Source organism: Nocardia bovistercoris, assembly GCF_015674855.1.
Classification (GTDB): domain Bacteria; phylum Actinomycetota; class Actinomycetes; order Mycobacteriales; family Mycobacteriaceae; genus Nocardia; species Nocardia bovistercoris.
Genome location: NZ_JADMLG010000005.1, coordinates 1 through 461,373, shown reverse-complemented (window position 1 = coordinate 461,373; position 461,373 = coordinate 1). Strand labels below are relative to the sequence as shown.

Sequence of the window (461,373 nt, the reverse complement as noted above, 5' to 3'; positions counted from 1 at the left end):
TGGCCTTCCGCAAGATCGCGACCGCGACCGACGAGCGCACCGCCGCCGCGAACCTGATCGGCTGCGCGCCCGAAGAGGACCGCGCGGTGGTGGCGAAGGTCGTGCGAACGGAGTTCGGGACCGGCCTGTCGCCCTTGTCGCTGGGCAACCGCCTGCGACCCTGACCGGCCCCCGACATTCCCGGGCAAGCGGGGGCCGGACCGCCGGTGCGGCCCCCCTTGCCCACCATCCCCCGAAAGGACCACTGCGCCATGACCGTTCACGTGGGCACCGCCCCCACCACCCCGACCACGGCCCCCGCACCGGCCCCCACCTTGTCACCCGCCGATCACACGTGGCGTGCTTTGTCGGCCGTGCTGACCGAACACACACCGCCCATCGCCGGTCGCGACGACCTCACGGTCACGATCGCCCCCGGTGCCGGCCACGGCACACCGGCGGTGTTCTTCCCGCACCGCGCGGCGATCGAACTCGACGGCGCGCGCCTGCCGGTCGATCCGGCTACGGTGCGCCCGGAGCACGACAGCGACCGCGCCCGTTACGCGGGGGTGTGGGGTGCGTTGGTGCACGAATGCGCCCACGCCGCGCACACCCGATGGCAAGCGCCGCTCGTGGCGGACCCGGCCGTGGTCGATGCCGCCGAGTTGTTGGACGAGTCCCGGATCGAGGCCGCTCAGATCCGCCGCCGTCCCACCGACCGGCACTGGTTGCGCGCGGCGAGCCTCGAGTTCGTCACCGGTGACCTCGGCGGTGCCGAGGCCCTGGAAACCCTGCCGGCCACCCCGTACGCCGCTGGGCAGGTAGCGGCGTTGATCCTGGCCCGTGTGGACGCCGGGATCCTCACCCCCACCGAGACGGTGCCGGCGCTCGCGGCGGTCGAGGCGGTGGTGGGGGCCGTGAAACTCGAGGCGCTGCGCGCGATCTGGCGACAGGCCCACACCCTGGCCGATACCGACACCGTCGGGATGCTCGAGCTCGGACGGGCCTGGGTCGACCTCGTCGGACCGCCGTCGCGTCATTACCCCGACCCGGACTCGATGCTGGCCGAGGCGTTGTGTGAGGCCATCGCGAGCGTGATGATCGCGGTGGCTGTCGAATCGGCGCGCCTGCGCACCCACCGCCCGCCATGGCCCGAGGAACGCACCGCCGCACGGGTTTTGGCGCGCGCGTTGGACACCGCGAGCCGCCGTGAACGCGCGGTCGTCAAGTCCGGGTCGGTGCTGCCGCCGGGGCGGGTGCGCATGCGCGGCGCGGTAGCACGTGAAGCGCAACGCGCCGCCGGCGCGATCCCTACCGCCGAGATGTTCACCCGCACCACCCGCAAGGTCACACCGACACCGCCGCTGCGGATCGGTATCGCGTGTGATGTGTCCCTATCGATGCAGGACTACGTCGAATCGGTGGCCTCGGCCGCGTGGATCATGGCCCGCGCCGCGCACCTGGCGACTCTTCCCGCCGACACCGCCACGATCACCTTCGGCCGCGAGGTCCGGACCATCGTGGAACCGGGCACCGCACCCGCCGAGGTCACCGAATTCAGGGCCGACGACTATTTCGAGGTCGCCGACGAGGCCATCGACGTCCTCGACGGACACCTCGGACTCGCGCGAGGGGAGAACACCCGCCTGCTGGTGATGATCTCCGACGGCTACTTCCGCCCGCATGTCCGCGCCCGCGCCCAACAACGCCTCGACCGACTGCGCGCCGCCGGCTGCGCGGTGCTGTGGCTGACCCCCGACGACCCCGACGCCACACCGCTGCGCGGTGCCACCGTACACACCCTGACCGACCCCGCCGCCACCATCCAAGCCATCGCACGCGCGGCCACCACCGCCGTACGCGACGCGTAACCCACCACCGGGGGCGGGCGTGGCCCGTCCGCTCCCGGTACCGGTGTAACCGCCTCGCCCGTGTCCCGCCGCCACCGCGCCTCGCGGTGGCGGCGCTCTCGCGTCCGGGCCGCTGCCCCTCGCGCCCGGTGTCGGGCTCGCTCGAGCCACACGAGATGGCCAATCCCTCTCGTGCGGTTCGTGTTTCGGCGTGACGAGAGGAATCGGGGTGCCGGAAATTTTTTCGGTGACCGGCTTGACAGCGGCACGGGTATCGAGCGTCCATGGGGACGGAAGCGATGCCGAACCCGCCCGGGGCGTTCCCCGGGTGCCGGTGTTGTTTCCGTCCCGGCCGGGACATGACCGAACACCCATCCGATATCCCGAATTCCGGGGAAGGAACCCGTCATGTCCGCACGTAAGAACAGCACGACCACCACCCGCGCCCAACGCACGAAACCCCGCACCACCGAACCGAACCCCACCGCCCCCACCACACCCGCCGCCACGGCCCCCGTCGCTACGGCCCCCGCCGCCACGGTCGGCGGCGGCGGGCAGGACGGGCTGGCCGGTGCGGGCGCGTCCGTCGCGCCGCGTACCGACACCGAGAAGGCGTTGTGGGCCGCGTTGGACACCCATCCCGCGACCAGCGCCGATCACTTGGCCGGTGCGGCAGGGCTTTCCGGGTCCACCGTCCGCCGCATCCTCACCGCATGGGAGACCGGCGGGATCGTCCGCTCCGACCGCGACCCCGAATCGCCCCGCGCGGCCAAAACCTGGACCACCACCGGACCGACCACCGAGACCGCCGACCGACCGACCGCCGACCACGCACCCGAACCGATCGCCGATGACACGCCCGAACCGGTGGCCGGTGAGCCGACCGAACCCGAACCCGACTCCGCGCCTACCGAACCCGCGCCGTCACCGGAACCCGACACCGACACCGACACCGCAGCCGCTACCGTGCCGCCGGAATCGGCCCCTGTCGCGCCCACGAGCGGTGACACCACCCCACCGGCCCCCGATACCGCCCCGGCGGGTCCGGACCCGGCAGCGGGCGGGGACGAGACGACGGCGGCGGTGGTGGTGGTGGAGAAGTTGGCTTCGGGGGCGTTGCGGGGACAGGTCGAGGACTACCTGCGCGATCACCCCGACCAGGAACACACCCCGCACCAGATCGGCAAGGCCCTGAACCGGTCCAGTGGCGCGGTCCACAACGCCCTGGCCAAACTCACCGCCGACGGCACCGCCCGCCGAACGTGCGAGGCCCCCAAACGATTCACCCTCGCCACCGCCTGACCACCGGCACCCGCCCCACGAAGGACCCGAGGGCGCCTCGCGCCCCGGGTCCCCCGAGGCAGGCCCGTCTCATCTCGTTCGACTTTCTCGAAAGGTTCCACCCGTGTTCGATCTCAACGCCTCGGCCACCATCGCGGCGGCCCTGCACACCGTGTTCGCCACCTCCCCCCACGCCCCCGACAGCCTCGAGATGTGGCTCGATGTCACCGCCGAAGCCACCCGCCGGCTCTCGAGCTTCCCGGCCCCGACCGGGGTGTCGTGGCTGCCGGTGTTCACCTCCTACCGCTGGCAGCGCACCGACGCCGAATACCATCTGCCCACCACCGCCGTGCGCATCACCAGCGGCCGGCTGGCGGGGTTGACCTACACCGACCCTGACACCGCCGCCCGCGCGGTCGTCACCGCCTACCCGACACCGGCCCCCGACACCGACCCCGACGACGACGGTGGGGTGGTCGAGTTGTCGGCGCTGGTGCCGACGTGGCGGCTGCCCGCCGTCGCGGTCCCGGCCCCGCTGACCGAACCCGCCACCGTGCCGGCGGCGACCCGATGAACCGCTGACCCACACACGAAAGACGGCTGGTGCGATCGAGGTTCGACACTCGATCTCACCGGCTGTTCGAATCGAGCGCCGTGCGGGTCCGGGCCGACTCGCACGGCGACGCGGAGATTGGTTTCCCATGAGCGGACTCGAGTACGGCACTCGCCGTCGAGGGGTTCGCGCACCGATATCGGGTACGTCTTCAAGGAGCCGAGAACAGATGCGCGTGATGAAACGGACGAAAACTCACGACGAGTACGGCGCGGTCGCCGAGGGGGCGACGCTGTCGGGAAACACGTACGTGTCGTTGCGGTCGCGCGAGGGCACCGCGTGCGGGCGCGTGCTGCTGATGACACCGCAGAAATGCAACCACGGCATCACCATTTGTGAGCGGTGCGCGGACTCGTGGGAGATCGACCACGTGGTGCACTACGCGCGCACCGCCGCCGGTCGCGCGCTGCGCGAGCGCCTCGACCACAACGGGCGCGACACCGCGCCCGCCGCACCGCCGGCACCCGACGTGACACCGCCACCCGGGTAGACCTTCGGCCACGACGGCGCGATGCCCGCACCCCGGAACAGGGTGCGGGCATCGCGGCGTCATGGCGTGCGGGATGAATCCGGTGGCGGGTTCGGCTGTTTCGGGCTGCCGGGCGAATGTGCCCGGGTTCACCGTGTGTGGTCGATGGCGTGGTCGAACCAGTCCGCCAGCACGGCCGTGGCGCTCGTGTGGTCCCCGGCGGGGGTGTTGGGGGTCGTGTCGCCGCCGTAGCGGGCCGGATCACCGGCCGCCGAGCCGGCGGTGGTCGGGGTGATGGGTGCGGTGTAGGAGTCGGCCAGTGAGAGCAGCCGGCCGCCGGTGAACGCCGAGGCGGTGCCCGCGAGCAGGTCGGTGGCGACCGGAGCGAGGTCGGTCACCGCGAGCAGGGCGGTCAGTGGGTCACCGGCGGCCAGCGCCGCGAGGGCGGTCCAGGCCACCTCCTGAGCCCGCCCGAGGGCGGCGGCGATGCGGGTGATGTCCAGGCCCGCGAGCAGCCCGACGACCTCGGCCGCGACCGCGAGACCACCGGTGGTGTCCAGCGGCGCGGCCATGGTCAGGGCGCGGGCCACCAGGCGCAGGTCTATACCGGCCGCCATGGCGACCAGGGGGTGGAAGCGGTTGTTGAGGTCCCCGGCCACCTGGTGCAGGCCGGGGATGTCGCCCGAGCCCAGGAGTGCGGGGAGCCGGGCGAGGTCATCGACGATCGCGGGCACGTTCGCGGTGAATCCCGACAACCCGTCGAGCACGGTGACCACCTGTGCGAGTACCCGCGACGGGTCGAGCCCGGTGATCGGGGCCGCGCTCGTCGCCGATGTCGGCGTGGGTGTCGGTGTCGAGGCGGGGCTCGCGGTGGTGGTCGGTGTGGTGGGGGCTGGATTCGGGTCGGGGTCGGTGGGGCGGGGCTCGACGGGGATCGAGGTCGCGACGCGGGCCACCGCGGCGAGGGCGGGCGACTTCTGGGGCGAGGTCGCGCAGTACGGGTCGTCCTCGACGCAGAGGGTACGGACCCGGTCGGCGAGTTCACCGAAGTCCCGTGGACGCGGGCCGGCCAGACCCTGCCCGGATGCGGGGGTGCCGAGTTGGGGTGTGGCGGGATCGCGGTGGGGATCGGAGACGAGTCCGACCGCCACGACCCGGTCCGCTGGTATCGGTCCTTGGTGGTGGCCGATCGTGGTGGCGAGGTCAGCGACGGCGTCGGCGCCGCGAGCCTGGCCCGCCGCCACCACCCGTGTGCCCGAGCACAATCCGGCCACGGTCGCGGTCAGAGTCGCGGCGATGCCGGTGGTGTCGGGGCCGGTCGTGAGCGTACGCACGTCGATGTCGCCGCCGTAGCGGGCGGTGAGGCCGGTGGCGATAGGATCGAGTGTTGCCGCCGACGAGGCCATGGCGGTCGGGCTGGTCTCCCACGTACCCGGGACCAGGACCGCCGTCCAGCGCGGGCAGGACCCGGGGGCCGGTGTGGTCGGTGGCGCGGCGGTAGCGGTACCGGCCGCCGTGGCGGTGGCGAGGGCGGCGCACAGCAGCACGCGAAGGAATCGACGGCGGATATGGGCGGGGAGAGGGGTGTCGTGGGTGCTCATGTGTTCTCCTGTCGGGTGTGAGTCGTTGTCCCGGTGTCGGATTCGTGACCGTGAACCAGTTCCGAGGGGAGTGTCGTGTTGGTCGTGGCCGGGTAGCTGCCCTCTCGGGTCATGGTCGGTTTCCTGAATCCTGTTGTGCTGGTGCGGGAATAGCGGCGGGTCTGGTGGCGTCGTAGTAGTCGTCTCCAGGCCAGCGGTAACCACTCACCTGGACTTCCTGCCCGAAATCCGGTGCGTGCACCATGCGCCCGCCGCCGAGGTAGATCCCGACGTGATGCACGTCGACGGCGGTCCCGTAGAACACGAGATCACCAGGGGCGAGCTGGGTTTCAGGGACACGAGGGCCGATGTGGATCTGGTCGTAGGTGGTGCGCGGCAGCGGGATTCCGGCGGCGGCGTAGGCGGCTTTGGTGAGCCCGGAGCAGTCCCAGCCGCCGTCGCTCTCGGGGCCGTTGCCGCCCCACACGTACGGGAGCCCGAGCTGCGCGCACGCGAACGAGATCACCTGAGCGGCGGTCGGGTTCGGGGCGATGATGGTGTGGCAGTCCCCGCCGCCGGTCGAGGTGGGGGCGCGGTAGGCGGCGGCTTGGTCGAGGACCTGGTCGACGTACCAGTCGGCGTGGTTGTAGGCGAAGATCGCCGCCCGCATATCGGCGGGTGCCCCCGAGTCGCACAGGTAGTGGGCGGCGGCGTGCACGGCGTCGTGAGGGTTGTAGCGCGAGGGCGGGTTCGCCCCGCCCGCCGGCAGCGGATGCCGGGCGATCACGGCGTCGAAGGTGGGTGCCAGGAACTGCATCGGCCCGCCTGCTCCCGACGAGTTCTCGCCCGAGGTCACGCCAGGTAGTGGGGAGCGTCCGTGGTCGGTCTCGATCTTGCCGATCGCGGCGAGCACCGACCAGTCCAGGCCGGGACACACCCCGGCCGCCTGTTGGTAGAGCACCAGCAGTTCCGGTGGGATGTCCTCGCGCGCCGCCGGGCTCGGGGTGCTGCCCGCCCCCGGCGCGATACCGGGGGCGGGGGTGAGTGGAGGTCGGTCGTAGACGAGGGCGGTGGTGACCACGGTGGCGATCACCACGACGCAGAACACGACGGCGGCGTATCCGGCGGCGAGGGTTTTGACCAGCATGAGCGGGTCACCAGTAGTGCGGGGTCGGTGGTCGCGGGGGCGGTGCGGTGAGCATGATCCGTCCGGCGAGGGTGCTCGGGGTCTGTGTGGTGTCGAGGTCGGTGTCGGGCGGGGTGCGGTGCGGCCAGGTGGTGGCGAGTTCGTGCAGGTGTGCTCGTCTGGTTGTGGTGGTGTCGAGGGGGAGCCAGATCTGGTCGGCGGGGCTGAGGTGCGGGAGGGGTGTGAGGAGTTCGGCGGCGGCGGTGGCGACCGGGACCGCGTTCGGGTCGGGGAGTCGTTGCCAGGTGCGGGCCACGGCTTGGCGGGTGTTGGTCTCGCGGGTGGTGGTGGGCAGCCAGAACAGGACGGGGGTGATGAGGCCGGTGGTGCGGGCGAGTTCGCTGTAGCCGTGTAGCTTGGCCGCGACGCGGGGTAGGGCGGTGGTGGCGAGGTCGTATTCGAGGAAGAAATCGAGGACCGCGCCGGTGTGGGTGTGGGTGTAGCGGCCGAAGGCGTCGGGGCGGGTGAGGTCGCCCCACAGGCGTTGGCAGCGGGTTTGTGACCACCACGCCTCGACCCGCCCACCACCGCCACCATCGTCGTGGTGGCGGTGGGCGCTGGTGAGGGTGCTGAACCAGGTGTTGACCCCGATGGTGTGGGTCAGGTGCAGGCTGTGGGCCACGGCGAGGGTGTGTTGGTGGTTGTAGCCCAGCTCGCGCACGCCGATCCCGGCTTCCGCGGCGAGCACGGCGGCCCCGGTGGGGGCGAGGATCCAGTGCGAGGGCGCGGTGCCCCGCGTGCGTAGGGGCCGGAATCGGTCCAGGACGCCGTGGTCCTGGAGCAGGGTGAGTCGGCGTAGGGCGATCTTGCGGGTCGGGAAGGCGAGGTCGTAGAGCTGGTTGGTGGTCAGGACGCGGTGCTCGTGCAGCATCCGCAGGACCCACCGGTCGCGGTCGGTCAACCGCGCCACCAAGGCGACGGTATCGGCCACCGATACCCGCGGCCGAGCCGGACGCGGAGCGCGCGAATCCTTCTGCCGGGCAGGACGATCGATCATCAACGCGGAAGAGCCTTTCTCGAGGACTTCGACACCGGCGGGGGCTGGACCCGGCGTGGGTCGCGTCGGGTAGCGGTCCCGCCGTCGCTCTCGACGGCCACAGCACCGGAGGCTTGGACGTCGCTGGTGGTGAGGCGGGTGCGGGCGGCGGCGGCGATCTCACGGGCACGCCCCGGTGTCGGTGGGGGTAGGGGGCGGGTGGTGAGGGTGAACGGGCGTGCGTTCTGCCCGTCCACGAGTAGGCGGGCGGCGGCGTGGTAGGCGTCGAGGTGGGACAGGTCGTGTTCGGACAGCCACGGGTCGGTGTGGCGGGCGAGATCGCGTGCGTCGTCGGGTGATACGGCGAAGATGACCTTGTTGCGGGCATTCGCCGAGATCCCGTCCCGCAGCTCGCGGGAGAGTTGCCCGAGGTTCTGGTGCGCGAGCAGCAGGGAGAGTCGGAGTCCGCGGGCTTCGGCGAGCATGTCCTCGACCGGGGTGGACAGGTTCAAGAAGTTCTGTGCCTCGTCCAGGACGAGGGCGGCGTCGGGCCGCTCGGCGGCGGGGATGCGGGCGCGCGCGGTCACCGCCTGCCAGGTCCGGGCCACCAGCAGTGACCCGACGAGGCGGCTGGTCTCTTCTCCGAGTGAGCCTTTCGGGAGGCGTGCGAGGCAGATGCCGCCGTTGTCGAGGACGTCGGCGAACTCGACGGTGGAGGGGCCGCCAGCGATGGCGGCCTTGACGAACGGCCGGAGCAGGAACGCCCGGAGTTTGTTGAGCAGGGGGCCGGTGAGTTGGGCGCGGCCGGTGTCGCTCAATGTCTCGTAGGAGTCCCAGAATTGGCGCAGCAGCGGGTCGGGTGTTGTGCGGGTGACGCGGTGGCGGTAGGCGGGTTCGGTGAGCAGGCGGGGTAGGTCGGCCAGGGTGGGGGTGCCGGGTTGAGCGCAGAGGGTGAGCAGGCTCGCGCGCATGATGTCGTCGGTACGCGGCCCCCACCATTGGGAGTAGATGCGATGGAACACGGTCACGAGGTTGTCCACCGCGAGGTCCGAGCCCGCCTTGCCGGTGCGGGCGATGTCGAGAGGGTTCACGCACGGGGGCGGGTTCCCGGAGTCGGCGTCGAAGAGCACGACCCGGTCCCCGAACCGGCGCGGTAGGCGCGAGAGGACGTCGGTGACGAGGTCGCCCTTGGGGTCGATCACGATCACCCCGCGTCCGGCCTCGGCGTCATCGAGGATGACCCGCGCCAACAGCGTCGACTTCCCGACGCCGGTGGGGCCGAGGATGTGCAGGTGGTGTCGGGCGTCGGAGACCTTCACCGCCACGGGCCGTCGACTCGCGGTATCGGCCACCCCGAGCGGCTTGGTATGCGGTCCGCCGGTGGGGATCTGGGGTGCCGGGGACAGCGCCCGTGCTCCCGCCCGGTGCAGTCCGGGCAAGCCGTCATCGGTGGGCAGGTGGGCGATGGCGGCGAGTTCGGGGACCGAGAGCACGTCCCCGCGCCCGAGGTAGCGCTTTTCCAACAATCGGCCCAATCGGATTCGGTGGACTCGGCGGTAGTAGTTGTGGTCGGTGCAGGCCCCGAACACCGTCGCGAGGGCATCCGCGCGGCCTCGCGCCACCGCCCGCGCCGCACCAGAAGTCGGGAGGGTGTCGGAGATCGGGACGGTGACCGCGTAGCGCACGACGGTCTCCCAGTGCGGGCCACGCGCTTTCACCGCCGCGCCCCGCGCGGCGGCGGTGACCTCCATGACGGCTTGCCGGTCACCGCCCCGCACCCCCGTCGCGGCGGGGGTGCGCGCGGAGGTGCGGTGGAGCGGGCCGGGGGCGAGCAGGTCCAGCAGATCACGCAACACCCCGACCACGAACCCGGTTCCCGTGCCGGTGGTCGCGGCGCGGCGGGTGGCGCGAGCGACGCGGCGACCGGTGACTGGGCGGGCCAGGATCTGCACGCAGGCGGCCTGGCCCGGGGCGAGGTCGTCGGCGGCGGTGATCAGGTCCCGCACCAACTCGCCGCTGTAGTCGGTGCGCAACGGGAGGCCCTCGCGGCGCCCCAACCTCAACTCACCCCCGACCACCACCCGACGCACACCCTCCCCAGCGGCGGGCAGCGGTGGCCGTGCGGTGCCGGTCGTGTCGGTGTGCGCGCCGCGCCACGCCGAGGCGACCGCGCGTTCGACCAACCCGGTCGGCACGGAGCCGGGGACCCAGAGTCGGATCGCGGCTCCCGCCTCGGGGGTGACCGTGTATTCGAATCCGAGGTGTGGTTGTCCGAGCAGGGCGCGTTTCCAGGCGGGGCGGAGTTGGCCGATCAGGTGTGCCCAGAACGCGAGCGCGCCCTTGGGGTCGACCTCGGGCGGAGTCAACACCGTGACCTGCCTGGCGTCGGCACGCAGCCGGGCTCGCCGCAGGCGCCCGAGGGCGTAGGCCGCGGCGAGTACCCCGGCCACACCGACCAGCACCAGCACCGCCGCCGGGGACAGCGCGGCGTGCTCGATCGTGGTGACCACTTCGCGCAACGTCGTGCCGGGGTCGAGCAGGAACCGACCCAACCAACCGGATTCGGGACTCGCGAGAACGATGGGGGTGTTCACGCGGCGACCTCCCCGGCAGCCGTGGTGCTGGTGCCCCAGAACGGGGCCGCCCCGTACTGGAGCGCCGTGCGTGCGGCGGGAGGCTCGCTCGAGGCGGAACTTTCGGGTTTTCTGAGGACGATCACGTCCTCGTGCGCGATCAGATGCATCGGCAACCCGGCCGCGCGTTGTTTGGTGATGAAGTCGCGTTGGAAGAAACTGCTGCGCGCCACCAGGTCGCCGTCGCCGAGGCGACCGATCAGCGCGACGCACCGCTCGACCGGCACGAGCCCGGCCAGGGTGGCGCAGGTGATCAAATGCGCGGGCAGGTTCACCAACTCGGCGTGTTGTCGCCACGGGCGCGCGGTGATCACCACATACCCGCCGGGAGCGAGGTAGTCGGCGGCACCGGTCAGCACGCGCGTGAAACCCGACAGGAGTCGGCCGAGGCCGACGTTGGCGAGGTTCCCCCGATCCAGACTCGCGCCGTAGCGGTGATCGAACTTCTCGACCGGCCGCCCGCCACCGACCCGGACCCGGCCGTGGACCGAATCGCCGTAGGGCGGGGAGGTGACCACCAGATCCACCTGCCCCCGCAACTCGGGCGGGACCAAGGCGGGCAGTTTGCGGGCATCGCCGCAGTACACGGCGGCCTCGAGATCGATACCCGCCTCACGGGCCACGCCGATGTTGGCGCGCGCGATCTCGGCCCACCGGGTCTCGTATTCGACACCGACCGCACGCCGCCCCAGATGGAGGGCTTCCACGAGGGTGGTGCCGATCCCGCACATCGGGTCTAACACGAGATCACCGGGTCGGGTGTAGACGTCGATGGCGTGTGCCACGATCGCGGGCAGCATCTTGGCCGGATGCGCGGCGCTGTCGGGGTGATAGCGGCCCTTACGCTGCGTCGCGGGGGTGGCTTGGGCTGTCGCCCACACCGACACCGGTATCGGCGGCGACACGGGCGCTGTCGCGGTGTCGGAGTCGACGGTGCTGGTGTCGGGGGTTGTGGTGGCGGGTTCGAGAGCCAAAGAAGGTCCTTCGTCGGTGGGAACGGACGGGAATGGGCCAGCGGTCACGGGTCAGTCCTGGGTGGTGTGTGGAAGCAAGAACGCGAACACGTCGATGTGGGCCACGACGTGGCGAGCCGGGCCGTCGGGTGGGTCGGCCGACGCGGTGCGGGTGATCGTGTCCTCGGTGACGGGCGCGGCGATCACGTGTTGGAGGTAGAGCAGATCGGCGGCCTGGGCGGCGGCCACGACGGGACCGGCCGGGTCGAGTAGCACCCCGGTCCGGCTGTGTCGGCAGCGCCCGAGCACCACCAACACCCCACCGACCGCCAACCGCGACACCGCCTGCGAGACGGTGTGTTCGGCGGTGGTGACCGGGTCGAGGTGATCGGCCAGCAAACTCACCACGACGAGATCGACCGACCCCGCCCCCACGGGACCGGCACCAGGGGCGGTGCCGGTGTGGGGGGCGGGGTCGGTCGGGTGGCCGAGGGACTCGATGAGGGTGTAGGCGGCGGTGGTGTCGGCGTGGACCGCGCGCAGCTCCCCGCGCGTGGCCGGTGCGTGCCGGTTAAGCAGCGACACTCGTCCGCCGGGTGGGCAGAACTCTTCCACGGCGCGGGTCAGGATCGGTGCCGGCCAGCGGTGGCCGGGGTCGAGGGGATCGGGTCCGGTGGGCCACAGAGTCGAGGGAATCGCCACCACCTCGCCCGTGGGCCGGGCGGCGGTGTTGCGGGTAGGACGTGTGCGGGGTTTCGCGGTCATAAGCGCGGTGTGCTCCAAACGGGTGGGAGGAAAAGTCCTTCTACTTATCTACAACCGGTCGAAACGCGTTTTCGGGACACCGCTAACCGAAATTTTTTCCAGAAATCTTTTCGAGCGGGAATCGGTCATGTGGCGACCGTCCCTTGTGGTGAGGAGGGTGTCGGCCGAAGAAATTGATTTTCGAGAATTTTCGAGGGATCGCGAATTATTCGCCGTCGGCGCTTCGGCGAATATCTGAAACATATCCACTTCATATCTTGGTCGGTGTGCGGCGTGATCAGTGCTGATAGGAGCGAGTCCGTCCGGTGCGCCTCGATTATTGCCGAGTGATTGCCGCCAGTGTAATTATATGAAATAGATATGCTTTAGATGTCGTTTGGATGTGTTTCGGGTGTGATGTGGATGTGTTTCGGATATCGGTGTTCGGTCTCCTTGCCGCGTAGGAATGTTTCGTGTTTCCACCGAACAGGAGCTGATGGTGACGAATTCGGAGTTCGTGAATTCTGTGGGGGCGATCGGTAGAAGGCACTCGCCGTTGCGGGTGGTGTCGGCCGAGTTCGAGCGGATCGCCGCGCGGCGGTTGCCCGCCGATTCGCCCCCGGTGCCGGGGCCGTGGGGGATGCGGGTCGAATCGTGGGAGGCGGTGCGCGGCTTGTTGCGGGATCCGTGTCTGTCGTTCGAGGTGGTCGACGCGATCTGGGTGTGGCTGATCGAACGCTCGCGGGCCGTGGGTGGGGACGCGACGGTGGTGTGCGCGAGTCTGGCCGAGCCGATGCTCGCGCGGGTGGTCGGGTTCTTCGCCCCACCGGGCAGTCGTCATCGCGAGGACTTCGAGTCCGAGGTGCTGACCGGCTTCCTCACCCATCTCGCCTCGGTCGAGCTGGATCGCCCGGCGGTGTGGCTACGACTACGGTGGGCGGCCTACCGCGCCGGACTCCAGACGGCGAAGGAGCAGCAAACGCACCCGGTACCGGCCGGCGACCTCGGTGCCGATCTCGACCCGGCCACCGAGGATCGACTCCTGGTATCCCGGTCGGGCCACCCGGAATCGGTGTTGGCCGAGGCGGTCGCCGACGGGGTGATCAGTGCCGAGGCCGCGGAGTTGATCACGGTCTCGCGGTGGGAACACCGCACGCTGACCTCGCTGGCCGCCGAGCACGGGCAGTCGGTGTACAAGCTGCGCAAACAACGCCGACGCGCCGAATCCCGACTCCTGACCTGGCTGACCGACCCGCCACCGGATCGCACGCATCGGCGAAGGACACCACCGGTCGCACCCCGCCGCCAAGCCACCACTCACACGGAGGTGACTGCGGCATGAACCGACTCCTCGCACCCTCACCGGCACACACACCCGCACTCCGCCCCGGTCACCGCCACCCGCACCGACGGTGGGCGAGACTGTTCGCGACCGCTTGGGTCCTGCTCGCCGTCCTGGCGCTGACCGCTGGTTCCGCCTCGGCCGCGCCACCACCCGGCCCGTCGGTGTTGGCGCTGGCGTCGTCGCTGGAGCAGGTGCTCGACAACCTGCGCAACTGGTTGATCGGGATCCTGGCCGGGTTGGCGACGGTCTGTTTGACCGTGGCCGGTGCCCGCTACCTCATCGGTGGCGGTGATCCGGCCGAGATGGAGAAGGCCAAGACCGCGCTGCGCGCGGCCTGCGTCGGCTACGCCCTGGCGATGCTGGCCCCGGTCGTGGTCGCCGTGCTCAAGTCGATCGTCGGAGCGTAGAAGGTGAGCGCCCCGAAAACGGCCCGCATGTCCCGCGCGGTGCTCGTGGCGCTGGCGGTGGCGTTGATCGTGGTCACCGGCACGGTCAGCGCGACCGCGCAACCAGCCACCCCACCCGCGCCGGTGCCCCCGACCGCGACGACCCCCGCACCCACCACTCCCACACCGGCACCGTCCTCGACGGTGCCGCCGTCGCGGTGGGTCACACCACCATCCACGACCCCGCCCGCACCGACGCCCGGTGGCAGTGGTCCAGGCTCGACCGTCCCGGCCCCGGCGGACTCGTCGGGGCCGGGGGCGCCCGAGTGCGGGGTGAGCGACATCTCCGGGTGCGTGGCGAAGGCGATCGACGGGTTCTTCCAACGCCTGGTCGAAACCTCGCTGAACCCGCTGCTGGACCTACTCGGCCACACCCTGCTCACCACCCCCGAGCCCGGCGAGCTGCCCCACGTCGGGGCGTTGTGGAGCCAGTCGTGGCAGATCGTGGTCGCGCTCTATGGGCTGTTGGTCATGGCGGCCGGGGTGTTGTTGATGGTGCGCGAGGCCCTGCAAACCCGGTGGAGTCTGCGTGAGTTGGGTCCTCGGTTGGTGGTCGGGTTCCTGGCGGGCGCGATGAGCATGGTGATCGCGACCACCGCGATCGGCTTCGCCAACGCCCTCGCTCGCGCGTTGGCCGGTGAGGGGGTCGATGCCGGCACCGCCGCCGAGGCGTTGAACGCGTTGCCCGGTGCCGGGGGCCAGACGGGGATCTTCGCCTTGTTGTTGATGGTGGCGTTGGTGGTGATGCTGGTTGTGCTGCTGGTCTCGTATGTGGTGCGGGTCGCGGTCACCGTCATCCTGATCGTCGCCGCCCCCCTGGCGTTGATGTGCCACGCCCTGCCGGGGTTGGACGGGATCGCGCGGTGGTGGTGGCGCTCGTTCACCGCCTGCCTGGCGATCCAGGTCGCGCAATCGCTGATCCTGGTCACCGTCCTGCGGGTGTTCCTGACCCCGGGTGGGTGGGAGTTCTTCGGCCCCAACGCCGGCGGACTCGTGGATCTGATCGTCGCCCTCGCCCTGATGGGGGTGTTGATCAAGACCCCGTTCTGGCTGCTGTCGGTCCTGCGCATCGGCCAAGGCCGCAGCTTCGTCGGCTCTCTCGCGCGCGGTTACGCCACCTACCGAATCTTCGGGCTCCTCAAAGGCGGCAACGGTGGGGTGGCACCAGCGGCACGTCGGCCACGCGGACCACGCGCCCCCACAGCCGCCTCCGGGTCGGTGGACCCGTACGCGCGGGTCCGGGCGACCCGAGACGGGCAACTCATGCTGCCCCTGCAAGGAGTCCGCCGGGTCCGGCGCACCCCGAACCTGACCCCGCCCATACAACCGGGCACCCGCGATGGTGCCCCGAATCGCCCGAGGCGCGCACCGCGCGGCAGGCAGCTCGCGTTCGACTTCACCCCACCCGACCCCTACCGAGGCGTACGCGCCGGACGCGACGGCCAATACCCACTCCCGATCCCGGTACGCCGGGTTCGGCCCACACCCGCGCCGCCGCCCGAATCGCCCCGCCCATCGACAGGGACGCCGCCGGGCTCGCGGCGCCGTCGCCCCGAGCAACTCGCCCTCGATTTCACGCCCCCGACACCGGTCGACCCGTACGCGCGTGTGCGCCAAAACCGGACCGGGCAGTACCCGCTGCCGTTCCCGGTCACCCGGGTCACACCCACCCCGCCACCGCCCACGCCACCCCAACCACCCGCGCCCGTGCGCCCGACCGGGCGGCAGCTGCATCTACCGCTGCCGGATCTGCCGGTGCGTCGCCGTGCGCCCCGTAAGCCTCGAGGAGGACACCTGCGATGACCACCACCACAAGGTCGGTGCGGATTCCCGCCGACATCGAACGCGGCGACCGCCTCCTCGGACCGTTCACCGCCCGCCAACTCGCCGTCCTCGCCGTCACAGCACTCGCCCTGTACACGCTCTGGGGCGCGACCAGAACGGTGCTCGCGCCCGTGGTGTTCCTGGCCGCCGCCATCCCGATCGCGGTCGTGGTCACCGTGGCGGTCCTCACCCGCCGCGACGGCCTGCCCGCCGACCTGCTGCTGGTCGCCGCGATCCGGCACCGGCTGCGCGCCCGACACCTCGTGCGCGCCCGCGGCGAGGGCGTGCTCGCGGCGCCGCCGTGGATCACCGACCGCGCCACCCGAACCCGGCCGCGCCCACCGAACTCGACCCGGCTGTCGGCGCGGGAGTTGCGGCTCCCGGGGGCGGTGACCGAGGGCGCGGGCGGGGTCGGGGTGATCGACCTCGGCGGCGACGGATTGGCGGTGGTCGCGGTCGCGGGCACCCTCAACCTCGCCCTACGCACCCCCACCGAGCAGGACGGGCTCGTCGCCCAACTCGCCGGCTGGCTACACACCCTGCGCCAACCCGTGCAGATCCTCATCCGCTCGGCCCGCCTCGACCTCACCACCCACATATCGGGCCTGCGTTCGACCGCCGGGCGGATGCTCCCCGAACTAGCCGCCGCCGCCCACGATCACGCCACCCACCTCGCCCAGTTGGCGGCCGACGAGTACCTGACCCGCCGTCAGGTACTGCTGATCTGGCGAGAACCCCTCGACCAACCCGCCACAACCACGCGCGGGGTGCGATCGCCCAGGCGCGCCCGGGCGCGACGCGAACTCTCGGCTGCCGCCCGGCGCGCCGCCGAGGCCCGGTTGCTGCGGCGGATGCACGAGGCCGCCGACGTCCTCGCGCCACTCGGGATTACCGTCACCGCCCTCGACGACCTCGAGGCCACCACCGTCCTCGCTGGGTGCGCCAACCCCGACACCCTCGTCTCGCCCGCCGCCGACACCACCGCACCGGACGCGGTCGTCACCACGGGGACCGCCCCGGGCGTCGATGTCGCGGACCCGTTCGCCCCCGAGAACGGGTTCGCTCCGGACTCGGTCACCATCGGCACTCGCCACCTCGAGATCGGCTCCGACCACGTGGCGACGCTGGCGGTCACCGGCTACCCCCGGGAAGTCACCGCCGGATGGCTCGCACCCCTGCTCTCACACCCCGGCCGAGTGGAGGTCGCGGTACACATCGACCCCGTCGACCCCGCCACCGCCGCCACCCGACTACGCAACCAACTCGCCCGCTTGGAGTCCTCGCGGATGCACGACGCCCACCGAGGACGCTTGGCCGACCCGCAGGTCGAGGTCGCCGCCGAAGACGCCGCCGACCTCTCCGCGCGCCTCGCCCGCGCCGAGGCCCGCCTGTTCCGCGTCGGGATCTACCTCACCGTCCACGCCGACACCGAGCCCGACCTCGCCGACGAACTCGCCGCGGTCCGCGCGCTGGCCGCGAGCCTGCTCATCGACACCTGCACCCTGGCCTACCGCGCCGCCCACGCCTGGGCCACCACCCTGCCCCTCGGCCTCGACCTCATCCGGGTGCGGCGGACTTTCGACACCGCCGCCCTCGCCGCGGCGTTCCCCTTCGACTCACCCCAACTACCCGCCGTCGACCCCGTCCGCGCGACCAGCCCCGAAGGGGTGCTCTACGGCCGCGACGCCGGCGGCGGACTGTTGTTCGTGGATCGCTTCGCTCCCGAGGCCCACAACCACAACATGGTCGTCCTCGGCCGCAGCGGGGCGGGCAAGTCGTATCTGGTCAAGACCGAGATCCTGCGCTCGCTCTACCGAGGTATCGAGCAGGTGATCATCGACCCCGAAGACGAATACCGACGCCTCGCCGAAACCGTCGGCGGCACCCACCTACGCCTCGGCGCACCCGGCGTGCGCCTCAACCCCTTCGATCTGGAAATCCACGTCCACCCCGACGGGCACCGCAGCGCCCCCGCCGACGCCCTCACACGCCGGAAACTGTTCCTGCACACCCTCGTCCACGTGTTGCTCGGTGACCTGAACTCGGCGCAACGCGCCGCCCTCGACACCGCCCTCACCGCCACCTACGCGACTGTGGGGATCACCGACGACCCCGCCACCTGGACCCGCCCCGCACCGACACTGACCGCACTTCGCGAGCACCTCGAACGCCTGGATACGGTCTCCGCCGCCGAGCTGGCTGCCGCGCTGCACCCCTACGTCGGTGGCGGGGCCTACGCCGGCCTGCTCGACGGGCCGACCACCACCGACCCCCACGGCGCGCTCGTCGTGTACTCACTACGCGAAATGCCCGAAGAGTTGAAAACGATCGGGACTCTGCTGGTCCTCGACGCGACCGGGCGGCGAGTGTCCAACCCGAGCGATCGGCGGGCTCGGATGGTCACCGTGGACGAGGCGTGGCTGCTCATGCGCCAACCCGCCGGGGCCGGGTTCCTGTTCCGCGCGGCGAAGAGCTTCCGCAAACACTGGGCCGGGTTGACGATCGCGACCCAGGACGCCGCCGACGTGCTGTCCACCGAGTTGGGGCGCGCGATCGTGTCCAACGCCGCGACCCAGATCCTCTTACGCCAAGCCCCGCAAGCCATCGACGAAGTCGCGAGCGCGTTCCGGCTCTCCGCGGGCGAACAACAATTCCTCCTCGCCGCCCCACGCGGCAGCGGCCTGCTCGCGATCGGCGGCACCGACCGGGCGGTGTTCGGGTCACTGGCCTCACCGGCCGAGGACGCGGTGATCACGAGCAACCCCCACGAACTCGCGGGCTTCGGTGATCACGGCGGCAGCGACATCGACCTGGACCGGGTGCGCCCGCCGGCACCACTCACCGAACCCGATCCCGCAGGCATGGTCCCGGCGACCACGGATCTCGGCGGCGACGGCATCCACGCCGACACCGACGCCGAGGTGTTTCTCGACGGGCGAGCGGCATGACCCGGATCGATCGCGACCGGGCATGTGGCCGTTGTCCGGTCGTGTCGCGGCCCGCCCCTGTCGGCCCGTCGCGCGGGATCGGGGACCGGTGACGTGGCGGGGGTGATGTGGCCCCCCGGATCGCCCGCTGCGCGCGACCGGGGCACGGCGGGGGGTGTGGGGTCCGTTACCGGGTCGTCGGCGGCAGAAACGATGCGCGAGAAGACAGTTGACGATTCGGCGGGTGTGGAGCGTTGATAGACCCCCGGTGCCCACCGAATCCGGGCACCGGAACACGAAGGCACAGAAGAAAACCGGCGACTCGTGCCACCCGCGACACCGGGTGGCGCGGCGTAGGCCGGAAGGCAACGAGGAAGGGTGTTCATGAACGAGAAATCCCCAGCGCGGCAGGCGGTCACACCGCTACACCGCCCCGCCCGATCACAGCCGGCGAGCGCGCCGGAACCCGGTCCGGTCGCCGCGCGAGCGGGCAAGCTGACCGCCACACACCACATCCGCTACGTGAGCGGCCCCGAGGCGGACCGGATCGCCGCCCGGCAGGCGAAAGCGATAGCCGCGCTGCTGCGCTGGATGGCTACCCGCGACCGCGTACAGGCCAGCCTCGGCGTCGCGGCGGTCATCGACCTCGACGTTCCCGACAGCGACGACAGCACCGATAAGGCGGCGTGAGGATGCCCGAATACGTAGGCCCCGGCGAGGTGAGCGTGGTGCGTGCGCCGTTGCCCGGATATCTCGATTCCCCCGCCCCGGACCTGCTCGGGATCGGTGGGTCCGCGCCGGTGCCGGTCGCGGTGTTCCTGCGGACCTCGACGCGTGACTTGCAGGACCCCACGCTGTCGCTGCCGCGCCAGTTGGACAACTGCCGCAAGGTGCTGCCGGCCGGGTTCGTGATCGTGGCGTTCTTCTACGACGTCGAATCCTCGCGCAAGGACCTGGATCTGCGCGGTTTGGGCACCGCGCACGAGGCGTTCGACATCCCGATCCCCCGCGACGGTGGCCTGGCCGATCTGCTGGCCGAGGCCCGTCACCCCAACCGCCGGTTCGAGGCAGTGGTGGTGGAGGAGATCGAACGCGCCGCGCGCTGGACACACCAGTCCACCCAGCTCGAACACGAGCTGGAAACCCTGGGGGTGCCGCTGTTCGCCGCCGACGAGGGACCGATCTCGTTGTCGGAGAAACGCGCCACTCAGGTCCTGGTGCGGCGTGTGAAACAGGGTGTGGCCGAATGGTTCCTGCGTCACACCCTCGAACAGTCCTGGGACGGCTACCAGCAGCACACCAAACAGGGCTGGAACATCGGCAAACCCCTCTACGGCTACCTCAGCGAGAAGGTTCCGCACCCGGTCGCGGCCAAACGCGAAGAGGGCCGCACCAAATCCCGACTCGTCATCGACCCCGCACGCGGACCGGCGGTGGAGCGGATCTTCCAACTACGCCACGACGAACGCCTCGCCTACAAAGTGATCGCCGACCGCCTCAATCTCGACCTCGACCGCTACCCGCCCCCACAGCCCAACCGGGCCGAGCGGGCGCGGGGATGCTGGACCCGCTCATCGGTGCGCGAGATCCTGATCAACCCCAAATACACCGGCTACATGGTGTGGAACCGGCGCGCCACCAAGAAAGGCGGCAAACTCAACCCGCCCGAGAAATGGGTCTGGTCACCCCAACCCACCCACGAACCCCTCGTCTCGCGAGAGATCTTCGACGCCGTGCAAGCCAACCGCACCGAACGCCAAGGATCGCGGATGAGCGGCAAGAACCCTCATGCTCACACGATCCGTACCTACGTGCTGCGCTACCACGTCCACCACCAGCAATGCCGCAAACGGATGTTCGGCAAAACCCGCCAACAGTACGCCTACTACAGCTGCCAACCCCAACTCGACCGCGTCGGCGACCCGAAGTCCTACGCCGACCACCCCCGTACCGTCTACGTCCGCGAAGACAAGCTGCTCGACCTCGTACAGGACTTCTTCAACCAGCGGGTATTCGGTCGCGACCGCACCGTGCTGCTCCGCCACCAACTACGCGGCCAGGACTCCAGCGACCGCGACGACACCCACGCCCGGATCGCCGCCGTCGAGAAGACGATCAGCGAGATCACCCGCCGCCAGAACAACCTCCTCGATGAACGCGAATCCCGCAGCTCCACCGACGGAGACGAGATCGCGCAAGCGTGGGCCGAACGGCTGCGTCACCGCTACACCGAACTCGAACAAGACCGCCGTGCCAAGAACACCGAACTCGAGACACTGCGCGACCAAGCCGCCCGACAACAACCCGACGAACCCGACCTGATCGAAGACCTACCCCGACTCGCGCTACAACTCACCGACGCCCCCGACGCCCTACAACGAGATCTCTACGCCGCGTTCGGACTCAAAATCGTCTACGACCACAACACCAAACAAGCCGCGATCTACGCCACATTGACCACCGAAACACTCCCCGCCGCCGCACAAGCCGCCACCGCCCTGGCCCCTGCCACACCCCCCGAACCCGCCGCCGAACCACCACCAGCGACACCACGGCCCAATACACGGAACAGTGCGACAAATGGGGCAACCACCGAAAAAGTTGCCCTTGTTGTTGGTGCCCTCGGCAGGATTCGAACCTGCGACACCCGCTTTAGGAGAGCGGTGCTCTATCCCCTGAGCTACGAAGGCTGGTCTTGTGGGACGTTGGCAGTCTACCGGGTGGGGGTGGTTGGGGAGGAATCGTGGGGGCGAGGTGGGGATGGGTGCGGAGGGGAGGGAGTCGAGGAGGAGGTCAGGGGGTTGGGAGGGGTGGGGTGGGTTCGTAGTCGGTGGGGGTGAAGGTTCGGGTTTTCCAGCGGTAGAGGGCTGTGGCGCCTGGCCAGTTGTTGGTGATTCGGCCGGAGGCGTTGCGGTACCAGCTGGAGCAGAAGTTCCATGGGGTGGTTTCGAGGCGGCGTTGTAGCCAGGTGTCCCAGGATTGTTCGGTGGTGGGGTGGGGGGTCAGTGGGTGGGGGTGGGTGGATAGGTGTTGGGCGGCTTGGCGGATGTAGCGGGCTTGGGATTCGAGCATGTAGATGATGGAGCCGGAGCCTACGTTGGTGTTGGGGCCGTACATCATGAACATGTTGGGGAAGTCGGGGACTGTTATGCCCAGGTAGGCTCGGGCGCCTTCGGGGGACCAGGTGTCGGCCAGTTTGCGGGCGCCGCGGCCGTAGATGTTCATGGGGGCCAGGAATTCGGTGCCTTTGAAGCCGGTGCCGTAGATGATGACGTCGACTTCGTGGGTTACGCCGTCGGTGGTGCGGATGCCGGTGGGGGTGATGGCTTCGATGGTGGTGGTTTCGACGGTGACGTTCGGTTGGGCCAGGGCGGGGAAGTAGTCGTTGGAGAACAGGCCGCGTTTGCAGCCCGCGGCGTAGTCGGGGGTGAGTTTGGCGCGCAGGATCGGGTCGGGGACTTGCTTTTCGCGGTGGCGGTCGGCGATGGCGATGATGGGGGTTTTGATGGCGGGGATGTCGGTGAGGGCCAGGGCGAGGAATTCGAAGAGTGACCAGATGGCGAAGCGTTCGGCCAGGCGGGTGGGGGGGAGGTATTTGAACAGGGCTTTGTGGGTGGCGCTGTATTCGGTGTCGAATTTCGGGAGGACCCAGGCGGCGGAGCGTTGGAACAGGGTCAGATGGGCGACTTCGGGTTGGATGCGGGGGATGTATTGGATGGCGCTGGCGCCGGTGCCGATGCAGGCGACGCGTTTACCGGTGAGGTCGATGTCGTGGTTCCATTCGGCGGAATGGAACGCGGGGCCTTCGAAGGTGTCGATGCCGGGGAGGTTCGGCAGGGCGGGGCGGGAGAGTTGGCCTACGGCGGGGACGAGGATGTCGGCGGTGTGGGTCGCGCCGTCGGCGGTGGTGACGTGCCATTGGCCGGTTGACTCGTCGAATTCGGCGTCGGTGACTTCGACGCCGAAGCGGATGTAGCGGGTGAGGTCGTGTTTGCGGGCGACTTCGCGCATGTAGGCGTGGATGTCGGCCTGTTCCGAGAAGCGGCGTGGCCAATCGGATTTCGGTTCGTAGGACCACGAGTACAGGGGGGACGGCACGTCGCAGGCGGCGCCGGGGTAGGTGTTCTCTCGCCAGACGCCGCCGAGGTCGGTGGCCTTCTCCAGGATGGTGAAGTTGTGCAGGCCTGCTCGGGTGAGTTCGAGTGCCATGCCGAGTCCGGCGAATCCGGCGCCGATGATGAGGATGGACGGCTCTGTCATACTTCGAGCCTAAAACCTCCGACCTGCGGAATCGAGAGATCGGCGGACATCGAATCCGTATTTTCGGCCATATTGGTTGTCGGCCCCTGGCACTTTTGTCCGCCTGCCGATGGACCGCTGATCCGCGGGCCGCGCGGAAATGGGCATACGTGCGGTCCGCGCGGGGATTTGTGCAGGCCGATCAGCTCGCCGCCAACCCCCTCGCGATGACGAGGCGCTGGATCTGGTTGGTGCCTTCGAAGATCTGCATGACCTTGGCCTCGCGCATATAGCGCTCGACCGGGAAGTCCTGGGTGTAGCCGTAGCCGCCGAAGACCTGCACGGCGTCGGTGGTGACCTTCATGGCAGCGTCGGTGGCCAGCAGTTTGGCGACGCTGGCCTGGCGCGAATACGGCAGGCCCGCGTCGCGGCGGCGGGCGGCGTCGAGGTAGGTGGCGCGGGCGGAGTCCACGGCGGCGGCCATGTCGGCCAGGAAGAAGCCGAGGCCCTGGTGGTCGATGATGTGGCGGCCGAAAGCCTCGCGTTCCTTGGCGTAGGCGACGGCGTCGTCGAGGGCGCGTTGGGCCAGTCCGGTGGCGATGGCGGCGATTCCGAGGCGGCCGGAGTCCAGGGCGCTGAATGCGATGGACAGACCTTGGCCTTCGGCGCCGATGCGGCGTTCGGAGGGGACGAAGGCGCCGTCGTAGGCGGCGGTTGTGGTGGGGATGGCGCGTAGGCCCATCTTCTCTTCGGGTTTGCCGAAGCTCAGGCCTTCGGTGTCGTTGGGGACGAGGAAGCAGGAGATGCCGCGTGAACCTTCGCCGGTGCGGGCGAACAGGGTGTAGAAGTCGGCGCGGCCGCCGTTGGTGATCCATGCTTTCGAGCCGGTGACGCGGTATCCGCCGTCGACTGCTGTGGCTCGGCAGCGCAGTGCGGCGGCGTCGGAACCGGCGTGTGGTTCGGACAGGCTGTAGGCGCCGACGGTGTCGCCGGAGAGCATGTCGCCGAGCCAGCGGTCGCGCTGGGCGTCGGTGCCGTAGGCGAACAGCGGATGGCAGGACAGGCTGTGCACGCTCACCGCGACGGCGACCGCAGCCCACCGGCTCGCCAGCTCCTCGAGCACCTGGAGGTAGACCTCGTAAGGCTGTCCGCCGCCGCCGAATTCCTCGGGGTACGGCAGGCTCAGCAGTCCGGCTGCGCCGAGTGCGGGCAGGACGCCGTCGGGGTAGATCCCGGTCTTCTCGCAGTCGACGACTCGCGGTTCGAGGACCTTGTCGGCGATATCGCGAGTCAGCTCGATGAGGTCGCGTGACTCCTGTGTCGGGAGCATCCGGTCAACTGGCATACCCCTGTTGTACAGCGCTGATTCGGCTTGCGGAAGGGCGCGGGCGAGTTAATCGCCATTAACCAAGTGATTGCGATGGGGTGGTGTGATCTTCGTCGGAAAGGGTTGATCGCGGTGCGGTAGCGGGAGGGTTCGCTCGTCGGGCGCGGGTTCCGTGCGGTGGTCGGTTTCACAGCGCGGAGGTCGGAGCGCAGGTGGGACGTTCGGTTTCGCGTCGCTTTGAATGTCGGGTTCGTCCGGATGCGGTCGGGGCGTGAATGGGTCGATCGGCTGTGGGCGGGAACCGGCGGAGCATTGGCTACCGTTGGGTAGCATCCCCGATGTGACGTGGCTCATGTCGGCCACAGCGGATGAAGGAGTTCCCATGTTGAGCACCATGCAGGACGAGCCGTTGTCGCTGGCCACCCTGTTGCGTTACGCGTCCACCTTCCGCGGCGACAGCGTCGTCTCCACGTGGACCGGGACCGGCGTGCGCACGATGACCTTCCGTGAACTCGGCACGGAATCGGCTCGGCTGGCCAACGCGCTGCGCGGGCTCGGCATCGGCGTCGGCGACCGGGTCGCCACCTTCATGTGGAACAACAACGAGCACATGGTCGCCTACATCGCCGTGCCCGCCATGGGGGCGGTGCTGCACGCGCTCAATATCAGGCTCTTTCCCGAGCAACTGGTGTACGTGGCCAATCACGCCGAGGACCAGGTTGTCATCGTGGACGGCACGCTGCTGCCGATGTTCGCGCAGTACCTGCCGAATCTGAAGACGGTGCGGCACGTGATCGTCGCCAACGGGGACGCGGCGGCGCTCGAGGCGCCCGAAGGCGTTCAGGTGCACTCCTACACCGAACTGCTCGCCGCGCAGCCGGATACCTACGACTTCCCGGTGATCGACGAACGCAGCGCCGCGGCGATGTGTTACACCTCGGGCACCACCGGCGACCCGAAGGGCGTGGTGTATTCGCACCGGTCCAACTGGCTGCACGCCATGCAGGTGATCTCCCCGAACAGCATGGGGTTCACCGACTTCGACAAGGTGCTCGCCATCGTGCCGCTGTTCCACGCGAACGCCTGGGGACTGCCGTACGCGGCGCTGATGTCGGGTGCGAATGTGCTGATGCCGGACCGTTTTCTGCAGCCGGGACCGCTGCTGGAGATGATGGCCGTCGAAAAGCCGACCTTCGCGGCCGCGGTGCCGACCATCTGGGGCGGTGTGCTGGCCGGACTCGCCGCGCAGCCGCAGGACATCTCGCATCTGCGCACGGTGGTGGTCGGCGGTTCGGCGGTGCCGCCCGCGATGATGCACGCCTTCCAGGAGAAGTACGGCGTGCGCATCCTGCACGCCTGGGGCATGACCGAGACCTCGCCGCTCGGCAGCGTCTCCCATCCGCCGGTCGACGTGTCGGGTGACGAGGAATGGGCCTACCGCTACACGCAGGGGCGGTTCCCGGCGACGGTGCAGGCGCGGCTGGTGGCCGACGACGGCACGGTGGTGCCCAACGACGGGGAGTCGCTGGGGGAGTTGCAGGTTCGCGGTCCGTGGATCACCGGCTCGTACTACGCGCCGGACGGCGGCTCGGTGGATCCGGAGAAGTTCGACGACGGCTGGCTGCGCACCGGTGACGTGGGCAAGATCACCCCGAACGGGTATCTGACCCTGGTCGACCGGTCGAAGGACGTGATCAAGTCCGGCGGCGAGTGGATCTCCTCGGTCGATCTGGAGAACGCGGTGATGGGGCATCCCGCGGTGGCCGAGGCCGCGGTGATCGGCGTGCCCGACGAGAAGTGGGACGAACGGCCGCTGGTGGCCATCGTGCTGAAGGAAGGGGCCGAGCCGGGCGCGGATCAGGCGGGCGAGTTGCGCGAGTTCCTCGCCGACAAGTTCGCGAAATGGCAGCTGCCGGAACGGTGGACCTTCATCGCGGAGGTGCCGAAGACCAGCGTCGGGAAGTTCGACAAGAAGCGGTTGCGGGCCCAGTTCGCGGACGGCGACCTGGAGGTCACCACGCTGGGCTGACCGCCGGGGTGCGTGGAATCCCCTGATGCGTTACGGATTCCACGCACCGGACGGTCGACGACCGTCCTCCCGCGCGGCTAGCAGTTGCGCAGTTCCGGGTTCTGGTTGAGCAGCTGCGCCCTGGTGCCGATGAAGCGGGTGTAGGTGTCGCCGCCGACCGAGGACAGCGGGAAGGCCGCGACCCGGTGGCAGTTCTGGAAGGCGAGTTTGACGCCGAAATGCCGTTCCAGGCCGCCGCGGATGGCGTCGGACGCCATGGCGCGCAGCAGCTGGCCTCGGGCCGTCTCGTCGGGCGGGGCTACCAGGTTGTCGGCGTATTCATCGGCGCCCGAACGCAATTCGCCCGCCACTCGACTGACCACCTCCCACGCGTACGGCAGCGAGACGCGGACACATTCGACGAAGTCGGCGTCGTCGACTTCGCCTGCTTCGGCACGTTCGAGTAGTGCGGCGGGAACATCGAGGGACATGGCGCTCTCCTCCATGGGTTGGGGGTTGATGGCGATGCGATGTCATTCGATTCTAAACGAAAGTCGTTGTCAACAATCCTGGATTCGCCGCGAAAAGTGCCGCGTTCAGTGCGGTTTTCGTCTCACCGGTGAGCTTCGCCACCAGTTCGCCTGCCGGTAGCTCCGGGGCTAGCGATTGAGTCTGACCAGCCCAGAGGTTCACTTCTTCGGGATTGCCCGCGTTCCGGGCCGCAGCCCGCAGCGGTGCGGTGGCGTAGTGGATTTCCGGGTAGGCGACCGGTGCGGACGCGCTGTGGTCCACCAGGAAGCGGTTGCGCACGCCGCGTGCCCTGCGGCCGGTGAAGGCGCGGGTCAGCATGGTCGGGGTCGCGGTGCCGACGGCGGCGCGGTGCACCGGATTCGTGCCCGCCTCCCGGCAGCGCAGGAACGCGGTGCCGAGTTGGGCCGCGCTCGCGCCCGCGGCCAGCACGGCCGCGATGCCCGCGCCGGTGGTGATGCCGCCCGTCGCGACGACAGGGAGGGCGCAGGAGGACGTGAGTAATTGGAGTAGGGCGAGCAGGCCGATCGGGTCGACCTGGTCGTCGGCGACCCGATCGGTGAAGACGGCGCGGTGGCCGCCCGCCTCGGCGCCCTGCGCGACGAGTACGTCGGCGCCCGCTGCCGCCGCGATCTCGGCCTCGGCTACGCAGGTCACGGTGACCCAGACCTCGGAACCGGCCGCGTGCAGTCGCTCGGTCTCCGCCGCGGTGGGGCAGCCGAAGGTGAAGGTCGCCACGGGGACCGGGGCGGCGACGAGCAGGTCGAGTTTGGCCTGCCAGTCGTCGGTGTCGTATCTCGGGGCGCCGAGGTCGTGGGTGGCGCGGAGTTCGGTCAGGTAGTCGGAGAAGCGTTCCGGCGGGGTCGCGGGGCCGGGGACGAAGAGGTTGACGCCGAAGGCCGCGGGTGCGGCGGCCGCGTCGATGCCCGTGCGGGTGGCCTCGATCCGGGCGGCCAGGTCGGCGGCGGTGAGATAGCCCGCGGCGAGCAGGCCGAGGCCGCCCGCTTCGGCGACGGCGACGGTCAGTTCCGGGGTCGATGGGCCGCCCGCCATGGGGGCAAGGACGATCGGGACGCGCAGTTCGTCGATGATCATCAGACGAGTCTGGTCGCTCGGCCGCATCGCGCGGTCGTGACGCGTTTGCGCCGATGTCTGTCGGTGGCAGGCGCGGGGGCGTTCGGTAACGCCCGCGAACACTGATCGTTACGCGTAAAAATGCCCGCTCAGCTGCGTATTTCCAAAAAGATGGGCAACGAAGGTTGCGAAATGGTCACGACAGGGTAGAGTTCCCGTCACAGCGGATGCCGAAACGTTACAAAGTTTCGGGTTTACCGAGCGAGGTAACTGTAGCGGCTCCGTTGAGCACTGTAGGTCGGAGACCAATGTAGGTCGGACGCTAGGACGAAACATTGTCGCACCACCGGGTAGGCCCCACTTCCATCACCGTCATGGATCTCATCGGCGATCTCCATGGCGAAGGTGTCACCGTGCGGCCTACGCGGCATCGCGCGGAGTCGTCCTCAGGTGAGCGCATCAGGATGGCGGCGGGCGCCGCGGTCGCGATGGGCGCGCTGGTCGGCACCGTCTCTCAGGTCGCCCCGGCGATCGCGGCCCCGCTCACGGGTCACGACGCCGAGGATGCCGCCACGGCCGCCGAGCCGATCACCTTCCACGGCACCAACGAAGTAGCCACCCAGGCGAAGTTCGCTTCCCCTGCCGTTCAGGAAGTGTCCGCGCCCGCTCCGGTCGCCGAGGCCGCTCCGGTCGCCGCCGCTCCGGTGGCGGCGCCGTTCGGCATCAACAACCTGACGCCCGAGATCGCGGGCCCGCTGGCCCAGGTCGAAGACATTCTCAAGGGCGTGCAGCAGCAGGTCGCACCCGCGCCCGCTGCGGTCCGTCCGGTCGCGGGCGCCATCAGCTCCGGATTCGGAAGTCGTTGGGGCGAGTTCCATTACGGCCTCGACTTCGCCGACTACCTCGGCGCGCCGATCCACTCGGTCAGCAACGGCACGGTCATCGAGGCCGGGCCCGCGTCGGGATTCGGCCTGTGGGTGCGGGTATTACAGGAAGACGGCACCACCGCTGTCTACGGTCACGTCAACGACATGCTCGTCAATGTGGGCCAGAAGGTCCGCGCGGGCGATGTCATCGCCACCGTCGGCAATCGTGGGCAGTCCACCGGTCCGCATCTGCACCTGGAGATCTGGGATCAGGGCGGCAGCAAGATCGATCCGATGCCCTACCTGGCCGCCAAGGGCGTGCCGATGCACTGGGGTCCCTCCGAGCACTGAGAGTCATTGTCCGGTTTGAGCTTTCACATCTCGTACCCGGGAATATCACATGAGGGTCGCGGCACACCGGCGGTCGGATGAGTACCGCGCGGCCGAGCCCGACCACCGCAAACCGCCACGGGCGGGCGATCGTCAGGCGCGTGTCGTGACAGAACTCGGCGACATCTTCGAACCCGGAACCGCCCACGGCCGCACCTACGCCGCACTCGTCCACCATCCGCGCTCCGCACTCGCCGATATCGCGGGTTACTTGAGTATTTCAACGGAAGCGGCCGCCGAATCGCTGGAAGTACTCTGCGATCTGCAGGCCGTGATCAAACTCGAAGGTGCGGGCGGTGAACCCGTATGGGACGCCCACGCACCAGAATCGCTGTCCGAATCCGAAGCCAAGCGCAGACAGCAGGCCATCAACCAAATGCATGCCACAGCCGCGCGACTCAGTGAGACCTTCCGCTCGGTCCGGCGTTCACCCCGCTCACAGGGCGCGGTGGTCCCGGTCTTCGAGCGGCTCGAGATGCTGGCCGATTTCGAAGAGATGCAGACCGCGGCGCACGGCTGCGTGAAACTCATCGAACGCGGCCCGTTCCTCAGCGATACCGAGCGCGAACAGCGTCTTTTCCTGCTCAAACGCGCTCGTCTCGGTGACGGGATCCGATATCAGACCCTGTATCAGGACACCATCTACCAGGACGCCGAACGGCTGCGGCACGCGCTTGCCACCAATGCCAGTGGCGCACAGGCACGTACGCTGCCCGAGCCGCCGTTCAAACTCATCATCAGCGACGACGATCGCGCGAGTCTGGTGCTGCACACCGACGAACGCCGCCCCGACCCGATGGGGCTGCGGATCACCGGGTCGCCCGCGCTGCGGCTGCTCGTCAAGACCTTCGACGTGCTGTGGGCGCTGGCCGCACCCATCTCGGTGAATCCGAGCGCGGAGGAACTCGACGAACGCGACAAGGCCATCCTGACGCTGATGGGCCTCGGCGCCACCGACGACACCATCGCCCGCCGACTCGGGATGTCGCGTCGCACGGTGGTGCGCCGCACGGCCAGGCTGCTGGAGCGGCTCGGCGCGAGCACCCGTTTCCAGGCCGGTGTTCAGGCGACTCGGCGCGGCTGGCTATAACTCGGCTAACGCACTCCATACACCGTTCGGGCGGATTTCGCTCACCCGTCGCGATCGCGTTACCTGTGGTCTGATTGGGGCGCAAGCCCCGAAAATCGATACCTCTTGCTTCGTTCGACATCCCTCCGCCGTCGGGTGGTCCGGGATCCAGCCGGGTTGGTGGGTTTCGGCGCTATCGGCAGGCTCGACGCGAGAGGAATGATGGACGCTGATGGATGGGGCACGCCGGGCTCCGCGCGGTCGGAGCAGGCGCCGGTCGACGGGACCGCTGTTCGTTCAGCTGCTGAGCGCGGCCGTGGAATCCGCCGCCGACGCCATCGCGGTGCGGGCAGGGTCCGACGGTGACGACGCCGGCGGCCGGGAACTCAGCTATTCCCGGGTGGACGCATTCTCGTCCCGGCTCGCGCGCGAACTGATCGCGCGCGGTGTCGGTCCGGGCGACGTGGTCGCCGTCGGCGTGCCGCGTTCGATCGAATCCGTGCTCGCCGTGTGGGCGATCGCCAAGACCGGCGCGGCCTACGTGCCGGTCGACCCCGCACTGCCGCGTGAGCGCGCCGCATTCATCCTCATCGATTCCGGCGCGGTGCTCGGGCTCACCGATACCGCGCATCGCGAGATGTTCGGCGCCGAGATCGAATGGCTCGAACTCGACGATCCGCGGCAGCGGGACCTGATCGCCGCGCGGGCCGCACATCCCGTCTCGTATGTGGACCGGGTGCGCGCGATCACCGAACAGCATGCGGCCTATGTGATCTACACGTCCGGGTCGACGGGCAGGCCCAAAGGCGTCGTGGTGACCCACACCGGACTGGCCGCGCTGGTCGGAGCCCTGCGCGAGCGGTACGCGGTGGATTCGACCGCGCGGGTACTGCACGTGTGCTCGCCGAATTTCGATGTGTCGGTGCTGGAATTCCTGCTCGCCTTCGGAGCGGGCGCGACCCTCGTGGTCGCGCCGCCGACCGTGTTCGGCGGGCCCGAACTCGCCGAACTGCTATGGCGGGAACGGGTTACGCACCTGGTGATCACTCCGGCGGCATTGGAGTCGGTCGAGCCGGGGCGCTTCGAGGACCTGCGGGTCGTCGTGGTCGCCGGTGACGCGTTCGGGCCGGGACTGGTCCAACGGTGGGCGACGCGCGGCCGGGCCTTCTACAACGGGTACGGGCCGACCGAGGCCACGATTCTGGCCACCGGGACCGGCGCCATGTGTCCCGACGCGCCGGTCACCATCGGGTCCGCGCTGCCCGGCGTCGGCGTGGTGGTGCTCGACGCGCGTCTGCGTCCGGTGCCGGTCGGGGTGAGCGGTGAACTGTATCTGTCGGGTCACGCGCTGGCTCGCGGCTACCTCGGGCGCGCCGCTCTGACCTCGGAACGGTTCGTGGCCAACCCTTTCGGGGCGTGCGCTGGCGCGCGGATGTATCGCACCGGTGATCTCGTGCGGCGTCGCGCCGACGGTGAACTGGATTACCTGGGGCGTACCGACTTCCAGGTGAAGATCCGCGGATTCCGCATCGAACTCGGTGAGATCGACGCGGAGCTGTGCGCCCACCCCGATGTCGACTACGCGGTGACCATGGGCAGGACCGCGCCATCGGGTGCGACCGTGCTCGTATCCTACGTGCTCGGGCGCAGAGGGATTCGCGTGGATGCGACGGAGCTGACGGGTTTCGTCGAGGCCACGCTGCCCGGCCACATGGTGCCGTCGGTGATCGTGGGTTTGGACGCGGTTCCGTTGACCGTCAACGGGAAATTGGATCGCGCGCGACTGCCGGAACCGGAGTTCGGCGCGGCCGTCTCGCGGGCTCCGATCGGCCCGGTCGAAATCCTGCTCGCCGAACTGTTCGCCGAGATCCTCGGCGTGCCGAGGGTCGGCGCGGATGACTCGTTCTTCGCCGCGGGCGGGGACAGCATCCTGTCGATCCGTCTCGTGTCACAGGCGCGGGCGGCGGGGCTGATCTTCACGACGCAGGACGTGTTCCGGCAGCGCACGGTCGCGGCGCTCGCGCGGGTGGTCGCGGTCGTCGACGGGGGATCCGCGACGGTCGAAGCGGCGGGCGGCGGGATCGGCGCGATCGTTTCGACGCCGGGCGTCGCCGAGTATCTGGTGCGCGGGCCGATGTTCGGGCAGTACACGCGGCGGGTGCTGCGGCTGCCCGCACAGGTCGATCGGGCGGCATTGGTCGCGCTGCTCGGCGCCGTCGTCGACCATCACGACATGCTGCGTGCGCAGCGGTATTCGAGGGCGGACGGGCCGGGAACGCGGGTGCTGCCCGGCGGGTCGGTCGACGTGAACGCGCTGCTCACCCGCGTGCACGTGCCCGGCGGACTCTCGGCCGCCGAGCGGGCCGTCTTCGCCGAGACGGCAACGGGTTTCGCGACCAGTCGGATCGATGTCGATGCGGGGCATGTGATCGCCTTCACGTGGTTGTCGCGGCCGGACGGGCCCGGTGCCCTGATCGTCGTCGCGCACGGGTCGGTGATGGATGACAGGTCCTGGGAGATCCTGGCCGAAGATCTGGCGACCGGCTGGGCGCGACACCGGGCAGGCGTCGCGATCACGTTGCTGCCGGTGACGAAGTCTTTCCGGCGTTGGGCGCGGGAATTGGCGGACAGTGTCGCCGTGCATGCTGACGAACTGCCGTATTGGCGCAGGTTGGTCGGGGTGCGCGAAGCGGTGACGGGTCCGCATGGCGGTGAGGTTGAGGTGCGGTACGGCGCCGAGTCCGTGGTGGTCGGTGAGCCGGCGGCGGGTGGGTTCGCTGCGAGGTCTGCGGCGGTGAGGTCCGGCGTGGATCGTCGCGTGGTGGATGGATTCGTGGGGGACGGGTCTGTGGCTGCGGGGGACGGGTTCGGATCGAGCGAGTCCGTGGTGGATATACCTGCGGTGGGTGGGGGTGGGCCTGTGGCGAGCGACTCTGCGGGACACGGTGTTGTCGCGGATGGGTTTGCGTCGGACGGGTCCGTGGTGGGTGGGTCTGCGGCGGGTGGAGGTGTGCCTGCGGCGAGTGGCTTCGCGGGCCATTGCGATGTCGCGGATGGGTTTGCGTCGAACGGGTCCGTGGTGGGTGGGGGTGGGCCTGTGGTGAGTGGCTTCGCGGGCCGTGGCGTTGTTGCGGATGGGTTTGCGTCGGACGGGTTTGTGGTGGGTGGGTCTGCGGTGGGTGGGGGTGGGCCTGTGGTGAGTGGCTTCGCGGGCCATGGCGTTGTCGCGGACGGGTTTGCGTCGAACAGGTCCGCGGTGGGTCGGCATGTGGCCGGTAGGGGTGTGTTTGCGGCCCACGGTTCCGTGGTGCACGAAGCGGTTTCGACGCGAGCGCGGGACTCGCCGGGGGGCTTGCAGGTGGATGTGCAGGCGGAGGCTCGGGGAGATGGGGGCGCGGCGTCTCTGCGGGTGGGTGATTCGGAGCGTTTCGGTGGTGCGGCCGCGGTTCGGGATTCGCGGATGGGTGGGGTGCTCGATCGGGACGGTGGGGTGCGGTGGGTCGATGTCGCGGTGTCGGGGGATGTGGCCGTCGCGGTGGGGAGTACGTTGCCCGCGTTGTATCGGGCGGGGGTCGAGGACGTGTTGGTGGCGGCGTTGGCTTTCGCGGTGCGGCGGTGGTGGGCGGTGCGGGGAGTGGACGCGCCCGTGACGCTGATCACGGTGGCGAAACAGCGGCGGGCCGACGCTGGGCGGACGGTCGGGTGGTTCGGGCACAGCTATCCGGTGGCGATCGATTTGTCCGGGTTCGCGACGGATTCGGTGCGTGGTTCGAGTGGCGGGGTGCTCAAGGCGGTCAAGGAGCAGTTGGCGGCGGTGCCCGGCGACGGCGTGGGATTCGGGGTGCTTCGGGAGTTCCATCCCGAGGGCGCTGCGCTCGCCGGTGCGGTGGGGTGGGTTCGGTTCGAGTATTCCGAGTCGGTGGCCCTATCGCGGGGTCGCGAGTGGCTGCCGACCGACGAACCGGGGCACGGCGGAGGTCCGGATGCCGCTGTGTCGCCACTGGTTCGAGAGCGTGTCCCGACCGACGAGCGGGGACAGGGCGCAGGGGCGTTCGGGAGTCCCGGAACCAGGGTTTCAGCGCCGGTTCGAGAGTGGGGGTCGACCGATGAACCGGGGCGGGGTGAGGGTGGTTTCGGCGGCTCGGAAGCTGCCGTCTCGGTGCGGGGTCGGGAGTGGCTGCCGACCGACGAATGGGGGCACGGCGGAGGGGCGGTCGGCGGTCTGGATGCTGTTGCGTCGCCGCCGGTTCGGGAGCGGATTCCGATCTGTGAATGCGGGCGGGACACGGGTGGTTTCGGTGGTTCGGGAGCCGCGGTCTCGGTGCGGGGTCGGGAGTGGCTGCCGACCGACGAACGGGGGCGCGTCGCAGATGCGTTCGTGGACTCGGATGCTGCTGTGTCGTACCAGGTTCGAGAGGTGGCGCCGATCGATGGCTGCGTGCAGGGCGGGGACGGTGGCCTCGGTGGTTCGGAAGCTGCTGTCTCGGTGCGGGATCGGGAACCGGGGCACGGTGGGGGTGCGTTCGGGGGGTTGGACGCTGCTGTTTCGGTGCGGGTGCGGGGTGGCGAGGGGGTGGTGTCGGGTGTGTCCTTCGGGGATCGCGGTGTGCTCGGGGCGGCCGGGACCATCGAGTTGGCGGGGTACTGGGTGGAGGTGCTCGAGGAGTTCGCCGTGCATGCGGGGGAGGTCGGGGCGGGTGGGTTGACGCCGTCGGATGTCGGGCTGGTTCGGGTCACGCAAGGGGAAATCGAGCGTTGGGAGCGGCTGCGGGGCGGGCTGGTCGATGTGTTGCCGTTGTCGCCGTTGCAGCGCGGGTTGCTTTCTCTCGCTCGGATTTCGGCGGGGGACGATCCCTATCTGTTGCAGATGGGTGTGGCGCTGTCGGGGATCATCGATGGTGAACGGTTGCGGCGGGCCGCGCAGATCGTGTTCGACCGACATGCGATGTTGCGCGTCGACTTCGGGGCGGACAGCGACGGTGAGCCGGTGCAGTTCGTGCGCGAGAGCGCGGCGGTGCCGTGGCGGGTTCGGCAGGCGCGGGCGGGCGCCGACGCGGAGGCGTTGCTCGCGGAGGAACGGCGCGGCGGGTTCGACCCCGAAGTCGGTCCGCTGCTGCGGTTCACGCTGTTCCACGCGGGCGACCTGCACGCCCACCTCGTGTTGACCGCGCACCATCTGCTGCTCGACGGCTGGTCGATGCCGCTGCTGATGAAGGATCTGCTGACCGCCTACGCCGGGGCGGCGCTACCGCCGGCGCCCGCTTATCGCGACTATCTGCGCTGGCTGGCCGGATACGATCGCGCGCGAGCCCTCGCCGCGTGGCGTGCCGCGCTGGCCGGAATCGCGCCGACCCGCGTCGCCGAGGTGCTGGCGTCGCCCGCCGTGACCGCCGAAGGCCACGGTGTTCACCTCGCCGACCTGTCTACCGAACAGACGGCCGCACTGACGGCATTCGCCGCCGCGCGGGAGATCACGGTGAACACCGTGGTGCAGGCGGCGTGGGCGCTCACGCTGGCATCATGCACGGGACGCTCCGACATCGTGTTCGGCGCCGTGGTTTCGGGGCGCCCGCCGCAGGTCGACGGGGTGGACGAGATGGTGGGGCTGTTCGTGGACACCGTGCCGGTTCGGGTCCGTTTCGAGCCGGGCCGCACGGTGGGTGAGGTACTGAGAGAGCTTCAGGCCGAACAGGTTTCGCTGTTGGACTGCCACCATGTCGGACTCGCCGATATCCAGCGGGCGGTCGGTGCGGGCGCGCTGTTCGACACCCTCGTCGCGTATCAGAGCTTTCCCGTCGATGTCGACGGGTTGCGCGCGGCCTACGGTGCGATCGACGGTCCGGAGATCGTGGATCTGTACGGCGCCAATGTCACGCACTATCCGCTGGCCGTGCAAGCGGAACTGCGCGCGAATCTCGCACTGCGGGTGCAGTATCGGCGGGATCTCGTCGACGCTGCCGTGGCGCGGGCCGTGGCCGATCGCCTGCACGCGTTCCTGCTGGAATTCAGCGCGGCGCCCGACGCGCTGCCGGTCGGTATCGAGGCGGGGTTCGACGCGCGCCGCGATGTGATCGGTCGTGCGCGGTACTGGCGGGAAGCGCTCGCCGAGCTTCCCGAGCGGGTGCGTATTCCCGCCGATCGTGTCAGGCCCGCGGTGGCGAGCGGGGAGATCGGGCGCGTGCGGGTCGAAGGCGAATGTCGGGGTCTGCGTGACCTCGCCGATTCGGTGGGCGCAACCGTGTTCGATATCGGCCACGCGGTGTTCGCGGTGCTGCTGGGCCGATTGTCCGGCATCGGAGATATCGCGATCGTATCCGAATACCCTGCGCCGCTTGCCGAATCTCACCGGAGTACGCCGGCGTCCCTCGGTGCGGGTGCGGGTGCGGGTGCGGGTGCGGGTGCGGGTGCGGGTGCGGGTGCGGGTGCGGGTGCGGGTGACGGCGTTGCCTTCGGCGATGGTCTCGTGGTGCTGCGGACCGATGTCGCTGCCTTCCAGAGCTTTCGCGCGTTGGTATCCCGGTCGAAGGACACTGCGCTGCGGGCTGTTGCAGCGGGTCCCGTGCCGGACGAGATGCTGTGCGGGCCTGCGGGTCCGCCGACTCGGTTCCTGTTCCGCGCAGGCATACCCTCCGAGAAGGACCGCCGCGGTCTCGCCGAAGAGCGGGGAAGGTTCAAGGATTCGGCCCCGCGCCACGATCTCGCGCTGCGCCTCGACGAGCTGGGCGACGTCGTCACGGTCGATTTCGCTTTCGACGCCGACCTTTTCGACAACGCGACCGTCCGAAGTTTCGCGGAGCGCTATCTGCGAATGCTGATCGCGGGCGTACGCGCACCGGACACGCCGGTGGACACCTTGCCACTGTCGAGTGCCGACGAACTGACCGCGCACACCACCCGGCGCCCCGTTCCGCTCGTCGCCGAAACCCTGACCGACCTGTTCGGCCGCGGTGCGGCGCTTGGCGAGGACCGTGTCGCGGTGCGGTACCGGCGTCGATCCATCGGCTACGGCGAATTGTCCGCGCACACCGCACGCCTGGCGCGGGTGCTGATCGGGCGCGGCGTCGGCCCGGAGGAGGTGGTCGCCATCGCCCTTCCGCGCTCCTACGACATGGTCGCGGCGGCGGTGGCCGTGGCAGGTTCCGGTGGCGCGCATCTCCCGGTCGACCCGGCCCATCCGCCCGGTCGGATTCGGTATCTGCTCACCGATTCGGGTGCGGCGCTGGGTATCACGCGCGCGAAATACCTGAACGGACTGCCCGCCGATATCGAATGGCTCGTCCTCGATGACCCGGCCACGGCGGATCTGATCGAGCGGCAGTCGTGCGAACCGGTGACGGACGAGGATCGCGTGCGTCCGGTCGATATCGCTAACCCCGCCTACATCATTTACACCTCCGGTTCGACCGGCACGCCCAAAGGCGTCACCGTCACGCACGCGGGACTCGGCGGTCTGCTCGCCGAGGCGGTGCGCCGCTACGGACTCGGACCGCACCATCGGATGCTGCACATCTGCGCGCCGAGTTTCGATCCGTCGGTACTGGAATGGCTGTGCGCGTTCGCGACCGGCGCGACCCTGGTGATCGCCGACGCGGCGGTGGCGGGCGGCGGCGACCTGTGGGAACTGCTGCGGTCCGAGGGGGTGACGCACGCGATCATCACGCCCGCCGTCCTCGGCACCGTCGATCCGGCGGGGTTGGACGCGCTGGAGGTGGTGTCGGTCGGCGGTGATGTGACCACGCCCGATCTGCTCGCGGCGTGGCGGCCGGGGCGTCGCTACTTCAACGCGTACGGTCCGACCGAGACCACCATCATCTCCACCTACGCGGAACTGTCGGCGGGACAGCGTATTACGATCGGCACTCCGGTCGCCGGGAGTTTCGCGCTGGTGCTGGACGCGCGACTGCGGCCGGTGCCGCCGGGTGTCGCGGGCGAACTATATTTGGCCGGTGCGGGTCTCGCGCGCGGGTATCACCGGAGGCCGTCGTCGACCGCCGCGCGATTCGTACCCGATCCTTGGGGTTCGCCGGGGGCGCGGATGTACCGCACGGGCGATGTGGTGCGGTGGCGGGTCCGCGAAGCCGCGGGGGAGTCGCGCTGGGAGCTGGAATTCTTCGGCCGCGACGACGCGCAGGTCAAGGTGCGCGGGTTCCGGATCGAGCCGGGGGAGATCGATGCGGCGTTGACCGGGCACGAGACGGTCGGATTCGCGGTCACGGTGGGGCGCGCGCTGCCGTCGGGGGCGACGGGACTTGTGTCGTATGTGCGCGCTTCGCCGGGGTGCGTCCCCGATCCGGCGCGGCTCACCGCTCACCTGTCGGATCTGCTGCCCGCCCATATGGTGCCGTTCGCGATCGTCGTCATCGATGCTCTGCCGCTCACCGTGAACGGCAAACTCGACCGGAAAGCGCTGCCGGAGCCGGTCTTCGCGGCGGCGCCGACTCGTGCGCCGCACGGCCCGGTGGAGTCGCGTCTGGCCGAACTCTTCGCGCGCGTACTCGGAGCGGGGTCGGTCGGCGCGCAAGACTCCTTCTTCACCCTCGGCGGCGACTCCATCATGTCGATTCAGCTGGTGTCCCTGGCGAAAGCGGCGGGCATCACCTTCACCCCGCGCGATGTCTTCGAACAGCGCACGGTCGCCGCGCTGGCCCGCATCGCCGCCACGGTATGGGACCGGGCCGACGACGGCATCGGTGAAATCCCCGCCACCCCTGCCATGCTCGAGTTCCTCGACGCAAGACCCGCCGAGACGAGAGTCGTGCCGATTCCCGCAGGCATCGACAGCGCGGGCCTCGTGGTCACCCTCGCCGCGGTCCTGCACCGCCACGACATGCTGCGCGCCCGACTCGATCGCGACGGCCCGCGACTCGTGGTCCCGCGCGAGGCCGCGATGGATGTCGACGCCCTGATCTCCGAGGTGCACGCGGATATCGACGACAGCGGCGCGAAGCTGCGCGAAAGCATCCGTGCCGCCGAACTGTCCGCGCCTGCCGCGTTGACTCCGGAGTCGGGCGGAATGATCGCGTGCGTGCGCGTCCGATGCGGCGGCGGCGATCTCCTCGTGGTCGCCGCGCACCCGATGGTCGTGGATCGGGCGTCATGGCGGATCCTCCTCGCGGATCTGACCTCGGCTTTCGAGCAGTATTCGGCTGGTCGACGCATAGAGTTGCCTTCGGTCGGCGTGTCGTTCCGGCGGTACGCGAACGCGTTGCTCGAAGCCGACCGGGACTGCGAGATGGCGTACTGGGCGCGTGCGCTGTCCGTGCCCGATCCGCCGATCGGTACGGGCGCGGTGGATTCCACCCTCGACATCGAGGCGACCGATGCCATCACGGTGCGGATTCCGGCCGAGGTCACGGGCGCGCTGCGCACAGCCGTTCCCGAGAGCTACCGGACCGATATCGAAACCGTGTTGCTGGCCGCGTTGGCATCCGCGGTGCGGGCCTGGCGGGCGCGGCACGGAATCGGCTTGTCCACCATGCGTATTCGGTCGACCGGCGATGATCGAGGGGAGAGTCGAACGATCGGGCGCTTCGCCTGCGGGTATCCGCTCGCGCTCGACCTGTCCGGCGTCGGCGCCGATCCGGCGGCGGTATTGCGTGCGGTCAAGGAACAGGTGCGCGCGGTGCCCGACCGGGGTGTCGGATTCGGTGTGCTGCGCCGAAGCCATCCTGACACGCTGCGCGGTGACCTCGGCCGGATCGGGTTCACCTACCTCGGATCCGTCGACGAGTCGGAAGTCGAGCGGGAAGGCGCGGCCGGTGCTCGGGCGGCGGTCGAAATCACCGCCGGGATCGTGCGGATGAGCTCCGGTGACTGCCTCGAGGCGGAATTCCGTTACGCGGGTGCGCTGTTGGAGGCTCGCGAGGTCGAAGACTTCGCCGCGGACTGGGTGCGCGCGTTGCGCGAATACGCCGCGCGAGTGGATGATCCGGCGTCGGGCGGTTTGACGCCTTCGGATGTTCCGCTGGTCGCCGTCACCCAGGCGCAACTGGACCGGTGGCGCGCGGAGCGGCCGGGACTGTCGGATGTGCTTCCGCTGCCGCCGCTGCAGGAAGCGTTGCTCGTGCTGTCCGACATTCTCGACCGGGACGCGGAGTACTACATCATCCAATTGTGCGCGGAATTGTCGGGCGCACCGGATGTCGTTCGCCTGCGGCGGGCCGCGCAGACCATCCTGGATCGGCACGCCAATCTGCGCGCGGCCTTCCTCACCCTGCCCGATGGCGCCTCGGTGCAGCTGATCGCGGACGGTGTCGAGGTGGGTTGGCAGGTGGTCGACGGGGTGCGGGAGAGCCGGTTGCCCGAGCTGCTGCGCGCGGACCGGCGGCGCGGATTCGATCCTGCGGTGGCGCCGTTGCTGCGGTTCACGGCGTATGTCACCGGTTCCGGGCGCGTGCACCTCGTATTGACCGGGCATCACATGCTTGTCGACGGCTGGTCGATGCCGCTGCTCATGCGGGAGATGCTCGTCCTGTACGCGAACGGCGGGGACGCGACCGCGCTCGATCCGGTGCGACCGTATCGGGATTATCTGAGTTGGCTCGTGGCGCAGGATCGCGACCGCGCGCGGCAGGTCTGGTCCGACACCATGCGCGGAGTCACCCCGACACTGCTGGCTCCCGAGCTGACCTGGCCGCCTGCTGCCGACAGCGGTTTCGGCCACCTCGAGTTCGAGCTCTCGGAAACGTCGACCGCGACTTTGACCGCAGGCGCGTGCGCCGCCGAGGTGACCCCGAATACGGTCCTCCAAACCGCTTGGGCACTGGTGCTTTCCGCGAGTACGGGCAGCGACGACGTGGTCTTCGGCGCGACGGTGTCGGGGCGGCCCGCGCAGCTCGAGGGGGTCGGCGACATGATCGGCCTCTTCATCGACGCCGTCCCGGTCCGCGCGCGGGTGGACGGCGGGTCGGGGCGCGCGCTCATGCGGCGAGTGCAGGCCGAACAGGTATCCGTTCTCGACCACCACCATCTCGGTCTCGGCGAGATCCAACGCGTCGCCGGGTGCGGCGACCTGTTCGACACCATGGTGGTCTTCGAGTCGTTCCCGGTGGACGCGGACGGTCTGCGCGCCGCGAGCGACGCGCTCGGCGGTCTGCGGGTCGAGGCGGTGACCGGCACCGACGCCACCCACTACCCGATCACGGTCTTGGCCTTCCTCGAGACCCGTCTGCGGGTTCGCCTGGAGTTCCGGCGTGATCAGGTGTCGGAGACCGCGGCCGGTGCGCTTGCCGATCGCTTGCGTCGCGCCGTGACCGCGCTGGTGGCCACGCCGGATCTGGCCGCTGCCGAAATCGCGCGCACGATAGCCGAATCCGACGACGCGATGCGACAATCCCGGTATTGGCGCACCACTTTGGCCGATCTGCCCGACCGGCTCACGCTGCCCGCGCCGACCGTGGTGTCGGAAGGGACAGGGCGCGTGCGGTTCTCGGTGCCCGCCGAACTGTGGGACGGTGCACGTTCGATGGGTGTGCTTCCGTCGACGGCGCTACGCGCGGCGTCGGCGGTGCTGCTGGCGCGATTGTCGGGAACCGAGGACATAGTGATCGCGACCGAGCTGGTGCATCGTATCCGGGTCGACCGCGCCGCTCGGATCAGCGATCTGCTGGCCGAGACACAGCGGGTACACGCCCGCGCGGCCGAGCACGCGGGCATCCCCTTCGAAGAGTTGGCGGGGTTGCTCGGCGTGCGGCAGCCGTTGTTCCACTTGGCTCTGCGCACGCACGGACCGGGATCGTCGGGTGATCTCACGGTGGTGGCGGATGTCGATTCCGGTGCCACTGACGGTGAATTGTTCTTCCCGAGAGAGTATTTCGACGATCTCTCCGCGCGCGTATTCGCCGACCGCCTCGTGCGAATCCTGGGTGGAATCGTGCGAGATCCGGAAGCGACAGTGTCCGAACTGCCATTGCTCGACGCCGAAGAAGCGCGACGGCTGACCGAAATGAGCGGCGCGGCGCCGCCGCTGCCCGTCACGTTGGCGGACCTGCTGACCCGAGGCGTCGCATACGGACCCGACCGCGCCGCCGTCCGCGACGGCGGTCGGACCTACACCTACGGCGAATTGGACGCCGCCTCCTCGCGATTGGCCCGCGTGCTGATCGAACGCGGCATCGGACCGGAATCGGTGGTGGCGCTGCTGATCCGGCGCTCCTACGCGATGGTCGTCGCCGTATGGGCGGTGGCGAAGGCGGGTGCCGCGTATCTCCCGATCGACCCCGCCCTGCCGGTGGATCGAATCCGCTACATGCTCGCGGATTCCGCTGCGACATCTGGGATGACCTGTGCGGGGTCGCCTCCGCCGAAAGGGGTGGACTGGCTTGTGGTCGATGACCCTGCGGTCGTCGCCGACTGCGCCACGCGTTCGCCCTCGCCCATCGGCGCGGCTGATCGCAATGCCCCGCAGCGACTTTCGAATGCCGCTTACGTCATCTACACCTCCGGCTCCACCGGCAGGCCCAAGGGTGTCGTGGTGACCAACACCGGACTCGCCGCCCTCGCCGCCCGCGTGCTCGAAGTGCTGGATGTGGGCCCGGAGCACCGGGTGTTGCACGTATGCTCGCCGAGTTTCGACCAGTCGCTCGAAGAACTGGTGAGCGCCGCGGTCTCCGGCGCGACCACGGTGATCGCGCCGCCGGACACCGTCGGCGGCGCGGAACTGCACGCGCTGTTGCGCGCGGAGCGGATCACCCACATGATCGTCACCCCCTCCGTGCTCGCCACCGTCGACCCGTCCGGGCTGCCGGACCTGGCGGTCGTCTCGTTCGGCGGCGAAGCCCTGACCGCCGACCTGCTCGCGGTCTGGCAGCCCGGCCGCCGCGTAGTGAACGGCTACGGACCGACCGAGGCCACGATCGCCTCCACCTATGCCACCCTGCGCGCGGGCGACCCGGTGACCATCGGCGCACCGGTGCCCGGCCTCACCGCGGTGGTGCTCGACGAGCGGCTGCGCCCGGCGCCGATGGGTGTGGTCGGTGAGCTGTACGTGTCGGGCCCGGCGCTGGCGCGCGGATACCACCGGCGGCCCGACGTGACCGCGCAGCGGTTCGTCGCCCATCCGTGGGGTGCGCCTGGCGCGCGCATGTACCGGACCGGTGACTTGGTGCGTTGGGTTCCGGTGCGCGACGGCGGTTGGGAGCTGGAATACCTCGGCCGCACCGATTTCCAGGTGAAGATCCGCGGCTTCCGGGTGGAACTCGGCGAGATCGACGCGGTGTTGGCCGCGCATCCCGCGATCACGTCCGCGGTGACGGTCGGGCGGGAGAACGCGGCGGGCGCGCCGATACTGGTGTCCTATGTGACGGGGCGAACACCCGACCCGAGGGCATTGATCGGATGGGCGGCGGCGCGACTGCCCGCGCACATGGTCCCCACGGCCGTCGTCGTGTTGGACGCGCTGCCGTTGACGCCGGTCGGCAAACTCGACCGGGCCGCGCTGCCCGCCCCGGATCTGCGCGGCGCCGCCTACCGCGAACCCGAGGCGGGCGCGCAGCGGTTGGTGGCCGAGGTGTTCGCCGAGGTCCTCGGCGTGGATCGGGTCGGCGCGGACGACAACTTCTTCGAACGCGGCGGCAATTCCCTGCTGGCGACCCGGGTGAGCGCGCGGCTGTCCGCCGAAATGGACCTCAGGGTGCCGGTGCGCAGCGTGGTGACCGCGCCGACGCCCGCGCTGCTGGTCGCCGACCTGCGAGCGCGCGGCGCGGGCGGATCGGAGGCGGCCTACGAGGTGCTGCTGCCGCTGCGGACCTCGGGACGCGCCGAACCGCTGTTCTGTGTCCACCCGCTCGGCGGCATCGCCTGGTCGTTCGCGGGCCTGGCCGCTCATCTCGACCCGGATCGCCCGATCTACGGACTCCAGTCGCCCGCGCTCGGCTCGGCGGGGCCGCTGCCGGATTCCATCGAGGACTGGGCCGAGCGCTACGTCGAACGCATCCGTTCCGTCCAGCCGCACGGGCCGTATCACCTGCTCGGCTGGTCGCTGGGCGGTGTGCTCGCGCACGCCATGGCCGTGCGGTTGCAGGACGAGGGCGAGCGGGTCGGACTGCTCGGGATGCTCGACAGTCGCCTGCCGAACCCACCCGGCACAGCCGAGGCGGAGCCGGATACGCGGGCCGTGAGCGTGGCGGACCTGCTCGACAGTCGCTTGCCGAACTCACCCGGCACAGCGGAGGCGGAGCCGGATACGCGGGCTGTGAGCGTGGCCGACCTGCTCGGCGGGTTGCTCGGCGACCGGCTCACCGAATTCGATCTCAGCGGATTCGATCCGAGCGAACTGGCCGAGCGTCTGGCCGGGTTGCCCGAGCCGTTCGCCTCGTTCGGGGTGCGGCGGATCGAGCGGGTCGTCGCGGCCGCGCTCGAATCGATCGATCTGGATGCCGCCTACCGCGCCCGCCCTTTCGACGGGGACATCCTGTTCTTCACCGCCGCCGAGGACGGCGCCGCGGGCGCGGCGAACGCGCGGACCTGGACGGGTGCGGTCACCGGCGCGGTGCGCGATCATCCGGTGCCCGCCACGCACTGGCGAATGACCGGCGACGCCGCCCTGCGTCGTATCGCCGAAGTCCTGTGCCATTGGCTGTGATGCTGATCACCCCTGCTTGCCGTGCCGACCTCGCGCCCACCGACCTGTGCGCGCCGGTGTGCGACCGCGCGCCGCCGAGTACCGATGCATCGCAGGGGTTGCCGATGTCCACGGGGTTTGCGTGCCGAGGCTGACGGATATGATGGCTCGGACCGCGCTGGCCCTGGATCGATATCCCACGGGGGTGGGGCCGAGAACAGGACGGCCGTGCGGCCGAGTTAGACGCGAGAGGTGATCACACCCGAATGGAAACTGCACGTCGTTCTGGCCGTTCTAGTCGTCGTCGCAGGTCGGGCAGCCCCACCTTCGGCCAACTGCTGACCGCCGCCGTCGAGTCGGCCGCCGATTCGATCGCGGTGCTCGGCGTCGACGCCGCCCTCACCTACCGTCAGCTCGACGCGGATTCCTCCCGGCTGGCCCGCGAACTCATCGAACGCGGCATCGGTCCCGGTGACGTGGTCGCCGTCGGCATCGCGCGCAGCGTCGAGTCGGTGCTCGCGATCTGGGGCATCGCCAAGACCGGCGCGGCCTACGTCCCGGTCGATCCGGCCTATCCGGCCGACCGCATCGCCCACATCCTCACCGACTCCGGCGCGACCATCGGACTCACCACCCACGGGAACCGGGCGGTGCTCGGGACGGCCGTGTACTGGATCGAGTTGAGCGATCCCGTGGTCGCCAATCGGATCGCGGAGCGGCCCGAACACCCGATCTCCTATACCGACCGGGTCCGCCCGCTCGACGAGCGCCACCCCGCTTACGTGATCTACACCTCGGGGTCCACCGGCAGGCCGAAGGGCGTGGTCGTCAGTCACACCGGTCTGGCCGGGTTGGTCGCGGCCGAGCGCGAGCACTACGGGGTCACCGAGCGGTCGAGGGTGCTGCACGTCTGTTCCCCGAACTTCGACGTCTCGGTACTGGAACTGCTGCTCGCCTTCACCGCGGGTGCGACGCTCGTCGTGGCGCCGCCGCGGGTGTTCGGCGGTGTCGAGTTGGCCGAGTTGCTGCGCCGCGAGCGGGTCACGCACATGCTGATCACGCCGGGCGCGCTGGAATCGGTGGATTCGGCCGATCTGCCCGACCTCGAGGTCGTCGTGGTCGCGGGCGACAAGTTCGGTCCGGAACTGGTCGGACGCTGGGCCGACGGGACCCGCTCGTTCTACAACGGCTACGGGCCGACCGAGGCCACCATCCTTGCGACCAGTTCCGTGCCGCTGCGCGCGGACGAGCCGGTGACCATCGGCAGTGCGATTCCCGGCGTCGGCGCGTTCGTGCTCGACCCGAGGCTGCGTCCGGTGCCCTCGGGTGTCATCGGTGAGCTGTATCTGTCGGGTCCGGCGCTCGCGCAGGGCTATCTGGGGCGTCCCGGGCTGAGCGCCGAGCGGTTCGTCGCGAGTCCGTTCGGCGCGGACACCGGCAATCCAGGCGCCAGGCTCTACCGGACCGGTGACCTGGTGCGCCGCGCCGAAGAGGGCGGTGCGATCGAATACCTCGGCCGGGTCGACTTCCAGGTCAAGGTGCGCGGATTCCGCATCGAACTCGGCGAGATCGACAACGCGCTGACCTCGCATCCGAGCATCGATTACGCCGCGACGCTCGGCAAGACGCTGCCGTCGGGGCAGACGGCGCTGGTGTCGTATGTGCTGCCGCACGAGCGCGCCGAGGTCGACACCGCCGAACTGATCGCCTACATCGGTGAATCCCTGCCCGCGTACATGATTCCGGCCGCGATCGTCGTGCTCGACGAGATCCCGCTGAACGCGGTGGGCAAACTCGATCGCGCCGCGCTGCCGGAACCGGTGTTCGCCGCGCGGGAATTCCGGGCGCCGACCACCGCGACCGAGGAGCGCATCGCCGAGGTCTTCGGCGCGCTGCTGCTCGGCGCCGACACCCGGGTCGGCGCCGACGACGACTTCTTCGAACTCGGCGGCAACTCGTTGCTCGCCGCGCAGGCCGCCGCGCGCATCGGCTCGGCGCTCGACGTGCGGGTTCCGGTGCAGTTGCTGTTCGAGGCTTCGACGGTGTCGGCGCTGGCCGAGCGGGTCGAACAGCAGGCGGCCACCCCCGCCGGGCGCGCGTTGCACGCGGTGGAGCGGCCCGCGCGGATTCCGCTGTCCTACGCGCAGCAACGCATGTGGTTCCTGAACCGCTTCGATTCCGACAGCGCCGTCAACAACATCCCGGTCGCGGTGCGGCTGTCCGGCAGGCTCGACGTGGCCGCGCTGCGCGCCGCGGTCGCGGATCTGGTCGAGCGGCACGAGGTGTTGCGCACGGTGTATCCCGAGATCGACGGGCTCGGTGTGCAGCGGGTGCTGCCGCCGGGCGATCCGCTGGCGATCCCGGAGTTCACGGTGCTCGACGCCACCGAGGACAGCGTGCCGGAGCTGGTCGCCGAGACCGTGCTCACCGGCTTCGACGTGACCATCGCGCCGCCGATCCGGCTTCGGGCGCTTCGCCTGTCCGACAGTGCGCACGTGCTGGTCTGCGTGGTGCATCACATCGCGGGCGACGGCTTCTCCATGGGGCCGCTGACTCGCGACCTGGTGACCGCGTATGCCCGGCGCGGCGCCGGTCTCGAACCGGGGTGGCCCGCGCTCGAGGTGCAGTACGCCGACTACGCGATCTGGCAGCGCGAAACCCTCGGAGCCGAGGACGATCCGGAATCGCTGCTGAGTCAGCAGATCTCGTACTGGCGCACCGAATTGGCCGGTCTGCCAGAACAATTGAATCTGCCCGCCGACCGCACCCGGCCCGCCGTCGCGACCAATCGCGGCGCGACCTTGCGTGCGAACGTATCGCCAGAACTGCACGAAGCATTGCGTTCCGTTGCGGCGCAACATAATTCGACACTGTTCATGGTGGTGCACGCGGCGCTCGCAGTGCTGCTCTCGCGGCTGTCGGGCACGAGGGACATCGCCATCGGCACACCGGTCGCCGGACGCGGCGAGGCCGCGCTCGACGATCTGATCGGCATGTTCGTCAACACCCTCGTGCTGCGCACCGAGGTCGATCCCGGCGCCACCTTCGACCAACTGCTCGGCCAGGTCAGGGCGCGCGATATCGACGCCTTCGGGCACGCCGACGTGCCGTTCGAACGGCTCGTCGAACTGCTCGACCCGGCGCGCTCCACCGCGCGCCACCCGCTGTTCCAGGTCCTGCTCGTACTCCAGAACCTCGCGCCGACCGCGCTGGAACTGCCCGAACTCACCGTCGCGGGCGTCGAGCTCGCGGTGCCGCTGGCCAAATTCGACCTGCAGCTCGAGGTGGTCGAGGACATCGACCCCGACGGCGCGGCGCGCGGGCTCTCCCTGGCCTACACCTACGCGACCGACCTGTTCGACGAACCGACCGTGCGCGATCTCGCCGACCGGTTCGAATCGGTGCTCATCGCGCTCGCCACCGAATCCGGCGCGGTGGTCGGCGATATCGACCTGCTCGCCGACGGTGAGCGGGAACTCGTACTGCGCGCGTGGAATACGCCGGGCGCGGCGGTTCCGGAGGTGACGCTGGTCGACCTCGTCGCGGTGCAGGCGCGGCGGCGTCCCGACGCGGTGGCGATCCGATTCGGCGAAATCACGGTGACCTTCGCCGAATTGCAGCGCAAGGCCAACAGTGTCGCGCGGGCGCTCATCGCGGCGGGCGCGGGTCCGGAGCGGCTGGTCGCGGTCGCGGTGGCGCGCACCGAGGAACTGCCGGTCGCGTTGCTCGGTGTGCTGCTCAGCGGTGCGGGCTATCTGCCGATCGACACCGCCTACCCGGCGCAGCGGTTGGAATTCATGCTGGCCGACGCGAAGCCCGCCTGCGTGCTCACCACCGAAAGCGAGTACGAATCGGTGCCGTCCGGTGGCGCGCCGGTGGTCCTGCTCGAACACACCTCGGCCTACGCTTCCGCGCCGATCACCGACGCCGAGCGGATCGCGCCGTTGCGGTCCGACAACCTGGCCTACGTGATCTACACCTCCGGATCCACCGGCGTGCCGAAGGGCGTCGGGGTCGCGCACCGCAATGTGGTGGAACTGTTCGCGAACACGCAGTCGCTGTTCGAATTCGACGAGACCGACGTGTGGACGCTGTTCCACTCCTTCGCCTTCGACTTCTCGGTGTGGGAACTGTGGTGCGCGCTGGCCAACGGCGGCACCGTGGTCGTGGTCGACTACCTGACTTCGCGGTCGCCGGAGTTGTTCCGCGAGTTGCTGATTCGTGAACAGGTGACGGTGCTGAACCAGACGCCGTCGGCGTTCTACCAACTCGCGGAGGCGGATCGGGCCGCGCACGGGGGCGGTGCGGGCAAATTCGCGTTGCGCTACATCGTGTTCGGCGGTGAGGCGCTGGATCCGCGCAGATTGCGGCGCTGGTACGAGCGGCATCCGGTGGACACGCCGTGGCTGGTCAATATGTACGGCATCACCGAAACCACCGTGCACGTGTCGTTCCTGGCGCTGGACGGGCAGATGGTTGACAACCCGGCCAGCGTCATCGGGCGCGCGCTGCCCGGTCTCGACGCCTACGTGGTCGAGGAGCGTTTGCATCCCGCGCCGGTCGGGGTCGCGGGGGAGATCACCGTCGCGGGCAAGCAGTTGTCGCGCGGCTATCTCGGCAGGCCGGGGCTCACCGCCACCCGATTCGTCGCGAACCCCTTCGGCGTTCCCGGGTCGCGGATGTATCGCACCGGCGATGTCGGCCGGTGGGTCGGGCTCGGCGGCAAAGCGAACCTCGAATACGCGGGCCGCAGTGATCAGCAGGTCCAATTGCGTGGTTTCCGAATCGAACTCGGTGAGATCGAGGCCGCACTGCTGAATTGCGCGGGTGTGGGTCAGGCCGTGGTCGTGGTCGACACCGACGAGCACGCGGGCGACCGGCTCATCGGTTACGTGGTACCCGCAGCCGGGGCGCTCGACTCGGCTGTCGCGGCAGGCGGATCGGACACGGTGGAAACCGATTCGGCCGTCACGGCGAGTGGTGCGACCGCTGCGGCGCGGGGTTCGGCTACCGGATCGCACGCCGCGGCCGCGACTTCGTTCGGGTCCGCGGGCGGCGCTGTACGTGATTCGGTCGCCGCATCAGCGACCGCCGCCGCGCGTGAAACCGCTTCCGCGAGAATGGATCCGGTCGCCTTGCGCGCCGAGGTCGCGCGGTTCCTGACCGGATACATGGTGCCCGACGCGATCGTGGTCCTGGACGAACTGCCGTTGACCCCCAACGGCAAACTGGATCGCAAAGCGTTGCCCGCGGCCGAATTCGTCAGTGGCGCGGCCTATCGCGCGCCGTCCTCGCCGATCGAGCAGGCCGTCGCCGAGGTGTTCGCCGAACTGCTCGGCGGCGTCGAGATCGGTCTGGACGACGATTTCTTCGCTCTCGGCGGCAATTCACTGCTCGCCACGCGTGCGGTCGCGCGGGTGAACGCGGCGCTGGACGCGAATGTCGCGGTGCGCGAGTTGTTCGAGGCTTCGACGGTGGCCGCACTGGCCGGGCGCGTGCAGGCGGGCGCCGGACGCGAGCGTGCTCCGCTGGCCAGAGGGCTTCGCCCGGAACGGATTCCGCTGTCGCTGGTGCAGCAGCGGATGTGGGTGCTGAACCGGCTCGATCCCGGCTCGCCCGCCTACAACATCCCGCTCGCCATCCGGCTCACCGGCGCGCTGGACGTGTCCGCGCTGCGCTATGCCGTCGCCGACGTGTTGGAACGGCACGAGGCGCTGCGCACCCGCTACCCGGAAGCGGGTGCGGGCGGAGTGCCGTATCAGGAGATCCTGTCGGTTGCCGAGGCATTGCCGGGCGGACTAACGGTCGAGGCGACGGATGATCCGCTCGCCCGCATCGGCGCGCTCATGTCGACCGGTTTCGACGTCACCGCCGAGGTGCCGTTGCGTGCGGCGCTGCTCGCGGTCGGGTCCGACGCGCACGCCGAGGAACACCTGCTCGCGGTCGTCGTGCATCACGTCGCGGCCGACGGCGTGTCCATGACACCGCTGGCGCGCGATCTGGCGACCGCCTACGTCGCGCGGATCGAGGGCCGCTCGCCCGCGTGGGCGCCGCTCGAGGTGCAGTACGCCGATTTCGCGCTGTGGCAGCGCGCGGAGATCGGCGAGGACACCGACGCGGACTCGGTGGCGGCGCGGCAACTCGCGTACTGGCGCGAACAGCTCGCCGGGTTGCCGGGGCAGCAGGCGCTGCCGCAGGACCGGCCGCGTCCCGCGGTGCCGTCGCTGCGGGCGGGCACCGTATCCACCACATTGCCCGTCGAGACCCACGACGCGCTCGCCGCCCTCGCGCGCGCCCGCAATTCGACCCTGTTCATGGTTGTGCACGCCGCGCTCGCGGTGCTGCTCGCGCGCATGTCGGGCGGGTCCGATATCGCCATCGGCACCGCGGTCGCCGGTCGCGGTGAACGGGCGCTCGACGATCTGGTCGGCATGTTCGTGAACACCATCGCCCTGCGGACCCGCGTCGATTCCGGTGCGCGTTTCGCCGAACTCGTCGAGGTGGCGCGCGAGACCGACCTGTCCGCCTTCGGCAATGCCGACGTGCCGTTCGAGCGGGTGGTCGAGGAGGTCGCGGCCAGTCGCGGCGGCGGACGCGATTCCCTCTTCCAGGTGGTCCTGTCTTTCGAGAACACCGAGGCGCAGACCCTGGAGTTGCCCGGTCTCACCATCGCCGGACTCGACGCGGGCGCGGTCGCCGCGAAATTCGATATGCAGGTGGTCGTCGACGCCCGCCGCGGCGCGGACGGCTCGACCGGCCCGCTGCACGTCGTCCTCAACTACGCCGCCGACCTGTTCGACGAGTCCACCGCGCAGGCCTTCGCGCGCCGGTTCGAGCGCATCGTGGCGGCCGTCGCGGCCGATCCCGATGTGGTCGTCGGCGATATCGACATCCTCGACGCCGAGGAGCGCGACCGAGCACTGGTCGGCACGGGCGGTACGGAAGCGGTCGAGTCGGGTGGCGCGGGCGCTGCGCTCGGTCAGTCGCTGACCGCCGCCGTCGAGGACGATCCGGAAGGCCCGGCGATCGTGTGGGGCGAGCGGGTCGTGACCTACGCCGAACTCGACGCGGGATCCTCGCGTCTGGCGCGGGTGCTGATCGAGCTGGGCTGCGGTCCAGGCGACGGTGTGGCGGTGCGGCTGGATCGCGGCGTCGACCGGGTGATCGCGCACTGGGCCGTACTCAAGGCAGGCGCCGCGGTGGCGCGCGCTTCGGCCGCCGCGGTGACGATCGGCACCGGCGCGGCGGCCTCGGGAGCGAATGCGCTCGCGCTGGACGATCCCGCCGTGCGCGTCCGCATCGATGAGCAGTCTCCGCGCCCGGTGACGTACGCGAACCGGGTGCGCACGCTGCGCGGCGGTGATCCGGTGTGGATCGCCGCGGGCGGCGCGCCGGTGACCTACGACGAACTGGCCGCCGCCGCCGACCGCTTGGCCCGCGCCGAGCTGACCTTCGAATCCCGCACCTACGGTTTCGCACCCGACTCCGTGGCGACTCTGCTGGAGACGGTGACAGCAGGCGCGAACGGCGCCTCCGTCGTGGTGAGTCCGGACGGCGGCGACCCGACTTGGCTGCTCGCCGAGGAATGGATCACCCATGTGTTCGTGGACGGTCGCACCGCGGGAGGGCTGGAAACGGCGGAACTGGAGGATCTACGGACGGTGGTGTTCGACGGTGACCGGTCGACCGCCCCGGCGTTCGGCGAGGCGGTCGACGTCGTGACGCTGCCGGAGCTGTTCGGTCGGTGACATGGATGGTGGCGGCGGACGGTGTGCTCGGGGGTGAACCGGTGCCCGCCCTCGCGACCGCGGCCGATCTCGTGATCTTGTCGGAGTCGTGCGGTCGGTGACAATCGCGGGGCCTACCGAGCCATCGGCGGATCGGCACGACGCCATCGCTGTCGAGCGGAGCTGACGGTGACCGTGCGCGAGCTGAGGAACCGGTGATGTCGGCCGGGTTCATGACTTCGCTCACGGACCCTGGGGTATGCGAAGGCGGGGTGTTCGTGGTCGTATCGATGCCGTGTCGTGTCGAATATGTGCTTCCCGCGGTAGCCGGGTGCTGAACTGCGCGTCTGGTAACGAGGGGTGCTTGTCTCTACGATGCACACGAGGTGGGCGTGCGAGGGGAGCACACGATCGAACTGCGGAGATGGATAGGGTGAGCTGCTGCATGAACCGGGTGGACTTGGGTCGCCGATACGCGACACAGGGGCAGGTGCGAGCATGACGCGCCCCACCCGGACGCGGCCGACCCGTGCCTCTCGGTCGCGGGTCAAGACGTTGCCGCAACTGCTGCTCGGCGCGGTCGAGGCGAATCCTTCCGGTGTCGCCGTTCGCTTCGCCGACGCCGAGGCGACGCTCGGCGAGCTGACCTACGCCGAACTCGACGAACACTCCACCCGCCTGGCCCGGCTGCTCATCGAGCGCGGGGTCGGGCCGGAGGATCTGATTGCCGTCGGTGTGCCCCGGTCGCTGGATTCGGTGGTGGCGGTGTGGGCGGTCGCCAAGACGGGCGCGGGCTTCGTGCCGGTCGACCCCAACTATCCGGCCGATCGCGTCGAGCACATGGTCACCGACTCGGGTGCGCGTTTCGGTCTCACCGTCGCCGCCGTCGCGGACACCCTGCCGGACGCGGTGGGCTGGCTCGTCATCGATGCGCCCGATCTGGCCGCCGAACTCGCGGCCAAATCCGCCGAACCGGTCACCTACGCCGACCGGGTGCGTCCGCTGCGCGCCGAACATCCCGCCTATGTGATCTACACCTCGGGTTCCACCGGCCTGCCGAAGGGCGTGGTGGTCACGCAGGCGGGGCTGTCGAGCTTCTGTGACGAACAGCGTGATCGCTACCGGGTAACCGGGGAGTCGCGCACCCTGCACTTCGCGTCGCCGTCCTTCGACGCCTCGGTGCTGGAACTGCTGCTCGCGCTCGGCGGCGCGGCGACCATGGTCGTGGTCGCGCCCACCGTCTACGGCGGCGCCGAACTCGCCGCACTGCTGCGGCGCGAACGGGTGACCCACGCCTTCATCACGCCCGCCGCCCTCGCCTCCGTCGATCCGACCGGACTCGACGAGCTGCGCGTGGTGGTCGCGGGCGGCGAGGCGTGTCCGCCGGAGCTGGTGCGCCGCTGGGTGCTGCCGCTCGGCGACGGTGCGAAGTCGTCGCTCGGCGACGGTACGAAGTCGTCGCTCGGCGACGGTACGAGCCGCGAGTTCTACAACGGCTACGGCCCCACCGAGACCACGATCATGACCAATATCAGCGCGCCGCTGGTGCCGGGGGAGATCGTCACCATCGGCGGCCCGATCCGCGCCATCACCGAATACGTGCTGGACGACCGACTGGCTCGGGTGCCGACGGGCGTGGTCGGCGAGCTCTACATCACCGGCGCGCAGTTGGCGCGCGGCTATCACCGGCGGCCCTCGCTCACCGCCGCCCGTTTCGTCCCGAATCCCTTCGATCCGAGCGGCGCCAGGCTCTACCGCACCGGCGACCTCGTTCGCTTCACGCCCGCCGGTGATGTGGAGTACCTGGGACGCAACGATTTCCAGGTCAAGATCCGCGGTTTCCGCATCGAACTCGGCGAGATCGACGCGGTATTGGCCGGACACGACACGGTCGACTTCGCGGTCACCGTCGGCCACGACCTCGACACGGGCGCCACCATCCTGGTCGCCTACGTGCACGCCGCGCCGGGTGAGAGCGTGGACGAGGACGAACTTCTCGAATACGCCGCGCGCAGCCTGCCCGCGCACATGGTGCCGACCACCGTGATGGCGCTCGACGCGATCCCGCTGACCCCGGTCGGCAAGCTCGACCGCGCCGCGCTGCCCGAACCGCGCTTGCGCACCAAGGAATTCCGCGCGCCGCAGGGTCGGGTGGAGATCATGGTCGCCGCGGTCTTCGCCGAACTGCTCGACACCGACGCCGAGATCGGCGCCGACGACGACTTCTTCGCCCTCGGCGGCAATTCGCTCATCGCGACCAGGGCCATCGCCCGCCTCGGCGCGGCGCTGGACACGCAGGTGCCCGCGCGCTCGATCTTCGAGGCGCCGACGGTGGCCGCGCTGGCCCGGCTGCTTTCGGACTCCGCGGGCTCGGGTCGCCGTCCCGCGCTGGAACGTCTGGCGCGCCGCCCCGACCCGATCCCGCTCTCGCCCGCGCAGCAGCGCATGTGGTTCCTGAGCCGGTTCGATCCGGAGTCGGCGGCCAACAACATCCCGTTCGCGGTGCGGCTTTCCGGCAGGCTCGACGTGGGTGCGCTGCAAGCCGCGGTCACGGATCTGCTCGAACGGCACGAGACGCTGCGCACGGTGTACCCGGCCGTCGACGGCGTCGGCCATCAGCAGGTGCTGCCGACCCAGCGCGCGCTGCCGGATCTGAGTCCGCAGGCGCTGTCGGAATCCGAATTGCGCGACTGGCTGCTCGGTTCGGTGCTCGCGGGCTTCGACGTGACCGCCGACGTGCCGCTGCGCATGGGCCTGGCGTGGCTTGGCGCGCAGGACTACGTGCTGTCGGTGGTCGTGCATCACATCGCCGCCGACGGCGCCTCGGTCGCGCCGATGGTGCGCGACCTGATGTTCGCCTACACCGCGCGCGTCGCGGGCGCGCCGCCGCGCTGGTCGCCGCTGCCAGTGCAGTACGCCGATTACACGCTGTGGCAGCGCACGGTCCTCGGTGACGAGAGCGATCCCGCCTCGGTCGCCGCCGACCAGCTCGCGTACTGGCGCGACGCGCTCGCGGGCATCCCGGACCGCATCGACCTGCCCGCCGACCGGCCGCGTCCCGCGGTGGCCTCGGGCCGCGGCGCCGCCTACCCGTTCGAGGTACCGGCCGCGCTCAACGCCGCCATGAACGAACTCGCCCGCGACCACGGCGTCTCGCTGTTCATGGTCGTGCACGCCGCGCTCGCGGTGCTATTGGCGCGCTTGTCGGCCACCGAGGACGTGACCATCGGCACGCCGGTGGCGGGCCGAGGCGAACGCGAACTCGATGACCTGATCGGCATGTTCGTCAACACGCTGGTCCTTCGCACCGGCGTGCGCGGCGACGCCTCGTTCCTCGACCTGCTCGACGCGGTCAAGGAGACCGACCTCGGCGCGTTCTCGCACGCCGAACTGCCCTTCGAGCGGCTGGTCGAGGTGCTCGACCCGGTGCGCTCGCAGTCGCATCACCCGCTGTTCCAGGTGGCGCTGTTCTTCCAGAACATGGACAGCGCGACCCTGGAACTGCCGGGGCTTTCGGTCGAGGTCGTCGAATTCGATGGCGCGGTGGCGAAATTCGATCTCCAGCTCACCGTCGAGCCACACGCCGACGACGACGCGGCGATGCCTGCGCTGTTCACCTACGCCGCCGACCTGTTCGACGAGGCGACGGTCGCGGGCTTCGCCGAGCGTCTGATCCGCGTGCTGGCCGCGGTGACCGCCGACCCGGACTCCGCGGTGGGCGGCATCGAACTGCTCGCTCCCGTGGAGCGCGATCGAATCCTGTTGGACTGGAACGACACCCGCTATCCGGTCGCGGGGGAGCTGCTGCTCGACGCGTACCGGCGCGCGGTCTCCGCGCATCCGGATTCGGTGGCCGTCGTGTACGAGGGCGCCGAGCTGACCTACCGCGAGTTCGACGCGCGGGTCAATCGCCTTGCGCGCCTGCTCATTTCACGTGGGGTCGGCTCGGAGTCGCTGGTCGGGCTCGCCATGCGCCGGTCCATGGACCTGGTCGTCGGCATGTACGCGATCGTCGCCGCGGGCGGCGCCTACGTGCCGCTCGACCCGGATCACCCGGCCGAGCGAATCGGTCACATCCTCGACACCGCGCGTCCGGTCTGCGTGCTGAGCACCACCGCCGACGCCGCCGCCATCCCGGACGGGTCCGACCTCGTCCTGCTCGACCGCGTCGACCTGAGCGAATTCGACGCCGCGCCCGCGCGTCCCAGCGAACCCGCGCGGCCGATGTCGCCGCAGAACCCGGCCTACGTGATCTTCACCTCCGGTTCGACCGGCAGGCCGAAGGGCGTCGCGGTCACGCACGCGGCCATCAACAACCAGATCGCCTGGATGCTGGCGGAATATCCGCTCGGCCCCGACGACGTGTACCTGCAGAAGACCGCGACCACCTTCGACGTGTCGCTGTGGGGCTATTTCATGCCGCTGCGGGTCGGCGCGACCCTGGTGGTCGCCACCCCGGACGGGCACCGCGATCCCGAGTACGTGGCCGAGACCATCGCCGCGCGCCGGGTGACCGTCACCGATTTCGTGCCGTCCATGCTCACGGTGTTCGCCGCGCACGCCCGCGCCCGATCGCTGCGCACGCTGCGGCACGTGTTCGCGATCGGCGAGGCGCTGCCGCCGGAGACGGTCACCGCCTTCGCCGCGGTCTCCGACGCCGCGCTGCACAACCTGTACGGCCCAACCGAGGCGGCCGTCTCGGTGACCTACTGGCAGGCGACCCCCGAGGCGAGCACATCGGTGCCGATCGGTCTGCCGCAGTGGAATACCCGTGTGTACGTGCTGGATTCGCGCCTGCGCCCGGTGCCCGCGGGTGTGGTCGGCGAACTGTACCTCTCCGGCGACCAGCTCGCGCGCGGCTACGTGCGCCGCCCGGATCTGACCTCGGACCGGTTCGTCGCCGATCCGTTCGGCTTCGGCGAACGCATGTACCGCACCGGCGACCTGGTGGTCTGGCGCGGCGTCGGCGATCAACCGGTACTGGATTACCTGGGCCGCACCGACTTCCAGGTGAAGTTCCGCGGCCAGCGCATCGAACTCGGCGAGATCGAGACCGCGCTGCTGGCCCGGCCGAACGTGAGTCAGGCGGTCGTCGTGGTGGCCGCGGGCCCGACCGGTGATCAGCTGGTCGGCTACGCGGTCCCCGCGCCCGGCCGCACGCTCGACCCGGTCGCGCTGCGCGACGAGGTCGCCGAGGTGCTGCCCGCCTACATGGTGCCCGCCACCGTGTTGGTTCTGGACGCGTTGCCGCTCAACACTTCCGGCAAACTCGACCGCAAGGCGCTGCCCGCCCCGGTGTTCGAGGCGCGCGCGTTCGCTGCGCCCGCCACCGCGCTCGAGGAAGCCGTGGCGCAGGTCTTCGCCGAGGTGCTCGGCGTCGAACGCATCGGCCGCGACGACGACTTCTTCGAACTCGGCGGCAACTCGCTCAGCGCGACCCGTGTCGCGGCCCGCCTCGGCGACGCGCTGGACACGCGCGTCCCGGTGCGGCTGATCTTCGAGGTGTCAACGGTCGCCGGATTGGCGGCCAGGGTCGAACTGTCCGAGGGCGGCCGACCGGCGCTGGAGGCAGGGCCGCGACCGGAACGGATTCCGTTGTCGCTGGCCCAGCAGCGCATGTGGTTCCTCAACCAGTTCGACACGTCGTCGGCGGCCTACAACCTGCCGGTGGCCGTGCAACTGTCCGGCGCGCTCGACATCGCCGCGCTGCGTGCCGCCGCCACCGACATCGTCGCCAGGCACGAAACCCTGCGCACCCTGTACCCGCAGTCCGAAGACGGCCCCGAACAGGTCGTTCTCGGCACCGCGCAGGCCGCGCCGACGGTGGAGCCGATCACCGTCGGCGAGGACGAACTGTTCGAGCGGATCGCCGAGATCGCGGGCGCGGGCTTCGACGTGTCGGTCGAGGTGCCGCTGCGGATCGCGCTGTTCCGGGTCGGCGGCCGGTCCGACGAGTACGTCCTGCTGCTCGTCGTGCACCACATCGCCGCCGACGGCTGGTCCCTCGGCGCGCTCACTCGCGACGTGATGGCCGCCTACGCCGCGCGTTCGCAGGGCACGCGACCGGACTGGTCGCCGCTGCCGGTGCAGTACGCGGACTTCGCGCTGTGGCAGCGCGCTCTGCTCGGCGACAGCGCCGACCCGGAGTCGTTGGCGGCCAAGCAGATCGACTACTGGACCGGCACGCTGGCCGGATTGCCCGAGGAGTCGACGCTCCCGCTGGATCGCCCGCGCCCGGCCACCCAGTCCTATCAGGGCGGCGCGGTGAGTTTCCGCGTCGACGCCGAAACCCATCGCGGACTGCGGGAGATGGCGCGCGCGGCGAATGCCACGGTGTTCATGGTCGTGCATTCGGCGCTCGCGGTGCTGCTCGCGCGGATGGCGGGCACCAACGACGTGGCCATCGGCACCCCGATCGCCGGACGCGGCGCGGCCGAACTCGACGATGTCATCGGCATGTTCGTGAACACGGTGGTGTTGCGCACCGTGCTCGAGCCCGGTGAGTCCTTCGCCGAACTGCTCGCCAGGCAGCGCGAGGCCGATCTCGCCGCCTTCGCCAACGCCGACGTCCCGTTCGAGCAACTGGTCGAGGTGCTCTCGCCGGTGCGTTCCACCGGGCGCACCCCGCTGTTCCAGGTCGCGCTGTCGTTCGTGAACCTGCCGTCGGGCGATTTCGAACTGCCCGGCCTGAGCATCCGCGGCCTCGACACGCCCGTCGACATCGAGCGTTTCGACATGCAGCTGACCGTCGTCGAGGGCGCCGCGGGCGGCCAGGACGGCATGGCGGGCGAATTGACCTACGCCAGGGACATTTTCGACACCGCGACGGTGCGCGCCTTCGCCGAGCGGTTCGTGCGCGTGCTGCACCAGATCGTGCGCGCGCCCCGCACCGCCGTCGGCGACCTGCGTTTGCTCTCCGACAGCGAGGTCGATCGCCTGACCGGGATGCGCGGTCGAGTGGTCACCGAGAGCGGCGCACTGCCCGACATCCTCGCGGCCGCGGTCACCCGCAACCCGCGCGGCGTCGCGCTCGAGGACGGGGACCGCAGCCTCGACTACCTCGAACTCGACGCACGCTCGTCCCGTCTGGCGCGTGAACTCATCGGCCGCGGCGTCGGGCCCGGCGACCTGGTCGCCATCGGCATTCCGCGTTCGCTGGAATCGGTGCTCGCGTTCTGGGCGGTCGCCAAGACCGGCGCCGGATTCGTCCCGGTCGACCCGAACTACCCGCCGGAACGGGTCGCGCACATGCTCGCCGACTCCGGCGCGGTGCTCGGCCTCACCGTCCGCCGGGCCCGCGCCGACCTCGGCGACGGCCTCGACTGGCTGTCGCTGGACGATTCGGCCTTCGCCGCCGCGCTGGCCGAGCACTCCGTCGCCCCGATCACCGACGCCGACCGGATCCGTCCGGTGCGCGCGGCGAATGTGGCGTACATGGTCTACACCTCAGGGTCGACCGGCGTGCCGAAGGGCGTCGCGGTGACGCACGCCGGACTCGCGGGCTACTCCGCCGAACAGCGCGAGCGGTTCGGCGTCGACCCCGATTCGCGCACACTGCATTTCGCGACGCCGAGCTTCGACGGCGCGGTGCTGGAACTGCTGCTCGCCACCGGCGCGGGCGCGACCATGGTCGTGGTGCCCACCGACGTCTACGGCGGCGCCGACCTGAGCGAACTGCTGCGTGTGCGGCGGGTCACCCACATGTTCCTCACCGCGGCGGCGCTGGCCTCCCTCGACCCGGCCGGGCTCACCGACCTGCGCGCGGTCTTCATCGGCGGCGAAACGTGGTCCCCGGATCTGGTGCGCCGCTGGGCGATCGACGGCAGGCAGTTCCACAACGCCTACGGCCCGACCGAGACCACCATCATCGTCAACTTCAGCGAACCGCTCGCGGTCGGCGACCAGATCACCATCGGCGCGCCGATCCGCGGCATCACCGAATGGGTGCTCGACGACCGCCTGAACCCGGTGCCGGTCGGCGTCTCCGGCGAGCTGTACATCGCGGGCGAGCAGCTCGCGGCGGGCTACCACCGCAGGCCGAGCCTGAGCGCGGCGCGTTTCGTGGCCTGCCCGTGGCAGCCGGGCAAGCGCATGTACCGCACCGGCGACGTGGTGCGCTGGACCTCGCGCGGCGAGGTGGAATTCATCGGCCGCAACGACTTCCAGGTGAAGGTGCGCGGCTTCCGCATCGAACTCGGCGAGATCGACGCGGTGCTCGCCGATCACGCGAGCGTCGACTTCGCGGTGACCGTCGGCCGCAAGACGCCGACCGGCGCGACCGTGCTTGTGTCCTACGTGCACGCGGCGGCGGGGGAGCGCATCGATATCGGCGCGCTCACCGCCTACGCGCAGCAGCGGATGCCCGCGCACATGGTGCCGACCTCGATCATGGTGCTCGACGCGATCCCGCTGAACCAGGTCGGCAAACTGGACCGCAAGGCGCTGCCGGAGCCGGTCTTCGAATCCGCCATGTTCCGTGCGCCCGCGACGGCGCTGGAACAGGCCGTCGCCGAGGTGTACGCCGAGGTGCTCGGGGTGGAGCGGGTCGGCGTCGACGACGATTTCTTCGCACTCGGCGGCAACTCGCTGAGCGCTACCAGGGTCAGCGCCCGCCTCGGCGCGGCGCTGAACGTGCGGGTCCCGGTGCGGTTGCTGTTCGAGGCGCCGACCGTGGAGGCGCTCGCGGCACGGGTCGAGATCCCGGTGGGCAAGGCGCGGCCCGCGCTGGTCGCGCAGTCGCGGCCCGAGGCGGTGCCGCTCTCGCTCGCCCAGCAGCGCATGTGGTTCCTCAACCAGTTCGACACCGCGTCGCCGACCTACAACATCCCCGTCGCGGTGCGCCTGACCGGCTTACTCGACGTGGAGGCGTTGCAGCAGGCGGTGGCCGATGTGGTCGAGCGGCACGAGATCCTGCGCACCACCTACCCGCAGACCGACGACGGCCCGGTACAGGTGGTCGTGCCGATCACGCAGGCGGTGCCGCGCGTGCATCCGGTGGTGGTGTACGACGACGAACTGCCCGCCAAGGTCGCCGAGATCATCGGCGCGGGTTTCGATGTCGCGGCGGATATTCCGCTGCGTGTGGCCCTGCTGCGGGTGAACGCGGCGCTCGATGATCACGTGGTGGTCTTCGTCGTCCATCACATCGCCGGTGACGGCTGGTCGATGGGTCCGCTGACCCGCGACGTGATGTCCGCCTACGCGGCGCGCGCGGCCGGTGTTGAACCGGGCTGGGCGCCGCTTCCGGTGCAGTACGCCGATTTCAGCATCTGGCAGCGCGCTGTGCTCGGCGACGAGGACGACGCGGAATCGATCGCCGCCGAGCAGATCGCCTTCTGGCGACGCGAATTGTCCGGCCTGCCGGAGGAATCCACGCTCGCCGGTGACCGTGCGCGTCCCGAGGCGCCGAGTCAGCGCGGCGCCGCGGTGGAGTTCGTGGTCGGCGCTGCGGTGCGTGAAGGTCTGGCCGATCTCGCGCGGGCGAAGAACGCGACCCTGTTCATGGTGGTGCACTCGGCGCTCGCGGTGCTGCTCGGACGGCTGTCCGGCGCATCCGATCTCGCGATCGGCACTCCGGTCGCGGGCCGCGGCGACGCCGCTATCGACGATCTGATCGGCATGTTCGTCAACACGGTCGTGCTGCGCAGCGAGATCAGGGGCGGCGAGGCGTTCGCCGACCTGCTGACTCGTCAACGCGAAACGGACCTGGCCGCGCTCGCGCACGCCGACATCCCGTTCGAGCGACTGGTCGACGTGCTCGAACCCGAGCGTTCCACCACCCGTTCCCCGCTGTTCCAGGTGATCCTGGCCTTCCAGAATCTGCCAGGCGGCAGTTTCGAACTGCCGGGATTGCGCGCGGGCACGGTCGAATTCGACGCGGCGGTCGAGAAGTTCGACCTGTCGCTCACCGTCTTCGAGACCGAGGACGCCACCGGCGCGCAGACCCTGTCGTGCCATCTGTCCTACGCCACCGACCTGTACGACCGCGCCACCGCGGTTGGCTTCGCCGACCGGTTCCAGCGCCTGCTGGCCGCCGTCGCCGTCGACCCGCGCACCCCGGTGGGCGATATCGAACTGCTCACGGCCGCCGAACGCGAGACCGCGCTGCGGACCTGGAGCGGTTCGGGACTCGACGTCGGACCCGAGGCCACCCTCGTCGAACTGTTCGAGTCGGCCGCGCGCGCCAACGCCGAGCGCACCGCGGTGGTCTTCGACGACACCAGGATCGACTACGCCGAACTCGACCGGCGCGCGAACCGCTTGGCGCGCAAGCTGATCGAGGCGGGCGCCGGACCCGAGACGCTGGTCGCGGTCGCGCTGCCGCGCTCGACAGACCTGGTGGTCGCGCTGCTGGCCACGGTCAAATCCGGTGCGGGCTACCTGCCCGTCGACCCGACCTACCCGGCCGACCGCATCGCCTACATGCTCGACGACGCGCGCCCGGTCTGCGTGCTCACCCACACCGAGCGCGATATCGAACTGCCCGCCACCCTGCCGGTGCTCGACCTCGACGCGCTCGACCTGTCGCCCTTCGCGGACACCCCGGTCACCGACGCCGAACGCGCGCATACGCTCACACCCGACACCATCGCCTACGTCATCTACACCTCCGGTTCCACCGGCCGCCCCAAGGGCGTGCGGGTGCCGCACCGCACGGTGGTGAAGCTGTTCGCGAACACGCAGGCGGACTTCGGATTCGGCGCCGACGACGTGTGGACGATGTTCCACTCCTACGCCTTCGACTTCTCGGTGTGGGAACTGTGGGGTCCGCTGCTGCACGGCGGCACCCTGGTCGTGGTCGACTACTACGTGTCCCGCTCGCCCGAGCAGTTCCTGCAACTGCTGCGCCGCGAACGGGTCACGGTGCTGAACCAGACGCCGTCGGCGTTCTACCAACTGGCCGAGGCGGATCGGGGCGCCGAACCGGGCGCGGGCCCGCTGTCGTTGCGCTACATCGTCTTCGGCGGTGAGGCGCTCGAATTGCGCAGGCTCACCGACTGGTACGCAAGGCACGGCGACACCGCGCCGCGCCTGGTCAACATGTACGGCATCACCGAGACGACGGTGCACGTCACCTACCGCGCGCTCGACGCCGCCGCCGTTGCCGCCGCCAACGGCAGCGTGATCGGCCGCGCCATCGCGGGCCTGCGCACCTACCTGCTCGACACCAGGTTGCGGCCGGTGCCCGCGGGCTCGCCCGGCGAGATCTATGTCGCGGGAACCCAACTCGCGCGCGGCTACCTCGGCAGGCCCGCGCTCACGGCGGGCCGTTTCGTCGCCAACCCGTTCGACGGTCCGGGCGAACTGCTGTACCGCTCCGGCGATCTGGCGCGCTGGAACACCGAAGGCGACCTGGAATACCTCGGCCGCGCCGACGACCAGGTCAAGGTGCGCGGCTTCCGCATCGAACTCGGCGAGATCGAGGCGGCGGTGCTCGCCCAGGACCGGGTCGGCCAGACCGCGGTGGTGGTGCGCGAGGACAAGCCGGGCGATCAGCGCATCGTCGCCTACCTGGTCGCCGCCTCGGGCGCGGCCATCGATATCGACGCCGTGCGGGTCGGCGCGGGTGAACTGCTGCCCGCCTACATGGTGCCGTCGGCCTTCGTCGTACTCGATTCGATTCCGTTGACCGCCAACGGAAAACTGGACCGTCGCGCGCTGCCTGCGCCGACCTTCACCACCACCGAGACGCGCGAGCCCATCGGTGCCGTGGAAGCTCGGATCTCCGAACTGTTCGCGCAGGTCCTCGGCCTGGAATCGGTCGGCGTCGACGACTCGTTCTTCTCCGTCGGCGGCGACAGCATCCTGTCGATCCAGTTGGTGTCGCGCGCCAAGGCCGCGGGCATCGTGTTCAGCCCGCGCGATGTGTTCGAACAGCGCACCGTCGCCGGACTCGCCAAGGTCGCGGTGAGCGCCGCCGACCACGCGCCGATCGTGCTCGAGGAATTGCGCGGCGGCGGCGTCGGCGATGTCCCGCTGACCCCGGTGCTCGCCGCCTACCTGGCCAACGGCGCGTTCGGCCGGTTCTTCCAGAGCATGATGCTCGGATTGCCCGAGGAGATCGACGCCGCCGGACTCGTGGAGACCATCGGCGCGGTCCTCGACCACCACGACGTGCTGCGTTCGCGGGTGTACCAGGTCGACGGCCGTTGGCATTTCGAGACGCTGCCGCCCGGCGCGGTGGAACCGGCGGAGCTGGTCGGCCGCATCGATATCCCGGAGGGGACGAGCGAATCCGAACTCCAGCGCATCGCCGAATCGGCCATGCAGGAGACGGTGGACGCCCTGGATCCCGGTGACGCCAAGATGTTGGCCTTCACCTGGCTCTCGCGTCCAGACGGGCGCGACGTGCTCGCCGTCGCCGCGCACCACTACGCCATCGACGGCGTCTCGTGGCGCATTCTCATCCCGGACCTGGCGATGGCATGGGCGCAGCGACTGGCCGGTCAGCCGATCGCGCTGCCCGCGACCGGCACCTCCTTCCGACGCTGGTCGCACGGACTGGTCGAGATCGCCGCCTCCGCGCAGCGCCGCGCCGAAATCGATTTCTGGAAATCGGTGGTCGCCACCCCGGACCCGCTGCTCGGCAACCGCGTGCTCGACCCGACCTTCGACACCCAGGCCACCGTGCGCCGCGTCGAGGTCACCATTCCGGTCGAGGTCGCCGAGGCCGTCCTCAACAAGGTGCCCGCGCTGTATCGCGGCGGCGTGAACGACGGTCTGCTCGCCGCGCTCGCCATGGCGGTGCGGCACTGGCGCGGACGGCGCGGCGTCGACGCACCGCGCACGCTGGTCAAACTCGAGGGCCACGGCCGCGAGGAAGAGGTCGTGCCCGGCGCCGACCTGACCAGGACGGTCGGCTGGTTCACCAGCATCTACCCGGTCGCGCTCGATCTGCGCACGGTGGATCCGGTGACCGTGTTCGACGGCGGCGAGGCCACCGGCGACGCGATCAAGGCCATCAAGGAACAACTGCTCGCGGTACCCGACAAGGGCATCGGCTTCGGGCTGCTGCGTTATCTGAACGAGGACACCGCGGCCGAGGTCGCCGGGTCGCTCGGTCAGATCAGCTTCAACTACCTCGGCCGGGTGTCGGCGGGCGGTGTCCCGGAAGGGCTCACCGCGCTCGGCTGGATGCCGACCGGTGAAGTGGGGCAACACAATCCGGACCAGGACCACGGCATGCCCGCCGCGGCCGTCATCGACATCAACGCGATCGTCAACGACGGCGAAGCCGGTCCGCGCATGGACGTCACCTTCCTCTACGCCGCCGAGATCATCGGCGAGGAGGAAGTGCGCGAGCTGGCCGAACTGTGGGTGGCTGGGCTCACCGCGCTCGCGCGGCACACCGCCGAACCGGGCGCGGGCGGACTGACGCCATCGGATGTGCCGCTGGTCCGGGTCACCCAGCCCGAGATCGACCGCTGGCGTCGGGAGCGACCCGGCCTCACCGACATCCTGCCGCTCTCGCCGCTGCAATCGGGTCTGCTGTTCCTGAGCGAGCTGAGCGCGGCCACGGTGGACGACTACGTCATGCAGTTCACGCTGGAACTGACCGGGCGCATCTACATCGACCGGATGCAGCGCGCCGCGCAGGCCGTGCTCGACCGGCACGCCAACCTGCGCAGCGCCTTCGTCACCACCGAGGACGGCACGCCGGTCGCGTTGGTGGTCGATTCGGTGAAGGTGCCGTGGCAGGCCGTCGACGGCGTCCCCGACGAGGAACTCGACGGCGTGCTCGCCGCCGATCAGCGGCGCCGATTCGATCCGGCGACGGCGCCGCTGGTGCGTTTCGCCATGCACCGCACCCTGTCCGGGCGCAGCTTCCTCACCCTGACCACCCACCACATCCTGCTCGACGGCTGGTCGATGCCGCTGCTCATGAAGGATTTGCTCGCGCTGTACGCGCTGCGCGGCGATCCGTCCATGCTGCCGAGGGTGCGGCCCTACCGGGAATACCTCGCCTGGCTCGGCGGCCAGGATCAAGAGGCCGCGCTGCGCGCCTGGTCCGAGGCCCTGCGCGGAGCCGAGCCGACGCCGCTGGTGCCCGCGCTCGCGCCGCCGGTCCTGCCCGAGGTCGGGGTCGGGACCACCGGGTTCACCCTGCCGCCCGAGGAGACCGAGGCGCTGACCGCGCTCGCCACCGACACCGGCGTCACCATCAACACGGTGGTGCAGGCCGCGTGGGCGATGGTGATCGCGGGCAGCACCGACCGCGACGAGGCGATATTCGGCGCGGCGGTGTCGGGTCGCCCGCCGCAACTGGACGGCATCGACTCGATGATCGGCCTGTTCGTCAACACCATTCCGGTGCGGGTCCGCTTCCACCCGACCTGGACCGTGCGCGACCTGCTGAGCCGGTTGCAGTCCGAGCAGGCCGCCTTGCTCGACCACCACTACCTCGGACTCGCCGACATCCAGCGCGCGGTCGGGGTGGACGGCCTGTTCGACACCATGATCGCGTTCGAGTCCTACCCGGTCGACACCGAAGGGCTCGAGCAGGCCAGTTCCATCGACGGCATGTCGGTGGCCGATCTGCAGGCCGTGAACTTCACGCACTATCCGGTGACGCTGTTGGTGAACCTGGATTCCCAGCTCTGGGTGAAGGTGCTCTACCAGCGCGAGACGGTGGACAGCGCGGTCGCGCAGTCGCTCACCGACCGGATGCGGCTGCTCGTCACCGAATTCGTGACCGCGCCGCAGCGCACGCTGGCAGGCACCAACCTGCTGTTGAGCACCGAGCGTTTCGTGCTCGACTCGCTCAACCGCACCGACGTGGCGTGGCCGTCCGATGAGGCGACGCTGGTTTCGCTGTTCCACGCGCAGTGCGAACGCACCCCCGACGCGCCCGCGGTGACCTTCGGCAGGCAGACCATCACCTACGCCGAACTCCGTGAACGCGTCGACGCACTGGCCGATGCGCTGGCCAGGCGCGGCGCGGGGCCGGAAACCCTTGTAGCCGTGGCGATGCGGCGTTCCATCGAGCTGGTCGTCGCGATCTACGCGGTGCTGCGGACCGGCGCGGGTTACGTACCCGTCGACCCGGATCATCCTGTGGAGCGCAACAGTCACGTACTCACAAGCGCCGCACCGCTTTTCGTGCTCACCACGGCCGCCGACGCCTTCGACACCGATACGGAAACCCCGGTGCTCGACCTCGCGACTCTCGGCGCGGGCGCGGGTTCCGGCGTGTTGCGCGCGGTGCGTCCGGACAACCTGGCCTATGTGATCTACACCTCCGGTTCCACCGGCCGCCCCAAGGGCGTGATGATCACGCACCGCCAGATGGTGAACCAATTCCGTTGGGCGCAATCGGCGTATCCGCACAACCGCGCCGACGCGGTCCTGCACAAGACGCCGATCACTTTCGACATCTCCACCTGGGAGTTGTTCTGGCCCTTGCAGACCGGCGCGCGACTTGTCATCGCCGAACCCGACGGCCACCGCGACCCGCGTTACCTCGCCGACCTGATCGACCGCGAAGCGGTGAGCACCGTGCACTTCGTGCCGTCGATGCTCGACGCCTTCCTCGAACTGGCCCCCGAACTGCCCACTTCGGTGCCGCGCCGGGTGTTCGCGGCCGGTGAGGCGCTCACCGGCGCTACCGTCGCGCGTTTCGACGCGGCACTGCCCGGCGCGCTGCACAACTGGTACGGCCCGGCCGAGGCCACCGTGGTCACCGCGGGCCGGGTCAACGGCGTCGATCCGAAGGCCGCGGTGTCCATCGGGTCGCCGGTCGCCAACACCAGGGTCTACGTGCTCGACCGGCAACTGCGTCCGGCTCCGCTGGGCGCGCCGGGCGAGTTGTACATCGCGGGTGTGCAGTTGGCGCGCGGTTACCTCGGCGCGCCGGGGCTGACGGCGGAACGGTTCGTCGCCAACCCGTACCAGCGCGGCACCAGGCTCTACCGCACCGGCGACATCGTGCGGCTCTCGCGCGGCGGTCTGGAATATCTCGGCCGCGCCGACTTCCAGGTCAAGATCCGCGGCCAGCGCATCGAACTCGGTGAGATCGAGGCGGTGCTGTCGCGCCACGACGCGGTCGCGCACGCCGCGGTCGCGGTGGTGCCCGATCCCGACCGGCTGGCCGCCTACGTGGTGGCCGCCCCCGATCGGGAGATTTCCGAGAAGGCGCTGCTCGACCACGCCCGCGCGGGCCTGCCCTCGTACATGGTGCCCGCGGTGGTGGTCGTGCTGCCCGCGCTGCCGCTCAACGCGAGCGGCAAACTCGACCGCAAGGCGCTGCCCGCGCCCGAGTTCACCGCGCGCGCCTTCCGCGCGCCGGTCACGCCGATGCAGAAGACGGTCGCCGCGGTCTTCGAGGAGGTGCTCGGCCTCGACCGGGTCGGCCTCGACGACGACTTCTTCGCACTCGGCGGCACCAGCCTGGTCGCGAGCAAGGTGGTGGCCCAGCTGCGCAGGCTCACCGACATCGAAGTGCGGGTGCAGTGGTTCTTCCTCGCGCCGACCGTGCAGGCGCTCGGCGACCGGCTCGCCGCCGCCGACGCGGGCACCCTCGACTACGACGCCGAATCCGACGCCGCCATGGGCCTTGTCCTGCCGATCCGCACCAGCGGCGCCGAGCAGCCGCTGTTCTGCGTGCACCCGATGTACGGGCTCGCCTGGTGCTACACCGGTCTCGTCCAGTACGTGGACGAGCAGCGGCCGGTGTACGGCATCCAGTCCGCGGCGCTGTCGGAGGACGGCCCGCCGCCCGCCTCGCTGCGCGCGATGGCCGAGCGGTACGCGGCCGAGATCGTGGCCGTGCAGCCGCGTGGCTCCTACCGGCTGCTCGGCTGGTCGCTCGGCGGTGTGCTCGCCCACGAGGTCGCGGTGCTGCTGCGGCAGTCAGGGCGTGAGGTGTCGCTGCTCGCCATGCTCGACAGCGCCCACACCTGGGATCTCGGCGACTGGCGCGCCACCATGGTCGAGCTGCTCTCCGAACTCGGCCTCACCGGACTCGACGTGGACGGACTCGAGGTGCTCTCGGACGCGGACTTCGACAAGCTCTACGCGCTGATCCCGGCGGAGATGGTCGGCATGAGCCCGCAGCGGTTGCGCCGCATCTACACCAGCGCCATGCGCTCGGTGGATCTGACCCGCGACTACCAGCCGGGATACTTCGACGGCACGATCGAGTACTTCCGCGCCGCCGACGACCGGCGCCGCACCGGCGACGTGATCGCGGAGTGGCGGCCGTACGCGGGGGCGGTGGTCGATCACCCGGTGCCGACGGTGCACGAGCTGATGACCCAGCCCGACGCGCTCGTCGAGATCGGGCCGGTGCTCGACAAGCTGCTGCGCGAGAGCGACGGCGGGCCGAGGTGAGCGGGTAGTGAGCGGACCAGAAGATGTCACGAATCGGCGGTGTCTTGTCGCAAATCCGGCAGGCCGGGCGGTGGCGCGTGGCGCCTGTCGGGCAGGATGAGGAAACGCTACGGTAACGATGCCCTCTGTTGTGACGACTACATAGGCCGTATGGTCGGGTGCTGTCCGCCCCCCGGGTTGTCTCGGCCGACCGCCGTGACATAGCGGCTGAACGCCGTGAAATACGGCTGAACGCCGCGGCACAGGGATTGCCCATCCGTCTCGATACGAAGTGAAGGTGCGAAATTGATACGTCGACTGACCCGGCGCAGCGGTACGCGTGCCGCGGTGATGATCGCGGCGACGGCGGTGTTCGCGGGCGTCATGTCCGGCCTCGGCGCATCACCGGCGACAGCCGCTGACCCGATCATCGACTCGAAGGCGCTGCTGGCCAATCCGGTCGCCCCCGACGGCTCCAAGATCACCAAGGCCGAGATCAAGGACTCCCGCAACATCCGGCTCTACGTGTACTCGTCCGCGATGGACGAGACCTTCCCGGTCGACGTGCAGCGCCCCGCCGACGCCTCGGTGCCGCGCCCCGCGCTGTACCTGCTCAACGGCGCGGGCGGCGGCGAGGACACCGCGTCCTGGGTCGCCAAGACCGACGCGCTGGAGTTCCTGAAGGACAAGAACGTCAACGTCGTGCAGCCCATCGGCGGCAAGTGGAGCTACTACACCGACTGGATCAAGGACGATCCGACCCTTGGCCGCAACAAGTGGAAGACCTTCTTCACCGACGAACTGCCCCCGCTGATCGACGGCGCCCTCGGCACCAACGGGGTCAACGGCATCGCGGGCCTCTCCACCTCCGGCACCACCGTGCTCGCCCTGCCGATCGCCAAGCCCGGCCTGTACAAGGCCGCGGCCGCCTACAGCGGGTGCGCGCAGACCAGTGACCCGGTCGGGTCGGAATTCGTGAAGCTGACCGTCGAGACCTGGGGCGGCGGCGACACCCTGAACATGTGGGGCCCGCAGGGCTCGCAGGAGTGGATCGACAACGATCCCTACGTGCACGCCGACAAGCTGCGCGGCATGGACCTCTACCTGTCCACCGGCAACGGCCTGCCCGGCCCGTACGACACCCTGGACGGCAAGTACGCGCTGCCCGGCGCCTACGGCCTGGCCAACCAGCTGCTCATCGGTGGCGTGATCGAGGCGGGCACCAACTTCTGCACCCACAACCTGCAGAACAAGCTGAACGACCTCGGCATCCCCGCCACCTTCAACTTCCGTCCGAGCGGCACCCATTCGTGGGGCTACTGGCAGGACGACCTGCACCAGTCCTGGCCGGTGCTGGCGCGCGGGCGGGGCCTCTCCCGCGTGCCCCCGATCCCGGCGGCCTGGGCCGCCCCCCGCGCGCGGCGCGGCCCTTCCGCCGTCCTAGACCCAGTTCTCCGCCCAGTACTTCCAGATCAGCGGGGCGTACCCGGCCAGCGGCGGCACCTCGAGATCGGTGTCGGCGAGCGCGGCGGTGGTGCGGCGGCAGTCGAACCAGCAGGTGAACTCGCTGTGCGCCAGCACGTCGCGCGGCACGCCGACGCGGGGGAGCAGCCATTTGGCGCCGGGCACGCGCAACAGCACGTCCAGGCTGCGTTTGGGCATGACCTCGACCAGATGCGGTGCGCCCGCCTCGTCGGCGAACAGGTTCAGCGCTTCGGCGGCGCTGTGTCTGCGCGGGTCGACGAGATGGTATGTGGTGGCGGGCGGCAGGTCGCGGTGCGCGAGATGGTCGAGGGCGCGCGCCACGAAATCTACCGGAACCATATTGGTCTCACCGAGTTTCGGCACGAGCACCGGAAGCAGACGCGGCAGCTGCGCGGCCATGCGCAGCAGTCGGAAGAAGTAGTAGGGGCCGTCGATCCGGTCGATCTCACCGGTCCTGGAATGGCCGATCACGATGGAAGGCCGGTAGATCCGCCACGGGACATTCGATTCGCGCACGACGCGCTCGGCTTCGAACTTGCCGCGCTGCGCGGGCGTTTCCAGCGTCTGCCCGAGGTCGAACATGTCCTCGGTGAACAGCCCCGCGTAGGCGCCCGCCACCTCGACCGTCGAGACATGGTGCAGCAGCCCGGCATCGAGGGCGCGCGCCACGTCGACCACATGCCTGGTGCCGCCCCCACGCGCAACGACGTCGTAATTCGCCGCCAGGTGGACGATGTGGTCTATCCGGCCGCGATGTTCGGCCGTCCACGCCGGATCGATGCCGAGGCCGGGCGCGCCGAGGTCGCCGCGCACCGGCCGGATCCGATCACCGCCGTCCCACTCCCTGGCGCAACAGGTGAACCGGTCCGCCGAGTCGATGCCGGGACGGACCAGGACGTGGATGTCGCCCTCGCGCCGCAACAGTTGCGGGACGAGAAAACGACCGATGAACCCAGTTGCTCCGGTAACCAGGTATGTCATAGCAGATGAACATAGTCGCAGGAAATCTGCGGGTTGTGGTGGGGACCGCGAACCGGGTCCGCGGTCGCTCGCGCGCTGTTCCGCGAGTACGTCGCCGGACGAGAGTGTTCGCTTCGGCGCGGTCGGCGGCGAGCCGCGTTCTGTCGTGTGTGCGGCGCGACGGCCGCTCGCGGTGCCGAGGCCACGGTCCGGTCTCAGCGCGGGGGTCTCGTCGGGGGCTCAGTCCGCGAAGACCGCCTTGCGCTTGGTGAGCATCGCGGTGGCGCCTTCGAAGAAGTCGGGGGAGCTCAGCAACTCGGTCTGACCGGCCTTCTCGGCGGCGAGGGCGGTGTCGAGTCCGGGGAGGGTCGCGGCGTTCAGTGCGCGTTTGGTGAGTTCGAGTGCGCGGCGCGGTCCGGCGGCCAGCTTCGCGGCGGCCGCCTCGACCCTGGCATCGAGTTCCTCGCCTGCGAGTACGGCGGTGAACAGCCCGTAGCGCTTGGCCTCCTCGGCGGGCAGTCGCTCGCCGAGCAGCGCCATTTCCGCGGCCAGGGGGCGTCCGGCAGCCGCGGCGACCATGGCGGCGGCGCCGCCGTCGGGCATCAGGCCGATATTGATGAAGGCGAGCAGCAGGTAGGAGTCGGTGTCGGCGTAGACGAGGTCGGCGGCGAGTGCGACGCCGACGCCGACGCCCGCGGCGGCGCCCTTGATTCGTGCGACAACCGGAACCGGGCAGTCCACAATGGATTTCACCAAACGGTTGGCGACGTCCATGACCATTTCGGAGGTGATGCCGCGCTCGGCTTCGGCGGCCGAGGATGACAGGTCGGCGCCGGTGCAGAAGTCGCCGCCTTCGCCGGTGAGCACGACGACGCGGACCGAGCGGTCCTGCGCGGCGGCGAGGAAGGTGTCGCCGAGCGCGGCCATGGTGTCGTAGTCGATGGCGTTCTTGCGCTTCGGGTTGGTGATGGTGACGCGCAGGATCTTGCCGTCGCGCACGGCGGAGAAGCGGCCCGCGGTGGCGGAATCGGTGGTACTCATCTTCTGCTCCTGGTCTGCCGTTGGACCGGCATCGCAATACGAATGATGGTTGACATTGCGAATTGTGGTTAACTTAGGTTGACTTGTCGGGCGCTGTCAACAACGAGGAACAGGCGCCCATACCGACCCGAGGGGTCCCGGAACGGAGTGATGGATGGTCGCGGATCGCAGCGAGGTCGAACTCGCGCCCGCGCGCCCCGATCCGGCGGCGGACGCCAGCAAGGCGGTGCGTCGGCGCCCCAAGGACCGCAAGGTGCAGATCGTGCGTGCGGCCGCGCGCGCGTTCAGCGAACGCGGCTACTACCCGGTCGGCGTCGACGAGATCGCCGCCGAGGTCGGCATCTCGGGACCGGCGCTGTACCGGCACTTCGCCAACAAATACGCCCTGCTGGTGGCCGCCGCCGAAGAAGGCGCGCGGCACCTGCTCGACGTCGCGCGCGCCGCCGACGACAGCACCCTCGACCCCGAACCGCGACTCGACGCGCTGATCAAGTCGCTGTGCGAACACACCATCGAGATCCGCCGCGAAGCGGGCCTCTACCGCTGGGAGCGGCGCTACCTCGAGCGCGAGGACCGCGTGCGCATCCGCAAGATCTACGACGACCTCAACGCCACCGTGGCCGCGCCCATCGCGCGACTGCGCCCGGACACCCCGCCCGAGGACATCGCCATGCTCGCCGCCTCGGTGCTCAGCGCCGTCGCCAGCATCTCCGCGCACCGCACCGCGCTCTCCGGCGCCAAGCTGCTGCCGCTGATGCGGCGGATGTGCGGCGCGCTGGTCCGCCTCGAACTGCCGCCCGCCCCGCCGCCGCCCGAACCCGGCCCGGTCGTCAAGGGCCTGCCCGTCACCTCGAAACGCGAACAGCTGCTCACCGAGGCCATCAAGATCTTCGGCAGGCAGGGCTACCACGAGGCAAGCATCGAGGAGATCGGCGCGGCCGTCGGCATCAACGCCTCCAGCGTCTACCGATACTTCACCAGCAAATCCGACCTGCTCGCCGCGGCCTTCTACCGCACCGGCGACCGCGTCGCGATGGCCATCACCGAAGCGCTCGCCGAGGCGACCAACCGCCCCGACGCGGTGCGCGGCATCGCGCAGCGCCAAGCCAGGCTGACCTTCGCGATGCCGGAGATCATGCCCGTCTACTACGCCGAGTTCAGCAATCTGCCACCGGCCGAACAGCACAAACTCCGCGCCATCCAACGCCAGAACGTGCAGGAGTGGGCCAACCTCCTCGACGGCGACCCGACCGAAGCGCGTTTCCGGGTGCACGCCGCCATCGGGCAGATCATCGATGTCGGCCGACTGGTCCGATTCGACGCCCGCCCGGCGCAACTGGCCCGCGTCACCGCGCTGATGGAAGCCGTTCTACTCGGCTGAGTTCACAGCCGTTCTACTCGGCTGAATTCACGCGCGGTGGGCGTGGCGTAGTCGGAACATGCTCTTGGCGAAGCGCAGGTGCCTGGGATGGCGGTCGAATGTGGACAGGTTCACCGGGGCCCGGTATTGCTTGCGCGCCACCGCGAGCGTGCGGGAGAACTCGCGGAGTCCGAGTTCGCCGTGACTGTGCCCCTGCCCGTATTCGCCGACGCCGCCGAACGGCAGCGCGGGGATGCTGGTGTAAGCGGTCGAGGAGTTGATCGTCACCACGCCGACGCGCAGCCGTTCGGCGAAGGTGTCGACGCTGTGCACGTCGCGGGTGAACACCGAGACCGCGATCCCGTTGCCGGTGGCGTTGATTCGTTCCGCGGCCTCCTCCATGGTCGCCACCCGGTTCACGATCAGCACGGGGCCGATGGCCTCGCCGGTGACGGCGGTGCTCTCCTCGGGGACCTCGACGAGCACGATCGGCTCGATATACGGTTCGCGGATCGAATCCATGCCTCCGACAACGGCTCTGCCGCCGTGCGCGAGGGCATCGCGCACCTGTTTGCGCACCACGTCGACCTGTGATTCCAGCACCATCGGGCCGTAGGAAGCGCGCTTGTCCGCGCCGGGGCGCAGCCGCTTCGTCTGATCGACCACGAGTTCGAGGAAGTTGTCGTACACCGAGTCCGCGACGTAGACGCGCTGGATTCCGGTGGGGTTCTGGCCCGCATTGGCCATGGCGCCGAAAACCGCTGCCTCGGCGGCATCGTCGAGCACCGCGTCCACGTGCACGACCATCGCTCCCTTGCCGCCGTGTTCGACGACGACCGGTGTCATGGTCTGCGCGCACAGGGAGATCACCTCGTGCGCACCTGTTTCCGAGCCGGAGTAGGCGATCTTGTCGACCTTGGCGCGGCACAGTGCGGAACCGGTAACCTTGTCCCCGGTGACCACCTGGAGCACGGGCTGTTCGGGCGCGACCCGACTCCAGCTCTCCGCCAACCACACTCCGACGCCGGTGGTGAGTTCGTGCGGCTTGAACACCACCGCGTTACCCGCTGCCATCGCGTAGGCGATCGACCCCATCGGCGTGAAAACCGGGTTGTTCCAAGGGCCGAGTACGCCGATGACGCCGAGCGGCAGGTACCCGACCGAAGCCTTCTGGTTGCGGGTGAGCCAGCTCGACCCGAGGCCGCGGCGGCGCAGGGAACGCGCGGCGTTGCGCGCGGCCCAGTCGAGGTTCTCGACGGCGAGCATCACCTCGATCACCGCGTCCGCCTCCGGTTTTCCGGTTTCCTCGCAGATGAGGTCGACCAATTCGCTTGCCCGCCTTGCGATGCCACGCTTCCATTCCAGCAGCAGGCGCTTGCGGGCGCTGAAACCTAGTTCGCTCCACCATTTTTCGGCCGATCGAGCGGCGCGAACCGTGCGATTGATCTCGTTCGCGCCCATCACGGCGTAGCTTCCCACGACTTCCCCGGTGCGAGGATCGTAGGAAGTAAGGACTTCGGATCTGGCCGCCCCGCCCGGAAACAGCGCCACTCGTGGCTGCGTTGACTCGGTCATGATCACCTCTTCGCAGTCTCCCCGCCCTGGCACTCACCCGCTGTGCGGCGACCCCGCCGACGAGTGAGTACATCAATTCCCCTCCTTGCAGATTATGGGCGGCGAGCCGGACCCGACAAGACATCATCGCCGCCCTTGCGCTGCCCCTGTGACGGCCGGACCAGCGATGATTCACAGGCACTACCGACGGCCTGGAAAAATGTGATCAATACCACAGTTGATCGGCGTTCCAGTGGGATCGGAACGGTCTCCCCGATCCATCGCGACGGTCTGCCCGTTCCCCGTCGGCGGGCCGGTAACATCACGCCGAGCGGTCCGATCTCCACCGGAGGGCGCGCACACTGCGGTGCGGCCCGGCGAGATCGCCGTACCCGGCCGATAGTGGAGAGTTGATGCCGAGCCAGAACCAAGCAGAGTCGCCCGCGGTGACCGTGACCGACGTCCGTAAATCCTTCGGCGAGGTCCACGCGTTGCGCGGCATCAGTTTCACCGCGGCCAAGGCCACCGTGCTCGGCATCCTCGGCCCCAACGGCGCGGGCAAGACCACCACGGTGAAGATCCTGTCGACCCTGCTGCGTCCCGACTCGGGAACCGCCACCGTCGCCGGACACGACGTGCGCACCGACCCGGCGGGCGTGCGCCGCTCGATCATGATGACCGGACAGTACGCCGCGCTGGACGAGAACCTGTCCGGCCGCGAGAACCTGGAACTGTTCGGCCGCCTCATGGGCCTGCGCAAACCCGTCGCCCGCCGCCGCGCTGACGACCTGCTCGAGCAATTCGACCTGGTGAGCGCGGGCCGCCGCGCGGTGCGCAACTACTCCGGCGGCATGCGCAGACGCGTCGACATCGCCTGCGGACTCGTGGTGCGCCCCGAGGTGGTCTTCCTCGACGAGCCGACCACCGGACTCGATCCGCGCAGCCGCCAGGGCGTCTGGGATCTCGTGCAGATCCTCAAGGCGCAGGGCATCACCGTGCTGCTGACCACCCAGTACCTCGAGGAAGCCGACATCCTCAGCGACCGCATCATCGTCATCGACAAGGGCACGGTCATCGCCGAAGGCACCGCCGACGAACTCAAGGAGAAGACCGGCGGCAGCTACTGCGAGATCGTCCCGCTCGACCCGACCCACCTGCAGCGCGCCGCCGACGCGCTCGGCGACCTGGTCCCGGCCGCGGTGCTCGCCGACCTCGACGGCGCCGACCGGCTGTCCATCCCGGCCCCCGACGGCGCGGCCACCCTCGCCGAAGCGCTGCGCCGACTCGACTACGTCGGCGTCGACCTAGCCGACATCGGATTGCGCAGACCCTCCCTCGACGACGTGTTCCTGTCCATCACCGGCCATTCGGGCGGCCACGCATGACCGCCGCGACCAGCGAGCGCCCCGACTCCGAGACCGCCACCCTGTTCGCCGACCTTCCGGTGGCGCACCCGTCCTCCTTCGCGCAGTGGCGGGCGCTCACCGGGCGCGTCGTGTGGACCATGGCCACCAAGGGCGAACTGATCGTCGCGTTCGTCACCCCGCTGGTCTTCACCCTCGGCTTCTACCTGCCGCTGCGGTTCGTGATGAAGTTCCAGGGCATCGACTACGCACAGTTCGTCATGCCGGTCATCGTGTTGCAGACCATGGCGTTCACCATGATGTCGAACGCCCAGCTTTCGGCCTTCGAAGCGCTCACCGGACTCAGCACCCGGTTGCAGACCATGCCCATCGGCGCGCTGGTCCCGCTCTCGGCGCGCATCAGCGCCGGACTGGTCAGGTCGTGCACCTCGCTCACCGGCGCGCTGCTGTTCGGGCACATGATCGGCTTCCGGTTCCACGCGGGCTGGGGGCAGGCCGCGCTGTTCTGCGCGTTCTCCCTCGCGGTCGGCACCGTGCTCGCGATCGGCGCCGACGGACTCGGCAGCCTGACCAAGAGCCCGGAATCGCTGAGTCAGGCGTTGACGCTGCCGACCATCATCTTCGGCATGCTGTCCTGCGGGTTCGTGCCCGAAGCGAATTTCCCCGAATGGATAAGGCCGTTCGTGCGGAACCAGCCCATCTCCCAGTTCTCCTTCGCCATGCGTGACATGGCCGCCGACGGAGTGAGTTGGCAGGTGCTGTGGGTTCCGTTGCTGTGGCTCGGCGGGTTGACGATCGTGTTCATCCCGTTCGCGGTGTGGGCGAGTGTGAGGCGGTCATGAACAAAGCGGCGGTCATGAACGAGAGTACGGAGGACACCGTGACGTCCGACGCCGCGACGGTGCATCGGGAACCGCTGCCCGTGGTCACCGATCCGCGAGGGGAGGGCGCGTTCGGCACCTGGGTCTCGCACAGTCTCGTGCAGTGCAAGCGGCTGCTCTACGGGTGGGCGCGCGATCCGGCGACCACCATCCAGACCATCCTGTACCCGGCCGTCACCCTGCTGATGTTCCACGTCGTGCTCGGCGACGCGATCGGCGACGCCACCGGCAAACCCGCCGTCTACGGCCAGGTGCCGATGATCACCCTGGTCGCGGCGATGGCGGGCGCGGTGGTGAGCGCGCTCGGCTTCAAGGTCGAGAAGGCCACCGGACTGCTCGGCCGCTTCTGGACCATGCCCGTGCACCGCGCCGCGGGCCTCACCGGCCGCCTCCTTGCCGAGGCGGTCCGCGTCCTGATCACCACCCTGTTCGTGATCGCGGTCGGTTTCGTCATCGGCTTCCGCTTCGACCAGGGCGTCCTTGCCGCACTGGCCATGATCGGCATCCCCGTACTCTTCGGCGTCGGCTTCGCGGTCCTGGTCACCGCATTGGCAACCATCACCGAGGGCGTGATGCTGGTCAGCCTCGTCAGCATCTTCAACACCCTGCTGATGTTCTTCAACACCGGCTTCGTCCCCGTCACGGCCTACCCCACCTGGCTTCAGGACGTAGTCGAGAACCAACCCATGAGCTGCGCCATCGACGCCATGCGCGGCCTGTCCTACGGCGGCCCCGTAGCCGAACCCCTCTGGAAAACCGTCGCCTGGACCGTCGGCCTCGTAGCCGCCTTCGCCTACCCCGCCATCCGCGGCTACCGCCGCGCCGCCGAAACCGGCGCCTGAGCCTGTTACCTCGGCAAACCGATCAATTGGAGATATCGCGATTGCCTGTCGCGTCCGTATGCTGAGTGCACGAGCAGAGGGAGGTGTGAGCAGTGACCGCAGCTACCGCGCATGAACCGGAGAGGGATCCGGCGGACGTACTACTGGAGGGCTTCTATGCGCTGGAGCCTCCGGAGGGATTTCGGGCCGAGCTGATCGAGGGGGAGATAATCGTGACACCGCCGCCGAGAGGCGACCACGAAAGCATCATCGCGTCAATCAACAGGCAGGTCATCAAAGGTTCGGCTGTTGATGTGGATTTCTCCGGGAACAAGGGGCTCTTGCTCGACAAGGGTGGGTTGTGCGTCAAGAACCACCTCATTCCGGATGGTGTCTTCGTGCCGGTGCGAGCGTATCGGGGCGAGGGCTCATGGATGCCGGTCGACAAGGTGTTGATGGTGGTTGAGGTGACCAGCACCAAACCTGAGCGTGATCGGAAGAGTAAAAGGTACTGCTACGCACGCGGCGGCGTGCCTCTGTACCTGCTCGTTGATCGGGAGATCCACTCGGTTACGTTGTTCGGGGAACCCGGTGGCGCAGGCGACCTGATCGACTATCGACAAGAGGTTCGTGTCCCCTTCGGCAAGCCACTCGATCTACCTTCGCCGTTCGCCCTGACTCTGGATACCGCCGAGTTCGAATAGATTTCGGTTGTTCCGAAACGGCGTTCGAGCCGAAGCGATGTCTTTGCTCGATGTGTCAGATGCCGCGTGAGGCTTCGTCCGACTCGGGAGCTGGGCTGAAGGGGTGGTCGCGCCAGCGGTTGCGGTTGGTCCAGCCGACCAGGTCGTAGCGCCAGTGGAATGGCCAGGTGTGGGCGACGGTGTTGACGAGGACGGCGGCCAGGGCGGTGTGGTCGGCGTGGGCGGAGAGCAGGGCGCGTTGGCCTCGGTCGGATTCGGTGAAGAACGCCTCGAACATGGCGATGGATTGGGCGGTGGTGAGGCGGCCGAGGCCGTAGAGGCCGCGCATGCGCATCCAGTAGACGAGGCGGGCCTGCCACGGCCACAGTGCGCGGACGGGGTCGCGGCCGTCGCGGACGGCTTGTACGGCGGTGTCTACCAGCGACAGTGCGTCGGCGACGCTGTAGCCGGTGCAGGGGTGCATCATGCCGCCGCGGGAACCGAAGGTGATCGCGCCCGCGGAGTTCTTCGGCGGAGGCTGGTCGAGCGGGTAGTGCGCGGCTTCGCTCGGCTCGTCGCCAGTGAGGCGAATCCCGTGTGCGGCAAGGCGATTGAGGGTGCGTTCGCGCAGGACTCGTTGCGGCATGCCGCCGCGCAGACCGAGGCTGGTCTCCTCGAAGATCACCCGGCCGTCGCCGAGCGGCACCGCGTACAGGAACGACGGCGGCTCGTCGGGGCCTGCGCCGTTCTCCGGTCGCCAGTCGAGCAGCAGTCCTTGGTCCGCGCCGACCATGGGTGCGGCGACCTCGGCGTCGACGAAGATGCCGTGGGCGCTCGCGGCGCGGCGGCGTCCGAGCGGCGGTAGGCCGCGGGTGTCGAAGACCACCGCGGCGCGCAGGGCCGTGCCGTCGTGCAGCGTGACGCGGTTCGCCTCGACCTCCGTGGCGCGGCCCGCGAACACGGCGGCCTCGTCCAACGACAACGCTTCGCGCAGACCGGGTTTGGACAGCACGCAGTACGGCCGCTCGATCCGGTGCTCGGCGCTGGTCCACACCGTCGGCACGGGTATGCGCAGCGCGATCGCGCTCTCCGGCAGCCACTGCGGCAATTCGTCAACCCAGCACGAGTAGGTGGGCGGCCACAGCCGGTCGGGGCGCGGATCGACGGCGGCGACCGCGAGTCCGGCGCGCATCGCCCGGTGGGCGAGCGCGCGACCGGTGGGGCCGAGCCCGACCACGGCGACGTCGAACTCGCGGACAGCGCTGTCACTCATAGGAGGAATTCAATCGACGGCCCCGCGCCGGTGCAACAACCCGTGGCGAATCGCACGCGCCCTACTTCGGGGTGACCCAGGTGGTGATGTCGGCGTGCACCACCTCGACGCCGCGCTTGTCGTGGACGGCCACCGGCACGATCAGCTCGACACCCTCGGTGACCTGGGCGAAATCCGGAATTTCGGCGAGTGCGGCGACCGCACGCAGCCCCGTCTCGGCCTTGGACAGATACCGCACGTTCATCGCCTTGGGGATCCATCGGTGTGTCGCGGGCACCGTCGCCTCGCTGAGCATCCCCATCGCGACCTCGGCCAGGTTGCACGCCGCGATCGCGTGGTAGGTCCCAAGATGGTTGTGGATGCCGAACCATTTGGGCGCCGTCACCTCGCAGAGTCCGGGTTCGAGCCGCGTCACGGTCGGCAGCACCGTCCCGAAGTACGGCACCTTGGCCACCATGCCCAGCGAGAACAGCGCGTGCCCCAGCCGGTTGTCGGGCAGTTTCTTCCAGCTGCGGTAGGTCGCGGTCTCTTTCGCCATGCGCGTATCTTACTCAAAAGTAAGTTAACCGGCGCGCGGCGCGCGCATATCCGAGAAAGTGGTCCCTGACCGGCCGTGATGCGGCGGGAACCGGATAAGTGGGGGTGGATTTGAAGTGTCCGGTGGCCATCGGGCATACTGTTCGGGTTGCCTTGCACCGGCTCATGTCATTTCGGTATGGACTTCGCGGCCGTACGGACTCGACATCGGACGGGCAGGGCGTGCAGTACCCCATCGAGTATCCGGCCGTCCGACGGCGCGGATACGTCCGGGACAGACGTTCCAGGCCTGAGATGAAGTTTTCGATCCGGGCACAGGAATGAGCGGCCGAGCGACACGCCCGACCGCGTGGACCGGAGAACCATGACAGATGAACAGCGGCGAGGATCGGGCGTGTCCCGGTGCGAGGTCTCTCTGAGGCGTCTTCGTGTGTTCGGGCTGTGCAAATAGGGGTGCGGGAGCCACGGCGACCGGACCACAACGTAAGCGGAGAAAAGGACACTTAGCGTGGCGGGACAAAAGATCCGCATCAGGCTGAAGGCCTACGACCACGAGGCGATCGACGCGTCCGCGCGCAAGATCGTCGAGACGGTGACCCGTACCGGGGCCCGTGTCGTCGGCCCGGTGCCGTTGCCCACCGAGAAGAACGTGTACTGCGTCATCCGTTCGCCGCACAAGTACAAGGACTCGCGCGAACACTTCGAGATGCGCACGCACAAGCGGCTGATCGACATTCTCGACCCGACGCCGAAGACGGTCGACGCGCTGATGCGCATCGACCTGCCGGCCAGCGTCGACGTCAACATTCAGTGACGGCGGTAGGAATTCGAATGACTGACAGCATCGACCGAAAGAACCGGCCCGCGGCCGGCATCCTGGGCACCAAACTCGGTATGACCCAGGTCTTCGACGAGAAGAACCGCGTCGTCCCGGTCACCGTCATCAAGGCGGGTCCGAACGTCGTCACCCAGATCCGCACCGTGGAGACCGACGGTTACAGCGCCGTGCAGGTCGCCTTCGGCGCCATCGACCCCCGCAAGGTGAACAAGCCGGTCTCCGGCCAGTTCGCCAAGGCCGGTGTCACCCCGCGCCGCCACATCGCCGAGATCCGCGTCGCCGACGCCTCCACCTTCGAGGTCGGCCAGGAGATCTCCGCCGACGTGTTCGAAGAGGGCTCCTACGTCGACGTCACCGGCACCAGCAAGGGCAAGGGCTTCGCGGGCACCATGAAGCGTCACGGCTTCCGCGGCCAGGGCGCCTCGCACGGTGCGCAGGCCGTGCACCGTCGGCCCGGTTCCATCGGCGGTTGCGCCACCCCCGGTCGCGTGTTCAAGGGCATGCGCATGTCGGGTCGGATGGGTCGCGACCGCGTCACCACCCAGAACCTGTCGGTTCACAAGGTGGACACCGAGAACGGCCTGCTGCTGATCAAGGGAGCGATCCCCGGTCGCACCGGCGGCGTCGTGATCGTGAAGAGCGCCGTGAAGGGTGGTGCGCACGCATGAGCGTCAATACCGAGAAAAAAGCCGCCAACCTCACCCTCCCGGTGAAGGAGATCGGTGGCAAGTCCAATGGCACGGTCGAGCTCCCCGCGGAGATCTTCGACGTCGAGGCCAATATCGCGCTGATGCACCAGGTCGTCGTCGCCCAGCTGGCCGCGGCTCGCCAGGGCACCCACGCGACCAAGACGCGCGGCCAGGTTCGCGGCGGCGGCAAGAAGCCGTACCGGCAGAAGGGCACCGGCCGCGCCCGTCAGGGCTCGACCCGCGCGCCGCAGTTCACCGGCGGTGGCACCGTGCACGGCCCGCAGCCGCGCGACTACAGCCAGCGCACCCCGAAGAAGATGAAGGCCGCCGCACTGCGCAGCGCCCTGTCGGACCGGGCGCGCAACGAACGCATCCACGTCGTCACCGAACTGGTGGCCGGGCAGTCCCCGTCGACCAAGACCGCCAAGTCCTTCCTGTCCGAGCTCTCGGATCGCAAGAAGTTCCTGGTCGTCGTCGGTCGTGAGGATGTCGCCGCCTGGAAGAGCGTGGCGAACCTGCAAAACGTGCTGCCGATCGCTCCGGACCAGCTCAACACCTACGACGTGCTCTACAGCGACGAAGTGGTGTTCAGCGTGGAGGCTCTGAATGCCTTCGTCCATGGTCCGACTGAGTCGGCTCAGGAGGAGAGCAAGTGACCACCATCGCCGACCCCCGCGACATCCTGCTGGCGCCGGTCATCTCGGAGAAGTCCTACGGACTCATCGAAGAAGGCACCTACACCTTCATCGTGCACCCGGACTCCAACAAGACGCAGATCAAGATCGCCGTCGAGAAGGTTTTCGGTGTGAAGGTGACCAGCGTCAACACCGCCAACCGTCAGGGCAAGCGCAAGCGGACCCGCTTCGGTTACGGCAAGCGCAAGAACACCAAGCGCGCGCTCGTGACCATCTCGGCCGACAGCAAGCCCATCGAGATCTTCGGAGGCCCGGTCGCGTAAGCGAGCGGGAATCCAGAAAGCAGAGAAGAACTCATGGCAATTCGTAAATACAAGCCGACAACGCCGGGTAGGCGCGGATCGTCGGTCTCGGACTTCGCCGAGATCACCCGCTCCACCCCGGAGAAGTCGCTGCTGCGTCCGCTGACCAAGTCCGGTGGCCGTAATGCCCACGGCCGCATCACCACCCGTCACCGCGGTGGCGGCCACAAGCGCGCCTACCGTCTGATCGACTTCCGTCGGCTCGACAAGGACGGCATCCCGGCCAAGGTCGCGCACATCGAGTACGACCCCAACCGCACCGCCAACATCGCGCTGCTGCACTACGTGGACGGTGAGAAGCGCTACATCATCGCCCCCAAGGGCGTGACGCAGGGCACCCCGATCGAGTCCGGCCCCACCGCCGACATCAAGCCGGGTAACAACCTGCCGCTGCGCAACATCCCCACCGGTACCACCGTGCACGCGGTGGAGCTGCGTCCTGGCGGCGGCGCCAAGCTGGCCCGTTCGGCCGGTATGAGCGTCCAGCTGCTCGGCAAGGAAGGCCCCTACGCCACGCTGCGCATGCCCTCCGGCGAGATCCGCCGCGTCGACGTGCGCTGCCGCGCCACCGTCGGCGAGGTCGGCAATGCCGAACAGTCGAACATCAACTGGGGCAAGGCCGGTCGTATGCGCTGGAAGGGCCGTCGTCCCACGGTCCGCGGTGTCGTCATGAACCCGGTCGACCACCCGCACGGTGGTGGTGAGGGCAAGACCTCCGGTGGTCGCCACCCGGTCTCGCCGTGGGGTCAGCCGGAAGGCCGCACCCGCAAACCCAACCGCCCGAGCGACAAGCTCATCGTCCGCCGTCGCAAGACCGGCAAGAAGCGCTGAAGGAGGAGGTAAAAAATGCCACGCAGCCTCAAGAAGGGCCCGTTCGTCGACGACCACCTCCTCGCGAAGGTGGACGTCCAGAACGAGAAGGGCACCAAGCAGGTCATCAAGACCTGGTCCCGCCGTTCGACCATCATCCCCGACTTCATCGGTCACACCTTCTCCGTCCACGACGGTCGCAAGCATGTGCCGGTGTTCGTCTCGGAGTCCATGGTCGGGCACAAGCTGGGTGAGTTCGCGCCCACCCGCACGTTCAAGAGCCATGTCAAGGAAGATCGGAAGAGCAAGCGGCGATGACGACCACTGAGACTCAGAATCCGACTGCGCGCGCGACCGCCAAGCACGTTCGTGTGACCCCGATGAAGGCTCGTCGTGTCGTGGACCTGGTCCGCGGCAAGCGGGTCGAAGACGCCCTGGCGATCCTGAAGTTCGCGCCGCAGGCCGCCAGCGAGCCGGTCGCGAAGGTCGTGGCCAGTGCCGCGGCCAACGCCGAGAACAACCTCGGCCTGAACCCGGCGACGCTGGTCATCTCCACGGCCTACGTCGACGAGGGCGCCACCATGAAGCGTTTCCAGCCGCGTGCCCAGGGCCGCGCGTTCCGGATCCGCAAGCGCACCAGCCACATCACCATCGAGGTCGAGAGCGTGCCCACGGCCGGTGCTGCTCGCAGCCGCCGGAAGGGAGGGGCAAAGTAAATGGGACAGAAGATCAATCCCCACGGCTTCCGCCTCGGTATCACCACCGATTGGAAGTCCCGTTGGTACGCGGACAAGCAGTACGCGGACTACGTGAAGGAAGACGTCGCCATCCGCAAGCTCCTCGCCACCGGCATGGAGCGCGCGGGCATCTCGAAGGTCGAGATCGAGCGCACCCGTGACCGCGTGCGTGTGGACATCCACACCGCGCGTCCCGGCATCGTGATCGGCCGCCGCGGCGCCGAGGCCGACCGCATCCGCGCCGAGCTCGAGAAGCTCACCGGCAAGCAGGTGCAGCTGAACATCCTCGAGGTCAAGAACCCCGAATCGGATGCCCAGCTCGTCGCCCAGGGTGTGGCCGAGCAGCTGTCCAACCGTGTGGCGTTCCGGCGCGCGATGCGCAAGGCCATCCAGTCGGCCATGCGTTCGCCGAACGTCAAGGGCATCCGCGTGCAGTGCTCGGGCCGTCTCGGCGGCGCCGAAATGTCGCGCTCGGAGTTCTACCGCGAAGGTCGGGTTCCGCTGCACACGCTGCGCGCGGACATCGACTACGGCCTCTACGAGGCCAAGACCACCTTCGGCCGCATCGGCGTGAAGGTCTGGATCTACAAGGGCGACATCGTCGGCGGCAAGCGCGAGCTCACCGCCGTGTCCGCGCCGAGCGGCGACCGCGATCGCCCGCGCCGTGAGCGTCCGAGCCGCCCGCGTCGGTCCGGTTCCGCGGGCACCACGGCGACCAGCACCGAGGCCGGGCGCGCCGCCACCGCTGTGGCGGACGCTCCGGCAGAGACACCACAGGAGGGCTGACGCCATGCTGATGCCTCGCAAGGTCAAGCACCGTAAGCAGCATCACCCCGGCCGTTCCGGCATGGCCAAGGGCGGCACGTCGGTGTCGTTCGGCGAGTTCGGTATCCAGGCGCTGGAACCGGCGTACGTGACCAACCGGCAGATCGAGTCGGCGCGTATCGCGATGACCCGCCACATCAAGCGTGGCGGCAAGATCTGGATCAACATCTACCCGGATCGTCCGCTCACCAAGAAGCCCGCCGAGACCCGCATGGGTTCCGGTAAGGGTTCGCCGGAGTGGTGGATCGCGAACGTCAAGCCCGGTCGAGTGATGTTCGAGATGTCCTACCCCAACGAGGAGATCGCTCGTGAGGCCCTGCGCCGCGCGATGCACAAGCTCCCGATGAAGTGCAGGATCGTGACCAGGGAGGAGCAGTTCTGATGGCTACCGGCACACCGGCCGCAGAGCTCCGCGAGCTCACCGAGGACGAACTCGTCTCTCGCCTGCGCGAATCGAAGGAAGAGCTGTTCAACCTGCGCTTCCAGATGGCGACGGGTCAGTTGGACAACAACCGCAGGTTGCGCGTGGTCAAGCACGAGATCGCGCGTATCTACACGGTCATGCGCGAGCGTGAGCTCGGTCTGGCCACCGGACCCGCTGACAAGGGAGACGCGGCGTGAGCGACAAGGAAAAAGAGGAGCGCGGCAGCCGCAAGGTACGTAGCGGCTACGTCGTCTCCGACAAGATGAACAAGACGATCGTCGTCGAGCTGGAAGACCGTCACCGGCACCCGCTCTACGGCAAGATCATCCGCACCACCTCCAAGGTGAAGGCCCACGACGAGAACGAGATCGCCGGTATCGGCGACCGCGTCCAACTCATGGAGACCCGCCCCCTGTCCGCCACCAAGCGCTGGCGCCTGGTGGAGGTCCTGGAGAGGGCCAAGTAACCCTCGGCCGCCTCGAACCCGAAGGCCCGCTCCCCGATCCCGGGAGCGGGCCTTCCTCGTTCCCGAGCCCGGTCTTCTCGGCGCGCCGAACGTGGGCGCGATGGGTTGGTGAGTGGTATGCGACACGCGCTCGACACGCGGACTGTCCGGTCGTCTGGTTTGCTGGATGTGGGCGATCGGGGCCCGTTTGACGCGGAGGTTCGGTAGTGAGATTCGAACAGATTGATCGTGAGGCGCTGCGGGCGCAGTTGGTGCGGACGGGGATCGCGGGCGAGGTCGCGACGCCGCGGGAGAACAATCTCGAACATTATCGGCGGATGGCCGCGGGGGACCCTCGTCACCAGTTCGGGCTGACGCTGCGGGGGTGGACCTTCGAACGAACTCTCGACACGATGGCGCGGTTGTGCGGGGTGCGGCCGGACCCTCGGTATCTGCGCGGCATCGACACCATCGACCCGGAGCTCACCGTCGACGCGCTCGAGGTGATGGGGAAGCGGATCGGGGCGGCGGCGGAGCGGCGGGAGACGGTGATGTTCGCGACCGGGCATCCCGGCACGTTGATGGGGGTTTACCGGGCGATCGAGGATCGACTACGCGCGGCCGGATGCGCGGTGTCGACGCCGTCCGGCGGCTGGTCCTACGCGGCGGAGGAATATTACGGCTCGCCGTATCGTGAACTGTCCTATACGGGCGGCGTGGCGGCGCTGGTGAACGCGGCGGGGGATCCCGCGCACACCCATGATCCACAGCCCATGCGAGCCATGTTGCGGGAGTTGGCGAACGGGCCGCGGCCGGATCTGGTGATCGCCGATCACGGGTGGGCGGGCGCGGCGGGGGAGGCGGGCATCGACACCGTCGGGTTCGCCGACTGCAATGATCCGGCCCTGTTCGCGGGGCAGGAGGACGGCAAGATCGTGGTCACGGTGCCGCTCGACGACGGTATCCGTCCGGCCGAGCACTATGTGCCGTTGACCGAATACCTGTTGGCGCGTGCGGGTTTCGCCGAGAGTGGCGCGCGCTGAGCCGTTTCCAAGTCCCGTCGGATAATCCCTTGCGCTGTACGTATACATCTACTTATAGTGGGTCGGACAGCGGCGCGATCGATTACAGTCGCGTCGACATCGGACAACCGCGGATCGACCACTGAGGTCAGCCCGAGACGGCCGTATCACCCATGCTCGCATGCGTATCGGCGCTGGGATTCGGGCGACATCTGGCACACAGGTGCCCGACCGATTCTTGCGGAACTCGGAAAGGATTGTCTCCCGACCATGTTCGCCCGCCTCGGACGCATAGTCGTCCACCATCCGTGGAAGGTGATCGGCCTGTGGGTCATCGCCGTCATCGCGGTGGTGTCGCTCGCTCCCACCCTCACTTCGACCACCGACCAATCCGAATTCCTGCCATCGCATTACGAGTCGATCAAGGCGCTCTCGTTGCAGGAACAGGCATTTCCGCAAGAATCCGCGCCCGCCGCGCTCATCGTCTTCGTGCGCACGGATGAGGCGCCGCTGACCGAGGCCGACACCGCGAGAGTCGGTGCGATAGCGGCCGCGCTGTCCGACCGGAATGTGAAGGGCGTGACCGCGATTCAGGCGACGCCGCCGTCGGACAACCGCCTGGTGCAGCTGGTCGCGGTGCAGATGGTGAAACAGGCGGGCGCCTCGGATGAGACCCGCAGCGACGCCGTGCGGGAGTTGCGCGAGAAGCTGCGCGATCAAGTGCGCGAAGGTGATCTGAAGGCGGGCATCACCGGCACCGCGGCCCAGACCCTCGATCAGACCGAATCGGGTGAGAGAGGTCTCGCGATCGTCGGAATCGCCACCATCGTGCTCATCCTGGTCCTGCTGCTCGTGATCTTCCGCAGTCCGGTGATCGCCCTGCTGCCGGTCATCGTGATCGGCGCGGTGTCCAGCACGGTGAACAGTCTGATCGCGATCGTGGCGAAGGCATTCGACCTCGAGATCGACACCTCGGTCAATTCCATCCTGTTGGTCGTGCTGTTCGGCGTCGGCACCGACTACATCCTGTTCCTCATGTTCCGATACCGGGAATTGCTTCGCGCGGGCGAAGACTCGAAGTCCGCGATGGTCGGCGCGGTCGGCCGCGTCGGCGAAGCGATCACCTCGGCGGCCGCCGCGGTGATCATCGCGTTCATGGCGTTGATCCTGTCGAGTCTCGGGATGTTCCGGGCACTCGGTCCTGCGTTGGCCATCGCGGTCGCGGTGGCGTTGCTCGCCGGGCTCACCCTGGTCCCGGCGATCGTCTCACTGCTCGGCACCAAGGTGTTCTGGCCGTCCAAGGCGTGGCAGATCGAGCCGAAGGGCGCGCGATTCACCGCGATCGGGGCGCGGCTCGGCAGGCGGCCCGCCGTATTCGCCGCGGTGTCCGGCGGTGTGCTTGTGCTGCTGGGAATCTTCGCGCTCGGCTTCAACCCGACCTTCGACCTCACCTCCGGCTCCACCTCCGACGCCTCCGAGTCCGTCGTCTACAACCGGGAACTGCTCAAGGGCCTGCCCGCGGGCGCCACTCAACCGTCGGACGTACTGCTGCGATCCACCGAGGGACCGCTCGGCGAGCAGCAACTCGCCGCCTACCGCGCGGCGCTCGGCCGAGTCGAAGGCGTTGGCCAAGTCGGGCAACCGCAGCTGTCCGCCGACAAGACGATCGCCAACTTCCAGGTCACCCTCACCGACGCACCGGAATCCGACGCCGCGCTCGACACCGTCGCCGGACCGCTGCGCGATGCCGCGCACGCCGCGGCGCCCGAGGGCACGAGCGCGGTCGTCGGCGGCATCACCGCGATCTTCGTCGACTTCAAGGACGCCATGAACCACGATTACGCCATCGTGTTCCCGGTCGCGGCGATCCTCATCATGATCGTGTTGGCGTTGCTGCTGCGCAGTCTCGTCGCGCCGTGGTACCTGATGCTTTCGGTGTTCCTCGGATTCGCCGCGACCCTCGGCGCGACCGTGCTGGTGTTCCAGCACCTCCAAGGGGACTCGGGCCTGATCTTCACGCTGCCGGTCATCATGTATCTGTTCGTGGTCGCGCTCGGCACCGACTACAACATCCTCATGGTGGCCCGGCTGCGCGAGGAAGCGCGGGAAGGCAACAGTCCCCGTGCCGCGGCCGCGCTCGCCGTGCGCCACACCGGGCCGACCGTGGCCGCGGCCGGTGTCATCCTCGCGGGCACGTTCGCGTCGATGATGTTGGCGGGCAACAGCACGCTGGCGCAGATGGGATTCGCGATCTCGGTCGGCATCGCCATCGCGGCCTTCGTCATGGCGATGTTCTTCACGCCGTCGCTGACCGCGCTGATCGGTGCGCGCGCCTGGTGGCCGGGGCACGGTGACCGCACGCCCGTCGGTACCGGGTCGAAGGACGAAGTCGACGGTGCCGTTCTCGCCGCGGAACGGTCCGACACGGCTCTTCGCGAATAGGTTCGAACCTGAGCCGAGGGCAGACACCGCGTTCTGTCGCGGACGCTTGAACATAAAGGTCCGTGCAGTCCGATCGGCTTTCTCGCGGATAGGTTCGAGCAAAGGCATACGCCGCATTCTGCTGCGGACGTTCGCACACGAAGGGTCCGTTCCCGGTTGGGAACGGACCCTTTCGGCGTATCGGTCAGCCCATGAGTGGGCGGCGGACCTTGGCGACCGACTCGAGGATGCGGATCACCGACGCGGTCGGAATGCCGACCTCGCTGCCTATCCCCATCGGGGTCCACGACTGATCGGCGAGGGTGAGTACCTCGGCGACCTGCTCGACCGGCAGCCGCGACAGGCCCTTGTCCCGGATCGCGCGCGCCACCGACCAGATCTCGACATCGCCGTCGCCGTCGATATCGGGTTCGATCATGTCGTCGGGTTCGGACTGTTCGACGGCATCGCGGGCGGCGGCGATGGCGTCGAGGGTGATGCGCGGGTGACGGGGTTCGGGGCCGGGGTCGGCTTCCAAGGTGAGCTGATCGGTATCCGCCACCGCGTCGGCATCCGCTCCGCGCGTCTTACGCGCCGCCGAGTCGGTGCGGGGTGCGGTGTCGGTGGGTTTCGCCGGGGCGGATTCGGTTCGGCGGCGATCGGTGCGGTCGGCGGCGCGAGTGGGCTTCGGGGAGCGATCGGCCGATGCCGCTGCGGGCTGTTCCGAGTCGGCACGCGCGGATGCCGCCGCGGTTCGGCGGGTGGTCGCGCGTTTGTCTCGTCCGCGTCCAGTGGTTCGCGTCGCCGCGTCGCTCGCGGTCTTCTTGGTGCGACGATTCGTGGTTCGTGCGCCGTCGGGCTGATCGGCGGCAAGTACGGAATCTTCGGTGAAGAGTCCGGCTGCGGGGGCGAAATCGGTGGGAGCGCAGGCTGTGTCGGGATCAGGGAAGATGCTGCGGTTGTCGGTATCGAATTCGCGTGCGGTCGTGGCGGACTCGGCGTCGGAACGGGATTCGAGCGGCCGCTCCGACACTGTGTGCTGGTCGGGGGCGAGTTCTTCGAGCGGGATCAGCGGAATATCCTGCGCGAGATCATCGATCCCGGAGTTCGAGTTCGAGTCGATGACGGCGGCGCCCGTGTCGGTGGCATGGACCTCGTCGGTGATCGAGGCGTGGTCCGAAGCGCGGGTTTCGCGAGCTTTCGCGGCGAGCGGGCCGTTCGAATCGACGGCTTCGTCGGTTATCGGGACGCGGCGCGGTGTTCGGGGATCGGCACTGTCAAGGTTGTGCCGGTCGGGCGCGTTGGCGCCTGACATTGTGATGGTGGGTCGGGTGTCGGCGCCATGGACTTCGTCGGTGCTCGGCGTGTGGTCCGGACCGTGGGTTTCGCGAGCTTTCGCGGCGAGCGGGCCGTTCGAATCGACGGCTTCGTCGGTTATCGGCATGCGTTGCGGTACGTGGGGGGCGGTACTGTGCGCGCTGTGCGGCGAGTCTGCCGTGGCGATTTCGTTGGTGACAGCGAAGCCTTGCGGCGTGCGGGTTTCGGTGCTTTCCGCGTTGTGCCGGTCGGTGGTGGCCGAGCGGGTAGTGCCGGGGGGTTCATCGGTGACGGGCACCAGATGCGGTGTGCGGGTGTCGCGGGGAGCTTCCGCGTGGTGCGTGTCGGGGGTGGTGGCTGCGGCCAGGGCGGTGCCCGCTGGGTGTCCGGTCCGCGCGTGTAATCGCGCCGCGCGCTCGTGGGCGAGGGAGGTGACCGATCCGCTGCCGCGGCCGATCGGGCGGGACGGGGTGGGAACCCGGTCGACCGGGTCGTCGCCCGCGTCCCCGAGCCGGTCCTCGGATGTGGGTGGCTCGTCGTCGGTGGTATTCGAGCGCCCGCCGCGGATCGGGCGCGAGGTGGAGGCGCGGGTGAGGCGGGAATCGGTTCGGGGCTCGACGTTTTCGGGCCACTGAACGCTGTCCGGCTCGCTGTCGACCTCGTGGCGGAGATCGTATGCGCGCTCTTCGGCCGAGGTCCTGTCGACCGTGTGGACCTCGCGATGGGACACCGATCCGTCGGCGTGCACGGCTGCGGCGCGGCCGGTGGCGGGGGCGGCAGGGTGTGGGACCGAATCGTCCGGGCTGTGTGCCACCCGGCCGTTCGGGGTGCGCACCGTCCTGCCGTTCGCGCGCGCGGACCGTAACGCGCCGGTGGGGCGAACATCGGAGATCGCGACGATTTCGGGGGTGAAGGCCGAGCGCCGTTCGGCCCACCGCGCCGACGGTGCGCCGTCGCCGCCACCGCCGTGCGACCCGTTGCGCCCCCGCCCCGAATGTGGTCCGCTCTCGCTGACGCCGCTGACGCCGCTGACGCCGCTGACGCCGCTGACGCCGCTGACGCCGCTGACGCCGCTGACGCCGCTGACGCCGCTGACGCCGCTGACGCCGCTGACGCCGCTGACGCCGCTGACGCCGAAGGATGACCCGTTGCGTCCGGGATGCGGTGCTGTTCCGGTGACAGTGTCGGCTTCGTTGCGGCCGTGGACCGGATGCGGTGCCGTGCCGTTCACCGCATGTGCGTCGTCGAACGCACTCCGTGTGTGTCCGCTGCGCACCTCGTTCACAGCGTGCCCATGGGGCCCTTCGTATCCGTTGCGCTCTTCATGTCCGTTGCGGCGACCGTTGTCCGCGTCGTGCCCGTTGCGCCCTTCGTGACCGCTGTGCGCGTCATACCCGTTCCGCCCACCGTGTCCGTTGTGCGCTCGGTGCCCGTTGCGCTTTCCGTATCCGTTGTTCCCCCCGGACTCGCCGCTCGCGTCGTACCCGATAGTGGACGATTCCCCGTGACCATCCCCGGACACGGGAAACCCGTTCATGAGCGGCTTCATCGGAATCGAGTACCGCAACGGTTCCGCGAGCGCTCCCGACTCGGCGACCTCGCGGGCGATTTCACCGTTCACCGGAGACGGCGTGCCGTGGGCGACCGATACGGGCACCCCCGGCACCACATCGGTGATCGGCACACTGTCGATGAGTTGCGCGTACCGCGCCGCGACCCACGCGTGTAACCAGATGACCACGCCAACCATGACCGGTGCGATGGCGAATTCGGCGGCTTTACCCCAGTGCCCGGCCGACAGGTGTGGGCCGGTGTTGAGTGCCACGGTGGTCCCGAGCAGGGCGGCTTCGAAGAACACCACTTTGCCGCGCGGCAGTTCGCGCCCCCAGCGGGCGGAGGTGGTTGCGACGACCATGATGGTGATGATCGGGATCGAGATCATGGCCTCGATGCCGTAGCTGAGCCAGTACAGCGGGTCGGTCATGTCGCCGCTGGGGACCAGGTTGTGCTGGACGTTGACCCCGGCCCAGATCATGCCGAGCACGACGACGCCGATCAGGACGCGCGAGGACCATTCGGCGCGGCGGTAGAGCTGGGCGAGGCGGGCGTCCTGGCTGGCGACGCGGCGCCGGGCCGCGAGGGCTTTGCGATGCCAGTGCGCGTCTTCCTCGTCGGCGCGGCGGATGGCGGCGCCGGTGCGCCTGTCGCGTTTCTCGGCGGCGATCTCCGCTTCGACGGCGCGGCGGCGCTGCCCGCGTCGTTGCGTGCGGATCCATTCGGCGAGGTCGCGTTCGGCGGCGATCTCGTCGTCGGAGAGGACTTCGGTGAGTGCGGTGTCGTGTTGGAGCGGCAGTTTGCCGCGCGCGGTCGCGACCCGGTGCGCGAGGGCGGCGATCTCGGAGTCGGCCGCGGAGCCGGACTCGGACGCGGCGGCCCCGGAATTCGCGGTCTTTTCGTCGGGCATCGCGAACCTTCCCTGAAACGGGTATCGTCCCGATTCATCGGTGGCGACAGGTGTGCTCGAACATATGTTTGAACGCAGTGAGACTAATCCGAGGACTCGGTGAGGTCAATGCCGGCCGTCCGCGAGTTGTGAATAGCTCCCGTTTCCGCAGCACGCACGGAATGCCGGGAACCTCAGCTCAGGGTCGTGTGCCAGACGAGCGCCGCGGCGAGCGCCCCGGCCCCGTTCACCGACCAGTGCAACGCGATCGGCGCGAGCACGCTCCCACTGCTGCGACGCAACCATGTGAACACGGCCCCTGCGGCCGCGGTGGCCGCGACGGCGAGCGCGATCCCGGCGACCTGGCCGCCGACCCCGCCGCCGAGAATTCCGGTGAGCCCCTGATTCGCGCTGGTCAACCCGAGCGACGACGCGATATGCCACAGCCCGAACAGCAGCGACCCCGCCGCGAACACCCCGCGCGCACCGTACAGCCGATCGAGTGTGCCGTGCAGCACACCGCGGAAAGCGAGTTCCTCGGGAATGACCGTCTGCAACGGAATCACGATCATCGACGCGATGAGCGCGCCGGAAACGGTGGCATAGCGGTCGGCGAGGAAGAAAGGCCGGGTCACCGGCAGCAGCGCGCCGATCGCGACCGCGGTGAGCACTATGCCGACCGCCCCGAGCGCGAAGAGCGTGCCACGCCGCCACTGCCGCGGCGACAATCCGAGTTCGGCCCAGCCGAGCCCGCGGCGCCGCATGAGACCGAGCAGGGCCAGCGCCGCGAGCGGCACGGTGACGACGCTCGCCAACGGGGTGGTGAAGTGCGCGACGAGGTTGGTTCCGGCGAGCACCACGACGACGACCGCCACGTCGATGTAGGCGTGCGTTCGGCGATGCGGCGCCGCGTCCTCGGGTTTCGTCTGAAGCACCCGGCCCAGTGTACGTAACGATTCGGATACGGCCAGGCAACGTATTCGGGCGGTGTCAGGTATCCGAGGGCAGCGGGCCCGCCCAGCCGACGGGATCGTGCCACGCCTGCAACGAGCGTCCCGTACGGAACCGCCGGGCGACCCCCGTGACCGGATCGGTGAATTCGAGGGATGCGGCGAGCAGTTGCAGCGGGCGCGTGAAATCGTGCACGGGCCGGTCGGTGAGGGTCGGGTAGAAGTCGTCGCCGAGGATCGGCACGCCGAGACCGTTCATGTGCAGCCGCAGTTGGTGGGTGCGCCCGGTGTGCGGGCGCAGTCGGTACCGGCCGAGCCCGTCGCGGTGTTCGACCAGTTCGACCTCGGTTTCGGCATTCGGCTCACCGTCGGTCTCATAGGCCGCCAACACGTGTTTGTCCTTGACGATCCGGCTGCGAATCGTCCTCGGCAGCTCGAGCTCGGGATCGTGCCTGGCGATCGCCTCGTATTCCTTGCGCACGGCGCGCCGGTGGAACATCGTCTGATACGCGCCCCGCCTGGCCGGATCGACGACGAAGAGCACGAGTCCTGCGGTGGCGCGGTCGAGTCGGTGCGCCGGTATCAGGTCGGGCAGGTCGAGATCGTGACGCAGCCGCACCAGGGCGGTCTGCCTGATGTGGCTGCCGCGCGGGATGGTGGCAAGGAAATGCGGTTTGTCGATGACGAGCAGGGTGTCGTCGCGGTGCACGATATCGATGTCGAAGGGAACATCCACCTCATCGGGCAGGTCACGGTGAAACCAGACCGCGCCCCCCGGCACATACGCCTGCTCGAGCGCGATCGGCCCGTCCATATCGACGATCGCGCCCGCCCGCAACATCTCATCGATACGAGCAGGCTCCACCCGAGGCAGCCGCTCGACCAAATGATCGCGAATGGTGGCCCATTCCCCCTCGACGGGCAACCGCAGCCGAGCCGGATCCAACCCGAACCGCTTGGGCAACGGCGCCTGCTGCCTTCTCCTCATGACCAACCGAGCCTAACCCAACCCACACCCGCCCCGACCACCCTGTTCCCAAGACAAAACTTAGCCTAACCTACATTCGAAAGCTGTCGACCAACTGCCAACCCACGGCACACCCACAAGGTTCGCGGCCGTCTCGCGTCCCAGCGGTCGAGACAAAGCGACGCAGGAGCAAGTATCGACCGCTGGGACGCGAGACCCCCAGGGCCGCGAACCCGCGGCGCCGAAGGCGACGCAAATAAACAAGGAGTGAGGATGACGGTTGAGGTTGTGCCGCTGCCCGAGGCGGAAGCGGGGAACCGGCCGCCCAAAGCGGTACTGAAGGCGCGCAAAGAACAGGAAGCCCTGGCGCGAAGAGAAATTCTCGCGCCGGTGCGCACGCAACTGCTGTGGGCGAGCCTCGTCATGGCCGTCGCCTCGGTCTGTTCGGTCGCTCCGGTGGTGCTTGTGGTCGAAGCGTGCCGGGAACTGCTGGCCGACCGGGTCGACACCGACAGGGTCTGGCGGCTGCTGGCGATCGCGGTGGCCCTGCTCGTCGCGCGCGCACTCCTGCAGGCGGTCGCCCTCACCTGGTCGCATCTGGTCGACGGCGGGTTCCAGCTGAGTCTGCGCAGGCTGCTGGCGGCCAAACTGGCTCGCGTCCCGCTCGGCTGGTTCGGCGAGCGCACCTCGGGCGAGGTGAAGAAGTATCTCCAGGACGACGTGGAGGCCCTGCACTATCTGGTCGCGCACGCGCGGCTGGAATTCGTCGGCGCGATCACGGTCCCGCTGATCACCCTCGGCTATCTGATCACGGTGGAATGGCGTCTTGCGCTCGTGCTGCTGTTGCCGCTGATCGCGTTCGCGGTGCTCTACAGCAAGATGCTGGATCAGGACGGCCGCGACCGCCTCGTGGTGTACACCCGGTCCGAGCAGCGAACCCAGCAGGCCGCGATCGAGTTCATCGACGGTATCCAGGTGGTGCGGGCCTTCGGTCAGGTCGGCAAGGCGCACAAGGAATTCCAGGACGCGGTCGATCATCAGGCGCGCAGTGTCGACCGGATGAAGACGCCGATCATGAAGGTGCAGTCGGCTTCCGACATCGTGGTCATGCCGGTGTTCGTGATGCTGGTCGTCGTCGTCGCGGGCTTGGCCGCGGTCGAACTGGACTGGGTGCGGTCCATCGACCTGGTGCCCTTCCTGCTGGTGGGACTCGGTCTCGGCAGTTCGCTGCTCGGTCTCGGTTACGGCGCACAGGCTTTGCGCTCGGCGGCCATCGCGGCGCAACGGCTGCACGAATTACGGCAGACACCGGAACTGACCGCGCTCGAGCCGGATTCCGATGAGCCCGCCACGGACGGCACGGTGCGCTTCGAAGGCGTCACCTTCGGATACCGCGCCGACCACGACGTGCTGCGCGATATCGATCTCACGCTGACGCCGGGCACCATCACCGCGCTGGTCGGGCCGAGCGGGTCGGGCAAATCCACGCTCGCCAAGCTCCTGCCGCGTTTCTACGATGTCGGTGCGGGCCGGATCACTATCGGCGGGAGGGATATTCGTGCGTATTCGACCGAAGACCTGTACCGCACGGTGGGTTTCGTCTTCCAAGATGTTCGGCTGATCCGCGGCAGCGTCCGCGACAATCTCCTGCTGGGACGCCCCGGCGCGCCGGACGAGGAGTTGGAACGGGCCGCGCGCGCCGCGCAGATCCACGACCGTATCGCGGCGCTGCCGCGCGGCTACGACTCCGAGATCGGCGTCGACGCGACGCTGTCCGGCGGTGAGGCGCAACGTCTTTCGATAGCGCGTGCCCTGCTGGCCGATACGCCGGTGCTCGTGCTGGACGAAGCGACCGCCTTCGCCGACCCGGAATCGGAGGCGGCGGTGCAGGACGCACTCGCGGTCCTGGTCGCCGGGCGCACCGTGCTCGTCATCGCGCACCGGCTGCACACCATCACCGGTGTCGATCGGATTCTGGTGTTGGAGAACGGAAGACTGGTCGAATCGGGGGACCACGAGAGTCTGCGCGCGGCGGGCGGCACCTATCAGCGGCAGTGGGAGATCAACGAGGCGGCGCTCAGTGACCTGGCGACGATCGAGAGTTCGGAGGGTGTTCGGTGATTCGCAAGGTACTCGGGCTCGTACCCGACCGGTTCGCGCACCTGATACCGCGCCTGTTCGCCGCGATCCTCGCGCAGGCGCTGTGTCAGGCGGTCGCCTATCTGCTGCTCTTTCCGGTGCTGGAAGCGCTGTTCGACGGTGAACTCGGCCGGGCTTGGGCGTGGACGCTCGGGATGCTGGTCGCGGTGGCGGGCGTCGTGGTCTTCGGCTACCTGCAGGCCGCGATCGGTCTGCGCGTCGGCGTCGGCATGCAGCACGGGTTGCAGACCCGGCTCGGCGATCATCTGAACGGGTTGCCGCTCGGTTGGTTCGAGACCCGCGACGCCGGACCGCTTTCGCGGCTGATGGTCGAGAATGTCCGTGAGGTGCAGGGTCTTATCGCCTACCTGATCGCGAAGGTGCTGACCGGGATCATCGTTCCGCTCGGTGTCGCGGTCGGCATGCTGTTCATCGATTGGCGGATCTCGCTGGCGATGTTGCTCGCGGCGCCGGTGCTGTATCTGGTCAACGGTCTCGCTGCGGGCGCGTACACGCGGGCGGACAAGCAGATGCACGCGGCGGCGGGCGAAGCCGATTCGCGGGTCATCGAATTCGCGCAGGCGCAGCCGGTGCTGCGGGCCTTCGGCGCGGTCGGTCGCGGGAATCGCGCGCTGGACGACGCGCTGGCCGGGCAGCGGGCGGCCGGTCTGCGGATGATCATCGCCAGCGTGCCGGGGCTCATCGTCTTCGCGCTGTTCGTGCAGGCCGTCTTCCTGGTCCTGGTCTACGTGGCTGTGGGGCAGGTCACCGGCGGCGCCATCTCGGCGTCGGCGGCCATCGCGTTGATCACGGTGAGTTCGCGCTTCATCGAGCCGCTGAACCAGGCCGCGCAATTGGGGAACGCGCTGCGTTCGGCCGCGGCCGCCGCCGACCGGATCACCGAACTGCTCGCCGAACCGGTGCTCGCCGAGGTGGATACAGCGGTGCATCCGGGTGCGCCTTCGGTGGTCTTCGACAATGTCTCGTTCGGATACCGTCCCGGCGAGCCGGTCGTTTCCGAGGTCACCTTCAGCGTGCCCGCGGGGACCACGACCGCGATCGTCGGGCCGAGCGGTTCGGGCAAGACGACAGTGCTGCGGCTCGCGGCCCGGTTCTACGACGCCGATTCGGGCCGGGTCGCGGTGGGCGAGCACGATGTGCGCGAGCAGCCGTCGGCGACGCTGTTGAACCAGTTGTCGCTGGTCTTCCAGAAGGTGTACCTGTTCGACCGCTCGGTGGCCGAGAACATCAGGATCGGCAAGCCGGAAGCCTCCGACGCGGAGTTGCGCGCGGCGGTCGAGGCGGCACGGGTGGACGAGATCGTGGAGCGGATGCCCGATGGTCTCGAGACCCGCGTCGGGGAGGGCGGCGTCGCGCTGTCCGGCGGTGAGCGCCAGCGTGTTTCGATCGCGCGGGCGCTGCTCAAGGATGCGCCGATCGTCCTGCTGGACGAGGCGACGAGCGCGCTCGATCCGCACAGCGAGGCGGTGGTCGTGCGCGGCATCCACGAGCTGACCAGGGACAAGACGGTGATCGTTGTCGCGCACCGGCTCGCGACCATCGCGCACGCCGATCAGATCCTGTTCCTCGAGGCGGGTCGCATCGTGGAGCGCGGCACGCACGAGGAACTGCTCGCGCGCGACGGTCGGTATGCCGCGTTCTGGAACGAACGCTCGCGGGCGGCGGGCTGGAGACTCGAAGCCGCGACCGTATGACGAAGGCGGGTGGCACGGTCCGTATGACCGCGCCACCCGCCTTTGTTCGATCTACCCGACTCGGCTAGGGCCACCGCCGAGCCGCGAACGCGTCACTTCCAGTAGGCGCGGGATTTCACCGCGGTCTTGGGAAGGTTGTGGATCGTCTTGAACGACTTGACGATCGACCGGGTGGTCGCGCCGTCGCAGGCGACCCAGCCGTAGGCGTCCTCGGCACAGGTGATCTCGGCGGCCTTCTCCCGCAACAGGCGACCGCTGTCGACCCGCTGCAGCCAGGTGGTCTCGTGATGCGGCTTGTTGCGCACGGGCAGGTCGCGATCGGATTCGTGCTGCCATTCCAGCCAAACCCGCGCGGGCGCGTCGCCGATGGCGTCGAGCAGCGAGTTGATCGCGGGCAGCGAGGCGGTGTCGCCGAAGATGAGGTATTCGCTCGGGGTCTCGGCCGGGAGTTCGAATTCCGAGCCGAGCACCGAGCTCTCGAGATAGTCGCCGACGACGGTGCGGGCGGCCCAGGCGCTTGCCGGTCCGCCGTGCAGCGCGAATTCGATGTAGAACTTGTCGTTCTCGGGGTCCTGGTCCACCAGCGTGTAGCCGCGGTGGTGCAGTTTGTCGGTGGTCGCGTCCGGAATCCAGAGGCGGATCCACTGGGTGGGGTGGACCGGATGGTCGGCGAGCAGGCCGCCCGCGTCGAAGCCGATGCGAATGTAGCTGTCGGTGATTCGCTCGGTGGAGGTGACGCGCAGTCGGTAGTCGTCGGCGCGCCAGATCTTCATGATGACGCCGTTGGTTCCTTTGCCCATGGGCCTAAGGTTAGCCTAAGTACACCGGATATGCGAGGTGGCGGCATTAGGTAAGGCTATGCAAATATACTGGGGCGTCACCCAGCTGTCCCGAGGTTGCTCGGACACCGACTGTTCGTTCCGGATTCTCGATCCGATGGCTGGCCGTCGGCGCTCGTGGATGGGAGAACCTGTGGACAGACTGCTGATTGTTGGAGCGGGCCCGAAGGCCATGGCCGTCGCGGCCAAGGCGCACGTCCTGCGCGAACTGGGTCTGCCCGCACCACACGTGACCGTGGTGGAATCCCATGCCGTCGGCGGCAACTGGCTGCCGAGCGGCGGCTGGACCGACGGGCAGCACCGGCTCGGCACCAGCCCCGAGAAGGACGTCGGCTTCCCGTACCGCTCCACCTGGGCGCGCGGCGACAATCGCGCCATCAACGCGGCGATGATGGCGTTCAGCTGGAATTCCTTCCTGGTCGAGCGCGGCACCTACGCCGAATGGATCGACCGGGGTCGCCCGAATCCGCACCACCACGTGTGGGCGAAATATCTCCAGTGGGTAGCCGCCAAGGCCGATGTCGACCTCGTCCTCGGCTCGGTGCGCAATATCGCGGTGGCCGAGTCGGGTTGGCGGGTTTCGGTGCGTCAGGCCGACGGCGATCGCACCATCGACGCCGATCGCCTGATGATGACCGGCCCCGGCAGCAGCAGACGCCCGCTGGCCGACCATCCCAAAGTGCTGAGTATCGCCGACTTCTGGGACCTGGCCGGACGCCGCAAGCTCCCGGTCTCCTCGCGCGCCGCGGTGATCGGCGGTGGTGAGACCGCCGGTTCGGCCATGGACGAGCTGGTCCGCCACGATGTGCTGACCGTCGCGGTGATCTCACCCGGCGCCACCATCTACACCAGGGGCGAAAGCTATTTCGAGAACTCCCTGTACAGCGATCCGGCCAAATGGAGCGCCCTGAGTTTCGAGGAGCGCCGAGATGTCGTGCGGCGCACCGATCGCGGCGTGTTCTCGGTGCGGGTGCAGGAGAATCTGTTGGGCGACAGTCGTGTTCACCACCTACAGGGTCGAGTCGTGCGCGTGGCCGAACAGGGCGAGGCGGTTGCCCTCACACTGCGCAACGGACGCCGCCCCGACCAGGTGCACGCCTTCGACCTGGTGGTCGACGCCACCGGCGGTGAGCCGCTGTGGTTCCTGAAGCTGTTCGGCGCCGACGCGGCGGATCTGGTCGAACTCGCGCTCGGCGGTCCGATCACCATGGGCAGGCTCGAAGCGTCGATCGGCCACGATCTGGCCGTGACCGGCCTCTCGTCCAAGCTCTACCTGCCGAATCTGGCCGGGCTCGCCCAAGGGCCGGGCTTCCCCAATCTGAGCTGCCTCGGCGAACTCTCGGACCGAATCCTGCAACCCGACATCGCGTCGACGCGCGCGGTGCACGGGCGGACGCGCGGTAATTCGGTGCTGCGCTGACGGTTCGAGTCCGCCGCCACCATCCCCTTCGAAAGTTGAGGTTTCATGCGAATTGTAATGTTCGGCTTCCAGACCTGGGGGTGCAGAACCCTGCAGGCGCTGATCGATTCGGAGCACGAGGTGACGCTGGCCGTCACACATCCCAGCAGTGCCCAGTCCTACAAGGCGATCTGGTCCGATTCCGTCGAGGAGCTGGCCGCACGGCATTCGATCCCGGTGCACCTGACCGAACGGGTGGACGCCGAGACCATCGACCTGGTCAAGCGCGCGGATCCCGAAGTGATCGTGGTGAACAGCTGGTACACCTGGATGCCGAAGGAACTGTGGGACCTGCCGCCGCACGGCACGCTCAACCTGCACGACTCGCTGCTGCCGAAGTTCACCGGCTTCTCCCCGGTGCTGTGGGCCCTGATCAGCGGCGCTTCGGAATTCGGTCTCACCGTGCACCGCATGGACGAGCAGTTGGACACCGGCGACATCCTCGTGCAGCGCGCGCTGCCGATCGGGCCGACGGCGACCGGCACCGAATTGGTCGAGGCCGGTATGGAACTGATCCCGGGCGCGCTCGGGGAGGCGCTGGCCGCGCTGGCGTCCGGCACCGCCGAATGGCGACCGCAGAACAAGGCCGAGCGCACCTACTTCCACAAGCGCTCCGATCGTGACAGCCGTCTCGACCTGTCATGGGACGCCGTCGATCTGGAGCGTTTCGTGCGCGCGTTGTCGGCGCCGTATCCGCGCGCGTTCAGCCACTACCGGGGAGAGCGGATCGAGATCCTTTCCGCGTCCGTCTCCGAGGCGCGCTACGGCGGCACGGCGGGCCGGGTGGTGGTGCAGGAGAGCGGCGGTGTCGTCGTCTGCGGGACCGACCCGATTCGCGGCGGCAATCACGGACTCGTGATCACGCGGGTGCGTACCGCGGATGGCAGCGAACACGCGGGAGCCGAGTTCTTCAGGCGCGGTGGTTATCTCACCGACTCGTCGGACTGATCGACGGGTGTCCGGAACGACCCGAGCCCCTACCGGAAGGAATTCGGTAGGGGCTCGGGTGTTCTCAGTCGCGGATCGCGGCGAAGATCCGCTGGTCGAGCAGGTGCATCGGGTGACCCGCCTCGGGCAGTGTCAGCATCGGGGTGAATCCGGAAGCGCGGAGTTCATCGTGCCATTCGCTCTCCCGCAGGAAGATTCGCTTACCTTCGCGGACGTCGTCGACGCCGGGATGCGGTTGGCCCGCGCCCGCCGACATGAGGAATTTCATCGACGTCAGCAGCTGGTAGTTCGCCCGGCACGCCTCGATGAAGATCACCGCGCCGCCCGGATCGATCAGATCGCGCAAGCGGCGCAACGCTTCTCCGATGTGGTGGGCGTTGTGCACGACATTCGCGGCGAGCACGATGTCGTAGTGCTGCTGACCGCTCAGGTCGGCGTTCAGATCCATGATTCCGTAACGCATCCACGGATACTCGGTGAACCGTTCCTGCGCCGCGGCGAGGAAGAAGGTCGACAGGTCGGTGAAGTGGTAGTCGACGGGCAGGCCGGGTAGGCCGCGCACGACCTCGTCGGTGGTGCCGCCGATACCCGCGCCGAGTTCGAGGATGCGGACCGGCGACCTGTCGCCACGTAGTCGCTCGACCAGTCCGGCCACGACCTCGCGCGCGGCGAGATTCAGGTAGTGGCTGATCGTGTTCTCGCGGTAGGCCGCTTCGGCGGTGAGCATGTCGCCGTCGGGGAACAGCAATTCCTGGACGCGGACCCGGTCCTGGGCGAGTTCGGTGAGGTGCGCGTTGGAACTCTCCAGGAAGGTCGCGAACTCGCGCGAGTATCCGAGGTCGGCCGACACCTCGAACAGGTCGGCGCGCACCGGCGTCGGCACCGGTCGCGCCGGTCGGTAGCCGCCCGGCGCGTCCAGGTCGAGGCATTCGTGCGCGGTGAGTTCGTCGAGCCAGCGCTGTAGCAGCCAGTGGTGTCGCGGTGCGAATTCCACTCGGGCCGCGATCTCGGCGGCGGTGTGGGCCGCGCCGTCCTCGAACGCGGGTCGCAGGGTGGACATCATGGCGTGCATGCCGAAGATGTCCAGGTCGACTCGCGCCGAGCGGATCCGCTCGATATCGGTATTCGGATCGACGGCCTGTTCGGCGACCTTTTTCGCACGCCGCGCGATATCGGCGGGCGTCGTGGCGACTTGGTGGCCCGTCCGAACCACCGTGGCGGCCCGGCGGACCGGTTTCGCCTGCGCCACCGGTGTGACGGCCTTCGCCGGGCCGGAATGCTTGCTCTCGAGTTCGACGACGCGGACGACATCGCGGACGCAGGCGCCGCCGAGTAGGTCGGCGACGGGCAGGTCGCAGTCGAATTCCGCGTTGACGCGGCGACGGAAGTCGAGAGCCTGCAACGAATCCAGGCCGAGGGCGACCATGGGCACCGTCGTGTCGATCGAGTCGGCATCGTCGACGCCGATGACTTCGGCGAGCAGCTTCACGAGCCGGTTCGACAGGTCGACCTGGTCGTGCCCCGAGACCGCCGGGGTCTGCGGCGTGGTGACCCGCGCGGTGATCGAAGGGGTGGTGAGCTGGGAGAGCAGCGGGCCGTAGCCGTAGGCGTCCAGCGCCGAACGCGCGCGGTCCCAGTCGAAACCGGCGACGATCACATTGCCGTCGCGTGCGCCGAGGCCGAGCGCGATGGCGTCCTCGGGGCGCATCGGAAGCGCGCCGACCCCGGCCAGTTTCGCGGCGCCGGAGATGCCGAGGTCGAGGTGGGCGGTCCACTGTCCCCACTGCACGGACACGCAGTCGAGTCCTTCGGCGCGCAGCCGGTGCGCGATGGCGTCGAGCATCCGGTTGGTCGCCGCGTACACGGCTTGACCGCGACCGCCGACCGTTGCGGCCATGGAGGAGCACAGCAGTACGCGGCAGTCATCGGTGCGCGGAATCGAGTCGAGCACGTTGGCGAGACCGATGATCTTGGCTCGGGAAGCCCGTTCGACTGTCGCCGGGGTGATGTCGGCGAAGTCGACGTCCGCGTAGTCGACCGCCGCGTGAATCACGAGATCGACCGGGGTGTCGAAGTGTTCGGATGCCGAACGGGCGACGAAGGTTTCGTCGCCGACATCGCCGGAGACCACCCGAATCTCGGCGCTACCCGCACGGCGGATGGCGGCCAACCGTTCGGCGACGGCGGGCGATTCGCCGGATCGGCTGACCAGTGTGATCCGCCGTGATCCGTTGCGCGCGAAGTGCTCACCGAACTCGAGGCCGAGTTTGCCGGTGCCGCCGATGATCAGGATGTTGTCGAAGACGCTGGCCGAAGTATCCGGGCGCGCAGGTTCGACGAGCCGCTTGGCGTACAGATTCCCCTCGCGCAGCGCGAGTTCCGTTTCGCCCGCGGTGTGTATCGCGGTGATGATCGCGGCAGCGGAGTCGGGTCCGTACTGTTCGGGGGACAGATCGAGGTGGCGGAACGCGATGCCGGGGTATTCGGCGCCGACGGCACGGAAACCCGCGCCCGCGGCGGCGTGCACCGGATGCGGCGGCGCGTCGCCGGTCACCACCGATTCGCCGCCCGCTGTGACGAGCCAGCAGTCCGTCACCGAGCCGGTCGGTCGCGGCCACCACGGGCGAGCGCCGAGGAATTCGGCGATCGCGGCAGCCGCGGCGCGGTCGTCCAGCGGCGTCGGAGCGGGCAGCACGATCAGGAGCGTGTCGATACCCGCTGCCTGTGTGTCGCTCGCGCCGACGGGGCTCGCGTCGGCGCCGTGCCGATCCGCGGCTTCGCACAGTGCGGCGATCAGGTCGGGGCGGTCGCCGGTGTGGTCGAAGATCCCGATCCGGCGCGGTGGCGACAAACTGCGCTTGGTCAGCCGGACCCAGTCCTCGACCAGCAATTGCGCGGGTGAGGTGAGCTCCGGTGCAGAGATTTCCGCCGCCGCCTCGATCCGCGCGGCCGGTGCGGGCGCGTCCTGCTGCGTCCTGGCTCGGTACGGCAGCCACAGCCGCAGTTCGTTCATCGGAACGTTCGGGAAGTCGAGCAGCGGAAGTGGCGGGGGTCCGGCGGTTTCCGTGTGCAGGCGATCCCACGGATAGTTCAGGTCGTGCACCGCGACGACGGCGAGATTACGGGTGAACTCGGTCAGGTCCGTGGCATCGCGGCTCGCGGTGCCGATCACCCTGGTCTCGCGACCGTCGGCGAGCAGGCTCACGTTCTCCTGAACCGACAGTTGCAGTGTCGGGTGTTCGGCGAGTTCGACGAAGGTGTCGGCCTCGTTCGCCATGGCCGTCGCGATAGCCTTGTCGAATCGAACGGCGTTGCGCAGGTTCAGGAACCAGTAGTCCTCGGGCGAAAGATCCTGGGGGATAACGTCGCCGAGGGTTGCACCGATGCAGGGGATCTCCGAGGCGAGGAAACTCGGATTGGTCAGTCGGTTCCGCACGGTGTCGCGCAGGGCGTCGCGGAACTGATTGACCATGCCGGTGTGCGCCGGGTACCGGACGCGGATCAGCCGGGCGAAGGCGCCGCGCTCGGTGAAGTCCGCCACCAGATCTTCGACGGTGGCGCGGTCGCCCGAGATACCGACCATGCGCGGCGCGTTGACCACCGAGACCTGTGCCCAGCCCGACTGGCGCGCGAGTACGTCCTCGCAGTCCTCGCGGCTCGCGGCGACCACGGCCATCGCGTAATCGTCGGAGGAGATGTCGTCCACGGCACGCGCGCGGGCGCCGACCACCAAGGCCGCGTCGGCCTGGCTCATCGTGCCGGACACGTAGGCCGCGGCGATCTCGCCCTGGCTGTGCCCGACGGTCACGGCAGGCTCGACGCCGACGGCTCGCCACATCGCGGCCATGGCGGTCATCTGCATGAACAGGGCGGGCTGCACGATCTGCGCGCCGTCGTCGGCGGGGGTGTCCGGGTCGAGCAGGTAGGAGCGTGGCGATGCGCCGAACAGTTCCTGGAAGATCGCGTCGCAGCGGTCGACCTCGGCGCGGAACGCGGGCGCGGATTCGTAATAGAGCCTGCCCATTCCGGGGCGCTGACCGCCCTGACCGGGGAATACGAACGCGTGTCGCCGCGCGGCGGCGGGGGCTTCGGTGCGAATCAGCGACGGGTGCGCCGCGCCGTCGACGACCGCGCGCAATGCGGCGGCGAGTCCGTCGCGGTCGGTGACCATGGCGAGGGCGCGGTGCTTGCGCGGTGCGCGGGTGCGGAACAGCATCGCGGCGACGCGCTGCGGCGAAACCGCTGGATGGTCTTCGGAATAGGCGAGGACCGCCGCGGCGTCTTCACGCAGCAGGTCCGGCGTGTCTGCCGACAGGAGCACCGGGACGGTGCCGTCCGGCAGGCGATAGTCAGAAATCGTCGGTCTCCTCACGAGCGGGAATCGCAACAATGGCGTGCGCGTTGGCGCCGCCCGCGCCGAACGAGGACACGGCGCCGTAGCGCACGCCGTCCTTCGGTTCCCACGGTTGCAGTTCGGTGGCCAGACGCAGGTTGGACCGGTCCCAGTCCACTTTCGTGGTCGGGTTCTCGGCGAACAGGCTCGGCGGTATCTGGCCGTGATGGCCCGCGAGCAGCAGTTTGATCAGTCCGAGCATGCCGGCGGCGGCCTGCGCGTGTCCGGCGTTGGATTTCACCGAACCGACGAGCGCGCTGGATCCCGCCGCGCCGTAGGTGTTCTGGAGCGCGTTCAGTTCGACCGGATCGCCCGCGCGGGTCGCGGTGCCGTGGCCCTCGATCATCCCGATATCGGCCGCGTCGATGTCGGCGGCGCGAATCGTCTTGCGGACCAACTCTTCCTGCGCGTGCGTGCGCGGGACGAGAATCGGTTTGCCCTTGCCGTTGTGGTTGGTGCGGGAGGCGAGCAGGCGGCCGTAGACGCGGTGTCCGAGGCGTCGGGCCCGCGATTCGTGTTCGACCACGACGACGCCCGCGCCCTCGCCCCACAGGGTGCCCGAGGCGTCGTCGGCGTAGGAGCGGCAGTGGCCGTCGTCCGACAGCGCGTTGAGCTTGGCGAATTCGTAGAACGCGGCGGGTGATCCCATCACGCAGACCGCGCCCGCGAGCGCCCATTCGCATTCCCGCGCGCGCACGGCGGTGGCGGCTAGGTGAACGGCGGTCAGCGACGAGGCGCACGCGGAGTCCACGCACATCGACGGCCCGGAAAGGCCGAGCGCGTGCGAGATCCGGCCCGCGACGCCGAGTTGTCCCCAGCCGACGACGCGATGACCGGTGTAGGGGGTGATCGACGCGGTCGCCGGGCCGTACTCCATCGGTGAAGCGCCGATGAAGCATCCCGCGTCCGCGCCGTCGAGCGCCGCCGGGTTGATGCCCGCGTTCTCCAGCGCCCGCCACGCCACCCGCATGCCGACGCGCTGCTGCGGGTCCATCGAAACGGCTTCGCGTCGAGTGATTCCGAAGAAGGCCGGGTCGAATGCCGCAGCCCCTGCCAGGAATCCACCCGAGTCGGTGATACTGCCCCAGTCGTCGCGTTCGGCCAGCGCCAGCATTTCCTCGATCGGCCATTCCCTATCGGTGGGGAAAGGGCCTATCAATTCCCGTGATTCGGCGAGTGCGGACCAATAGGACTTGGTGCTGTCGATACCGCCGGGCGCCTCGATGGCCATGCCGGCGATGACGACGTGATCGTCGCTCACGCTGTCCGCTCCCGCTGCGCCGCGGGCGCCAGTAGTTCCGCCACGGCGTCGACGTGGTGGTTGAGGTAGAAGTGGCCGCCGTCGAACATGGTGACCTCGACGCTGTCGGAATGCTTGCCCCAGGCGTAGAGGTCGCGCATGGTGACGATCGGGTCCTGGTCGCCGCAGATGGCCTGGATCCTGGCCGCGACGCGCACGGTGTCGGGGCAGGAGTAGTCGTCGAACGCCTGGTAGTCCCGTTTGATGACGGGCAGCGCCAATCTCATGACCTCGCGGTCGGCGAACACGTCGGCGTCGGTGCCCTCCAGCATGCCGAGGTGGCTGAGGATTTCCTCGTCCTCGGTGGGATGCCTCGGTTTGTCCGCGACGTGGCATGGCGCGACGGCCGCGGAAATGGTGAGTTGGCGCACATCGATGCCATCGGCTTCGGCGAGCCGTACGAATTCGAACGAGACCAGCGCGCCCATGCTGTGGCCGAAGGTGACCAGCGGAACCCCGCGATTGTGTTCCGAGGTGCGGAATTCCTCGAACGCCCCCGCGGCGATCTCGGACAGGGTGGTCAATCCGGGTTCGCCAGCGCGGTCCTGGCGGCCGGGATATTGGAAGACGACGACGTCGAAATTCTTGCTGAACGCCTTGGAAAGCGTGCGGTACGCCGAGGCGCCCGCGCCCGCGTGCGGAAAGATCAGAAGCGGAGGCTGATCAGGTGATTCGGGTTTGTGGAACTTCCGAATCCACCTCGGTCCGTGCTGCATGCTCTACTCCACATCTCGATATCTCCCGCTCGATCGCCGTACCGTGGGATGTGCGCGCCGATCGGGCCGGGACCGGTCGACATGGGCTTCCACGCGGTGGCGTCGATTAGTAGGTAAGGCTAACATAACTGGCAGAACGGTGGACCTTCATGGGCCATGCGGCGCCCCGGGCAGGGTTGTATAGGCTAACCTAAATTTTGCTAGGTTGAACGGGGCCTGTCCGTTGTCAGGCCCGAGGTCGCAGGTAGGTGAGGGTTGGCCATGCTCGACGGATGCGTCCCCGGTCCGAGAGTTCCGGTTCCCGGCGGAGCCTGCCGGAGGCACCCCACCGGCGCGGCACCCGAAATCTCTGCGCGCGTGCCACTTCCGCGTGCGAGTTCGGGTGCGGTCGAACCGTGATCCGCCGGTTTCCGCTGTCGATCGCCGCGTGCCACGGGACATCCCCGCGCACGGGTGACCGGCGGCGGTCGTGCGGATCGGGCGAGTGAAGATTCAGGGAGAGAGACGGTTCATGTCCAACGATGCCAAGTCCATGCTGGATCGCCGCAAAGAGCTGCTGCGCAGGCGAATGATCGAAAGCGGTGTCGTCGAACCGGTTTCCGCGCGGACCGCGGCGCCACGCGCGCGCGTCGGTGAGCGCTACCCGCTCTCGGCGGGGCAGCGTCGCATGTGGTTCATCCAGACCCACGACCGCGAAGACACCACACTGAACATCTGCGTCGCCTACCGCCTGACCGGCGCCCTCGACACCGACCGGCTGCGCGCCGCCGTGACCTCGGTCGTCGACCGCCACCACATTCTGCGCACGACATACGGTCTCGACGCCGACGGCGAGCCGTATCAGGTCGTGCACGCGGAGTTGGCGCCGTCCTGGCAGGTGCACGACCTCGCCGACCTACCGGAGGTCGACAGATCGCGCAGACTCGAAGTACTCGCCCGGCGCGAATTCAACCGCCCCTTCGACTTGGCCGAACAGTCGCCGCTGCGCATCACGGTGGTTCGCACCGGCGCGGAGGAATTCGCGCTGGTCCTGGTCGTACATCACATCGCGTGGGACGACGACTCGTGGTCGGTGTTCTTCGCCGAACTGGCCGCCGCCTACGACGATTCCGCGCCGTCTTCCGAACTCGCCGCGCAATACATCGACGCCGAAGTGCTCGACGCCGCCGCGCGGGACGAATCGGGAATCGACTTCTGGCGCGGGGCGCTGCGGCCGCTGCCCGAACCGCTCGAACTGCCGGGGACCGCGTCGGGTGCGGCCGCCGCGGGGCGCAAACAGGCCGAGATCAGTACGAAGGCATTGCCCGCGGATCTGCTCGGCCGGGTCGAGGAATTCGCTCGCGCCCGCGGCGCGACGCCGTTCATGGTGCTGCTCGCCGCGTACGGGGCGGTCGTCCACCGGTACACGACGGCAACGGATTTCCTGATCTCGGTGCCCGTCACGGTGCGCAGGAACGCGGCCGCCGAAGCGCTGATCGGCTACTTCGGCAACGCGCTGCTGCTGCGGCTCAGTCCGCGGATGGGGGATTCCTTCGCCGAACTCACCGCCGCCGCGCGCGAGACCAGCGCCGCCGCCTTCGCCAATCAGCACGTCGGCATCGATCAGGTGGTGCGCGAGGCGAATCCGGATCGGGTGAACGGACGCGACGGCCTCGAGCAGCTGGTGCGGCTCGGCTTCGCGGTGCGCAAGAGCGCGGCGGGATTCGGGGTGCGCGGTGTCACCGCGTCGCAGCTCACCTTCGGCAGCCAGGTCGCGCAACTGCCGCTGACACTCAGCGTCGTCCTCGAACCGGAAGGGGCGCGGCTCGAGGCCGAGTACCGGGTCGGCGACATGGACGCGGCGCTGGTCGAGCAGCTGCTCGACCACTACGTGCAACTGCTGGACAGCGCGCTGGCCGATCCGGATCGCGGCATCGGGCATATCGACATGCTCGGCGCGCACCGCGCCAGGATCATGGAACTGTCCCACGGCGACCTGGTCGAGGAACCGGCGACCACGCTGGTCGCACTGTTCGAGAAACAAGTCGCCGCCGAACCGGATTCGATCGCGGTGGTCGCTCCCTCGGATACGGGCGGCGCCGGTGTCGAGATGACCTACGACGCACTGAACCGGCGCGCGAATCGGCTGGCGCACTGGCTGATCGCGCGGGGAATCGGCACCGAGGACATCGTCGGCCTGCGGATCGCGAACTCGGCGGAGTTCATCGTCGCGCTGCTCGGCGTGCAGAAGGCGGGCGCCGCGTACCTGCCGATCGACCCGGCCTACCCGGACGACCGCATCGACTACCTGGTCGAAGACGCCGCGCCGCGCTTGGTGTTCGGCACCGAGGAACTAGCCGAGGCCGAGTCGGCGGCGGCGAATCTGCCCGACCACGACCCGGCCGACACCGAGCGCCTGCGCCCGCTTCGACCCGACAACCTGTCCTACGTCATCTATACCTCCGGCTCGACCGGCAAGCCGAAAGGCGTTCCGGTGCCGCATTCGGCGATCGCCGAACACCTCGTCGGCTTCACCACGCAGTGGGGGATGACCGCGGAAGACCGTCTGCTGCAATCCTCTTCGGTCAGCTTCGACGCGTCACTGCTCGACATCTTCGTCACGCTCACCCTCGGCGCCCGGCTCGTGGTGCCGAAACCGGACGCGTTCCGCGATGTCGCATACGTCGCCGATCTGATCACCCGCTGCGGGGTCACCGTGCTGCACATGGTGCCTTCGATGCTCAGCACCTTCCTGCTGCTGCCCGAGGTCAGCGAATGGCGCGCGCTGCGGCACGTGCCGGTCGGCGGCGAGGCGCTGCCGGGTGAGATCGCCGACAAGTTCGCCCGGATCTTCGACGCCGAACTGCGCAACCACTACGGCCCGACCGAGGCCGTGGTGTGTTCCACCCACATGGCGGTGCGCGGTCCGCAAGGCACCGGCATCGTGCCGATCGGCATACCCAATCAGAACGTCGATCTCTACCTGCTCGACACCGCCCTGCAACCGGTTCCCACCGGCGTGGTCGGCGAAATCTACTTGGGTGGAGAGCAACTCGCGCGCGGATACCTGAATCGGCGCGGCCTGAGCGCGGAGCGGTTCGTCGCCGACCCGTTCGCGGACGGACAGCGGCTGTACCGCACGGGTGACCTGGCCAGGCGCAATGTCCGCGGTGAGATCGAATTCGTCGGCCGCGCCGACGAACAGGTGAAGGTGCGCGGATTCCGCATCGAACTCGGTGAGGTCGAGGCCGCCATCGCGAGCCACCCGAGCGTCGGGCACTGCGTGGTGATCGCGGTGGCGGACAAGGCCGTCGGAGCGATGTTGGCCGCCTACGTCGTGCCCGCCGGTGACGCCGATTCCGTCGATTTCACCGACATTCGGGCGCACGCGAGCGCGGCGCTGCCCGAATACATGGTGCCGTCGGCGTTCGCGGTGATCGCGGAGATCCCGCTCACCGTGCACGGCAAGCTGGACCGTCGCGCGCTGCCCGCCCCGAATCCGGTGTCCGCGCGCGGTTTCCGGGAGCCCGCGACCGCGACCGAGCGTCGGATGTGCGCGATCTTCGCGGCGCTGTTCGGACTCGACGCGGTCGGCGTCGACGATTCGTTCTTCGAACTCGGCGGGCATTCGCTGCTCGCGGCCCGGCTCGTGGCGCAGATCCGCGCCGAGTTCGGTATCGAACTGGATGTGCGGGTGCCTTTCGACACACCGACGTCGGCGGGGCTCGCGCAACTGCTGGTGACGCGCTTCCGCGACGAGTTCGACATCGATCTCGACTCCATCGACTTCGAGGACGAGGCCGAACCCGCGCAGGCCGAGGCGGCCCCGAGCGCGACGCCGGAGCCGGTACGCAGGGACCGGCCGGACCGGGTTCCACTGTCGTATTCGCAACGCGCGCTGTGGTTCCAGGACCGGATGGAAGGGACGAGCGCGGCGGGCAATATCCCGTTCGCGGTCCGCTTCGACGGCCCGCTCGACCGTACGGCGCTGCGCACTGCGCTCGGGGATGTGGTGGCAAGACACGAGGCGCTGCGGACCACGTTCCCGGTGTTCGATGGTGCGCCGAGTCAATCGGTGGGTCCGGTCGCCGAGGTGGATCTCCCGGTGACCGAGATCGCCGAGGACGAACTCGACGCGGCGCTGGCCGAGATCGCCCGCTACTGCTTCACGGTGGATTCGGAACCGCTGCTGCGCGCGCAGCTGTTCGCGGTGGGCGGCAACCATGTGCTCTCGCTGCTGATTCACCATCTGGTGAGCGATCACGGTTCGTTGCAGGTACTGCTCGCGGATCTGATCACCGCCTACCGCGCCCGCCTCGACGGCGCTGCGCCGGTGTGGACGCCGCTGCCGATCCAGTACGCGGATTATGCGCTGTGGCAACAAGATCTGTTCGATTCCGACAGTTCGGGCACACCGAGTTCGCACGGCCGAGCGCTCATCGACTTCTGGCGCACGGCCCTGGACGGACTGCCCGACGAGATCGCGGTGGCCCACGACCGGCCGCGCCCGACGATGCTGAGCAAGCGCGGCGAGGTGGTCACCTTCACGCTGCCCGCCGATCGCCGCGCCGCGCTGAAAGCGTTGGCGGAGACGGCGGGCGCGAGCGAGTTCATGGTCTACCAGGCGGCGGTCGCCACCCTGCTGAGCGCGCTCGGCGGCGGCGCCGACATCGCCATCGGCAGCCCGGTCGCGGGCCGCACCGACGCGACGGCGGGCCTGGTCGGCCTGTTCGCGAACATGGCGGTGGTGCGCAACGACCTGTCCGGCGACCCGACGCTGCGGGCCACGGTGACCCGCACCCGCGACCGTGCCCTCGACGCCTACGTGCACCAGGGCCTGCCGATCGAGCGGCTGGTCGAGGCGATCAACCCGGCGCGAAGCATGTCGCGGAACCCGTTGTTCCAGACCATGGTGCACTTCCGCGGCGCGGACTGGGCGCCGGAACCGCTGGCCGTGACGGGTGACGGCGCGACCACCGCGACCGCGCTCCCGGTCGATTTCGACTTCTCCTTCCTCGACCTGAACCTGAACTACGCGGTGCGTTCGGACGGCGGTCTCGACGTGCGGCTCGTCGCCAGCGCCGACCTGTACGACAGCGCGACGGCACACCGAATCGGTGACGCGCTGCGCGCCACCCTCGACGCCTACGCCACCGCGCCGGACACCACGGTCGCCGAACTCCGGCCGCTGCCCGAAGCGCAGTTGCGCGAACTGCGGGAGCGCCGCCCGTCGGCGCGAGTCGAGGCCGAGGCGGGTACGGCGGCTACCGGCGGACCGGCCACCGAGACCGCGCGCATCCTGATCGCCATACTCGAGGAGCTGTTGGAGATCACCGACGTGACGCCCGAGGACGGCTTCTTCGCCCTCGGCGGTGACAGCGTGGTCTCCATCCAGTGGGCGACCCGCGCGGTGGAGGCGAATCTGCCGCTCGAGCCGAAGATGGTGTTCGAGAACCACACCATCGCGGCGCTCGCGGCGGCGGTGGACGCGGCCATGCTGGAGCCGGTCGAAGAAGCTCCGCGCGCACGGGAGCCGGAGTCGGCGCCCATGTCGGCGTCCGGTCTCGACTCCGACGCGTTGGCCGCGCTCAGCGCCTCCTGGCAGGCGCGCGCATGAGCGGGGGTGCGCCGCGGATCGAGGACGTGCTCGCGCTGAGTCCGCTGCAGGAGGGGCTGTTCTCGCTGTCGCGGCTGGCCGAGGACGGATCGGATATCTACACGGTCCAGTTCATCGCGGATATCGATGGCCCGCTGGATGCGGCGCTGCTGCGGCGCAGCGCCGAGGCGATGCTGGTGCGGCACCCGAATCTGCGGGTCGCGTTCTGGGATCAGGATGTGCCGCGGCCGGTGCAGATCGTGCCGTCCGAGGTGGAGCTGCCGTGGACCGAATGTGACGCGACACCGGAAGATCTCGACGAACTGGCTGCCGCCGAACAGCGTCGCCCGTTCGACCTGACGCGCGGACCCGCGCTGCGTGTCCTGCTCGCCGCGTTGCCGCCGGACGCGAAAGATGAAGCGCGGCATCGGATGATCGTGACCATCCACCATATCCTGATGGACGGCTGGGCGCTGGCGCTGTTCTGCGGGGAGATGCTCGCGATCTACCGTGCGGGCGGTGTGACGGACACGCTGCCGTCCGTGCGGCCCTACCGCGACTACATCGCCTGGCTCGCCGCCAATGACACGGCGACGGCGCATCGCCGCTGGTCGGAGGCGCTCGGCAGGATCGGAGGGCCGCTCATCATCGCCGACGGCGGCGCGACCATGGGCATCACCCAGGCGAAAGCGCCGGTGGCTCCCGAGATCTCGCGTTTCGTCCTGAACGCGGCGGAAACCGTTCGGCTGCAAGGCTTCGCGCGGGCGAACGGGCTCACGCTGAACACCGTTGTGCAGTTCGCGTGGACGATGATGCTGGCGCGACTCACCGATCGCCGGGACGTGGTCTACGGCGCGATCGTGACCGGTCGCCCCGAACAGCTCGCGGGCGTGGAACAGATGATCGGACTGTTCCTCAACACCATCCCGGTGCCCTTCGTCCTCGACCCGAACGCTTCCGTGACAGCGGAATGCGCCCGCCTGCAACGAGAATCGGCCGCACTTCGAGACATCGGGTACCTGAGTCTCTCGTCGGTGCAGCGCGCGGCCGGGCACAGCGAACTGTTCGACACCATGTTCGCGTTCGAGAACGCGCCCATCGCCGACGCGATCAAACCGGTGCCGATCGGTGCGGGCGTGACCTTCCGGCCCATCCAGGTCGAGAGCCTCACGCACTATCCGCTGACTGTCGTGTCGCATATGGCGGGCGAGGAATTGCTCGTGCTGGTCGAGGCGATTCCCGCGGCGATACCGCATCTCGTGCCGTCCGAGATCGGCGAGGGGCTGCTCGGCTTGCTCCGTGCGCTACCGGATCTCGGCGCCGCCCGCGTGCACGATATCGAGGTACTGCCCCAGGCTGTCCGGGACGAACTGCTGCGCACGGCGACCACGCCCGCGCTGCCCCTCGACGCGGATTCGGTGATCGAGTTGTTCCGGCGGCAGGTGGACGCGACACCGGATGCCCTCGCGCTGACCACGGACACCGAGACGTTCTCTTACCGCGCGCTCGCCGAAGCGGCGGACCGGCTCGCCGGTGAGCTCGTCGCGTGCGGAGTGCGCCCGGAAGACACCGTCGCACTGTGTCTTCCGCGCAGGCCGGAGGCGATCGTCGCGATTCTGGCGACCCTGGCGGCGGGCGCGGCCTATGTGCCCGTCGACCCGTCGCTGCCGACCACGAGGGTCGAGTCGATCGCCGCGCAGGCGCGTCCTCGGTTGGTGTTGACCGTGGGGAAGGCCGATGTGGGCTTCGGCGACGTGGATGTCATCGACCTGGACGATCCGGTTGCCGTCGAGCGCATTTCACGGCGGCCTTCGACTCCGCCGGACATCACCCGATTGCCGGAACACAGCGCCTACGTCATCTTCACCTCCGGTTCCACCGGTGAGCCGAAGGGCGTCATCGGCACCGATCGGGCTCTGGTCAGCTATTTCACCGATCACCGGGAAAGGGTGTACCGGCCCGCGACGGCTGAACTCGGCCGGAAGCTGCGGATCGCGCACAGTTGGTCGCTGAGTTTCGACGCGTCCTGGCAGCCGATGGTCGGCCTGCTGGACGGCCACGCCATCCACCTGTTCGACGAAGCCGGTATGCGCGATGCGAACCTGCTGGTCGAGGGCATGGTGCGGCACGGGATCGACATGATCGACACGACGCCGTCGATGTTGCGGCAGTTGGCCGCGGCGGGACTGCTCGAACACCGGCTCGCCGTGCTCGCGCTCGGCGGCGAGGCCATCGACACCCGACTGTGGGCCCGTCTGCGCGCGCTCCCGGGGATCGCCGTGCACAATTGCTACGGCCCGACCGAGACGACCGTGGAAGCCGTTGTCGCCGAGGTTAAATTGTTCGGTGACGCACCGACGATCGGCACGCCCAACGCGGGAACGTCCGGCTACGTGCTGGATTCGGGGTTGCGTCAGGTGCCAACCGGCGTCGTCGGCGAACTGTATCTGTCCGGTGCGCAGCTCGCGCGCGGTTATGTCGGCCGTACCGGACACACGGCGGGGCGGTTCGTCGCCGACCCGTTCCGACCCGGTCGCAGGATGTATCGCACGGGAGATCTGGTGCGCCGCTTGCCGGGTGGCGGTTTCGGTTATCTCGGTCGCATCGACGATCAGGTGAAGATCCGCGGCTATCGCGTCGAGATCGGCGAGATAGACACCGCGTTGCAGGCGCTGCCCGGTGTCACCGCCGCGGCCACCACCGTGGTGCGCCGTGCGGTCGGTGCGAGCCTGGTCGGGTTCGTCGCGGGCGCGACGGAGGATCCGGTCGCGATGCGCGCCGCGCTCGCGGATCGGTTGCCCGCCTATATGGTTCCCGCGCGGATCGCGGTGTTGCCGAGCCTTCCGATGAACGCGAACGGCAAGGTCGACGCGCGGCAGCTGGCGCACGCGGCCGAACAGCTGTTCCGTGCGGTCGGCGACGGTGCGGTCGCGCGTACGGATACCGAACGGCTCCTCGGCGAAGTGCTCGCCGAGGTGTTCGAAGGCGCCGCGCTCGGCATCGATGACGACTTCTTCGCCCTCGGCATGGACAGCATCGTCGCGATATCCCTGGTGAACAAGGCGCGTCGACGCGGTCTGGCCGTCACACCGCGCATGGTGCTCGCCACGCCGTCGATCCGCGACCTTGCCGCCGCGATCGACAGCCGGGCCGCCGTACCCGTCGCCGCCGCGGGTGACGGCGATTACGGCGAGGTGCCGCCGCTGCCGATCGTCGCGTGGATGTTCGAGCACGGCTCCTACCGTCGCTTCACCCAGAACGTCCTGCTCACCGTGCCCGCGGAACTCACGGGCGCGGATCTGGATACGGTGTGGCAGGCGGTGCTCGACGGGCACGACACCTTGCGGTCCCGGCTGGTCGACACCGAGAACGGCCCGCGCCTGGTCACTCGCGAACCGGGATGCGTGCGAGCCGCCGAAGTATTGACGACAGTCGACTTCGATGGTGCCGCAGTGGATTTCGGCGCTCGACTGGCCGAGGCGAGTCGGGCCGCCACCGACGCGATCGACCCGAGCACCGGCGGTATGGTCCGGGTGGTGTGGCTGCGCGGCGCGCCGGGCGGTGACCTGCTCTTCGCGGCGATCCACCACCTGGCCATGGACGTGGTGTCCTGGAACATCCTGATCGCCGATCTCGCCGACGCCTGGGAACAGGTAGCCGCGGGCGCGGTGCCGAAGGTGCTGTCCGAACCCACCTCCTACCGGGAGTGGTCGCGGTTGCTGCGGCAGCGCGCGGGCGAACCCGAAGTGCGCGCCCAGCGCGCATACTGGGCCGCCCAGGTGCGCGACGCGGATCCCGCCATCGGGACGCGCAAACCGGATCCGGCGACCGACACCTGGTCGTCGCTGCGGGTGACCGCCGCGACCACGCCGGTCGACACCACCGCCCGCATCCTCGGCGCGCTCACCAAGGACGACGGCGTCCGCGAATTCCTCTTGGCCGCACTGACACTCACACTGGTCTCCTGGCGGCGCGAGCGCGGCGTCGACGGCGGCGCGGGCGCGCTGATCGCACTGGAGGGCCACGGGCGCGCGGACGCGGTGTTCGGCACCGACACCACGAGCACCCTCGGCTGGTTCACCACGGTCTTCCCGGTGCGGCTCGGCGCGGTGACGCCGCCGCTGGATGTCGAACGGGCCGAAGCCGATCCGGACGCGGCGCGCGAACTGCTGCGTTCGGTGGCCGCGCACATCTCGTCGATCCCGGAGAACGGACTCGATTTCGGGCTGGTGCAGCAGGTGCTCGGCGTCCCGGAACTGGCAGGCGCCAACGAGCCCCAGGTGGAGTTCAACTACCTCGGTCGCATGGATCTGGCGGGGCACGACGGACGCCCGTGGTCGCTGGTCACCGATCCGGACGTGGTCGACGCCGTATCCCTTGCCCCCGAACCCGACCTGCCGCTGCGCTACGCCCTCGACGTGATCTCAGCCATCGGCACGACGCCGGAAGGCCCACAGCTCACCACGAATTGGCGTTGGAGCGAAGCGCTTTTCAGCCACGCCGACGCCGAGCGTCTGGCCGAGCTGTGGCAGCGCTGCGTCACGGCGCTGGCCGCCGCGCTGGACTGACCGGAAGCGCAGACGCCCCCGGTCCCTGGAATCACCAGGGACCGGGGGCATCTGCGAGTCGAGCGCTGTGTCGCCACTACGGCGGGCCGCCGCTTCGACGCTGTGTCCACATCCCGGCGAGCCGCTGTTCGATGTGGCGCGACAGCGCGGCGAGACGCTACTTCGACGCGGCCGCGAAGGCCGGGCCCAGCTTCTCCAGCAGGTACGGCACCGACAGCGCGGTCGGCTGGTTGACGGCGCTGATCTCCTGCACGGTGAGCAGTACCGCCGACCCCTTCTTCACCGAGGGCAGATCGGCGAATCCGGGCAGCTGCCGGTAGGTCTGGTCGAGACCGTTGGAGTAGCCCGCGAGCAGCAGGTCGGGGGTGAGCTGGTCGGCGCGTTCCGGCGACAGCGACACCCGGCCCTGGTTGGACGCCTGGTCGATCAGGTTGGCGGGAATCGTCATGCCGAGCTGGGTGAACAGCTTGCTCGACGGGTCGGTGGGGTTGGCGAGCACCATCAGCTGGGTCGGGCTCACGAGCCAGGTGCTGGCGAAGGTCTTGCCCTTCAGGCCGGGGTAGGTCTGCGAGATCGTCTCGAGTTTGCGGTCGACATTCGAGATCGTGGTGGTCGCCACGTCTTCCTTGTGCAGGACCTTGCCGAGGGTGGTGAGCTGTTCGCGCCAGTCGGCCACCGGATCCTTGCTCAGACCGGGCAGGGTCGGCGCGATCTTGGACAGTTTGTCGTAGGTCGCCTGATCGGCGAGGAAGGTGTCGACCAGGATCAGGTCGGGCTGTAATCCGGCGACCTGTTCGGCGATATCGCCCGCGGTGCTCAGCGCTTTCGCGGATTTCAGCGATTCCGGCGTCCACGGCGCGGAACTGTTGGACAGCACGGCGACGTTGTCGATGTAGCCGATCGGGGTGTTGCCGAGCGCGAGGGTGGCGTCGAGCCACTGGTTGCCGAGGGCGACGATCTTGGTCGGGGTGCCTTCGACGACGGTGGTGCCGCGCGCATGGGTGATGGTGACCGCTTCGCCGCCGGAGGCCGTGTCGTCATCGGACGACCCGCATCCCGACAAGCCGATGGCCAACGCGCCCGCCAGCAAGGCCGTTGCGGCCCGCGCCCACACGCGGGATCTCCGAACAGGTTTCATGGTCGACTTCCTTCCTTCGCCGAGGAAGGTCCTCGGCTGCCATTGCGCGGGCCCAAGCATAGGTGAGCCAGGCCCCGGCTTTAATAGGTTAGGCAACCCTATATGAATGGGATAGTCTGAGCTACGAGAGTCTCGATCCGCCCGGTGTGGCGGCAGGCAAGGAGTGGCAACGCGATGGAGTCGGCAGAGCCGGGGAATACGGGCGTGGCAGCGAATAACGGGGCGGAGATCAGCAAGGCGGAGATCCGCACCGCGATAGCGGCTCAGATCGGTCTCGCCGCCGCCGATATCGATGATCACGACGACCTCATCCGACTCGGACTCGACTCCATTCGGACCATGAAACTTGCGGGCGGCTGGCGCAAACGCGGTTTCGACATCAACTTCGCGCAGCTCGCCGCGAGTCCAACGGTCGAGGACTGGCACGTGTTGCTCGGCGCCGACACGGCCGACACGCCATCCGATCCGGTCGCTGCGGCGCCGGAGGCTGTGGATGCGGACGATGCCCCATTCCCGCTGGCGACCATGCAGCACGCCTACTGGATCGGACGTTCCGACGAACAGGAACTCGGCGGTGTCGCCGCGCATCTCTACGTCGAATTCGACGGCGGTGCAATCGATCCCGCGCGTCTTGAACTCGCCGTCAAGGATCTGGTCGCGGTGCACCCGATGCTTCGCACCCGATTCCTACCCGACGGCACCCAGCAGACCATGCCCGTGCCGGGCAGACCGGTGTTCACGACCGTCGACCTGCGCGAGCATGAACCCGAGGCCGAGCGAGCCGCTCTGGCGCAGATGCGTGCGGAGCGCACGCATCAGCGACTCGCCATCGAAGAAGGCCAGGTCATCGATATCACGGTCACCCTGCGTGCGGGTGCGCGCACCCGCCTGCACCTCGATGTCGACATGCTGGCGGGCGACGCGATGAGCTACCGGGTACTCATCTCCGAACTCGCCGAGCTCTACCACGGCGCGACCCTCGCCGCCCCCGGCTACACCTACCGCGAGTACCGCACCGAACGCCCGCAATCCCCGGCCCGCGACCGCGACCGGCAGTGGTGGCAGGAACGGCTCCAGGAAATGCCCGGCGCACCGGAACTCCCGACCGTCCCGGTGGCCGAGCGCCGCGAACCGGACCGCACCGTGCGCTACGACCACTGGCTCGCACCGGAGGCCAAACAGCGCCTGCTCACCGCCGCCCACCAGCGCGGAATCACCCCCGCTATGGCCCTGGCCGCCGTCTTCGCCGAGACCATCGGCGGCTGGTCGGCGCAGAGCCGGTTCCTGCTCAATGTGCCGCTGTTCCACCGCGAGCCGGTGCATTCCGAAATCGACCGTGTGATCGGCGATTTCACCTCCTCGATCATGCTGGCGGTGGATGTCACCGAGGATATGTCGGTGGCCGACCGCGCACGTGCGCTACAGACCCGGATGCACGAAAGCGGCTCGCACTCCGCCTATTCGGGGCTGGAAGTGCTGCGTGATCTCGGCAGGCGGCGCGGTGAGCCGGTGCTTGCTCCCGTCGTCTACACCAGCGCGCTGAATCTCGGCGAGCTGTTCGCCGACCGGGTCACCGAGACCTTCGGCGAACCGGTATGGATCATCTCGCAGGGACCGCAGGTGCTGCTCGACGCGCAGGTCACCGAGGTGCGCGGCGGTCTGCTGCTCAATTGGGACGTGCGCGAATCGGCCTTCCCAGCAGGGATGATCGACGCCATGTTCGCCCGGTACACCGAGGCCGTCGACCGCCTCGGTGAGGGCGAAGCGGGCTGGAACGCGGCGGCCGCGGTGCGCCTGCCGCGCGCGCAGGCGCAGGTGCGCGCCGCCGTGAACGCCACCGCGGGACCGGTGAGCGGTCGCCGCCTGCACGAAGGATTCTTCGACCACGCCGCCGCGCATCCCGATGCGCCCGCCGTGGTCTGGGGACTCGGCGACGCCGAGGGCGGCTGGAGCTACGGCGAACTCGCCGCCCGCGCGCTTGCGGTGGCGGGCGCGCTGCACCATGAGGGGGTGCGGCCCGGCGACGCCGTCGCGGTCCAGTTGCCGAAGGGCCGGGATCAGATCCTCGCCGTCCTCGGCGTCCTGGCCGCGGGCGCGACCTACGTGCCCATCGGATTCGATCAGCCGGTCGGCAGGCGCACCGAGATCCTGCGCACCGGTGCGATAGTCGCGGCGATCACCGTCGCGGGCCGGGATATGGGCGTTCCGATCACCTGCGTGTGCATCGACGAGGTGCGCGAATTCCCGAATCCACTCGCGGCGCCGGTGCTGCCGGGAGCCGACGAGATCGCCTACGTGATCTTCACTTCGGGGTCGACGGGCGTTCCGAAGGGTGTGGACGTGCCGCACAGCGGCGCCATGAACACCATCGACGCGGTCAACGACTGGTTCGAGGTCGGCGCCGCGGACCGGGTACTCGCGTTGTCCGCCTTGGAGTTCGACGCCTCGGTCTACGACATCTTCGGCATGTTCTCCGTGGGTGGATCGCTGGTCGCGGTCGACGCGGACCAACGCGCCGAGGCCACCACGTGGGTGGAACTGCTCCGACGCCACAGGGTTTCGATCCTCAACTGCGTGCCGAGCATGCTCGACATGATTCTGGAGATTGGCGGCGCCGCACTCGGCGACTCGCTGCGCGCGGTCACCCTCGGCGGCGACTGGGTCGGCGCGGATCTCGCGCGCCGACTCGCCGCCCAGGTTCCCGGCTGCCGCTTCTCCGGACTCGGCGGCGCCACCGAGACCTCGATCCACAACACCATCTGCGAAGTGGTGGGCGAACCGCCCGCGCACTGGGCGACCGTGCCGTTCGGGGTTCCGCTGCGCAATGTCCGCTGCCGGGTGGTCGCGCCATCCGGCCGGGACTGCCCGGACTGGGTGTCGGGCGAATTCTGGGTCGGCGGCGCGAATGTCGCCGCCGGATACCGCAACGACCCGCAGCGCACCGCCGAGCGGTTCGTCGAATACGAGGGTCTGCGCTGGTACCGGACCGGCGACATGGCCAGGTACTGGCCCGACGGCACCATCGAATTCCTCGGCCGCGCCGATCACCAGGTGCAGATCCGCGGTTACCGCGTCGAACTCGGTGAGGTGGAGAGCGCGCTGCGCACGGTGCCCGGCGTTCGGCACGCGGTCGCAGCGGTGGTCGGCGCGGGTGCGCCCAAACTGGTCGCCGCGGTGGCGGGTACGGCCGAGGTCATCGGGGACATCACGGCCGCGGTTGCGGATCTGCTGCCCGCCTACATGATTCCGACCAGGGTCGAATACCTCGAACGAATGCCGTTGACCGACAACGGGAAACTGGATCGCCGAGCGGTTCTCGCCCTGCTCGAATCGGGCCCGAAGGAGTCGGAGAACAGCGCGCCGCGCACCGATGTGGAGGCCGCGCTCGCCGATATCGTCGCGGGTGTACTCGGCGCGGACGCGATCGGCGTGCACGACGACTTCTTCGGACTCGGCGGCGACTCGGTGCTGGCGACCACGGTGGTGGCGCGGGTGCGCGAATGGCTCGACCTCGACCACGCCCTGGTCGCCGACATCTTCGCGACGCGGACCGTCGCGGGTCTGGCCGAACGGCTCGGCGAACGCGAGGCCGCCCGCGGCACACCGGACCGATTGGCCGAGGTCGCGCGGCTGTATCTGGAGGTCGCGGCGATGAGCGACGAGGAGATCATGGCCGAGGCGTAGCGGGCGTCGCGATCCTCTGCACTGGCCTTCGCGGCGGATGGACTCTATGGTCGGATCATGGTCTATCGTAAGGGCGTTCGCCGCCGAGGACGGGCCGGAGCATGATGGGGTTGCCGCCCGGCATCATGTGGGTGATCGCCACCTTCGCGTTGACGGTCAGCCTGCTGCGCTGCGTATTCCTTCGTGACAATCTCACCGATCGGCTGATCAACCGTGCGCTGACCGTGTGCAGCTTCGGGGTGGTCCTCATCGTGTTGATCGAGCCGTTCGGCGTCGACGCGATCACTCACATGCGCGCGATATTCGGCTTCGCGGGCCCGAGTTGCATCTACGGCGCCGCACGACTGCTCGCGGGCGCGGATCCGCACGACGCCTGGCAGCGGCAGCGCCGATACGACTTGTTGGCGGTGGCGGGCATCGCCGTGACGCTGACGATCGACGCGGCACACTTCTTCGGGGCCGTGCCCGCGAGTGTGCCGAAAGCGTGGTACAGCATGGCGGCCACCCTGGAGTGTGTACCGGTCGCGCTGTCCGGATTTCTGTTGCTGCGGGCCGGGATCCGCGAGATCCGATCCGACCGGACACCGTTCGTCCGCAGGCTTGTCTTCACGCTGTTCGCCGCGGTGGCGGGTTTCTGGATCTGCTACGCCGCGGCGCTGCTCGTGCTGTATTTCCGTGGCGCGCCGATGGCCGATCTCGGGCAGCAGTGGTCGATCGCCGGGTTCTCCTTCTTCACGGCCATCATCGGCCTGATGGGGATTCCGCTGGTGCATATCGCGCTGGTCCGCCTCGACCTGGACCGGGACAGCCGGGACTGCCGTCGCTTGCATCCGCTCTGGTCCGATCTCATCGCCGCCGTCCCACACGTCGCGCTCGCACCCGAGGCCGTCGCCGACCGAGGACCCGCGTCGCGGCGGTATCGGATGGCCATCGAGATCCGCGACGCCCTGCTGCAACTGCGTCGCCACGCCGCCGACTACCGCCCCGACGACCTTCGCGGCCAGACGCTGCGCCTGGTGTCCGCGGCCGAATCCGCGTCGCGGGAACCGCGACTCGCCGCGCACGGCCACGACTCCGAACTGCGCGACCTGCTCGACCTTGCGGCGCGCTGGCCGCGCGTGAAACGCGACTATCTCGCCGCCACACCGGATTCCGTGCTCAGCCTCTAGCGGGCGACCCGACGATGATGCTGCCGACGCTGCATTCCTCGAGTTCGTCCACGCCCGCCGCCGTCACGAAGGCCGCGGTGTCGCCGAATCCCTGCGCGCAGGCGCCGAGCCCCATGGCCGTCGCCACCAGGTACACGGTCTGCATGAGCACGCCGACATGTTTGAGGATGACCGCGTAGGACACCTGTTCGTAGGTCCACATGATCCGCCCTGACCGCGCGCCCATCACGATGAGCACCTGCGGTTCGGCGCCGTCGGCAAGGGTCGCCGAGGTGGACTTCACCAGTTTGGCCACCGCGGTACTGTCGGCCGCGGCGACCGGGCGTAGGACGTGGTCGTGGGAGTCGTAGTGGTACATGCCAGGTGCGAGACCCGCGACATTGCGCACCACCGGGTACAGCTCGAGTTCGTAGACGCTGCCGCCGCTCGGGTACGGCTTGGCGACCAGTTCCTCGCCATCGACCTCCGAACGCACGCCTTTGCTGCGCGCCGTGCGATACAGCAGTTCGCCCAGCTGCGCGACTGTCATCGGCGCGTTGTCGTCGAAGGCGCGGGTGGAGATCCGGTCCTCGATGACGGCGGTGAGGGATGGGTCCTGTGCGCGCAGTTCGTCGAGATCGGGCACCGGCAGCGCGATCGCCTCGCCCGGATAGGGCGCCTTGCGTGCGGGCGGCTGCGGGAACTGCCCCTTCGCCCATTTGGTCGGGCCGAAATGTTCCCAGGTGACGACTCGGTCGCCGAGCGTCGAGCGACGGTGGAACCAGAGATCGGGGGCACTCCACCCGCGCGTGGTGAAAGCGCGTCCCTCCGTGTCCGCGTCGGCGACGAGGAATCCGAGGCGGAACAGGTCATCGGCGAAGCGCGTGCGGACCGCCTCCGGCAGTGCGGTCTCGGTGTTCGCGTCGAGCAGGGTCAGCAGGCGCGCGTCGTGGATGCGCACATCGCACCAGGACAGCGGATGTTCCAGGACGAATCCGTCGGCGTCGCGATGGAGTACCGCGAATTTCGACAGCACCGCCGAGGAGGTCGGACTCGAATCGCTGCGCTCACCCGGCCTGCCGAAGGGGTGCACGGTGTAGAGGTCGTGGCCGCTGTCGCGCACCGTCACCGCCAGCCAGCCCGCGGCGTCGAGTCGTTGTAGCAGGTCGCTTATGTTCTCGCCGCCCGCTGCCGTGCTGAGTTCGGCGATGGTGGCCGGTCCGCGATTGAGGGTTTTGAGGGTGAGCAGTTCGGCTTTGCTCAACCCGGTCAGCTTCTGATTGATCGGGGGATCGAGCAGGATCGCGCCCGCCGGGGTGGTCAGGCAGGTCGCGCCCGCGCGCAGGGACAGTCGGGTCTGGTCGAAGGAGGTGAGGGTCGGCACGGCGGTGACTCGCTCTCTACTCGGCGATCGCGACCAGCGCGGGATTCAGTTTGTCGAGGATGTAGGGGACCGACAGTGGGGTCGGTTGGTTCACCGCGGTGATGTCGAGCGTGGTCAGGAACACCACCGCGTTGTTCTTCACCGCGGGCAGGTCGGCGTATCCGGGCAGTTGGCGGTACTTCTCCTCGTAGCCGGGGGAGTAGCCCGCGAGCAGCAGGTCGGCGGTGACTTCGTTCAGGCGTTCGGTGGACAGCGCGAGGCGGCCGCCGCTCGAGGGTTGTTCGGTGAGGTTCTTCGGGATGCTCATGCCGAGTTCGGCGAATACCCGCGACGATCCGTCGGCGGGGTCGGTGAGCACCATCACCTGGGCGGGGCTGCCGAACCAGGTGCTGGCGAAGGTTTTGCCCTTCAAGCCCGGATTGGCGGCGACGATGCCCGCGATCTTGCCGTCCACGCTCGCGATCACCGCGGCGGCGCTGTCCTGTTTGCCGAGGATCTTGCCCAGTGTGGTGACCTGGTCCTGCCATTTGCCGACCGAGTCCCTGGTCAGTCCGGGCACGGTGGGGGCGACTCGGGAAAGGTCGTCGTAGGTCTTCTGGTCGGCGATGAAAGGGTCTACCAGGATCAGGTCGGGTTCGAGGGCGGCGACCTGTTCGGAGATATTGGCGATGCTGTCCAGGGATGTGGATGAGGCCAGTTTGTCGGGTTGCCATGGGGGTTTGCCCTTGGCGGCGATGGCGACATTGTCCAGGTAGCCGACGGGGACGGTGTCGAGGGCGAGGGCGGTGTCGAGCCATTGGTTGCCGAGGGTGACGATGCGTTGGGGGGTGCTGTTCAGGGTGGTTTCGCCTCGGGCGTGGGGGATGACGATGGAGTCGGTGGTGGGGGCGGTGTTGTCGGGTGATCCGCATCCGGTGATTGCGAAGGCGAGTGCGCCCGCCAGCGCTGTGATGGTCGCGCGGGTGAAACTGCGTCTTGGGCGGGCAGGCTTCATCGTTGTTTACCTTTCTTGGCGGGTGATCGGTCCCGCGTCGAATCACCTTGGAGCGGTGGGTATGGCTGTTTGCTCAGTTCGTGGCTGACGGAGAATGGGTGTTCACCGTCCCGTGAGGACTCGACCGCTGATTGAGAATCGCGATCTGATCGCTGCGTTGAGACGCGATGGTTTCGCCTTTGGTGTTGTGGGGGTGTTGGGGTTGCTCCGAAGGGTGGGGTTTCTGGGGATGGTGTGAGTTGGGTGTGGCTGCTCGGTAGCGGTGTGGGGCTGGGTTTGTAGGACACCGCACGACGCTGAGGTACAGCTACCCAATGGTTTGACGCGGCTGTGTTTATTGGCGTCGACTTCGTCGCCGCGGGTTCGCGGCCCTGGGAGTCTCGCGTCCCAGCGGGCGATACTTGCTCCTGCGTCGCATTGTCTCGCCCGCTGGGACGCGAGACGGCCGCGAACCGTCGCTCGTCGGGCTCGCTCCCTTGTGGTCGGGTGAGGGGGGATGTGCGGGTTCGGGTTTGGTTGGTGGGACGTGAGATGGCTGCGAACCGTCGTTCGTCGGGCTCGCTCCCTTGGGGCTGGGTGGGGCTTGGAATGAGGCACTCTTCGGTTTGCCGAGGGTTGGTTCGGGGGTGGGGCGGGTACGGACTGTCGCTTGTCGGGCTTGCTCCCGAGGGGGGAGGGGTGTTGCGGCGGGGAGGGTCTGAGTCAGCCAAGGCTAACCTATGTGGCTGGTTGGGTGGGGGTGGTTCGGTTGGCTTGATAATTACCTCTGCTAAAGATATTGTGGTCGGGGTAGTTTCGAGTGTGAGGGGTTTTCGTGACCGATTTGTCCGTTGGCCCAGGTCGTGTTCGTCGTCCGCGTTATGACAGGGACCATCCGCGCTACAAGTGGATCGCGCTCACCAATACGACGCTCGGTGTGTTGCTCACCGCGGTCAACTCCTCGATCCTGCTGATTTCGCTGCCTGCCATCTTTCGTGGCGTCGGTATGAATCCGCTCGACGCTTCCAATGTGGGCTACCTGCTGTGGATGCTCATGGGTTACCTGCTTGCCACCGCGGTTCTCGTTGTCATGTTCGGTCGCTTGGGGGACATCTTCGGGCGTGTGCGCATCTACAACCTCGGGTTCGCGGTCTTCGCGGTCTGTGCGGTCGCGCTGTCCATCGATCCGGGGCACGGCACCGCGGGGGCGCTGTGGATCATCGTGTGGCGAATCGTGCAAGGCGTTGGCGGAGCGATGCTCACCGCCAACTCCTCGGCGATCCTCACCGACGCTTTTCCCGCCAATCAGCGCGGCACCGCGCTCGGTATCAACATGGTCGCCGCCGTCGCCGGATCCTTCCTCGGCCTGCTGATCGGTGGCGTGCTCTCCGAATGGGACTGGCGGGCGGTGTTCTGGGTGAGCGTGCCGATCGCTGTCATCGGGGCCGTGTGGTCCTACCGGTCGCTGCACGAGGTCGGCATCCGCACCGAGGGGCGCCTCGATTGGGCGGGCACCATCACCTTCGGTCTCGGGCTGACCGCGCTGCTCACCGGCATCACCTACGGCATCCAGCCTTACGGCGGGCACGCCACCGGGTGGACCAGTCCGTTCGTGCTCGGCTCCGTGCTCGGCGGCCTGCTGTTGCTCGTCGCATTCTGCGTGGTCGAGACCCGCGTCGCCCAACCCATGTTCGATCTGGCGCTGTTCCGCATCCGGGCCTTCGGTCTCGGCAACTTCGCCAACCTGATGGCCTCCATCGGGCGCGGCGGCATGCAGTTCATGCTCATCATCTGGTTGCAGGGCATCTGGTTGCCGCTGCACGGCTACGACTTCGAATCGACACCACTCTGGGCGGGCATCTACATGCTGCCGCTCACTGTCGGATTCCTCGCCGCCGGACCGCTGTCGGGCTGGCTGTCCGATCGCTACGGCTCGCGCCCGTTCACCACCGGCGGCGCGCTGATCACCGGCGCCACCTTCATAGCGCTGCTGATCATTCCCGTCGACTTCGACTATCGACTGTTCGCGCTGATCATCCTCGTCAACGGACTCGGCAGCGGCCTGTTCTTCTCGCCCAACACCGCCGCCATCATGTCCAGCGTGCCCGCCGCCGAACGCGGCGCCGCCTCCGGCATGCGCGGCACCCTCTTCAACGGCGGCAACGCCCTGTCCATGGGCATCTTCTTCTCCCTCATGGTCGCCGGACTCGCCGCGGGACTGCCCGACGCCCTCGACGCCGGTCTGCGAGACCAGGGCGTCTCGGCCTCCGCCGCCGCCGAAGTCGCCGCGACCCCGCCGGTGGCGAGCATGTTCGCCGCCTTCCTCGGCTTCAACCCCGTCGAAGAACTCCTCGGGCCCACCGGCGAACTCACCGCCCCCGGCGTGCACGCCGACACCCTCACCGGCCAGGAATTCTTCCCCAACCTCCTCACCGGCCCCTTCCACACCGGCCTCGTAGTGGTCTTCCTCACCGCCGCCGCCATGATGCTGCTCGCCGCCATCGCCTCCTGGTTCGGCGCCGAAAAGCCCGTCCTCGACGAAGAAACCCTCGACACCGAAGTCGAAGTTCCCGTCCCCGCGCGCTGACACGTCGTCGACAGTCCGGTTCGGTGCGACCGCCTTCGCCCCGACATCGCCCACCGCTGCCTCTGCACCGCCCTGGGCAGGCGCGCGATGAGCGGGGGCGATTTGGGAACGACCTGGGCGTTCACCTATGCTTGACCGGTTGCCTGCGGGAGCTCTACCCGCGATCCGGCCGCGAACCCCCGGTGGAGGAGATTCCGCCGGCAGGCGCGCGTTTCGGTGGTGACATGACCATGCTCGTCGGGTCGGCAATCCGGCGGGCTTATACGTCCAGGTCAAGGAGGCTGAAGTGATTCAGCAGGAGTCGCGGCTGCGCGTCGCCGACAACACGGGAGCGAAGGAAATCCTTTGCATCCGCGTTCTCGGTGGATCGTCGCGCCGCTATGCCGGAATCGGCGACATCATCGTCGCCACCGTGAAGGACGCCATCCCGGGCGGCAACGTCAAGCGGGGTGACGTGGTGAAGGCCGTCGTCGTGCGCACCGTCAAGGAACGCCGCCGTCCCGACGGTTCCTACATCAAGTTCGACGAGAACGCGGCCGTGCTCATCAAGCCGGACAACGATCCGCGCGGCACCCGCATCTTCGGCCCGGTCGGCCGCGAACTGCGCGACAAGAAGTTCATGAAGATCGTCTCGCTCGCCCCGGAGGTGCTCTAGATGAAGGTGCACAAGGGTGACACCGTGCTTGTCGTCTCGGGCAAGGACAAGGGCGCCAAGGGCAAGGTCATCCAGGCCTTCCCGAAGGAGAACCGGGTCCTGGTCGAGGGCGTGAACCGGATCAAGAAGCACGTCGCGAACTCCGCCAACCAGCGCGGCGCCTCCTCGGGCGGCATCGTGACCCAGGAAGCCTCCATCCACGTGTCCAACGTGATGGTCGTCGACTCCGACGGCAACCCGACCCGCGTCGGCTACCGGACCGACGAGGAGACCGGCAAGCGGGTTCGCATCTCCCGTAAGAGCGGGAAGGACATCTGACTATGACCACGACCGAGAAGATCCAGCCGCGCCTCAAGCTTCGCTACCGCGAGGAAATCAAGGACGCGCTGAACAACGAGTTCAACTACGCCAACGTGATGCAGATCCCCGGCGTGGTGAAGGTCGTCGTGAACATGGGTGTCGGCGACGCCGCCCGCGACGCGAAGCTCATCAACGGCGCGGTCAGCGACCTGGCCCTGATCACCGGCCAGAAGCCGGAGATCCGCAAGGCGACCAAGTCCATCGCGCAGTTCAAGCTGCGTGAGGGCATGCCGATCGGCGCGAAGGTCACCCTGCGCGGCGACCGCATGTGGGAGTTCCTCGACCGCCTGGTCTCCATCGCGCTGCCCCGTATCCGCGACTTCCGCGGCCTGTCGCCGAAGCAGTTCGACGGCAACGGCAACTACACGTTCGGCCTGAGCGAGCAGTCGATGTTCCACGAGATCGACGTGGACAAGATCGACCGCCCGCGCGGTATGGACATCACCGTGGTCACCACCGCGACCAACAACGAAGAAGGCCGTGCCCTGCTCAAGCACCTCGGCTTCCCGTTCAAGGAGAACTGAGCACATGGCTAAGAAAGCACTGGTCAACAAGGCCAACGCCAAGCCGAAGTTCGCGGTCCGCGCCTACACCCGCTGCCAGCGGTGCGGTCGCCCGCACGCGGTCTACCGCAAGTTCGGCCTGTGCCGCGTGTGCTTGCGCGAAATGGCGCACCGCGGCGAACTCCCCGGAGTTCACAAGAGCTCCTGGTGAGCCCGCGCCCCTGAGGCGCGCCTGAAACCGAATACCGCGAAAGACACGGACTCCCCGAGTCCGTGTCTTTCGGGCGTCCGATGGGTGGTGTGGAGAATGGGCTCAGTCGCACGCGCTTCACACCACGGTGAGCGCGATCGTCGGGTCCAAGCGGCGAAGATCGTCAGGATCGGAGGTCACCACAGTTGCCGCGCGCGTGGCGCGAGCGCAGACGATCACGTGGGCATCGACGACATCGGTGGTGCCTGACCTTGCCAGCAATGTGCCCACCGCAAGTGCGTGTCGACGATCGAGCTCAGCGACGATCAAGCCATCGGCTGCCAGCAGGCGTGCGATCGGATGTTGGCGGGGACTGTTGCGCCACGCTTGGCTGAGTACGGTCGCAGGCAGCGTGATACGTCGACGTGCTCCAATGGCGGTCTGGATCAATGCGGCCGTCCTCGCGTCACGCTTCTCTATTCCGATCAGCGCGCCGGTGTCCAGGACGATCATGCGACTTCATCGATGGAGTCGAGGCCGAGTGTCGCGCGGGCCCAGGCGAGGTCGGCGTCTGTCACTCCCGCCTCCGTGGCGAGTTCGTCGGCGGCCTGCTCGGCCGCGAACCAGTCGGGCTCTCTGCGGGCGATCTCGGAAAACCAGGCCGATACCGACGTCGCTTCTCCTTGTGCGACCGCGTTGTCGGCCTTGGCCGCGACTTCGTCGGGGACGCTGATAGTGATCCGCTTCATACCCGAATCCTATCACCGAGTATGAACATGTTCATACTCGCTGGTGTGTGGTTCAGGAAGTGCTTTTGCGGAAGAACAGGACGTGGTCGTGGTCTATCAGGGGGAGGGTTTTGCGGATTTGTCGGATGCCCGCGTTGGGGAGGAAGGTGAGGTTGGCGAAGCTGCGGGTATTGCCGAATGCGACGCGTAATTTGTTCTCGGTGGCGAAATGGGCGCCGTAGGTCGCCAGCCATTCGAAGTCGAGGGGGAGCAGGGGGTCCTGGACGGTGCTCGTGCCGGGGGGTCTGCCGAGGGCGGCGTACTGGGTGGGGCGGCCGCCGTCGTAGCGGCACAGCTCGTAGGAGCGGTTGTCGGTGGCGGTGACGCTGATCACCGGCCAGTCCTGCGAAAGGCGCAGCGCGAGCGGGTGTTTGCCGACGGGGGCGAGTTCCCAGTTCAGGCTCATCACGGTGACCCAGCCGCCGTCCGACATCTCGATCAGCACCACATCCTCGCCGAGGGTGCTCGCCGGATTGAATTCGGCCGCGCCCAGAGCGCCCGGGTCCGGGTAGGCGGTGCTGTCGACCGGCTGGATGTCGTCCATGGCGTAGGCGGCGACGATGGCGGCCTTCAACTGGGCGATCGCGTCGCGGTCGGGACAGCGCACACCGAGCGCGCCGAATGTGGGGCCGATCTCCACCGGCATCGACGGCGGTTCCGGATCCGAGCCCGGCGTGAGCGGGCGCATGCCGACCAGCGCGAGTCGCCAGTTGATCTCCTCGACCGTCGACAGGTCACCCGAGGTCTTGCGCAGGATTTGCTGTTGGGTGATGCGGCCCGCCTGTTCCAGCGTCCGGCACTCCAACTCGGTCAGCGCCTGCACCGACTTCGGGGTGAGATCCAGGTCGGGCACCGAACACGCGCGCAACCGGATCTGCAAACTCATCGGGGTGAACGCGGAATAGTGCTCCCGATACATCGAGATCGCTTGCTTGCGGGAGCGCCCGACCATCAAAGTGCGCAGCAGGGTGCTCAAGCTCGCCAGGTATTTGCCCGCCAGTTCTGGACTGGCGGAGGCGAGGTCGGCGCGGATGCGGGCGGCATCGACGGTGGCGGCGACGGCCGCGTTCTGATCGAGTCTGCCCAGCCAGACGCCGCATTTTCCGAGTCCGTCGGCGCAGGTACCCGCCACGTGCGGGTAGGCCTGGGCGACCTCGCGGTAGGTGTGGCAGGCGTTGCGGATCGTGCTCACCGCCAGTTCGCGGTGACCGGTCTGGCGGGTAGCCTGCTCGAATGTACGCAGCGCTTCCTGCACGTCACCCGCGTGCCTGGCGCTGACGTAACCGTTCGCGAGCCAATGCAGCCGGATCCCGACCGCCTCCTGTGCGGGCGCTATCGCCTCGGGCGTGCGGTCGCGCGGCGCACCGTTCGTCTTGGTCGCGAGCAGCGCTTTGGCCAGCTCGTTCAGCGTGGCCGCGAGCTGCAGTTCACTCTCGGGGGTCCGATCCCTGGCCGCGCTGCGGTCAACCGCCACTTGGCGCTCGATCGCGCTCAATTCCATCGCGATCCTCAACTCGCGCATCACCTTCCGCACACGGGCGTCGATTGGCCGCACTCGTGCTCGCTGAGTGTGCCATATTCGGCGGCGCGCCGCTGCGGAAGGGCCGTCACCGGTTCTTTCGGCAAACCGCCGCCGACCGGCCGTCGTGCGTGAGGGGCGGGGAGTGAGCGCTTACGTCGTGACGGGTTCGGCATCCGGGATGGGCTCGGCGGTCGGGGCGTGCGGTGACCGGGCGCGAACAGCGGTTCGGGTGAGCGGGCGGCGCGTCAGGCGTCGAGGATCACCGTCACCGGACCGTCGTTGGTGAGATCGATACTCATGTGCGCGCCGAAACGGCCCGTCGCGACGGTCGCGCCCGCGTCGCGCAGCGCATCCGCGAAGACCTCCACGATGGGTTCGGCCACCGCGCCGGGCGCGGCCGCGGACCAGGATGGTCGCCGCCCCTTCGCCGTGTCGGCGTACAGGGTGAACTGGCTGACGACCAGGATCGGCGCGCCCAGGTCGGCGGCGGACCGTTCGCCGGACAGAATCCGCAACCGCCACACCTTGTCCGCCAACGCTTTCGCCCGCTGCGCGTCATCCCCGTGCGTCACACCGACCAGCGCGACCAACCCCTGCGGATTCGGCTCGATCCGACCGACAACCGCACCGTCGACGCTGACCTGCGCCGCGGTGACACGCTGGAGAATTACACGCATCCCCAGATCGTCGCATCCGATGTCGACCCGCTCGCGGTCGCGTCGGTCGGATGCGCGCACGGACCTGAGCGCGTCCGACCCGATCGGCGCGACTGTGCCAGGATGGGGCCGAACGACAGCCGTCGGCACACCGCCGCATCGCACGGCGGAGCCGGTCGGCGTTCGATGCGACGACGAGAGGTTGCGACGTGACCACCTCACACGGTCCGGATGGTGACGACGCTCGCCGCGCGGATCCGACCGCCGAATCCGCCGCGTTCCCCGACGATTTCGCAGGTCCGGCCGGGTCTTCTCCGCCCTCGGCCGAAGGTGGTGCGTCCGCCTCGACGACGTGGCAGGCCGGTTCCGCCGGGGAGCCGGGTACCGCTTCGATCGAATCCCTCGCCGCCGCCGAGGGCGTACCTGTTCCCGACCCGACTTCGGGCGAAGAAGGTGATGCTGCCTCTCGCACGCATGAACGTGACGCTGCGACCGGACCGGTCGAGGGTGCCGCCTGCGCTCGGATGGTCGAGCGTGCCGCCGCGACCTGGATGGTCGAAGGGGACACTGCCGCTTGGGTGGTAGCGGAAGGTTATGCCGCCGCTTCGGCCGCCAGTGCGGATGGGTTCGCCGAGCGGAGTCAATTGGATGCCGAAATCCCGAGTGCCACAGGGGAATCCGCGGATTCTGATGTCCGCGAATCCGTGGCGGAGCCTGCGCGCGATTCCCGTTCGTCCCACGTCGGCGATGCCTCGGTCGATGCGGTATCGGCCGAGGACCTTCCGGACATCGGCTTCGCCATCGCCGACGAACCACTCGACGCCGAGGAACGCGCGAAACGGCTGAGTCACGGGATCGCCCGCGCGCTCGCCGCGATCGGCCCGCCCGGTTGGCTCCGCCTCGAGGCGGTGTTCACGCTCACCGTCGGCGCCGAGATGGTGCAGGTGTTCTTCTTCGACGAGCACGAGCGGTCGGTGCGCGCGCATCCTGACCGGGACGTGCTGGCCCTGGTGCGTGAACACCGGCATCTGTCGGCGGAATTGGGTGACGGTCCGTGGTGGCGGATGCTGCTCGCCTTGACCGACGAGGGCGTGATCGAGGTGGATCACGACTACGGCGACGAACCGTTTCCGGACGACCAACTGTTCCCGAGGGAGGTGTATGCCGCCGACCTCGAGGTCTACCCGCGCGCGAATCTGCCCGTGTGGCTGGCGGCGTATATCCGCCACGGCGGCAGGCAGTCACGGCCCGCGCGGGTGGCGGCGGCGGGGGCGCGCGCGGATCGGGAAGCCGATGTGCGGGCGGTGCGCAGCGAGGGGGATTTCCCGGCGCTGCCGGTGCTGTGGGGGCGGTGGGCGGTGATGTCGGCGGCGTTCGTGGCGGCCGAATCGCAGTGGGGGCCGCGTATTCTGCCCGCTCTCGGGTTCTTCGAAGGTTCGCGGCGCAGCGGTTCGACGCTGTATGTGCTGCCCGGCGGTCGCGCGGTGCTTTCCGGCGGGGTGTGGGACGCCGAGCGGCTCGACGCCACCTACAACGGCGGTCATGCCGCGCCGCTGCTGTACGCGGGTGCGCCCGCGTGGGTCGCGAATCCGGTGTTGAACCCTCGTGCCGGGAACGGTCTGCTTTCCTTCTGCTACTGGTGGGAGGCCGGTGAGTGGTATCGCGGCGACTCGCCCGGTTCCGAACATCTGGTGGACGCGCTGCCGGGAATCTGGACCACCGAAACCGTCGTCGCGGTCATCTGCGACCTGTTCGCCGAGCAGCCGGACCCGCGGGCGCGCGCGGCCGTGGACACTCTGGTCTCGGCCGCCGAAGTCGGGGTGGTCACGCGCGACACCCTGGTCGAAGTATTCGGCGACACCGGCGATTTCGATATCGACAGTGCCTACTACCAGCTCACGCTGGCCGGTGTCACACTCGCCGAACCCGAGCCGATGCCCCGCGAGGAAGCCATCGCGCGGGTGCGCCGCTACATCACCGACAACGGTCCGCAAAGCGCGGGCTATCCGCTGGACGAACTGCGGGCCGACCGGATCGATATCGGCTGGATGGTCTACGCCCCCACCCGCCCCGACGAGATCGCCCTCGGCCGCGCCATCTTCTACGTCGCCGACGACGGTGTCCTCGAACAGTCTTCGTCCTCGGTGGCGCCTTCGATCTATGTCGCCGAGTTCGAACGGCGTTTCCAGCAGCGGCACGGTTCCTCGGGCGGTTGAGTGGTGCGCGCCCGCCCGGTCTCGACATCGGATGTGGCGAGTCGCCCGCTGACGATCAGGAATCGACGTCGCTGATCACGGCGTCGACGGCTCGGAGCCGCGCTCGGGTGTGGGCTTGGTATTCCGACGTGCGGAATTCGGTGTTCCACAGTACTTCTCGTAGTCGTAGCGGACCCGGTTCCACAATTCACGCGGCATGGCGTCGATGCAGCCGCCGAGATGTTCGCCGCGCAGGTCGACGGCGCCGTCCGGGGTGAGGATCGTCTCGACGTGGATCACCCCGGCGCGGACGAACCACAAAGCCCGCTGGTCGGCCACGACGGTGGTCCACAGGGGTTCGTCGTCGGCGCGGGTGGCGCGTGTGCTCATCGGATCATGGCTCCGTATACGGTTTTCAGTCGGGCATGCGGGGATGGTCCGCGAGATCGGCGCGGTATCGAGCGCCACAGCCCTGGACGAGGACGGCCATCGACGCGGGCATGCGCGAGATTCGGGCCCGTTCCTGATTCGAGTCCGAAACCGTGCGGCAGTACCGATATGTGCACGTCCGTTTCATTCGTTGCGGGCGATCCGATCCCCGCGCGGATCACGCACGGTAGGTGTCGCCGTGACGGGTCACGCTGTGCTGCACTCTATTACGCCACCCACTCGTTCCGCCGCCACCCCGGTGGCGCACATGCGTCGAACGCCCCATCCATCGAGTCCGCAAGCGGTCGTACGGATCTGAGCTATCCGACAGCGAGAATGTTTCCGCGATTCCCGAAGTCGATCTTCAGGACCAGGCCGTGCGTGATCGAGCAGTGCGGCTGATCTGCCTTGCGCGGTGCCGAAAGGGTGGCAAGTGTCGGGCGAAGGTCACCGCTCGGTATCGCCGACCGCCGGAGGGAACACCTCGGTGGAATCGGTTTCTCGGACAGCTCCCGTGTGGGCAGCTCGTCGCACGGGATCGCGCATGACCGCGGCGGTGGTCGTCCACGCGCGCAGCGTCTCGCGGAGGGGACCGGAGTCTGCGGCGGTCATCGTCAGCACCAGCGCGTCGCGGAGTTCCGAGATCGCCGCGTCGCGGTCGTCACGATCGAACTCCGCGAGCCACGCGAGTTGACCCAACTCGATCGGAGCGGGGACATCGGTTCGCGCGAGTGCTGCCTCGGCGGCGAGCAATTACGTGACCACCGCCGTAGCTTCGGTAAGCGCCGCGAGACGTTTCGCCGCGAACATGACGAGGATCGAACCGACGGTCAGAATTCGAGGTCTTGCCAGGGGATGTGGATCGGGAAGGGGTGGTCGGTGTGGATGGCTTCGGAGTCTTTCGGGGTCCATTCCTCGGTCGGTAGGTAGTTGGAGGGGTAGAGGGGGTGTACGCCTTCGGGGAGTGGGCCGTGTTCGCGTTCGAGCGCGAATATTCGGATCATGGCGATGGCGCTTCTCTCCCGTTCGAGAGTCACTTCCCAGTACCAGGGGATGCCTGCCTTGGCGTATCTGGCTCGTTTGGCGATCATGTCGGTTTGGGAGTTGGAGGGGGAGAGGACTTCGCCCGCTACCAGAACATCGGCAGCTCGGATGTCCTGGTAGGGCGCGTCGAGGCATCGGTAGACGAGGAAGTCGGGGGTCACGAAGTCGGATTTGCCGCTCGAGCCGAAGAAGACGTTCGTCTCGAAGTCGACTCGCCAGCACCGGTCCGGCGCACCTTTCATGGCGGCTTTCGCGTTCTGCTTCAGCGAACTCGTCAGGGCGAAGGTGAATGCCTGATGCTCCGCCGGTCCACGCCGCAGCCAGACGACGCGTCCGTCCCACAGTTCGATTTGGCGCGCGACCTCTTCGGGTAGCTGTTCCAGCTGCTCCCACGTCATGTACTCGGGGAGGTCGGGGTGTTCGATCCGCGGACGCGCCATGTCGCTCATGGTAGTCGGTCGATTCGCTGTTCAGCATTCCGTTATCGCAGGTCGCAGCTATGTTCGTAGCGAGCGGCCGCCGTCCGTCGCGACAATCGGAGCGCTTTGTGATCCGGACGACATCCTGTCGGAGATGCGGGACGGCGCGGTCGCCGTCGATCGGGCAGGCTCGCCTGCGACCCGGCCGAAACGCGGGCACCCGGATTTTGTGCTGATCAGGGGATTGCCTACACTAGGGCGGTTGCCTGGGCATTTCCATGTCCGCATGTCCCCGGTCGAACGGCGTGATCGTCGTTCGGGGGAATGCGACCCGCTCGGGCGCCGAGGCTCCGAACGAGTACTCATCCGGTCGACAAGAGTCGGCCGGACCGCCGAATTGTTGTAGGCCCACGATTCGTGTGCGCGAAGCGCTGACGTGCGTGAACGCACGCGGATGTTGCATGGGAACCGCAGCGAGAAAGGTGTCAAGGTCGAACCATGACCATGACTGATCCGATCGCAGACTTCCTGACGCGTCTGCGCAACGCCAACTCGGCGTACCACGATCAGGTGAAGGCTCCGCACTCGAAGATCAAGGCGAACATCGCCGAGATCCTCAAGCGCGAGGGCTACATCGCCGACTACCGCACCGAGGACGCACCCGTGGGCAAGGCCCTGGTCGTCGACCTCAAGTACGGTCCGAGCCGGGAGCGCAGCCTCCAGGGGCTGCGCCGGGTGTCGAAGCCGGGTCTGCGTGTGTACGCGAAGTCCACCAATCTGCCCAAGGTCCTCGGCGGCCTCGGCGTGGCGATCATCTCCACGTCGACCGGCCTGCTCACCGACCGTCAGGCGGCAAAAGCCGGCGTGGGCGGCGAAGTCCTCGCCTACGTCTGGTAAGGGAGGACTGGAGACATGTCGCGTATCGGCAAGAAGCCCATCGCAATTCCGTCCGGCGTCGAGGTGACCATCGACGGCCAGGCCGTGTCGGTGAAGGGGCCCAAGGGCACCCTCTCGCACACGGTCGCCGAGCCGATCGTGGTCGGGAAGGGCGAGGACGGCCAGCTCGAGGTCACGCGCCCCAACGACGAACGGCAGAACCGCGCGCTGCACGGCCTGACCCGCACCCTGGTCGCCAACATGATCGAGGGCGTCACCAAGGGCTACGAGAAGAAGATGGAAATCTTCGGCGTCGGTTACCGTGTCGCCGCCAAGGGCTCGAACCTCGAGTTCGCCCTCGGCTACAGCCACCCGGTGCCGATCGAGGCGCCCGAAGGCATCACCTTCGCGGTGGAATCGCCCACCAAGTTCTCCGTGTCCGGGATCGACAAGCAGAAGGTCGGTCAGATCTCCGCGGTGATCCACGGACTGCGCAAGCCCGACCCGTACAAGGGCAAGGGCATCCGCTACGCCGGCGAGGTCGTTCGCCGCAAGGTCGGAAAGACAGGTAAGTGACGATGGCGCAAACCGCAAACCAGATCGCCAAGCGCAAGCCGCGTGGCAAGGACGTGTCGACCACGCGTCGGCTGTCCAAGACCCGCCGTCACTTCCGTCTGCGCAAGAAGGTCGTCGGCACCACCGAGCGTCCGCGCCTGGTCGTCAACCGCTCCTCGCGGCACCTGCACGCGCAGCTGGTCGACGATTCGGTCGGCAAGACCATCGCCGCCGCCTCCTCCATCGAGGCCGATGTGCGCGCACTGGACGGCGACAAGTCGGCCAAGAGCAAGAAGGTCGGCGAACTGCTGGCCGCGCGCGCCAAGGCCGCCGGTGTCGAAGCCGTGGTGTTCGACCGTGGTGGTCACGATTACCACGGGCGGATCGCCGCCTTGGCCGACGCCGCTCGTGAAGGTGGGTTGAAATTCTAATGAGCGCAGCTTGCGGAGCGAATAGTGAGCACAGCTCCCGATTCGATTTCATCAATGGAAGGAACGTCTGATGCCGGGACGTCAGAGGCGTGACGGCGGCAACGGACCCGCCGGACAGAACGGAAACTCCCCCGAGGGCGGCCGCGACAACCGTCGTGGCGGCGGCGATCGTCGCGGTGGCGGCGACCGCCGCGACAACGCCGCGGAGAAGAACCAGCTCGAGCGCGTCGTCGCGATCAACCGCGTCTCCAAGGTCGTGAAGGGTGGTCGTCGCTTCAGCTTCACCGCCCTCGTGATCGTCGGTGACGGCAACGGCCTGGTCGGCGTCGGCTACGGCAAGGCCAAGGAAGTTCCCGCGGCCATCCAGAAGGGCGTCGAGGAGGCTCGCAAGGGCTTCTTCCGCGTTCCGATGATCGGCTCCACCATCACCCACCCGGTTCAGGGTGAGGCGGCGGCCGGTGTGGTCATGCTGCGTCCGGCCTCGCCCGGTACCGGTGTGATCGCAGGTGGCGCGGCTCGTGCCGTGCTGGAATGCGCGGGCATTCACGACATTCTGGCCAAGTCGCTCGGCAGCGACAACGCGATCAACGTCGTGCACGCGACCGTCGAGGCCCTCAAGCAACTCCAGCGTCCCGAAGAGGTCGCGGCCCGTCGTGGCCTGGCGCTCGAGGATGTCGCCCCGGCGGGCATGCTGCGTGCGCGCGCCCAAGCAGCGGGAGGTGCCAGGTAATGGCGGATCTCAAGGTGACCCAGATCAAGAGTTCGATCGGCGCCAAGCAGAATCAGCGGGACAGCCTGCGCACCCTCGGCCTGCGTGGCATCCGCAAGACGGTGGTCCGCGAGGACAACGCCCAGAACCGCGGGCTGATCAACGTCGTGCGCCACCTCGTGACAGTTGAGGAGGTCTGACATGACCATCAAATTGCACCACCTGCGCCCGGCTCCGGGTTCCAAGACCGAGAAGACCCGCGTCGGTCGCGGTGAGGGCTCCAAGGGCAAGACCGCTGGTCGCGGCACCAAGGGCACCAAGGCGCGCAAGAACGTCTCGGCGGCCTTCGAGGGCGGGCAGATGCCGCTGCACATGCGGCTGCCCAAGCTCAAGGGCTTCACGAACCGGTTCCGCGTGGAATACCAGGTCGTGAACGTCGGCAGGCTCGCCGAGCTGTTCCCCGATGGCGGCGCCGTCGGCAAGGACGAGCTGGTCGCGGCGGGCGCCGTGCGCAAGAACCAGCTGGTCAAGGTTCTCGGCGACGGTGAGATCGGCGTCGCGGTCCAGGTGACCGTCGACAAGGTGACCGGCTCCGCCAAGGAGAAGATCACCGCGGCCGGCGGTTCTGTCACCGAGCTGGGCTGACGGTATTCTCGACTCGTAGTGGCACCGGACGGGTGAAGGCCCGTCCGGTGCCACTGTTAGAGTTCAACTGTTGTCTGCCAAGCCTCGTCATGGTTTCGGCGTTCTCCAGAGTTGGACATCGCTGAAATATCCATGTCATGACCATGTCGTTCGCGCCAGGAGGATCTGTGCTTTCCGCCTTCGTATCGGCCTTCCGGACTCCGGATCTACGGCGGAAGATTCTCTTCACGCTGGGGTTGGTCGCGCTGTACCGCATGGGTGCCTCGCTGCCGTCCCCCGGGGTCGACTACAAGGCCGTGCAGGAGTGCATCGACCTGGTCTCCGGCGGTGATTCGCAGGGCATCTACCAGCTCATCAACCTGTTCTCCGGTGGTGCGCTGCTCCAGTTGTCGGTCTTCGCGATCGGCATCATGCCCTACATCACCGCGAGCATCATCATCCAGCTGCTGACGGTCGTCATCCCGCGGTTCGAGGAACTGCGCAAGGAAGGCCAATCCGGCCAGACCAAGATGACGCAGTACACGCGCTACCTCTCGGTCGCGCTGGCGATCCTGCAGGCCACCGGCCTGGTGGCGCTGGCGGCGCGCGGACAGCTGCTGCAGGGCTGCCAGAAGGACATCCTTGCCGACACCTCGATCTTCGGCATGGTCATCATCGTCCTGGTCATGACGGCGGGCGCGGCGCTGGTCATGTGGTTCGGCGAGCAGATCACCGAGCGCGGCGTCGGCAACGGCATGTCGCTGCTGATCTTCGCCGGTATCGCGGCCCGCATCCCCACCGAGGGCAAGAACATTCTCGACAGCCGCGGCGGCCTGATCTTCGGCCTGGTCTGCGTGGCGGCCTTCGCGATCATCGTCGCGGTGATCTTCGTCGAACAGGGGCAGCGCCGGATTCCGGTGCAGTACGCCAAACGCGTGGTCGGCCGCAAGATGTACGGTGGCTCGTCCACTTATCTGCCGTTGAAGGTCAACCAGGCGGGCGTCATCCCCGTGATCTTCGCGTCTTCGCTGCTCTATCTCCCGAACCTGATCGCTCAGCTGACGGGTTCCCAGAACGCGACCGATCCGAACTGGTGGCAGGAGATCATCCAGAAATATCTGGTGAATCCCGGCAACCCGGTCTATATCGCGATCTACTTCGGTTTGATCGTGTTCTTCACCTACTTCTACGTCGCGATCACCTTCAACCCGGAGGAACGCGCGGACGAGATGAAGAAGTTCGGCGGCTTCATCCCGGGCTACCGTCCGGGCAAGCCGACGGCTGATTACCTGAATTTCGTCCTGAGCCGCATCACCCTGCCCGGCTCCATCTACCTCGGTCTGGTCGCGGTGCTGCCGAACCTGTTCCTCGACATCGGCGCGTCCGGTGGCACCCAGAATCTCCCGTTCGGCGGTACCGCGGTGCTCATCATGGTGAGCGTCGGTCTCGACACCGTGAAGCAGATCGAGAGCCAGCTGATGAATCGAAATTACGAAGGGTTCCTCAAGTGAGAGTTGTTCTGCTAGGTCCGCCGGGAGCCGGCAAAGGCACCCAGGCCGTCCTGCTGTCCGAGAAGCTGGGCGTTCCGCACATCTCGACCGGGGATCTCTTCCGCGCCAATATCAGCCAGCAGACCCCGCTCGGCCGCGAAGCGCAGAAGTACATGGACGCGGGCGATCTGGTCCCGAGCGATGTGACCAACCGCATGGTCGAGGCGCGGGTCGCCGAGCCCGACGCCGCCAACGGTTTCGTGCTCGACGGCTACCCCCGCACGGTCGACCAGGCCGACGCGCTGGAGAAGATCCTCGGCGACGCGGACACCAAGCTCGACGCGGTGCTGTGCTTCGTCGTGCCCGAGGACACCGTGGTCGACCGGATGCTCGCGCGCGGGCGTGACGACGACAACGAGGGCGTGATCCGCAACCGCCTCCGGGTGTATCGCGAGGAGACCGAACCGCTGCTCGACCACTACGACGGTCTCGTCGTCACGGTTGACGGCGTCGGCGAGGTCGACGAGGTCAACGCCCGCGCCATCGCGGCGCTGGGACACTGATGCCCCCGACCGGACAACGCTGAGCCGCCATGGTTTTCGGTCGCAACAAGAACAAGAAGGTGGTGCCGTTCCGTACCGCCGGTGAGCTCGACGCGATGGCGGCGGCAGGCGCCGTCGTCGGCCGCGCCCTGGTCGCGGTGCGCGAGGCCGCCAAGCCCGGCGTGTCGACACTGGAGCTGGACGAGGTCGCCGAACAGGTGATCCGCGATGCGGGCGCGGTGCCGTCCTTCAAGGGCTACCACGGTTTTCCCGCATCGATCTGCGCCTCGGTCAACGATCGGGTCGTGCACGGAATCCCCACCGCGGCGGAGGTGCTCGGCCTCGGCGATCTGGTCTCCATCGACTGCGGCGCCATCCTCGACGGCTGGCACGGCGATTCGGCGTGGACCTTCGGCGTCGGCGAGATCATCGAGGCCGATCAACTGCTGAGCGAGGCCACCAGACTGTCCATGGAGGCGGGGATCGCGGCGATGCTGCCCGGTAACCGACTCACCGACGTGTCGCACGCCATCGAACTCGGCACCCGCGCCGCCGAGCGCGAACACGGCCGCGCCTACGGCATCGTCGACGGGTACGGCGGCCACGCCATCGGCCGCGAGATGCACATGGACCCGTTCCTGCCGAACGAGGGCGCACCGGGCAAGGGCCCGAAACTCGTGGTGGGGTCGGTACTGGCCATCGAGCCGATGCTGACGCTCGGCGGCACCGACACCAAGGTGCTCGGTGACGACTGGACGGTGGTCACCACCGACGGCAGTCGCGCGGCGCATTGGGAACATACGGTCGCCGTCACCGAGGACGGTCCCCGAATCCTCACCTTGCGTCCCGAGTGATGTCCGGCGCCGTGCGCGATTCGTAATCGACGTGTCGAATTCCACCGTTCGATACTGTGGATTCACTCTGATCGACTGTCGTTGACCGACGAACCGATCGGCGCGACTGCCGGTCGGGTCGGCCAATGCCCGGTGTCGAGTCGATCGGACAGTCGTGACCAATGAATATGCCAAGGCCGAACTCGCTTCGATCCTGGATCAGGTACAGGAGCAGTTTCGCACTATCGCGCGGATCCAGGGTGTCCGTGCCGAATTGACCGGCACCGCCAGTGTTCTCAAGGGGCGAGTGCGGATGACCGTCGATGCGAACGGGACGGTCGTCGAGACGAAATTCGGCCCGTCGATCGAGGATTTGAGCTATGCCGAGATCGCGAAGGCCGTCACCGACGCGGCGCAGCGTGCCGCCGCGGATCTGGCCGAGCGTCAGAGCGAGCTGATGCGGCCGCTGGACGAACAACGCGCCAGACTTCCCAAACTCTCGGATCTGATCGAAGGTATGCCTGATCTCGCGCTGCCCAACGCGCCGAAACCGGGTCCGGTCACCGCGGGCGACGGCGAGCGGCCCGGATTCGAGAATGTGGAGATAGTGTCGGATACGCCGACCCGGAAAGCCACCGACACGGTGTGGTGATCGAATTTCGCACTGTCGTGCGATTATTCGGCGCGTTGATACCCGTGCCTCCGGCCACGGCCTGAGGCGACCTCGGTTGATCAGCCTGTGCCAAGATGGGCGCTGACACGGTTCGGGCAACGCGACGCCGTCGCGGATCGACGGCGTCGGGTGGCGCGTGAGGAGATTGGCGCGACGTGACCAGCACAGGTGACCAGCCCGCCGAGGATCGGCGCGACGAAACAACGGATGAACCAGGCGGCGCGGACGCCGAGACCGAGACGCCCGACGTGGCTTTCGCGCTCGGGGAGGATGCGAGCCCTGTCGGTACCGCCGAACGCGCAAGGACGCTCGGCCATGGCATCGGCCGCGAATTGGCTCTGTTGGGTCCGCCCGATTGGGTCGAGGTGGAGGCGGGCTTCGCGTTCACGACGACCGCGGAGTCGGCGGTGGTCGTATTCACCGACGAGCAGCGGCGTCTCGTGCGTGTGCAGCCGAGCGACAAGGTGTTGGCGCTGGTCCGCGAACACCGGCACGTGTCCGCTCAACTCGGTGACGGGCCATGGTGGCGAATGGAACTGGCGCTCAGTCGCGCGGGCGAGATCGATATCGACTACGACTACGGTGACGAGCCCTTTCCGGACGACCAGTTGTTCGCGGCCGATGTCTACCGCGCCGACCTGGAGACATACCCGCGCTCGTCGCTGCCGGTATGGCTGGCGGCCTACGTCGCACACGGGGGCAGGCAGTCCCGTCGTGCCGATGTCGCCGCCGCGCGTGCGCGCGCGGACCGAGCCTCCGGGGTGCGGGCGGCATTGTCGGAGCAGGACTTTCCGGCATTCCCGGTGATGTCGGCCCGCTGGGCGGTCATCGCGGCGGCGTTCGTCGCGGTCCGCTCGCGGTGGGGGCCGAGGGTGCTGCCCTCGGTGCGGTGGTTCGAGGGAGCGAAACGCAGCGGCTCGACCCTGTACGCGCTGCCGGGTGGTCGCGCCGTGCTCTCGGGCGGTGTATGGAACGCGCCGGAACTCGACGCGATGTACAACCGCGGTGCGCCGATGCCGGAACTGTACGCGGGCGCCCCGGACTGGGTCGCCGATCCGGTGCTGAACCCGCGCGCGGTCACCGGCCTGCTCACTTTCTGCTATTGGTGGGAGGGCGGCAGATGGTATCGCGGTGCGTCGCCCCCGGCGAGTGAGCTCGCGGTCGCCGTTCCAGGGATCTGGTCCTCCGAGACCGTGATCGATGTGGTGACTGGACTCGTCGCGAGCGATCCGAACGAACGGCAGGTGGCGGCCGTGACGACGCTGGTGTCGGCCGCCGAGGTCGGCGTGGTCACCAGGGAGACACTGGTCGACGTCTTCGGCTCCGCTGCCGATTTCGATGTCGACAGCGCGTTCTATCAGCTCGTGATGGCCGGAGTGACGCTGCGGGTGCCCGAGCCGATGCCGCGGGACGAGGCGATCGCCCTGGTGCGGGAGTTCGTGGTCCGAAAGGATCTGGACACCACGGGTTATCCGCTGGACAACCTGCGTGCGGAGCGGATCGGCGTCGGCTGGATGGTGCATGTGCCCACCGCGCCGGGGGAGATCGCACTCGGTCGCGCGATCTTCTATATCGCGGATGACGGTGTGCTGGAACAGTCTTCGTCTTCGGTGGCGCCCTCGGCGTTCGCCGCCGAATTCGAGCGGCGCTTTCAGCTGCGGCACGGTGGTATGGAAATCTGAGGCACGCGGTGGTATTCGGTGCGCGGCTTCGGACACCGCGCGAGTGTGCCACCCGATAGCCCCCTGAAATTGGGGCGCGGCTCACCTGTTCAACCCCTACCGTTCATGCGATCATCGACAGAAGTGGCTAGGCTCGACGACCGGGAGTGTCCATGACCGATCAGGTGCAGGCGTTGACCCAGGAGCTGCGCGGTGTCGCCGGTGAACTGGATACCGCCTCAGGACATGTCCAGGCCATTCTGACCACGCTCGGCGCATCACGCTCCCGGCACTGGGGGGCCTGGGGCTCGGACGAATTCGGTGAGAACTTCTCCGGTGGCGACGGATACGTGAAGTCCGACGGTAACCTCGTCGCCGCGTTGGAATCCAAGATCACGCTGTTGCAGACCTACGCGACGGGTCTGCGCGACGGTGCGACGGAACTCGACAACATGAACCTCGACAACGAGACCACCTTTCAGACCTAGTCGTTCGTAGCGGACAGTTCTTCGTATCTTTCGGACCCGCGGCGCGGGCAGGCAGGCAGGAGAATCCGAATGGCGAACGAGGAGGAGAAGGCGCTACTCGCGGATCTGATGGCGTCCGTCCGCGCGGGGATCGCCGAGATCGAACGGGCACAGCGTAAGCAGGCGACGCTGACCGCGACCGCCTCGGCGGCGGGCAAGCGGGTCACCGTCGTCGTCAACGCGAACGGCGTGGTCATCGAGACGAGGTTCGGCAACGGTGTGGAGGATCTGACCTACGCCGAGCTGGCCCGCGCGTGCACCTCCGCTGCCCAGGACGCTGCGGCCCAGATGCGCCGTAAGACCGAGGAACTGGTCGAGGGGCTACGGCGAGATCAGTCGAGACTGCCGCGCCTGTCCGAATTCATCCCCGGTATGCCCGATGTCCAGGACATGCTGCCCACACCGCCGGAGGTCTCCACCGCGCCCCCGCGCGGCCGGGCGGCGGCTGCCGGAACCGAGGCGGTCGCCGAGGAAGCCGACGGGGCGATGAAGTTCACCGACGTCGTGCCTTGGAATCATGGAGACGGTCCGGCCGCGAAATCGGGCGTGGCCGAATCGGGTTGGTGACCGATGCCAGTACCTACGGTGATGTGAGTTCCTGATGTCCGCGGTCACCGCCATGTGGGAGTGGATCCCCGGATGGATCCTCACGGCTCTGAACTTCGGTATGAAGTATCCGGAAGGCGACGAAGACGACCTGTTCGATCTCGGCGACGATTGGCGCACCGCCGCCGACGCACTGCGTGCGCTGGAGCCGGAGTTGCGCACCGTCAGTGCGGCGACGCAGAAGTTCTATACCGGCGAAGGCGCGGTCCAGGCCGAACAGGAGTTCGGCAAGCTGTTCTCCGGTGAGGCCTCGATCGAGGAGACCGCGAAGGCTCTCGATGATCTCGCCACTTTCACGCGCAAGGGTGGCACCGATCTCGAGCACACCAAGATCATGGAGGCTGTATTCGCGGGCATCACCTGCTATTCGGTGTACCAGCTGCTCGCCGCGTGGCCGTGGGGGTCCGCGGGGGTGCCGCTGGCACTGGGCGCGGGGCGGACGGCGGTCGGCATCGCCGCGGAACAGGGCGCCAAGAAGTTGGCGTTGGAAGCGGGAAAGGTGGGGCTGCGCAACCTGTTGAAGCCCTATCTGCGGCAGATCGCGGTGGCCGGATTGAAGATGGGCGCGATGGGCGCCGGGCTGGATCTCGGCATCCAGGGGTACCAGGTCGCGGCGGGCCATCGGGACGGCGGTATCGACCTCAACCAGACCTTGCACACCGGCGTGTCCTGGGCCGCGGGCGGAGTGGTCGCCGCTCCGGTGGGGATGGGGATGAACCGGCTGCTGGGTTCGGCGCTGACGCCTGCGACCCGCGGCCTGATCAGCGGTGTGACGGCGGGCGCCGCGGGCGGATTCGGTATGTACGGGGCCGGATTGGGATATCAGGTCGCGGAACAGTGGCTCGCGCACGGCCACGTCGACTGGAGCAAGGTCGACACCACTTTCCAGTGGCAGATGGTCGGCGCCGGTGCGGCGCTCGGCGCCATGCACGGCGTGCGAGCCGCCGGTGCGCACCCTGGCGCGGCGCCGACCGTGGGGCGCGAAGGTACCGCGCCGCCGGAGTCCCGACCCGCGGCCAGTCGGAATCCGATCGTCACCGAGGAGACGAGGCAGGCGGGCAAGCAGGCGTTCCGCGACCTGAGCAAGGAGGTGCATCCCGACAAGTTGCCGGTAGGCGAGGCGGGTCGGGCCGATGCCATCATCAGGGAAGCCACGCAGGTCCAGGCCGACGCGAAAGCGAACGGCGGGTACAGCGATCAGCACGTGGCCCGGCTCAACGAACTGCGCCAGGAATGGGCGAGTGCTTCGACGGGGGACGGCAGCGTCGCGCATCCTGGCTCGGCCGCGCCGACGGAGGCTGCCGCGGTGCGCCCGGAGACCGCTCCACAGACACATGCCACCGACACCGGCGCCAGAACCGCCGACTCGGGCGCCAGGCCCGCCGCCCCGGCGGAGCGCGCAGGCACTGCGGCCGCCGCGGACAGCGCTGCGAGGTCGGCGCCACAGGCGGAACGGGTCGCGCGTGTGGTCGCCCCCGAGCGCGCGGCCGCACCGGAGCGGTCCGCGAGCCTGCCGAGGGAATCCGCCGCGGATGCGGGTGCCGCCGACAAGACCGGACGGGCGGGCGCGGGTCGCGCCGACGTCGACTCGCGTGGCGCGAATCTCGCGGCGGGACAGCAGGACAGGCAGGCCCCGGTGAGTCGTGGCCCCGAGACGAGCACCGTGACCTCGGAAACCGCTTCCGGACAGAAGGATGTGTCGACTGTCACCGCACGGGCCGCCGAGCCGATACGCGATGTCGTCTCCGCGCCGCGTGCGCCGGAATCCGTTGGTCGCGCGGTGGAATCGGTGCCTCCGGAGCGTCCGCTCGTGCCCGAGCGCGCCGGTGATCCGGGAGCGCGCGGCGTCGAGCCGGTGCAGCGACACACCGCGGGTGAACCGGGGTCGCGAGCGAATGCCGTCGAGCCCGTGTCGGGTGCCGAACGACGCGAACTCGCAGGTATCGGATCGTCGGAACCACAGCGCCCCGTGACCGCGGGCACCGGTGAGATTCGTGCGCCCGAATTACCTGACGCCGCCCGAGGGTTCGATCCTGAGCGCCCGCCGGCGCGGTCGGTCAACAACTGTGGTGAACTCGCGCTGTGGCGAGCGGCGGCGCAGACCGGCAACGGCTCGATCCGATTGGTCGAGCCGGGTTCGGTAGGGCCGGAAGGGATGCGAGCGCGCGATCTGGAGACCGCCGCGGGTGGCGAACTGGTGAAGGTGGAGGGCACCGGGGAACGTTCGCCGCATCAGCGGATCGCCGATGAGCTCGCCCGTGTGGGCGGTGACGCGACGGTGCTCGTCGTGGACGAACGCACGGGTCCACTTGGGAATCACGGGGTCGGGGCGCACGCCTACGTGATGTTCCACGACCGGGCCACCGGCAAGGTGATGGTGGACGATCCGATGCGCGGCGGCGTGTTCGAGTTCGAATCGGCCGCACCGGTCGCGGCGGAGCACACCTGGGGTGTGCACTACGGCGCGGAGGGTGAGCAGGTGCATCCACTCGCCGACGGCGCCGCGACACGGACCCGTGAGTTCGCTGTAGGCGACACCGAGCCCAGTTCCTGGGGCATTCCGGAGTTTCCGGAAACCCTGGCCGCCGATCATCCGCTCTTGCGCAAGACCTGGGATATCCAGACACCGGAGCGCCAAGCCTTCCGGGACGAGTTGGTCGAGAACGCCCTCGCGGGAGTCGAGCCGCCGACGGACCGCGCGCCGGTGATGTACGCGATGGGCGGCGGCAGTGCCTCTGGCAAGGGCTTTCTCGTGCAGCTGCTGCTGAAATCCGGTGTCCTGCCGCGGGAGAACGTCGTGCACATCGATCCGGACTCCTTCAAGGAGATGATTCCGGAATACCGGCAGATCATCGCCGAGGGGGATCACCGTGCCTCGACCATGGTGCAGTCGGAGAGCGGCGAGGTATACGGCGCCGCCAGGAACGCGGCGTGGGAACGCGGTCTCGACGTAATTCTCGAAGCGACGATGGCCAACGCCGAAAGTGGGCTGCGGCATTTCCAGCGTGCGCACGAGGCCGGACACGAGGTGCATTTCATCGCGGTCACCGCCGACCCGGCGACCGCTGTGACGCGCAATTACGAGCGCGCGCTGCAAACCGGCCGCTATGTGCCCACCGATGTCCTGCTCAAGACGCACAAGGGCGCCGCCGAGGCGTTTCCGGTCCTCGCCGAGGCCGCCGACCGCGTGGAACTGTACGACACCTCCGGCGGCGGCGTACCCAAACTCATCGCCATCAAGGCGCCCGGTACGGAGATGCGGATTCTCGACGAGGCGGCGTACGCGCGGTTCCTGAACAAGGCGAATCTCGATCCGGCCGCGAGCGGCCCCGCCACGCTGTATCCCACCGAACGGGCCGGACTCGCGGCCGAGACGCCGGGCGCCCCGCCCGCGGAGCGGGCGGGTCCGGCTCCCGAGCGGCCCGCCGAAACGGCGGTCGAACCACGCGAGGGCGGGGCATCGACGAGCGACGCGCTCGTCACCCGCGAATCCGACAGCGCCCATATCCGCGACAGTGCCGAGACTCCGGTCGAATTCGCGTCCGCGCCCGTCTTGCACGAGATACTCGGTCCCGATCACACCGTTTCCGAGTTCTCCACCGCCCTGACCGATCGCGCTATGGAAGCGGCCCGCCAGAACGGGACTACGCCCGAGGCCGAACTCATGCAGTTCGTACTGCAACGCGCCGTCGCGCGGATCTTCACCGAGAATCCGCACGCCTGGATTCTCAAGGGCGGTGAATCCTTCCTGACCCGTTTCCCGGAAGGCCGCGCGACCACCGATCTGGACTTGATCCGCATCACCGAGGGCGATCCCGCGCGGATGGAGGTCGACTACAACGCCGCGCTCGCCCGTGATCACGGCGACCATCTGCGGTTCGTCTGGGAGAAGAACCAGCCGGTCGCGTCCGGCCGCGGTATCCGCGTGTTCCACACCGTGTATCTGGGGCGTGAGCCGATCATGGATTTGAGCATCGATCTGGTGCCCAACCGTGAGATCGCGGGCTACTCGAACGAATCGACGCATTGGGTCGGCGAACAGCATCCGTTCCCGGCCAGGCAACTGTTCCGTTTCGAGGGCGTCGGTGATCCGAGCAGTGTGCGTATCTTGACGATGGACGGATTCCTGCGCCAGAAGGTCGCCGCCATGTACACCTACGACCGGGACAACGGCGCGTTGCCGAAGCGCTGCAACGACCTGGTCGACCTGACCATGCTCGCGCTGAAGACTTCGTGGGACGGTCCGCGGGCGCACGAGATGCTGCGACAGGAATTCGAGCTGCGCCGGGCGCAGGACGAGAAGATCTTCCCACCGGAGAAGTTCACCAATCCCAATCCGAAGTGGGGGCGGGAATACGCCAAGCACGCGCAGTCCACGCCCGGTCTGCCGTTCACGACGCTGAACGAGGCATTGCCGCTGCTGGAGAATTTCCTCGATCCGCTGCTGCGCCCGGAGCGCCCGAACGCGGACTGGGACCATCGGACGTTGTCATGGGTGCCCAGAAATGGTCCCGAGGTGCACGGCGGCGCGCCGGGTTCCGGCGCGCCGGGGGCCGGGATCGAACCGTCGCCGCCCCGGTCGGGCCCAGCTCCCGCCGAATCGCGTGGCTCGGGCGAATCGCGCGCGGGTATCCCGGTCGCACCGCTGACCGACGGTCTGCCCAGCCCGGCCGGCGCGTTGCACCCGGCGGAGGTCAAGTTGATCGCGGCGACGGGCGACGGACCGCCGTCGACGGTATTCGCCGAGCCGGAACGCATTCCGCAATGGGACCGGCTCGCCGGTGGCCGGGATACCGCGGGCAGCGTGGTCTCGACCATCGATCGCGCGATGACCGATCCCTCCCTTCCGACACTGGCGGACAAACTCGCGGTGGTTCGCGACGGACTGTTGCCCGAGGCCGCTGGAAGTCCGTCGCCGGTCAAGAACTTGGACAGCAAGAACCTGCGGTTCTACTCCTACGCCGCGGGCGAGTTGTTCATCCACAGTGCGGCGGCGATGACCGACCCGGCGACGACCATCGAAGTCGGCTATCACCGGGATCAGGTGTTCCGCGACTACGCACGCGAGGCGAAGGCGAATCAGGTCTCCTATCACGGCGAACTGCCGGAGGGCATGACCCGTGAGCAGGCCGACGCGGTGGCGTTGTGGCGCGCGGGCAAGGGGCAATCGGTCACCGATGTCGCTCCGGCGGAGCTGGTCCGCGATCTGCTCGATATGCACGCCAAGCCGCTCGTCGACGCCCTGACGGTCCGCGACCGCATCATCAACGAATACGGTGTCGCCCCGGAGCGGGTCCGAATCGCATACGGCGGGCTCAAGGAAGAGGACCTGCTCAAGGGCCAGACCAAGCACACGCGCGCCCATATCCGGGCGCTGGAGGCGATCCGCGTCGACCCCGAGGGCGCGCGGGCGAGCATGGTCGAAGCCATGACCGGCACCGGCGAGCGCGCCGAACAGCGATGGCAGCGCGCAGGCGCCGTCGTCGAACGGATCGAGGCCGCCGCGGCCGAACACGGGCGCTCCACCGAGAAGGTCACATTGCTGTGGGTGCGCGACCAGCGCGCCAACCCGACCGCCAATCGCAACGGCCTCGACACCCAGCCCGGTGTGCTGCGCCAGATCATCGAACAGACCAAGGTCGCCGACCCCGAGCGGCACATCGTCCTCGTCGGGGACGACATCTTCCACAATCGGACGGGTTTGCGCGAGGAATGGGCGGCCGACGGCGTACTCGACGGTGTCGATGCCAGGACGATGGTGAAGTTCTGGGACAAAGCCGACAACGGCGGCGTCGCACTCGGGCCGGGCGAGCAGGCGCTGGTCTTCCATCGACTGCTCCAAGGGCGTGATGTCGTGCAGGTCGGCACCGAGAGCGGGGCGCTGGAGATTCCGGCGTTGCTCGGTGTGCCGACGGTGTACCTGGAGAACCAGGTCTTCCATCTCAACAAGGGCAATCGCTGGTTGCTGATGGCACAGGAATGGCGGTACGGCCACTTCGAGACGGTCCGCAGAGTCGACGGATCGGTCCAGTTGGATACCTCCGGGCATCCGGTGCGGGAATTCCACCAGGTCGGTGCGACGCGCCCGGCGCCGCTGCCCGCGGTCACGCGCGTGCAGTTCGGTCCCGACCTCGCGGTGCCGAAAGACCGCCAGGACGTGCCGACAGACTTTCCGCATCAGCGGGTCGCGCTCACCGCCGACCGGGTCTACCGGCTGGTCGAGACGGGGGAACTGGACCGCTGGACACACCGGCTCGGCCGTAGCGCGGCCGAGGGCGCGGGGGTGCCGTCGGAATGGAGTGCCGAGCAGTGGACCCGCAGCGAGTACTACGCGGACCAACTACATCGCTGGCTGCACACCGAGGCGACGCCGGAATCGGTCAGCCGCAAGTGGGACGCGATCCGGCTGGCGCTGCGAGGTGTGCTCGATCCGGGCTTCCGAGTCGACCCGGAGATTCCCAACGACACGCTGATCCATCCCTACGTCGTACTCAGGACCGATCATCCGATCCCGGTCGCCGAACGCGATCTGCTCTCGCATGCGTACGCCGCACCGGCCGCGGAGCGGCCCGCCGCCGTGGTGGCCGCCCTGCGCACACTGCTGGCCGATCCTGTGCTGCGCGGGCGCGCCGTGGCGGACGAGATGTTGTCGCGACTGGACGAGGCCGAGTTGGCGACACTGCGGCTGTCCATCGCATGGGTGATCGAATCTGCGGCGCGCGGCCGTCCCACTGTCGGCGCGGGCTAGTCCGGTTGAGCGGAGCGTCAGGTGGAGCGTAGGCGTCCGACGATCTCGGCGGCGATGTCGTCGCCCAGTGTCGTGACGATGTCTTCCGGGGCGCGGATCTCGCCCAGTAGCCGCGCGATCCGGGCGGCTACCTCGGCGACCTCGTCGGGGGCGACGAGGTCGGCGTAGGCGCGCAGGTTGCGCGTCGAGAGGGTGGACGGATCGATGTCGGGGAGGAAGTGGTCGATGAACGCGGCCCCATTCGCGGGGAAACCGAACTCGTCGGCGAAGGGAACCAGCGCGTCGTGGACGGCGCGCAGGTCGAGCAGGTCGCGCCGCAGGGCGTCATCGAGGACGCGCCCGATGTCGTCGGGGCCGACGGCGTCGCGAACGAGATCGACGACGGTGCGGTGCGCGGTGGTCACCGGGATGCCTCCGATGCTCGTGACGTCATCCAGCTCGAGCCGATCGATATGGACGACGACGGCCCGTGGCGTGTACGCGGGCGCCGCGGGCGCGGTGAAGACGGTGCGCGGCAGCGCCAGGACACCTATGCCGTGCAGGCGGGCCGCGGACTCGTGCGATACGACGGCGTCCTGTGACGGCGCCTGTGGGCGTTCCCGGCCGAATCGTTCCGGGTCGAGTGCGAGCCAGGCCGCGTAGGGGTAGGCGTACCGGAGGGCGGTTGGACTGCTGGGGAGCTGGAATACATCGTCGTCGAGTTCGCGCAGCAGCTTCGCCTCCCGCAGCGCGTCGACAGCCGCCCCGTCGGCGCCGATCCGGGCCGCCTGTGCCCGTGTGATCAGGCCCAATTGCTGCGCCGCGAGGATCGACAACTCGTGATAGAGCGCTTCCAACATCGGTCCTTCCGTTGTTGTTTGCCTCTCAGGCTAGCGAACACCATTCTCTCGAGTCGTCTTTCGGGTGGGCGTACGGTGGTCGGAAAGAAAGGACGGGCTGGGTATGAGCGGAGACGACGAGGCACGACGTTCGGGCGGTGACACGGGCGGCGGCACCGAGGACGACGAGTACGCCGAACTCATTCGGCAGCGGACCTTCGATCCGGAGACGGTCCGCGAGGTCGAGGAGCAGATGCGCCGCGAAGCGCGTGAGCGCAGGGAACGGTTGTTCGGAGATAGGGAGCCATTCGCGATCCCCGAGACCGACGAGGACCTCTGAGCGCGGGCGAGCTCCGGCACCTCCTGAGCAGGTGACGCAGTGCACCAAGACCGAAACCCGCTGTTATCTCTATGATTCCTCGCTCGAAACCACCCGTTGGAGCGATACATGGGATGATCGCGGTAGGTAGGATGAGCGAGAGTCGGGACGGTGCCCCGGTCTCGGGGGCAGACGCGTCGGGCCGTTCGTGTCAGTATGGGCAAGGTGTTGATGCTGTGCCGTCCGGCGGCACGGAGTCAGGCGGGAGTTGACCGATGGGTGAGAGCCGGCAGGCCCTGCGATCTCCGGTCCATCAGGGCCGGTCGAACTTCGAGCCGTGTGTGATCCGAGGCATGGTCGGTACGGTCACGGTGACTTCGGCACCGGTCGCGGGATGACCGTTCACCGGGGGCGGCTGACGTCGCTCGAGGTCGCGGTGCTCTGGGAGCTGATGTCGAACGACAGTCTGCCTTTCCCACTGATGCACTCGCCGACTCACCAGTACGAGGACGACTACATCCGTGCGAAAAGGTCGACGGCGGAACGGCTTTTGAGAGTTCTGCCGCCCGATGCGCAGCAGCTGTGGGAGGCCGCCGTCAACCCGGACATCGTCATCTGGGCGGCGGGCGAGGCGCCCGACGACGCGAAGGACATGTCGGCGGTTACGCGCGTCGTCGGATTGCGGCGCGAAGGCTACGCGGTGGTCCTGGTCCAGCAACCCGGCGAGAGCATCGAAGACGGCGGTGACATCGACGTCTACGAGACCGATGTGCCCGGGCTGGCGAAAGCCGTGATCGGACGGCTACCGAAGGTCGGGCGCGGTAAGCAGGGCGAAGTCCCGATACTCTCGCGGCAGCCGGACGGATTGGACTACAGCTACGGCTCCTCGCCGGTGCTCGACGCGATCGACCCACCGCAGGTGCGCTCGGACCGCTGGCGCAACGCGAAGGCGACCCAACTCGGCGAGTTGAAAGTCGAGCCGGGCAGTGGGGCGCACTGGATCCAAGACCGTCGTGGCCATCTCGTGCGTTGGCGCGATCTCGTCGACGACGGCCGCTACCTGATCGATCCCAAACCGAATCCGGTCGCGATTCCGGTGGACGACAATGAATTCGAGAGATTCGTCAACCAGCGAGTTGTCGAACTGGTTCGGCGGATCCGGGAGAACCGCCCCGCCGAACGCGACTTCCGAGTCCTCTGATCATGGGGATCGCCGGTCGTGCCGCGGTTCGTGGTGGTCGCGAATATCGTTGTGGCACAGTCGTCGCGGAGTCGATGTGATGTTCGATGAGATGACGCGCGACACGCTCGAATTTCTCCTCGAGACGAAGTTCTACGAAAAGCGCCTGCCCGGACTCGGTGCGGTGGTCGAGATGGGCGGACAGCGGTGGGAGCTCGCGCTCGGCGTCTCGGACGTGACCACAGGCGAACCGTTCCGTGTCGGCGACCACTATCGCATCGGATGTGTCACGAAGTCGTTCACGGCGACGGCCGTTCTTCAGCAGATCGACAGCGGTCGGCTCGGTTTCGACGACACGCTCGAGCGGTTCGTCCCTGGAATCCCGAACGGTGAGCGCATCACGATCGAGCAGCTGCTGAACATGACGTCCGGTGTCGCCAATTTCGTCGGCTCGCCGGACTGGCTGCCGACGCGCGACAGCCTGTCGTTCGACACCCCCGACGCGGACTGGCCACAAGAGCGCAAGGTCGAGTTGATGCGAATCGGACCCGCGGTCTTCGAACCGGGGGCCAAGGCCGAGTACTGCGACAGCAACTACATTCTGCTCGGACTCGTGCTCGAGCAGGTGACCGGCAGGCCCGCCGCCGACGTGATCAACGGTGATGTCGTGGCATCGGTGCCGGGTTTGACGAGTACCGAGTTCCCCTCGGTCGCCGAGCTTCCCGATCCGCATCCGACGATCTACGCATTCCTGCCCGACGGCCGTACGCTGCGTGAACTCGGCGATATGAACCCCCGCGTCCTGTGGACGACCGGTGCGATGACCTCGACGGTCGACGACCTTCTGATCTGGGTGCGTGAACTCGCCGACAGCACGCTGTTGTCGGCGCGATCGCAGCGCGCCCGATTGACGTCGACGCACTTGGACCGCAGGCGGGCCTTCCATCGGTACGGGCTCGGCGTGCAGTGTCTCGGCGCGCTACTCGGCCACAACAGCATCATGCCCGGATCGTCGTGCGCGGTGTACCGCTATCCCGCCGAGGACGTGTCGGTCGCGGTCGTGACCAACGCGTCGGCGAACATGGATGCGATCAGCATGGAGATCGCCCTCGACCTGGTGCGGGCGCTATACCCGAGGTTCATCGATGGCTGAATTCACCCACCCCGCCTCCTCCGTCGGCTGCCATCCCCCTGAGTTCGCGCGCACGTCGGCCGATCCGATCGCGATCGTCGGCATCGGGTGCCGGTATCCGGGTGGTATCGCCTCATCGGCCGATCTCTGGCGGTTCGCCGCCGAAGGGCGCAGTGCCACTTCGGCATTCCCGACCGGGCGCGGTTGGGATCGGGGCAGGCTACCGACCTCGGTCAACTCCCGGCGTGGGAATTTTCTCGATGCGGCGGACGCCTTCGACGCGGCGTTCTTCGGCATCAGCCCGCGCGAGGCGTTGGCGATGGACCCGCAGCAGCGGTTGTTGCTCGAGACGTCGTGGGAAGCTCTGGAACGTGGCGGCATCGATCCGTCGTCGCTCGCCGGTTCCGAAACCGGGGTCTATTTCGGCGTCGCCGCGTCGAATTACGGCGGTCGGGTCGCCTCCGATCGCACCGGCCTGGCGGGGCACCTCGCCACGGGAACCGCACCCGCGGTCGCGTCCGGGCGAGTCGCGTACTCGCTCGGGCTGGCGGGTCCGGCGATCACCGTGGACACGGCGTGTTCCTCGTCACTGGTCGCGATACACCTCGCGACGCAGGCATTGCGGACGGGTGACTGCACGCTCGCGCTGGCCGGTGGTGCGACGGTACTGAGTTCGCCGAGTGCCGTCGTCGGGTTGGCCGAACTCGGCGCGCTCGCCGAAGACGGCCGGTGCAAGCCGTTCTCGGCCGACGCCGACGGGTTCGGGATCGGCGAAGGCGTGGGTGTGCTTGTCCTGGAACGACTTTCCGAGGCACGTCGCCGCGGCCATCCGGTGCTCGCACTGGTTCGCGGGTCGGCGATCGCTCAGGACGGCGCTTCGAGCGGGCTGACGGTGCCGAGCGGCCCCGCGCAGGAGCGGGTCATCGGCAAGGCGCTCGCCGACGCCGGACTCACGCCCGCCGACATCGATGTCGTGGAGGCACACGGCACCGGGACGACGGTCGGCGACCCGATCGAGGCGACCGCGCTGATCGCGGCCTACGGCGAAACACGCTCGGCCGCGACGCCGCTGTTGGTCGGGTCGGTGAAATCGAACATCGGCCACGCGCAGGCCGCGGCGGGCGTCGCCGGGGTGATCGAGATGGTCGAGGCCATGGGGCGCGGAACGGTGCCGCCGACACTGCATGTCGATCGGTTGACCAGCTCGGTCGACTGGTCGGCAGGCACGGTGCGGGTGGTGGCCGAGCCGACCGCGTGGCCCGCGCGGTCACCCGTTCGTCGCGCGGGTGTCTCGGCATTCGGCATCAGCGGCACCAACGCTCATGTGATCCTGGAACAGGCGCCTACCGAACCCGCGGACGCCACACCGACGCGGCGGCTGCCCGTCGCGGTTCCGCTCGAGCTGTCGGCGAAGACGGGACAAGCGTTGGCCGAATACGCCTCCCGCCTGCTTGCGGTGATGGATCGCGAGCCGGTGGACGTCGCGTGGTCGCTGGCGACCGGCCGGGCGTGCCTCGCTCGGCGCGCCGTCGTTGTCGGCGCGGACAGCGACGAACTGCGTGCGGGCCTGACCGCGGTCGCCGAGGGCCGAATCGCCGAGAACGTCGTCACGACCGGCCGTACCGCGTCCACCCACCCCGTGGGCTCCGCATCCTGTCATTCCCCTGTCTTCGTGTTCCCCGGACAAGGGTCGCAGTGGGCCGGGATGGCGGCCGAACTGCTCGATACCGCACCGGCGTTCGCCGCGCACATCGATGAATGCGCTGCCGTGTTCGCCGGGCTGGTCGACTGGTCGCTGCTCGACGTGCTGCGGCACAGACCGGGTGCGCCCCGGCTCGAACGGGTCGATGTGGTGCAGCCGGTGCTGTTCGCCGTCATGACCTCGCTGGCGCGGCTGTGGCAGTCGTTCGGTGTCGAACCGGCCGCGGTGATCGGTCATTCGCAAGGTGAGATCGCGGCCGCCTACATCGCCGGGGCGTTGTCGTTGGCCGACGCGGCACAGGTCGTCGTCGTTCGCAGCCGAGCGCTTGTCGCGATCGCGGGCCGCGGCGGCATGGTGTCGGTACCGCAACCGGTCGACGAGGTCGCCACGCTGATCGAGAAGTGGGACGGCCGACTGAGTATCGCAGCGGTCAACGGCCCGCGTTCGACCGTGGTGTCCGGTGACGCGGCGGCGATCGCGGAGCTGATCGACCACAGTGCGGTCGACAGCTTCCTTGCCAAACGGATTCCGGTGACCTACGCCGCGCACTCGGCGCAGGTCGATTCGATCGGCGCCGAGTTGTGGTCGGCGCTCGCCGGAATCGAAACCGCCGCCGCTACTGTCCCGGTGTTCTCGACGGTCACCGGCCGCCTGCTCGATCCGAACTCGATGAACGCCGCGTACTGGTTGCGGAACCTCAGGCGGGAAGTGCGATTCGAGTCGGCGGTACGAGCCGCCTACGAGCACGGGTACCGCAGCTTCATCGAGGTGAGCCCGCACCCGGTGCTGACCGTCGGAATCCACGAAACGCTCGACATCGACGACGTGACGGTCGTCGAGACGGTGCGACGTGACCAGGGCGGCATGCGCCGCTTCCTCCTGTCCGCGGCGCAGGTGGGGGCCTCATGGCGGACCTATCTCCGAGCACTGCGACCGCAACGGGTCGACCTGCCGGTATATCCGTTCCAGCACAGTCGATTCTGGCTCGCGCCCGATGAGGGCGGGGCAGGCGCCGTGCATCCGTTCATCGACGCGATGACCGAACACCCCGAATCGGGTGAGGTGACATTCGCCGGTGAGGTATCCGTCGACCGCCAGCCATGGCTCGCCGACCATGCCATCGCCGGAACGGTGCTGTTGCCGGGCGCCGCGACCGTCGAGCTCGCCCTGTCGGTGGGCGCACGGGTCGGCTGCCCGCGTCTTTCCGAGCTCGTGCTGCATGCGCCGCTGGTCATCCCCGAATCCGTTGCGGTGCCGCTCCAGACGGTCGTCGGTATACCCGAGGCATCGGGCAGACGACCGGTCCGGTGCTATATGCGGACCGAGGATTCGGCGCAGTGGACGCTGCACGCCGTGGGCGCGGTGTCGAACGAGCACAGCAGCGCGGTACCGATTGCCGAGGCATGGCCGCCTGCGGGCGCGACGCAGGTCGATGTCGGCGACTTCTATCGAAAATATGCGGCCGAGGGCTACGAATACGGTCCGGCGTTTCACGGGCTGCGTGCCGTTTGGGTGAGGGGCGCTGCATCGATGAGCGCGGCGCAGAGGTGGAGCCGACCGGAGGTGGGTGTACACGCGGAATTCTTCGCCGAGGTCGTGACCTCGCTCCCATCCGGCACGGCGGGATTCGGCTTGCACCCGGCGCTGTTCGACGCCGCGTTGCATGTGCTGATCGGACCGTTCGCCAGTCGCGAAACCGGCTCGGTGAGTATGCCATTCGCATGGGAGGGCGTTGAACTGCATTCAGCGGGCGCGACCGCGCTGCGGGTACACGTGACGACACTGGCCGACGACCGCGTCGCGGTGACGCTGTTCGACTCCGCGGGGTCCGCGGTCGCCACCATCGACTCACTCGCGACCCGGCCGATCGACCGACGTCGGTTGGCGAGTGGGCCGGTGTTCGGTCTCGACTGGGTGCCGATCACCGTTGCGGAACACCGCCGCGGCCGAAGCGGGACCCCCAACATCTTGCGTTGCCAGGCGGTGCCGGTGCCCGACGGTGATCTTCCGCGGGAGGTTCGCGCGCGACTCTCCGCGGTCCTCGACCAGATCCAGCGGTGGCTGAAGAGGGACGACGACAGCACGCTGGTCGTCATCACTTGCCGGGCGGTCGCGGTGAACGGCGGCGAGGACGTGGAGGACCTCGTGCACGCACCGGTGTGGGGGCTGCTGCGGACAGCGCAGAACGAGCACCACGGGCGAATTGTGCTCGTTGATGTCGACGACTGGGCACACCGCCGCGCTGCGATATCGGTCGCGCTGGCCTGCGACGAACCACAGCTCGCGTACCGACGCGGAAGCACATACGCGCCAAGGCTCGTGCGTGCCCGCACCGACTCGGTCGGCAATTCGGAGCTGGTCGACGCCGGATCCTGGCAGTTGCGGACCGTGGGCACCGGGACGCTACAGTCGGCCAACCTGCGCTTGCTGGCGCTTCCGGAGCCGGAACCGGCGCTACGGGACGGCGAGATCCGGGTCGCGGTTCGCGCCGCGGGGCTGAACTTCCGCGACGTCGTGATCGCGCTGGGCATGTACAAGGAGGCCCGCGACGACGTCCACGCTGAGATCGGCGCCGACGGAGCCGGCGTCGTGGTCGAGGTCGCCTCCGACGTCACGACGGTCGCGCCGGGGGACCGGGTGATGGGCCTCCTTGGGCCGATCGCATCGACCGCGACCGTCGATCATCGGTTGGTGGTACCGATTCCGGCCCACATGTCGTTCGCGGAAGCCGCCACTACACCCGCGGTGTTCCTCACCGCCTACGTCGCCCTGCGTGACCTGGCTCGTCTGGCACCGGGCGAGCGGCTGCTGGTGCACGCGGCGACCGGTGGCGTCGGTCTGGCGGCGATTGCGCTGGCTCGGCATTGGGGCGCGGAACTGTTCGTCACGGCGAGCCGGGGCAAGCAGCACATGCTCCGGACCCTCGGTTTCGACGACGACCATATCGGCGACTCGCGCACACTCGAGTTCGAGGGGGCGTTCCTCGCGACCACCGCGGGCGCGGGCGTGGACGTCGTACTCGACTCGCTCGCGGGTGACTTCGTCGATGCCTCACTGCGATTGCTGCCATGTGGCGGCCGATTCGTCGAGCTGGGAAAGACCGATATCCGTGACGCGGCGAGTGTGGCGGCGGCACATCCCGGCGTGGCGTACCAGGCGTTCGACGTGCTCGACCTCGGCCTCGACCGAATACAGCAGGGACTCGCCGACATCGCGGCGATGTTCGAATCCGGTGTACTCCGGCCGTTGCCGGTCGGCCGCTGGGACATTCGTCGTGCACCGGAAGCCTTGCGCTACCTCGGTCAAGCGCGGCATGTCGGCAAGTTGGCACTCATGATCCCGCCCGAGCAGCGGTGGGCGGGCACCGTTCTGATCACCGGCGGCACGGGCACGATCGGCGCCATGGTCGCGCGGCATCTCGTGAGTCGCCACGGCGCCCGAAATCTGGTGCTGCTCAGCCGCCGTGGCATCGATGCCCCCGGTGCTGCTCAGCTGCTCGGCGAGCTCGGCGAGCTCGGGGCGAGCGTACAGATCGTGGCATGTGACGCCGCGCACCGTGATTCGCTGCGTGCGGTCATCTCACGGATCGACCCGCCGCTGGTCGGGGTGATCCATGCCGCGGGTGTGCTCGACGACGCGGTTATCGACACCATGACCTCGCGCCAACTCGACACCGTGCTCCGGCCGAAGGTCGACGCCGCCTGGCACCTGCACGAGGCGACGTCCGAATCCGACCTGTCGATGTTCGTCCTGTTCTCATCGATCGCGGGCGTTCTCGGTCCGACCGGTCAGGCGAACTATGCTGCGGCCAATACCTTTCTCGATGCGCTGGCCGCGCACCGTCGCCAACTCGGTCTGCCCGCTGTCTCGCTCGGCTGGGGCTTCTGGGCAACCGCGACCGGTATGACCGCCCATCTGCGGGAGCGGGATCGGACTCGCCTGGAACGAGCCGGTTCCGTCGCCATGTCGTCGGCCGAGGCACTCGACCTGTTCGACGAGGCGATCGGGCTCGGCCGCCCGTTCGTCCTGCCTGCTCGACTCGACATGGCCGCCATGCGGTCAGGGGAGATTCTCTCGACGTTGGGTCGCGGTTCGGTGCGGACAGCGCCGGAGTCGGGAGTCGCGCCGGGTGTGCCCGTGGTCGGTCGCCTCGCCGAACTCGATCCGGCACAACGACGCGAGCGGGTGCTCGCGTTCGTGCGCTCCACCGCGGCCGCGGTGCTCGGCTACGACGGTCCGGCCGCGATCGGAATCCACCGGTCTTTCAAGGAGCTCGGATTCGACTCTCTCGGCGCGGTCGAGTTCCGCAATCGCCTGCGGGCCGCGCTCGGCGTCTCGGTGCCGACCACGGTCGTGTTCGAGTACCCGACCGCCGCCGAGCTGACCGTCCATCTCTGCGAGGCACTGGCATGATCGGCACACTGGAGCAGTCGATTCCACCGTATGATGGCGGCGTGAGCGGGTCCTTTGCGGGTAATATCGTCCGACGTCGTCGGTGCTTGCGAGGTAGGGTGGGGGAGACCACCAGCGCGGTGCTCACCTGGTAATTCGAGCGCCGAACGATCATTCCGACAGCCACCTGTGCCCGACCGCGCAGCGTCGGGCCGAGACCATTCTTCCGAGTATCCCGTCGTAGAAGGACCGACCGATGGCAGACGACGACAGCGAATTCGACAGCCTGACCAAGGCCGCCAAGGGAAGATACATCCGGCTGGAACCGCAAGCCGCGCAGGACTGCGCCAGATTGTGCGGTTTGATGATCACCGAGCTCGACAAGGCGATCAACAACACCCAGTCGCTCACCAACGTCCAGGGTTTCGGCACCATCGCGGACGCGACCGCGCTCGCCGGTCGCTACAATGACCGCGCGGCCACCGGCGACTCTTCGTTGAAGCACTCGTTGACGAAGCACCGCGAGGTCGTCAACGACATGATGGAGACCTTCATCGCCGCGGGTCGTTCGTACCTGGAGAACGAACATGCCTCTGCAGCAAGGCTTTCCGCTTACGAAACAGCGGTGAGCGGTTACCGGCCGCAGCCGTAGGATTCCAGCTCTCCCTGCCCCATGGAGGTGACCGATGGGTGACTCGCCGCAGCGAGAAGAGAAGTCGTACGATCTCGACGAATTCAAGCCGGAGCACGCGAATACCGACAGGAACACCGTGCTGGGCACCAGCAGTCCGATCACGACCGAGACAGGTCAGATCCCATGGCAGACATACGGTAAGGAGCTGGCTACCCTGGTGAGCTACCGCGATTCGATCCATTCCGAATCGGTGCGATCGATGGCGGAGACATGGCGCGGTCACGGCACCTCGCTGGGCTCGCTCGCCGGTCAATTCTCGAACGAAGTGAAGTCGAAGATCGTCGACTCCTGGGATTCGGACGGCGGTCGCACCGCCTCGGCGGCGGTACAGCGCTACGCCGAGCAACTCTTGCAGCTCCCCGTTGTCATCAACGCGGTCGCGAACAGCCTGGATTTCTCGGCGAAGTTCCTGGACACCACGCGAAACAATATTCCCGACGCCAACGGCAAGTTGGTCGACGGGACATCGATCGTGAACAGTGACGGCGACTACGACAACGCCGACTCCCGCGCGCAACTGCAGGCGTTGCTCAAGCAGCGGGCCAACGACGTCATGAACCAGATCTTCGTTCCCAGTGGGAAATCCGTGGACGGGGCCATGCCGATGTTCCCGCTACCACAACCTGTGACGACGGGGCTCCCGGACCCCACGGGGACGCAGCGTTCCGGTCCCGGATCGCCGGGGCCGGGCGGGGCGGGACCCGGTGGGTTGAATACCGGTGCCTTGAGTCGCGCTTCGTTCGATCCCCGAGCGTTGGGCGCTGCCTCGTTGAGTCAAGGAAACCTCCAGGCCCAGCAGGCCGCGCTGAAGAATCTCACCGAACAGCAGCAGGCGGCACAGGAACTCGCTCGTCAACAGGCTGAGCAGGCCGCCGCCCAGCAAGCTGCCCAGCAGGCGCAGAGCGCGTTGCAGCAGGGGTTGGACGCCGCCCAGCAGGGGCTGTCGTCCGTGCAGGACGCCGCGCAACAGGGGTTGGCGGCCGCCCAGCAGGCCGCGCAGGAAGGTCTGTCGGGACTCGGTGGGCTCGGCGCGCTGCCGACATCGCTGGCTGGAATGGGTGATCTGCCATCAGCTCTCAAGTCCGGTAAGGGCAGCGGCGGAGGCGGAGCGGGTGGCGGCGGTGCCGGTCGCGGCGGTGCGGGCAGTGCCGCGCTCGGCAAGGATGCGGCCCAGGCCGCAGCCTCGAAGCTGTTCCCCCGCGCCTCGCTCACCGGCGATGCCGCGGCGACGGTGGCCCGTGCGGGCCTCGCGACGAACGGGCAGAACGGAACTCCCGGCGGTATGGGCCCCGCGGGCGCGGGTGCCGGGCAGGGGCAGAACAAGGAGCGCAAGCGCGCCGACTACCTGGATTCCACCGAGCATCTGGAAGAAGCGCTCGGCGACGCCCCGGTGGTGGCGAAGCCGGTCGTGGAGCGATGACCGTGCGACGATCGACCGCGCCCCGAGGATGAGTTGGAGGTGACCGTGGACAATCCGACGGAGCCGGTCGAGTCGACCGCGACCTCGCGGTCCGGAACGATCTCGGTTCGCACGACCGAACAGGGCTTGCCGCTGGGCATTTCGATCGACCCGGCCGAATTGCACCGGGATCCCGAAGGCTTGGCGGCCGAGGTGTTGCGGTTGTGCGGGCAGGCGGCGAATCGCGCGGGGTTGGCGCGGCGGCGGCAGATGGAGGAGGCGGGGGTGGCTCCGGACATGATCGCGTTGATGAATCTGCCGACCCCGGAACTGGTGGCTCGCGCGGAGCTCGCGGATGAGGAAGAGTACGACGTGGAACCGCAGAGTTGGTTGCGCGCGGAATAGGGGAGGGTCCTCGTGTACGAAACCATGGACGAACTCATGGACAGTGTGCGCAGGCGGCTGTATCGAATTCGCGATCTGGCCGAGGACATGGCGGGTGTCCGCGCGACCGAGACGGCGCCGGGCGGCGCCATGACCGCCGAGGTCGACGGTAATGGCGCGTTGTTGAGCTTGCATTTCTCCAGGGAGGTTTCGCGAATGTCGCCCGAGCAGTTCGAGCGGTGTCTGGTCGAGACGACCCATGCCGCCGCGCGGCGCGCGTTCGAGCGCCGAGGTGAGCTCGTCAACGCATTCAACGAGGAAGTCGCCGAGTAGATACCGGCCGTTAATGTGTGTGGTGCAGAGTTCGAGAAAACGCCTTCCGGTTCATGAAGACAGGGGGGTATCGTTGAGCCGAGTTCAATTGCGTTACTGGATCGGGGATTACAGTGAGCGAACTGGTAGCAAAACCTGATGCTCTACGTGCGTACGGTGGTGCGGCGGCCACGATGGCCACCGGGGTCGCCACTGCGGGCGCATTCGACCAAGTGGCGACCGTCGCGGCGGCCGCGCCGGTATTCGGGCTGATCGGTCAGGATTTCCTGCTTGCTTTCGCCGCCGCCCAGGGCAATCACGTGTCGTCGGTGCTGGAACTGGCGGGCGTGCACGCGGCAACCGCGGTGGCGTTGCAGCAAGACGCGACCGCGTATGAGACCTCGGAGTCGGTATCGGGCAGCGAATTCGATTCCGCCAGTAAGGTGCGATGAATCCGCCGCCGTTGGATCAGTCGGTCGTCGAGTTGCTGCGCGGCAGTGCGCTCGCACCGATGATCGACAGGCCGGTCAACGATATTCTGAAGGATATCGGGCTCGGTCCGTTGCCCCAGTTGCCCTCGCTACCACCGTTGCCCGAACTGCCGCCCCTGCCTGTGATCGATCTGTCGGCCTTGTTCCGCCCGCTGACCGACATGGCAAGCGGGTTCGGCACCGGTGCGATCGGTGGGGGGCCCGGCCCCGATCCCACGCAGGTCTTGCAGAGTGTCACCAGTGCGCTGACAACCGCGATGTCCTTGGGCACAACGGCTTTGAGTGCCGTGATGCAGTTGTGGCAGAGCGCGGCAGCCATGCAGGCAGCCGAAAAAGCCACGGCGGCACAGCAGAATGGCGCCGAACTGGCCGCGCAGGGCACCGAGGAGAAGGCGGTGCTCGGCACCGCGGCCACGTCGGTGGCTACCGGTGGCGCGGAAATGACACAGGTCATTTCCAAATTCGTGTCGACCGTCGCGGCGACGGCGCCGTTCCTGGCTCTGCCGGGCGGACAGGCGTTCCTGGCCGCGGCGACCGCGGAGGCGATCGCCGAGGGGGTCGCGGTGGTGACCAAGACCCGCGCCGAGATGACGGTGCATTCGGCGAGTATGACGCAGGCCGGGGAGAAGGTGAAGGTCACCAACGCCCCGAAGGGCGCGGACTCGATGCAGGAACTCGCGCAGCTCATGCAACTGATCACCCCGCTGATGACGCTGGCGAGTACCGGCGTGCAGGCGGCGAATCAGCTCGCGTCCGCGAATACGTCGTTGCTGGCGGCGAAATCGGTGACGCCGGTGGCGCAGACCGGTGCGGACGGAGAGGCGACGGCCGACGGAGAGCCTGCGCCCGCCGCGGGTGGTGTCGGCGGCGGTGGTGGTGGCGGTGGTATCGGGGGCATCGGGCTCGGTGGTATCGGCACGACCGCGACACCGTTGAATCCGTGGTCGGGTACCCGATCGGCTTCGGTCGGCGGTCCGTCGAGCGGCCAGGGCTTCTCGTCAGCGCCTGAATCGGCGTCGGCTGTACGCGCAGGCACGGTGGGTGGCGCGGGCAGCCCCGGATATATGCCCATGGGCGGCGCCGCGGGTGCGGCGGCGGGTCCGCGCGGCGCGGGCGACGCGGGCGGCGATCTGCCCGGATTCCTGGTCAATGCCCAGCACGGCGACGAGGTCGTGGGGAATCTCGAGGGCGCCTCGCTGCCGGTGGTCGGCGCGGCGGAACAGGTATCCGAACCACCGCCGGACAGGGAACTCACTCTCTGAGGAGGTCGTCATGGTGAACAGTGGTGCGAATGTCGGCGGTGGCGTGACGTTCGATCCGGTCGCTGCCCGGCAGGCGTCGGTGCGTCTGGACGCGCTGGCCGATCGGTTGGAGCGTGATCTGCGCGTCGATGAGCCCGCACTGCGGGTCGCGCCCGCGGGTATCGACGAGGTATCGGTGCGGGCGGCGCAGACCATGACCGACGTCGCGGCGTCGTTCTCCGACAGCGCCGACGCGGGCATCCTCGAACTACGCAAACTGGCCGCGACGCTGCGGTCGCAGTCGAATCTCTTCGCGGCGGCCGAGGAAAGCAGCGTCGCTGAGTTCGGTGGCGGCGCGGGAGTAGCGGGCGCGGCCTAGGTGCGGCCCGACTCGACAGGGGAGCAGCTATGAGCGAACCACCGCAGCCCGGCTTCACCGGGGTGGTCTGGGAGGCTCGCGAGCCCGATCGGCTCACCCGCGAGTTGTTCGCCGGGCCGGGTGTGACGCCCATGGCCGAGGCGGGTGCCGGGTGGACGAGGCTCTCCGCCGCTTTCGGCGCGGCAGTGGTCGAATACGAACAGATCGTCGCGGGCCTGCGCGGTGCGTGGCAGTCCGACACCAGCGCCGAGGTGCTGGACCGGGTTTCGCGCCTACGCGACTGGCTCGTCGACACCGCGGGTGCGGCACGCGGCAATGCCGGGCGTGCGGCGACGCAGGCCGCCGCGCACGAATTGGCCCGGTTGGCAATGCCGCACGCCGCGGAGATCGCGGCGCTGCAAGCCGCGCAGCAGATGTTGGAGCAGGTCACCGGCGCGCTCGGCGCTCCGTTACGCGCGGTGGCGGCAGATACCGAGACCAGGGTGGATCTCGCGAAGGCCTCGGCCACCAGGGTGATGCGCACCTATGAGGCCGCGACCGAACCGCTCGCGACCCCATGGCTCCAGCAGGAGCCGCCGGTGATCGCGACGAAGGTGGCTCTGGAGGCCGAACAGTCGGCGGCTTCGGCCTCGGAGGCGGGCGCGACGGCGACGAGCGCCGGTATGCCCATGGTGTTCACGCCGCCCGTGCTGCCCGGCGCGCTGTCCGTGCCGAGGGCGCAGACCGCGTACCGAGCCCCGGTCTACGCGCAAGCGGGGGAGACGGTGGAAGCTGTCACTCCGCGACCGACCACCGCCGCCACGGTCGACGCGCCCACGGCGGTGCCGGTGGTTCCCGGTGCGATGGCGGCGGGCACGCCCGCTGCCATCGCCGCCGACGAGGAACATGTGCCGCGCGCGGGTGACGCCGGTGCCGACCGACTCGGCGCCGATCTCGGCGTCGTCTCCGCTCCGGCTGTCCTCGGCGCTCCAGAGCCGCCTGCTCCGACTTCGGCCCGCACCGAGACCGGCGGTGCCGCATGACCACGATCACCAACGACGGTCTGCTGGCCGTCAGCGAACGACTGGGCGTGCAGACACTTCCGGTGGCATTGGCAGTAGCGCCGCGTCAGGATTCCTACGACGAGTGGATGGTGGCCCAGCGGCGGGTGACCGCCGAGTTGACCCGATCCGGTGTGATCGACGCGCACGGTGAGGTCGAACCCGATCTGGCTGACGCCCTGCACATCTTGGCGCAGCCGGATCGCGAGCTCGCGGCCCGCGTATACGGAACTACCTCGGGTGTCCGACGGATCTGCCTGGCGCGGCGCGGCGGTGCGCACGCGCTCGCGGTGCGCACCGAGGACGGTTTCGACGTCCAGCCCGTCTGGGCGGACGGCGGCGGTCAACCACTGGTCCGCGCGTTGCTGGCGATACTCGGACCGGGCAGGCCCGCGGAGGTCGTCGCTTTCAGCGCGCTGTCGAGCGAATTGAGCGAGCGGTTGGCCGCGGCGCTCGACTCTGCGGACTACGCCGACGCGGTCTACGCGCTCGGGGTCGCCGACCGGGACGCCACCGCCTACGGCATGGCCTTCGCGGCCTGCCACACCTACGCCGAAATCGTGGCCGAGGTCCACGAGGACGGGACGACCACCCGATCGCCCGGCGCGGTCGCGGTGTACGACACCGGACGGGGTCGGATCGTGGCCGCGCCGGGGATCGCGCCGGACCAGCAGGTCTGGTCGACTGTCACACCGGGCACCGATCACCGTATCGCGCAGGCGGTTTCGGCTCTGATCGAAACCCTGCCCGTGGGGAGGTGGCTGCTGTAACGCGCAGATGATCTCGAACAGCACTCATCTCCGTCTCGGGTGGTGCCGACCGGCACCACCGTATGGCATCCGGCCGACAGTACGCAGGCCGACAGCATCAGGAAGGTGGACACATCATGTCCGGTGAAAACGCGAGGACAGACGAGCGCGCCGCGGGTGCGCAGCGCGACGTGCAGGACGCGGTGGACGCGATCCAGCGGACGCTGGCCGATATCGACACCGCGGTCGACGCGGCGCGGCGCGGTTGGCAGGGTGACGCGAACACGGCGTTCAGCAAGGCCGTCGCCGCGTGGAACCAGGAGACCAACGACCTGCGGATCGCCCTCGGGCAGATCGAGGAGAAGGTCGGCGCCGGTCACGTGCAGCTGACCCAGTTGGACGCCGAAGAAGGCGAGAACTTCGGCGGTCTGCGGCTCGCCTGAGCCCGCGCCGAGGTCATCCGCCGCGCCGAGATCCGAATACTCCGACACGACCGAAGGGACGAGGACATGCTTTACGACAAAGCGACCATGACCGAGTTGTACAACAACCTCAACGAGAACTACGGCAAGCTCCAGGGCGAGGGCCAGCGCTTCAACGAGGCCGCGGGCCGTCTGGCGCAGGCATGGGAGGGCAACGCCTCGCTGGATGGTTTCCAGACCGCCAAGGGCAACTGGGACACCAACTACGCCGACACCCTGGAGATCCTGAACAAGGTCGCCGCCGCGGTGGAGAGCGCCTTGCAGCGCGCGCTCGGCACCGATGCGAAGATCGGCGACGGTTTCGCGTCCTGATCGAATTCGTTCGGTCGGCATGATCTCGGTGGTCGGCCGGGGCAGTTCGCTCCGGCCGATCGCTGGCGCGCCGTTGCGACGAGCCGGGGCACTTTCGGCAGTTTCGAGTGCCCGAGCACATGTGTCACCGCACGGCGGTCAGTGATTCGCCGATGTAGCGCATCTCCTCCGGTGTCGTAACCATATTCACTGTGGTCGTGACCGCGGAGGTCCGCACCGTGATGATGTTCGGTGCGGCCGGGTCCTGGATCAAGATCACGTCGGCGTCGAGTCGATCGGTGGACTCCTCTGGCGGGCGCACCTGCACGATGGTGGCGCCGCCGGTCAGCGCGGTAGGTGCGATGCCGTCGAATACCACGACCGAGGTGGGCGGAATCGGCGCGCCCGCCTGCGTGGCGGCGGGCGCCGGATGTCCGCTGCCGGAGAAGCGCGAGACCAGCGAAAGTACTTGGGGCGTGTCCACATTGGAGACCATGGTGTGCCAGGCGTCCGGACGGTCCGTGTGCACGACCACATGGGCGCCGAGGGCGATCGATCGCAGGATCACCTGCTGGGCCAGATCGAGTCGCCCGACCACCGCGAGACGTCGGGTGCCGTCGCCGATCAGCGGTACCGCGATGCCTTGTCCGTGATCGTCCGCGCCGATCAGTTGTCCGCAGCCCGCGGTGGGCACCGCGATACCCATCAGCGCGGACCGAAGACCGCGGTGATCACCCGTGCGACCGATATCGCTGCCGCCGATCCGGGTGGGCAGACAGTCGAGTAGAGCACGGAACTGCCGCCCCGACAGGGGGCGCAGTCCCGGTAGCGGTGGGCCGTCCGGTTCGGTGAGAGTGTCGAAGCGCACCAGGGCGTCGAGTGCTATCGAGGGTGTCGCGGTATCGCGACCGCGCCCCGTGCCCGCGGTTCCCGGTCGCAACCGCACCGTGACGGTGGTGGCGGAACTCGGGGTCGCCCAGATATCGGAGAATCCGCGTTCGCCGATCAGGTCGGGACCGATCTCATAGCTGGTGAGATGTAAATCGCCGTGCACCAGGGATTTCGGGGTCTCCGTGAACTGGTCGAGCGGAATGCCGCGCAGCAGTTGGCGCGCCGCGGTGTTCATCTCGCCCGCGGTCAGCACCGAGACCGAGATATCGCGGGCGGCCAGCCGGTTGGCGACGCGGCGGGTGGCGATGATCGCGGTGCGCAGCGCGCCGCTGCCGCTGCCGCCCCGATTGTCCACGGCTTGCGCGTTGGCCAGCGGCTCCAGTCGCAGAACCAGCCAGACGGTGCGCTGCGCGATGGCGGGTAGCGGGCCGATGATGCGGTCGTAGAGGTCGGCGATCGGGGTGGCGCCCGCGGTACGCGCACCGGTGCTGATCACATCGATCGAGGTGAGGTTGATATCGAACTGCTCGAGGCAGCGGGCGATCTCGTCCAGCGGGATGGTCTGGTCGGTGGACAGCGATCCACGTCGCAGCAGGGTCAGTGCGTCCGGCGGCGGATCGATGCGCAGCATGGTGATCAGAAGGCCACCGTCCCAGCGCATTCCGTAACTGCCGCCCTCCGGGAGCGGGACGTCGAAGGCCTCCGCGCCCGCCGCCACCTGTCCCGGCCGGACCCGGCGCCAGCGGAAAGCCAGCCATTCGGCGAGGATTCCGACGACATTGCGGGGATTTCGCGTGCGTACCGGAGCCAGCCCGAGTAGCAGGGCACCCGCGCCCACGCCGGTCGCGGCGGCGAGGGGTGCGTCCAGAGCGAGCACGACCCAGGCGGCCAGCGCGGCGAACAGGATCACCGGGATGGTCGATCGCAGCGGAAGATGGTGCAACAACCAGAATTCAGGCTCACGCAATATAGAGTTCACGGAAGCGTCCGGTGTGACCCCCGACCGGTCGGCGCCGGATTCGGTTTCCCGTTCGTTCACAGCTGTGTTCACACCAATTCGCCTGGGTCGAAGGGGTGGGTGGCCGGAGTCCGCCCGTGCTGCCTCCGGCCGATAGTACCGCGCGGCATGATCATTCGTGGTCCGGGTCGTTCACGCTCCCGAGATTGACACCGCCTGCCGGCGGGATACTGTGATTCCCGGACGAATTCCCACCGTCGCCCCCGCGATTGTCCGCGGACGCGGTCGATTCGATGGAGATCACGTGCCTACTCAGCTGACCACCAAGGCCCAGGTCAACGGATATCGGTTTCTGTTGCGGCGGCTCGACCACGCATTGATCCGCCGCGATGTGCGGATGCTGCACGACCCCATGCGTTCGCAAATGCGGTCGCTGCTGGTCGGGGCGGTGCTCGGAATTGTCGTGATCGCGGGTGCGGCGATCCTGGCTTTCCTACGGCCGCAGGGCTCGATCGACAAGGCCGATATCGTCATGGGCAAGGAGAGCGGCGCCCTCTACGTCCTGGTCGGCGACGCCAATGGTAACCGGGTGCTGCATCCGGCGCTGAATCTCGCCTCCGCCCGGTTGATCAGCGGCAGCAACGAGGCGCCCACCTCGGTCAAGGACAGCAAACTCGCGAGTGTGCCGCGCGGGGCAATGCTCGGCATTCCGGGCGCGCCCGCGGCGCTGCCCGGTTCGGCGCAGCGCGGGCATTCCGATTGGTCGCTGTGCGAGACCGTGCAACTGTCGAAGAGCGGCAGTGCCGCGGCTGCCACCGGTGTCGAGACCACGGTGATCGCCGCGACCACCCGACTCGACGAACGGGTGCGCCGGGTGGCGGGCAACGAGGCCGAGCTGGTGCGCCGCGATGACAAGACCTATCTGATCTACGACGGTAAACGCGCGGAGGTCGACCCGTCCAACGCCGTCATGGCGCGCGTGCTCGGACTGACCGGACAGCGGGCGCGGCCGGCCAATACCGGACTGCTCGGCGCGCTCACCCCGGTCCCGCCGCTGACCGCGCCGGAGATCCCGCAGGCCGGTCAGCCCGGTCCGGGGCGACTGTCGGATGTGCCGGTGGGCGGGGTGATCTCGGTCGCGGCGGTCGGCGGCGCCGACCGGCCTGAACTGTACGTGGTGCTGGCCGACGGGGTGCAGCGGATCGGGGATTTCACGGCCGCGGTTATCCGCACGGCGAATTCCCAGGGTATGGCGCAGATCAAATCGGTGCCGCCGGATGTGCTCGGCAATGTTTCGGTGGTGCGCAAACTGACGGTCGACCACTATCCGGCCGTCGCGCCGAAACTGTTGACGGCCGAGGATGCTCCGGTGACCTGTGTCGCCTGGTCGAAACCGGATCCGAGCGGTGACGGCACCGTGCCGAACGATCAGGCCGCGGTCACGGTGCTCGCGGGTTCCGAACTGCCGCTGCCGGATTCGGCGCGACCGGTGGCGCTGGCCACTGCCGACGCCTCCGGGGATCGGGTGGACAAAGTCTATCTGGCCCCGTCCTCCGGTGAATTCGTGCAGGTGACCGGGATCGATCCGGGCAGTCCGCGCCGAGACGGCCTGTTCTACGTGGCCGATAACGGTATTCGCTACGGCATCCCGGATGTCGCGACCGCCGAGGTGCTCGGCCTCGGCAAGCCGCGCCACGCCCCGTGGGCGATCGTCGGCCAACTGGTGCCCGGCCCGACCTTGTCCAGACCGGACGCCCTGGTCGCTCACGACGTCCTGCCCACCCGCTAGACCGTCGTCGAACCCGCCGGACGGGTGTCGAATCAGGTGGTGAGCGATCCCAGGACGCCGACCAGCGCGGCCTCCATATCCGGGGCCTCGATCCGCATCAACACCGACTCGTCGACACTGCTCAAATCGACCGATTCGTCGTTGGCGAGCCGGAATTCCCGCTCCTCCTCGGCGGATTCGATCACATTGCGCACGAAACGGCCGTTGCCCGCGAGGTCGATGCCGCGCCGCTGCTGCCCGCTCTGATCGGTGCGTTCGGAACGGTAGAGCCCGCCGCAGGCCTCGATCAGCAATCGCAGTGCGTCCTCGGACAATTCGGAATCACGCGACTTCGCGATCAGCCCGCCGATCTGCCCCAGTTCCTCCGGTGTGTAGGAAGGGAATTGGAGCCGTTTGGCGAAGCGGGAAGCGAGGCCGTCGTTGGAGGCCAGAAGCCGGTCGATCTCGCCGTCGTAGCCCGCGATGATCACCACGAGTCGGTCGCGGTCGTTCTCCATGCGTGCCAGCAGAGTGTCCACTGCTTCGCGGCCGAATGCGTCGCCGCCGGACAGGCCGGTCTGGATCAGTGTGTACGCCTCATCGATGAACAGTACGCCGTCCATGGCGGTATCGATCAGCGCGTCGGTCTTGATGGCGGTACCGCCGAGGTTCTGGCTCACGAAGTCGACGCGTTTGGCCTCGACCACCCGATCGGTCTTGAGAAGTCCGACACCGCAGTAGATCTTGGCGACGATACGCGCGATCGTGGTCTTCCCGGTACCGGGCGGCCCGGTGAAAGCCAGGTGGTTGCCGCGCGGCACGCTGGCCATTCCCTTCTCCGCGCGGATCTTGGCCAATTGGGCGGTGGCCTGCAATTTGGCGACCTGGGTCTTCACCGAATCCAGTCCGACCTGGCGATCCAATTCGGTCTTGGCCTCGCCGAGAATCCGCTTGGCCCGGTCCTCGCTCTCGGCTTGTTCCATCTTCTCCGCCGAGGGAGCCGACGCCGGATCCCAGCGATCGGTGCGCGCGTCGATGGATTCCTTGGTGGTGATGGTGATCCGGTAGGTGCGATCGCGCATGGCCGCGGTATTGGCCGCAAAATCCGGCGCTTGCGAATACACCTTCTCGAACAGCGCCTGTGCCTCGGTCTCGTTGCCGGTCTCACGCAGACACAGTCCGCGGCAGAACATCGCGGTGGTGCGTGCGGCCGGGATCGGGCCCGCCTCGGCCTGTTCCATCCGTCGGATGGCCTCGCCGAACAGGCCGAGTTGCGCACAGGCCGAACCGACCATCACGTTGGCGCCCGCCGCCAAGTACAGGTCGTCCCAATCCGCCGACCCGGTGAGCACGGCCATCACATCGGACCAGCGCTGGGTGTTGTAGTGCATGACGGCGCGGATGTAGGCGCTGATGCGGTCGTCGATCGCGCGATCGGTATCCGACAGCATGGAGGCGCGGTAGGCGGCCAGTTCGTCGAGTACCCGCTCGGCCTCGTCGTATTCCCGATCGGCGACCAACTGCGCGGCATGCGCGAGCCAGATCTCGGTGTAACTGGCGAGCGGATAGTCGATGTACAGGCCGACCAGGAACCGTCCCGCCAGTGTGCGCGGCGCGAGACCGAGCCTGCGCTGTTCGCGGAACAGCGTGGACGTGCTGGTCTTGTAGAGGTTGTAGAGGACGTCCTTGGTCACCTCCCCCGCCGCGGCCCGGCCGAGCCAGGCATCGCACATGGTCGGATCCCATTCGGTCGCACGCTGGAAGGCCAGTTTCGCGTACTCGAGGTCACGGGTGGATTCCTGGCCGTCGACGGTCAGACCCAGTGACAGGATCCCCGCGTCGAAGGCGCGCTGTGCTTGGCGGTTGCCGGTCATCGGTGCCTGTCTCCGAGTTGTCTGTCAATGGTCTCGAAGTGTTCACGGGAGCTGTTGCCCGCGTTCATCTTCCGGCCAACTGTGGCATCGGTGCACTGTGCCTGACATAAGGCCAGGGTAGCGATCGCGTGCGCACGGTCTGTACGGATACATTAGATTTCGCGGTCGCGAGGTTGCAACGCGTGTGCGTTGCGACCAGAGTGAGTGCGAGGTGAGTTCGGTTCGGCAGGTGGCAATCCGAGAACCGGACGAATATGTCGTTCCGGAATGGACTGGAGTTGTTCAGCAATTGACGGAGCCCTTGAGCGGTGGTTCGCGAACCGCCGAACCCGAGCTGTGCCGAGTATCCGTCATCGGGGGAAATACCCAGTTGGATGTCGGATTGCCCGCGACGGTGCCGATCGCGGCCTTCATCGGTGATCTCGTCGCCCTGATCGGATCGCGCGATACCGACATCACCGAGAGCGAGGACGGCGCCGCCCCGCTGCGTGCCGAGCACTGGACGCTGGCGAGATTGGGCCGCGAGGCGATCGCACCGAGTCGCAGCCTCACCGAGGCCGAAGTACTCGACGGTGAGTTGCTGGTGTTGCGCTCGGTGGGCGCCAAGGAGTCGCCCGCGTTGTTCGATGACGTCATCGACGCGGTGTCGCGGCTCACCGCCGACGACTTCCGCGGCTGGTCGCCGACCGCCGCCAAATGGACCGGGCTGATCACCGCGGTGGTCGCGGTGCTGCTCGCACTGGTCGTGCTGGCCATCGAACGCGGTCGCTCCGACGGACTGGCGGCACCGTTCCTGGCGATCGGTGCGGGTCTTGCGGCGGGGGGTGCCGCGGCCATCGCGGCGCGCCGATACGCCGACGAGGTGGCCGCCGGCTGGATCAGCCTGTGTTCGGTTCTGCTGTTCTTCGGAGGCGGTACGCTGTCGGTCCCCGGCGATCTGGGTAGTCCGCATCTGCTGCTGGGTTTCTCGGTGACCCTCGTGGCCGCGACGGCGCTGTACCGGGCCACCGGAACCGGCGCGGTGCTGTGTTCGGTCTCGGTGACCATTGCCTTGTTCGGCGGTATCGCGGCCCTGGTCCGGATGGTGTGGGAACCGGCGCTACCGAAGATCGCCGCCGGCGTGCTGGTCGTGGCGATCACGTTGCTGTCTGCCATACCCCGCTTGGCGGCGATGCTGGCGCGGCTGCCCGTGCCGCCGGTGCCCACCGCGGGCGCGGCCATCGATCCGGCCGATCACGAACCGCGACCCACCATCGAGGGGATCGGTGCGATCGGCGCCACCGCGCTGCCCTCGGCCGCCGGACTCGGACTGCGGGCACGCGCGGCCAACCTCTATCAGACCGGCATGATCGCGGGTGTGACGGTGGCTGTGTTCGCGGGGGCACTCGGCACCGCGGACCTGTTCGGTCACGTGCGATGGCAGGGAATCACCCTGGCGGTGATCTCGGCGATCATTCTGTGCCTGCGCGGCCGGTCCTTCGCGGATCTGACGCAGGCGGGCGCGATGATCCTCGGCGGTGCGGCCATCGTCGCCGGACTGCTCACCGGACTCGCTCTCGGTGACCACGATCGGTTGCTGATCGGGGGCGCCTTGCTGCTGGCCTTCGCGGTATCGGTGCTGTTCTTCGGTGTGATCGGACCGCATATCGAGATCACGCCGGTCACCAGGCGCCTCGGCGAGCTCTTCGAATACGCGCTCATCATCGGCCTGATTCCGCTGGTGCTATGGGTCATGGGCGTATACGGGATGGCCAGGAATCTGTGAGCGCGCGCGCAGCTCGACCTCGCCGCACCGGATCGGTCTGCGCCGTGGTCGTTCTCGGCATCGTGGCGTTCGGCTGGCCCGCGCCGGCCACCGCTGTCGCGCCTCCCGGCATCGACCAGGGAGCGCTCGGGGCCGCTCAGGCGATCAGCGGGCGGCCCGCCCCGCTGGAACCGACCGAGCAGCGGTCGGTCTGCGCCCAACCCATGCTCTCCGGTGCGCCGCCCGCCGAGGCGCCGCCCGCGCAAAAAGTGCTCGACCTGCCCTCGGCGTGGCAGTTCAGCCGTGGCGCCGGTCAGAAGGTCGCGGTGATCGACACCGGGGTGAACCGCCACCCCCGCCTGCCCCGATTACAGCCCGGCGGCGACTACGTCGCGGACTCCGACGGCACCTTCGACTGCGACGGACACGGCACCATCGTCGCGGGGCTCATCGCCGCCCAGCCCGCCCTCGGTGACGCGTTCGCGGGTGTCGCCCCGGACGCGGAGATACTCAGCATCCGGCAGATGAGCCTGGCCTTCGAGGCCAAGGACCGCCGGGCCGGCGACGGCGCGCCCGGTGAGATCGCCTCTTCCGGCTACGGGAATGTGCTGACCCTCGCGGGTGCGGTAGTGCGCGCCGTCGATATGGGCGCGACCGTGGTGAATATTTCCGAGGTCGCCTGTACCACGGCGGGGTACGACACCGCCGACGGCGCCTTGGGTGCGGCGGTGAAATACGCCCACGACCGCAACGTGGTCGTGGTCGCGGCGGCGGGCAATCTCCAGAGCGACGGAGCCTGTAAGACGCAGAACGAGGGCAACGGCTGGTCCTCGGTGCAAACGGTGGCCACCCCGGCATGGTTTCAGCCCTACGTGCTGTCGGTGGCCTCGATCGATCCCGACGGCACACCCTCGCAGTTGTCGCTGCACGGTCCGTGGATCGGGGTCGCGGCCATCGGCAGGCAGATCGTGTCGCTGGACAGCGGCCAAGGACGCGGCGGACTCGTCGACAGTGTGCAGACCAGCGACGGTCCACGCGATATCGAGGGCACCAGTTTCGCGACGCCCTATGTGGCCGGACTGGCCGCACTGGTCCGCGCCCGGTTCCCGGAACTGTCCGCACAGCAGGTGATCGACCGGATCCAGCGCACCGCACACGCGCCCGGCACTGGCCGCGACGACCGTGTGGGCCACGGTCTGATCGATCCGGTCGCCGCGCTCACCGCGCCGCTGCCCGATCGGCCCGTCTCCGCGGACACCGACATTCCGCGCCGTATCGCCGACCCGGTCCACCCGCCGGGTCCCGATCCACTGCCGCGTCGAATCGCCGCCATCGGGTCGATCGTCTGCCTGCTCGGATTGGGGATCGCGGCGGCGGTCTCGATTCCGTTCCGCGACCGGCGGCGCGGGGACTCGGTCGACCTCGATCAGGACGGCGCGCTCGAACAGGGCACAGCACTGGATCCGGGAACAGTGAAGGGGTAACCGACCATGGCAACCGAAGGTTTCGTGCGTCGACCGCGGATCGCCCCGCCTCGGGCGCCGGGCGGAGAGGTCGCGCTGAACGCGCCGCCGGAGGTACAGCGCCCGCTGCCCGCACCGCTGCTGATGCGACTCATGCCGGTGGTCATGGTGGTGGCGGTCGTCGGCATGATCGCGATGATGGTGATGCTCGGGCGCAATCTGCTCGCGAATCCGTTCATGATGATGTTCCCGATGATGATGCTCATGTCGATGGTCGGCATGATGATGGGCTACAGGGGCAACTCCGCCAAGAGTCCCGCCGAGCTCAACGAGGATCGCAAGGACTACTTCCGCTACCTGGACCAGGTACGCAACGAGGTACGGCGCACCGGAGCCAAGCAGTTGGAGGCCTTGCTCTGGAGTCATCCCGAGCCGGTCGATCTGCCATCGGTCATCGGCACCCGACGCATGTGGGAACGCCGCCCGGCCGATCCCGACTTCGGACACGTGCGCGTAGGGGTGGGCAGTCACCGATTGGCCACCAAACTGGCCCGCCCTGAGACCGGTCCCCTGGAAGATCTGGAGCCGGTCTCCACGGTGGCGTTGCGGCGGTTCGTGCGTACGCATTCGGTGGTGCATCGACTGCCCACCGCGGTGTCGTTGCGAGCTTTCCCCGCTGTCAACATCGGCGGCAGTCTCGACGAGGCGCGGATGCTCACGCGCGCGATGATTCTGGAGCTCACCGCATTCCACGGTCCCGACCACGTCGCGGTCGCGATCGTCTGCTCCGATCCGGACGCGCCCGCGTGGGGATGGGCCAAATGGCTTCCGCATCTGCAACATCCGAGCGTCCGCGACGGAATGGGGTCGGCCCGAATGGTGTACGGCTCTCTCGGCGAGTTCGAGACCGCACTGTCCTCGGAACTGCTCGAGCGCGGGCGTTTCATGCGGAATCCGCAAGCGGCCACGCCGGGGCGGCTGCATCTGGTCGTCGTCATCGATGACGGCTACGTCAGTGGCACCGAACGGCTGATCAGCGAAGCCGGGCTGGACGCGGTGACCGTGCTCGATCTCACCTCCCCCGACAACGGACTCGCCGCCCGCCGCGGGCTGCAACTGGTCGTCGGCGGTGGCGAGGTCAGCGCGCGCAGCGGCACCGGACTCGAGAGATTCGCCACCGCCGACGAGATCAGCGTCGCCGAAGCCGCGACCGTCGCCCGCGGCTTGGCCCGCTTCCGAATAGCCACGGCGGCGCAGATCGTCAGCCTCGGTGACGAGGTCAGGACCGATCCGGGACTCATGGCGCTGCTGAAGATCCCCGATGCCGCTCAGATCGATCCGGCCAAGGTGTGGCGGCCACGAACGGCGCGCGAACGGCTGCGGGTGCCTATCGGCGTCACTCCCGACGGGTTGCCGGTCGAGATCGATATCAAGGAGTCCGCCGAGAACGGCATGGGTCCGCACGGACTCTGCATCGGTGCGACGGGCTCGGGCAAATCGGAGTTCCTGCGTACCCTGGTGCTGTCGCTGGTCACGACCCATTCACCGGACGCGTTGAATCTGGTGCTCGTCGACTTCAAGGGTGGTGCGACCTTCCTCGGCCTCGACCCACTGCCGCATGTGGCAGCGGTCATCACCAATCTCGAGGAAGAACTCTCGATGGTCGACCGCATGCGCGACGCGCTGGCCGGTGAGATGAACCGGCGTCAAGAACTGCTGCGCTCGGCGGGCAACTACGCCAATGTGACCGACTACGAGAAGGCCCGCGTCGCGGGCGCCGCTCTCGACCCGCTGCCCGCGCTGTTCGTCGTGGTCGACGAGTTCTCCGAGCTACTGTCCCAGAAGCCGGATTTCGCGGATCTGTTCGTCATGATCGGCAGGTTGGGTCGATCGCTGCACGTGCACCTGCTGCTGGCCTCGCAGCGACTGGAGGAGAACAAGCTGCGCGGACTCGACTCGCATCTGTCCTATCGGATCGGCCTGCGCACCTTCTCCGCCAACGAATCCCGCGCGGTCCTCGGCATCACCGACGCCTATCATCTGCCCGGCGTACCGGGATCGGGATACCTCAAGAGTGATGCCGACGACCCGCTGCGCTTCAACGCGACCTACGTTTCGGGCTCCTATGTTTCTCCGATCGGTACCCAGCAGGCGGACGGCAAGGTCTTCGGCGGCCAGTCGCCGACGGTGTTCACCGCCGCGGCGGTCCCGCTCGCCGAGGGGCCGGGAAGTGAATCGGAATCCGACGCCGCACCGGGCGCCCGGCTTCCGACGCGGATGGATCTGCCCGATCTCCCACCGCCACCGTCCCGTGTCGCCGACACCGAGGTGGAGGGTATTCCGGAGACATTGTTGGGGGTCGTGGTGCGGCGTCTGACCGGGCACGGGCGTCCGGCTCACGAAGTATGGCTGCCACCGCTGGACGATTCGCCGACCGTGGATATGCTGCTGCCCGATCCGGATTGGCGTTCGCCGGTCAACCGGCACGGACAGTTGTGGATGCCGATCGGGATCATCGACAAGCCCTACGAACAGCGCCGCGACGTCCTGACCATTCAATTGGCCGGTGCGCTCGGCAATGTCGCTGTGGTAGGTGGTCCGCAATCGGGTAAGTCGACCACTCTGCGCACCATCGTGATGGCCGCCGCCGCCACCCATGCGCCGGAGCAGGTGCAGTTCTACTGTCTCGACTTCGGCGGCGGCAGCCTCGTCAGCTTGTCCGGGATACCGCATGTCGGTTCGGTGGCCGGGCGTCTGGACAGCGACCGCGTGCGGCGCACCATCGCCGAACTCGCCGCCCTCATGCGCAGACGAGAGGAACGCTTCGCCGAACTCGGCATCGAATCCATGACGGAGTTCCGGCGCCGCAAGTACGCTCAGCTGGAGGCGCGCTTGATCGACGGAGTCACGGCGCCGCAGGACGACCCGCTCGCCGCTGATCAGTTCGGCGACGTATTCCTCGTCGTGGATGGCTGGGGCGTCATTCGCGAGGAATTCGACTCCCTCGAGCCGACCATCAACGCGATTGCCACGCAGGGGCTTTCGTACGGTATCCACCTGATCGTCGCGGCCTCGCGGTGGGCGGAGATCCGTCCCGTGGTCAAGGATCAGATCGGCACGCGCCTCGAGTTGCGGCTCGGTGATCCGACCGACTCCGAAATGGGTCGGCGCACTGCCGCCCTGGTGCCGGTCGGACGACCGGGTCGCGGTCTGACCCCCGATGAGCTGCATATGCTGATCGCGCTGCCGCGCCTCGATTCGATCTCGGATCCGACAACCCTGACCGAGGGCGTGGCTACAGCGAAGAACCACCTGGAACAGCTCTACGGCAAGCGTCGCGCCCCCGAGGTACGTATGCTTCCGCATCTGATCAGCCGTGCCGAGATACACGAGATCGCCGCGCAACACGAGATCACACTCGGGCCGACCCGCGTCGCGGTCGGACTCGGCGAGAACGAGCTGGAACCCTTCATCATCGATTTCGCCGTGGAACCGCACTTCATGGCCTTCGCGGACGTGGAATCGGGTAAGACGACATTGCTGCGCAATATCGTCATGGGACTGGTGGAGAACTCGACTCCGCAGCAGGTGCGGGTAATCCTGATCGATTACCGCCGAACGATGCTCGGCGTGGTGGAGGGCGATCACCTCGGCGGCTACTCCACCTCGTCGCAGACCTCCGGTGAGATGATCAAGGGGCTGTCTCGGTTCCTGGCCAAGCGAATTCCGCCCTCCGACATCACCCCGGCGCAGTTGCGGGAACGCAGCTGGTGGACCGGCGCGGAGATCTACCTGGTGGTCGACGACTACGACATGGTCGTAGCGGGTGGTGTCAACCCCCTGACCCCTTTGATCGAATACCTGCCGCAGGCAAGGGACATCGGATTCCATCTGATCGTCACGCGGCGCACCGGTGGTGTGTCGCGCGCTCTGTTCGATCAGGTGCTCGGCGGTATGAAGAACCTTTCGGTGGATACCCTGATCATGAGCGGACCCCGTGACGAGGGCAAATTGATCGGTGATGTACGTCCGATGAAGCTGCCGCCGGGACGCGGCATCCTCATCTCACGGACCAGAGGTCAGGAGATGGTCCATGTCGCACATCTACCACCGCTGTGATCGGGCAGGCTGCTCACCCGTCACAGTGACGGGTGAGCAGCGGGGTTTTACACGGGGGTGGCGACACTCGGATCGGAGCGGAGCGGAAGACGCGGCCGGTCGGTGGGGTCCCAGCTGTCGGTGCGCCGCTCGAACAAGGCGCCGGACGGACCGATCGCCGATTCCGCGATACGGGCCAACCGGAATCCGGCGCGCCGATAGTAGTCGTGCAGACCGGTGTTGGCGGTCCATGCGTCCAGGCGCACCCACTCGCGGTCAAGGTCACACGCCACCGCGGCGGCATGCGAGAGCAGCCGGTGACCGAGGCGGAAGCCGGCGAAACGCAGGTCGACGATCATGTAGTGCACCATCACCGCGCCCGCGACCTCCGCGTCGGACCACAGCCACGGATCGGTGCGTTCGTTGACGGTGATGGTGCCCGCCGCCTCGCCGTCGACCTCGACGATCCAGGTCTCACCCGCCTCTACCGCGCGGCCGACGGCACGCGCGAAAACCTCGATCGGCAAGCCGTGCCCGGCCACCGACCACTGATCCGAACCCTTCGCGGTGAGCCACGCGGTGCGCTGCCTACGCAGCCGACAGATCGCACCGAGGTCGCCGATGGCGGCCGATCGGAGTGTCATGGTCATGGCAGGGATATACCCGGCGCGGGCGAATTCGCCAAAGTGCGCCGGATGACCGCCGTGCCCTCGTCGTCGCCGAGTTCGTAGGCCAGGCGATTGCGGGTCGCGATGGCGCGCAATCGGGTGGCCCTGGTGACCCTTTCGTGGGTCGCGCCCAGACGCAGGTGATCCAGCAGCATCGTCCCGGTGCCGACGCCGAGCACGATCGCCTCCTCCGCGGTGGCCGGTCGGGCCACGACCGTGTCGCGGTGCGCGGTCTCGGCGTACCCGCATTCGGCGAGTCGCCGGGTGGTGCCGCCCGCGATATCGTGCGGTGCGTCGATACCGGTGGCCTCGGCCAGCTCTCGCGGATAGAAACTGACCTCCCATGACCACGGCTCGTTGTCGAGGAACTGCACGACGGTGCGCGCCAACACCCACGCGCCTTCCGTGACACCCAGCCAGTGCGCGACCTCGGAACCGGCGGGCTCCATGTGCGCGCTGAACTCCTTGGTCGGCACCCGATTCGCCGCGCGCGCGATCTCCTCGAAGATGTCGTGCTCCGAGCACGGGCGATCCGGCCGGATATGGTCGGTGACCACCGATTCCAGCACTTCCCGGCTGCGTACGATGGTGCCGCGCGAGGTCGCCGTGTAGACCAGATTCTCCGCGACCAGCACTTGGATCGCGTTGCGGGCGGTGGTGATCGAGACCCGCATGCGGTCGGCCAGTTCGGAATGGCTCGGCAACCGGTCGCCCGGATTCCAGGTGCCCGCCCGGATCTCCTCGCGGAGCAGATCGGCGATCCGCTGATAGGTCGGACCGTCGGCCATCGCGCTCCTCGGTTGCTGAGTAGGTAACGCTGAGTAGATAACGAAGTGTATGCTCCGTGACTCCTACGGCCCGGTAATGCTTGACAGGTGCCTTCAGGGGTTTATTGTAATGAACGTCCTGATCCGGTGTTGTGCGGCGATGAACGGCGAGGCAACGTGGCAGGTTCGGATTCATCTACGGTCGTTATGGCTCTCCCCGGTACATCGCGGTGTACCGGTGCGGCAACACAGTCCGCGACTACCGGGCTACTGCCCACCTCCGATTTACTCGTCCGGGCGTGTCGCGGACATCGGGTGATCGGGGGTCCACTGCTGTGGTTCGCGCGCGATCTCGCGGTGCTGCACGAAAAACGGATCGTCGGGCGCGGCGGCTCGGTGGACACCACCCCCTCGGTGGTCGTCGAGATCGAGCGTCGCAGAGTCGAGTTGGTCATGGCCGTCGACGACTGGGTGGCGCGCAACGTCTCCCAGCACCGGCTCGGCGCGACCCTGCACACCGAGACCGTCGGCTCGGTCGTCGATCGGCTCGCCGAATCCTCGGTCCGCGCCCACCACGCGCTGATGACCTTGAGCGCGCACGACGACATGCTGCACTGCGCCTGGCACCACCTGGCCGAATTGGCCGACGCCTACGACGATCTGGTGCGCGACGTGCTCGCGGGCCGTCGGCGGCTGCCCGAGTGGTGAGCCCGCCGCGCGGTCCGGGTCAGTTGTGGTAGCGGCGGTGATCGAGGCTGAATTCGTCGGCCACGGTCGCCGCCAGTTCCACGTAGGCGCGTTTGGCCTGCTTGCTCAGGCGGTGCAGGTCGATCTCAGCACCCTCGGACAGATGCGAGTCGTAGGGGATGATGTGCACCGCGCGGCAGCGTGACAGGAAGTATTCGCGCAGTTGCTGAATCCCCACATTCGGGGAGCCCTCGCGGGGCAGGTTGATCACCACCACGGCATTGCGCACCAGGTGGTCGTGGCCGTGCAGCGACAGCCAGTCCAGAGTCGCGGCCGCGCTGCGCGCGCCGTCGATGGCCGCCGAGGAGATCAGGACCAGAGAATGGGCCAGATCCAGGACGCCGGTCATGGCCGAATGCATCAGTCCGGTACCGCAGTCGGTGAGGATGATGTTGTAGAAACGCTGCAGAATTCGAGCGACCGACCGGTACTCCTCGTCGTTGAACGACTCCGACGCCGCCGGATCACGCTCACTGGCAAGCACTTCCAGTCGGCTCGTGGCCTGCGAGGTATGCCTGCGCACATCCGAATACCGGTCGATCTGCGGATCGAGCAACAGATCGCGCACCGTCGAACGGGTCTGCAACGGCACCCGCTGCGACAGCGTCCCGAAGTCGGGATTCGCGTCGACCGCGATCACCCGGTCACCGCGCACCGAAGCGAAGATCGACCCGAGCCCCATCGTGGTGGTGGTCTTGCCGACCCCGCCCTTCAACGACAACACCGCGATCCGGTAATCGCCGCGCACCGGTTGCCTGATCCGCGCCACCAACTCCTGCAGCCGCCGCTCCTCCGCGGACATCCCGGGATTGATCGCACCACCCGAGACATGATGCACAGCCTTGCGCCAACCACTACCCGGCGACTTCTTCGCCCGCCGCATCGGCACATCGTCGAGCGAAGGCTGCGGTCCGCCCTGCGGCCCCGGCGGCGCACCCCACCCGGCGCCCGGCTGACTCATCCCACCCGGACCGCCCGCCGTGATCGCGGACGGCTGCCCCGAATTCCACTGCTGGGCGGCGGCATCGGGTGCGGGCGGCGCATCGGGAGCAGGCGCGGGCTGCTGTGGGACGAACCCGCCCTGCTCGGGGTTTCGGGGTTGCTGGGCGAAGACGCCGGGATCGCGGCGCTCACCCGGCGCGAGTTGGTCGCTGACCGGGGCGCGATGGGTGGCGCCGGGAGGTGCGTAAGCGCCCGCGTTCCAACGCTGCGGACCCGCGGGGTCGTACCCGCCGGGCGCTTCGGGAACCTCGCCCCCGGTTTCGCCGTGGTTCGGGCTCCGCGCGGCGGCCGGGTCGAGACCGGGCGCACCGTGCGGTCCGGAATCGCCCGTGCCAGGTGCGCCGTAACCCGGCTCGGTCACTCGGCCGCCACCGGAGATCGAGTGCGGCCCAGAACTATCGGTAGCGGGCGCACCGTAATGCGAGCCTTGCGCCAGCGCGGTACCGGACGTCGGGTGTTGGTCCGCGGTCTGCGCGCCATAGCGTGACTGTGCCGCCGCAGGATCAGTACCGACGTTGCCGATTGTCGGTGTGCCGTAACGAGCGCCCGGCGCGGCGGTGGGATCGCCGGAGATCGAGTGTGGCCCGGAGCTGTCCGTCTGTGCGCCGTAGCGTGGACGCTGTCCCGAGTCCGTACCGGCGTCGCCCGTTGTAGGCGTGGCGTAGCGGGAGCCTTGGGCGGCGGGGCCGGTGGTCTGCGCGTCGTAGCGTTTCGTCGCCGGGTCGGCGGTCGGATGCGGGTCCGCGTTGTCGGCGGTTGGTGGACGGTGGCCCGGACCCGGCACGGTCGCCCGGCCTGCGCTGGAGTCCGCGCCTGCGGCAGGTGCGCCGGACGGGTGGCCTTGTCCCGAGGTCGCAGCGGCGCCGGGGGCGAAGTGCGGTCCCGAGCTGCCTGCGGTCGGTGCGCCGTAGCGCGAACCTTGTGCCGAGGTCTGGTCGGTGCCGTAACCCTGTGGTGGGAGCGATGGGATGCCTTGTCCCGGTTGGGAACCGGGGGAACCGTAGCCGCTCTCCGGTGTCCGGCCGGTGGCCGGGCTCTGCTCGGGGGCGGACAGTCGATGCCTGCCACCCGAGGGGGGAACGGGCGGGTAGCCTGCCGCCGCGTCCGGGTCGGCGTAGATCGGCGCGTCCGGACCGTGCTGCGCGACCTCGCCGGTCGGCATCGGGCCGTACGACGGTCGGGCGGGCGGGTGGTCGCCGGTGGTCCGCTCGTACGGATTGCTCTGATCGCCGGACGGCAGCGGGCCTTCGGCCGGGACGGGACCGTAGGGCGAGCGCGATTCCGTGCCGCGCTCATCGGGGGAGGCGGATTCCGGGCGCGGCGTGCCGTACGGCGACGGGCTCGCCTGCCGCTCGGCAGCCGCGCTCACGCCGGAATCCGCCGTCGGCGCGCTTCCCGGAGTCGGCGGCGCAAGCCGATCCGGCGGAACCGAACCGACTCGACCCGAGGGCGCGGAGCGCTCATCGCTCGCGGAACCGTCGGGATGTTCCGACGCCGTACCGGTGCTCGAATCACCCGGAGGCGGTGGCAATTCGGGACGCTCACCCGGCCGCGTCCCGGAACCGGTCAACCAGGCGGGCGCACCGTCCTCGGTCGTTTCGCTCGGTCGGGACTGCGCACCGGTGTCCGCCGAAGACGCGAGCCAAGGAGGCGGACCGTCGAGCTCCGGCCTCGTCCGCTCCGAGCCCGTTGCCGCGTGCGGTCCACTCGCGGGCACATCGGAACCATTCGCCCCCGGGGGTGGGTCAGGCAACGGCGGACGCCCCGGCCGCGATGGGCCTGCCTGCGTGAACTCCTGCGGACCGCCCTGCTGCGCTGGGGCGGTCCACGGCGCCTGCGCTTCGGCGTTCGATCCGGGCCGCGGGTGCTCGAGTTGAGGTGTGGAACCTTGTGGACTTCCCGGTTGCGACGGGTCGGCCCACGGTGGTGTCTGTGGGCTGCTGCCCTGCTGCGACGGGTCAGCCTGCGGTGTGACTCCCCGCGGACTGCCGTGCTGTGCGGGAGCGGCCGACGGCGCCGATGCCTCGGCGTCCGGACCAGGGCGCGGCGAGTCGGTTCGGGGGATCGCGCCCTGGGGGCGGTTCGGGTTCTCCCGGTCGGCTGGCGGGAATGGAGCGTTCGGCTTGAAGTCGGAGCCGGGCGCGTTCGGTGGGTGGCCCGCGTGCGGTGGGTCGGTTCGGGGTGTGGCGCCTTGGGGGCGGTTCGGGTTTTCCGGGGCGGCGGGTGGGAGTGGAGCGCTCGGCCGGAAGTCGGAGCCGGGCGCGTTCGATGGGTGGCCTGCTTGCGGTGGGTCGGTTCGGGGTGTGGCGCCTTGGGATCGATCCGGGTTCTCCCGGTCGGCGGGCGGGAATGGAGCGTTCGACTGGAAGTCGGAACCGGGCGGGCTCGACGGGTGGCCCGCGTGCGGTGGGGTCTGCGGCGGATCGGGGAGTGAGGGGCGGTTCGGGGTTTCCGGTCGCGGGTCCGTGGACTCCGCTGGTGGGGGTGGCGGCAGGTCCGGTAGGGAGCGCTGGATTCGGGTTGTGGGGGCGTGTGGTCCGCCCGCGGGGATGTCGAGGGGGCCGCGCGGGGGTGTGGCGGTGCTGCCCAGCGGTTGGAAGGCCGCCGACGGGGTGCTCGGCTGGCGGGTCGGCAGGCCGGAAGCGGGGTCGCGGCGGTGTGGGCCGGAGGTGTTCGGATCCTGCGGGGTGGACGGCCATCCCGGTCGCGCCGGTCGCGATTGCCCCGGTCCTGGTGATTGCTCGGGACCGCGGCCCTGTTCGGAACCGGGGCGGAATTCGGGGCTGCGGCCGTGCTCGGAACTGCGACCGTGCTCGGAACTACGGCCTTGCTCGGAACTGCGACCGTGCTCGGAACTACGGCCTTGCTCGAAGCCACGCCCCTGTTCGGGGCCACGGCCGTACTCCGCGCCGCTGCCGTATTCCGGATCACGTGCGGATCCGGTACCGCGCTGGTATTCGGGAGCGCTGGACTGTTCGGATCCGCGCGACTCGGAACCGCGACCTTGCTGGGGACCGCGACGGTGTTCGGATTCATGTTCTGGTCCGGGACTACGGCCTTGCTCGAAGCCGCGCCCTTGTTCAGGGCCAGGGCTGTACTCCGCGCCGCTGCCGTACTCCGGATCACGTGCGGATCCGGTACCACGCTGCTGTTCGAACCCACGCTGCTGTTCGGGAGCGCGGGACTGTTCGAATCCACGCGACTCGGAACCGCGCGGATGTTCCTGACCGCGCGATTGCTCCGTACCTTGCGGTGACTCGGGACGGCGCGGTGCGTATTCGTTTTCGGGAGCCCGTTCACCGGGGCGCGGCTCGGACTGCGCGGTCGCTTGTGGTCCGGGTCGACCCGCCTGCTCGCGGCCTCCCTCGGCGGGCGGCGACGGTTCGGGCTCGGGACGCTCGTCCTTGTCGCGACCACCGAACAGGCGACGGCGCTTGTCCTTGCGGCCGGGTGTCGCGTTGGCGTCCTGGCGCCCGCCGTCGGGTGCGCCGGACCTGCCGCGCCTGCGCCGGGACGGGGCGTCATCGATGGTGTCCTCGTGCGGCAGGTTCTGCACGGGGGCCTCGTACCCGCCGGTGACGTCGCTTTCGGACAGCCACGGCGGCAGCATGGGCAGGCCGTCGTTGTCGCGACTCACGCCACACCTCGCGAACGCGCCGATCCGGCGACGTGCGCCGATGGTCTCGCGGGCGGGCACGGGATGGTCGAGAAATCCGTGGTCGAGGGTACGGCGCGCGCGGCTGCCTCCCTGCGCTGGCTCACGACATCCCCCTGGGATCTGTTCGACCTGTTCTCGACCGGGTCAGTTTACGTGACCGACGTCCGCTCCACGCGGCCAGGGACCGGCGTTCGGTACGCCTGTGAACAAGCGCTCGGTACAGCTGTGGACAAGCCATCGGCAACCGCCGTGACCGGGGCGCGAACCACCGCGCGGACGGGGGCGTTTTTGCCGGATTCAGGGCCGCCCGGTAAGCTGGAGCGGCGGTGCACCTACGCGCCGACTGCTCTATGCCTCCGGTTCGTCGTTTCGAGTCGTCCTCGAACGCCCGACGGCCGGTGTCCATATGGGTGGAGTCAGTGGAAACCAGGCAATCAAACCAGGTTCTGTCGGCGAGCGCCGATACGAGGAACCGGGATCGCGGAGGACATGGCGAAGAAAGACGGGGCCATCGAGGTCGAGGGTCGAGTTGTCGAGCCGCTGCCCAATGCGATGTTCCGGATCGAGCTCGAGAACGGGCACAAGGTTCTCGCGCACATCAGCGGAAAGATGCGGCAGCACTACATTCGTATCCTTCCCGAGGACCGAGTGGTCGTCGAGCTGTCGCCCTACGACCTGTCGCGCGGCCGAATTGTATACCGCTACAAGTGAATCGAGTGGGCGACCCTTGCTCGCGGAGTGCGCTCGCCGGGGGTCGATTCACTTGGTGTCCTGTGGGGGCGCAGCCCCCACGCCCCACCCGGCGGGCTTCGCCCCCGGACCCCCTCGGTGGCGAGCTTCGCCGCCACAGCCCGTGGGGTAGCCGTCAGCGTGACGGCGACGAACAGACTTTCCCCGGTCGATCGGCCGGGGAAATAGAGTGTCCACCTTTGTGTGGACCACAACGAGATTGGACGGACGTGAAGGTTCAGCCGAGCGTCAAGAAGATCTGCGAGAAGTGCAAGGTGATCCGCCGTCACGGGCGGGTCATGGTGATCTGCGACAACCTGCGCCACAAGCAGCGCCAGGGCTGATTCGCAACCACCTGCCGAGCACCGAACGCGGTTCGGATTGGCAGTAAAACAGAAGAACTCCCAGATCCAGCCGCACGCTGTGGAAAATTCGGGCAGAGATGTCCGGGGCGTGTGCGCCAACCACCGGACCGGAGGCCGGTGCCCCACAAGACGAGGGGACGGACAGGGAGCAGACCTCCGCGACAATTAAGGAAAACTGCCACATGGCACGTCTCATGGGCGTCGACCTCCCGCGCGAGAAGCGCATGGAGATCGCGCTGACCTATATCTTCGGCATCGGCCGTACCCGGTCCAAGGAGATCCTCGAGGCCACGGGCGTCAGCCCCGACCTGCGTTCGAAGGACCTCAGCGACGACGACCTGACCAAGCTCCGCGACTACATCGAGGCGTCGGAGTTCAAGGTCGAGGGTGACCTGCGCCGCGAGGTGCAGGCCGATATCCGTCGCAAGATCGAGATCGGCTGCTACCAGGGCCTGCGGCACCGCCGCGGTCTGCCGGTGCGCGGCCAGCGGACCAAGACCAACGCGCGCACCCGCAAGGGCCCGAAGCGCACCGTCGCAGGCAAGAAGAAGTAGGGATAGCGCATGCCTCCTAAGAGCAGGGCCGCGGGCCCGAAGAAGACCCAGAAGTCGCGTCGCCGGGAAAAGAAGAACGTCCCGCACGGCCACGCGCACATCAAGAGCACCTTCAACAACACGATCGTGTCGATCACCGACCCGAACGGCAACGTCATCTCGTGGGCGTCCTCGGGCCACGTCGGCTTCAAGGGTTCGCGCAAGTCGACCCCGTTCGCCGCGCAGCTCGCCGCCGAGAACGCGGCGCGCAAGGCGCAGGAGAACGGCGTCAAGAAGGTCGACGTGTTCGTCAAGGGCCCGGGTTCGGGCCGTGAGACCGCGATCCGTTCGCTGCAGGCCGCAGGCCTCGAGGTGGGCACGATCTCCGATGTCACCCCGCAGCCGCACAACGGCTGCCGTCCGCCCAAGCGGCGTCGCGTCTAGCGGGAAAGGAACAGCGAACAATGGCTCGTTACACAGGCCCTATCACCCGCAAGTCGCGTCGTCTGCGCGTCGACCTCGTCGGAGGCGACCAGGCGTTCGAGCGTCGTCCCTACCCGCCCGGCCAGCACGGCCGCGCGCGGATCAAGGAGAGCGAGTACCTGCTCCAGCTGCAGGAGAAGCAGAAGGCCCGCTTCTCCTACGGCGTCATGGAGAAGCAGTTCCGCCGGTACTACGAGGAGGCCAACCGCCTCAAGGGCAAGACCGGTGACAACCTGCTGCGTCTGCTCGAGACCCGTCTCGACAACGTCGTGTACCGCGCCGGACTCGCGCGCACCCGCCGTCAGGCCCGTCAGCTCGTCAGCCACGGCCACTTCGTGGTCAACGGCGTGAAGGTCGACGTCCCCAGCTACCAGGTCTCCCAGTACGACATCATCGATGTCAAGGACAAGTCGCTGAGCACGCTGCCGTTCCAGGTGGCGCGCGAGACCGTCGGCGACCGTCCGGTCCCCGGCTGGCTCCAGGTGCTTCCCGGCCGCCTGCGCATCCTCGTGCACCAGGTGCCCGAGCGCGCTCAGATCGATGTGCCGCTGCAAGAACAGCTGATCGTCGAGTACTACTCGAAGTAATCGGCTTTTCGTGTCGCTGTCCTTCCGCCGTTTCGGCGGCGGAAGGAAATCCCATTCGTGGGCGTCAAATAGTGGGCGCCCGAACAGGAGGATGAATCCATGCTGATTTCCCAGCGTCCGACCCTGACCGAAGAGGTCGTCGCCGAGAACCGCTCGAAGTTCACCATCGAACCGCTCGAGCCGGGCTTCGGCTACACCCTCGGCAACTCGCTGCGCCGTACCTTGCTGTCCTCGATTCCGGGGGCCGCGGTCACGAGCATCCGCATCGACGGCGTCCTGCACGAGTTCACCACCGTTCCCGGCGTGAAGGAGGATGTCACCGACATCATCCTGAACCTGAAGGGTCTGGTCGTGTCCTCGGAGGAGGACGAGCCGGTCACGATGTACGTGCGCAAGCAGGGACCTGGCACCGTCACCGCCGGTGACATCGTGCCGCCCGCGGGGGTCGTCGTGCACAACCCGGATATGCACATCGCCACCCTGAACGACAAGGGCAAACTCGAGATCGAGCTCGTGGTCGAGCGCGGTCGCGGTTACGTCCCCGCCGTGCAGAACAAGGCGTCCGGTGCGGAAATCGGCCGGATTCCGGTGGATTCGATCTACTCCCCGGTGCTCAAGGTGACCTACAAGGTCGAGGCCACCCGTGTCGAGCAGCGCACCGACTTCGACCGTCTCATCCTCGACGTGGAGACCAAGAACTCCATCAGCGCGCGGGACGCGCTCGCCTCGGCGGGCAAGACCCTGGTCGAACTGTTCGGCCTGGCCCGCGAACTGAACGTCGAAGCCGAGGGCATCGAGATCGGCCCCTCGCCCGCCGAGGCGGATCACATCGCCTCCTTCGGGCTGCCGATCGAGGATCTGGACCTCACCGTCCGGTCCTACAACTGCCTCAAGCGCGAGGGTGTGCACACGGTGGGCGAGCTCGTCGCCCGCACCGAGTCGGATCTGCTCGACATCCGCAACTTCGGCCAGAAGTCCATCGACGAGGTCAAGGTCAAGCTGCACGCGCTCGGCCTCTCGCTCAAGGACAGCCCGGCGTCGTTCGACCCGTCCTCGGTGGTGGGTTACGACGCGAGCACCGGCACGTGGAGCGACAGCGGCACGTTCAGCGACACCGACGGCGGCGAACAGGATTACGCCGAGACCGAACAGCTCTAGGCCACTGGGGTAGGCACCCGAGACGGCCTCTGACAAGGAGAACACAATGCCCAAGCCCAAGAAGGGTGCCCGCTTCGGCGGGTCGGCGTCGCACCAGAAGGCGATCTTCGCCAATCTGGCCACGGCGCTCTTCGAGCACGGTCGTATCACGACCACGGAGGCCAAGGCCAAGGCGCTGCGCCCCTACGCCGAGAAGCTCGTCACCAAGGCGAAGGGCGGCACGCTGGCCGACCGTCGCGAGGTGCTCAAGGTCATTCGCGACAAGGATGTGGTGCACGAACTGTTCGCCACCATCGGTCCCTCCTTCGAGGGTCGCGAGGGCGGCTACACCCGCATCACCAAGACGCTGCCCCGCAAGGGTGACAACGCGCCGATGGCGATCATCGAGTTGGTCCGGGAGAAGACCGTGACCAACGAGGCCGATCGCGCTCGCCGCGTCGCCGCGTCGCAGAAGGCCGAGGCCGCACCGGTCGCCGAGACCACCGAGGACGCCGCCGAGGCGACCGAGACGGTCGAGGACGCCACCGAGGTCGCCGAGGCTGTGGCCGACGAGAGTGTCGAGGACAAGAAGGACGCCTGATTCCAGGCTCCCCGGAGCCCGCTCACCGTACGCGGTGGGCGGGCTCTTGTTCGTTCGGACCGGGTACCTGTCCTTCGCTCGCGGCCCGGCGCGAGCGAGCCGCCGCGCGTGGAGGATTCGATGACCGACCTGCCCTCGGGATCCGCGGCCGCTTCCGCGCTTGTCGTGGTCTCCGCTGGAGCCGCCGCCGGGGTTCCTGCTGTCGATTCGCCCGAGACTGTTCGGATTCGGCTCGATATCGCTTATGACGGGACCGATTTCACCGGGTGGGCGCGCCAGCCCGGTCTGCGCACGGTGCAGGGTGTGCTCGAGGAGGCGTTGAGCAAGGTCTATCGGGAACCGGTCGGGCTCACGGTGGCCGGGCGCACCGACGCGGGTGTGCACGCGGAGGGGCAGGTCGCTCATTTCGATACCGCCGCCGAGGTGGACGGCGGGAAGCTGATTCATCGGATGGCGCGTTTTCTGCCGAAGGATGTGCGCATCACCGCCGTTCGGCCTGTTCCGCCCGAATTCGATGCCAGGTTCTCCGCGATCCGCAGGCACTACCGCTACCGGCTCACGACCGCGCCCTACGGCGCGGACCCGCTGATGGCGCGCTGGGTGGTGCCGTGCCGGGCGGTCGATGTGGACGCGATGCGGGCCGCGTCACGAAAACTGTTGGGGCTGCATGATTTCGCGGCGTTCTGTCGGCGGCGGGAGGGCGCGACGACAGTGCGTGAACTCCAGCGCTTCGACTGGGAGCGTGCCGGTGACCTGCTGAGCGCCCATGTCAGCGCGGACGCGTTCTGCTGGTCGATGGTGCGCAGTCTGGTCGGCGCGGTGCTCGCGGTGGGGGAGGGGCGGCGCACCCCGGAGTGGGTGGGTGGCCTGCTCGCCGAGTCCAGTCGGTCCAGCGCGGTCACGGTGGCGCCCGCGCACGGCCTGAGCTTGGTGGCGGTGGACTATCCCGCCGATGCCGCGCTCGCCGCGCGCAATGCCGAGACCAGGGAGGTGCGCAGCCTGCCCGCGCCCGATCCGGGGTGTTGCGGCGGTTGAGTGCCCGCATCCGCACCGAATGGGATCACTTGCGGCACATGGCAAATCATGAGCACACCGGGCGCGGTGTGATCGAATGGACAGGGTTCGTCGGCCTCGAAAAGGGGAATGCATATCGGGCATTGCAATAATTTCAGGATGAAAGGAGTTGCGACGGCCATGACCATTGATGATCTCGGCAAGTTCGGCGTGTGGCGCGGATATCTGGGGTTCACCCCGGAATCGGCTCGTGAGCTGGAGCAACTCGGGTACGGCACATTATGGCTCGGCGGTTCGCCGCCCGCCGATCTGCCGGTGGTGGAATCGTTGTTGGAGGCGACCGAAACGTTGCGGGTCGGCACCAGCATCGTCAATATCTGGTCCGCGAAGGCCGAGGGCGTCGCGGAATCCTTCCATCGAATCGAGGCGCGTTTTCCAGGGCGTTTCCTGCTCGGAATAGGCGTCGGCCACCCCGAGGCGAACGGTGCGGACGCGCGCACCCCGTATCGCGCTCTCGTCGAATACCTCGACATCCTCGACAGCGAAGGCGTCCCGAAGCAGGGTCGCGCGTTGGCCGCGCTCGGACCTCGGGTGCTGGAATTGGCGCGGGATCGCAGCGCGGGCGCGCTGCCGTATCTGGCGCCGCCGCGGTACAACCAGGTCGCACGTGAGGTCCTCGGCGCGGGAACGCTGCTGGTGGCCGAGCAGAAGGTGGTCCTCGACGAGGATGTGGACCGGGCCCGCGCCACCGGCCGCACCATGGTTCCCATGTACCTCGGGCTGCGCAACTACGTCGCGAATCTGCGCAGACTCGGCTACACGGAGCAGGATGTCGCGGGCCCAGGCAGCGATCGTCTGATCGATGATCTGGCGATCCACGGTTCGGCGGTCGAGGTCGCGGCCGGTTTGGTCGCGCACCTCGAAGCGGGCGCCGATCACATCGCCATCCAGCCGCTGGACGAGGACTATCTGGCGACGTTGCGCGAACTCGCGAAGGTGCTGCCGATCGCGAGGTGAACCGGGAGGCGGTCCGCTCCGCTCAGGAGCGGACCAGTCTGGCGATGGCGTCGGTGGCTTCTTTGATCTTGGCCTCGGCCTCGGGGCCGCCCGCCACCGCGGCGTCCACCACGCAGTGGCTGATGTGATCCTCGAGCAGCCCCATGGCGACGGCTTGCAGTGCCTTCGTCATGGCCGAGACCTGGGTGAGGATATCGATGCAGTACTTCTCCTCTTCGACCATGCGCTGCAGGCCGCGCGCCTGCCCTTCGATGCGGCGCAGGCGCTTGAGGTAGTCGTCCTTGGCGGTGATGTAGCCGTGCGCGTGGCCGGTGGCATCGGTATCGGGGGTGGTCACCGCATATCTCCTCGCTGCCCGACGGCGGTTATCGAACAGGACATTCAATACCCCCCAAGGGTAGTTGTATTCCGGCGGGTTGTCAGGTGCGGACCGGATTCGGCGCCGCGCCCTCGGGCAGCGGCGGTTGTTCTCGCGTACCGCGTCGGGCCAGGACGATACCCCCGATCAGCACGACACCGCCCGCCACCTGGATCGGCGCGACCGATTCGCCGAGCAGCAGCCACGACAACGCCACCGCGAACAGTACCTCGCTCAGCAGGATCAGTGACGTGAGCGTGGACCCGATCCTGGCCGCCCCCGCCACCCCGCACAGGTAGGCGGCGACGGTGCTCACCATCACCAGCAGAGCCAGCGACACCGCCGTCGGCACGCGGTGCTCGGCCAGCGTCACCGAGGCCGTGCCGAAGCGCAGCGGCAGCAGGTGGATCAGCGCCAGCGCCCACGCCGTGACCGCCGCGACCGTCATGCCCGCGCCGAGCAGCACCACCGGACTCATGGTGTCCGCCCCGCGATCCGACAGGATGAAGAAGGCCGCGTTACCGGCCATCGACAGCAGCGCCCACCCGAGCCCGACGACATCGAGCCCGCCGCTGTCGAAGACGTCGATGACCAGCGCGGCCCCGCAGATCGCCAGCGTCGCGCCGAGCAGCGTGACGGCACTCGGCCGCCGCGCGCGGACCAGCCAGTTCCAGCCGATCACCGCGATCGGCGCCAGGAACTGGATCATCAGTGCCACGCCGACCTGGAGGTACTCCAGCGCGAGGAAGAAGGTGGCCTGCACCCCGGCGAGCGCGACCACGCCGAAAACGGCGAGGGTGCGCAGGTGGCGGCGGCTGTCGAACAGGGCGCGCCGGTCGAGAACGAGGGCGAGGGCGAGAATGATCGCGGCCGCGCCCGTCAACCGGATGGCCAAAGTGGCGCCGGGGGACCAGCGGGCACTGAGCACGGCCTTGGCGAAAGGTCCCGAGGTGGCGAAGGCCAGACCGCTCGCCACCGTGAGCCAGACACCGACACCGACATGCGCACGTGCCACCAGAACCTCCCCATCGAATCGGTGCGTCCATCATCGCGGACCCGACGGCGCTCGCCGCCGATCCGTGACACCCGTCACCGGCCATTGCGAGCGGGGGACCCGGTGTGCGTCGCGTCCGCGAAGACGAGAGAATCCACTCATGAGCTCGCATCCGCGTCCCGCGCTCGCCGTCATCGGCGGCAGCGGTTTCTACGACTTCTTCGACGACGCCGCCACCGAGGTCGCCGTCGACACCCCGTACGGCGAACCGAGTGCGCCGATCGCGATCGGCGAGGTCGAGGGGCGGGCGGTGGCCTTCGTGCCGCGGCACGGCAAACAGCACGAGTACGCGCCGCACACGCTGCCGTACCGGGCGAACATGTGGGCGCTGCGTTCCCTCGGCGTGCGCCGGGTGCTCGCGCCGTGCGCGGTCGGCAGCCTGCGCGGCGACTGGGGGCCGGGCACGGTCGCGGTTCCCGATCAACTCGTCGACCGCACCTCGGGTCGGCCGCAGACCTATTTCGACGGCGGTGGTGTGCACGTGTCGTTCGCCGATCCGTACTGTGACGAACTGCGCTCGGCGGTGGTGAAATCCGAGGTTCCCGAATTGCCGCTGAAGGCGGGCGGCGCGATGGTCGTGATCCAGGGACCGCGTTTCTCCACCCGCGCGGAGAGCCGGTGGTTCGCCGGACAGGGCTGGGACCTGGTGAACATGACCGGATATCCGGAATCGGTCCTGGCTCGCGAACTGGAGATGTGCTACGCGGCGGTCGCGCTGGTCACCGATCTGGACGCGGGACTCGAAGAGGGCGACGGCGTGCACGCGGTCGACGTCTTCGCCGAGTTCGAGCGCAATCTCGAGCCGTTCAAGGAATTGATCCGCCGGTCCGTCGCGGCCGTCGCGGGCGAGGACACCTGTGAGCGCTGCACCGTGCACACGGGAGTGTCGCTGCCTTTCGAACTACCGTGAGAGCAGGGTTCCGGCGCGTTCGGTCGGAACTCGGCGCGTGAACACGGGGTTGTGACATGAAGGTACTGGTCACCGGTGCGGCCGGTTTCATCGGATCGCGGGTGCGGCGGGCGCTGAGCGCCGCCGACCACGAGGTGGTCGCCGTCGATTCCATGCATCCTTCGATCCACGGGAAGCAGGCGCGGCCGCCGGAGGGCATCACCAGGGTGGACGTGCGCGACGGCACGGCGATGGGGGAACTGCTGCACGGGGTCGACGCGGTGTGTCACCTGGCCGGGCTCGGCGGCGGTCCCGATCCGGTGCCGAGCGCCGCCGATTTCGCGGCGCACAACGATTTCGGCACCGCGGTCCTGCTCACGGCGATGACCGCGGCGCGGATCCGGCGACTGGTGCTCGCCTCGTCGGCCGCGATCTACGGCGAGGGCCGGTACCGGATGGTGCACGGCGGATCGTTCTCGCCGGGCCTGCGGCTGCGCGCCGACCTGGATCGCGGCATGTTCGATCACCGTGCGCCCCGCACCGGCGAGGTGCTGACCTGGGAACCGGTCGGTGAGGACGCGCCGGCCCGGCCGCGCGGCTTCTTCGGGGCGAGCAAGGCGGCGGTGGAGAACTACGCGTACTCGTGGGGGCTGGCCACCACCTCGGGGGTCACCGCGCTGCGTCTGCACCACGTGTACGGGCCGGGTGCGCGCGGCGGCATCCACGCGCGTTTCCGCGACGCGCTGGTCGCCGGTTCCGCGCCCCGGGTGTTCGAGGACGGCGGCCAGGTCCGCGATTTCGTGCACGTGGACGACGTGGTGCGGGCGACGGTCGCGGCCGTCGAGCAGTCGCTGCCCGGTTTCGTGCCGCTCAATATCGCCTCGGGACACCCGATCACGCTGTACCAGGCCGCTTCCATCATGGCCAGGTCCCGCGGCGGACCCGCGCCGATCGTGACGGGGCAGTACCGCCTGTCCGATGTCCGCCATGTGGTCGGCAGCCCGGCCCGCGCCGAACGCGCCCTCGGATTCACCGCCCGGCTCATCCCCGCCGAAGGTCTGGCCGAATTCGCCAGTCCCATCGAGGAATCCCCGGCGGACGCGGTGGCGCCGGGCCGCGCCGACGGCCACGATGTCCGGCGGAGTTAGGCTCGCTCGATGGATACCGCCCTCCGGTTGGAAGTCATCGTCGCCAGCGTGCGGCCCGAACGATTCGCCCCGGTGGTCGCGGACTGGTTCCTGCGGACCGTGCGCGCTGACGCCAGATTCGACACCGGGGTCATCGACCTCGCCGACACCCCGCTGCCGATAGACCTCACCGAGATACCCGAGGTCGACCGGTACCGCGCGCGACTCGCCGCCGCCGACGCCTTCGTCGCCGTCACCTCCGAGTACAACCACGGCTATCCGGCCTCGCTGAAGACCGCCCTGGACAGCGCCAAACACGAATGGCGGGCCAAACCCATCGGATTCGTCTCCTACGGCGGACTGTCGGGCGGCCTGCGCGCGGTCGAACAGTTGCGTCAGGTGGTCGCCGAGATCCACATGGTCTCGGTTCGCGAATCCGTCGGATTCCACCGCGCGAAACGCGCGTTCGACGACAGCGGTGAAACCCGCGACGGCGCCGCCATCGACGCCGCGGCCAGGATGCTCGGCCAATTGGCCTGGTGGGGGCACGCCTTGCGCACCGCACGCACCGCCGACCCGTACCCGGGATGACCGAAGCCGCCGAACGGTGCCTGCGTCAGTTGTGTTGCATGACCCGGCGGCCGCGCGGATGTCCGATGTAGGTGGCCTCGCGCGGAATGGAGACCAGCGTGAGGTCGACCTGTGCGGTGCCGGTGCGCAGCACCACGTGGTTGCCGATCGCGCCGGGCTGGTAGATGGACAGGTCGGGCCTGGTCGCGGGCCAGCCCATCGGGTCGCCGGTGATGTAGATGGTGGTGACGCCCGCGTGCGGCGCGGGCGCAAGCACGCCGTCCACCACCGCGGCGGTGAAACCCGCGTCGGACTGGTGGGTTTCGACCGCGATGGTCAGCCGCTCCGGATTGCCGATGGTCTGCACCAGGTTCTCCCACGCGTGCGCGCGATCGGTGCGGATCAGGACGCGCTCGCCGACCGCGAGTGCCCGGAACACCAGCTGCTGCGCGAGATACAGCTCACCGGCCACGTACACGGTGGAGATGCCGGTGCCGACGATGCGCACCGCGACGCCCTGCTGCTCCTCGTCCGAACCGATCAGCTGACCGCAGCCGGAGGACGGCAGGTGCAGCGCGCCGATCACATCGATCGGATATTCGGTCATCGGGACGGTGTCGTCGACACCGGGCACCGCGAGTGGCAGATGGGCAAGCAGGCCGCCGCGGTGGCGCCCGGCCATCGACACCATGCCCTGGGACCGGTTGCGCTCCGGCAGTTCCCGCGCGGTGAGTCGCCAGGCGGCGCCGATGTTCACCGAACCGGCCGAACTGCCGGGACGCAGGCGCACCGCGACCGTGGTGCCGCGCGACTGCGGAACCCACAGTTGCGCCAGCAGATCCGAGCCGAGCCGCTTCGGGTCGACCGCGCCGCCGATATTGACCGCGTTGCCGATCTCGGCGTAGCGCCAGCGGTGGGTGAGGGTGCGCGGATCGTAGCCCGCGGTGATCTGCAGCACCGCCTTGCGGATCTCCGGCGCGGTCAGTGTGCGGGCGCCGCAGTCGGCGTCCTCGAGGGTGCGCACGATGCGCTGGGTGGCGATGGTGACCGCGCGCGAGGCGCCCTCGCTGCCGCCGCCGCGCCGGGCCGCGGCTTCCGGGCAACGCACGGCGTCGAAGCTGATCGCGAGCCAGACGGTGCGGTGCGCCGTGGCGGGCAGCGGACCGAGCAGGCTCTCGTAGATGTTGCCCGCGGGCGTACCCGACCGGCTGCGGTGGCCGTGGCTGATGATGTCGATCCCGCTGAGCAGGATGTCGTGCTGGTTCAGGCATTTCGCGAGTTCGGGCAGCGGGAGCAGGTGCGAGGCGTGCACGGTGCTGCTCGAGATCCGGGTGAGCCCGCCGCGCGGCGGCAGCACCTCGACCACGGTGACGACCCGACTGCCGTCCCAGTACAGGCCGAGCGAGCGGTCGTCGGGGCCGCGGAAATCGACGGTGTCGCCGATGTCGTAGTTGCGGTGCGTGAAGTAGCTCCACCACGTCGCGATCCAGTCGAGCACGGTGCGTTTGCCGATGGGGATCAGCGGGAGCGCGATCGTGACCGCGGTGACGGCGATCGCGGGCAGGGTGTCGAGTCCGGCGAGCAGCGCGACCAGGCCCGCCGAGAAGCCGATGGCCTGTGCGATCAGCAGGTTCTGCACTGATACGCGACCGAGCAGCGGGCGCGGCCCGGCTCCGACGGCTTCGGCCATGATCGTCCCCCAAGTACCCGATATCGACCGCCTCGCACCGGCCGAGCTGAACAACAGTCCTGCGAAACTGTACTGTGTTCGGCGAAGGTGAGCACCGTCCGGGGGAGAGTAAATGCCATCGAAACCCACCACGCGCTGGCAGGTCAGCGGCTATCGCTTCCTCGTCCGGCGCATGGAGCACGCGCTGGTCCGCCGCGATGTGCGCATGCTGCACGACCCGATGCGCTCGCAGTCGCGCGCCTACGCGGTCGGCCTCGTCCTCGGTTGCGTGGTGTTGGCGGGCTGCGGCATCCTCGCGCTGCTGCGCCCCCAGGACAAGATCGGCTCCAACACCCTGTTGATCGGCAAGGAATCCGGCGGTGTCTACGTCGTGATCGACGACGTGGTGCATCCCACGCTCAATCTGACCTCGGCGCGGCTGGCCTCCGGCGAATCCGGCAAGGCCGTCATCGTCAAGGAATCCGAACTCGGCAAGAAGCCGCGCGGCCAGCTCATCGGCATTCCCGGCGCGCCCGCCACCCTGCGCTACGACAAGAACGGCAAAGGCCGTGCGTGGACGGTCTGCGACGTGCTGAAGGTCGACGGCAGTAGGGAACTCACCACCTCGGTGATCGCCGGGGATCTGCACCTGGGGGAGAAGGCGTCCGCGCTGGCCACCGATCAGGCGCTGCTGGTGAAGGCCAAGGACACCGTGTATCTGGTGTACGACAACAAGCGCGCCCGAGTCGACATGTCCGATCGCGCCGTCACCGACGCGCTCGGAATCACCGGCGCCACACCGCGTCCGGTGAGCGAGGGGTTGATCAACACCGTCCCCGAGGTGCTGCCGATCGTCCCGCCCAAGATCGACAATCCGGGCGGCACGGTGAACTACCAGGCCAACAACCACCGCATCGCCGATGTGGTGCAGGTGCCGTCGGAGCCGGACAAGTACTACGTGGTCCTGCAGGACGGCTTGCAACCGGTGTCCCGACTCACCGCCGACATCATCCGCAACGCGAACCGTTCGCTGTCGGACAACGCGCGCATCGATCAGGCCGACCGGACCAACGCGCACGTCTCGCAGGCGCTCAAGGTCGATCAGTATCCCGAGCGCACGCCGTCGATCGTCGGTATCAACGACCGGCCCATCAGCTGCCTGTCCTGGAAGCCGATTCCTGCCGCCGCCGACAACAAGGACGGCGGCAAGTGGGCCGAGCTCGCGGTGGTCACCGGTGTGACGCTGCCGATTCCGGACAACGCCAAACTGGTTCCGCTGGCCCAGGCCGACGGTTCCGGTCCGAACGCCGACTCGGTCTACGTGCCGCCTGCCACGGGCGCGTTCGTGCAGACCACCGGCATCGAACCCGACAGCCGCCGCAAGGACAGCCTGTTCTACGTGGCCGATACCGGTGTTCGCTACGGCATCAAGAACGCCGACGCGCAGAAGGCGCTCGGACTCGACACCGGATCCGGCGTTAAACCCGAACCTGCGCCGTGGCCCATCGTCGGCCTGCTCGCGGCCGGGCCGACCCTCGGCCGCGAGGAAGCGATGGTCGCCCACGACGGCGTCGCCCCCGATCCGGCGCCCGCCAAACAGCCCGTTGGTAGCTCGTCCAAATAGTCCGGGGCCGTTCGTGATTCGAGAGGTCCGGGCGGATTCCGCAGTGTGGTGACAAGCGCAGTGTGGTGACAAGCGTGGCGTGGTGACAAGCGTGGCGTGGTGATGAGACCGGACGGAGGACGGTGCGCACTCGGGCGCCGTCCTCGTCCGTATTCCTAGTCGTTGTCCTCGGCGACGCCGAAACGGCGGCGGATCGGGAACGAGGCCAGATAACCGAGCAGCAGCGCGGCGGCGATGACGCCGGTGCCGATCAGCGCCACATCGCGCGCGGTGTTGTCCGGCGCGGGCTTCGCGGCGGGCACGGCGAGCTGCTGATTCTTCGGCGGCGTCGGGGTTTTCGGCGGCAGTTCACCGGTGACCTCCTCGGTCAGCGCCGCGATGGGGTCGACCGAGCCGTATCCGATGTACTTGTTCCAGCCTTCGGCAGGCGCGTGCGCGGTGGCCTGGATGCGCTTCATGACCTCGCGCGCGCTCAATTCCGGAAAACGCGCGCGTACCAGGGCGACCACGCCGGACACGATCGGCGTCGCGAAACTGGTGCCCGACATGGGACTTTGCTCACCGCGCTGATTGACGGCGCCCACCGCGGTACTCGTGCCGCGCGGATCGAGCGAGACCATGTTCTCGCCCGGCGCGGCGACACTGAGCCACGGACCCGCCACGGTGAATTTCGACGGCGCGCCGTTGGCGTCGATCGAACCGACCGAGAGCACGTAGTCGTCCCAGCGCGCGGGCACCACATTGACCCTGACCTTGCTCCACGGGTCGGCGGTCGGATCGAGCGGGTCGGTGACCGTGTTCTCGGTCTTGCAGGAATCCTCGGCATTGCCCGCGGCCACGACGACGACGACATCGCGGTCGACGGCGTATTGCAGGGCCGCGCCGATGGGGCCGTCCACGTTCTTCTCGGGACCGCACCACACCTCGGAGATATTGATCACGGTCGCGCCGCGGTCGACGGCGCGCACGATCGCCGAGGCCATGGTGCCGAGCGTGCCGTAACCGTCGGGGAACGCGTCGGGCGCCTTGTCCCGTGACGCGCCCTCTTTCTGATACATCTTGCTGGTCTGGCGGATGGTCATGATCCGTGCCCGCGGCGCGACGCCCGCGAAACCCTGACCGTCGACGCGGGATGCCGCGATGATGCCCGCGACGAAAGTGCCGTGGCCGTCGCAATCCTCGGTGCCGTCGCCACCGGCGGCCACGAAATCGCCCGCGGCCTCCAGATCCGGCAGGCGCGGATGACGCGCGACACCGGTGTCGATGACCGCGATCACCTGACCCTCGCCCTGGGAGAACTGCCAGGCGCGATCCAGGTCGAGGGTGCGCTGGGCCGAGGGAATGGTGGAACCGTCACCGCCGGTGACGATGTCGGCGCAGTTCGAGTTGGCGGGACGCTCTGTCTTGTCCGGCGGCACCGCGGGATCGCCCGCGGGACGAAGGGCGGGATTCACCGCGGGCGGACGATCCGCGTGCGCGACACCGTGTCCGGCGCCGAGGCCGATCGCGGCGCTGAGGCCGACCGTGAGCGCGGCGGTGGCGACCCGGAGACCTCGCTGGCTCATAGCCCGCGAACGAGGGAGTAGAGCGAGGCCACCCAGAACACCAGCGGCAGGACGGCGGCGACGAAGGCGTATTCGAGCAGTTCGACGCCGCGGCGCATCGGCGGGGTGGCCGACTGGTTCGGGATGATGATGCCGAATATCAGCGCGGCCACCAGGATGGTCATGGCCGCGCCGAAGACGCCGAGCGGCATATCCATCTCGAAACTCGCCCCGACCAGCATGATCAGCACGATGGACGCGCCGCCCGCGATGAGTACGACGGCCTGTTCGGCGCCCGCGTAGGTGCGGCTGCGGAACATCAGCACCGCCGAACAGACCAGCGCCAGCGCGATACCGGGCCAGTACGGATCGTCGGCCTCGGGATCGATGGCGGCCATCGCGCCGACCACGGTGACCAGGGTGGTGGCCGCGACCAGGCCGGCGAGGTACATTCTGGCCCGCTCGGACTTCACGCGCAGCACGTCCATGGTCGGCAGGGCGCGGTGGTCGTCCGGGTCGTCCTCGGTGGGATCGATCGGCGTGCCGGGGGAGGGCACCGGGGGTAGGGGTAGCTTGGCCAGCAGCATCGAGATGCGCGGCGAGAGCGAGAGTCCGGCGAGTCCGAGCGCGGCGCCGAACGCGCCGATGGCCTTGGTCGGCTGTTCGGTGAGCAGGCCGACCATCGCGGCGGGCACCGCGTACACCGACAGCGTCGCCACCCCGATGAACAGCGCGAGCCCGACGCCGGTGACCCGCCACGCCAGGATGGCGGTGGCGCCGAGCAGCACGAAGCCGAGCAGCAGGTGCGCCCAGCCGTAATGGTCGGGGACATAGAGCATTCCGGCCGCGAAGGCGGGCGGCAGCGCGCAGCCGCCGAGTACCAGCGCGGTGGCGGTGTCGCCGTACATCCGGCTCAGCACCATGCCCGCGACCACGAGCAGGATCGCGACGCCGACCGCCACCGATCCGCTCACCCACACCGGCAACTCGCTCGGGGACAGCAGCAGACCGAGACAGCCGACCAGCATGGTGACCGCGGCGAGCACCGAACCGGTGAGCCGCGCGGTACGCGGGGTCCAGCTGTTGTAGTGGTCGGCGTCGGCGATCGCGACGTTGTACATGATGTCGTCGAACAGCGGCGTCGGCGCGATGTGCGAGGCGCTTTCGAGCATGAGCAGTTCGCCGTCGCGTACGCCGTGCTCCCCCAGGCTCAGCGAATTGGAGAACGGCGGGTGGCCGATGCGGGCCAGCACCCATTCCGCCGGTTCGTAACGCTCGCCCTCGTTGTCGAAGACGTTGGTGCGGCTGTGCTGTGCGACCATGTCGACGACGCTCGGAATGACCAGCGCGACCGGTACATCCACGGGGATGGCCATATCCACCTGGGTGTGCTTGGCCAGGATGGTGACTCGCGCCAGATCCGGCGCGCGCACGATCCCGCGGGAGGAGTCTTCGTCGATGTGATCAAGGCGCGCGTGCGTCAAGCTTCCCCCAACTCTGTCTTCTACCTCGTGTTTCCGCTGTCGCGCACCGACGGTGGCGAGGTTGCGATCCCCGGCGTCCTGACAGCAGAATGCTGGTCGAACTGTACGACATGTCGGCTGTGGCCTCTACACTGAGGCCGAACTTTCGGCACCGAAAAGGGGGATTCGTAGACCGATGAGTACTGTCCGGTTCCAACGTCGTGCGCGCCGGGAGATGCCGCGCACTCCCGGCGGCGAGGTCACTCTCCAGCCGCCGCCGGAGATCCCTCGGGTCACGCCGGGCAATCTGCTCATGAAGATGATGCCGGTGGTGATGATCATCGGCATGGTCGGCATGATGGCCCTGCTCTTCACCCAGGGCGGCGGCATCGCGTCGAATCCGATGTCCATGATGTTCCCGGTCATGATGATGTTCTCGATGGTCGGCATGTTCGCGGGCCAGGGCGGCGGCAAGGGGCAGAAGGCCGCCGAGGCCAACGAGGACCGCAAGGACTACCTGCGCTACCTCGACCAGGTGCGCAAGGATGTCGACGAGACCGCGAGTCAGCAGCGCGCCTCGGTGGAGTGGAGCCATCCCGAGCCCGCCCTCATCTGGATGCTGGCGGGGACCAGCCGGATGTGGGAGCGCCGCGCGGGGGACAAGGACTTCTGCCACGCCCGCATCGGCATCGGCGGCCAGCGCCTCGCGACGCGCCTGGTCGCGCCGGAGACGGGTCCGGTCGAGGAATTGGAGCCGATCGCCGCGGTCTCGCTGCGCCGCTTCGTGCGCGCGCATTCCACGGTGCCCGATCTGCCCACCGCCATCGCGGTCAAGGGTTTCGCCACCATCGCACTCGACGGCGACCGCGCCGAAGCGCGCGACATGAGCCGCGCGATGCTGTTGCAGCTGTGCATGTTCCAGGCGCCGGACCAGGTGCTGGTCGCGGTCGTCGCGGGTCCGGACACGGCGCGGGAGTGGGAATGGACCAAATGGCTTCCGCACACCCAGCATCCCGACGCCCAGGACGGCATCGGCAGCCAGCGCATGTTCTACGGTTCGATCCGGGAGGCCATGGCCAGTCTGCATTCCCTGCTGGCCAACCGCGTTCGCTACTCGCGTAACCAGCCCGCCAACGCGAATCTGGTGCACATCGTCATCGTGGTCGACGGCGGCCTGCTCGAGGCCGAGGACGATCAGCTGCGCGAATCCGGCTACGAGGGCGTCACCATCATCGACCTGTGCGGATACGCTCCGCGACTGGCGGTTTCGCGCGGCATCAAGATGGTGATCGAGAACGGCGAGTGCATCGGTCGCGGCGCCACCGGCAATCAGGAACGCTTCGCCATCATCGACCGGATCAGCAGCCAGCAGGCCCAGCAGGTCGCGCGCCGCCTCGCCCCCTACCGCGCCGCCACCCAGCGCAGCAGCGACGTCGAAACCGACGACAGCGAGGTGATCTCGACCTGGGCGCAGTTGATGAGCCTCGGCGATATCGGCACCTTCAATCCCGAACACGCCTGGCGGCCACGCTACGGCCGGGAACGCCTGCGGGTGCCCTTCGGCGTCGGCGCGGACGGCCTTCCGGTTGAACTCGACATCAAGGAGGCCGCCGAGAGCGGTATGGGCCCGCACGGCCTGTGCATCGGCGCCACCGGTTCCGGTAAATCGGAATTCCTGCGCACCCTGGTGCTGAGCCTGCTCGCCACCCACTCGCCGGATCAGCTGAACCTGGTGCTGGTCGACTTCAAGGGCGGCGCGACCTTCCTCGGCCTGGACGGCGTCCCGCACGTCGCGGCCATCATCACCAACCTCGAAGAAGAGGCCGACCTGGTCGACCGCATGCGCGATGCGCTCGCGGGCGAGATGAACCGCCGTCAGGAGGTGCTGCGGCAGGCGGGCAACTTCGCCAACGTCTCCGAATACGAGAAGGCGCGCGCGGCGGGCGCCGATCTCGACCCGCTGCCCGCGCTGTTCGTCGTGCTCGACGAATTCTCCGAACTGCTCACCCAGCACCCGGATTTCGCCGAACTGTTCGTCATGATCGGCAGGCTCGGCCGCTCGCTGCACGTGCATCTGCTGCTGGCCTCCCAGCGCCTCGAAGAGGGCAAGCTCAAAGGCCTGGAGTCGCACCTGTCCTATCGGATCGGCCTGAAGACCTTCTCCGCCAACGAATCCCGGCAGGTCCTCGGCGTGCCCGACGCGTACAACCTGCCCGGCGTGCCCGGCGGCGGCTACCTGAAATCGGATTCCGGGGAGATCCAGCGCTTCCAGGCGTCCTACGTGTCCGGCCCCTATGTCGGCGGCGGTTCCCAGCGCGAGGTCACCAGCGCGGGGATCGCGGGTGGCGAAATCGATGTGAAGGCAAGGGCGTTCACCGCCCACCACGTGGATTTCCGGGCCGCCGACCGCATTCCGCTGCCCGCGGAGCAGAACAGCGAACCGCAGGAACACCATTCCGAGGACGGCGAGCAGATCTCCAACCTCAACATGCTGGTCTCCCGCATCCAGGGCTACGGACGCCCCGCCCACGAGATCTGGCTGCCGCCGCTCGACGAGGCGCCGACTCTCGACCAGCTCATCCCGCGCTCGGTGCTCACCGGCGAATTCTCGCCGCTGGCCACGCTGCGCGCGCCGATCGGGATCGTCGACCGGCCCTACGACCAGCGGCGCGATCCGTTGGTGGTCGACCTGTCCGGCTCGCGCGGCAACGTCGCCGTGGTCGGCGGGCCGCAGTCGGGCAAGTCGACCGCGCTGCGCACCATGGTCATGGCGATGGCCATGACCCACACCGCCGAGCAGGTGCAGTTCTACTGCCTCGACTTCGGCGGCGGCACGCTCGGCAGCCTCGAGGGATTGCCGCACGTCGGCTCGGTGGCGAGCAGGCTCGACGAGGACAAGGTCCGGCGCACCATCGCCGAGATGACCACTATCGTGCGCGGCCGCGAGGCCCGCTTCCGCGCGCTCGGCATCGAATCCATGCCCGAATTCCGCAGGCTGCGTTCGGTCGACCCGACGAGCGGCCCGTCCGCGGCAGGCGCGCACGACGACCCGTTCGGTGACGTCTTCCTCGTCATCGACGGATTCAGTTCCATCCGCCAGGATTTCGAGCCGCTGGAACAGCAGATCATGAACCTCGCGGTGCAGGGTCTGTCCTACGGCGTGCACGTGGTGATCGCGCTGAACCGCTGGGCCGAGGCGCGTCCCGCCCTCAAGGACCAGATCGGCACCCGTATCGAACTGCGCCTCGGCGACCCGATGGACTCCGACCTCGGCCGCAAGTTCGCGGCGCTGGTCCCGCAGGGCAGGCCGGGGCGCGGTATGACGCCGGAATGCCTGCACATGCTCACCGGCCTGCCTCGCATCGACGGCAGCTCGGATCCGACCAACCTCGGCCAAGCCGTCGCCGACGCCGTGGCGACCATCGCGCGTCTAACGCCGGGCCGCGCCGCACCCGCCGCGCGCATGCTGCCCGAGGTGCTGGCCCGCGAACAGCTGCTCCAGCACGCGGGGCAATGGCCGTCGCAGACCGATCCCGCGGTCAAGACCATGCGGATTCCGATCGGCATCAACGAATCCGAACTCGCGCCGGTCTACATCGACTTCAACGAGAGCCCGCACTTCATCGTCATCGGCGACACCGAGTCCGGCAAGTCGACGCTGCTGCGCTCGCTGGTCGAGGGCATCGCGGCGTCGAACACGCCCAACCAGGCGCGTTTCATCCTGGGCGACTACCGGCGCACCATGCTCGGCCTCGTCCCCGAGGGATATCTCGCGGGCTACGGCTCCACCGCGCCGCAGTTCACCCAGAACATGGCCGATCTCGCGGGCTACGTGAGCAAGCGCACCCCCGGCCCCGACGTGACGCCCCAGCAGCTGCGCGACCGGTCCTGGTGGAGCGGCCCGGAACTGTACGTCATCATCGATGACTACGACCTGGTCGCCACCTCCATGGGCAATCCGACCTCGGTCCTGGTGGAACACCTCCCGCACGCTCGCGATCTCGGCTTCCACCTGATCATCGCGCGGCGCTCGGGCGGCGCGGCCCGAGCCATGTACGAGGCCACGCTGGCGCGCATGAAGGACCTCGGTTCGGCCGGTCTCATCATGAGCTGCAACAAGGACGAGGGCGTGATGATGGGTACGGTGCGCCCGTCGCCGCTGCCGCCCGGCCGCGGCCACTTCATCACGCGCAACGCACAGGAATTGATCCAGCTGGCCTGGATGCCACCGGCGGAGTGATGACCACCGTCGAGCTGGTCCTCACCGACACCCGCGTCTGGGCCGTCGGGCCGCGCACGCACTGGGACGGGCCACCGTCGGTGGTGCTCGGCGGTGCGGGCGGGCTCGTCGTCGGCGAGCCACTGACACCGCCGACCCAGGTCAGTTCGGCGGTGCAGTACGTGAGCGCCGACCGGATCGCCCTCGCCCCGCGGATCCCGACCGCGGTCGAGGCGCTGGCCGCGGTCGCGGACGCCGTGCTGGACAAGTTGGGTCTCGCGGCGCCGGTGGCGCGTATGACGGTGATCGTGCCCACGGAATGGGGCGGTCACCGGCGCGCGGTGGTCGTCGAGGCGCTGCGTCGGGTCGCGGCGGAGGTGGTGTTCGAGGACACCGCGATTCGCGCGGTCGCCGCCGATGGCGCGGCGGCGCGCGGCAGGCGCGCCGTTGTCCTGGAATTCGGCGCGCTCACCACGACCGCGAGTTCGGTGGCGCCGGGCCCGAGCGGGCTGCGGCTCGAATCCTGTGAATTCGCACCGGATCTCGCCGCGGTCTCGCTCGGTGTCGAGCCGGATGCGGCGCGGTCGCTGGCGGATCTGCTCGGCGGCCTGCTGTCCGGACGTCCCGTCGATGTCGTGCAGGTGTTCGGCCTCGCCGATCCGGTCGCGCTGGAGGCGGTGCGGGCGGAGGTGCGCGGCATCTGCGGACCCGAGACGGCGGTGCGGCCGATCTCCGGCACGGATCTCGTGCGCCCGTCGCAGCCCGAATCCGAACTCGGTGCGACCACGGCCGCGCTGCCGTCGAACGAGTGGTTACAGCCCCTGCGGGAACGTGCTGCTGCACAACGCGATCCGCGCGATCGGCGGGCCGTCTACCTGCTCGGCGGTGTCGCGGCGGCGATCGCGATCGTCATCGGTGTCGTGAGTACGGTGATCGCCCTCGGCGGCTCCGACGATTCCGAAGCGGCGGCTCCGGCGGCTTCGAGCGCGAGTGTCGCAGGCGCCGAGAGCACCGCACCCGCACCCGCCGAGCCGGGGCCATCCGCCGCGCCGTCACCGGAGTCGTTCGGGCGCATACGTTTTCAGATGCCCGACGGATGGAAGTCGGCTCCGGCGTCGGCCGCTTCCCGCCTCGATCTCGCGCCCGCCGACGGCGCGCGGATGCGGATCATCCTCACCCAGAACACGGTGGCACCCGACGCCGGATACGAGCAGATCGCGGCGAATCTGGAATCGCAGATGAGACAACGCCCGGCCATCGGCGACCTGCGCCGCGACGTGGTGTTCGGCGGCCGCTCGATGCTGGCCTATACCGAACGCCCCGAAGGCGGTTCCACCGTGGACTGGCACGTCCTGGTCGAACACGGCACCCAGGTGAGCATCGGCTGCCAATACACGGGCGACGGTTGGCGGACCTTGGCCTCCACCTGCGACCGCTTCGCCGCCTCGGTACACGTCATGCCTTAGCCGGGCGGTGACGAAATACCGAAGCTCTACCGACTGAGCTGCACCGATCGAAAGCTGCACCGATCGAAAGCTGCACCGCCCGAAGGCCGGACAAAATAGTTCGTGCCCCGACGAATTCGCCGGGGCACGAACAGTGCGTGTGGTCGATCTCAGAAGAGACCCGCGAGGGCGGAGTCGGTGCTCTGGAGCTCCGAGTTGCCCGAGCTGACCAGCTGCGCGGCACCCGTGAGGGTGGTGTTCAGCTGCTGGACGTGGGTCTGCCAGGTGCGCTGCAGCTCGCTGAACGCATCGTTGGCCGCACCGGCGCCGTAGGTGGCGACGTACTCTTCGACCTTCTTGTGGAACGACTCGAGCTCCTGGCCGATGCCTTCGGCGCGCTTGATGATCTGCTGCGCACCGGATTCGACACCCGAGAAGTTCGCGGAGATGGGCTTGCTCATGTTCAGACTCCTTACGGAAGAGACGAGGTTCGGGAGAATCAGATCGCGGGCAGGTCCAGGCTGGAGATCTGCGAGTTCACCTTCGAGGAGAACGAGTCGTCCTGATCCTGGAACGAGCCGCTCATCTTGACCAGCTTCTCAGCGGTCTCCATCAGCTTGTCGTTCATCTTGTCGGCCTGGAAGTAGTAGCGCTCCATGAACGCGTTGAACGCATCGCGCGCCTGACCCTGCCAGTTGGCGCCGTTGGTGACGTTGTCCTCGTCGGCCTTGAGCGTCCTGATGGCGATCATCAGGCTGTTGTGCTGCTCCTGGAACTCCTTGGCCTTCTGCGCGATGACTGTACTATCGGCCTTCAAATTGTCCGCCATGGCGGCTTCCTCCTCCTGCTCGTGGTCAAGGCCCGAAGTCTGAGCTGACCCTGTTCATATGGTTGGACGCTCGCTGTGCCGAATCGGTTCCATCCAGTTCGACCTGAATCTCGCTGGAGTTCATCGCGGCTCGAAGCGTGCGCGTTGTCGACCGGCAACACCGAGGACGGGAGGTCTGAAATTCGTTCCCCCGCATGCTTGTGGCAGTTCAGCCTGTGGCAGTTCAGCCTTGTCGCACATCGAACGGTCTCGACCACGGTGCCGTCTGAGTGTCGGTCGCCGCCAGCGCTATCGCTCCCCTCCTTCCCCCTGCTGCTTCCACCTGAACCGGCGAGTGGGCTGGCTGCGCTCACCCTAACCGATGGTGAGAACCAGCGCCACCGCCTATCAAAGTGTATGCGGCGCCGGGCGAATTGCGACCGACTTCCGTCTGCGGCGCGCGATTTCGCCGTGACGAGTCTTACTTTCCGACCGCTTTCGCGATCACCGGAACCATCTTGTCGATCAGCGTGCCGGTCGACTGATCGGTCCAGACCTGGAATGCCTGGACGGTAGCGCGATCGTCCACGACGACGATGCGCGCCGAACTGATCGAAATGCCGACCGGTAGCCCGCGGAAGCCGCCGTTGCCCGCGTCCTTGTCGGTCCTGAGCACGATGAGGACCTCGGAATCGATCTCGTTCGACGACGGTTTGACCGACAGCGAGCGCGGCGATTTCTCGTCGCCGACCGCCTTGTATTTGGCGCTGTAGCGGAATCCGATCTGTTGCAGGAACTCCGCCTGCGCACTCGGTGTGAGTACCGCGCTGAGCGTGCCGTCGCTGTAATTCATCGCGGTGACGGTCTTTCCGGAGAATTCCGGATGAGAATTGCGCACCGCGGCCAACGCGTCGCCGCTGCCCGACCCGGAATCGCGCGTCGCGAAGAAATAGGTGCCTGCGGCGACGACTACGGCGGCCACCGCGAGCAGCGCGCCGATCCCGAGAATTCGCCGTTTGCGCGCGCGTGCCGAACCGTTGCTGTTGCGCAGGGTGTCCACCAGATGCTGATCGGTGGGTTCGATGTAGATCCCGTGATCGGCACGCGGACTCGCCGCGTAGCCCGGCGCACCGCCCGCGGCGTGATATGCGCTCGGCATTCCCGATGTCGCGCCCGCATGCGCCGCGGCGGTACGCGGATCGGTGATGTGCGTGCGCGGCCTCGGGTCGGTGGGGTAGGGCGCGTGGAACTGTTGCGGCGCACCGTAGAGCGCGGCCTCGGCGGCCTGCACGAATTCCCGGCAGGTGGCGTAGCGCCGCGCGGGATCCTTGGCCATCACCTTCTCGATCACGGCGTCCAGCGCGGGCGGGAGACCGGGGCGGGCCTGGCTCAGCACCGGCGGCGGCTCGTGCAGGTGACCCATCATCACCACCGCGGGCACGGTGGCGGGATAGGGATTGCGGCCGGTGAGCAGTTTGAAGAACGCGCAGCCGAGGCTGTAGATGTCGGCGCGCGGATCGAGCCGCTCGCCCATGAGCTGTTCCGGCGGCGCGTACGCGACGGTGGCCATGAAATTGCCGGTCGCCGTGAGATCGCGGCCGTCCTCCGCGGATTTCGCGACGCCGAAATCGGTGAGCAGCACCCGCTCCTCGTCGTCCTCGTCGGCCGCCGAGAGCAGGAAGTTGGCGGGTTTCACGTCGCGGTGCAGCAGGCCGCGCCGGTGCGCGTAGTCGAGCCCCTTGCCGATCTCGGCGACGATGCGCAGCGCGCGCTGCGGCGTCATCGCCGACGGACCCTTGGCGGCTTCCTCGGCGGCGTCGGTGCCGTCGACGTACTGCATGGCGATCCACAGCTGGCCGTCCTCCTCGCCGCGGTTGTAGACCGCGACCAGATTCGGATGGTCGAGGGCGGCCGCGAGATTGGCCTCGCGTTCGAAGCGCGCGCGGAACTCCGGGTCGGTGGACAGGTCCGCGCTCAGGACCTTGAGGGCGTCACGTCTGGGCAGGATCGGATTCTGGGCGAGGTACACCGTGCCCATCCCGCCGCTGCCGAGCACTTCCAGCACCCGGTAGCCGCCGACTATCGCGCCGGGTCGCAACGCCATTCGGTCCTCCTCGACGATCTCCGATACCGCGCGCGGGCGCGTCCGCCACAGCCATACTCCATCACAGCGAACTCATCGGCTGGTCAGGAGTGCGTACTGCGCCGACATCTGCTGGTGTAGTTCGGGCAGTTGCTTACTGCGCGCCTGCACGACGTACCGGTCGACGCGGAGCATGCACAAATGCCCGAGCAGTGTTTCCTTGCCCGCGTACCGGGAGTACTGGGTGATGCATTCGACAGGGTCGGTGATGCCCGCCGGTATCGCGACCAATCGTTGATCGGTATCGAGATTCTCCGAAAACCGCCACCGCTTGTAGAGTCCATCGGCGCCTGCGGCCGTGCGACTGCGGAACACCACGGCGTTGCCGAAGGAAGCCAGGTCGACCTCGTTCTCCCGCAACTTCGCCAGGGTCGTGGCATTGCTGTTCAACAGCAGTGTCGTGATGCCGCGACCGGTGTAAAGGCCGTCCGGTTCGGGTCGGAACGGCGCCTCGGGCGCGCTGGGCAGCGTGCGCCCGAGCAGTCCCTCCGGGTCGAGCGGGATGCGCGGCAGGTCGGCGGCGGGGGTCGGGACGAACTGGTCGAGCAGTGGGATCTGCGTCTTCAGCAGCCGGTCGACGTGTCCGACCAGCGAGGGCAGGTCCGGCGCTCTCGTATCGTCGACCACCTTGATGTACACGACGTAGCGGTCGTGCACGGTCCACGATCCGATGGACGAGACGTCGGGGCGCCAGTGCGCGATCGTGTCGGGTTGCGGGATCGTCGCGGGCTGATTGGTCGAGTTGAAGGTGAAGTCGTCGTGTTCGAGCACCGGCCCCACGGCCTTCGCGATGTCCGCGTTCGGGAACATCAGCACGGCGATATTGGCCGTGCGGCGCTGCGCGTCGCCCGCGGTGGTCTCGGCGTTCACCCAACCCGCGACCAGATCCTTCGCGACGTCGTCGAAGGTGTCGTTGATCACCAGATTGCCGAGGGTCCTGCGGTCGAGCACGATGTGGCTGCGCAGCGGCCACCCGTCCTCGACGTAGGACGGATCGGCCTCCGAGGGCAGCGCGACGTAGTCGGCGAGGCGTTGCGCCTCCCGCGCTCTCGCCTGCCGGTCGTTCTTGGCGTTGCCGACCACGCGCGGCGCGGTCTGGAAGTTGCCGACGTCGAGCGTGGACACGTCGGGTCCGATCCGCACGGGCGATCCGGCGACGGTGCCGCCGCAACCTGTCGCGGTCAGCGCGAGCACCGCGGTGAGCGCGGGTACGACGATGGTCAGCATGGCGCCGCGCGGGCGCGGTAGGGATCTCATCGTGGCTTCCTCATTCGGCGGCGAGCAACTTGTACTGCGCGGCGGCCTTCTGGTGCACTTCCTGCGGGTTTCCGCCGCTCACGACCGCGACGAACCGCTCGTACACGACCAGACAGCTCGGCGGATACGTGCCGCTGCGCTTGTCGTCCTTGGCGGCGAGACAGCGCGCGGTCGGCAGGCCCGACGGCGGATCGATCGCCTTCGTGCCCTCCGCCAGCTGCGCGAGGAAGGCGGCGACCAGGCGTTCGGCGGCATCGGGATCCTTGGCGCGGTAGAGCCGCGCGTCGGAGAAGGCGACCAGGTCGACGCCCGCGTCGTCGTAGGCCGATTTCGAATTCGCGGGGCGCCCGACGTAGTGCAGCGCGGCGCGGGCGGGCATGACGAACGACCTGCGGTCGAATTTCGCGTTCTCCACGTTCGCGGGCGGCAGGGTGCGGCCGAGCATGCCGTCGACATCGACCGGGATCGAGGTGAGCTGGTCGGCCGGGGTCGGAGTGTAGGACTTCAGGCCGTCGACCATCGCGTCGATGGTGTGCCGGGCGAGCTCGGCCAGCGGCGCGGCCTGCACCGGTTCGCTGATCGGATCGTCCACGTGCACCCACAGCAGCAGCGAGTCGCGCGCCTCCCAGACATCGAGATAGTGCTTGGCGGGTGTGAACTTCGCGCGGGCCGACGGGTGGTCGGGGATCGCCACGGTGTCGCCGGGCGCGTTGCGGGCCTGCCGTTCGATCAGCCGCGCGCCCGCGGTGTCGGCGGCCGCGGCGTCGGTGAAGCGCAGCACGGTCGCGGTGAGCTGCCTGCCGAGGAAGGTCGAGGCCCGACGCTCGGCGCTGGTGGTCCACCCGGTGACCAGACCGGTGGTCAGCTCGGCGAATTCGGCGGACTCCAGACTCCACAGCGCAGGTGGCGACCCCGGAATCACCCGCCGCTCGGGGCCGGACAGGCGCTGGAAGGTGAACCGGGGATCCATCTCGGGAAAGGTCGGGACGGTCGCGCCGATGCGCACCGCCTCGCGCAGCGGACCGTATTTGGGATCCCGCAGCGCCGCGAGATCGCGGGGCGCGGTGGGGTAGTTGCCGGAATCCAGCGCCGAAATGTCCACGGCGGGTGTTGATGCCTCGGGATCGGAGCAGCCCGCGGCGAAAACGGTTGCGGTGGCGACGCACAGGGCGAACAGGTGTCGGAATCGCATGGCAGTCCTACTCACTGTTGGCCAGGATCGCGAACTGGGCGGCGGCGCGCTGGTACAGGTTGATGTCGATCCGCGCGGCCACCGGGGTTTCGGCGAGCACGACCGCGACGTAGCGTCCGTGCACCACCGTGCAGAACGAGTCGACGGCGCGCGCGAAAGTCTCGGCGTCCAGGCGCAGGCAGCGCGCGTCGGGCAGTCCGGGCGGCGGATCGATCACCTCGTCGTACCGGCCCGCGGCCATGAGCGCGGTCTGTAGTCGGAACGCGGCGGGCAGGTCGCGCGCCCGGTAGACGATGCCGCCGCGACGGCCGACCAGGTCGACGCCGTTGTCCTCGAAGGCCTTCTTCAGCTGCGCGGGATAGCGTTCGAAATGCAGTTCGGCGGCCGGGGGATACACCGAGAAGTCGGTGTCGGTGAACGGGTCGGTGAAGTCGGGGGACTGCGGCAGCGCGCGGCGCATGATGCCGTCCACATCGGCGGGCTGATCGAGGACGTCGTCCCAGTCGGTCGGTTTCAGCTGGTCGAGCAGCGGCGCCTGGCGATCGATCGCGGCGCCGAGGATGCGGGTCAACGCGGCCGGATCGGGTTGCGGGATACCCGCGTTGATCAGCACCGTGTACGGGCCGCGCGAGTAGAACGCCGACCCGTTCACGGAATCGCGCGTATAGGAACGCACTTCGGGATGGCCGTCGACCGAAAGCGCCCGCGATTCCGGATTCTCCATGCCTGCGCGCAAGAAGTCCTCGGCCGCCTTCGCCGCCGCGGCATCGGTCGGAAAGCGGAAGATCGCGGCGATCAGACGTTTTCGGCTGCGCAGATTGTTGTTGATCCGCGAGATGTAGGTGCCGGTCAGCATGTTGTTGTCGACCAGCGGCGGCCGCATGAGATCGGGCAGCACGCCGAGGGTGAACGGCGTCTCCGGGGTGGCGAAGAAGCGGACGTCACCTACCTCGGTCAGATCGGGATCGACATCGGCCGGGTGGACCAGGTATTCCAGCGTCCGCCGCGCCTCCATCAGGCGCACATCGGCGGTCGAGGACGGATCGGGATCGTAGGTCGTCGGCTCGCGCCCGTACGGCCCGGTCTTCAGGATCGCCAAGTCGACCGTCGACTGGCCCGGTTCCGGAACTCCCGCGACGGTCGCGGAACATCCCGCGACCGCGGCGGTCGCCAACAGCATCACTAGCCCGCGGCGCACTCTCATACAGCCCCCGTTTACGGATCGTCGGCTCATCGCCGTACGCCGAGGGACCGAACCGCAGCGCCGGGTGAACACCCGGCCGACCGCACGCTCCCCCGCCGTCGCGTACTACCCGCGGCATGCTACTGCACGGTTGCTCGACGCGCGTCGCGGCCACAACGCGCGGGCGCGCTACAGGCTGTTGGCGAGCAACGCGTATTGCGCCGCCACCTTCTGGCGAACGTCGGGTTCCTTGTCGCTGGTCACGAGGCCCACGTAGCGCTTGTACGGGACGTAGCACCGGTACCGGAAATCCCGGTCGTTGTCGCCGATGGCGTTGAGTTTCAGGCATTTCGCGTTCGGGACGTCGTTCGGCGCGGTGACCGGATCGAATTCGACGCCCATCGTGTTCACCAACCCGTCGATCAGCGTGCGCGAGGCGTCGACGCCTCGGGTGCGGAACACCAGGCTCCCATCGACGACCGCGATCTTGTCGGTACCGGTGTCGTCCAGCAATTTCCGGGTGGCCGATTCGTCACTCGCGGAATGCACGGCGTAATCGGGTCCGTATATGGCGAATTTCCGGCCGTCGGGTACGTGGCCCTTGCGGTCGGCCACCGCGACGCGTGCCAGCAGCCCTTCCGGGTCGACCTTCAGCGAGTCCAGCTGGTTCACCGGGGTCGCGCGGAAACTGTCGAGCCGAGGAGTCTGCGCCGCGAGCGTGCGTTCGACCCAGTCCAGCAGGTCGGAGCCGTCGGCGCGCGGGCGCTGGATGAACAGGGAGACGACGAATTCCTTGTGCGCGTAGAAGGCGCCGACATTGGCGACGCCGGGACGCCAGTGCACATACGCGTCCGGGTACTTGTTCGACGGCAGTTTGCGATTGTCGGGGGAGACGCCGAGGTCGGCGTCCTCGAGTTCGCGCGCGGCGAGTTTGGCGGCTGTTTCGTCGGGGAAACGCATCACGAAATTCGTGATCGCGGTGGTGCCCGCCGTCGGTCTGGTGTCACCCTTCGGATCGGGATTGTCGGCGCCGCTCACCGAGAACCCGACGACGAATTTGCGTTTGTCGAGCACCGGCTTGGAGACATTGGCGACGAAATCGATCGCTTTGGCGCTGTCGGCGACGACGGTGCTGCCCCGTCCGTATCTCAGCGACGGATCGACCAGGTAGGTCGGCGCGACCGCGTCGGCCATCCGTATGCCCTCGAGCACCGAGCCCTTGCCCGCGGAGTTCTGGTCGTAGCGGTGCGCGTCGACCGGATAGGTGCCGACCTCGAGCTTGCGAACATCCACTTCCCCCGGAACAGCGGTGCCGTCGACCCCGCCGCAGCCTGCGGCCACCCCTGCGATCACGACGCACGCCGCGGCGAGTGCGATGCGCGAAATCCGAACCATGACAGGCCCTTCGTTCCTCCCGGATATGCCTTTCGAAGTTACCGAAGAACACCGGCACCAGCGACCGATGTCGCCGGATCGGTAGGCTTGCCGGGACGGTCGTCGCCGCGCGGCGCGGGCCACTACCCTGTTCGGTATGACGACGACCTCGACGCCGACCCTCCGCGGAGGCGGATACCGTTGAAGGATCGGCAGGTCGAAGTCGTCGCGGGCAATCATGTCCTTGCCGTGGTAGCGGGCGCGGTGCTGTTGGTCGCCCATCGCGGCGCGCAGCGGCCGGTCGCCGGGGCTCCCGCCGCCGTAGCGGTGGAGTCGCTGGCCGATCTGGTCGCCGAGGCGGTGCACTACCAACCGAACGGGCCAGGCGCGATGGTGGCCCGCCAGGCGACCCGCTGGCTGATGAAGTCCGCCGAACAGATCAGCCCGGGTGTGCCGATCGATTTCGGCATCATGTCCGAGGCCGAGCACGGCGGCCTCGCGATCTTCCTGCACGGCGCGATCACGGCGATCCTGGACGACGAGACGCGGGTGGAGCGCTTCCGCGGCGGCGACGCCGCCTTCACCGTCGATCGGGTGGTCGCGATACCGGCGCGCGCCGCCGCACTCTACGTGGACGAGGCCGACGGCCGGATTCCCGAACCGCCCGCCGACCGCGGCATCGGCCGCCTCGTCGAGGGCATCGCGCAGGCGGGCGGCGTGATCGTGTGGTCCGACGGCGGTGGCGCGCCGTGGGCGGGCGAAGGCCGAACCGCCCGCCCGGCGCAGCCGCCGCTGCCGACCGCGCGCATCGACCCCGAGCCGAGGCGCGAGCGACCGGACACCAGGTACGCGAGGCCGAACGACACCAGGCACGCGGAGCGGAACGACACCGGGTACGCGGAGCGGAACGACACCGGGTATGCGGAGCGGAACGACACCGGGTATGCGGAGCCGAGCGACACCGGGTATGCCGAGCCGAGCGACACCGGGTATGCCGAGCCGAGCGACACCGGGTATGCCGAGCCGAGCGACACCAGGTATGCCGAGCCGAGCGACACCAGGTATGCCGAGCCGAGCGACACCAGGTATGCCGAGCCGAGCGCGCCGTCGCGCGAGCGGGCGCATTCCACCGCCGATCAGCTGCCGACCTCCATGCTGGATTCCGCCGCCGACGTCCAGGATCCGCATCAGGCGGTGACCCAGTTCGGCGGCACCAATCCCGCACCGCGCCCCGACCCGGATCTGCAACGCAGACTCGAGGCGACGGCCAAGGCGACGGCGCTCACCGTCAAGGTGCTCGGATTCAAGTGCGCGCGCGCCCATCCCAGCGATCCCCGTTCGGCGTTCTGCACGGTCTGCGGCATGCCGGTGGACCAGACGCAGGCGCTGATCGAGGTGGTCCGCCCGCCGCTCGGCATGCTCGTACTCGACGACGGCATGACCTACATGCTCGCCGCCGACGCGGTGCTCGGGCGCGATCCCGAACATTCCGAGGCCGCCCGGCGCGGGCTGATCCCGTTGAAGGTCGACGACTCATCGGGCGGGATGTCGCGGGCGCACGCGGAGATCCATCTCGTGAACTGGGATGTCACCGTCATCGATCGCGGGTCGACCAACGGCACCCGCACCCGGCTGCCCGGTTATCGCGACTGGGTCCGGCTCACCCCGAATCAGCCGATGACCCTGATACAGGGCACCGAGGTCATGATCGGCAACCGGGTGCTGCGCTACGAACCCGCCGCTCCGCCGCCTTTCGGTGGCTGAGCCTTTCGGTGGCTGACCGCCGATCAGGAATAGCGGGACATGCAGGTGTTCTCGCCGTTCAACACGCCCGCGCGGAACGCGTCGACACGGGAGAAGCCGCTCGGGACGGTCTTGCCCTGCACGTCGCTGGCCGCGAGTCCGTCGGTGAGCAGACCGGACACGGCCTCGTCCAGGTCGCCCGCAGACAGCGTTATGTCGCCTTCGTTCTTCGCTCGGTTCGGGTCGGACAGCTTTCCGGTCACCACGCCCGCCAGGCAGGCCGCGCGCAGGCCGGTCTTGGCGCCGACGAGTTTCTGGGCGTGGCCCTGTTGCACGGCGAGGGTGTAGCGGGAGATGAAGACGACGTAGCCGTTGTAGTCGCCGGTCACCTTCAGCGGTAGCGGGTTGTCCGCGTCCTGGTCGGCGACCCCGCGTTCGGCCAGTTCCGTGACGTCGGTGGCGATGGTGTTCTTGGCCGGGCAGTAGGAGACCGGCGGCGTGGTCGTGCCGTCGCGGCAGTCGATGGACGCGCCGCTGTAGTCGAAGGTGGGTGGCTTCTGCACCGGCAGTATCGAGTTCAGCGCCTTGGCGAGTTCGAGCAGGCTGTCCTTGGTGATCGGGTACTCGCCGCGCGCGTAGTCGCCGTCGAAGGACTGCGGAAGGTTGCCGCGCCGCTGATTGATCTCATCGATATCGATGCCGCGGCACGCCTCGGGGCCGTCGGTGAATCCGATCTGCACGGCGGTGACGCGTTCGAAGGCCGACCCGTGCACGCTCTCCGGATCGTCGGGATCGGAATCGCGGATGGCGACGGTGGCGGCCAGCACCGAGTTCAGGCCGTCGGAGGTGTTGATGGTGAAATGCGGCGACTTGCCCTCCGCGGTGTGCCGCATGAACGCGCCCGCGAAGCAGTCGGCCTGCTGCTCCTTGACGATGACCGGATCCTTGGCGTCGACGATCTTGGCCATGTTCTGGATGGCGTGGCCGTATTCGTGGGCGAGCACCATGACCACGGCCATCTTGCCGAAGGTCTCCTCCATCGTCGGCAGCAGCACCTCGCGATCCCAGCCGATCGAGTTGTCGAGGCGGCAGTAGGCGGCGTTGACCAGGTGGTAGGTGGTTTCCTTGCAGAATTCCTTGGCCTGGGTGCGCGGCGCCTTGGCATTCCACGACAGCAGCCGTTCGACGGGGGTGAAGGCGCCGTCGAAATATTTCGGGTACTCCTCGCGCCAGTACGCCTGGATGTCGTCGACGGCGTTGAGGGCGAGCTTGTCGGTCGCGCCGCCGTCGCCGTTGGTGGCCGTGAGGGGAGTGTCCGGCGCGTTCGCTCGCGGGCCGCTCGGGCCGCTCGTCGTCGGCAATCCGGCGACCTTGAACGGGTCGTCGTAGACCGACACCGCACGCCCGTCGACGGCCCGCGTACACCCCGCCAACAGCGCCATCGCGCACAACAGCGTCGTAATGACCGCGGTCGCTTGGCGTTTCGGCAAGGCTCCCCCTTGGTCGTCCGGAGATCTCGTTCGCGTCGGTCGCCGGATCGGGACAAAAGGCGCGTCGGGGGCACCGCCGATGTCCGGGTGATGGCATAGTATCCGCTGCATGTCTTCACCGGGGGCGCAGACCATCACCGTGCGCCATGATGGAACCGAACGGGTCTTCGATCCCAGCCAGAAGATCACCATGGGCCGCGCGCCCGAGGTCACGCTGTTCGTGGACAGCCCGCTGGTCTCGCGGGTGCACGCCACCCTCGCCTGGCAGGGCAGCGGCTGGGTGCTGACCGATAACGGCAGCACCAACGGCGTCTTCGTGGACGCGCGGCGGCTGAGTCAGCCCGTCGCGGTCGACCGTCCGACCCAGGTCCGTCTCGGTGACGCCATCAGCGGCCCGCTGCTGCATCTGCTGCCCTCGGCGCCGCAGACCCGCGCACCGCAACCCCCGGTCGCACAGCCGCAGCGGCCGAACTATCAGCACCCCAACCGGCCGCCCCAGGGACAGCAGCAGCGGCCGACGCCGCCGCAGCGGCCCGCGCCTCCCACACCGCAGTCGGGGCCGCAGCAGCAGGTGCCGTACCAGTCGGGGCAGATTCCGCACCAGCCCGGCCAGGCGCCGCAGCAGTCCGGTCAGTTGCCTAGGCAATCGGGGCAGTTGCCGCAGCAGCAACCCGTGCCGCAGCCGGACAACGTGAACATGACGACGCGGGCCGACACCTCCGCGCTGCCGCCGGTGCGCGCGCGGGCCTCGACGGGCCCCATCGCCCGCGCCGACCGGCTCCCGCCCGGCGGCCTCGCCATCGGCCGCACCAGCGACAACCAGATCGTCGTCAACGACCCGCTGGCCTCGCGCAAACACGCGCGACTGGTCGCGGCCGCCGAAGGGCTGACGATCGAGGACCTCGGATCGGCCAACGGCACCTTCGTCAACGGCACGAGGCAGCAGCGCACGCCGCTGCGCGAGCGCGACATCGTCACCATCGGCAATGTCGACTTCGTCGTGCAGCAGGGCACGCTGGTGCACCGGCAGAAGCCGGTCGCCGAACAGGGCCTGCACGTGCACGGCGTCGGGTTCACCGTCGAGGGCAACAAACAGCTGCTGGTCGATGTGAACATGCAGGCCGGTCGCGGCACCCTGACCGCGCTGATCGGCCCGTCCGGCGCGGGCAAGTCCACGCTGTCGAAACTGATCGCGGGCAGCACCCAGCCGTCGGGCGGCGTCGTCACCTTCGAGGGCCGCAACCTGCACGCCGAATACGAGGCGCTGCGCTCCCGCATCGGCATGGTGCCGCAGGACGATGTGCTGCACCGCCAGCTCACCGTCCGCCAGGCGCTCGGCTACGCCGCCGAACTGCGGCTGCCGCCGGACAACACCAAGGCCGACCGGCAGAAGGTCATCGACGGCGTCCTGAAGGAGCTCTCGCTCACCGAACACGCCGACACCAGGGTCGACCGACTCTCCGGCGGCCAGCGCAAACGCGCGTCGGTGGCGCTGGAACTGCTCACCGGTCCGTCGCTGCTCATCCTGGACGAGCCGACCTCAGGACTCGACCCCGCGCTGGACCGCCAGGTCATGGTGATGCTGCGGGAACTGGCCGACGCGGGTCGCGTGGTGATCGTGGTGACCCACTCGGTCGCCTGCCTCGACATGTGCGATCAGGTGCTGCTGCTCGCCCCCGGCGGCAAGACCGCCTTCTGCGGCCATCCCGCGGGCGTCGGCGGCGCCATGGGGACAAGCGACTGGGCCGAGATCTTCGGCATCGTCGCCGCCAACCCGGATCAGGCGTTCGCCGCGTATCGCTCGCGGCAGGCGTTCACCCCGCCTCCGCCGCCGCCCGCGCCACCGCGACCCGGCGCCTCGGGCAGCCCGCCGCACGCTTCCGGTTTCAAACAGTTCTCCACGCTGGCGCGCAGGCAGATCCGGCTCATCTTCGCCGACCGCGGCTATCTGGCCTTCCTCGTGGTGCTTCCGTTCATCCTCGGCGCGCTGTCGCTGGTGGTGCCGGGTAAGAACGGGTTCACCGAGGGCGGGCTGCGGATGGACCCGGTCACCGGGCAGCCGGGTCCGACGATCAGTTCCGAGGCGCAGCAGTTGCTCGTCGTGCTGATCCTCGGCGCCTGCTTCATGGGCGCCACGCTCACGGTGCGCGATCTGGTCGGCGAGCGCACCATCTTCCAACGGGAACGCGCGGTCGGGTTGTTGCCGTCGTCGTATCTGCTGGCCAAGATCGCGGTGTTCAGCATCACCGCCTTCCTGCAGTCGGCGGTGCTGGTCGGGATCACCCTGGTCGGCAAGAAGCCGCCGGGGGCGGGGTCGGTGATCCCGTCGGGCAGCGCCGAACTGTATCTGGACATCGCGTTGACGGCGGTGTGCTGCGTGGTGTTCGGTCTGCTGCTGTCGAGTCTCGCGAAATCCAACGAGCAGGTCATGCCGATGCTCGTGGTGATGATCATGGTGCAGCTGGTCATGGCGGGCGGGCTCATCCCGGTCACCGGGCGGCCGGGGCTCGAGCAGGTGTCGTGGCTGTTCCCCTCCCGCTGGGGTTACGCGGCGGGCGCTTCGACGGTGGATATCAAGACGCTGTTCCTGCGCGCCGAGAACGACTCGCTGTGGAATCACGAGCCGGGGACCTGGGTGCTGAACATCGTGCTGCTCGTGGTGATCACCGCGCTGCTCGCCGTCATCACGTGGACCAGGCTGCGTTTGAAGAAGTCCGCGGCGTGAGGATGGCTCCGCACGGCTACGACCTCGCGATGGCGGGTATCGCGAGCGTCGCGCCCGGGTACCAGGCACACTTGTGCCTGTGACGGTGCGAGTAGGGGCGGTACATCTCGGATGGGATGTGGTGTCCGTGGCTGCGGGGGGCGCGGGGACACCGATCCGCCCGGTACAGGTGGAAGGAACGTATACGCCGCCCGCGTATCTGCTTGCCGATTCGTCGGGCAGGTTGCATACCGCGGGCGTCGACCGGCAGCGCCCGGATCTCGGGATGGCGATCGCCGACGTGCGCGATATCCTCGGCCACTCCCAGATCGTGGTCGCGGGCGCCACCTGGCCGGCCGAGTTGGTCTTCCGCGCCCGCATGTACAACCCGCTGGCCTCGGTCGGCAAATATCTGCGCGGCAAACCCGATGTGGTGGCGCTGCCGTATCCGGACGGTTGGCCGGACGAGAAGGTCGAGCTCTACGCCGAACTGGTCGAGCAGTTGGACGTGACGGTGGAACCGCTGCCCGAGAGCGTCGCGCTGTCCGGCTACGTGCGCGCGCTCGGCCTGGTCCTTCCGCCTGATGCCCGCGACCCGCGCGGTATCGGCGCCACCGGCGTCTACTCCGACGGGCGCACCGTACTCGTGGTGGCCGTGCATGGCGACGACGAGCAGCCGACCGAATCGGTGGACGTGCCGGTCACCGGGGAGGCCATGCGCGACGCGCATTCGGCCGACAACGTGGTCATCGAGGTCATGGCGGCGGCGCGCGCGATCGGCGCGGACACTTCGACGGTCCTGCTGTGCGGCAATGTCTGTTTCAACGATCCGTTGCGGCTGGCCTTCCAGAACCATCTCGGTCACCGGTTGCGGGTCGCCGACCATCCGATGCACGCGCTGGTGCTCGGTGCGACGCATCTGCTGGTGACCGATGGCGAGGCGGTCGAGGAGGAACCGAGCGGTCGGCATGTCGAGCCCGCGCAGCCGGTGCGTCAGGATGTCGCGCCGGTTTCGCGAGGGCCGGTCGAGCCGCAGCCCGCGCCGCCGGTCCAGGCGCCGCCGCCGGTACAGCCTGCGCCGCCGATGGGACCTCGAGGTTCGGAACCGCCGTCGGCCCCGGTGGTGACCTACGGACCGGGCTATCCGACGACGCCGCCCGAACCCGGCGACGAGCCGACCACACGGGTCACCAGGGGTGAGCCGCCGCGCGGTCTGCCGCCGAATCTCGCCGAGTACGGCAGTCGATTCACCCGCCCGCCTGGTCAGCCCGAGGAGCGGTCGAGCGGACCGGGATATCCGCAAACCGGACCGTCGCCGTACGCGCCGCCCGCCGGTCCGCCGGCCGCCGGTCCGCCGCGGGACCGGTGGGCCGAGAGCGGTGCGGTGCGTCCCGAAGACGAGGACGAGCAGCCGCGCAAGGGCAAGCGCTGGAACAAGTTCAAGGACAATCTGTTCGGTGCGCACACGGTGGTCGGCGCGGTCGCGCTGGCCGTCGTGGCGCTGTCGCCGGACGCGGATCGGGTCGAGTTGGCCGGTTCGTACGAGTCGGTCGCGTGTCCGCTGACCCCACGGGCCGATTCGGAGGGTCCGCAGGGGATCGTCTCGGTGCGCCGTCAGGGCGACGAACCGGAGTGCGCGCAACCCGGCGTCGACACGCTGCGCTTCGTGATTCCCGGCCCGCCGGACGCGGTCGATCCGGGGCCGCCGGTTCAGATCTGAGCCGATTCCGAGGTGTCGATACCCGCCTGGTATCGTGGCTCGCTGGCGTGCGAGCTGTATCGAGGTCCCGGGTCTCCACCGGCCGCCGGGAACATCCTCGATCGCGCGCCGCGGCCGGCAGCACCGACGACAGACAGGGAATCACTGTGCCTACGTACAGCCCCAAGGCGGGTGACGTGTCCCGTAAGTGGTACGTCATCGACGCCACTGACGTAGTGCTCGGCCGTCTCGCCGTTCAGGCAGCGAATCTGCTGCGCGGCAAGACGAAGCCGACCTACGCGCCGAACTTCGATGGCGGCGATTTCGTCATCATCATCAACGCCGACAAGGTCGCCATCTCGGGCAACAAGAAGGCCGACAAGCTGATCCACCACCACTCAGGACATCCGGGCGGCCTCAAGTCGCGCACTGTCGGTCAGGTGCTGGAGACCCGTCCCGACCGCCTGGTCGAGAAGGCCGTCAAGGGCATGATCCCGAAGAACAAGCTCGGCAACGCGATCGCGGGCAAGCTGAAGGTCTACGCGGGCCCCACGCATCCGCATATCGCTCAGCAGCCCATTCCGTTCGAGATCAAGCAGGTGGCCCAGTGACCGCTCCCGAGGAATTCGCCGAAGAAGCCGTCGAAGAGATCTTCGACGGTGAAGGCAGTGCCGCTGAAGGCAATGTCGAGGTCGTCGAGGAGGAGTACGGCTACGAGGCCGAGCCCGCCACCTTCGCCCCGATCGTCATCGATCGCCCGGTGCAGACCGTCGGCCGCCGCAAGGAAGCCGTCGTCCGCGTGCGCCTGCTGCCCGGTTCCGGCAACTTCGTGCTCAACGGCCGCACCATCGAGGACTACTTCCCGAACAAGGTGCACCAGCAGCTGGTCAAGTCCCCGCTGGTTACCGTCGAGCGCACCGAGTCCTTCGACATCCACGCCCGCCTGGTCGGCGGCGGTCCGTCGGGTCAGGCCGGTGCGCTGCGCCTGGCCATCGCCCGCGCGCTGATCGAGGTCACCCCGGACGACCGTCCCGCGCTGAAGCGGGCGGGCTTCCTCACCCGTGACCCGCGTGCCACCGAGCGCAAGAAGTACGGTCTGAAGAAGGCGCGTAAGGCGCCTCAGTACTCGAAGCGCTGATTTCAGCATCGTCGACACCCCTCATCCGGCACCCTTGGAGGGTCGTCGGTGGCGGCGGTCGGTCTCGACCGCCGCGTCCGAGGCGGTATTGTCGGCGCGGTAGCTGTACGAGAGCAGGCTTCCAGCACCGCTGGTCGCCTGCTCTCGTGCTGTATTCCCGAAGAAGGGGTGACGAGGGACGACAATGGGACGTTTGTTCGGTACCGACGGAGTACGTGGTCTGGCCAATGATTCGCTGGGTCCGGAATTGGCGCTGGCCGTTTCGGGTGCGGCGGCGCAGATTCTGAGTCGAGGCAAGAAGCGCGCGCTGGCCGTGGTCGGCCGCGATCCGCGCGCCTCCGGCGAGATGCTCGAGGCCGCGGTGACCGCCGGGCTGACCGGCGCGGGGGTGAACGTGCTCGCGGTCGGTGTGCTGCCGACGCCCGCGGTCGCCTACCTCACCGGCCTCTACGACGCGTGCCTCGGCGTGATGATCTCCGCCTCGCACAACCCCATGCCGGACAACGGCATCAAGATCTTCGCCGCGGGCGGGCACAAACTCGACGATGCCGTCGAGGACCGGATCGAGGCCGTGATCGCCCAGGGCGCCTCGCATCGACCGACCGGCGCGGGCATCGGCCGGGTGCTCAACGCCTCCGGCGCCCGCGACCACGGCCTGGTCATTCCCGATCGGTACAGCGTCGAGGGCACCCACGAGCGGTATGTGGAACACCTTGTCGAGGCGACCGGCGAGGATCTGACGGGCCTCACCGTCGTCCTGGACTGCGCGCACGGCGCGGCCTCCGAAGTCGGTCCGGCGGCATTGCGCGAGGCGGGCGCGACGGTGATCGCCATCAACGCCGAACCCGACGGCCTGAATATCAACGACGGCTGCGGTTCGACCCATCTGGATCAGGTCCGCCGCGCGGTGGTCGAGCACGGCGCGGATCTGGGGCTCGCGCTCGACGGCGACGCCGACCGGTGTCTCGCGGTTGACGCGGCGGGCGTCGTGGTCGACGGCGATGCCATCATGGCGATTCTCGCGATCGCCATGCGGGAGGCGGGGGAACTGGCGCAGGACACGCTGGTCGCCACCGTCATGAGCAATCTCGGCTTGCATATCGCCATGCGCGAGGCCGGAATCACGTTGCGCACCACCGCCGTCGGCGACCGCTATGTGCTCGAGGAGTTGCGGCGCGGGAAGTTCACGCTCGGCGGCGAGCAGTCCGGGCACACCGTGTTGCCCGGTTACGGGACCACCGGCGACGGTGTGCTCACCGGGCTGCGATTGATGGCACGGATGGCGCGCACGGGTCGCGGGCTCACCGATCTGGCGAGCGTGTTGACGACGGTGCCGCAGGTGTTGGTGAACGTGCGGGTCACCGACAAGGCCGCGGTGGCCGTGGCGCCCGAGGTGCTGGAAGCGGTGCGCGAGGCGGAGCGGATGCTCGGTGAATCAGGTCGAGTGTTGTTGCGGCCGAGCGGTACCGAACAATTGGTGCGGGTGATGGTCGAGGCGACCGATCTCGCGCAGGCGCGGCAGTTGGCCGATGATCTCGCTAAGCAGGTCGCTTCCGTTTGATTTTCGATGCATCTTCGATGCGTGTGTTGCTCGGTCTGTCGTGATTGAACTGTGGTTTGGGATTGTCTGTCTAGATCGGAAGAGTCTTCTGGATCGGTTTGCATCGAATATGCATCGTTCTTGCGCTACCATGGGTGCTGTCGTTGGGATGAGGGATTCTCTCGGCGTCGCCCGTGCGGTCCGCGTCGCGCGACACGGCTGAGCCGCCCACTGTGCGCGGCGCGGTCCGCACGGGCGAGGTCCTCGGTTTGTGGCACGGTCCGAATGGAAGAGGTGCGAGCGCGATGGATCGACAGGTGGGCTCCGGTGGTATCCGATGACGGTCGCGGTCGTACTTTTCACCCGTGACCTGCGGGTGCGCGACAATCCGGCGCTCACTGCCGGATGTCGCGCCGATGCCGTCGTGCCGCTGTTCGTCCTCGACGAGGCGATCCTGTCCGGGCGATCGGCCACGCCGAACCGCGCCGCGTTCCTCGCAGCGGCACTCGCCGAACTCGACGACGAACTGCGCGCCATGGGCGGACAGCTGGTGCTGCGGCGCGGTTCCGTGGTCGAGGAAGTGGCGCGGGTCGCCGCGCGGGTCGGCGCCGAAACCGTGCACATCGCGGCCGATGTCAGCGCCTACAGCAGGCGGCGCGAGCAGGCGCTGCGCGAACGGCTGGCCGGCGACGACCGCGAACTGCGCGTGCACGGCGCCTCGGTGACCTCCGTCGAACCGGACGCGGTGACGCCGTCGACCGGTCGCGACCATTTCGCCGTGTTCACGCCGTACCACCGCCGCTGGACGCAGGTGCACCGCCGTACGCCGCTGGCCCGCCCGCCCGCCGTGACCATGCCGCGCATCGCCGCGGGCGAACTGCCGAAACCCGCCGACATCAGCGCGGGCGACGCCTCGCCCATGCTCTCGGTCGGCGGTGAGACCACCGGGCGGAAACTGATGAACAAGTGGCTGTCCGGTCCGATCGAGCAGTACGCCGCGCGCAACGACGAACTGCCCGCGGACGCGACCTCACGGCTGTCGCCGTACCTGCATTTCGGCTGCCTGTCCGCCGCCGAACTGCTCAGCCGCGTCGACGCCGGCGACGAAGGCGGCGCGGCCTACGCGCGGCAACTCGCCTGGCGGGATTTCAACCACCAACTCCTCGCGGCCAGGCCCGAAATCGCCTGGCACGACTATCACGACCGGTCCATCCGGTGGCGCGAGGATCCGCGTGCGGTGCGGGCGTGGTGCGACGGGCGCACCGGCTACCCCATCATCGATGCCGGTATGCGGCAGTTGCGCGCCGAAGGCTGGATGCCGGGACGCGCCCGGTTGATCGCCGCGAGTTTCCTGGCGAAATCTCTGCGAGTGGACTGGCGGGTCGGGGCCGAGCATTTCCTGCGCTGGCTGGTCGACGCCGATATCGCGAACAATCAGATGAACTGGCAGTGGGCGGCGGGCACCGGTACCGACACCAGGCCGAACCGGGTCTTGAATCCGCTGCGGCAAGCCGAGCGTTTCGATCCCGACGGCGAGTACGTGCGGCGCTGGGTGCCCGAGATCGTCGATCTTCCGGGGGCGTCGGCGCATCGGCCGTGGCGCGAGAAGGGTGGCGTCGCGGACTATCCCGCGCCCATCATCGAGGTCGTCGGCATGTAGTTTCCGGCGGTTCTCCACAGGGGGACGGTTGTCCACAGGTCTGGTGTTTTCCCAGGTCGGCGTGGGCTTCGCTGGTTCGTCGGTGGCGACACTCGGACCATGCGATCAGGACTGCAACAGGCACGGGACAAACAATTCGGCGCGTTCGCCGCGTGGCAGGTGCTCTGCGAATACACCCGTGGGGAAATGCGGCTATTGCTCGACCGGGGCGAATGGGTCCGCGTGTTCCGCGGCGTCTACCGGGAGGCGAGTACGCCGCCGGTCACCGAACTCCGGGTCGAGGCCGCGCGACTGGCCACCGGCCTGGTCTCGGTGGTCGCCGCCTACGACACCGCCGCCGAGCTGCACGGTTTCGCCGTCGAGGCCACACCGGTCACCCATGTGCTCGGCGCCCGCGCATCGCGCACCAGTCACCTACTCGTCCATCGCGACAGGTTCGACACCGCCGAATTGGGCATGATCCGAGGCACATTGACCACCGATCCGGCCCGCACCGTGGTCGACATCGCTCGCACGGCCGCACCCTCGGTCGCCGTGGCGACAATGGAAGCAGCTGTCGCACAAGGTCTTTCCGTGCGAACCTTGCTGGTCGAGGTGCCACGTCACCGGGGTCGGCGCGGTCACGCCCAAGCCGAGGACCTGATCTCGCGATTCCGCTCCGGGTCGGTGTTCCCCGCCCGAATATCGCCCACCGTGCGGCAACGCTCGGAACTCGGCGTGGACGAATCAGCGGTACGACAACGGGAATTCGTCGCCCTACCCCGGACTCCACGCTCACCTGATGACAGGTACCGAACCGGGTCTGTCGCCTCGGAGCCGCCCGGCGGTGTCGCGGCGCAAGCCGAGTCGCACAGAGGTGGCGGTCGCGACCGCGAAGAAGGCGGTGGCGACGGGACCGGCGATCAACGCCGCAGCGCTCGGTCGAGCGCCGAGTCCGGTGAGTATCGGAGGTCGAGTATCGGCGATGAGGTAGGTGAGGCGAACCGAGCCGGGGATGTCGTCTCGGAGCCGCCCGCTGGTGTCGCGGCGCAGGTGGTGCCGAGCGGGGCGGACGATCGTAGTCGCGAAGGACGCGGCGCGGGCCGTGCCCGTGATCGGCGTCGTGGTGCTCGGCGGCCGTCGGAGTCCGGTGAGCGCCGGAAGCCGCACACCGGCGATGAAATGGGCGAGGCGAATCGAGCCGGGGCTGCCGCTTCGGAGCCTGCCGGTGGTTTCGCGGTGCGGGATGTGTCGAGCGAAGGTCGCGGTCGTGAGGAAGGCGGTGCGAGTCGGATCGGCGATCGGGGTCGCGGTGCTCGGCGACCGTCGGAGTCCGGTCAGCGCGGGAAACCGCACGCCGGCGACGGCGTAGCGGGGTGTGGTGCGGCGGGGTGTGGTGCGGCGGGGTGTGGTGCGGCGGGGTGTGGTGCGGCGGGGTGTGGTGCGGCGGGGTGTGGTGCGGCCCGTGATGTCGGTGCCGACATGGGTGGTGCCGAAGAGCGAGTCGATGATGCCGGGGTACCTCCGGAGGCCGGGCGGTGAAGGCGGTGCGGAGGAGCGCCCCGGTGATGAGTGGTGTGCTGTGGAAAGCGGTGCTGAGGGGCGTACTGGTTTCGGGCCAGGCGTGCGCGATTGTCGCGGCGCTGCGTTCAGTCTTCGGTCAGGCGTCCGTCCTGCATGAGCCAGCGGCGCGTGGAGCTCACCGCGTCGAGCATTCGGCGGTCGTGGGTCACCAGCAGCAGTGTGCCGGTGAAGGATTCCACCGCCTGCTCCAACTGTTCGATCGCGGGCAGGTCGAGATGGTTGGTCGGCTCGTCGAGGACGAGCAGATTCACCCCGCGCGCCTGCAGGAGCGCGAGTGCGGCGCGGGTGCGTTCGCCGGGCGAGAGCGTCGAGCAGGCGCGGGCGACGTGGGCGCCCCGCAGGCCGAACTTGGCGAGCAGGGTTCGCACCTCGGCGTCGGGCCAGTCCGGCATCTCGATGCCGAAGGTGTCGGCCAGCGGCGCATCGCCGCGGAACAGGTCGCGGGTCTGGTCGACCGAGCCGATCGCCACGCCGGAGCCGAGCGCGGCCGTTCCGGTGTCCGGCGTCATGGTGCCCAACAGCAGGCCGAGCAGCGTCGACTTCCCGGAGCCGTTCGCGCCGGTGAGCACGATTCGGTCGGCCCAGTCCACCTGCGTGGTCACCGGACCGAGGGTGAATTCGCCGCGGGTGAGGGTGGCCCCGTTCAGGGTGGCGACCACCGAACCGCTGCGCGGCGCGGCGGCGATAGACATGCGCAGTTCCCACTCCTTGCGCGGCTCCTCAACCACGTCGAGCCGTTCGATCCTGCGCTGGGTCTGGCGGGCCTTTGCCGCCTGCTTCTCGGTGGATTCGGCGCGCATCTTGCGCCCGGCCTTGTCCGAATCGGTCTTGGATTTGCGGCGGGCGTTGCGCACACCGTGTTCGAGCCAGTTGCGCTGCATCTGCGCGCGCGCCTCGAGGTCGGCCTTGGTGTCGGCGTAGTCGTCGTAGGCTTCGCGGGCGTGCCTGCGCGCGATCGCGCGTTCGGCCAGATAGGAGTCGTACCCGCCGTCGTAGCTGTCCACCCGCTGCTGCGCCAGATCGAGTTCGACGACGCGATTCACGGTGCGCGCGAGGAACTCTCGGTCGTGGCTGATGACCATCAGCGGCACCCGCACCGAGGTCACGAAACGTTCCAGGGTCGCGAGTCCGGCCAGATCGAGGTCGTTGGTCGGTTCGTCGAGCAGCAGGATGTCGAAGCGGGACAACAGCACCGAGGCAAGACCGGCACGGGCCGCCTGGCCACCGGACAGCGCCGTCATCGGAGTGTCGAGACCGCTGGCGAGGGATTCGGCGAGACCGAGTTCGACCGCGACCTCCTGCGCGCGCTGATCCAGATCGGCGCCGCCGAGCGCGAGCCAGCGTTCCAGCGCCGGGGTGTACTCGTCGTCACCGCCGTCGGCCAGGCGCTGCGCCGCCGCGTCCATGGCGCGCTGCGCCGCGTCCACACCGGTCCGGCGGCCGAGGTAGTCGATCACGGTCTCGCCGGGAATGCGTTCGGGTTCCTGGGCGAGATAGCCCACCGTGGCGTCGGGCGGGCTCACCGTGATGGTTCCGGTCGGCGCGGCGCCGTCGGCGAGCATGCGCAGCAGCGTCGACTTGCCCGCGCCGTTCACCCCGACCAGGCCGATCACATCGCCGGGCGCGAGGATCAGCTCGAGGTCGTCGAAGAGGACCCGTTCGCCGTATCCGGCCGAGAGTCCGCGGGCGTGCAGAGTGGTGCTCACCCGGCAAAGTCTGCCGTGTCCACACTTGCGGCCCGCAATCGCGGTGCGGGCCGAGGGTTCACCCTGATCGAGCGGCGGCGGAAATCAGGGTCGGGATGGGGCGTGCGACCGATGTCGCGCGGCGATTTCCGGAGCAGAGTCGAAGGCATACCGACCAACCCGAGGAGGGAACCCCATGACCGCACCCGTGCGCCGCCTCACCCGCTCCGCCACCGACAGCTGGATCGCGGGCGTCTGCGGCGGCCTCGCCGAATATTTCGGCTGGAACGCCAATGTCGTCCGGCTGGTCTTCGTCCTGTCCTGCCTGCTTCCCGGTCCGCAGTTCATCGTGTATCTGGTGCTGTGGCTGATCATTCCGAAAAAGTGACCGGCCCTACCCGATAAGCTGCTGCGCCGAAGCGGCACGGATGACAGGATGGGGACGATCCCATCGCATCGGCGGCAGCCGCGTACCGCCATTCGAGTCCGTCGAGGAGGAGTCATGATCACTTCGGGTGAGTTCCCCGGTTTGGACCTGCCCCATATCGACGCCTCCTCGCCGCTGGACGGGCTCGGCCCCGTCGAGCTGAACCATCCGGTGCAGGACATCGACGGCGACGGCATCCTCGATACCGAGACCACCACCGGCGTCGAGGCCATGCAGGTGTGGACCGACTACGACCACGACGGCCTCGCCGACCACGTCACCGTGGTGGAGAAAGACGGCGATTACGCCGCGTGGGAGTTCCACCACCATCCCGATGGAACATCGGGATGGGTGCGCACCGATCACGGTCACCTCTGATAAGGCTGCGCACCAGTCGAATACACCGTCTGCGGGCGCGGGCCGGGGGTACGCTTGCTCGCAACGGCCCCCGAACCCTTGTCCCCGCGTGGGACCTACCGGCCGCAGGCTGCAATGATCCGCGCGGGATCGTGCGGATCATTGGAACCTGCGGATCGATCCGGAATTCGATCGTGGGGGCTCGTGACAGCCACCCGCCCGGTATGTTCCCGACGGATGACGTGCGTCCGATGTGGATTCCGTGGAACCACGAACCCGTCCCGCGCGTCCAAGCAAGTACGGCAGAAGCCCGGCACGTCGAATCGGTTCGGATATGGAGGGGTGATGGGCCACACGATTTCCGGCGGTTTCGTTGTCGATCAGGCCGGGTTGTCCACGGCAGCAAGTGATCTCGCTCATTCGGCGGCCACCGTGCGCAACTACGTCGGCGACATCTCGAACAATTTGTTCGGCGCGGGTCGCAACGGCCAGGACTGTGAGGCCGGGAAGGAGTACGTCGCGCGCGGGCAGGAGGTCCACGACGCCATGACGCGGGTGGTGAACTGGCTGAATATCTGGACCACCGCCGTGGAGGACACGGCGAGCGCGATCGGCAAGGTGTCCATCGAGACCGCCGATGTCGATGAGAACAACGCCAGGAAGACCGGCAAGGTCTGATCGGGCAGGGGTGGACATGTCGAATTCGCCGATCGGAAGGGGCCGCGCGTAATGGGAGTGGTGGACGGTTTCTCGGAGCGGATGCGCAATCGCTCCGTCGACCAGATCCTCGACGAGGGTGCGCCGGGTCTCCAGTACTGGATCCAACTCGAATCGCGGTATCGCCGGGCTTTCGGCGGCGCGGGCGGCAATACGAAAGACGGCGGCTACTCGGTGCAGAAGCTCGAATGGCTGTACGACATGCAACGCGGCATGAACCTCGCCAAGCTCGAAACCGCCGCCGACAGCCTGAACAAGATGCTGGCCGTCGCCGAGGAGCAGGGCGCAACGCAGGAGCAGGTGGCACGGCGGTTGCCGTCGATGTGGCAGGGCGCCGCCGCCGAGGCCGGTATCGAGATGCTCACCAAGCAGGTCACGCTCGCGGCCGAGGATCGCGCGAAGGTCCGCACCGCCGTCGACGCCATCCGCAAGACCATCACCCCGTTCCGCGACGCGGTCATCGCCAAGGCCCAGATGACGCTCGATCTGCTCGGCGGGCAGACGGACGTGCGGATCGATGGCAAGAGCCCGGCGGATATCGATGAGATCATCTCCGGCGCGCAGTCGGGCACCCTGTTCACGATCTTCGCCGGCGGGACGCTCGCGGACAAACTCGCCGAGATCTTCCCCGATATGGCGCCCACCGGCAGCGTGACGAATTTCTTCCAGGCGACCGGCTTGTCGACGTACCTGCCGATCACGGAGTTGACCGACGGCACCTACGCGGAGCGACTCAGGAAACGCTGCTCGGACTGGCTGGACACGGTGTTCAAGCCGGACTACGAGGGCAAGATGACGCTGTTCACCACCGGCTGCGAAACTGCGCACACCGCCTTCGAGGCGCAGTACGCCACGCTGGCCGCCGCGCTGAAAGCCCTGGACGACGACCCTTATCCGGCGCCCGCCGGTGAGCAGCAGTCCACCGACAAGCCCACGTCGAACAATTCCTCCGGAACCCCGTCGAACAACAACTCCGGCAACAATTCGAGCGGAACTCCGTCGAGTACGAACACGCCGTCGAAGAACACCACGCCCTCGTCGACGAACACACCGACAACCAACAACCCCACTACCAACACTCCGACGACGAATGTCCCGTCGAGCACCAACCTGAACACCGGCACCCAGAACGCGCTCCAGGGCCTGGCTTCGTTGAGTCAGCTCTCCTCCACCCTGACCAGCGCCGCAGGCGCCGCGGCGCAGTCGCTCGGCACCGGCTTGAGCTCACTCGGCACCACGATCAAGGACGGAATCGACGGCGCGCTGGAGAAAGTGACCGAGGCCGCGAAGAACGTCGGAACCGGCAAACCGCTCGCCGAATTCGACCTCGCCGGAAAGCATCTCGCGCTCGAGATCGGCGCCGACGGTCAGCCGAAACTGGTGTCCACCGAGGCCGACGGCAGCAAGCACGAGTACAGCGTGAAGTTGAACGAGCACGGCATCCCCGTCGTGGTCGACAGCGCGAATCCCGAGCACGAGCCCGACTCCGATTCGAGCAAGCCGCAGGACAAGAGCGCGCAGGGCGCGGGCGACCAGAAGTCGGAAAAGCCGGGCGGCGCCGAGCAAGGCGGTGACAAGCCGAACGGTGACAAGCCGAACTCGGAGAAGTCCGGCGAAGGGCAGCCGAACAAGTCCGAGCAGGGTGCGGCGCCGCAGCATCCGGCGGGCAATTCCGGGCAGCAGCCCTCCGGAGGTTCCGGTAACGGCGAGGGATCGGGATCGAACGGTTCGGTACCCAAGACCCCGCCGGTGCCGCGCAAAGAGGAAGACGGCGAGCACACACCCAAGCCGATGCCAGGCGCGAACGCCAAGCCCGCCGACAGCGGCGCGCAATTGGCCGAGGCGGGTCCGCTGTGACGCGGGCACGGTCCGTGGCGCCTGAGGAAAGGGAACGAGCGTGAACTACGCGGCCGAAATCGAACGCGCGGCCGACGAAGCCCGCCGCCGCTCGGCCCTGCTGCTGTCCGAAATGGCCGACCTGCGGCGCAGAACCGAAGCGGACGCCCGTCGCCTCGCGGAACGATCCGCCGCCGAGATGGCCCGGTACTGGGAGGACAACGCCGAAGCCATCGCGCGGGCACAGGCCGAGGCCCAGGAACGCGAACAGCGCGAAGCCGCCGAACGCGCCGAGCGGGAACGGTTGGAGGACGAAGCGCGCGAGCAGCGCGAAGCGATCGCCCGCTCACTCGCCAACAGACGCGCCAACGACGTCGTCACCCCCAGCGACGAGGACGACGATCCCGAGGGCGCCTACTACCGACGTGAGAGCTGGCTGATCTAGCAAGGCCGCAGCTCAGGGCGACTACTTGCGCAGGAGGCCGAGGACGGCGCCGACGGGGAGTTTGGGCTTCTCCTCCTCGCGTGGGGCGTGCGGGTCGAAGATCTCGGTGCGGGGGATGGCGGCTTCGGGGTCGGCGAACGGTTCGTAGGTCTTCTCACCGAGCACGGTGGCGAGCAGGTAGCCGGTGAGCAGGGCGCGCGTGGTCCTCGCCACTTTGGCTTGGTGTTTGCCCACACCGAAGGCGCGCAGGGCGCGGCGGCCCTCGACGATGCCGTTGTGCGTCGCGTCGTCGAGCACGCGCAGGATGTTGGCACCGCCCCAGACGGTGGCCAGCGGCACCGCGTTGGAGCTGACCGATTCGAGGTCGGGCGCGCCCGCCAGGATGAGGGCGGGGCGGTCGATTCGCGGGGCGACGGACTCGGCCGACGGTGCGGTGGGCGACGGGAACAGCGCCGCGACGGCGGCCACCTCGCGTTGCCCGGCGGCGAGTACGGCGGCGCCCGCGCCCATGGCGTGCCCGGCGAGGACGAGCCGATCGGGGTGCACGCTGATCTCGCCGTCGCCGAGGCGTACGCCGGTGACGATGTCGAGGGTGGTGAGCAGATCGGTCGCCAGGTCGAGATGTGACGGAATCGGGCCGCGCTCGGTGTCGGGGGCGGCGACCACGAAACCCCAGGAGGCCAGGTGTTCGAGTAGTTGCCGATAGCGCGACACGCCGGTCAGCCAGCCGTGCGCGAAGGCGATCGCGGGCAGGTTCCGACCGGTTTCGGGGGTGTAGACAACGCCGGGCTGCCCCGCGATGGCCAGGTTGCCGCGCAACACCCGATGCGGGCCACGGCTGGTCAGGGTGCTCAGAAGTGATTTCACAGACGCCGACACGACGAGAACGTTATCCGATAAGTACTCTGGTGAGCCATGTGCGGAATCGTTGGCTACGTCGGGTACCGGGACGCGCTCGGCATTGTCGTTGACGCGTTGCGCCGCATGGAATACCGAGGATACGACTCCGCGGGAGTCGCGATCCTCGGCGGTTCGGGCGCATTGGCGGTGGAACGTAAGGCAGGACGACTCGCGAATCTGGAGGCCGAGCTAGCCGAGTCCGGTAACGAGCGGTTCGCGGGTACCACGGGCATGGGCCACACCAGGTGGGCCACGCACGGCGCGCCCACCGACCGCAACGCGCACCCGCACCGCGACGTCACCGAGAAGGTGGCGGTGGTGCACAACGGCATCATCGAGAATTTCGCGCCGCTGCGGAAGGAACTCGAGCAGGCGGGTGTCGAACTGCGCAGCGATACCGATACCGAGGTGGCGGTCCACCTCGTCGGCCTCGCCTACGCGGCGGGCCCGACGGCGGGCGATTTCGTGGCCAGCGCGCTGTCGGTGCTGCGCAGGCTCGAAGGCGCCTTCACCCTCGTGTTCACCCACGCCGACCATCCTGGCATGATCATCGCCGCTCGTCGTTCCACCCCGCTGGTGGTCGGCGTCGGTGTGGACGAGATGTTCATCGCCTCCGATGTGACGGCGTTCATCGAGCACACCCGCGAAGCGGTCGAACTCGGTCAGGACCAGGCCGTCGTCATCACCGCGAACTCCTACGCGGTGACCGACTTCGACGGCAACGCGGTCGACGGCAAGACCCGCCCGTTCACCATCGACTGGGATCTGGCCGCCGCCGAGAAGGGCGGTCACGACTACTTCATGCTCAAGGAGATCGAGGAGCAGCCCGCGGGCGTCGCGGACACCTTGATCGGCCATTTCACCGTCGACGAGCGCGGCGGCCGGATCGTGCTGGACGAGCAGCGCCTCGCCGAGCAGGAATTGCGCGAGTTCGACAAGGTCTTCGTGGTGGCCTGCGGCAGCTCGTATCACGCGGGTCTGCTGGCCAAGTACGCCATCGAGCACTGGACCAGACTGCCGGTCGAAGTGGAGTTGGCCAGCGAGTTCCGCTACCGCGATCCGGTGCTCGACCGCTCGACGCTGGTCGTGGCGATCTCCCAGTCCGGTGAGACCGCCGACACGCTGGAGGCCGTGCGCCACGCCAAGGACCAGAAGGCGCGGGTGCTGGCGATCTGCAACACCAACGGCGCGCAGATCCCGCGCGAATCCGATGCCGTGCTCTACACCAGGACCGGTCCCGAGATCGGCGTTGCCTCGACCAAGGCTTTCCTCGCCCAGGTGACAGCGAACTTCCTGGTCGGTCTCGCGCTGGCCCAGGCGCGCGGCACCAAGTACCCCGACGAGGTCGCTCGCGAGTTCGCCGAGTTGGAGGCGATGCCGAAGCTGGTCGCACGGGTGCTCGAGACCGGGCCGCAGGTGCGCGCGATCGCGCGAGAGTTGGCGCATGTGCCGACGGTGCTGTTCCTCGGTCGCCACGTCGGCTATCCGGTGGCACTGGAGGGGGCGCTCAAACTCAAGGAACTGGCGTACATGCACGCCGAGGGATTCGCCGCGGGCGAGCTCAAGCACGGCCCGATCGCCCTGATCGAGGACGGTCTGCCGGTGATCGTGGTGATGCCGTCCCCGAAGGGACGCGCGGTGCTGCATTCCAAACTGCTCAGCAATATCCGCGAGATCCAGGCGCGCGGCGCGCGGACCATCGTCATCGCCGAGGAGGGCGACGACACGGTGCGCCCGTTCGCCGACGACCTGATCGAGATCCCGTCCGCGCCGACCCTGTTCCAGCCGCTGCTGTCGACGGTGCCGTTGCAGATCTTCGCGGCGGAGGTGGCCCAGGCCAGAGGCTACGACGTCGACAAGCCGCGCAATCTGGCCAAATCCGTTACGGTCGAATAGGTTTCACCGGCGGCGTCGCAACCGGCGCCGCCGGTCACCGCACCGTGACGGTGCCGCGCATCTCCGGGTGCAGGGAGCACAGATAGCGGTACGATCCCGCCGAGGTGAAGGTGTAGCTCCACTCGCCGGTGTTGTAGATGGGACTGTTGATGCCCATCGCCTTGTCGCCCATGCCCTGCACCGAATGCGGGAACCGGTCGCTGAACTTCCAGGTGACGGTGTCGCCGACCTGCACGGTCACCTCGGCGGGCGAGAACTTCATGTCGTCGACGCGCACGGTGACCGCGGCGGATTCGCGCGGTCCGGCGCTCGTCGGATTCGCGGCGCTCGCTGCGGCGGAGGTGGTCGCCGTGCTCGCGGATTCATCGGATCCGCAGCCGCTCGACGCCACGGCGGCGCACAGGAGGACAGCGGTCACGATCCGCACTGCGTTGACGCGGCTACCGTTGACGTGACTACGGATCGACATGCTGCCCAAGCCTAGCCGCGAGGTCTCACACCACCCGCGCGGCACCGCGCCCGGCAATTCCGCCGGCACCTCGGGCGGACAACACGCAGAACCTGGAGATGACCGAACGAGGCGTCGGTGTGACGTCGAATCCGAATTCACGTCGAAGCGCCGGGTCGAATACCTACGTTGGCCGCGGTACCGTCCGCGCGGTGGGTGGCGCGATCGGTTCTCTGCTGCCGCTCGGCGGCGGATCAGCGTGAGGAGTGCTGTACCGCGTGTGAATGCGGTCCGCGTCGACCTGCGGTAGATCAGCACGGAGAGTGTCACACCACGCGTGTGTGAATGGCCCGCGTCGACCAGCGCCGGATCAGCGTGAGGAGCGCCGCTGTGCGCGTGCGGGCGGCATGCTTCGAGCTTCGGCGGATCCGGCGGGGGAGGGAGGCGCAGGCGCACGTACAAGATGACCCGCGTCGACCTGCGTCGGATCGGGGTGGGAGCGCCGCCGCACGAGTACGGACGGTCCGGCGTCGGGTGCGGCGGGTAGGGTCGGGGCGGTCCGGTGCGACGGGCTTCTTGCGCGATACCCGATCGAGGGAGGCGATACGTCGATGTCGACGCGACGGGGATATTTCACCGCCGACGAGGTGCGTGCGGCGGAGGCCGAACTGTTCACGCGGGTGCCCGACGGGGTGCCGATGCGGCGGGCGGCGCACGGGTTGGCCGGGGTCGTCGCGGCGGAGTTGCGGGCGCGCACCGGTGGCGTTGCTGGTCGTGCGGTGGCGTTGTTGGTCGGGTCAGGCGACAACGGCGGTGATGCGCTGTGGGCGGGTTCGATGCTGCGCCGCCGCGGTGTCGCGGTGACGGCCGTACTGCTGAATCCCGAACGCGCACATGCGAAAGGGCTCGCGGCATTGCGTGCCGCGGGTGGCCGGGTGCGCGACGAGGTCGGCGCGGCGGACCTGGTGATCGACGGCATCGTCGGCATCTCAGGGCGCGGCCCGCTGCGTCCGCGCGCGGCCGAGATCGTCGCGGGACTGGATGTTCCGATCATCGCGGTCGATCTGCCGAGCGGCGTCGACCCCGACACCGGCGCGGTCACCGGACCCGCCGTGCGCGCGCGGGTGACGGTCGCCTTCGGCGCGTACAAGCCGGTGCACGCGCTCGCTGCGCCGTGGTGCGGGCGAATCGAACTGGTGCCCATAGGTTTACGCCTGCCCGATGCGAATCTGGCCGCACTCGAACCGGCCGGGATCGGCGCGGACTGGCCGGTGCCCGGTCCGACCGACGACAAGTACACCCAGGGCGTGACCGGCGTCTGCGCGGGCAGCGCTACCTATCCGGGCGCGGCGGTCCTGTGCACCGGCGCGGCCGTCGCCGCCACCTCGGGCATGGTCCGCTACGCGGGCACCGGCGCCGCCGATGTGCTTGCCCGCTGTCCGGAAGTGGTCGCCGCGCCGACCATCGAACGCACCGGCCGCGTCCAGTCCTGGGTCTTCGGCCCCGGCGCGGGCACCGACGACGACGCCCGCACCCGCCTGAACCGCATCCTGGCGACCGAGGTTCCCGTGGTCGTCGACGCCGACGGCCTCACCCTGCTCGCCGCCGACCCCTCCCCGCTCCGAACCCGAACCGCCCCCACGGTATTGACCCCGCACGCGGGCGAATTCGCGCGCCTGACCGGTCACGAGGTCGGCGAAGACAGGGTTGCCGCGGTACGCGAACTCGCCGAATCATGGGGTGTCACCGTCCTGCTGAAGGGCCGAGCGACCCTCGTAGCCACACCGGGCGGCCCGACCTTCGTCAACGAGGCGGGCGGCTCATGGGCCGCGACCGCGGGAGCGGGCGACGTTCTTTCCGGCATCATCGGCGCACTGCTCGCCGCAGGCCGCGACCCCGCCTGGTCCGCCGCCGCCGCGGCCCGAGTCCACAGCCTGGCCGCGAATCTCGCCGCACACGCCGACCACCCCACCGCGGCCCCCATCTCGGCCGACCCTCTCCTCAACCACCTCCGCCCCGCGATCCGCACCCTGCGCGCCCTCACCGCTACCGGCACGGCCTGAATCCCGCGCCGCATCGGCGCCGTTCGAGGGAAACGTGGGCGTTGCAGGGACACGAGGCGGAAGGAGCACAGAGTGCCCACCCACCAGCCGGCTACCGCCAAGAAGTGTGCCGGAGGGCTCACTCCCAGAAATGATCAGGAACACGGTGCGGCGCCCACGGCCGGAATGCGGAACGCGTGTGTGTGGGGCGCCCTACCCGCTGCGCCTGCGGGTTGTGTGCGATCCGGACTTCGCGTGTACGAAATCACCGAGCTGTTCATTCGACCAGTTGAGGTCCGGCTATCAGGCCGCCTCGCCGGGCCGACCGGATCGTGGCGCGCGTTGCGGGCGGCGCTGGGATGGCAGGATCTTTAGCCGTGAATGCCCAAGTGGAGACCGTCGTCGACCTGGACGCCATCGCGCACAATGTGCGTGTCCTGCGCGGATACGCCGGTGACGCGGCGGTGATGGTGGTGGTGAAGGCCGACGGGTACAACCACGGGGCGGTCGAGGTGGCGCGGGCCGCGTTGGGGGCGGGGGCCGCGGAGCTCGGGGTGACCACCGTCGCCGAGGCGGTGCGATTACGCGGTGCGGGCATCACCGCGCCGATCCTGTGCTGGCTCAACAACGCCGACGCCGACTACGCGGCCGCCATCGCGGCCGATATCGAGATCGGCGTCCCCTCGCTCGCGCATCTGCGTGCGGTCGCGGGTGCGGCGCGTGGCATCCGGCGGACCGCCGTGGTGGCGCTGAAGGTCGACACCGGGCTCAACCGCAATGGCATCGCGCCCGACGAGTATCCGGCGGTCCTCGCCGAACTGCGGATGCTCGAGTCGGAGGGCGTGGTGCGGTTGCGGGCCGTGTTCTCCCACCTCGCGCACGCCGACGAACCGGAGCACCCGTTCCTCGACATTCAGCGCGAGCGGTTCGTCGCGGCGGTCGAAGCCGCGCGGGCGGCCGGTCTGCGGCCGGAACTGACGCATCTGGCGAATTCCGCCGCCACCATGACCCGCCCCGATCTGGCCTTCGACATGGTTCGTCCCGGCATCGCGGTGTACGGGCTGGCGCCGATTCCCGGCCTGCCCGAGGTCGGGTTGCGGCCCGCGATGACGTTCCAGGCGCGGGTCGCGTTGGTCAAGCGGGTTCCGGCGGGGGAGGGCGTCTCCTACGGCCACCGGTGGATCGCCCCGCGCGACACCACCGTCGCCCTGGTGCCCGCCGGATACGCCGACGGGGTGTTCCGGCTCTTGAGCGGACGGTTCGACGTGCTGGTCGGCGGTCGGCGAAGACCGAGCGTCGGGCGGGTCTGCATGGATCAGTTCGTCGTCGACCTCGGCGACAACCCCGCCGGCGTGACCGAGGGCGATACCGCGGTGCTGTTCGGCGGCGGTGCGGGCGAGCCGACCGCGCAGGAATGGGCCGATCTGCTCGACACCATCCACTACGAGGTGGTGTGCGCGCCCAAAGGGCGGGTAATCCGTCGGCATATCGGCGGTTGAACCCGGCGGCCCGGCGGGGGACGCCACGCCGTTGCTGTTGTTGGTGCCGCACCCGATGTGGTCGACTCGTTGGATAGGCCGTCATCTGGAAGGGTTCCGATGGGATCGCGACGTTCGAATCGCATTACCGTCCTGCGCGGTGGTCTGGCGACCGCCGGGGTCGTCGGAGCCCTCGCCGGTGCGCACGCCCTGCGCCGACTCGGTTCGCAGGTGCTGTGGCCTGCCCATCGTGACGAATACCGTGACGAGGATTTCACCCTGCTCGAGCGCGATCGTGCGGGCGCGGTGCTCACCGAGGACGGCGTGCGGCTCTCGACCCGTGAATGCGGGCCGCCGGACGCGCCGGTCACCGCGATCTTCGTGCACGGCTTCTGTAACAGCATGGAGTCCTTCCACTTCCAGCGTCGCGATCTGGAAAAGCGTTGGGGCGAACGGGTTCGGATGGTGTTCTTCGACCTGCGCGGCCACGGTCGGTCCGGCACGCCGAGCACGCAGAGCTGTACCGTCGCCCAGCTCGGGCGCGATGTGGCGGCCGTGATCGAGAGCGCCGCGCCCACCGGACCCGTGCTCGTGATCGGACATTCGCTGGGCGGTATGGCGGTGCTGGCCGCGGCCGCGCACGCCCCCGAACTCTTCGCCGCGCGCGTGATCGGCGTCGGGCTGCTGTCGACGGCCGCGGCGGAGGTGACCGCGGCCGGGGTCACGCAACTGTTGCGCAATCCGGCGATCGACGGCTTCCGCCTGGCCGTGCACACCGCGCCCGCGCTGGTGCAGGCCGGGCGCAGTTCGGTGCGTCAGGTCATCGCGCCGATCCTGCACGTGAGTTCGTTCCACGGCCCGGTCAGTCCGACGCTGTCCCGCTTCGCGACCCTGATGATCGACCGCACGCCCGTGGAGACGATCGTCAAATTCCTGAAGGCCATCGAGTTGCACGACGAGTCGGCGGCCCTGCCGATCCTGGCCGAGCTGCCCGTACTCGTCCTCGGCGCGGGCCACGATCTGGTCATCCCGTTCCGCAATTCCCGCGCCCTGCACCGCGCCCTGCCGGGCAGTTTCCTGGTGCGCATCGACGACGCCGCCCACATGCCGCACATGCAGTACCCGGAGGTGGTCGCGGAGGCGCTCGATCAACTGTTGGTGCGCGCACTGGCACACGAGCGCTTCGTGCCGAGGCGATCCGACCCCGAGGCCGCAGGCAGTTGATCGGCCCGCCCGGCGAGCCGTTCGAGCGGTGCCGGTCTGTGGGCGGTCGATAGACGCGAGCCGTGGTCGGCTGAACGGCATGGGTCGTAGGGGCTGATCGATGCGAGTGGTGCGCGGCTGTCGGCGGCAGACCGACGCCCCGCCCGCCGGATCGCGACCGGGCTCGCGTCGGTACGCTCGTGCGGATTCGACTGTGACGATCGGAGGCGGCGGTGGCGCAGCAGCGGCGGGAGCTGCCGACGGTCGAGGACACCGAGGCGCTCGGGCGCGAGTTGTCCGCCGACCTGACCGCAGGCGATCTGGTGGTTCTCGACGGTCCGCTCGGCGCGGGCAAGACGGCGTTGACGCGGGGGATAGCCGACGGGCTCGGCGTGCAGGGCCGGGTGAGTTCGCCCACATTCGTCATCGCGCGCCAGCACCGGGCGGGCGCGGCGGCGGGCGCGGTGCCGATGGTGCATGTCGACGCCTATCGGCTCGGCGGTGATCTCGACGAGTTGGACGCCCTCGACCTCGACACCGATCTCCAGCACGCCGTGGTGGTGGTGGAATGGGGACTCGGCGTGGTCGAACATCTCGCCGACCGGCACCTGCGGGTGCGGCTGTCACGCGAGCCCGAATCCGATGTGCGGACCGCCGTCTGGGAATGGGTCGAGTAGCGTCGATCACATCCGCCTGCCGCGGCGGCGCCGAGCGCGCCGACGCCGCGCGGTAGCTCGGTACGGCTGCCCGCTACCACCCGGTATCGTTGGGCAATCATGCTTGTACTAGCTGTCGACACCGCGACACCCGCCGTGACAGCCGGGTTGGTGGAACTGGGGCAGGCCGCGACGGACGCGGACGCCGTGCCGCAGGTGCGTACGGTGGCCTCGCGAGTCCGGGTCGACCCTCGGGCGCACGCTGAGGTGCTCACCCCGCAGATCCTCGAATGCCTCACCGAGGCAGGCCGTTCCAGAGCCGATATCGTGGCGGTCGTGGTCGGTGTCGGCCCTGGCCCGTTCACGGGGCTGCGGGTCGGCATGGCGACCGCCGCCGCGTTCGGTGACGCGCTCGGTCTCCCGGTGTACGGGGTGTGCAGCCTCGACGCGGTCGCCGCCGACTGCGCGCCCGACCTCACGCCCGGCCGGGAACTGCTCGTGGTCACCGACGCGCGCCGCCGCGAGATCTACTGGGCCCGCTACCGCGACGGCGTCCGCACCGCGGGACCCGAGGTCGTCAAACCCGGCGACCTGGATTCGGCGCAGGCCGAGGTGATCGCCGGATCGGCTTCCCACGTCGACTTCTTCGACCTGCCGGTGCTGCCCGTCGAAACGCCGTCACCCGCGGGCCTGGTCCGCGTCGCGTCCGCCGAACTGCTGGCACGCGCCGTGCCGCAGCCGCTGACGCCGATGTATCTGCGCAGGCCGGACGCGGTGGAGAACAGCTTCCGCACCCTCGATCGGACGGGAGCGTGAACGCGATGGACACCGAGGCGCGCCCGCGGGAGTTCCGCGTCCGCCCGATGCACGTCGTCGATATCGCGCGCTGCGTCGAAATGGAGCAACTGCTGTTCCCCGAGGACGATCCGTGGCACACGGTGGCGTTCCGCTCGGAGCTGGCCGCGCCGCACAACCGCTATTTCACGGCGCGCGACGGCGCGGGCCGGACGGTCGGCTACGCGGGTATCGCGCTGCTCGGCGACGCCGAACATCCCGAGGCCGAGATCCACACCATCGGCGTCGACCCGACCTGCCATCGCGGCGGCCTCGGAACCATGCTGCTCGAGGTGCTGCTCACCGAGGCGGACAAGCGCGGCGGCCCGGTATTCCTCGAAGTGCGCACCGACAACGAGCCAGCGATCTCGATGTACGCCAAGCACGGCTTCCACATCATCGGATTGCGCAAGAACTACTACCACCCCAGCGGCGCCGACGCGTACACCATGCGCAGACCGGAACTGCCCGATCCGGACGAGGTGCTGTCGTGATCGTCATGGGCATCGAGAGTTCCTGCGACGAGACCGGTGTCGGTATCGTCCGCGCCGCAGCCGACGGCTCCTGTGTGCTGCTCGCCGACGAGGTGGCCTCCAGCGTCGATCAGCACGCGCGCTTCGGCGGCGTTGTTCCCGAGATCGCCTCGCGCGCGCATCTGGAGGCCATCGTCCCGGCGATGCGGCGGGCGCTGGCCGCGGCCGGTGTCGCCAAACCCGACGCGCTGGCCGTCACCATCGGCCCCGGTCTCGCGGGCGCGCTGCTGGTCGGTGTCGCGGCCGCGAAAGCCTATGCGGCGGCCTGGGATGTGCCGTTCTTCGCGCTCAACCATCTGGGCGGACACGTCGCGGTGGACACCCTCGAGCACGGTCCGATGCCGCCGTGCGTCGCGCTGCTTGTCTCCGGCGGCCACACGCATCTGCTGCACGTCACCGACTTGGCCAGGCCGATCACCGAACTCGGCAGCACCGTGGACGACGCGGCGGGCGAGGCCTTCGACAAGGTCGCCCGACTGCTCGGGCTCGGCTATCCGGGCGGTCCGGCGCTGGACGCCGCGGCCCGCGACGGCGACCCCGCCGCGATCGCGTTCCCGCGCGGCATGACCGGTCCGCGCGACTCGCGCTACGACTTCTCCTTCTCCGGCCTGAAAACCGCGGTGGCCCGCTACGTGGAGGCCGCGCATCGCAAGGGCGTCGGCCCCGACGACCTGCCGATCGGCGATATCGCGGCATCGTTCCAGGAGTCGGTCGCCGACGTGCTGACCATGAAGGCGGTGCGTGCGGCCGCGGATCTCGGCGTCGACACCCTGGTGCTCGGCGGCGGCGCGACCGCGAACTCCCGCATCCGTTCGATGGCCGAACAGCGCTGTGCCGACGCCGGACTCACCCTCCGGGTGCCCAAGCCGCGCCTGTGCACCGACAACGGCGTCATGATCGCGGCGCTCGGCGCGCATGTCATCGGGGGCGGTGCGCAGCCTTCGGAACTGACGGTCGCCACCGACCCCGGTCTCGCGGTCTCCACGAGTCAGGTCTTCTGAGCGCGTTCAGGGCGGAAATGCCCTGAACTGCTCGGCCCCTGGACTAGCTCGCGCGGCGGTGTTCCGAACATCGTCCACGGACAGGTTCCGGGCGCATCTCGCGGCGGTACTGTCGGTGCGTTTCGCGGCGAGGTTGTCGGTGCGTGCACGGCGTGTTCCGGACGCATCCGGACGACTCTGCCGCATCCCGGAGAACCGAACGGTCCGTCTCCCAAGGGTGCCCGGCACGCACCGATTCAGCCTGCGGCGCTTCCGGATTCACCCGGCAACGGCCGGAGCGGCGCGGGCACCGAGGACTCCACGGGGTCGTGCGGCGGCGCCGGAAGCGGGATGCTCGACCGCGCGGGCTCCTGCGTGGGAGTGGACGGCGCGGCTCCCGTGGTGGGTGCTGACGTGTGGCCGGTGGCCGCCCCCGATGGCGTCGACCGACCGCCGAGCAGCGGTCCGAGGATCTCCGCCGGGTACGGGATCGGCGGCAGGTTCGGATCGGGTCGCAAGGTGGGCTGGGTGGACGGTATGGGTGTCGCCGTCGTGGTCGGAACCTGGCCGCTGCCGTCGGGCGTTTCGGTGGGGTCCGGTGTGCCGGTCGGAGTCGAGGGACGGGTGGTGTCACCGGAACTGGGCGCGACGGAGGACGGCACGTGCTGCGCGCTGCTCGTGGTGCCCGCGGGGGAGACCTGATCGTCGGAGGTGGGCGCGAAGGTCTTGATGCCGTAGCCGATCACCAGGCCGACCACCGCGATCGCGCCCGCGAGTATGCCGGCGACCTTGGTGAAGGTGCCCGCCGACGTGTCGGCGCCGCGCGCGGTGACCGGGGCGCTCGACGGCTGCGCCGAATCGGCTACCAGCGCGGCGCCTTTGGCGATGACGGACTCCGGGTCCTCCACGGTGTGCACGGGCAGCTTCAGCCGGTGACACAGCGTGGAGACCACAGCCGGGATATTGGCTCCGCCACCGATGACCACCGCGGCCTGCGGATACCGGGACGCCCTTGCGAAGACCGCGGCGGCGAAAGCGGCGGTGTCGCGCAGCAGTTCGGTGATCAGTTCCTCGAAATCGGCGCGCGTCAGCTTCAGCGGCCGCCCGGCAACGTGGTCGATGGTGACCGCGGGTGCGACCGACAGGTGTTCCTTGGCCGCGCGGCCGCGATTGGTGAGCATGCCGCGATTGGGCCTGGTGCCGCGCCGGGCGTAGTGCAGGTCGACGAGATGCTGGTAGATCAGGTCGTCGATGGCGTTGCCGCTGATGACGGTGGTGCGTTCGGAGCGCAGGATCGAGCTCTCGGCCCGGTCGGCCACGGTGACGCTGAGCCCGGACGCGCCGAGATCGATGATCGCCACCGTGTCGTACCGGTCGAGCAGGCCGGTGTGGCGCAGGTAGGTGAGCGCCGCGTCGCCCTCGGGCACCAGCCGCAGGTCGCGCTGTTTGCCGGTGGCCGCGCGGATCACCTGTGCCTGTTCCTTGCTCCGATAGGCCACCGCGACACTCGTCGGAACGCCATCGCGGCCGGTGGATTTGGCGGCGGCGGAGCGCGCGTCGGCCGGGAAGGCGGCGTCGTAGCCGAGCCGGCTCGTCGGTAGCTGGTTGGTCATCAACTCGATCGACGAGGCGACGAGATCACCGAGGTCGGAGTGCGCGGCGTCAGCGGAGACGACCCGGTAATCGAAAGTCTGGGCGCCGTTGGGCGCGGTGGACACGACGGCCGAGCACACGACCTCGTTCCCGGCCGAGATGCCGAGTGATGTTCGCATTTTCACCTCCCTCCCGGTCGCGGGCCGAACCGGTGGCGTTGCCTGCCACCGAGCTGATCGTCATCGTGTCGGAAACCATCTCGAAACGGGTTGTCGTGCCAACGCGCGCACAGCGAACACACCGGCTACACCGGACGCGCGACCCGGCCGACCCGTGGTCCGCTCGGGTCGCGGGGAACGGCCTTCGATCACGTGCGTTTGCTCTCTGGTGCTTGTTCTCGGGGGTGACGCGTGTCTTGCGGTGTGACTGTGTGCGATATGACGGGTGGTGCGCTGTGACGCTCCCGGACGTGTTCGACGTAGGCCCCCGTGACATCCGTTGTCGCGCGATACCTGTCGTCTCGTGATACCGAGTATTCGTGCCGACGAACGCGCGCGTTGTGACGCCTGCTCGTGCTGAACACGGCGACCCGCCCGCGACCGTCGCTGATACTGTCACAATCCGTTATCCGAACGTTACAGATCAAACGAGACTAAGGGAAGTCCGAAGTGTCGGAGACAACCGTCCCCGTTCGGTGTTGGCACCGCCTGCCCTTGAGCGCTGGCACTCTCATGTATAGAGTGCTAGTCGGCACCTAGTGATGTGCGGTGCCAAGCTTTGACCACTGAGCAGGGGTCCCGGCACCCGCGACGACGGGGCTATGCGCAGGGGTCAGATCGAACGGCCGCGGGCCAGGCCTTCCGGGCCGCGCCTACCGGCCGCGCGAGACAACACGACACCGACGGTCCGGGACAACAGTTCCGGACGACCGTAAATCCCCTGAAAGTGGAGGGCTCAACGTGGCGAGCGTGAACATCAAGCCGCTCGAGGACAAGATCCTCGTCCAGGCCAACGAGGCCGAGACGACGACGGCCTCCGGCCTGGTCATCCCGGACACGGCGAAGGAGAAGCCGCAGGAAGGCACCGTCGTCGCCGTCGGCCCCGGCCGCTGGGACGACGAGGGCGAGAAGCGCATCCCGCTGGACGTCCAGGAGGGTGACACCGTCATCTACAGCAAGTACGGCGGCACCGAGATCAAGTACCAGGGCGAGGAGTACCTGATCCTCTCCGCGCGCGACGTGCTGGCTGTCGTCAGCAAGTGACCGTGTTCCCGGCCTCGCGGTCGGGATCGAGTCGTATCGACACTGCCCCGGTTCCCCGTAGCGGGGCCGGGGCAGCGTCGTTCGTGGCCTACTCCAAGGAAAAGGACATATGGCAAAGCAGATCGAGTTCGACGAGAAGGCTCGTCGCGCTCTGGAACGCGGTGTCGACAAGCTCGCCGACGCCGTCAAGGTAACCCTCGGCCCGCGCGGCAGGCACGTGGTGCTCGCGAAGTCGTTCGGCGGCCCGACCGTCACCAACGACGGTGTCACCATCGCGCGTGACATCGAGCTCGAGGATCCGTTCGAGAACCTCGGCGCGCAGCTGGTCAAGAGCGTCGCCACCAAGACCAACGACGTCGCGGGCGACGGCACGACCACCGCGACCGTCCTCGCCCAGGCGCTGGTCAGGGCCGGACTGAAGAACGTGGCGGCGGGTGCCAACCCGATCACCCTCGGCTCCGGCATCGCGCTGGCCGCCGACGCGGTCTCCGAGGCGCTGCTCGCGCTGGCCACCCCGGTCTCCGGCGAGCAGGCCATCGCCCAGGTCGCCACCGTCTCCTCGCGGGACGAGGAGATCGGCGCGATGGTCGGCAAGGCGCTGACCACGGTCGGCAAGGACGGCGTCGTCACCGTCGAGGAGTCTTCGACGCTGCAGACCGAACTCGTCGTCACCGAGGGCGTGCAGTTCGACAAGGGTTACCTGTCGCCGTATTTCATCACCGACCCGGACAGCCAGCAGGCGGTGCTCGAGGATGCCTACATCCTGCTGCACCGGGAGAAGATCAGCTCGCTTCCCGACCTGCTGCCGCTGCTCGAGAAGATCGCCGAAGCGGGCAAGCCGACGCTGATCATCGCCGAGGACATCGAGGGCGAGGCGCTGTCCACCCTCGTGGTCAACTCCATCCGCAAGACGATCAAGGTCGTCGCGGTCAAGGCGCCGTTCTTCGGTGACCGCCGCAAGGCGTTCCTCGACGATCTCGGCATCGTCACCGCCGCCACCGTGATCAACACCGATCTCGGCATCAACCTGCGCGACGCGGGCCTCGAGGTGCTCGGCTCGGCGCGCCGCGTCGTGGTCACCAAGGACGAGACCACCATCATCGACGGCGGCGGCACCACCGCCGACATCGATGCGCGCGCCGCGCAGCTGCGTCGCGAGATCGAGGCCTCCGATTCCGACTGGGACCGGGAGAAGTTGGCGGAGCGGCTGGCCAAGCTGTCCGGCGGCGTCGCGGTCATCAAGGTCGGCGCGGCCACCGAGACCGCGCTCAAGGAGCGCAAGTACCGGGTCGAGGACGCGGTGAGCGCGGCCAAGGCCGCCGTCGAGGAGGGCATCGTGCCCGGTGGCGGCACGGCGCTGGTGCAGGCCGCGGCCAAGCTGGTCGAGTTGCGCGATTCGCTGTCCGGCGATCAGGCCGTCGGCGTCGAGGCGGTGCGCATCGCGCTGCGGGCGCCGCTGTACTGGATCGCCACCAACGCGGGCGTCGACGGTTCGGTCGTGGTCAGCAAGGTCACCGAGGGCAAGGAGGGCTTCAACGCAGCCACCCTCACCTATGGCGACCTGCTCACCGACGGTGTCGTCGACCCGGTCAAGGTGACCCGCTCGGCCGTCGTCAACGCGGCCTCGGTCGCGCGCATGGTGCTCACCACCGAGAGCGCCGTGGTCGACAAGCCCGCCGACGCGGAGCCCGACCACTCGCATCACGGCCACAGCCACTGACGCGCCACGCACAGGAAGGCCCCTCGGATCGGTGATCCGAGGGGCCTTCGTCGCGGTCTACCCTTTGGGGGCGGACCGGCGTTGTCCTGCGAGACGGCGAATGCCGGGCGCGAAGACTCAGGACGCGACTTGCGGTTGCTCGGCGATGGCCGCGAGTAATCGGCCGCGCAGTTCCGTGGGTGGCGGTGTCGCCGTCGCCTGCGCGAGGGCGGACAGTGCCTCGCCGGTCCGCCGCACCTCGGCGACGAACTCCGCGCGCATGGCGGGGTCCTCGCTGTCGAGCAATTCCTGTACCGCGTGATGGTCTTCGTCGCCGATCGATCCGAGCGCGACGGCGTGCGCGAGATCGATCCGGGCTTCGTTCATCTCACGTCACCCCCAAACTTTTCTTCAGTCGTGTCAATCCGTCCCGAATTCGGGACTTAACGGTCGGTAATCCAACGCCCAAATAAGTAGCTACTTCAGCGTAGGTACGCCCGCCGTAATAGGCGAGCGAGATGGCCTCCCGCTGGGTGTGCGTCAATGACGTCAGCCCCTCGAGTACGGCCTGTTGTTCGAGCCTGCGCTCGACTTCTTCGGTGACCTCGTCGAATTCGTTGCCGAGCACCCGTATTCCGTATGCGACCTCACGTTGGGTGTGCGCCTGTTCGGCGCGTACCCGGTCGACGGCGCGGCGGTGGGCGAGGGTCATGAGCCAGGTCACGGCCGACCCCTTCGCGGGGTCGAAACTGGCTGCGGTACGCCAGATCTGGAGATAGACCTCTTGCGTGGTCTCTTCCGCGTACCCCGGATCGTGTAGCACCCGGAGCACCAGACCGAAGACGCGCGCACACGTCCGGTCGTACAGTTCGGCGAAAGCTTGCTGATCGGCTCGGCCGCATCGATGCAAAAGGGCGGCGAGCTCGATACTTTCGGCGGCGCGTGCCGACATCGCAGAATCCACGCTCGGTGGGATGGCTTCTCTACGGAACGAGTCGCCCTCTGCGGCCGGCCACCGCGTTGTCACAACGCTCCATTCTGTGTCATCGGTCACTACCGTAGCGCGCCGCTATCGCCTCCCTTCCGGTGGGGTGTCGGCCGAATCGCGCGTACAGGCAAATTTCCGGGAAACCTCTGCGTAGCGGGAGTATCGTGCGAGGACACGGAAGGGGCACGGGATCGGCGGCGGCTTCGAGCCGCCTCGGCATCCGGGCCCGCGGTGGTGACCGCGGGTGGTCCGCACGCCGACTCGGATTCGGGCGCCACGGCGTCGATGTGTCGCCGCGGGCACGACCGCGATCCGCTGCCGTATCGAGTGTCCTCGCACCGGTATTCAAGTGGCCGGTTATTTGCTAGGCATTCGGCGCGCCGTCCGGTTCGGATGGGCGGGTTCCTCGAAATACCGTTTTATACGGCCATGCGGCGGCGATTGCGCCGCGCGTGCATCTCCCGCTCGGTCTCCGACATCCCGCCCCAGATGCCGTACGGCTCGCTGACTTTCAGCGCGTGGCTGCGGCACTGCATGAGCACGGGGCAGCTGCGGCAGATCTCCTTGGCGCGCATCTCGCGAGCGGTGCGCGCGCGGCCGCGCTCACCGTCGGGATGGAAGAACACCGCGGAATCCTGCCCGCGGCACGATCCTCGCATCTGCCAATCCCAGACGTCGGCGTTCGGTCCCGGAAGGTGGGTCGGCATGGGCATGGTGAACTCCTCGTGATGCGAGCTCGTCAGCGTTGTCGAGCAGTTGGTTCTGCGAATTCTCGGACCGAGGCCGGATCGGCGGTGGCCCGAGGCTCGCCACTTCGGTCGCTGCAATTTCGCGCGGCGCCGACCGTGGCGATGAGCTACGTTAGGGCCGGCCGCGAAATTCCGTCAATAGTTCGACGCACTGGTTTCCCAAATCTTCAACAGCGAGATTTAACCTACTCGCTGTTTACTTTTTACGGTGGCTCCGGCGATACTGTTCGGTTGGCTAGTGGGCGGCTGGACCTCATCTGGTCTCAGCAGGTTTGCATTTCCGCAGGTAGAGGTCGCAATACTGGCGAGTATCCCGATTGCTGCGGCGGTTGCCGGTCGGTATCGGGTTCGCGGGCGGGAAGATCGGAAGCTTCCATCTGGTGGGTCGGAGATGGCGGAAGCGGGGCGCGCAGGTTAATTGCGCGAAACGGGTGTGAATTTGCATCGTCGCTGATCCGGCAATGCCCGCGTGAGATTTACCTGATGGAAACACGCCGTGGGCCTCGACACTGCTGGAGAGTTGCCCGCCGGACCCCGCCGTCCGGGCTCGCCACCCTCGGCCGCGCGCGGCAGATACAGTTCGGCCGTGTTCGTGCCAGCTACACTCCAGGATCCCCGCCGCGAGACGCTCACCGCGGCTGCCTTCGGTGATCGTCCCGGCCTCGCCGCTGCCGAGTTGCCCGCCGCCGCCGACGCCTACGAGCACTGGCTGCGCGCCGTCGTACTCGGCGGTCAGGGGTATTACGCCGCCGCGCGCGCCGAACTCGGGCGGATACGGCGGACCGGGCGAGCCCCGATAACACTGTCCCTCGCCGCGAGTACGGAGGGCTCGCTGCTGCGCCAACTGGGCGGACACGCCGATGCCGCCGCCTTCGACGGTCGCGCGCTCGCGGTGATTCCGTTCTCCTCCGGCGCCGACAGCGTGTTTGCCGGAGCCCTCGCCGACCCCGATGTCCCAACTACGACAAACGGCGTCCCTGGTACAGCAGAAGCCGCCGAATTCGCCGAATTCGCCACCCCACCCGACCGTATCGACGCGGTATGCGACGCCATGACCGGGCTCGCCGCGGATGCCATCGGCACCGGGCGACTCGACCTCGCGTGGCGGTTGCTGCACCGCGTCGGTGGCCTCGCGCACGGGCGCCCGAGGGCGTTGGTCCGGCTGCACTGGGTGAGCGCCGAGACCGCGCTGGCGGCGGGTCGCCCCGACCGGGCGCGACCGCACGCCGAGACGGCGCTCGCGCTCGCCGAAGCCGGTCCGTCGGTGCGGCACCGGGTGAAATCCGCGCTGATCCTGGCCGCCGTCGCGACCGCGAGCGGTGATGTCGACAGCGCGGCCGAACTCGCGGCGGGCGTCGCGCGCGGGTGCACGGAACACGGTCTGGTTCCGCTGGCTTGGGCCTGCGCCATGTTGCGAATCGGCCTCGGTGACCAGGACGCCGCCGACGAGTCCGCGGCGTGTGGCGAACTGATTGCCCGGCGCGGCGGGCGGTTTCGGACCTCGGGTCCCGTGCGACACGGCAAATGAGCTCGCGACCACAACAGACCGTCTTGCCCAGTGGTGTGGCCGGTATCGCTATTGTTAGAGCCGTTCCGTCGCTTCGGCGGAAGCACAGGTCATCGGGCTTGTGTCACTTGTAACGCCGGGAATCTCTCTGACGATGACGAACACGGGCGAAGAGTTGGACCTCGCCGTCGCTGCCGCAGCGCAGGGCGACAGATCCGCTTTAGCTCAGGTACTAGAGCTGATCCGCCCGTTGGTGGTCCGATACTGCCGTGCGCGGATCGGAGCGGCGGAGCGCGGCCAGCTCTCCGCCGACGATGTTGCGCAGGAGGTATGTCTGGCCGTGATGACGGCCCTGCCCAGGTATCAAGACCAGGGTAGACCCTTCATGGCTTTCGTATACGGAATCGCTTCGCACAAGGTCGCCGACGCACATCGAAACGCCGCCCGTAACAAGGCGGAGGCGATGGCCGAAGTACCAGATGTCATATCCACCGACCAGGGGCCGGAACAAAGAGCTCTCGAATCCGAGACGAGCAGGCAGATGAATCGTCTGCTCGCGACACTTCCGGAAAAGCATCGAGAAATCTTGATTCTGCGTTTGGTCATGGGTTTGTCAGCGGAAGAAACCGCGGTCGCCGTGGGCAGTACGGCGGGTGCGATACGAGTCGCCCAGCACAGGGCACTCGCGAAACTCAAGTCACAAGTGGCGAGGGCAGGTGAAATGTATGGCTAGGGATGGCGAGCGCGGTCGAGGCGACTGGAATGCGCGGAGTGGATCGCGTAACAGCGGTCCCTACGCCGGGAGTTCCGGTGGTGACACCGGACCGGTCGATATCGCCGCGGTGCGTCGTGACGACGTGCTGATCGACGCGATCGCGAGCGACGGGCAGGTACAGACCGACAGCGCGGAGGAATTCCAGCTGGCGGCGCTGCTCGCGGACTGGCGCGCGGAGCTCGTCGAGCCCGCGCTGCCGAGCGGTCCCGATCTCGACGCGGTGGTCGCGGCGGTGCATCAGGAGATCGGCGCGCGCAAGGTCAGGGTGGAAGCCAGGACCGGCGGTCGGCTGCGGCTTGTTCGTCCCATTCTCGGCGCGGCTGCGGCATTCGCCCTCGTCATCGGCGGTCTGACGGCGTTCTCTTACAACGCGGAACCGGGTAATCCGCTGTGGCGGGTCAAAGAGGTCGTGTTCAGCGAACAGGCCCAGACCACGGTGGTCAATCGCGCGGACAGCCAGCTGGACCAGGCCGAACAACTGTTGGCCAAGAACGACCCGGTCGCGGCGAAGGCGCAGCTCGAGGCCGCGCAGGCCAATGTCGATCAGGTGACCGACCCCGACAAGAAGGCCAAACTCCAGGCCGACTGGGAGCGGGTGCTCGCCGCACTGCGCGTGGCGAATTCGGGTCTGGCCGAGCAGGTGGAGGCGCTGACCAAGTCCGCCGAACCCACCAAGCCGACGGCCGGGACGATCGCCAGCACCGCGCCGAGCGCGCCGGGGCAGCCCGCGAGTCAACAGACCACCCCGAATGCGACGATCGTGCAGGCTCCGACGGTGACCAACGTGCCGTCGGAGGCGCCGAAGCCGCCGACGGTCACGTTGCCGCCGACCCAGCCCGTCGAACCCGGCACCACGGTTCCGCCGGTCACCCAGGAGCCGCCGACCCAGGCCCCGCCGACGCAGGAGCCGCCGACCCAAGCTCCGCCGACGCAGGCTCCACCCACCACGATCAATTCCGTCCCGACCGTGGCGCCGCCGACCGGTGGCATCGATCTTCCGACCCACCCCACGAATCAGGTTCCCAATCCCGCGATTCCGGTTCCGACCGTGCCCTTCACTCTTCCGAATCGGCCCAGCTGATCGTCGCCGTACCGGGCCGCTGAAATTACGGCGGACCGGTCTCGCGCCCTCGCACCGATCGCCGCAACGGCGATCGGTTTTTTCGTGCTTCGACAACCCCCGTTCGGGCACGGCCGTGGTTTCGGGCACAGGGGGGCCTACGGAGACGAGCAATCGTGAGCCGTCCGGGATGCTCCGCGTGGCGCCTCACGTTCCGATGTGCGTGTTGGAACGTGAGCTGTCGCGCGGCAGTCGTCCCGGACGGGTGTCGACCGGGAGGGAATCAGAAGCGACTGTTCAGTCGAAACCGTCGAAGCCGTCACCGTGGAATGCCTCGTTCATCGAGGCGTCCGCGTAGCCGCGGCAGTAATCCCAGGTGACATACGCTTCGGGCGTCGGGTCGTAGGCGGGTTCGTGGGGGCGGACCGTTCCGTCGACCAGTAGTTGGAGCAGATTGGCGCGGAGCATGTCCCAATCGTGGTAGTGATCCTGCCTACAATCCTCGCAACTGACCACGAGTCCGCGGATGCCGCGGTGCGCGAGTAGCGCCTCGTAGACAGCGAGATCGGCGAGATCCTCCTCGACCGCGAGGCGCTCGTGGGGATCCAGCGGTTCACCGGGCTCGATGGCATCGAGCGCGGCGGACGGGTCGGAGGGGTCTCCGGCGAACGGATCCGGCGGCAAGCCAGGTGGTAGATGGTCACGCACACACCCACGGTACGCAGAACAGGGGGGTTCACGCCAGCGATGCGGCATGCCAGTTTCGCGCGAGGCGGGCGCCGAGGCGCGGTCGTGACCGAGTTTGCGGGCCAGATACCATGGACGCAGGCGTCGCCCAGTTCCCGACACGCTTGTCGTCGCCGTCACCGTTCATCCCATCAGTTCGTGCGTGCCGCCGGTCGTGCCTGCGTCGCTCGCTTTGGAATTCCAGGAGGGGTCGATCCGAATGAGTAATCCCGTAACGGGCGAACGTATCGCAGTGCGCCCCCATACGGGTGGCGACGATCCGAACAAGATCGCCATGCTCGGCCTCACATTCGACGATGTGCTGCTGCTGCCCGCCGCGTCGGATCTCATCCCCAGTTCGGTGGAGACCTCGAGTCTGCTGACCCGTGAGATCCGCCTGCGCACCCCCCTGGTCAGTTCGGCGATGGATACCGTCACCGAAGCCAGGATGGCCATTTCCATGGCGCGCGCGGGCGGCATGGGCGTGCTGCACCGCAACCTCGCCGCAGCCGATCAGGCGGCGCAGGTGGAGACGGTCAAGCGCTCCGAGGCGGGCATGGTCACCGACCCGGTCACCTGTCGCCCCTCCGACACGCTCGCCGAGGTCGACGCGATGTGCGCCAGGTTCCGCATCTCGGGCCTTCCGGTCGTCGACGAGACCGGCGCCCTTGTGGGCATTATCACCAACCGCGACATGCGTTTCGAGGTCGATCAGGACCGCCGCGTCGCCGACGTGATGACGAAGGCCCCGCTCATCACCGCCCGCGAGGGCGTCACCGCCGAGGCCGCCCTCGGCCTGCTGCGCCGCCACAAGGTGGAGAAACTGCCCATCGTCGACGGCAACGGCAGGCTGCGCGGGCTCATCACGGTCAAGGACTTCGTCAAGACCGATCAGTACCCGAACGCCACCAAGGACCGCGACGGCCGCCTGCTGGTCGGCGCCGCCATCGGCGTCGGCGCGGACTCCTGGTCGCGCGCCATGACCTTGGCCGACGCGGGCGTGGACGTCCTCGTGGTCGACACCGCGCACGGACATCAGGCAGGCGTGCTCCAGATGGTCACCAAGGTCAAGACCGAGGTCGGCGACCGCATCCAGATCGTCGGCGGCAATGTCGCGACCCGCGCGGGCGCGCTCGCGCTGGTAGAGGCGGGCGCGGACGCGGTGAAGGTCGGCGTCGGCCCCGGCTCCATCTGCACCACGCGCGTCGTCGCGGGCGTAGGCGCTCCCCAGATCACCGCGATACTCGAGGCCGTAGCCGCCTGCAAGCCGCACGGTATCCCAGTGATTGCCGACGGCGGCATCCAGTTCTCCGGCGACATAGCGAAGGCCATAGCCGCGGGCGCCTCGACGGTCATGCTCGGCTCCCTGCTCGCGGGCACCGCCGAATCGCCCGGCGAACTGATCCTGGTCGGCGGCAAACAGTTCAAGAGCTACCGGGGAATGGGTTCCCTCGGCGCCATGCAGGGCCGAGGCCAAGCGAAGTCGTATTCGAAGGATCGCTATTTCCAGGACGACGTCCTCGCCGAGGACAAGTTGGTCCCCGAGGGCATCGAAGGAAGGGTCCCGTTCCGAGGCCCGGTGAACCAGGTGATCCACCAACTCGTAGGCGGCCTCCGCGCCGCCATGGGCTACACCGGTTCCCAGTCGATAGCCCACCTCCAAGAGGCCCAGTTCGTCCAGATCACCGCCGCGGGCCTGAAGGAAAGCCACCCCCACGACATCACGATGACCGTCGAGGCCCCCAACTACACCGGCCGCAACTAGGAATTCCCCACCCCCGACCCAACCTTCCAGGGGCGCTCACCCCGAAACCACCAAGGTGAGCGCCCCCCATAATGTCCGCCCCCAGTAAAAACACAAGCCCCGAACAAGAACACACCCCCACGAACACGCTCCGGCCTTCATATACACCCACCGTCACCGGGTGCATGATGAACCCGCCACCCGACACCATTGCGAACAGGCGCGGCCGAACCCCCAGGAGGACAACTTGCGCGACATGGTCGAAATCGGCATGGGCCGAACGGCCCGACGCACCTACGAACTGGACGATGTAGACATCGTCCCGTCGCGCCGCACCCGCTCCTCGAAGCAGGTATCCCTGTCCTGGCAGTTGGACGCCTACCGTTTCGAAATCCCCTTTCTCTCCCACCCGACCGACGCCTTGGTCTCACCGAGATTTGCCGTGGAACTGGGCAGACTGGGCGGTCTCGGCGTAATCAACGGCGAAGGTCTCTGGGCCCGCCACGCCGATGTCGAAGCGAGAATCGATCAACTGCTGGAATTGGTCGACAAAGGCGGTTACGAGCGCGCGGTCGCCCTGCTGCAAGAACTGCACGCCGCCCCCATGCAGCCGGATCTCCTGGCGGCAGCGGTAGCGGAGGTGCGCGCGGCAGGAGTGACGGTAGCCGTCCGAGTAAGCCCTCAAAACGCCCGCGCCTTGACCCCCGCGTTGGTGCAAGCGGGCGTAGACCTGCTGGTGGTCCACGGCACGATCATCTCCGCCGAACACGTGAGCGGCCCGGCCTCGCAAGAGGCAGGCGAGCCACTGAACCTGAAAACGTTCATCGCCGAGTTGGACGTCCCCGTGGTCGCGGGCGGAGTGAGCGATCACCGAACCGCCCTGCACCTGATGCGAACAGGCGCGGCGGGCGTGATCGTCGGATACGGCTCGTACCCCGGCGCGACGACGACAGGCGAGGTACTCGGTATCGGCGTCCCGATGGCGACAGCCATCGCGGACGCGGCAGCGGCCCGACGCGACTACCTGGACGAGACCGGCGGCCGATACGTACACGTCATCGCCGACGGCGACGTAGCGACATCGGGCCACCTGGCGAAGGCGATCGCGTGCGGCGCGGACGCCGTGATGCTCGGCGTCCCGCTGGCATCGGCCGCCGAAGCTCCGGGCCGAGGCTGGTACTGGCCCTCGGCCGCCGCCCACCCCTCGGTACCACGCGGTTCCCTGTTGCACGTGGACGATCCATGGGACCTCGGCGGCGAAACCACCTCCGAACCGATCCGTCCGACCTTGGAACGCGTCCTGTTCGGCCCCTCGGACGACCCCTTCGGCTCCCTGAATCTGGTCGGCGGCCTCCGCCGCTCGATGGCCAAGGCGGGCTACTCGGATCTGAAGGAATTCCAGAAGGTCGGCCTGAGCGTCCGCGCCTGATCTCCTACCCCCGGTGCCGAGCCCCCCGGTGCCGAGCCCGACTCCCCTCCAAAACCCGCACCACCGGCCGCCGGGGCCCGACAGCCTCACGCAAGAACCGCCGAATAGCGTGATTGACCGGCGCCGGATGCGTCATGGTGACCGCGAGCCGTGCCCCCTCGATCTCGACGTAACTCGCTCCACGCAACCCCTGAACGAGCCGTTCGGCCCGATCAGCCGGTATCCCACTGTCGGTAGGGTGCACGACGAGCACGGGACATCTGATCTCGTGCAGCCGATCGAGTACCGACTCCCGACTGAGCAGACACCCCGCAGCCACCTCGATGCCTTCGCGTGCACGACCGAGCCACCGCTTGGCCCAGATACCCCGGTACCAGTCGTCGTCCCCGATCAGCCAGTGCGCCAACCGATCAACGGCCGCCCGCCGCGAATCGTCGTCGTACCACTGGTCGAGGAATTCGCGGGTGGCCGTGGTCTGTTCCTCGGTTGGCCCGTGCGCTTCGGTACCGATCAGGATGAGCGCCGAAACCCGTTCCGGCGCTATGAGTGCCGCGCGCAGAGCGGTGAATCCGCCTTGTGCGGTGCCGCCGAAGACGGCGCGTTCGGCGCCGAGGTGGTCGAGGACGGTGAGCGCGTCGCGCGCGGCGGTCCAGTAGGTGAAGGGCAGTCCTTGTTCTCTGGTGCGGCCGTGTCCGCGCGCGTCCCAGGTGACGATCCGGAATTCCGGTGCGAGCGCGGCGGTTTGCGAGGCGAACATGGTGCGGTCCATGAAGAATTCGTGCGCCAATAGCACCGGGGGGCCGTCTCCGCCGCTGTCCTCGTAGTGGATTTCGGCGTCTATCGCACGGGCGAATGGCACCGCATGAGAATAACGACCGGCGCGCCGCCGCGAGACTGGATTCGCCCCGCTCGGTCAGGTTTCCCGGGCGAGTTCCATCGGTCGCGGCGGTCGAGCCCGCCGGTCGTGCCCATTGGTCGCCGTGCGGTGTGGCCTCACTAGACTGTGGCGGTGGCAGAATCCCAGAGACCGGTCCTCGTCGTCGACTTCGGCGCCCAGTACGCCCAGCTGATCGCGAGGCGGGTGCGTGAAGCGAGTGTCTTCTCGGAGGTGATTCCGCATACCGCGACGGTGGAGGAGATCGAGGAGAAGCGTCCGCTCGCGGTGATTCTGTCCGGCGGCCCGTCCAGCGTGTACGCCGAGGGCGCTCCGCAGCTGGACAAGCGGCTGTTCGACCTTGATGTCCCGGTGTTCGGCATCTGTTACGGATTCCAGGCGATGGCGCAGGCGCTCGGCGGCACGGTCGCGCATACCGGCACCCGCGAGTACGGCCGCACCGAACTCAATATCGACGGCGGCGTCCTGCACGGCGGTCTGCCCACGATTCAGCCGGTGTGGATGAGCCACGGCGACGCGGTCACCGACGCGCCCGCCGGTTTCGAGGTCACCGGGACCACCGCCGGTGCTCCGGTGGCGGCGTTCGAGGATCGCGCGCGTCGCCTCGCCGGTGTGCAGTATCACCCGGAGGTGCTGCATTCGCCGCACGGCCAGCAGGTGTTGAGCCGTTTCCTGCACGAGATCGCCGGTATCCCCGCCACGTGGACGCCCGCCAATATCGCCGAGGCCCTGGTGGAGTCGGTGCGCGAGCAGATCGGTGCGGGCCACGCCATCTGCGGCCTGTCCGGCGGTGTGGACAGCGCGGTCGCGGCGGCGCTGGTGCAGCGCGCCATCGGCGACAGGCTCACCTGCGTGTTCGTCGATCACGGTCTGTTGCGGTCGGGGGAGCGCGAGCAGGTGCAGCAGGATTTCGTGGCCGCGACCGGCGCGAAGCTGGTGACGGTCGACGCGGTCGGCAAGTTCCTCGGTGAGTTGAAGGGCGTCACCGATCCCGAGGAGAAGCGCAAGATCATCGGCCGGGAGTTCATCCGGTCCTTCGAGGACGCGGTCGCCGAGATCGTCTCCGAACAGGGCGATGCGGCCGCGTCGGTGGAGTATCTGGTGCAGGGCACGCTGTATCCGGATGTGGTCGAGTCCGGCGGTGGCAGCGGGACGGCGAATATCAAGTCCCACCACAATGTGGGCGGTCTGCCCGATGATCTGGAGTTCGAACTCGTCGAGCCGTTGCGGCTGTTGTTCAAGGACGAGGTGCGCGCGGTGGGGCGCGAGTTGGGGTTGCCGGAGGAGATCGTGGCGCGCCAGCCGTTCCCCGGCCCCGGTCTCGCCATCCGCATCGTGGGCGAGGTCACCGGTGAGCGCCTCGACACGCTGCGCCAGGCCGATGCCATCGCGCGCGAGGAGCTGACGGCGGCCGGGCTCGATCGCCAGATCTGGCAGTGTCCGGTGGTGCTGCTCGCCGATGTGCGCAGTGTCGGCGTGCAGGGCGACGGCCGCACCTACGGTCATCCGATCGTCCTGCGGCCGGTGTCGAGCGAGGACGCGATGACCGCGGACTGGACGCGGCTGCCCTACGAGGTGCTCGAGCGCATTTCCACCCGCATCACCAACGAGGTCGCCGATATCAACCGGGTGGTGCTCGATGTGACGAGCAAGCCGCCGGGCACCATCGAATGGGAGTGAGCCGCAACAGGTTCGGGGCGGTCGGCTAGTCGGTCACGGCCGCTGCGCCGCGCGGCGGTCGGGCCTGGCCGAGAACGAGTTGGCCGAGCAGGATGCCGCCGAGCCGGATTCGCGGATGTGCGGTTTCCGTCGCCCTCGGCAGTGTGTGCTCGGGCTGCTTCGGCGCGAGCTCGGCGGGGTGGGCGGGCTCGTCGAAAGGTGTTGTGGCCATGGGGGTCTCCGTATCTCGAAGGTCGGCGATCCGCCCGGTATCGGGCGGATCGTCTCGGTTCAGGGCCTGATGGGTTGTGAGAACTGTTGTCCGTCAACGGCGTCCGCGCGGAGAGAGCACGAGGCCGACGCCGACGACGATGGCGGCGGTCACGATGATCCAGCCGAGCGGCAGCGCGGTCAGCGCCGATACGGTCGAGGGGCCCGCGAGGGCGCACGCGCTCACCGCGAGGGCGAGCAGTCCGACGATCAGCAGTGACAGCGAGGGGCCGCGGCGTATCCGTTCCGGAGCGGAGTTCTTCTGTTCCTCAGCCACGGCGCACCTTCACATCGCCCATGTTGACGTCGATGGTGAGGTCGAGCACCGGGGCTCCCGGTGTGTTCGGGCCGCTGATGCCGGTGGGGCAGCTCTGGTCACCCATCTTCACCGTGCATTCGGTGCGTACCGTCATGCCCTGTGGCAGTAGGACTTCGGCCGAACCCATCTGCACGGACACCTCGACCGCGCGGTTCTCGGTGAGTTGCAGCGACCGCAGATCGAGGGTGCCGGAGCCGAGGGACACGTGGTACGCGGCATCGAGTTCGGTCATGGTGGCGGGTGTCCAGGTGCGGTCGCCCATGGTCGACTCGTCGAAGTCGACGGTGCCGATCAGGGAGGCGACGAAGACGAACGCGGCGAGCGGCGCGGTGACCACGAGCAGGCCGTAGCCGCGGCGCAGGAAGGCGCCGACGATCAAGCCGAGCCCGATCACCGCGAGCGCGACCGCCCCGATCCTGGCGGGCGTCATCCATTCCACACCGGACGCCGCCGCGGCCCCCGCACCGGCCGCGGCCAGGATGGACAGGCCGATCACGACCGATGTGAGCCGCGAGCGCGGCCGCTTCCGCGGCGGTGCGACGACCGGACGCGCCGGGGCCGGTTCGGGAAGATCCCAGGCCATGGGGGCGACACCGAGCGGATCCCAGGACGGTCGGGTCGGCGCGTCCATGACGCTCCCGCGATTACGCGGCGGCATTTTCGACATGTCGGGCGCGCTTCTCGCCGGGCCGGAGCCGTCGGCGCCGCGCGAGGTCACATCGGTCGCGGTCCCGGGGGTACGGTCTTCGCCGTCGTCGGGAGCCTTGATGTCCTCGGTCGAGGACGCCGCCCCGGATGCCGTCTCCTCGGACGCCGCGGTCTCGGAAACCGCCATATCCGATGTCGCGGTAGCGCCGGAAGTCGCTGCGTCGAATGCACCGGTCACCGCCGCGACTGCGTCGGGTGTGGTGCTGCCCGCCGCGGTGCCGCCGGGTGCGGTGGTGCTGGATGGATGTGCCGCGGTCCCATCGGTGCCGGATGCGGGTGTGCCTGCGGCGGTGGTGCCGGTCGCGGCGGTGGTGCGCGATGGGGCTGAACCGACCGCAGCGGAATCGACTGTGACTGTGCCTGATGCGGCGATGCCAGCGGCAGTGGTGTCGTGTGTGGTGGTGCTGGGTGTGGGTGTGTCGGCCCGAGCGGTATCGGCTGCGGGTGTGCCCACGACGGTGGTGCCGGATGCGGTGGTGTCGGATGTGGCCGTGTCCGTTGCGGCGGTGCTGGTCGCGGTGCCGGGAGTCGCTGAATCCGCTGCCGCCGCGGTGGCCGAGGGCGGGTTGGTGGCGTCTTCGCCGGGCACTGTGCCGTCCTCGCCCTTCCGTAATGTGACGGTGTCGCGGGTGACCTGTGCTCCGGTGTCGGAGTCGACGGTGGCGGTCGGCGGGTACGGGTCGGGGACGTAGGTGTCCGGCAGTTTCGTGTAGGGCGAGTACATGCTGGTCGCCGGGTTGTCGGGGGCGTAGAAACTGCCCGAGCCGCCGACAGGGAATGCGGTGCCTGGATAGCCGGTGGCGGTGAGCCCGCCGTCGAATCCGGGTTCGGCGAGCGCACTGGTGCCGGGTGGTGGCTGGGGTGTGCGCATGTGCAGCATCCACCAGCCCGCGAGCATGAGAGCGAGGCTGATCACGCCGGAACCCGCGAGGCCCATGCCGACCGGGCCGACGGTGGTCGCGGCGATGGCGAGGGCGACGATGAGCACGATGGTCTTGGTCGGCGACTGCGAGCTCGCGCCCCTGCCGAACAGTGACTCGGCGGGCGAATGGTCGTCGCCTTCCTGGTTCAGCAGCAGCCATCCGGCCAGGTAGAGGACGATCCCGGCGCCGCCGAACAGCGTGGAGACCACGAACGCGACCCGGATCAGCACCGGGTCGATGTGGTAGCGCCTGCCGAAGCCCGTCGCGACACCCGCGATCGGCCCCTGCCGCGGCAACCGGACGGGCCGCGTGTGCCACATCTGCTGGAGCTGATCGCCGAAGCTCGTTTTCGTCATGTTCCCATGGTCGGCCGACGCCGCGCGCCGCGCATCGGGGGGAACCCTGAAACTCCCCCCGAGCGCGGTCTGACCCCGCTTACAGGACGATGACGTCGCCGTACACAGCCCCGTTGCCGTTCACCTCGGGCGATTCCACCTCGATCCGCGTGTAGGGCCGAATGCTGAGCGGACCGCCGCAGCCTTCCACCTTCAGATGGAAGTCGCGGCTCATCGCGTAGCCGATGCCGCCGCCGGACAGGGGTTTGGTCGCGACCTCGATCTGTTCGATGGCGCCCGCTTCGACTTCGAGATCGAGGCCGATCGACGCGGAGATCTCGGGACCGATCGAGGCGTTCAGCCCCGGCGCCAAGCTGTCCGGACTTGCGCCGAGTCCCAAGGTCAGTCCCGCTCCGATGCCCGCCCCCAGATGTGTGCCGAAGCTCAGATCGATGTCGACCGCGCAGCTCACCAGATATCCGGTCTTCAGCATCCCGGTCCCCGGACTGTCGATCTGCCCGTACGAGGTGTTGTCGAGGAAGACTTCCCGCGTGGTCGGCATGCCGTTCTGCGGCGGGACGGGGACGGCGACGAGATCGGTGTGGCCGACGGTGAACGCGAAGCCGTTCGGTGCGGTGTAGATGTTCTGATGTGCCGCGTAGGCGGCGGCGTCGGCATGGCCCGCGCCGATGATCCCGAGCGCGAGAGTCGCGATCGATAGAGCGGCGGCGCGCGCGGACTTGTTCGACATGATTTCCTCCCCGAGCGGGCCGCGGTGTCGGATTCGACGGAGTGTCGCGGCCCTGGAAAGAACCTATGTCGGGGGTGGGGTCCGCACCGAATCCCCCGGTCGTATCGATGGCGAAAATCACTGGCTGACGGTGTGTACGGGTTTTCCGGTCCGGTACGACGCCGGTGTCCGTTCCGTCCCGCGCGAGCGGAAGTCGGCGCGCGTTGTTCGGACCGGATCCGGCGGCGTGTCGATTGCCTGCGGATTCGGCGTGTCACAGGGTTGGCGGCGGCCGCGTGCCGGTATCAGGGTGATTCCTGATGTCCGGTGTCGGTCGGACGTGCCACTATCGGTGCTATGTACCCGACTGTTCCAGCGTCCGACGCTGCCCGCGGAGCGGTGGGGCCGCGGCCCGAGCCGGTGGGTGGATTCGGGTTCGGCGCCGGTCGCGGGGGGCCGGTGCCGGTGCTCGATCTGGGGCCGCAACCGCAGGTGCGGTTGGTCAGGAGGTCGGGCGGCCGGGTCGTCGGCGGGGTCGCGGGCGGTATCGCCGATCATCTCGGCTTCGACGTGTTCACCGTGCGCATGGCCTTCGTGCTGCTGTCGGCGCTGGCGGGCGCGGGGATCGCGGCCTACGGGCTGCTGTGGATCTGCACGCCGGGCGGTGCGGATTCGGCCCGGCCGTCGCCTACCGAGCGCAGGCAGGCGGTGGGTCTCGCGCTGCTCGGGCTCGGCTCGGCCGTCGCCGTTTCGTGGTTGATGAGCGGGACGATCGCGGCGAAGATCATCGTCCCGATCGTGGTGGTCGCGCTGGGCGCGGCCATGGTGTGGCGCGAGTACGACACCGAGGGGCCGCGTTCGCTGCTCGGCCTGCCCGCGCGTCCTTCGGTGGTCACCTGGGCGCGCATCGTCGCCGGGATCACCATGATCGTGCTCGGACTCGGTGTCGTGGTGCTGGCCAGGATCGATCTCGGGTCGCTCGGTTCCGCGCTGCTCGCGGTCGGCGTCGCGCTGGGCGGGGCCGGGCTGCTCACGGTGCCGCTGTGGCTGCGCATGATGCGTGCGCTCAACGCCGAGCGCGCCGCGCGCATCCGCAACGAGGAACGCGAGGAGATCGCGTCCCACCTGCACGATTCGGTGTTGCAGACGCTCGCGCTGATCCAGCGGCAGGCCGACGATCCGCAGGAGGTCACCCGGCTCGCCCGCTCCCAGGAGCGGGAGCTGCGCAAATGGCTGTTCGAGGACGCGGGTCCCGCACAGTCGAGTCTGGCCGCGGCGCTGCGCACCATCGCCGGTGAGGTGGAGGATCAGCACGGCGTGCAGGTCGCGCCGGTGACGGTCGGCGATGTGTCGATGGACACCGGCGACACCGGCTGCGGGCTGCCGAAGGAACATTTCACGGCGCTGCTCGGTGCGAGCCGGGAGGCGCTGGTGAACGCGGCCAAACACGCGGGCGTGCCGAGTATCGACCTGTTCGCCGAGGTCGAACCGCATCAGGTGAGTGTGTTCGTGCGCGATCGCGGTAAAGGTTTCGAGGTGGAGACGGTCGCGCAGGACCGCCAGGGTCTGGCCAAATCCATTCGCGGTCGGATCGAGCGGCGCGGCGGTCAGGTGGAGATTCTTTCCACGCGCGGACGCGGCACCGAGGTGCGGATCATCATGCCGCGCACGGATTCCGGTGCGGACGAGCAGGACTCCGCGGCGGAGAAGAACGACGCGGCGGAACACGATCCCGCTGAGGTGCGGGAACCGGCGCTGCCTTGGTCGTGACCGAGCGCAGAAGTGAAACCTACGCGATGTGGCGGTGATCGGCGTTGCGTTGGTCGTGACCGGGCGCAGGAAGTGAATCCCACGCGATGCGGTGGTGATCGGCGTTGCGTTGGTTGTGACCGGGCGCAGGAAGCGGATCCCACGCGATGCGGCGGAAATCGGCGTTGCCTCGGGCGTGGTCGGGCGCGGGAAGCGGATCCCACACGATACGGCGGAAATCGGCGTTGCCTCGGGCGTGGTCGGGCGCGGGAAGTGAATCCCACGCGATGCGGCGGAAATCGGCGCGGCGGCGGTGGCGCGCGCTCGACCGTCCCGATCACCGTGTGCCCACACTTGCCGCGTAACCCATGTCCCGTGTGCGAATTCGCGGAACCGAGCCCGCCGGTTCGCGGTGAGGCGCGCGACGAGCAGGCGTCGGAGGCGCTCGGCGCGACCGAAGGCGGACGGTCGGCGTCGCGTGAACAGCGCTGTCGGAGCAGGTCGTTCGCGTGTGATACCGATGACGCGCGGATCGTTCACGGGCGATCGAGGAATTCGGGTGGTGTAATCGCCGAAGTGAGGAGAAGATAGGTGACCGTGCGGGTCTTTCTCGTCGATGATCACGCGGTGTTCCGCTCGGGGGTACGCGCCGAACTCGGTCGCGAGCCGGATATGGAGGTGGTCGGCGAGGCGGGCGGGGTGGCCGAGGCCATCGCCGGTATCGCCGCGGCGAAGCCGGATGTGGTGCTGCTCGATGTGCACATGCCCGACGGTGGCGGTGTCGCGGTGCTGGCAGGCATCCAGGACGGTCCGGTCTGCTTGGCGTTGAGCGTGTCCGACGCGGCCGAGGACGTGATCGCGGTGATTCGCGCGGGTGCGCGCGGCTATGTCACCAAGACGATCTCGGGAGCCGAACTCGCCGACGGCATCCGGCGGGTCGCAGGCGGTGACGCGGTGTTCAGTCCGCGGCTGGCCGGATTCGTCCTCGACTCCTTCACCGGGCGCTCACCGGTGCCGGAACCGCCGCTCGACCCCGAACTGGATTCGCTGACGCCCCGCGAACTCGAGGTGCTGCGGTTGCTCGCGCGCGGCTACACCTACCGCGAGATCGCCGAGAACCTGTTCATCTCGGTGAAGACGGTGGAGACGCACGCCTCCAACGTGTTGCGCAAGACCCAGCAGTCCAATCGCAATGCCCTGACCCGCTGGGCGCATCGCCGCCGTATCGATTAGGCCGCAGGACAGCTGAGTCAGCCGCGGTCACATAGCCGTCCAACCCGCTTGCGGGGGCACCACCGCCGGGGCCGTCGACGGTCGCTCCACCGCTGAGCTCATTCGCGCGGTCACATGACCGCTGAGTCGATCCGCAGGCGCGTCACTGCCGGGTTCACCGCGGGTATATTGCCCGCTGAGCCGATTTGCGTTCGCATCACCGCTGCGGCATACGCGTTCGCATCACCGCTGCGGCATACGCGATCACATCACCGCGACGAGGATCGCGATGACGATGATGAGTCCGATCAGCAGCCCGACCGCGATGGCCAGCGGCGCATTGCTCGGCGCGTTGCCCTGTGCGCGTTGCCCGAGCGCGCGCTGCTGCTGCGGCGTGGCGGCGGGACGACCCGGCTGCTGACGCGGCTGCGGGCGCGGCAGCGGCGCGGAATGCGGACTGCGCAGTCCCGAGGCGGAGTTGCGGGCCGCCCACGGCGGGATGGTGCCGTCCTCGGTGCGCACCGGTACGCCGAGAATGTAGGGGCTGGTGCCTGGACCGAATGCGGCGGTGAGGATTTCGTCGCGCGCCTCGGCCATGGTCGGCCTGCGCTGCGGCGCGGGTTCGAGCATGTGCAGCAGGGCGTTGGTGAGGACGCCGGTGCGGGTCGGCGGGATGATCTGTGCCATGGCGGCGCGTTCCACCAGGACGTCGCTGTCCTCGTCGAGTCCGAACGGCGGCTGTCCCTCGATGGCGGTGTAGAGGGTGGCGCCGAGGGAGAACACGTCGCTGGCCTCGGTCGGGCGTGCGCCGCGCGCCACTTCGGGCGGCAGGTAGGCGGGGGTGCCGGTGATGACGCCGTCGGGTTCGTCGGATAGGTCGCCCGCGCCGCGCGAGATGCCGAAGTCGCTGAGTTTGGCCATGCCGACGCCGGGGCCTCGGTCGGCGACGAGGATATTGCCGGGTTTGATGTCGCGGTGCACGATGCCCACCGAATGGGCCGCGGCCAGCGCGTCGGCGACCTGGGCGCCGATCTGGGCGACCTCGATCACCGGCAGCGTCTCGACCATGCCGAGGGCGCGCGCCACGCTGCGCGAGGGTAAGTGCTCCATGACCAGCCAGGGTTCGCCCGTTTCGAGGACGACGTCGTATACCGCGATGGCGTGGTCGTGCGACAGTTTCGCCGCGACCCTGCCTTCGTGCATGATCTGTTCGCGGATCCGGCTCGCTTCGGCTTCCGGCAGTCCGGCGGTGGAGAGCACCTGTTTGATGGCGACGTCCCGGTCGAGCAGCCGGTCGTGGGCCAGCCACACCGCGCCCATGCCGCCCCCGCCGAGTTTGGACTGCAAGCGGTAGCGGCCCGCGACCAGATATTCGGGGCCGACAATGGGGCGTGGGCGATCGATCATGGGTGCAGGGTATCCGAATCTCGTGCTAGGGGGCCTGATTCGAGTGGACGGTGACCTCGGCTCGGACGGCGCGCGCGGTCGCTCGCCGGTTTCTCGGTATGTCTCGACCCTACTCGCGTCGCGGGGGTCGCCGCGCCGTCGGGCGGATACGGTTGTGGCAAATCTTCGGATAATTCCGGTACGTCCGTGCCTGATGTTACTCGTGTGGCTGGTGTCGCGCGGCTGCGGCGCGGCGCTCTTGACGTATCACTCCGGTCGGTTTCTACTTGATTCGTTGTCGAACATATATTCGATAGCGATCGATAGCTGATCGGGTGCTGAAATGTCGCTAGCGCGCGAAGGTGTGAGCTGATCGGCGGGTTGTGCCTCGGGGTCCATCGTGGGAAGCGGGTGGTTGTGGTGGGTTCGGATGTGCGGGCTTCCGATATGGAGAGATGGCGTGAACTGGAGGAACTTCGCAAGAAGATGGCGGCGATCCCGGCGCGAGGCACTGCCGCCGCCACGCGGATGCCGCGTGCGGCCGAATCGCGGCATGCGACCCTTGCGGTGCCACCCGCCCTTGCTGAACTATTGCCGGATGGTGGTTTAGCCAAGGGGTCCGTGGTCGCCTACGCCGGGGCCAGATCGTTGCTCGCGGGCCTGCTCGCCGCGGCCACCGAAGACGGGGGCCATGCCGCCGTGGTCGGCATGCCCCGGTTCGGATTGCTCGCCGCGGTGGAGATGGGCGCCGAATTGGCGCGGATCGCCGTGATCGCCGACCCCGGACCCGATCCAGTCGAGATCGCCTCGGTGTTGCTGGATGGCCTCGATCTGGTTGTGCTCGGTCTCGGCAACCGTGCCGTCCCGCCGTCCCGGTCCCGTGTGATCGCGGCCCGCGCCCGCACCGCGGGCGCCACCCTCGTCGTCGCCGACGGTCACTGGCCGGACCCGGGTCTGCGCCTGGAATCCCGCGTCTGCGAATACTCCGGACTCGGCGCGGGCCACGGCAGACTCCGCTCGCTGAGCCTGGACGTCGGCGTGCGCGCCAGGACGGGACGGCAGCGGCGCGGCCGTATCGACCTGTGCCCGAACGCGGACCGGGTCGAATGGGTCGCGCGCGGGCGCGCCGCCACCGAGATGCACGGCCGCCTCGCCCCTGAGATGCGCGGGCGTCTCGCCCCCGAGATATCCGCCCGAGCGCGCGACACGGCTTCGTGAACGACACCGTGACGCGACCGGGGCGGGCGCGGGTGCTTGCCGTGTGGTGTCGGGATTGGCCCGCGGTGGCGGCGGCCGCCGCGGCGGAACTGCCCGCGACGCGGCCGGTGGCGGTGCTGTTCGGGAACCGGGTGATCGCCTGTTCGGCGTTCGCGCGCGCCGAGGGGGTGCGGCGCGGGTTGCGGCGCAGGGAGGCGCAGGCCAACTGTCCCGAGTTGGTACTGGTGCGCGACGATCCCGATCGGGACGCGCGCCTGTTCGAACCGGTGGTGTCCGCCGTCGACGCGACCGTGCCCGGCGTCGAAGTGCTGCGGCCGGGACTGCTGGTACTCGCCGCGCGCGGGGCCGCACGATATTTCGGATCGGAGGAGGCTGCGGCCGAACGACTCGTGGACGCGGTGGCCGCGACGGGGGTCGAGGCGCAGATCGGCGTCGCCGACGAACTGTCCACCGCGGTACTGGCCGCGAAACGGGCCGCGATCGTCGCGCCGGGCGCGGACGCGGAGTTCCTCGCGCCGCTGCCGATCGCCGAACTGGCCGCCGAACCGAGTCTCGCCGCGCCCGAACGCGCCGAACTGGTGGATCTGCTGCACCGGCTCGGGTTGCGGCGGGTCGGGGATTTCGCGGCGCTGAGTCCGGCCGAGGTCGCCTCTCGTTTCGGCGGCGACGCCGTTGCGGCGCATCGTTGCGCGCGTGCGGTGCCGCAGCGTCCGCCCTCGGCACGCCGACCACCTCCGGAGCTGACCGTGGAGTACCACTGCGATCCGCCCGTCGACCGGGTCGATGCCGCAGCTTTCGCCGGTCGCCTGCTCGCCAACCGGTTGCACGCCGCGCTCGCCGCCGCCTCGGTGGCCTGCACGCGATTGTCGATCATCGCGGAAACTGAAGTGGGGGAACAGCTCTCGCGGATCTGGCGGTGCGCGCAACCATTGACGCCCGAGGGCACCGCCGATCGGGTGCGCTGGCAGCTCGACGGCTGGCTGACCCGCCGCGACCGGCCGAGCGCGCCGATCACCCTGCTGCGCCTGGAACCGGTGGAGCTCACGCGGGCGGGCGCGCTGCAACTCGGCCTGTGGGGCGGGGTCGGCGAGCAGGACGAACGCGCCAAGCGAGCGCTGATCCGCGTGCAGGGCTTGCTCGGCGGCGCTGCGGTGCGGGTCGGCGTGCTCAGCGGCGGACGCGGACCCGCCGAGCGCGTCACCACGGTGGCGCTCGGCGACGAATTGACGCCCGCCGCCGATCCGGCATTGCCGTGGCCGGGCCGACTGCCCCCGCCCGCACCGACCCTGCTGCTGGTCGACCGCCCGCCGGTTTCGCTGGAATCGATCGACGGCAGGCAGGTCACGGTCACCGAACGCGGCGTGTTCTCCGCGGAGCCCGCGGCGCTGCGCTGGGGGGACCGGTGGTGGCGGCTGCGCGGGTGGGCCGGTCCGTGGCCGGTGGACGAGCGGTGGTGGACCGCGCGGGAGAAACCGGCGGCCCGCGCCCAGGTCCAACTCGCCGATGCCGAGGACGGCAAGGTCCTGCTGCTGATCCACCTGGACCGGACCTGGCACGCGGAGGGCGTCTACGACTGATTTACTCGTGCGATACTCGAATTGCGGACATTCGATTCGTGGATTGACTCTCAATGCGACCGGTTCGTATTCGGAATATTTCTTCCGATGGCTCGATAAATCCGTATCGATACCGATTTTCGATCATTGATCGCATTACCCGACTGTCTGTGACATAGGCCCGGTTATGCTCGTATGCGCCACACGGAATCAGATTGCCAGGAGGGGTTCCACTCGCCTATTCGACTGCGGCACAACAGCATTGAACTAGGTGATAGATCGCGATAATTCCGTGTGGTGAGCTCTCCGGATTGTCGCGGAGGGTAGTTTGTGCCCGGGAATGAATTCCCGGTCCGAAGGAGGGAAATAAAATGCCTGATGTGGATCTCGGCGTGGCCAGCGACTGGGAAGAGGGTGACACGCACGGCCGTGTGAAATTGCGGCAGAATCAGCGGTACCCGGATTCTCCGAAAAAGGATGTGCTGATCAGTTCGCCCGCGAGCATCGAACTCTCGGTCAACACGAATTTCAGCAGCACCCAGGAGGCGGACAAGATCTTCTTCACCACCTACCACGGGACCCAGAAGAAGATCATCGGCGTCCTGGACTCCAACGGTGACCTGTATATCGCGGGCCGCCTGATCCAGGGCGCGACCGACCTGTCCTACGGCGACTGATCCGAACCCGCGTACCGGCCGGACAGGTGCTCGTCCGGCCGGTACGCACCGGAACTCACCAGTGCGTGCCCGGCACCCAGCGTGCGGCGCGGCGCAGCGCCGAACCGGTGACTCTACGAGCCGCTGACCGAGGACGCGGCGGTGTCGCGACCGCGGGCGCCGCCTCGACCGGGGTCGGTTCGCCCTTGGCGGCGGGGGAGTCGGGCAGGGCGCGGTAGTAGCGGTGCAGGATGCGGTCGCGCAGGCCGGGGGTGAACAGCGCGCCGTATTCGGCGAGGGTGCCCAGCGGCACATCGATGCGCTTGGGGCGTTCGGTGAGCGCGCGCACGATGGTCGCCGCCGCCCATTCCGGTGATTCGGAGGGACCTTGGGTGCCGCTCGGCACGATCATCGGGGTGCGCACCAGCGGCATGTGGATGGTGGTGAAGGTGACGCCGTCGGCGCGAGTTTCGATCGCGGCCACTTCGGTGAACTTGTCCAGCGCCGCCTTGCTCGCGAGATAGGCGGAGAAGCGCGGGGTGGCGACCTGGACGCCCGCGCTGCTGATCTGCACGATGTGGCCGAAGCCGCGTTCGCGCATCCGCGGCAGCAGCGCCAACGTCATGCGCAGCGCACCGAAGTAGTTGACCGCCATGGTGCGTTCGAAATCGTGCAGCCGGTCGGTGGAGCGGTGGATGGCGCGGCGGATGGAGCGGCCCGCGTTGTTCACCAGCATGTCCACGTGACCGTGTTCGTCGAGGATGGCGGCGACGGTCTTGTCCACCGATTCGGATTCGGTGACATCGCAGCGGTAGCCGTACGCCTTGTCGCCCTCGGCCCTGATCTCCTCGACCACGGCGTCGATCTCGTCGGCGCGGCGGGCGAGGACGAGAACGGTGGCGCCCTTGGCAGCGACGGCGAGCGCGGCGGCCCGGCCGATGCCGGAGGAGGCGCCGGTGATCACAACGTGGCGACCGGTGAGGTCGCGGGTGCGCCGCGCCGGTTCGATCGTGTCGCGCACTCGCGCCGTCTTGTCGCCGTCGCTGTTCGTGGGGTCGCTGCTCGTGGGGTCGCTGCTCGTCGGGTCGCCGGACGGCGTTGCGCTCATCGCTGCTCCTTTGCGGTCGAAGGGCGGGCCGCTGTCGATCGAACGGCGTCGCGGTCGATCGAACGGCGTCGCGGTCGCCGACTCTGAACTTACTCTGAAGTAAGTTCAGCTGACAAGGGGTGCTCGTCGTCCCTCGTCCGGGTGGATCGCCGCGTCGAACGCGATGCCATTCGATTGCCGCGCGGCGTCAGGTGGCCACGGCGCTCGGGTTGGATCGACCGGCTTCTGTTCGTGAGTGCTGGGAATTCGAAGGTGTTACGCGAGAACGCCTTCGGATACCGGTCGGTACATTCAGGGGCTGTGGCAACCGGCCCGCAACGGCGCGCCGAAACCTTCTCGCTGACCTCGAATCCATCGAACATATGTGCGATACTCGTGCGCATGGCGGACGATCGGATGGCGGACATCTTTGCCGCGGTGCGGCGCGGTAGCGGTAACCCCGAGGCGGGGCGCTTCGCCCTGCACACCCTCTGGAACGAGCTCGGTCCGGCCGGAGATCCCTTGCAGCGCTGTGTGGTCGCGCACCATCTCGCGGTGCTCCAGGAAACCGACGCGGAGGCGCTGATCTGGGATCAGCGGGCACTTGCCGCCGTCTTCGCGCCGGGCACCCCGCTCGACGACGGGCTACGCTGCTTCCTGCCCTCCCTCTATCTCAATCTGGCCGACAGCCACCGCCGCGTCGGCGATTTCGACGGCGCCAGAATGCAATTGACCATCGCGCGCGGTCACCTGCGCATCCTGGCGAACGACGCCTACGGCGAGATGATCCGCTCGGGCCTGGATCGGGTCGACGCGGCGCTGGAGGCGGGGTCGAAGGAGCGGATCGCCGCCGAGTAGAGCTCGTCCGGGCGAGGGCTCGTCTGCGGGCGTCGGGTGGAACTCGCGGGTGCGCCCAGTGGAACTCATGGTGGGTGCCTAGTGGGGCTCGCCTGGGGGTCGAGTTGAACTCGTCGGGGTACTGGCCAGGCTCGCGGTGGGTGGCGAGCGGGCTTGCTGGAGGTGCCGCCGAGTAGGGCTCGTGGTGGTGTCGAGCGGGTCGCGCCGAGGGGTGCTGAGCGGGTCGTGCCGAGGGGTGTCGAGTGGATCGCGCCGGAGGGTGTCGAGTGGAACTCGCCGAGGGTGTCGAGTGGAACTCGCTGGGGCGCTGAGCGAGGCTCGCCGAGGGGTCGATCTATGACATCTCATGTTTCGAATGTATGTTCGATACATGAGGAGGTGAGCGATCGTGGGCTGGGGTAATGGGCCGCCTTCGTGGGCGGAGATGGAACGGGTGCTCTCCGGTCGCCCCCGGCGGGCGGACGCGGAGGTCATCGGCGACGGCGGCGACAGTCCCGCCTGGTCGCGCAAACGCGACGCGTACCTCGCCGAACCGATCGACCGGATCGAAGCGCCGACGGTGTCCTACGCCGAATTGCACGCGCATTCGGCCTACAGCTTCCTCGACGGCGCGAGCCAGCCGGAGGCCATGGTGGAAGAGGCGGTGCGCCTCGGCCTGGAAGCCATCGCGCTGACCGACCACGACGGCTTCTACGGAACCGTGCGATTCGCCGAAGCCGCCGCGGAATGGGGCATGCCGACCGTCTTCGGCGCCGAACTGTCCCTCGGTCCCGCCGCACCGGACACGGTTCGAGCCGAATGGACGTCGGATACCGCGCGGGCAGACGCGGTATCGGGTGCGTGGACCTACTCGGCGCCGGGCACACGAACCGACGCGGCACGGGCTGTTTCGGGAACCGGCGCGGTATCAGACGCGACACGGACCGGCGCGATACCGGACACGACACGGACCGGTGCGGTATCAGGCGCGATACGGACCGGCGCGGTACCGGGCACACGGAACGGCGCGGCATCGACTGCGACACGAAATGGCGCGGTACCGGGCGCGACGTGGACCGACTCCGCGCCGCGCACCGGCGACCCCGACCCGGCGGGACCGCATCTACTGGTCCTGGCCAGGGGCGGGGAAGGATACCGGCGGCTCGCGCGGGAGATCTCCGCCGCGCACATGGCCGCGGGCGAGAAGGGCATCCTGCGCTACGACCTCGACACCCTCACCGCCGCCGCGGACGGGCACTGGCACATTCTCACCGGCTGCCGCAAGGGGCATCTGCGCCGGGCACTCGACCACGATGTGCGCGCGGGCGACACCGACCTGCCCCGCGCCGAGCTGGCCTTGCGCGATCTGGTCGAACGCTTCGGCGCCGACCGGGTCGGCGTGGAACTCACCCACCACGGCATCCCCGAGGACGACGAACGCAACGCCCGCCTCATGGCGCTCGCCGACCGTCTCGTCCTGCCCGTGATCGCCACCACGGGAGCGCATTTCGCGGCGCCCGCGCATCGCCGCCGCGCCATGGCGCTGGCCGCGATCCGGGCGCGGCGCAGCCTGGACGACATCGCGGGCTGGCTGCCCGCCGCGGGTGGCGCGTACCTGCGCTCCGGTGCGGAAATGGCGCGGCTGTTCGCCGCCGCGGCCGGTCCCGCCGGGACGCGCGCGGTGACCAATGCCGCCGAACTCGCCCGCGAATGTGCCTTCGACCTGCGGTTGATCGCACCGAAACTGCCGCCGTTCGAGGTGCCGCCCGGCCACGACGAGGATTCCTGGCTGCGCGATCTGACCATGCGCGGCGCGGACCGCCGCTATGGTCCGCCGAGCGCGAACCCGGCCGCCTACCGGCAACTCGAATACGAACTCCGAACCATCGCCGGACTCGGTTTCCCCGGCTATTTCCTGGTGGTGCACGATATCGTCGACTTCTGCCACGAGCGCGGAATCCTTTGTCAGGGTCGGGGTTCGGCGGCAAATTCCGCGGTCTGCTATGCCATCGGCATCACCAATGTCGATCCGGTCGCCAACGAACTGCTCTTCGAACGATTCCTCTCGCCGGAACGCGATGGCCCGCCCGATATCGACGTGGATATCGAATCCGACCGGCGCGAGGAGGCGATTCAGCACGTCTACGCGAAATACGGCCGGGAATACGCGGCGCAGGTCGCCAATGTGATCACCTATCGCGGCAAATCCGCGGTGCGCGACGCCGCACGCGCGCTCGGCTTCTCGCCGGGGCAACTGGACGCCTGGAGCAGGCAGGTCAGCAGATGGAGCGGGGTCGAGGCCGAAACCGGCACGGACATACCGGAACCCGTACTCGAACTGGCCGCCGAACTCGAGGGGCTGCCGCGGCATCTCGGCATCCATTCCGGCGGCATGGTGATCTGCGACCGGCCCATCGCCGACGTCTGCCCGGTGGAGTGGGCGCGCATGCCGGGCCGCAGCGTCCTGCAATGGGACAAGGACGACTGCGCCGCGGTGGGGCTGGTGAAATTCGACATGCTCGGCCTCGGCATGCTCTCCGCGCTGCGCTACATGATCGATCTGGTGCGCGAGCACACCGGCGAAGTCGTCGAATTGCATCAGCTCGACCTGGGGGAGGCCGGGGTGTACGAAATGCTGTCGCGCGCCGATTCGGTCGGAGTCTTCCAGGTGGAGTCGCGCGCCCAGATGGCGACGCTGCCCCGACTGAAACCGCGGAAATTCTACGATCTGGTGGTCGAGGTCGCGTTGATCCGGCCCGGCCCCATTCAGGGCGGTTCCGTGCACCCCTATATTCGCCGCCGCAACGAGCAGGAGGACCCCGTCTGCGACCATCCGGCGTTGGAGAACGCGCTGGCCCGCACCCTCGGGGTGCCGCTGTTCCAGGAACAGCTGATGCAGATGGCCGTCGACGTGGCCGGATTCAGCGCCGCCGAAGCCGACCAATTGCGCCGCGCCATGGGCTCCAAACGTTCCCCCGAACGCATGGAACGCCTGCGTGAACGCCTCTACCGCGGGATGCGCGAATTACACGGCATCACCGGCGAAATCGCCGACCGCATCTACGAGAAACTGCACGCCTTCGCGAATTTCGGTTTCCCGGAAAGCCATTCGCAGAGTTTCGCCTCCCTGGTCTTCTATTCCGCTTGGTTCAAACTGCACTATCCGGCCGCGTTCTGCGCCGGACTGCTGCGCGCCCAGCCGATGGGTTTCTATTCGCCGCAGTCGCTGGTCGCCGACGCCCGCAGGCACGGGGTCACCGTGCACGGACCCGATATCAACGCGAGCCTGGCCGAGGCCGAGCTGGAGAATCGCGGAAGCGAGGTCAGGCTCGGTCTGGCCGCGGTCCGCCACCTCGGCGCCGACCTGGCCGAAAAGATCGTCACCGCCCGCGAATCCGGGCCGTACACCACCTTCCTCGATCTCACCGGGCGGGTGGAGTTGACCGTCGGACAGGCCGAGGCGCTGGCCACCGCGGGCGCGCTCGGAAGTCTCGGGCTGAGCAGGCGCGAAGCGCTGTGGGCGGCGGGCGCGGCCGCGGGCGAACGGCACGACCGCTTGCCCGGCACCGGCGCGGCCACCGCGGCACCGACCCTGCCCGGGATGAGCGACCTCGAACTCGCCGCCGCCGACGTGTGGGCCACCGGCGTGTCACCGGGCAGCTACCCGACCGAATTCCTGCGTCCGCGACTGGACGAACTCGGCGTCGTCCCCGCCTCGGGTCTGCTCGCGGTGCCCGACGGGTCCCGCGTGCTCATCGGCGGCGCGGTCACCCACCGGCAGCGGCCCGCCACCGCCGCGGGCGTCACTTTCCTGAACCTGGAGGACGAGACCGGTATGGTCAATGTCGTCTGCTCGGTCGGACTGTGGGCCCGGTATCGGCGGGTGGCCCAGAGCGCCCCGGCCCTGCTCATTCGGGGGCGGGTGCAGAACGCCGAGGGGGTGGTCAGCGTTGTCGCCGAACACCTGCAGCGCATGGAACTGCGTGTCGGTTCCCGCTCGCGCGACTTCCGGTGACCTATCGTAGGCGCCGACGACGGACGGATGGCACGACCCATGCATATGGACAGCTCGGCAGGACCGCACCCGCCGCGCAGGCCTGCCCGAATCCGGACAACCCTTGTCACACTGCTGGTTTCGCTGCCGTCCATGGTGCTCGGCGGGCTGCTGGTCTTCGCGGTCGGCGCGCTGTTCGGCAGCACACCTGCCCTCGGGCTCACCGTGTTCTGGCTGGTCGCAGCGCTGTTCGTGCCGGGACCGACCGGTGACATGGCGCCGAGGATCTTCCCGGTGCGCCGCCCGCGTCCCGAGGAACAGGGCGCGCTCGGCTCGGCCTGGCACAACGTCACCCGCGCCGCCGGGGTGCGCGCGGTGGACTATTCGCTCTGGGTCGAAGACACCGATCACCTCAACGCACTCGCCGCGCCCGGTCGCATCGTCGCGATCACCAGCGTCGCACTGCGACTCGGCGCCCGCGAACTCGAGGCTATCCTCGCCCACGAACTCGGTCACCACCTCGGCGGCGACCAGCGCGCCAGGATGCTGAGCTACTGGTACGCGCTGCCGCTCACCCTGCTGCGCCGGATCCTGCGCCGAATCGCCTGGCGATTCGCGGTTTTCGTGGCCCACGCCGCGCACGTGGTCGGCGCGGTCGGTGCGCTGCGCCTGTTCGGCGTCCGAAAGCCGTTGGACACCATCGCGATCGTGGTCGCGGTCGCGACCCGGGTGGGGTTCGTGCTCGCCCTCGCGGTCGCGGCCGTCCTGCATTTCGGCGCGCTGGTCGCGCTGCCGCTGGCCGCGATCCTGCTGGAGCCGTTCGCCGAACGGGCGCAGCGCCGTCGCGGCGAACTCGACGCCGACCGCACCGCCGTCGATCTCGGATACGGCGCGGAGATGCGGGCCGTGCTCGAGCTGTGGTCGCAGCGCGCGGAGCCGAGGGGCCGATTCGCCCGACTGCTCGACTCGCATCCCGAGATCGCGACGCGGATCGAGGCCGTCGAGGCCAGGATGCGCGACATCCACACCCCGCCTCCGGGCGGGCCGCGCTCGGCGCATCCGCCGCGCTTCGCCAGTGCGCGGCGGTTCATCGACGGACGGACCGGCGAACGGTCGCGGCGTCGAGACCGGTGACCGCGGTCACCGCAACGGCTACCCTGCGAACATGCGAAAGCTTGCGGTGCTGTGCCTCGGCCTGACCTTCCTGACGACGGCGCTCGTCGGCTGCGGCAGTGACGAATCCGTCTCCGACGGCACATCCCTGTCGTCGCCCACGCCCGCGGTCGCCCCGCCCGGCCTGCGCGAACAGGCGCCGTCACCCGCCGACGGCAAAGGCCAGGGCAACGAGGTCAGCACGCGCAAGGAAGTCGTCACCGGCAGCGTCGACATCACCGCGCACGACCCGATCGCCGCCGCCGCGACCGTCGCCGACCGGGTGCGCGCGGCGGGCGGGCGGATCGACAGCCGCACCGAACAACCCGACACCGAGGACAACGACCCCGCAGCCACCCTCACCGTCCGGGTGCCGGGCGACAAGACCGACGCGTTCATCGACGGACTCGGCGGCGTCGGCGAGGTCACCAGGGTCAGCACCAACCGCGAAGACGTCACCATGCAGTGGGAGGACCTGGACGCCAAGATCAAGGCGTTGCAGGCGTCGGTGGACAGGCTGCGCGCGCTCATCGCGAGCGCGACCAACACCGCCGACCTCATCGCCGCCGAGAACGCCCTGTCCAGCAGGCAAGGCGAACTCGACAGCCTCACCGCCCAGAAACGCCGCCTCGACGACCAGGTCGCGCTGTCCAGCCTCACCATCGACATCACCGCCACCGAGACGGAGACCGAAGGCAGCGGTCCCGACAACTTCTGGGACGGCCTCGTCTCCGGCTGGAACTCGCTGGTCGACTGGTTGCAGGACGCGATCGTGTTCGCGGGCAAGGCGATTCCGTGGCTGGGCTTCCTCGCGGTGCTCGGAGTGCTCGGATGGGGGATCGCCAGAGCTGTGCGTTGGCGCGGAACATCGACGCGCAGTCATGGTTCCGTTCCGGTTGCCGGACCCGCGAAGAGCGAGTCGGCCGCAGCCGTCGAAACCGCTACCTCGGAAGAAAGCGGAAAAAGTTCGGGCACAAAGGAATCGGGCGAGTAGTAGTGTCCTCGGCGTTCGACCCGAACGGGAGAAGACGGTGCCGCCTACCGTGATCAGAGCGACGGTGACTCCCAACAGTCGCAAGGGTCCGCTGGTTGAACCCCTCGACGACGGAACCCTGCGCCTCTACGTCCGCGCTCCCGCCGTCGAAGGCAAAGCCAACAAGGCCGCCGTCGAACTCCTCGCCAGCCATTTCGGCGTCCCCAAGAGTTCCGTGCGCCTCGTCGCAGGCGCGACCTCCCGCGTCAAACGCTTCGACATCGATCGGTAGACCTCGCCCCTACACCCCGCCGGGAAACCCCTGCTGCCGCCACGCCTCGTACACCGCCACCGCCGCCGCATTCGACAAATTCATCGACCGCCGCCCCGGCAGCATCGGTATCCGCACCCGCGCCGTGATCCGAGGATCACCGAGCACCTCCTCCGGCAACCCCGTCGGTTCGGTCCCGAACAACAACACATCCCCCTCCCGATACGCTATATCGGTATGCCGAGCCCGCGCATGCGTGGTGAACGCGTAAACCCGCTCCGGCCGCAACGCCTCCCACGCCTCCGCCAAACTCCCGTGCACCGTCACCGAAGCCAGATCGTGGTAATCCAACCCCGCCCGCCGCAACTTGGCCTCCGACAAATCGAACCCGAGCGGCCCCACCAAATGCAGCTCACACCCCACCCCCGCCACCAACCGAATCGCATTCCCGGTATTCCCCGGAATAACAGGCTCATGAAACATCAGTCGGAACACAGCCGCCTATTGAACCAGGGGCCATATCTGCTCGCGAAGCCGGCCGGTTCGGCAGCAGCCGAAGGGCTTCGCTTCGGGTCAGTTGGGGAGGAGGGGGCCGGTGGGGGTGGTGGTCGGGGCTTGGGTGAGGAGGGTGGCCAGTTCTCGGGGGCGGCTCAGGAAAGGGGAGTGGGAGGTGTCGATGGTCAGGGGGGTGACGCCGAGGCGGGTGGTTACGGAGTCGGAGAGCCATCTCGGTTTGCAGCGGTCCTGGAGGCAGCGGATGTAGCTGCGGGGGATGTCGGCGGACCAGAAGGTGGGGACGGAAACGGGGGTTACGGTGGTGTCGCCGAAGCGTTCCGGGCCGAGGTGGTCGAAGGCCCAGCGGGCGGTGGGTTCGTCGCAGTCGTGGTAGAAGTAGTCGCGCGCGCCCTCGTAGGACGCGAAAGTCATGGTGCCGTCGTCGGCGAAGTGCAGGTAGGAGAGCATGGCGCCGACGTCGGCGTCGAATTCGCCGTCCTCGTTGTCGCGCATGGCCATCGCTTCGGGGAAGGTGCGGCCTTCGCGGGGTAGGGCCGCGGCCAGGTAGATCAAGTGGGCGACGCGGTCGGGGGCGGCGTCGGCGGCCGTGGTGATGTCGAAACCGCCGCCGGAATGGCCGACCAGGACATCGCCGTCGCGCAGTACGTCGAGGATCGCGTCGCGGCGGTTGGCGATGGTCGATTCCTGTGCCACGAGTTTCCCGTGGCCGGGCAGGTCGACGGCGACTCCCTCGTGGCCGAGTTCGGCGAGTTCCGGAATCAGGCGATCCCAGCACCAAGCCGCGTGGAATCCGCCGTGGACGAGGACGAATCGCATAGCTCACTCCGATGTGAATGGCATTCTCGGAAATGAGACTAGCGATACCGGGTGGGCTCGTGTGCACATTCGAGGAGACCGTCCCCGACCTCGCGCCGCGTGGAACCAGGGCGCGGGGAGAACTCCGCGGCGATCAGTTGTGGCAGGTGTCGTTGTCGTTGTAGAGCAGCATTTGGGTGACTTTCGCGTCGGGTGCGCTCTGCCGGCGGACCCCGAGGAATCCGTAATGTGCGGGATGGCCGGGTACGTCGGCGGAACTCCAGTTGTGGCCGAGTTTCAGGGCGGGGTAGGCCGCGCGCACCTCGTCCACCGTCGACCCCGCCGCCACGCCCTCGGGGGTGCGTGCGGGCAGCTTGTTGTGCATGATCGCGACGATCTCGCCCTGCTTGTAGAACCCGCTCGCACCGGTCTTGGTGGTGTAGCGACCGCAGCCGGGCGGGTCGCCCTTCATATCCTCCACCTGTGCGATCTCGCCGGTGGCCTGCGCGTCGAGCATGCTCATGCCGAGCCGCAGCTTCCCGTAGCCGAGCGGACCGAACTGGTCGCTGGGCGCGGCGTCGGTGGTGCTGGAGGCGGCGGGTGTCGCCGACCCGGCCACCGGCTCGGCCGAGCAGCCCGCGACCGCCCCGGGCGCGGACAACAGCACGGCGATCGTGACGGCACGTGCGATTCGCATGATCTTCCCCCGCTTCGTCCCCGAACGAACAAGGCCCGCGTCACGTCGACACGACCCGTCTACCGCGCCCAGTCTGCTGCCCGACCGGTCGCCGGTCAAGGCGCCGGGGTGAGATCGGAAGTCGTTGCGCCACAAACTCGTGCGCGACACGGCCGGTACGGTCCGTAGGCGGCACGCTCGGGGGTACACCCTGGGAGTCGCGGCCTCCACGTGCGCCGGAACATCCGATCGACGCCGAGGGGACGCCGTCCTGGCGTGAGGCGGGGTGGGCGGATCTGCGACAATCGGGGCGTGACCGATGTCGAATCCGCGGGAAGGCAGCCGGGTGCGGTGGCGCGGTTTCTGCGCTGTCACCTGCCGATGGTGGTGGTGACGCTCGTCATCGTGGCGGCCGTGGTGCTGGTCGCTTCGGACCGGTGGCGACGCGGCGCGCTGTTCTTCGGTGGCGCGACCCTGCTCGCGGCGGCGTTCCGGCTGTGCCTGCCCACCGCGCGGGTCGGACTGCTCGCGGTGCGCAGTCGCCCGTTCGACGTCGCCACGCTCACGCTGCTCGGTTCGGTGATCGTCACGCTCGCGGCCACCATCAGCACCGTCGGCGTCGGCTGAACCGAACGCACCGGCGGCTCAGCGGTGTTCGCGCGCCAACCGCATGGTCTCGCTCAACAGCTTGGACACCGCCGCGGCCTCGGTGAGGAACCCGTCGTGCCCGTCGCGCGAATGCACGACCTCGAGTCGTTCACAGCCGGGTAGCGCCTCGGCCAGTTCCCGCTGGGTGTGCAACGGGTACAGGCGATCCGAATCGACGCCACCGACCACGCACGGCACCGGCGTCGATGCCAGCGCCGCCGCGATCCCGCCGCGACCGCGCCCGACGTCGTGGCGGTTCATCGCCTCGGTGAGCAGCACGTAGGTCGCGGGATCGAAACGGCTGCACAGCTTTTCGGCTTGATGATCGAGGTAGCTCTGCACCGCGTACCGCCCGCCGCGCCACGGGTCCTCACCCTGCTGGGCATCGTTGGCGAATCGGTGATCCAGCTCGCCCTCGGTGCGATAGGTCAGGTGCGCGATGCGGCGTGCGAGGCCCATGCCGGTCGTCGGGGCGCGGCCGGTGCCGTGATAGTTCCCGCCCTGCCAGTCCGGGTCGGCGGTGATCGCGGCGATCTGGGTGGTCTGCGTGCCGATCTGGTCGGCGGTGGCGCGCGCGCCGACCGCGAGGACCAGGGCCGCCGCCACGCGCTCGGGCGCGGTGATCATCCATTCGAGGACCCGCATGCCGCCCATCGACCCGCCGACCACCGCGGCGAGCCGTTCGATGCCGAGCAACTCGGTCAGCGTAAGTTCGGCGGCCACCTGATCGCGGATGGAGATTTCGGGAAACCGTGCGCCCCAAGGTTTTCCGTCGGACGCGAGGGAGGCGGGACCGGTGCTGCCCTTGCAGCCGCCGAGTACGTTGGTCGCGATCACGCACCATTCGTCGGTGTCCACCGCCGCACCGGGACCGACGAGCCCGTCCCACCAGCCCGCCTGCTCGTGTGCCTCGTTCGCCGCGCCGACCACATGCGAATCGCCGGTGAGCGCGTGCTCGACGAGGACCACATTGTCGAGTGCGGGCGACAGCTCGCCCCAGCGCTGCACGGCGAGCCGCACATCGGGGACGGTCGCGCCGTTCTCCAGGCGCACGTCCCCGATCGCGATCACGCCGAGCTGACCGTCCGGCGGCGGCAGCAGGTGCGCACCGGCCGCCGGACGGTCGGTGCTCGGCTCGGTACTCACGGTCACGTCGCGGCTGCCGCGAAACCGGCGCGTAGGTCGGCCAGGATGTCGTCGATGCCTTCGATGCCGACGGCGAGCCGGACCAGACCCGGCGTGACGCCCGCCGCGCGCTGTTCCTCGGGCGTCAGCTGCGAATGCGTGGTCGAGGCCGGATGGATCACCAGCGACCGCACGTCACCGATATTGGCGACGTGGCTGTGCAGGGTGAGCGCGTCCACGAAGCGCTTGCCCGCGTCGACGCCGCCGCGCAGTTCGAAGGCGACGATCGCACCCGCGCCCTTGGGCGCCAGCTCAGCGGCCCGCGCGTGCCACGGCGAGTCGGGGAGCCCGGCGTAGTGGACGGCGACGACATCCTCGTGCCCGGCCAGGAATTCGGCGACGGCCACCGCATTGGCGACGTGCCGCTCGACCCGCAGGCTCAGGGTCTCCAGACCCTGGGCGATGAGGAAGGCGTTGAACGGCGACACCGCCGAACCCAGGTCGCGCAGCAGTTGGACGCGCGCCTTGAGCGCGAAGGCCGGTGCGCCGAGATCGGCGAAGACCGCGCCGTGGTAGCTGGGGTCGGGGGTGGTGAAGCCGGGGAAGCGGGAGGCGCCGTTCTCGTCGCGCACCGTCCAGTCGAAGCCGCCGCCGTCGACGATGACGCCCGCGATGGCCGCGCCGTGTCCGCCCAAGTACTTGGTCGCGGAGTGCACGACGATGTCGGCGCCGTGCGCGAGCGGCTGGATGAGGTACGGGGTCGCGACGGTGTTGTCGACGATGAGCGGCACGCCCGCCGCGTGCGCGACGTCGGCGATGCCGCGGATGTCGAAGATGGCGCTGCTCGGGTTGGCGATGGTCTCGCCGTAGACGGCCTTGGTGTTGGGCCGGATCGCGGCCCGCCACTGCGCGAGATCGTCGGGATCGGTGACGAAGGAGACGTCGATGCCGAGTTTGGGCAGCGTGTAGTGGAACAGGTTGTAGGTGCCGCCGTAGAGGTGCGGACTGGAGACGATGTGGTCACCGGCGGAGGCCAGGTTGAGGATCGCGAAGGTTTCCGCGGCCTGCCCCGAGGACAGCAGCAGCGCCGCCACGCCACCCTCGAGCGCCGCGATGCGCTGCTCGACCACGTCCTGGGTTGGGTTCATGATCCGGGTGTAGATGTTGCCGGGTTCGGCCAGACCGAACAGCGCCGCGGCGTGGTCGGTGTCGCGGAAGGCGTAGGAGGTGGTCTGGTAGATCGGCAGTGCGCGCGCGCCGGTGGCCTGGTCGGGGGCCTGCCCCGCGTGCACCTGCTTGGTCTCGAATGACCAAGTGGCGGGATCTGTCGCAGACGCGGTGGGGTCGCTCATGTGTGCTCCAAGGATGTTGTTCGCCGGACTCGACGGTTATCGCGTCAGGGGCGAAGGACGACAACACATTTCGGGGAACCTCCTGAACAGCGCGCTTGCTCCCGACCTTCGGGAGCCCGGTCATCACCCGGAGCACCCCACCGCAGCTGGAGGGTTGCCGTCCAGCGAGCCGGGGCTTGGCGCTGGCACTCATGACCTGAGGGACATGATAGCCGGCAGTCGGTCGACGCCGAAAATCTGTCCGAGAGATCACATCGAGTCGGCCGGTATCGGATGCGCGCAGATCCGGCAGAGCTCGTTGTAGGCGTCGACGACGGCGATGCGCGCCGCATGTGCCGCGACCTGGGGCTCGCCGTGCACGAGCACCTCCTCGGACTGGGCGAGCGCGACGTGACACAGCATCTGCCAGGTCGCGACCACCAGTCGCACGCACAGCGCTTCCGGCGACTTTCCGGTGCGTTCGGCCAGCACCGTGGTGATCATCGTGTTCTTCGTCTCGCCGTATTCCAGCAGTCGAGCATTGACCGTCGGGCTGGTGCGGGCGATTCGCTGGGTCTGTTGGAAACGGCGGAAGGACAGGTCGTCGTCGCTGCTCGCGGCCCGTTCGATCATGTGCAGATAGGCGTTGCACAGGGCGCGCAGATCGCTGTCGGTCCTCGGTTGGGCCGCGAGGGCGCAGGCGATCGCGTCGCCGAATGCGTCGAGGGTGCCCAGGACGATGTCCTCTTTGGTGTCGAAGTAGCGGTTCACGGTGCGCGGTGAGACGTCGGCGCCGTGCGCGATCTGTTCGACGGTGGTGGCCTCGAACCCTTTGATCTCGCACAGGTCGAGCGCCACTTCGATGATTCTGGCGCGGGTCTGCCGCTTCTTGCGCTCACGCAGGCTCACGCGGGGTGCGCCCGAGCGCACGGCGTCGGCGACCACCTCGATCGGCGCTGATGAGTCGAGCATCATCCTACTGTATCGCATTCAGGCATTTGTCTGTGGGAGTCAAATGTCTGACTGCGACATTTTTCTGTTGACGCCAATTGTCGCTTGGTGACAGGATTGACCGGACGTCATCCCCAGTTCGAGACCTTCCAACCAGGAGATCCGCATGTCCGACACCGCACAAGCGGCCGAAACAGCACAGCGGCGGGGGAGTCCGGCTCGCTGGCTCGCCTTGGCCGTCATCGCGTTCGCCCAGCTCATCGTGGTTCTCGACGCGACCATCGTGACCATCGCACTGCCCTTCGCCCAGCGCGACCTCGACATCAGCGACGGCAACACCCAGTGGATGCTCACCGCATACACGCTGATCTTCGGCGGCCTGCTCCTGCTCGGCGGCCGCATGGCCGACTACCTCGGCCGCCGCCGCATGTTCATGATCGGACTCGTCGGCTTCGCCGCCGCCTCGGCGCTGGCAGGACTCGCGCAGAACGGCGGCCAGCTCTTCGTCGGCCGCGGCTTCCAGGGGGCGTTCGCGGCGCTGCTCGCACCGGCCGCGCTGTCACTGCTCTCGGTCACCTTCACCGAAGCGCGCGAACGCGCCACCGCGCTCTCGGTGTTCGCGGGCGTCTCCGCGGGCGGCGCGGCGATCGGCATGCTCGCGGGCGGCGCGCTCACCGAATACGTATCGTGGCGCTGGACGCTGCTGGTCAACGCGCCTATCGCGGCCATCGCGGTGGTCGGGGCGCTGCTGTTCGTCGCCAGGGATGTTCCGGCCCCGCGCACCGGTGGGTACGACATACCCGGGGCCGTCACCGTGACCGTCGGCTTGATCTCGATCGTCTACGGATTCAGCCGCGCCGCCGAGCACGGCTGGACCTCGCCCGCCACCCTCGGTCTGCTCGCGGTCGGTGTCGTGCTGCTCGCGGTGTTCGTCGGGGTGGAGCGGCGGTCGGAGAATCCGCTGCTTCCGCTGCGGATTCCGGGTGAGATCAACCGCGGTGGCGCACTGCTGGTGGCGCTGCTCATACCGATCGCCATGTTCGCGATGTTCCTGTTCCTGAGTTTCTACTTCCAGAACATCCACGGTTACAGCCCGCTGCAGGCGGGTGTCGCCTTCTTGCCGTTCCCGATCGGGATCGCCGTGTCCGCGGGCGTCACCAGTACGTTGCTGCCGCGGATCGGTCCGCGGCCGCTCATGCTGGCGGGGGCGGTCCTCGGTGTCGTCGGGTTGCTCTGGCTGGCTCAGCTCGGGCTCGGGGACAGTTATGCGCTCGCGGTGTTGCCCGCGCAGAGTTTGATCGCGCTCGGTATGGGGCCGCTGTTCGTCGGGATGCAGGCGGTGGCGTTGCATCAGGTCGACGCGGCGGATTCGGGCGTGGCCAGCGCGCTGCTCAACGCGGCGCAGCAGGTTGGCGGGGCGGTCGGTACGGCGCTGCTCACTACCGTTTCTGTGCAGGCTGCGAAAGATTATGTGACGGATAATCCCGGGGTCTCGGACTTGGCCGCGCGTGCGTCTATCCACAGTTATGACGTGGCGTTCTATGCGGGGGCGGGGTTCTTTCTCGCTGCGATTCCGATCATCGCTCTGATGATTCGGGACAAGCCTGAGAATCTGATCGAGGGGGCGGAGAGCGAGGTGGGGGCGGCGTTGCCTGTTTGAGTCGGGTTCGTGGCGGATCTTGGGCGCGGCTCTTCGTCATGGGATCCGCCGGTGAGAGGGTGGGCGGGTAACGCGCGGAACTTTCACAGCGGCTCTGTTTATTGGCGGCGACTTCGTCGCCGCGGGTTCGCGGCCCTGGGAGTCTCGCGTCCCAGCGGTCGATACTTGCTCCTTCGTCGCATCGTATCGACCGCTGGGACGCGAGACGGCCGCGAACCGGCGCTCGTCGGGCTCGCGCTCTGGTGGTCGGGTGGGGCTTGGAAGGGGAGGCTTGGGGGTACCGAGCGGTGGCGGTGCGTTGTGTTCGGCCGGCCTTCGATGTTGCCGTGACCGGCGTTCTGCGGGGTTGGTGCGGTTGAAATTACTTGCGGGTAACAATTTCTCGGCTCGAACCGGTACGCTGCGAGGTTACGCACAGTGGCACCTCCCCGCGCGGTGAGGGCGGGACCAGCAGTACGCTTGTCATGTTTGCACCACACGTCCCGCCGACCAGACGGGACATATACGTTGTCTGTTGGAACAGCTGGGGCCCGCTCACAAGCGTGTTCGCCCGGCCGTGCAATGAGGGCACCATCCGAGGAGGACACGAAGATCCATGTCCAAGATCAAGGTTGAAGGCACCGTCGTAGAGCTCGACGGCGACGAGATGACCAGGATCATCTGGCAGTTCATCAAGGACAAGCTGATCCACCCCTATCTCGACGTGAACCTCGAGTACTACGACCTCGGCATCGAGTACCGGGACAAGACGGACGACCAGGTCACCATCGACGCGGCCAACGCCATCAAGGAACACGGCGTCGGCGTCAAATGCGCGACGATCACCCCGGACGAGGCCAGGGTCGAGGAGTTCGGCCTCAAGAAGATGTGGCGTTCCCCCAACGGCACCATCCGCAACATCCTCGGCGGCACCATCTTCCGCGCGCCGATCATCATCTCCAACGTCCCGCGCCTGGTGCCCGGCTGGACCAAGCCGATCATCATCGGCCGTCACGCGTTCGGCGACCAGTACCGCGCGACCGATTTCAAGGTCTTCCAGGGCGGCACCGTCACCCTCACCTTCACCCCGGACGACGGCAGCGAGCCGATCGTGCACGAGGTCGTGAAGATGCCCGAGGACGGCGGCGTCGTCATGGGCATGTACAACTTCAAGAAATCCATCGAGGATTTCGCGCGCGCGTCCTTCAACTACGGGCTGCAGCAGAACTACCCGGTCTACATGTCGACCAAGAACACCATCCTCAAGGCGTACGACGGCATGTTCAAGGACACCTTCCAGGAGGTGTTCGACGCGGAGTTCAAGACCCAGTTCGACGCGGCCGGCCTGACCTACGAACACCGCCTCATCGACGACATGGTCGCCTCCTCCATGAAGTGGGAGGGCGGCTACGTCTGGGCATGTAAGAACTACGACGGCGACGTGCAGTCCGACACCGTGGCCCAGGGCTTCGGCTCGCTCGGCCTGATGACCTCGGTGCTGCTCACCCCGGACGGCAGGACCTGCGAGGCCGAGGCCGCGCACGGCACCGTCACCCGGCACTACCGTCAGCACCAGCAGGGCAAGCCCACCTCGACCAACCCGATCGCGTCGATCTTCGCCTGGACGCGCGGGCTCGAGCATCGCGGCAAGCTCGACAACACCCCCGAGGTCATCGGCTTCGCGCAGACCCTCGAGGATGTCGTCATCAAGACCGTCGAGGGCGGTCAGATGACCAAGGACCTCGCGCTGCTCGTCGGCGGCGACCAGGGGTACCTGACCACCGAGGAATTCCTCGGCGCGCTCGACGAGAACCTGGCCCGCGCGCTGCGCTGAGCCGAACGGGGCGAGCCGCCGCGCTCACCCCGCACCGGCGCTGGGGCATCCCAGCGCCGGACCGATACGGGCACCCGCCCCACCGCACGGTGGCACGGGTGCCCGAGGTGTGTCCGGGCGCGGTGGGCGAACTCACGTCGAGCGCGGAAAGGATCGTCGCGCCGCGCCGGTTACACGAATACGTGACCAGCCCCCTCGCCACGCCGCCGAGCGTGTCCGCCGACCGGACCGACTGGCATATCCCCGCCATGCTCGCCCTGGCGCTCGGCGGCTTCGGAATCGGGACGACCGAATTCGTCACCATGGGTTTGCTACCGGATATCTCGCAAGCCATGAATGTCTCGGAGCCGACTGCGGGACATGCGGTTTCCGCCTACGCTCTCGGCGTGGTGATCGGCGCGCCACTGATTGCCTCGCTGTGTGCTCGAATGCCGCGCAAACGTTTGCTCGTCGCCTTGATGGCAGCCTTCACCGTGGGAAATATCGCGACCGTACTCGCCCCGAGTTTCGTGCCGCTGGTACTTGCGCGCTTCGTTTCCGGCCTGCCGCACGGCGCGTATTTCGGCGTCGCGTCGCTCGCTGCGGCCACCCTCGCCCCCGTCGGGCAGCGCGCGAAGGCGGTAGCCGCGGTTATGCTGGGATTGAGCGCCGCCAACGTCGTCGGCGTTCCCGCAGCGACCTGGCTCGGCCAGCACCTCGGTTGGCGCAATGCCTACGTGGTGGTGGCGCTGATCGGCGTGGCCACCGTGCTGGCCCTGCTGCGTTTCGTTCCCGAACTCACGGGGATCAGGATCACCGACCCGCGCACCGAGATGGGTGCGCTGCGCCGTCCGCAGGTGCTGCTGACCTTGGCGGTCGGCGCGGTCGGCTTCGGCGGCATGTTCGCCGTGTACACCTACATCACCACCACGCTGACCGACGTGGCAGGCATGTCGCTCGGGCTCGTTCCGATCGTGTTGATGTTGTTCGGGCTCGGCATGGTCGCGGGCAACATCGTGGGCGGCGTCCTCGCCGATCGCGGCAGTGTCCTCGCCGAGCGCGGCAGCGACCGGGCGATCTACCTGGCGATGATCGCGATGGTGGTGATCCTCGCCGGATTCGTCGCCGCGGCCCATCACCCGGTGAGCGCGGCCGTCGGCGCGTTCCTGATCGGCGCGTCGGGCGCGGCGTTGGCGCCCGGCTTGCAGACCCGTCTCATGGACGTGGCCGCCGACGCCCAGACGCTCGCGGCCGCGCTCAATCACGCCGCGCTGAATATCGCGAACGCCGCGGGGGCATGGCTGGGCGGTATGGTGATCGCGGCGGGTCTCGGGTACACCGCACCCGCGGTGGTCGGGGCCTGCTTGGCGGTGCTCGGGTTGACGCTGTTCACCGTGACCGTCGCGGTCGCGCGGCGCGGGCGCGCCCACGACCCGCAGGGTGACATACCTGCTGGGACGTAGTCCGTCCCGGTCCGAGGCAGCTCGCCGACCCGCGCCGAGCGCGCGACGCGGGAAGGGCCTGCCGCACGGTGGTTCCGGGTAATGCCCGAACCTCGGGCGAGGTCAGACCGCGCGCAGTCGCGTGCGGCTGGCGTACACGTGTTCGGCGATGAGGGTGGCGATCCGGTCGGGCGCCTCCAGCATGGGCACGTGGCCCACTCCGTTGACAAGGATGCGGTCCGCCGATTCGGGCAGCTCCTGCAGGAAGCGGCGGGCGTAGGTGCGATTCGGTATCACGCGGTCGTATTCGGCCAGCAACAGGCGCACCGGCGTGGTGAGATCGGACAGATTCCGCAGCGCGGGACCGCGTAACCCGCCGAGCAGGATCGGGAGCACGATGTCGCAGTGCAGCGTCGCCATGATCGCGGCGACGATCTCGCGCTGCGGCACCGCCGCGGCGTTCTTGCTCAGCCACAGCGCGGCGAAACGCCGTACCGCCGGGTTGCTCGTCGCGAAACCCTCCATCCGCTTGCCGATTTCGAGCAGCGGGAACAGCGAGAGGAATTTCATCCCGACCCTGAACTGCGCCACGGACGGCTTGTCCCAGCCGCCTGCCGGTGCGATGAGAGTCAGGGTGCGTGCCCGGCCGCGCCGCGCGAGTTCGATGCCTACCCAGCCGCCGAGCGAATTGCCCGCGATATGACAGGTGCGCCAACCGAGTTCGTCGAGCTGGGCCTCGACGCGATCGGCGAGCGCGAAGACATCGGTGGACCAGCCGGTCTCGACTCCGCTGCCCCAGTGTCCGGCGAGCGCGGGCGCGAAGACCTCGCACTGGGTCGCCAGCCTGCTCGCGGTCTGTTCCCAGCTGTGCGGGGAGAGCAGGAAACCGTGCAGGAGCAGCAGTGGGTCACCGGAACCGAGGTGCAATGCCTTCGTCGGCGTCGGGCGTTTCCGCCCGGGTTTCGGCCGCGGCGAACGCTCGACCTTCGCCGCCGCGGGTTTCGGCTTGGCGGCCTTCTTACGGGTCGCGGGAGCCGCCCTCTCGGGAGTGGCGGCGCGCGCGGCGGGGACCCTTGGCTTTGAGGCGTCGGACGTCATCGTCGTCACCCCTTCCTGGACGTGTGGTCCGAGGGCGGGAAGGTCTGACCTGCATTGTACGGTCGGAGGGTGGCCAATATCATCTCTACGGTGAACGTGAACGGCGTTCGAGCCGCTACGGGCAAGGTCGGCAAGGGGATGCTCGAGTGGCTGGCGGCCACGGAAGCCGACATCATCTGTATCCAGGAAACCAGGGCGACCGACGCGCAAACCCGCGCCGCGCTGGCTCCGGCACTCGCGTCGGGATGGCATCTGTCGCACGCCGAACCCGCGCTCAAGGGCCGCGCGGGCGTCGGCATCCTGTCCAGACGCGCGCCGACGGCGGTGCGAACCGGATTCGGCAGCGCCGAATTCGACGGCTCGGGACGTTACGTCGAAGCCGATTTCGAAGACCTCACCGTCGCCAGCGTCTACGTGCACACCGGCGAGGCCGACACACCGCTCCAGGACGAGAAATACCGATTCCTGAACGAACTGGGCGCCCACCTGAAATCCCGCATCACCGATTTCGTGATCTGCGGCGACTGGAATGTCGCGCACACCGAGCTGGATATCAAGAACTGGAAAGGCAACGTGAAGAACGCCGGATTCCTGCCGGGGGAGCGCGCCTGGATCGACGACATCCTCGCCGCGGGCTACGTGGACACCGTGCGCACCCTGCACCCGGGCGTGCCGGGCCCCTACAGCTGGTGGTCCTACCGCGGCCGCGCCTACGACAACGACGCCGGGTGGAGAATCGATTACCACTTGGCGCGGGGTGAGGTGGCCGGGCGGGCCAAGCAGGCGGTTGTGGAGAAGGCCGCGACTTACGCGTTGCGGTGGTCGGATCACGCGCCGGTGACGGTGCAGTACCGATGAACGCGAATTCGAAACCCGTGCGTGTGGTGGCCGGGCTCGTCTCGGTCGCGGTGGTGGTCCTGGCTGCCGTGCTCGGTCTGCGTGGCGGCGATACCTCGGATGAGGCCGGGAATTCGGCACAGGTCACGGCTGTCGCGACGAGCGCGAAATCGGAGCGGTCAACGGGGGCTGCCGCGGTTCCGGTCGCGTCGCCGACCCGGGTGCCCGGCGTGCCGGACCGCGCCTACGTCACGCTGGTGGAGATCGATGCGGGGCGGTGGCCCGATTCCGCGAACGCGCCCGGCACCAAGGGCGGGGAGCAGTGGATGAACCGCAACGGCGACTTGCCGCGCACCGGTCCCGACGGGCGTGCGCTCACGTATCAGGAATGGGATGTCAATCCCAAGGAGCGCAACCGGTCCCGCGACGCGGAACGCATTGTCACCGGCAGCGACGATTCCGCCTGGTACACCGGTGACCACTACAAGACCTTCACTAGGATGCGCTGATGTCGAAACCGGTTCCGCTGTCCCAGTTCCTGGCCCGACCCGCCGCGCTCGGCGCGGCCCCGATGGTCGCGGCCGTCTCGCGTTCGGCGGGTCCAGCGCTCGGCGCGCTCGCGGTGGACGCGGCCGAGTTGAGCAGTCTGCGGTTCCGCGCGCCGAGCGGTTACCGGGTGCGGGAGCTGCGTGCGGCGAAGATGCGTTCGCTCGCGGGGGTTTTCGACGAATTCGCGGCCGCGTTCCAATTCCCGTACTACTTCGGGGAGAACAAGGACGCCTTCGACGAATGTCTGCGTGATCTGGACGATTTTCTCGGCGAGGCGCCGGGATACGTTGTGGTGGTGCGCGGTTCGGCCGCGCTACTGGCCGACGCGCCGTCCGAACGCGAGTGGTTCGCCCGGGCCATGCGCGACTGCGCCGACTACTGGGCCAAGCGGCAGATCGCCTTCCGCGTGGTCTTCCAGGGCGAGCCCGCCTCGCCGCGCGTCGCGGTACTCGCGCTGGACTGAGCCTGCTGATTCAGGACTGTCTGCCCGCGAGGTCCTCGCCGAGGAGTACGAAGACGTCGGTGGTGTGGTCGATGAGTTCGTCGCGGGTCATGGCGAGATCGCCCTGGATCCAGCCGGTGAGGGTGTGGATCAAGCCGCCGACGAGGTAGGTGGCCCTGAAGTCGACGGCCGGGTCGGTGTCGGCGTTGGAAGCGCTGGCGTCGAAGGTGTCCGCGTCGGCATTGGAGGTGCCGATATTGGCATTGGCGGTGTCGGCGTCGGAGGTGCCGGTGTCGGCATTGGCGGTGTCGGCGTCGGAAGTGTCCGCATCGGCGTCGGAGGTCTCGGCATCCGAGGTATCGGCGTGAAGGGTGTCGGCATCCGGAGCGTCGGGTCCGGGGATGCCGTAGAAACCGACGCCTTCGGCGGCGACCAAGCGCGCGAAGACACGCGCGGTGGTCGTGGAGCGGGCGCGCAGTTCGGGCGTGGCGAGCCCGTCGATGAAGGCGACCTTCGCCTTACGCGGATCGTCGGTGAGCAGGCGGATGCCCGCGGTGATGGCGGCGCGCGCCATGGCCCGCGAATCGTCGGGCGCCTCGCGCAGCGCGTCGAGGATGGCCGCGGCCATCTCCTCGGCGATCCGGTCGATCACCCCGGTGAGCACGGCTTCGCGGCTGTCGAAGCTCTCGTAGTAGTACCGCTCGTTCAGCCCCGCTCGCGCGCACAGCCCGGAGACGGTGAGTTTGGCCAGCCCCTGAGTGCCGATGATGTCGAGGGCGGCGTCGAGCAGTGCCGTGCGGCGCTGGGCGCGGCGCTCGTCCGCCGAGACGCCGCCGTAGGTCCGCTGGGCTGTCACCTGTCGATTCTGACATGCGGCGGAAACGGGCGGCCGCGACCGCGGAACCGACACCGGGGACCGGCCGGCCCGAAATCCGGTGGACCGGCATGGAAAGATCGGGGGCATGTCCAGTCCCGCGCAGACCCCGGTGGCGGAACGCAAACAGCGTGTGCTGTCCGGAATCCAGCCGACCAGCGATTCGTTCCATCTCGGCAACTATCTGGGCGCGATCCAGTACTGGGTGCGGATGCAGGACGAATTCGACGCGCTGTACTTCATCCCCGACCTGCACGCGATCACCGCGCCGCACGATCCCAAGCAGCTGCGCGCGCGCACCAAGGCCGCGGCCGCCCAGCTGCTCGCCGTCGGCATCGACCCGAAGAAGTCGACGCTGTTCGTGCAGAGCCAGGTGCCCGAGCACGCCGAACTCGCCTGGGTGCTCAGCTGTATCACCGGATTCGGCGAGGCGAGCCGGATGACCCAGTTCAAGGACAAGTCGGTCAAACAGGGCGCGGAGAACGCGAGCGTCGGACTGTTCACCTATCCGGTGCTGATGGCCTCCGACATCCTGCTCTACCGCGCGCACCAGGTCCCGGTGGGCGAGGACCAGCGCCAGCACCTCGAACTCACCCGAAACCTGGCTCAGCGCTTCAATACCCGTTTCAAGAAGACCTTCGTGGTGCCGGAGCCGCATATCGTCAAGGGCACCGCCAAGATCTACGACCTCCAGGACCCGACCGCCAAGATGAGCAAGTCCGCGTCCAGCGACGCCGGGCTGATCAACCTGCTCGACGACCCGAAGGTGACGGCCAAGAAGATCCGTTCCGCGGTCACCGACACCGAACGTGAGATCCGTTACGACCCGGAGGCGAAGCCGGGGGTCAGCAACCTTCTCGTCATCCTCGGTTCGGTCACGGATACGCCCATCGTCGCGTTGGAACGCGATTATGCGGGTAAGGGATATGGTGACCTGAAATCCGATGTGGCGGACGCGCTGGTGGAATTCGTGATGCCGCTTCGGACGAAGGTGCAAGAGTATCTGGCGGATCAGGGTGAGCTCGATCGCATCCTCGCGAGCGGCGCGGAGCGGGCGCGGGAGATCGCGAGCAACACCCTCGCGCAGGTCTACGACCGAGTGGGCTTCTTGACTCGGTGAGCGTCGAACCTGCGCTTTTTCGGTCGAAGGGGCTGGACAGGTGCAGGTGATCGACAACATCAAGGCCGGGGCCGAGCGGCGTGTCCAGGCGCGGCCGTGGCTGGATCATCTGATCCGGGCGGGCGGGCGCTACCAACGTCAGCGCGGCGACTACTACGCGGCGGGCATCACCTATTTCACGGTGTTGTCGCTGTTCCCGCTGCTGATGGTCGCGTTCGCGGTCGCGGGGTTCGTCTTGAACAGCCGTCCCGATCTGCTGGTCGAGATGCAGGACAAGATCGTGGAGACCATCCCGGGTTCGCTGGGTGACCAGATCAACCAGTTGATCGATCAGGCCGTCCAGTCGCGCGGCACCGTCGGCGTGCTGGGTCTGCTCGGCGCGGCGTACGCCGGACTCGGCTGGATGGCGAATCTACGCGCCGCGCTGACCGAGCAGTGGGATCAGAAGACCCAGGAATCGAACTGGGTGGTCAGCAAGCTGTCGGATCTGGTTGCGCTGGTCGGTCTCGGCATGGCCTTCCTCGCCTCCTTCGTGCTCTCGGCGCTCGCGTCGAGTGAGCTGGGTTCGGGCCTGCTGCGCGGACTCGGCTTGGACGAGGCGCCCGGCGCCCGGCTGCTGCTCGGGCTGCTGTCGATCGTGCTCGCGGTGCTCGCGAACTGGGCCGTGTTCGCCTGGATCATCGCGCGACTGCCGCGCGAGCCGGTCACGGTGCGCAGCGCGGCCAAGGCGGCGCTGCTCGCGGCGGTGGCCTTCGAGATCTTCAAATACTTCGCGACGATCTACCTGCAGATCGTCCTGCGCAGCCCGGCGGGCGCGACCTTCGGCTCCATCATCGGCCTGATGGTCTTCAGCTACATCACCTACCGGATCGTCCTGTTCGCCACCGCGTGGGCCGCGACCGCCTCCGACAACTTGCGCGAAGCCGACATCCCCGTGCCCGGTCCTGCCCTGATCCGCCCCCGAGTAGTGACCCGCCCCGGATTCGCCCCCGCTTCAGCGTATTTCGGCGTGGGTGCACTCGCTGCCCTCGCTCTGGCGCTCCTGCGGAGGCGGCGCTAGCGAACTGGTCCGCGCTACCGGTTCGGCGGATTGCCGGGCGCGGTCGCCTCCGCCGCCCGACGGCACTCGCCTGCCATCGATGGTCGCGCTGCTCGAACGGCGCAGTCCGAAGAGTCAGCGCCGCCGCGGGCGCCGGGCTTGACGTGCGCCGAACAGCAGCGCCGCTATCAGCACGATTCCACCGACGATGAGCACGGTTCTGGTACTGGAACGGTGGTGTTCGGCGGGCGGTTCGGCCTGCTGGACCACGTCCTCGACCGGTGGTGCGGCCACCACGACCGATGTGCGTTGCGTGCTGTTGGGATCGGCTTTGCGCACGGCCGATGGCAGGAAGCCGACCTGGACTCCGCGCGGCAGCGCGAAGCCGTAGTCGAGCAGTCGGGCGGCCTGTTCCCACGGGCGGATGGGCAGCACGTCCGCCTTGAGCAGGGTGACGGCGAGGCGGCGGCCGTCGCGTTGCGCGCCCGCGACGAAGGTCTGGCGGGCGTCGTCGGTGAAGCCGGTCTTGCCGCCGAGCGCGCCTGCGTAGTTGTAGAGCAGCTGGTTGTCGTTGCCGATCGGGAAGCCGGGGTGGTCGGTGTCCTCCGGGCTGTGTGGGTCCTTGGGGAAGCCGGGAAAGTCGACCTGTTCGGTGCGGATGAGTTCGGCGAACAGCGGGATCGTCATGGCTTCGCGGAACAGCACCGACAAGTCGTATGCCGAGGTGCTCATGCCGGGGCCGTCGAGTCCGGAGGGGGTTGCGGCCCGAGTGTCCATGGCGCGCAACGACTTCGCGAGTTCGTTCATCTTCGTCACGGCCGCCTTGTCGCCGCCGAGTTGGGTGGCGACGGCGTGCGCCGCGTCGTTGCCAGAGGCCATGATGAGCGCCTGCATGAGTTGGCGGTTGGTGTAGCGCCCGCCGGGGCCGATGCCGACACGCGTGCCGTCCACATCGGCGTCGGCCTGGGTGCCGACGACGACCTTGTTCAGGTCGAGGCTGCGCAGCGCTACCGTGGCGAGCAGCACCTTGATCGTGCTGGCCGGGCGGTAGCGACCGTGCGGGTCCTTGGCGGCGAGCACTTCGCCGGTGTCGAGGTCGGAGACCATCCAGGCGGTCGCCGAGATCTCCTCGGGTGCGGCGGGCGCGCCGGTGGGCAGTACCACGCCGCATTCGGCCATTCTGGCGCCGCCGATCACGGGGGATGGCACCGGTAGCGGTGTCGGCGTCGGTTCGCCGGGTTGCGGCACTTCGGAGGTGTCGATCGGCGCGGGCGGCTGGGTCCGCTGCGGGCAGCCTTCGGTGTTGGGGGTGGTGAACGGGGTGGTCGTTGTGCTGCTCGGCGGCGACGCGTGCGAGGACGCGGGGGCGCCGACCGCCACGGCCGCGCTGACCAGTGCGGCCGACAGGCCGAGCGCGGCGGTGAGGCGAAAGTCCCGGAGTTTCATCGGCTTCGAGCCTATCGGGCGCGCGGGCTCGTGCGGTTGTGGTGAGGCCGGATCCGTGTGTTCCACAGGTTGACAGCGGCTATGAAATGAGAGTTAATGTCAAAAGACTGTAAATGTCGTTTCTGGAGTGATTCGCTGTAGTGATCCGATGGAGGAGTCGGGAATGAAGACGGAGTCCACCCGCCGCTGGCTGGCGCTCGGTGCGCTCGCGGTGGCCATGCTGACCATCGGACTGGACATGACGGTGCTCACGGTGGCGCTGCCGACCCTCGCGGTCGACCTGAACGCCGACAACGGCGCGCTGCAATGGTTCAGCACCGCGTACACGCTGGCGCTGGCTGCCGCCATGCTGCCAGCAGGCGCGATCGGCGACCGTTTCGGCCGCAAGAAGATCCTGCTCGGGGCGCTGATCCTGTTCGGCGCGGCCTCGCTGGCCTGTGCTTTCGCCGCCACATCCGGTCAACTCGTCGCGGCGCGGGTCGTCCTCGGCGTCGCGGCGGCGGCCATGATGCCGCTGTCCATGGCGGTGCTGCCGGTGCTGTTCGGCGACCCCGCCGAACGCGCACGCGCGATGTCGATCTGGGTGACCTCGACCGCGCTGGGCTTGCCGCTGGGCCCGATACTCGGCGGCTGGCTCATCGACAACTTCTGGTGGGGATCGGTGTTCCTCATCAACGTGCCGATGGTGATCATCGGCGCGCTCGCGGTGGCCGCGCTGGTGCCGGAGTCGCGCAATCCCGAGCGGCGTCCGCTCGACCTGCTCGGCGCTGCTCTGTCGATGATCGGAATGCTCGGCCTCACCTACGGATTCATCCGCCTCGGGACCGAGGGCTGGGGCGACGGACCCGCGTGGGCAGTACTCGGCGCAGGTGTCGCCGCGCTCGCCGTCTTCCTGTTGCGGCAGCGCGGTATCGAATACCCGCTCATCGACCTGTCGCTGTTCCGCGCACGCGGATTCCGTTGGGGCACAATCCTCACGGTGCTGATCACCTTCGGCATGTTCGGCCTGTTCTTCACCGTCCCGCAGTACTACCAGGCCGTGCTCGGGGTCGACGCGCTCGGCAGCGGGTTGCGGCTGCTGCCGCTGATCGCCGGACTCCTCGTCGGCGCGCGCCTGTGCGACCGGTTGCTGCCGCGCGTCGGCGCGGGTCCTGTGGTGACGGCGGGCATGGCGACGCTGGCCGTCGGACTCGGACTCGGCGCGCTGACCTCGGTGGACACCCCCTACTGGTACGGGGCGTGCTGGATCGCCCTCACCGGCGCGGGCATGGGCGTGGCGATGCCGGTCGGCATGTCGGTGGCCATCGACGATCTCGACGTCGCGCGCGCGGGCATGGGCTCGGCCCTGATCCAGGCGCTGCGGCAGGCGGCGGGCACGATCGCGGTGGCGTTGCTCGGCACCGTGCTCGCCACCGTGTACCGGTCCGAACTCGGCGACCGCGACGTCGACCCGATCCGCGACGGCGTGAATTCCGGTGTGGCCGTGGCGAAGGCGACCGGTGACCAGGATCTGCTGGTGCACGTGCAGACCGCGTTCGTCAGCGGTATGGACGCCATGCTGTTGGTGTGCGCCGCGATCTGCGCCGTCGCCGCGCCGCTTGCCATGTGGGTGCTGCCGCGCGGCCGGAAATCCGTACCGGAGTCACGAACGGCGGCGGATGCGACAGAATCGACACATGTCGGTTGATGATCCCGGCGACGGGAACGCCGCGCAGACCCCGCACCTACGGGGTCTGCGCGAGCGGAAGAAGGAACGGACCCGCCGCACCATACGCAGCGAGGCGTTCCGGCTGTTTCGCGAACAGGGCTACAGCGAGACCACCGTCGAACAGATCGCCGAGGCCGCCGAAGTCTCGCCGAGCACCTTCTTCCGCTATTTCCCCACCAAGGAACAGGTGGTGCTCACCGACGACCTCGACCCGGTCATCATCGAGGCGATCAGGAACGAACCGAGGGGAGTGCCGCCGCTCAGCGCGTTCGCGAACGCGATGCACACGGTATTCGCGAGTCTGACCGCCGAGGAACTCGCCTTCGAACAGGAACGCGAGGCGCTGCTGTTCCACGTACCGGACTTGCGCGCGGCCGTTGCCGTCCAAGTGGAACGCAGCGTCGACCTGGTCTCGGAAATGTTGGCCGAACACGTCGGAGCCTGCAAGGACGATTTCGAGGTGCGGGTCACGGCGGGCGCGGTGGCGGGCGCGGTACTCGCCATCTCGAAAATGGTGCCGATGAACGCGGAGAACTTCGGCCGGGCTATGCGCTTCCTCGAGGCCGGGCTGCCGCTGCGGGCCGCGGACTGACCGGACGCGCCCGCATGCGCGCGGGCGTCTCGTCATCGATGGTCGCGAAGAATTCGCCGACCACGTCCTCGAGGTGGGTGACCGATTCCGCGCAATACAGCACCGGCTGATAGTGCGTGATGTCGTAGGTCGCGGTGCCCATCGCCCGCACGTCCAGCGGCCGCAGCTCGGCGCCGCGGAACTCCTCGATCTCGCCGTAGGAGGAAAGCAGACCGGCTCCGTAGCAACGGATCTCGCCCCGCTCCCGGACCACGCCGAATTCCATCGAGAACCAGAAGACATCGGCCAGGAATTTCAGCGCCGCGTCGGTGCGCAGCCGCGCGACGGCCGCGCCCGCTGTTTCGTAGACGGCCGCGAAACGGGGGCACGCGAGTTGCGTCGCGTGTCCGACGATCTCGTGCACGGCATCGGGTTCCGGGGTGTAGAGCGGGGCGGAATGGTGGCGAATGTACTGGGTCGAATGAAAGGTGCGCTCGGCGAAGGAGCCGAAGAATTCCCGGAGCGGCACCAGACCGGCCGCGGGCACGTACCGGAATCCGGTGAGCGGGGCCAGCGCGGCGCTCACCTCGTCCAATTGTGGGATTCGCGCGGTGGGCAGCGCGAGGCGCGCCGCCGCGTCCAGAATGTCGGTGCAGGCGTAGCGGCGGTGTTTGCGCGCGAGTTCCACCGAAACAGTGCGCCACACTCGCTGCTCGTCCTCGGTGTAGTCGATACGCGGCAGCGCGGCGCCCGGCACGTATTCCAATGCGAGCGCCGCGATCGCGTTTCGCCTAGCCCGATATTCCGGATCGCGCACACCGGGATGTTCCTCGCTCAGATGAACGGTCACGTCGCCGTCGCCGGTGCGGGTCACCGGTGAATACAGCCGAGCCTCGGTGAACATAACTCGATGAAAGCACAATGCCGACGATTTGCCACCCGATCGGGGCCGTATGCCGCAAGATGACGAAAGTACGAAGGAGGACGCATGAAATCCGTGCGGATCGATCTCGATCAGCGGTTGCTGGACAGCGCGGCGGCGATCATGGGCACATCCGACAGCGCGGCGACCGTCAACGAGGCGTTACGCCGCATCGTGGTGCACGAACGGCAGTGGCGACATCTGGAACGCCTCGCCGCAGGGGCGCTGTCGGCCGCGGATCCGGTCACCATCGACGGGTAGACCGCACCGACTCCGACGACCGGCCGCACCGGCTTCGTGCCGCGCACCGTTGGTGTGCCTGGGTGTCGCTCGGCTCTGTGTGCCCGGTGTCGCTCGGCTCTGTGTGCCCGGTGTCGCTCGGCTCTGTGTGCCCGGTGTCGCTCGGCTCTGTGTGCCCGGTGTCGCTCGGCTCTGTGTGCCCGGTGTCGCTCGGCTCTGTGTGCCTGGTGTCGCTCGGCTCCGCGCGGATCTCCGACCTGTCGGTGGTCGATGGCATGATCCCCCGGACACCAACGCATTCGAGGGGGCGCGCATGTCCGTACCGATCGCGAATCTGCCGTGCGGTCAACGACCGAGGGAACGTCTGCTCGCGCTCGGCTCGCACGTCCTGAGTGATCCCGAACTGGTCGCGCTGCTGCTCGGACAGGGCAAGCGCGGGGAGAGCGCCCTCGACATGGCCGCCGAACTCCTCGCCGAACACGGCGGCGTCGCCGGACTCGCCGCCGCCCGCCCCGAAGAACTGGTCCGCCGCAGCGGGGTCGGCGCGGCCAAGGCCGCTGCCATCGCCGCCGCCTTCCAACTCGGCACGCGGGTCAGACGCAGCATCGACATCGCCCCCCGGCTGACCTGCGCCGCCGAGATCGCCGCCCGCGCCGCACCCCGGTTCGCCGGTGCGCGTGTGGAGCGGCTGCTCGTCCTCGTCTGCGATGCGCAGCACCGAGTCAGGCACGAGATCTTCGTCGCCGAGGGCGCCGTCGACCAGGTCGCGGTGCCCGTGCGCGAAATCCTCAACACGGTCCTGCGCTACGACGGCCGCGCGTTCGCGATCGCCCACAACCACCCTTCCGGCGATCCGTTCCCGAGTCCGGAGGATCGCCTCGCCACCACCCATCTCACCACCGCCGCGGCCACCGTCGGCCTGCGCTTCCTCGATCACGTGGTGATCGCGGGCGAGCACTGGGCCGTCGCCGAGCGGCTGCCGGGTCGATGACCTTCGATGCCCGCGGCCGCCGGGCGTCGCCGCGCACCCCGGGCCGCGCACCACCGCGCGGCAGGTGGCGAACCTCCAGGCGGCGCGTCTGCGGTGAACTCCGGGTGACGCCTCTGTGGGGCGCGTCTGCGGTGAGTTCGGCGTGGCGAGTCCGTGGCGAACTCCGGGTGGCGCGTCTGCGGTGAACTCTGTGAGGCGCGTCTGCGGCGTGTTCGGGGTGGCGCGTCCGTGGTGAACTCCGGGTGGCGCGTCCGTGGTGAACTCTGTGGGGCGCGTCTGCGGCGTGTTCGGGGTGGCGCGTCCGTGGTGAACTCCGGGTGGCGCGTCTGCGGTGAACTCTGTGGGGCGCGTCTGCGGCGTGTTCGGGGTGGCGCGTCTGTGGCGAACTTTGCGAGGCGGTCCGTGGCGTGTTCGGGGCGGCGAGTCCGAGGCGAACTTCACGGGGCGTGTCCGCGCCCGTGGGCGCTCTCGAATGGGTGACGGGGGCGAACGGTACCTTTTCAGGCGCGGGCGTGCTCGACCCGTCCGCGGGTGCACGCGGTGGAACGGAAGGTGGTCGATGAACGACAAGCAGGGTGACGACGCGCGGGTTCCGCCCGTCGGATCGCGCGTCCGGGTCGCCGGGCGGCATCTGTACCTGCATCGCGACGGCGCTGGTTCGCCGTCGGTGGTGTTCCTGCCCGGCGCGGGCGGTGTCGGACTCGACTTCCTGAACGTGCACCGCGCGGTGGCCGAATTCACCACCTCGGTGCTCTACGACCGCGCGGGCACCGGGTGGAGCGATCCGATCGACCTGCCGCGCACCGCGAGCGAGGTCGCCACCGAACTGCGTTCGCTGTTGGCGGCCGCCGAGATACCGGGTCCCCACATCCTGGTCGCCCACGATCTAGGCGGCGCGTACGCCCGCCGCTTCGCCCAGCTGTTCCCCGGCGACACGGCGGGTTTCGTCGGCCTCGAACCGCTGCACGAGGACTGGGACACCCACATGCCCGCCGACCTGCACCTCGACCAGATCCCGGCGGGCGTCCCCGGTCGTTTCCAGACCGGCGCGCTGCGCGTGCTGTCGAAGCCCTTCTACCGCAAGCTGTTCGCCGACTGGCCCGCCGAGGTGCGCGGCCCACTGGTCGCGGGCCACGTGAGCCGCGCCTGGATGATCGCGGGCGCACGCGAACGCCACAACGCCGCGGTCGTGCGCGACGAGCTGCGCGCCGGTCCGGCCTTTCCCGATGTGCCCGTGGTGTTGCTCGGCGCGCTGGCCGCCGACTCCGGGCAGCGCCGTTCGCTGACCAAGAAGCTGCTCGCCGAACTCAACGCCGCGAAATCCGCCCTCTACGGCGCTGTGGCGGACGAGGTGAGCGTGGGCGAATACCGTCCGCTGCCCGACGCCCGCCACACCACCCTGCACCTCGACGATCCCGAAGCCGTCGTGACGGCCGTGCGCGACCTGTACCTCCGCACGGCCTGATCTCGGGAGGTGTGCTCGAAAAGCGAAGGCCGCCTTCGTCTTTCGACGAAAGCGGCCTTCGGGTCGAACCGCTGGTCAGCGGGTGAACAGGAGGGCGCGCTTGACCTCCTGGATCGCCTTGGTGACCTCGATGCCGCGCGGGCAGGCATCGGTGCAGTTGAAGGTGGTGCGGCAGCGCCATACGCCTTCGACGTCGTTGAGGATGTCGAGGCGATCGCGGGCGCCCTCGTCGCGGCTGTCGAAGATGAAGCGGTGCGCGTTCACGATCGCGGCCGGGCCGAAGTAGCTGCCGTCGTGCCAGTACACCGGGCACGAGGTGGTGCAGCAGGCGCACAGGATGCATTTGGTGGTGTCGTCGAACCTGGCGCGGTCGGCCTGGCTCTGGATGCGTTCGCGGGTCGGCTCGTTACCCGAGGTGATCAGGTACGGCTTGACCGCGCGGAAGGCGTCGAAGAAGGGCTCCATGTTCACCACGAGGTCCTTCTCCACGGGCAGGCCGCGGATGGGTTCGACGGTGACGGTGATCGCCTTGCCGCCCGCGGGCAGCATGTCCTTCATGAGCAGTTTGCAGGCCAGCCGGTTGACGCCGTTGATGCGCATGGCGTCGGATCCGCACACACCGTGCGCGCAGGACCGCCGGAAGGTCAGCGTGCCGTCCAGGTAGGACTTGATGTAGATCAGCACGTTCAGGAACCGGTCGGTCGGCAGGACCGGCACCTGGAAGGAATCCCAGTACGCGCCCTTGTCGTTCTCGGTGGTGAACCGAGCGACCTTGACGGTGATCATCACCGAGCCGTCGGGAACCGGTGCGGGCTTCTGCGAGGAGGGCGCTTCGGCAACAGCAGTCATCAGTACTTACGCTCCATCGGCTCGTATCGGGTCTGCACCACCGGCTTGAAGTCGAGCCGGATTTCGGAGACGAGATCCGAGCCTTCCTTGTAGGCCATCGTGTGCCGCATGAAGTTCACGTCGTCGCGGTCCGGGTAGTCCTCGCGGGCGTGGCCGCCGCGCGATTCCTTGCGGTTGAGCGCGCCGACCACGGTGACCTCGGCGAGTTCGAGCAGGAAGCCGAGCTCGACGGCCTCGAGCAGGTCACTGTTGAAGCGTTTGCCCTTGTCCTGCACGGTGATCCGCGCGTAGCGCTCCTTGAGCGCGTGGATGTCGGTGAGCGCCTGCTTGAGGGTGTCCTCGGTGCGGAACACGGCGGCGTTCATATCCATCGTGTACTGGAGTTCGGTCCTGATGTCGGCGACCCGCTCGTTGCCGTGGTCGGACAGGATCAGCGCCAGCCACTCCTGCACCATCGACGCGGGCTGCTCGGGCAGTTCCACGAATTCGGTGCGCTGCGCGTATTCGGCGGCGGCTATGCCCGCGCGGCGCCCGAAGACGTTGATGTCGAGCAGCGAGTTGGTGCCGAGGCGGTTGGAGCCGTGCACCGACACGCACGCGCATTCACCCGCCGCGTACAGGCCGGGGACGATGTCGGTGTTGTTGCGCAGCACCTCGCCGCGGATGCGGGTCGGGATTCCGCCCATCACGTAGTGACAGGTCGGCATCACCGGCACCGGCTCCTTCACCGGGTCCACGCCGAGGTAGGTGCGGGAGAACTCGGTGATGTCGGGCAGCTTCTCCTCGAGCACGTCCTCGCCGAGGTGGGTCACGTCGATGTAGACGTAGTCCTTGTTCGGTCCGGCGCCGCGACCCTCGAGCACCTCGAGCACCATCGACCTGGCGACGATGTCGCGCGGCGCGAGGTCCTTGATGGTGGGGGCGTAGCGCTCCATGAACCGCTCGCCGGAGGCGTTGCGCAGGATGCCGCCTTCGCCGCGCACGGCCTCGGAGATGAGAATGCCGAGTCCGGCCAGGCCCGTCGGGTGGAACTGGTGGAATTCCATGTCCTCGAGCGGCAGGCCCTTGCGGAACACGATCGCCATGCCGTCGCCGGTCAGCGTGTGCGCGTTCGAGGTGGTCTTGTACATGCGACCCGAGCCGCCGGTGGCGAACACGATCGACTTGGCGTGGAAGACGTGCAGTTCGCCGGTGGCCAGTTCGTAGGCGACGACGCCGGTGGCGACCGGGCCTCGCTCGGACTCGGTGAGCACCAGGTCGAGGACGTAGAACTCGTTGAAGAACTCCACGTCGTGCTTGACGCAGTTCTGGTACAGGGTCTGCAGGATCATGTGACCGGTGCGGTCGGCGGCGTAGCACGCGCGGCGCACGGGGGCTTTGCCGTGGTCGCGGGTGTGCCCGCCGAAGCGGCGCTGGTCGATCTTGCCCTCGGGGGTCCGGTTGAACGGCAGACCCATCTTCTCGAGGTCGAGGACGGCGTCGATGGCCTCCTTGGCCATGATCTCTGCGGCGTCCTGGTCGACGAGGTAGTCGCCACCCTTGACGGTGTCGAAGGTGTGCCATTCCCAGTTGTCTTCTTCGACATTGGCCAGGGCCGCGCACATGCCGCCCTGCGCCGCGCCGGTGTGGCTGCGGGTCGGGTAGAGCTTGGTCAGGACGGCCGTCCGAACTCGCGGGCCCGCCTCGATCGCCGCACGCATGCCTGCGCCACCGGCGCCGACGATCACGACGTCGTAGCGATGCTCCTGAACGCGGGATTCACTCATCTGAGGTGGCCTGTTCCTAACTGATGTTGGGGTCGAAGGTGAAGATGACGTAGGTGCCGACGCCCATGATCAGGATCATCGAGATCACCAGCGCGGTGTTCAGCCAGAACCGGGTCGAGTCCTTGCGCGAGTAGTCCGCGATCACGGTGCGCAGGCCGTTGCCGCCGTGCAGCTGGGCGAGCCACAGCATGGTGAGGTCCCAGATCTGCCAGAACGGGCTCGACCAGCGACCCGCGACGAAGGCGAAGTTGAGCCGCTTCACGCCGCCGTCGAGCAGCAGCATGATCGCCATGTGGCCGAGGACGAGCACGATCAGCAACAGTCCGGAGAACCGCATGAACAGCCAGGCGTACTTCTCGAAGTTGCTGTTCGAACGCGCGCGCGGGGTGCGCGGCATATCCAGGCCTGCGGGCCGGTCGTAGGACTTTCCGAGTACGGGTGCGCTCATGCCCGCACCTCGCTGACGCTCTGTGCGGTCATGACCGCACAGGCGGCTGTGTCCATGTTTCGCTCGCTGCGCTCGCTCATCTGTATCAGTGCTCCGTGAACAGGTAGAAGAACATGCGGCCGATCGCGGGCGCGGCCAGTACGACCAGCACCGCGAGCACGATCCACAGCATGAGGCGCTGGTATTTGGGGCCCTTCGACCAGAAGTCGACGAGGATCACGCGGACGCCGTTGAGCGCGTGGAAGAGCACGCACACGACGAGGCCCATTTCCATCAGCGCGACGATCGGGCTCTTGTAGGTCTCGATCGCTTCGTTGTAGGTGTTCGGGCTGACCCGCACGAGTGCGGTGTCGAGTACGTGCACGAACAGGAAGAAGAAGATGGTGACCCCGGTGATCCGGTGCAGCGCCCACGACCACATTCCGGGGTCGCCACGGTACAGCGTCTTCCGCTTCGGCTGTGCCGGAGCTTCAATCGTGGTCATAGAGTGCGGTGCCTCCAACGTCGTCGATGGACCCGGTTGCAAGTCCGAACGCGGGCGCGTTGGGTGGTGAATGTGCAGGTGGCTTACACTCCGGCCCGCCGCCGGGGACCTGAACCGATCTGTTGTGGACTCTAATCCCCCGGCAATCGCGGAACTAATTCGGCGTGCCGTGCGTTGCGCTACATTGGTCGGAGTTAGGCTTACCTTTCTTGATGCGTAATGGGGTGCGCCGCGGTCTTCGCGCGTCCACGTTCGGTGCGTTACACGGGAGCGAACGGATGTCGGAAATCGACTGGAATGTATTGCGCGGCAGTGCAATAGAAGTCATGCGAAACGCCTATGCCCCGTACTCGCGGTTTCCGGTCGGCGCTGCGGCTCTCAGTGTGGATGGCCGAATTGTGCGCGGCTGCAATGTGGAAAATGTCTCAACTGGATTAGGCATGTGTGCCGAATGTGTACTGATCGGTAACTTATTCGCCGAGGGTGGCGGCCGACTGAGGGCGGTCTCAGTCAGTGATTCGCGCGGGGAAATCCTGATGCCGTGCGGACGCTGCCGCCAACTCCTCTACGAACACGGCGGCCCCGACCTGCTCGTCGACCACCGCCACGGCCCGGTACCGCTGTCGCGACTGCTACCCGACGCCTTCGGCCCCGACGACCTCGACGCCGGACAACTCTGAGCGGCAGGCAACCGCGCGCTCTGGACGGCTTGGTCGCTGTGGGCCCGCAGCCCACCGGTCTGTCCTAATCGCCGGACAGCTCCGCGCGCTGGGCGGCACCGCAGGCCCGTGCCAGACTTTCCCCGTGACGGCACTGGACGCGGTTTCGATCATCACCGGCAAACGCGACGGCGAGCAGCTGTCCGACGCGCAGATCGATTGGGTGATCGACGCCTTCACCCGAGGATCGGTGGGCGACGAACAGATGGCCGCGCTGGCCATGGCGATCCTGTGGCGCGGCATGACCCGGCGCGAGACGGCCCGCTGGACCGCGGCGATGATCGCCTCGGGGCGCCGGATGGACTTCACCGACCTCGCGCGTCCCACGGTGGACAAACACTCGACCGGCGGCGTCGGCGACAAGATCACGCTGCCGCTGGCCCCGCTGGTCGCGGCCTGCGGCGCCGCGGTGCCGCAGCTGTCGGGTCGCGGGCTCGGCCACACCGGCGGCACGCTGGACAAACTCGAATCGATTCCGGGCTGGCGCGCCGACCTCGCGACCGCGCGGATGCGCGAGATCCTGTCCGATCCCGCGATCGGCGCGGTCGTCTGCGCGGCGGGCGCCGACCTCGCCCCCGCCGACAAGCGGCTCTACGCGCTGCGCGACGTGACCGGCACCGTCGAATCCATCCCGCTCATCGCGAGCTCGATCATGAGCAAGAAGATCGCCGAGGGCACCGCCGCGCTGGTACTCGACGTCAAGGTCGGCTCCGGCGCTTTCATGAAGTCCGAGGCTTCCGCCCGCGAACTCGCGACCGCCATGGTCGAGCTCGGGGCCGACTCCGGGGTGCGCACCGTGGCGTTGCTCACCGCGATGGACACCCCGCTCGGCCGGACTGCGGGCAATGCGCTCGAGGTCGCCGAATCGGTGGAAGTGCTCGCGGGCGGCGGCCCGGCCGACGTGGTCGAGCTGACCCTCACGCTCGCACGCGAGATGGTCACCGCCGCCGGACTCGACGCCGACCCCGCCGTCGCGCTCGCCGACGGACGCGCCATGGACCACTGGCGCGCGATGGTCCGCGCCCAGGGCGGCGACCCCGCCGCACCGCTGCCGCGCGCCCGCCACACCGAGACCGTGCGCGCCGAACGCGACGGCGTGCTCACCCGACTCGACGCCATGGCCGTCGGCATCGCGGTCCGGCGGCTCGGCGCGGGCCGGATGCGCCAAGGGGAACCCGTGCAATTCGGCGCAGGTGTCGAAATACACGCCGTGCAGGGCGATTTCGTGTCCGCCGGGCAGGAATTGCTGACCATGCACACCGATACGCCGGAAGCCTTCGCGTCTGCGAGCGCGGCGCTCGCGGACGGCATCGACGTCGACGCCGCCGCGAACCAGACCGAACGGACGCTCGTATTGGGGCGCGTTCAGGCCTGATCGGAACAGACCGCAGTGCCCGCAGGCAGCTGTGCGGCTAACGTGGCCTCATGACAGGACCGATGCCTCTGACCCTTGCCTCGATCCGACAAGCTCCCAAAGCACTGCTGCACGATCACCTCGACGGTGGTCTGCGGCCCGCGACGGTGCTCGAGCTCGCCGCCGATTGCGGTTACCACGACCTACCCGCCTCCGACGCGGCCGCGCTGGGCGACTGGTTCCGCGACGCGGCCGACAGCGGATCGCTGGAACGCTACCTGGAAACCTTCGCCCACACCGTCGCGGTGATGCAGACCCTGGAAGGGCTGCGCCGGGTGGCCCGCGAATGCGCCCAGGACCTCGCCGAGGACGGCGTCGTCTACGCCGAGGTGCGATTCGCGCCCGAACAGCATCTCGAACGCGGCCTGAACTTGGACCAGGTGGTCGAACACACCCTGGCCGGCTTCCGGGAAGGCGCCGAGCTGGCCGCGGCGGCGGGCCGCCCGATCGTGGTGACCTGCCTGCTCACCGCCATGCGCCACGCCGCCCGCTCGCGTGAGATCGCCGAACTCGCCGTGCGCTGGCGCGACCGCGGCGTCGGCGGATTCGACATCGCGGGCGCCGAGGCGGGCTATCCGCCCAGCCGTCACCTCGACGCCTTCGAATACCTGCGCGCCAACAGCGCCCATTTCACGATCCACGCGGGCGAGGCGTTCGGGCTGCCCTCCATCCACGAGGCGCTGGCCTTCTGCGGCTGCGACCGACTCGGTCACGGCGTGCGCATCACCGACGACATCCGGGTGCCGGGCGCGATCGAGGACGCGCAACTCGGACCGGTCGCCAACTACGTGCGTGACATGCGCATTCCGCTCGAACTGTGTCCCACCTCGAATGTGCAGACGGGCGCGGTGCCTTCGCTGGACAAACACCCGTTCGACCTGCTGGCCCGGCTGCGCTTCCGCGTCACCGTCAACACCGACAATCGCCTGATGAGTGATACCACCATGAGCAGGGAGATGCTGAAACTGGTCGAAACCTTCGATTACGGTTGGAGTGATCTGGAGCGGTTCACCATCAACGCGATGAAGTCCGCCTTCATCCCGTTCCCGGAACGGCTGCGGATCATCGACGACATCATCAAACCGGGATACGCGGTCCTGCTCGGCTGATCCGCCACGGTTGTCACACGCGGGCGCGCTGTCTCGTCCACTCGACGAAGGATCGAGCGAAGGAGATGACAATGCGAATCGCGATAATCGGAGCGCGCGGCCGCATCGGCGGCGAGGTGGTCGACATCCTCGCCGCCGACGGCCACGAGGTGACGGCCGTCAGTCGAGCCGCCGGCGTGGACGTCTACACCGGTGAAGGGCTGGTCGCCGCACTGTCCGGGGCCGACGCGGTGGTGGACGCGGTGAGCGCGGCGACCACCGAGACCGGGGAGATCACCGACTTCTTCGGCACGGTAGCGGGCCACGTGCGGCGCGCCGCGGCGGGCGCGGGGGTGCGCAGGATCGCGGTGATCTCCATCATCGGCATCGACCCGTTCACGGCGGGCCACTACGCGGGCAAACTCGCGCAGGAACACGCCTACCGCAGGGGACCGGTGCCGGTCCGCATCCTGCGCGCCGCCCAGTTCCACGAATTCACCGAGATGACGCTGGACTGGACCACACGGGGCGACACCGCCTACGTCCCCGAAACCCGCACCCAACTGGTCGCCGCCCGCACCGCCGCCGAACACCTCGCCGAACTCGCGGTCGCCGAATCCGCACCGGACCGGGTCGACCTCGCGGGCCCGCGGGAACTGAACCTCGCCGCGGCCACCGCCGAACTCGCGGCCCGCCGAGGTGCGCCCGCCCACGTCACCGAAGTCTTCGACCCGGACGACCCCAATGCCGCACTCCAAGCCGCGGGCGCGCTGCTGCCGGGCCCCGACGCGGTCCTCGCGGGTCCGACCTTCGAGGAATGGCTAGACCGGAAATATCCCCGCACCAGCTGATCCCTGCCGGCATGTGTCGGCGGTGTCCTGTGGGGTGTAGTGGTCGGGTGTGGGTGGCGCCCGGAGGTTCGTTAGCGTGCGGAGCATGACTGAACTGCGAGTGCCACGGCGATTCAACGGGCCGCCGGACTCGGCCAATGGCGGGTACCTGGGCGGGTTGTTGGCACAACGTGTCGATGCGGCTGCGGTGACGGTCGTGCTGCGGAGTCCGCCGCCGCTGGATACGGCGATGACGGTCGGCGGCGGGCAACTGCTCCACGACGCGACACTCGTGGCCGAGTTCGGTCCGGGTGAGTTGGAAGACGATGCTCCGCAGGCAGTTTCGTACGACCGCGCGGTCGAGGCCGGGCAGTTCTACCGCAGCAGCGACACCTTCTCGTCCTGTTTCGTGTGCGGCAGCGCCCGCGCCGACGGCCTGCGGATCGGGCCGGGTCCGGTGCTGGACGACACGGTCGCCGCGCCGTGGATTCCCGACGACTCACTCGCCGTCGACACCGCGCTGCTGTGGGCGGCGCTGGACTGCCCTGGCGCCTGGTCACTGCCCGAGATGCTGGTGCGCCCGGCCGTCCTCGGCCGGATGACCGCCGCCGTCCCCGACCTGCCCGAAGTGGGCGAACAGTGCGTCACGGTCGGGCGGTTGCGCGGCGAGTCAGGGCGCAAGGCCTTTGCGTCCACCGCCGTCTACGGTTCGGACGGCCGGTTGCTCGGGCGCGCCGAACAGGTGTGGATTCGATTGCCCTGAGCGCCCGTCACTTCTGTAGCAGTCGCCCTTCGAAGGCCCGCTCCAACTCCCGCCAGTTCTGCGCCTCGGCCGAGAACGGCGGGTTGGGGGCGAGGCGGCTCGGGTCGGGATTGAGCAGGTAGGAGACGTACCAGCCGAGCGGGGTCGACTGGGCGAGGGCGCTCTCGACCGAATCGTCCTCGGCGTAGTCGGCCGCGTCGGTGAACAACTCCACCGCCAGGTCGAGCTGGTCGATGTCGACGGCGTCGGGGCCGTGGGACAGGTCCTCGGCCAGGCCGTTCAGCACGTAGACGTTCTCCTCCTCGACCTCGACCTCGAGCGAACCGTCCACCGCGGCTGTCCTGACATCGTCGAAGGTGCTCACTCGCGCCAGATCGTGTTCGTGGTCGTCGGCGAGATAACGCGCCAGCGCGCGTTCGGAACCGAAGACCGAGATCGCGCCGTCTTTGCCAAGGAAGACCGGGTCGTCGTCCAGGTAGCAGCGCAGGGTGAAGTACTCGCCGTCGGAGGTCACGATCTTGACCGGATCGATGCCGACCTCGTGCCAGAACGTCTCGTCGGTGTCTTCTTCCGCGTCGTCCTCGTCCTCGTCGTCCTCTTCGTCCAGGTCGACGGTCTCGAACTCGGCGTCCTCCTCGCTGTCGGCCGCGTCATCGGCGTCGACGACGTTCTCCTCGGCGGCGAGCAGCTCCGCCTCGGCGACCGCGACGGCCGCCGCGTCGACCTCGGGGGTGGACACGATCTTGTCGATGGCGTCGAGCACCGCGTCCCAGTCCTTGGCGATGGCCGCGCCGATCTGATCCCACAGTTCCTCGCCGTCCCGGCCGACGAAGGAACTGATCCCGGAGGGCAGCGCACCGAGCACCGGATGTGAGCCGAAGAACTTGGTGACCAGCTCCAGCTCGCAGACCTCGCCGATATTGCGGACCATCGCGAGGGTGTCCTCCAACTCCGCGATGGACTCCACGTCGGGGTCGCCCGCGGCCAGCTCGGGGACGGCCACCAGATCGTAGGTGTGGTTCTCGTCGGGTTCGAGTTCCGCGGCCGACAACCCGGCGATGATCTTCCACGCCGGATGGTCGACGAGATCGTTGTCGGAGTCGGTGCGGATGAACGCCGCCAGCTCCGCCACGGACTCGAATCCGTACAGCGCGTCCTCGTGTCCGAGGAACGCCTCCCACTCGTCGTCACCGTCTCGCCAGCGCGGTGCCCACAGGGTGACGAGATCGCCGTCGGTCAGGCCGAGCTCGATCGGGACGATGTCTCCAGAAGCCATGAGCGGAAGCCTATCGACCTTCCGTGTCAGGCACTATCCGGCCCGCCCCCAACGGTTCCGTTGGCGCTGTGCGGCGTGGGTGCGAACGACTCGTTCAGTGTCGCAACAACCTTCGAGCGCTGTGCGCCCGCGTCTTCCGATGCCTGACGGCAGGCCCAGATGATGAGCTGGCTGACATCGGTGGGCGCCATCGAGGTGACCCCCTCCGAGAGCGTCAGACCGACCAGCGCGCCGTCGCTGTCGACCTCGACGGTGACCACGCCGTCCTCGGTGGTGTGCTGCCCCCGCACCTGCTTGAGACCGTAGAGCGCGGCCTCCAGAGCTTCCAGTTTGGCCGTCGCGTTCGCGACGAGCGCGTCCATCTCGGCGCTCATGCCCGTAGTGCCTTCCCCGTCGTCGTCGGTGTGGTCATACCGGCCTCATCCAGCTCGTCGGCCCGGTGTCCGCGTCATCGATGCGGTCCAGTTCGTCCACCGCCTGCTGCCGCGTCGGCAGGCCGAGGCGGTCGAGGATGTCGGCGGGCATACCGGCCTCGGTGAGGACCTCGCGGCGGCGGGCGCGCGCGGCGATGGCGGAGCGCTGCGTGAGCCGCAGGATCTCCGCCGCGAGTGCGGCTGCGCCGTAACGGTATTCGCTGCGCTCGAACTTGATCTCGACGGGCATGCCCTGATCGGTCGCCCGCACCGAGATGGTGCCGGACCGATTGGTGCTGCCCGCGACCGTGACGTTCGGGATGGGCTGGGTGGGCCGAGCAGGCACCGGTTGGCTCATGCCGTAGGCCTGTAGAAGCCGTAGAACTCCATGCCAATGTTCTCCGTTCGGATGGAACTGACCGAGACCGGATCGCCGGCCTCGACGAGTTGACCGTTGCCGATCACCATGGCGACGTGGCCGTCCCATACGGCCAGATCGCCCGGCATCAGATCGCCGGGGGACACCTGCGGATGCCCGATGCCCTGTTCCTGGGCCAGGCGCGGCAACTCGACGCCCGCCTCGCCGTAGGCGTATTTGGTGAGCCCGCTGCAATCGATGCCGGAACCGGGGGTGTTGCCACCCCACACGTAGGGGGTGCCGACCGCGCCGAGGGCCGACTTGACCGCGGTGGCCGCCTTCTCGTTCGGCGCCTCGACCTCGCTGCCGTCGGGCAGTGTGATCTTCACCCCCGACCCCTCCGCTGCCTTGGCCTGCGACGGGTTCTGCGTCTGCGACGAGCTGCTCGGCGTATTCGGCGTGCTCATCGCCTTGCTCGCGGCGGGAGTTGTCGCGGCGGACGCGGCCGAGGACAGCGGCTTGCTGACCGTGCTCACCAGACTCGCCGCACCGCTCGCGAGCCCGGACAGACCCTCGATACCGGACTTGACGCCGGTACCGAGCGCGGCGGGCATCGACGCGGGGGAGGTGGACGGCGGCGGGGTGAGTTCGTTCATCGCCGCCGTCTGGGTGTTCAGATCGTTCTGGGTGCGGGTGACGACCGTCAAGCCCTGGTTCAGGTGGTCGATGGCCGAGCCGACGAGGACCGTGAGACCCTGCGGGGTGGCGACGGCGGGGCCGAGCGCCGTTGCCTGGTTCACGAACGACTGGACGATCCCGTTGAGATCCTTCTGCCCGGTCTCCACGTGCGCGGCGGCCTGATCCACCACCGTGGCCATCTCGGTGCCGCGGTCGGACAGGGTGGCCGACGAGGTCTGCACGCGCAGCGCCTTCGAGGTGGCGGCGTCGGCGGCGACACCGTCCCACGCGGTGTTCATCTGGTTGATGCTGGAGCGGCTCATCTGATGCAGCTGGTCGAGCACGCTCGAACTGGAGTTCAGCGCGTCCGAGGCGCCGCCCGTTGGCAGGACGCCGGTGCCGAAACTGGAGAGCAGATCGAGCAGCGGCTTGACCAGGACGTTGATATCGATCAATGGATCATCCGTCCAGATCGGTCGACCGGAGCGCCGCCGCGTTGGCCGAATCGGTTTCAGTGAGCACCGTGGCCGCGCCCGCCGTGGCGCCGCCGAGGCTGGAGAGCACGGCCGACAGCTGACCTATCGAGGCGACGTGGCCCGCGTGCGCGGCCGCGTATGCCGTCATGAAATCCGAGCCGATGAGGCCCATGATCGGACCGAGTTGGGCGGGTGTGGCGCCTGCCGCGTTCGCGGCGGCGGCGGCCATCTCGCCGGACATGGTCTCGGCCGTAGCGCTGTATACGGCAATGCCTTCGGCGTCCGCCGACATCTTTCGCATAGTGCATCCCCCATCTGTTGTTCCCAGGCAGAGTACGTCATCCACCTAGTTCGACGCGCTACCTTCCCGATCGGTTCCAGCCTGTCGAAAAAATTTCGGGTCCTCGTTCGACGCCGAACACGCCGACGACCTTATCGTTCCCTCATGCGCACGCACACCGTGGACCACCCGATCGCCGCAAGCCTGCTCACCACCTTGCGCGACGAGCGGACCCCGAATCCCGTATTCCGCGCCGCACTGCGCGATCTCACCGGAATTCTCGTCTACGAGGCGTTGCGCGAGGCGCCGGTGACCAGCTTCCCGATCACCACCCCCGTCGCGCCCACCGACGGTTTCCGGCTCGCCGCGCCGCCGCTGCTGGTGCCGGTGCTGCGCGCCGGACTCGGCATGGTCGAGGCGGCCGCCGCGCTGATCCCCGACGCCCGAGTCGGATTCGTCGGCATCGCGCGCGACGAGCGCAGCCACCGGCCGATGCCCTACATGGAATCGCTGCCCGACGACCTCGCCGACATCCCGGTCTTCGTCCTCGATCCGATGCTCGCCACCGGCGGATCCATGCGCCACACCCTCGACCTGCTCGTCGCCCGCGGCGCCGCCGACATCACCGCGGTGTGCGTGCTCGCCGCGCCGGAAGGCATTGCGGCGCTCGCCGATTCGGGCCTTCCGGTGCGACTGGTGACCGCGGTGGTCGACGCCGGTCTCAACGAGAACGCCTACATCGTGCCCGGCCTCGGCGACGCGGGCGACCGCCAGTTCGGACCGCGCTGAGTCGCCGCGTCACAGTTCGGAGCAGAACTCCCGCAGCTGTGAAAGTCGTTCGGCGGCGGCCTTTCTCGCGGCCTCGACACCCGAGTGGCCGCCGACCGGTTCGACGACCTCCAGGTAGCACTTGAGTTTCGGCTCGGTTCCGGAAGGGCGGATCACCACGCGCAGGCCGTCGCCGTCGAAGATCAGCGCGTCGGTGCGCAGCCGACCGCGCACCAGTGACTGGTCGGTGCATGTCACCGGGCAGCCCGCGACGGCATCCGGCGGCGCGGCGCGCAACCGGTCGAGCACTGCCGCCGCGGCCGCGCTGTCGGGCAGCCGCAACGACACTTGATCGCCCGCGTGCACGCCGAACTCGACGGCGTAATCGTCCAACTCGTCGGCGAGGGTGCGCCCGGCGGCCTTCAGCGCGGCGGCCAGGTCGACGGCGAGTACAGCGGCGGTGATGCCGTCCTTGTCGCGCACCGTCTCCGGGTCGACACAGTGCCCGATCGCCTCCTCGTAGGCGTAGACCAAGCCGTCGCCCGCGCGCATCAGCCATTTGAAACCGGTCAACGTCTCCGCGTAGCGCGCACCCCGCGCGGGCGCGAGCCGCGACAGCAGCCGCGAGGACACGATTGTGGTGGCCACCAGGGCGTCGGGCGGCGCGGTGCGTAACACCCGGTCGGCGAGCAGCACACCGGTCTCGTCGCCGCGCAGCATGCGCCACCCGTCCGCTCCAGGGATGCCGACCGCGCACCGGTCGGCGTCGGGATCGATGGCTATCGCGATATCGGCGTCGACCTCGGCGGCGAGTGCGAGCAACAGATCCGCCGCGCCCGGCTCTTCCGGATTGGGGAAGGACACGGTCGGGAAATCGGGGTCGGGCTCGAACTGTTCGGCCACCGCGTGCACGTCGGCGAAGCCCGCCGCCGCCAACGCGGCCTTCGCGGTCGCGCCGCCGACGCCGTGCAGCGCGGTGAGCGCGATCCGCACCTCGGCGCGCGGGCCGTGGCCGCCGAGCAGCGCGGGCAGACTCGCCGCGCGCGCGAGATAACGGCGGACGAGTTCGGCGGCAGGGTTTTCGCCGAGCGCCGCGATCACGCGCGGATCGCCCGCGCCCGCCGTGTGGTCGGCGCGCTGGATCGGCGTTCGCACCGCCGCGATGGCGGCTTCGATCTCGACGTCCGCGGGCGGGATCAACTGGGAACCGCCGTCGAGATAGACCTTGTAGCCGTTGTCGGTGGCCGGATTGTGCGAGGCCGTGATCTGCACCCCGGCGACCGCGCGCAACTGCCGCACCGCGAAGGCGACCAACGGCGTCGGTGCCGGATCGGGCAGGGAAAGGACCGCGAAACCCGCTGCGGCGAACACCTCGGCGGTCACCGCCGCGAATTCGGCCGAACCGTGGCGTGCGTCACGGCCGACCACGACCACCCCGCCGCCGAGGCAGCGCTCGCGCAACCACGCGGCCAGTCCCGCGGTGGCGCGCGCGACGGTCTCGGTGTTCATGCCGTCCGGTCCATCCGCGAGCGGACCGCGCAGCCCGGCGGTGCCGAAACGCAACATCACCGCCCGCCCGCCGCGCTCACATCCGTGCCGGTGCTCACGCCCGTGCCGGTGCTCACGCCCGTGCCGGTGCTCACGCCCGTGCCCGCGCTCACATCCGTTCCAGGATGCCGCGCAGCAGTTTGCCCAGGCGCGGTGCGGCGGCCTGACCTTCGGCGAGCACCTCGGCGTGCGACAGATGCGCGCCCGTGACGCCCGCCGCGAGATTGGTGACCAGCGAGATGCCGAGCGCCCGCGCGCCGAGGCGGCGGCATTCGATGACCTCGAGCACCGTCGACATGCCGACCAGATCGGCGCCGATCGTGCGTAGCATGTGGATCTCGGCGGGTGTCTCGTACTGCGGACCCGTGAGCCCCGCGTACACGCCCTCCGCGAGTCCGGGGTCGATCTCGCGAGCCAGCGCGCGCAGTTCGGGATCCCAGGCGTCGACCAGGTCGACGAAGGTCGCGCCGCGCAGCGGGGTGCGACCGGTCAGGTTGAGGTGATCGCTGATGAGCACCGGCTCGCCGACCTCGAGACCGGCCCGGATCCCGCCCGCCGCATTGGTGAGCAGCACGGTGTCCGCGCCCGCCGCGACGGCCGCGGTGACCGGGTGCACCACCTGCTCGGGCTCGTGGCCCTCGTACAGGTGTTGGCGGCCCATGAGCAGCAGCACCGGCGTATCGCCGACCGCGACCGAATGCACCGTGCCGACGTGGCCGCGCGCGCTCGGCGTTCCGAAGCCGGGCAGCTGCGGCATCGGCACCGACGCCAGTGGCGTCCCGATCTCCGCGGCCGCGTCCTGCCAGCCGGATCCGAGCACCACCGCGACCCGGTGGCGCTCGACTCCCGTGAGTTCGGCTATCGCCTCGGCGGCCTGTTCGGCAAGCATGAGCCCACTCTATTCGACCGTGATCCGAAGACGGCGGTCGTGGGTCGCGGCGGTCGTCTACCCGTGGGTAGGGTCGTTTCCCCGGGCCGGCTAAGCTGCGCGCATGCCATATCTGGAGCGCGCGGCGGGCGCGGCGCAGGTGTTCGTCCTGCACCTCGGGACCGAAGGACAGACCGACGGCGAGAACCGCTTCCACCCGGACTGGATCGCCGAAGTCCACGGGCTGCTCGACGAGGTCGAGGCGTCCGAGGGGCCCGCGGCGCTGGTCACCGTCGCCACCGGCAAGTTCTACAGCAACGGCCTCGACACCGACTGGCTCTACGCCAACTTCGGCGAGATGCACGACTACCTCGATCGGGTGCACGCGGTGTTCCACCGGCTGCTCACCTTCCCGATGCCGACCGTCGCCGCGGTGAACGGGCACGCCTTCGGCGCGGGCGCGATGCTCGCCATCTCCCACGACTTCCGGGTCATGCGCGCCGACCGCGGCTACTGGTGCCTGCCCGAGATCCATCTCGGCATGCCCTTCACCGTCGGCATGAACGCGCTGCTCACCGGGCGGCTGCCGAATCAGGTGTGCGTGCGGGCGATGACCACAGGCCACCGCTATTCGGCGGGCGACGCGCTCGCGGCGGGCATCGTCGACGAGTCCGCCGATGCCGAGACGTTGCTCGACACCGCCGTCGCGCGCGCCGCCGCGCTGGCGAGCAATCGCAAACCCAACCTAGCGGTGATCAAGCGCGCACTGCACGCCGAGGCGCTCGCCGGACTCGCGGTGCCGACCACACCCGAGAATCTCGGCTTCGCCGGCTGACCCTCGGCGCCGCGAACCGCCCGGTGAACTCGCGCCGCGCCCGACCGGGGCGCGGGTGCCACACTGTGTCGCATGCCTGCACCGCCAAGGGATGCGACGGTCACGGCCTCGGACGAGGCGATCGCGGCCGCGTCGCGACGGCTGATCGATCTCTCGCACGCCATCCACGCCGAACCGGAGTTGGCGTTCGAGGAGGTCCGCAGCGTCGCCAAGACCGTGGAACCGCTGGCCGAACGCGGCTTCGAGATCGAACTCGGGGTCGCCGATCTGCCGACGGCCTTCCGTGCCAGCTACGGCAGCGGTGAACTCACCGTCGGCATCTGCGCCGAATACGACGCGCTGCCCGAGATCGGGCACGCCTGCGGCCACAACATCATCGCCGCGGCCGGGGTCGGCGCTGGCCTCGGACTCGCCGAAGTGGCCGACGCGCTCGGCGTGACCGTCGTGGTGCTCGGCACCCCCGCCGAGGAGAGCGGCGGCGGCAAGGTGCTGATGCTGGAACGCGGTGTCTTCGACGACATCGCGATGGCCATGATGGTGCATCCCGGGCCGACCGAGATCGCGGGCGCGCGCTCGCTGGCCCTCGCCGACCTCGGCGTGGTGTTCCACGGGCGGGAGGCGCATGCCAGCGCCGCACCCGAATTGGGCCGAAACGCCGGTGACGCGGTGACGATCGCCCAGGTAGCCCTTGGATTGCTGCGCCAACATCTCCGATCCGGACAGCAACTTCACGGTATAGTCGGCGACGGTGGCGTAGCCCCCAACATCGTGCCCGGACGTGCGGAACTGCTGTACTACCTACGCGCAGTCGACTCCGCATCCCTCGACGAACTGACGCGACGAGCGTCGGCTTGTTTCGAGGCGGGCGCGCTGGCGACCGGCTGCACCCACGAAGTCCGGACGCTCGCGCCGACCTACACCGAGCTGACGCCCGACGCGGCCCTGCTGCGCGCCTACCGCGAGCAGATCACCGCGCTGGGACGGGAGCCGATCGCACCGGAACTCGAGGAGCGCCGCCCGCTCGGCAGCACCGATATGGGCAATGTCACCAACGTCATCCCCGGCATCCATCCGGTCATCGGCATCGATGCCGGTGGGGCGGTGACACACCAGCCCGGATTCGCCGCGGCCAGTGTCAACGCCTCGGCGGATCGCGCGGTCGTCGACGGCTCGCTGGCGCTCGCGCGTACCGCGATCGCCGTCGCCCGCGATGAAGTACAGAGAGACAGGTTGTTGCAACTATCGAATCGGCGACAGGAGGACATTCGGTGAGCACAATCGGCGGGTCGGCGGCGCATACGGAAGGAGGTGGGTGCGCGATCACCGAACAAGGCGGCGACAGCGAGCGGACCGGAGACGCGGCGCACACCACCCCGCCCGTACCCGGTGCGGTCGACGCGTGGCTGGCCGAACACACGGTCGACCTCATCCAATGGCGACGCCACATCCACGCCAATCCCGAGCTCTCCCGCACCGAGTTCGCCACCACGGAATTCGTCTCCACGTGGCTGACCAAAGCGGGCCTCACCCCTCGGAAGATGCCCGGCGGAACCGGCCTGATCTGCGACATCGGTCCCACCGACGCGCCACGCATCGGCCTACGCGCCGACATGGATGCCCTCCCGCTCCAAGAGTTCACCGGCCTGAGCTTCGCCTCCGGCGTGCCAGGGGTCTCCCACGCCTGCGGCCACGACGCGCACACCACCATCCTGCTCGGCACCGCACTCGCACTCGCCGACATGGACCTGCCGGTCGGCGTCCGATTCGTCTTCCAACCCGCCGAAGAAGTCATGCCGGGCGGCGCCATCGACATGGTCGCCGCGGGCGCGATGGAAGGCGTCGAACGCATCTTCGCGCTGCACTGCGACCCGCGACTCGAAGTGGGACGGCTTGGCATCCGCGTCGGCGCCATCACCTCCGCCGCGGACACCGTCGAACTCGTGCTCGACTCGCCCGGCGGACACACCTCACGCCCACATCTCACCAGTGACCTGGTCTACGCCATCGGCACCGTGATCACCGGGCTGCCAGGGTTGCTCAGTCGCCGGATCGATCCGCGGACCAGCACCGTGATGGTCTGGGGTGCGGTGTCGGCCGGAAAAGCGCCCAATGCGATACCGCAGACCGGGATGCTCACCGGGACCGTGCGGACCGGTGACCACGCGACCTGGTCGTTGCTCGAGCCGATGGTGCACGAGATCGTGGACGGGTTGTTGGCGCCTACCGGGGTTCGGTATCAGCTCAACTATCGGCGGGGGGTGCCGCCGGTGGTCAACGACGAGCAGTCGACTCGGATGTTCGAGGACGCTATTCGAGGGTTGGGTGCCGATGCCCTGGCCGACACCATGCAGTCCGGGGGAGGAGAGGATTTCTCCTGGTATCTCGAGGAGGTCCCCGGCGCCATGGCCCGACTCGGCGTTTGGTCAGGAGTAGGGGAGCAGTTGGATTTGCATCAGCCGACGTTCGATATCGATGAGCGCGCGTTGGCGGTGGGAGTTCGAGTCATGACGAATCTGGTGCTGGGGGCATAGTCGGGTGATCGAGGCGCCTCCCGGATGTCCCGGGAGGCCCGCCCGAAGTGAAAGGTGCCTCACCGACATCAGGCAGTGCCCGCCCGACATTCAACGGTTGTGAACTCTGCCCGTCGTGGTTGGTCCCGACGTCCTTGGCGGGACGCTCGGCGGGTGCCGAGCTATCGGTCGGTCTCGATGAACTCAGACCGAGAAGTTGCCGGGACCGACGTTTCGGCTGTTGCGGGTGCGTAGGGCGTGGACGTAGTCCTCTGGAGCGCCTGACTTTTCGGCGGCGTCGGCCATCACGCCCAGGTAGCGGGCCGAGGGTAGGCCGCCTTCGTAGGCGTCGAGGACGTACAGCCAAGCCAACCTTGGGTCGGTGCCGCTGCCGGGACTCGGTGTCACGCGCAACCGGATCTTCTTGTGGATTCCGAAGTCCGATCCCTCCCAGCGGTCGAGGCGTTGTTCGTCTTCGGGCGAGACGTCGTACAGGACGACGAACACCCGGGAACCCGGTTCTTCCACGACCGTCGCCAGCGGTCCTTCCCAGCCGATGTCGTCGCCGGCGAAAGTGAGTCGCCAGCCCTCCAACCAGCCCGTTCCGGACATGGGGGAGTGCGGACAGCGCTCGAGCATCTGAGACGAGTCCATATTCGACCCGTAGGCGGCGTAGATCGGCACGACGCAAGGGTAGCCAATAACCTTGGCGGATCGCCCATATCCCGCCCAGAGTGGGGTGAGGTGATGTCAGGCGGGGGTGACGAACAGGTTGCGTGGGTCGGCTCGACAGGCGTTGCGGGGTGCTCGCCGGATAACGTTGTAGTCGCGCCGGAGGTCCCGGTCGAAAGCCCGAGCGGAGGTATCCGATGTCCCGCATTGCCATCATCGGCGGCGGCCCTGCCGGTTACGAGGCGGCGCTGGTCGCGGCGCAGCACGGCGCGGATGTGACGCTGGTCGACCGGGACGGGATCGGCGGGGCCTGCGTGTTGTGGGATTGTGTGCCGTCGAAGACCTTCATCGCCTCGACGGGTATCCGCACCGATCTGCGGCGCGCCAAGGATCTCGGCATCACCCTGGATCCGAGTCAGGCCGCTGTCGAGTTGCCCGAGGTGAACGAGCGGGTCAAGGCGCTGGCGTTGGCGCAGTCCTCCGATATTCGCTCCAAGTTGCTGACGGCGGGTGTCGCGGTGTTGTCGGGGCGGGCGCGGTTGATCGAACCCGCGGTCGGCTTGTCGACCACCCATCGCATCCAGGTCGCGCACGACGACGGTGAGTTGGAGGTGCTCGAGGCCGAGGTGGTGCTGATCGCGACGGGTGCGAGTCCCCGGGTACTGCCGGGCGCCGAACCCGACGGCGAGCGCATCCTGAACTGGCGTCAGCTCTACGACCTGCGCGAATTGCCGGAGACTCTGGTCGTGGTCGGTTCCGGTGTGACGGGCGCCGAATTCGTCTCCGCTTATACCGAATTGGGTGTGCGGGTGAAATTGGTCTCGAGTCGCGACCGGGTGCTGCCGGGTGAGGACGCCGACGCCGCGCTGGTACTCGAGGACGCGTTGGCCGAGCGCGGCGTCGAGTTGGTCAAGCACGCGCGCGCCGACGCGGTGGAGCGCACCGCCGACGGGATCGTGGTGAAACTGTCCGACGGGCGCACGGTGACGGGCACGCACGCGCTGATGACGGTGGGTTCGACGCCGAACACCGGTGACCTCGGGCTCGAACAGGTCGGCATCGAACTCGATCGCGGCGGGTACCTGCGGGTGGACCGGGTGTCGCGTACCGCGGTGCCGGGCATCTACGCCGCGGGCGACTGCACGGGGCTGCTGCCGTTGGCGTCCGTGGCGGCGATGCAGGGGCGGATCGCGATGTATCACGCGCTCGGCGAGGGCGTGAGCCCGATCCGGTTGAAGACGGTGGCTTCGGCGGTGTTCACGCGTCCCGAGATCGCGACGGTCGGGGTGAGCCAGACCGCGATCGATGACGGCCAGACCCCGGCGCGCACGGTCATGCTGCCGCTCAACACGAATCCGCGCGCCAAGATGTCGGGGTTGCGCCGCGGTTTCGTCAAGATCTTCTGCCGTCCGGCGACCGGTGTGGTGATCGGCGGCGTCGTGGTCGCGCCGATCGCCTCGGAGCTGATCCTGCCGATCGCGCTTGCGGTGCAGAACAATCTCACCGTCAACGATCTGGCGCAGACGTTCTCGGTCTATCCGTCGCTGACCGGTTCGGTCACCGAGGCGGCGCGGCTGCTCATGCGCCACGACGATCTGGACTGATCGCCGCGCCCGCGCGAAACCCGCCCGCCACCGGGTGTTGGCGTCGGCGTGGTCCGATGGACTTGCCAAGGAAAGGGTTTCGACACTAGGTTCCTGGGTAGGGGAGTCCGAGTGGGTGGGTCGACTCGTCGGCATCGGCCGGCCGCACGAGTGTTCTTGTCGTCGGCTGCATTTCAACGCGTTGCCCGCACGCCGAACATATGGTTGACTCCCCGGTAGGGATGCGATCGATGGTCGGTCGCTTGGGTTCTGTTCGGGGGGAAGTTTCCTTTCCGCCGCGGGAACGGCGAACGGCGCGAAGGTCGTTCGGTGATCGAGCTCCCGGAGCCGTCGGCTCCCGGATTCGTTCGTCGACCTAGCGTCTCACCAGGGACAACTGAGTGCGGCCCGCGTGGCTCGCATTCGGGAAAGGGAATTGCGAAAAGTGAAACATCGTAAGCCGAGTCGGGCGCAGCGAGCGATGGCAAGCACGTCGTTGCCGCTGGCCGCGGCGGCGGCCGTAGCGACTCTTCTCGCGGCGCCGGCGGGGGCTGTTCCGAACGATCCGAGCACGCCGACCACGCCTGCTCCCGCGCAACCGGGCACCGGTACGCAACCGGGCACAGGTACGCCGTCGGACAATTCGCCGGAGACCACGAAGCCGGATCCGGGCCAGCAGGAGAAGAAGTCGACTCCGAGCCAGCCGGGTGTCACCACGCCGGATCCGAATCAGGTCATGCCGGACCCGAAGAAGGATCCGAAGCTGTCCGCGCCGACGCAGCCGGGTGTCACCACCCCGCGTGTCGCGCCACTGCCGGTGCCGGGGCAGGCCGGGACAGGTCAGGCGGGGACGGGCCAGGCCGGGCAAGGACAACCCGCCGTCGTACCGGATCCGGCGCTTCCTGGCGCCGAGACGGCGCCGACGCAGCCTGGCGCCACCACGCCGGGTACCGGTACCGGAACGCCGGGGGCCACCACTCCCGGCACGGGCCCGAATAGTCGTGGGGCGCAGCCGGAATCGCAGACGCTGGTGCAGCCGCGCTGGGAGGCGCCTCGCCTCGAGTCGGCCCCCGCGGCTCCGGTCGTGGAGATGACGGGTCCGCGCACCGAGGTCGGCGCGAATGTCGACGGCGGCACGCTGCTGCCCGGGTACATCGCCAACACCCACCACTTCAGCAATCAGGCCGGTTACGTCGGCACCGTCGGTTACCGCACGCCGACCGGCGCGGGCGAGGCGGGCGTTTCGGTCGAATTCGTCGACGCGAACACCATCTCGGTCACCAGTTACACCGGTGGCGAAGGTCTGGCCGACAACAAGAACACCGTCGTGCTCGACACCACTCAGGTGAACGCGGCCAAGGCCGCGGTGGAGCAGTGGATCGCCGCGCAGCCGGGTGGTGCCGCCGCACTCGACGCCGCGTCGCGCGTTACACTTCCGGCGATTGTCCCGGCGGGTGATGTGGTTCCGCAGACGGTCGACGTGGCTGGTATCACCACTCAGTGGGGTGGTTCGGTCCAGTACTGACACGAGCTTGCCACGTGTGGGGCGGTCGTTCGCGGCCGCCCCACACGTGTGTGCAGGGAGAGGATTGGGTGTGGCTTCCGAAGGCGACGCGAAGGACGACGAAGCAGGCCGCCGGTCGGAATTCGGCCCGCCGGTGGGCGATTTCGGTCCGCCGGTCGGCGACTTCGGCCCCCCGGTAGGGGATTTCGGTCCGCCTGTGGCCGATTTCGGTGGTCCGGTGGCCGATTTCGGTGGCCCGATGACGGATTTCGGTGGTCCGGTCGCGGATTTCGGTGGCCCGCCGCAGGCGGAACCGGCGCAGGGATGGTCGGTGCCACAAGCGCCTGCCAACCATCCCGAGGTCGGTTGGCGTCCAGCGGGCGGCACGGCCGCGATGGTGCCCCCGCCCCAGTACCGCGCCCCCGAGGCATCGGCCGCGCCGGAGGCGCCCATCGAGACCGACGCGGGTCAGCGCCCCGAGCCCAAGACTCCGTCCCCCGATCGCTGGTGGAGTCCGACCGACACGGGTGAGGTGCCGAAGCCGCCGGAGCTTTCGCCCTCGGAATCGGGTCTGTCGTGGGCCGACGACCCGATCGCCAAGCGCCTGGCGCCGGGTGCGCCGACCTCGGAACCTTCCGGCTCGCGCTTCTCGGTGTCGCGGTTGGCGCTCGGCATCGTCGGCGCGCTCGCGGTGGTGATCGCGCTGGTGGTGGTGATCGTCGCGGTGAGTAGCGGCGGCGGCGAGGACGAGCAGCCGACGGCCGCGCCACCGCCGCCGAAGACCACGGCGGCGTTGAGCTGTCCCGCCAGCCGGGACGGCAAGGTGACCGTCGGCAACGGGCCGGGTGACACCTTGCGCGGACCGGACGCCGTCCTCGGCTTCCAGTACGCGTTCTACGTGGAGCGCAGCGGCGAGAAGGTCCGTCGTTTCGTGGCGCCGGACGCCGAGAACATCTCCACCGCCGAGGTGATCCAGCGCGCGATCTCCGAGCAGATACCGCCCGGCACCACGCACTGCCTGCGGATCACCGAACTCGGCGCCGATTCCTTCGACGTCGATCTCACCGAGCACCGGCCCGACGGCACGACGACGGTGTACCGACAGACCGTGATCACCGTCGAGCGCGAGGGTAGGACCTTGGTTTTCGCGATCAGGGAGCGCGGCTGATCCATTACGCAGGAACGGGCTGTCGCCACTGGTGCGAATCCCGCGGCGGCAGCCCGTTCTCGTCGCGTCCCGAAGAGCGGTTCGGCTATTTCATATAGTGGGAATATGGTTTCATATTCTGGTCAGCGTGTGCAATGGTAGTGGTGAACGCACTCCGGGAGGTCACATGTCGCCGAATCGGCCACCGCTCTCGCGCAAACTCGACGGCCTGCGCAGTTCGGCCATCCGCGACCTGCTCGAGCTGACCTCGCGGGCGGAGATCATCGGATTGGCGGGTGGCCTGCCCGATGCCCAACTGATGCCGCGCGAGCGGATCGCCCGCGCCGCCGCCGACGCGCTGCGCGGCAGCGAGGTCTTGCAGTACACCGAATCGCGGGGCTGGGGGCCGCTGCGCGCGGTCGTCGCCGAGCGGGAATCGGCCGGTCTGGGCCGCGCGGTGCCCGTCGAGGAGGTCTTCGTCACACACGGGTCGCAGCAGGCGCTCGCCCTGCTCGCGGAGGTGCTGCTCGATCCGGGTGCGCTGGTCGTCGTCGAGGACCCGGCCTATATCGGCGCGCTCCAGGTCTTCCGCGCCGCGGGCGCGCGTATCCTCGCGGTTCCGCTGGACGCGGAGGGCATGCGGGTCGACGCGCTGGCCGATCTGCTCGCGCGCGGTGAACGCCCCGCCGTCGTGCACACGGTCAGCACCTTCCACAATCCGGGCGGGGTCACCATGAGCCCGCGCCGCCGCCGCGACCTCGCCGCACTCGCCGACGCGCACGGTTTCTGGGTGATCGAGGACGACCCGTACGGGGAACTGTGGTTCGACCGTCCCGCTCCAGCACCGGTCGCCACGTACTCGCCCGCGGTGATCCGGCTCTCCAGCGCCTCCAAGATCATCTCGCCGACCCTTCGGGTGGGCTGGATGGTGGCCCCCGAGCCGGTCTGCCGCGCCGTCGAACTCCTCAAGCAGGGCGCCGACCTGTGCGGATCGGCGCTCACCCAGCAGATCGCGGCAGACCTGCTCGCCGATCGCACCTGGCTGGCCGCCCACATCGATCTGGTCCGCGCCACCTACAGCGATCGCGCCAAGGCGCTGGTGCACGCGGTGCGCGACACATTCGGCGACCGGGTCGCCTGCACCGACGCCGAGGGCGGCATGTTCGTGTGGGCCACCTTCACCGACGGCACCGACACCTCGGACCTGTTGGCTACGGCGGTCGAACACGGGGTCGCCTACGTGCCGGGTGCGGCGTTCGCGGTGGACACCGACTACCGGACCGCCCTACGAATGTGTTTCACCACCTCGGATGCGGGGAGGCTGGAGGAGGCCGTGCGGCGGCTCGCCGGTGCGCACGCCGCCGCGTCCGCTTCCACGTAGCTCTCGATTCGGTCCACCGGACTCGGTTAGCCGTGGGCGATCTGTCCAGGCGGGTCGCCGGGGCTCGATCGACCCGGGTTCAGCCGACCACTGGTTGATTCGGTTCAGGTTCGGTTGCCCCGGCTTTGTCGGCCCCTGGTTCGGGTCGGCTCCGGTTCGGTCGGTCCAATTTCGGGTCGGTCCAATTTCGGGACGGTCCAGGTTTGGGTGCGTTCAGGTTCAGTCGACCCAGGCGTAGGTGCGTTCGACCGCCTTGTTCCAGGCGCGCAGGTGGTCCGACCGGTCCCGTTCGGTCATCGTCGGTCGCCAGGTTCGGTCGGCCGCCCAGTTCGCGACGATCTCCTCGGTGCTCGGCCAGTAGCCGACCGCGAGTCCGGCGGCGTAGGCCGCGCCGAGCGCGGTGGTCTCGTTCACCACCGGACGCACCACCGGCACGTCGAGGATGTCGGCCTGGAACTGCATGAGCAGATCGTTGCCGACCATGCCGCCGTCGACCTTCAGCGTGGTCAATTCCAGTCCGAGACTTTCGGATTCGGCGTCGGCGCGCATGGCGTCGACCACCTCGCGGGTCTGGAACGCGGTGGATTCCAGGACGGCGCGCGCCAGGTGCGCTTTGTTCACGAAACGGGTGAGGCCCGCGATGACGCCGCGGGCATCGGAACGCCAGCGCGGCGCGAACAGGCCGGAGAAGGCGGGCACGATGTACGCGCCGCCGTTGTCGTCGACCTCGCGTGCCAGCGATTCGATCTCCTCGGCGGCGGAGATGATGCCGAGATTGTCACGGAACCACTGCACCAGCGACCCGGTGACCGCGATGGAACCCTCGAGCGCGTAGACGGCGGGTTGCTCGCCGAGCCGGTAGCAGACGGTGGTGAGCAGGCCGTGCTTGCTGAGCACCGGTGTGGTTCCGGTGTTGAGCAGCATGAAATTGCCGGTGCCGTAGGTGTTCTTGGCCTCGCCGGGAGACAGGCACGCCTGACCGAAGGTCGCGGCCTGCTGATCGCCGAGGATGCCCGCGACCGGCACGCCCGCCAACGGGCCGGAAACGATCTCCCGGTACACCTCCGAGGAGCTGCGGATCTCGGGCAGCATCGACTTCGGCACACCGAACTCGGCACAGATCTCCGGATCCCAGCGCAGGGTGCGCAGATCCATCAGCATGGTGCGCGAGGCGTTGGTGACGTCGGTGAGGTGCTCGCCCGTCAGGTTCCACAGCACCCAGCTGTCGATGGTGCCGAAACACAGCTCGCCCGCCTCGGCTCGCTCGCGGGCGCCCTCGACGGTGTCGAGTATCCAGCGCAGTTTCGGTCCCGCGAAGTAGGTGGACAGCGGCAGGCCGGTGCGTTCCTGGTAGCGGGTCGGCCCGATATCGCCGCCGAGTTCGGTGACGAGCCGGTCGGTGCGGGTGTCCTGCCAGACGATGGCATTGTGGATCGGCTCGCCGGTGGCGCGATCCCAGACGACGGTGGTCTCCCGCTGATTGGTGACCCCGACCGCGGCGATGTCGTCGCGGGTGAGGTCGAGGCTGTCGAGTACTTCGCCGATGACGAGTTCGGTATTGCGCCATATGGTTCGCGGATCGTGTTCGACCCAGCCGGGCCGAGGGAAGATCTGTTCGTGCTCGCGCTGGGCCACCCCGACGACCCGGCCCCCTCGGTCGAAGACGATGCACCTGCTGGAGGTCGTGCCCTGGTCGATGGCGGCCACATAGCGACGCATTCGAGCAGGCTACTAAACAGGTCGCGGGTCGCGCCCGAATGTGACGAGTATTTCGGTGGCGGGCGAGCGGGCGGTGTTCCCAGTAGGGTGGCGGTGTTACCAGCTGGTATGGCGCGGCGACACGGGATCGCTCCCCGAGTGGAACGGTGCCGGTTCGCCTAGCCTGTAGTCGCAGAGCCTGGAGCGCGACCCCCGATCCGTGGCGGAACCTACCCGTGCCGACATCGAGATCCGACGTCGCCGGTTGGAGGAGGCGAGTATGACGAGTAAACCGGACGCCCAGTTCCTGAGCCCGGAACTTCGGCGCACGGCGTGGGAGCGTTTCGGCAAGGACCACTTCGACGTCGTCGTGGTCGGCGGCGGCATCGTCGGCGCCGGTATCGCGCTGGACGCGGCCACCCGTGGCCTGCGGGTGGCGCTGGTCGAGGCGCGTGATCTCGCATCCGGCACCTCGAGCCGCTCCTCGAAGATGTTCCACGGCGGCCTGCGCTATCTCGAACAGCTGGAATTCGGCCTGGTCCGCGAGGCGCTGCGGGAACGCGAGCTGGCGCTGTCGACCCTGGCCCCGCACCTGGTGAAACCGCTGCGCTTCCTGTATCCGCTCACCAACCGCGGCTGGGAACGCCCGTACGTGGCCTCCGGGCTGGTGCTCTACGACACCATGGGCGGCGCGAAATCCGTTCCGGGACAGCGTCATCTGACGCGTTCCGGCGCCCTGCGGCTGGCGCCCGGCCTGCGGCGCAACGCGCTGATCGGCGGCGTCACCTACTACGACACCGTCGTAGACGACGCGCGACACACCATGATGGTTGCCCGCACCGCGGCGCACTACGGCGCGGTGATCCGCACCTCGACCCAGGTCGTCGGGTTCCTGCGCGAGGCCGACCGCATCACCGGCGTCAAGGTGCGCGACAGCGAGGACGGGCGCAACGCCGAGGTCCGCGCGCACGTGGTGATCAACGCCACCGGTGTGTGGACCGACGAGGTGCAGGCGCTCTCGCACAATCGCGGCCGTTTCCGCGTGCGAGCCTCCAAAGGCGTCCACATCGTGGTCCCGCGCGACCGCGTGGTCAGCGACACCGCCATCATCCTGCGCACCGCCACCTCGGTGCTGTTCGTGATCCCGTGGGGCGCGCACTGGATCATCGGCACCACCGACACCGACTGGAATCTCGACCTGGCTCATCCCTCCGCGACCAAGGCCGATATCGACTACCTGCTGAACCTGGTCAACGGGGTACTGGTCACCCCCCTCACCCACGCCGATATCGACGGCGTGTACGCGGGCCTGCGCCCACTGCTCGCGGGGGAGGACGACGCCACCTCCAAACTGTCGCGCGAGCACGCCGTGGCGCGGATCGCGCCCGGACTCGTCGCCATCGCGGGCGGCAAGTACACCACCTACCGGGTGATGGCCTACGACGCGATGGACGAAGCGGCGCAAGACATTCCGGCGCGGGTGTCGCCCTCGATCACCGAGAAGGTGCCGCTGCTCGGCGCCGACGGCTATTTCGCGCTGGTCAACCAGACCGTGCACCTCGCCGAGACCTACGGCGTGCACCCGTACCGGATCAAACACCTGCTCGACCGCTACGGTTCGCTCATCGACGAGGTGATGGCCATGGCGGAAGGCAAACCCGAACTGCTGCAACCGATCACCGACGCGCCCAGCTATCTCCAGGTCGAGGTGGTCTACGCGGCGGCCGCCGAAGGCGCGCTGCACCTCGACGACATCCTGGCGCGGCGCACCCGCATCTCCATCGAGTACTCGCACCGCGGCGCCGACTGCGCCGAACAGGTCGCGAACCTGGTCGCGCCGATACTCGGCTGGGACGCCGCCGAGGTGGACCGCGAGATCAGCACCTACCGCGCGCGAGTCGAAGCCGAGATCCGCTCCCAGACCCAACCCGACGACACCTCCGCCGACGCACTCCGCGTCGCCGCGCCCGAACCGCGCCCGGAAATCCTCGAACCGGTCCCGTTGGACAGCTAGGTTTAGATCCCGCCGGTGCACCGCGCTCGGGGCGCCCGCGCCTCGGACCCTCGACAGCTGACCGCGCGCGACTGCGCCCGCGCGGTCGAACCCGACAGCACCCGCGCCGAGGCTCGGCTGACTCTGACCGAGCGCCCCGCCCGCCCAGCCTCGTCCTGGGCCAACCGACGGAATGCGCTTCGCAGCGTTCGGAAATCCTCGAGCCGGTCCCGTCGGACAACTCGGTCCCGCCGGCGCACCGCGCGTTGCGGCATCTGGACCGAGCGCGCAAATCCTCGAATCCTGCCGGCCGGCTGAGACCGGTTCAGTCGCCCGGCGTTTCCATGTCCGCCGACCACAGCATCAGCGCGCGCAGATAGCGCAGGAACAGCTCGTCCGGGTAGGTGACCGGATCGGTGAGGTGCAGCCGCGCCAGTTCCTCGGTGGCCGCGAGCATGAGGCGCTGAGTGGCGCCGTCAGGGTCGACATCGACGCCGGTGTAGCGCGACAGCTGCCGCGCGCCGATCACCCTGGCGAACGCGCGACCCGACTCGAGCCGTTCCCGCAGATCCGGCGGACCGCCATCGGGCGGGCTGAGCACGATGCGCCAACTGGTCGGTGCGGCATGTAGGTGAGCGAGAATACCGCTGCTGACCTGGTCGATATCCTCGGCGCGATCGATGCCGCCGATCCCGGCCATCGCGATGGCGCTCTCCCGATCCACCAGCGCGGTCACCAGCCCGGACAGGTCGCTGAACTGCTGATAAACCAGCGCACGAGCCACCTGCGCCGCCCGCGCCACCCGATCGATGGTGACCGCCGCGAAGCCCTCGGCGGCGACGATATCGCGAACGATATCGAGCAGCTGCGCCCGCCGCTCGACCGCTGACATCCGCCGCCGCGTAGCCCGCCGCGCCACGCCGGAACCGCCTCGGTCCGTACCGTTCTCGGCGGCGCCACCGTCGAGAACGGCCTCGTGGGCATCGCCCAGGTCGGCGCCGTCTCGATCGGCCCCGCTTCGGTGATCACCGTCGGGGGCGCCTCCACCGTCGAGATCGCGCGTTCTGCCGTCGGCCGCCTCGGTCGAATTCGAGCGAGCCGAAGTGCTGGCGGCAGCGGCGGTGCGGCGTTCGGTGCTCACCGCATCGAAGGTAGCGCAAGCAGCGAACCCACCGCCTCTACTGCACTTTCCACCGAGCCGGGGCGCAACTGTCGCCATTCCCCACACCGCCGACACGAGAAGTGTTGAGCGACGTCGAACTACGACCGAGGCGGCGTCATCGCCGATGAGTTGGACCTTGCGCACGTTCTGGTGACGAGGTCGACCCACTCCCGCGGATCGGTCGACCACAGGTTGTGGCCGACCCCAGGCAGCACTTCGAATCTGCCGTTCGGAATCAGAGCGGCGAGCTGCCGCAGCGGCCAGGACGGACGGATGTCGTGTTCCAGGCCGACGAATGTCATGGCGACAGTCGAATCGGCCAGACGGCGGAGCAGGTCGGGTTCGTGAATCCATTCCACGAAGGACGCGCTCAGAGCGGCATGAACGGCCGGTTCCCAGTCGATCTCGAGGTCGTCTTCCACATGTCGCGAGGACTCGTACACCTCGGACCAGGTGCGATCTTTATGTAACCCGTGCCCGGCGACCCCGACCACGAACCCGACACGATCGGGATGATCGAGCCCGTAACGCACCCCCAGATCCGACCCCCACGAATGGCCGAGCACCCCCCAACTGTCGACACCCGCGGCCCGTCGCACCGCCTCGATATCGGCCACCGCCTGAGCGAGGTCGTGCGGTCCGCCTTCGGAGCGCCCGACACCTCTCGGTTCCGGATACCACGCCCGCATCCCGCGCGGCGCCAGCGTGTCATCCTCCAGATAATGGACGCAGCCAGGTCCACCGGACAGGACCACAACGTCAGGACCACATCCGGTGACACCGACATGCAGCAGAGTCCCGTCGTCGGCGGGAACCGTCAACGATCGCATCTCGTCTCCTCGTGCGCAGCCCGGTCCTCGTCTTCCCGGCCGGCTGTGCGTAAGACTCTGCGGCGCGGAAAGTTCTCTGCGCCATGCAACCAGACACGCCGAACGAGTCCGAAGGCTGGTTGGGCACTGGGACAAAGGTCGGCGCCAACGGCTCGCCGGATGTGAGCCCGGCCGAGCATCCGATCAGCTCGTGTTCGGCTCCGGCTGACACTTCGGACAGAAGTAGATGCCGCGTTCGCGCTGGGTGATCCGGTCCGATGGTGGTGTGGTCTCGGCCAGGGGTCTGACTCGGATCGGGCCGCCGCAGCGTTGGCATGCCCAGCGCTGTCGGCCGTAGACCAGGGCGCGCCACGGTGGCTTGGTCGCGGCCTGGGTGAGGACTCGGTGCGCCTCTTCGACCAGCGCCGGTAGGTCCGGGACAGCGCGCACCGGTGTCGCCGGGTGCACGCGGCGCAGGAAGCAGATCTCACTGCGGTAGATGTTGCCGATGCCCGCCAGATTGCGTTGATCGAGCAGGGCTAGTCCGATCGGCTGCTCCGGATATCGCGACAAGCGCCGGATCGCCTCGGCCGCATCCCAATCGGGGCCGAGCAGGTCCGGGCCGAGATGTGCGATCGCGGTGTGCTCCTCGGATCTCGCGAGCACCTCGACCTTGCCGAGGGAGAAGCCGACCGCCTCGGTGTCGTCGGTGGTCAGGACCACGCGTGCCGTTACGCGAGGGCGCGTCCAGCGCTCCCCGACGCAGTAGGTGCGCCACACGCCCTCCATCTTCAGATGGGTGTGGATACTGGCCTCGGCGGTGCGGATGAACAGATGCTTGCCGTAACTGCCGACCTCGTCCACGCGCTGCCCGACCAGATCGACCGTCGCATACCTCGGCACCCGGAAATCACTGCGTACCAGGGTCTTACCCGCGAGTGCCCGGCGCAGTCGCGCGGCGGTGAGAAAGACCGTATCGCCCTCAGGCATGAGCTGACCGTACTCGGAATCGCGTCGCGCACGGAAAACGGCCCGCGACACCCCTGGCCGATACTGGCGAGGGTGCGGATCGGATCCGTGCTGTGAGCGGATCACTTGGCCCGACAGCACCGCCCTGTTCGGGCGAATCCCGCTGGGGCGAACCTCGCTGGGGCGAATCCCGCTCGGGCGAACCCCGCTGGAGCGAATCCCGTTCGGGCGTGCCGCGTTCGGGCGAATCCCGTTCGGGCGAACCCCGCTCGGGCGTATGCTGATTGGCCGGTTGTGCGATGGGGATCATGGTCGGCCTCGGAGGCGGAGGCCGCGCGGGGTGGTCGAGAAACCAGCGGCCGTGAGGAATTCGGCGAAGGTGTGGCCGTGTACCGAATCGCCGTCTATGCGGTCGATCACCAGCGAATCGACGCGGCGGTCGCGCACCAGGTCACCGAGTGCCGTCGCCGCGGCCTGCCGGATGTCCGGGTCCTCGGTGAAGGTGAGCAGGGTTTTTCCGCCGCGTTCCAGATACAGTGCCAGTTCGCCGTCCGCCAACACCACCAGTGCGCCCGCCTTGCGGCCGGGACGGTGACCGCCCTCGCTCGCGCCTTTGGGCCACGGCAGCGCCGCGCCGTAGGGGTTGGCCGGATCGCAGGCGGCCAAGGCCGGGGTTACGCGGGCGGGTGGGCGACCGGGGCGGGTGCGGTCGGTGTCGAAACCGCGCAGGCGGTCGACCACGTCGGTGGTGGAGAACTGCGCGCCGCCGAGAGAGTCGATGAAATAGCCGCGACGGCAGCGGCCGCGGTCCTCGAATTCGGTGAGCACCCGGTACATCAGGGCGAAACCGCCGGTGACGCCCTCGTTCTGCACCGATCCGCGAGTCAGCACACCGTAGCGTTCGAGCAGCGTGTCGGCGGTGGCGTGGGCGCGAACGGTGTTGTCGGACACCCGTTCCGGCAGTAGCGACCAGCGACCCGCCACCGACGGCGGCCCGGTCCGGCTCGGCATATTCGGGCGCGGCAGATATGTGCGGCCGCGCGGGGTGCGTCGCGGCGACCGGTGCGCGGTGGTGGTGCGCGCCGTCCCCGACAGCAGGCCGCGCACGGGTGCGAAGGTGTCGCCGGAGACGAGTCCCGCCCACACGAGGTCCCAGAGCGCCGTGCTGACCGCGATGTCGTCGAGCAATCCGGTCGCGTCCGACAATTGCCGGAAGAAATACGCGCCACCGTAGGCCGCCGCGCCGAGAATCGCTGCCGCGGAGAGTGATCCGGAGGGTGATCCACTCTCGTTCGCGGTCTCGAGTTCGACCGAGGGCGTGACCGGTCGCGCCTGCGGGGCGATGCCGAATGCTTGCAGGAGGCGTAAGTGTGTCTCGGTGAACTCGATATCGTCCGGTGGCGCCAGAGTGAAAGGCGCCTGATCGGCGGGATGCAGCGCGATCCAGCCGTCCTTGGCGGTGATGGCGCCGTGCCCGGACCACAGCACCTCACCGCTTGCCATCAGTTCGTCCAGCAACGCGGGGGAGTAGTCGGCGACTCGGGCGGGCAGGATCAGCGACTCCAGAGCCGACGCCGGAACAGGCACGCCCGCAAGCTGTTCCACCACGGTCGCGACACCGTCCACGCCACGTAGGGTGCCGGTGCCGACATGCTGCCAGGACGGCAGGAAACGTCCGAATGCCGCGGTGGCGACCGGTTCCACCTCGTGACGGGCCGCCGCGAGCGACCGACGGCGCAGGCGGCGCAGCACCTGGGCGTCGCACCATTCCGAGCCGGACACCGCCGGAGTGAATTCGCCCTCCACGACCCGCTTCTCGGCGGCCAAGCGCTGCAGCGCGGTGGCCGCGACGGCGGCGCCGAGCCCGAAACGCGCGGCCACGGCCTCGGTGACGAACGGCGCGTGCGTGCGGGCGTAGCGGGCGACCAGGTCACCCAGCGGGTCGGGCACCGGTTCGATGAACGCAGCCGGTGTCCCGATAGGCAGCGGCACCCCGAGCGCGTCCCGCAACCGCGACGCGTCCTCGATCGCGGCCCACCAGGTCCGCCCCGCGAACGTCACCTCCAGCGCCCGTTTGGCCGCACGAAGCTCGGCGAACCACTCGCGATGGTTGCCGCCCGGTACACCCCCGTCGGTCGCGGAGATCTCGTCGGTGCGCGCGATGTCGCTCGGAACCGCATGCGCGGTGGGCGAGCTGTGGCGATTCGAGGAGTCGCGGCGGTCCACAACGGTGGCCTCGATTCGCATATCGCTTGCGGTCGTGGCCCGGCTATCGCTCCAGGTTCGGGCCGAGTCCGCGTCCTGTGCTCCGGTATGCCTGCCGGTTGCAGCCCCTGCCCCGACCTCGGCTCCGCTCGCCACTTCGCCCGCGGCATCGGTCTCGTCCGGTCGAACGCAGCGCAGCGCGGCCTCGTCCGGTGTCAGCGGACCCAGTAGCCGCAGCAGGTCGGCGAGTCCTTCGGCGTCGCGGGCGCGGCGTTCCGGGGTCAGGCGTTGCAGTTCCCGCTCGGTTTCGTCGAGGACCGCCGCATCGAGGAGTTCGCGCAGTTCGACTCGGCCGAGGAGTTCGGCGAGAAGTCCGGAATCCAGGGACAGCGCCGCCGCACGGCGTTCGGCCAGTGGACTGTCGCCTTCGTACATGAACTGGCCGATGTAGTCGAACAGCAGCGCGTTGGCGAACGGTGAAGGGGTGGCGGTCTCGACCTCCATGATCCGCACCTTCCGGTGCGCCACCCGGCCGAGCAGATCGCGCAGCGACGGCAGGTCGTAGACGTCGCGCAGGCATTCACGCACCGTCTCCAACAGGATCGGGAAGGTCGGGAACTTGCGTGCCACGTCGAGCAACTGCGCCGAACGCTGCCGCTGCTGCCACAGCGGCGCGCGCTTGCCGGGATCGCGTCGGGGCAGCAGTAGCGCTCGCGCCGCGCATTCACGGAAGCGGGAGGCGAACAGCGCCGATCCGCCGACCTGCTCGGTGACGATTTCGTCGATCTCGTCGGGATCGAAGACGAACAGGTCGGCGCCGGGCGGGTCGTCGGTGGTGTCGGGTAGTCGCACCACGATGCCGTCGTCGGAGGCGTTGGGCGTCACGTCCACACCGAAGCGCTCCCGCAGCCGCGCGCCGACGGCGAGTGCCCACGGCGCGTGCGCGGGAAGTCCGAACGGGGAGTGCAGCACCAGCCGCCAGTCGCCGAGTTCGTCGCGGAACCGCTCGACCACGAGGGTGCGGTCGGTCGGCAGGTATCCGGTGGCCGCGCGCTGTTCCGCCAGCAGCGCATTCAGGTTCGTGGTCGCGTTGAGATCGAGTCCGGCCCGCGCCGCGATCGCGAACAGCTGCTCGGAGATGACTCCCGCCGAGCGCAGCGCCACCAGATCCGACCGCGCGGGCACCGCCGCGCCTTCGTTCTCCATGGCGTCCGCAGTGGCCTCCGTGCGACCGGAGGTGTCTGCCCGGCGCGTTCGGCCCGCGGTGGTACGGCGACGACCTGCGGCGGCGGGCTCGCTCGCGGCGGGCCTCCGATCGCCTGACGGCGTTTTCCGGCGTGACGGCTCGTGCACGGCTGACGGGTCGCGCAGGCCCAGCTCCTCGTGCCGGTCCGACAGTTTGCGCTCGCCCGACAACTCGTCGGAACTCTTTACCACTAACTCGCCCGTGCCGAGTTCATCGCGGTCGGTGACCTCGCCCGAGCCGCGCGCACGATCGGATCCGCCGGAAACGGATCTGTCATCGCGCCGTCCACCCGACGTGGGCGCATCACCCGCCTTGCGCACGAATTCCCCCAGCGCCGCACCGAGTTCGGCGGGCCGCCCGAGCCCGTCACCGTGCCAGAACGGCAGCCGACCGGGTTGCCCGAACGCCGGTGTCACCAGCACCCGGTCGAAGGTGATCTCCTCGATCCGCCAACTGGTGGCGCCGAGCGCGAAGACATCGCCGACCCGCGATTCGTAGACCATCTCCTCGTCGAGTTCGCCGACCCGCGAATTCTTCTCGCCGACCATGTAGACCGCGAACATGCCGCGGTCGGGGATGGCGCCGCCGGAGGTCACCGCGAGGCGCTGCGCGCCGGGCCGTCCGGTGAGGGTGCCCGCGTCGCGGTCCCACACCAGTCGCGGTCGCAGTTCGGCGAATTCGTCGGACGGGTAGCGGCCCGCGAGCAGGTCGAGCACCGATTCGTAGGCCGAGCGCGGCAGCGCGGCGTAGCTGCCGGTGCCGCGCACGGTGTCGAACCAGGTGTCGACGTCGATGGGTTCCAGCGCGCAGGCTGCCACGGTTTGCTGCGCCAGGATGTCGAGCGGATGCGCGGGTATGCGGATCGCCTCGATACGGCCCTCGACCATGCGTTGCGCGGTGACCGCGCAGTGCACGACATCGGTGCGGTGCTTGGGGAACAGCACGCCCTTCGATATCTCCCCGACCTGGTGACCGGCTCGCCCGACCCGCTGCAATCCGCTGGCGACCGAGGGCGGCGCCTCCACCTGCACCACCAGATCGACCGCGCCCATATCGATTCCGAGTTCCAGACTGCTGGTGGCGACCACGCAGCGCAGCCGACCGCGCTTGAGATCGTCCTCGATGATCGCGCGCTGTTCCTTGCTCACCGACCCGTGGTGCGCGCGGGCCAGCAACTGTTCGGCGCCGTGCGTGACCTCGGTGGCCGCACCGATCTGCGCGGGCGGCCGGTGCGCCGTCTCGACCGGGTCGCCGACGCGGGCGGCATACGCCTCGTTGAGCCGTGCGGTGAGCCGTTCGGCGAGGCGACGTGAGTTCGCGAACACGATCGATGACCGGTGGTCGAGCACGAGATCCACGATCGCCTCGTCGACGTGCGGCCAGATGGAACCCGGCTGTTCGGAATCCCCGATCTCGGTCATGTCCGCGACCGGGACGCGCACCGACAGGTCGAAGGTCTTGGGCGCGGGCGGCGCCACGATGGTGATCGGCGCGTTCCCGACGAGGAAACGGCCGACTTCCTCGGGCGGGCGCACGGTGGCCGACAGACCGATCCGCTGGGCGGGGCGTTCGGTGAGCCCGTCGAGCCTGGCCAGTGACAGCGCAAGGTGGGAGCCGCGTTTGGAGCCCGCGATGGCGTGCACCTCGTCCACGATGACCGTGCCGACCCGCGCGAGAGTGTCGCGCGCGGCGGAGGTGAGCATCAGGAACAGCGATTCCGGCGTGGTGATCAGGATGTCGGGCGGCTTGCGCTGCATGGTGCGGCGGTCGGCGGCGCTCGTATCGCCGGACCGCACGCCGACGGTGATCTCGGGCGGCCGCGCTCCGAGGCGTTTCGCGGTCTGCGTGATGCCGACCAGCGGCGCGCGCAGATTCCGTTCGACGTCCACCGCCAGCGCCTTCAACGGCGAGACGTACAGCACCGAGGTGCCCGCCTCCTCGGTTTCCTCCCGGTGCATGAGACGGTCGATCGCCCACAGGAACGCCGACAGCGTCTTGCCGGACCCGGTCGGCGCGATGACCAGCGTGTGCCGCCCCGCCGCGATGGACCGCCACGCGCCGAGTTGGGCCGAGGTGGGCGCGGGGAAGGCGCCGTCGAACCACTCCCGAGTGGCCGTGGAGAAATCGGCCGTCGAGAACTCGGCGTCGTCGAGGGCGGTCGGTGGCTTGACCATGCCAACAGTCTGCACCCGACCACCGACAATGACGCTTGTGCGCCGTGGAGATCGCGCCCGCACGAGGTGGCCGCCACCGTAGGCTGCCCTGATGCGCAAGGTGCTCAGACTCGACCTGGTCAGCCACGGTACGACCGAGGCGATGCGCAAGGCCAGATTCCCGGTCGACGAGTCACTCACCGACGCGGGCCGCCGCGCGATCACCGCGGCCGGGCGACTCGCGGGCGCCACAGTGGTCACCGGACCCGAGCGCCGCACCGTGGAGACCGCGGCCCTGCTCGGCCTGACGGGCGCGGCGGACCCCAGACTGCGCGACCTGGACGCGGGCTCGTGGCGCGGCAACGAGCTGACCTCGGTGCCGCAGGACGACCTGCACGCCTGGTTCACCGACCCCGAATTCCGCGGCCACGGCGGCGAGTCCGTGGTGCAGGTGATCGAACGCACCCGCTACTGGATGGCCGAGGTCGCCTCCGCGGGCGTCGCCACCATCGCCGTCACCCACCCGGCGGTCGTCAGATCGGCCCTACTTGTGACCTTGGACGCACCACCGGCCTCGTTCTGGCGCATCGATATCCCACCCGGCAGCGTGACCAGGCTGCATTACCGAGGAGATTGGCGCCTGCACTTCTCGGCCTGACTCGCGCGTGCCCTCGTGGTATCGGCTGTCATGCCGTTCCGATCGGGTTCGTCAGTGGATCCGACGGTGTCGCGTTCGGGTGGGTGTCTCGCTCGAAGATGTTCGCTGCCAGACTGTTCCGATGAGCTCGGACGGTCGGAACAGAGCGTTGGCGTCGCTGCGCGGCCTCGCGGTGGGTGACGCGTTCGGGTCTTGCTTCGACGACGCGCTCAATCACGCCGCGCTGCGGGAACGCAGGGCGTTGCCCGGCCCGTGGTTGTGGACCGACGATACGCAGATGGCGTGTTCGATCTTCGCCGTCCTGAGCGAGCACGGTCGGATCGAGCAGGACGCGCTGGCCCGATCGTTCGCCGAGCATTACGACGTCTACCGCCGGTACGGGCCGGGAACCAGTCGGATTCTGCGTCTGATCCGGCAGAAGGGATACCACTGGCGCGATCTCGCGGGCCAGGCCAGGGGTGGCCTCGGGTCGTGGGGCAACGGCGCGTCGATGCGGGTGGCGCCGGTGGGCGCCTGGTTCGCCGATGACCTCGATCGGGTGGTCGTCGAAGCCGCGGCTTCGGCGGAGGTTACGCACACGCACCCGGACGCGGTGGCGGGCGCGGTCTCGGTGGCCGTCGCCGCCGCCTTGCACGCCGTGACCCCGAACCTCTCCGGCGCCGAGTTCCTCGACGCGGTCGCCGCTAGGACGGCTCCGGGACCTGTTCGAGACCGGATCGGACACGCGCGGACGATTGTCGATCACGCCACCGCCGTCGCCGAGTTGGGGGTCGGCAACGACACTTCGGCGGTCGACACCGTCCCTTTCGGGCTGTGGGTCGTGGCCGGACACGGGCACGATTTCGCCGCCGCATGCTGGGCGGCAGCCGGGACGGGCGGAGATATCGATACCCTCTGCGCGATCATCGGCGGAATCCTCGGCGCCCGCACGACTTCCGACGGAATACCGCCCGACTGGCTCGCCCAGTGCGAACCGCTGCCCGAATGGGCGACGTGATGACCGCCGAGTGACCAACGCCGGACATACGGTGTTGTCCCACCGTGTTCACGCGGTGTCAGATTACCGGCCTGCGACGTGATCTCACGCATGCTGTGCCCGCAACCGGTCTCTGATCTCGCCGAATCCGACCACGCGCACGCATTTCCCGTCCCGCCACACCTCGGTCAGCTCGCTCGCGGCCTCCTGTTCCGCACTCGCCTGTTCGTGTACGGCGAGCTCACCGTCGTCCCCGCGCAGTACCGCGAGGCGCCCTTTGGCGGACCGTTTGGTGCCCGAATCGGTGACCGGATCCTTGTGGATATCGCGCCCGACGCCGTCGATCTCGACGTAGGTCGCCTTCATCGCCGAGGCGAAGGTGTCCCGCGTGACGTACTGGTAGCTGTAGGAGCCGACCCCGAACACCACCGTGGTCGAGACGAATCCCATGCGCGCCAGCCGCGCGGTGATGGCCTCGGCGCGGTCGTAGGTGATCGAGTCGCCGTAGATGACGCCGATGTGCGGATCGAGTTCGCGGTAGCCCGCCGCGTTCACGGCGCCGCCGAAGGTCTCCCACAGCAGCCGCACCACGCCGCGCCCCTCGGGGCTGTCGTCGGCGTCGGTGCCGCACAGGATGGTCTCCGGATCGCCGGAATCGGGGCGGATCACCAGTTTCCCGTCCCTGGACACGATGCGTTCGCGCAGGGCGGGCAGTGTCTCGGTGAGCACCCGCCACAGGTCGTAGGTGTCGCTGACCACCGAGACGATGCCGGTGGGATACAGGTCGAGCAGTCGACCGTAGGTGTCGTCCTCGGCGTCGCGGGTGCCCGCGCACATCACCGAGTGTTCGGTCGCGGCGACCGAGGCGAGGACCGGAGCGTCCGATTCGGGATCGGGGTAGAAGTAGTCGATCCAGTCCGCCGAGACCAGTGAATCCGATCCGGTGAACGACAGCAGGTGCGCCGCACCCGACGCCGCGGCCGCCTCGATGCCCGGCATGCCGCGGAAGGAGAAGTCGTGGCCCTGGTAGTCGACGGCCGCCGGGTCGGCGCCGGTGGCCGCGGCCCGTGCGGTGAGCAGCGCGCGCAGTCGCCAGGCGGTGGTCGCCGAGGTCGAGGGCTGCCAGATCGCCGCCGACAGCGCGGTTTCCAGGTAGTTGGTGAGCCAGAAGAAATCGGGGTGCGTGTTCTCCACGGTCAGTACCGGGACCCGCAGCGGGACGAGGGTGCCCTCAGGCAGTGACCGGATCGACAGCGGCAGGTAGCCGAGGGTGTGCAGCGCGCGGATGTGGTCGCTGCCGATGTGGTTCGGGCCGAGGATCGAGGTCACCCTGCGTTCGTATTCGGCGCAGACGGTGTCGACGTCGGCGTCGAAGAAGGCCGCGAAGGAGTCCTCGAGCACATCGCGCAGGAAGGCTTGCAGACCGAAGTGCACGACGTGGTTCACGCCGTCGACGCGGGAGGCTCGGTGCGTCAGGTTCGAGTACACGCGGGTGGTGCCGGGCGGGTACTGGCGACGGTGGTCCAGCTTGTAGGCGTCGGTCAGGAACAGCGGGTCGGTGGCGTTGCGGAACATCACAGGATTCCTCGGGTCAGGACGTGGTCGACGAGATCGATCAGGTGCAGTCGGTTCGGCGGCAGCGCGCTCGCGCGGGCGCCGGGGTGGGAGTCGGTGCTGTAGATATGGGCGTAGGGCGCGAGGTTCGCGAGCAGGCGCAGGCCGCCGGAGAACACCCCGTGGGTGACCCAGAGGTCGACGCGCTCGGCGGTGTGGAATTCGCCGGCGGCCGCGATGCCCGCGAAGGTGCCGCCGCCGTCGCAGATGTCGTCGACGACGAGGACGCGCCGCCCGGCGACCGGCGCGGACAGTTCGAATCCGCTGAGTCGGCCGCTGCCGGGGTCGCGGTGTTTGCGGCCGTGCGCCACCGGGATCTCGCCGAGCGCCGCCGCGACGGTCTCGGCGCGGTCACGTGCGCCGGCGTCGGGTGCGATCACCAGGTCGTAGTCGCGGGGCAGGATCGCGGCGGCCAGCTGCCCGAGCGGGATCGCGGTGGCGCGGGGGCCGCGCAGCGCGGCCAGGGCGCGCGGTGAGTGGATGTCGGCGTAGACGAGTTCGTCGGCGAACGCGGTGATCACGTTCGCGTAGACGGCGGCGGCGCACGGGCGGTCGCGGTCGCCGCGCGCCGCGGGGATGTATGGCATCAGGACCCGCGCGGGCGCGCCGTGGCCGCGGACCAGGTCGGCCCAGAGTCCGAGGGCGAGCAGGTCGTCGGCGGAGCCGCCGCGGATCACCGCGAAGCGCGCGGCCGACGGGTCGAAGGCCGCGCCGGTCCGCAGGTGCCACTCGCCGCCGGGGAAGCGGAGGAAGTCCAGGTCATCGGCTCGGATGCCGTCGGCGGTCCGAACCATCGTCTCGATCATGCGACCACCGTAGCATAGTTTTGGTTGTAACAACCAAAACTAATTTCCGACTTACTGCGGACCGGTGATCGCGGTTCACAGCTTCTTCGCAGGAACTTCGAAGACTGCCGTGAGGCGACGCCCTTAGGTTCGGGACTCGGCCGTGACCGCGAACCCGCCACGGCCGAACCGACCCACCGCGACGAAGGGCTGGCGATGACGGCGACCGTGAGCGTCCCGGAGGCGGCGCCGCCGTCCGTGCTCGGCCCTCGGGCCACGCCGCGCGCGCGGTCGGGCGCCGATCCGCGCTGGGCGCGCCCGACGCTGATCGTGCTGCTCGCCGCCACGGCCGCGCTCTACCTCACCAACCTGTCCGTATCCGGTTGGGGCAACGAGTATTACGCCGCCGCGGCGCAGGCGGGCTCGCGCAGTCCGCTGGCGCTGCTGTTCGGATCGCACGACGCGGGCAACGCGATCACCGTCGACAAACCACCCGCCGCGCTGTGGCTCATGAGCCTGTCGGCCCGCCTGTTCGGCTTCGGCCCGTGGTCGGTGCTGATCCCGCAGGCACTGCTCGGAATCGCCTCGGTGGCACTGCTCCACGCGGCCGTGCGCCGCTGGAGCGGTCCGGGCGCGGGACTGCTCGCGGGCGCCGCGCTGGCCGCTACGCCGGTGGCGGCCTTGATGTTCCGCTACGACAACCCCGACGCGCTGCTCACCTTCCTGCTGATCGCCGCCGCCTACTGCACGGTGCGCGCCATCGACGCCGAGGGCGCGCGCTGGTGGTCGTCGAGCACCGGATGGCTCGTACTCGCCGCCGTGGCGATCGGATTCGGATTCCTGACCAAACTCCTGCAGGCCCTGCTCGTGCTGCCCGCGCTCGCCGCGGTGTTCCTGATCGCCGCCGCAGGCGGATTCTGGTCGCGGACAGTCAAACTCGTAACAGCGGGCGCCGCGCTCGTCCTCGCGGGCGGCTGGTTCGTCGTGCTGGTCGAGGTGTGGCCCGCCTCGGCGCGACCCTATATCGGCGGCTCGACCAACAACAGCCTGTGGGAACTCACCCTCGGCTACAACGGACTCGGCCGATTGCTCGGCGGTCGCGGCAACCCCGGCGGCAACGCGGACGGTCCGTCGGCGGGCGGGCGGATGGGCGCCGCGTTCGGTGGCGACACCGGCATCACCCGACTGTTCCGCGACCTGATGGCGACGGAAGTGTCATGGTTGCTGCCCGCCGCGCTGATCGGAGCGGTGTGCTGCCTGTGGGCGCGCCGCCGCGCCCCGCGCGCCGACCGCCTGCGCGCCGCCGTGATCGTCTGGGGCGGTTGGCTTTTCGTGACGGCGATCGTCTTCAGCTATATGAGCGGCGTCATCCACCCCTACTACACCGTCGCGCTCGCGCCCGCGGTCGACGCCCTGTTCGGCATCTCGGTCGCGACTCTGTGGCGAGGCAGGGCGCATGCCGCCGCCCGTGCGGCACTGGCGCTGATGGCAACGGTCACCGGTGTCTGGTCCTTCGCGCTGCTCGGACACACCCCGGAGTGGCTGCCGTGGCTGCGCTGGACCGCCCTGTGCGCGACCGCGCTCGGCGCCATCGGACTGCTTACCGGTCCGCGGCTGCCCGCGCGCGTCACCGCGGCCGCCGCCGTCACCGCGCTGGTCGCCGGACTGTCCGGCGCCGCCGCGTATTCGATCGTCACCACGTCGTTTCCGCACAGTGGCGGCATACCGGCCTCGGGACCAAGGGGCGACGCGATGGCGGCGGGTCCGCAGCCGGGCGTCCCGGGGCCGAGGCAGGCGAGAGGCCAGGAGGGACCGGGGCAGGTGAGCGGTGGGCCAGGAACGGGTCAGGCCGGTGGCGTGCCCGCAGGACCGGGTCAGGGTGACTCGCGGGCCACGGCGTCCGACACGTCGGATTACGGGGATCCCGCGCTCGTTGGGCAGCGCATGGCCGAGGGTGGTCGCGCGGCAGGCGCCCCCGCACCGGGTCCGCCCGGCCCCGGCGGCCATCCCGGTATCGCGCCCAACGCCGAGCTGGAGGACATGCTGCGCGCGTCCGATCGTCGGTGGACGGCGGCAACGGTCGGCTCGTTCGGCGCATCGGCCCTCGAATTGCGCACCGGCACTTCGGTCATGGCGATCGGCGGCTTCGGCGGCGGTGACGAGGCGCCGACCCTCGAACAGTTCCGCACCCTTGTCGCGGACGGCGCGATCGGCTACTTCGTGACCACACGGGATGCGGGCCCGCGTCCGCCGCGCCCGGATGGCGCCGCGCGCGAGTCCGCGGGTGAACTGATCTCCGAATGGGTACGGAGCCACTACACCTCACGCGAAGTCGGCGCCGTTACCGTGTACGACCTGACCCGCGCACCGGCGTTCTGAATCGCCGCACAGACGATCCGCGTGTCTACCTGGTCGAAGCGCTGTCAGGGCAGGCGTGTGATCGCGCCCACCTGAACGCGGACCACCGGACCGGTCCTGCGGACCTCAGATCGCCTGGATGCCCTTGAGCACGGCGCGCAGCAGCTGGGTGTTGCGCGCGGCGGCCTCCGGCGCCGGATCCGGCGAGCGGAACTTCAAGAGCCCGTCGTCGATCAGATCGCCGATCAGGATCTTGGTCGAGGTCAGCGGCAGATTGAGCGCCGCCGAGACCTCCGCCACCGAGATCGCGCTGTGGCTCATCTGGAGGATCCGGGCGTATTCCGGTTCCGGACGGCGCGGCTGCATGCCGACGCTGGCGTTCACCACCAGCGTCAGCATGTCCAGTTTGTGCCGTGCCCCGCCGGACCGCCCGCGCGTGACGGCGTACAGGCGGACGAGGGGCCCGGCCTCGTCGTCGTACCAGGACTCACGCTCGTCGTTCATGGCAGTCGCGAGCCGGCTTCGTCGAGTGTTTTGGGACGCGGATCGACGGCGAGGTGCGTGCCGACCCGCTGCACGGTCTGGTTCATCTCGTAGGCCACCATGCCCATGTTCGCGGTCTCCGAGGTCAACAGCGCGAGGCACGCGTTGTCGCCCGCGGCTGTGATGAACAGCACCGCTCTGTCGAGTTCGACCACGGTCTGGCAGACCCCGCCGACGTCGAAATGCGATCCGGCGCTGCGTGCCACACCGTGCAGGGTGGACGCCATCGCGCCGAACCGTTCGGCGTCCGAGCGCGGCATCGCCGAGCAGTGCCCGAGCAGCAGGCCGTCGGTGGAAAGTACGACGGCGAAGCGGACGTCGTGGAGCCGTTCGATGAGGTCGTCGAGCAACCAGTCGAGACTACGGGGTTTGGAGGTCGTCACCGGTACCTTCTTGTCGATCGTATGGCTGTACGTGACCGTCGTCGTCGACGCGGTTCAAACGCCCCTGCCTGGTTCCGTTCTCGATGGCGGACATCAGGTTTCGGGCTTCGTCGGCCGAACGCGGCCGTGCGCTCGGCTCGGTCGGCGACTGCCCGTTCGCGGGTTCGACCGCGGGATCGGGGACGGCGCGACGCCTGCGCGGTAGTGCGGGCTTTTCCACGATGTTCTGGGATGGGATCGCTGGGGCGGAGGGAGCGGTGACGGCCTGCTGGCCGCCCGATGGCGCGGCGGCGATGGCGGCGGCCGGTGCGAGCACCGCGCGCGGCGCGACCTGGGCGGTCTCGGTGGGCGCGTCGGTCGGCGGACGGTCGTTGTCGTCGGCGAGCAGCGTGGTCGGTACCAGCACGATCGCCCTGATCCCGCCGTAGTCCGATTCGCTCAGGCGCACCGAGATGCCGTGGCGGGTAGCCAGTTTGGCGACCACGAACAGGCCGAGTCGCGCGTCGCTGGACAGCGCGGCGACGCTGAAGTCCGGCGGGTTGGCCAGCAGCGCGTTGCGGTCGACGAGTTCGGACTCGGACATGCCGAGGCCCTGATCGGAGATCTCGATCGCGACGCCCTTGCCGACCAGGTTGCCGCTCACCTCGACCCGTGATTCCGGCGGCGAGAACGCCGTCGCGTTGTCGGTGAGTTCGGCGATGAGGTGGATGAGGTCGGCGACCGTGCTTCCGGTGATCCTGGCCTCGGGCAGCTTGCCGGTCTGGATCCGCGTGTAGTCCAGGCTCTCCGCCACGGCGCTGCGCACCACGTCGATGAGCGGGACCGGGTTGCGCCAGCGCCTGCCCGGCTTCTCACCGCCGAGGATGATCAGGTTCTCGGCGTTGCGCCTGGCGCGGGTGGCGAGGTGGTCGAGCTGGAAGAGCACGTCGAGCTTGCCCGGATTCTCTTCCTCGCGTTCGGCCTTGTCGAGCAGGGCGAGCTGGCGGTGCACCATGACCTGGCTGCGGTGGGCGATATTGAGGAAGACCGCGTTGACGCCGGACCGAGTCTTGGATTCGGCGACCGCGGCGCTGACGGCGGCGCCGTGGGCGCGGTTGAACGCGTCGGCGATCTGGCCGATCTCGTCGCGGCCGAAGTCGAGCGGCGTCATTTCGGCGGCGTGGTCGATCTCCTTGCCGTCGCTGAGGACGCGGATGGTGTTGGGCAGGCGCTCGTCGGCTAGTTGCAGCGTTTCCTGGCGCAGCCTGCGCATGCGGCCGATGAGGCGGTTGGCCAGGTAGAGCGCCGCGAGGAAGGCGAGCAGGGTGACCACGCCGACCGCGATGCCGCCGTAGAGCGAATCGGAGGCCTTCTCGTCACCGGCGGTTTCGGCATTGCGGTGCGCGTCCTGGCTCTGGTCGTTCCAGAGTTTCAGCAGTTCCGAGCGGACCTGCCCCGCGGTCGTGCCCCATTCGTTGGTGCTCATCGGCAGTGCGACGGGACTCGTCTGGGAGCGTCGTGTGGTCGAGGCGCCGGAACCGGTGGACGAACGCGCGCTGGTCGAATCCTCCGATCCGGTGGCTTCCTCGCCGGATGACACCCCGCGTCGGATGACGGCGTCCTCCATGGCGACGAGCTGCTGCCAGGCCGGGCTGTCGGTGATCGTCTTCAGTTGCGCCTGCCGCGCACCGGTCAACACGGCGGCGGCGTAGGCGATCTCGCCGCGCGCGTCGCCGACATTGCGGGTGAAATCGCTGAACTGCGCGGTGGTCATCTGGTTGGTGAGCAGCGCGGTCGAGCCGATGGTGGCTGCCTTTGAGATCGCCTCGGCCGCACGCAGCGGGTGTACGCCGCGATACAGGTCGACCGCGATCTGGGCATCCGGTGCGATGCGGGCGGCGATCGAGGTGCCCTGCACGATGGTGTCGATGATCGTGCTGAAGGCGGCGAACGCCTGTTCCTGCGGCATGGCGCGGGCGTCGATCGCCGCGCGCAGATTCGGCAGCGCCTGGTAGAGCCGCGTGATGCCGTCCATCTCGGGGGTGATATCCGAGCGCATAGCGGCACCGGCGCCGCGATCGATCAGGGAGGCCAGCGTCGCGTCCGAGTTGCGTCGTGATGCGCCGAGGTGTTCCTCGATGTCGGGAACCTGCGCGATGTAGAGCATCGAGGCGCCGCGTTCGAGCTGGAACGCTTCGATCATGCCGATCGCGGGCGCGGTCGTCTGCGCGGCGAATTCGGCCCAGTCCTTGTCCTTACGGCCGTCTTGGATCAGGTATACGGCCGCGCCGATACCGATGCTCAAGAGGGCGACACTGGGAATCAGAACGATGGCAAGCAATCGGGCGCGCACGCCGAGCGGCCTGCGGGGTTGTCCGCGCTTGAACACAGTCGAGAACGTACTGAACAATCTGCTGCCAAACACCGATAATCGAGCCTACTTCTAGGCGTAACGCCTTCTTGTAAACCGGACTGCCGAAATGGAAGTCGGTCGGAGCCGGTTGTGTCCCGGATCACCCTAACCAGTGGAAACCTGGTTACGCAACGATATGCGTGGCACGTCTCGCGCCGTTCGATGATCGCATTGCCGTCTCCGCGACGGCGCTCGAGGGGGTGCGTGGCGAACCGACGGGTCTTCACGCTGGTCACGCCGAGTGCGCTCGACGGCGGCTCGGGAGCGGCCGATTCGTCGCAGGCGCATCGCGGTCGACTCGCGGCCGCGAACAGCCCGAGTCGGGGTGTGGTGCGACGACCGCCGCTGGGTGGTGACGGCGATCGGCACGGCCACGGGACGTCGAGGGGGGTCGTCCCGTGGCCGTGCCGTTGATCGGATTACTCCGATCCGACCGCCGCTGGGCGGCGTGCGCCCCGGCGGTGGTTTGCGGCCGAGGTCAGCCTGCCATCGGGTGGGTGCGGAAGAAGTCCCAGATCAGCGCCGTCGCGTCGATCGAGGTGGTGTTCGGGCCGACGATGTCGGCCGGGTAGATGGTCGAGGTGGTGCCCGGCCAGATGTGGCCGCCGCCGACGACCGAATACAGCTGCACGTCGATGCCGGTCGGGCAGGTGAAGCTGTCGAGCACGACGTCGGAGGCGATCTGTCGGCGCTGCGGTCCGCCGGTGCACCCGTCGCGCTTGGCCCACGCCTGCGCGGCTGCGCTCACCGGACCCGCGCCGCCGAGCGAGTTCTCGCCGGACGAGCCCGAAGCCGAGCCCGACGCGGAACCGGAAGCCGAGCCGGTGCCCGATCCGCTTGCCGCGGCGCCGTCATAGGACACGATCGGATCCGCGGTGCCGTGGAACGCGATGACAGGCACCGGCCGTGCGGGCTTGCACCAGCTGAAGTCACGCAGTCCGGCGACGGGCGCGATGGCGGCGATCCGGTCGGCGAGGCGACAGCCGACGGAGCTGGTCGCGAACGCGCCGTTCGACAACCCGCTGACGAAGACTCGTCGCTTGTCCACACACAGCTTGGATTCCACGTGGGTCAGCAGTTCGCCGATCCAGTCGATATCGGTGGAGTCCGGCCCGAATTCCCACATCGACGGCCCGATCCGGTCGAGCTGCGGCGTGACGGTCAGGAAGCCCTTCTGTTCACCGAGCTGCCCGAACTTGGCGCCCTCGTGGGTGATCTCCTTGGATTCCAGCAGTCCGTGCAGGTCGATGACCAGCGGTAGGGGTTTGTCCGCGCCCGCCGGCACGTTCTGGATATAGAGCCCGGACTTCTCCTTGCCCTTGAACTCCTGATCGGTCTGCCCCTTCGGCGTGGCCTTGCCCGTGCAGCCCGCCGACGGCGCGGGCGCGGGGCCAGGCTCCTCGGCCGCCGCCACACCGGTCGAGCCGGTCATGAGCGTGATGGCGCACACCGCGGTCAGCGCCACCGCGCTCGCGGCGGCCAACACCGCGCCCGCCATCCGACGGGACCGCCGCCACCCGCGCCGAGGCGCGGGCGACCGGACCTCACCCGACGTTACGGAAACGTAATTATCGAACATGAGATGAACGGTTACACAAACCGATCGGAATCTCGCCAGGTGAGCGGTCGATTTGGATCTGCTCATAACGGACACGCGGACTTGTCTTGCTGCGTACAAACCACCCGACCGCAGCCTTCGCGCACCGTTGACTCGATTACGCCGCCGACTCTATTGCGTCTCACCTCCCGCCCGAAAGATCAGACCCCGACTCCGACGCCCTCGGGTCGTGGGACGAATCCCGGATCGATCTGCTCGGCCAACTCTTCTTCCGCCTGCCGACAAACGCAATCTTCACCGCTACCTCTTCGTTCGGTAACGAATTTCATTGTTGATTCAACCCTGTGGCCGTCCCATCCGATTCGAACGAATATCGCTGAACCACAAGCGCAGTCCCCTGCCGTCGGAACCATGCCGGGCCGGCGGGTGGGCCGTCGGTTCCTGCGGCGAGGGCGGCCGTGAAGCTACGCAGGTGATTCGGTCACGTAGGAGTCGCGATCTCGTGGTGGTCGTTCGCGCCTACTTCCTCGGGATGAACTCGGCGTGCTTCTGCTCCAGGTATTTGGTGCTGGATTCTTCGTCGGACACCAGTTGGAGAGCCGACCGTAGTGCGCGAACACGGCGTTCCGCCCGATCCAACAGATCTGCCCAGGTGACCACCGTCAGACGATAGTTTTCGCCTTGGTGTGTATTCGGGCTCGACGTATTTCCACCGAGGAATGCTCGCACCCCGAAATCGATCTCGGTTGTCACCAGCCAGAAGTCCCAGGTGTGGGGTGTGCCGGTTACCGAGGGGTGATTGGTGATCGCGGCCGCGTAATTGACGACTTGGCTGACTTCCTCCATGCCGACTCGCTTCGGCCGCTTCAGCTCGACAACCAGATGGCGAGTGCGGTCGCTCTCGGGAAGTTCACGTGAAAAGACCATATCCACCCGACCTTTTCTGCCCGACGGTAGGTTCACCGGTGTGTTGGAATACAGAGAGTTGCGTCCCCTGGTCACCAGCGAATCCACGACCTGCTTCAGTCCGCCCTCCGAGAGCGACAGTGCCCACTCGTCTCCGAATATCCAAGGCTCCGCGGCGAGCATGGGATGCAGTTGATCGACCTCCCGAAACTCCGTTCGTGTCTCGTCGGAGTACAGCAATTGCCGTAGTCCGTAGATGAAGTCGGTGCGGTCCGCCACGGTCTGCGCGGTACGTACTATCAGCGGCAGCCGCGTGCGTTCCAGTAGTTCCGCCAGCACGGACTGTTCCTCTTCGGAAAGATCGAGCACGGCGTTGAGAATCTTCTTGGTACGAGTAGGTTCCGCTCGCGTGGCTTCCTGCAGGAGTCGCAGCGAGAAGCGCTTCTGCCTGACATCGCGCCCGATCGCGGGACTTGCGACAACGGCGACGATATCGAATATCTCGCGCTCGAGTCGTTCCGCAGTGCTCGCAGGCTCTCCCCTGTACGGGTATACGCCTTGAGCCTTCCACTCCCCGAGAATGCTTCCCTTCTGCTCGTCCAAACGCTGATTCAGATGCTCTACCAACGCCCGATGCACAGCCGAAAGCAGTTCGCCGTGTTTGAGATCCGGCACTCGCAGATCTGCCTGATCCATGAGCGTCGGATCCCGAAATCCTTCCCACTGGAGGTAAGCCGTCCAATGTATGGGCGCGGGCGGCAGCTTGGCCATCGCGTACTCGGTGACAACAGCACCGTCGGGATCGCAGAGATAGAGTGTCTTCGACTGCATATCGGAGGACCACTCGACGAACCGGAGTCTCGGATAGCTTTTCCCGTGCAGCAATACGCCATCCGTGTTCAGCAGTATGTCGGTGTCCGATTTTATGTGATCTTTCGGATCGAGCGGTTGCATTCGGTATGTGACGGTGACGTGCGGCATCGCCAGCAACGTGGGTGCGAGTTTGGCGGTGAGCGGCAAGTTCAGGTCGCTGTCGACGACCCTGTTGACTTTGGCGATCTGACGAACGATCAGTGTCACCGTCGTGCCGCAGGGCGAGCTGGTCGGAGCCGGTCCGTCGAAATCGAATTGCTGTGGGTGACTGCGCTTGCCGAGGATTACTGTTTCGAACCGGGCCGCGTCCGTACCGGCGACCGAGCGCCACTCCGCTTGCTCTGCGATGGCGTAGGTGTGGAACCTGCCACGCCCGAGTCGACCGTGCAGCGGGCGGTTCTCGTTCTTCGAGAACCGCGCCGTCGACTTCCAGGACTCGCCGTGTATCAGGAACATGTCGGCGGCATCGTCGTAAGAGATGCCGTGGCCGTCGTCCATGACCGCAATCTCTTCGGGCGCTCCTGTCGCTCCGATCGCCACCGTGGTCTCGATCCGTGTGGCTTCCGCATCGAGCGCATTCCATACCAGCTCGGCGATTACGTCTACGGGCCCGTAGCGATCGATATTCGCGAGTACGGTTTCCTTGCCCGCACGAACAAGTTTGGTTTCTGCCACCGGGACAGCGTACAAACCTGCATTGGCCACCGCAGCCACCTTCGAGCATGTCGGCGGTCGGGCGGATAAGGCGTGAATCGAGGGTGATCGCCTACGGAAATGAGCCAGGCCGGAGAAACTTGTGGTTTCTCCGGCCTGGACCTTTGTAGCGGGGACAGGATTTGAACCTGCGACCTCTGGGTTATGAGCCCAGCGAGCTACCGAGCTGCTCCACCCCGCGTCGGATGTCTTAACCCTACACGGGCGGTGGGGTGGGGCCTAATCGCCTGGTCAGAGGGGGTTAGGTGAAGGTGATGCCCTGGGCAAGGGGGAGTTCGGTGGAGTAGTTGACGGTGTTGGTGGCGCGGCGCATGTAGGACTTCCAGGAGTCCGAACCGGATTCGCGGCCGCCGCCGGTGTGTTTCTCACCGCCGAAGGCGCCGCCGATTTCGGCGCCCGAGGTGCCGATGTTGACGTTGGCGATGCCGCAGTCGGAGCCGTCGGCGGCGAGGAAGCGTTCGGCTTCGCGTTGGTCGGTGGTGAAGATGGAGGACGAGAGTCCTTGGGGGACCGCGTTGTGGAGGGTGATGGCGTGGTCGAGGTCGCGGTAGGTGAGGACGTAGAGAATGGGGGCGAAGGTTTCCTCGCGGACCACGGCGGTCTGGGCAGGCATGCGGACGATCGCGGGGCGCACGTAGTAGGAGTCGTCGCCGAACGGGACGCGTTCGCCGCCGCAGACCATGCGGCCGCCGTCGCCGAGTGCGCGTTCCAGTGCGGTGCGCATGTTTTCGTGGGCTCCGGCGTGGATCAGCGGTCCGACGAGGACGCCGTCGGTGAGCGGATTGCCCACGCGAAGTTGCCGATACGCGTTGGCGACGCGGTCGAGCAGTGGGCCGACCACGTCGGTGTGCACTATGAGGCGTCGCAGGGTGGTGCAGCGCTGGCCCGCGGTGCCCGCTGCGGCGAAAACAATGGCGCGGGCGGCCAATTCGAGGTCGGCGGAGGGGGTGACTATCGCGGCGTTGTTGCCGCCGAGTTCGAGTAGGCAGCGTCCGAATCGGGCGGCGACGCGCGGGGCGACGGTGCGGCCCATGCGCACCGAGCCGGTGGCGCTGAGCAGGGCGACGCGTTCGTCGTCGACGAGGCGCGCTCCGATTTCGGCGTCGCCCTGGATCAGTTGGTGCACTTCGGGGTCGGCGCCGACGTCGAGTGCGGCGCGGCGCAGCAGGGTGTGGCAGGCGAGTGCGGTCAGCGGTGTGATGTCCGACGGCTTCCACACCACCGTGTCACCGCAGACCAGCGCGAGCGCCGTATTCCACGCCCACACGGCGACCGGGAAGTTGAACGCCGAGATCACCCCGACCACGCCGAGCGGATGCCAGGTTTCCATCAAGCGGTGGCCGGGCCGTTCCGAGGGCATGGTGTATCCGTAGAGCTGGCGGGAGAGTCCGATCGCGAATTCGCAGATGTCGATCATCTCCTGCACTTCGCCGACGGCTTCGGCGCCGATTTTGCCCGCTTCCAGGGTGACGAGTTCGCCGAGTTCGGCGCGGTGCGCGGTGAGCAGTTCGGCGAGGCGGCGCACCACGGCCGCGCGAACCGGGGCGGGCACGGTGCGCCAGGTGCGGAACGCGGTGTCGGCGCGGGTGATCGCGGCGTCGGCGGTTTCGACGGTGTCGGGGCGCAGGGTCAGCAGGGTGCCACCGGTGATGGGGGTGCGGACGACGAGCTCGCCCGGTTCGGGGATATCGGCTCCGAAGGCGCGCAGCAAACTCGTGGCGCGCTCGGCGAGCTCGGGGGTCAGCTGATCGCTGAGAGTGTGTGTCATCGCTTGCTCCGGTGGGTCGATTCGCCGCGGGTCGGGCCGGGTCGGTGGATGTCTTTGTTCCGCTGTGCCTTTGGTCGCGTCGTGGTCGACTCCGGGTCACCTCCGGTTCCGCGAATGTTGCCGGATGTGAACGAGTCGATGTTTCCGCCACGAGGAGCGTTCGCTGAGTTAGCCTCGGCTGATGGCGGATACACCGGCAAGACCAGTACTCGACGACATCGATCGCCTGCTGATTCGGGAATTGATGGCCGATGGTCGCGCCACCCTGTCGAACCTGGCGGAGAAGGCGAGTCTATCGGTCTCGGCGGTGCAGTCGAGGGTGCGCAGACTGGAGGCGCGCGGTGTGATCCGCGGGTATACCGCGCACGTCGATCCCGAGGCGCTCGGGCAGTTGCTGTCGGCATTCGTCGCCATCACTCCTCTCGATCCTTCGCAGCCCGACAACGCGCCGGAGGTCTTGCAGCACATCCCCGGCATCGAGGCGTGCCATTCGGTGGCGGGTGACGAGAGTTACATCCTTCTGGTCCGGGTCGCCTCCCCTCGGCACCTCGAGCAGCTGCTCCAGGAGATCAGGGCCACCGCCAATGTGAGGACCCGGAGCACCATCATTTTGCAGACATTCTATGACAGATAGTTGATCACCAAAATTTATCCGACATTACGTAGAGATATCGTAAATTTTTCCGGTACTCTACGGATGTGACCCTCGAACTGGACCACACCCGAACGGGCGGTGACACGGCAACGGTCACCCCCGCCGCACGGGTGCACGACATCCTCTCGGCGCATATCCTCGCCGACGGTTTCGACCTGGTGCTCGACCTACGGAACTCCCGAGGCTGCCTGCTCGTCGACGAACGAGACGGCACGAGCTACCTCGACATGTTCGGATTCTTCGCCTCCAACACGCTGGGGATGAACCATCCGGCCCTCACCGACGAGCGGTTCCGCGCGGAACTGGCCGACGCGGCGGTCAACAAGCCGAGCAATTCCGACGTCTACACCGTCGCGATGGCCCGATTCGTGGAAACCTTCGCGCGCGTCCTCGGCGACCCGCGCCTGCCGCACCTGTTCTTCGTCGACGGCGGCGCCCTCGCGGTCGAGAACGCGCTCAAGATCGCCTTCGACTGGAAGAGCAGGCACAACGAATCCCACGGGAGGCGGGCCGAACTCGGCACGAAAGTGGCCCATCTCACCGGCGCCTTCCACGGGCGGAGCGGCTACACGATGTCGCTCACCAACACCGACCCGACCAAGACCGCCCGCTTCCCGGCCTTCGACTGGCCGCGCATCGACGCGCCCTACCTCGCCGACGGCCGCGATATCGAAGCCGCCGAGGCCGCCGCGCTCGACCAACTGCGCCGCGCCTTCGCCGAGAACCCGCACGACATAGCCTGTTTCATCGCCGAACCGATCCAGGGCGAAGGCGGCGACCGGCATCTGCGGGCCGAGTTCCTTGCGGCCGTGCAGCGTCTGTGTCACGACAACGACGCGCTGTTCGTGCTGGACGAGGTGCAGACCGGGGTCGGCATGACCGGAAGCACGTGGGCCTATCGGCAATTGGGGCTCGCGCCGGATGTGGTCGCCTTCGGCAAGAAGACGCAGGTCTGCGGTGTGATGGCGGGCGGGCGCGTGGACGAGGTGCCCGACAACGTCTTCGCCGTGAGTTCCCGGCTCAACTCGACGTGGGGCGGCAACCTCACCGATATGGTGCGCGCCAGGCGCATCCTCGAAGTGCTGGAACGCGATGGACTCGTGGAACGCTCCCGCGCACTCGGCGAACACCTGCTCGGGCGGTTGCGGGAACTCGCCGCGGCCCACCCCCGCGTGACCGAACCGCGCGGACGTGGACTCATGTGCGCGATCGACCTGGCCTCACCCCGCCTGCGCGACGACGTGGTCGCCGCGCTGCGTGAACAGGAACACATTCTCATCCTCGGCACCGGTGAACGCGGCATCCGCTTCCGGCCGCCGCTCACCGTGCGCGTCGATGAACTCGACGCCGCCGTGGACGCCATCGATCGGGTACTGGCTCGCGTGGATTGAGTCCTACCGCACAGGGGCCGGTGCGGGGTCGAGCGAGGAGCGCGCTTCGGGTTTCCGAGGGGCTCGTGTGGATCCCGGGAATCGCTCGGTGTCCGCCGGGACGTGGCGTCAGACGGGACGCAGACCGAGTGCGCCCTCGGTGAATCTGTGCACCGCGGCGAGCCCGTCCGCGAGCGCGGATTCGTAGCCGTCGCGGGCCCATCCGGCGACATCGGCGCTCCCGTCGGGGCCGGGAGTAACGACGATCTCCGCGACCAGTTCGGCGGTGGTCGGCTCGCACACGGCCCACGAGAAATGCGTCTCCGCATCCCATTCGGCGGTGCGACGGCGCACGTAGTCGGGATCGGTGACGCCGCCCGCAGCGAGGGCGGGGCGGTCATCGATGCGCTCGTCGGCACGCAGCGCGCGCAGATACCAGGAGCCCGCGTTGATCTCGATCGGTTCCATCAGTCGAGTTCGTTCCTTCGATCGGAGTCGAGTTCCTTGTCGCGGCCTCGACCGCCTTCGTCGCGTCCGTGAGGCTCGCGGCTGTCGCTTCCACGGCGCTCGCGTCCGTCCAGTCCGTGAGGTTCGCGGCCGTCGAGTCCGCGGCGCTCGCGTCCGTCAAGCCCACGGCGCTCGCGCCGACGCCGCCTGCGCGCGGTTCGCTCGTTGCGGAACAGCAGCGCACCCGCGATCGGGATCATGAGGAACCACAGCCAACTGCCGGTGGTGAAGAACAGGATGACGGCGATGATCGGAAGCACCGCCATCAACCGCTCGGGCCGCTGGACCCCCGACCGGCCTGCCCGCTCGGGCGGACTCGCCGCCGGTTCTTGCGGCAGGTCGGTGAACACCCCGGCCAGATCCCCGCGGGTCACCGCCGCCGCGACGACCGCGCTGCGCTCGTCGAATTCGGCGACACTGAGACGACCCGCCGCGAAATGGTCCGACAGGCGCCGCAGCGCGTCCTCACGTTCCACAGTGCCGACCCGGACGTCAGGTAGCTCCTCCACGAACCAAGGCTAGCGCGCTCGCGCGGGCTGCCGCGACGAGCCGGGTCGGCCACCTCACACGGTTCACACTGGGCGCGCGGCCGTCGCACGGCTAGGCTTCCGTTGAGGCCGGTAAGCGTGGCGGACATGTCGTGAACTGGTCTTTCGTTGGCGCGCCCCGTCATTCGAGGACTCAGGTCCGCTGCGACGAAGCTGTGACAACCGGGGAGGGTGAGGACTGGGAGGTTCGACATGGGGGACGTACGGTTCGGTGACTACCGGCTCGAGCGGATGCTCGGCGAAGGCGGGATGGGCCAGGTGTGGCTGGCGCGCGACCGCGCGGGCGCACGGGTCGCGCTGAAACTGCTGCCGGTCCGCTTGGCCTCCGACGCGAGTTTCCGCCTCCGATTCGAACGAGAAGCCCAGCTCGCCGCCGGATTGCGCGACCCGCACCTGGTCGCGATCCACCGTCACGGCTCGGTCGACGGGCAGCTGTTCATCGAGATGGACTACGTCGAGGGCACCGATCTCGGCGCGCTGCTCACCGCGCGCGGACCGCTGCAAGCGTGCGCCGCCGTGGAAATCCTCGACCAGGTCGCCGCCGCCCTCGACACCGCGCACGCCGCCGGACTCGTGCACCGCGATGTCAAGCCCTCCAACATCCTGGTCCGCGCCGACGGGTTCGCCTACCTCATCGATTTCGGCATCGCGCGCGGTGTCGGGCAGACGGGTCTCACCGCCACCGGGCTCGCCATCGGCACCTGGGCGTATATGGCTCCGGAACGGTTCAACGGCGTTTCCGACGCGCGTACCGACATCTATTCGCTGGCATGCGTGCTCTACGAATGCGTCACGGGTCGCCGTCCGTACGGCGACACCGATCCGGCGCGGCAGATGCACGACCATCTCATGACGGCGCCACCGCGTCCGTCGACCGTGCGTCCGGCTGTTCCGGCCGCGCTGGACGAGGTGATCGCGCGCGGTATGGCCAAGAGTCCGGGGGACCGGCATCCGAGCGCGGGAGAGTTCGCCCGCGCGGCCCGTGTCGCTGTCGGATTGCCAGTGGAAACCGTTGCGCCACAAGCTAGTTCCATTGCCCCGGCCAAGACGGATCCGCCTCCGACGCGAGTGGAGACCCGGCTCGACGAGCGGTCGGGTGCTGTCGCGGGCGCCGCGGACGCGGGGCGTGATCCCGGCGCACTCGACCCGCCGCGAGAGCGTTCCAGCGCCGGATCGGAAGGCGTCGCGCGCACGCCGACGCCGACGAAGGTCATGTCGGAACCCGGACCGCCTCCGACGCGGGTGCAGACCCGGCTCGCGCCACCGGTTCCCGTGCGTGCCCCGGTTCCCGTGCACGCGCCGGTACCGGTCGCGCCGACTCCCGCCGCTTATCGGCCGCACGTTCCCGTGCCGGTCCGCGGGCCGTATGTCCGCCCGCCGACACCCGCGTACCGGACGAATTACCCTGTGCGCGCGCCGATGCAGGCTCGGCGGTGGTCCGGACGCCGTCCGGTGCCGGTTCGCCCGCGCGGGAAGTGGGTCGCGCCGCGTCGGCGTCGGGGCGGTGTGCTGTCGAAGGTGATCGGCGCGCTGGTGGTCGTGTTCCTCGCGCCGTTCGCGTTCGCGGCGGGCTGTTTCGCGCTCATCGCGGCTGGCACCTCGAGTAGTTCGCAGGAGACGACGATGCCGCGTCCGCCGGTGGTAGCCGAGAGTTCGGAACCGAATCCGGGCAGCCCGCCGACCGCCGCGCCATCGGGTTCGGCGGTGCGCGACGGCAAGTTCGAGTTCGCGGTCACCGATGTGCGCACCGGGGTGTCGCGGGTCGGGTTGCAGACACCGCGCGGATCGTTCGTGATCGTGGCCCTCGATGTGCGCAATATCTCCGACGAGACGAAGTGGTTCCTGCCTTTCGGACAGAAGCTCGTCGACGAAGCGGGCCGCACCCTCGATCACGACACCGCCGCGACCGCGTGGCAGACCGTGAGCCACGGCCAGGGCTACTCCTTCGAACTGCCGCCCGGCGGCGCCGCGACCACCCAACTCGTCTTCGACCTACCGGCCGACTCCACACCGAGCCACCTGGAACTGCACGATTTCGTCCTCTCCGGAGGCGTCACCGTCCAGCTGTGAGCCGGATGGTTCGGTCAGGCCGCGCGCACGGCCGCGGCGAGTGCGGCGTGGGTGGCCATGCGGCCGAGTTCGAGGGCGGCGATCATCAAATCGGTGTCGCGGGAGGCGCTGTCGATCTCCGGGGCGCCCGCGGGCGGGTGGATCTGCATGGCGGTGGCGCCGAGTCCGGCGGTGAAGTCGTCCTCGGCGTCCTGCTGGCCCGAGCGCGAGATCCAGGAACGGTAGGCGCCGGGGGCGCGCAGGCGCATGTAGCCGCCGCCGACGATCTGATGCAGCAGTGAGGCGGGTGGGCGGCGTTCGTCGGTGCGCCGGGTGCGCAGGATCAGGGCGTGGGTCGCGCCGTCGCGCACCGCGATTCGAATCGGCACCGACTCCGACAGGCCGCCGTCGAAATACCGGGAACCGGCGAACGCGATGGGCGGTCCGGCCAGCAGCGGCAGTCCGGCGGAGGCACGCAGGGCGGTTTGCAGACTGCGCTGGTCGGTGATGTGCGGATGCAGGTCGACCGCTCGACCGGAGTAGATGTCGGTGGCGACGGGATGGAAGGTGGTGGGGTTGGCGAGTACGGCGCGGAAATCCATGGGCGCGACGGCCTCGTAGACCTGGTGCACGAGGTAGCGCAGGTTGAATGCCGCGCGCCCGCGCAGCACCCGCTCGGGTGCGATGGTGCGGCGGATGATCTCGGGATCGGTCCAGGTCCGCATGCCGGGCGCCACCTGTCCCGACAGGAACCACGCGCCGTTCAGCGCGCCCGCCGACGTGCCGTAGACCGCGTCGAACACCGACGAGAGCCCCAACTCCTCCAACGCGAGCACCATACCGCCCGCGTAGACACCACGGCTGCCGCCGCCTTCGATGACGAGCACGAGACGATTCCCGTCGGCACGGCTGCCCGTATCGCGGCGCTCACGGATCAGATCGGCCACGGTCGACTCAAGCGCGGAGCTCACTCGCTCACGATACGACAGCACGGTCCACCGCGCCCCCCGGTCGCACACCGGCGGTGCACGATCACAGCCACCGATGACGTGGCCCGAATCGTGATCGGACTTTCGGGACCGGCGGACAGGCGCGCGGATCGTCCCGGGCGATCACGGAATCGAGGCGGGGGGGGGGGGGGGGGGGGGGGCGCCCCCCCCCCCCCCCCCCCCCCCGCCCTCCGGGAGTTCTTCGGTTCGAACCGACCTACTTGATCTCGGCCAGCACCGTGCCCTGGGTGATGGCGGCGCCCGCCGCCACCGCGAGACCGGTGACCACGCCCGCCTTGTGCGCGTTGACCGGGTTCTCCATCTTCATGGCCTCGAGCACCGCGATCAGGTCGCCCGCCTCGACGGACTGCCCTTCCTCGACGGCGACCTTGACCACGGTGCCCTGCATGGGCGCGGTGACCGCGTCACCGGAGGCCGCGCCGCCGCCGGAACCGCCGCGCTTGCGGGGCTTGGGCTTCTTGCGGATCACGCCGACGCCGTTACCGGAGGCCGGGGCGCCGCCGCCGACCGAGAAGCTGCCGGGCAGCGACACCTCGACGCGACGGCCACCGACCTCGACGACGACCTTCTGCCGGGGCAGATCCTCGTCTTCGTCCTCGGTGACGCCCGCCGGGGTGTACGGCTCGACGGTGTTGACCCACTCGGTTTCGATCCACTTGGTGTAGACGTCGAACTTCTCGCCGTCACCGATGAAGGCCGGATCCTCGACGATGGCACGGTGGAACGGGATGACCGTGGCCAGGCCGTCGACCTCGAATTCGGCGAGCGCGCGACGGGCGCGTTCGAGCGCCTGGGTGCGGTTCTCGCCGGTGACGATGAGCTTGGCCAGCATCGAGTCGAACTGTCCGCCGATGACGCTGCCCGCGACGACGCCGGAGTCGACGCGCACGCCGGGGCCGGTGGGCTCGCGGTAGACGTTGACCGGGCCGGGGGCGGGCAGGAAGCCGCGACCGGCGTCCTCGCCGTTGATGCGGAATTCGAAGGAGTGCCCGCGCGGGGTCGGGTCTTCCTTGATCGCGAGTTCGTGGCCTTCGGCGATGCGGAACTGCTGGCGCACCAGGTCGATGCCCGCGGTCTCCTCGGTGACCGGGTGCTCGACCTGCAGGCGGGTGTTCACCTCGAGGAAGGAGACGGTGTCGCCCTGGACCAGGTATTCCACCGTGCCCGCGCCGTAGTAACCGGCTTCCTTGCAGATGGCCTTGGCGGAGGCGTGGATGCGCGCGCGCTGGTTGTCGGTGAGGAACGGCGCGGGGGCCTCCTCGACCAGCTTCTGGAAGCGGCGCTGCAGCGAGCAGTCGCGGGTGCCCGCGACCACGACGTTGCCGTGTTGGTCGGCGATGACCTGCGCTTCGACGTGGCGCGCCTTGTCCAGGTACTGCTCGACGAAGCATTCGCCGCGACCGAAGGCCGCGACGGCCTCACGGGTGGCGGATTCGAACAGCTCGGGGATCTCTTCGATGGAGTGCGCGACCTTCATGCCGCGTCCGCCACCGCCGAAGGCGGCCTTGATGGCGACCGGGACGCCGTACTGCTTCGCGAATTCGACGACCTCGTCGGCGTTCTTGACCGGGTCCTTGGTGCCCGCCGCCATCGGCGCCTTGGCGCGCTCGGCGATGTGCCGCGCGGTGACCTTGTCGCCGAGGTCGCGGATGGACTGCGGCGATGGGCCGATCCAGATGAGGCCCGCGTCGATGACGGCCTGGGCGAACTCGGCGTTCTCGGAGAGGAATCCGTAGCCGGGGTGGATCGCGTCGGCGCCGGACTTGGCCGCGGCGTCGAGGATCTTGGCGAATACGAGGTACGACTCCGCGGAGGTCTGTCCACCGAGGGCGAACGCTTCGTCGGCGAGCTTGACGAAGGGGGCATCGGCATCCGGTTCCGCGTAGACCGCGACACTGCCGATTCCGGCATCCTTGGCCGCCCGTATCACGCGCACGGCGATCTCGCCGCGGTTAGCTACGAGTACCTTCGTGATCCGCGCGCTGGCATGGCTGGGCACTGAGCCTCCTGATTGCAATCTTGGTCGCTTCGCGGGGGTGGTGGCTGCGCAGGCTCCGTTCCCGTGGTCCACAACTTCCGTCTCGGGGGAGTGTAGGCAGTCTGTCAACAGACGCCGCACTCGGATAGACCTACTCGTAAGTAGGTCGTGGATCACAATGCCTGCTCACCGGCGATCACACCACACTTGTGCGGCGTCACAGGTCAGCGGGAGCGGCCGCGCCGCGCGGCGACCGGGGCGGCGCCGGGTTCATCCCCCTTGGCGATCGGCATGCGCACGGAATTGCCCCATTCGACCCAGGAGCCGTCGTAATTGCGAACCCTGGCGTATCCGAGCAAATAGGTGAGGACGAACCAGGTGTGGCTGGATCTTTCGCCGACGCGGCTGTAGACGACGAGGTCGTCGTGGCCGACGAGGCCGCCGTACAGCTCGTCGAGGGCGGCGCGGGAGCGGAAGCGGCCGTCCGGTGCGACCGTATCGGTCCACGGGATGTTGAGCGCGGTCGGGATGTGGCCGCCGCGCAGCGCGGGGTCGCCGGAGTTCGCGTCGCCCGCGTATTCGGTGGCCGAGCGGACGTCGACGAGCGGCTTGCCGAAGTGAGTGATGACGTCGTCACGGAAGGCGCGGGCGGCGCCGTCGTCGCGGCGGACGGTGGGGTAGTCGGTCCGGCGCGGGCGCGGCGGCTCGAAGGTGGTGTCTCGTTCCTCGGAGATCCACGCTTCGCGGCCGCCGTCGAGTAGTCGCACGTCCTCGTGGCCGAACAGGGTGAACAGCCACAGCGTGTGCGCGGCTTGTGCGTTGTTCCGGTCGCCGTAGACGACAACGGTATCGTCACGCTCTATGCCTTTGGCGCGCATGAGTTCGGTGAACCGCGCGCCGTCGATATAGTCACGGGTGACCGGATCGCTCAAGTCGCCCCGCCAGTCGATCTTGACAGCTCCTGGTACGTGGCCGATGTCGTAGAGCAGTACGTCCTCGTTGGACTCGATGATCTCGAGTCCCGGCGTGCCTATGTTTGCCGACAGCCACTCTGTGGTTACTAGTCGATGAGGATGTGCGTAGGAACCGAATGACGGATGAGAGTCCGGGGCGACGGGCACGGTTTGGGGTCCTTCACGCGAGGTAGTCGGGTGGTTTCGGCGGTTCGTGTTCCACCGCGATGGTATGGGTGGGGCGAAAGTGAAACTCGTTTCAGATCACAAATCGGCTGAATGGGCGAATAAATCGCACCCACATCCGATAAAGTCTCTCGGGAGGAGGGGTGAGCTATGTCCGATTCTTGGCCGCGGCGGCGACTGCTCGCGATCCTACGTGGCGCAGGTGAGCCCCTCGACGCCCAGGAACTGGCCAGAATCACCGGACAGCACGTCACCACCGTCCGATTCCACCTCGACGTTCTCACCAAGGAATCGCTGGTCCGGCAGTTCCAGCAGCCGCCGCGCGGTCGCGGTCGCCCGCGCATCGGGTACTCGGCGGTGCAGCGATCCGTCGGCTACCAGGAACTCGCGCAGGTGCTCGCCGACCAGCTCGGCGCCGAACCCCGGCGGCGCTCCGACGCGGCCGTCACGGCGGGCCGGGCCTGGGGCGCCACCCTCGACGCGGGCGATCACCCGGTGGAGTCATTGGAAGACGCCAAGGACGTCACCGTGACATTGCTCTCCGAACTCGGATTCGCTCCCGAACGCGACCCGGCCGCCGAATCCGACGAGCAGGCGCTGGTCAAGATGACCGCCTGCCCGCTGCGCGACCTCGCGCGCACCCACTCCGACGTGGTGTGCAACGTGCACCTCGGACTCATCAAGGAAGTGCTCGACCGCAACGGCGCGCGCGGCGAGGTGAACGTGCGCCTGCATCCGTTCGTCGAGCCCGAATTGTGCGTGGTCCGTCTGGAACTCACCGCGCCGCCGCGCCGCGACGGCCGAGCGCCGCGCGATCCGGCGGTTCCGGTGGGAGCGGATCAGATGGTGCGGGAAATCCCGCAGGCGCAGCCGTCAGGGGCCAGGACGCCACCGCTCGGCGGCAGGTCGCCGGAGGCCAGGACGCCGGAAGGCAGGACACAGCCTTCAGCGGCCCGGATCGCCCCATAGCCGCGCGATGTCGACGCCGACGTCGCCGAGCAGTCGGCGCAGCAGTGGCAGCCCGATCCCGATGACGCTGGACGGATCGCCTTCGATCCGCTCGACGAACCAGCCGCCGCGGCCGTCGAGGGTGAACGCGCCCGCGACCTGCAACGGTTCGCCGCTGGCGATGTAGGCGTCCAACTCGTCGGGTTCCGGCTTGGCGAAATGCACGGTGGTGCGGGAACAGTCGGACGCGGAATCCACGATGTGGCCGTCGCGCACCCGCAGCACGCAATGGCCGGTGATCAGATCCGCGGCCCGGCCCGCCATCCGCGACCAGCGCGCCCGCGCGAGTTCGGGGGTGTGCGGCTTACCCTGGAGTTCGCCGTCGATCAGCAGCATCGAATCGCAGCCGACGACAACGCAATCGGCGCCGAGCTCGCCGAGCCCGGCGGCCGCGATGGATTCGGCTTTGGCCTTCGCCAGTTCGGTCACGATCACCTGCGGCGTCGAATCCGGGGGAAGGGCGGCGGCGACGGCGTCCTCGTCCACGTCGGAGATCCGCACGACGGGATCGATGCCCGCGGAACGCAGCACCGACCGGCGAGCGGGGGAGGCGGAGGCCAACACGAACCTGGTCACAGGCGTGCGCCTCGGGTGTCGGACGGTCCGTGCGCGCACGCGGCGCCGAATCGGAATGGCACGGTCATCGGCGTGCGCGCACGGACCTCGTTCACGTCAGCGCAGATGGGACAGCTGCGGGAAGGCGTACGGGGAGAACGGCGACGTGCCGCGATGCATCAGCGTGGGGCGACCCCACCCGTCCGCGGGACCGGTCTCGGACGTGGCCGCGCCACCGGCCGCCGCCGCGCTCAGCACGCAGACCAGCGCCGCGATCTCGAGATCGGTCGGCGCACCCTTGACGATGCGAATGGAGGCATGATCGCCCGCGCCCTCGGCTGCGGCGGCTTCGATGACCGCCTCGGCCTCCTGCGTGATCGGGTCGACTGTGAGCTCCAGTTCGGCGGCGGTCAACACATCTTCTTCTGCCACGGTCGTCACAGTGCCAGATCCTCTCTCTACCTCGATCAGGCGTCCGCCGGTCGGGGCGGACGCCGGTCCTCGATGTCTTCGGATGGCGAAACAGCCATCCTTGGATCCACTTGCCTCAGGAGTACCCGGTATCCGGGTACCCGTACGGTCTCCGAATCACGCGTTCCCTAGGACAAGTGTGCGCGGCTTACAGAGGGTATCGCGGATTCACAGCGGGATGTTGCCGTGCTTCTTCGGCGGCAGGGACACCATCTTGCGTTCGAGCAGCCGCAGCGCCGACACGATCTGACCCCGGGTGTGCGAGGGCGGGATGACCGCGTCCACGTAGCCGCGCTCGGCGGCGACGTAGGGGTTCACCAAGGTGTCCTCGTACTCGTTCTGGAGCTCGAGCCGCAGCGCATCGACGTCGCCGCCGTCCTTGGCGGCCTGCTGCAACTGCTTGCGGTAGACGAAGCCGACGGCGCCCGATGCGCCCATGACGGCGATCTGGGCGGTGGGCCACGCGAGGTTCACATCGGCGCCCATATGCTTGGAACCCATGACGTCGTAGGCGCCGCCGTAGGCCTTGCGAGTGATGATCGTGATTTTGCCCACAGTGGCCTCACCGTAAGCGTAGAGCAGCTTCGCGCCGCGCCGGATGATGCCGTTGTACTCCTGGCCGGTGCCGGGCAGGAAGCCGGGAACGTCGACCAGGGTGACGATCGGGATGTTGAAGGCGTCGCAGGTGCGCACGAAGCGCGCGGCCTTCTCCGAGGCGTCGATATCCAGGCAGCCCGCGAACTGGGTCGGCTGGTTGGCCACGATGCCGACGCTGCGGCCGTCGATGCGCCCGAAGCCGACGATGATGTTCATCGCGCGCTCGGCCTGCACCTCGAGGAATTCGTCGTCGTCGAGCAGCCGCGCGATGACCTCGTGCATGTCGTAGGGCTGATTCGGCGAGTCGGGGATGATCGTGTCCAGCTCGAGGTCCTCGTCGGTGAGCGAGTCCTCGATGGCGCCGTTGATCGGGTCGGTGGCCGGGAAGCGCGGGGCCTCGGCGCGGTTGTTGCTCGGCAGGTAGGACAGCAGATCCTTGACGTAGTCCAGCGCGTCCTGCTCGCCGGAGGCGACGTAGTGCGCCACACCGGATTTGACCATGTGCGTGTGCGCGCCGCCGAGATCCTCCATGGTGACGTCCTCGCCGGTGACGGTCTTGATCACGTCGGGGCCGGTGACGAACATCTGGCTGGTCTGGTCGACCATCACCACGAAGTCGGTGAGCGCGGGGGAGTAGACGTGCCCGCCCGCGGCCGGGCCCATGATCAGCGAGATCTGCGGGATCACGCCGCTGGCCTGGATATTGCGGTGGAAGATCTCCCCGTAGAGACCTAGGGAGACGACCCCCTCCTGGATGCGCGCGCCCGCGCCCTCGTTGATCCCGACCAGCGGGCGACCTGTCTTGAGTGCCAGGTCCATGACCTTGACGATCTTCTCGCCGTAGACCTCGCCGAGGCTGCCGCCGAAGACGGTGACGTCCTGGCTGAAGATACAGACGTCGCGGCCGTCGATGGTGCCGTAGCCGGTGACGACGCCGTCGCCGAGCGGGCGATTGCTCTCCAGGCCGAAATTCACCGACCGGTGCCGGGCCAGCGCGTCGAGTTCGACGAACGAGCCCTCGTCCAGCAGCGCCAGAATGCGTTCGCGGGCCGTCATCTTGCCCTTGGCGTGCACCTTGTCGACGGCGGCCTCACCCATCGGGTGTTGCGCCTCTTCCAGCCGATTCCGCAGGTCAGCCAGTTTCCCGGCGGTGGTGTGGATATCAGGGGAACCCGCCGCACCAGATGCGGATTGCTGCTGGACACTCGTCATGGGTCGGAGTGTAACCAGTAACGTGGCCGCTCCGTAACCCGGTACTGGCTACCCGCCAGTAGTAAAACCGCAGCTAGATCATGCTCCCAGCCTGCTACGGAGGGTGATTTCGGCGCCGATCGGCGATACGGATTTGTGGATTCCCACAACGTATCCCGGCGCGTTCCGTAGCGATTCGGCGGGTCGAAAATCAGTGGAACGCGGGCGCGGTCCCCCGATAGTCTCGAGACATCCGACATCGAGTTCCGGGGGAGGGCCGAACATGTGGGAATGGGGAAGAACCGTCGCCGAATACGCCGCCGTCGCCGCGTTCACCCGTGCGTCGCACGATGCGACGCGGCCGAGGATCACCGACCCGGACCATCGGGAATCCGAAACCGAGTCCACCGACGAGGACTATCTCGATATGTGCGCCGGGAACGCGGGGTTCGCGCTCGCCGGGTGAATCCACGGCGAACCGCCCGCGGCGCGCCGAGTAGCGTGCCACGGGTGACAACCCCTTCGCCGGAATCCGCAGCGCGACAACCGGTGGACGCCGCCAGGCTGCGCGCCGCGGTGGCCGGATCGCTGCCGCTGTTCGACACCGTCGACGTCGTCGACTCGACCGGATCGACCAACGCCGACCTGATCGCGCGGGCCGCGCACACCGAGTCCACGGCGGTGCTGGTCGCCGAGGAGCAGCTCGCAGGCCGCGGCAGGCACGCGCGCGCCTGGGTCAGCCCGCCGCGCGCCCAGATCTCACTGTCGATGCTGGTGCGCCCGAACGGAATCGACCCCGCGGTGCTCGGCTGGCTGCCGTTGCTCACCGGTGTCGCGGTGGTCGACGCGCTGCGCGGCGCCGCGGGCGTCGACGCGGAACTGAAGTGGCCCAACGACGTGCTGATCGGCGGGCGCAAGGTCGCCGGGATACTCGCCGAGGTCGCGGCGGGCGCGCCGAATCCCGCCGTGGTCATCGGCGTCGGCGTGAACGTGACGCTGTCGGCGGCGGAACTTCCGGTGCCGCACGCGATCTCACTGCTGCTGGCGGGGGCGTCGACGCTGGATCGCACCGAGCTGATCCTGAGCCTGCTCACCGAATTCGACCGTCGTTTCACGGCTTGGCGCGACGCCGACTGGGCTGTGTCGGAAGTCGTCGCCGCCTACCGGGAGCGCTGTGCGACCCTCGGCGCCGAGGTGCGGGCCGAACTGCCCGGCGGCGAGGTGCTGACCGGCGTCGCGAGCGATGTCGACGAGCACGGACGCCTCGTCATCGGCGACCGCGCGCTCTCGGCGGGTGACGTGACCCACCTGCGCGCGGGCTATCGAGTCGAAGGCGCTTGAATCGAAGGCTCCCGCCGATTCGAAAGCCGTGCGTCGAACTCAGGCCGGTTGCAGCCGCGCGGCCTCCCTGGCGAGCAGGCGGTCGCGCTGCTCCTCGAACTTGACGACGTCGCCCTCGAGCTTCTCGATGAACGCGGCGAGTTCATCGCGGGCCTGCTCACCGCGCGCGGTGAAATCGGTGCGTTCGAAGATTTCCCACTTCTTGAGCACCGGCTGCACCACCTCCTCGAGGTGCTGGCGCAGGTCGTAGATGCCGTGCTTGGCCATAAGCACGCCGTTGCGGCGGAAGTTCGGCATGGTGGCGCCGGGCATGACGAAGTTCGTGACGATCCGGGTGATCGCCTCCATCGCCTGGTCGGGCACCAGGTCGAGGGCCGCGCCGCACAGGTTGCGGTAGAAGATCATGTGCAGGTTCTCGTCGGCCGCGATGCGCTGGAGCATGCGGTCGGCGATCGGATCCTGACAGACGCGTCCGGTGTTGCGGTGGCTGACGCGGGTGGCGAGCTCCTGGAAGGTCACGTACGCCACGTTGACCAGGAAGCCGCCCCAGTCCGACGGCGCGTTCGCGCCGGTGGTCATGTGGGTCATGCGGGCCTGCTCGAGCGCGACCGGGTCGACGCCTCGGGTGACCACGAGGTAGTCGCGCAGCACGATGCCGTGCCGGTTCTCCTCGGCGGTCCAGCGACCGACCCAGGTGCCCCACGCGCCGTCCTGGGAGAAGTTCTGCGCGATCTCCCGGTGGTAGGAGGGCAGGTTGTCCTCGGTGAGGAGGTTGGTGATCATCGCGACTCGCGCGATCTCGCTGAGCCGGGATTGTTCGGGGGCCCAGTCGGCGCCGCCCATCGCGGCGAAGTTGCGGCCCTCGTCCCACGGTACGTAGTCGTGCGGGTGCCACTCCTTGGCCATCGACAGGTGCCGGTTGAGATTCTGTTCGGCCACCGGCTGCAACTCGGTGAGGATCTCCAGTTGGGTCAAGGTCTTGCTCACGCGTGCCTCCACGGTCGTAGCGCCATCTCGGGTATCGGGGCGTTCGGGCAGGATAGAGCTTGCCTCGCCCGCGTGGCGGCGGAACCGCTTATCCATCGCCGAACGCTGGAGAACTCCCATCGGACCTCGCCCGCTGTTGGGCGTGGCGACAGGGGTTCACGGTACTGTGCGGTCATGGGTTATCCGGAGGACGTGCTCGCACCGGACGAGCAATTGATACTCCATCGTCATCCTCATTGGAAAATGCTGTTCCTGCCGGCGGTGACGCTACTGCTCGTGACGGCATTCGCGGGTTTCGCGGGCGGGTTCGCCTCGCGCACCACCGAGGGCACCGCGCGCACGGTGCTGCTGGTACTCGTCCTCGTGCTGTGGGTGGCCGTGCTCGGATGGCGTTGCGTCGCACCGGTTGTGAGCTGGAAGTCGACGCATTTCATCGTCACCGAGCGGCGGGTGCTCATCCGGCAGGGCGTGATCACACACAGCGGCATCGACATCCCGATGAACCGGATCTCCAGCGTGCAGTTCCGGCACGGGCTGTTCGACCGGCTGCTCGGCACCGGCACGCTCATCATCGGTTCCTCCTCCGACGAACCGCTGGAATACGACGACATCCCGAATGTGCAGAAGGTCCACTCGCTGCTGTATCACCAGGTGTTCGAGGTCGATCACGGCGTGCCCAACGGGCGCGGCTTCCGCGACGGCGACCACTGATGCGGGCGCGGCTCACAATGTCCGTCCGGCCTGCTCACGGGGCCGTAGTCTGAGCGTATGACCGCCGTATTGCTGGCCGAGGACGACGAGGCCATCGCCGCGCCGCTCTCGCGTGCACTGGGGCGCGAAGGCTATTGCGTCACCGTCGAGAGTTTCGGTCCCGCCGTCCTTCGGCGCGCTCTCGAGGGCAACCACGATCTGCTCATCCTCGATCTCGGACTTCCGGGTATGGACGGGCTCGAGGTGTGCCGTCAGGTGCGGGCGCGCGGGGCCGATCTCGCGGTGCTGATGCTCACCGCGCGCACCGACGAGGTGGATTTCGTCGTCGGTCTCGACGCGGGCGCCGACGACTACGTCGGCAAACCCTTCCGCCTCGCCGAACTGCTGGCGCGGGTGCGTGCGCTGTTGCGGCGCAGCGGAATCGGTGACGAAGCGGTCGAGGTCGGCGGTATCAGGCTGGAACCGGCCGCGCGCCGGGTGCTGGTCAACGGCGCCGAGGTCGGCCTGGCCAACAAGGAATACGAACTGCTGAAGGTGCTCATCGATCGCGCCGGGCAGGTGGTGCCGCGCGAGACCATCCTGCGCGAGGTGTGGGGCGACGCCGAACTGCGCGGCTCGAAGACCTTGGACATGCACATGTCCTGGCTGCGCCGCAAGATCGGCGACGAGGGCCCGATGGCCGAGCGGCGCATCGTCACCGTGCGCGGCGTCGGATTCCGATTGAACACCGACTGACGTGCGACGCAGAATCCTGCGCTCGATGCTCACCGTGCTGACCATCACCACGGCCGTGCTCGGCATTCCACTGGTCTACACGGCGTGGCTGTGGGTGGAGGACATCACCCGCAACGACCTGCAGAACCGGCTGGACCGCATCGCCGCCGAGGTCATCGCCCAGGAACAGGCCGACGGCACGGTGCACGACGGACTCGACGTCAGGTCGGTGGACCCGCTGGTCCCGACGGGCGGTCGGCTCACCATCGTCTACCCGACGCCGATGGACAGCGCTTCGCGGCTGGATATCGGCGCGAGCGAGGTCGACGGCCCGCTGGTGGAATCGCTGTCCATGGGCACCTCCGGTTCGCTGCGGCTCGAGGTGCCGTCGAGACCGATGCACGAGACCCAGCGTCAGGCGGTCGCGGTCGTGGCGCTCGCGGTGCTGGCATCGCTCGGCGCCGCGGTGACCATCGCGGTGTTCACCGCGCGCCGGGTCGCCGATCCGCTGCGCGACGTCGCGGCTCGCGCGGCGCGGCTGGCCATGGGTGATTTCCGTCCTGACCCGCGCCGCCACGGCATCTCCGAACTGGATCGCGTCTCCGACGTGCTCGATTCGGCGACCGTGGAGATCGCGGGCAGGCTGCAACGCGAACACGCCCTGGTCGCCGATGTCTCCCATCAGTTGCGCAGCAGGCTGACGGCGGTGCGACTGCGCCTGGACGAACTGTCGGCGCACTCCGATCCCGAGGTCGTGCACGAGGCCGAGGAGGCGATGGCGCAGGTCGATCGGCTCACCGAGGCCATCGACGATCTGGTGCGCGCCTCCCGCGACGAGGACGCCGCCGACCGCGACCCGATTCCGGTGATGGACGAACTGCGCGGCGTGGCCGAGGAATGGAAGCATCCGTTCACCGAGGCGGGGCGCGCCCTCATCCTCACCGGCGACGAGTCGCTGCGTGCGCCGATCACCGCGTCCCGGCTGCGCGAGGCGGTGACGGTGCTGGTCGACAACGCGCTCATGCACGGCGGCGGCACCTGCACGGTGTCGGTGCGCACGGTGCGGCCTGGTAACGAGCGGGAGCCGCTGGTGTGCGTCGAGGTCGCCGACGAAGGTCACGGCGTGCGCGACGAACTCGCGCCGCACATCTTCGACCGAGGGTTCTCCGGGGGCGGCTCCACCGGTGTCGGTCTCGCGCTGGCTCGCGCGCTCATCGAAGCCGACGGCGGCCGTTTGGAATTGCAGCGACGCAGGCCCGCGCTGTTCGCGGTGTTCCTTGGTTCGTTCGCGCCCGCACGACTCGGCGGCGGGCCGAATCCGGAACCGCGCTAGCGGCGGTCGAGGTGCTCCTCTTCGAGCGCCTCTCGCAGGAGATACGGCTCGAGTTCCTCGACCATTTCGGTGATCTCGTCCGGGAAAACCCAGCGCCGCATCGCCCAGAACCGGAACGCCATCTGCAACAGGTTGCCGATCACGAAGGCGCTGATGAAATCGGCGATGTTCTCGACGGTGAAACTGACATCGGGCTGCCGCAGGTCGAAGACGTAACTCGAGATCCACAGCGGAATATTGCTGAGCATCACGCCGATACCGCTGACCCCGAAGAACAGCAGCGCCTCGTGATGGCGCTCGCGTCCGCCGCGGTTCTTGAACGACCATTCCCGGTTCAGCACATAGGACGCGATGACCGCGATCACGCCGGAGATGATCTTCGCCGTCACCGGCTTCTCGGCCAGCACGGTCCACTTCAGGGCGTAGAAGATGCCGCCGTCGATGACGAAGGTGGTGGCGCCGACGATCGCGAACTTGATCAGCTCGTGGTGGCGCGTCGCCAGCTCCCGCATCGGCTGGGGAAGGGCTCGCACCACATCGTCGACGAAAGACACAAGGGGGGAGTGTACCGGTAGCTGTGCGCGCCACCTGCCATGACAATATTGGTCAACGTGACACCCCGTTCCTTCGAAGCGTCGGCGATGCCGACCGTCACCATGGTCGGTGGCGGCCAGTTGGCGCGTATGACGCATCAAGCCGCGATCGCGCTCGGGCAGCGGCTTCGCGTGCTCGCCGAGAACCCCGACGACCCGGCGGCGCAGGTCAGTCCCGAAGTCGTCCTCGGCAGTCACACCGATCTGACCGCGCTGCGCAAGGCCGCCGTCGGTTCGCACGCGCTGACCTTCGACCACGAGCACGTGCCGACCGAACATCTGGAGGCGCTGGTCGCCGAGGGCGTGAACGTGCAGCCGCCGCCGGGCGCGCTGGTCTACGCCCAGGACAAACTGGCGATGCGCACGAAACTGTCCGCGCTCGGGTTGCCGGTGCCCGCGTTCACGCCGGTCCGCGAGCCCGCCGCCGCGGTGCGTTTCGGCGACGACCACGGGTGGCCGTTCGTTCTGAAGGCCGTGCGCGGCGGCTACGACGGCCGCGGCGTGTGGATGCCGGAATCCGCCGCCGAGGCCGAAACCCTTGTTGCCGAGCAGTTGACGCGCGGTGCGGAACTGTTGGCCGAGGCGAAAGTGGATCTGCGGCGCGAACTGTCGGCGATGGTGGCGCGTTCGCCCTACGGTCAGGCCGCGACGTGGCCGGTGGTGGAGACGGTGCAGCGCAACGGGCAGTGCGCGGTGGTGATCGCGCCCGCGCCCGACCTCGCCGAAGAGTTGGCCGCCGAGGCGGAGACATTGGCGTTGAATCTCGCGCGCGAACTCGGTGTCGTCGGGGTGATGGCCGTCGAACTGTTCGAGACGCGCGACGGCAAGCTGCTGGTGAACGAGTTGGCGATGCGGCCGCACAATTCCGGGCACTGGGGGATGGACGGCGCGCGCACCGGCCAGTTCGAACAGCACCTGCGCGCGGTTCTTGACTATCCGCTCGGCGACACCGAGCCGCTGGCACCGGTCACCGTGATGGCGAACATCCTCGGTGCGGCGCAGGCGCCCGCGATGTCGATGGACGAGCGGCTGCATCATCTGTTCGCGCGGTTGCCGCGGGCGAAGGTGCACCTGTACGGCAAGGGAGAGCGCCCGGATCGCAAGATCGGGCACGTCAATATCCTCGGCGACGACGTCGCCGAGGTGCGGGAGCAGGCGGAGCGCGCGGCGTACTGGATGTCGCACGCGGTATGGACCGATGGATGGGACCCCCATGAGTAATCCACAAGTCGGCCTGATCATGGGCAGCGATTCCGATTGGCCGACCATGGAGGCCGCCGCGCTGGCCCTTGCCGAATTCGACATCCGCTTCGAAGTCGGCGTGGTCTCCGCGCACCGCACCCCGCAGCGCATGCTCGACTACGCCCGCGAAGCCGCCGACCGCGGCCTGAAGGTCATCATCGCAGGCGCGGGCGGCGCCGCCCACCTCCCCGGCATGGTCGCCTCGGCCACCCCCCTCCCGGTCATCGGCGTCCCCGTCCCCCTCAAATACCTCGACGGCATGGACTCCCTCCTGTCCATAGTCCAGATGCCCGCTGGCGTCCCCGTCGCCACCGTCTCCATCGGCGGCGCCCGCAACGCGGGCCTACTCGCCGCCCGCATCCTCGCCACCGCCGACGATGCCCTGCGCACCCGCATGACCACATTCCAAGCCACCCTCGAATCCATGGTCCTCGAAAAAGACCAAGCCCTCCGCACCAAACTCCTGGGCTGATATCGCGGTGGTGAGTGATGAGAGTGGGCGGGGGCGGTCGGGGGAGGAGGCTGCTCGGTTCCGGTTGACGGTGGTGGAGCAGGCGTTGCGGTTGTTCGAGGAGAAGGGGTATGAGGCCACGACCGTGGACGAGGTCGCCGAGGCGGCCGGGATTTCGCGGCGGACGTTCTTTCGGCAGTTCCGGTCGAAGGAGGATGTGATCTTCGCCGATCACGAGTCGCAGTTGGCGTTGGCGGCGGCGTATCTGGAGCAGGCACAGGGGGATCCGTGGGATGCGGTGTGCGCGGCGGCGGTGCAGGTGTTCGAACGGTTCACGCAGTGGCGGGAGATCGCGGCGCGGCGGTACCGGGTGGTGCGGAAGGTGCCCGCGCTGCGGGAGCGCGAGATCGTCACGGTGTTCCGTTACGAGCGGTTGTTCACCGATTACCTGCGGCGGCGGCAGCCCAAGGCGCCGGATCTGGCGCGGGTGCAGTTCACGGCGGCGGTGACGGCGACCCACAACTATCTGCTGCGGCGCATGGTGCGCGGCGAGTCGGACGCGGGGGCGGCGGATCTGCGGGTGGAGTTGGCGGCGATCCCGCGCGGGTCGGGTTCGGCACGCGGTGCCGACGAGCTGGTGGTCGCGGTGTTTCCGCGCGATATGCCGTCGCGGCAGGTCGCCGATCTCGTGGCGCGCAAGCTCGATACCATGTAGAGCGACGAATGCCACACCGCTGACACTCGGTGCCACGACCTGGAGCCCACGTGATGCCAGCGAATCGGCGTATACTCGGCTTCGAGATGGCACTGAGTGCCGACGTGCCCGTAGCGATCGAGACCATCACACCAGGAGCGTGCCCAATGGCGGGAAATCCCGACTTCGACCTGTTCCAGCTCGCGGACTTCCACGAGGAACTACGCGCGGCCATCCGCGGACTGGCCGAGAAGGAGATCGCCCCCTACGCCAAGGACGTCGACGGCAACGCCCGCTTCCCCGAGGAAGCGCTCACCGCCCTCAACGCCGCGGGCTTCAACGCGGTGCACGTGCCGGAGGCGTACGGCGGCCAGGGCGCCGACTCGGTGGCCACCTGCATCGTGATCGAAGAGGTAGCGCGGGTCTGCGGTTCCTCCTCGCTCATCCCCGCGGTCAACAAACTCGGCACCATGGGCATGATCCTGAACGGGTCCGATGAGCTCAAGCGGAAGGTGCTGCCCGACATCGCGAACGGTGAGATGGCCTCCTACGCGCTGTCCGAGCGCGAGGCCGGATCCGACGCCGCGAGCATGCGCACCCGCGCCCGCCAGGACGGCGACGACTGGATCATCAACGGCTCCAAGTGTTGGATCACCAACGGCGGCAAGTCCTCTTGGTACACGGTGATGGCCGTCACCGACGCGGACAAGGGCGCCAACGGCATTTCGGCCTTCCTGGTGCACAAAGACGACGAGGGTTTCGTGGTCGGCCCGCTGGAACACAAACTCGGCATCAAGGGTTCCCCCACCGCCGAACTGTATTTCGAGAACTGCCGCGTCCCCGGCGACCGCATCGTCGGCGCCCCCGGCACCGGTTTCAAGACCGCACTGCAGACCCTCGACCACACCCGCCCCACCATCGGCGCGCAGGCCGTCGGCATCGCCCAGGGCGCACTCGACGCCGCGATCGCCTACACCAAGGACCGCAAACAGTTCGGCACCGCCATCGCCGACTTCCAGAACACCCAGTTCATGCTGGCCGACATGGCGATGAAGATCGAAGCCGCCCGCCTCATGGTCTACACCTCCGCCGCTCGCGCCGAACGCGGCGAGAAGAACCTCGGCTTCATCTCCGCCGCCGCCAAGTGCTTCGCCTCGGACGTGGCCATGGAAGTCACCACCAACGCCGTCCAACTGTTCGGCGGCGCGGGCTACACCACCGACTTCCCGGTCGAACGCATGATGCGCGACGCCAAGATCACCCAGATCTACGAGGGCACCAACCAGATCCAGCGCGTGGTCATGTCCCGCGCCCTGCTCAAGGGCTGATTCCGAAGTCGACCGGGTGTTCCGCGTCGCCTGTGCCACTTCGCCGAGGCCCCATGTAGGCCGTCGCGGGATCACGGGCCGGAACACTCGGTCGATCGCTGTGTGGGCACGAGTGTTGCTCGACGGCGCCAATTGCGCAGTGACAACCTCGAAATCTGTTGCATGGCTAGGGGCATTGCTTGATAGGCTCGCGCCGGCCATGGAGTAGCTCAGTTGGTAGAGCGCCCGTTTCCAAATCGGAGGGTCGCGGGATCGATTCCCGCCTCCATGGCCCCTTCCCTTCTCGGTGGATTCGTTCCGAGCCCACATCCGCACGCGGCGGGCTGCTCGGCGATCGATTCGCTCGCCTCGCGAAAACCGCGGTAGGTCGGATCGAATCGGCGCGGGAGCGTCAGGCTCCGGGGCCGGGGACTCGGGAGGCGAGCATGTCGGTGTATTCGCGGTGTTCCTCGATGTACTTCTCGACATACCAGCAGGTGGGGATGACCGCGTAGCCCTCGGTGCGCGACTCGTCGAGTGCGTAGCCGACGATCTGGCCCGCCACCCCGCGGCCGCGGAATTCGGGGAAGGTCATGGTGTGGTGGAAGTCGCGGATCTTGGCGTCTTCGCGGTCGGCGTAGTCGGCGTAACCGGCGAGGGTGTCGTCTATGTAGATCTCGAAGCGGGTGTCGGCGGTGTTGTGTTCGAGTCTGGTGGTCATGTCGGTGTGAACTCCGGGGTCGGGGGATATGTTCCGGTCGGTGGGTTCAGAGTATGGAACCGGGGTTGAGGATGCCGTGCGGGTCGAGTGCGTCCTTGATGCGGCGGGTCAGCGCCATCACGTCGGGGCCGAGCTGATCGGGTAGCCAGGCCTTCTTGAGGCGGCCGACGCCGTGTTCGCCGGTGATGGTGCCGCCGAGTTCGATGGCGAGGTCCATGATCTCGCCGAAGGCGCGGTGCGCGCGGGCGGTGTTGTCGGCGTCGGCGGGGTCGTGGACGATCAGCGGGTGGGTGTTGCCGTCGCCCGCGTGCGCGATCACCGATATCAGAACTCGGTTGCGCTCGGCGATGGCGGCGATACCGGTGACCAGCTCGCCGAGCCGAGGCAGTGGCACGCCGACGTCTTCCAACAGCAGCGGCCCGATGCGTTCGACGGCTGGGATGGCGAAACGTCGTGCGGCGGTGAATGCTTCGCCCTCGGCGGGATCCTCGGTGTGGAAAACCTCGGTGGCTCCGGCTTTCTCGCAGGCGGCAACCATGATCTCGGCTTCCCGGGCGGCGTGTGCACCGGGCGCGTCGGAGCGCGCGACGAGCAGCGCGGCCGCCGAACGGTCGAGGCCCATGCGCAGTTCGTCCTCGACGGCGTTGATGGCGACGCCGTCCATGAACTCGAGCATGGACGGCCGCAGCGCGCCGGTGACGGCGAGTATCGCCGCGGTGGCGGCGGTGAGGTCGGCGAAGGTCGCGACGACGGTGCTCTGCCTGGGTTGGGCGGGCAGCAGTCGCAGGGTCAGTTCGGTGATGACGCCGAGGGTGCCTTCGCTGCCGACGAACAGTTTGGTCAGCGACAATCCCGCGGAGTCCTTCAGCCGCGGCCCGCCGATCCGCACCGCGGTGCCGTCGGCGAGCACCACTTCCATGCCGAGCACGTAATCGGTGGTGACGCCGTATTTCACGCAGCACAGCCCGCCCGCGTTGGTGGCGGCGTTGCCGCCGATCGAGCACATCTCGAACGAGGACGGGTCCGGCGGATACCACAGCCCGTGTTCGGCGGCGGCTCGCTTGACCTCGGCGTTGAGCAGTCCAGGCTGCACCACGGCGGTCCTGGTCACCGGGTCGACCACGATGTCGCGCATGCGTTCGGTGCTGAGCACGATCCCGCCGTCGACCGCGGTCGCGCCGCCCGACAGTCCCGAGCCCGCGCCGCGCGGCACCACGGGCACCCGCCGCTGCTCGGCCCAGCGTACGGTCGCGGACACGTCGGCGGTGCAGGTCGCGCGCACCACGGCGAGCGGGGTGCCCGCGTCCGGATCGCGCGCCCAATCCTGCCGGTAACCCACCAGCGAATCCGGGTCGGTGAGTACCGCACCGGATGGTAGTAGCTCGATCAGGTCATGCAGGTCCACAATGGTCCACCGTAACGTCCCGGTTGCCGCGCAACCGTGCGCACCCGGTCAGCGAACGGCGGGTCCGATTGCACGGGACCGGAACCACACGTGACGAGTGACGCCGTGTGGCTCGCGTATCGGGTGGTGTCGTGTGGCTCGCGTATCGGGTGGTGTCGCGTGCCTTGCGCACCCGGTGACCCGTGTGCCTCGGGCACCTTTGACGCTGTGTGGCCCCGCGCACGTCGAGGTTACTTGGGTGCGCGGTCCGGGATACGGTGGAATCGGCGGCGTCGACCGCCGCTTGGAGCAGGGGTGCACGGGGCCAGGTGTCGTGCCCGGACAACGAAGGGCAGGTCGAATGCCGAGCGATAGGCCGGACTACCGCGAACTGGTCTCTGCGGCTTTCGCGGAGGAATTCGCCGACGGCGTCGTCGACGAGTCGGTGCTGCGACGTATCCATTCCGGTGCGGTCGAGGAGTGGCTCACCGCGCTCGACCGGTCGGGGCTGTTCGGCACCGACGCGCTGGCCAACCTCGCCGAGCAGTGGCACGCGAAGCCGTCGGCCCTGTTCGACGCGATGCTGGCGGGCGCCGACCCGGTCACCGCGCGGCGCTGGCGGCAGGCGTGGGCGACGCTGGAGCGCACGGAACCGCGCGCCGAACTCGGCTGAGCGGTGTCCGCGACACCGACCGGTTTGCCGACTGATCACCTGGCGGACACCTGCCGCCGGCATGCTGGCGCCGTGCTCGATCCGGCGACCACCACCGATAATCTCGCGGACCGGTTCACCCGTCTGTGCGAGTCCGTCGTGGCGAGACTGCCGTGGGGACTCGACCGTCTGATCCCGCCGACCTTCCTCGGTTTCGCGGTGATCAACAGTTTCACCTTCGGTGTGGATCTGCTGTTGTTGACGATCTTCCACGGCCTGCTCGACTGGCCGGTGTGGCTGTCGGTCACGCTGGGGTATGTCTGCGCGTTCGGCTTGGCCTTCGTGCTGAATCGCAAGTTCAACTTCCATTCGCACGCCCCGGTCGGCAAGCAGGCGGCGATCTACGCGGTGGTCGTGCTGATCAACTATGTCGCGTTCATCCTCGGTGTCGGCACTGGCTTGGTCGCACTCGGCGTCGAGTACCACATCGCGCGGTTGATGGCCGGTGGGTGCGAGGCTGTGTATATGTACAGCGCGATGCGCTGGGTGGTTTTCCGCGGGCACAGGGCGACCGACGATTTCGACTGAAGGTATTGCCTGTCAACGCAATACGTCGGTGGCGTCGCCGTCGACAACGACCACTTGGTCGTCGGTCAGCGCCCAGTGCGGCACACCGTTCGCCGTGAACTCGGCGGCGAGGCGGTTGCCGAATCCGTCGGGGTCGGTGGGGGAGTCGAGGTGCGGCACGATTCTGCGGTCCACGAGTCCGAGACCGTCCCAACGCGGCGCGATACCGCAGGTCGGCGCGACCTCGCCGGGATCGTCGCTGGTCTCGAGTCCGTGCAGGTCGGGGGTGAGCAGGCAGGCGCCCGCGCTGTATCCGGCGTAGACAAGCGCGTCTTCGGCGAGGAGTCGGGGCAGCACGAGATCGGCTCCGCTGCGGGCGAATTGGGCGCGCAGCACGAAGGTGTTGCCGCCGCGCACCCACAGCATCGGGAATTCCCGCATGCGGTTTTCCAATTCGGTTGGTCTGTCGATGAATTCGCGCAGGTCGAGGATCTCGGGACGGTAGCCGAGCGCGCGCAGCGGCCGCACGTCGCTGGTGACGGCCGACGACCACGCCGCCGGCCAGGCGTCACAGGCGTTGGGTATCACCGCGACTCGGCCCGGCGCGCCGACCAGCGCCGCGAGGCGGTCGCGGTGCGCGCCGAATCGGTAGGAGGCAAGGAAGAGCCGCATCCTCAGATGGTGAACGCGAGGTTGCAGACCAGCCGCGTGCCGAGGTCGGTGTCGCCGGTGAATTCGATTTCCGTGAGCCGGGTTTCGGCGTCGACACGTCCGCCGCCGAGCCGGACCAGCAGTCCCGAGTCGAGTCGGATACCGACCGTCGGCGCCTCGTCGAAGCCGTCGACGTAGGAGGCCCGGCCGTCGACGGCGATGTCGAGGGTGCGCGCCAACGGCCCGGTGAGTTCGAATCGAATCCGTGAACCACTGGGCGCCCCACCGCGTTTCACGACCACGCGGGGCAGTGAGGCGGCGAATTCCGCGAAGGCGAGTTCGCCGCGTCGACCGCCTTCCTCGACGTGCGCGCCGAACGCGTCGGCGATGTCGAGTTCGTGCATCCAGCAGTCGAACAGCCGGACCCGCATGAACCGCCCGTAGCTCACCAGTCCGATGGGCGAGGGGGTTTCCGCCGCCCACGCTGGATCGTCCATGGCCGCGAGCGCCGCGCGTCGGGTGTCGGTGACCTCGGTAAATCGCTCCAGCAGGCGCGCGCCGGTCAGCGGGCGCAGTCCGCGCACCCAGGTCTCGTTGAATTCGGCGGTCTCGTTGCGCACGTGCGCGAGCGCCGCGACGTCGAGGTCGTCGGATGCGGGCGGTTTCTCGCCGAGCAGCATCGATTCGGTGCCGATCATGTGGGCGACCACGTCGAAGACGGTCCAGCCCGGCAGCGGCGACGGGGTGCGCCAGCGCTGTTCGTCGGCGCCTGCGACCAGTGCGGTGATCGCGGACCACTGCTGTGCGAGCAGGGCGGTGGTCTCGATCCGATCGGGTGTGGCCGCGCTCATGAGGCTGTTCCTTCGCTGTCGAGGTTCGGTCGGTCCAATGCGGCGAGTCCTTCGGTGATGGCGGCGGCCGTGCCGACCGGATCGTGCGGTCGGCGCAGTAGGAAGCCCTTGGCGAAGGCGAGGCGGTCGCCGTGTTTGCGCGGGATGACGTGCAGGTGGATGTGCGGCACCGTCTGGAATGCCGCGCGTCCGTCGTTGAGGACCAGGTTGGCGCCGTCGGCGGCGAGTGCGCCGCGCCGCATGGCGAGTGCGAGGCGATGTCCGGCGCGGAACAGGTGCGCGCCGAGTTCGGGGTCGAGTTCGTCGAGTTCGGCCGCGTGCGTCTTTGGGACGACCAGCGTGTGACCGCGCGCGATGGGCCTGATGTCGAGGAACGCGCACAGCGTGTCGTCCTCGTGAACCTTGGTCGCAGGTGCCGTGCCCGCCACGATGCGGCAGAAGACGCAGTCGCTCACACCGCGACCATACGGCGTACGGATGTCGTGGAACACCCCTGAATCGGGCATTCGCATGATGCATGGCCGCAGCCGAGTGTGTGTCGCGCCACTGATTTACCCAACCGTACGTACGGTTCGGTAACTTGCGCACCGAGCGCCCTCGACGGCGCGCACCGGTGTGACGTCCGCCGATATCCCCGCCGGACCCGCGCTGTGGGCTGTCGACCATCCTGTCGACCCCGCCGCACCCCCGCTGCCTGCGCACCTGCGGACCCGCCGTGGCTCGACCATGTGACGGGCATCTCAGCTACGCTCACCGCGAGCCGGGTACAGTTGCGAGGATTTCAGGCGAACTTACTCGTGAGTAACTTCGTCTGACCAGTCGTTCGGTGGCTAATAGCCAGCACGAGAAGGAAGTCTGACTAGTGGAGACAACGCAGAGCGCGGGCGACTCGTCGCCGCGCGGAGCGCGTGTCGGAGTCGTTCGCGAGTCTAACGCGGGCGAACGGCGTGTCGCATTGGTGCCCAAGATCATTCCCGCATTGCTAAAGCAAGGCGTGGACGTGGTCGTGGAATCCGGCGCCGGACTCGGTGCGCTCATCCCCGACGAAGCCTACGTCGAAGCAGGCGCGACCATCGGTGATCCGTGGTCGGCCGAAGTGGTCGTCAAGGTCGCGCCGCCCAGTGACGCCGAAGTGGCGAAACTGTCCGGCGGCCAGACCCTGATCGGCTTCCTCGCGCCGCGCAATGCCGACAATCAGATCGACGCGCTGACCAAGGCGGGTGTGCAGGCCTTCGCGGTCGAGGCCATCCCGCGCATCTCGCGCGCGCAGGTAATGGACGCGCTGTCCTCGCAGGCGAATGTGGCCGGATACAAGGCGGTGCTCCTCGCCGCGTCGGAATCGACCCGCTTCTTCCCGATGCTCACCACCGCGGCGGGCACCGTGAAACCGGCGACGGTCCTGGTCCTAGGCGTCGGCGTCGCGGGCCTGCAGGCGCTGGCCACCGCCAAACGCCTGGGCGGGCGGACCACCGGCTACGACGTGCGGCCCGAGGTCGCCGATCAGGTGCGTTCGGTCGGCGCGCAGTGGCTCGACCTCGGTATCGACGCCGCGGGTGAGGGCGGCTACGCCCGTGAACTCACCGAGGACGAGAAGGCGCAGCAGCAGAAGGCGCTCGAGGACGCGATCAAGGGCTTCGACGTGGTGATCACCACCGCGCTGGTGCCGGGCCGTCCCGCGCCGCGACTGGTCACCGCCGCCGCCGTGGAAGGCATGAAGCCCGGCAGCGTGATCGTCGACCTGGCCGGTGAGACCGGCGGCAACTGCGAGCTGACCGAACCGGGCGAGATCGTGGTCAAGCACGAGGTGACCATCGCCTCGCCGCTGAACCTGCCCGCCACCATGCCCGAACACGCGTCCGAGCTGTATTCGAAGAATATCGCGGCGCTGCTCGAGCTCATGGTGGTCGACGGCAAGATCGTGCCCGACTTCGACGATCAAGTGCTCGCCGATTCCTGTGTCACGCGCGAGAAGACCACCGCGGAGGGACAGTCCTGATGTATACCGAACTACTCGCGAATATCGCGATCCTCGTGCTGTCCGGATTCGTCGGATTCGCGGTCATCTCGAAGGTGCCCAACACCCTGCACACGCCGCTGATGTCGGGCACCAACGCCATTCACGGCATCGTCGTGCTCGGTGCGCTGGTCACCCTCGGAAAAATGGAGGACCCCTCCATCGGCATCCAGATCATCCTGTTCGTCGCCGTGGTGTTCGGAACGCTGAACGTCATCGGCGGATTCGTCGTCACCGACCGCATGCTCGGCATGTTCAAGGGCAAGAAGGCTGTCGCGGCCGACGCGGAGAAGGCGGGTAAGTAGGCCATGGACAACCTCGTCAATATTCTCTATATCGTCGCGTTCGCGCTGTTCATCTACGGTCTGATGGGTCTGACCGGCCCGAAGACCGCGGTGCGCGGCAACTGGATCGCCGCGGTCGGCATGGGCATCGCCGTGGTGGCGACCCTGATCGCGGTGCGCGACACCGGCAACTGGATTCTGATCGTCGCCGGACTCGTCGTCGGTGTCGCGCTCGGCGTTCCGCCCGCGAAATACACCAAGATGACGGCCATGCCGCAGCTCGTCGCCGCGTTCAACGGCGTCGGCGGCGGCACCGTTGCGCTCATCGCCTGGGCCGAATTCATCGACACCACCGGCTTCTCGGCGTTCAAGCACGGCGAGGAACCGACCGTGCACATCATCGTCGGATCGCTGTTCGCCGCGATCATCGGTTCGATCTCGTTCTGGGGCTCGCTGATCGCCTTCGGCAAACTCCAGGAGATCCTACCCGGCAAGCCCATCGGCGTCGGCAAACTCCAGCAGCCGCTGAACCTGCTGCTGCTGATCGTGTCCGTCGCGGCGGCGGTGGTCATCGGTGTGCGGGCATCCGACGGCGGCGCGCCGTGGTGGTGGATGGTGCTGCTGCTCATCGCGGCGGGCATCCTCGGCTTGATGGTGGTGCTGCCGATCGGCGGCGCCGACATGCCGGTCGTGATCTCGCTGCTCAACGCGCTCACCGGTCTGTCGGCCGCGGCCGCGGGTCTGGCGCTGAACAACACCGCCATGATCGTGGCGGGCATGATCGTCGGCGCGTCCGGCACCATCCTCACCAACCTCATGGCCAAGGCCATGAACCGATCGATCCCGGCGATCGTCGCGGGCGGCTTCGGTGGCGGCGGCACCGCGCCCGGCGCGAGCGGCGGCGAGCAGAAGCAGGCCAAGGCCACCAGCGCCGCGGACGCCGCGATCCAGATGGCCTACGCCAACCAGGTCATCGTCGTGCCCGGCTACGGTATGGCGGTCGCGCAGGCGCAGCACGCGGTCAAGGAGATGGCGGCGCTGCTCGAGGCCAAGGGCGTCGAGGTCAAATACGCGATCCATCCGGTCGCGGGTCGTATGCCCGGTCATATGAACGTGCTGCTGGCCGAGGCCGAGGTGTCCTACGACGCCATGAAGGAAATGGACGATGTCAACGGTGAATTCAACCGCACCGATGTCGCCCTGGTGATCGGCGCCAACGACGTCACCAATCCGGCCGCGCGCGAGGACAAGGCGAGCCCGATCTACGGAATGCCGGTGCTCAATGTCGATCAGGCCAGGAGCGTGATCGTGCTCAAGCGTTCGATGAACTCCGGATTCGCCGGTATCGACAATCCGTTGTTCTACGCCGACCACACCTCCATGCTGTTCGGCGACGCCAAGAAGTCCGTCGGTGCGGTCACCGAGGAACTGAAGGCGCTGTAGTCCGTAGTTCCACTGCCCGTAGTTCCACCGGAGCGGCTCCCGTCCACCGACGGGGGCCGCTTCGTCGTCCAAGCCATGCTTCGTCGTCTAGGCCATATTGTCGCGATTCCGTAATCTGGGCGTTATCCGATACATTTGTCGGCCAGAGGTCGTCCGCCCGGTGGGGCGGTGAGTTGCAGTGAGGGAGGGGATGTGAACACCTCGCCACATCACCCACGACGGGAATACCCCGGATATCCGGCCGACGAGTCGGAGTACGCGTCATCGGAATTCGTGCCCGGCTCCGAGCAGGTCGACAGCACGATGATGGCGGTGCTGAAATTGGTCGGCGTCTTCGTGGTGATCGGTGTCGCTATCTTCTTGGCGCGCAACTATTTCGGCGCGGGCAGCGCGCAGGCCGATATCGGCCGCTGCGCCAAGCTGTCCGGCAGCGCCGCCGAGGCCGAGATCGAATTCCGCGACTGCCGCGACGCGGACGCCTCCTACGTGGTGGCGCAGCGTCTCGACGGCAGTGACGCCGATTGCGCCAGTACGGATTACACCGGCTACTTCCAGACCGGCGACGACGCGTTCACCCTGTGCCTGCGGCTCAATATCGTGGAAGGCGACTGTGTGAACGGCACCCTGTCCGGCGCGATCGCCAAGGTGGCCTGCACGGCGGCCGCCGACTTCCGGGTCGACCGGATCGTGCGCGGCACTGCCGACCGCGCGGCCTGCGGTGCGGCGCCGGAGTCCGAGGACAAGTCCCTGGTCTACCCGAAACCGGACCCCATGACCTTGTGCCTGGTGCGCAGACACTGATCATCGCGCGCCGTTCGGGTGTGCGCCGCCCCTGTGCGCGCTCAGCTGGGACCATGCGGTCCCGCCGCGAACTCGGACCACCCGGCCTGCTCCCCGTGTCCTCGGCTCGGACCGCCGCACGGAAATATCGCGACGTGCTGCCGCCGAACGCCGGCCTCGTGCGCGCTCAGGTCGGTCGCGGCGGTGCGACGATGCCCGCCGACCACGCGCACACCAGCGCCGCGACCAGCGGGACGACGAGTGCGGCGGTGAGCGGCACGAGCGCGGTCAGCCAGCCGATGAGCGCGGGCCCGGCGAGCAGTCCGAGATAGCCGAAGCTGAACACCCGCGACATGTCGGTGGCCGCGGTCGCGGAGCCGAGATTGCCCGCCGCGGTGAAGATCTGCGGCACCGTGCCGGACAACCCGAGCCCGACCAGCGCCCAGCCGAGCAAGGTCAGCGGCACCACGCCCGACAGTACGACCAACGCCAATCCGGCCGCGCACCCGAGGGTTCCGTAGCGAACCACCGCGACGCGCCCGAACGCGCCCGCGATCCGATCGGTGGCGAAGCGTCCCGCCGTCATCGTGCAGGAGAAGGCGCCGAACGCCAACGCCGCCGTCGCATCGTCCGCACCGAGATGCTCCCGCGCTTGCAGCGCACTCCAGTCCGCCGCCGCCCCCTCGGTGAGCAGCGCGAGGAACGCGACAACCGCCAGTCCCAACACCTTTCGGGTGCTGCCCGAGTGGTCGTGGTGGTCGACGGCTCGGTGGGCGGCATCCCCGGAGGCGTCCGACGGGAGCGCGTGCGCCGGTCGCGAGGCGGCGGTTGTCTGTTCGTCGGCATCGGACTCGGAGCTCGGGGCGTCGGTTGTCGTGTGCGCCGGGGCGGACAGCGGCCCTTCGGCGGACAGCGGCATCGTTCGCGCGTATTCGTCCGTGTACGAATCGGTTCGGGATCGACGTAGCAGCAAGGGCAGCATGGCCGCGACGAGGATCAGACCTGCGATGGTGGCCAGGCCGAGGGTGAGTCGGATGTCCATGCCCGCGCGTTGGGCGGCCGCGCCGAGTAGGGAGCCGAGCAGTCCGCCGCCGGAGAACAGGGCGTGGAAGGCGGACATGATCGGTCGTCCGTAGGCGCGTTCCACCAGCACGGCCTGGGTGTTCATGGACACGTCGAGCGCGCCGTTGCCGAGTCCGAACAGCGCGAGCGCGATGCCGAGGCCGACGGGTCCGGTGGCAAGGCCGGGGCCGAGGACGGTCACCGAGATCCACACGCCCGCCACCGCGACCAGCACGCGGCTGCCGTGGCGGTCGGCGAGCGGTCCCGCCGACCGCATGCCGATCAGCGCCGCGCCCGCCAGCACGAGCACGAAGGTGCCGAGGGTGGATTTGGCGATGCCGGTGCGGTCGGAGACGGCCGGGATGTGTACCACCCACAGGGCGAGCAGGAATCCGTTCAACGCGAAGATCGTGAATACCGCGCCGCGTGCGCTGCGCAGCCTGCGGTCGACCGTGGGCATCGGCATCCTTTCGACGGTACCGATTCCGGTCTAGGCTCGAGTGGTGGATGCGCTCGCCAGTCTGTTGGAGGGCCCCCGCGCACGCGGCGCCTTCCTGATGTGCTCACTCCTCGATCCGCCGTGGTCACTGCGTATCGAGGACGAGGCCCCGCTGACGGTGCTCTCGATGATCCGCGGCGGCGCGTGGATCGTCACCGATCCCGGGCCGGACCGGGTCGCTCCGCGTGAACTCGGCGCGGGCGATGTCGCGATCTTCCGCGGCCCGCGCCCGTACACGGTGGCCGATTCGCCGGACACCGTGCCGCAGATCGTCATCCATCCCGGCCAGGTCACCAAGACCCCCGACGGCGAGGTGCTCTGCGAGACACTGAATCTCGGTGTGCGCCAATGGGGTACCGACCCGAACGGCGCGACCGTGATGGTGACGGGCACCTACGAGTCGGCGGGCGCGGCGAGTATGCGATTGCTGCGCGCGTTGCCGCCGGTGGTGGTGTTGCGGCGCGGTGAGTTCGACGGCCGCGTGCTCGACCTGCTTTCCGACGAGGCGACCAGGGACGAACCGGCGCAGGGCGCGGTGCTCGACCGGCTGCTCGATCTGGTGCTGATCGCGGCGCTGCGCGCCTGGTTCGCCCGCGCCGAGGCGCCCGCCTGGTATCACGCCTACGCCGATCCGCTCGTCGGCAAGGCCCTTCGGCTGTTGCAGCACAATCCGGCGCACGGCTGGACGGTCGCGAGTCTGGCCGAGGCCGTCGGGGTGTCGCGGGCGGCGCTGGCGAAGCGGTTCGCCGACCTGGTCGGCGAGCCGCCGATGGCCTTCCTCACCGAGTGGCGGCTGTCGCTGGCCGCGGATCTGCTCCGTGACTCCGACGCCACCGTCGAGAACATCGCCCGCCAGGTCGGTTACGGCAGCGCGTTCGCGCTCAGCGCCGCGTTCAAACGCCATTTCGGCATCAGCCCGCGCGACCACCGGGAAGGCGTCTCGCCCGCTGAGCTATCGTCGGCCGGGTGAGCAAGCAGTATCCCGTGCACTGGCCGATGCCGACCCGATGGGCGGACAACGACCACTACGGCCACGTGAACAATGTGACGTACTACGCGTACTTCGACACGGCCGTGAACGCCTGGCTCATGCGGGCCACCGGAACCGATATCCGCGAGCTGCCCGCGCTCGGGGTGGTCGCGCAGACCTCGTGCCGGTACGTCGGTTCGATCAGCTTCCCCGATCGACTTCAGGTCGGGCTGCGCGTCTCGCGGCTCGGCAATTCCAGCATCACCTACGACCTCGCGATCTTCCGCGAGCTGGACGATGCGCTGGAATTGGCCGCGACCGGCGAGTTCGTGCACGTCTACGTGGATTCCGAGACCCGCAAACCGGTGCCGATCCCGGAGGTGATACGTACCGCCGCAGCCGAACTCGTCGTCGAGGAGTAGCGGCTCAGCCGCCGAGCGCCGCCTGGTAGCGCCGCATCCCGTCGAGCCACCGGTCGTAGTCGGATCCCTTGTTCCGGTACATCTTCAGCACTTCGGGGTGCGGCAGGATCAGGAAGTGTTCGGCCTCGATGCCCGCGCCGATCACCTCTGCGGCCTGTTCCGTGCTCAGCACCGGGCCCGCGGTGCGCACCGCGCGGATCGCCAGATCGCCCGCGGCCGGGTTCCCCGGTATCAGCCCGCCGTCGAGTAGTCGCGTGTCGACGCCCATCGGGCAGACGCAACTCACCCGAATTCCCTGCGCGCCGTAGGTCACCGAAAGCCATTCGGCGAATCCGACCGCCGCGTGCTTGGTCACCGAGTAGGGCGCCGAACCGATCTGGGTGAGCAGGCCCGCCGCCGACGCGACCGAGACGAAGTATCCGCCGCCGCGTGCCAGCCAGCCGGGCACGAGCAGTCGCGCGGCCCTGACGTGCGCCATCACATTGACCTCGAACGCCGCCGACCACTGCTCCTCGGTGCTGTCGAGGCCGGGGCCGCCGCCGATGCCCGCGTTGGCCACGAAGATGTCGACCGGGCCGAATGCTGTTTCCGCCGCCTCGATGGCCGCACCGAGCACCTTCTCGTCGGTCACATCACCGCCGACGGCGACCGCCGCCGCGCCGAGTCCGTCGGCCACCGCGGCCACCGCGTCGGCGTCGAGATCCGCGACGACCACCCGCGCGCCCGCGCCGGCCAACTGCTTCGCCACCGCGGCGCCGATACCGCCGCCCGCACCGGTCACGATCGCGATCTTGCCCGAAATCTCCATCTCCGCACCCTATCGGGCACACCACAGCGGCAGACGCGTTCCGATCAGCTCGGGTCGGCGAGACGTTCGAGCAGCGGTGCGGTGCGCGGGCCGATCAGTGAGCGGATCACCAGCGCCATATTGGTGCGCTCGACACCGGGGATCTTCAGGATCTGGCCTGCGATGCGATACAGGTCGTCGGCGTCGCGGGCGACCACGCGCACGGTCAGATCGGTCGGGCCGGTCATCCCGCAGACCTCGGTGACCTCGCGGACCTCGGCGAGCTCGTCCACCACGGAGTCGAGCCGGTGCTGATCGACCACAACCGCGACGAACGCCGACAGCGGATATCCCAGCGCCCTCGGCTCGACGCGGCGTTCGAAGCTGCCGAGCACGCCGCCCGCCTCCCAGCGCGCGAGCCTGGCCTGCACGGTGTTGCGGGACAGTCCGAGCCGGGCGGCGAGTTCGACGCCGGTGGCGCGCGGGTTGGCGACGAGTTCGAGCAGTAGGCGCGCGTCGGTGGCGTCCAGCGTGGTGTCGACGGATTCCCGGCCGGTCATGCGTCGCAGTATGACAGGGGAGCGGGTTCGGATGGAGCATTCTGCTCATGGCGATGGGGGATGTGTGCGCAGTTCGATCGGTTCGTGGGTTGGTCGAGCGCGAAAGGCTGTATCGCCCTGTGTATCCGGACCGCGTCGAGCGCCGAATCAGGCATGTTCGGAACGGCTTTCGTTGCCGCGCCAACCGGCCTACCGGCGGTCCTTGCGATAAGGTTCGACGGTCAGTGTGTCCCGCCGTCGACCGGATCGTCTCGAGCGTGGCCGAGATCCGCTACCGCATCGGGGAAAGGTGTCCGCTCCCATCCGATATCGCGCGGCTACCGGCCCGAGATCGCGTCCTTCCCGGCTAAGCTCGACACGCACCACCAGCCCGATCCCGCTCGCGTATTGGCCGCGGTGGACCGTTCCTCGGCCGCTGACGGCCGCTCGCCCCAAGTGAGAGGTGCCCCTGTGCAAGACGACGGCCACGTGCTGGAATTCCGGCTCCCCGATCTGGGAGAGGGACTCGCGGACGCCGAACTGGTGTCGTGGTCGGTTGGCGTCGGGGACACGGTCGACCTGAACCAGACCATCGGCGAGGTCGAGACGAAGAAGGCGGTGGTGGCGCTACCTTCCCCGTTCTCCGGCACGGTGGTGGAACTGCTTGCGCGGCCGGGGGATACGGTGCCGGTCGGCGCGCCGCTGATCCGGGTGCGCTTGGCGGTGGTGGTCGCGCCGCCCGTCGCGGTCGAGGCGCCACATCGCAACGGCCGCACACCCGTTCCCGCGGGGCGCGCGCCTGAGGAGCAGGTACGGGAGGAGTCGCGTCCGCAACCGCCGCAATCGCCGATGGCCCAGCGCAATCCGCTCGCGGCGCGGCGCAGGGAGGCCGCAGGGCCAAGAGCCGCCGCCACGCCCGCCGCGCGCAAACTCGCCAAGGAACTCGGTCTCGACCTGTGGTTCATCGCGGGATCCGGTGCGCGGGGCGAGGTCACCGTCGAGGACGTGCGCGCCGCGGTGCCGGTCTCGCAGCCGCGCGCCGCGAACGCCCGCCCCGCCGTCGACGGTTTCGCGCCCGCCGTCGATCCGCTGCGCCCGCCGCCGCGCGAGGTCGGCACGCCCGTCGAGGGTGTCCGCAAACGCATCGCGGGCTCGATGGTGGTCAGCGCGCGCACCATTCCGCAGGGCAGCGCCTTCGTCACCCTCGATTTCACGCCCGCGGTGGAACTGCTCGACCATCTGCGCACCACCACCGCGTTCACCGGACTCCCGCTCACCCCGCAGGCATTGGTCGCCAAGGCCGTGATCGCCGCCATCGCGGAATTCCCAAGCATGAACGCGGCATGGGACGACGCGAGTCAGCAGATCCTCACCAAGCACTACGTGAATCTAGGCGTCACGGTCGCCACCGAACGCGGTCTGCTCGTGCCGAATCTCAAGGAGGCGCAGACGCTGAGCCTGCGCGACCTGTGCCGGGAGATCGCCTGGCTGGCGGAGATGGCGCGCACCGGCAGTGCGACGCCGGTCGAATTACGCGGCGGCACTTTCACACTCACCGACGTCGGCGTATTCGGCGTGGATTCTGTTGTGCCGCTGGTCAACCCGGGGGAGGGTGCGATCCTGAGCCTGGGTGCGGTGCGCAAGCGCGCTTGGGTGGTGCGCGACGAACTCGCGGTGCGCTGGGTCACCACCGTCGGCGTCAGCTACGACCAGCGCATGATCGACGCCGAACTCGCCGCCCGCTTCCTCGCCACGGTGGCCGCGCTCATCGAGGACCCACTTACCCTGCTCAGTCGCGGGTAGGGGGTGCGCTCGCGCCCGCGGCAGGTAGCCGGGTGTCCGTGTCGGTCGCTGGGGCAGGTGATCGTGTTCAGTTGTGCGTGGCGGCGGGCCGTGTCGGTCGCTAGGGCAGGTGATCGCGTTCGGCTGTGCGTGGCGGCGGATCGTGTCGGTCGAGAGGTGGGGCGATCGTGTCGGCCGCAGATGGCGGGTGTTCGTGTCAGTCGTGGACAGGGGTGATCGTGTCAGCTCCGCGTGGCAGGCGATCGCAGCATTCGCCGCACTACCAGCCCTGCGAGCAGCGCCCAGAATGCCGCGCCGACACCGAGGAATCCGACGCCGGACGCGGCGATCAGGAACGTGACCGCGCCCGCCACGCGCTGGTGTTCGGAGGCCAGTGCGGCGGCCAGTGCCGATGCGAGGGTCGCGAGCAACGCCAGTCCGGCGACGGTTTCCAGCGTCCCGCGCGGCGCGGCCGCCACCAGCGTGACCAGCGCGGCCGAGCCGAGCGCCAACAGCAGATAGCAGGCGCCCGCGGTGCACGCCGCTATCCAGCGCCTGCGCGGATCGGGATGCGCCGACGGGCCCGCTGCCAGTGCCGCGCTGATGGCCGCCAGATTGATGGCGTGACCGCCCGCGGGCGCGCCGACCACGGTGCCGATTCCGGTCACGGTCATGGCCGCGCGCCACGGCACGCGGTAGCCGAACGAGCTCATGACAGCCGTGCCCGGAATGTTCTGCGAGGCCATGGTGACGATGTAGAGCGGAATCGCGACACCGATGACGGCCTGCCAATTCCAGTGCGGCGCGGTGAGTTCCACGGTCGGGACCATCGCGGACAGGTCGAGTCGCCGATGGTGCGCCGCGATATCGATGCCTGCCCCGACGGCGGCGGTGACGAAAGCCGCGAGCACCGCCCACCGCTGCGCGAAGCGCTGCAACACCAGCCAGACCGCGATCACCGGCACGACAACGGCGGGACTGGTCTGCACCGCGCGGACCGGCGCCAGGCACAGCGGAACCAGCACGCCCGCGAGCATGGCCTGGGCTATCTCCACCGGAATCGCCGCGACCAGGTTCCCCAGCCGCCGCCACAAGCCGGTGACCACCACGAGTACGCCGGTGAGCGCGAACGCGCCGACCGCCGCGGGCCAGCCGCCCGTCACCACCCCGGTACCCGCGAGCAGAGCCGCGCCCGGCGTCGACCAGGCAAGCGAGATCGGCATCCGGTACCGATAGCTGAGCGCGATCATCCCGACCGCCTGAGTGACGCACACCGCGAGCAGTCCCGAGGCGGCCTGTGCCGGTGTCGCGCCCACCGCCGTCAACCCGGTCAGCACCACCGCGAACGAACTGGTGAAACCGACCAGCGCCGTCACCACGCCCGCCCCGATCGGCTGCACGATTCCGTTGTCGGGCGCGGTGTTGTCGGGCGCGGTGTTGTCGGGCGCGGTGTTGTCGGGCGCGGTGTTGTCGGGCGCGGTGGCGCGGTGTTCCTTCGCGTCCGGTGACGCCTCGGACGCTGCGGGAACCTCGGACATTGTGTGCATCTTGCCGCTGGTCAGTCGGCGTGTCACCGGCCAGTCGGCGGAAACTGGCCTGAATTCGCGTTGGTCGGACGCCGAGCGCGGCCATCGGGGTACCGTCGCCAACTGTCCATCGGGGCCGCGCGGATCGTCGGGTCGGCAAGCGTGGGCGCATAAGGTGGGAACGGTCGGTGCTCGAAAGTGCGAATCTGGATGAGGAGTTCGGCGTGAGCGCGGTACTGATTTCGGCGCGGGAGTTGCGAGACGTCACGGCGCACGGCCCGATCCGGCTACTCGACGTCCGCTGGGCGCTGGGTGACCCGGACGGCCCGCAGCACTATCTCGACGGTCACATACCCGGCGCGATCTTCGTCGACCTGGAAACCGAGCTGGCCGCCCTGCCGTCCCAGGCCGCGGGCAGACACCCCCTGCCGTTGCCCGCGCATCTGCAGCGCAATGCCCGCAACTGGGGCATCAGCACCGGCGACACCGTGGTCGTCTACGACGCCACCGGCGGTCTGGCCGCGGCCCGCGCCTGGTGGCTGCTGCGCTGGGCGGGCGTCGCGGATGTCCGCATACTCGACGGCGGACTCCCCGCCTGGCGCGCGGCGGGCGGCGACCTGGCGACCGGCGCCGAACCCGATCCCGAACCGGGCGATATCGAACTGCGCCCGGGCCAACTGCCCGTGGTCGACGCGGACGAGGTAGCGGGCTGGCAGGGTGTGCTGCTCGACGCGCGCGCGGGCGAACGCTACCGCGGCGAGGTCGAGCCGATCGACCCGCAAGCGGGCCACATTCCCGGCGCGCTGAGCGCGCCCACCGCCGAGAATCTCGACGCCGACGGACGTTTCCGTTCGGTCGACGAACTGCGCGAGCGCTTCGCCGCCTTCGGTTCGGGACCGGTCGCGGTGTACTGCGGTTCGGGAGTGACGGCCGCCCACCAAGTCGCGGCACTCGCGGTGGCCGGTGTCGAGGCGGCGCTGTACCCCGGATCGTGGTCGCAGTGGTCGAACGATCCGAAACGACCCGTCGCCACCGGCAGCTGAGCACCATGCGGCCTGTCGCGTCCGGCGGCTGAGGCAGGCGCCGCCCGTCGTGACCAGGCGGCCGAGGGCGGGCACGCGGCCCCGGCGGCTGACGTCATCACGGGCAGCTGCGCGCGATGGCGTCGAGCGCGGTCTTGTCGGCGACTGTCACGGGTAGGTCGTAGCGCACCGCGACGGTGAGGTATTTCGCCGCGTAGAAGCAGTGGTTGGCGCGTTCGGGCGGCAGCCAACCGGCCGGTGTCGAATCACCTTTGGCGCGATTGGTCGCGGCGTCGGTGGCGAGCAGATTCGTCTCGACATCGTTGGCGAATTCCACCCGGCGCCGCACGGTCCACCGCGACGCGCCGAGATCCCAGGCCGCCGCCAACGGATAGACGTGGTCGATCTGGATATCGCCCGCGTCGGCCTTGGCGAAGGTGGCGGGGCGTCCGGTGTACGGGTCGTGCAGGACACCCGAGACCACAACGCAGTCGCGGGTGCCCGGCCGGAAACTCACCTCGGTGAGCTGCGCGGCCAGCACGTTGTTGCGGGTGTCGCAGCCGTCGTGCCCGCTCGGCGCGTCGCTGTCGTCGGTCCACGACGGCCCGAACACGCAGCCGCGCCCGGCCGAGCAGTCCCGGTCGTACCCGCCGGGATGGGCGCGGGCGGGCACGACTCGCACCGAGTCCAGCAGTTGTTCGACCCGGTCGCGGGACGGACTGCCGGGTGCGGGTGTGTCGGCGCCCGCGCAGCCCGCCGCCGCGACCGCGACGGCGCACAGCAACCCGGCCGAACGTGCTCGATTCGGTGTGCGCACCCGAACACTTCTACTCGCGGGCACCGACAGCCACGCGGCGGGTTCAGAGCCAGGCGCGGGCCAGCAGATCGTCCCCGGTGACGGCGGTGCTGTGCGGCGGGTAGCGGGTGGCGTTGATCGACCCGATGTGGATGCCGTCGTGGCCGATCAACCAGGATCCGCCGCGCTCCTCGCATTCGGCGATCCTGGCGAAGGTGGTGAGCAGGAAATTGACCGCGTCACCCGGGTCGCGGGTGCGGGCAAGCCGCTGTGATTCGCCCGGACGGGACAGGTCGAGCCAGACGCCGCACTGGCCGTCGAGCCGCATCCCGACAATGTGCCCGGTGTCGATGAAGGTGAACGTTCGCCGTTCCCACGGTGTGGTGGGGGTGAAGCACTGCTCTAGTACCTGGAGCAGAATCGTCATGCTGCTACCCTGCACTTTCCTTGGATGCCGGGCCGTGCACACGTCCCGGCTGTGGTTCGGTCAAACCGAGTCTGCGGTGCTGTCGAACAGACGCTCGCTGTGCTTCGAACAGATGCCGCGGTGTTCCGGAACGGACGCGTGGCGGTTCCGGACGATCACTGTGGCGCTTGTGACACTGTGGTGCTTTCGAACCAGCTCCGAGGCGATGACCAGCGGATATCCAAGTCTATCCAGTGGCGGGGAGAAATCCAGGAAACATAGGTCACGAAAACCGAAGGGTCTGATATCGCGGGGCTTCCCGGACCCGGTGTCCGGGAGCGGTCGGGTTGTCGGAGTCACCTGATTGGATGGGGACATGCTGCACGGTCTGTGGTCGCCGGGTTCCGGTCTGCTGCTGTGGACCGACGATCGGTGGACCGAGGATCGCGCCGCCGCCCTGCCCGATCCGCTCGGCGCGACACTGCGATCGTCGAAGTTCCGGCATCGCGCCGACGTGCTCGGCGCGATGGGTGTCGAGCGGGTGCGCGCGCACGCGCTTGCCCCCGCCGACGCCGCTGTCGTGTTGCGGCAGCGGCTGCCCGATGGCGTCGTCTCCGGTGATCTGCGCTTCCTCGCGCATCTGGCGCGCGGGCTGGAACGTTGGGTCGGGTCCGGGCGTGTCGTACCCGAACTGCGCCGCGAGGACGGGCGCTGGTGGGTGCGCTGGCGGTTGCTCGGCGGGCAGCGCCAACGCGCGTGGCTGGCCGAGGCGGCTCTCGCCGTGCCGCCCGCGTTGCGGGTCGCGGGCAAACCGTCCGCGCTGCTGGAGGATCTGGTCACGGAACTCACCGATCCGATCGCCCGCGAACTGATCGGCACACCGCCCGCCTCGCATCCGCTCACACAGGCGTTGACAGCCGATACACCGCTGGAGACGGGCAGCCACCAACTCGCCGATACCCTGGAACGCTGGCGCGCGAGCCTCACCGTCGACGAACCCGAACTGGTGCTGCGCCTGCTCGAACCCGACGGCGAATACGCCGCCGTCGACGAGACGACGGCGCTGTGGCGGCTCGAGGTCTGCCTGCGCGACTCCGACGAAGCGCCGAGTCCGGTTCCGCTACACGGTGATCCGGCGATGGTGCGGATCGCGGCGGAGAAACTCGGCAAGGCTCGGCAGGCGTACCCGCGCTTGCGCGACCTGCCGGGCGACCCGCAGAGCATGGATCTGCTGCTGCCGACGCCGGTCGTGGCCGATCTGGTCGAACACGGTGCGCACGCGCTGCGGGAGGCCGGTGTCCGGCTGTTGTTGCCGCGCGCGTGGAGCATCACCGCGCCGACCGTGCGGCTGCGTGTGGAAGGCGCCGCCGTCGCCGCCGCCGAAAGCACGGTCGGCCTGCGCGGACTGGTCTCTTACCGGTGGGAACTCGCGGTGGGCGAGCACGTGCTCACCGCGGCCGAGATGAGTCGGCTGATCACCGCCAAGTCGGATCTGGTGCAGTTGCGCGGCGAGTGGGTGCAGGCCGATCACAAGGCGCTGGCCGCGGCCGCCCGGTATGTCGCAGCGCATACCGACACCTCGCCGATCACACTGGCCGATCTGCTCGGCGAACTCGTCCGCGAGCGCGTCGACCGGGTGCCGATCGCCGCGGTCACCACCACCGGCTGGGTCGCGGAACTGTTCGACCGCGAGCACGCAGTCGAACCCGTCGCGGCGCCCGCCGGTTTGAAGGCGCAGTTGCGTCCCTATCAGCTGCGCGGACTCACCTGGCTGGCCACCATGAGCCGGATGGGCTGCGGCGCGATCCTGGCCGATGACATGGGTCTCGGCAAGACGGTGCAGGTGTTGGCGCTGCTCGTGCACGAACGCGAGGCCGCGCGGGCGGATCAGGGCGGGGCGGCGCCGAGGCCGACGCTGCTGGTGTGCCCGATGTCGGTGGTCGGCAACTGGCAGCGGGAGGCCGGTCGGTTCGCGCCGGACCTGCGGGTGCTGGTGCATCACGGGCCGGGGCGCGGCGCCGGCGCGGAATTCGACGCCGCGGTCGCCGCGTCGGATCTGGTCGTCACCACCTACGCGCTGCTGGCAAGGGATGTCGAGGATCTGCGGCGCCAGGACTGGGATCGCGTGGTGCTGGACGAGGCGCAGCACGTGAAGAACGCGAGCACAAGGCAGGCGCGGTCGGCGCGCGCGGTGCCCGCCCGGCATCGGCTCGCGCTCACCGGGACACCGGTGGAGAACCGGTTGGAGGAATTGCGCGCGCTGATGGATTTCGTGATGCCGTCCCTGCTCGGCAGCGCGCAGACTTTTCGGGCGCGTTTCGCCGTGCCGATCGAACGCGAACAGGATCAGAACGCGCTCACCCGACTGCGTTTCGTCACCGAACCGTTCGTGCTGCGGCGCGTCAAAACCGATCCGGCGGTGATCTCGGATCTGCCGGAGAAATTCGAGATCACCGTGCGCGCCAACCTCACCGCCGAACAGGCCGCGCTCTATCAAGCGGTGGTCGACGACATGGTGCGCAAACTGAAGGACGCCAAGGGCATGGCCCGCCGCGGCGCGGTGCTCGGCGCGCTGACCAGACTCAAACAGGTCTGTAATCACCCGGCGCATTTCCTGGCCGACGATTCGGCGGTACTCGCGCGCGGAAGGCACCGCTCCGGCAAACTGGCCCTGGTCGAGGACATGCTGGAGACGCTGATCGCGGAAGGTGACCGGGCGCTGCTGTTCACCCAGTTCCGGGAATTCGGCGACATTCTCACGCCCTATCTGATCGAGCGGTTCGGCTGCGATATCCCGTTCCTGCACGGCGGCGTGCCCAAGAAGAAGCGCGACGCGATGGTCGAGGATTTCCAGTCCGGCGACGGCGCCTCGGTCATGTTGCTCTCGCTCAAGGCGGGCGGCACCGGATTGAATCTCACCGCGGCCAATCACGTCGTGCACCTGGATCGGTGGTGGAATCCGGCGGTGGAGAACCAGGCCACCGATCGGGCGTTCCGCATCGGACAGCGCCGCGACGTGCAGGTCCGCAAGCTGGTGTGCGTCGACACCATCGAGGAGAAGATCGACGAGATGATCACCGGCAAAAGGCAACTCGCCGATCTGGCGGTGGGTGTGGGGGAGAACTGGATCACCGAACTTGGCACCGACGAACTGCGGGAACTGTTCGCCCTCGGCGCGGAGGCGGTCGGCGAATGAGTTTCGACAACGGCCGCCGCTACGGCAGGCCCCGCCCGGTGCGCGGCGGAGTCGCGGCCCGCAGCAGGCGCGGCGGATTCGGCGGCACCTGGTGGGGGCGCGCGCTGGTGGAGGCGGTCGAGGCCATGGCCGAACCGGGCAGGCTGGCGCGCGGCCGCAACTACGCGCGATCCGGGCAGGTGGTGAGCTACCGCATCGAAACCGGCGCGGTGGTCGCGGAGGTGCAGGGCAGTCAACCTCGGCCGTTCACCGCGATCTTCGCGGTGCGCGCGTTGCGCGAGGAGGAGGTGGAGTTACTGCTCGAGACGATCCGCACCGCGCCGGGCATGCTCGCCGACATCGCCTCGGGCGCGCTGCCTGCCGGACTCGGCCCGCACCTGCTGCCCACCACCGCCGCCGACCTGGATTTCTCCTGCACCTGCCCCGATCCCGGCTGGCCGTGCAAACATGTCGCCGCGGTGTGCTACCTGCTGGCCGAACGGCTCGACGAACAGCCGCGCGAAATCCTCACCCTGCGCGGCCTCGACCTGGACACCCTCATCGGCGGTATCGAACGCGACCCGAATCCACTGGCCTCGGATGACCCGTACGGCGACGACCTCACCCTCCCCGCTCTGCCCGAGGTCGAATTTCGTTGCGCCATGGACGATCTCGACCCGGTCCTCCTGCGCCGCGCGCTGCGCTCGGTGGCCGAGGACGAAACGATCGCCGCGGCCGGTCTGCGAGAACTGCGCGCGCTGTACGAATCCTTGAACCGCTGAATCGGGATGTGCCTTCCGTGCGGACAGATGCTCTTGGGCACCCGGCAGCGCTATCGACCCGCCTCCCGGACGTATCGGGCGGTGGACCGCCCGGTGCGCGGCTGGTCGGTAGCTTCCTCGCGGCCGGGTGCCACCATCGATGTTCCGCGCCACGGTCCGCCCCGGAAATGCCCCGTCGCTGCACCGTCGCTGCCCCGGACCATCGGTGTGCGTCGGCGGCGTGCTTGCTCGATCGGCAGGCATATCGACCGAAGGCATGCTGCCACGGAAACGGATGGGACCATTCGTACTGCGGCGGTATGCGCGACGGTCGGTGTTGTGCGCAGTACGCGCGGCGCAGGCGGGAATGCGACGGATGCGCTCGGTGGCGGTGCGCGCGATGGCGCAGTTGCGGCGGAGAGCGTGTGACGACAGGTATCCACAGGTAGTGGAAGAGAATGCCGAGATGTCCGGCGAGCGCGGACACGGGGTGCACGAGTGGTGCGGTGAGTGCGCGGTGAGGCTCGGGCGGGGCAAGGAGTCCGCAGGGGCGCGGGGATTGGTGAGCACCCGGCATCGAGGTATGCGGTGAGGCGGACCAGCTCGGGACGGGACCTGTCCGTACTCATCGGGACTCCCGGCGCCGGGTGCTGATCTCAGTGTGAGGGTAGCCGGAGGATCGCGGTACTGCCCGGCTGCTGCCACTGCACCGTCCTTGTCCCTCATTTCGGACCATTCGGTACGAGGATTGCAGGTCGGCGCAGGGGGGTTGCGTAGTGCGCTGTTCGGTGCGGAGCATGGAGGGATGGACAGGGACCGGCGTGTCGAAGTGGATGACCTCGGCGTCGCGACGACACTGCCCGGCGTGGTTCGCCGGGTGGTGTCCCTGGTGCCTTCACTCACCGAATCGGTGGCCGAAACCTGTCCCGAGGTGCTGATCGCCGCGACCGAATGGTGCACGCACCCAACCGAACTGGCGGTCGAACGGGTGCGCGGCACCAAGAACCCGAATGTCCGGCGGATCGTGGAGCTCGCGCCCGACGTGGTGTTGTGCAATCAGGAGGAGAACCGGCGCATCGACGTCGAACGGTTGCGTGCGGCCGGTATCGCCGTGTGGGTCACCGATATTCGGACCGTCGACGCCGCCTTCACCTCGCTGACCCGCATGTTCACCCACGCGCTCGGGCGACCGGCGCCCGCCTGGATCGCCGAAGCCGAGGCTGTCTGGTCGCCGCCCCCGCCGCACTCACCCCGCGCGGCCGTGATCCCGATCTGGCGCGACCCGTGGATGGTGGTCGGCCGCGACACCTTCACCGGCGACCTCGCCGCCCGCCTCGGCCTGCGCCTACCGCACGCCCGCGCATCCGACCGCTATCCGAAGGTCGCCCTCGAGGACCTCGCCCGCGACATCACCGTGGCCGTTCTCCCCGACGAACCCTATGTCTTCACCGAAACCGACGGCCCCGAAGCATTTCCCGGCATCCCGGTCGCCTTGGTCGCGGGCCGCGACCTCACCTGGTACGGCCCATCCCTGCGCACGGCCCGCGCGACCCTCCTCGCCCACCTGGACCGCGCGTTCGGCTGATGCCGATAGCGGTCGCCCGACCTTCGATGGGAGCGGCTCGCCCACACCCGATGCGCGTCGCCCAGCGCCGATTCCTCAGATATTGCGGCGATACTGTCCACCCACACGGAAGAACGTATCGGTGATCTGCTGCAACGTGCACACCCGCGCCGCGTCCATCAACACCTCGAAGATGTTGTCATCGGTGCGAGCCACGGTCTCCAGCCTGGTCAGCGCCGCGTGCGCGGCATCGCGATGGCGGTTCTGGAATTCGCGGACGCGGGTGAGCTGGGACTGCTTCTCGGATTCGGTGCCGCGCGCCAATTCCAGGGTGTGTTCGGGTTCGCCGTGCGGATTGCGGAAAGTGTTGACGCCGATGATGGGCAGCGTCCCGTCGTGTTTGCGGTGTTCGTAGCGCATCGATTCGTCCTGGATGCGTCCGCGCTGATACCCGGTTTCCATGGCCCCGAGTACGCCGCCGCGTTCGCTGATCCGCTCGAATTCGAGCAGGACCGCAGCTTCCACCAGGTCGGTGAGTTCGTCCACAAGATAGCTGCCCTGGATCGGGTTCTCGTTCATCGCGACACCCCATTCGCGATTGATGATGAGCTGGATCGCCAGCGCGCGCCGCACCGAATCCTCGGTGGGGGTGGTGACCGCCTCGTCGTAGGCGTTGGTGTGCAGGCTGTTGCAGTTGTCGTAGATGGCGATGAGCGCTTGCAGGGTGGTGCGGATGTCGTTGAAGTTCATTTCCTGGGCGTGCAGCGAACGCCCCGAGGTCTGGATGTGGTACTTCAGCTTCTGCGATCGCTCGTTGGCCCCGTAGCGGTCTCGCATCGCCACCGCCCAGATGCGCCGCGCCACCCGGCCGATCACCGAGTATTCGGGGTCCATGCCGTTGGAGAAGAAGAACGACAGGTTGGGCGCGAAATCGTCGATATCCATCCCGCGCGCGAGATATGCCTCCACGTAGGTGAATCCGTTGGCGAGGGTGAAGGCGAGCTGACTGATCGGATTCGCGCCCGCTTCGGCGATGTGATAGCCGGAGATGGACACGGAGTAGAAATTGCGGACGCCGTTGCGCACGAACCATTCCTGGATGTCGGCCATCATGCGCAGGCTGAATTCGGTGGAGAAGATGCAGGTGTTCTGGCCCTGGTCCTCTTTGAGGATGTCGGCTTGCACGGTCCCGCGCACGGTGGCCAGCGTGGCGGCCGTGATTTGTTCGGCCTCGGCGGTGGTCGGCTCGCGTCCTTCGGTTTCGGTGAACCGGTGCGCGGCCTGGTCGATGGCGGTATTCAGGAAGTAGGCGAGAATGGTCGGCGCAGGCCCGTTGATGGTCATCGACACCGAGGTCGTCGGCGCGGTGAGCTCGAATCCGTCGTAGAGCGCCCGCATATCGTCGACCGAGGCGATCGAAACACCCGAGGTGCCGACTTTGCCGTAGATGTCCGGGCGTTCGGCGGGGTCGTGGCCGTAGAGGGTGACGGAGTCGAAGGCGGTGGAGAGCCGCTTGGCCTCCGCGTGTTCGCTGAGCACTTTGAATCGCCGGTTGGTGCGGAACGGGTCGCCTTCGCCGGCGAACATCCGCGCCGGATCTTCGTTGTCCCGCTTGAACGCGAATACCCCTGCGGTGAAGGGAAATCGGCCGGGCAGGTTTTCGGCCCGCAGGAAACGTAGCAGTTCGCCGTGATCGGTGTACCGCGGCAGCGCGACGCGCGGAATCGAGAGCCCGGACAGCGTCTCCCGACGCAGCGTCGTGCGTATCTCCTTGCCGCGCACGGTTACCACCTGTTCCGCGCCCGCGTACGAGGCGGCCAGCGCGGGCCATTCGGCGAGCAGCGCGGCATTGTCGGCGGTGAGTTCGCCGCGCGCGCGATCCAGCGCGTCGGCCACCGCCGCGACATCGGGCAGTTCGGCGGCCACGAGTTCCAGCCGCCGCACCCGCTGCGCGGCGGCGGCCTGTCCTGCGGTGTCGGCGTGGTATCCGCGCACGGTCTCGGCGATTTCGGCGAGGTAGCGCACCCGCGCGGGCGGGATGATCTGGGCGAACCGGGTGGACGCCCTGGTCTGCACGCGCGGCAGGGTCCCCGGCTCGAGCGGTAGCCCGATCTCGGCGAGGCGGCCGGTCAGATGCTGGTAGAGCGCGGTGACGCCGTCGTCGTTGAAAGTGGCCGCGCTGGTGCCGAAAACGGGCATGTCCTCCGGCGCCGAACCGAACGCCTCACGATTGCGGATCAGTTGGCGCGAGACGTCGCGCAGCGCGTCGGCGCCGCCGCGGCGTTCGAACTTGTTGATCGCCACCGCGTCCGCGAAGTCGAGCATGTCGATCTTCTCCAGCTGGGAGGCCGCGCCGAATTCCGGTGTCATCACATACAGCGACAGGTCGACGTGATCCACGATCGCGGCGTCGCCCTGGCCGATGCCGGGGGTTTCCAGGATCACCAGGTCGTAACCCGCTGCCTTGCAGGCGATCAGGATGCCGTCGATGTCGTTGGGCAGTTCGTGCCCGCCGCGCGTGGCGAGGGAGCGGAAGTAGATGTGGTCGCCGTCGAGCGCGTTCATCCTGATGCGGTCGCCGAGCAGCGCACCGCCGCCGCGTCGCCGGGTCGGGTCGACGGCGAGGATCGCCACCCGCAGCTTGTCCTGCTGGTCGGTACGCAGTCTGCGCACCAATTCGTCGGTGAGCGAGGACTTTCCGGACCCGCCGGTGCCGGTGATGCCGAGCACCGGCACCGCGCGCGCGGCGGCCGCGTCGGTGAGCGCGGCCCGGTCGGCGGCGGGCAGTGTGCCCGCTTGCAGACAGGTGATCGCGCGAGCCAGCGCGGGGCGTTCACCGGCGAGAACGGCGTCGAGGACCGGCGGCGCGGCGGCCGGGTCGGTGTCGCAGTCGCGGATGAGCCGGTTGATCATGCCAGGCAGCCCGAGCCGCTGGCCGTCTTCGGGGGAGAAGATGGTGACCCCGGATTCGGCGAGCCGCGCGATCTCCTCGGCGACGATCACGCCGCCCCCACCGCCGAAGATCCGAACATCGCCCGCCCCTGCCTTTTTCAGCGAGTCCGCGAGATATTCGAAGTATTCGACGTGGCCGCCCTGGTAGGAGCTGACCGCGACGCCCTGGACGTCTTCGGTGAGCACCGCGTCGACCACTTCATCGACCGAGCGGTTGTGGCCGAGGTGGATGACTTCGGCGCCCTGGGCTTGCAGAATGCGGCGCATGATGTTGATCGCGGCGTCGTGTCCGTCGAAGAGGGCGGCCGAGGTCACGAATCGAACGGGATGGGTTGGCGAGTGCAGTGCGTCGGCCACGGGTTACCTCCGGCGGTTCCTATGGCGCCCGATACTAGGACGTCAAACGAAGTCTACGGTGATCGCGGTCACAACGCCTGTGAAACGCGCGGTGGCGACCGGGAGGGGGTCCAACCAGTGAGAATGACGTTTCCGTGAGCGCTCCGGTGTGATAACTCACATATGGATCCCACGCTGTTTTACTTGGACATCCAACTATAGGATGACCGGTGATCGCCTCGACCGGGCATCATCTCGACGAGAACAGGACTGGCATGGTTCGCGAACTCACGCATTTCATCGGTGGACAGCACGTCCCCGGCACGTCCGGCAAGTTCGGCGACGTCTACGACCCGAATATCGGTCAGGTGCAGGCCAAGGTGCCGCTGGCGAGCAAATCCGAGGTCGAGGCCGTCATCGCGAACGCCGAGGCCGCCCAGGCCGGGTGGGCCGCCACCAACCCGCAGCGCCGGGCCCGGGTCCTGATGAAGTTCCTCACCCTGGTGCAGGACGAGATGGACTCCCTGGCGGCCCTGCTGTCCTCCGAACACGGCAAGACCATCCCCGACGCCAAGGGCGACATCCAGCGCGGACTCGAGGTCATCGAATTCGCCACCGGCATCCCGCACCTGCTCAAGGGCGAATACACCGAGGGCGCGGGCACCGGCATCGACGTCTACTCGCTGCGCCAGCCCCTCGGCGTCGTCGCGGGCATCACGCCGTTCAACTTCCCGGCCATGATCCCGCTGTGGAAGGCCGGACCGGCGCTGGCCTGCGGCAACGCCTTCGTCCTCAAGCCCTCCGAGCGCGACCCCTCGGTGCCGCTTCGCCTGGCCGAACTGTTCCTCGAGGCGGGCCTGCCTCCCGGCGTGTTCAACGTCGTGAACGGTGACAAGGAAGCCGTCGACACCCTGCTGCACGATCCGCGCGTCAAGGCCGTCGGCTTCGTCGGCTCCACCCCGATCGCGCAGTACATCTACGAGACCGCCACCGCCAACGGCAAGCGCGCCCAGTGCTTCGGCGGCGCGAAGAACCACGCCATCGTCATGCCCGACGCCGACCTCGACGATGTCGCCGACCAGCTGATCGGCGCGGGCTACGGCTCCGCGGGCGAACGCTGCATGGCGATCTCGGTCGCGGTGCCGGTCGGTGAGGAGACCGCGGACCGCTTGGTCGCCAAGCTCACCGAGCGCGTGCACAAGCTCAATGTCGGGCGCTCCGACGACCCCGGCGCCGACTACGGCCCGCTGGTCGGCCGCGACGGCCTCGACCGGGTCAACAAGTACGTGCAGATCGGCATCGACGAGGGCGCCGAACTCGTGGTCGACGGCCGCGGCCTCACCGTCGAGGGTGGCGAGGACGGCTACTTCGTCGGCGCCACGCTGTTCGACCGGGTCACCTCCGAGATGCGCGTCTACACCGACGAGATCTTCGGCCCGGTGCTGTCGGTGGTCCGCGCCAAGGACTACGAAGAGGGCCTGCGCCTGGCCAACGAGCACGAATACGGCAACGGCGTGGCCATCTTCACCCGCGACGGCGACACCGCCCGCGACTTCGCCGCCCGCGTGCAGGTCGGCATGGTCGGCATCAACGTCCCGATCCCGGTCCCGATCGCCTACTACACCTTCGGCGGCTGGAAGCGCTCCGGCTTCGGCGACCTGAACCAGCACGGCCCTGACTCCATCCGCTTCTACACCAAGACCAAGACCGTTACCCAGCGTTGGCCCGCGGGCGCCAAGGAAAGCAACGCGTTCGTCATCCCCACCATGGAATGACGATGTTCGACCTGAACGAGGACGACAAGGCGATCCGCGACACCGCGCGCGGATTCGCCGACGAATTCCTGGCGCCGAGCGCGCTGGAATGGGATGAGCGCAAACACTTCCCGGTGGACGTGCTGCGCAAGGCGGGCCCGCTCGGCCTCGGCGGCATCTACGTGGACGAGGACTTCGGCGGGTCCGGCCTGCGCAGGCTGGACGCGGTGCGCATCTTCGAACAGCTCGCCACCGGCTGTCCCGCCATCGCCGCCTACATCTCCATCCACAACATGGCGACCTGGATGATCGACAGCTTCGGCGACGCCGAACAGCGCGCCCGCTGGCTGCCGGGACTCACCGCCATGGAACAACTGGCCAGCTATGCGCTCACCGAACCCGGTGTCGGATCCGACGCGGCGGCGTTGAGCACCAAGGCCGTTCGCGACGGCGACGACTACATCCTCAACGGCGCCAAGCAGTTCATCTCCGGTGCGGGCTCCAACGATGTGTACGTGATGATGGTGCGCACCGGCGACACCGGCGCGCGCGGCATCTCGGCGCTCGTCGTCCCCGCGGACACGCCGGGACTCACGGTCGGGCCGAACGAGAAGAAGATGGGCTGGAACGCGCAGCCGACCCGTCAGGTGATCCTCACCGACGCGAGGGTTCCCGTCGCGAACCGGCTGGGCGCCGAGGGCGACGGGTTCCGCATCGCCATGAACGGTCTCAACGGCGGTCGGATCAATATCGCGGCCTGTTCGGTCGGCGGCGCGCAGGCGGCGCTCGACAAGACCGTGCCGTATCTGTCGGAGCGGCACGCTTTCGGCAAGCCGCTGGTCCGCAATCAGGCGTTGCAATTCGAATTGGCCGATATGCGAACAGAATTGGAGGCAGCGCGCACCCTGCTGTGGCGTGCGGCGGGCGCACTCGACGCCGACGCCTCCGACAAGGTCGAACTGTGCGCCATGGCGAAACGGTTCGCGACCGACGTCGGATTCGAGGTGGCGAACAAGGCGCTGCAATTGCACGGCGGCTACGGCTATCTCGCCGAGTACGGTCTGGAGAAGATCGTCCGGGATCTGCGGGTGCACCAGATCCTCGAGGGTACGAACGAGATCATGCGGGTGGTCGTCGCCCGCGCGGTGGTAGGAGCGGCATGAGTGAGCCCGAAGTTCTGATCGACACGCGTGACGGGCTCGGCCTGATCACGCTGAACCGGCCGAAGGCTATCAACGCCCTGAATCACGCTATGGCGCTGGCGATCACCGACGCGCTGCGGGCCTGGGCCGACGACGACGGCATCCGCACGGTCGTCGTGACCGGCGCGGGCGACCGCGGGTTGTGCGCGGGCGGCGATATCGTCGCCATCCACACCGACGCGACCTCGTCGCGGGCCGGTGGCGCGACGCCGTCGAAAGACCACAGCGCGCTCGCCGATTCGCCGACCGGCCGGTTCTGGCGCGACGAGTACGTGCTCAACGCGCTCATCGGCTCCTATCCGAAACCGTATGTGGTGGTGATGGACGGCATCGTGATGGGCGGCGGCGTCGGTCTGTCCGGGCACGGCAGCCACCGCATCGTCACCGAGCGCTCCAAGATCGGAATGCCCGAGGTCGGTATCGGTTTCGTGCCCGATGTCGGTGGCACCCGCCTGCTCGCGCACGCGCCGGGGGAACTCGGCACCCATGTCGCGCTGACCACGGCGAGGATGAGCGCGGGCGACGCCATCGCGGCCGGATTCGCCGACTACTACATCCCTTCCGACACCATCCCGGGCCTGCTGGAGACCTTGCGCACCGAGGCCGTCGACATCGCCATCGCCAAATTCGCCGGTGACGCACCGGAATCCGCGCTACTGGCCCAGCAGAGCTGGATCGACGCCTGCTACGGCGCGGACACCGTTGAGGAGATCGTCGACCGACTGCGGGCCGACGGCGCTCCCGAGGCGGCCAAGGCGGCCGAGGACATTCTGGCGAAATCGCCGGTGGCGGTGAAGGTCGCGTTGCGTTCGCTGCGCGCCGCGCGGGACCTGCCGACGCTGGAGGCGGTCCTCGACGAGGAGTACCGGGTGTCGGTGGCCACGCTGGCCTCGCACGATCTGGTCGAGGGCATCCGTGCGCAAGTCATCGACAAGGACCGGAATCCGCGCTGGAGTCCGGCTACCTTGGCCGAGGTCGACGCCGCGCTGGTCGACTCCTACTTCGCCGAATTGGGCGACAAGGAACTGGGTTTGAGCACTCCGGAAGGACAACGGTGACCAAGAAGATCGGATTCCTCGGCCTCGGGAACATGGGTGGCCCGATGGTGGCCAACCTCGTCACGGCGGGCCACGACGTGCTCGCCTTCGACCCGGTGCCCGCCGCACAGGACAAGGCGCGCTCCGACGGCGCGACCGTCGTCGCCACCGGCACGGAGGCCGCCGCCGACCGCGACGTGGTGATCACCATGCTGCCCAACGGCAAACTCGTCCTCGACGTCTACGCCGACCTGCTGCCCGCCGCGAAACCGGGCACGCTGTTCATCGACTGCTCCACCATCGACGTCGCCGACGCCAAAGCCGCCGCCGAACTCGCCGTCGCGGCGGGACATCGGGCCCTTGACGCGCCGGTGTCCGGCGGTGTCGCGGGCGCCGCGGCGGGCACCCTGACCTTCATGGTCGGCGGCGCGGCGGCCGACTTCGCCGATGGCCTGCCCCTGCTCGAGGTCATGGGCGCCAAGGTGGTGCACTGCGGCGGTTCCGGCGTCGGCCAAGCCGCCAAGATCTGCAACAACATGTTGCTCGGCATCTCCATGATCGGTCTGTCGGAGGCGCTGGTGCTGGGGGAGAAGCTCGGCCTGAGCCACCAGTCCTTCTTCGACGTGGTCTCCACCGCCTCCGGGCAGAGCTGGGCGCTGACCAGCTACTGTCCGGTGCCGGGTCCGGTGCCCGCGAGCCCGGCCAACAACGACTACAAGCCCGGATTCGCGACCGCGCTCATGACCAAGGACCTCGGTCTGGCCGCGAACGCCCTGCGCGACAACGGCGTGGACGGCGCGCTCGGCGCCCTCGCCGCCGAGATCTACACGCGGTTCAACTCCGAGCACGCCGGTCTGGACTTCTCCGCTATCGTCACCGAAGTACGTAACCGTTCCGATCGAGAAGGTGCGCAGTGACCGACTTCGAGACGATTCTGCTGGAACGCAAGGGCCGGGTCGGCTGGATCACGCTCAACCGTCCCAAGGCGCTCAACGCGCTCAACGGCCAGGTGCTCGACGATGTCATCGCCGCGCTCGACGAGCTGGAGACCGACGACGAGATCGGCGCGGTCGTCATCACCGGCTCCGAGCGTGCCTTCGCGGCGGGCGCCGACATCAAGGAGATGCAGCCCAAGTCGTATATGGACGTGTTCATGGACGACTTCTTCGCCCGCTGGGACCGGCTGGCGAACTTCCGCAAGCCGACCATCGCCGCGGTCGCCGGATATGCCCTCGGCGGCGGCTGTGAACTCGCGATGATCTGCGACATCCTGATCGCCGCCGACACCGCCAAATTCGGTCAGCCCGAGATCAAACTCGGCGTCATCCCCGGCATCGGCGGATCGCAGCGGCTCACCCGCGCCATCGGCAAGGCCAAGGCCATGGACCTGGTCCTGACCGGCCGCAACATGGACGTCGACGAGGCCGAGCGCGCGGGCCTGATCTCCCGCGTCGTCCCGGCCGCCGAACTGCTCGACACCGCGCTCGAGGTGGCAACCACCATCGCGTCGATGTCGCTGCCGGTGACGATGATCGCCAAGGAGTCGGTGAACCGGTCCTTCGAGACCACGCTCGCCGAAGGCCTGCGTTTCGAGCGGCGGGTGTTCCACTCGCTGTTCGCGATCGAGGACCAGAAGGAAGGGATGGCCGCGTTCGTGGAGAAGCGACCCGCGAAATTCGGCAATCGCTGAGCGTTCGGAGCTGTCGCTCAATGGTGGGACAGCTGCGGCGGTTCGGTGATCTCGATCTGGGTCGGCGCGGTACCCCTGTCCGGGGTCCGCGCCGAATTCCGTTCCATGGCAAGAAGTCCGGCGATGGTCGCGCCGAGCGCCACCGTCACCGCGACGGCCGCGATCACCTTGCGGCGCCCGACGGTCGGCGGCACGATGGGCGCCGGAAGCAGGGCGCGGGCGTCCACACGCGTCATCCTGACATCACCGTGATGGCGTTCGGCCGCGAGCAGCACCGCGCCGCGCGCCGAGACATACTCGGGTTCGGAATCGTAGATCACCGGTAGCTCTACGAGTTCGCCCAATTCGTCGCGCACCGTCGGACTGCGCGTGCATCCCCCGACCAGCACGATCCCGTCCGGTGGCACCCCGGTCTCCTCGATCAGCTGCCGCACGAAGAACACCGAGTGTTGGATGCCCGCGGTGCACAGTTCGGCCAAGTCGCTGCGGGTGATCACGGCTCGCGCACGGGAATTCGCGTCCAGCGCGGTGACGACGCGTGCGCTGCTCAGCGATTCGCGATGCCTGCGGCTGGTCAGTCTGTCGGTGAGCACGCCGCCGCGCGCGAGTTGCCAACGCAGCAGCGCGTCATAGCCGTCACCGCCGATGACAGTGCTTCGCCTGCTCGACAACACGGCCTCGGTGCGGCAGTCGGCGTGGGTGAGGGTGAGACCAGAGGCGCCGAGATCGTAGAGGATCACCGTGCCGGAATCGGGCAGCTGACCGGTGAACCGCAGATAGCGCAACTGGGCGAGTGGCTCGTCCACGATCGTCAGCGGATACGCGCCCGCGGCGGTGCGGATGGCTTCGGCGTGCAGCGGGCAGCGGCAGGTGACCGCGGTGCCGCTGATGAGCTCGTCGCGGCGATCCGCGGAACGGTGCATCAACCGGATAGCCTCGAGAACGGGTTCGTCGACGCCGCCGCCCGCGCGCCGCGGAATCTGGCAGCGGGCGATCGGCGGTAGATGCGGTTGATCGGAATGCGTCAGAACCGCGCGAGCGCCGCCCGCGCCCGCCGACACTCCGAGGACCAGCACCATGGCCTCTATGTTCTACCTTTTCCCCGCCGCTGCCAAGGGAATGCGACCGGTAATTCGCTGGAAGATCGCCGGGGCTTTACGAGTCGTCTGATTCGGCAGCGTGGTCAATGGACCAGTCGGGTTGCCGAGCTTGCTCAGATCCCGCCGACCACACCGCGTGATCGGTCCCGGTGTCGAAGTCGCCCGCATCGTGGCGGAATTCCGAGAGCAATTGCAGCAACAACTGCAACCGGTCCGGCGACAAACCGGGACGGGCGAACACCTTCGTATTCAGCTCCGTCGTCGCCCGCGCCACCAATTCCCGCCCCGCGTCGGTGATCTCGATCAGCGTGGCCCTGCGGTCACTCGGATGCGGCACCCGCGTGACCAACTCCGCCGCCTCCAACCTGTCCACCGTGTTGGTGACGCTCGTCGGATGCACCTGCAACCGCGCACTGGCCTTCGCCATCGGCAGCGCACCGGTCTTGCTGAAACCGAGCAGCATCAGCAGTTCGTACCGCGAGAACGTCAACCCCGTAGGCTTGAGCGCCTCATCCACCCGCGCCATCACGATCTGCTGAGCCCGCACCAGCGACGTGACCGCCGCCATCCCATCCGCCACCGCACCCCACCCGTGCCCGACCCACTGACGGTGGGCCTCCTCGATCGGATCGAGCGGAAGCGGACGTGGCCGAGACATGCAGACGATCATTCCATGCCCGCCGACCGCCACACCGCGGCATCGGATACGGATCGAATTTCGATCACGATGAACCCAAGCCTGGCCCTCTCGCCGCCCGACCGGCATTGTCGATGACGAGGCGGGCGTGGCTGAGTGGTTGAGGCAACGGTCTGCAAAGCCGTTCACGCGGGTTCGATTCCCGCCGCTCGCTCCAAGGCAGCAGGGTGCGCTGCCCGGAACCTGGTCCGACGCCATGCCACGTCGGACCAGGTCTCCCTGGTATGCTGGCATACCATGAAGCGTACGACCATCAAATTGCCCGACGAGCTCGATAGTCGTATCCGGCACGAGGCGTCTCGGCGTGACATGACCGTGTCGGAATGGACGAGGGAAGCGCTCACGGCCCATCTGCCGAACGAGGGGATTCGCAGGTTCGGGGCCGCAGGTGTCGGGCACAGTGGTCGCTCGGATATTTCGGAGCGGATCGAGGAGATCCTGCGCGGGGAGTCGGGCCGATAACCCGATTGCTGGTCGACGCGGGCCCACTGTACGCCTATGTCGACGCTGACGATGCGCATCACGCGGCTTGTTTGAATCTGCTGCAACGGCATCGAGGTCCGTTGGTCGTGCCGACGTTGGTGATCACCGAAGCCGCGTATCTCATCGGAACCCGTCTCGGGGCCGATGCCGAGGTGCGTTTCCTCGGAGATTTTGCGGAGGGCTTGTTCGAGGTGGAACCAGTGCATCCCGGTGACTGGCTGCGTATAGCCGAACTGGTTGCCCGCTACCGGGACTGGCCGCTCGGGACCGCTGACGCCTCGGTTGTCGCGGCTGCGGAGCGATTGGACATCACACGGATAGCTACTGTCGATCGCCGTCATTTCGGCGCGATTCGGCCAAGACACACTGCGGCATTCGAACTCGTCCCATAAGGGGCCAGGTCGCCGCGAAACTCGTGTATGTGCTCAGGTGAGGCCGGAGAAGTCTCGGTGTACTACGTGGTTGCGGTCGGTGAGGTGGCCCAGGGTGTAGGCGGGGATGAGGCCGAAGTATTCGTTGCGGGTGAGTGCGCTCCACTGGCGGGCGGCGGGGGTGCGGGTTTTGTAGAAGGAGACCATGTAGCCGCCTTCGTGGATTCGGAGGAGGGTGTAGCCGCCGGGGTATTCCTTCACCGAGGCGACCTCCAGGAATTCGACGTCGCAGGGTGTGTCGGGGCGGGTGCGTAGGTTGCGGTGGGTGTGGCCCGCGTGGTGCAGGAATACTCCGGGGGCGCGGGTGTACAGGGTTTGGAGTTCGGTGCTGTCGGATGCGTTCAGGATGAATCCGGGGCCTGCGAGGGCGGTGGCGCCGGATGTCCTTGTCACGGGGTGGTGTCCGAATATCAGGGTGGGGCGGTCCGGGTCCGCGGTGAGGATTCCGGTGAGGTGATCGAATTGGGGGCGGTCGATTCGTCCGCCCGTGCCGTCGAGTTCGCTGGTGTCCAAGCCGAGTAGGCGTAAGCCGCCGATCTCGTGTTGGACGAGTTCTTCGCGTGGGACGAAGAATTCGGTGAAGCAGTCGCGGTGGTCGGCGGTCGCTGGTGCGCAGGAAGCGTAGTCCGCGCCGGTGTGCGGGCGGTCGTGATTGCCGCGCGCCACCAGATAGTCGCGGCCCAGGGCGCCCCAGGAATCCAGTTGTGCGCGTACCGATCTCGACTGGGACGGTGTGGCTTCGGCGGTGAGGTCGCCCGCGAGGATCAGTCGCTGCGCACCGCGATCGGGGGCGCGCAGGTCGTCAAGCAGGGCGGCGAGCATCACCTCCGGATAGGGCGGCAGGTCGGGAAGTGAACGGAATCCCGGTGGGAAATCGCCGACTATGAGACCGCTCACCGTCTCGCCGTAGTGCACGTCGTTGCCGAGCGCAAAGGTGCGCAGCAGTCGACCCGGCGGCGGGACCAGGGTGGTGAACTCCCCGCAGACCTCGGGCGCGTCCGGCGCGAGCGTGACCGGGTTCAACGCGGAAACGGCGCGCACTCCCTCCGACTCCGCCTCGAAGATGTAGCGCCGCCCCGGCTCCAACCCCGTGATCTCCGCGTAGTGGAACGGCGTCGGCTCCGCGCTCTCGTACATCGTCACCGGCGCGGACCCGACCGGTGCGACCCGCACCGCACCCGAGGACGCCACCGGCACCGGCTGTCCGCTCGCATCCGGCGCGACGGTGGTCCAGGTCATGATCACCGACCGATCCGTCACCGTGACCAGTTCCAGATCCGTGGCGATCAGCGAATTCCGCTGCGCACGAGATGCTCCCGCGCCGAGCGCGGAGGAAAGCGTGGCCACGGCCATCGCACCGAGCAGCGTCCGTCGGGTAGGCCCGCAGCAGCTCATGCCGCGAGCGTACGTCACCGGTCGCGGTGCCCGTCGTTGCCTGAACTGTCGGGCATACGGCGGTCGATCCGGCGAGTGCCGTCCGCGCTCGACGGGCGAGGGCGGCTCGTGGCGTGATCTACGTGAGCGGTCTCCGCGGACATTCCGCTCGCCTCGTCGACTGCCGAGGGGATTCCAGGCGCGAACTCGAGGGATTCAGCTGCCGTCACGCTCGCGCCGACGTCGCCCGGGATCGAGTGCAGGTCGACGGAACCATCGCGCGCGTGCGGCCGGTAATCGCACATCCCGCACCGATGTCGACTGTTTCGGCGCCGAATCCCGCGCACCCGCGGTCTCGACACCGCCCTCCTCTCATCCGCCGAGCCGCACGTCCCCCTGTGTGTCCCAGCGATACTCCCGCCCCTCGCGACGCACCCGCACCAACTCCACCTTCTCGACCCGCACCGTCACCGGCTCCAGATCGCGCAGCCCGGCGACTTCATCGATCATCCGACCGGCAGGCAGTGCACTGTTGAGATACCCCACTCCCAGATGCGGTCGAAAATCGAAGGTTTCACGCAACAGTCCACCCGCGCCGATCGACGCCGCACGCAGCACACGATGAATCTCGATGAGGTGGTTCCACGGCGTCACCGAAAAACGCAGCGCACTTCGCGATCCCGTCAAAGGGCCGATCTCCAGATCGAACGGCGCGATGCGGGCAAGTCCGACGCGGGCGGCGCCGAGGATGCCGGGCAGTCGAGTCGCAGGCGTCTGTTCGGCGTCGCCTATCCCGAGGATCGTCAGGTGCAGTCCGTCCGGCGGCACCGGCGCGATATCGGTGTCGGCGAAACTCTTCTGGCATCGTGCGGTGAGTTCGACGAGCGCGGGATCGTCGAAGGTCAGATACCAGTAGTAGCCCGTTCGGTCCGCGGGCCAGGGTTTCGCCGACCAGTGATCGCCGAGTTCGGTCAACGCGCGGAAGGCGGTCCAGTCGTTGGCGCGGATGGTTTCCGGTTGTGAGATCGAGGCCGGTGCGGGCGGGAATGTGTCGGCGGCCGTTTCGATTCCGGTGCGAATGGCATCGTAGCGGCGCGCGTAGGTGGCGGGTTCCGGCGCGAGCACATTGAGTTCGCAGGCGCGGATCAGTCTTTCGGGAACGGTTCCGCCGAAATGCGCCAGGCTGGGCGCGACGACCGCGTCGATGTCGAGCGCGCGAATCACGTTGATCAGCCGGGTTTCCGGGTCGTCGGTGGCATTGCTGAAGGTCACCGTCTTGGTCAGTTCGTAGCCGAGTCTCTTGGCGTGACTTCGTATCCGGGTTTCGTCCCACTGCTGGTGGATTCCCGAGACATCCTTGCGGAGATAGCCGATCGCGGTCGGTTCCGTGCGCATCCGGTCAGCCGAGGGGTTCCGCGTCGAGCAGTGTTGCGTGGCAGGGGATCGCCGTCGAATGTCGGAGCCGAGCGATCGCCGTCCGCGAACCGTCCTGCGGGATCAAAGACACCTTCTGCCTTCCGTAGTCGATTGTGGGCAGCGCGAATCCACGGGTGGTCGTGCCCACCGAGCACGCTATGGGGCGATACGGTTCGGGTTCCAGATTCTTTCTCGAGATTTCTTGCGCGAAGTCGAACGGATGTGACGTCGTGACCACTGGTGAGAAGGTCGGTACCGATACCGAGCAACGAGGGAGTGCGAATGTATGTGCGGCTGCTGGGTGGCGGGTCGGGGGACGGCGGCTCACCGCGTCTGTGGGCCTCGGACCGTGACACACTGGTGGTACAGGGGTGGAAGACCGGCCATCGGGACAGAATCGAGATCCCGCACAGACTTCTCGCCTTCGCCGAACCCGGTACCTGCCTGACCGGTTTGGAAGACACCAATCGTGGCACATTTATCGTGACAGGAACACGTGTCACCGATGCCGAGGCCCTGACGATCATGCAGATCCCCGGTCATGAAGCGGCCGTCGAGGTGGCGATCGGACAGGAGTTGATGCCGGATGCGGCTTTACCGGCGTGACGCCTTATCGGAATTACTGGCGAATGCGAGATATCGTGCCTTCCATCTCGAAACCCGAGACGAATACCTGTCGGACACGGAGCATTCCGCGATGACCGAATTCCTGGCCGACGAATCCACCGATCCCGGCGGCGCCTGGTTCGTGCCGTGGGCCGAACTGGTCGCCGCGACCGTCGCGCGCGGCGTCGCCGTCGATCGCGCGCGGATCGTGACCACACCGCACGGTCCCTACACCCGCTACCTGCTCGCCCTGACCCCGCACAACATCGCGGCCGGCGAGGATGTGCGGTGGTTGCCGCGCCGCGACGCCGCGCCCACCGACGCACGTGCCGACGACTACTGGCTCATCGACGACCACCTCGTCGCCTATTCGATCTTCGACGAGAACGGCTGGTGGTCCGGCACCGCCGCGACCGGGGACACCCGCATCGTCGACTATGCCCGCGAGATACGCGACCGCGTATGGCCCGCTTCGATTCCGCACGCCAGTTACCCGCGGTGACCGACGTCGATCAGGCCAGGCAGGCCCTGGGTGCGAGGCTGCGCGAACTGCGTATCGCGGCCGGTATGTCCGGTGCGCGGCTGGCCGATTTCGCGGGATGGCCCGCGTCGAAGGTGTCCAAGATCGAGCACGGACGCCAGTTGCCCACCGAGCAGGACCTCACCGATTGGTGCCAGCTCACCGATTCCGACCTCGCGCTGCCCGACCTCATCGCGACCGTCCGCAATGTGAACGCCGCCTACCTCGAGTGGCGCCGCGTCATCGCCGACGGGCACGCCCACCGCCAGCGCCAGAGCATCGAACTGGAATCGGTGACCCGCCTGGTCCGCGGCTACGACCCGCTGATCCCCACCGGCCTGCTCCAGACCCGCGACTACGCCGAGGCGATCCTGTCGCGCTGCATCGAATTCGCGGGCGGCGCGAACGACTTGGCCGAAGCCGTTGAGATGCGCATGCGCCGCCAGTCGGTCCTGCGCGACGGCGTGCACCGCTTCCACTTCCTCATCGGCGAACCCGCCCTCTACACCGGAGTCGGCGACGATTCCGTGCGCCGCGCCCAACTCGAACACCTGCTCGACCTCATGACCCTCACCCGCGTGGTCATCGGCATCGTCCCGAAAACCGCGGAATTCCTCTACACCACAACGAACTTCGTGATCTACGACCGCCGCCGCGTGCACGTCGAGACGGTGACGGCCCAACTCACCATCACCCAACCGGGAGAACTGGTCCAATACGAACGCACCTTCACCGCCCTCACCGAACGGGCCCTCTACGGCGACCACGCCCGCACCATGATCCGCACCGCCGCCGAACATTCGTCCACGCCCTGACCTCGGGCTCCGAGCCGAGCGCGCGCTCCGGTATCCCAGTACGCTCCTGGCGTGGGCAGCATGATCAAGAAGGCCGCGAGTCTGGACTACGGCGACCTAGGCGCGTCGGTGCGATTGCAGGGGGGTGACAGCGCGGTGACGGGGACATTGGTCGGCTTCACCTTGGCGCAGGGCGTCGACGTCGAACTCTCCCTGACCGTCGACGTCCTCGAACCCGAGGACGTGACCGCCTACATCAGCGCGCAGAGCACCCTCGAACTGCGCGGCGAACAGTATCCCGGAGACGCCGCCGATCCCGAAGGCTGGAGCGCCGCCGACTGAAGCCGTTTCTGGCGTTCAGACCGTTTCACGTGCTCCGGGCTCGAACCGGATGTGGACGTTGTCAACACCCCACGCGAGTCCGAGGTGTTCCTTCGGCTGCTGGTCCGGCGCCAGGCCGAAGCGGGGGATCCGGCGGCGCAGTTCCTGAAAGGCGATGCGCAGTTCCAAGCGGGCGAGGTGCACGCCGAGGCAGTGGTGCGGTCCGAGGCCGAATGCCAGGTGCGGTTTCGCATCGGGTTTCGTGAAGCGTTCGAGTACGACATCGTCGGGGGCGTCGTAGTAAGCGGGATCACGGTTGGCGGCGGCGAGCGGGAAATGGACCCGCTCGCCGCGCGTCAACGTCAGCTCGCCGACGCTGACCTCGTCCTGGTCGACCGTGCGCGTCGGCACCGGCGGCGTCGCCCACCGCAGGAATTCCTCCACCGACGAGTTGAGCAGTTCCGGCGTCTCGTTGATCCGGTCCCAGTTCCGCTGCTCGGCGGCCAGATGCACGATCGCCTGACCGAGGACGCTGCGCACGGTGTCCATGCCCGCGAGCATCATCAGCAGGAAAAGGTCGAACAGTTCGGAGTTCGTCAGCTTCTTGCCGTCGATCTCGGCATTCAACGCCGCCGACGTCACGTCGTCGCGGGACGGCTCGGCGCGACGCTGCTCGATCAGCGCGAACAGGTACTCGTGGATCTCGCCGTGCGCCTTTCCCCTTGCGGCGTCGGCCTCCGCCCGCGAGGCATTCGGCAGACCGTGCATCACGATGTCGACCCAGCCGTTGAGCCGCTCGATATCCTGTTCGGGCCAGCCCATGATCTGCATGACCGTGATCCCCGGAAACGGCAACGCGAAATCATTGCTGAAATCGCATTCACCCTTCTCGATCCACGTGTCGATCAACTTGTTCGCCCACTCCCGCAAACCCTCTTCCAGTCGCGCCACTCGGCCCGGCGCGAACGCAGGCTCGAGTATGGCCCGGAATTGCCGGTGCTTGGCCCCGTCGACTTCGATCGGGATCATGCCTTCCTCGGAGCCCGCGGAGTTGTTGCCGTCGGGATCGTTGGGAAAGCTGATGAAGCCTCGGTTGCTGCGCCGCAGCACGCCCGCGATGTCGTCGTAGCGGGTCAATACCCAGCAGCCGTTGCCGCGCGCGGAGTAGCTGATGGGCAGCGTTTCCCGGCGCTGCGCGAGTTCCGCCAGTTGCGCACCGATCGGCACCGTGCCGTAAGGGTCGTAGTCTCGCCGGAATTCGGCGCGCAAAAGATCGATCGAAACGTCGGTGGTCATACTCGAACTCCACATCTCACGATGGTCGGCTGTTCTCGGCCAACGCACGCTACCACCAAATATGTTGCGATTCAATGAAATTCGAGTTCCGGCGCGCGGCGGACGTGGTGGAGTGGCGCCTCGCGGTCTCGTCGCGTACTCGAAAGCCGCACGAGTTCAACAAGTCTGAAACGAAAATTCGACATTCGGAGTATGGTCGCCTCGGTGCGATGGATCCCCACCGCGCCGAGGCACGATGACGACAAATCCGGGAGTCGATTCTTGAGCACGTCCGACCAGCGAACGCCGACCTCGACCTGCCCGGTCGCGCACAACACGCCGTTCGGAAGCGATGATCCGCGATACCTGCTCTGGGAACCGGAATTCGCCTCGGATCCGAGCAGTCACTACGCGCGGATGTACCGGTCCGGCCAATCGATGGTCCCGGTCGAATTGTCGCCGGGTGTCGCGGCGACGCTGGTGATCGACTATCGGACCGCGGTGCGGATACTCAATGATCCAGAGCATTTCCCGGCCGACCCGAGGGCGTGGCAGGAAACCCTGCCCGCCGACTGCCCGATTCTCCCGCTGGTCGGTTACCGACCCGTCCCGGCGCGCACCACCGGCGCCGAACATCGGCGTTATCGCGACGTCCACAATGCGGCGATGCGCGATGTCGACCTGCACGCCCTGCATATCCACATGGAGAAACTCGCCGTGCCGTTGATCAACGGTTTCTGCGAAGCCGGACAGGCCGACCTGATCAAACAGTACTGTTTCCCGCTCTCGTTCGCGGCCTGCAACGTTCTGCTCGGCTGCCCGCCGGATCTGGGGGAACGCATCGCCGAAGGCATGGCCAAGATATTCGAGAACATCGACGCCGAATCCGGCAACCAGATCGTCGCCGCGGCGCTCATGGAACTGATCGATCTCAAACGCCGCCAACCCGCCGACGACGTGGTCACGCGCATGCTGCGACATCCGGCGGAGCTGTCCGACGAGGAGATCCTGCACCAGATCAACAGCCAATACGGCGCGGGCATCGAGATCCAGCAGACCCTGATCACCAACACCCTGCTACAGATCCTCGCCGAGGACGGCCTCGGCCAAGACGTGCTCGGCGGCAGCCTGTCCACCCGCGACGCCCTCGACGAAGTCCTGTTCACCAACCCGCCGCTGGTGAACTTCCTGCTCACCTACCCCCGCCAGCCCATCCTGATCGACGACCTCTGGCTTCCCGCCAACGAACCGGTCGTCATCAGCATCGCCGCGTGCAACAACGACCCGCGCCTGCGCAGCGGCGACCGCCGCGGCAACCGCTCACACCTGTCCTGGGGTCTCGGCCAACACAGCTGCCCCGCCCAGACCATCGCGTACCTGATCGCCCAGGACGCGATCGACCAACTCCTCGACGCCCTCCCGGAAATGCGCCCGAACTTCCCCACCGGCGCCCCCGATTGGCGCCCGGGCCCCTTCCACCGCTCGATGACCGAACTGCCGGTCCTCTTCACCCCGTCCCCACCGCTACACATGTGAACTCGCCATCCTGACTCGGCGGCTTTGGGTCGCTGGTCTCGATCATTGCATGCTAGTATGCATGAAATAGTGCATGCGGAAGGTGGGCTATGGCGACTGTGCAGGTGCGAGACGTTCCGGACGATGTGGCGGCGGTGATCGCGGAGAAGGCCAGCGCCGAGCACAAATCGGTGTCGGCGTACCTGAGGGACCTTATGACCGCTGACGTGCAGCGAGAGTTGCAGCGGCGGGCGATCGCCAAGTGGGACGAGGAGTTGCGGCAAACCCAGCGGCGGCTGCGAATCATCGGTCAGGGGACGCCCTCGGGAGCCGAGGTGGTGCGTGAGGTGCGAGAAGATTACGACCGGGGGCAGGAGTGATTGTCGTCGACGCATCGGTCTGGGTCGATCTGCTGCGCGGGATTCTTCAGCCGGGTTATGTGGAGCGGATTCGGATCGCTGGATGCGTCTCGCCGCCGCATGTGGATTTCGAGGTCGGGTCCGCGCTCGTCCGATTGTCCCGGCGCGGCGTTCTGGAGTCGGAACAGGCGCACGGGTTGATCGCGTTGTTCAGCACGCATCCCGTGGAAAGAATTCGTGAGCCCGGCGATTCGGTTGCCGCTTTGAAATTGCTCGACAACGCGACCTATGCGGACGCCTGGTACATCGCGCTGGCCCAACGGCTCGCCTACCCTCTGATGACATTGGACGAGGGGATGCAGAAGGCCGCGCGAATCCACGGCGTAGAGGTCGTGGGCGCGCTCGGCTGAAGGGTTTGCTTCAGGTGCCCTGCCGTGCAACAGCTCCTGGGGCTGGCGGCGCCATTGGGCGGTGCCTTGACTCGACCTCCGTCGCGGTCTCGGTCAGGTGAAGTCGTCGGCTGAGGAGTCGGTCATTGCCGTGGCGAACCTGGGATGTGCCTCGAACTCGAACGCGTCCGTGGACACGATCGGACGACACCGGATGAACGTGTTTGCTCGACGGCGGAGCGTAGCTGCCGCGAGAAGACAGATAAGAATCCAGATCGGGAACACCGCGACGGCGAAGGTGACGATGGCGGCTTGGCCGAGGCCGAGAGCCTTGGAGATCACCATTCCCAGAACACAGCACAACCCACCGATGACGATTGATCGGCTGATTCTGCGCTGTCGCATGGACGTTCGGAGACACCGGGAACACACCGGCCATTCGCCGCGAAGACAGGTGGTGATCCGGATTCGATTGAAGCCGAGGCTGACCATCTTGTTTGCCGGAATCTCGCCACCACTGTTTCTCCGGAGCGCGTGCGTTGGTGGCCACCGGAACTGTGACCGGCACTACCGCGGTTCGAGCGTGTTCGATCATTCGAGCCAGCCGCGTTGTCGGCGCTCGCCGAAGTAGCGGTCGTCCTCGATGTGCTCTGGGTGTTTGCCGATTGCTCATCACACCCCCGGATGGTCGTACGAAGTGATCGGCGTCCCAATGTTGCTTACCGTCCGTCTTGCCCATGAAGACCCGAATCGAAGGCTACGGGTGGTGTTTGCCGCACGACAATCGCGAGCCGGATTGAGCGGGTACCTCGCCGATGGTGGATGCGGAGAAGCGGGGCAAGAAAATGCCCGACTACCAGTGTGTTCGGCAGCCGGGCTCGGTGCCCTCGGCAGGATTCGAACCTGCGGCCTTCTGCTCCGGAGGCAGACGCTCTATCCCCTGAGCTACGAGGGCGGGATAGGCCGGTCGGGGGCTGTGCCTTCCGATCGGGCGGGGCAAGCGTATCGCATCGGTGGGCTTGGGCCAAAAAAGTAAGGGGAGAGGGGGAATCGGTGGGGTCAGTTGGTGGGGAGGGGGGTGCCGCCTCGGGCGGTCAGGAGGGTGGTGATGAGTTGGGATTCGTTGGTCTGGGTGGCGGCCATGGTGGTGGCGAGGGTGCGCACGGCGGTGGTTTCGGCGTGTTGGGCCGCGTATTCGATCATGGGGAGTCCGCCTTGGTGGTGGCGCAGCATGAGTTGCAGGAACAGGCGGTCGACGTCGGGGGTTTGGCGGAGGGTGGCGAGGTCTTCGGCGCTCGCCATGCCCGGCATGGTCGCGACCGGTCCGTTCGCGTGGTGGTCGGCCCCGCCACCGCTCCCATGGTCGGCCCCGCCGACGTGATCGTGACCATTCTCACGTGTATCAGTCATCCACCCCATGTAGCCGTCGATGCTCTGCGCGGGCTTGCCCCACAGCTGCAGCCAGCCCTGCATGCGCCCGACCTGGGCCTGCTGCGTGGTCATGATGTCGTAGGCGAGTCTGCGCACCTCGGTGTCGGAGGAGCGCAGCAGCGCCACGCCCGCCATTTCCACGGCTTGGGCGTGGTGGGCGGACATGTCCTGGGTGAATCCGACGTCGACGGTGCCGGGATCGGGTTCCTTGGCGCCGTCGAGTGGGATGCGGGCGAGCACGCCGATCGCGAAGCCGAGCAGTATCGCGCCGACCGCGCCGAGGACGACGAGCGCGGTGCGCTGGCGCCGCAGTTGTCCGCCGAATCCGCCCGAGTCCTCCACTACTGCTCCGGTGTGGGCGCGGGGACGAGACCGGTGGGCAGCCCTGGTACGCCGGGAATGTTCGGCATGCCGGGAATGCTTCCGCCGCCGCCCAATTCGCTCTGGTCGGTGGAGACGCCGGTGCCGTCCATGGGGATCGCGTCGGGTCCGGGCGGCGCCGGGTCGAACGGTGTCGGATTGTCGCGGTCGAAGTACGGATTCGAGCAGTCGGCGCCGACTTCGGGGTAGGCGTACGGATTCTGGCGCAGCGCGGTGATGAACTGGTTGATCCGCTTGTCGTCGGGGCTGTCGAGCTTGAGCTGATGGCCCCACGACTGCAGGGAGATCGGCGCGTCCAGTCCCGGATACGGCGACATCAGCGTGTACTGCTTACCGGTGACCTTCTTGCTGAGCGTCTCGACCCCGGACGCGTCGACCTTGTCGGGGTTGTAGGCGATCCACACGGCGCCGTGTTCGAGGGAGTGCACGGCGTTCTCGGTGCGGATCGGCTTGCTGTAGACGACGCCGGTGCACGCGGCCCAGATCGAGTCGTGCGGTCCGCCGAAGGCGGGGGTCTGGTCGTAGGCCACCCGCTGGTTGGAGGCGATGTGCTTGCCCGCGCCCTGCGCGTAGTCCTTCTTCAGCACGCCGTCGATCTGGTCGGACGGGTCCTTCTTCTCCGCGCTCGGCGTGAATCTGTCGAGTTCGGCTTGTTCGCGGTACTTCGGCACCAGGCTGAAGGCCAGCGCGCCGATCAATGCGATGATGACCGCTGCCGCGGCGATGGCAAGCCACGGTATCTGACGATTGCCGGGAAGTTTGCCTTTGCCGCCGCTCTTCTTCGCGGACGGCGAGGTCTTCCCGGCCGCTCGGACGGCCTTGGCCGACTTCGAGGCGCTGTTGCTACTCGGCATCGCTCGTATGTGCTCTCTCGACGTGGTGATTGCGCTGTCCTGCGTGGTGCCCGCCCGAAGGTGTTCACCTGCCCAGACCATAGGATAGAGACTCGTGACTCCAGCTGACCTTGCAGATCTCCTCCGCGCGACCGCGGCGAAGGTGCTCGTCGAACGTGGACTGGACCCGGAGGTCCTTCCCGCCGAGGTCACGGTCGAGCGTCCGCGTAATCCGGAACACGGCGACTACGCCACCAATGTAGCGCTTCAGGTCGGGAAGAAGGCGGGCGCCAATCCGCGGGAGCTCGCGGGCTGGCTGGCCGAGGCGCTGGCCGACGCCGACGGGATCGACTCCGCCGACGTGGCGGGGCCCGGCTTCCTGAACATCCGGCTCGCCGCCGCGGCGCAGGGCGCCATCGTCACCGGCGTGCTGGCCTCGGGCGTGTCCTACGGCACCGCCGACGCGCTGCGCGGAACCAGGATCAACCTGGAGTTCGTCTCGGCGAATCCGACGGGTCCGATCCATCTCGGCGGCACCAGGTGGGCATCGGTCGGCGACGCGCTCGGTCGCATCCTCAGCGCGCAGGGCGCGGAGGTCACCCGCGAGTACTACTTCAACGACAACGGCGCGCAGATCGACCGCTTCGCCAATTCCCTGGTCGCCGCGGCCACCGGCGCGCCGACCCCCGACGACGGGTACGCGGGCGCCTACATCGGCGAGATCGCCGCGACGGTGGTGGCGAACCATCCCGAAGCGGTCGGCTTGCCCGAGGCGCAGCGGCACGAGGTGTTCCGGCGCGAGGGCGTCGAGCTGATGTTCGCCCACATCAAGCAGACGCTGCACGATTTCGGCACCGATTTCGACGTCTACTTCAACGAGAGTTCGCTGTTCGCGTCCGGCGCGGTCGAGCGGGCGGTGTCGGAGTTGAAGGGTTCGGGCAACCTGTACGAGAAGGACGGCGCGTGGTGGATCGCGAGCACCGAATACGGTGACGACAAGGACCGCGTGGTCATCAAGAGCGACGGCAGTTCCGCCTATATCGCCGGTGACATCGCCTACTTCCAGGACAAGCGCGCCCGCGGTTTCGACCTGTGCATCTACATGCTCGGCGCCGACCATCACGGCTACATCGGCAGGTTGAAGGCCGCCGCCGCCGCGTTCGGCGACGATCCCGACACCGTCGAGGTGCTGATCGGTCAGATGGTGAATCTGGTCAAGGACGGCGCCGCGGTGCGGATGAGCAAGCGTGCGGGCACCGTGGTGACCCTCGACGATCTGGTGGAGGTCATCGGCGTCGACGCCGCGCGGTATTCGCTGGTCCGGTCCTCGGTGAATTCCACGATCGATATCGATCTCGACCTGTGGACCAAGCAGAACAACGAGAATCCGATCTATTACGTGCAGTATGCACACGCGCGCACCTGCCGGATCGCCGACAATGCCGCGGCGTTCGACTTCGCTTCGGTCACACCGGATTTCGGTCTGATGTCCGCCGATCGCGAGGGTGAGCTGATCAGGACCCTCGGGGAGTACCCCCGGGTCGTCGCGACCGCCGCCGAGATGCGCGAACCGCATCGGGTGGTGCGGTACCTGGAGGAGTTGGCGGGCGCGTATCACCCGTTCCAGTCCGATGACGAGATGCGCGTGCTGCCGCGCGGTGACGAGCCGGTCACCGCCCTCAACGCCGCCCGGCTCGAACTGGTCAAGGCGACCAGGCAGGTGCTCGCCAACGGCCTCGGGCTGCTCGGGGTCGGCGCACCGGAGCGCATGTGAACGCCGAGAGTGCACGGAACCGAAGGAAGGGAGCCTCAGTGAGCGAGTGCAGCGAGGGGGGATCATGAGCGCGCATCCGGCGGGTCCGCGGCACGCCGAGATCCCGCACGCCCCGAATCTGCCACAGCGGCCGTCGGATTCGAGTGCGATGATCGATCTGCCCGCGAATGTGTGGCCCCGCAACGCATCCCGCGACGCGGACGGCGCGGTCCGGCTGGCGGGCGTTTCGGTCGAGCGGCTGGCCGAGGAGTTCGGCACGCCGCTGTTCGTGGTCGACGAGGACGATTTCCGTTCCCGCTGCCGCGATATGGTGAGCGCGTTCGGTCCGAACGCGCGGGTGCACTACGCGTCCAAGGCGTTCCTGTGCGGTGAGATCGCCCGGTGGATCAGGGACGAGGGGCTTTCCCTCGATGTCTGTTCCGGCGGCGAGCTGGCCGTCGCGCTGCACGCGGGTTTTCCGGCCGAGCGAATCGCGTTGCACGGCAACAATAAATCGGTCGCCGAGTTGGAGACCGCGGTGTCGGCCGGTGTCGGTCACGTCGTGGTCGACTCGCTGATCGAGATCGAGCGACTGGAAGCCGTCGCCGGTCGCGCGGGCGTGGTGCAGGATGTCCTGGTCCGCGTCACGGTGGGCGTGGAAGCCCATACGCACGAATACATTTCGACCGCACATGAGGATCAGAAGTTCGGCTTCTCGATCGCGGGCGGCGATGCGATGGAAGCGCTGGCGCTGGTCTTCGAGGCGAAGAATCTGCGTCTGGTCGGCCTGCACAGTCACATCGGTTCGCAGATCTTCGAGATCGACGGGTTCGAGATCGCCGCGCGGCGGATGCTCGGGCTGCTGCGCGACGCCATCGACAAATTCGGCGTCGAGCGCACCGCGCAGATCGCGACGTTGGATCTCGGTGGGGGACTTGGCATCTCATACCTGCCTAACGACGATCCGCCGCCGCTGGCCGAGTTCGCGGCCAAGCTGCGCGATCTGGTCGAGGCGGAGGCGGCCTACGCCGGACTCCCGACGCCGAAGATCGCCGTCGAGCCGGGGCGCGCCATCGCGGGTCCGGGCACGATCACCCTCTACGAGGTCGGCACCATCAAGGATGTGTCCCTCGACGGCGGTCTGCGCAGGCGCTACGTCAGCGTGGACGGTGGGATGAGCGACAACATCCGGCCCGCGCTGTATCAGGCCGACTACGACTGCCGCCTGGTCTCGCGCGGGTCCGAAGCCGGGCCCGTGGTCGCCCGTGTCGTCGGAAAGCATTGTGAGAGCGGCGATATCGTGATCCGCGACACCTGGATGCCCGCCGACGTCGGTCCGGGCGACCTGATCGCGGTGGCCGCGACGGGTGCGTACTGCTATTCGATGTCGAGCCGCTACAACCAGCTCACCCGCCCGGCCGTGGTCGCCGTGCGTGACGGGCGGGCGCGGCTGATCCTGCGTCGGGAAACGGTGGCCGATCTGCTGAGCCTGGAGGTGCAACAGTCATGACCGATGTCGCCAAGAACGGTCCTTGGGGTACCGATCGCCCGATCGGGGTCGCCGTGCTCGGCATGGGCAATGTCGGCACCGAGGTGGTGCGCATCCTGCGCGACCACGCCGACGAACTGCGCTCGCGGGTCGGCGCGCCGGTGCTGCTGCGCGGTATCGCGGTGCGCGACAGCAGCATCGATCGCGGCGTGCCCGCCGAACTGCTGACCACCGACGCGCACGCGCTGGTGGCGCGCGACGATGTCGATCTGGTCGTCGAGGTCATCGGCGGCATCGATCCGGCGCGCAGCCTGATCCTGGCCGCGCTGAATGCGGGCAAATCCGTGGTAACCGCGAACAAGGCCCTGCTCGCCGACTACACCGGCGAACTCGCGGCCGCCGCCGAACACCATCGCGCCGACCTGTATTTCGAGGCCGCCGTCGCGGGCGCGATCCCGGTGGTCCGCCCGCTCATCCAGTCGCTGTCCGGTGACCGGGTCGACCGGGTGGTCGGCATCGTCAACGGCACGACCAACTTCATCCTGTCCGCGATGGACGAGACCGGCGCCGACTATTCGGCGACGCTGGCCGAGGCGACCAGCCTCGGTTACGCGGAGGCCGACCCGACCGCCGACGTGGAGGGTTACGACGCGGCGGCCAAGGCCGCCATCCTGGCGTCGCTGGCCTTCCACACCCGCGTGACCGCCGCCGACGTGTATCGCGAGGGCATTTCCAAGATCACCGCCGAGGACCTGGAGACGGCCTCCGCGCTGGACTGCACCGTGAAGCTGCTCGCCATCTGCGAGCGGGTCGGCGCCGGTCCGGGGGAGCCCGCGCGCGAGCACGGCGGCAAGGAACGCGTCTCGGTGCGGGTGTATCCGGCGCTCGTTCCGCGCAGGCATCCGCTGGCCGCGGTGAGCGGCGCGTTCAACGCGGTGGTCGTCGAGGCCGAGAACGCGGGCCGGTTGATGTTCTACGGGCAGGGCGCGGGCGGGGCTCCGACGGCCTCGGCGGTGCTCGGCGATCTGGTGATGGCGGCCAGGAACAAATTCTTCGGTGGCCGCGCGCCGGGTGAATCGGTTTATGCTGAGCTACCGATCGCGCCGATCGGCGATACACCGACCCGCTACCACGTGAATCTCCAGGTGGAGGACGTGCCGGGGGTGCTGGCCAAGGTGGCGGGCGAATTCGCCAACCACGGGGTCAGTATCTCCACCGTCCGCCAGGAAGGCCACGGCGAGGGCGCGCGGCTGGTCGTCGTCACGCACTGCGCGATGGAGTCGGCGCTCGCGGACACCGTCGCCGCGCTCGCGGAGATGACATCCGTCACATCCGTCACCAGCGTCTTGAGATTGGAAGGCACCGAGGAATGAGTACGACCGGCATCGGTGAGAAGGGGATCGCACCCCAGTCAGGCGTGCATTCGCGCTGGCCGGGGCTGATCGCGGCCTACCGCGACCGGCTGCGGGGCGCGGCCGACTGGGAGCCGGTGACCCTGTTCGAGGGCGGCACGCCGCTGGTGCCCGCGCCGCACCTGTCGGAGCTGACCGGCTGCGAGGTCTACCTCAAGGTCGAAGGCGCCAATCCGACCGGTTCGTTCAAGGACCGCGGCATGACCATGGCGATGACCGACGCCAAGTACCGAGGCCAGAAAGCGGTGCTCTGCGCCTCGACGGGCAACACCTCGGCATCCGCGGCCGCCTACGCGACCCGCGCGGGCATGAGCTGCGCGGTGCTGATCCCGCAGGGCAAGATCGCCATGGGCAAACTGGCACAGGCCGTCATGCTCGGCGCCAAGATCATCCAGGTCGACGGCAACTTCGACGACTGCCTCGAGCTGGCGCGCAAGGTCACCTCCGACTTTCCCGAGGTCGGTCTGGTGAACTCGGTGAACCCGGCGCGCATCGAGGGCCAGAAGACGGCGTCGTTCGAGATCTGCGATGTGCTCGGCCGCGCGCCCGACGTGCACGCCCTCCCGGTGGGCAATGCGGGCAACATCACCGCGTACTGGCGCGGCTACCGCGAATACCATGCCGACGGCATCACCGGCGGACTGCCGCGCATGCTCGGCGTGCAGGCCGCGGGCGCGGCGCCGCTGGTCGAGGGTGCGCCGGTGTCGAATCCGGAGACCATCGCGACCGCGATCAGGATCGGCGCGCCCGCGTCCTGGAACGGCGCGGTCGAGGCGAAGGAACAGTCCGGCGGGATGTTCCGCGCGGCCACCGACGACGAGATCCTTGCGGCCTACCGCCTGGTCGCGGCCACCGAGGGCGTTTTCGTCGAACCCGCGTCGGCCGCGAGTATCGCAGGCGTGCTCGCGGCGCGCCAGGATGGCTGGCTCGACTCGGGACTCACCGTGGTGTGCACCGTCACCGGCAACGGGCTCAAAGATCCCGACACCGCGCTGCTCGGCATGCCGCAGGTGCAGGCGATCGCGGTCGACCCGGTCGCCATCGCCGCCGAACTCGAGCTGGCCTGAGGTGAATTCCCGCGAGAGTCAGTTGATCTCACGGACCCTGCCCGCCGGATTGGCGGTAACGGCGCGGGTGCCCGCGTCGACCGCCAATCTCGGCCCCGGGTTCGATTCCCTCGGCATGGCGCTCGGTCTCTACGACGAGATCGAGGTGCGCACCACCGATTCCGGCCTCACGGTCCGGGTCGAAGGTGAGGGCGCCGACGATGTGCCGTGGGGCCCTTCGCATCTCGTCGTGCGCGCGATCGAGCGCGGCCTCGAGGCCGCCGGGGTGTGGGCCGACGGTCTCGATGTGGTGTGCCGCAATGTGATTCCGCACTCGCGCGGACTCGGCTCCTCGGCCTCGGCGGTGGTCGGCGGTTTGGCCGCGGGCTGTGGGCTCGCGGCGAAACTCGATACCGACCTGTCCGTCGATACCGACCGTCTCGTGCAGCTGGCCTCGGAATTCGAGGGTCATCCCGACAATGCCGCGGCCAGCGTGCTCGGCGGAATCGTGGTGTCCTGGACCGAAACCGCCGCTACCGCCGCCGGGGACGGTGTCGAGATCCCGGAACATCGGCGGGTGTACCGGGCGGTTCGCTTGGCGGCGCATCCTTCCTTGCGACCGGTCGTTCTCATTCCCGAGGTGCGTTCCTCGACCACGCACACGCGCGGTCTACTGCCCGAGACCGTGCCACACGCCGACGCGGCGTTCAATGTGAGCCGCGCCGCGTTGGCCGTGGTCGCGCTCACCGAGCGGCCCGACCTGCTGCTGCCCGCGACCTGCGACAAACTGCACCAGGCCCAGCGTGCGCCCGCCCTCCCGCTGACCACCGCGTGGATCGCGCGGCTGCGGGCCGAGGGCATCGCCGCGACGGTGTCCGGCGCGGGCCCGACCGTACTGGCCCTCGGGACCAGCGAGTTTCCCGCCGAACTGCGCGAGCTCGCCGCGGCGGAGGGGCTGCGGGTGGTCGAGCCGGGACTCGCCGAGGGCGTCTCGGTGGACTGACGGCGAGTCCGTCTTGCCGACCTCGACTGTCGCCAGCTATCCTGGGCAAGTCCGTACATCGTGCGCATCAGACGCCGGTGCTTCATCAGGGCAATCGCTCCAGCAGGCTCCAGGCTCGAGCCTCCAGGCCATGGGGGTGCTGCGTAGCTGCGCAACTGGAATGATCTCTCCCACCTTTCATATCCGGTGGCGAAGCCGCCGGTCCGGCGGGGCAGGTGATTTACGGCATCCGAGTCCGGCACGGTGCCCGGACTGCGGGACGAACCCTCGAATCAGCACACGGCAGTCGAGGGAAGGAAAGGATTTCCGTGACAGATACGGACCTGCTCGCGACCCCAGGGGTGGATTCCGACCCGAATTCCTCGGGCGGCCGCGAAAGTGACTCCGGACAGATTTCGAAGATGAGCGAACAAACCGACGTCGCACGATCGGGGCTGACTGGAATGCTGTTGCCGCAACTGCGCGCGCTCGCTGGAGAGCTCGGTATCCGAGGCACCTCCGGAATGCGCAAGGGCGATCTCATCGCCGCCATCAAAGAGAATCAGGCCGGAAAGCCCGCGAAGACGGCGGAGAAGCCCGCTCGCGGTGAATCGGCGCGCAGCGGTGGTGAGTCGGCGAGAAGCGGTAAGGCCGAACAGGGCACGCTCGATGTGGAGCCCGCCGCCAAAGCCGCCGCGCCCGCGAAGTCCGCTCCGGCGAAGTCCGTCGCTCCGGTGAAAGAAGCCGCTCCGGCGAAGGAGGAGGCGCCGAAGGCCGCCGATTCCGCGCCCTCGAAATCGACGCGTTCGGAATCGGCTCAGGCCGAGGCGCCCGCTGCCGAAACCGCGGAGGATTCCGGTCGGGAACCGGCTCAGCGCGGTCGCGGCCGTCAGCGCCGCGGTCGGGATCAGGCGCGCGGCGCGGCCACCGAAGCCGCCCAGCCCGAGACCCGTGCCGAGGAGCCGAAGCAGGACGCCGAACAGGGCGAGCGTCGGCGCGACCGCAACCAGGGCGACCGCAATCAGGATCGCAACCAGGGTGAGCGCAATCAAGGTGAGCGCGGCCAGGGTGGTCGGGATCAGGGTGGTCGGGATCAGGCCGATCGCAACCAGAACGGCAGCGGCGGGCGCGGCGACGCGGGTCGCGGCGACACCCGCGGCGGTGACGCCCGCGGTGACGGCCGCGGCGGCGACGACGAAGAGGGCGGACGCGGACGTCGCGGTCGCCGTTTCCGTGAGCGCCGTCGCGGCCGGGACCGCGAGGGCGGCGCCACCGGCGGTGAGGCGCGCGAGCTCGAGATCCGCGAGGACGACGTCCTGCAGCCGGTCGCGGGCATTCTCGACGTGCTCGACAACTACGCCTTCGTGCGCACCTCCGGGTACCTCGCAGGGCCGAACGATGTGTACGTCTCGATGAACCTGGTCCGCAAGAACGGCCTGCGCCGCGGTGACGCGATCACCGGCGCGGTGCGCGCGCCGCGTGACGGCGAGCAGGGCAATCAGCGGCAGAAGTTCGATCCGCTGGTTCGCCTCGACACCGTCAACGGCGGCGATGTCGACGCGGCGCGGCGGCGGCCCGAGTTCAGCAAGCTGACACCGCTGTACCCGAATCAGCGCCTGCGCCTGGAGACCCAGCCGAACAAGCTGACCACCAGGGTCATCGACCTGATCATGCCGATCGGCAAGGGGCAGCGCGCGCTGATCGTGTCGCCGCCCAAGGCCGGTAAGACCACGATCATGCAGGACATCGCGAACGCGATCGCGACCAACAACCCCGAGTGCTACCTCATGGTCGTGCTGGTCGACGAACGTCCCGAAGAGGTCACCGACATGCAGCGTTCGGTGAAGGGCGAGGTCATCGCCTCGACCTTCGACCGCCCGCCGTCGGATCACACCTCGGTCGCGGAGTTGGCCATCGAGCGCGCCAAGCGCCTGGTGGAAATGGGCAAAGACGTTGTGGTTCTGCTCGACTCGATCACCCGTCTCGGCCGCGCGTACAACAACTCCTCGCCCGCCTCGGGTCGCATTCTCTCCGGTGGTGTCGACTCGACCGCGCTGTACCCGCCCAAGCGGTTCCTCGGCGCGGCGCGCAATATCGAGAACGGCGGCTCGCTGACGATCATCGCCACCGCGATGGTCGAGACCGGCTCGACCGGTGACACGGTGATCTTCGAGGAGTTCAAGGGCACCGGCAACGCCGAGCTCAAACTCGACCGCAAGATCGCCGAGCGGCGCGTGTTCCCGGCGGTTGACGTCAATCCGTCCGGCACCCGCAAGGACGAGCTGCTGCTCAACCCGGACGAGGCGGCGGTGCTGCACAAGCTGCGGCGCGTGCTGTCCGGCCTGGATTCACATCAGGCGATCGACCTGCTGATCGACCGTTTGAAGAAGTCGAAGAACAACCTCGAGTTCCTCATGCAGGTCAGCAAGACCGCACCGGGCGCACTCGACGAGTGAGAGCACGGGGGTTCCGTTCCGACGGAGCCCCCGTTCTCGTTTCGGCGGGCCTGGGCAGCGGCGCGGGGGAGAAGAAGAACAGGCCGATCGCCGCCGCGCCCGCTACGAGTCCGGCGATGATGATCGCGGTCGGTCCGACCACCGTGGCGCCCGGCGTCCGGCGTCCGGCGTCGGCGACGACCGTCTCCGTGGTCTCGTACACCGAGGTGGTCGCGTAGCCGGATCCCGTGCGGTAGGCGGAGGCGGTGTCGGCGCGGTGATCGGGCATGGCGAATGCGCCCGCCGTGACGGCGAGCAGGAGCAAGATCAGTGTCGCCGCGGCGATCCGGCTGTTCACGGTGCGGTCCTTTCCGGTCCTGGCACGCCGATGTGCATCCTCCTCGACCCACTCTATGAACACGGTTGTACGCATTCCCGAGTAAGGCACTACCCGATTCCGACCGTCCGATTCCCGATATCGCGGCGGCGGGCGGGAACAAGCGCCGCCCCGAGGGCGTTTTGGGAGGTGACGGCGGCTCTGGCATACTGATTCGCCGTGCGTCTGCGGTTCCGCAGGCAATCCCGCCTAGTCGGTTCCGGTTCACGCCTTCGGGCGACCCGGCGACCATTCTCGAGAGGACATCCATGAAGGCAGGAATCCACCCGACCTACGTCGACACCACCGTCGTCTGCGGTTGCGGCAATACCTTCCAGACCCGCAGCACCAAGGAGTCGGGACACATCACCGTCGAGGTCTGCTCGCAGTGCCACCCGTTCTACACCGGCAAGCAGAAGATCCTCGACACCGGTGGTCGCGTGGCCCGCTTCGAGGCTCGCTACGGCAAGCGCGCGGGCAAGAAGGCCGACGCCAAGTAGCTTCCTCACCGACGCCCGGTTCTGCACAGCAGGCCGGGCGTCGGTGCGTTCTACGGAGCGTTCGCTTTCGACGCGGTATCCATTTCGAGAGGACCAACACCATGACCCCGTCCGCGATGTCACAGCCGTCCGCGATCGACGACATTCTGGCCGAGCACGCGGGGCTGGAGACGCAGCTCGCCGATCCGGCGCTGCACAACGATCCGGGCGCCGCGCGCCGCGTCGGCAAGCGATTCGCCGAACTCGCGCCGATCATGGCCACCTACACGAAGCTGCGCACCGCGCGCGAGGATCTGGCCGCGGCCGAGGAACTGGCCGCCGACGACGCGAGTTTCGCCGCCGAGATCCCCGAACTCCGCGAGCGATTCGCCGAACTCGAACAGACGCTGGCCGACCTGCTCGCCCCGCGCGACCCGCACGACGGCGACGATGTCGTGCTCGAGGTGAAATCCGGTGAGGGCGGCGAGGAGTCGGCGCTGTTCGCCGCCGACCTGGCCCGCATGTACATCCGATACGCCGAGCGGCACGGGTGGAAGGTCGAGATCCTCGGCGTGACCGAATCCGATCTCGGCGGCTACAAGGACGCGACGATCTCGATCAAGAGCCGCGACGCCACCCGCGACGGGGTGTGGTCGCGATTGAAGTTCGAAGGCGGCGTGCACCGGGTGCAGCGGGTTCCGGTCACCGAATCGCAGGGACGCATCCACACCTCGGCGGCGGGCGTGCTGATCTATCCGGAACCGGACGAGGTCGAGCAGGTACAGATCGACGAGTCCGATCTGCGCATCGACGTGTACCGGTCCTCGGGCAAGGGCGGTCAGGGCGTCAACACCACCGACTCCGCGGTCCGCATCACCCATCTGCCCTCCGGCATCGTGGTGACCTGCCAGAACGAGCGCTCGCAGCTGCAGAACAAGGCGCGCGCGATGCAGGTGCTCGCGGCCCGGCTGCAGGCGCTGGCCGAGGAGCAGGCCGATCAGGAAGCCGCGGCGGGGCGCGCGAGCCAGATCCGAACGGTTGACCGCTCCGAACGCATCCGCACTTACAACTTCCCGGAGAATCGCATCGCCGATCACCGCATCGGCTTCAAGGCCCACAATCTGGACACCGTCCTCGGCGGCGACCTCGACGCCGTGCTCGACGCGTTGGCCAAGGCCGATCGCGAGGCGCGGATGGCCGCCGAGTGACCGGTGTTCCGGGAAGTGGCAGGTGCGCCGCGCGTGGATCGGGCACAGTGGTCTGTGAGTTCCCGCACGCGGAGTTCCCGCGCGCTGTTCGAGGCGAGTAGGAAGACGGGGGTGTCGGCGATGACACGTATCGCGCTGCGACCTGCCATCAACGAGGCGGCCGAGGTACTTGACCGAGCCGGTGTGCGCAGTCCGCGCTACGACGCCGAAGAACTCGCGGCCCATCTGCTCGGCGTGCAGCGCACCCGGTTGGCGCTGGTGCCGCTGGTCGAACCCGAACTGCTCGAGCGGTACCGCGACCTGGTGGCCCGCCGTGCTCGCCGCATCCCGCTGCAGCATCTGACCGGGGTCGCGGCGATGGGGGAGATCGATCTCGCGGTCGGTCCAGGCGTCTTCGTCCCGCGACCGGAAACCGAACTGCTCTTCGCGTGGACGCTGGCCTTCCTGGAGACCCTGCCGCACGATCACCGTCCGATCGTGGTCGACCTGTGCACCGGTTCCGGCGCGCTCGCGCTCGCGGTCGCGCACGCGAGGCCCGACGCCGAGGTGCACGCGGTCGAGGTGGACCCCGACGCGCTGACGTGGGCGCGGCGCAATGCCGACGACCGCATAGCCGACGGCGACACTCCGATAGTCCTGCACGCCGACGACGCCACCGACCCGGAGCTGCTCACCGATCTGAACGGGCGCGTCGACGTGGTGGTCAGCAATCCCCCCTACATTCCCGAGGGGACTCCGCTGGATCCCGAGGTCATCGACCACGATCCGCGCCGGGCGTTGTTCGGCGGCGCGGACGGGCTCGACGTGGTGCGCGGCATGCTCCCCGTGGTGACCCGCCTGCTGCGCCCCGGCGGCGCGGTGGCGGTCGAGCACGACGATTCCAACGGTTCCGAACTGGCCGCGCTGCTCGGCAAGAACGGCGAGTACTCGGACGTCGTCGAACATCCCGATCTGGCGGGTAAACCACGTTTCGTGGCCGCGACCCGCACCACCCCGCGCTGATCTTGTGACAGCACGCGGGGTGTGATGAGGACGGACACCGGAGAAACTTCTCGTCGTGGACGTCCTCGGCGCGCGCCGGACGGCCGGTGGCGTCGCCGCGTGGCCGCGACCTGCGCCGTGTCGCGCTCGCAGCACACCGGAGAACTGTTCGTAGTGGACGCGGCGAATGTCGTCGGCTCAGAGCCCGACCGCTTGCGGCATGACCGAGCGGCGGCGAATTCGCCGGTGTAAGCGGGGGCATGCGGTTCGCGGGTTGAGCCGACACCGCACGAGTCGGCCCGTCCGCGCCGTGACAGGATGTAGCCCGTGAGCACCGTCTACGACTGCGCCGATCCCGACTCGCGCGCGGCCGGGCTCAGCGCCGCGACGAGCGCGCTGAAATCCGGCCGCCTCGTCGTGATGCCGACCGATACGCTCTACGGCATCGCCGCCGACGCCTTCGATTCCGGGGCGGTGAGTTCGCTGCTCGCGGCCAAGCGCCGCGGCCGCGATATGCCGGTTCCGGTGCTCGTCGGCTCCTGGCACACCATCGACGGATTGGTGTTCTCGGTGCGCCCGCAGGCCCGCGACCTCATCAAGGCGTTCTGGCCCGGCGGCCTGAGTCTGGTTGTGCAGCAGGCCCCTTCGCTGGCCTGGGATCTCGGCGACACCAGGGGCACGGTCATGCTGCGGATGCCGCTGCATCCGGTGGCGCTGGAACTGCTCGCCGAGGTCGGTCCGCTCGCGGTGTCGAGCGCCAACGTCTCGGGGCAGCCGCCCGCCAAGACCGCCGACGAGGCGCGTACGCAACTCGGCGACCTGGTCGGCGTCTACCTGGACGGCGGTCGCTCCGAACACGCGGTGGCCTCGACCATCGTCGACATGACTTCCGATCAGCCGCGGATCCTGCGCGCGGGCGCGGTGTCGGTGGAGCAGATCGCCGAGGTGCTGTGGATGACTCCGGAAGAGCTGTCCGCGGGCAGTGTCGGCTAGTCGCGTCGATCGGCGTGTACCGAGGACCGGCCGGACCTGATGCCGTTCGGCGGGTAGTGCAGTGCGAAGATGGGCGCGTGAGCATGTTCCGCAACGTTCGCCGTCCAAGTCCCGCCACCGGGTCGCAGGCCGGAGTCGTCACCGTCGTCGCACGCGACGCGCGCGGCCTGGCCTCGGTTCCCCTGTCCGCCTTCGCTTTCGGCGATCCGCGGCGGTGCGGGGAATGACCGAGCGGCTCCGTTGATGTTTTCGTCGGGGGCGGTCGTACCGCTCCGAGAACTGCTGCTGGTCCTGTTCGTCTCCGCGGTGGTCACCTTCCTCGCCACCGGCGGTATCCGGGTGCTCGCGATCGGCTTCGGCGCCGTCGCGGTGCCGCGCGAACGGGATGTGCACGTCAAGCCGATTCCGCGCATGGGCGGCGTCGGGATCTACCTCGGTTTCGCGGCGGCGGTGCTGTTCGCCCATCAGTTGCCCGCACTGCGGCGCGGATTCGATTACGGTCCGCCGAATATTCCGATCACCGTGCTCGTCGCGGCCACGCTCATCGTGCTGGTCGGCATCGTCGACGACCGCTGGGGACTGGACGCGCTGACCAAGTTCGCAGGCCAGGTGACGGCGGCCGGTGTGATGGCCGCGATGGGCCTGAGCTGGTACAGCATCTATAACCCGTTCAGCAATACGACGGTTTTCCTGGACGCGCTGCAGGGCGGGCTGATCACCGTCGCGGTCACCGTGACGCTGGTCAACGCGATGAACTTCGTGGACGGCCTCGACGGGCTCGCCGCCGGTCTCGGGCTCATCTGCGCCGCCGCGATATTCGTGTTCGCGGTGGGATTGATGAACGAACAGGGCGGGTCGGTCGACACCTATCCGCCCGCGTTGCTGGCCGCCGCGATGGCGGGCGCCTGTCTCGGATTTCTGCCGCACAATTTCCAGCCCGCCCGAATTTTCATGGGCGACTCCGGGTCGATGTTGATCGGATTGGTGCTGGCCGCGGTCTCCACCAGCGCGTCCGGGCGGATTCCGCTGCAGGGATTCGGTCCGCGCGACATTGTCGGCCTGCTGTCGCCGCTGCTGTTGGTCGGCGCGGTGATGTTCATTCCGGTGCTCGATCTCGTTCTCGCGATCGTGCGCCGCGTCCGCGCGGGCGTGAGTTTCTCCACTCCGGACAAAATGCACTTGCATCATCGATTACTGCAGATCGGTCATTCGCACCGTCGCGTGGTGCTGTTGATCTATTTGTGGGTCGGTGTGCTCGCATTCGGCGCGGTGGGGACCTCGCTGATGGATCGCCGTCTCGTGGTTCTGTTGGTGGCGGGTGGATTGGTTTTCGCGCTGGTGGTGACGGCCGTACCCGGTTTCCGCCGAGGGGAGCGCGCGGAGGACGGTAAGTCGCACGGGTAAAGTCGCTGATCGTGAGCGAGTGGATCGACAACGTCCGACCCGCCGGTAACCCGGTGCCGGGTAAAGACGGCGCGGTGCGTCCGAGCGAGTGCGAGGCCCGATCGTGACCTTCACCCCGAAGCCGGTGCCCGGTCCGGACGCCCCGCTGCGGGCCGCGCTGCGCTACGGCCTGATCGGCCTGACGGTGCTCGTTGTCGCCTCGGTGGCCATCGGCTGCGCGGTCGCGGGCGCCGCCGGATTGTGGGGTGCGCTGCTCGGCGCGGCCATCGGCGGCGGCTTCATCCTGACCACGGCGGCGGTGGTGCTGTTCGGCGCGAAGCTCCCGCCGCAGACGGCGGGCCTGGTCATGCTGGTCAGTTGGGTCGCCAAGGTGTTGGTGGTGCTGATCGTTGTGGGGGTGCTCAACCAGTTCGCCTTCTACGACCGAGCGGTGCTGTTCCTCACCGTGGTCGGCGCGCTGCTCATCGTCCTCGGCGCGGAGACGTACGGCGTTCTGCGCCAGAAGGTTCCGTACGTGACGACCACCGCGGGCGACTCCGATACCGATACCGACGAGTAATCTCTTCACCCCCCTACACAGTGTCGTAGATAGCTTGGTAAAGTGTTGGTAAGCAAGCGACCAAGCGAGGGGGGATCACCGGATCCCGCACCGTGCCGCTATGCTTACTGCCGTGCCGGGCCGTGGGGTTCCGGTTCTGCATGTCGACGAATGTCGCCGACACCCGTACAGACGCCGAGGGCGGGTTTGCCGCGCAGCTGCTGACGAATTTCGAGCCGACCTGAGTCGACCCAAATTGATCGTCAATGTCCGATCGAACCGCGGGAATGAACGTACCCGCGGCCCGAACACGGGAGAGAACGCTGAGCGTCACCACTTTGGCGGCCGAGTTCCACGCGCCGTCGCTTACCGACTTCTTCCCTCCAGCTGTGCTGTTCGAGGGAACGCCGTTCGAACTCGATCGATTGATGCTTGTTCGGTTGCTGATGACCGCGGTGCTGGCGGGCTTCATGCTGCTGGCATTCCGGTCTCCGAAGATCGTTCCGCGCGGTATCCAGAATGTCGCCGAGACCGGACTGGTCTTCGTCAAGGAGCAGATTTGCGACGAGGTCCTCGGTAAGGAAAGCGGCCGCAAGTTCTTCCCGTTGATCGCGACGATCTTCTTCACGGTTCTCTTTCTGAACTTCTCCGGCATCGTGCCGGGTTTGAACATCTCGTCGAACGCGCGAATCGGCATGCCGCTGGTGCTGGCCGCCATCGTGTACCTCACGTTCAACTACGTGGGCATCAAGAAGTACGGATTCCTCAAGTACATGCGAAGCAGCATCGTGGTGCCGAACGTGCCGCCCGCGCTGCATGTCCTGTTGATCCCGATCGAGTTCGTGTCGACGTTCATCCTTCGCCCGTTCACGCTGACCGTCCGACTCATGGCCAACATGCTGGCGGGCCACATCATGCTGGTGCTGTTCTTCAGCGCCACCTGGTACTTCCTGTTCGACGCCACCGCATGGATGAAGGTGTTCTCGCCGTTCTCGCTGCTGGCCGGTCTCGGCTTCACGCTGTTCGAGATGCTGGTCATCTTCCTGCAGGCATACGTGTTCGCCTTGCTGACAGCCGTCTACATCAGTCTCGCCGAACACGCCGACGACCACTGACACGACCCGAACAACTATCGCCAAACCTGCTACACCGCGCCGACCGGCCGGTGAGCAACAGAAAGGGAATGGAAGACTCATGAGCCTCGCGTACCTGGCCCAGGAAGCCGCCACCTCCGAATCGACGTTCAAGGGCTTCGGCGCCATCGGCTACGGTCTGGCCGCCATCGGCCCCGGCATCGGCGTCGGCATCGTCGTCGGCAAGGCCATCGAGGGTATCGCCCGTCAGCCCGAGCTCCAGGGCCAGATCCGCACCACCATGTTCCTCGGTATCGCGTTCACCGAGGCCTTGGCGCTGATCGGTCTCGTCGCCGGCTTCATTTTCTGATTCCGATGTACGAGTTCACCGTGCTCGCCGCGTCGGAGGGTGAGGATATCAATCCTCTGGTCCCCGAGACGTACGACATCGTCTGGTCCGTGGTCTGCGTCGCGATCATCGCGGTGCTGTTCTACAAGTACGTCGTCCCGCGTCTGATGCAGACGCTGGAGGAGCGTAGCGACAAGATCGAGGGCGGCATCGCCCGCGCGGAAGCCGCGCAGGAAGAAGCCAAGCAGACGCTGCAGCAGTACCAGCAGCAGTTGGCCGACGCTCGTCTCGAGGCCGCCCGTATCCGCGAGGACGCGCGCGCCCAGGGACAGCAGATCCTCGCGCAGATGCGTTCGGAGGCCCAGGCCGAGAGCGACCGCATCGTGGCCGCCGGACACAGCCAGCTGGAAGCTCAGCGCCAGCAGATCCTGACCGAACTGCGTTCCGAGGTCGGCCGCACCGCCGTCGACCTGGCCGAGAAGATCATCGGGCAATCGGTTTCCGACGACGCCAAGCAGGCGGCGTCGATCGAGCGGTTCCTCGCCGAACTCGACGACACCGATGCGGGCATCGGGGTCGGAAGGTAGCGACACGAAAGTGAGAAGCATGTACGCAGCGAGCCGTGAGGCACGCGCTCGGTCGAGGGAGGCGCTTCGGGCCGCCCTGGCCGGAAGCGACGGTGTCGCGGCCACGACGGGCTCGGAACTGTTCGCCGTTGTCGCCGTGCTGGACGATCAGCGTTCGCTGCGTGTTGCGCTCGCGGACGTGTCGGTGCCCGGTTCGGTGCGCGCCGAACTGAGTGAGCGGGTCTTCGGCGGCAAGGTCAGCGCGGCCACCGTGGCGGTGCTGACCACCGCGGTGGCGCAGAACTGGTCACGCACCGCCGACCTGGTCGACACCCTGGTGCTGCTCGGCCAGGAAGCCCTGCTCGAGTCGGCCTCCGACAGCGGCAGACTCGACGCGGTCGAGGACGAACTGTTCCGGCTCGGCCGGATCGTCGCCGACAACCCGGATCTGGAGCAGGCGCTCTCCGATCGCGCGCGGCCGTCATCGGCCAAGCGCGAGCTGGTCGCCCGGCTGCTGACCGGCAAGGTCGAGGACATCACCCTGACCTTGGCCGAGCAGACGGTCACCCGGCGCGTGAGCGCCATCGGACCGGCTCTCGACGAGCTGTCCGATCTGGCCGCCGCGCGTCGCGATCAGATCGTGGCGCACGTGCGCGCCGCGATCGCACTGACCGACCAGCAGCGCGACCGGCTCGCCGCCGCCCTGCGGCGCATCTACGCCAAGCAGGTCACGGTGCACGTCCAGGTCGACCCGAGTCTGCTGAGCGGCCTCGTGGTTCGCGTCGGCGACGACGTGATCGACGGCAGCGCCATCGGCCGACTGGAGCGGCTGCGACGCGAACTCGCCTGAGTCGCGTACGCACCACCCCCGACATTCCAGACCCACACAGCGAGAGCAGGAAGAACATGGCGGAGCTGACGATCTCCTCCGACGAGATCCGTAGCGCGATCGAGAGCTACACCCAGAGCTACAACCCCCAGACCTCCATCGAAGAAGTCGGTACGGTCACCGACACCAGCGACGGCATCGCGCACGTCTCCGGCCTGCCCTCGGCGATGGCCAACGAGCTGCTCGAGTTCCCGGGCGGTGTGCTCGGCGTGGCGCTCAACCTCGAGGATCGGGAGATCGGCGCGGTCATCCTCGGCGAATACGCCCAGATCGAGGAGGGCCAGCAGGTCCGCCGCACCGGTGACGTGCTCTCGGTTCCCGTCGGCGACAAGTTCCTCGGTCGCGTGGTCAACCCGCTCGGCCAGGCCATCGACGGACTCGGCGAGATCGAGTCCGAGGAGCAGCGCGTCCTCGAGCTGCAGGCGGCGACGGTGCTCGAGCGCCAGCCGGTCGAGGAGCCGCTGGCCACCGGCATCACCGCCATCGACGCGCTGACCGCGATCGGCCGCGGCCAGCGTCAGCTGATCATCGGCGACCGCAAGACCGGCAAGACCGCGGTCACCATCGACGCGATCCTGGCGCAGAAGGCGAACTGGGAGTCGGGCGACCCGACCAAGCAGGTGCGCTGCATCTACGTCGCGATCGGCCAGAAGGGCTCGACCATCGCGGGCGTCAAGACCGCGCTCGAGGAGCACGGCGCGATGGAGTACACCACCATCGTCGCGGCCCCGGCCTCCGACTCAGCGGGCTTCAAGTGGCTGGCTCCCTACACCGGCTCGGCCATCGGCCAGCACTGGATGTACCAGGGCAAGCACGTCCTTATCGTGTTCGACGACCTGACCAAGCAGGCCGAGGCCTACCGCGCCATCTCGCTGCTGCTGCGTCGCCCGCCGGGCCGTGAGGCGTACCCGGGTGACGTCTTCTACCTGCACTCGCGTCTGCTCGAGCGTTGCGCCAAGCTCTCCGACGAGATGGGCGCGGGTTCGATGACCGGTCTGCCGATCATCGAGACCAAGGCCAACGACATCTCGGCGTTCATCCCGACCAACGTGATCTCCATCACCGACGGCCAGGTCTTCCTCGAGTCCGACCTGTTCAACAAGGGCGTCCGCCCGGCGATCAACGTCGGCACCTCGGTCTCCCGCGTCGGTGGCGCCGCCCAGACCAAGGGCATGAAGAAGGTCGCGGGCTCGCTGCGTCTGGAAATGGCGCAGTTCCGTGAGCTCGAGGCGTTCTCCGCCTTCGCCTCCGACCTCGACGCCGCGTCGCTGGCGCAGCTCGAGCGCGGCGCCCGCTGGGTCGAGCTGCTCAAGCAGGACCAGTACTCGCCGGTCCCGGTCGAGGACCAGATCGTCTCGATCTTCCTGGTCGACGGCGGCTACTACGACTCGGTTCCGGTCGGCGACATCCGCCGCTTCAACGTGGAACTGCTCGAGGATCTGCACCGCAACGCGCCCGAGGCGTTCGCCTCGATCGAGGGCGGCAAGGTGCTCACCGGCGAGGCCGCCGACGACATCAAGGCCGCGACCGACAAGTTCAAGCAGGGCTTCCTCGCCTCCGACGGCAGCCGTGTGGTGAACGAGGCCGACGCGGGCGAGCTGGACCACGAAGAGGTCGAGTCGCTGTCGGTCACCCGCAAGCACGTCGAGAAGTAGACCGGCGGCCCGTGATGCGTTATTCGATGCTCACCGCCGCGCCCCGCGCGTGCGGGGGACAGCCAGGAGTGTGACCAGTGGCAAGTTTGCGTGAACTGCGCTCCCGCATCCGCGGTGTGAATTCGATCAAGAAGATCACCAAGGCTCAGGAGCTGATCGCGACCTCGCGAATCTCCAAGGCCCAGGCCAGGGTCGCCGCGGCAAAGCCGTACGCGGAGGAGATCACCAAGGTCCTCGGCGAACTGGCGAGTGCGTCGCAGAATCTGTCGCACCCGCTGCTCACCGAGCGGCCGAACCCGCGCCGCGCCGCCGTCCTGGTCATCACCAGCGACAGCGGCATGGCGGGTGGCTACAACTCCAACGTGCTCAGGCGCGCCGAGGAGCTGATGACGACGCTGCGCGCCGAGGGCAAGGAGCCGGTGATCTACGTCATGGGCAAGAAGGGCCTGACGTACTACACCTTCCGCAACCGCCCGCTGGTCGGGTCGTGGATGGGCTTCTCGCAGCAGCCGAAGTACGTCGACGCCTCCTCGGCCTGCAACCACCTGGTGCAGAGCTTCATGGCGGGCGCCGACGGCGAGGTGCCGCGCCCCGACGGTGCGGGCACCGTCGCGGGCGTGGACGAACTGCACATCGTCTACACCCGGTTCGTCTCGATGCTCACCCAGACCCCCGAGGTCAGGCGGCTCGCGCCGATCCAGGTGAGTTTCGTCGACGAGAACTTCGACATCGGTGATGATTTCGTGTCCGACTCGCCGACGGCGCAGGCCACGGCGCAGTACGAATTCGAGCCCGACGCCGATGTGCTGCTTGCGGCCCTGTTGCCCAAGTACGTCAACACGCGTATCTACGCGTCGTTGCTCGAGGCAGCGGCATCCGAGTCAGCGGCTCGGCGCACCGCAATGAAGGCGGCGACCGACAACGCCAACGAACTCGCGAATGTGCTCCAGCGCGAGGCGAACTCGGTGCGTCAGGCCCAGATCACGCAGGAAATCAGCGAAATCGTCGGCGGCGTCAACGCGCTGGCGTCGAGCTCGGACCGCGACTAAGCGCCGCGCAACAAGACACGGAGAGAACCAACACCAATGACCGCAGCTGTCACACAGGACAACACGAGCCGGACCGGCGCCGCCGCGGGCCGCGTCGTCCGCGTCATCGGCCCCGTCGTGGACGTCGAGTTCCCGCGCGGAGCCATCCCCGAGCTGTTCAACGCTCTGAGCGCCGAGATCACCCTCGCCGCGGTGGCCAAGACCCTGACCCTCGAGGTCGCCCAGCACCTCGGTGACAACATCGTGCGCACCATCTCGATGCAGCCCACCGACGGCCTGGTGCGCGGCGCCACCGTCACCGACTCGGGCAAGCCGATCTCGGTGCCCGTCGGCGACATCGTCAAGGGCCACGTCTTCAACGCCCTCGGCGACTGCCTCGACACCCCGGGACTCGGCCGCGACGGCGAGCAGTGGGGCATCCACCGCAAGCCGCCGAGCTTCGACCAGCTCGAGGGCAAGACCGAGATCCTGGAAACCGGCATCAAGGTCATCGACTTGCTGACCCCGTACGTGAAGGGCGGCAAGATCGGCCTGTTCGGTGGCGCGGGTGTCGGCAAGACCGTGCTGATCCAGGAGATGATCACCCGTATCGCGCGGGAGTTCTCCGGCACCTCGGTGTTCGCGGGCGTCGGCGAGCGCACCCGTGAGGGCACCGACCTGCGCCTGGAGATGGAGGAGATGGGCGTCCTCCCGGACACCGCCCTCGTCTTCGGCCAGATGGACGAGCCGCCGGGCACCCGTATGCGCGTCGCCCTCTCGGCCCTGACCATGGCCGAGTACTTCCGCGACGTGCAGCACCAGGACGTGCTGCTGTTCATCGACAACATCTTCCGCTTCACCCAGGCCGGTTCCGAGGTCTCGACCCTGCTCGGTCGCATGCCATCGGCCGTCGGTTACCAGCCGACCCTCGCCGACGAGATGGGTGAGCTCCAGGAGCGCATCACCTCGACCCGCGGTCGGTCGATCACCTCGCTGCAGGCCATCTACGTGCCCGCCGACGACTACACCGACCCGGCCCCGGCGACCACCTTCGCCCACCTGGACGCGACCACGGAGCTCTCCCGCCCGATTTCGCAGAAGGGCATCTACCCCGCCGTCGACCCGCTGACCTCGACCTCGCGCATCCTCGAGGCCTCGATCCTCGGCGAGCGGCACTTCGCGGTGGCCAACGAGGTCAAGCGCATCCTGCAGAAGTACAAGGAACTCCAGGACATCATCGCCATCCTCGGCATGGACGAGCTCTCCGAGGAGGACAAGGTCCTCGTCGGTCGCGCGCGTCGCCTGGAGAAGTTCCTCGGCCAGAACTTCATCGTCGCCGAGAAGTTCACCGGTCAGGTCGGTTCGGTCGTGCCGCTCGAGCAGACCATCGACGACTTCGAGCGGGTCTGCAAGGGTGAGTTCGACCACTTCCCGGAGCAGGCGTTCAACTCCTGCGGTGGTCTCGACGACGTCGAGGCGGCCGCGAAGAAGATCGCCGGGAAGTAGCCACCATGGCAGACATTTCCGTGGATCTCGTCGCGGTCGAGCGCAGGCTCTGGTCGGGCCAGGCGTCGTTCGTCAGCGCGCAGACCACCGAGGGACAGATCGGTATCATGGCGGGTCACGAGCCGCTGCTCGGCCAGTTGGTCGAGGGTGGCATCGTGAACATCGTGCCGGTCGAGGGTGAGCGGATCATCGCGGCGGTGCACGGAGGCTTCTTCTCCGTGACCGCCAACGCGGTCCGGGTACTGGCCGAGTCCGCGGAATTCGCGGGCGAGGTCGATGTGGAGGCCGCGCGCCGGGTGCTCGCCGACGCGGCAGCCACCGAGGAAGAGCAGAAGGTGGCCCAGGCTCAGGTGCGTGCGTTCGAGCAGGCAGCGCAGCTCTGAGACGCTGGGCGTCGTGAACAACACCGCTTGTCGGCGGCGAAGGTATCTTCGCCGCCGACAACGGTATTCGGCCCCGCCGGCCGGGCGGTTTGTAGACTCGTGTTTGAATATCGCAACGGACGGGTACCCGGAAGCGTTTCGTGTACAGCCGTCGAGTGGAAGGACGAACAGCATTGCAGACCGGGATGGTTGTTCTGATCATTCTGGTGTTGGTGCTGGTCTCACTCGCCCTGATATCGATCTACCGCCTCGTCATGCTGCGCCGCGGCGGCACCGCGGCCATCCTGCGGGTGCTGCCCGCCCAGGGCGGACAGGGCTGGCGCCACGGCCTGATCCGCTACGACGAGGACCGGCTGGTCTTCTACAAACTCACCAGCCTCAGACTCGGCCCCGATTCCACCATTCGGCGGCGCGGCATCGAAATCGGTGACCGTCGCGCCCCGGTCGGCGACGAATACGACATCATGACCGACGAGATCATCGTCACCGCCGTCGCCGACTCCGACGGCGACTACGAACTCGCACTCGATCGAGGCGCCCGCGCGGCCTTCCTGTCCTGGGTCGAATCGCGGCCCTCCGACCGGACAAGGCGACTACCCGGCATGTGATCACCCACGATCGAGCACGGCTACCCTCGACAGGCGTACCGACTGTTCTCGCGGAAGGCGGATATCCCGCATGAGTGTGCATCTGACGCGGATCTACACCAGAACCGGCGACGACGGGACCACGGGCCTGAGCGATTTCTCCCGTGTCGCCAAGAACGATCCGAGGCTGGTGGCCTACGCCGACTGCGACGAGACGAACGCGGCGCTCGGGGTTGCCATCGCGCTCGGCGCACCGTCTCCGGAGTTGCTCGTGGTGCTGCGGCAGGTGCAGAACGATCTGTTCGACGCGGGCGCCGATCTGTCCACGCCCGTGGTCGCCGAACCGAAGTATCCGCCGCTGCGGATCACCCAGGACTACATCGACCGCCTCGAGGCGTGGTGTGATGAATTCAATGCCGAACTCGCGCCGCTGAATTCGTTCATCCTGCCCGGCGGCACCCCGCTGGCCGCCCTGCTGCACGTCGCACGGACGGTGGCGCGCCGCGCCGAGCGCTCGGCTTGGGCCGCCGTGTCGGCCCATCCCGAGGACACGGCCGTGCTGCCCGCCAAATACCTGAACCGGCTGTCCGATCTGCTGTTCATCCTCAGCCGCGTCACCAATCCCGAAGGCGACGTGCTGTGGCAGCCGGGTGGCGGCGCGAAGGACTCCGCCGACTAGTCATCGGACCGCGATGCCGCCGGTTCGCTGCGACAGTGGACCGACCGCCGCCGCGAGCGACCACGAATCACCTGGTCGGCGCTGCCGCCGAACGCCGACTCGGCAGGCGTCGACCGTCCCGTGGTCGCCGATCCGGACCCAATCCCACGGTGTAGCCGGTCGTTTCGCGCTCAGCCGGGCACCTGAGACATCAACGCCGCGGCCGAGGCGGCTCGTCGGTCGCGCGCGAGTTCGCCGACCGGCCGGTAACTCGGATCGATTTCGCGGGCCCGCGAAGCGGGATACGCGGGATCAATCCGACATTCGAGCGCTCGGTCCGATATCGGGATCGCGTACACGCGCATGTGTCCCGTCGGCCATGGATAAGCTAGCCGGTGTGAGCGAACGGTTTCTGGTCACCGGGGGCAACAGGCTCGTCGGCGAGGTCACGGTGGGAGGCGCTAAGAACAGCGTCCTCAAGCTGATGGCCGCCGCGCTGCTGGCCGAAGGGACGTCGAGGATCACCAACTGCCCCGACATCCTCGACGTGCCGTTGATGGCCGAAGTCCTGCGCGGACTCGGATGCGAGGTGACCATCACCGACGACGCGCCGGGCGACCGTTCCGTCGTCACCATCAACACCCCCGCCGAACCCAAGTACCACGCCGACTTCCCGGCGGTCACCCAGTTCCGCGCCTCGGTCTGCGTGCTCGGGCCGCTCATGGCGCGATGCAAGCGCGCGGTGGTCGCCCTGCCGGGCGGTGACGCGATCGGGTCACGTCCCCTCGACATGCACCAGGCCGGACTGCGGCTGCTCGGTGCGACCAGTGAGATCGAACACGGCTGCGTGGTCGCACGCGCCGACGAGCTCCAGGGCGCGCGCATCCGCCTCGACTTCCCCTCGGTGGGCGCGACCGAGAACATCCTCATGGCCGCGGTGCTCGCCGAGGGCGAGACCGTGATCGACAACGCCGCGCGGGAACCCGACATCGTCGACCTGTGCAACATGCTGAGCAGGATGGGCGCGCGGATCAGCGGCGCAGGCACCTCGGTGCTCACCATCCAGGGTGTGGAGCGGCTGTCGCCGACCGAGCACCGCGTCATCGGCGACCGCATCGTCGCGGCCACCTGGGGCATCGCGGCCGCCATGACCATGGGGGATGTCAAGGTCAGGGGAATCAACCCGAAGCATCTGTCCCTGGTGCTGGACAAGCTGCGTTCCGCGGGCGCGCGCATCTCCTTCGATGTCGACGGATTCCGCGTCGTCCAGCCCGACCGCCCGCGCGCGGTGAACTTCTCGACCCTGCCGTTCCCCGGTTTCCCGACCGACCTGCAGCCCATGGCCATCGGCCTCGCCGCGATCGCCGACGGCACCTCGATGATCACCGAGAACATCTTCGAGGCGCGCTTCCGTTTCGTGGAGGAGATGATCCGCCTCGGCGCCGACGCGCGCACCGACGGACATCACGCGGTGGTGCGCGGCATCTCGCGCCTGTCGAGCGCGCCGGTCTGGTCTTCCGACATCCGCGCGGGCGCCGGCCTCGTGCTCGCGGGCCTGGTCGCCGACGGGGTGACCGAGGTGCACGATGTCTTCCATATCGACCGCGGGTACCCGAACTTCGTGGCACAGTTGCAATCGCTGGGCGGTCAGGTCGAGCGCGTCGGCGCTGCGGAGTGAGTCGATAGTCGGCTTCCGCGGCCTTCGATGTGGATGAAAACCCTTTCTGACCAGGCGATTTGACATCGTGCACGACGGCACGTAACTTTATTCAAGTCAGAGCGACACGGACACCAACCCCGGCTTCGGCGGTAACGCTGAGAGCCCTCAGTGGCGACACCGAGGGGGGACACGAGGTTGTACGGGGAGCGCCTGGCGGTCACACTGGTTCGGTTGGTTTGCCTGGATTTGGTTTCGGGTGAATGGTTGGGCTAAGCTGGAAAAGTTGCCTCGCTGGATGATCGGGTTGTTGCCCGTGAGTTGGTGTGTGCGTGTGTTCTTTGAGAACTCAATAGTGTGTCGATGAATGTCAGTGCCAAATGTTTTTGGTTCCTGCTGCTCGTACCCCCGTGTGGGTGGCAGGGTTTATTTTGTCAGCTAATTTTCTGGC

Annotated in this window: 364 protein-coding genes, 5 tRNA genes, 4 pseudogenes and 1 riboswitch (1 of these 374 only partly in view); of the genes and pseudogenes, 235 read left to right on the top strand and 138 right to left on the bottom strand. The window is 68.5% G+C overall.

Annotation, left to right across the window (positions count from 1 at the left end; translation table 11 throughout):
* From IT779_RS15545 to IT779_RS15525, 5 genes are all read left to right on the top strand, one after another.
* On the top strand, nucleotides 1-164 hold the final stretch of the coding sequence (locus IT779_RS15545; protein ID WP_196150004.1) for an AAA family ATPase. It extends 1,021 nt beyond the left edge of the window; the window shows 164 of its 1,185 coding nt (coding positions 1,022-1,185); its start codon lies off the left edge, out of view; its stop codon occupies nucleotides 162-164.
* Nucleotides 165-251: 87 nt separating this feature from the next.
* Nucleotides 252-1,850, top strand: a complete 1,599-nt coding sequence (locus tag IT779_RS15540) for a hypothetical protein (RefSeq protein WP_232541760.1) — start codon at nucleotides 252-254, stop codon at nucleotides 1,848-1,850.
* A 387-nt stretch (nucleotides 1,851-2,237) separates the two neighbouring features.
* Nucleotides 2,238-3,131, top strand: coding sequence for a MarR family transcriptional regulator (locus IT779_RS15535; RefSeq protein ID WP_196150003.1), 894 nt, complete (start codon nucleotides 2,238-2,240; stop codon nucleotides 3,129-3,131).
* A 103-nt stretch (nucleotides 3,132-3,234) separates the two neighbouring features.
* Nucleotides 3,235-3,684: a hypothetical protein gene (locus IT779_RS15530; protein WP_196150002.1), complete on the top strand. Its 450-nt coding sequence runs from the start codon at nucleotides 3,235-3,237 to the stop codon at nucleotides 3,682-3,684.
* Nucleotides 3,685-3,901: 217 nt separating this feature from the next.
* A complete protein-coding gene (locus tag IT779_RS15525; protein ID WP_196150001.1) occupies nucleotides 3,902-4,213 on the top strand; it encodes a hypothetical protein in 312 nt (103 codons plus the stop codon).
* Nucleotides 4,214-4,341: 128 nt separating this feature from the next.
* On the opposite strand, the gene IT779_RS15520 is transcribed toward IT779_RS15525, so the two are convergent.
* The 6 genes from IT779_RS15520 to IT779_RS15495 all read right to left on the bottom strand — a co-directional run bounded on the left by IT779_RS15520 (nucleotide 4,342) and on the right by IT779_RS15495 (nucleotide 12,285).
* On the bottom strand, nucleotides 4,342-5,793 hold the full coding sequence (locus tag IT779_RS15520; RefSeq protein ID WP_196150000.1) for a cutinase family protein: 1,452 nt from the start codon (nucleotides 5,791-5,793) through the stop codon (nucleotides 4,342-4,344).
* A 109-nt stretch (nucleotides 5,794-5,902) separates the two neighbouring features.
* On the bottom strand, nucleotides 5,903-6,919 hold the full coding sequence (locus IT779_RS15515; RefSeq protein WP_196149999.1) for a C40 family peptidase: 1,017 nt from the start codon (nucleotides 6,917-6,919) through the stop codon (nucleotides 5,903-5,905).
* Between the two features lie 7 nt (nucleotides 6,920-6,926).
* Complete coding sequence (locus IT779_RS15510) at nucleotides 6,927-7,868, bottom strand: replication-relaxation family protein (protein WP_196149998.1); 942 nt, start codon at nucleotides 7,866-7,868, stop codon at nucleotides 6,927-6,929.
* A gap of 86 nt (nucleotides 7,869-7,954) precedes the next feature.
* A complete protein-coding gene (locus tag IT779_RS15505; RefSeq protein WP_196149997.1) occupies nucleotides 7,955-10,528 on the bottom strand; it encodes a type IV secretory system conjugative DNA transfer family protein in 2,574 nt (857 codons plus the stop codon).
* Nucleotides 10,525-11,541: a TRM11 family SAM-dependent methyltransferase gene (locus tag IT779_RS15500; protein ID WP_196149996.1), complete on the bottom strand. Its 1,017-nt coding sequence runs from the start codon at nucleotides 11,539-11,541 to the stop codon at nucleotides 10,525-10,527. Before IT779_RS15500 ends, IT779_RS15505 begins: the two co-directional genes overlap by 4 nt.
* A gap of 51 nt (nucleotides 11,542-11,592) precedes the next feature.
* Entirely contained in the window at nucleotides 11,593-12,285 is a 693-nt protein-coding gene (locus IT779_RS15495) for a hypothetical protein (protein WP_196149995.1), read from the bottom strand.
* Between the two features lie 478 nt (nucleotides 12,286-12,763).
* Between IT779_RS15495 and IT779_RS15490 the strand changes: the two genes are divergently transcribed.
* From IT779_RS15490 to IT779_RS39065, 6 genes and pseudogenes are all read left to right on the top strand, one after another.
* A complete protein-coding gene (locus tag IT779_RS15490; RefSeq protein ID WP_196149994.1) occupies nucleotides 12,764-13,606 on the top strand; it encodes a hypothetical protein in 843 nt (280 codons plus the stop codon).
* Nucleotides 13,603-14,016, top strand: coding sequence for a pilin (locus IT779_RS15485; protein ID WP_196149993.1), 414 nt, complete (start codon nucleotides 13,603-13,605; stop codon nucleotides 14,014-14,016). Before IT779_RS15490 ends, IT779_RS15485 begins: the two co-directional genes overlap by 4 nt.
* 3 nt (nucleotides 14,017-14,019) lie before the next feature.
* Complete coding sequence (locus tag IT779_RS15480) at nucleotides 14,020-15,858, top strand: hypothetical protein (protein ID WP_196149992.1); 1,839 nt, start codon at nucleotides 14,020-14,022, stop codon at nucleotides 15,856-15,858.
* A complete protein-coding gene (locus IT779_RS38525; RefSeq protein WP_196149991.1) occupies nucleotides 15,855-18,827 on the top strand; it encodes a PrgI family protein in 2,973 nt (990 codons plus the stop codon). The genes IT779_RS15480 and IT779_RS38525 overlap by 4 nt, the downstream gene beginning before the upstream one ends.
* 363 nt (nucleotides 18,828-19,190) lie before the next feature.
* Nucleotides 19,191-19,496, top strand: coding sequence for a hypothetical protein (locus IT779_RS15470; protein ID WP_196149990.1), 306 nt, complete (start codon nucleotides 19,191-19,193; stop codon nucleotides 19,494-19,496).
* 2 nt (nucleotides 19,497-19,498) lie between these two features.
* Nucleotides 19,499-20,503 (top strand): annotated as a pseudogene (locus tag IT779_RS39065) (recombinase family protein); the annotation flags it as partial.
* On the opposite strand, the gene IT779_RS15460 reads toward IT779_RS39065, so the two are convergent.
* The 5 genes from IT779_RS15460 to IT779_RS15440 all read right to left on the bottom strand — a co-directional run bounded on the left by IT779_RS15460 (nucleotide 20,489) and on the right by IT779_RS15440 (nucleotide 24,390).
* The gene (locus IT779_RS15460) at nucleotides 20,489-20,854 is read right to left on the bottom strand and encodes a hypothetical protein (protein ID WP_196149989.1); all 366 of its coding nucleotides are present in this window, start codon (nucleotides 20,852-20,854) and stop codon (nucleotides 20,489-20,491) included. The pseudogene IT779_RS39065 and the gene IT779_RS15460 overlap by 15 nt on opposite strands.
* Complete coding sequence (locus IT779_RS15455; protein WP_196149988.1) at nucleotides 20,855-21,028, bottom strand: hypothetical protein; 174 nt, start codon at nucleotides 21,026-21,028, stop codon at nucleotides 20,855-20,857.
* Nucleotides 21,029-21,420: 392 nt separating this feature from the next.
* A tRNA-Arg gene (locus IT779_RS15450) sits at nucleotides 21,421-21,496 on the bottom strand.
* A gap of 103 nt (nucleotides 21,497-21,599) precedes the next feature.
* Nucleotides 21,600-23,066, bottom strand: coding sequence for a flavin-containing monooxygenase (locus tag IT779_RS15445; protein WP_196149987.1), 1,467 nt, complete (start codon nucleotides 23,064-23,066; stop codon nucleotides 21,600-21,602).
* A 181-nt stretch (nucleotides 23,067-23,247) separates the two neighbouring features.
* On the bottom strand, nucleotides 23,248-24,390 hold the full coding sequence (locus tag IT779_RS15440) for an acyl-CoA dehydrogenase family protein (protein ID WP_196149986.1): 1,143 nt from the start codon (nucleotides 24,388-24,390) through the stop codon (nucleotides 23,248-23,250).
* A gap of 364 nt (nucleotides 24,391-24,754) precedes the next feature.
* Between IT779_RS15440 and IT779_RS15435 the strand changes: the two genes are divergently transcribed.
* On the top strand, nucleotides 24,755-26,401 hold the full coding sequence (locus tag IT779_RS15435) for a long-chain fatty acid--CoA ligase (protein WP_196149985.1): 1,647 nt from the start codon (nucleotides 24,755-24,757) through the stop codon (nucleotides 26,399-26,401).
* A gap of 77 nt (nucleotides 26,402-26,478) precedes the next feature.
* Here IT779_RS15435 and IT779_RS15430 read toward each other — a convergent pair whose 3' ends face one another.
* A complete protein-coding gene (locus IT779_RS15430) occupies nucleotides 26,479-26,871 on the bottom strand; it encodes an SCO5389 family protein (protein ID WP_196149984.1) in 393 nt (130 codons plus the stop codon).
* Between the two features lie 52 nt (nucleotides 26,872-26,923).
* Complete coding sequence (locus IT779_RS15425; RefSeq protein ID WP_196149983.1) at nucleotides 26,924-28,003, bottom strand: nitronate monooxygenase; 1,080 nt, start codon at nucleotides 28,001-28,003, stop codon at nucleotides 26,924-26,926.
* 353 nt (nucleotides 28,004-28,356) lie between these two features.
* On the opposite strand from IT779_RS15425, the gene IT779_RS15420 reads away from it, so the two are divergent.
* The 6 genes and pseudogenes from IT779_RS15420 to IT779_RS15390 form a co-directional block, all read left to right on the top strand.
* Entirely contained in the window at nucleotides 28,357-29,199 is an 843-nt protein-coding gene (locus tag IT779_RS15420) for a M23 family metallopeptidase (protein ID WP_196149982.1), read from the top strand.
* A 145-nt stretch (nucleotides 29,200-29,344) separates the two neighbouring features.
* Nucleotides 29,345-30,328: a LuxR C-terminal-related transcriptional regulator gene (locus IT779_RS38795; RefSeq protein WP_196149981.1), complete on the top strand. Its 984-nt coding sequence runs from the start codon at nucleotides 29,345-29,347 to the stop codon at nucleotides 30,326-30,328.
* Between the two features lie 211 nt (nucleotides 30,329-30,539).
* On the top strand, nucleotides 30,540-44,888 hold the full coding sequence (locus IT779_RS15410; RefSeq protein WP_196149980.1) for a non-ribosomal peptide synthetase: 14,349 nt from the start codon (nucleotides 30,540-30,542) through the stop codon (nucleotides 44,886-44,888).
* Between the two features lie 314 nt (nucleotides 44,889-45,202).
* Complete coding sequence (locus IT779_RS37795) at nucleotides 45,203-52,615, top strand: amino acid adenylation domain-containing protein (RefSeq protein ID WP_408637761.1); 7,413 nt, start codon at nucleotides 45,203-45,205, stop codon at nucleotides 52,613-52,615.
* Nucleotides 52,616-53,149: 534 nt separating this feature from the next.
* Nucleotides 53,150-69,922, top strand: a complete 16,773-nt coding sequence (locus IT779_RS15395) for an amino acid adenylation domain-containing protein (protein ID WP_408637760.1) — start codon at nucleotides 53,150-53,152, stop codon at nucleotides 69,920-69,922.
* A 330-nt stretch (nucleotides 69,923-70,252) separates the two neighbouring features.
* Nucleotides 70,253-71,275, top strand: a pseudogene (locus IT779_RS15390) (alpha/beta hydrolase); the annotation flags it as partial.
* 66 nt (nucleotides 71,276-71,341) lie between these two features.
* On the opposite strand, the gene IT779_RS15385 reads toward IT779_RS15390, so the two are convergent.
* Nucleotides 71,342-72,367 carry an SDR family oxidoreductase gene (locus tag IT779_RS15385; RefSeq protein ID WP_196150060.1) on the bottom strand — a complete coding sequence of 342 codons (1,026 nt, stop codon included), beginning with the start codon at nucleotides 72,365-72,367 and terminating at the stop codon, nucleotides 71,342-71,344.
* Nucleotides 72,368-72,586: 219 nt separating this feature from the next.
* Entirely contained in the window at nucleotides 72,587-73,387 is an 801-nt protein-coding gene (locus tag IT779_RS15380; protein ID WP_196149978.1) for an enoyl-CoA hydratase-related protein, read from the bottom strand.
* Between the two features lie 154 nt (nucleotides 73,388-73,541).
* On the opposite strand from IT779_RS15380, the gene IT779_RS15375 reads away from it, so the two are divergent.
* Nucleotides 73,542-74,768: a TetR/AcrR family transcriptional regulator gene (locus tag IT779_RS15375; protein WP_196149977.1), complete on the top strand. Its 1,227-nt coding sequence runs from the start codon at nucleotides 73,542-73,544 to the stop codon at nucleotides 74,766-74,768.
* A 27-nt stretch (nucleotides 74,769-74,795) separates the two neighbouring features.
* Here IT779_RS15375 and IT779_RS15370 read toward each other — a convergent pair whose 3' ends face one another.
* Nucleotides 74,796-76,322: an aldehyde dehydrogenase family protein gene (locus IT779_RS15370; protein ID WP_196149976.1), complete on the bottom strand. Its 1,527-nt coding sequence runs from the start codon at nucleotides 76,320-76,322 to the stop codon at nucleotides 74,796-74,798.
* Nucleotides 76,323-76,714: 392 nt separating this feature from the next.
* Here IT779_RS15370 and IT779_RS15365 point away from each other — a divergent pair, with 392 nt between their 5' ends.
* From IT779_RS15365 to IT779_RS15350, 4 genes are all read left to right on the top strand, one after another.
* Complete coding sequence (locus tag IT779_RS15365; RefSeq protein WP_196149975.1) at nucleotides 76,715-77,686, top strand: ATP-binding cassette domain-containing protein; 972 nt, start codon at nucleotides 76,715-76,717, stop codon at nucleotides 77,684-77,686.
* Nucleotides 77,683-78,507 carry an ABC transporter permease gene (locus tag IT779_RS15360; protein ID WP_196149974.1) on the top strand — a complete coding sequence of 275 codons (825 nt, stop codon included), beginning with the start codon at nucleotides 77,683-77,685 and terminating at the stop codon, nucleotides 78,505-78,507. Before IT779_RS15365 ends, IT779_RS15360 begins: the two co-directional genes overlap by 4 nt.
* A 14-nt stretch (nucleotides 78,508-78,521) precedes the next feature.
* A complete protein-coding gene (locus IT779_RS15355) occupies nucleotides 78,522-79,388 on the top strand; it encodes an ABC transporter permease (protein WP_196149973.1) in 867 nt (288 codons plus the stop codon).
* Between the two features lie 92 nt (nucleotides 79,389-79,480).
* Complete coding sequence (locus tag IT779_RS15350) at nucleotides 79,481-80,071, top strand: Uma2 family endonuclease (protein ID WP_196149972.1); 591 nt, start codon at nucleotides 79,481-79,483, stop codon at nucleotides 80,069-80,071.
* A 55-nt stretch (nucleotides 80,072-80,126) separates the two neighbouring features.
* On the opposite strand, the gene IT779_RS15345 is transcribed toward IT779_RS15350, so the two are convergent.
* Both IT779_RS15345 and IT779_RS15340 read right to left on the bottom strand, forming a co-directional pair.
* Nucleotides 80,127-81,323 (bottom strand): lycopene cyclase family protein, encoded by a 1,197-nt coding sequence (locus tag IT779_RS15345; RefSeq protein ID WP_196149971.1) that lies wholly within the window; start codon nucleotides 81,321-81,323, stop codon nucleotides 80,127-80,129.
* Nucleotides 81,324-81,384: 61 nt separating this feature from the next.
* Entirely contained in the window at nucleotides 81,385-81,861 is a 477-nt protein-coding gene (locus IT779_RS15340) for a hotdog fold domain-containing protein (protein WP_196149970.1), read from the bottom strand.
* A 507-nt stretch (nucleotides 81,862-82,368) separates the two neighbouring features.
* On the opposite strand from IT779_RS15340, the gene rpsJ reads away from it, so the two are divergent.
* The 13 genes from rpsJ (at nucleotide 82,369) to IT779_RS15275 (ending at nucleotide 91,089) form a co-directional block, all read left to right on the top strand.
* Nucleotides 82,369-82,674, top strand: a complete 306-nt coding sequence (rpsJ, locus tag IT779_RS15335; protein ID WP_003938093.1) for a 30S ribosomal protein S10 — start codon at nucleotides 82,369-82,371, stop codon at nucleotides 82,672-82,674.
* Nucleotides 82,675-82,691: 17 nt separating this feature from the next.
* Nucleotides 82,692-83,366 carry a 50S ribosomal protein L3 gene (gene rplC / locus IT779_RS15330; RefSeq protein WP_196149969.1) on the top strand — a complete coding sequence of 225 codons (675 nt, stop codon included), beginning with the start codon at nucleotides 82,692-82,694 and terminating at the stop codon, nucleotides 83,364-83,366.
* Nucleotides 83,363-84,043: a 50S ribosomal protein L4 gene (gene rplD / locus IT779_RS15325; protein WP_196149968.1), complete on the top strand. Its 681-nt coding sequence runs from the start codon at nucleotides 83,363-83,365 to the stop codon at nucleotides 84,041-84,043. Before rplC ends, rplD begins: the two co-directional genes overlap by 4 nt.
* Nucleotides 84,040-84,345, top strand: a complete 306-nt coding sequence (gene rplW, locus IT779_RS15320; protein WP_040794483.1) for a 50S ribosomal protein L23 — start codon at nucleotides 84,040-84,042, stop codon at nucleotides 84,343-84,345. The genes rplD and rplW overlap by 4 nt, the downstream gene beginning before the upstream one ends.
* Before the next feature lie 33 nt (nucleotides 84,346-84,378).
* Nucleotides 84,379-85,215 carry a 50S ribosomal protein L2 gene (rplB, locus tag IT779_RS15315; RefSeq protein ID WP_196149967.1) on the top strand — a complete coding sequence of 279 codons (837 nt, stop codon included), beginning with the start codon at nucleotides 84,379-84,381 and terminating at the stop codon, nucleotides 85,213-85,215.
* Nucleotides 85,216-85,230: 15 nt separating this feature from the next.
* Nucleotides 85,231-85,512 carry a 30S ribosomal protein S19 gene (rpsS, locus tag IT779_RS15310; protein ID WP_196149966.1) on the top strand — a complete coding sequence of 94 codons (282 nt, stop codon included), beginning with the start codon at nucleotides 85,231-85,233 and terminating at the stop codon, nucleotides 85,510-85,512.
* Complete coding sequence (gene rplV / locus IT779_RS15305) at nucleotides 85,509-85,910, top strand: 50S ribosomal protein L22 (protein ID WP_141807402.1); 402 nt, start codon at nucleotides 85,509-85,511, stop codon at nucleotides 85,908-85,910. Before rpsS ends, rplV begins: the two co-directional genes overlap by 4 nt.
* Nucleotides 85,911-86,717 carry a 30S ribosomal protein S3 gene (gene rpsC, locus IT779_RS15300; protein ID WP_196149965.1) on the top strand — a complete coding sequence of 269 codons (807 nt, stop codon included), beginning with the start codon at nucleotides 85,911-85,913 and terminating at the stop codon, nucleotides 86,715-86,717.
* 4 nt (nucleotides 86,718-86,721) lie between these two features.
* Entirely contained in the window at nucleotides 86,722-87,138 is a 417-nt protein-coding gene (gene rplP, locus IT779_RS15295; protein WP_196149964.1) for a 50S ribosomal protein L16, read from the top strand.
* A complete protein-coding gene (rpmC, locus tag IT779_RS15290; protein WP_196149963.1) occupies nucleotides 87,138-87,377 on the top strand; it encodes a 50S ribosomal protein L29 in 240 nt (79 codons plus the stop codon). Before rplP ends, rpmC begins: the two co-directional genes overlap by 1 nt.
* On the top strand, nucleotides 87,374-87,646 hold the full coding sequence (gene rpsQ / locus IT779_RS15285; RefSeq protein WP_196149962.1) for a 30S ribosomal protein S17: 273 nt from the start codon (nucleotides 87,374-87,376) through the stop codon (nucleotides 87,644-87,646). Before rpmC ends, rpsQ begins: the two co-directional genes overlap by 4 nt.
* A gap of 206 nt (nucleotides 87,647-87,852) precedes the next feature.
* Entirely contained in the window at nucleotides 87,853-88,668 is an 816-nt protein-coding gene (locus IT779_RS15280; RefSeq protein ID WP_332838811.1) for a phosphatase, read from the top strand.
* 249 nt (nucleotides 88,669-88,917) lie between these two features.
* Complete coding sequence (locus tag IT779_RS15275; protein WP_196149961.1) at nucleotides 88,918-91,089, top strand: MMPL family transporter; 2,172 nt, start codon at nucleotides 88,918-88,920, stop codon at nucleotides 91,087-91,089.
* A 184-nt stretch (nucleotides 91,090-91,273) separates the two neighbouring features.
* On the opposite strand, the gene IT779_RS15270 is transcribed toward IT779_RS15275, so the two are convergent.
* From IT779_RS15270 to IT779_RS15260, 3 genes are all read right to left on the bottom strand, one after another.
* On the bottom strand, nucleotides 91,274-94,849 hold the full coding sequence (locus tag IT779_RS15270; protein WP_196149960.1) for a DUF4779 domain-containing protein: 3,576 nt from the start codon (nucleotides 94,847-94,849) through the stop codon (nucleotides 91,274-91,276).
* 173 nt (nucleotides 94,850-95,022) lie between these two features.
* Entirely contained in the window at nucleotides 95,023-95,763 is a 741-nt protein-coding gene (locus IT779_RS15265; RefSeq protein ID WP_196149959.1) for a CPBP family glutamic-type intramembrane protease, read from the bottom strand.
* Nucleotides 95,764-95,818: 55 nt separating this feature from the next.
* Nucleotides 95,819-96,766: a pseudouridine synthase gene (locus IT779_RS15260; RefSeq protein WP_196149958.1), complete on the bottom strand. Its 948-nt coding sequence runs from the start codon at nucleotides 96,764-96,766 to the stop codon at nucleotides 95,819-95,821.
* A gap of 252 nt (nucleotides 96,767-97,018) precedes the next feature.
* Here IT779_RS15260 and IT779_RS15255 point away from each other — a divergent pair, with 252 nt between their 5' ends.
* Complete coding sequence (locus IT779_RS15255) at nucleotides 97,019-98,866, top strand: ABC transporter ATP-binding protein (protein WP_196149957.1); 1,848 nt, start codon at nucleotides 97,019-97,021, stop codon at nucleotides 98,864-98,866.
* Entirely contained in the window at nucleotides 98,863-100,599 is a 1,737-nt protein-coding gene (locus IT779_RS15250) for an ABC transporter ATP-binding protein (RefSeq protein ID WP_196149956.1), read from the top strand. The genes IT779_RS15255 and IT779_RS15250 overlap by 4 nt, the downstream gene beginning before the upstream one ends.
* Nucleotides 100,600-100,691: 92 nt before the next feature.
* Here IT779_RS15250 and IT779_RS15245 read toward each other — a convergent pair whose 3' ends face one another.
* The gene (locus tag IT779_RS15245; RefSeq protein ID WP_196149955.1) at nucleotides 100,692-101,399 is read right to left on the bottom strand and encodes a siderophore-interacting protein; all 708 of its coding nucleotides are present in this window, start codon (nucleotides 101,397-101,399) and stop codon (nucleotides 100,692-100,694) included.
* A 172-nt stretch (nucleotides 101,400-101,571) separates the two neighbouring features.
* Between IT779_RS15245 and IT779_RS15240 the strand changes: the two genes are divergently transcribed.
* On the top strand, nucleotides 101,572-102,858 hold the full coding sequence (locus tag IT779_RS15240) for a SidA/IucD/PvdA family monooxygenase (protein ID WP_332838810.1): 1,287 nt from the start codon (nucleotides 101,572-101,574) through the stop codon (nucleotides 102,856-102,858).
* 45 nt (nucleotides 102,859-102,903) lie between these two features.
* On the top strand, nucleotides 102,904-103,845 hold the full coding sequence (locus tag IT779_RS15235) for a methionyl-tRNA formyltransferase (protein WP_196149953.1): 942 nt from the start codon (nucleotides 102,904-102,906) through the stop codon (nucleotides 103,843-103,845).
* 64 nt (nucleotides 103,846-103,909) lie between these two features.
* Here the strand turns inward: IT779_RS15235 and nbtC are convergent, their stop codons facing one another.
* The 3 genes from nbtC to IT779_RS15220 are packed head-to-tail and all read right to left on the bottom strand — an operon-like array spanning nucleotide 103,910 to nucleotide 110,254.
* Nucleotides 103,910-108,139 carry a nocobactin polyketide synthase NbtC gene (nbtC, locus tag IT779_RS15230; RefSeq protein ID WP_408637759.1) on the bottom strand — a complete coding sequence of 1,410 codons (4,230 nt, stop codon included), beginning with the start codon at nucleotides 108,137-108,139 and terminating at the stop codon, nucleotides 103,910-103,912.
* A 55-nt stretch (nucleotides 108,140-108,194) separates the two neighbouring features.
* On the bottom strand, nucleotides 108,195-109,499 hold the full coding sequence (locus tag IT779_RS15225) for a beta-ketoacyl [acyl carrier protein] synthase domain-containing protein (protein ID WP_196149951.1): 1,305 nt from the start codon (nucleotides 109,497-109,499) through the stop codon (nucleotides 108,195-108,197).
* A complete protein-coding gene (locus IT779_RS15220) occupies nucleotides 109,496-110,254 on the bottom strand; it encodes a thioesterase II family protein (protein ID WP_196149950.1) in 759 nt (252 codons plus the stop codon). Before IT779_RS15220 ends, IT779_RS15225 begins: the two co-directional genes overlap by 4 nt.
* Nucleotides 110,255-110,765: 511 nt before the next feature.
* Between IT779_RS15220 and IT779_RS15215 the strand changes: the two genes are divergently transcribed.
* Together IT779_RS15215 and IT779_RS15210 are read left to right on the top strand one after the other, a co-directional pair.
* Nucleotides 110,766-115,850, top strand: a complete 5,085-nt coding sequence (locus IT779_RS15215; RefSeq protein WP_196149949.1) for a non-ribosomal peptide synthetase — start codon at nucleotides 110,766-110,768, stop codon at nucleotides 115,848-115,850.
* On the top strand, nucleotides 115,847-120,397 hold the full coding sequence (locus tag IT779_RS15210) for a non-ribosomal peptide synthetase (protein ID WP_196149948.1): 4,551 nt from the start codon (nucleotides 115,847-115,849) through the stop codon (nucleotides 120,395-120,397). Before IT779_RS15215 ends, IT779_RS15210 begins: the two co-directional genes overlap by 4 nt.
* A gap of 157 nt (nucleotides 120,398-120,554) precedes the next feature.
* Here the strand turns inward: IT779_RS15210 and IT779_RS15205 are convergent, their stop codons facing one another.
* Nucleotides 120,555-121,535, bottom strand: a complete 981-nt coding sequence (locus IT779_RS15205) for an ABC transporter substrate-binding protein (RefSeq protein WP_196149947.1) — start codon at nucleotides 121,533-121,535, stop codon at nucleotides 120,555-120,557.
* A 174-nt stretch (nucleotides 121,536-121,709) separates the two neighbouring features.
* Between IT779_RS15205 and IT779_RS15200 the strand changes: the two genes are divergently transcribed.
* Nucleotides 121,710-125,219, top strand: a complete 3,510-nt coding sequence (locus IT779_RS15200) for a non-ribosomal peptide synthetase (RefSeq protein ID WP_196149946.1) — start codon at nucleotides 121,710-121,712, stop codon at nucleotides 125,217-125,219.
* Between the two features lie 101 nt (nucleotides 125,220-125,320).
* Complete coding sequence (locus IT779_RS15195) at nucleotides 125,321-126,388, top strand: DUF6545 domain-containing protein (RefSeq protein WP_196149945.1); 1,068 nt, start codon at nucleotides 125,321-125,323, stop codon at nucleotides 126,386-126,388.
* On the opposite strand, the gene IT779_RS15190 is transcribed toward IT779_RS15195, so the two are convergent.
* Together IT779_RS15190 and IT779_RS15185 are read right to left on the bottom strand one after the other, a co-directional pair.
* On the bottom strand, nucleotides 126,378-127,751 hold the full coding sequence (locus tag IT779_RS15190) for a SagB family peptide dehydrogenase (RefSeq protein WP_332838809.1): 1,374 nt from the start codon (nucleotides 127,749-127,751) through the stop codon (nucleotides 126,378-126,380). The genes IT779_RS15195 and IT779_RS15190 overlap by 11 nt on opposite strands.
* Before the next feature lie 16 nt (nucleotides 127,752-127,767).
* Nucleotides 127,768-128,745 (bottom strand): ABC transporter substrate-binding protein, encoded by a 978-nt coding sequence (locus IT779_RS15185; RefSeq protein WP_196149944.1) that lies wholly within the window; start codon nucleotides 128,743-128,745, stop codon nucleotides 127,768-127,770.
* A gap of 814 nt (nucleotides 128,746-129,559) precedes the next feature.
* Here IT779_RS15185 and IT779_RS15180 point away from each other — a divergent pair.
* The 5 genes from IT779_RS15180 (at nucleotide 129,560) to IT779_RS15160 (ending at nucleotide 133,040) form a co-directional block, all read left to right on the top strand.
* A complete protein-coding gene (locus IT779_RS15180) occupies nucleotides 129,560-131,311 on the top strand; it encodes an MFS transporter (RefSeq protein ID WP_196149943.1) in 1,752 nt (583 codons plus the stop codon).
* 286 nt (nucleotides 131,312-131,597) lie between these two features.
* On the top strand, nucleotides 131,598-131,966 hold the full coding sequence (rplN, locus tag IT779_RS15175; RefSeq protein ID WP_067861039.1) for a 50S ribosomal protein L14: 369 nt from the start codon (nucleotides 131,598-131,600) through the stop codon (nucleotides 131,964-131,966).
* Nucleotides 131,967-132,284 (top strand): 50S ribosomal protein L24, encoded by a 318-nt coding sequence (gene rplX, locus IT779_RS15170; RefSeq protein ID WP_196149942.1) that lies wholly within the window; start codon nucleotides 131,967-131,969, stop codon nucleotides 132,282-132,284. It begins immediately after the preceding gene.
* A gap of 2 nt (nucleotides 132,285-132,286) precedes the next feature.
* Nucleotides 132,287-132,850: a 50S ribosomal protein L5 gene (gene rplE / locus IT779_RS15165; protein WP_196149941.1), complete on the top strand. Its 564-nt coding sequence runs from the start codon at nucleotides 132,287-132,289 to the stop codon at nucleotides 132,848-132,850.
* 4 nt (nucleotides 132,851-132,854) lie between these two features.
* Entirely contained in the window at nucleotides 132,855-133,040 is a 186-nt protein-coding gene (locus IT779_RS15160; protein WP_014981705.1) for a type Z 30S ribosomal protein S14, read from the top strand.
* A 117-nt stretch (nucleotides 133,041-133,157) separates the two neighbouring features.
* Here IT779_RS15160 and IT779_RS15155 read toward each other — a convergent pair whose 3' ends face one another.
* The 4 genes from IT779_RS15155 to dtd all read right to left on the bottom strand — a co-directional run bounded on the left by IT779_RS15155 (nucleotide 133,158) and on the right by dtd (nucleotide 136,006).
* Complete coding sequence (locus IT779_RS15155) at nucleotides 133,158-133,532, bottom strand: PIN domain-containing protein (protein WP_196149940.1); 375 nt, start codon at nucleotides 133,530-133,532, stop codon at nucleotides 133,158-133,160.
* Entirely contained in the window at nucleotides 133,529-133,768 is a 240-nt protein-coding gene (locus tag IT779_RS15150) for a ribbon-helix-helix domain-containing protein (protein ID WP_196149939.1), read from the bottom strand. The genes IT779_RS15155 and IT779_RS15150 overlap by 4 nt, the downstream gene beginning before the upstream one ends.
* Nucleotides 133,769-133,820: 52 nt before the next feature.
* Entirely contained in the window at nucleotides 133,821-135,308 is a 1,488-nt protein-coding gene (locus IT779_RS15145; protein WP_232541758.1) for a hypothetical protein, read from the bottom strand.
* 266 nt (nucleotides 135,309-135,574) lie between these two features.
* Nucleotides 135,575-136,006 (bottom strand): D-aminoacyl-tRNA deacylase, encoded by a 432-nt coding sequence (dtd, locus tag IT779_RS15140; protein ID WP_196149937.1) that lies wholly within the window; start codon nucleotides 136,004-136,006, stop codon nucleotides 135,575-135,577.
* Nucleotides 136,007-136,689: 683 nt separating this feature from the next.
* Between dtd and IT779_RS15135 the strand changes: the two genes are divergently transcribed.
* Nucleotides 136,690-138,201, top strand: a complete 1,512-nt coding sequence (locus tag IT779_RS15135) for a hypothetical protein (protein WP_332838808.1) — start codon at nucleotides 136,690-136,692, stop codon at nucleotides 138,199-138,201.
* Nucleotides 138,202-138,276: 75 nt separating this feature from the next.
* Here IT779_RS15135 and IT779_RS15130 read toward each other — a convergent pair whose 3' ends face one another.
* The 3 genes from IT779_RS15130 to IT779_RS15120 all read right to left on the bottom strand — a co-directional run bounded on the left by IT779_RS15130 (nucleotide 138,277) and on the right by IT779_RS15120 (nucleotide 140,093).
* Nucleotides 138,277-138,570 (bottom strand): hypothetical protein, encoded by a 294-nt coding sequence (locus IT779_RS15130; RefSeq protein WP_196149936.1) that lies wholly within the window; start codon nucleotides 138,568-138,570, stop codon nucleotides 138,277-138,279.
* Nucleotides 138,571-139,056: 486 nt separating this feature from the next.
* Nucleotides 139,057-139,362 carry a hypothetical protein gene (locus IT779_RS15125; RefSeq protein ID WP_196149935.1) on the bottom strand — a complete coding sequence of 102 codons (306 nt, stop codon included), beginning with the start codon at nucleotides 139,360-139,362 and terminating at the stop codon, nucleotides 139,057-139,059.
* 77 nt (nucleotides 139,363-139,439) lie between these two features.
* A complete protein-coding gene (locus IT779_RS15120; protein WP_232541757.1) occupies nucleotides 139,440-140,093 on the bottom strand; it encodes a Uma2 family endonuclease in 654 nt (217 codons plus the stop codon).
* Between the two features lie 477 nt (nucleotides 140,094-140,570).
* Between IT779_RS15120 and rpsH the strand changes: the two genes are divergently transcribed.
* The 14 genes from rpsH to IT779_RS15050 all read left to right on the top strand — a co-directional run bounded on the left by rpsH (nucleotide 140,571) and on the right by IT779_RS15050 (nucleotide 156,347).
* Complete coding sequence (gene rpsH, locus IT779_RS15115; protein WP_196149934.1) at nucleotides 140,571-140,969, top strand: 30S ribosomal protein S8; 399 nt, start codon at nucleotides 140,571-140,573, stop codon at nucleotides 140,967-140,969.
* 15 nt (nucleotides 140,970-140,984) lie between these two features.
* Nucleotides 140,985-141,524 carry a 50S ribosomal protein L6 gene (gene rplF / locus IT779_RS15110; protein ID WP_196149933.1) on the top strand — a complete coding sequence of 180 codons (540 nt, stop codon included), beginning with the start codon at nucleotides 140,985-140,987 and terminating at the stop codon, nucleotides 141,522-141,524.
* Between the two features lie 2 nt (nucleotides 141,525-141,526).
* A complete protein-coding gene (gene rplR, locus IT779_RS15105) occupies nucleotides 141,527-141,934 on the top strand; it encodes a 50S ribosomal protein L18 (protein WP_232541756.1) in 408 nt (135 codons plus the stop codon).
* 70 nt (nucleotides 141,935-142,004) lie between these two features.
* A complete protein-coding gene (gene rpsE, locus IT779_RS15100; RefSeq protein WP_196149932.1) occupies nucleotides 142,005-142,664 on the top strand; it encodes a 30S ribosomal protein S5 in 660 nt (219 codons plus the stop codon).
* Nucleotides 142,664-142,843: a 50S ribosomal protein L30 gene (rpmD, locus tag IT779_RS15095; protein ID WP_040864898.1), complete on the top strand. Its 180-nt coding sequence runs from the start codon at nucleotides 142,664-142,666 to the stop codon at nucleotides 142,841-142,843. The genes rpsE and rpmD overlap by 1 nt, the downstream gene beginning before the upstream one ends.
* Nucleotide 142,844: 1 nt before the next feature.
* Nucleotides 142,845-143,288, top strand: coding sequence for a 50S ribosomal protein L15 (gene rplO, locus IT779_RS15090; RefSeq protein ID WP_196149931.1), 444 nt, complete (start codon nucleotides 142,845-142,847; stop codon nucleotides 143,286-143,288).
* A 167-nt stretch (nucleotides 143,289-143,455) separates the two neighbouring features.
* Nucleotides 143,456-144,778, top strand: coding sequence for a preprotein translocase subunit SecY (gene secY, locus IT779_RS15085; protein WP_196149930.1), 1,323 nt, complete (start codon nucleotides 143,456-143,458; stop codon nucleotides 144,776-144,778).
* Complete coding sequence (locus IT779_RS15080; RefSeq protein WP_196149929.1) at nucleotides 144,775-145,320, top strand: adenylate kinase; 546 nt, start codon at nucleotides 144,775-144,777, stop codon at nucleotides 145,318-145,320. The genes secY and IT779_RS15080 overlap by 4 nt, the downstream gene beginning before the upstream one ends.
* A 29-nt stretch (nucleotides 145,321-145,349) precedes the next feature.
* Nucleotides 145,350-146,153 carry a type I methionyl aminopeptidase gene (gene map, locus IT779_RS15075; RefSeq protein WP_196149928.1) on the top strand — a complete coding sequence of 268 codons (804 nt, stop codon included), beginning with the start codon at nucleotides 145,350-145,352 and terminating at the stop codon, nucleotides 146,151-146,153.
* Nucleotides 146,154-146,307: 154 nt separating this feature from the next.
* The gene (locus IT779_RS15070; protein WP_196149927.1) at nucleotides 146,308-146,784 is read left to right on the top strand and encodes a YbaB/EbfC family nucleoid-associated protein; all 477 of its coding nucleotides are present in this window, start codon (nucleotides 146,308-146,310) and stop codon (nucleotides 146,782-146,784) included.
* A 176-nt stretch (nucleotides 146,785-146,960) separates the two neighbouring features.
* Nucleotides 146,961-148,487, top strand: a complete 1,527-nt coding sequence (locus IT779_RS15065) for a hypothetical protein (RefSeq protein WP_332838807.1) — start codon at nucleotides 146,961-146,963, stop codon at nucleotides 148,485-148,487.
* Nucleotides 148,488-148,639: 152 nt separating this feature from the next.
* Nucleotides 148,640-148,954: a hypothetical protein gene (locus tag IT779_RS15060; RefSeq protein ID WP_196149926.1), complete on the top strand. Its 315-nt coding sequence runs from the start codon at nucleotides 148,640-148,642 to the stop codon at nucleotides 148,952-148,954.
* Between the two features lie 69 nt (nucleotides 148,955-149,023).
* On the top strand, nucleotides 149,024-149,560 hold the full coding sequence (locus IT779_RS15055) for a YbaB/EbfC family nucleoid-associated protein (RefSeq protein ID WP_196149925.1): 537 nt from the start codon (nucleotides 149,024-149,026) through the stop codon (nucleotides 149,558-149,560).
* Between the two features lie 34 nt (nucleotides 149,561-149,594).
* Nucleotides 149,595-156,347, top strand: coding sequence for a zeta toxin family protein (locus tag IT779_RS15050; RefSeq protein ID WP_196149924.1), 6,753 nt, complete (start codon nucleotides 149,595-149,597; stop codon nucleotides 156,345-156,347).
* A gap of 17 nt (nucleotides 156,348-156,364) precedes the next feature.
* Here the strand turns inward: IT779_RS15050 and IT779_RS15045 are convergent, their stop codons facing one another.
* Nucleotides 156,365-157,186, bottom strand: a complete 822-nt coding sequence (locus IT779_RS15045; RefSeq protein WP_196149923.1) for a type IV toxin-antitoxin system AbiEi family antitoxin domain-containing protein — start codon at nucleotides 157,184-157,186, stop codon at nucleotides 156,365-156,367.
* 103 nt (nucleotides 157,187-157,289) lie between these two features.
* On the opposite strand from IT779_RS15045, the gene IT779_RS15040 reads away from it, so the two are divergent.
* From IT779_RS15040 to IT779_RS14970, 15 genes are all read left to right on the top strand, one after another.
* On the top strand, nucleotides 157,290-157,505 hold the full coding sequence (locus IT779_RS15040; RefSeq protein WP_196149922.1) for a hypothetical protein: 216 nt from the start codon (nucleotides 157,290-157,292) through the stop codon (nucleotides 157,503-157,505).
* Between the two features lie 373 nt (nucleotides 157,506-157,878).
* Entirely contained in the window at nucleotides 157,879-158,685 is an 807-nt protein-coding gene (locus IT779_RS15035; protein ID WP_196149921.1) for an ESX secretion-associated protein EspG, read from the top strand.
* A gap of 91 nt (nucleotides 158,686-158,776) precedes the next feature.
* Nucleotides 158,777-159,817 carry a serine hydrolase domain-containing protein gene (locus IT779_RS15030; RefSeq protein ID WP_196149920.1) on the top strand — a complete coding sequence of 347 codons (1,041 nt, stop codon included), beginning with the start codon at nucleotides 158,777-158,779 and terminating at the stop codon, nucleotides 159,815-159,817.
* The gene (locus IT779_RS15025) at nucleotides 159,810-165,911 is read left to right on the top strand and encodes a type I polyketide synthase (protein ID WP_196149919.1); all 6,102 of its coding nucleotides are present in this window, start codon (nucleotides 159,810-159,812) and stop codon (nucleotides 165,909-165,911) included. The genes IT779_RS15030 and IT779_RS15025 overlap by 8 nt, the downstream gene beginning before the upstream one ends.
* Before the next feature lie 235 nt (nucleotides 165,912-166,146).
* The gene (locus IT779_RS15020) at nucleotides 166,147-166,542 is read left to right on the top strand and encodes a hypothetical protein (protein ID WP_196149918.1); all 396 of its coding nucleotides are present in this window, start codon (nucleotides 166,147-166,149) and stop codon (nucleotides 166,540-166,542) included.
* A gap of 34 nt (nucleotides 166,543-166,576) precedes the next feature.
* The gene (locus IT779_RS15015) at nucleotides 166,577-168,004 is read left to right on the top strand and encodes a hypothetical protein (RefSeq protein WP_196149917.1); all 1,428 of its coding nucleotides are present in this window, start codon (nucleotides 166,577-166,579) and stop codon (nucleotides 168,002-168,004) included.
* A 45-nt stretch (nucleotides 168,005-168,049) separates the two neighbouring features.
* On the top strand, nucleotides 168,050-168,388 hold the full coding sequence (locus tag IT779_RS15010) for a hypothetical protein (protein WP_196149916.1): 339 nt from the start codon (nucleotides 168,050-168,052) through the stop codon (nucleotides 168,386-168,388).
* 12 nt (nucleotides 168,389-168,400) lie between these two features.
* Nucleotides 168,401-168,700 (top strand): YbaB/EbfC family nucleoid-associated protein, encoded by a 300-nt coding sequence (locus IT779_RS15005; RefSeq protein ID WP_196149915.1) that lies wholly within the window; start codon nucleotides 168,401-168,403, stop codon nucleotides 168,698-168,700.
* A 113-nt stretch (nucleotides 168,701-168,813) separates the two neighbouring features.
* Nucleotides 168,814-169,131, top strand: a complete 318-nt coding sequence (locus tag IT779_RS15000) for a type VII secretion target (RefSeq protein ID WP_196149914.1) — start codon at nucleotides 168,814-168,816, stop codon at nucleotides 169,129-169,131.
* The gene (locus IT779_RS14995; protein ID WP_196149913.1) at nucleotides 169,128-170,432 is read left to right on the top strand and encodes a hypothetical protein; all 1,305 of its coding nucleotides are present in this window, start codon (nucleotides 169,128-169,130) and stop codon (nucleotides 170,430-170,432) included. The genes IT779_RS15000 and IT779_RS14995 overlap by 4 nt, the downstream gene beginning before the upstream one ends.
* 10 nt (nucleotides 170,433-170,442) lie before the next feature.
* Nucleotides 170,443-170,790 carry a PE family protein gene (locus IT779_RS14990; RefSeq protein ID WP_196149912.1) on the top strand — a complete coding sequence of 116 codons (348 nt, stop codon included), beginning with the start codon at nucleotides 170,443-170,445 and terminating at the stop codon, nucleotides 170,788-170,790.
* Between the two features lie 29 nt (nucleotides 170,791-170,819).
* Entirely contained in the window at nucleotides 170,820-171,812 is a 993-nt protein-coding gene (locus tag IT779_RS14985; RefSeq protein ID WP_196149911.1) for a PPE domain-containing protein, read from the top strand.
* Nucleotides 171,809-172,600, top strand: a complete 792-nt coding sequence (locus IT779_RS14980) for an ESX secretion-associated protein EspG (RefSeq protein WP_196149910.1) — start codon at nucleotides 171,809-171,811, stop codon at nucleotides 172,598-172,600. Before IT779_RS14985 ends, IT779_RS14980 begins: the two co-directional genes overlap by 4 nt.
* 116 nt (nucleotides 172,601-172,716) lie before the next feature.
* Nucleotides 172,717-173,022: a WXG100 family type VII secretion target gene (locus IT779_RS14975; protein ID WP_196149909.1), complete on the top strand. Its 306-nt coding sequence runs from the start codon at nucleotides 172,717-172,719 to the stop codon at nucleotides 173,020-173,022.
* Between the two features lie 66 nt (nucleotides 173,023-173,088).
* On the top strand, nucleotides 173,089-173,373 hold the full coding sequence (locus tag IT779_RS14970) for a WXG100 family type VII secretion target (RefSeq protein ID WP_196149908.1): 285 nt from the start codon (nucleotides 173,089-173,091) through the stop codon (nucleotides 173,371-173,373).
* A 124-nt stretch (nucleotides 173,374-173,497) separates the two neighbouring features.
* On the opposite strand, the gene eccE (IT779_RS14965) is transcribed toward IT779_RS14970, so the two are convergent.
* A complete protein-coding gene (gene eccE / locus IT779_RS14965; protein ID WP_332838806.1) occupies nucleotides 173,498-175,294 on the bottom strand; it encodes a type VII secretion protein EccE in 1,797 nt (598 codons plus the stop codon).
* 211 nt (nucleotides 175,295-175,505) lie between these two features.
* Between eccE (IT779_RS14965) and eccB (IT779_RS14960) the strand changes: the two genes are divergently transcribed.
* Nucleotides 175,506-176,990 carry a type VII secretion protein EccB gene (eccB, locus tag IT779_RS14960; protein ID WP_196149907.1) on the top strand — a complete coding sequence of 495 codons (1,485 nt, stop codon included), beginning with the start codon at nucleotides 175,506-175,508 and terminating at the stop codon, nucleotides 176,988-176,990.
* Between the two features lie 32 nt (nucleotides 176,991-177,022).
* Here the strand turns inward: eccB (IT779_RS14960) and eccA are convergent, their stop codons facing one another.
* Entirely contained in the window at nucleotides 177,023-178,843 is a 1,821-nt protein-coding gene (gene eccA, locus IT779_RS14955) for a type VII secretion AAA-ATPase EccA (RefSeq protein ID WP_196149906.1), read from the bottom strand.
* Nucleotides 178,844-179,132: 289 nt separating this feature from the next.
* Between eccA and eccD (IT779_RS14950) the strand changes: the two genes are divergently transcribed.
* The 3 genes from eccD (IT779_RS14950) to eccCa (IT779_RS14940) are packed head-to-tail and all read left to right on the top strand — an operon-like array spanning nucleotide 179,133 to nucleotide 186,169.
* Nucleotides 179,133-180,608, top strand: coding sequence for a type VII secretion integral membrane protein EccD (eccD, locus tag IT779_RS14950; protein ID WP_196149905.1), 1,476 nt, complete (start codon nucleotides 179,133-179,135; stop codon nucleotides 180,606-180,608).
* A complete protein-coding gene (gene mycP, locus IT779_RS14945; RefSeq protein ID WP_332838805.1) occupies nucleotides 180,605-182,071 on the top strand; it encodes a type VII secretion-associated serine protease mycosin in 1,467 nt (488 codons plus the stop codon). The genes eccD (IT779_RS14950) and mycP (IT779_RS14945) overlap by 4 nt, the downstream gene beginning before the upstream one ends.
* Before the next feature lie 6 nt (nucleotides 182,072-182,077).
* Nucleotides 182,078-186,169: a type VII secretion protein EccCa gene (gene eccCa, locus IT779_RS14940; protein WP_196149903.1), complete on the top strand. Its 4,092-nt coding sequence runs from the start codon at nucleotides 182,078-182,080 to the stop codon at nucleotides 186,167-186,169.
* Nucleotides 186,170-186,216: 47 nt separating this feature from the next.
* Here eccCa (IT779_RS14940) and IT779_RS14935 read toward each other — a convergent pair whose 3' ends face one another.
* Together IT779_RS14935 and IT779_RS14930 are read right to left on the bottom strand one after the other, a co-directional pair.
* On the bottom strand, nucleotides 186,217-186,798 hold the full coding sequence (locus tag IT779_RS14935; protein WP_196149902.1) for a GNAT family N-acetyltransferase: 582 nt from the start codon (nucleotides 186,796-186,798) through the stop codon (nucleotides 186,217-186,219).
* Nucleotides 186,795-187,604 (bottom strand): GntR family transcriptional regulator, encoded by an 810-nt coding sequence (locus IT779_RS14930; RefSeq protein ID WP_196149901.1) that lies wholly within the window; start codon nucleotides 187,602-187,604, stop codon nucleotides 186,795-186,797. Before IT779_RS14930 ends, IT779_RS14935 begins: the two co-directional genes overlap by 4 nt.
* A gap of 294 nt (nucleotides 187,605-187,898) precedes the next feature.
* Between IT779_RS14930 and IT779_RS14925 the strand changes: the two genes are divergently transcribed.
* On the top strand, nucleotides 187,899-188,291 hold the full coding sequence (locus IT779_RS14925; protein WP_332838804.1) for a DUF4254 domain-containing protein: 393 nt from the start codon (nucleotides 187,899-187,901) through the stop codon (nucleotides 188,289-188,291).
* 19 nt (nucleotides 188,292-188,310) lie between these two features.
* Here the strand turns inward: IT779_RS14925 and IT779_RS37785 are convergent, their stop codons facing one another.
* Nucleotides 188,311-190,701, bottom strand: coding sequence for a MinD/ParA family ATP-binding protein (locus IT779_RS37785; RefSeq protein ID WP_332838803.1), 2,391 nt, complete (start codon nucleotides 190,699-190,701; stop codon nucleotides 188,311-188,313).
* Nucleotides 190,702-192,177: 1,476 nt separating this feature from the next.
* On the opposite strand from IT779_RS37785, the gene IT779_RS14915 reads away from it, so the two are divergent.
* The 10 genes from IT779_RS14915 (at nucleotide 192,178) to IT779_RS14870 (ending at nucleotide 199,456) form a co-directional block, all read left to right on the top strand.
* Nucleotides 192,178-192,588 (top strand): hypothetical protein, encoded by a 411-nt coding sequence (locus IT779_RS14915; RefSeq protein ID WP_196149899.1) that lies wholly within the window; start codon nucleotides 192,178-192,180, stop codon nucleotides 192,586-192,588.
* 891 nt (nucleotides 192,589-193,479) lie between these two features.
* Complete coding sequence (gene infA / locus IT779_RS14910) at nucleotides 193,480-193,701, top strand: translation initiation factor IF-1 (RefSeq protein WP_003418601.1); 222 nt, start codon at nucleotides 193,480-193,482, stop codon at nucleotides 193,699-193,701.
* Nucleotides 193,702-193,949: 248 nt separating this feature from the next.
* A complete protein-coding gene (gene rpmJ, locus IT779_RS14905) occupies nucleotides 193,950-194,063 on the top strand; it encodes a 50S ribosomal protein L36 (protein WP_011207363.1) in 114 nt (37 codons plus the stop codon).
* 203 nt (nucleotides 194,064-194,266) lie between these two features.
* The gene (rpsM, locus tag IT779_RS14900) at nucleotides 194,267-194,638 is read left to right on the top strand and encodes a 30S ribosomal protein S13 (protein WP_039795645.1); all 372 of its coding nucleotides are present in this window, start codon (nucleotides 194,267-194,269) and stop codon (nucleotides 194,636-194,638) included.
* Between the two features lie 9 nt (nucleotides 194,639-194,647).
* Nucleotides 194,648-195,061 (top strand): 30S ribosomal protein S11, encoded by a 414-nt coding sequence (rpsK, locus tag IT779_RS14895; protein ID WP_040704448.1) that lies wholly within the window; start codon nucleotides 194,648-194,650, stop codon nucleotides 195,059-195,061.
* A 20-nt stretch (nucleotides 195,062-195,081) separates the two neighbouring features.
* A complete protein-coding gene (gene rpsD / locus IT779_RS14890; RefSeq protein ID WP_196149898.1) occupies nucleotides 195,082-195,687 on the top strand; it encodes a 30S ribosomal protein S4 in 606 nt (201 codons plus the stop codon).
* A gap of 99 nt (nucleotides 195,688-195,786) precedes the next feature.
* Entirely contained in the window at nucleotides 195,787-196,845 is a 1,059-nt protein-coding gene (locus IT779_RS14885) for a DNA-directed RNA polymerase subunit alpha (protein ID WP_067785162.1), read from the top strand.
* A gap of 46 nt (nucleotides 196,846-196,891) precedes the next feature.
* On the top strand, nucleotides 196,892-197,425 hold the full coding sequence (rplQ, locus tag IT779_RS14880; RefSeq protein ID WP_196149897.1) for a 50S ribosomal protein L17: 534 nt from the start codon (nucleotides 196,892-196,894) through the stop codon (nucleotides 197,423-197,425).
* A gap of 120 nt (nucleotides 197,426-197,545) precedes the next feature.
* Nucleotides 197,546-198,460, top strand: a complete 915-nt coding sequence (gene truA / locus IT779_RS14875) for a tRNA pseudouridine(38-40) synthase TruA (protein ID WP_196149896.1) — start codon at nucleotides 197,546-197,548, stop codon at nucleotides 198,458-198,460.
* Between the two features lie 159 nt (nucleotides 198,461-198,619).
* Nucleotides 198,620-199,456 (top strand): LLM class F420-dependent oxidoreductase, encoded by an 837-nt coding sequence (locus IT779_RS14870; RefSeq protein ID WP_196149895.1) that lies wholly within the window; start codon nucleotides 198,620-198,622, stop codon nucleotides 199,454-199,456.
* Nucleotides 199,457-199,478: 22 nt separating this feature from the next.
* On the opposite strand, the gene IT779_RS14865 is transcribed toward IT779_RS14870, so the two are convergent.
* Entirely contained in the window at nucleotides 199,479-199,793 is a 315-nt protein-coding gene (locus tag IT779_RS14865) for a metal-sensitive transcriptional regulator (RefSeq protein ID WP_196149894.1), read from the bottom strand.
* Nucleotides 199,794-199,875: 82 nt separating this feature from the next.
* The gene (locus tag IT779_RS14860) at nucleotides 199,876-200,829 is read right to left on the bottom strand and encodes an EamA family transporter (protein WP_196149893.1); all 954 of its coding nucleotides are present in this window, start codon (nucleotides 200,827-200,829) and stop codon (nucleotides 199,876-199,878) included.
* Between the two features lie 139 nt (nucleotides 200,830-200,968).
* Between IT779_RS14860 and IT779_RS14855 the strand changes: the two genes are divergently transcribed.
* The 3 genes from IT779_RS14855 to IT779_RS14845 are packed head-to-tail and all read left to right on the top strand — an operon-like array spanning nucleotide 200,969 to nucleotide 203,475.
* Complete coding sequence (locus IT779_RS14855) at nucleotides 200,969-201,778, top strand: S-methyl-5'-thioadenosine phosphorylase (protein WP_196149892.1); 810 nt, start codon at nucleotides 200,969-200,971, stop codon at nucleotides 201,776-201,778.
* A gap of 56 nt (nucleotides 201,779-201,834) precedes the next feature.
* The gene (locus IT779_RS14850; protein WP_196149891.1) at nucleotides 201,835-202,905 is read left to right on the top strand and encodes an NAD-dependent epimerase/dehydratase family protein; all 1,071 of its coding nucleotides are present in this window, start codon (nucleotides 201,835-201,837) and stop codon (nucleotides 202,903-202,905) included.
* Between the two features lie 9 nt (nucleotides 202,906-202,914).
* The gene (locus IT779_RS14845) at nucleotides 202,915-203,475 is read left to right on the top strand and encodes an NADPH-dependent FMN reductase (protein WP_196149890.1); all 561 of its coding nucleotides are present in this window, start codon (nucleotides 202,915-202,917) and stop codon (nucleotides 203,473-203,475) included.
* Nucleotides 203,476-203,500: 25 nt separating this feature from the next.
* Here the strand turns inward: IT779_RS14845 and eccE (IT779_RS14840) are convergent, their stop codons facing one another.
* Nucleotides 203,501-205,144: a type VII secretion protein EccE gene (gene eccE / locus IT779_RS14840; RefSeq protein ID WP_196149889.1), complete on the bottom strand. Its 1,644-nt coding sequence runs from the start codon at nucleotides 205,142-205,144 to the stop codon at nucleotides 203,501-203,503.
* Between the two features lie 112 nt (nucleotides 205,145-205,256).
* Between eccE (IT779_RS14840) and eccB (IT779_RS14835) the strand changes: the two genes are divergently transcribed.
* A complete protein-coding gene (gene eccB, locus IT779_RS14835) occupies nucleotides 205,257-206,747 on the top strand; it encodes a type VII secretion protein EccB (RefSeq protein WP_196149888.1) in 1,491 nt (496 codons plus the stop codon).
* Between the two features lie 155 nt (nucleotides 206,748-206,902).
* On the opposite strand, the gene mycP (IT779_RS14830) is transcribed toward eccB (IT779_RS14835), so the two are convergent.
* Both mycP (IT779_RS14830) and eccD (IT779_RS14825) read right to left on the bottom strand, forming a co-directional pair.
* Nucleotides 206,903-208,312, bottom strand: coding sequence for a type VII secretion-associated serine protease mycosin (gene mycP, locus IT779_RS14830; RefSeq protein ID WP_196149887.1), 1,410 nt, complete (start codon nucleotides 208,310-208,312; stop codon nucleotides 206,903-206,905).
* Nucleotides 208,309-209,775, bottom strand: a complete 1,467-nt coding sequence (gene eccD, locus IT779_RS14825) for a type VII secretion integral membrane protein EccD (RefSeq protein ID WP_196149886.1) — start codon at nucleotides 209,773-209,775, stop codon at nucleotides 208,309-208,311. The genes mycP (IT779_RS14830) and eccD (IT779_RS14825) overlap by 4 nt, the downstream gene beginning before the upstream one ends.
* Before the next feature lie 175 nt (nucleotides 209,776-209,950).
* Between eccD (IT779_RS14825) and eccCa (IT779_RS14820) the strand changes: the two genes are divergently transcribed.
* A complete protein-coding gene (gene eccCa / locus IT779_RS14820; protein WP_196149885.1) occupies nucleotides 209,951-213,994 on the top strand; it encodes a type VII secretion protein EccCa in 4,044 nt (1,347 codons plus the stop codon).
* Nucleotides 213,994-215,439 (top strand): type VII secretion-associated protein, encoded by a 1,446-nt coding sequence (locus tag IT779_RS14815; RefSeq protein ID WP_196149884.1) that lies wholly within the window; start codon nucleotides 213,994-213,996, stop codon nucleotides 215,437-215,439. The genes eccCa (IT779_RS14820) and IT779_RS14815 overlap by 1 nt, the downstream gene beginning before the upstream one ends.
* Nucleotides 215,440-215,588: 149 nt before the next feature.
* Here IT779_RS14815 and IT779_RS14810 read toward each other — a convergent pair whose 3' ends face one another.
* From IT779_RS14810 to IT779_RS14780, 7 genes are all read right to left on the bottom strand, one after another.
* Complete coding sequence (locus tag IT779_RS14810; RefSeq protein ID WP_196149883.1) at nucleotides 215,589-215,879, bottom strand: WXG100 family type VII secretion target; 291 nt, start codon at nucleotides 215,877-215,879, stop codon at nucleotides 215,589-215,591.
* 38 nt (nucleotides 215,880-215,917) lie between these two features.
* Nucleotides 215,918-216,247, bottom strand: a complete 330-nt coding sequence (locus IT779_RS14805) for a WXG100 family type VII secretion target (protein WP_196149882.1) — start codon at nucleotides 216,245-216,247, stop codon at nucleotides 215,918-215,920.
* 460 nt (nucleotides 216,248-216,707) lie between these two features.
* Nucleotides 216,708-218,330, bottom strand: a complete 1,623-nt coding sequence (locus IT779_RS14800) for a serine/threonine-protein kinase (protein ID WP_196149881.1) — start codon at nucleotides 218,328-218,330, stop codon at nucleotides 216,708-216,710.
* 72 nt (nucleotides 218,331-218,402) lie between these two features.
* Nucleotides 218,403-219,626: a DUF7373 family lipoprotein gene (locus tag IT779_RS14795; RefSeq protein WP_196149880.1), complete on the bottom strand. Its 1,224-nt coding sequence runs from the start codon at nucleotides 219,624-219,626 to the stop codon at nucleotides 218,403-218,405.
* A gap of 10 nt (nucleotides 219,627-219,636) precedes the next feature.
* Nucleotides 219,637-220,818 (bottom strand): DUF7373 family lipoprotein, encoded by a 1,182-nt coding sequence (locus tag IT779_RS14790; RefSeq protein WP_196149879.1) that lies wholly within the window; start codon nucleotides 220,816-220,818, stop codon nucleotides 219,637-219,639.
* Nucleotides 220,819-220,825: 7 nt separating this feature from the next.
* A complete protein-coding gene (locus IT779_RS14785) occupies nucleotides 220,826-221,998 on the bottom strand; it encodes a DUF7373 family lipoprotein (protein ID WP_232541754.1) in 1,173 nt (390 codons plus the stop codon).
* Nucleotides 221,999-222,190: 192 nt separating this feature from the next.
* Nucleotides 222,191-223,396 (bottom strand): DUF7373 family lipoprotein, encoded by a 1,206-nt coding sequence (locus IT779_RS14780; protein ID WP_196149877.1) that lies wholly within the window; start codon nucleotides 223,394-223,396, stop codon nucleotides 222,191-222,193.
* A 180-nt stretch (nucleotides 223,397-223,576) separates the two neighbouring features.
* Between IT779_RS14780 and IT779_RS14775 the strand changes: the two genes are divergently transcribed.
* Nucleotides 223,577-225,139 (top strand): FHA domain-containing protein, encoded by a 1,563-nt coding sequence (locus IT779_RS14775; protein ID WP_196149876.1) that lies wholly within the window; start codon nucleotides 223,577-223,579, stop codon nucleotides 225,137-225,139.
* Nucleotides 225,140-225,162: 23 nt separating this feature from the next.
* Here the strand turns inward: IT779_RS14775 and IT779_RS14770 are convergent, their stop codons facing one another.
* Nucleotides 225,163-226,608, bottom strand: coding sequence for a neutral zinc metallopeptidase (locus IT779_RS14770; RefSeq protein ID WP_408637757.1), 1,446 nt, complete (start codon nucleotides 226,606-226,608; stop codon nucleotides 225,163-225,165).
* A 109-nt stretch (nucleotides 226,609-226,717) separates the two neighbouring features.
* Between IT779_RS14770 and IT779_RS14765 the strand changes: the two genes are divergently transcribed.
* From IT779_RS14765 to IT779_RS14740, 6 genes are all read left to right on the top strand, one after another.
* The gene (locus IT779_RS14765) at nucleotides 226,718-229,333 is read left to right on the top strand and encodes an FHA domain-containing protein (RefSeq protein WP_196149875.1); all 2,616 of its coding nucleotides are present in this window, start codon (nucleotides 226,718-226,720) and stop codon (nucleotides 229,331-229,333) included.
* Between the two features lie 79 nt (nucleotides 229,334-229,412).
* Entirely contained in the window at nucleotides 229,413-231,032 is a 1,620-nt protein-coding gene (locus IT779_RS14760; RefSeq protein WP_232541753.1) for a hypothetical protein, read from the top strand.
* A 146-nt stretch (nucleotides 231,033-231,178) separates the two neighbouring features.
* Nucleotides 231,179-231,622 carry a 50S ribosomal protein L13 gene (gene rplM, locus IT779_RS14755; protein WP_196149873.1) on the top strand — a complete coding sequence of 148 codons (444 nt, stop codon included), beginning with the start codon at nucleotides 231,179-231,181 and terminating at the stop codon, nucleotides 231,620-231,622.
* Nucleotides 231,619-232,149: a 30S ribosomal protein S9 gene (rpsI, locus tag IT779_RS14750; protein ID WP_408637756.1), complete on the top strand. Its 531-nt coding sequence runs from the start codon at nucleotides 231,619-231,621 to the stop codon at nucleotides 232,147-232,149. Before rplM ends, rpsI begins: the two co-directional genes overlap by 4 nt.
* 184 nt (nucleotides 232,150-232,333) lie before the next feature.
* A complete protein-coding gene (glmM, locus tag IT779_RS14745) occupies nucleotides 232,334-233,710 on the top strand; it encodes a phosphoglucosamine mutase (protein WP_196149872.1) in 1,377 nt (458 codons plus the stop codon).
* A 316-nt stretch (nucleotides 233,711-234,026) separates the two neighbouring features.
* Complete coding sequence (locus IT779_RS14740) at nucleotides 234,027-235,349, top strand: cryptochrome/photolyase family protein (protein ID WP_196149871.1); 1,323 nt, start codon at nucleotides 234,027-234,029, stop codon at nucleotides 235,347-235,349.
* A gap of 774 nt (nucleotides 235,350-236,123) precedes the next feature.
* Here the strand turns inward: IT779_RS14740 and IT779_RS14735 are convergent.
* A complete protein-coding gene (locus IT779_RS14735; RefSeq protein ID WP_196149870.1) occupies nucleotides 236,124-236,684 on the bottom strand; it encodes a hypothetical protein in 561 nt (186 codons plus the stop codon).
* Nucleotides 236,685-236,977: 293 nt separating this feature from the next.
* Complete coding sequence (locus tag IT779_RS14730) at nucleotides 236,978-238,618, bottom strand: ABC-F family ATP-binding cassette domain-containing protein (RefSeq protein ID WP_196149869.1); 1,641 nt, start codon at nucleotides 238,616-238,618, stop codon at nucleotides 236,978-236,980.
* A 175-nt stretch (nucleotides 238,619-238,793) separates the two neighbouring features.
* Here IT779_RS14730 and IT779_RS14725 point away from each other — a divergent pair, with 175 nt between their 5' ends.
* The 5 genes from IT779_RS14725 to IT779_RS14705 all read left to right on the top strand — a co-directional run bounded on the left by IT779_RS14725 (nucleotide 238,794) and on the right by IT779_RS14705 (nucleotide 242,379).
* Nucleotides 238,794-238,985, top strand: coding sequence for a PspC domain-containing protein (locus tag IT779_RS14725; protein ID WP_196149868.1), 192 nt, complete (start codon nucleotides 238,794-238,796; stop codon nucleotides 238,983-238,985).
* Nucleotides 238,986-239,099: 114 nt separating this feature from the next.
* Complete coding sequence (locus IT779_RS14720) at nucleotides 239,100-239,402, top strand: DUF6802 family protein (RefSeq protein WP_196149867.1); 303 nt, start codon at nucleotides 239,100-239,102, stop codon at nucleotides 239,400-239,402.
* Between the two features lie 324 nt (nucleotides 239,403-239,726).
* Complete coding sequence (locus IT779_RS14715; protein ID WP_196149866.1) at nucleotides 239,727-240,059, top strand: hypothetical protein; 333 nt, start codon at nucleotides 239,727-239,729, stop codon at nucleotides 240,057-240,059.
* Nucleotides 240,060-240,110: 51 nt separating this feature from the next.
* On the top strand, nucleotides 240,111-241,955 hold the full coding sequence (locus IT779_RS14710) for a hypothetical protein (RefSeq protein WP_196149865.1): 1,845 nt from the start codon (nucleotides 240,111-240,113) through the stop codon (nucleotides 241,953-241,955).
* A 40-nt stretch (nucleotides 241,956-241,995) separates the two neighbouring features.
* Nucleotides 241,996-242,379 carry a hypothetical protein gene (locus tag IT779_RS14705; RefSeq protein ID WP_196149864.1) on the top strand — a complete coding sequence of 128 codons (384 nt, stop codon included), beginning with the start codon at nucleotides 241,996-241,998 and terminating at the stop codon, nucleotides 242,377-242,379.
* Between the two features lie 21 nt (nucleotides 242,380-242,400).
* Here IT779_RS14705 and IT779_RS14700 read toward each other — a convergent pair whose 3' ends face one another.
* Nucleotides 242,401-243,258: a dienelactone hydrolase family protein gene (locus tag IT779_RS14700; protein WP_196149863.1), complete on the bottom strand. Its 858-nt coding sequence runs from the start codon at nucleotides 243,256-243,258 to the stop codon at nucleotides 242,401-242,403.
* A 36-nt stretch (nucleotides 243,259-243,294) separates the two neighbouring features.
* On the opposite strand from IT779_RS14700, the gene glmS reads away from it, so the two are divergent.
* Nucleotides 243,295-245,175, top strand: a complete 1,881-nt coding sequence (gene glmS, locus IT779_RS14695) for a glutamine--fructose-6-phosphate transaminase (isomerizing) (protein ID WP_196149862.1) — start codon at nucleotides 243,295-243,297, stop codon at nucleotides 245,173-245,175.
* Between the two features lie 34 nt (nucleotides 245,176-245,209).
* On the opposite strand, the gene IT779_RS14690 is transcribed toward glmS, so the two are convergent.
* Nucleotides 245,210-245,644, bottom strand: a complete 435-nt coding sequence (locus tag IT779_RS14690; RefSeq protein WP_196149861.1) for a cupredoxin domain-containing protein — start codon at nucleotides 245,642-245,644, stop codon at nucleotides 245,210-245,212.
* Nucleotides 245,645-246,234: 590 nt separating this feature from the next.
* On the opposite strand from IT779_RS14690, the gene IT779_RS14685 reads away from it, so the two are divergent.
* From IT779_RS14685 to tsaD, 7 genes are all read left to right on the top strand, one after another.
* The gene (locus IT779_RS14685; protein ID WP_196149860.1) at nucleotides 246,235-247,686 is read left to right on the top strand and encodes an NAD(P)H-hydrate dehydratase; all 1,452 of its coding nucleotides are present in this window, start codon (nucleotides 246,235-246,237) and stop codon (nucleotides 247,684-247,686) included.
* A 338-nt stretch (nucleotides 247,687-248,024) separates the two neighbouring features.
* Nucleotides 248,025-249,164 carry an alanine racemase gene (gene alr, locus IT779_RS14680; protein ID WP_196149859.1) on the top strand — a complete coding sequence of 380 codons (1,140 nt, stop codon included), beginning with the start codon at nucleotides 248,025-248,027 and terminating at the stop codon, nucleotides 249,162-249,164.
* Between the two features lie 99 nt (nucleotides 249,165-249,263).
* The gene (locus IT779_RS14675; RefSeq protein WP_196149858.1) at nucleotides 249,264-250,367 is read left to right on the top strand and encodes an alpha/beta fold hydrolase; all 1,104 of its coding nucleotides are present in this window, start codon (nucleotides 249,264-249,266) and stop codon (nucleotides 250,365-250,367) included.
* Nucleotides 250,368-250,579: 212 nt separating this feature from the next.
* Nucleotides 250,580-251,023, top strand: a complete 444-nt coding sequence (gene tsaE / locus IT779_RS14670; protein WP_196149857.1) for a tRNA (adenosine(37)-N6)-threonylcarbamoyltransferase complex ATPase subunit type 1 TsaE — start codon at nucleotides 250,580-250,582, stop codon at nucleotides 251,021-251,023.
* A gap of 99 nt (nucleotides 251,024-251,122) precedes the next feature.
* Nucleotides 251,123-251,818 carry a tRNA (adenosine(37)-N6)-threonylcarbamoyltransferase complex dimerization subunit type 1 TsaB gene (tsaB, locus tag IT779_RS14665; RefSeq protein ID WP_196149856.1) on the top strand — a complete coding sequence of 232 codons (696 nt, stop codon included), beginning with the start codon at nucleotides 251,123-251,125 and terminating at the stop codon, nucleotides 251,816-251,818.
* Nucleotides 251,819-251,823: 5 nt separating this feature from the next.
* Nucleotides 251,824-252,330 carry a ribosomal protein S18-alanine N-acetyltransferase gene (gene rimI, locus IT779_RS14660; RefSeq protein WP_196149855.1) on the top strand — a complete coding sequence of 169 codons (507 nt, stop codon included), beginning with the start codon at nucleotides 251,824-251,826 and terminating at the stop codon, nucleotides 252,328-252,330.
* Nucleotides 252,327-253,370 (top strand): tRNA (adenosine(37)-N6)-threonylcarbamoyltransferase complex transferase subunit TsaD, encoded by a 1,044-nt coding sequence (tsaD, locus tag IT779_RS14655; RefSeq protein ID WP_196149854.1) that lies wholly within the window; start codon nucleotides 252,327-252,329, stop codon nucleotides 253,368-253,370. The genes rimI and tsaD overlap by 4 nt, the downstream gene beginning before the upstream one ends.
* A gap of 236 nt (nucleotides 253,371-253,606) precedes the next feature.
* Here tsaD and IT779_RS14650 read toward each other — a convergent pair whose 3' ends face one another.
* Complete coding sequence (locus IT779_RS14650) at nucleotides 253,607-255,121, bottom strand: Hsp70 family protein (protein ID WP_196149853.1); 1,515 nt, start codon at nucleotides 255,119-255,121, stop codon at nucleotides 253,607-253,609.
* Nucleotides 255,122-255,901: 780 nt separating this feature from the next.
* On the opposite strand from IT779_RS14650, the gene groES reads away from it, so the two are divergent.
* Nucleotides 255,902-256,204, top strand: a complete 303-nt coding sequence (gene groES / locus IT779_RS14645) for a co-chaperone GroES (RefSeq protein WP_040704586.1) — start codon at nucleotides 255,902-255,904, stop codon at nucleotides 256,202-256,204.
* 109 nt (nucleotides 256,205-256,313) lie between these two features.
* The gene (groL, locus tag IT779_RS14640) at nucleotides 256,314-257,924 is read left to right on the top strand and encodes a chaperonin GroEL (protein ID WP_196149852.1); all 1,611 of its coding nucleotides are present in this window, start codon (nucleotides 256,314-256,316) and stop codon (nucleotides 257,922-257,924) included.
* A gap of 117 nt (nucleotides 257,925-258,041) precedes the next feature.
* On the opposite strand, the gene IT779_RS14635 is transcribed toward groL, so the two are convergent.
* The 3 genes from IT779_RS14635 to IT779_RS14625 form a co-directional block, all read right to left on the bottom strand.
* Nucleotides 258,042-258,290, bottom strand: coding sequence for an RskA family anti-sigma factor (locus IT779_RS14635; RefSeq protein ID WP_196149851.1), 249 nt, complete (start codon nucleotides 258,288-258,290; stop codon nucleotides 258,042-258,044).
* 1 nt (nucleotide 258,291) lies between these two features.
* Nucleotides 258,292-258,855 (bottom strand): sigma-70 family RNA polymerase sigma factor, encoded by a 564-nt coding sequence (locus IT779_RS14630; protein ID WP_196149850.1) that lies wholly within the window; start codon nucleotides 258,853-258,855, stop codon nucleotides 258,292-258,294.
* A 455-nt stretch (nucleotides 258,856-259,310) separates the two neighbouring features.
* On the bottom strand, nucleotides 259,311-259,604 hold the full coding sequence (locus IT779_RS14625; RefSeq protein WP_040704593.1) for a WhiB family transcriptional regulator: 294 nt from the start codon (nucleotides 259,602-259,604) through the stop codon (nucleotides 259,311-259,313).
* 622 nt (nucleotides 259,605-260,226) lie between these two features.
* Between IT779_RS14625 and IT779_RS14620 the strand changes: the two genes are divergently transcribed.
* The 3 genes from IT779_RS14620 (at nucleotide 260,227) to IT779_RS14610 (ending at nucleotide 263,003) form a co-directional block, all read left to right on the top strand.
* Nucleotides 260,227-261,168 (top strand): hypothetical protein, encoded by a 942-nt coding sequence (locus IT779_RS14620; RefSeq protein WP_196149849.1) that lies wholly within the window; start codon nucleotides 260,227-260,229, stop codon nucleotides 261,166-261,168.
* A 133-nt stretch (nucleotides 261,169-261,301) separates the two neighbouring features.
* A complete protein-coding gene (locus IT779_RS14615) occupies nucleotides 261,302-261,880 on the top strand; it encodes a sigma-70 family RNA polymerase sigma factor (RefSeq protein ID WP_040704595.1) in 579 nt (192 codons plus the stop codon).
* Complete coding sequence (locus IT779_RS14610) at nucleotides 261,873-263,003, top strand: anti-sigma-D factor RsdA (RefSeq protein ID WP_196149848.1); 1,131 nt, start codon at nucleotides 261,873-261,875, stop codon at nucleotides 263,001-263,003. The genes IT779_RS14615 and IT779_RS14610 overlap by 8 nt, the downstream gene beginning before the upstream one ends.
* Before the next feature lie 276 nt (nucleotides 263,004-263,279).
* Here IT779_RS14610 and IT779_RS14605 read toward each other — a convergent pair whose 3' ends face one another.
* Nucleotides 263,280-263,690, bottom strand: a complete 411-nt coding sequence (locus IT779_RS14605; RefSeq protein ID WP_040704598.1) for a DUF5319 domain-containing protein — start codon at nucleotides 263,688-263,690, stop codon at nucleotides 263,280-263,282.
* Between the two features lie 238 nt (nucleotides 263,691-263,928).
* Between IT779_RS14605 and guaB the strand changes: the two genes are divergently transcribed.
* On the top strand, nucleotides 263,929-265,473 hold the full coding sequence (guaB, locus tag IT779_RS14600) for an IMP dehydrogenase (RefSeq protein ID WP_196149847.1): 1,545 nt from the start codon (nucleotides 263,929-263,931) through the stop codon (nucleotides 265,471-265,473).
* Nucleotides 265,474-265,699: 226 nt separating this feature from the next.
* A complete protein-coding gene (locus IT779_RS14595; protein ID WP_196150050.1) occupies nucleotides 265,700-266,881 on the top strand; it encodes a GuaB3 family IMP dehydrogenase-related protein in 1,182 nt (393 codons plus the stop codon).
* Nucleotides 266,882-266,885: 4 nt separating this feature from the next.
* Here IT779_RS14595 and IT779_RS14590 read toward each other — a convergent pair whose 3' ends face one another.
* Nucleotides 266,886-267,740, bottom strand: a complete 855-nt coding sequence (locus IT779_RS14590; protein ID WP_196149846.1) for an alpha/beta fold hydrolase — start codon at nucleotides 267,738-267,740, stop codon at nucleotides 266,886-266,888.
* A 144-nt stretch (nucleotides 267,741-267,884) separates the two neighbouring features.
* Here IT779_RS14590 and guaA point away from each other — a divergent pair, with 144 nt between their 5' ends.
* Entirely contained in the window at nucleotides 267,885-269,456 is a 1,572-nt protein-coding gene (gene guaA / locus IT779_RS14585; protein ID WP_196149845.1) for a glutamine-hydrolyzing GMP synthase, read from the top strand.
* Between the two features lie 25 nt (nucleotides 269,457-269,481).
* Here the strand turns inward: guaA and IT779_RS14580 are convergent, their stop codons facing one another.
* The 4 genes from IT779_RS14580 to IT779_RS14565 form a co-directional block, all read right to left on the bottom strand.
* A complete protein-coding gene (locus IT779_RS14580) occupies nucleotides 269,482-269,667 on the bottom strand; it encodes a hypothetical protein (RefSeq protein WP_196149844.1) in 186 nt (61 codons plus the stop codon).
* Between the two features lie 93 nt (nucleotides 269,668-269,760).
* Nucleotides 269,761-269,982, bottom strand: a complete 222-nt coding sequence (locus tag IT779_RS14575; protein WP_196149843.1) for a hypothetical protein — start codon at nucleotides 269,980-269,982, stop codon at nucleotides 269,761-269,763.
* Complete coding sequence (locus tag IT779_RS38790; RefSeq protein ID WP_332838802.1) at nucleotides 269,975-272,011, bottom strand: PspC domain-containing protein; 2,037 nt, start codon at nucleotides 272,009-272,011, stop codon at nucleotides 269,975-269,977. The genes IT779_RS14575 and IT779_RS38790 overlap by 8 nt, the downstream gene beginning before the upstream one ends.
* 79 nt (nucleotides 272,012-272,090) lie before the next feature.
* Complete coding sequence (locus IT779_RS14565) at nucleotides 272,091-272,741, bottom strand: MspA family porin (protein WP_196149842.1); 651 nt, start codon at nucleotides 272,739-272,741, stop codon at nucleotides 272,091-272,093.
* A 336-nt stretch (nucleotides 272,742-273,077) separates the two neighbouring features.
* On the opposite strand from IT779_RS14565, the gene IT779_RS14560 reads away from it, so the two are divergent.
* Nucleotides 273,078-274,490, top strand: coding sequence for an ATP-binding protein (locus IT779_RS14560; protein ID WP_196149841.1), 1,413 nt, complete (start codon nucleotides 273,078-273,080; stop codon nucleotides 274,488-274,490).
* Nucleotides 274,491-275,066: 576 nt separating this feature from the next.
* Nucleotides 275,067-275,702, top strand: coding sequence for a response regulator (locus IT779_RS14555; protein ID WP_196150049.1), 636 nt, complete (start codon nucleotides 275,067-275,069; stop codon nucleotides 275,700-275,702).
* Nucleotides 275,703-275,945: 243 nt separating this feature from the next.
* On the opposite strand, the gene IT779_RS14550 is transcribed toward IT779_RS14555, so the two are convergent.
* On the bottom strand, nucleotides 275,946-277,088 hold the full coding sequence (locus IT779_RS14550; RefSeq protein ID WP_196149840.1) for a serine/threonine-protein kinase: 1,143 nt from the start codon (nucleotides 277,086-277,088) through the stop codon (nucleotides 275,946-275,948).
* A gap of 426 nt (nucleotides 277,089-277,514) precedes the next feature.
* On the opposite strand from IT779_RS14550, the gene IT779_RS14545 reads away from it, so the two are divergent.
* The 3 genes from IT779_RS14545 to IT779_RS14535 all read left to right on the top strand — a co-directional run bounded on the left by IT779_RS14545 (nucleotide 277,515) and on the right by IT779_RS14535 (nucleotide 280,518).
* Nucleotides 277,515-278,285, top strand: coding sequence for a hypothetical protein (locus IT779_RS14545; protein WP_232541752.1), 771 nt, complete (start codon nucleotides 277,515-277,517; stop codon nucleotides 278,283-278,285).
* Nucleotides 278,282-279,862, top strand: coding sequence for a DNA polymerase Y family protein (locus tag IT779_RS14540; protein WP_332838801.1), 1,581 nt, complete (start codon nucleotides 278,282-278,284; stop codon nucleotides 279,860-279,862). Before IT779_RS14545 ends, IT779_RS14540 begins: the two co-directional genes overlap by 4 nt.
* Before the next feature lie 350 nt (nucleotides 279,863-280,212).
* Nucleotides 280,213-280,518, top strand: a complete 306-nt coding sequence (locus IT779_RS14535) for a DUF6342 family protein (protein WP_196149839.1) — start codon at nucleotides 280,213-280,215, stop codon at nucleotides 280,516-280,518.
* A gap of 55 nt (nucleotides 280,519-280,573) precedes the next feature.
* On the opposite strand, the gene IT779_RS14530 is transcribed toward IT779_RS14535, so the two are convergent.
* On the bottom strand, nucleotides 280,574-281,605 hold the full coding sequence (locus tag IT779_RS14530; protein WP_196149838.1) for an SDR family NAD(P)-dependent oxidoreductase: 1,032 nt from the start codon (nucleotides 281,603-281,605) through the stop codon (nucleotides 280,574-280,576).
* 381 nt (nucleotides 281,606-281,986) lie between these two features.
* Here IT779_RS14530 and IT779_RS14525 point away from each other — a divergent pair, with 381 nt between their 5' ends.
* The 5 genes from IT779_RS14525 (at nucleotide 281,987) to IT779_RS37775 (ending at nucleotide 288,832) form a co-directional block, all read left to right on the top strand.
* The gene (locus IT779_RS14525) at nucleotides 281,987-282,442 is read left to right on the top strand and encodes a hypothetical protein (RefSeq protein WP_196149837.1); all 456 of its coding nucleotides are present in this window, start codon (nucleotides 281,987-281,989) and stop codon (nucleotides 282,440-282,442) included.
* Nucleotides 282,443-282,830: 388 nt separating this feature from the next.
* Nucleotides 282,831-286,436 (top strand): error-prone DNA polymerase, encoded by a 3,606-nt coding sequence (locus IT779_RS14520; protein ID WP_196149836.1) that lies wholly within the window; start codon nucleotides 282,831-282,833, stop codon nucleotides 286,434-286,436.
* A 27-nt stretch (nucleotides 286,437-286,463) separates the two neighbouring features.
* A complete protein-coding gene (locus IT779_RS14515) occupies nucleotides 286,464-287,549 on the top strand; it encodes a M48 family metalloprotease (protein ID WP_196149835.1) in 1,086 nt (361 codons plus the stop codon).
* A gap of 31 nt (nucleotides 287,550-287,580) precedes the next feature.
* Entirely contained in the window at nucleotides 287,581-288,561 is a 981-nt protein-coding gene (locus tag IT779_RS14510; RefSeq protein ID WP_196149834.1) for a DUF4349 domain-containing protein, read from the top strand.
* A 37-nt stretch (nucleotides 288,562-288,598) separates the two neighbouring features.
* On the top strand, nucleotides 288,599-288,832 hold the full coding sequence (locus IT779_RS37775) for a DUF167 domain-containing protein (RefSeq protein WP_456299692.1): 234 nt from the start codon (nucleotides 288,599-288,601) through the stop codon (nucleotides 288,830-288,832).
* Between the two features lie 9 nt (nucleotides 288,833-288,841).
* Here the strand turns inward: IT779_RS37775 and IT779_RS14500 are convergent, their stop codons facing one another.
* The 3 genes from IT779_RS14500 to IT779_RS14490 form a co-directional block, all read right to left on the bottom strand.
* Nucleotides 288,842-289,306, bottom strand: a complete 465-nt coding sequence (locus IT779_RS14500) for a tRNA (cytidine(34)-2'-O)-methyltransferase (RefSeq protein ID WP_196149832.1) — start codon at nucleotides 289,304-289,306, stop codon at nucleotides 288,842-288,844.
* Nucleotides 289,307-289,384: 78 nt separating this feature from the next.
* On the bottom strand, nucleotides 289,385-290,143 hold the full coding sequence (locus tag IT779_RS14495) for an alpha/beta fold hydrolase (RefSeq protein ID WP_196149831.1): 759 nt from the start codon (nucleotides 290,141-290,143) through the stop codon (nucleotides 289,385-289,387).
* A gap of 133 nt (nucleotides 290,144-290,276) precedes the next feature.
* Nucleotides 290,277-290,819, bottom strand: a complete 543-nt coding sequence (locus IT779_RS14490; protein WP_196149830.1) for a hypothetical protein — start codon at nucleotides 290,817-290,819, stop codon at nucleotides 290,277-290,279.
* A 360-nt stretch (nucleotides 290,820-291,179) separates the two neighbouring features.
* On the opposite strand from IT779_RS14490, the gene IT779_RS14485 reads away from it, so the two are divergent.
* Nucleotides 291,180-291,425 (top strand): DUF3017 domain-containing protein, encoded by a 246-nt coding sequence (locus IT779_RS14485; RefSeq protein WP_196150047.1) that lies wholly within the window; start codon nucleotides 291,180-291,182, stop codon nucleotides 291,423-291,425.
* A gap of 18 nt (nucleotides 291,426-291,443) precedes the next feature.
* Here IT779_RS14485 and metX read toward each other — a convergent pair whose 3' ends face one another.
* The 3 genes from metX to IT779_RS37185 form a co-directional block, all read right to left on the bottom strand.
* Entirely contained in the window at nucleotides 291,444-292,598 is a 1,155-nt protein-coding gene (gene metX, locus IT779_RS14480; protein ID WP_196149829.1) for a homoserine O-acetyltransferase MetX, read from the bottom strand.
* Complete coding sequence (locus IT779_RS14475) at nucleotides 292,595-293,923, bottom strand: bifunctional o-acetylhomoserine/o-acetylserine sulfhydrylase (RefSeq protein ID WP_196149828.1); 1,329 nt, start codon at nucleotides 293,921-293,923, stop codon at nucleotides 292,595-292,597. The genes metX and IT779_RS14475 overlap by 4 nt, the downstream gene beginning before the upstream one ends.
* Before the next feature lie 86 nt (nucleotides 293,924-294,009).
* Nucleotides 294,010-294,120: riboswitch (SAM riboswitch) on the bottom strand.
* 52 nt (nucleotides 294,121-294,172) lie between these two features.
* Nucleotides 294,173-294,874: a TetR/AcrR family transcriptional regulator gene (locus IT779_RS37185; protein ID WP_232541751.1), complete on the bottom strand. Its 702-nt coding sequence runs from the start codon at nucleotides 294,872-294,874 to the stop codon at nucleotides 294,173-294,175.
* Nucleotides 294,875-295,019: 145 nt separating this feature from the next.
* Here IT779_RS37185 and IT779_RS14465 point away from each other — a divergent pair, with 145 nt between their 5' ends.
* The 3 genes from IT779_RS14465 (at nucleotide 295,020) to IT779_RS14455 (ending at nucleotide 299,768) form a co-directional block, all read left to right on the top strand.
* Complete coding sequence (locus IT779_RS14465; RefSeq protein ID WP_196149827.1) at nucleotides 295,020-296,513, top strand: MFS transporter; 1,494 nt, start codon at nucleotides 295,020-295,022, stop codon at nucleotides 296,511-296,513.
* 595 nt (nucleotides 296,514-297,108) lie between these two features.
* Nucleotides 297,109-298,326 carry an NADP-dependent isocitrate dehydrogenase gene (locus IT779_RS14460; RefSeq protein WP_196149826.1) on the top strand — a complete coding sequence of 406 codons (1,218 nt, stop codon included), beginning with the start codon at nucleotides 297,109-297,111 and terminating at the stop codon, nucleotides 298,324-298,326.
* Between the two features lie 212 nt (nucleotides 298,327-298,538).
* Entirely contained in the window at nucleotides 298,539-299,768 is a 1,230-nt protein-coding gene (locus IT779_RS14455) for an MFS transporter (RefSeq protein ID WP_332838815.1), read from the top strand.
* A 102-nt stretch (nucleotides 299,769-299,870) separates the two neighbouring features.
* On the opposite strand, the gene IT779_RS14450 is transcribed toward IT779_RS14455, so the two are convergent.
* Nucleotides 299,871-300,845: an alpha/beta fold hydrolase gene (locus tag IT779_RS14450; RefSeq protein WP_196149825.1), complete on the bottom strand. Its 975-nt coding sequence runs from the start codon at nucleotides 300,843-300,845 to the stop codon at nucleotides 299,871-299,873.
* A gap of 69 nt (nucleotides 300,846-300,914) precedes the next feature.
* Here IT779_RS14450 and IT779_RS14445 point away from each other — a divergent pair, with 69 nt between their 5' ends.
* The 3 genes from IT779_RS14445 to IT779_RS14435 are packed head-to-tail and all read left to right on the top strand — an operon-like array spanning nucleotide 300,915 to nucleotide 302,694.
* A complete protein-coding gene (locus tag IT779_RS14445; RefSeq protein ID WP_196149824.1) occupies nucleotides 300,915-301,703 on the top strand; it encodes an exodeoxyribonuclease III in 789 nt (262 codons plus the stop codon).
* Nucleotides 301,700-302,191, top strand: coding sequence for a ribonuclease domain-containing protein (locus IT779_RS14440; protein ID WP_196149823.1), 492 nt, complete (start codon nucleotides 301,700-301,702; stop codon nucleotides 302,189-302,191). Before IT779_RS14445 ends, IT779_RS14440 begins: the two co-directional genes overlap by 4 nt.
* Nucleotides 302,191-302,694 (top strand): barstar family protein, encoded by a 504-nt coding sequence (locus IT779_RS14435; protein ID WP_196149822.1) that lies wholly within the window; start codon nucleotides 302,191-302,193, stop codon nucleotides 302,692-302,694. Before IT779_RS14440 ends, IT779_RS14435 begins: the two co-directional genes overlap by 1 nt.
* Nucleotides 302,695-302,704: 10 nt before the next feature.
* On the opposite strand, the gene IT779_RS37770 is transcribed toward IT779_RS14435, so the two are convergent.
* The gene (locus IT779_RS37770; protein WP_332838799.1) at nucleotides 302,705-303,529 is read right to left on the bottom strand and encodes a TetR/AcrR family transcriptional regulator; all 825 of its coding nucleotides are present in this window, start codon (nucleotides 303,527-303,529) and stop codon (nucleotides 302,705-302,707) included.
* Nucleotides 303,530-303,635: 106 nt separating this feature from the next.
* On the opposite strand from IT779_RS37770, the gene trpS reads away from it, so the two are divergent.
* Together trpS and yhjD are read left to right on the top strand one after the other, a co-directional pair.
* On the top strand, nucleotides 303,636-304,667 hold the full coding sequence (gene trpS, locus IT779_RS14425) for a tryptophan--tRNA ligase (RefSeq protein ID WP_196149820.1): 1,032 nt from the start codon (nucleotides 303,636-303,638) through the stop codon (nucleotides 304,665-304,667).
* Between the two features lie 40 nt (nucleotides 304,668-304,707).
* On the top strand, nucleotides 304,708-305,727 hold the full coding sequence (gene yhjD, locus IT779_RS14420) for an inner membrane protein YhjD (RefSeq protein ID WP_196149819.1): 1,020 nt from the start codon (nucleotides 304,708-304,710) through the stop codon (nucleotides 305,725-305,727).
* Nucleotides 305,728-305,841: 114 nt separating this feature from the next.
* Here the strand turns inward: yhjD and IT779_RS14415 are convergent, their stop codons facing one another.
* A complete protein-coding gene (locus IT779_RS14415; RefSeq protein ID WP_196149818.1) occupies nucleotides 305,842-307,152 on the bottom strand; it encodes a D-alanyl-D-alanine carboxypeptidase family protein in 1,311 nt (436 codons plus the stop codon).
* Between the two features lie 163 nt (nucleotides 307,153-307,315).
* Between IT779_RS14415 and IT779_RS14410 the strand changes: the two genes are divergently transcribed.
* Together IT779_RS14410 and IT779_RS14405 are read left to right on the top strand one after the other, a co-directional pair.
* On the top strand, nucleotides 307,316-308,839 hold the full coding sequence (locus IT779_RS14410; protein ID WP_196149817.1) for a DHA2 family efflux MFS transporter permease subunit: 1,524 nt from the start codon (nucleotides 307,316-307,318) through the stop codon (nucleotides 308,837-308,839).
* On the top strand, nucleotides 308,829-309,452 hold the full coding sequence (locus tag IT779_RS14405; protein ID WP_196149816.1) for a TetR family transcriptional regulator: 624 nt from the start codon (nucleotides 308,829-308,831) through the stop codon (nucleotides 309,450-309,452). The genes IT779_RS14410 and IT779_RS14405 overlap by 11 nt, the downstream gene beginning before the upstream one ends.
* Here IT779_RS14405 and IT779_RS14400 read toward each other — a convergent pair.
* Entirely contained in the window at nucleotides 309,406-310,335 is a 930-nt protein-coding gene (locus IT779_RS14400) for a phenylalanine 4-monooxygenase (RefSeq protein WP_196149815.1), read from the bottom strand. The genes IT779_RS14405 and IT779_RS14400 overlap by 47 nt on opposite strands.
* A gap of 84 nt (nucleotides 310,336-310,419) precedes the next feature.
* On the opposite strand from IT779_RS14400, the gene IT779_RS14395 reads away from it, so the two are divergent.
* From IT779_RS14395 to IT779_RS14385, 3 genes are all read left to right on the top strand, one after another.
* A complete protein-coding gene (locus IT779_RS14395) occupies nucleotides 310,420-310,614 on the top strand; it encodes a type II toxin-antitoxin system VapB family antitoxin (protein ID WP_196149814.1) in 195 nt (64 codons plus the stop codon).
* A 292-nt stretch (nucleotides 310,615-310,906) separates the two neighbouring features.
* Nucleotides 310,907-311,584 (top strand): JAB domain-containing protein, encoded by a 678-nt coding sequence (locus IT779_RS14390; RefSeq protein WP_196149813.1) that lies wholly within the window; start codon nucleotides 310,907-310,909, stop codon nucleotides 311,582-311,584.
* Between the two features lie 559 nt (nucleotides 311,585-312,143).
* A complete protein-coding gene (locus IT779_RS14385) occupies nucleotides 312,144-313,049 on the top strand; it encodes an alpha/beta fold hydrolase (protein ID WP_196149812.1) in 906 nt (301 codons plus the stop codon).
* A gap of 75 nt (nucleotides 313,050-313,124) precedes the next feature.
* Here IT779_RS14385 and IT779_RS14380 read toward each other — a convergent pair whose 3' ends face one another.
* The 4 genes from IT779_RS14380 to sdhC form a co-directional block, all read right to left on the bottom strand.
* Nucleotides 313,125-313,898, bottom strand: coding sequence for a succinate dehydrogenase iron-sulfur subunit (locus tag IT779_RS14380; RefSeq protein WP_196149811.1), 774 nt, complete (start codon nucleotides 313,896-313,898; stop codon nucleotides 313,125-313,127).
* Nucleotides 313,898-315,664: a succinate dehydrogenase flavoprotein subunit gene (gene sdhA, locus IT779_RS14375; protein ID WP_196149810.1), complete on the bottom strand. Its 1,767-nt coding sequence runs from the start codon at nucleotides 315,662-315,664 to the stop codon at nucleotides 313,898-313,900. The genes IT779_RS14380 and sdhA overlap by 1 nt, the downstream gene beginning before the upstream one ends.
* Nucleotides 315,665-315,680: 16 nt before the next feature.
* Nucleotides 315,681-316,112 (bottom strand): succinate dehydrogenase hydrophobic membrane anchor subunit, encoded by a 432-nt coding sequence (locus IT779_RS14370; protein ID WP_196149809.1) that lies wholly within the window; start codon nucleotides 316,110-316,112, stop codon nucleotides 315,681-315,683.
* A gap of 85 nt (nucleotides 316,113-316,197) precedes the next feature.
* Nucleotides 316,198-316,596, bottom strand: coding sequence for a succinate dehydrogenase, cytochrome b556 subunit (gene sdhC, locus IT779_RS14365; RefSeq protein ID WP_196149808.1), 399 nt, complete (start codon nucleotides 316,594-316,596; stop codon nucleotides 316,198-316,200).
* Nucleotides 316,597-316,874: 278 nt separating this feature from the next.
* Between sdhC and IT779_RS14360 the strand changes: the two genes are divergently transcribed.
* From IT779_RS14360 to IT779_RS14340, 5 genes are all read left to right on the top strand, one after another.
* The gene (locus tag IT779_RS14360; protein ID WP_196149807.1) at nucleotides 316,875-317,276 is read left to right on the top strand and encodes a cytidine deaminase; all 402 of its coding nucleotides are present in this window, start codon (nucleotides 316,875-316,877) and stop codon (nucleotides 317,274-317,276) included.
* Nucleotides 317,277-317,400: 124 nt separating this feature from the next.
* Entirely contained in the window at nucleotides 317,401-318,690 is a 1,290-nt protein-coding gene (locus tag IT779_RS14355) for a thymidine phosphorylase (RefSeq protein WP_196149806.1), read from the top strand.
* 50 nt (nucleotides 318,691-318,740) lie between these two features.
* The gene (locus IT779_RS14350; RefSeq protein WP_196149805.1) at nucleotides 318,741-319,838 is read left to right on the top strand and encodes an adenosine deaminase; all 1,098 of its coding nucleotides are present in this window, start codon (nucleotides 318,741-318,743) and stop codon (nucleotides 319,836-319,838) included.
* 71 nt (nucleotides 319,839-319,909) lie between these two features.
* Complete coding sequence (locus IT779_RS14345) at nucleotides 319,910-320,668, top strand: SDR family oxidoreductase (RefSeq protein ID WP_232541750.1); 759 nt, start codon at nucleotides 319,910-319,912, stop codon at nucleotides 320,666-320,668.
* A gap of 85 nt (nucleotides 320,669-320,753) precedes the next feature.
* Nucleotides 320,754-321,410, top strand: coding sequence for a hypothetical protein (locus tag IT779_RS14340; RefSeq protein ID WP_196149803.1), 657 nt, complete (start codon nucleotides 320,754-320,756; stop codon nucleotides 321,408-321,410).
* Nucleotides 321,411-321,417: 7 nt separating this feature from the next.
* Here the strand turns inward: IT779_RS14340 and IT779_RS14335 are convergent, their stop codons facing one another.
* From IT779_RS14335 to IT779_RS14315, 5 genes are read right to left on the bottom strand one after another with little or no spacing between them, the layout of a single operon-like run.
* The gene (locus IT779_RS14335; RefSeq protein ID WP_196149802.1) at nucleotides 321,418-322,686 is read right to left on the bottom strand and encodes a primosomal protein; all 1,269 of its coding nucleotides are present in this window, start codon (nucleotides 322,684-322,686) and stop codon (nucleotides 321,418-321,420) included.
* A 26-nt stretch (nucleotides 322,687-322,712) separates the two neighbouring features.
* Nucleotides 322,713-323,060, bottom strand: coding sequence for a YbaB/EbfC family nucleoid-associated protein (locus IT779_RS14330; RefSeq protein ID WP_196149801.1), 348 nt, complete (start codon nucleotides 323,058-323,060; stop codon nucleotides 322,713-322,715).
* A 34-nt stretch (nucleotides 323,061-323,094) separates the two neighbouring features.
* Nucleotides 323,095-323,457 (bottom strand): hypothetical protein, encoded by a 363-nt coding sequence (locus IT779_RS14325; protein WP_196149800.1) that lies wholly within the window; start codon nucleotides 323,455-323,457, stop codon nucleotides 323,095-323,097.
* Nucleotides 323,454-324,590 carry an NlpC/P60 family protein gene (locus IT779_RS14320; protein ID WP_196149799.1) on the bottom strand — a complete coding sequence of 379 codons (1,137 nt, stop codon included), beginning with the start codon at nucleotides 324,588-324,590 and terminating at the stop codon, nucleotides 323,454-323,456. The genes IT779_RS14325 and IT779_RS14320 overlap by 4 nt, the downstream gene beginning before the upstream one ends.
* Before the next feature lie 4 nt (nucleotides 324,591-324,594).
* Nucleotides 324,595-324,903 carry a hypothetical protein gene (locus IT779_RS14315; protein WP_232541749.1) on the bottom strand — a complete coding sequence of 103 codons (309 nt, stop codon included), beginning with the start codon at nucleotides 324,901-324,903 and terminating at the stop codon, nucleotides 324,595-324,597.
* A gap of 153 nt (nucleotides 324,904-325,056) precedes the next feature.
* Here IT779_RS14315 and upp point away from each other — a divergent pair, with 153 nt between their 5' ends.
* Nucleotides 325,057-325,680 carry a uracil phosphoribosyltransferase gene (gene upp / locus IT779_RS14310; RefSeq protein ID WP_196149797.1) on the top strand — a complete coding sequence of 208 codons (624 nt, stop codon included), beginning with the start codon at nucleotides 325,057-325,059 and terminating at the stop codon, nucleotides 325,678-325,680.
* Nucleotides 325,681-325,689: 9 nt separating this feature from the next.
* Here the strand turns inward: upp and IT779_RS14305 are convergent, their stop codons facing one another.
* Both IT779_RS14305 and IT779_RS14300 read right to left on the bottom strand, forming a co-directional pair.
* Nucleotides 325,690-327,225: a phospho-sugar mutase gene (locus IT779_RS14305; protein WP_196149796.1), complete on the bottom strand. Its 1,536-nt coding sequence runs from the start codon at nucleotides 327,223-327,225 to the stop codon at nucleotides 325,690-325,692.
* 91 nt (nucleotides 327,226-327,316) lie between these two features.
* A complete protein-coding gene (locus tag IT779_RS14300; protein WP_196149795.1) occupies nucleotides 327,317-328,096 on the bottom strand; it encodes a purine-nucleoside phosphorylase in 780 nt (259 codons plus the stop codon).
* Between the two features lie 103 nt (nucleotides 328,097-328,199).
* Here IT779_RS14300 and IT779_RS14295 point away from each other — a divergent pair, with 103 nt between their 5' ends.
* The 3 genes from IT779_RS14295 to IT779_RS14285 all read left to right on the top strand — a co-directional run bounded on the left by IT779_RS14295 (nucleotide 328,200) and on the right by IT779_RS14285 (nucleotide 331,441).
* Nucleotides 328,200-328,910 carry an enoyl-CoA hydratase/isomerase family protein gene (locus IT779_RS14295; protein ID WP_196149794.1) on the top strand — a complete coding sequence of 237 codons (711 nt, stop codon included), beginning with the start codon at nucleotides 328,200-328,202 and terminating at the stop codon, nucleotides 328,908-328,910.
* 72 nt (nucleotides 328,911-328,982) lie between these two features.
* On the top strand, nucleotides 328,983-330,182 hold the full coding sequence (locus tag IT779_RS14290; RefSeq protein WP_196149793.1) for a M20 family metallopeptidase: 1,200 nt from the start codon (nucleotides 328,983-328,985) through the stop codon (nucleotides 330,180-330,182).
* A gap of 131 nt (nucleotides 330,183-330,313) precedes the next feature.
* Nucleotides 330,314-331,441 (top strand): M20 family metallopeptidase, encoded by a 1,128-nt coding sequence (locus tag IT779_RS14285; protein WP_198428535.1) that lies wholly within the window; start codon nucleotides 330,314-330,316, stop codon nucleotides 331,439-331,441.
* A gap of 183 nt (nucleotides 331,442-331,624) precedes the next feature.
* Here IT779_RS14285 and IT779_RS14280 read toward each other — a convergent pair whose 3' ends face one another.
* The gene (locus tag IT779_RS14280) at nucleotides 331,625-332,104 is read right to left on the bottom strand and encodes a gamma-glutamylcyclotransferase (RefSeq protein ID WP_196149792.1); all 480 of its coding nucleotides are present in this window, start codon (nucleotides 332,102-332,104) and stop codon (nucleotides 331,625-331,627) included.
* Nucleotides 332,105-332,289: 185 nt separating this feature from the next.
* Between IT779_RS14280 and IT779_RS14275 the strand changes: the two genes are divergently transcribed.
* The 4 genes from IT779_RS14275 to IT779_RS14260 all read left to right on the top strand — a co-directional run bounded on the left by IT779_RS14275 (nucleotide 332,290) and on the right by IT779_RS14260 (nucleotide 337,707).
* Nucleotides 332,290-333,696: an NAD(P)H-quinone dehydrogenase gene (locus tag IT779_RS14275; RefSeq protein ID WP_196149791.1), complete on the top strand. Its 1,407-nt coding sequence runs from the start codon at nucleotides 332,290-332,292 to the stop codon at nucleotides 333,694-333,696.
* Between the two features lie 460 nt (nucleotides 333,697-334,156).
* Nucleotides 334,157-335,200 (top strand): hypothetical protein, encoded by a 1,044-nt coding sequence (locus IT779_RS14270; RefSeq protein ID WP_196149790.1) that lies wholly within the window; start codon nucleotides 334,157-334,159, stop codon nucleotides 335,198-335,200.
* A 70-nt stretch (nucleotides 335,201-335,270) separates the two neighbouring features.
* Nucleotides 335,271-336,347, top strand: a complete 1,077-nt coding sequence (locus tag IT779_RS14265) for a hypothetical protein (RefSeq protein ID WP_332838798.1) — start codon at nucleotides 335,271-335,273, stop codon at nucleotides 336,345-336,347.
* Nucleotides 336,348-336,513: 166 nt separating this feature from the next.
* Nucleotides 336,514-337,707, top strand: a complete 1,194-nt coding sequence (locus IT779_RS14260; protein ID WP_196149788.1) for an aminotransferase-like domain-containing protein — start codon at nucleotides 336,514-336,516, stop codon at nucleotides 337,705-337,707.
* Nucleotides 337,708-337,926: 219 nt separating this feature from the next.
* Here the strand turns inward: IT779_RS14260 and glpK are convergent, their stop codons facing one another.
* Nucleotides 337,927-339,426: a glycerol kinase GlpK gene (gene glpK / locus IT779_RS14255; protein WP_196149787.1), complete on the bottom strand. Its 1,500-nt coding sequence runs from the start codon at nucleotides 339,424-339,426 to the stop codon at nucleotides 337,927-337,929.
* Nucleotides 339,427-339,685: 259 nt separating this feature from the next.
* On the opposite strand from glpK, the gene IT779_RS14250 reads away from it, so the two are divergent.
* A complete protein-coding gene (locus IT779_RS14250) occupies nucleotides 339,686-341,419 on the top strand; it encodes a glycerol-3-phosphate dehydrogenase/oxidase (RefSeq protein WP_196149786.1) in 1,734 nt (577 codons plus the stop codon).
* A 304-nt stretch (nucleotides 341,420-341,723) separates the two neighbouring features.
* On the opposite strand, the gene IT779_RS14245 is transcribed toward IT779_RS14250, so the two are convergent.
* The 4 genes from IT779_RS14245 to IT779_RS37765 form a co-directional block, all read right to left on the bottom strand.
* A complete protein-coding gene (locus IT779_RS14245; protein WP_332838797.1) occupies nucleotides 341,724-342,539 on the bottom strand; it encodes a TetR/AcrR family transcriptional regulator in 816 nt (271 codons plus the stop codon).
* A gap of 119 nt (nucleotides 342,540-342,658) precedes the next feature.
* A complete protein-coding gene (locus IT779_RS14240) occupies nucleotides 342,659-343,390 on the bottom strand; it encodes an alpha/beta fold hydrolase (RefSeq protein ID WP_196149785.1) in 732 nt (243 codons plus the stop codon).
* A 183-nt stretch (nucleotides 343,391-343,573) separates the two neighbouring features.
* The gene (locus tag IT779_RS14235; RefSeq protein WP_196149784.1) at nucleotides 343,574-344,359 is read right to left on the bottom strand and encodes an Fpg/Nei family DNA glycosylase; all 786 of its coding nucleotides are present in this window, start codon (nucleotides 344,357-344,359) and stop codon (nucleotides 343,574-343,576) included.
* A 285-nt stretch (nucleotides 344,360-344,644) separates the two neighbouring features.
* Nucleotides 344,645-349,963 (bottom strand): Lhr family ATP-dependent helicase, encoded by a 5,319-nt coding sequence (locus IT779_RS37765; protein WP_196149783.1) that lies wholly within the window; start codon nucleotides 349,961-349,963, stop codon nucleotides 344,645-344,647.
* A 91-nt stretch (nucleotides 349,964-350,054) separates the two neighbouring features.
* On the opposite strand from IT779_RS37765, the gene IT779_RS14225 reads away from it, so the two are divergent.
* Nucleotides 350,055-350,600 (top strand): histidine phosphatase family protein, encoded by a 546-nt coding sequence (locus IT779_RS14225; protein ID WP_196149782.1) that lies wholly within the window; start codon nucleotides 350,055-350,057, stop codon nucleotides 350,598-350,600.
* Nucleotides 350,601-350,721: 121 nt separating this feature from the next.
* Nucleotides 350,722-351,597 carry an ADP-ribosylglycohydrolase family protein gene (locus tag IT779_RS14220; RefSeq protein ID WP_196149781.1) on the top strand — a complete coding sequence of 292 codons (876 nt, stop codon included), beginning with the start codon at nucleotides 350,722-350,724 and terminating at the stop codon, nucleotides 351,595-351,597.
* An 84-nt stretch (nucleotides 351,598-351,681) separates the two neighbouring features.
* Here IT779_RS14220 and IT779_RS14215 read toward each other — a convergent pair whose 3' ends face one another.
* Nucleotides 351,682-353,151, bottom strand: a complete 1,470-nt coding sequence (locus IT779_RS14215; RefSeq protein WP_196149780.1) for a nicotinate phosphoribosyltransferase — start codon at nucleotides 353,149-353,151, stop codon at nucleotides 351,682-351,684.
* Complete coding sequence (locus tag IT779_RS14210) at nucleotides 353,151-353,996, bottom strand: phosphoribosyltransferase family protein (protein ID WP_196149779.1); 846 nt, start codon at nucleotides 353,994-353,996, stop codon at nucleotides 353,151-353,153. Before IT779_RS14210 ends, IT779_RS14215 begins: the two co-directional genes overlap by 1 nt.
* A gap of 195 nt (nucleotides 353,997-354,191) precedes the next feature.
* Here IT779_RS14210 and IT779_RS14205 point away from each other — a divergent pair, with 195 nt between their 5' ends.
* Nucleotides 354,192-356,354 carry an ArnT family glycosyltransferase gene (locus tag IT779_RS14205; protein WP_196149778.1) on the top strand — a complete coding sequence of 721 codons (2,163 nt, stop codon included), beginning with the start codon at nucleotides 354,192-354,194 and terminating at the stop codon, nucleotides 356,352-356,354.
* A gap of 105 nt (nucleotides 356,355-356,459) precedes the next feature.
* On the opposite strand, the gene IT779_RS14200 is transcribed toward IT779_RS14205, so the two are convergent.
* The 7 genes from IT779_RS14200 to amaB form a co-directional block, all read right to left on the bottom strand.
* Nucleotides 356,460-356,837 carry a DUF742 domain-containing protein gene (locus IT779_RS14200; RefSeq protein ID WP_196149777.1) on the bottom strand — a complete coding sequence of 126 codons (378 nt, stop codon included), beginning with the start codon at nucleotides 356,835-356,837 and terminating at the stop codon, nucleotides 356,460-356,462.
* Entirely contained in the window at nucleotides 356,834-357,259 is a 426-nt protein-coding gene (locus tag IT779_RS14195; protein ID WP_196149776.1) for a roadblock/LC7 domain-containing protein, read from the bottom strand. Before IT779_RS14195 ends, IT779_RS14200 begins: the two co-directional genes overlap by 4 nt.
* The gene (locus tag IT779_RS14190; RefSeq protein ID WP_196149775.1) at nucleotides 357,237-359,627 is read right to left on the bottom strand and encodes a sensor histidine kinase; all 2,391 of its coding nucleotides are present in this window, start codon (nucleotides 359,625-359,627) and stop codon (nucleotides 357,237-357,239) included. The genes IT779_RS14195 and IT779_RS14190 overlap by 23 nt, the downstream gene beginning before the upstream one ends.
* A gap of 502 nt (nucleotides 359,628-360,129) precedes the next feature.
* Nucleotides 360,130-361,149 carry an alpha/beta hydrolase family esterase gene (locus IT779_RS14185; RefSeq protein ID WP_196149774.1) on the bottom strand — a complete coding sequence of 340 codons (1,020 nt, stop codon included), beginning with the start codon at nucleotides 361,147-361,149 and terminating at the stop codon, nucleotides 360,130-360,132.
* A gap of 579 nt (nucleotides 361,150-361,728) precedes the next feature.
* Nucleotides 361,729-363,663 carry an ATP-binding protein gene (locus IT779_RS14180; protein ID WP_196149773.1) on the bottom strand — a complete coding sequence of 645 codons (1,935 nt, stop codon included), beginning with the start codon at nucleotides 363,661-363,663 and terminating at the stop codon, nucleotides 361,729-361,731.
* A gap of 146 nt (nucleotides 363,664-363,809) precedes the next feature.
* Nucleotides 363,810-363,883 (bottom strand) — tRNA-Met (locus IT779_RS14175).
* 60 nt (nucleotides 363,884-363,943) lie between these two features.
* Nucleotides 363,944-365,470, bottom strand: coding sequence for an L-piperidine-6-carboxylate dehydrogenase (gene amaB, locus IT779_RS14170; protein WP_196149772.1), 1,527 nt, complete (start codon nucleotides 365,468-365,470; stop codon nucleotides 363,944-363,946).
* Between the two features lie 181 nt (nucleotides 365,471-365,651).
* Between amaB and IT779_RS14165 the strand changes: the two genes are divergently transcribed.
* The gene (locus IT779_RS14165; protein ID WP_196149771.1) at nucleotides 365,652-366,104 is read left to right on the top strand and encodes an Lrp/AsnC family transcriptional regulator; all 453 of its coding nucleotides are present in this window, start codon (nucleotides 365,652-365,654) and stop codon (nucleotides 366,102-366,104) included.
* 65 nt (nucleotides 366,105-366,169) lie between these two features.
* Nucleotides 366,170-367,516 (top strand): L-lysine 6-transaminase, encoded by a 1,347-nt coding sequence (lat, locus tag IT779_RS14160; RefSeq protein WP_196149770.1) that lies wholly within the window; start codon nucleotides 366,170-366,172, stop codon nucleotides 367,514-367,516.
* Nucleotides 367,517-367,624: 108 nt separating this feature from the next.
* On the opposite strand, the gene IT779_RS14155 is transcribed toward lat, so the two are convergent.
* Nucleotides 367,625-367,963, bottom strand: a complete 339-nt coding sequence (locus tag IT779_RS14155) for a hypothetical protein (protein ID WP_196149769.1) — start codon at nucleotides 367,961-367,963, stop codon at nucleotides 367,625-367,627.
* 164 nt (nucleotides 367,964-368,127) lie between these two features.
* A pseudogene (locus IT779_RS14150) lies at nucleotides 368,128-368,511 on the bottom strand (DUF1707 SHOCT-like domain-containing protein); the annotation flags it as partial.
* A gap of 231 nt (nucleotides 368,512-368,742) precedes the next feature.
* Here IT779_RS14150 and IT779_RS14145 point away from each other — a divergent pair.
* A complete protein-coding gene (locus IT779_RS14145) occupies nucleotides 368,743-370,620 on the top strand; it encodes a serine/threonine-protein kinase (protein WP_196149767.1) in 1,878 nt (625 codons plus the stop codon).
* Between the two features lie 14 nt (nucleotides 370,621-370,634).
* Here IT779_RS14145 and IT779_RS14140 read toward each other — a convergent pair whose 3' ends face one another.
* The 3 genes from IT779_RS14140 to IT779_RS14130 all read right to left on the bottom strand — a co-directional run bounded on the left by IT779_RS14140 (nucleotide 370,635) and on the right by IT779_RS14130 (nucleotide 374,708).
* Entirely contained in the window at nucleotides 370,635-371,570 is a 936-nt protein-coding gene (locus IT779_RS14140; RefSeq protein ID WP_196149766.1) for a patatin-like phospholipase family protein, read from the bottom strand.
* A gap of 235 nt (nucleotides 371,571-371,805) precedes the next feature.
* The gene (locus tag IT779_RS14135; protein ID WP_196149765.1) at nucleotides 371,806-373,608 is read right to left on the bottom strand and encodes an acetyl/propionyl/methylcrotonyl-CoA carboxylase subunit alpha; all 1,803 of its coding nucleotides are present in this window, start codon (nucleotides 373,606-373,608) and stop codon (nucleotides 371,806-371,808) included.
* A 203-nt stretch (nucleotides 373,609-373,811) separates the two neighbouring features.
* A complete protein-coding gene (locus tag IT779_RS14130) occupies nucleotides 373,812-374,708 on the bottom strand; it encodes a sulfurtransferase (RefSeq protein ID WP_196149764.1) in 897 nt (298 codons plus the stop codon).
* A gap of 168 nt (nucleotides 374,709-374,876) precedes the next feature.
* Between IT779_RS14130 and IT779_RS14125 the strand changes: the two genes are divergently transcribed.
* The gene (locus IT779_RS14125) at nucleotides 374,877-375,695 is read left to right on the top strand and encodes a helix-turn-helix transcriptional regulator (protein WP_196149763.1); all 819 of its coding nucleotides are present in this window, start codon (nucleotides 374,877-374,879) and stop codon (nucleotides 375,693-375,695) included.
* Here the strand turns inward: IT779_RS14125 and IT779_RS14120 are convergent.
* The 3 genes from IT779_RS14120 to IT779_RS14110 form a co-directional block, all read right to left on the bottom strand.
* On the bottom strand, nucleotides 375,672-376,310 hold the full coding sequence (locus IT779_RS14120) for a Maf family protein (RefSeq protein WP_196149762.1): 639 nt from the start codon (nucleotides 376,308-376,310) through the stop codon (nucleotides 375,672-375,674). The genes IT779_RS14125 and IT779_RS14120 overlap by 24 nt on opposite strands.
* 96 nt (nucleotides 376,311-376,406) lie before the next feature.
* Nucleotides 376,407-376,721 (bottom strand): acyl-CoA carboxylase subunit epsilon, encoded by a 315-nt coding sequence (locus tag IT779_RS14115; protein WP_332838796.1) that lies wholly within the window; start codon nucleotides 376,719-376,721, stop codon nucleotides 376,407-376,409.
* 207 nt (nucleotides 376,722-376,928) lie between these two features.
* Complete coding sequence (locus tag IT779_RS14110) at nucleotides 376,929-378,569, bottom strand: acyl-CoA carboxylase subunit beta (protein WP_196149760.1); 1,641 nt, start codon at nucleotides 378,567-378,569, stop codon at nucleotides 376,929-376,931.
* 262 nt (nucleotides 378,570-378,831) lie between these two features.
* On the opposite strand from IT779_RS14110, the gene IT779_RS37760 reads away from it, so the two are divergent.
* Nucleotides 378,832-379,014 (top strand): hypothetical protein, encoded by a 183-nt coding sequence (locus tag IT779_RS37760; RefSeq protein ID WP_232541748.1) that lies wholly within the window; start codon nucleotides 378,832-378,834, stop codon nucleotides 379,012-379,014.
* A gap of 44 nt (nucleotides 379,015-379,058) precedes the next feature.
* Nucleotides 379,059-379,889 (top strand): biotin--[acetyl-CoA-carboxylase] ligase, encoded by an 831-nt coding sequence (locus IT779_RS14105; protein WP_408637755.1) that lies wholly within the window; start codon nucleotides 379,059-379,061, stop codon nucleotides 379,887-379,889.
* Between the two features lie 39 nt (nucleotides 379,890-379,928).
* Here IT779_RS14105 and IT779_RS14100 read toward each other — a convergent pair whose 3' ends face one another.
* Entirely contained in the window at nucleotides 379,929-380,876 is a 948-nt protein-coding gene (locus IT779_RS14100) for an acyl-ACP desaturase (protein WP_196149758.1), read from the bottom strand.
* 174 nt (nucleotides 380,877-381,050) lie between these two features.
* Here IT779_RS14100 and IT779_RS14095 point away from each other — a divergent pair, with 174 nt between their 5' ends.
* From IT779_RS14095 to IT779_RS14085, 3 genes are read left to right on the top strand one after another with little or no spacing between them, the layout of a single operon-like run.
* The gene (locus tag IT779_RS14095; protein ID WP_196149757.1) at nucleotides 381,051-381,587 is read left to right on the top strand and encodes a PH domain-containing protein; all 537 of its coding nucleotides are present in this window, start codon (nucleotides 381,051-381,053) and stop codon (nucleotides 381,585-381,587) included.
* Between the two features lie 57 nt (nucleotides 381,588-381,644).
* A complete protein-coding gene (locus IT779_RS14090) occupies nucleotides 381,645-382,322 on the top strand; it encodes a response regulator transcription factor (RefSeq protein WP_196149756.1) in 678 nt (225 codons plus the stop codon).
* Nucleotide 382,323: 1 nt separating this feature from the next.
* On the top strand, nucleotides 382,324-383,634 hold the full coding sequence (locus tag IT779_RS14085) for a sensor histidine kinase (protein WP_196149755.1): 1,311 nt from the start codon (nucleotides 382,324-382,326) through the stop codon (nucleotides 383,632-383,634).
* Between the two features lie 74 nt (nucleotides 383,635-383,708).
* On the opposite strand, the pseudogene IT779_RS14080 reads toward IT779_RS14085, so the two are convergent.
* Nucleotides 383,709-384,146: pseudogene (locus IT779_RS14080) on the bottom strand (GtrA family protein); the annotation flags it as partial.
* 81 nt (nucleotides 384,147-384,227) lie between these two features.
* Here IT779_RS14080 and IT779_RS14075 point away from each other — a divergent pair.
* From IT779_RS14075 to IT779_RS14055, 5 genes are all read left to right on the top strand, one after another.
* Nucleotides 384,228-385,448 (top strand): 5-(carboxyamino)imidazole ribonucleotide synthase, encoded by a 1,221-nt coding sequence (locus IT779_RS14075; RefSeq protein WP_196149753.1) that lies wholly within the window; start codon nucleotides 384,228-384,230, stop codon nucleotides 385,446-385,448.
* The gene (gene purE, locus IT779_RS14070) at nucleotides 385,441-385,941 is read left to right on the top strand and encodes a 5-(carboxyamino)imidazole ribonucleotide mutase (protein ID WP_196149752.1); all 501 of its coding nucleotides are present in this window, start codon (nucleotides 385,441-385,443) and stop codon (nucleotides 385,939-385,941) included. The genes IT779_RS14075 and purE overlap by 8 nt, the downstream gene beginning before the upstream one ends.
* A gap of 10 nt (nucleotides 385,942-385,951) precedes the next feature.
* Nucleotides 385,952-386,635, top strand: a complete 684-nt coding sequence (locus tag IT779_RS14065; protein ID WP_196149751.1) for a TetR family transcriptional regulator — start codon at nucleotides 385,952-385,954, stop codon at nucleotides 386,633-386,635.
* Nucleotides 386,636-386,781: 146 nt separating this feature from the next.
* The gene (locus IT779_RS14060) at nucleotides 386,782-387,942 is read left to right on the top strand and encodes an acyl-CoA dehydrogenase (RefSeq protein WP_196149750.1); all 1,161 of its coding nucleotides are present in this window, start codon (nucleotides 386,782-386,784) and stop codon (nucleotides 387,940-387,942) included.
* Nucleotides 387,943-388,140: 198 nt separating this feature from the next.
* Nucleotides 388,141-388,213, top strand: a tRNA-Trp gene (locus tag IT779_RS14055).
* A 120-nt stretch (nucleotides 388,214-388,333) separates the two neighbouring features.
* On the opposite strand, the gene IT779_RS14050 is transcribed toward IT779_RS14055, so the two are convergent.
* A complete protein-coding gene (locus IT779_RS14050) occupies nucleotides 388,334-388,642 on the bottom strand; it encodes a GNAT family N-acetyltransferase (protein ID WP_196149749.1) in 309 nt (102 codons plus the stop codon).
* A gap of 46 nt (nucleotides 388,643-388,688) precedes the next feature.
* Entirely contained in the window at nucleotides 388,689-390,047 is a 1,359-nt protein-coding gene (locus tag IT779_RS14045) for an FAD-binding oxidoreductase (protein ID WP_408637754.1), read from the bottom strand.
* A 340-nt stretch (nucleotides 390,048-390,387) separates the two neighbouring features.
* Between IT779_RS14045 and IT779_RS14040 the strand changes: the two genes are divergently transcribed.
* Together IT779_RS14040 and IT779_RS14035 are read left to right on the top strand one after the other, a co-directional pair.
* Entirely contained in the window at nucleotides 390,388-390,699 is a 312-nt protein-coding gene (locus tag IT779_RS14040; protein WP_196149748.1) for a hypothetical protein, read from the top strand.
* A 72-nt stretch (nucleotides 390,700-390,771) separates the two neighbouring features.
* Nucleotides 390,772-391,266: a GtrA family protein gene (locus IT779_RS14035; protein ID WP_332838795.1), complete on the top strand. Its 495-nt coding sequence runs from the start codon at nucleotides 390,772-390,774 to the stop codon at nucleotides 391,264-391,266.
* A 12-nt stretch (nucleotides 391,267-391,278) separates the two neighbouring features.
* Here the strand turns inward: IT779_RS14035 and IT779_RS14030 are convergent, their stop codons facing one another.
* From IT779_RS14030 to IT779_RS14020, 3 genes are read right to left on the bottom strand one after another with little or no spacing between them, the layout of a single operon-like run.
* Entirely contained in the window at nucleotides 391,279-391,917 is a 639-nt protein-coding gene (locus tag IT779_RS14030) for a Type 1 glutamine amidotransferase-like domain-containing protein (protein WP_196149746.1), read from the bottom strand.
* A gap of 2 nt (nucleotides 391,918-391,919) precedes the next feature.
* Nucleotides 391,920-392,747, bottom strand: a complete 828-nt coding sequence (locus IT779_RS14025; protein WP_196149745.1) for a maleylpyruvate isomerase family mycothiol-dependent enzyme — start codon at nucleotides 392,745-392,747, stop codon at nucleotides 391,920-391,922.
* Nucleotides 392,744-393,202 (bottom strand): HIT family protein, encoded by a 459-nt coding sequence (locus IT779_RS14020; RefSeq protein ID WP_196149744.1) that lies wholly within the window; start codon nucleotides 393,200-393,202, stop codon nucleotides 392,744-392,746. Before IT779_RS14020 ends, IT779_RS14025 begins: the two co-directional genes overlap by 4 nt.
* Nucleotides 393,203-393,609: 407 nt before the next feature.
* Here IT779_RS14020 and IT779_RS14015 point away from each other — a divergent pair, with 407 nt between their 5' ends.
* The 4 genes from IT779_RS14015 (at nucleotide 393,610) to IT779_RS14000 (ending at nucleotide 397,289) form a co-directional block, all read left to right on the top strand.
* Entirely contained in the window at nucleotides 393,610-394,743 is a 1,134-nt protein-coding gene (locus tag IT779_RS14015; protein ID WP_196149743.1) for a Re/Si-specific NAD(P)(+) transhydrogenase subunit alpha, read from the top strand.
* The gene (locus tag IT779_RS14010; protein WP_196149742.1) at nucleotides 394,743-395,066 is read left to right on the top strand and encodes an NAD(P) transhydrogenase subunit alpha; all 324 of its coding nucleotides are present in this window, start codon (nucleotides 394,743-394,745) and stop codon (nucleotides 395,064-395,066) included. The genes IT779_RS14015 and IT779_RS14010 overlap by 1 nt, the downstream gene beginning before the upstream one ends.
* 3 nt (nucleotides 395,067-395,069) lie before the next feature.
* Entirely contained in the window at nucleotides 395,070-396,488 is a 1,419-nt protein-coding gene (locus IT779_RS14005) for an NAD(P)(+) transhydrogenase (Re/Si-specific) subunit beta (RefSeq protein ID WP_196149741.1), read from the top strand.
* Between the two features lie 192 nt (nucleotides 396,489-396,680).
* A complete protein-coding gene (locus IT779_RS14000) occupies nucleotides 396,681-397,289 on the top strand; it encodes an LppU/SCO3897 family protein (RefSeq protein ID WP_196149740.1) in 609 nt (202 codons plus the stop codon).
* 166 nt (nucleotides 397,290-397,455) lie between these two features.
* Here the strand turns inward: IT779_RS14000 and IT779_RS13995 are convergent, their stop codons facing one another.
* Nucleotides 397,456-398,796 (bottom strand): MFS transporter, encoded by a 1,341-nt coding sequence (locus IT779_RS13995; RefSeq protein WP_196149739.1) that lies wholly within the window; start codon nucleotides 398,794-398,796, stop codon nucleotides 397,456-397,458.
* Between the two features lie 37 nt (nucleotides 398,797-398,833).
* Here IT779_RS13995 and IT779_RS13990 point away from each other — a divergent pair, with 37 nt between their 5' ends.
* Both IT779_RS13990 and IT779_RS13985 read left to right on the top strand, forming a co-directional pair.
* Nucleotides 398,834-399,799 (top strand): AraC family transcriptional regulator, encoded by a 966-nt coding sequence (locus tag IT779_RS13990; RefSeq protein ID WP_196149738.1) that lies wholly within the window; start codon nucleotides 398,834-398,836, stop codon nucleotides 399,797-399,799.
* 26 nt (nucleotides 399,800-399,825) lie between these two features.
* Nucleotides 399,826-400,221: an acyl-CoA thioesterase gene (locus tag IT779_RS13985; protein WP_196150042.1), complete on the top strand. Its 396-nt coding sequence runs from the start codon at nucleotides 399,826-399,828 to the stop codon at nucleotides 400,219-400,221.
* A 4-nt stretch (nucleotides 400,222-400,225) separates the two neighbouring features.
* Here the strand turns inward: IT779_RS13985 and IT779_RS13980 are convergent, their stop codons facing one another.
* Together IT779_RS13980 and IT779_RS13975 are read right to left on the bottom strand one after the other, a co-directional pair.
* The gene (locus tag IT779_RS13980; RefSeq protein WP_196149737.1) at nucleotides 400,226-401,029 is read right to left on the bottom strand and encodes an SDR family oxidoreductase; all 804 of its coding nucleotides are present in this window, start codon (nucleotides 401,027-401,029) and stop codon (nucleotides 400,226-400,228) included.
* 44 nt (nucleotides 401,030-401,073) lie between these two features.
* The gene (locus IT779_RS13975) at nucleotides 401,074-401,568 is read right to left on the bottom strand and encodes an Lrp/AsnC family transcriptional regulator (protein WP_196149736.1); all 495 of its coding nucleotides are present in this window, start codon (nucleotides 401,566-401,568) and stop codon (nucleotides 401,074-401,076) included.
* Nucleotides 401,569-402,018: 450 nt separating this feature from the next.
* On the opposite strand from IT779_RS13975, the gene IT779_RS13970 reads away from it, so the two are divergent.
* Nucleotides 402,019-403,350 (top strand): dihydrolipoamide acetyltransferase family protein, encoded by a 1,332-nt coding sequence (locus IT779_RS13970; protein ID WP_332838794.1) that lies wholly within the window; start codon nucleotides 402,019-402,021, stop codon nucleotides 403,348-403,350.
* Between the two features lie 221 nt (nucleotides 403,351-403,571).
* Here the strand turns inward: IT779_RS13970 and IT779_RS13965 are convergent, their stop codons facing one another.
* The gene (locus tag IT779_RS13965; protein ID WP_196149734.1) at nucleotides 403,572-404,867 is read right to left on the bottom strand and encodes a benzoate/H(+) symporter BenE family transporter; all 1,296 of its coding nucleotides are present in this window, start codon (nucleotides 404,865-404,867) and stop codon (nucleotides 403,572-403,574) included.
* Between IT779_RS13965 and IT779_RS39055 the strand changes: the two genes are divergently transcribed.
* Both IT779_RS39055 and IT779_RS13960 read left to right on the top strand, forming a co-directional pair.
* A complete protein-coding gene (locus tag IT779_RS39055; protein WP_408637753.1) occupies nucleotides 404,749-405,069 on the top strand; it encodes a pentapeptide repeat-containing protein in 321 nt (106 codons plus the stop codon). The two genes, IT779_RS13965 and IT779_RS39055, sit on opposite strands and share 119 nt — an antisense overlap.
* 10 nt (nucleotides 405,070-405,079) lie before the next feature.
* Nucleotides 405,080-405,898 carry a sulfurtransferase gene (locus IT779_RS13960; RefSeq protein ID WP_196149733.1) on the top strand — a complete coding sequence of 273 codons (819 nt, stop codon included), beginning with the start codon at nucleotides 405,080-405,082 and terminating at the stop codon, nucleotides 405,896-405,898.
* 97 nt (nucleotides 405,899-405,995) lie between these two features.
* Here IT779_RS13960 and IT779_RS13955 read toward each other — a convergent pair whose 3' ends face one another.
* The gene (locus IT779_RS13955; RefSeq protein ID WP_408637752.1) at nucleotides 405,996-406,694 is read right to left on the bottom strand and encodes an HNH endonuclease family protein; all 699 of its coding nucleotides are present in this window, start codon (nucleotides 406,692-406,694) and stop codon (nucleotides 405,996-405,998) included.
* A gap of 43 nt (nucleotides 406,695-406,737) precedes the next feature.
* Nucleotides 406,738-407,100, bottom strand: a complete 363-nt coding sequence (locus tag IT779_RS13950) for a hypothetical protein (protein ID WP_196149732.1) — start codon at nucleotides 407,098-407,100, stop codon at nucleotides 406,738-406,740.
* Between the two features lie 355 nt (nucleotides 407,101-407,455).
* On the opposite strand from IT779_RS13950, the gene IT779_RS13945 reads away from it, so the two are divergent.
* From IT779_RS13945 to IT779_RS13935, 3 genes are all read left to right on the top strand, one after another.
* Nucleotides 407,456-410,275: a DEAD/DEAH box helicase gene (locus IT779_RS13945; RefSeq protein WP_196149731.1), complete on the top strand. Its 2,820-nt coding sequence runs from the start codon at nucleotides 407,456-407,458 to the stop codon at nucleotides 410,273-410,275.
* On the top strand, nucleotides 410,272-411,036 hold the full coding sequence (locus tag IT779_RS13940; RefSeq protein WP_196149730.1) for an SWIM zinc finger family protein: 765 nt from the start codon (nucleotides 410,272-410,274) through the stop codon (nucleotides 411,034-411,036). The genes IT779_RS13945 and IT779_RS13940 overlap by 4 nt, the downstream gene beginning before the upstream one ends.
* A gap of 784 nt (nucleotides 411,037-411,820) precedes the next feature.
* Nucleotides 411,821-412,600 carry a helical backbone metal receptor gene (locus IT779_RS13935; protein WP_198428502.1) on the top strand — a complete coding sequence of 260 codons (780 nt, stop codon included), beginning with the start codon at nucleotides 411,821-411,823 and terminating at the stop codon, nucleotides 412,598-412,600.
* A gap of 75 nt (nucleotides 412,601-412,675) precedes the next feature.
* Here IT779_RS13935 and icmF read toward each other — a convergent pair whose 3' ends face one another.
* Entirely contained in the window at nucleotides 412,676-415,846 is a 3,171-nt protein-coding gene (gene icmF / locus IT779_RS13930; RefSeq protein WP_456299691.1) for a fused isobutyryl-CoA mutase/GTPase IcmF, read from the bottom strand.
* Nucleotides 415,847-416,142: 296 nt separating this feature from the next.
* Here icmF and IT779_RS13925 point away from each other — a divergent pair, with 296 nt between their 5' ends.
* Genes IT779_RS13925 through IT779_RS13905 form a run of 5 tightly spaced genes read left to right on the top strand, consistent with a single transcriptional unit; the run spans nucleotide 416,143 to nucleotide 421,550 of the window.
* Nucleotides 416,143-417,642 (top strand): CoA-acylating methylmalonate-semialdehyde dehydrogenase, encoded by a 1,500-nt coding sequence (locus IT779_RS13925; RefSeq protein WP_196150039.1) that lies wholly within the window; start codon nucleotides 416,143-416,145, stop codon nucleotides 417,640-417,642.
* A 2-nt stretch (nucleotides 417,643-417,644) separates the two neighbouring features.
* Nucleotides 417,645-418,784, top strand: coding sequence for an acyl-CoA dehydrogenase family protein (locus tag IT779_RS13920; RefSeq protein WP_196149728.1), 1,140 nt, complete (start codon nucleotides 417,645-417,647; stop codon nucleotides 418,782-418,784).
* Nucleotides 418,781-419,881, top strand: a complete 1,101-nt coding sequence (locus IT779_RS13915; protein WP_196149727.1) for an enoyl-CoA hydratase/isomerase family protein — start codon at nucleotides 418,781-418,783, stop codon at nucleotides 419,879-419,881. The genes IT779_RS13920 and IT779_RS13915 overlap by 4 nt, the downstream gene beginning before the upstream one ends.
* Entirely contained in the window at nucleotides 419,878-420,777 is a 900-nt protein-coding gene (gene mmsB / locus IT779_RS13910) for a 3-hydroxyisobutyrate dehydrogenase (protein WP_332838793.1), read from the top strand. The genes IT779_RS13915 and mmsB overlap by 4 nt, the downstream gene beginning before the upstream one ends.
* On the top strand, nucleotides 420,774-421,550 hold the full coding sequence (locus IT779_RS13905; RefSeq protein ID WP_196149726.1) for an enoyl-CoA hydratase: 777 nt from the start codon (nucleotides 420,774-420,776) through the stop codon (nucleotides 421,548-421,550). The genes mmsB and IT779_RS13905 overlap by 4 nt, the downstream gene beginning before the upstream one ends.
* A gap of 17 nt (nucleotides 421,551-421,567) precedes the next feature.
* Here the strand turns inward: IT779_RS13905 and IT779_RS13900 are convergent, their stop codons facing one another.
* Nucleotides 421,568-422,629: an Hsp70 family protein gene (locus IT779_RS13900; RefSeq protein ID WP_196149725.1), complete on the bottom strand. Its 1,062-nt coding sequence runs from the start codon at nucleotides 422,627-422,629 to the stop codon at nucleotides 421,568-421,570.
* A gap of 76 nt (nucleotides 422,630-422,705) precedes the next feature.
* Nucleotides 422,706-423,308, bottom strand: a complete 603-nt coding sequence (locus tag IT779_RS13895) for a MarR family winged helix-turn-helix transcriptional regulator (protein ID WP_196149724.1) — start codon at nucleotides 423,306-423,308, stop codon at nucleotides 422,706-422,708.
* A 121-nt stretch (nucleotides 423,309-423,429) separates the two neighbouring features.
* On the opposite strand from IT779_RS13895, the gene IT779_RS13890 reads away from it, so the two are divergent.
* From IT779_RS13890 to IT779_RS13880, 3 genes are all read left to right on the top strand, one after another.
* Nucleotides 423,430-423,504 (top strand) — tRNA-Cys (locus IT779_RS13890).
* Nucleotides 423,505-423,584: 80 nt separating this feature from the next.
* A complete protein-coding gene (locus IT779_RS13885) occupies nucleotides 423,585-423,809 on the top strand; it encodes a ribbon-helix-helix domain-containing protein (RefSeq protein ID WP_196149723.1) in 225 nt (74 codons plus the stop codon).
* A gap of 5 nt (nucleotides 423,810-423,814) precedes the next feature.
* On the top strand, nucleotides 423,815-424,222 hold the full coding sequence (locus IT779_RS13880; protein ID WP_198428570.1) for a type II toxin-antitoxin system VapC family toxin: 408 nt from the start codon (nucleotides 423,815-423,817) through the stop codon (nucleotides 424,220-424,222).
* Nucleotides 424,223-424,255: 33 nt separating this feature from the next.
* On the opposite strand, the gene IT779_RS13875 is transcribed toward IT779_RS13880, so the two are convergent.
* A complete protein-coding gene (locus IT779_RS13875) occupies nucleotides 424,256-425,656 on the bottom strand; it encodes a metallophosphoesterase (RefSeq protein ID WP_196149722.1) in 1,401 nt (466 codons plus the stop codon).
* A gap of 351 nt (nucleotides 425,657-426,007) precedes the next feature.
* Nucleotides 426,008-427,030, bottom strand: a complete 1,023-nt coding sequence (locus tag IT779_RS13870) for a 2'-5' RNA ligase family protein (protein WP_196149721.1) — start codon at nucleotides 427,028-427,030, stop codon at nucleotides 426,008-426,010.
* A 303-nt stretch (nucleotides 427,031-427,333) separates the two neighbouring features.
* Between IT779_RS13870 and IT779_RS13865 the strand changes: the two genes are divergently transcribed.
* Genes IT779_RS13865 through IT779_RS13850 form a run of 4 tightly spaced genes read left to right on the top strand, consistent with a single transcriptional unit; the run spans nucleotide 427,334 to nucleotide 429,313 of the window.
* On the top strand, nucleotides 427,334-427,657 hold the full coding sequence (locus IT779_RS13865) for a hypothetical protein (protein ID WP_196149720.1): 324 nt from the start codon (nucleotides 427,334-427,336) through the stop codon (nucleotides 427,655-427,657).
* Nucleotides 427,638-428,159 (top strand): DUF6879 family protein, encoded by a 522-nt coding sequence (locus IT779_RS13860; RefSeq protein WP_332838792.1) that lies wholly within the window; start codon nucleotides 427,638-427,640, stop codon nucleotides 428,157-428,159. The genes IT779_RS13865 and IT779_RS13860 overlap by 20 nt, the downstream gene beginning before the upstream one ends.
* Nucleotides 428,156-428,992, top strand: a complete 837-nt coding sequence (locus IT779_RS13855) for a helix-turn-helix domain-containing protein (protein WP_196149718.1) — start codon at nucleotides 428,156-428,158, stop codon at nucleotides 428,990-428,992. The genes IT779_RS13860 and IT779_RS13855 overlap by 4 nt, the downstream gene beginning before the upstream one ends.
* Before the next feature lie 51 nt (nucleotides 428,993-429,043).
* Nucleotides 429,044-429,313 (top strand): hypothetical protein, encoded by a 270-nt coding sequence (locus tag IT779_RS13850; RefSeq protein ID WP_196149717.1) that lies wholly within the window; start codon nucleotides 429,044-429,046, stop codon nucleotides 429,311-429,313.
* Between the two features lie 15 nt (nucleotides 429,314-429,328).
* Here the strand turns inward: IT779_RS13850 and IT779_RS13845 are convergent, their stop codons facing one another.
* The gene (locus IT779_RS13845) at nucleotides 429,329-430,588 is read right to left on the bottom strand and encodes a cytochrome P450 (protein ID WP_196149716.1); all 1,260 of its coding nucleotides are present in this window, start codon (nucleotides 430,586-430,588) and stop codon (nucleotides 429,329-429,331) included.
* 261 nt (nucleotides 430,589-430,849) lie between these two features.
* On the opposite strand from IT779_RS13845, the gene IT779_RS13840 reads away from it, so the two are divergent.
* The 3 genes from IT779_RS13840 to IT779_RS13830 all read left to right on the top strand — a co-directional run bounded on the left by IT779_RS13840 (nucleotide 430,850) and on the right by IT779_RS13830 (nucleotide 432,851).
* A complete protein-coding gene (locus tag IT779_RS13840; protein WP_196149715.1) occupies nucleotides 430,850-432,103 on the top strand; it encodes a cytochrome P450 in 1,254 nt (417 codons plus the stop codon).
* An 89-nt stretch (nucleotides 432,104-432,192) separates the two neighbouring features.
* Entirely contained in the window at nucleotides 432,193-432,462 is a 270-nt protein-coding gene (locus IT779_RS13835; protein WP_196149714.1) for a hypothetical protein, read from the top strand.
* Complete coding sequence (locus IT779_RS13830) at nucleotides 432,459-432,851, top strand: type II toxin-antitoxin system VapC family toxin (protein ID WP_196149713.1); 393 nt, start codon at nucleotides 432,459-432,461, stop codon at nucleotides 432,849-432,851. The genes IT779_RS13835 and IT779_RS13830 overlap by 4 nt, the downstream gene beginning before the upstream one ends.
* 93 nt (nucleotides 432,852-432,944) lie before the next feature.
* Here the strand turns inward: IT779_RS13830 and IT779_RS13825 are convergent, their stop codons facing one another.
* From IT779_RS13825 to IT779_RS13810, 4 genes are all read right to left on the bottom strand, one after another.
* The gene (locus tag IT779_RS13825) at nucleotides 432,945-433,175 is read right to left on the bottom strand and encodes a hypothetical protein (RefSeq protein WP_196149712.1); all 231 of its coding nucleotides are present in this window, start codon (nucleotides 433,173-433,175) and stop codon (nucleotides 432,945-432,947) included.
* Nucleotides 433,176-433,712: 537 nt separating this feature from the next.
* Nucleotides 433,713-433,785: transfer RNA gene (locus IT779_RS13820), tRNA-Arg, on the bottom strand.
* A 104-nt stretch (nucleotides 433,786-433,889) separates the two neighbouring features.
* A complete protein-coding gene (locus tag IT779_RS13815) occupies nucleotides 433,890-434,603 on the bottom strand; it encodes a DUF305 domain-containing protein (protein ID WP_196149711.1) in 714 nt (237 codons plus the stop codon).
* Nucleotides 434,603-435,496 carry a DUF3105 domain-containing protein gene (locus IT779_RS13810; protein ID WP_196149710.1) on the bottom strand — a complete coding sequence of 298 codons (894 nt, stop codon included), beginning with the start codon at nucleotides 435,494-435,496 and terminating at the stop codon, nucleotides 434,603-434,605. Before IT779_RS13810 ends, IT779_RS13815 begins: the two co-directional genes overlap by 1 nt.
* A 94-nt stretch (nucleotides 435,497-435,590) precedes the next feature.
* On the opposite strand from IT779_RS13810, the gene argS reads away from it, so the two are divergent.
* The 6 genes from argS to rho all read left to right on the top strand — a co-directional run bounded on the left by argS (nucleotide 435,591) and on the right by rho (nucleotide 444,613).
* Nucleotides 435,591-437,249 (top strand): arginine--tRNA ligase, encoded by a 1,659-nt coding sequence (argS, locus tag IT779_RS13805; protein ID WP_196149709.1) that lies wholly within the window; start codon nucleotides 435,591-435,593, stop codon nucleotides 437,247-437,249.
* 64 nt (nucleotides 437,250-437,313) lie between these two features.
* Nucleotides 437,314-438,738, top strand: a complete 1,425-nt coding sequence (gene lysA, locus IT779_RS13800; protein WP_196149708.1) for a diaminopimelate decarboxylase — start codon at nucleotides 437,314-437,316, stop codon at nucleotides 438,736-438,738.
* Nucleotides 438,735-440,090, top strand: coding sequence for a homoserine dehydrogenase (locus IT779_RS13795; RefSeq protein WP_196149707.1), 1,356 nt, complete (start codon nucleotides 438,735-438,737; stop codon nucleotides 440,088-440,090). The genes lysA and IT779_RS13795 overlap by 4 nt, the downstream gene beginning before the upstream one ends.
* Entirely contained in the window at nucleotides 440,087-441,196 is a 1,110-nt protein-coding gene (gene thrC, locus IT779_RS13790) for a threonine synthase (protein WP_196149706.1), read from the top strand. The genes IT779_RS13795 and thrC overlap by 4 nt, the downstream gene beginning before the upstream one ends.
* Before the next feature lie 25 nt (nucleotides 441,197-441,221).
* Nucleotides 441,222-442,178 (top strand): homoserine kinase, encoded by a 957-nt coding sequence (thrB, locus tag IT779_RS13785; RefSeq protein ID WP_196150036.1) that lies wholly within the window; start codon nucleotides 441,222-441,224, stop codon nucleotides 442,176-442,178.
* A gap of 401 nt (nucleotides 442,179-442,579) precedes the next feature.
* Nucleotides 442,580-444,613 carry a transcription termination factor Rho gene (rho, locus tag IT779_RS13780; protein ID WP_232541746.1) on the top strand — a complete coding sequence of 678 codons (2,034 nt, stop codon included), beginning with the start codon at nucleotides 442,580-442,582 and terminating at the stop codon, nucleotides 444,611-444,613.
* On the opposite strand, the gene IT779_RS13775 is transcribed toward rho, so the two are convergent.
* Nucleotides 444,579-444,950, bottom strand: a complete 372-nt coding sequence (locus tag IT779_RS13775; protein WP_196149704.1) for a hypothetical protein — start codon at nucleotides 444,948-444,950, stop codon at nucleotides 444,579-444,581. The two genes, rho and IT779_RS13775, sit on opposite strands and share 35 nt — an antisense overlap.
* Before the next feature lie 287 nt (nucleotides 444,951-445,237).
* Here IT779_RS13775 and rpmE point away from each other — a divergent pair, with 287 nt between their 5' ends.
* The 17 genes from rpmE to murA all read left to right on the top strand — a co-directional run bounded on the left by rpmE (nucleotide 445,238) and on the right by murA (nucleotide 460,943).
* Nucleotides 445,238-445,468, top strand: a complete 231-nt coding sequence (gene rpmE, locus IT779_RS13770; protein WP_039796334.1) for a 50S ribosomal protein L31 — start codon at nucleotides 445,238-445,240, stop codon at nucleotides 445,466-445,468.
* A 116-nt stretch (nucleotides 445,469-445,584) separates the two neighbouring features.
* A complete protein-coding gene (prfA, locus tag IT779_RS13765; protein ID WP_196150035.1) occupies nucleotides 445,585-446,655 on the top strand; it encodes a peptide chain release factor 1 in 1,071 nt (356 codons plus the stop codon).
* Nucleotides 446,656-446,775: 120 nt separating this feature from the next.
* Nucleotides 446,776-447,657 (top strand): peptide chain release factor N(5)-glutamine methyltransferase, encoded by an 882-nt coding sequence (gene prmC, locus IT779_RS13760; protein ID WP_196149703.1) that lies wholly within the window; start codon nucleotides 446,776-446,778, stop codon nucleotides 447,655-447,657.
* A gap of 306 nt (nucleotides 447,658-447,963) precedes the next feature.
* Nucleotides 447,964-448,629, top strand: a complete 666-nt coding sequence (locus IT779_RS13755) for an L-threonylcarbamoyladenylate synthase (RefSeq protein WP_196149702.1) — start codon at nucleotides 447,964-447,966, stop codon at nucleotides 448,627-448,629.
* Nucleotides 448,630-448,872: 243 nt separating this feature from the next.
* The gene (locus tag IT779_RS13750) at nucleotides 448,873-450,033 is read left to right on the top strand and encodes a glycosyltransferase family 4 protein (protein ID WP_196149701.1); all 1,161 of its coding nucleotides are present in this window, start codon (nucleotides 448,873-448,875) and stop codon (nucleotides 450,031-450,033) included.
* Between the two features lie 103 nt (nucleotides 450,034-450,136).
* Nucleotides 450,137-450,592 carry a hypothetical protein gene (locus IT779_RS13745; protein ID WP_196149700.1) on the top strand — a complete coding sequence of 152 codons (456 nt, stop codon included), beginning with the start codon at nucleotides 450,137-450,139 and terminating at the stop codon, nucleotides 450,590-450,592.
* A 245-nt stretch (nucleotides 450,593-450,837) separates the two neighbouring features.
* Nucleotides 450,838-451,686 carry a F0F1 ATP synthase subunit A gene (gene atpB / locus IT779_RS13740; protein WP_196149699.1) on the top strand — a complete coding sequence of 283 codons (849 nt, stop codon included), beginning with the start codon at nucleotides 450,838-450,840 and terminating at the stop codon, nucleotides 451,684-451,686.
* Nucleotides 451,687-451,765: 79 nt separating this feature from the next.
* Nucleotides 451,766-452,014, top strand: coding sequence for an ATP synthase F0 subunit C (locus tag IT779_RS13735; protein WP_196149698.1), 249 nt, complete (start codon nucleotides 451,766-451,768; stop codon nucleotides 452,012-452,014).
* Between the two features lie 5 nt (nucleotides 452,015-452,019).
* Nucleotides 452,020-452,580, top strand: a complete 561-nt coding sequence (locus IT779_RS13730; RefSeq protein WP_196149697.1) for a F0F1 ATP synthase subunit B — start codon at nucleotides 452,020-452,022, stop codon at nucleotides 452,578-452,580.
* 19 nt (nucleotides 452,581-452,599) lie between these two features.
* Entirely contained in the window at nucleotides 452,600-453,409 is an 810-nt protein-coding gene (locus tag IT779_RS13725) for a F0F1 ATP synthase subunit delta (RefSeq protein ID WP_196149696.1), read from the top strand.
* A 56-nt stretch (nucleotides 453,410-453,465) separates the two neighbouring features.
* Nucleotides 453,466-455,103, top strand: coding sequence for a F0F1 ATP synthase subunit alpha (gene atpA / locus IT779_RS13720; RefSeq protein WP_196149695.1), 1,638 nt, complete (start codon nucleotides 453,466-453,468; stop codon nucleotides 455,101-455,103).
* 77 nt (nucleotides 455,104-455,180) lie between these two features.
* Entirely contained in the window at nucleotides 455,181-456,152 is a 972-nt protein-coding gene (locus tag IT779_RS13715) for a F0F1 ATP synthase subunit gamma (RefSeq protein ID WP_196149694.1), read from the top strand.
* A 36-nt stretch (nucleotides 456,153-456,188) separates the two neighbouring features.
* Nucleotides 456,189-457,637 carry a F0F1 ATP synthase subunit beta gene (gene atpD, locus IT779_RS13710; RefSeq protein ID WP_196149693.1) on the top strand — a complete coding sequence of 483 codons (1,449 nt, stop codon included), beginning with the start codon at nucleotides 456,189-456,191 and terminating at the stop codon, nucleotides 457,635-457,637.
* Between the two features lie 5 nt (nucleotides 457,638-457,642).
* Complete coding sequence (locus tag IT779_RS13705) at nucleotides 457,643-458,020, top strand: F0F1 ATP synthase subunit epsilon (protein ID WP_196149692.1); 378 nt, start codon at nucleotides 457,643-457,645, stop codon at nucleotides 458,018-458,020.
* Nucleotides 458,021-458,205: 185 nt separating this feature from the next.
* Complete coding sequence (locus tag IT779_RS13700) at nucleotides 458,206-458,628, top strand: DUF2550 domain-containing protein (RefSeq protein WP_196150034.1); 423 nt, start codon at nucleotides 458,206-458,208, stop codon at nucleotides 458,626-458,628.
* A 70-nt stretch (nucleotides 458,629-458,698) separates the two neighbouring features.
* Entirely contained in the window at nucleotides 458,699-459,286 is a 588-nt protein-coding gene (locus IT779_RS13695) for a cob(I)yrinic acid a,c-diamide adenosyltransferase (protein ID WP_196149691.1), read from the top strand.
* A gap of 376 nt (nucleotides 459,287-459,662) precedes the next feature.
* Nucleotides 459,663-460,943, top strand: a complete 1,281-nt coding sequence (murA, locus tag IT779_RS13690) for a UDP-N-acetylglucosamine 1-carboxyvinyltransferase (protein ID WP_196149690.1) — start codon at nucleotides 459,663-459,665, stop codon at nucleotides 460,941-460,943.
* Nucleotides 460,944-461,373 lie beyond the last annotated feature (430 nt).

Bases quoted from the DNA above. Each gene is read 5' to 3' on its own strand.
- IT779_RS14550 (WP_196149840.1), bottom strand. From the start codon at position 277,088: ATGATCGATCGCCCACGCCCCATTGTCGGCCCCGAATATCTGGTCGCG.
- IT779_RS15185 (WP_196149944.1), bottom strand. From the start codon at position 128,745: ATGAAGCCTGCCCGCCCAAGACGCAGTTTCACCCGCGCGACCATCACA.
- IT779_RS13875 (WP_196149722.1), bottom strand. From the start codon at position 425,656: ATGAGCTGCTGCGGGCCTACCCGACGGACGCTGCTCGGTGCGATGGCC.
- IT779_RS14235 (WP_196149784.1), bottom strand. From the start codon at position 344,359: ATGCCTGAGGGCGATACGGTCTTTCTCACCGCCGCGCGACTGCGCCGG.
- atpD (WP_196149693.1), top strand. From the start codon at position 456,189: ATGACCGCAGCTGTCACACAGGACAACACGAGCCGGACCGGCGCCGCC.
- IT779_RS15360 (WP_196149974.1), top strand. From the start codon at position 77,683: ATGACCGCCGCGACCAGCGAGCGCCCCGACTCCGAGACCGCCACCCTG.
- IT779_RS14635 (WP_196149851.1), bottom strand. From the start codon at position 258,290: ATGAACGAAGCCCGGATCGATCTCGCGCACGCCGTCGCGCTCGGATCG.
- IT779_RS14485 (WP_196150047.1), top strand. From the start codon at position 291,180: ATGGTGGTGGTGACGCTCGTCATCGTGGCGGCCGTGGTGCTGGTCGCT.
- IT779_RS38525 (WP_196149991.1), top strand. From the start codon at position 15,855: ATGACCACCACCACAAGGTCGGTGCGGATTCCCGCCGACATCGAACGC.
- IT779_RS14300 (WP_196149795.1), bottom strand. From the start codon at position 328,096: ATGCTTGCCGAACAGGCCGCCGAGGCGATAGCCGAACTCACGGGAGTC.
- IT779_RS13975 (WP_196149736.1), bottom strand. From the start codon at position 401,568: ATGACCGGCCGGGAATCCGTCGACACCACGCTGGACGCCACCGACGCG.
- IT779_RS14325 (WP_196149800.1), bottom strand. From the start codon at position 323,457: ATGAGCCAACCGGTGCCTGCTCGGCCCACCCAGCCCATCCCGAACGTC.
- IT779_RS14970 (WP_196149908.1), top strand. From the start codon at position 173,089: ATGCTTTACGACAAAGCGACCATGACCGAGTTGTACAACAACCTCAAC.
- rpsC (WP_196149965.1), top strand. From the start codon at position 85,911: ATGGGACAGAAGATCAATCCCCACGGCTTCCGCCTCGGTATCACCACC.
- IT779_RS13980 (WP_196149737.1), bottom strand. From the start codon at position 401,029: ATGGAGATTTCGGGCAAGATCGCGATCGTGACCGGTGCGGGCGGCGGT.
- IT779_RS14785 (WP_232541754.1), bottom strand. From the start codon at position 221,998: ATGCTGTTGGCGACCGCCGCGGTCGCGGGATGTTCCGCGACCGTCGCG.
- IT779_RS14690 (WP_196149861.1), bottom strand. From the start codon at position 245,644: ATGTCGATCCGTAGTCACGTCAACGGTAGCCGCGTCAACGCAGTGCGG.
- alr (WP_196149859.1), top strand. From the start codon at position 248,025: ATGGCAGGATCTTTAGCCGTGAATGCCCAAGTGGAGACCGTCGTCGAC.
- IT779_RS14515 (WP_196149835.1), top strand. From the start codon at position 286,464: ATGGCACGACCCATGCATATGGACAGCTCGGCAGGACCGCACCCGCCG.
- IT779_RS15270 (WP_196149960.1), bottom strand. From the start codon at position 94,849: ATGCCCGACGAAAAGACCGCGAATTCCGGGGCCGCCGCGTCCGAGTCC.
- IT779_RS15055 (WP_196149925.1), top strand. From the start codon at position 149,024: ATGGCGAACGAGGAGGAGAAGGCGCTACTCGCGGATCTGATGGCGTCC.
- map (WP_196149928.1), top strand. From the start codon at position 145,350: ATGGTTTTCGGTCGCAACAAGAACAAGAAGGTGGTGCCGTTCCGTACC.
- IT779_RS15340 (WP_196149970.1), bottom strand. From the start codon at position 81,861: ATGGCGAAAGAGACCGCGACCTACCGCAGCTGGAAGAAACTGCCCGAC.
- IT779_RS14530 (WP_196149838.1), bottom strand. From the start codon at position 281,605: ATGAGCGCAACGCCGTCCGGCGACCCGACGAGCAGCGACCCCACGAGC.
- IT779_RS14110 (WP_196149760.1), bottom strand. From the start codon at position 378,569: ATGACGAGTGTCCAGCAGCAATCCGCATCTGGTGCGGCGGGTTCCCCT.
- IT779_RS14340 (WP_196149803.1), top strand. From the start codon at position 320,754: ATGACTGAACTGCGAGTGCCACGGCGATTCAACGGGCCGCCGGACTCG.
- IT779_RS15215 (WP_196149949.1), top strand. From the start codon at position 110,766: ATGTCCAACGATGCCAAGTCCATGCTGGATCGCCGCAAAGAGCTGCTG.
- IT779_RS14185 (WP_196149774.1), bottom strand. From the start codon at position 361,149: ATGGCGGGCGCGGTGTTGGCCGCCGCGAGCGCGGTGGCGCTGACCGCG.
- IT779_RS14290 (WP_196149793.1), top strand. From the start codon at position 328,983: ATGCCTGCACCGCCAAGGGATGCGACGGTCACGGCCTCGGACGAGGCG.
- IT779_RS15535 (WP_196150003.1), top strand. From the start codon at position 2,238: ATGTCCGCACGTAAGAACAGCACGACCACCACCCGCGCCCAACGCACG.
- IT779_RS14435 (WP_196149822.1), top strand. From the start codon at position 302,191: ATGTCGAAACCGGTTCCGCTGTCCCAGTTCCTGGCCCGACCCGCCGCG.
- IT779_RS14330 (WP_196149801.1), bottom strand. From the start codon at position 323,060: ATGAGCGCCGAGATGGACGCGCTCGTCGCGAACGCGACGGCCAAACTG.
- IT779_RS14405 (WP_196149816.1), top strand. From the start codon at position 308,829: ATGTCGGTTGATGATCCCGGCGACGGGAACGCCGCGCAGACCCCGCAC.
- IT779_RS14845 (WP_196149890.1), top strand. From the start codon at position 202,915: ATGGATACCGCCCTCCGGTTGGAAGTCATCGTCGCCAGCGTGCGGCCC.
- IT779_RS15205 (WP_196149947.1), bottom strand. From the start codon at position 121,535: ATGAAACCTGTTCGGAGATCCCGCGTGTGGGCGCGGGCCGCAACGGCC.
- IT779_RS14810 (WP_196149883.1), bottom strand. From the start codon at position 215,879: ATGAGCAAGCCCATCTCCGCGAACTTCTCGGGTGTCGAATCCGGTGCG.
- thrC (WP_196149706.1), top strand. From the start codon at position 440,087: ATGAGTACGACCGGCATCGGTGAGAAGGGGATCGCACCCCAGTCAGGC.
- IT779_RS14535 (WP_196149839.1), top strand. From the start codon at position 280,213: ATGCCTGATGTGGATCTCGGCGTGGCCAGCGACTGGGAAGAGGGTGAC.
- amaB (WP_196149772.1), bottom strand. From the start codon at position 365,470: ATGACACACACTCTCAGCGATCAGCTGACCCCCGAGCTCGCCGAGCGC.
- IT779_RS14805 (WP_196149882.1), bottom strand. From the start codon at position 216,247: ATGGCGGACAATTTGAAGGCCGATAGTACAGTCATCGCGCAGAAGGCC.
- eccCa (WP_196149885.1), top strand. From the start codon at position 209,951: ATGAGTACTGTCCGGTTCCAACGTCGTGCGCGCCGGGAGATGCCGCGC.
- IT779_RS14305 (WP_196149796.1), bottom strand. From the start codon at position 327,225: ATGTTGCGTTTCGGCACCGCCGGGCTGCGCGGTCCGCTCGCGGATGGA.
- IT779_RS14725 (WP_196149868.1), top strand. From the start codon at position 238,794: ATGACCGCACCCGTGCGCCGCCTCACCCGCTCCGCCACCGACAGCTGG.
- IT779_RS14985 (WP_196149911.1), top strand. From the start codon at position 170,820: ATGAGCGAACCACCGCAGCCCGGCTTCACCGGGGTGGTCTGGGAGGCT.
- eccCa (WP_196149903.1), top strand. From the start codon at position 182,078: ATGGCAACCGAAGGTTTCGTGCGTCGACCGCGGATCGCCCCGCCTCGG.
- IT779_RS13750 (WP_196149701.1), top strand. From the start codon at position 448,873: ATGTTTTCGTCGGGGGCGGTCGTACCGCTCCGAGAACTGCTGCTGGTC.
- IT779_RS14510 (WP_196149834.1), top strand. From the start codon at position 287,581: ATGCGAAAGCTTGCGGTGCTGTGCCTCGGCCTGACCTTCCTGACGACG.
- rplC (WP_196149969.1), top strand. From the start codon at position 82,692: ATGACTGACAGCATCGACCGAAAGAACCGGCCCGCGGCCGGCATCCTG.
- IT779_RS13735 (WP_196149698.1), top strand. From the start codon at position 451,766: ATGAGCCTCGCGTACCTGGCCCAGGAAGCCGCCACCTCCGAATCGACG.
- dtd (WP_196149937.1), bottom strand. From the start codon at position 136,006: ATGCGTGTAATTCTCCAGCGTGTCACCGCGGCGCAGGTCAGCGTCGAC.
- IT779_RS15470 (WP_196149990.1), top strand. From the start codon at position 19,191: ATGAACGAGAAATCCCCAGCGCGGCAGGCGGTCACACCGCTACACCGC.
- IT779_RS14800 (WP_196149881.1), bottom strand. From the start codon at position 218,330: ATGGCGTTGCGACCCGGCGCGATAGTCGGCGGCTACCGGGTGCTGGAA.
- IT779_RS14495 (WP_196149831.1), bottom strand. From the start codon at position 290,143: ATGCGATTCGTCCTCGTCCACGGCGGATTCCACGCGGCTTGGTGCTGG.
- IT779_RS14295 (WP_196149794.1), top strand. From the start codon at position 328,200: ATGCCATATCTGGAGCGCGCGGCGGGCGCGGCGCAGGTGTTCGTCCTG.
- IT779_RS15370 (WP_196149976.1), bottom strand. From the start codon at position 76,322: ATGACCGAGTCAACGCAGCCACGAGTGGCGCTGTTTCCGGGCGGGGCG.
- IT779_RS14980 (WP_196149910.1), top strand. From the start codon at position 171,809: ATGACCACGATCACCAACGACGGTCTGCTGGCCGTCAGCGAACGACTG.
- rpsD (WP_196149898.1), top strand. From the start codon at position 195,082: ATGGCTCGTTACACAGGCCCTATCACCCGCAAGTCGCGTCGTCTGCGC.
- IT779_RS15195 (WP_196149945.1), top strand. From the start codon at position 125,321: ATGATGGGGTTGCCGCCCGGCATCATGTGGGTGATCGCCACCTTCGCG.
- IT779_RS15375 (WP_196149977.1), top strand. From the start codon at position 73,542: ATGGTCGCGGATCGCAGCGAGGTCGAACTCGCGCCCGCGCGCCCCGAT.
- IT779_RS14545 (WP_232541752.1), top strand. From the start codon at position 277,515: ATGGAGAGATGGCGTGAACTGGAGGAACTTCGCAAGAAGATGGCGGCG.
- IT779_RS14740 (WP_196149871.1), top strand. From the start codon at position 234,027: ATGACGGTCGCGGTCGTACTTTTCACCCGTGACCTGCGGGTGCGCGAC.
- IT779_RS14930 (WP_196149901.1), bottom strand. From the start codon at position 187,604: ATGGCCGACGGTCCGACCTATCAGCGGATCGCCGATCTGCTCCGCGAG.
- IT779_RS14935 (WP_196149902.1), bottom strand. From the start codon at position 186,798: ATGACCATGACACTCCGATCGGCCGCCATCGGCGACCTCGGTGCGATC.
- rpsE (WP_196149932.1), top strand. From the start codon at position 142,005: ATGCCGGGACGTCAGAGGCGTGACGGCGGCAACGGACCCGCCGGACAG.
- rplF (WP_196149933.1), top strand. From the start codon at position 140,985: ATGTCGCGTATCGGCAAGAAGCCCATCGCAATTCCGTCCGGCGTCGAG.
- IT779_RS15420 (WP_196149982.1), top strand. From the start codon at position 28,357: ATGGATCTCATCGGCGATCTCCATGGCGAAGGTGTCACCGTGCGGCCT.
- IT779_RS14450 (WP_196149825.1), bottom strand. From the start codon at position 300,845: ATGACGTCCGACGCCTCAAAGCCAAGGGTCCCCGCCGCGCGCGCCGCC.
- IT779_RS13860 (WP_332838792.1), top strand. From the start codon at position 427,638: ATGCGGCTTTACCGGCGTGACGCCTTATCGGAATTACTGGCGAATGCG.
- IT779_RS15035 (WP_196149921.1), top strand. From the start codon at position 157,879: ATGACCGTTCACCGGGGGCGGCTGACGTCGCTCGAGGTCGCGGTGCTC.
- IT779_RS15385 (WP_196150060.1), bottom strand. From the start codon at position 72,367: ATGACATACCTGGTTACCGGAGCAACTGGGTTCATCGGTCGTTTTCTC.
- rplO (WP_196149931.1), top strand. From the start codon at position 142,845: ATGACCATCAAATTGCACCACCTGCGCCCGGCTCCGGGTTCCAAGACC.
- IT779_RS14415 (WP_196149818.1), bottom strand. From the start codon at position 307,152: ATGAAACTCCGGGACTTTCGCCTCACCGCCGCGCTCGGCCTGTCGGCC.
- IT779_RS15155 (WP_196149940.1), bottom strand. From the start codon at position 133,532: ATGATCGTCCTGGACACCGGCGCGCTGATCGGAATAGAGAAGCGTGAC.
- IT779_RS13870 (WP_196149721.1), bottom strand. From the start codon at position 427,030: ATGCGCACGGAACCGACCGCGATCGGCTATCTCCGCAAGGATGTCTCG.
- glpK (WP_196149787.1), bottom strand. From the start codon at position 339,426: ATGCGTCGCTATGTGGCCGCCATCGACCAGGGCACGACCTCCAGCAGG.
- IT779_RS14630 (WP_196149850.1), bottom strand. From the start codon at position 258,855: ATGTCGGCACGCGCCGCCGAAAGTATCGAGCTCGCCGCCCTTTTGCAT.
- IT779_RS15355 (WP_196149973.1), top strand. From the start codon at position 78,522: ATGAACGAGAGTACGGAGGACACCGTGACGTCCGACGCCGCGACGGTG.
- infA (WP_003418601.1), top strand. From the start codon at position 193,480: ATGGCGAAGAAAGACGGGGCCATCGAGGTCGAGGGTCGAGTTGTCGAG.
- IT779_RS14565 (WP_196149842.1), bottom strand. From the start codon at position 272,741: ATGTCGAACAAGTCCGCGCGCGCCGCCGCTCTATCGATCGCGACTCTC.
- IT779_RS15235 (WP_196149953.1), top strand. From the start codon at position 102,904: ATGCGAATTGTAATGTTCGGCTTCCAGACCTGGGGGTGCAGAACCCTG.
- IT779_RS14400 (WP_196149815.1), bottom strand. From the start codon at position 310,335: ATGTTCACCGAGGCTCGGCTGTATTCACCGGTGACCCGCACCGGCGAC.
- IT779_RS14005 (WP_196149741.1), top strand. From the start codon at position 395,070: ATGGACAACCTCGTCAATATTCTCTATATCGTCGCGTTCGCGCTGTTC.
- IT779_RS15425 (WP_196149983.1), bottom strand. From the start codon at position 28,003: ATGATCATCGACGAACTGCGCGTCCCGATCGTCCTTGCCCCCATGGCG.
- IT779_RS14490 (WP_196149830.1), bottom strand. From the start codon at position 290,819: ATGCGAATCGCACGTGCCGTCACGATCGCCGTGCTGTTGTCCGCGCCC.
- IT779_RS14360 (WP_196149807.1), top strand. From the start codon at position 316,875: ATGTCGGAAATCGACTGGAATGTATTGCGCGGCAGTGCAATAGAAGTC.
- IT779_RS14345 (WP_232541750.1), top strand. From the start codon at position 319,910: ATGCGAATCGCGATAATCGGAGCGCGCGGCCGCATCGGCGGCGAGGTG.
- eccA (WP_196149906.1), bottom strand. From the start codon at position 178,843: ATGACCGGCAACCGCCAAGCACAGCGCGCCTTCGACGCGGGGATCCTG.
- IT779_RS13835 (WP_196149714.1), top strand. From the start codon at position 432,193: ATGGCGACTGTGCAGGTGCGAGACGTTCCGGACGATGTGGCGGCGGTG.
- sdhC (WP_196149808.1), bottom strand. From the start codon at position 316,596: ATGACCACGATTGAAGCTCCGGCACAGCCGAAGCGGAAGACGCTGTAC.
- IT779_RS14475 (WP_196149828.1), bottom strand. From the start codon at position 293,923: ATGAGCGACCCCACCGCGTCTGCGACAGATCCCGCCACTTGGTCATTC.
- IT779_RS14225 (WP_196149782.1), top strand. From the start codon at position 350,055: ATGCGCAAGGTGCTCAGACTCGACCTGGTCAGCCACGGTACGACCGAG.
- prmC (WP_196149703.1), top strand. From the start codon at position 446,776: ATGACACGTATCGCGCTGCGACCTGCCATCAACGAGGCGGCCGAGGTA.
- IT779_RS14380 (WP_196149811.1), bottom strand. From the start codon at position 313,898: ATGACTGCTGTTGCCGAAGCGCCCTCCTCGCAGAAGCCCGCACCGGTT.
- rho (WP_232541746.1), top strand. From the start codon at position 442,580: ATGAGCGAACAAACCGACGTCGCACGATCGGGGCTGACTGGAATGCTG.
- mycP (WP_196149887.1), bottom strand. From the start codon at position 208,312: ATGAGCCAGCGAGGTCTCCGGGTCGCCACCGCCGCGCTCACGGTCGGC.
- IT779_RS13810 (WP_196149710.1), bottom strand. From the start codon at position 435,496: ATGCCGAGTAGCAACAGCGCCTCGAAGTCGGCCAAGGCCGTCCGAGCG.
- IT779_RS14460 (WP_196149826.1), top strand. From the start codon at position 297,109: ATGTCCAAGATCAAGGTTGAAGGCACCGTCGTAGAGCTCGACGGCGAC.
- IT779_RS15520 (WP_196150000.1), bottom strand. From the start codon at position 5,793: ATGAGCACCCACGACACCCCTCTCCCCGCCCATATCCGCCGTCGATTC.
- rpsK (WP_040704448.1), top strand. From the start codon at position 194,648: ATGCCTCCTAAGAGCAGGGCCGCGGGCCCGAAGAAGACCCAGAAGTCG.
- IT779_RS14075 (WP_196149753.1), top strand. From the start codon at position 384,228: ATGACAATATTGGTCAACGTGACACCCCGTTCCTTCGAAGCGTCGGCG.
- IT779_RS13925 (WP_196150039.1), top strand. From the start codon at position 416,143: ATGGTTCGCGAACTCACGCATTTCATCGGTGGACAGCACGTCCCCGGC.
- rplD (WP_196149968.1), top strand. From the start codon at position 83,363: ATGAGCGTCAATACCGAGAAAAAAGCCGCCAACCTCACCCTCCCGGTG.
- IT779_RS13725 (WP_196149696.1), top strand. From the start codon at position 452,600: ATGTACGCAGCGAGCCGTGAGGCACGCGCTCGGTCGAGGGAGGCGCTT.
- IT779_RS15145 (WP_232541758.1), bottom strand. From the start codon at position 135,308: ATGGAATTGAGCGCGATCGAGCGCCAAGTGGCGGTTGACCGCAGCGCG.
- IT779_RS15150 (WP_196149939.1), bottom strand. From the start codon at position 133,768: ATGAAGCGGATCACTATCAGCGTCCCCGACGAAGTCGCGGCCAAGGCC.
- IT779_RS13945 (WP_196149731.1), top strand. From the start codon at position 407,456: ATGCTGCACGGTCTGTGGTCGCCGGGTTCCGGTCTGCTGCTGTGGACC.
- IT779_RS13965 (WP_196149734.1), bottom strand. From the start codon at position 404,867: ATGTCCGAGGTTCCCGCAGCGTCCGAGGCGTCACCGGACGCGAAGGAA.
- IT779_RS14395 (WP_196149814.1), top strand. From the start codon at position 310,420: ATGAAATCCGTGCGGATCGATCTCGATCAGCGGTTGCTGGACAGCGCG.
- IT779_RS15130 (WP_196149936.1), bottom strand. From the start codon at position 138,570: ATGAGCACACGCGCCACCCGCGCCGACGACGAACCCCTGTGGACCACC.
- IT779_RS14385 (WP_196149812.1), top strand. From the start codon at position 312,144: ATGAACGACAAGCAGGGTGACGACGCGCGGGTTCCGCCCGTCGGATCG.
- prfA (WP_196150035.1), top strand. From the start codon at position 445,585: ATGTCACAGCCGTCCGCGATCGACGACATTCTGGCCGAGCACGCGGGG.
- rpsH (WP_196149934.1), top strand. From the start codon at position 140,571: ATGACCATGACTGATCCGATCGCAGACTTCCTGACGCGTCTGCGCAAC.
- IT779_RS14650 (WP_196149853.1), bottom strand. From the start codon at position 255,121: ATGCGAACATCACTCGGCATCTCGGCCGGGAACGAGGTCGTGTGCTCG.
- IT779_RS14165 (WP_196149771.1), top strand. From the start codon at position 365,652: ATGGCGGATACACCGGCAAGACCAGTACTCGACGACATCGATCGCCTG.
- atpA (WP_196149695.1), top strand. From the start codon at position 453,466: ATGGCGGAGCTGACGATCTCCTCCGACGAGATCCGTAGCGCGATCGAG.
- IT779_RS15060 (WP_196149926.1), top strand. From the start codon at position 148,640: ATGACCGATCAGGTGCAGGCGTTGACCCAGGAGCTGCGCGGTGTCGCC.
- IT779_RS15025 (WP_196149919.1), top strand. From the start codon at position 159,810: ATGGCTGAATTCACCCACCCCGCCTCCTCCGTCGGCTGCCATCCCCCT.
- rpsM (WP_039795645.1), top strand. From the start codon at position 194,267: ATGGCACGTCTCATGGGCGTCGACCTCCCGCGCGAGAAGCGCATGGAG.
- IT779_RS14580 (WP_196149844.1), bottom strand. From the start codon at position 269,667: ATGGCCACAACACCTTTCGACGAGCCCGCCCACCCCGCCGAGCTCGCG.
- rplB (WP_196149967.1), top strand. From the start codon at position 84,379: ATGGCAATTCGTAAATACAAGCCGACAACGCCGGGTAGGCGCGGATCG.
- IT779_RS13730 (WP_196149697.1), top strand. From the start codon at position 452,020: ATGTACGAGTTCACCGTGCTCGCCGCGTCGGAGGGTGAGGATATCAAT.
- IT779_RS13985 (WP_196150042.1), top strand. From the start codon at position 399,826: ATGCCGACCCGATGGGCGGACAACGACCACTACGGCCACGTGAACAAT.
- IT779_RS38790 (WP_332838802.1), bottom strand. From the start codon at position 272,011: ATGACGAAAACGAGCTTCGGCGATCAGCTCCAGCAGATGTGGCACACG.
- IT779_RS14625 (WP_040704593.1), bottom strand. From the start codon at position 259,604: ATGCCCATGCCGACCCACCTTCCGGGACCGAACGCCGACGTCTGGGAT.
- IT779_RS13950 (WP_196149732.1), bottom strand. From the start codon at position 407,100: ATGACGATTCTGCTCCAGGTACTAGAGCAGTGCTTCACCCCCACCACA.
- IT779_RS15220 (WP_196149950.1), bottom strand. From the start codon at position 110,254: ATGCAGCACGGACCGAGGTGGATTCGGAAGTTCCACAAACCCGAATCA.
- IT779_RS13995 (WP_196149739.1), bottom strand. From the start codon at position 398,796: ATGCCGATGCCCACGGTCGACCGCAGGCTGCGCAGCGCACGCGGCGCG.
- IT779_RS15275 (WP_196149961.1), top strand. From the start codon at position 88,918: ATGTTCGCCCGCCTCGGACGCATAGTCGTCCACCATCCGTGGAAGGTG.
- IT779_RS14025 (WP_196149745.1), bottom strand. From the start codon at position 392,747: ATGAGCGCGGCCACACCCGATCGGATCGAGACCACCGCCCTGCTCGCA.
- IT779_RS13700 (WP_196150034.1), top strand. From the start codon at position 458,206: ATGGTTGTTCTGATCATTCTGGTGTTGGTGCTGGTCTCACTCGCCCTG.
- rpsS (WP_196149966.1), top strand. From the start codon at position 85,231: ATGCCACGCAGCCTCAAGAAGGGCCCGTTCGTCGACGACCACCTCCTC.
- IT779_RS13845 (WP_196149716.1), bottom strand. From the start codon at position 430,588: ATGACCACCGACGTTTCGATCGATCTTTTGCGCGCCGAATTCCGGCGA.
- IT779_RS13795 (WP_196149707.1), top strand. From the start codon at position 438,735: ATGACCGATGTCGCCAAGAACGGTCCTTGGGGTACCGATCGCCCGATC.
- rpmE (WP_039796334.1), top strand. From the start codon at position 445,238: ATGAAGGCAGGAATCCACCCGACCTACGTCGACACCACCGTCGTCTGC.
- upp (WP_196149797.1), top strand. From the start codon at position 325,057: ATGCGCACGCACACCGTGGACCACCCGATCGCCGCAAGCCTGCTCACC.
- IT779_RS15430 (WP_196149984.1), bottom strand. From the start codon at position 26,871: ATGTCCCTCGATGTTCCCGCCGCACTACTCGAACGTGCCGAAGCAGGC.
- IT779_RS14275 (WP_196149791.1), top strand. From the start codon at position 332,290: ATGTCCCGCATTGCCATCATCGGCGGCGGCCCTGCCGGTTACGAGGCG.
- IT779_RS14815 (WP_196149884.1), top strand. From the start codon at position 213,994: ATGACCACCGTCGAGCTGGTCCTCACCGACACCCGCGTCTGGGCCGTC.
- IT779_RS14715 (WP_196149866.1), top strand. From the start codon at position 239,727: ATGGGCCACACGATTTCCGGCGGTTTCGTTGTCGATCAGGCCGGGTTG.
- IT779_RS14095 (WP_196149757.1), top strand. From the start codon at position 381,051: ATGGGTTATCCGGAGGACGTGCTCGCACCGGACGAGCAATTGATACTC.
- IT779_RS14060 (WP_196149750.1), top strand. From the start codon at position 386,782: ATGGCGGGAAATCCCGACTTCGACCTGTTCCAGCTCGCGGACTTCCAC.
- sdhA (WP_196149810.1), bottom strand. From the start codon at position 315,664: ATGAGTGAATCCCGCGTTCAGGAGCATCGCTACGACGTCGTGATCGTC.
- IT779_RS13935 (WP_198428502.1), top strand. From the start codon at position 411,821: ATGGACAGGGACCGGCGTGTCGAAGTGGATGACCTCGGCGTCGCGACG.
- tsaB (WP_196149856.1), top strand. From the start codon at position 251,123: ATGCTTGTACTAGCTGTCGACACCGCGACACCCGCCGTGACAGCCGGG.
- IT779_RS13865 (WP_196149720.1), top strand. From the start codon at position 427,334: ATGTATGTGCGGCTGCTGGGTGGCGGGTCGGGGGACGGCGGCTCACCG.
- IT779_RS14215 (WP_196149780.1), bottom strand. From the start codon at position 353,151: ATGTTCCGCAACGCCACCGACCCGCTGTTCCTGACCGACGCCTACAAG.
- rplR (WP_232541756.1), top strand. From the start codon at position 141,527: ATGGCGCAAACCGCAAACCAGATCGCCAAGCGCAAGCCGCGTGGCAAG.
- IT779_RS14200 (WP_196149777.1), bottom strand. From the start codon at position 356,837: ATGAACGACGAGCGTGAGTCCTGGTACGACGACGAGGCCGGGCCCCTC.
- IT779_RS15210 (WP_196149948.1), top strand. From the start codon at position 115,847: ATGAGCGGGGGTGCGCCGCGGATCGAGGACGTGCTCGCGCTGAGTCCG.
- IT779_RS14155 (WP_196149769.1), bottom strand. From the start codon at position 367,963: ATGGAACCGATCGAGATCAACGCGGGCTCCTGGTATCTGCGCGCGCTG.
- IT779_RS14040 (WP_196149748.1), top strand. From the start codon at position 390,388: ATGCCGAGCGATAGGCCGGACTACCGCGAACTGGTCTCTGCGGCTTTC.
- IT779_RS14995 (WP_196149913.1), top strand. From the start codon at position 169,128: ATGAATCCGCCGCCGTTGGATCAGTCGGTCGTCGAGTTGCTGCGCGGC.
- IT779_RS15380 (WP_196149978.1), bottom strand. From the start codon at position 73,387: ATGAGTACCACCGATTCCGCCACCGCGGGCCGCTTCTCCGCCGTGCGC.
- IT779_RS37760 (WP_232541748.1), top strand. From the start codon at position 378,832: ATGTGGGAATGGGGAAGAACCGTCGCCGAATACGCCGCCGTCGCCGCG.
- truA (WP_196149896.1), top strand. From the start codon at position 197,546: ATGACCGACCTGCCCTCGGGATCCGCGGCCGCTTCCGCGCTTGTCGTG.
- IT779_RS14090 (WP_196149756.1), top strand. From the start codon at position 381,645: ATGACCGCCGTATTGCTGGCCGAGGACGACGAGGCCATCGCCGCGCCG.
- IT779_RS14145 (WP_196149767.1), top strand. From the start codon at position 368,743: ATGGGGGACGTACGGTTCGGTGACTACCGGCTCGAGCGGATGCTCGGC.
- groL (WP_196149852.1), top strand. From the start codon at position 256,314: ATGGCAAAGCAGATCGAGTTCGACGAGAAGGCTCGTCGCGCTCTGGAA.
- IT779_RS14765 (WP_196149875.1), top strand. From the start codon at position 226,718: ATGTCTTCACCGGGGGCGCAGACCATCACCGTGCGCCATGATGGAACC.
- IT779_RS14390 (WP_196149813.1), top strand. From the start codon at position 310,907: ATGTCCGTACCGATCGCGAATCTGCCGTGCGGTCAACGACCGAGGGAA.
- IT779_RS14240 (WP_196149785.1), bottom strand. From the start codon at position 343,390: ATGCGATCGTTGACGGTTCCCGCCGACGACGGGACTCTGCTGCATGTC.
- IT779_RS14465 (WP_196149827.1), top strand. From the start codon at position 295,020: ATGTCCGACACCGCACAAGCGGCCGAAACAGCACAGCGGCGGGGGAGT.
- rpmC (WP_196149963.1), top strand. From the start codon at position 87,138: ATGGCTACCGGCACACCGGCCGCAGAGCTCCGCGAGCTCACCGAGGAC.
- IT779_RS15515 (WP_196149999.1), bottom strand. From the start codon at position 6,919: ATGCTGGTCAAAACCCTCGCCGCCGGATACGCCGCCGTCGTGTTCTGC.
- rplQ (WP_196149897.1), top strand. From the start codon at position 196,892: ATGCCCAAGCCCAAGAAGGGTGCCCGCTTCGGCGGGTCGGCGTCGCAC.
- rimI (WP_196149855.1), top strand. From the start codon at position 251,824: ATGGACACCGAGGCGCGCCCGCGGGAGTTCCGCGTCCGCCCGATGCAC.
- IT779_RS14030 (WP_196149746.1), bottom strand. From the start codon at position 391,917: ATGCGGCTCTTCCTTGCCTCCTACCGATTCGGCGCGCACCGCGACCGC.
- IT779_RS15525 (WP_196150001.1), top strand. From the start codon at position 3,902: ATGAAACGGACGAAAACTCACGACGAGTACGGCGCGGTCGCCGAGGGG.
- IT779_RS15435 (WP_196149985.1), top strand. From the start codon at position 24,755: ATGTTGAGCACCATGCAGGACGAGCCGTTGTCGCTGGCCACCCTGTTG.
- IT779_RS14720 (WP_196149867.1), top strand. From the start codon at position 239,100: ATGATCACTTCGGGTGAGTTCCCCGGTTTGGACCTGCCCCATATCGAC.
- IT779_RS13825 (WP_196149712.1), bottom strand. From the start codon at position 433,175: ATGGTGATCTCCAAGGCTCTCGGCCTCGGCCAAGCCGCCATCGTCACC.
- trpS (WP_196149820.1), top strand. From the start codon at position 303,636: ATGTCCAGTCCCGCGCAGACCCCGGTGGCGGAACGCAAACAGCGTGTG.
- IT779_RS14855 (WP_196149892.1), top strand. From the start codon at position 200,969: ATGAGCTCGCATCCGCGTCCCGCGCTCGCCGTCATCGGCGGCAGCGGT.
- IT779_RS15160 (WP_014981705.1), top strand. From the start codon at position 132,855: ATGGCTAAGAAAGCACTGGTCAACAAGGCCAACGCCAAGCCGAAGTTC.
- IT779_RS14250 (WP_196149786.1), top strand. From the start codon at position 339,686: ATGACGAGTAAACCGGACGCCCAGTTCCTGAGCCCGGAACTTCGGCGC.
- IT779_RS15495 (WP_196149995.1), bottom strand. From the start codon at position 12,285: ATGACCGCGAAACCCCGCACACGTCCTACCCGCAACACCGCCGCCCGG.
- IT779_RS14220 (WP_196149781.1), top strand. From the start codon at position 350,722: ATGAGCTCGGACGGTCGGAACAGAGCGTTGGCGTCGCTGCGCGGCCTC.
- IT779_RS14270 (WP_196149790.1), top strand. From the start codon at position 334,157: ATGGCAAGCACGTCGTTGCCGCTGGCCGCGGCGGCGGCCGTAGCGACT.
- IT779_RS14615 (WP_040704595.1), top strand. From the start codon at position 261,302: ATGACGAACACGGGCGAAGAGTTGGACCTCGCCGTCGCTGCCGCAGCG.
- atpB (WP_196149699.1), top strand. From the start codon at position 450,838: ATGTCCGATCGAACCGCGGGAATGAACGTACCCGCGGCCCGAACACGG.
- IT779_RS15410 (WP_196149980.1), top strand. From the start codon at position 30,540: ATGGATGGGGCACGCCGGGCTCCGCGCGGTCGGAGCAGGCGCCGGTCG.
- IT779_RS14790 (WP_196149879.1), bottom strand. From the start codon at position 220,818: ATGCGATTCCGACACCTGTTCGCCCTGTGCGTCGCCACCGCAACCGTT.
- rplE (WP_196149941.1), top strand. From the start codon at position 132,287: ATGACCACGACCGAGAAGATCCAGCCGCGCCTCAAGCTTCGCTACCGC.
- rplX (WP_196149942.1), top strand. From the start codon at position 131,967: ATGAAGGTGCACAAGGGTGACACCGTGCTTGTCGTCTCGGGCAAGGAC.
- IT779_RS15255 (WP_196149957.1), top strand. From the start codon at position 97,019: ATGACGGTTGAGGTTGTGCCGCTGCCCGAGGCGGAAGCGGGGAACCGG.
- IT779_RS15365 (WP_196149975.1), top strand. From the start codon at position 76,715: ATGCCGAGCCAGAACCAAGCAGAGTCGCCCGCGGTGACCGTGACCGAC.
- IT779_RS14610 (WP_196149848.1), top strand. From the start codon at position 261,873: ATGGCTAGGGATGGCGAGCGCGGTCGAGGCGACTGGAATGCGCGGAGT.
- IT779_RS13895 (WP_196149724.1), bottom strand. From the start codon at position 423,308: ATGTCTCGGCCACGTCCGCTTCCGCTCGATCCGATCGAGGAGGCCCAC.
- IT779_RS37185 (WP_232541751.1), bottom strand. From the start codon at position 294,874: ATGCTCGACTCATCAGCGCCGATCGAGGTGGTCGCCGACGCCGTGCGC.
- IT779_RS14010 (WP_196149742.1), top strand. From the start codon at position 394,743: ATGTATACCGAACTACTCGCGAATATCGCGATCCTCGTGCTGTCCGGA.
- IT779_RS14335 (WP_196149802.1), bottom strand. From the start codon at position 322,686: ATGGCTTCTGGAGACATCGTCCCGATCGAGCTCGGCCTGACCGACGGC.
- IT779_RS15040 (WP_196149922.1), top strand. From the start codon at position 157,290: ATGAGCGGAGACGACGAGGCACGACGTTCGGGCGGTGACACGGGCGGC.
- IT779_RS15045 (WP_196149923.1), bottom strand. From the start codon at position 157,186: ATGTTGGAAGCGCTCTATCACGAGTTGTCGATCCTCGCGGCGCAGCAA.
- IT779_RS14125 (WP_196149763.1), top strand. From the start codon at position 374,877: ATGTCCGATTCTTGGCCGCGGCGGCGACTGCTCGCGATCCTACGTGGC.
- IT779_RS13885 (WP_196149723.1), top strand. From the start codon at position 423,585: ATGAAGCGTACGACCATCAAATTGCCCGACGAGCTCGATAGTCGTATC.
- IT779_RS14525 (WP_196149837.1), top strand. From the start codon at position 281,987: ATGGCGGACGATCGGATGGCGGACATCTTTGCCGCGGTGCGGCGCGGT.
- IT779_RS14560 (WP_196149841.1), top strand. From the start codon at position 273,078: ATGTACCCGACTGTTCCAGCGTCCGACGCTGCCCGCGGAGCGGTGGGG.
- IT779_RS13940 (WP_196149730.1), top strand. From the start codon at position 410,272: ATGAGTTTCGACAACGGCCGCCGCTACGGCAGGCCCCGCCCGGTGCGC.
- glmM (WP_196149872.1), top strand. From the start codon at position 232,334: ATGGGACGTTTGTTCGGTACCGACGGAGTACGTGGTCTGGCCAATGAT.
- rplV (WP_141807402.1), top strand. From the start codon at position 85,509: ATGACGACCACTGAGACTCAGAATCCGACTGCGCGCGCGACCGCCAAG.
- IT779_RS14885 (WP_067785162.1), top strand. From the start codon at position 195,787: ATGCTGATTTCCCAGCGTCCGACCCTGACCGAAGAGGTCGTCGCCGAG.
- rpmD (WP_040864898.1), top strand. From the start codon at position 142,664: ATGGCGGATCTCAAGGTGACCCAGATCAAGAGTTCGATCGGCGCCAAG.
- IT779_RS14795 (WP_196149880.1), bottom strand. From the start codon at position 219,626: ATGAGATCCCTACCGCGCCCGCGCGGCGCCATGCTGACCATCGTCGTA.
- glmS (WP_196149862.1), top strand. From the start codon at position 243,295: ATGTGCGGAATCGTTGGCTACGTCGGGTACCGGGACGCGCTCGGCATT.
- IT779_RS37765 (WP_196149783.1), bottom strand. From the start codon at position 349,963: ATGGTCAAGCCACCGACCGCCCTCGACGACGCCGAGTTCTCGACGGCC.
- IT779_RS15030 (WP_196149920.1), top strand. From the start codon at position 158,777: ATGACGCGCGACACGCTCGAATTTCTCCTCGAGACGAAGTTCTACGAA.
- IT779_RS13920 (WP_196149728.1), top strand. From the start codon at position 417,645: ATGTTCGACCTGAACGAGGACGACAAGGCGATCCGCGACACCGCGCGC.
- IT779_RS14850 (WP_196149891.1), top strand. From the start codon at position 201,835: ATGAAGGTACTGGTCACCGGTGCGGCCGGTTTCATCGGATCGCGGGTG.
- IT779_RS14975 (WP_196149909.1), top strand. From the start codon at position 172,717: ATGTCCGGTGAAAACGCGAGGACAGACGAGCGCGCCGCGGGTGCGCAG.
- IT779_RS14210 (WP_196149779.1), bottom strand. From the start codon at position 353,996: ATGATCGAGACGATGGTTCGGACCGCCGACGGCATCCGAGCCGATGAC.
- IT779_RS14870 (WP_196149895.1), top strand. From the start codon at position 198,620: ATGACCATTGATGATCTCGGCAAGTTCGGCGTGTGGCGCGGATATCTG.
- IT779_RS15015 (WP_196149917.1), top strand. From the start codon at position 166,577: ATGGGTGACTCGCCGCAGCGAGAAGAGAAGTCGTACGATCTCGACGAA.
- IT779_RS14370 (WP_196149809.1), bottom strand. From the start codon at position 316,112: ATGAGCGCACCCGTACTCGGAAAGTCCTACGACCGGCCCGCAGGCCTG.
- IT779_RS15485 (WP_196149993.1), top strand. From the start codon at position 13,603: ATGAACCGACTCCTCGCACCCTCACCGGCACACACACCCGCACTCCGC.
- IT779_RS14410 (WP_196149817.1), top strand. From the start codon at position 307,316: ATGAAGACGGAGTCCACCCGCCGCTGGCTGGCGCTCGGTGCGCTCGCG.
- IT779_RS15020 (WP_196149918.1), top strand. From the start codon at position 166,147: ATGGCAGACGACGACAGCGAATTCGACAGCCTGACCAAGGCCGCCAAG.
- IT779_RS14050 (WP_196149749.1), bottom strand. From the start codon at position 388,642: ATGACCACCAGACTCGAACACAACACCGCCGACACCCGCTTCGAGATC.
- IT779_RS14780 (WP_196149877.1), bottom strand. From the start codon at position 223,396: ATGGTTCGGATTTCGCGCATCGCACTCGCCGCGGCGTGCGTCGTGATC.
- IT779_RS15050 (WP_196149924.1), top strand. From the start codon at position 149,595: ATGTCCGCGGTCACCGCCATGTGGGAGTGGATCCCCGGATGGATCCTC.
- IT779_RS15200 (WP_196149946.1), top strand. From the start codon at position 121,710: ATGGAGTCGGCAGAGCCGGGGAATACGGGCGTGGCAGCGAATAACGGG.
- IT779_RS14685 (WP_196149860.1), top strand. From the start codon at position 246,235: ATGTCGACGCGACGGGGATATTTCACCGCCGACGAGGTGCGTGCGGCG.
- IT779_RS15345 (WP_196149971.1), bottom strand. From the start codon at position 81,323: ATGAGTGACAGCGCTGTCCGCGAGTTCGACGTCGCCGTGGTCGGGCTC.
- IT779_RS15260 (WP_196149958.1), bottom strand. From the start codon at position 96,766: ATGAGGAGAAGGCAGCAGGCGCCGTTGCCCAAGCGGTTCGGGTTGGAT.
- IT779_RS14350 (WP_196149805.1), top strand. From the start codon at position 318,741: ATGACAGGACCGATGCCTCTGACCCTTGCCTCGATCCGACAAGCTCCC.
- eccE (WP_196149889.1), bottom strand. From the start codon at position 205,144: ATGGCCGAAGCCGTCGGAGCCGGGCCGCGCCCGCTGCTCGGTCGCGTA.
- IT779_RS15440 (WP_196149986.1), bottom strand. From the start codon at position 24,390: ATGCCAGTTGACCGGATGCTCCCGACACAGGAGTCACGCGACCTCATC.
- IT779_RS13915 (WP_196149727.1), top strand. From the start codon at position 418,781: ATGAGTGAGCCCGAAGTTCTGATCGACACGCGTGACGGGCTCGGCCTG.
- eccB (WP_196149888.1), top strand. From the start codon at position 205,257: ATGCCATCGAAACCCACCACGCGCTGGCAGGTCAGCGGCTATCGCTTC.
- IT779_RS13695 (WP_196149691.1), top strand. From the start codon at position 458,699: ATGAGTGTGCATCTGACGCGGATCTACACCAGAACCGGCGACGACGGG.
- purE (WP_196149752.1), top strand. From the start codon at position 385,441: ATGAGTAATCCACAAGTCGGCCTGATCATGGGCAGCGATTCCGATTGG.
- rplP (WP_196149964.1), top strand. From the start codon at position 86,722: ATGCTGATGCCTCGCAAGGTCAAGCACCGTAAGCAGCATCACCCCGGC.
- IT779_RS15245 (WP_196149955.1), bottom strand. From the start codon at position 101,399: ATGGGCAAAGGAACCAACGGCGTCATCATGAAGATCTGGCGCGCCGAC.
- IT779_RS15120 (WP_232541757.1), bottom strand. From the start codon at position 140,093: ATGGCGCGTCCGCGGATCGAACACCCCGACCTCCCCGAGTACATGACG.
- IT779_RS14440 (WP_196149823.1), top strand. From the start codon at position 301,700: ATGAACGCGAATTCGAAACCCGTGCGTGTGGTGGCCGGGCTCGTCTCG.
- IT779_RS13705 (WP_196149692.1), top strand. From the start codon at position 457,643: ATGGCAGACATTTCCGTGGATCTCGTCGCGGTCGAGCGCAGGCTCTGG.
- IT779_RS14675 (WP_196149858.1), top strand. From the start codon at position 249,264: ATGGGATCGCGACGTTCGAATCGCATTACCGTCCTGCGCGGTGGTCTG.
- IT779_RS15445 (WP_196149987.1), bottom strand. From the start codon at position 23,066: ATGACAGAGCCGTCCATCCTCATCATCGGCGCCGGATTCGCCGGACTC.
- IT779_RS14205 (WP_196149778.1), top strand. From the start codon at position 354,192: ATGACGGCGACCGTGAGCGTCCCGGAGGCGGCGCCGCCGTCCGTGCTC.
- IT779_RS14990 (WP_196149912.1), top strand. From the start codon at position 170,443: ATGGTGAACAGTGGTGCGAATGTCGGCGGTGGCGTGACGTTCGATCCG.
- IT779_RS14260 (WP_196149788.1), top strand. From the start codon at position 336,514: ATGTCGCCGAATCGGCCACCGCTCTCGCGCAAACTCGACGGCCTGCGC.
- IT779_RS13900 (WP_196149725.1), bottom strand. From the start codon at position 422,629: ATGGTGCTGGTCCTCGGAGTGTCGGCGGGCGCGGGCGGCGCTCGCGCG.
- IT779_RS14315 (WP_232541749.1), bottom strand. From the start codon at position 324,903: ATGTCGGCGGACGCCGAAGGCATTGCCGTATACAGCGCTACGGCCGAG.
- lysA (WP_196149708.1), top strand. From the start codon at position 437,314: ATGAGCGCGCATCCGGCGGGTCCGCGGCACGCCGAGATCCCGCACGCC.
- IT779_RS15540 (WP_232541760.1), top strand. From the start codon at position 252: ATGACCGTTCACGTGGGCACCGCCCCCACCACCCCGACCACGGCCCCC.
- guaB (WP_196149847.1), top strand. From the start codon at position 263,929: ATGAGTAATCCCGTAACGGGCGAACGTATCGCAGTGCGCCCCCATACG.
- IT779_RS14710 (WP_196149865.1), top strand. From the start codon at position 240,111: ATGGGAGTGGTGGACGGTTTCTCGGAGCGGATGCGCAATCGCTCCGTC.